This is a genomic window from bacterium, assembly GCA_016700035.1.
In the GTDB taxonomy this organism is placed as follows: Bacteria; Patescibacteriota; Saccharimonadia; order CAILAD01.
Window position 1 is genome coordinate 403,700 of sequence record CP064998.1, and the last position, 461,373, is coordinate 865,072.

Below are 461,373 nucleotides of genomic sequence, written 5' to 3' on the forward strand. Positions count from 1 at the left end.
GCCAATGGTGCTGGTAAGACCACGCTACTTAAGATTTTACTCGGCGAAGTTAAGTCGGATGAAGGACAGATTACAAATCATCATGATGTGATCGGTTATATTCCGCAGGAGATGGACAATCTTACCAGTACTATCGAGGAAAGCTTCGGTTCTGTAGAGCCCTGGCGTATTGACTATGCCCTAAATCTGGTGGGCTTAGAGACTATATCTAAAGATGGATTTCTGGGTAACATGAGTGGTGGTCAAAAAACACGAGTTGCTGTTGCTCAGGTATTGGCTCAAGATCCAGAACCAACAGTACTGCTACTAGATGAACCCACCAATAACCTTGACACCGAAGGACTTGATTGGCTTGAGGACTTTGTTAAACGCTTCAAAGGAGCGATTCTCTTCGTAAGCCACGACCGTCGCTTCATTAACGCTGTGGCAACAAAAGTTGTTGAACTCAAGGATGGGGTGACAAGACAATACGGTGGCAACTATGATTTTTACAAAGAACAGAAAGATATTGAGCTTCAGGCTGCACTTGAGAAGTATGAAAAACAGCAAGAAGAAAAGAAGCGACTCAAGAAAGCGATGGTCGCGCAGAAAGAAGCTACCAAACATGTTCATGAGCACATTAAGCGTGCGGATAATGACAAGTACCAGCGTGACTTCTTTCGAAATAGAGTTTCGGTGAAACTAGGTCAGAAAGCCAAGAATATAGAAACAAGGCTGGATAAACTCGAAGAAGTCGAACGTCCTGAGTTCAGCGTGGGCTACAGGTTTAGTCTCGGTGGCTCAGTGCATAACAGTAAGTTGCTTGTCGAGGTCGAAAATGTATCAAAGTCGTACGAAGACAACACGATTCTAAAGGACAATAATTTCGAGATTAGAGGAAATTCGCACATACACCTCAAAGGTCTAAACGGCTCAGGTAAATCTACTCTACTAAGGCTTATCGCTAAGCAACTTGAGCCCAGTTCTGGGGACATAACTTACGGTAGTGATGTGACTGTCGGTTACTTCTCGCAGGATACTGAAGGTTTAGACTACGCAAAATCGGCGATAGATAACCTGAGTACATATGAGACAAATCAGGAAGCAGTGTATAGACGGGCCCGAAGCCTAGGAATTGACGCAGAAAGTCTTCAGAAAATGCCAGCCGAGCTGTCTCGTGGGCAACAGTCAAAGCTGGCATTTGCAAAGTTGCTACTAGCTAACCATGATCTCCTAATATTGGATGAACCAACAAACCACCTTGATATCGCTACGAAAGAGCAGCTTGAAAATGCCTTGCAAAACTATGCCGGAGCAATACTGGTTGCCTCGCACGATGTATACTTCTTACAACAGCTACAAATAGACAAAACACTTAACCTAGTAGACGGAAAGGTAATAGAATCATGAAACACTACATTATTAACCTGGATGAAGCAAGAAGCTTCCTAGACAACCATCTCAAGTCAAAGACTAAAGATGTTGAGCTGCTAACTGGTGGTGACTGGTCTGCAGCCTACGCCTATCTGCATGACGGTAAAGAATATGTTATTCGATTTGCTGCCAGCAAAGAAGATTTCGAGAAAGACCAGAAAATTAGTAGCTACGCTACACCCACGCTTCGTGTACCAAAGCTAGTTGAGATTGGAAAAGCGCTTCGAGGATATTTTGCGATTTCTGAGCGTAATCACGGAATATTTCTAGATGATCTAGATGGCGAACAGATGAAAAATACACTACCAAGTCTACTCGCGACTCTAGATGAAATTCGTACAATAGACCTCTCGGATACGAGTGGCTATGGCTCTTGGGAAGCCAAAGGATCAGCTAGCTATGCAACTTGGCAAGAATACTTGTTAGGTGGTTTTGAAGATAAACCAACCAATCGAGTAAGTGGATGGCGGAAGAAATTAGAGTCATCACCAACGGGAGCGGAGTCTTTTGACAGCGTTAAGCTAGTGTTTGAGAAGCTACTTTGTGACTTGCCAGCTGATCGCTACCTTATTCACGGCGATCTTCTATATCGCAACGTTCTCGTACAAAATGACAGGATTGATGTGGTAATTGATTGGGGCAACTCTATGTACGGTGATTTTCTCTACGATATAGCATGGTTGATCTACTGGTGGCCATGGTATCCAGAGTGGAAAGACATCGACATCATGCACGAGGTATTAGAACACTACAAAAAGATTGGGCTAAACATTCCGAATATAGAGAATCGACTGTTATGTTATCAAGTCCATATTGGACTAGATGCACAGAAGTATGCTGCCTTCACTGAGCGTTGGGACATATTGGCGCAAAACACTTCGCAGACTCTTGATCTTATCGACAAGATATAAAAGTGCTAAGATTGAGCTATGAAAATATCAGATATATCTAATGCAGACTTTACCGCGGATACAGAACCACGCGACGATTACCTGATAGAGCTTTTGAAACAAGCCTACACTGGTAAAATAACTTGCCGAATGGCTTTAGCAGATATGAGCGCTATAAAACCGTTCTCAGACTACAAGCCAACAGTTCACGAAGACTACCGCAAGTACTTCACTATTAAGGCTAGGGACGACGTTCCGCCAGGTCTACAGGTCTATGTAAAAGACGGAAAGCTTATCATGAGTGACGACTTTAACGCCTTTGCCATGTATAACGAACTTGGATTCGAGCGGGCTGTCTGTATTGTCTTAGGTGATACACCTGAGATTGATGGCGTTGAGTACCATGGCGATCCGTTTATAATGCCTCCTCCAACAGTAGAAGAGCTACCTGCATAGAATATGCTACTATTGAAATGAATAGCTTGTGCGCCTTGCGAGAGGGCATGAGCTATTTTTGTAGTGATATAATACAGATAAGAAACCTATGAGTAATAAATCAGCAGCAAAACTAGTTAAAGATGCTCGAATCTCTAAAGGCCTGACTCAAACTGAGCTTGCCGAGAAAACCAGCGTGCATTCAAATACCATCGCCAAGATTGAACAGGGCATCCAGCAGCCTTCCTACCCGACTATCAAGAAGCTATCTAAAGTACTCGATATAGACATCAACGACTTTCCAGAGTAGCTAGCTTATCAAGCTTGGTAAAATGTAGCATCTGAAGAGCAAGGCTATCGGAGAACGTTCGGCGCATAATCTCGCAACTATCGCCCTGAGATAGAATGTTTAAGCTACCTTCCCAAAGTATTTCTTCGTCAATTATGGCCAGTTTACGATGATGTTTGACGGTGTAGAGTACTTTTATGCCAATATCCTGCATTGACGCTACGGCATTCTCTGCTTGGATAGCATATTCTTCGTTATGCTCCTCTGGGCTCCTTGTATTCACTACTATCCTTACACCCTTACGGCGCAACTTTTTCAGTATCGGCAACAGGTGCTCCATCCTCCTCCTGGTTATGAAGGGGCTTTCTATGATTACAGATTGCTTTGCATGTTTTAAGTCGCGCTCAAATGCTTTATAGAAGGTGTTGTTATCAAAGAGGGATGAGTTATTCATCATCAGCCTCCTTGGTTTCCTCATCGAGTAGTTCTCGAATCTCTTCTACATCGACAATTTGGTCATCATCCTGGATCGAAAAAGTTCTATTAAGGAACCTTCGCCCCAGCCAAAACTTGCACCAAACATGATCTGAATGGTTCACATCTTGCCCAAGAAGGTACGAACGAATTGTTAGTCTAAAATTCTGGTTGAAAGGCTGGTTTTTTTAGTTTGAATCCTTGTTGGTGCCCTAATCTGTTCAAACCTGGGACTAGAACCATGAAGAATGTATAATGAGGCCATGGATGACAACTCAAAGCAAGACCAAAAGATGGTAAACATTTCTGATATTCAGAACGCTGGGTTTTCTGACGATACAGAGCCAAAGGATAACCGCCTCATAGATCTACTCAAGCTTGCTTATACAAAGAAGATTTACTGCCGTACTGTAATTGTAGCTATCGATAACGTCGTTCCGTTTTCTGATTATGTACCGAGTATAAGTGAAGATTAAGTTAAATACTTCAAAGACAAGTATCAAGCTGGTAGACCACCTGGAATGCTAGTGCATCAACGGGATGACGGCAAGTTCGTCATGTGCGATGATTACAATTCGTATTTTATGTACAAGCAAGTAGGTGCTGATAATGTGACTTGCCAAGTGCTTGATGCCGAAAAAGCGCCCGAAAACGTCATTGAAGCAAGTGATCCATATTATATGGAGTTGCCTAGTGTGGAGCAGATTAACTGACTCTTTAAGAAAAAGAGTGGTTATAATTATCTACTAAATTTACTTGGTAACTATAACCTTGTGGAAATATTAGAGAGTGAGATAGCTTTACAATTCTTATTCCTTGTTGGTAAAGGCGCGAATGGCAATTACATTTTCAATCATTGCGTTTAATCTATTCCTTTAAATATTAACCTACAGTATACCGCACTTGCACATTACATTTACCCCTCCCCACTACTTCCCAGCCCGAGGCAGCAGCAAACTAACAGTGGTGCCCTTACCAACCACTGACCGCATGGTAAGTTCACCACCAACTCGCTCTACAATCAGTCTATCTAAGTACAGTGACAAACCAATCCCTTCATAGTCATAGGCTAGGACATCTGTCCCTCTAGCAAAGGGTTGCATGAGTTGAGCAAGCTTGTCTTTAGCAATACCTACACCAGTGTCTTGAACAGCAAGATGAATCATATCGCCCTGAGCCACAATAGTTAGGCCAATCTCAGCTCCGGCCTTAGAGAACTTCACCGCATTACCAATCAGTGAGCTAACTATCTGGGCTAGTGCCTCCCGAGTAAGGTTAACAGCTAGATTTGGTTCAATCTTAGAGTTAAACTTCATACCCTGACTTTCAACATACTCCGTCATGACCGGCAAGTGTGACTCTAACCAAGGCTTGAGTGGGGTGAGGGCAGTTTCGGCTGAGACTTGACCAACTGTAGTAATCTGACTGAGCTTAGCGGCTACCTGACCAAGCATGGCATAGCCATTAGCGAAGGTTGGAACTTGACCAGTAGCTAAGAGCTTCTCAGCTGGCAAGCGCATAGCATCAATCTGGTCATTTAATTCCTTAGTAGTAGTCTCCATGAAGCTAACTCGTTGACTGTCAATATTACGTTCAAAGCTGAGAGTAGCTTGAGCTTGTTTGTTTAAGGAACGTAAGCGCCAGCGAGCCCGGTAGGTAAACAGTACCATTAAGCCAGCAAAGATAGTTAGACAGATGAAGACTCCCACAGTGTAAGGGTTCAAGCCCATGCGGCCAACTACTAGAATAACAATCTCAAAGATTAACATTAGTGCCACTGTACTAACTACTGGCAACCAAACTCCAGTTCGTCGCATTAAGTGGGGGAGATCTTGTTTATCTAGTTGGACTAAGCTAGCACTAGCTTCAGTGGAGTCTTGGTTAGCTTGGAGTAAGTTAGCGGTATCATGACTCATAATCTCTAATGAAGCACCAATTACTTTAATCTCATGGGCCATGTGGGGTAGAGCAGTCTGAGCTAACTCTAAGCTACCTCGCATAATTTGTAATGGTGTATTGAGGTAGTGCGAGCTTAAGTTAACAAAGTCTGCTCGCAACTGCTTACTAACTCGGTAGCGCCTTAAGAGCTTATCTAGCTGGTTATACACTTGCTGTTCGCGCCAGGTTTGGTAGAGGTAGAAGATAGCTAGAGCCACTAACAGAATGAGTAAACTAGCTGGGGCATAACTAGCACTGGGGCCAACTGCTCCAATGTAGCCACGGAGTTTTTCGGTGAAGCTACCACTATTAATGCTGGCTTGCTGGGGGGCTGGAGTGGCACTTGGCTTTGGTTTATACACTGGTGTACCGGGAACTGGTGTGTTGGTTCGGGTGTCGGTGGTTGGGACTTCGGGATCGACAACAACTGGTGGGTCTGGTGTGGTGGTTGTGGTTGGAGTTGGAGTTGGAGTGGGGTCTGGTGTGACACTTGGAGATGGGCTTGGAGATGGAGTGGATGGAGTGAGGGTAGTAGCTGAAACAGGACTTGTGTAGGGGCTTGTACCTACACTATTAATGGCTGCTACTCTAAAGTCATAGCTAGTGCTGGGGTTTAGATTGGTTAGGACATGAGAAGTGGGGCTTGGGCCTTGAACTGGTGCGTTAATCCAGGTCCCAGAAGAACTAGCCTTGTATTGGACTTGGTAGCTAGTGATAGCACTACCACCATCTGAGCTTGGTGGCTGCCAGTTGAACTTCATGGAACTGGTGGTCACTTCAGTAATGGAGGGGGAGAGGGGGGCGGAGGGGGCTGTAGCTGGGCATTCTTCTCCAGCATCGTTGATTGTCCAGCTAAAGTTGGTGATGATGCTTTGGCGTTGAGCTTCAGCATTACAGTATTTGCTAGTGCCAGCATCAAAAATAACTGAGCTTTCTAGGTTTTGAGCAGACCAAGCAATGAGAGTAGCATCGTAGTTGGGGTGGAGAGGCCAGATGGATTTGGCGTATAAGATTCATCGACGGGATATCCTAGTACTGACGACATCATAATCCAAAAATCATCCTTTTCTTGTTGAGTCCATTGGCTATAAGACTTACCTAGCTGTATTTCATTATAAGTAATAAAAACTTGCACTGTGTCACCAAACATACCCTGCAAGCTTGCTACATTACTTACGTTCCAGTTAGCTAGTGATTGGTCAAAGCTCGTTGTGCTAGAAAACATGCCTTGCATTTCTATTGCACTGCTAACATCCCAATTATTAAGGGGCTGGTTGAAGTCAGTAGCACCTGCAAACATACCATTCATACTGGTTACGCTGCCAACATTCCAGTCATTTAAAGGTTGGTTGAAGGTATCGGCTTTAAAAAACATACTGATCATATCTGTCACATTGCCAACATTCCAGTTATTTAAAGGTTGGTTGAATCTAGTATAAGCAAACATACCTCCCATATCTGTCACATTGCCAACATCCCAGCTATTTAAGGGCTGGTTGAAGGCGCTACTTTGCATAAACATACCGTCCATCCTGGTTACATTGCTGACATTCCAATTATTTAGGGGGTTGATTGAAGGCGCTGCTTTGTGCAAACATAAATCTCATATCTGTCACATTGCCAACATCCCAGCTATTTAAGGGCTGGTTGAAGGCGCTGCTTTGTGTAAACATATATTGCATGCCTGTTACATTGCTGACATCCCAATTATTTAGTGGTTGATTGAAGCTAGTACCACCTGCAAACATACCTTCCATATTTGTTGAATTGCTGACATCCCAATTATTTAGTGGTTGATTGAAGCTAGTACCACCTGCAAACATACCTTCCATATTTGTTGAATTGCTGACATCCCAATTATTTAGTGGTTGATTGAAGCTAGTACCACCTGCAAACATACCACTCATATCTATAACATTACTGACATCCCAATTATTTAAGGGCTGGTTGAATGAACCTGCTTCCGTGAACAAATTTGATACATCGGTAACATTACTAACATCCCAATTTTCAATATTAGAATTAAAACTTGATGCCCCTTCAAACATACTAACCATGCCTGTTACCTGACTTAAGTCTGGCGTATCAGTGGCAGTAAAAGTTGTTATATTCGTAGCGTTGTAAAACATGCTACTCATATCTTGCCACTCAATATCGCCCCATTGTTTGACGTCTATAATCTTTTCTTGATCACCATTACTAGATTGATACATGTGTGGGAAGGTGCCAGTTATGGCAATGTCATATTCACCGGCAGAACCATAGGTACAAGTTACGTTACCGGTTTGATTGGAGTGTTCTGGGGTACCATCGTTATTACAATCTACGTTGTAGTTATATGTGTAGTTGCCATTAGTAGGAATGGTGTATTGGTTATTGTTACTAATGCCGGGGTTATCGGTTTTGACTCGCATGATGAAAGGATCTTGAGGGCAGCTTTCTCCACTATCGTTGATTGTCCAGCTAAAGTTGGTGATGATGCTTTGGCGTTGAGCTTCAGCATTACAGTATTTGCTAGTGCCAGCATCAAAAATAACTGAGCTTTCTAGGTTTTGAGCAGACCAAGCAATGAGAGTAGCGTCATAGTTGGGAGTGGATAGACCAGAGCTATCAGGCATAAAGCCGTTAAAGTCCCCAAACATATTGTTCATGTCTGTTACGTTCGATAAATCCCAGGTTTCTAAAGACTGATCAAAAGAAGATGCACCAGCAAACATAATTTGCATATCAGTGACATTGCTCGTATCCCAGCTGTTTAAACTCTGATTAAACGATGAAGCTCCGGCAAACATACCTTGCATAGTAGTCGCATTACTAACATCCCAATTATTCAGTGGCTGATTGAATGAAGTTGCAAGAGCAAATATACCTAACATATTAGTTACGTTGTTCACGTTCCAGTTATTAAGTGGTTGATTGAACGAGGTAGCGTTAGTAAACATCTGTTCCATACTTGTTACATTACTGGTGTCCCAATTATCCAATGGTTGGTTAAATGGAGACGGGTTATTCATATACTCATCATAAAACATAAGATCCATGTTTATGACAGCACTTGTATCCCAACTATTGATGGGCTGGTTGAACGCATGAGCATCTAGGAACATACCTCTCATTATTGTTACATTACTTACGTCCCAGTTATCCAATGGCTGATCAAACGAGTCCGTAAAAGTAAACATTAGTTCCATGCTCATCACATTACTTACGTCCCAGTTATTAACGTCAGAATCAAATAAAGTAGCACGTTCGAACATTCTGCTCATATCCACCACTTCACTAAGGTCTGGCGTATCGCTAGCTGTAAATATTGTTATACCTGATGCACCCATAAACATACCGCTCATGCTTTGCCATTCAATATCACCCCACTGCTTGACGTCAATTATTTTTTCTTGATCACCAACTGCCTGTATCATATGCGGGAAGGTACCAGTTATGGCAATGTCGTATTCTCCAGCTGAGCCGTAGGTACAAGTTACGTCACCGGTTTGGTTGGTGAATTCTGGAGTCCCATCGTTATTGCAATCTACATTGTAATTATAAGAATAATCAATTGTGTTGGTGGGTATAGTATATTGATTGCTGTTGCTAGTGCCCGGGTTGTCGGTTTTAACTCTCATGATGAAAGGATCTTGAGGGCAGGCACTGGTTGCGAAGGTCTGGTCTTGGCCATAGCTAGTACCATTATTATTTGCAGCATAAGCACGATAGTGGTATGTTGTGCCACAAGTAAGCCCACTTATATTAGCAGTTATTGTCCCAACATAACGCTTCAGCCTATAACCTAAGTTGTCTTGGATGTAGAGATTACCGTTAGGACTAAATGCAAGATCATGCGGGAATGTAAATTCTGTTAGCCCTGGGCCACCACTACCGAACTGCGATATGTAAAAGCCATTACTGCTAAACTTTTGGACACGGTGATTAAAGAAATCCATAACATAGACATTGCCGTCTTTGTCAATTGCTGCATTGCTTGGATGGTTGAGTTGCCCATCACCGGTACCATAACTACCCCACTTGGTAACGAAAACTCCGCTAGAATTAAATTTTTGGATTCGGTGATTGTTGGTATCAGCTACATATATATATCCACTAGAATCAACGGTGACACCATGAGGATTTGCAAACTGCCCATTACCGTTACCATTACTGCCAAATTTCATTAAAAAGCTACCGTTGGCATCGAATTTCTGAATACGATGATTATCTTGATCGGCTACATATATATTGCCACTGGTGTCAAACGTAATACCAGCAGGTGTACTAAACTGCCCGTCTCCTGCGCCATTTGTACCAAATTGCGACAAGTATGTGCCACTAGAATTAAACTTCTGGATTCTGTGATTTTGTGAATCAGCTACATAAATATTACCGGAACTATCAATAGATACATCATCTGGGGCATTTAATTGCCCATTACCGCTACCAAATGTGCCAAACTTCATTAAAAAGTTACCGTCGGCATCGAATTTTTGGATTCTGTGATTTGCCGAATCAGCTACATACACATTGCCACTAGAGTCTGTAGCAACACCATAAGCAAAACCAAATTGCCCATTACCGCTACCTTGTGAACCATATGTAGTTATTGTTGAGCTACTATCAGTAGCTGTTGAGCCATAGCTGTTGGTTGTGCCATATTGAAATCCTCGGGCAGTAATACTATCTGGCGAGGTAACACCGTTTAGGGTAGCGGATACATCTGTAATATTTGTTGCCGAATTAGTGCTAACTTGAGGTGCGCGAGTAGAAGCACAGTCTTGCCCGCCATCAATAATTGTCCATGAGTGGTTAGTTATAATGCTTTGACGTTCTGCAGCTGAAGTACAGTATTTTCTGCTGAAGGCATTAAGATGGACTCCATTTTTTAGATTTTGTGATGACCAGCCAATAAGAGTCGCGTCATAGTTGGCGACAGAAAGGGCAGTGTAATTAAGCATGTCATACATACCTGTTGTGCCGGTTACATTACTAACATCCCAAGCCGCAAGTGATTGATTAAATGAGCTGGTATTTTTGAACATGCCATACATAAACGTTATGTTGCCCGTATTCCAATTGTTTAGCGGTTGATTGAATGAAGATGCCCCACTAAACATTGAATCAGTATTAGTAACATGACTCACATCCCAATTGTTTAGCGGTTGGTTGAATGATGTAGCATTCTTAAATGCATTACCCATATAAGTAACATTGCCCGTATTCCAATTGTTTAGCGGTTGATTAAATGCTGATGCTCCTGTAAAAATACCGCCTATACTAGTAACACTGCCCGTATTCCAATTGTTTAGCGGCTGGTTGAATGAAGAGGCCCCACTAAACATAACGCTCATACTAGTAACATTTCCTACATCCCAATTATCTAGTGGTTGATTAAATGATGTAGCATTATAAAATGATGCCCACATACTAGTAACATTTCCTACATCCCAATTGTTTAGAGGTTGATCAAAGGCGCTAGCACCATAAAACATACTATTCATATCCGTCACATTGCTCACATCCCAGCTATTTAATGGCTGATTAAAAGATGATGCTCCATTAAAAACACTATGTATGCTGGTAATATGACTTACATCCCAGTGATTTAAGTTTGAGTTTAGGTTTGTGCTATTTGCAAACATCGTATCCAAGCTTGTTAATAATGAGAAATCTGGAGCATCTATTGCAGCAACTGAAAGATTTGCACATCCCATAAATGCATATTCCATTGATGCCCATGCATTAGTGCTCCACTGCTCAACAGTGAGTATTTTTTGCCTATCGCCACCGTTGTTAAATGCAATTCTCGGAAACGTTCCTGTAATACTTACTGTGTACGTACCGGTACTAGCGTAGGTATGTGTAGAGTTCCCTGTTAGACCAGTACTAGTATTGCCATCACCCCAGTCAACATTATAGTTGTAGCCACCACCAGTAGTTGGAATCGTAATTTGGTTTGGCCCACTAACGCCCGGATTATCCGTCTTCCAAGTAGTCACAAACTCCCCCGGCGCCCAATCTCCATTGTAAGTAACTGAATTGTCGGTTGAAGTACTAACTTGGTTAGTGCCACTAGCTATGTTCTGAGCTGTAATCACTTCTTGAGCGATGGTTGGGGTGATTGTACCAGCTCCAGTGGCTTGAATACGTACTTCATAAGTTGTTTTGTTGAAGGTTCCAGCTTCAGTAATAGATTGGATTGCTTGCCCAGGAGCTGTACCAGCTAGAGTGATGTCGGTATTAGTAAAAGTAGACTCATCAATAGCTTCATTGAATTGTACGGTAAAGACAGAAGTATAGGAGGGGTTAGCATCAGGGGTACCAGTCTTTTGATCTATTGATACAGTTAAGCTACCCGGTGCTGCCTTACCGCCATGCTTATCGTTATATAGTCCAGCGTATAAAAAACTAATTAAGGTAATCGCAATAGCCGATAAGAAGATGAAGAGTCTTTGACCTGAAGTAATATTAAGCCGTTGTTTTAACTTCTTCTTAGAACGACGCCGGTGTTCAGCCTTATCTACAGCATCAGTAACAGACTTCTTATTGCTCATAGGATCCAAGCTTGGGGCCTCCCACAGATTAATGAGTCGTCACCAGAAGAGACATTTAATCCACACCAGCCATAGCTGGAATGCTCAAGGTCTAACATTGTATTTAGTTTATATCTCTCCATCACCCTCAATAACAACATTTTGAAAATACCTAAGTGCTTATCCTTAAATTATAGTCGTTAGATGGGGGAAGGGGAAGGGGGGATATTACTCATACTTAAATTTGTATGGTGCGACAAAGTTTCAGGATACTAAATATAGCCTATATGCTATTTAGAGAATAGTTCTTTCCATAGTTTTTTAAGTAACTTCGGTGAGAATATACCACTCTGTCTTTGACGGGGGCCTTCTGGTGGCACCATTAGGCGTAGAGCTTTTGGTAGAATTTCTATTAAAACTGGATTCGTATATTCTTCACGTTCACCATCCACGCCAACTACAAGCTTTTGGCCTGGAGAATTAACTTTAAAATTTTTTGCAGTCCATTGATATACACTACCAATATTATTGTCTGCAAATGATTTATTAATTATCACGGCATCCACCATCTGTCGAATAAGTTGGTCGGTTAATTTAGTAATAGCAGTAATTTGAAGGATGCCTTTATCTAGATGATTGCGTCTACCTAGCTCGAATACGTTAGCTGTTTCATATTCATTAACACCAACTAAGATTTGAGTAGTATACCTATGTTTTTTATTGGATGCATCCACGAAAGCGAGCGGATAATATTTTTTAGTACCATTAAGTAAATTCTGTAAAACCCCCCGTGTTGTACGGATTTTGTTATCACGATATTCAGGATTGTCAACTATATCAGCGTATAAGCCAAACGAAACATTATTTAAGAATATCCGACCATTAATCGAACCAACATCGACCCTGCGTTCAACTCCACGAAAGCTAACAAGGGCATCACTAATTTCTTCAGGCTTAAAGCCGGCATCTCGCGCAAAATGACAGCGAGTACCGCCGGGCAACACCACTAGCGGCAAATCATGTTCGATGGCTACTTTTGCAACTGCCCCGAGGGTGCCGTCTCCTCCAGAGACACCAAGTACGTCAGCTCCACTTACTACTGCGTCTTGGGCTAACCGCTCAATGTTGTCAGATTTTTTGGTAACTACCACTTTAATACCCAATTTTTTGGCTTGTTGTGGAATATCAGCCTTGATTGCCCGTCCATCGCCAGATTTTGGATTAATAATAAGGACAGCGTTACTAAACTTAGCGGATTGAGTGGCTAGTATGGCTTGCTCACGTTTTTGGCGCCAGTATTCGCGTCGCAAAATTCCAACAAGTATGGCATATATTATGGCGAGACCGATAATGCGCAGTAAAAGAAAATTATTATTATCTAAATGAAAGTAGTAGATACTATAGATAAGAACACCACTGCTAAATAGTAAAACTGCCCATCCAGTCAAAAGTCGGGCTTTAGTGCCGGTAAAAATAAGCCATGCCGCATAGCAACTCAATGCAAATGCAATTAGGGTGATGGCAAATATACCAGGACTAGAGAATGCCAAATCGATGACTGTTAGTACGATTAGGCCGAATACCCCTAGTGCGGTAGCGATGAGTAGTCTCCATCCAACTGAAATTTTCATACTTATATTATATTACGACCATCAAGCAATAGTGTTTACAGATCATAGCCATGGAGGCCCGCCACTCTTTTACAGGTCTTTGTAACGTAGTCTATCTCAGTTTTTGTTAAACGCTTTTTCCATAGCTCGGTTAAGTCTTTTGATTTACGGTGTATGGAGTGAATTTTCGTATCCTTACCTTCGGCTTTATTTTTGGCATTGGTCAGTTCGTCAACTTTAGCTTTAACCGTGGTGGAATATTCTAATCCCAAACGCTTAAAAAGTTGCTTAAACTCTTGCTCGGGGTTGCTACTAATATCTTCATGCTTAATAAAAATCCAGTCTGGATATTTCTGCGACAACTCATAAGCTTTTTCATAGACCATATTATAAAGTAGGGCTGTTTCCTCGAGCTTTGTATGATTGCCTTTTGCAAACTCTTTAGCTTCTTTTTTATATTGAGGTAAATAGGTATTTAATAGCTCATTTTGGTGGGCGAGACGATCAAATGGTACACCCCAATCAACTTGTTTACAGCTGGCTACCAGTGCCAGTGGGTTACGCAAAAGGAATATTACTTGAGTATCGTATGCTTTATATAGCCACTCAGCCGCAAATGGACTTAAGGGATCTTTGTAGAGGGGCTGTTTGCCCATTAGTCGTTTAGAGTTATTAAAATGTTTAAAATGTGTGCGGTATGGCTTTTCATTACCCTCGTATATATAGGGGTACCATGTATTGAGGTTGAGTCCGCAAATTGGGCAATAGGTGTCACGCGAGAGGTCATCAAACCAGGGTGATAGTGGTTCATAAACATAGCGCAGTTCATTAGCTTGAGCCAGAATAGTCCCAACAAAAGTGGTGCCTCCACGATGCGTACCGCTAATTAATATTGGTCGCACTTCCATCTCTGGTAAGATCAGGCTAAATTTCTGCATTACATAATATAGGATGGAGCGAAATTTATTTTCAATCATTGCGTTTAATCTATTCCTTTAAATATTAACTTACAGTATACCGCACTTGCACATTACATTTACCCCTCCCCACTACTTCCCAGCCCGAGGCAGCAGCAAACTAACAGTGGTGCCCTTACCAACCACTGACCGCATGGTAAGTTCACCACCAACTCGCTCTACAATCAGTCTATCTAAGTACAGTGACAAACCAATCCCTTCATAGTCATAGGCTAGGACATCTGTCCCTCTAGCAAAGGGTTGCATGAGTTGAGCAAGCTTGTCTTTAGCAATACCTACACCAGTGTCTTGAACAGCAAGATGAATCATATCGCCCTGAGCCACAATAGTTAGGCCAATCTCAGCTCCGGCCTTAGAGAACTTCACCGCATTACCAATCAGTGAGCTAACTATCTGGGCTAGTGCCTCCCAGGAGTAAGGTTAACAGCTAGATTTGGTTCAATCTTAGAGTTAAACTTCATACCCTGACTTTCAACATACTCCGTCATGACCGGCAAGTGTGACTCTAACCAAGGCTTGAGTGGGGTGAGGGCAGTTTCGGCTGAGACTTGACCAACTGTAGTAATCTGACTGAGCTTAGCGGCTACCTGACCAAGCATGGCATAGCCATTAGCGAAGGTTGGAACTTGACCAGTAGCTAAGAGCTTCTCAGCTGGCAAGCGCATAGCATCAATCTGGTCATTTAATTCCTTAGTAGTAGTCTCCATGAAGCTAACTCGTTGACTGTCAATATTACGTTCAAAGCTGAGAGTAGCTTGAGCTTGTTTGTTTAAGGAACGTAAGCGCCAGCGAGCCCGGTAGGTAAACAGTACCATTAAGCCAGCAAAGATAGTTAGACAGATGAAGACTCCCACAGTGTAAGGGTTCAAGCCCATGCGGCCAACTACTAGAATAACAATCTCAAAGATTAACATTAGTGCCACTGTACTAACTACTGGCAACCAAACTCCAGTTCGTCGCATTAAGTGGGGGAGATCTTGTTTATCTAGTTGAACTAAGCCAGCACTGGCTTCAGTGGAGTCTTGGTTAGCTTGGAGCAAGTTAGCGGTATCATGACTCATAATCTCTAATGAGGCACCAATTACTTTAATCTCATGGGCCATGTGGGGTAGGGCAGTCTGAGCTAACTCTAAGCTACCTCGCATAATTTGCAATGGTGTATTGAGGTAATGCGAGCTTAGGTTAACAAAGTCTGCTCGCAACTGCTTACTAACTCGGTAGCGTCTTAAGAGTTTGTCTAAGTGATTATACACTTGCTGTTCGCGCCAGGTTTGGTAGAGGTAGAAGATAGCTAGCGCTACTAACAGAATGAGTAAACTAGCTGGTGCATAACTAGCACTGGGACCGAGGGCTCCGATGTAGCCACGAAGTTTTTCGGTGAAGCTACCACTACCATCTTGCACTCGTTGGGGAGCTGGAGTAACACTTGGCTTTGGCTTATACACTGGTGTACCAGGAACTGGCGTGTTGGTTCTGGTGTCAGTGGTTGGAACTTCGGGATCCGGGGTTGGGGTAACAGTAGTGGTTGGTGATGGGGTGGGGTCTGGTGTAACGCTTGGAGATGGTGATGGGGTGGATGGAGTGAGGGTAGTGCCAGACACCGGGCTAGTGTAAGGGCTAGTACCTACACTATTAATGGCTGCCACTCTAAAGTCATAGCTAGTGCTGGGGTTTAGGTTAGTTAGTACATGGGTAGTTGGTAATGGACCTTGGGTTGGAGCATTAATCCAGGTACTACTAGAAGAGGCTTTGTACTGGACTTGGTAGCTGGTGATGGGGCTATTACCATCGTCAGCTGGTGGTTGCCAGTTGAGCTTCATGGATGTAGTGGTTACATCCGTGATGGAGGGAGAGAGAGGGGCGGAGGGGGCTGTAGCTGGGCAGTCTTTACCGGCATCATTTATTGTCCAGCTTTTGTTAGTGATGATGCTTTGGCGTTGAGCTTCAGCATTACAGTATTTGCTAGTGCCAGCATCAAAAATAACTGAGCTTTCTAGGTTTTGAGCAGACCAAGCAATGAGAGTAGCATCGTAGTTGGGGGTGGAGAGGCCAGATGGATTTGGCGTATAAGATTCATCGACGGGATATCCTAGTACTGACGACATCATAATCCAAAAATCATCCTTTTCTTGTTGAGTCCATTGGCTATAAGACTTACCTAGCTGTATTTCATTATCAGTAATAGAAGCTTGTACTATGTCACCAAACATACCCTGCATACTTACTACATTACTGATATTCCAACTATCTAGTGATTGGTCAAAGCTCGTTGTGCTAGAAAACATGCCTTGCATTTCTATTGCACTGCTAACATCCCAATTATTAAGGGGCTGGTTGAAGTCAGTAGCACCTGCAAACATACCATTCATACTGGTTACGCTGCCAACATTCCAGTCATTTAAAGGTTGGTTGAAGGTATCGGCTTTAAAAAACATACTGATCATATCTGTCACATTGCCAACATTCCAGTTATTTAGAGGTTGATTGAATCTAGTATAAGCAAACATACCTCCCATATCTGTCACATTGCCAACATCCCAGCTATTTAAGGGCTGGTTGAAGGCGCTACTTTGCATAAACATACCGTCCATCCTGGTTACATTGCTGACATTCCAATTATTTAGGGGTTGATTGAAGGCGCTGCTTTGTGCAAACATAAATCTCATATCTGTCACATTGCCAACATCCCAGCTATTTAAGGGCTGGTTGAAGGCGCTGCTTTGTGTAAACATATATTGCATGCCTGTTACATTGCTGACATCCCAATTATTTAAGGGTTGGTTGAAGGCATCGGTTTCAAAAAACATACCTTCCATATTTGTTGAATTGCTGACATCCCAATTATTTAGTGGTTGATTGAAGCTAGTACCACCTGCAAACATACCTTTCATATTTGTTGAATTGCTGACATTCCAATTATTTAGGGGTTGATTGAAGGCGCTGCTTTGTGCAAACATAAATCTCATATCTGTCACATTGCCAACATCCCAGCTATTTAAGGGCTGGTTGAAGGCGCTGCTTTGTGTAAACATATATTGCATGCCTGTTACATTGCTGACATCCCAATTATTTAAGGGCTGGTTGAATGAACCTGCTTCCGTGAACAAATTTGATACATCGGTAACATTACTAACATCCCAATTTTCAATATTAGAATTAAAACTTGATGCCCCTTCAAACATACTAACCATGCCTGTTACCTGACTTAAGTCTGGCGTATCAGTGGCAGTAAAGGTTGTAATATTCTTAGCGTCACGGAACATTTGACTCATATCCTGCCAGGCAATATCGCCCCATTGTTTGACATCTATAATCTTTTCTTGATCGCCATTAGATTGATACATGTGTGGGAAAGTGCCAGTTATGGCAATGTCATATTCACCGGCAGAACCATAGGTACAAGTTACGTTACCGGTTTGATTGGAGTGTTCTGGAGTCCCATCGTTATTGCAATCTACGTTGTAGTTATATGCGTAGTTGCCATTAGTAGGAATGGTGTATTGGTTATTGTTGCTAATGCCGGGGTTGTCGGTTTTGACACGCATTATGAAAGGATCTTGAGGGCAGCTTTCTCCACTATCGTTGATTGTCCAGCTAAAGTTAGTGATGATACTTTGGCGTTGAGCTTCAGAATTACAGTATTTGCTAGTGCCAGCGTCAAATGTGACCGAGCTTTCTAGGTTTTGAGCAGACCAAGCAATTAAAGTAGCGTCGTAGTTGGGGGTGGAGAGGCCGGATGGATTGGGTACATAGGACTCATCGACAGGGTAGCCTATATACCAAGACATTTGCCACCAAAAATTATCTTTTTCAGCTTGAGTCCATTGAGCGTAGGATTTACCAAGTTGCTGTTCAAAGCCTTGTTTAGCAAGTAATATATAATCGCTAAACATGCCTTGCAAACTTGCTACATTACTAACATTCCAGTTAGCTAGCGATTGATCGAAGCTTGTTGTGTTAGCAAACATACCCGTCATGACTGTTACATTGCTAACGTTCCAGTTATTTAGGGGTTGATTGAAACTAGTATTGACTGCAAACATTAAACTCATATTTGTTACATTGCTAACATCCCAGTCATTGAGAGGTTGATTGAAGGCACTGGTTCGCCATAACATAAAGCTCATATCTGTTACATTGCTAACATTCCAGCCGTTGAGTGGTTGATTAAAAGATGTAGCAAAGGCAAACATACCTTCCATATTAGTCACAACACTCGTATCCCAATTATTTATATTTTGATTAAAATATTGAGCACCGGTAAACATGTTCTCCATTGTTACAACACTGCTTGTGTCCCAGTTATTGAGGGGCTGGTTGAATGGTACGCTGCTTTCGGCCATTTCCCATCCAAACATCCAAGACATATCAACAACATTGCTAACGTCCCAGTTATTGAGAGGTTGATTAAAGGCACTAGTTTCCATAAACAATTGACTCATATTTGTAACGTTACTAACATCCCAGTTATTTAAAGGTTGGTTAAAGCTGTCTGTTCCATAAAATAAGCCGAACATATCAACAACACTACTAACATCCCAGTCATTGAGGGGTTGATTGAAGGCATCGGCATCTTGAAACACCCGGTGCATACTGGTAATGTTACTAACATCCCAATTATTTATATTTGTATCAAAGTTTGTCGCGTTAGCAAAGACGTTATCCATACTGGTTACCTGGCTTAAGTTTGGGGTATCTGTAGCGGTAAACACAGATATATTTGAAGCACCAGAGAACATTCCAGTCATATCTTGCCATTCAATATCACCCCATTGTTTGACGTCTATAATCTTTTCTTGATCGCCACTACTAGGTTGATACATATGTGGAAAAGTGCCAGTTATAGCAATGTCGTACTCCCCGGCAGAACCATATGTGCAAGTAACATTGCCAGTTTGGTTGGTGTATTCTGGAGTACCATCGTTATTGCAATCTACGGCGTAATTATATGTATAGTTGTTATTAGCAGGAATGGTGTATTGGTTATTGTTACTGGCACCGGGGTTATCAGTTTTGACGCGCATTATGAAAGGTTGTTGAGCACAAGCACTGGTTGTAAAAGTTTGGTCTTGGCCATAGCCAGTGCCATAACCGTTGGTAGCATATGCTCGGTAATGATATGTTGTGCCACAGGTTAGCCCACTTATATTAGCAGTTATTGTCCCAACATAACGCTTCAGTCTATAACCTAAGTTGTCTTGGATGTAGAGATTACCGTTAGGACTAAATGCAAGATCATGCGGGAATGTAAATTCTGTTAGCCCTGAGCCACCACTGCCGAACTGCGATATGTAAAAACCATTACTGCTAAACTTTTGGACACGGTGATTAAAGAAATCCATAACATAGACATTGCCGTCTTTGTCAATCGCTGCATTGCTAGGATGATTGAATTGTCCGTTACCGCTACCACCGCTACCCCACTTAGTAACGTATGCACCTGTAGAATCAAATTTTTGAATGCGATTATTATATGTATCGGATACATATATATAGCCAGATCCATCTACAGTTACACCATGTGGTTGACTGAACTGACCGTTACCACTACCATTTGAACCAAATTTCATGAGGAAGTTGCCATTAGAATCGAATTTTTGAATACGATTATTATCCGTGTCGGCAATAAATATATTATCGCTATCATCTATGTAAATACTGGTCAGAGCATTGAACTGTCCATCGCCCGTTCCGCTAGAGCCCCACTTAGAAACATATACCCCACTAGGGTTAAATTTCTGAACTCGATGATTGTGTGTGTCTGCAACGTATATACTGCCTGCGCTGTCAACTGCCACGTCGTTTATAGCACTTAATTGTCCATCACCACTACCACTGACGCCAAACTTCATTAAAAAGTTACCGTCAGCATCAAATTTTTGAATACGGTGTCTCTCTGAATCTGCAACGTAGACATTACCACTAGAGTCTGTAGTAATACCATAAGCAAAGCCAAACTGACCATCGCCAGTTCCGCTAGAGCCATGAGTGGTAATTGTGGCACTACTGTCGGTGGCTGTTGAGCCATAGCTGTTAGTTGTACCATATTGAAATCCACGAGCTGTAATTGCATCTGGCGAAGTAACACCGTTTAGGGTAGCGGATACATCTGTAATATTTGTTGCCGAATTTGTATCAACTTGCGGTGCGCGAGTAGAGGCACAATCCTGCCCGCCATCACTAATTGTCCATGAATGATTGGTTATAATATTCTGGCGCTCAGTAGTAGAGACACAGTATTTGCTGGTGCCTCCGTTAAATGTAATTCCGTTATTTAAAGCTTGCTGACTCCATGCGGTTAGCGTTGTGTCATAATTACTTGTTGAAAGCCCTGATCCACCGGAAAACATATTTGACATATTAGTTACGTTACTAACATTCCAGTTATTTAACGATTGATTGAAAGATGTAGCATAATTAAACATACCCGACATATTAGTAACACTACTAACATTCCAGTCATTTAGCGATTGATTGAAAGATGTAGCATAATTAAACATATTTGACATATTAGTTACGTTACTGACGTTCCAATTATCAATAGATTGATTAAAGGTAGTGTTATTAAACATTTCCCTCATATTAATAACGTTACCTGTATCCCAATTGTTAATGGATTGATTAAACGACTGCGCACCATAAAATAACATGTGCATATATATCACATTGCTTACGTCCCAATTATTTAGGGGTTGGTTGAATGATTTTGCATTGTGGAACATGCCACTTATATTAGTTACATTACTGACATCCCAGTGGTTTATATTACTATTGAAACTGTTCGCAACACCCGCACCAGTGAACATAGATGACATATCGGTTACTTGACTTAAGTCGGGAGCATCAAGTGCTGATATCTGGAATACACCCGGAACATCACCCTGATATTCAAATGACTGGCCCATAGATTTCCACTGGTTCGTTCCCCATTGTAATACATCAAGAACCTTTCTCTGTCCGACTGCAGTGTATGCGTGAAAGCTTGGGAATAAACCTGTAATACTTATTTCATATTGGCCTGGTACTCCGTAATTGCAGGTATAGTTGCTGGTTTGATTTGTGGCTTCTGGAGTACCGTCATTATTACAGTCAACGGTGTAGTTATAGGGTGAAGCTGTAACTCCTATTGTAAACTGATTATTACCGTTTGAACCTGGGTTATCTGTCTTAACCCTAATTATAAACTCCCCAGGCGCCCAATCGCCGTTGTAAGTAACCGAGTTGTCAGTTGAAGTTGATGCTTGGTTAGTGCCACTAGCTATGTTCTGGGCTGAGATTAGTTCTTGGGCTATGGTTGGGATGATGGTTCCTGCACTGGTAGCTTGGATACGTACTTCATAGGTTGTTTTGTTGAAGGTTCCGGCTTCGGTAATTGATTGGATTTGTTGTCCTGGTGCAGTACCACCTAGAGTTATGTCTGGGTTAGTAAAGGTAGCCTCATCAATAGCTTCATTAAACTGCACGGTAAAGACAGAAGTATAGGAAGGGTTAGCATCAGGGGTACCAGTTTTTTGATTTATTGATACAGTTAAGCTACCCGGAGCTGCCTTACTGTCATGACGGTCATTATATAAACCGGCATATAGAAAGCTAATTAAGGTAATTGCAATAGCCGATAAGAAGATGAAGAGTCTTTGACCTGAAGTAATATTAAGCCGTTGTTTTAACTTCTTCTTAGAACGACGCCGGTGCTCAGCCTTATTTACAGCATCAGTAACAGACTTCTTATTGCTCATAGGATCCAAGCTTGGGGCCTCCCACAGATTAATGAGTCATCACCAGAAGAGACACTTAAGCCACACCAGCCATAGCTAGAATACTTAAGGTTTAACCTAAGACATCTGCCCCTCTGGCAAAAGGCTGTAATTATATTTAGTTTATATCTCTCCATCACCCTCAACAACATTCTTAAAATACCTAAATGCTTATCCTTAAATTATAGTTGTTTGATGAGGGAAGGGGAAGGGGAAGGGGGGATGTTTGTTAGGGAGAGATGTTTATTGGTTGGTTGTGTATTCGCTTATATTCTCAAGTACATATTTTTGCAAGTCTTCTATATATTTATCGTCCTCATCGGTGGCGCCAGCACACTCGCTCTGCCAATATGTACCAAGCCAGACTCGATACCACTGATTATGAATTTGCCTATGCTGCTCTTTGAGTGTCATATCAGATCCTTTTATGACTGCCTCAGCGATAGCTGTATCGACAGGCCAGATTGCCACCGGATACTCACAGCGATTAAAATAAGATTCATTATTATCTCGAATAAGATAGCGTTTGGATACCCCAGACGGTAAGTTAATTGGTTCAACTTTATAACTCAGCCCGCGCATGGCTGGGTCTTGCACCGATAACGAGGATCCCGTTATCGCCAGAACGAAGGGCTTGTCTGAAGCTACTGGGCGACTGAAGCCCAAATAAAATCCATATAGTAGTGAAATTACCGCAAGTATAGCTATTGCAATAATAATTCCAGGCAATAGCCTCAGTCCATGTTGCTGATATCGTTTATGTTGTTTCATACTTACAACAAATTAATTGCTTATGCTCTTTAAGTATAGTGGAAATTAACGCACTTCACTACCGGTTAACAGAGCGTTCTGTTGAGGCGTTATATTCGGCTAGCTCTTCTTCTAATTTATGCTTTTTATTATCTAGATAGTGCATTAAGTTTGTGATTGCAGCACTTAGAACTAAGTAGAAAATAATCGCAAAAATAGCTGAGATATCAAGATAGCCGGTTTCACCAACTGGCTTGGTGGGGAAGATACCGCGGAACGGCGCCATTAGGTCAGTTGTTACATTGTAAACCCATTGCACAAATGGAGTACTAGGGTTGGCCGAGAATAGTAAGAAGAATACTCTAAATAACAGCAGTGCGTTTGCAAAATATAGAAAGCCGTTGGCAAAATAGGCTACAGCTCGACCAAAAGTAACTGTCTGTAAGGTTGACTGGGGGTTTTTCTTATCGCTCATATTAAAACTTATTCCTTTCTATATAATTTCTTAAGTCTAAGTATACTCGCAAATTCGAATTTTTATTAGTCGTATTAGTTGGGGGAGGTAGTATAATATATATGTAAGTAAAGGAGTTAAAGATGAGAGGTCCGATCGACTATATTGTTATTGGCTTTACTGGTAACAGGTTTAAAGGTGACATATTAGCTGAGCTAGCAGCTTCAGTTGAGCAGGGTGTAATATCTGTGCTTGACTTAGCTGTTATTGCTAAGGCTGAAAATGGGAGTGTGGCAAAGGTAGAATTGGTTGATGTTGAGGGGTTAGAAAATATTCTGCCGGCTAATCGAGAAGAACTGATTAACGAAGATGACATCGCAGAAATTGCAGATGTGCTGGATGATAACTGTTCGGCTGGACTGCTAATTATTGAACATCTGTGGGCAAAGGGATTAAAGAAGGCTATTTTAGATGCCGATGGAGTGCTGCTAGCTGAGGGACGTATTCATCCAGATGCATATACAGAAGTAATTGAGAAAGGAGCAAACTAATGCCGGGATTATTGCGAGGTATGGCCAGAACAGCAGTTGTTGCCGGAACTGCCACAGCAGTTTCAAACCGAGTGAGCCGAAGACAGGCTAATAAATGGGCAAGTGAAGAGGAACTACAAGCACCTGCCCAAGAGACCCCTGTATCCCAGGGTGATGATCCGTATGTTGAGCTTGAAAAACTCGGCCAACTGAAGGCGGATGGGATCATTACTGAAGAAGAATTTGCAGCTAAGAAAAGGCAACTTCTAGGTTTATAGGTTAAATAAAAAATAGGCACTCCATGTAGGGGTGCCTATTTTTTATTATTTTGGCGAGCCTGATAGCGTTCGATGCGGTGAGTTGCTGCCCCTTTTACTAAGACATTGAGCGTGGCGGCAATGATACCGACACCAAAAAGTACATAGAAGATTGTGAATAATTTGCCAATTTCAGTCTTTGGAACAATATCACCATAACCAATCGTAGTAAGGGTGATGGTGGAAAAATATAAGGCATCAAGCCAGGTTAAACTTTCGGTATAGTGATAAAAAACCGTACCAATACTCAATACAAAGACGGCTATAAAAGCAACCCATCTAAAACGCTTGGCGGTACGCAGTGCTTCATTCATGATATGTAATATTGTATGCCACTTATACTATTGTGTAAAAATTGACAACTATAGCTTCATATTTTATAAATAACGAGCACACCTTGAAGTAAGCGCAAAACACAAAATAGTCACCTTCAGCGCGCGCATGCGATGCACGCCAGCAATGACTGCGTAGTGGTACAGCCCACCAGAACTACTGAGGCCTTTATTGTAAGTTGACTATATGTGTGGTACGATACTAAACCGTTTTGCACCTTACCCAATAGGAGAATGATGTCTGCAGTTCACCGCACACATTTACTACATAAACAGATAGTAAATGGGCTAACCCTACAGAAAGCAACTCCAATGTGTCAGATTTGTTGGGGTGTTGCAGATGAGTCTGGGAGAGGGATAGAAGAAACATATCTAGCCATTAGTGACCTGATTGATATTGGAATCTTGAACTTTCGGGCACGCGCTTTTTTGCCGGAGCAAGCCGAATCAATGGCTGTCATATCGATTAACCATTATGGTAGCTACCTGTTTGATGAGCTATTGGATCTGAGTATTTCGACTAAAGCACTATCTCGTAGCGACACCATGCTCACGGTGCTTCAGACCTGTGGATCATCTACGAAAGATGAGCTATTTAAGCAGGTGGCCTTTGTTAGACGACCATCACGCTATAGTTACGCATCTTTCGTACTTACACTACGATACCTCTCGATGACGGGCAGGGTGGAGATTATTCAGCCCAAGGTTGATACCCCAGTTTATAGCGTCACACAAGATGGCCAAGCTAGACTTAAGCGTATTCACAAGCAGGTGGCTGGCGATAATCACCTATAAAGTTCTAGTATTACTAAAAAAGCAAACCCCATTAAGAGTGGGGTTTTTACTATTGTGTTAATTAAAAAATTATATTAAAATACTTCTCACGTCCAAACCCCATGGAGGAACCTTGTCATCAGAACGTCAAAAGGCTCAGGTGCGTAGTCGAATCCTGGAGATCCTGGGATCATGCGAAGAGAACGGATGTCATAACGCAACTTTGATTGGTCGCCTGCAGACCATGCGCTTCCCGCGCCGGGTTTATACTAGTGCCATCCAGTCGCTCCAGGCATCTGGGCAGATCGTGCGCGTAGCGTGTGGTGATAGCTATCGTTGGCATCTCACCGATCAACCCGTCACCGCATCCTGACCTTTACCCTAATCTGAGGCCTTTTCACCCAGTCATCTGGGTAATTAAACCATAGCTTTCACGCAATATGTGAAGGCTATTTTTTTACAGTTTTTTTACGTGTGTGCGGTCTCTTAGGTGTAGCCTTACTTAAAGATGGTTTTTTATTGGCCGACTTGGTAGTTTTCTTGCTTAGGCTGTCATTAGTTGATTTTGGACTATTTTTTTTAGATAGATCTAAGCCCGTTAAGGCTGAACTGGTTGCTGTAATAAGATAATTACTCGGTGCTGAAAGTTTTTCCTGAATATCTTCGGCAACTTTTGAATCAACCGCCTCCAATAGTACACCCTGTGCGCCACCAATTAAGTCAAGTTGCACATAGCTTGATTTGAGAAAACGATCAAATGGGTTAGAAACAATTGTCATTTTTTGAATATGGCCATAATCTACGATGGTTGTACGACGAGTCGGCCAGCCAGCCTGGATAACTACACCTTTTGGAGTAAAAGTGTAGTTGGTTGTAAAAGCTGAAATAATTGCGCGCAGTAGAGAATATAGACTTATCGCTACTAAAAATACAGCCATAACGCGTGGCAGGGGCGATAAAAATGCTCGCCCAATATCTTGGTCGGCCATCCCAAAAATTTTGGCTGAGCGAATTAGACCAATGGCTGTAGCTCCCACCATAATAATTAGAACCCATAATATAAACTTTTTAAAAGTCGACCACCAGTGATAACCAAAGAAGTATAAAAAGGCCCAGCGTGAGAGCTTGATAGTGGTTTCTTTACTGGTTGAAGAATTTTTACGCTTTTTTGCCATATTCTTATTACAGTACAACTTTTAGCTTTAGTCACCAAGCATAAGTGGGGTGAGGGGTGGACTAGAAAATAGCTTGAGATAGGTATTACAATGTAGGTATGTCCAAGGAAAATTTTTCTTACTACCGAGGTGAACAATTTGTGGTCTGGCAACAAAAATTCAGCGTAGAAGAGTTTGCTCAAGAGTTTAATATCTCACCATACTCAGCTATGAAAATTCTACTAAACATGGAGTCTGCCGGCCTAATTAATGAAACAAATACACCCGGGACATTTAAATCCTGCATTTCAAAAGCCAGCAATGCCAATGAAGCTAATGCTGAAATACATCAGCTCTTAGGGGCGGCAACTCGCTACGTACGTGATTTTGGCAGTACGGATGCAACATTAATGGCAAAAGCTCTTTTTATTACCAAAAAACAGGCTGGCCAGCTACTTAAAACCATGGCTGCAGTAGGGATTGTTGAACAAAAACCTATGTACCAAGCGCTGACCGAAGAAGACGTTCGTGCTCGGGGTAAGAATTGGTATCATCCGTTTACTTCATCGGTACAGTTATTGGATAGTGAAGGCTTGAACCAGATGGTCTTTCATGCCGACAGTGATGCAATATATCCTGAAGTTGAAAAATATGTTATCCAAACTGGCTCCGCGAGTGCAGCGCAACTTCAACGTCAATTTCATATTGGCTATGCGCGTGCCGCACGCTTACTAGACAACTTAGAGGAAGCAGGTGTAATAGGGCCAGCAAATGGGCCTTTACCGCGCCAGGTTTTCCGTAAGCCACCAATTGATTTTGACATGGGCGGAAACGAAGCTGATGATAAGCCGTGACCTACAAGAATAATTTATAGGTTAAGGCACCATAGAAGTACTACTCTATAAAAAGATTTTTAAGATATTACAATAGCTAATTAAAAGTCTATATTTTGATGCCTACTTGAGAGTAGCGCTAATTGTGGGTATGCTGTAAAGCATAAGTATTTAAGCGAGATTTTTTTGCAATGAAGCTTCTGCGTAGTAGGCGAAATGGAATGGGGGTAATAGAGATTATTATTGGAGCAGCAGTAATAATTTTGATAGGTGGAGGCATTTGGTATGCCTTAAATGGGAATAAAAAAAATGAACTAACACCAGCGCCAACTGCAGTTGCAGTAAAAAAAGAAGCTAAGCTAATCTGGCAACAAACCTCAGATGGTTGGCAAGCTTCCGAGGCTCCACCAGATTGCCCGACCCAACCCATGTTGAAGACTCCGACTAATCTTAGTAAAGTCACTAGCATCTTATATCCAGGCCAAAAGCGAGGGGGTAATTATAAGTCGCATGGTGGATTTCGCTTGGATGGTACATCAAATTCATTGGTTGTCGTAACAGCTCCGATCGATGGCTACGTGGTGCGTGGTGCGCAATACATCGAGCAAGGTGAAGTTCAGTATATGTTCGACATTATGAATAATTGCGGAGTAATGTATCGACTGGACCACCTAGGTACTCTATCAACAAAACTAAAAGATGCTACGAAAACTTGGCCGCCAGCTCAAGTAGATAGCTCGCAAACTCAGCCAGTCACAGCTACGGTTCATATTGAAGCTGGTGAGACCCTAGCGACATCGGTCGGTTTTGTTAAGTCAAAGAATACATTCTTCGATTTTGGCGTGTATGATTTTCGTAGTCAAAATGCAATAAGTAAATCTGCTACCTATCAAGCTGCGCATAGCCAATTCAAGGAGACTGATTGGCATGCAGTCTGTTGGTTTAACTGGATGCCAGAGGCTGACGAGAAGATTATCCGTGCACTTCCTTCTGGTGACCCAGCCAGCGGTAAAACCAGTGACTACTGTCGATAAACCATATTTTGTCTATATTGTTCGCTGTAACGACGGGTCATTGTATACTGGTGTTAGCCACGATGTAGAGAGGCGAGTTGCTGACCATAATTCCGGCAAGCAGGGGGCAAAATATACTCGCTCACGCCGACCGGTCCAGTTAGTGTTCAGAAAAAAAGTAAAAAACCGCTCAAGTGCCCAGCAAGAAGAGTGGCGGATTAAGCAATTAAGTCGTCGAGATAAACAAAAACTAATAACTGCTGGTATGATGAGGGAATAATGAAGTTAAAGCGTATTATTGTAGATGTTCGAGAGCCTCGAGAATTTAGTCAGAGCCATGTAGTGGGAGCTGTTAACATACCGCTAAGTAATATTAATAATTTAAGCCAATACTTGCCAAATGCTAATTTTGATGACGAATTGATATTATATTGTCGGTCGGGTGGTCGAGCCGAAATGGCTTGTCATTCTATATCAATGCTTGGTTTTAGCAGTGTAGTTAATGGCGTGAACCAAGAGACGGTTGAAGAAAATTACTGTTAGTTCTAAATCCAGTATAATAGTAGTATGAAAAAGGGTAGCTTGTATGTTATTTTGCAATTCATACTTTTGGCAATACTGGCACTTAGTAGCAATCAGACACCGCGCATATTGAGCTTTATACTGGCCGGTGGCGCAATTTTACTTGGTCTTACAGCAATGCTTGCCATGACTAAGCCAACCCTAACCGTTATGCCAGAAATTGCTCGCGGAGCAGAACTCAGCACCACTGGACCATACAAATACATCCGGCACCCAATATATACCGCACTAATGATTCTGGGGTTAGCAATGTTATTACAAAATGCTACTACTATACGCATATTGGTATATATATCATTAGTGATAATTCTTATACTAAAGGCCAATTATGAGGAGCGCCTCCTAGCCAAACACTACCGTCAATACACACCATATAAGAAAACCACCAAGCGGTTTATACCCGGCATATACTAACTATTCATAGGTTGTGGTTATCTTAAAAATTCAGATATTTTTCAGTTAAGCGGTTTAATATTTGTAAGTATATGCAAAAACTAGACTCACGAGTACCTCACTATCAGCTCGAACTTAAAGCCTATGGTGAGTCACACAAGCCACGAGTTATCCTGCTACACGGTATTGCTACTAGCTCAATTATTTGGCAGAAACTAGTTGGCGAGCTTAGCTCCAACCATCATGTTGTAGTGCTCGACTTATTAGGACATGGTAAAAGCCCAAAACCCACCAACATTTCATACACAGCGCAAATTCAAGCTCAGTCAATCCATTACACCCTTGCCATAAATGGGTTATTACACCCCAGCATTATAGTTGGTTTTTCAATTGGTGCCTTAATTGCAACACGTTTTTCGGTGATGTATCCAGATTTAGTAGAGTCATTGGTGGTTGCAGCCCCACCAATATATCAACAAAAAACGATTGATCATCGTAGGCTACTAGACCGATCTTACCAAGTGCTGTATTCTGCCCTGGCAAAATTACCCAAAAAAGCCACACTTAAGACTACAGCTAGTTTGCAGCGTCGAACACCCCAGCTAATGGGTAAAAATCGACTCTGTGAAGAAACCTGGCATCCAATTTTCAGTAGCTTAGCGCATACCGTACAGGAGCAAAGCTTTAGTCAAGATATTCAATATCTCAACCAGCGAACCAAAGTGCATCTCCTGTACGGTGCATTCGATCACTTGGTTATTGCCAAGCATATCCATGCGGTGGCAGACTCTCGATCACAGACTCATATCAAAAGAATCTTAGCTCCGCATGCTATTACCTCACGCTACGTCAAAGCGATTAATCAGACGGTACACGAAATCTCAAGTCAAACATTAACAGCGTCAGGCTCGGCGTATTAATTAAGAGTATTTGCTATACTTAAAATATATGATTGAAGTGCGCGATGTAAGTAAGACTTACGGCAAGGGTGATAATCTCTTTACCGCCCTACATAAAGTTAGTCTACAAATTCCTGCCGGTACTACGGTGGCTATTGTTGGCAAGTCTGGTTCTGGCAAATCGACTCTGATGCACATTATGAGTGGTCTTGATCGGGCTAGTAGTGGGGAAGTAGTGGTCAATAGAAAAAATCTCCACGATATGAAGCCACGTTATATTGATAAGTTTCGTGCCTCGGAGATGAGTTTTATATTTCAGGCCTTCTTTGTGGAGGCCAATCAAACTTGCTACCAAAATGTAATGCTACCGCTAGAAATCGCTCGAGTTGCCCGACGCAAGCGTCAGGGCTTAGTGATGAATGCTCTAAGGGCGGTTGAACTTGAAGGTAAGGTCGATAGCTTAGCCAGCAGTTTGTCGGGTGGACAAAAACAGCGCCTAGCGATTGCTCGAGCCATCGTCAATAAGCCAAAATTAATTTTTGCCGATGAGCCAACTGGCAATCTTGACAGTAATACTGGCGAGTTAATTATTAAATTACTTTTCGACCTCAATAAAAAACTAGGGTGTACATTAATAATCGTGACGCATGACTTGGAGTTAGCACAAAGATGTCGTATGCAAATCCATATGAAAGATGGCGAAATTCAAGATGATATAAAAAAAATAAAGTCAGCTAGCGTAGATCGGGTGGTTAAAAAATGATCCTACGTGACCTAATTAATCGAGCTAGTCGCAGCTTACGTAGTGCAAAAGGGCGCACTATTTTAACGGCCTTAGCGATTGCGGTTGGAACCTTTGCCCTTACTTTAACAATGGCTGCCAGTAATGGTGCTACGGCTTTTGTAAACAAAATCATTGCTGAGAACTTTGATCCATCTGAACTTATTGTGACGGCCGATGAATCGATATTTGGGCGAGGAGATACCACAAAACCACGAGAGTATGATCCAAGTTTTGGTATGGGGGTAGCCAACAGTGGTGCAACCACCCAGGTAAAGCGCCTCACCGAGGAAGACATCACTAAGCTTAAAGCGATTGACGGGGTTGAATCGGTTCGAGAAGATTTGCAAATAAATTTACACTATATTACACGTGAAGGTCAGAAGAAGTATGTAGCTACAGCGGCCACATTTAACCCTGCTCAAAAACCAGAGCTAGTAGCTGGCTCAATACCTCAACCACTTGATGGGGAGCGAGTTTTGCTACCTGAAGGATATATTTCTGCACTGGGTTTTTCAAGCGCCGAAGAAGCAATTGGCAAGACAGTGATTTTTTCAGTTCAAAAACCGTTGTCTCCGGCTGAGATGATGGCTTTAACCACTTCCGGTGCCACCCCAGAAGAAATCGCCAACCAGGCTCAAACTAATTCACAACAATTCGAATATAAAATTGCAGCCGTTATGCGCAAGCCCGTCACTGCCCAGCCTGGTACAGATCTCTACCTCTACATTGGTGCTGATGATGCTCGCAAACTCAATGACATTACAACTGCCGGCACGACAAATTACCGAAAATTTAACTATGTTTTTGTGAAAGTCAAAGACGGCACAAATGAAAAAAGTATGGCTGAGGTGCAGAATAAAATCAAGAATTTGGGCTTTATTTCACAAAGCGTAAAAGAAACTCAGGAGTTTCTTACGAATATCATCGGAGTATTGCAGGGGATTGTAGCTGCCTTTGGGGCAATTGCGATCATTGCATCGGTCTTTGGTATTGTAAATACTATGTATATTTCGGTTTTACAGCGTACGCGTGAGATCGGCCTGATGAAAGCCCTGGGGATGCGCAAGCAAGATATTGGCCATCTTTTCCGGTTTGAAGCAGCTTGGATTGGGTTAATTGGCGGTGTTATTGGCTCATTAACTGCAGTTGTACTGGGCGTAGCTTTAAACCCTTGGATTACGCAAAAAATTAATTTGGGTGAAGGGAATAGTCTACTGATATTTCGTCCCATTGAAATAATTATACTAATTTTGATACTAATGCTAGTTTCCATATTGGCCGGCTGGCTACCATCCAGAAAAGCGGCCAAACTCGACCCAATTGAGGCACTTCGCACTGAGTAGCATATAATATTGCGTAGAAAGTTAATATGTGTTAGAATATAAGCACATATTAATCAGCTCTCTTTTATAAATATCGAGTCTTAGGAGAAATCAACGCAAGCGCACGGCGCTTTGGCCTCGCTGTTTTAAAGCGAGATAATTTTTCCATAGAAAGGCTCTTTTCTTTTGCACAATTCATCAACTAGACGTCCCGGCGGTCCTCGCCGTAGTTATTCTTCCCGACCAGGTCGACCGCATAATCCACACAAACCTCGCTACGGTAGCGGTAAGCGTAAGCCAACCAAATTTGGTAAGCAGTTTATTGATCCTACCAAATTCATTAACGCTGCGACCAAGCCGGCCGACCAAACACCGTATCAAGCCAAGCACGTCTTTGCCGATTTTGGATTTATTAAAGACCTGCAACGCAACCTAGATCAAAAAGGTTACACCGTTCCAACTGCCATCCAGGATCAGTCTATCCACTCGGCAATTGAAGGTCGTGACATTATTGGCCTAGCTAATACTGGCACCGGTAAAACTGCTGCTTTCTTACTACCAATTATTCAGCGTCTTAAAACTGATAATCAAAAACAGTCGGCTCTAATTATTGCCCCTACTCGAGAATTGGCTACCCAAATTGACGATGAATTTAGGGCTTTTGCACATGGCTTAAAGCTATATTCTGCCGTCTGTGTGGGCGGAATGAATATTCGACCACAAATCCAACAGTTATCTCGACATCCACATCTTATTATCGGGACACCTGGTCGGCTGAAAGATTTATTGGATCAAAAAGTCCTGCGCTTGTCGCAAGTTAGTTTTTTTGTTCTAGATGAAGCTGATCGTATGCTTGACATGGGCTTCATGCCGGATCTTAAGGCTATCATGGCTTATTTGCCAGAAAAGCGACAATCCCTGTGTTTTTCCGCCACAATTACACCAGATATTTCTCAGCTCCTCGATACCCTACTCAACGATCCCATAACCGTATCGGTCCGCACTCAAGAGACTAGTGAGCATGTTGAACAAAATATTGTCCGCTATGACGGCCGAGAAGATAAGCTTGAAAAACTTACGGAGATCCTAAATCAACCGGACTTTGAGCGGGTTCTGATATTTGGTGAAACGAAATTTGGCGTGCAACGCTTAGCTGAAACGCTCTCTCGTTCTGGCAAGCGAGCCGAAGCGATTCATGGTAATAAATCTCAACCCCAGCGCCAGCGTAGTCTTAAGGCCTTTAAGGATGGGCGAGTGCACATCTTAGTGGCAACCGATGTGGCAGCGCGAGGCTTAGATATTCCAAATGTAAATTTGGTGATTAACTATGATACACCACAGACCTATGCTGATTATATCCATCGCATTGGTCGGACTGGCCGAGCTGGCCAAGCTGGACACGCTCTCACTTTCGTCGATTAGTGCGTTTTTTGTGAAATAATTCACTGTTATTTTTTAGATTTTTGCGCTAGGCTAGAGTGTAGTATAAGGAGGGTATTTGAGGGTTGTACTACGCCACGCCTGGCGCTCTATCATTACTGTCGTTGGTCTAACTCTCATCTTGATTGGCTTGGCTTTTTTGGTGCTTCCAGGACCGGGGCTGTTAATAATAATAGCTGGACTCGCTATCTTAGCTCGAGAGTTTATTTGGGCACAAGGACTACTAGACAAGGCGCAAACTTCGGCGAGGCGTCAGTATGACCGCGTAGCCAGCCGTAAAGCAGATCGAAAAAACTAGTATTATAGTTCTTTTTTATTATAGCCACCGAGCCGTCGCCATAATAAAAGCCCAACCCCGACCACTAATAACCCCAAAACTAAATAGGATAGCGGTTTAACATGCTGAGCGATTAAATGATGCCGATCACCAAGCAAATAACCACCTAAAACTAATAGGATGGTCCAGGTAGCTGTTCCTAATAATGACAGCAGGATGAATGGTAGGGGGCGAATTCGATGCAGGCCAGCTGGAACCGATATAAGTGAGCGCATACCAGGAAGCAGGCGAGCAAAAAAGATCGCCACTAAGCCATGTTTTTCGAACCACTGCTGTGATTTTGCGACATCTTTTTCTTTTAACCCCATCCATTTGCCGTGTTGAGCCACAAAAGCTCGGAGTTTATGTTCCTGTAAGCTACGACCAAGAATATAAAAACATCCTGCTCCAGCCAAGGAGCCGAGTGTGCCAGCAATAATTACCCCCACCAAATTTAATTCACCCTGATAAGCCGAATAGCCAGCCAGTGGTAGAACTAGTTCCGACGGAATTGGCGGGAAAATAGTCTCAATAAACATAACTATAAAAATACCGATATAGCCGAACTGAGCTATAACATGAGCAATACTATCAATCATAGGCAGTATCGTATCAAATTAAGGATTTTTTATCTACAAAACCTCACATTTAATTCGCTTTATTGACAAAATACAGTATAATAATAATGTCTAGAAACAGATACCATAGTGTAGGCTGTCGACCAGATAATGCCAAGATGCCCGAACTTGGTGTTAAATGGATCTTATTCCAGCAGTATAGCAGTAACGGGGCCGTTAAAAACGGTAAGTAGGAGATATATGGCAACTAAGCTATTCGTGGGATCACTCCCATATTCAACCACAGACGAAGAACTCTCAGAGGCTTTTTCAGCTGTTGGTACAGTAGTAAGCGCAAAAGTAATTTTTGATCGCGATACCCAGCGCTCAAAGGGCTTTGGGTTCGTAGAAATGAGCTCAGACGAAGAGGCTCAATCGGCAATTAAGCAACTAGATGGTTCAGAAATGGATGGTCGTCGCATTGTTGTCAACGAAGCTCGACCGATGGCTCCGCGCAACTAAGTATTCGCTAGCTAGAAAATATTACACCAAAATACCGCTCCAATAGGGCGGTATTTTGGTGTAATAACAATGAGTAGAACTGCGTAGTTTTCTGATACAATAAAAGCATGAGCGAAATAAATGACGCCAGAGGTGGCTTTCCATCAGAATTAATTATCATTCGTCATGGCCTATCTGAGCTAAATGTGCGTCTAGCAATCGCCAAGGCACACCATGATAGTAGTCGCGTTTTACTTGATCAAATTCGAGACGCTGATGTCCCGCTAACAAAAATAGGCTTTGAGCAGGCTTCCCGAACCGGTCAAGCTCTTGCAAGCCACTACAGAAAGATCGATAAAGCCTATGTTAGTCCTACACTCCGAACTCGTGATACATTTTCTCAAATTCAGTCTGCCATCAACTACCATATCCCATTTCAGATAGAAGATCGCATTCGAGAACGTGAATTTGGTATTTTTGGACAAATGACAAGCTATGGCATTGAAAAGCATTATCCAGTTGAGGCCGCTCGCTTAAAGCTTGAGGGCAATTATTACTATCGACCTCTAGGTGGAGAATCGTACCCCGATATGGGCAACCGACTGCATAGTTTTCTACATTCAATCTATCGCCATCAAGCTGGCAAGAGAATACTAGTTATTACTCACGCCGATGTTGTTCAGATGATCCGCAAAATATTGGAAAAGCTAACCGAAGCTCAACTTCTAGAGCTCAATGAGACCGATGATGTGCTAAACTGCAGTATAACGCAGTATGCTTATAGTGCGGATATAAACTACTTGCGCCTAGTGCGCTATAACGAGGTGTATTACCAATGAACAAGAAGAAATTAGTCTTTGATATTGAGATGGTTGGCGAAGACTTTGATGCAATGGACGAGCTGACCCAGCAAGATCTTATGAAGAGCTTACCCGATCCTAAAGTTGATCAAAAAAAATATGACTCCGAATTTGAAGAGCTCAAGCGCAAGCTGGTTTTCTCACCACTAACTGGTAAGGTGATAGCTATTGGGGTATATAATCCAGATGAGACCAAAGGGGCAGTCTACTATGATGCTGGCAAAACTCAGCCAGAAGATACAGAAATAGACAACATTAAATATGTCGCCATGACCGAACCAGAGATGCTAACAAAATTTTGGGCATTAGCCGAAGTGCATGATGAGTTTATTAGCTTTTTTGGCCGGCGCAGTGATGTACCATACCTAATGATCCGATCGGCTATTCATGGCATCCGTCCAACCCGCGATCTAACGTCAAATCGCTATAACAATCTTGGTGCCCCCACAGCTACTCATTATGACCTGGCCGAACTATTAAGCTTCAACGGTCTGGCTATGTATCGTGGTAGTTTGCATCGTTGGTGTCGAGCTTTTTCAATTGATACACCCAAAACTGACGAAATGGCTGGTGATAAGGTGGGGCAAGCTTATATCGATGGTAAATACCTAGAAATAGCTCAGTATAATGCCTTGGATATTATTGCCACCGCAAAGCTCTACGATCACTGGGAGAGATATTTTAAACCGCGAGTATAAAGGAGAAAGATTATGGAGATTGGCTCAAAAGCCCCCAATTTTACACTATTGGACCAAAATGAAAAATCACATAGTTTAAAAGACCTAGCTGGCAAGCATACTCTGATCTATTTTTATCCAAAAGATGACACGCCCGGGTGCACAACTCAAGCCTGTTCATTACGCGATAGCATTGAAGACCTGCGTAGTGACAACATTGAAGTACTCGGTGTTTCAGCCGATTCAGTTGATAGTCATAAGAAGTTTGCCGAAAAATATAATTTGCCTTTTCCAGTACTATCTAACCCAGAAAAAGATATGATTGAAGCCTATCATGCTTGGGGTGAGCGCTCGATGTATGGACGTAAATTTATGGGTATTATTCGTTCAGCTGTGTTGATCAGCCCAGATCTTACTATTGAAGCTCACTGGCCAAAAATTCAACCCCTCAAAACTGTCCCGACAGTGCGTGCCTGGATGCAAGAGCACAGTCGCTAGCTCTATCTGATATACTGGTAATATGAGTAGCCAAAGCCCTATTCGCGTGCGATTTGCACCATCTCCAACCGGATTTTTACACATTGGAGGAGTACGCACTGCACTTTTTAACTATCTATTTGCCAAAAAACACGGTGGCACATTTATTCTACGACTAGAAGACACTGACCGTGAGCGGTTTGTAGAGTCTGGTATTACCCAAATTAGCGAGGTACTAGATTGGCTAGGCATCATACCAGATGAAGGCTATTGGGAAGGTGAGCATATCGGTGACGCCGGCCCCTACATTCAAAGCCAGCGCCTACCTCATTATGATGACTTCGCTCAAAAACTGATCGATATGGGTGTGGCTTACCGTAGCTATATCACGCCTGATGATTTTCAAAAAAATCGCCAAATCGCCATTGATGCCAAAAAGCCATTTGTTTATCGGCGCAGTATGGAGCCTCAAGCCTCGGAACAAAGCTCCAAGGCACCAATTCGGTTGGATATCCTTGCTTTGCAAAAAAAACTGACAACCCCCAATATAGTTTGGGAAGACGCTATTCGTGGTAAATTTGAGCTAGATTGGTCGATCCTAGATGACTTTATTTTAGTCAAAGCTGATGGCTTCCCAACCTATAACTTCGCTAATATTATCGATGATCATACCATGCAGATATCCCATGTCCTGCGAGGTGATGAGTTTATTAGCTCTACAGCAAAACATGCTATTCTATATGATGCACTGGGCCTTGAGCGCCCGATCTGGGCTCATCTACCTCTTATTTTGGGTTCTGATGGAGCAAAGCTTTCCAAGCGACACGGCGATACCGATGCCTTGCAGTACCGAGAAAAAGGCTATCTACCAGAAGCAATCCTCAACTTTTTAGCTCAGCTTGGCTGGAATGATGGCACAGAACAAGAAATTTTTTCTTTAGAAGAAATGGTACAAAAATTCAGCCTGGAGCGTATTCAAAAAAGTCCTGCTAAATTTGATGTTGATCGCCTAGACTGGATGAATGGAATTTTTATTCGTGAAAAACTCTCTGAACAAGACTATATTAACCGAGCTTTAGCAGAGCTTCCACAGGCCAATTTAACAAATACCACACTAGCTCAATCTGCTGTACTGCTCGAGAGAGAGCGTATTAAAACATTTAAAGAACTGCCGGAGTTGGTCGCTTTTTTCTTTACCAGGCCCAATAATCACACCGAGATAAAGAATCTAATTATCAAAAAAGCCACGCTTGAAGAGGCTTCTAAAATTCTTGAAGCCTCAATAAAGAGTCTCTCCGAATTAACTTCATCTGATGCGGCTGATATTGAAACTCAACTGCGAGATTCTGCGCAAGAGCATAATATAAAAGCTGGACAGATGTTTTATGTGATTCGAGTTGCCATTACTGGCAAGACTGCTGCTCCTGGATTATTTGAGACAATCTCAGTTCTAAGCGTAGGAGAAACTATTGAGCGCCTTAAAATCACGCAAAAAGCATTAAACTAAATACTACTGTCGGTCGTAAAACTGTACGCTCCAGACTGTTTCACCAGGGGTGCTACCAACACCCAGCCCAAAGCTAACCGATCCAGTGTTGGAGAATTGAATAGTTTGACCAAGTAGTCTACCAACCGTACCGCCATTAGACACCTGAATTTTCGACCAGCGAGCATACAGCTCAGCCGGTGCACCAAGACCCTGATTACTAATATTTATTGTGGCTTGGTTTTGTGAACTCGCCAACTGTGTACCAGTTACCGATGTGCAATCCGGACTACAGCTAGCGTTCGCCCAAAAAGTAATTATTTTTGGCCCAATGCCAGCACTATTAGCAGCTACCGTGCCCTGATTAGCTAGATTTAACCCGCCCGATCCATCAATCATAATAGCCGGTGTGGTCGTAACCCCCGAAGCAATTCGCAATATCCCGCGGTTAGAAATATTAAGATTACCAGTTATCCAGACCGGGCCCGACATTGTAACCTGGCAATTATTGGATAGATTTACTGTGCCAGTAATCTTAACATTAGCAGGCCAAGTGATTTGCTGATTGCCCCAACAAGAGGCCTGTGAACCTGTTAGATTATTGGTAGCAGCTGCTTTATGCGAAGCCCGATCATAATCTGGCAGAGTGGGGGCTGGAACGCCAGAGCTAGCGACTAATCCACCATTTGTCATACCATTACCATTTATCTGGTTATTGGCCGATACATTGCCATAAATATGGGCTTGATTAGTCAAAGTAATTGGCTGTCCAGTCGAACAGAGGCTTGGATAGGCGCTGGTGGCGGGCACGGGGCAGGTATAATGAGCTACCTGGGTAGCGACTGGAGTAGCGACTGATCCAATCTGGGCCGTATTAGACATCGATAACGTTCCACCAACATATACCGCACCATTCGATATGCGTGCACTATTAGTCATAATTAGTCCACCTGGTCCAGTCTGAACAGAATAATTGGTAGCTGGAAGAGTAGAGGCAATCAAGGTAATCTTAACTGTACGAGTTGCAGTTGGCGTAGTGCTGGACTGAGGGCGATAAATCCTACCCTTAGCCCACAAGATCTTTTCATTCGGAATGCTACCTGCCTGAATACAGCTATCATATACGGCACGCCCTTTAATGGCATCATTATAGAGCTCAGTACCACCGGTAGGATTATCAGAGAGTGGGCAAGTTGCAGTGGTCCCTGAGTAACTCGTATTAGCATTCAAGCTGGCAATTGCTGAATCAGCGCCAGCTTCAGCTACTGCTAGAGCATTGAGGGAATTATAGTCACGGCGGACATTTGAGTAATTGATTAGTGAAGAGCGATAAATTGCCAAACCGATTACCAAAAAGCTTCCACCCATCACCAAAGTAATAAGTAGAGTAAAGCCCTTTTTGCCCCTATTAATAGAATGTTTTTTCTTACGCATTATTTATCCTCATTTATTCCTTAAAGCTGCGGTTGTACCATAGCTAGATTCAAACATCTGACTACCAATACTGCGTGTTTGCGATAACTCATAGCGCACTGCTTCGGTACCACTAGGGGAGGCTACAACATTACCTGATGCATCTAAGTATGTTGTGGTGAGATTGGCGATATCCGCTACTACCTTGGAATCGGGTGGACATGCAGGAGTAGACTGAGCTGGTGGACAAGTAGTTGTCGTAGCATTATTAGGCGCAACTGTATTGGCGATCGTTCTACGATACAAAATATCGGTATTAGGCTCCAGGTAAAAAATTACATTATCGGTATATAAGCTGGTATGAGTGGCGTCGATATATATTATATTACCACTCGCATCACGAGCAGGGACAGCCAATATAAGCGTTGCGCCAGATCCAGTCGCACTAGTCCAGGAATAGGGGTTTTCAGGATTTGGAGCATGACTATCTGGCTGAGAGTTTTGGGCTTCTACCGATTTTGCTGAACGAATAACCTGCGCTACCGTCTCCACAGCCGTCTTGGTGTTGGTCTGCAGTTGAGTTCTAGTGCTCTCGCGTCGCCAATTTACATAGCTTCGACTAATGACCTGGAGTGTTATAAGCAATAACAGGGAAGCAATAGCAATACTAACTAACATCTCGATAAGAGTAATCCCAGAATAATGCCGACGCTTCATCGATTTATCCCGTGTAAACCTATCAATGTTGATGTACCGACGGTTCGTGATTTACCAGATTGTGTGTAACTTAGCTGAATATCGACTCGCTTGAGAGTACTGGGAGTAACCTCTGTAATAGTAACCGTAGCAGAACGAGGGTTTTGCAGAGTGGTGAATGGTGCCATTTCTGTAGTAAAATCAGACACCCCAACATCTAGGTCATTAAATGGTGTATTGCGTAACAGCTCAAGCTTCTGTTGCATCAGTTCAACTGCTTCGGTTTGTGCATCTGAGCGATTATTTACCACACCAATCCCAATAAAGGCCTGGGTGACAGCTACAAAAACAACCAACATTACAGTAGCTGCGACAAGCTGCTCAACTAATGTAAAACCCTGCTTGGAATGCCCGTATTTCATGCCTTTATTATACGCAAGCATAACTAATTTTAACAGGTGTAAACTATTGACTTTTAATAATGTTTATGCTATTATTGCATATTCTATTGACAAATAGATTATCTTATTATGAAAAAGATTAAGCATAAACATCATTTAGCTCTTATTATACCCGGACACAACGAGGAGCTAGTTATAGAAAAGACTATTCTTTCGGCAATTGCTGCTGGCTTGTCGGTTCGACATATTTATGTTGTAGACGATAATTCGTCGGACAAAACAGCTGAGATAGCTCAGTCAATCCTTGGTTCAGCCCACGTATTAACGGTTAGTCGATCGGGTAAAGCTTTGGCGATAAAAAAAGCCATCAAGGCTTTCAAGATTAAAAGTCGATACACTTGGCTCCACATTGCTGATGCTGATTCAGCTTTTGAAGGTCGCTATTTTACTGTTCTTAAAAAAGAGCTTGACCCAAAAAAATATGTGGCCGCAACTGGCTATGTAAAATCAATGTATGGTGGCTGGATCTCTAAGTATCGTGCTTATGAATATAGTTTTGGTCAAGAGATTATGCGTCGTATTCAACACATGCTCGGTGTAATACCAGTTATTCCTGGCCCAACAAGCTGCTTTAGAACCGACATTTTAAAGGATCTAGACTTTGAAACCAACAATTTTACCGAAGACTTTGATATTACTATCCAAATACACCGTAAGAAATTAGGACGGATAGGTTTTATAGCCCAAGCTCGTACTCTCACCCAAGACCCAAAAGACTATAGCGATTATGTTAAGCAAATTACTCGCTGGTACCGTGGTTTTTGGCAGGGTGTTTTAACCTACAAAGTAGGGCGAGGCTGGCAAAAAATTGATGGCTATTTAGGCTATCAGATTTTAGAGATGTTTGCTTATTACTTTAACCTTTTAGTACTGTTACCAATCCTACTAATTAGTGGTAGAGGAGTACATGTTATCGCCCAAACCTTCCTGCTTGATGTTGGCATTTTCTTTGCTATGACAATTATGGCCTGCATTACTCATCGCAGGTTAGATATTATTAGTGCATTCCCATTATTTTATCTACTGCGCATCACCAATATGGCCATATATGTTAAAGCCTTTTTTGAAGTAGTAGTCTTACGTCGTTTTCGTGGTCCACAGGTTGGTTGGTCAACCGAAAATCGTCGCTATAAAGTGGTGGAGTCATAAAGCGTGAAGTCAAAATATCGTAATTTCTTGCTTTACCTACTGGCGGCTGGATTTTTAATTTGGCACCTTGTTCCGCTAATGAGTATTGGCTCAGCTATGACACCCAAACCCAAAACCAATCTCGAGTTAGCTCAAGATACCACCTGCTATGGTGGCGACTTGGATATACCTACATTTGGAGATCCGCTTCATGATCCGATTATCACTACACTTAATCAAAAGAATTCTATCATCAACTATCGCACTGCATCGCTACCGGTTAAACTAGACCCTTACCCAAAATCTGTTGACTCACTACCGGAACCCAGCTGGCAAACAGCTCATTATGGGAAGAATGTACCTATATTTATCATAAACCAGCAAAACTCCGAGCAGGCATCTTTGCGTGTCGAAATTGTTGACTATCTAGATGGTGATGCCAAGTGGCAAACCCAAAGCATTCCGGTCCAGTCAGGTGATATGCTAACTTTTAAAAACGAATATCGCTCAAATCAGAACATTGTAACAAGTGCGGCACTGCGCCAGGTTGATGGTAGTGATAAATACATAACTCTCAAACAGCTAACTGATTCCGAAGATTGGAGTAGTCAAACTTCCACCATGATAATTCCAAAAGGTACTGTGTCAATACGCTTTGCAACCATCCTAGACAAGGCTGGTTGGCTTGAAACACGCAATTACAGCATCACGCGTATGGATGCCCCAAAGCTCAAGCGCGGAATTGCTACCTTTACTTTTGATGATGGCTGGAAATCAATCTACCAGCAAGGCTTGCCATTATTTAATAAATACAATATTAAGACTACTCAGTTTGTCGTGGCAGGCTATGACACAAACTCAGCTTACATGAGCACAGATGAAATTCTTGATATGCAGAAGCAAGGACATGATATTGGTTCACATTCCTACTCACACGCTGATCACTCAAAAATCCATGATGAGGATCTAATGCGCGAGATAGCAGGATCGAGAACAGTATTAAACGCTAAGTTTGGTGGCATCAATAACGTAGCAGCCCCGTTTGGTCGCTATAACCAAGACGTGACACGGACAATCCGCGAGTGCTACCAAAGCCATCGTACAACCGATACTGGCTTTAATGCAGCTGGCTATGACCGCTATCAAATTAAGGTACAGAATGTTGAAGTTAATACTACTCCTGAACAGATTCAAGGGTGGGCTGAATTTGCTCGAGATAATAATTTATGGCTCATTTTAGTTTATCACCAAGTCCAGGATGGCGGTGAGTATTCTGTAGATTCTAAACAGCTCGAAAGCCATCTAAAAGCCGTTAAGGACACTGGCATTCATACAGCTACTTTCGAAGAAGCCCTACTAGAGACCTATCCTCAGGGGCGCTAATCTAGAACGCTGCCCTAGCTGCCAACCCAAGTGCATAATCAGCCCACCACTCACCGCTAGCTGGTGCACCATTGCAGGCACCATCTGATTCACCGGGGTATTTGAGCCACAAATAGGCATCCACCGGGTTACCTGATTGTGCACTTGGCGGCAAGCCAAGTCCACGACCAGATGGATTGCACCATTCTAGATTTGGAGCTGGCCCCTGACCATTACGACTAGTATCAATCACAACATGCAACCCACCAGTTTGCCGGCTAATCTGCGTGCCATAGTTTTGTGATTCAGCAGTAGTTAGGAAGTTTGAAACATTTAGTGAAATACCCTGTAATCCCTGTGTGCCAACCTGACGAATACGGTCCGCCATAACACTTGCTGAATGCCATCTTGCATTACCGGCGTCAAGATATACATAGTGGTTTTTATCGGCTGAGAGCGTATTAATAGCCGTACGCAAAACATCAGCTCGCTCCTGACGCTGGCCTGAATTCAGGCAATCCCAGCCCGCAATAGCATCTGGTTCTAGAATAAATACCGCTTTTCTACCTTGACTAGCATTAGCAATAGACTGCACCCAAGTTCGATAAGCCGAAGCACTACTAGCACCTCCTGCCGAATAGCTACCGCAGTCTCGAATCGGGATATTATACAAAATAAATACCGGTAGAGCCCCTTGAGATTGCATTTGCCCCAACCACTGACGAGTGGCCGAGCCAATATCACCGTACCAGCCTCCGAGCCAAGTACCAACTGAATTATTAGCGATTTTTCCAATCATCCCAGCATCAGCTGGCCGTGAAGCTTGCCAGGCATTTACCTGTTGACGAGCAGGGGAGTCAGGATCAACAAATAGCCTCGCACCACTAAAGGGGTTTTGACGTACCGATACTGACTGACTATGGCTTTGTGAATCTTTTTGCTCGGCTTGAGCCTGGGCTTCTTTGAGTGATTCTGCTGGACTTGCGGTGGTGGTCGGGGCAGGTATGGCGGTTGCTTGAGGCTGAGGTACCGAGGCCGTTAAACTCTGGCTGGCCGTCGGCAAGTAGCGAGCGAGCAGGGGGGATAGTGATAATGCGCCACCAACATACAATATGGTAGCTAAAAGCGTTAATACTCCGAGTCGAATTCGTCGTAATATCAAGTTATTCAATTCACCCCCCTTATGCTTTTTATAGTTTAAGCTAAAGAAGTCAAAAAGGTCAACTAAAAGTATTGACAATTCTGCTTATGTCTGATACAATACTACTCATAAGAAATGAGGGTGAATCACATATTGTGACTTGCCCTCATTTTTTTGTATGCAGATCACGTAATGAATTTATTAAGGAGTCGCTATGACTTACGGAAAAGGTGGCGGAACGCTCCCTACAACTGTTGGAATTGCTACTGGTGCAGCTTTGCCTGCAACTGGTGCTACTGACAGCTGGATGGTTGCTCTTGCAGCAGCTATCGCAGCCGGCTTGGTTGCTTGGGGTATGCTCTACGCAATCAAAAATCGCGTTCGCTAATACAAAACGCAACACTTTAAAGCCTTCTTTATTAGATATTATTTATCACAAAAAGAAGGCTTTTGCGTATCTACTTCCAGGTAGGTGGTATTGTAGTTGGTACAATACTGATCCAGGTCTGACCACGGTTTAATGACACCGGAGCACCCACGCTATCCAAAAATTGCATACGGTCAGTAGCTGAGTTCTTCACCCAACTAATTTCTTTGACCGTACCGTCCTGAAAAATATAGCCTGCACCCTTGCCAATGATATTTATATCCGTTTTAGGTTTGCCATTTTTCTGCGTTCCAGCTACTGTTGAAGCTTTTAATACAATAACCACCTTAGGATTCACCTGCTTATTACCAGCCCCAGCATCGACATCAGCTCTACCACCAACTTCTCGCAAATAGCTATTTGAAACCGTATCATACTTAAAGATAGCTCTATAATCGGCACTAGAAAAGCTAGCCGTAATAACTGTGGCGCTTGGAGTATCGGACGGAGTATCATCCTTGCGTGGCCAAGGAGTAAAGGCTGGTGCCTTATCCCAGCCTCGAGAAGCTATAAGCTTTGTGTATTGTTCGCCATAAATATATAAGTTATGAGGGGCTATTTTTGTATTAATACGTCGAAATGGACCTGTCGCAAGGGCTTCGATATTTTTAAAATCAGGGTTTTGCGCTAACGCTAGTCCATCCATAGATCCACCGGCATGGGCCGTAGGCGCCCCATATTCTATTGCTGAATAAAAGAACACTGGCCGCAGACTTCGTACTGGACCAATATCTTTTGGTGTATCAGCTTGCCAGAGAGCCAGATAGCGTGTTATACCACCTTCAGCTAGAGCCTCATAGACCACTCCTGCACTAGATAGGCCAGATTGCGGTCGGGCACCAAGTTGGCCGGCCATATTTTCAATAATTGAGGCCATAACTGGTTTTTCTGATACCGCAGGCTCCACTAATACTCCTGTTAAACTGCTTGGCTTGGTGGTGGGCTCTGGGCTAGCCTCCGTCTTAACGGCTTCTGTTTTTTGGGGTGCTGGACTAGCAATCGGTGCCTTACGAGTTAATAAAAAATACCCACCTAGAACTACAATTAACAGTGCAACACCACCAATCAACCATGGCCAACGCTTCTTATGGCTAGCTTTATTGTATATAGACGATGGATGATGGTCGTTAATAAGTGACTCACCACGTTTTTTCGATTCTACCGGAACAGGTCGTAATGCTGTCGGGTCTAAACTCGCCTCGATAGAATTAAGGCCTGGCAATTGATTAATATTTTTATTTTTTTTACGCATAGTATTGATAGTTAGCTACAACTAATTAACTGTACATGATTATAGCACAAGCACTTTATTCCACATCGGAAAGTCTAGTCCCAGTTCAAAGTGCCTCCTGTCTGATATTCTGTAACACGAGTTTCAAAAAAGTTTTTTTCTTTAGTTAGATCAATCGCTTCGCTCATCCAGGGAAATGGGTTATCAACATTAAATTGTGCGGGTAAACCAACTCGTTGCAAACGGCGATCAGCGATATGTTCAATATACTGCCGAAAACCATCTGCGTTCATGCCAAAAATACCTCTTGGAAAAACTTCGGAAGCGAAAGTATACTCTAATTGCGCCGCCCGACGCACCAGCTCCACAATATGCTCTTGAAATTTCGGCGTCCACAACTCAGGCTGTTCTTCCTTTATAGTATTAATTAGTTTGATGCCAAAATTAAGGTGTTGTGTTTCATCGCGCATAATGTATTGAATCTGCTCAGCGGTACCAACCATTTTATTTTGACGCTGGAAGCCAAACATAACAGCAAATGAACTATAGAAGAAAATACCCTCCAAGATAAGTGAAAATACACATAAATTTTCAAGAAATTTTTGATCACTCTCAAATGTACCAGTTTTAAATGTAGGGTCAAAAATACCCTCATTAAAGCTTAAGATAAACTCTGCTTTAGAATAAATTGCATCAACTTCTCGATACATATTAAAAATCTCACCACCATCCAGACCCAAGCTTTCCACGATATACTGATAGGCATGAGTATGAATAGCCTCCTCATAACCCTGGCGCAATAAGTACATCCGACACTCCGGGCTAGTAATATGCTTGTAAAGTGCTAGCACAATATTATTGGCAGCAATTGAGTCGGCCGTCGTAAAAAACCCCAAAACTGTTTTTAAAGCCTTCACTTCATCATCGGTGAGACGACCATTGCGCAACTGCTCAATATCGCTCATCATGGTAATCTCGGTAGGAAGCCAATGATTAGCATTGCCAGCATTATAGGCATCCCAGGCAAAAGCATGTTTCATGGGGTGAAGCTGAATTACGTCAGCATCAGCTCCATTAATAATGCGTCGTGCATTAATATCGGGGCGAATTGTCGTTTTAGTGATTGGCATAAATCCTCCTAATCTAGCATTAAGTTATTCCTTGAAGAGCTTACTGACAAGCTTCGCAGTCTGGATCTAGAATTGAGCAAACTTTTAGTGTTTCCTGACTGGTAGCCACCATGGTTTGAGTTGATACTTGAGTGGCGACAGTAGCATCAATTGATGTAATTATATTGCCGCCAACCGAACTGCTGGAACTAAAATCTCGCTTATGCGTATCGCCGAAAGCTGCAGTATCGACAGTTGATTTTTCAACCTGACTAGCAGCCAGTGAACGCAGATAGTAAGTGGTCTTTAGTCCCATACGCCAAGCGTAGCTATAAACGTCAGCCAGCATCTTGCCATTAGTCCCTCGCATAAAAATATTCAAACTTTGGCTCTGATCAATCCATTTACCACGATAAGCTGCCGTACGAATTAGCCAGTCGGCTGAAATCTCAAACACTTCCTTATATTTATCACGAATATTAACTGGTATCTCGGAGATTTGCGCCACACTGCCGTCATAAAATTTTAGTTTCTTAATCATCTCATCGTTCCATAAATCTAGGGCTTTTAGATCTTCAACAAGATAGGGATTAATAACTGTAAAATCTCCCGACATATTTGCTTTAACATATAGATTTTTAAAGATTGGCTCAATGCATGGATAGCAACCAACAATATTTGAGATTGTTGCAGTTGGCGCAATCGCCATCGTGTTTGAGTTGCGCATACCGTTTTTCTTAACCATCTCATAGACTGGCGCCCAATTGAGACGACGCGTTCTAGCCACATCAATCTTTTGACCGCGCTCTGCCTCTAGAATATCTAGCGTATCAATCGGGAATATACCTCGATCCCACTTCGACCCCTTAAAACTCTCGTAAGCGCCTCTTTCTTTAGCGAGCTCCGAGGATCCAATAATGGCATAATATGATATCAACTCCATTGATACATCAGCGAATTCAACGGCTGCTTCCGATGCAAAGTCAATATCTAGTTGATAGAGGGCATCCTGAAAGCCCATAATGCCAAGACCAACTGGGCGATGGCGCATATTACTGGCCTTAGCTTCTTTAGTAGGGTAATAGTTTAGATCTACAACGTTATCTAGCATCCGCATCGCCAGGGTGACCGTTTCTTTAATTTTATCGTGATCTAGCACTTCACCGTTGATATGAAGGGCCATATTAACGCTACCCAAATTACAAACGGCAGTCTCTTCACTAGAAGTGTTGAGAGTGATTTCCGTGCACAAGTTTGAGCTATGCACCACACCAACATGATCTTGGGGGGAACGAAGATTGCAAGGGTCCTTAAATGTAATCCATGGGTGGCCGGTTTCAAAAAGCATAGTGAGCATCTTACGCCATAGATCCACAGCCGGAATTCGCTTGAAATTGTTAAGTTTGCCCAATTCAACTTGTTTTTCATAATTTTCATAGGCCAGCTCAAACTTTTTACCGTATAGATCATGTAAATCTGGTGTTTCATCCGGGGAAAATAAGGTCCACATGGCACCAGCCTGAACTCGTTTCATAAATAGATCCGGAATCCAGTGGGCGGTATCCATATCATGTGTGCGCCGACGTTCATCGCCGGTATTTTTGCGAAGCTCTAAAAACTCCTCAATATCCAAATGCCAAGTCTCCAGGTAGGCACAAGTGGCTCCACGGCGCTTACCGGAGCGATTGATAGCTACCGTCACATCATTGGCTATCTTTAAGAACGGAATTACACCTTGCGAGCTAACATTTGTTGTCTTAATTAGCGATCCCGTAGCTCGAATAGCGGTATAATCTGTACCAATTCCACCAGAATATTTGGAAAGTTGAGCATTATCCGAGAAGAGCTTAAAAATATTCTCCAAGTCATCACTGACGGTATTAAGATAGCAAGATGAGAGTTGTGGATAGGTAGTGCCAGAATGAAAGAGGGTGGGGGTTGACGGTACATATCGATGGGTCGACATAATGTCATAAAACTTCTTAGCCCAATCGGTTCGGTCTTTTTTAGATTCCTGCATCGCCATACCCATAGCTACGCGCATCCAAAAAGCTTGTGGTGTTTCCAGAATTATATCCTCGCTACCGGCAGAGCGTAGGAAATAACGATCATAGAGCACTTGTAACCCCATATAGTCAAACAAATCATCGCGATTAAGATCCATGTATTCAGCCAGCTCATCTAAGTTAAAATCAAGAATTTCAGCCTGCAAGCGCCCCTCATCAACACCGCGTCTAAGATTAGTAAGAAAAGTCTGGCGATAAGCTGATGGAATCTTTTTTTCACTAGCCTCACCAGCTACTTCTTGATGGAGTTTATGCAAAAGCAGGCGAGCGGCAAATTTTGTGTAGTCAGTGTCACGCTCGATAAAGCTTCTAGATGTCATCACAATAGCTTCAAAAAGCTCACTAACAGCAATCCCGTCATATAGATTGGTCTTAACCGATTCGATAATTGATGCAACGTCAACACCGTCTAGATTGGCGGCAAAACGCTGAATAGTTTTTTCAAGTTTTTTGGGATCAAATTTCTCTGGTTTACCATTTGAGTTCAGTACTGAAATGCCAGTTTTTTCTAACTTTGCAACTTGCTCTTCCTGCTCAGTCTGACGCTGTTTTTTATGCTCTTCGCGATACACAATATAGCTACGAGCAGTTTGATAATATCCAGCCCGCATCAGCTCCTGCTCAATAAGGTCTTGAATACTCTCCACATCTGGCGTTGCATCGATATGCAATACGGCTAGATTATCTATAACCGCATCGGTTAGTTCATAAACACGCTCCACCTCAATCTCACCATCCACCGAAAGACTAGCCTTTAAGATAGCATCGGCTATGCGCTGTTTATCAAAATCTACTACCGTACCATTACGTTTTTTAATTTGCTCAAAACTCATCCTCACCCTCCTGGATTATTGTTTTTGTATATATAGTGTAGTTTATTAAACTAATTACACTATATATAGCGTAGTATAATGATGTCAAACCATTTATGGTTGCTTGACTTAAATTAGTATCACTCTCACTGCACACATATTTTACTTACGAACATAATACGAAAATACTTATATTCGTGTCAACCCCCACTACAAACGTGCATATCAATCTATTACCTATAATACGCACCAATATAGCAGGGAGCAAATATTAAAAAACACCCTTAAACGAAGGCCCTACAATCTGGTAATATATGTCTAATTGTGGTATAGTTTCTAAGTTCAAAATCTATCAATACCATATTTTGCGCGAAGTGTTGCACCGCAAATATACCCCAAAAGAAGCTAAAGAGTATTTCAGCCACCGCTCGGTCCCATCGTCTAACGGTTAGGACGCCAGATTCTCAATCTGGAAATCGGAGTTCGATTCTCCGTGGGATCACCAAAACAAGAGCCCCTGAAAGTGGGGTTTTTGTTTTGGTGGTTTCTCTACGCGAGAAACGAATCGAACACCGGTTCGAAGAACAAGGCAGCGCACAGGAGTTTACTCCGAGCACTGCTGCAGTTCGCAAGCCTTTAGGCTTATTCCCCGTGAGGTCACCAAGTAGAAAATACAACTAATAACAGATAAGAAAGTGTTCTAAAATATATTCAAGACACTTTCTTTTTTGTATCCCACCTCTGTAACATCGAGTTCTAATCCCGTATGGTCACGAAGCTGTTTGCATCCCTTTCACCATGGTGTATAATATACGTAAGCAGTTTATTTCAATAGATAAAGCTACAAATATAACTAAACAAGAAAGGAGCCGACCATGGACAGCCAAACCGTGACCCAGACTATTAACGTTATCGTTGGTGGCGACTCTGGTGCTGGTGGCAACCTGGCCGACACTGGTACATCATTATTCCTGCCAACCCTGATTGCCCTAATCCTCCTGACAGCCGGCCTCTTCCTGTGGTACAAAACTACTCGTCGTTCATCTCACTTTAAATTAGCCAACATACGTAAATCGAGCTCTCGGGGCTTCAGTATCCTCGTCCTGCTTACCCTTGCTACTGTGCTTTCTACCACCAACCTCCCCATTGCCTCTGCCGCTCCCACTCTCTCCCTCGGTACCGACCAGAACACCATTCACATAACCGTTCCTCAAGTTGGTGGTACGGCTACGGCTACTACAACTCTCACCAGTGGCACTGCTAACGCCAGCGGTTACACCCTAACCGCCAGCTTGACTGAACCAGAACCAGGCATTGGCATCAAACTCAAGGGTGGTGATGTCACGACTGACACTAGTCTCAACCCTGGAGACGCTCCACTGACTCTCAAAGCTACCGACGCTGCATCAAGCAATGATACAACCGACGTAACCCTCACCTTTGCTATAGATGGTAGTGTTACGCCCGGGCAAAAAGAACTAAAGCTCAACTACGCTGTCGCTGACAATGAAGCAGAGGGTGAAGCAGGATCTACCCTCCAAGCCTTCACTAGCAGTGACTGTAGTGCACTACCTATCTACACTGGCACCAATGAAGAAGCTGTCATCACCCTCACTGACACGAGAGGCGACAACCAAACCTACCAAGTAGCCAAACTAGCCGACAACAACTGCTGGATGTTAGAGAACCTCAAGCTTGGTAGTACCACAGGCACCCTCACCCTGACACCAAGTGACTCAGACGTAGCCAGCAACTTCACCTTGCCGCAACTCACCACCACCGGCACTACTGACCCTGACAACCCCGGAGCCTACGGCCCGGTCACCGGTGATACTGGAGAGGGCGAAACCAACTACGGTTACCTCTACAACTGGCCTGCAGTGACAGCTGGTGAATCCAGAGCCTCCCACACTGAAACAGACGGTGATGCACCATACTCCATCTGCCCGAGCGGATGGCGCTTGCCAACCGTTGGCTTCAGCTATGACGAAGAGACAGAGACGGCAACCGCTTCTGGTGATTACTCAAACCTTGACATCGCCTTTGGCGGTACTGGCCAGTACGCAGACAGTGGTGCAAACATTGCCAAATGGCAACACGATGGACCGTTTAAAGGTACTTTTGCTGGCGGCTGGGACGAGGGCTTCGTCAGCCAGGGTGTCTCCGCTGGCTTGTGGTCTCGTTCAGCCTTCCCAGACTATGTCGACGACGCAGACCTCGCGGGCTTCAATGCTGGAGTAGTCTATCCAGGCGTCGTCGCTCCTCGGGGCGTCGGGCTAGCTGTTCGCTGTCTCTTACAGTAGAATCAGATTCATCTGAGGCTACTGTCTGGGTAGCCCACAAAGCGAGGCATGGCGGTTAGGGGTGACCACCCCTAACCCCGCCGAGTCGACTGGGTGCCCCAGCAAACGAAAATAACAAAATCTATGTATTGACATGCTAACTAAAGTGTATACAATGGTTAGTATGAGTACTGTATTGAATGTAAAAATTGATCCCGCTCTAAAGAAGAGGGCTCAGAGTGTTGCCAAAGAGCTCGGCTTGCCTATGAGTATAGTGGTAGCTGCCAGTTTGCGAGAGTTCGTTAATACCAGGAGCATAACTATATCGGATTCGCCACGGCTTAGGCCAGAAGTGGAGGCCGAATTACTGGCTATGTCAAAAAAAGTACGTGCTGGTGAGCTAGATGATTATTCGCCTGCTTTTAATAATATAGAAGAAAGCTTTGCGTGGCTTAATGCAAAATGACTATAAGGTATAGTAAAAAATTCAGAAAACAGTACAAAAAACTTACTCCAAAGATGCAACAAAAAACCACAGACGCCATAAAGCTCTGGTCGCAAAAGCCCAATGACGAGTCGCTTCGGTTACATAAACTTAGCGGTAAGATGAGCCGTTTTTACAGCATTGATATAGCTGGCGACTTACGAGCACTGTATGAAATTGTAGATAACGAAGTATTTTTGTACCAAATGGTCGGTACGCATAGTCAGTTATACGGCTAACGTAAGCCGAGGGGGGCAGCAGATCTAAAACTAATCTTTTAACCGAGTTGTCTAGATTCAAAATAAAATTTGTCAGCAAACACAATGAAAATAAACACCCAACACAACCGTACGTCGTGGCTCTCAAAAGAACTCGGGAAAGCTTATGTAGACGCCCGACGTGGTAAAACAAAGAAGCCAGAAGTGGAAAAGTTCGACAAAATTGCCAAATCAGAACTGGTGGCGCTGGCACAAGAAATTCATACGCGTACCTACATGCCACGACCGTCAACTGCTTTCATTGTCAACAAACCCATCAAACGAGAGATATTTGCAGCTGCCTTTCGTGATCGAGTAGTACATCACTTTTTGTTCAACCAAGTAAGTAGTTGGTGGGATGCCCGGTTTATTGAAGATAACTACAGTTGCCGCCTCGGCAAGGGTACACTGTATGGTATTCGCCGGCTTGACCACCACATTCGTTCAGTCAGTCGTAACTACACCCGTCCAGCCTACATACTAAAGCTTGATTTTCAGGGATACTTCATGAGTCTGGAGCGCAAAAAGCTCTACAGCCGGGCCATGTGGGGACTGAATCGGCAGTTCCCTAATCAGGGCTACGCCTACCAATTGTGTAAGTTTTTGTGGAAGGTCATTATCTTTAACGACCCACTGAAAGAGGCAGTGTTCAACTGTCCGCGTAGTGCTTGGAAAGGTCTGCCGCCCAGCAAGAGTTTGTTTCACCAGCCCAAAGGCCGTGGTATTGCCATTGGCAACCTAACCTCACAGCTACTGAGTAATATCTATCTTGACCAACTAGATCGATTTGTGACGCTGGAGCTCGGCTTCAAACACTATGGACGCTACGTTGATGATTTCTACATCGTTTCAAGTGATAAAAATGAACTGGTTGAAGCGACCAGGACAATAGAGCGCTATGTAGAGGATCAGTTGGCACTAAAACTGCATCCTCATAAGCGACACCTGCAGGAATGTAGCCGTGGTGTGGCCTTCCTTGGGGCGGTTGTCTACCCATTTCGCTTGCACCCAGGCAAACGCTTGAAACGCAACTTACTAGCGGCACTTTCGAACCCGGATTGCTCAAAAGAAACCGAAGCATCGTATCGAGGGCTGGTGAAGCATTATAAACACAAAAAGCTTCTTGGTGGTTTAAAACTTCGGGGGGTACAATAACAGTATGCTTTGCTTGGCGGCAACCGGGTAATGCTTGGTGGCAACTATTGCTTGTTACCCGGTGAGTAGTCAGGCAGATAAGCATATGTAAGAGACAATACTCACTAGTCTTGATGTGATGAAGACTAGTTCTGTGGGAGTAGCGCCACCAAGACTTGCCTGCATTCGGTACGCTGAGTGCAGGATAATGAGTAGTATTGTAAGGTAGTCCGGTGGTGTGTTCCGGGTTTTGCTGGCAACTGGGACGAGGGCTTCGACAACCAGGGTGACAACGCTAACTTGTGGTCTCGTTCAGCCTTCCCAGACAATGTCGACAACGCAGACAACGCGAACTTCAATGCTGGAGAAGTCAATCCAGGCAACAACGCTCCTCGGGGCAACGGGCTAGCTGTTCGCTGACTCTTACGGTATATTTTGTGGTGGCTCTATGGCTTGCTACACCTCAATCGGCTCATCTTCCGAGTCATTATCTTTAGCGTCTTGTGTTTCATGAGACTCGGTTTTATCTGCTTTTTTCTTTTTCGTTTCATCTTCGTACTCATACGCATACAACTTCCTTGAAGACTCTATGACTTTCCGAGCCATAGCCTTATCTCCCTCGTCTTCCAGAAGCAAAGTCTCCCCAGACATCGGTTCCTGCGATCGTATAGCACTCAGCCTTGCATAGAAATTGTAACTGGGTAGATTGGCTATCTCGCCTTCATCGATAAATGGCTTAAATAATGGTAGTACCAATTGCTCATCTACCGGGCTACCCGTCCTAAAGCTAATAACTGTACCAACATTGGCTAAGATTATCTGGACTAGTCTTTGTTCGTCCTGCTGTGCTGTAGACTGCTCAGCCATAGTCAGAAACAGCTTGTATTTACGAGCTTCGGATAGCATCTGGACAAACGGCATCGTCGCAAAGTTCTGGAATTCATCGACGTAGAGGTAAAATGGTTCTCGCTCGTCTTGGGTTAACCGAGATCTACGTAAAGCTGCTAACTGTAGCTTGGCCAGCACAGCTGTACCAAATAGTTCTGACGTATCCTCTCCCAGGTTGCCCTTGCTGAAGTTGCAGATCAGGATCTTGCCAGAAAACAGGATATCATCAAAGTCGATGGTCGATTTGGGTCTGCACATAACTCGTTTGGTACTGGGCGAGAATTCAAAGCGACCAATTTTGCTGGTTACTCCATGGCTCATCTTGACTCGTTGCATCGCACCGGCTTTACCGAGTTCATTCTGCCAGAAGTTCTTTAAGGTTCCAGCTGGCAGTGCATTGGTTATTTTCTTACGGTAGTTGTCGTTAGTGAGGAGTTCAAAGATAGTGAAGATAGTGGGATCGTCAGTTGTTAGGGCTGTTTGTATAGCGTTGCGGAGCACATACTCAATCCGATGTCCTCCTGAATCATCGTCGGAGAATATTTTACGGAGTACCGATATGACTGATTCAGTCACTCGATCTTTTTCTCGCTCCAAAGCACTACCAGTCAGACCATCTGGTATTTCTAGCAGGTTCATAGCCAGTGGATGGTCAATATCGTCAGGATTAAAGTAGATAACATCTTTGATTCTATCTTTTGGAATGTATTTGAGCAGTGTTAAAGCCATATCTCCGTGAGGATCAATGACGGCTAATCCCTTACCATCTTTAATATCTTGAATGATACCGTACTGAAGCATAGTGGTTTTACCGTTTCCTGTTCCGCCAATAATATAGACATGCCGTTCACGTTCAGCCTCAGTGAGGCCTATTAAGGTTTCGCTGCCAAGGTGACTGTTCTTGCCTAAGGTCACATCAAGATACTTTGCACTCTTGAGAGAGGTTGGTGCTGGCAAGGTTTTGCTGAGTGACTTTGAGATGTTTTCAGTGCGAGCTGACGTACTATGAGGGAAATGGTATAAGGCACTCAGTTCAGTCGAGCTTAAAACATTACTATTTCTATGCACTAGTGACGGCAAGCGATGATCGAGTACCCATATCCGATGTCGCACACCAAGCCACGGTATCCAAGCTCTCGTGGTTCGTAGTCTTTGCCAGGTTGGGGTAGCGTAGGTAGCCATCGAGTTAGCTAGTGATTGGGCTCTAGATTTAGCTCGGGCTTTATCTGTAGCCACAATCTGAGTCCGGATATCGACATAAAATAAGTCTTGGGTTAACTTGTCATGCATTCGGTCCAAAAGCTCTTGTTCGGCCGGAGGGATATGGGTATTAGTAGGTAGACTGTTAGTAGCTTTAGAGCTTGCTGGTATATCGTGATACAGAAAACCATAAATCATACTCCAGGCAATAACAAACGGTAGCTTTACAATCGCAAAGATAATCCGAAAGATGCTTTTATGACCAAACTTTTTCTCAAGGCTTGATCCCGACCAGTAACCCTGGCGTATCTTACGATCAATTGCAAAAGCCTCAGAGATAACAGCTGGCGTGACGACGAGTTGTAAACTAACCCGTTCATTATCTTCAAGCTTTGTCATCGAGCTGGTTAAGTAGGCGACTGGATCATGTTCATGCAGGGACTTTGACGTATCCAGGGGCATAGCGTAGTGTTCAGTTTGTTTGTAGGTTTGCAGAGCCATAAATCCTTTGGTCTCACGACTATCTTTAACGACTTGAACTTTTACGTCAGGACTGTAGGCAGCAACTGCCTGCCGGATAAGTTCCTCGGCTGCCTTACTTGACCGTATAAGATAACGAATACCTTTGTCTTTGGTTGATACTATCTCTAGCGAAAATGACGGTACATAGCGTAAAATTACATCCTTGAAACTTCGTGATTTAAGGAGGCCATGTAGTACTGAGAATAGCTGCGTGGTGGCAAGTGGAGCTTTGTTGGTAAAAGCCGGTGGTGTCAACTCAAGTAAAACTGCTTCCTGTTTGTACTTTCGGTAGTAATTATAGAGTCTAAGGATAAGACCAATAACGAAAGCCAGTACAGTGATTAACACAACAAGGAGCCCTAACCACGGTAAAATGGTTTGTAGTCTTTCAACTATCTGCCCACCAGAATTATCCGTCATGGCAGCTCCTGTAGTTTCCAATCTGATTGCATAAAGAGTAACAGAGGTGGTCTAAGGAGGCAATAGCTGTTATTTACTGAACTGTGAATCTTGTATTGGTAGATAGCCTTGAGTGTCGAGTTGCATGACTACACCAAGAGTCAATGCGTTGCGATTTAGCCGGATAGTGTAGCGACGAGACTTGTCTCCATCCAATGGTCGCAAGAAGTTTTGCTGTCGTAATTTACGGATGGCTTTCGAGATGTTAACGTGTGATATTTCGTCTGCAAATAGTGGCTTGAAATCAGCAGCTTGAACAATGTCTTTTTCTATAGCTATTTTGAGCATTTTGTACTCGAGTTCATTAATGCGTTGTTTTTCTAGTGCATAATCAAGGGCAGGTACAATAATTTTTCCTTTTGTAAAAGACGCATCGAGTAATTCGTTGACATTGTCTACTTCATTTTTGACACCACGTAACATGTACTCACACCACTTGAGTATTCCAGGATCAGTGTTTTTGTCAGCCTCGGCAAGCATAGCGTAATACTGGTTTCTATCATTGCCAAATACGGCTGCAGGGCTTAGTAAACGCATACCGTCCCCATCAATAAAACCTTGTTTTGTGAGCATCGCATAAGTAAGAAGCCTGACGACTCGTCCGTTGCCATTACCAAAGGGGTGAATCCACGTAAAGTAGTGGTGTGCTACCGCATCTTTCAGTAGATCGAACTGTGGATCAACCTTTTGATTTATAAAATCAAAAAGGTTGTCCATTAAATCTGGAATATCTGACCAGGCTGCAAGGGAGATATTCGATTTACTTATACTACGTGGTTCATTTCTATACGCTCCAGCACGCGTATCACCCTCCTTAGACGGGTCTAGGCCATCAACGACGATCTGGTGCAAACGGAGGATCAGCGCTTTATTTATGATGAGGTCTGAACCTTGCTTCTCGATAAAGTCGATACCCTTCTCGATGTTTGTGATTTCACGGATCTGTTCGGTCTGCTTTGTAGACTGATCTTCATCGTCCCGAACGGCTTCAACAAAATTCGCAACAGTCGTATGGTTACCTTCTATGCGTGCGGAAGCAATACTCTCGATAGCATGGAAGAGCGATTTAAGTTCAAAGAAAAGCCAGGGCGGAGTTGAACCGCTGACTCGCCGATTACGAAGACGTTCAAGCTCAATAACTAGCTTGATAGTTTCGGTGTCTACGGCTGGTTTCGGGATATATAGTTTCATATGTTATCTTTTTCAATAAACTATGTAACCTATTCATTATATCACATGTAACCAAAAAGCAAATTATAATCTGTTATTTATGTCAATATTTCATGAAACATGTAACCATTTGCACTATGCTTATGTAACGAGGCATAGAAAATTATGTAACCAAACCGATGATTGAACCTAGACATACTACACAATATATGATACAGTTTGTATACGATATTTTTAATAAGTCTACAGGAACATGAACGAAGTTAAACTGAGAAAAGCAATTGGATCCAATCTACAGAAGGCTCGTAAAGCAAAGCGCTACACTCAGCGTGAAATTGCTGAAAAAGTAGGGCTCTCTACTAATTACTACGCAACCTTGGAACAGGGGGCTGCTATTGCATCAGTCGAAACATTATACGAAATATTTGCTGTCTTAGGTGTTAAAGCATTGGATATTTTTCCAGATTAGCTCTTATCATCCTTCTTCGTATATTGCCTGATAGCTTCAGCCAAAGCTTCATCTGATCGTGCTATTTCATTGCCACTTATCTGCATTGACTCAATAAGCTGAATTGCATATTCACGGTTAGCATTATCAGGATCTTCAAACTTAAGATACTTAATAATCTTTGCTATGTCTTCTTCATTGATGTGGTATTCATTGTGCATACTTGAACCTCTAGTATATCACCAGAACCTGTTGTTAATCTTTGTAAACTGAATCATCTGATGAGCTAGCTCAATCGAATTAGTACGACGCATAATTTCTCGACTGAGTACTTGTGACAAAATGTTCAGTGAACCTTCCCATAATATTTGACCATCAATAATTGCAAGCTTGCGGTGACGCATATCGTTAAAGAAATAGACTTTGACGCCGTTATCTCTAAGGATTCTGATGGATTTCCAGGCTTGTATCTCCAGCAGCTTATCATGGTGACGTGGATTTCGGGTGTTTACTCGAATTTTCACACCTTTTCTGGTCAGTTTATTGAATAGCCCTGAAAAGTACAGCGCTCTTTTTTCGGTCAAGAACGGGCTTTCAATAACTACCGCTGATTGTGCTCTTTTCACATCTCGCACAAATGCGCTATAGAAGGATTGCTCGTTGTATAGCGAGGTGTTTGTTAACACGGCCTTTGGCGTCTTACGGAGCAACCTAAACATTGTGATTCTCCTGAGCAGTAAGTTGATTCGCTAGCTCCTCCAGTTCACAATAAAAGATTTCGGAATGAGTACCCTTTAGGTTCACCAAGCAAAGGGTCCAGTGTAAGCTGGGCTTTTTGCTTGGTAGTTTTATCGTAAAAACTGGACTCCGAAGGAGTTCGATAATGACGAAAGTACGCAGAAGCTCGCTTCGAGCACTTGAGAAAATTATATGTATATTCTCCGTGGGATCACTAAATTATATACTTGATATAACTCAATATGATAATTTAAACACCTTGCACTATGTATGAGCTAATATTACTATTAAGGGGAATATAAGCAATCGTTTACTGATGGAGCCCAGCCAACCAAACATATACCTAGACGTAGATGGCGTCCTGCTTGCACACAATCTGCACCCAGCAAATTATGTACACGAATTTTTGGATTTCGTAACAAATAATTATTCAACCTACTGGCTAACCACTCACTGCAAAGGGGATACTCAGCACGTAGTTGAGTATTTATCTAGAATACTGTCCCCAAAAACTGTACACTTACTTAATAATATTAAGTCCACCAATTGGGACTTAGCAAAGACAGAGGCGATTGATTTTTCTAGGCCATTCATATGGTTTGACGATTATTTATTTAACTTTGAGAAGGAAGAACTATTGCGCCGTAACGCGCTCGACAGCTGGATAGAGATAGATCTATCAAAAAATCCAGATCAATTACACACTTTAATTACTCATCTTGCGGAATAATTATTTAATTAGCTTTTTGCATGGTGAGATTTTTGTTACTACTATTTAAAATCTATCCGTAAACTCATTCTTTACGCTACCCCCAAGCGACTGTAGTATCTCAAATGCAAGCTCATAATTATCCTTTAAGAACTTGCTATTTTCATATATAGGTGTGGCCTTATTCCAAATTAGCCTTAAATAATGCTCATTAAAGCCAGAAACTTGTCCACTCAGCTCTAGACCAACACTGGTAATGTCATCAAAAAAACCCGAAAGAATAACACCGTATCGATTTTTTGGAGCAAATAAAACTGGAAATGCATGGCCGGGAGCAACACGTATACGAATCTCATAATTAGGTGGATGAATAGAAATTATCTTCTTTACATTCTTTAAATCCTCAAGGTTTCTTATATAGAAAATCTCACGAAAATAGCAAGTTTTATCATTTTTGAGTTTCCGCATAATACGCTGTACTCGATCCATTTCATGCCATATAGACCTATCTATAGCCTTATTGGTCATCCATAATTCATGGCAATTCTGCAATCCTAGCAAAATAGAAGTCTCAATTTCATTTAGATTAGTCATGTATGAAGAAAACGTATCGCGTCGACTGGGTGGTGACCCAAGCTGAATATTAAGCACATCCTGCAGAGCCATCTTACGGGAGTTACGAGGAAAATTCTTGTCCTGTTCCCAGCGTGAAATAAGGGATCGCTCGATAATCGCATCACCGGTAAGTTTGTCGTTTAGCAGATCGGCTAACTGCTGTTGAGTGATGCCGAGACGCAGACGAGCTAGTTTGATTTTCTCGCCTGTAGTTTGAGTAAACATATTCATGCCGTTACCCTAACATAGATATAGAAATTGTGCAATATTGTAGTGCACAATTTTTCTCACTATACACTATGGTCTTTAGTAGCTTAGTAATGCAAAATAAAGCCATCAACAATAGTTGATGCACCTACCAGTGCACCTACCAATAGAAAGTTGGTACAAAATGAAGTGTTCAGGACGCCCCAATCCAGGTCCCCCGGGACCACCTCCGCCAGGCCGACCGACCGGCCCTGGCCCCGGTCCGTACCCTCTGCCACCTCTCCCTGGTCGCTGATCTCGCAATAACCGAGTACTCACCAAGAGGGTAATCGCATGAGTGGGGACTCAGTTAGTCGTCCCAACAGCGGCACTTAGAGCCCTAAGTGGCGTGCTGATATCGGTTAACCACCCCACGAAGAGCATATCTTCGTAGAAGACAACCTGCACGGCCACTGAATTATAGTCGGCTTCCCACACTAGGGAAGCCTTTTTTTATTTAGCCCTATCCTTAACGCATTTCGCGCAAGTTGCTGTCTCGGCACACTTCTCGCACACCAAAACTAGATCATTACAACTGACATTATCGCAATTAATATATCGACTGGTCGCTCCGTCACAATGACTACACTTGCCAATATCAACCGATTGATCGCTAAACCGTTGCTCCATGCGACCATCAAAGATGTAGAGTGAACCCTCCCAGGCACCTTCATCACCATATTTTTCGCCGTATTTTACAATGCCACCATCTATCTGATACACATCCTTAAACCCACGGTTTTTCATGAGAGCTGAGAGTATTTCACAGCGCACACCACCAGTACAATAGGTAACCACCGGCTTATCTTTTAGCTTGTCGTACTTATCTGAGTCAATTTCCTTTACAAAATCATGAGTGGTGCGAGTCTCCGGCACAACTGCCTCTTTAAACCGGCCTACGGCTGCCTCGTACGCATTACGGCCATCAAAAAATACCACGTCATCACGTTCTGCCATTAGCCTGTGCAGAGCCTCGGGTTTTAAGTGTTTACCTCCACCAACAACACCATTTTCATCTACTCGAACCTCATCTGGCACACCAAATGCCACTAACTCTGGGCGCACCTTAACACTCAAGCGAGGGAACTCTTCACCCGATCCTTCACTCCACTTGTAGGTAATACCTCGAAAAATAGCCGAGCGGTTCATCTCACGCTTGTATTCCTTTAAGCTCTCTAAATCACCACCCAGTGTGCCGTTTATGCCATGCGGGCTGACGATAATCCGCCCAGTGAGGTTGAGCCGGCGACACAGCTCACGTTGCCAACGCATTGTCATCGTAGGGTCTTGCACGGGTATAAATTTATAGTAGAGTATAACTTTTTTCATAAGGCATTATTATAGCTTAAAAACAACCAAGAAACCCTGCTACTTGGGTTAAATATAAATTTTTCCTTTATGCCATCAATCAACATCGGTCATCTCACGTAATTTCGCCAGATTAATTTCAAAGCCAGACTTATGATTACGAAACAGACCAGACTTAGCCGGCTTCACCACGCCACGCTTAGTGAGCTGACGCACCTGCACGGTCATAGTCTCGCGAGTGGTACCCACCATGCTAGCCAGCTGAGCATGCGAAAGGGTGAAGGGGAGGGTCACCGTGCCCTCTGATAGCTCTTGACCAAAGCGCTGAACCAAGAGGGCCAACATATTTACTAGCTTTACATCGGCTTTGGCTTGTAAAATATTGTCCAGCGTTTGAGCTAACTCATCATTGCGCGTCATCAGATAGCGTGCCAAGCCAAGTAATGCTTCCGAGTCTTTTTCAAGCTTTTTTTGAAGTGCTGGAGCCTCTAAAATACGCACCCTACCGTCTGTCATAGCCTCATAATAATAACGGTGTGTGTGGTCAAAGAATAACACCGCCTCCAAGTTAATCACATCACCAGGCCCAAGAATAGTGATAAGTTTTTCATCACCATCATCAGCTATGGTATAAGCTTTTACAAAGCCATCGGTAATAAATAGTACTTCGTCACCAACTTCACCCTGGTGTAGTAAAACATCACCACGCTTGTAATTCTGTGCAGGTTGCTTCATAAATAGGGCACGTACGGGCTTCATAGCAATATTATTGCACTAAATAAGCCCCATCCGCTAGGCAGACACAAAAATTGGCCGTACAATAACAAAGCTATGAACGATCTTATTAAAATTCTTAAATTCTCTTCAAAACTAAAATGGTACTACTACGGCATTGGTGCGCTAGTTATCATATTGGCTTTATTAAACTTAGTTAATCCATTTCTCACCAAGCAACTGGTGGATTTAATTAGCTCTCATGCTCAGGGTGGCAATATTGAATTTACGCAGGCCCTCGTCCCACTTGGTCTCATGCTGGTGGCTTCGCTCATTGTAGCCGTCCTCTCAAATATCAATGGCTATCTGGGTGATAATATGTCACAAAAGCTCAATACTCATCTCTCGACCAGCTATTACGAGCACCTGATGAATCTTCCGATTGAGTACTATGACTCGGAACAGACTGGCAAGATAACCGCCCGCTTAGAGCGCTCCATATCAAGTCTTTCTCAGCTAATGAACGCCTTAGCAAATAATTTTGTTCAATTTTTCCTAACTACCGTTGTAACGCTCGTAGCAATTGCGATCTACTCCTGGCCTGTGGCATTACTATTGGTTATTATTTTTCCCACCTACATTTGGCTGACACATCTCTCCAGTGCGGCTTGGCAAAAAAAGCAAGGAGAAATCAATAAGACGCTTGATGTCGCAAATGGTCGGTTTGTTGAGTCGATTGGTCAAATTCGAGTGGTTAAATCTTTTGTGCGCGAAGTTGGCGAGCTAGCAGATTATCGAAGGCGCCGCAATAAGATAGAAACTTCAACTCGCTCGCAATCAATCACCTGGCATAAGTACGATGCTGTCCGGCGAGCAATTCTGGGCTTGGTCTTTTTTACAATTTTTGCTGTGATTGTTTGGCAGGCGCTAAATGGTCAATACTCAATTGGTACAGCCGTACTACTGATTACACTAGCAAACCAAGCTCAATTCCCGCTATTTGGCTCGAGCTTTATTATTGAAGGTATTCAACGAGCACGAGCTGACAGCCGAGACTTCTTTGAAATAATGGATAAAAAGTCGACTATTACCGATGCAGAAAATGCTAAGATGCTTAAAATTAAAGATGGGGAAGTGCGTTTTGAGCATGTAGTGTTTGGCTACAACAGCAAGCATAGTGTCTTAGATGACATCAGCTTTACAATCCCAGCTCACAGTAAAGTTGCATTGGTTGGTGAGTCGGGTGAAGGGAAGTCAACTCTAGCAAACCTAATTGTGCGCTTTTACGAAGCTAACGAAGGCACCATTACCATCGATGGCACACCAATTACTCAGGTTACACAATCTAGTCTGCGAAAGGGGATTGGTATTGTCTTTCAGGATCCGGCACTTTTTTCTGGCACTATTGAAGAAAATATTGCCTACGGACTGGGTCGTCGCTACACCCAATCAGAGCTAGAAGAGGTAGTTGAGTTGGCTAATGCCAGCGGTTTTATTGCTAAGCTGGAGCAAGGCTTTAAGACGCAAGTGGGCGAGCGAGGGGTTAAGCTATCTGGCGGGCAAAAACAACGGATTATTATTGCTCGCGCTCTACTAAAAAACCCACCAATTCTCATCCTGGATGAAGCCACTAGCTCACTCGATGCAAAAGCCGAAGCTCAAGTGCAACAAGCCCTGGAGCGCCTAATGAAGGGACGCACAACGATCATTATTGCGCACAGATTGAGCACCATTACTCACGTCGATATGATTATTGGCCTTAAAAATGGCAAGGTTGCAGAGCAGGGTAGCCCCGACGAATTGGCTAGTAGGTCAGGTGGTATTTACGCCGAACTCTTACAACTCCAAACCGCTAGCGCCGATACAGCTAAGAAAAAGCTCCAGAAATTCGATATTGCATCATAGACATAAGCATTTTGTTATACAGCCAATAAGTACTACAATGATGTTAGTTATTAATTTTTACCAGGAGATAATATCATGGCAAAAGCCAAGTCTAGTGACCTAATTACACTTTTAGAGCCATACTTTACTAAGCAAGCACCATTTCAAATACCAGCCAAATGGCGTAATTTAATAGTTGAATGGATGCCATGGGTTAATCTAGTCATCGGAATATTACTGATACCTTTGGCATTGGTAGCACTTGGTCTAGCTGGATTTGTTAGTGTTGTAGCCATATCAGTTGGCGCCACGCAGGGGCCACTGATATTAATTTCTGGACTAGTTCTAGTAGCCTCAATTGCCTTGCTATTTATTACATTTCCAGGCTTACGGGCTCGAAAACTATCGGCTTGGAAGCTAGTCTTTTGGGCTGATATCGTCTTCTTTGTTTATGGCATCTTACACGCCTTAGGGTCAGGCTTATTCTTCGATATTGTTATGCAAGCTATTTCGACCATCATTGGTCTATACATTCTATTCCAGATAAAAGACCATTATAAATAGATCGCTTTACTTTTAAAAAATCAAATTACCCCACGACAAGTGGGGTAATTTGATGTAGAATAATGCGGTTATGAAAAAAGTCCTCAAAACCCAACATGGTGAGGTTCGCTTACCGGCTTTCTTTCCAGATGCCACTCGCGCCACCATTAAATCTGTCGATACGCAGGCTGTTTTAGCCACCCAAACACCAGGGTTGGTGATGAACACCTATCATTTAGCAAATCTAGGCCTGGTAGATATTATCGCGGGGCAAGGTGGCTTGCATAATTTTACTGGCTGGGATCGACCAATTATTACCGACTCTGGTGGTTTTCAAGCCATGAGCTTGGTACGCGAATTTAATACCGGTGGTCGTTTTACCGAAGACGGTATTATTTTTCAAGATTCAGCTGGTAATAAGTTAGAGCTTACGCCCGAAAGTTGCATCGATTACCAACTCAAGCTAGGCAGTGATATTATTATGATTTTAGATGATTGCACTAAGCCAGATATGCCCATGGCCGAACAGCTTAAAAGTGTTGAGCGCACCATCCGCTGGGCAAAGCGCGCTCGTACCCACTTCGATAAAGCAATAAAAAAGATAGGGCATAAACCACTTCTTTTCAGCATTGTGCAGGGTGGGGGAGATAGAGAATTGCGCCGCACCTGCGCTCAAGAACTCAGCAAACTTAACTTTGACGGCTATGCTTTTGGCGGCTTTCCGATTAATGAAGCGGGGGAGTTGCAGGTCGAGACCATGCAGGCCGTGGTGGACGACACTCCAGCTGAAGCAATTAAATACGCCATGGGGGTTGGCACGCCAGAACAGATTGTGAAGAGCGTAGCAATGGGTTACGACCTGTTTGATGTTGTGATCCCCACGCGAGAAGCACGACACCGCAAGCTGTATGTATGGAGCGGCAAACCAGAGGAGCTCGACCTCAACGCCGACTTTTATTCTAGTATAACTATGAAGAACCTATCACTTCAGAATGATTCTGGCCCGATCGATCCACGCTGCGATTGTCGTGCTTGCAAAAATTATTCCCGCGCCTACGTGCACACCCTCTTCCGTGCCGATCAATCCGTCGCCAGCCAGCTGGCAAGTATTCATAATCTTCGCTTTTACTCGAAGTTGATGGAGCTACTAAAGACGACCTGGGGCCACATCAATGATTGAACGAGTATTTTCAAAAGCAAAGGTTAAACCACTCAAATCCTCAATACGAAACCATTCAGCAGCTTCGATTTCAGTAGGGTCGATAACAATATCCCCACCCACATATTTAGCTAGATAAAAACTGAGTCGCAAGTCTTTTGTAATTACTGCATCTATCACTTCAAGTAACTCTACAATTTCACACCGTATACCGGTTTCTTCGAATACTTCCCGTATAGCTCCCTCTGCTGGACTTTCTCCGGGTTCAACGACGCCACCGGGGATTGACCAGTAGTCGCCATCTTTAATATGGGTATTTGTAAGAAGAAAGTGATCACCCTTAAAAACCAGGGCAAAAGCTCCATCTGTATATTTTTGACCCTGCACAAGCTAACCTTCCCATTTCTGCGGTAGACGCAAATCTATCCCTTCAAGCTCTGAACCTGGGTCCTCATCAATGCAGGCCTTAAAATCTACCTCCAGCTTTTTCTCATCAAAATCTGTGCCAATAAATACCATCTGAGTTTTGTGATCTTCGCCCTCGCGCCAATTATCCCAAAAAAGTTCCGAGCGCGTGCCGACCAATTGAAAAACATACTTGCGGGAGTGACCCTTGGAGCCAAGATCGACAAAGCCCTTTGCCCGATATACAGTTTTTGGAATCTGGCTATTCACAAACTCTTGAAACTTCATTGGATGGAGCGGGGAAGTTAGCTCCAAAGATATATGCTTAAATTTATCATGAAAATGGTCATGCCTATGAGGCTCGTTATGATGCTGATGTCTTTTAAGCCCTACTTCGTCCCACACTCGATCTGGATCAGACAGTAAGCGAATATCTACATTAGCCCGTACCGCTTCAAAAATCCGCGCCCGTGGGTTGGTCATCTCGATGAGCTGGCGAATCTCTGTGATGCGCGCCTTATCGACTGCGTCAATCTTATTGATAATTACAAAATCTGTGAATTCAATCTGGTCAGCAGCGTTTTTGTGGGCTTTGGCATTTTCTATAACATGCTCAGCATCAATCAGCGTTACAATAGCATCCAACTTAACGCCAATGCCAATCATATCGCGTAAATTAAGCGCCAAATCGCGTGGCTCAGCTAAGCCCGAAGCTTCAATCACAATTAAATCTATATCACTGCCTAGATAGGCGAATTGAGCAATCGCTTCCTGCACATCCAGCGTCTCCAAGGAACAGCAAATACAACCATTAGATAGCTCCAGCTTTGTATCGGTCTTGCCAGCCACGAGTTCTGAATCAATATTGATCGCCCCAAAATCGTTCACTACTACACCGATTTTTAAGCCATGTGGTTCAGCCAATAAGTGATTTACAAAAGTTGTTTTACCACTACCTAAAAACCCTGTCACAGCAAGGATGGGGATTCTTTTTGAAAATTTCTTCTCGGTCATTTATCAATCCTCTTATGCTACAATTAATCTAGTTGGACTTATCACTTCAATATGCCTAAAGCTACCCCTCCGATCCACTCCACTCGACAATATGTCGACGAGCATACGTACCGATCACTAGTACGTATTAGTACGGCATTTGAAATAATCGGACTTGGGGTCGCCCTGACTATTCAGATTTTCATGCCAACCGCACAACTGCCTCTTCAATATTCTATCCCAGCAATAGCACTTCTGGCGATCGGCCTTATTTATAACAGCTTTGTTTGGCGGGGGTGGCATAACAAACGCCCACATTTAGCCCTGCAGATTGCCGTACTGCCCCCCATTATATCAATTCTGATAGCATCCATTGCAACTGGAGGTATTAACTCAGATTGGTACTATCTATGGCTGATTGCGATAGTGTGCAGTGGTATTGCTGGTGCACTCGGAGCAACTGTGGCTGCAATATTAACTGCAATATTCTGGCTCTACAGTGCTCTACTAATTCCTAATAATATGAGCTTAGAAGAAAATCTCTTTAAGATGTTGGCCACCATTATTGGCCTAGCAGCGGCATATTTTATCGGGCTTGGTGTAAATCGAGTAATAAAAACTATGCGTACCGCAGAAGATCTCACGCATCAACTTGATGGAGCTGAAATGCGTACTCAACTAATGATGAGCTCCATTGCCGACGTAGTGGTGGCAGTTGATACTGCCCGCCAAATCATCATATTCAATGAAGCGGCCCAGAATATTACTGGCTGGGATCAGGAAAGTGCGATGGGGGTTGATTATAACTTAATTTTTAAACTAAAAGATCAGGCTGGCACCGAACTTAGCGACACTACTGATCCATTTTTACAGGCATTACAGACTGGCCAGCCAGTATCGACTGATAAATACTACATGTTGAGTAAAAATAATCAAAAAATTTCATTCTCTATTGTGATAGCGCCATCTTTTGACTCAAAAGGACAAACAAATGGAGCAATTGCCATTTTTCATGATATTTCCGACCAAAAGGCTGTAGCTAGAGAACGCAATGAATTCATCTCAACTGCCTCGCATGAAATGCGTACTCCAGTAGCCGCCATTGAAGGGTATTTGGCGATGGCGATGAACCCATCACTAGCCACAGTGGATGAGCGGGCCAAAACATACATCGACAAAGCCCATACTGCCAGCTTGCATCTAGGCAAATTGTTCCGAGACCTATTATCGGTTACAAAAATTGAAGATAATCGCATGGCAATTAACCGTCGGCGTTTCAATATAACTGAGCTTATGAACCAAGTGATTGGCGAGATGGAGATAATTGCAAAAACTAAAAACATTAAAGTCTCCACTCATTTTGACAGTGGCGGACTAGGTCGTCAGAAAGTTATAGCGCCAAGCTATGAAGTCAATGCCGATCCAGATCGCCTGCGAGAAGTTATGGCTAACCTAATTGACAATGCTATTAAATACTCCAAAGAAAACACCACAATCGATGTCTCGCTAAAGCCTGATAAAAAAATAATTGTTTTTTCAGTTACTGACATGGGTATTGGTATTACTGCAACAGAGCAGAAACATTTATTTCAAAAGTTCTATCGAGTTAACAACTCATTCACGCGCGATGTTGGCGGAACTGGACTGGGCCTGTATATTGCCCGCAATCTCATTGAACAATTTGGTGGCAAAATTTGGGTTGAATCCCAAGAAGGCAAGGGTAGTACATTTTCGTTCTCACTACCACTCGATACAAGTCGCCCAGTATAACTTGCGTCAAACAGTCTATTTACACTAGAATAAACATAAGAAAAAATAGTATAGATACCTAATAAAGAGGAATGGTCATGACAAAAATACTACTGGTTGAAGATGATGTGAATTTACGAGATATTTATTTTGCCCGATTTCAAGCTGAAGGTTATGAACTAGCCGTAGCTTCCAATGGTGAGGAAGCGCTAGCCACTGCCGTCAAAGAAAAGCCAAATTTAATAATTCTCGACGTTATGATGCCACGTATTTCTGGCTTTGACGTATTGGATATCTTACGCTCAACACCAGAAACTGCGCACACAAAAGTCATTATGATGACAGCCCTTTCCGAACAATCAGATAAGGATCGCGGTAAAAGTCTTGGGGTAGACGAATATCTCGTAAAGAGCCAAGTTAGCCTAGAAGAAGTCGTGGTGGCCGTAAAGAAAACACTTGGTGAAACGCCAACACAAGCAGCCGAGACAAAACCAAACTCCACGCCAACTGCTTCATAACCTTATTTTCAGATATAAATCTGCTATAATATGATTCATGAAATCATCTCGTACGCTTGTTCGCGAATTAATTAACCAAAATAACCAAACTGTCACAGTTGAAGGCTGGCTCCATAAGCGTCGTTTGCTTGGTGGTTTAAATTTTATTGTTGTACGCGACCGCACTGGTGTTGTACAAATCTTAATTGAAAAAAAAGCTGAGATTGAAAAGCTACGTGGCTTACAGGTCGGTACTGTGTTGAGAGTAACTGGTAAGGTTCTGCAAGATGAGCGAGCACCAGGTGGGGTAGAGCTACATGAACCAAAGCTAGAGATTGTGGTACCAGTTACGGAAGAGCCAATTATTGAGATCGATAAAGCCATAAGCCATAAGCCAGAGCACCTGGAGACACTATTTGATAACCGAGTGATCAGTCTCAGAAACCTACAAGAGCAGAAAATTTTTCGTATTCGAGCGGCTGTAAACGCGGATATTCGGTCGTATCTAGCCAAGCAAGAATTTATTGAAATCCAAACTCCAAAACTCCTTGCCGAAGCAACTGAAGGTGGAGCAGAAGTCTTTACGCTAGATTATTTTGGCAAACAAGCCACTTTAGCCCAAAGTCCTCAGTTCTATAAGCAAATTATGGTTGGTGTGTTTGAGCGTGTTTTTGAGATTGGTCCAGCTTATCGAGCCGAACCATCTGCCACCACCAGACATGTTTCTGAAGTTACAATGCTAGATATTGAGATGGGCTTTATTGATGGGCACGAAGATGTACTAAATACCATTCAAGACATGACGTATGCCGTATTAAATAATATTTATGACGTTATGGCAGACGAGCTTAAGAGCTTAAATGCCCCAAAGCTAACCTTAACTAAAACTTTCCCACGCTACACTGTAGCAGAAGTGCATGAACTATATACCAATGCCGGCAACGATAGTACCATCGGTGAAAAAGATCTACGTCCAGACGAGGAACGTTGGATTTGTGAATACGCCAAAAAGCAAGCTGGTTGTGAAGCGGTTTTTGTTACAGAAATGCCGATCGAAACCCATAAGTTTTATCAAATGATTAACCCAGAAAACCCACAAACCGTATTATCAGCTGATCTACTATTCCGAGGAGTGGAGATTGCTACCTGTCCGATGCGTGAGCATAACTATGACAAGCTTATCTCACAAATGAAGGATAAGGGCATTAACCCCGATGCACCTGGTTTCCAGCACTATCTAACTGCCTTTAAATTTGGCTTGCCTCCTCATGGTGGCTGTGGTTTTGGTATTGATCGTTTTGTAGAGAAGATTATCGGCCTTGCCAATGTTAAAGAGGCGATATTATTCCCGCGCGATATCAATCGTTTAGATCCATAAACTCTACCAAGCCATATCCGAGCTAATAGTTTTAAAGCTATAATAAACTTATGTCTACTTCACGAAATTACACCGTAGCTCTACCGCATTTTGAAGGACCTTTGGAATTGCTAATTTCACTAATAGAGCGTCGAGAGCTGGAGATTACAGAACTCTCCATTAGTCAGGTGACAGGCGACTATCTCGCTACTGTTTCGGCACTAAAGGCAGCCCACACCGAAGATCTTCAGTGGTTTCTTGATATTGGATCTAAACTTGTTACCTACAAGACCCGCGCCATTCAAAAAGACTCGCTTGCAATTGATGATACTAAGGGATTAACTGATCTGACGCGTGAGCTGGAGCGCTATCAAGCCTGGCGCAATACCGCCCGACTTCTTGGACAAAACTTTACGGTTGAGATGCAACTCCGCCCAGCACAAGAAACTTTAGTCCAGCAGCCACCTAAGAACCTCTCGGTCAAATCCCTGCTGTCAGCCTGGCGCAATATTGCCAGTCAAAAAACTACCCAACAAAATAAAACTCATCGGGTTTTAATTTCTCGGTCAGATATCCAAAAAACCATGCAGCAACTTCTAAAGAATATGATAAATTCTCAACCTTTATCAAGCACCTTAAAGACATCTGATCGACGCACTAAAACACTTAATCTACTGGCAGTTTTAGAGCTTATTAAGCAAGATTTAGTAGAGTTGGTTTTCGAAAAAGAGGAGCCGTATGTCCACGCCATCTGAACACGCCCAACTAATTGAAGCTGCCTTATTTATTAGCACCTCACCAAAGTCTGCACAAACTCTAGCAAAAAAATTAAACCTTAGCGCATCAGAAATTCAAGCCGGGATTAATATGCTTAGGTCTCAGCTCACCACTAGGGGTATTCGACTAATTCAAAGCAGTGCCGGCTACGAGCTGGCTGTCGCACCAAATCTGCGCCAACAAATTGCCTCAATTAGTGGCGATCTAGCCCCAACCCTATCTCAATCTAGCCTAGAGGTACTGACAATCATCGCCTACGAAGGGCCCTGCCAGAAAGCTGTAATTGATGAGATACGAGCTACACCAAGTGATAACTCATTGCGTGCGCTGATGAGTCGAGATCTTATTGCGCAAAAGAAATCACATAATAACGATGGAGCGATGCAGTATGAGCTCACCAGCTTTGCTTGGCGGTGTTTAGGCCTAGCTGGACGAGATGCACTACCACCCAAGCCCAAAACAAAGACAAAGGATCAGCATGAGGCTAAATAAATGGTTGGTTCTGGCTGGTGTGGCAACCTCTAGGCGTAAGGCTGACGAGCTAATCGCCGAAGGGCGAATTGTGCGTAATGGCCATGTGGCCGAGGCTGGTGAGCAAGCCCAGCCACATGATGACATTACTCTAGACGGAGAAAACCTGCGTATCACCTCTGATGAAGTACGTTTAACGGCCTTTTATAAGCCCCGTGGCGTGATATCGTCACATGTACGACAAGGTAAAAATAATAAAATTATTGCCGATTTTGTGCCTCTCGGTTGGCAACATGACATTATTGTTGGTCGACTTGACCGCGAAAGTGAAGGGCTGGTTCTACTCACTAATGATGGTGCACTCGCTCATCAACTGATGCATCCATCGTTTGGCGTACGGCGTGAATATTTAGTGACCACCCAACAGCCCCTTAATGACCTACAATTGAGTCTACTGACCAACGGAGTTGAACTTGAAGATGGAGTTAGTAAGGCCGTTGAAGCGACTAGGGAAGATGGCCGCCGTATCCGCATTGTTCTGGAAGAGGGTCGCAATCGACAAATTCGACGCACCTTAGCCGAGCTGGGCCACACTGTCACCCGACTGGTTCGTATTAAGCATGGAGATTTTGGCCTAGAAAATCTTGAGCCGGGTAAATGGCGCGAACTAAAAACCGAGGCACAAGCATGAAAGAAATAGCCAGCTTAATTATGTCGCTATCAATTACGGCCTTTAGTGTATTACCTTTTACAGCCGGGCCCAGCAGCCAACCTATTAAAACTGGTGATTATGCGCCAATTACAATCGCAAAAGCCCCGAATGACTATAGTGTAATCGCCAAATCAGCCTACATTGAAGACGCCCGTACCCGTGCAGTAATTTATGAAAATAATCCACAAGAAAAGCTACCAATCGCCAGCCTGACCAAGCTAATGACAGTCTACCTTATCTTGCACGATAAAAAGCTTGATGATACGGTTACCATACCCAAAGAGGTAGCCAGCGTGCAGGGTGGTCAATCGGCCGTCATTAACCTTGTTCCAGGTGATAAAATGACCGCCAGACAACTGGTTCAGGCCTCACTCATTCCATCCGCCAATGATGCTGCAATCGCTCTAGCTATCTGGCACAGTGGCTCTGTGCAGGATTTTGTCGATAAAATGAACGATACAGCGCGCGAGCTCGGTATGGATAACACTAGCTTCAAAAACCCCACTGGGCTTGATACTATAGGGCATGTCTCCACAGCCCAAGATCTAGCTTTACTGACACACTATTTATTAGAGGATGATTTTTTCCGCACCACGGTAAATACCAAAACTACCACCATCACCTCAGAGCAGGGGAGAAAGTACGTACTCAACACCACAAATGAACTACTTAATAATGCCCCCAGTGTACGAGGCGTCAAAACAGGCTACACTCAAGCAGCTGGCGAATGCCTAATAACTCTCTCAGAACGCGAGGGTAGAGAGGTAATTACCGTCATTCTAGGGAGCACGGACCGTTTCGGAGAATCCAGAAATATGATAAACTTGGCTTTCAGTTTACATTATGAGTAAAACAACCCAAATCCCCGTAATTGCACTTGTTGGCGTACCAAATGTTGGTAAGTCCAGTTTGGTGAACCGCCTACTTGGTAGCCGCGCCACCATTATTCATGATGAAAGCCATACCACCCGAGATATCACGCGCCACTTGGTAGAGTGGGAGGGGCGGGTGACTTATCTGCAAGATACGCCGGGCTTTGGCAATACAAAAGATATTTTGACTCAAGCCGCTCAAGATCAACTAGCAAACTCCCTAAAATCCGCCGATCTAATCCTTTTTGTAGTAGATAGCACCCAAGCTCACATTACTGAAGCCGAAAAAAAGCTCGCTCGCACCGTTAGAGCACTCCAAAAACCAGCTTTCTTACTCTTAAATAAGGCCGATAAATCACCCGTTGATACAGCTCATTTTAAAGGCCTAGGTATTGAAACTATGCTACCTGTATCAGCCCATCATGGCGAAGGGATTGAAGAGCTCAAGCAAATGGTGGTTAAAAATCTTCCACATCAGTCAACCGCAATCCCTACCACACCAAGTCTCAAGGTTGCAATTTTAGGGCGACCAAATGTAGGTAAGTCTAGCTTGATTAATTTTTTATCAGGAGAAGAAGCTGCGATAGTATCGGAAATTGCCGGTACAACCCGCGATCCGGTGAATATTTCAATCGACCTTAATGGCAAACAGCTACTCATCACCGATACTGCCGGACTCCGCAAGCCTGGCAAGATTGGTCGTGATATTGAGTATTTTTCACTGGCTCGCACGCGCCAAATTGTTAAAGCCGCTGATGTCTGCGTGCTGGTTGTTGACGCTACCGAGGCAGCCACCAGTCAAGACCAAAGGATTGCCGGTATTATTCGTGAAGCTGGCAAAGGCTTGGTCCTGGCGGTTAATAAATCCGATAAACTGACTGGTGAAGATCGGCAAAGCCTACGACTGGAGCGACGCCTGCAACGTGAATTTGAATTCGTCTGGTGGGCGCCATATGTACTTATTTCAGCCCAAACTGGTAAAAATCTTGATAAACTCTTAGAGCAAATTATTGAAGTTGGTCAAAAAACCCAGCAACAACTTCGCACTAAAGACATTAATGACGCCCTCCAGATGGCCATTGGCGCCAAGCCAGTTGCCAGTGCCGGCAATCTACGCCCCAAATTAAACTATGCCACCCAAACCGGCAATCTACCCCTAGAGATCACGATCTACGGCACTCACCCTGATGCCATTCACTTTAGCTATCGGCGCTATCTAGAAAACCAGATGCGCCAAAAGTTCGATTTGCATGGCGTGCCTATAAAGCTTATCTTTAAGAGTAAGTATGGCCACAAAATCGACAACTAAACTACGCCCCGCACTGATTGTTGGGCTTGGTAATCCTGGTAAAAAATATGAACATACCAGACATAATGCTGGCTTTTTAATTGTCGAAGCTCTGGCGCACGCTCATCAGGCCAGCTGGCAAGACAAACCAGCTTGGTGCACTCAGGTAGCCGAGTTGGCCCCCCAAGTTTTTGCCGTTAAGCCAACTACTTACATGAATGAATCAGGTCGTGCCGTAAAGGCTCTGGCAAATTATTTTGATGTAGCTCAAAACCACATTTGCCTTGTCTACGACGATCGAGACTTACCGTATGGTAAGATGCGCTGGACTGAGGGCTTTCGAACTGGTGCCAGCCACAATGGTGTGCGTTCTGTTGCCACTGCAGTAGGGAAGAGCTTTACACGACTGCGCTTTGGGATAGGCAATAATACGATGGCCCACATGCCGCTAGAAACTTTTGTCTTACAGAGCTTTAATGCCTTCGAGAAAGCACTATTAGATGAGCAAATTCACCATGCCGTCAAAGAGCTAGAGGATCATTTTGACCTGTGATCTCATTATAATTAATGTACTCATGCTCGCTTTTTGTTCGTATTATTGATAGAGTTAGTTTAGTAAAAGAAAAGACCACACCAGTAAGAAACCAATGTGGACTTTTCATTTACCCCTTCCATATCACCATAAAGGATTTTGCGGCCGTCACTAAATATTCTATACAGCCGTGACTATGGAAGAGAGCGATCTGCTAACGCGGTTGAACCTAAAGGAGGGTGAGTTTTAGGATATGGCCCCGCAATTAGCAGATCGCTCGCTTCCAATCAAATGGGTTTTAGTGGTACGGACGTATATTATCACGATAATATAATTTTGTCAATAGTTTTTACTAGAGGATTATTACTTTACAGAACAATCATCAGATTATGCAAGCACAACTACTATGCAAGTTTTACTAAAATCAGACAAGCTTTATCCAGAACTCCTGGGCGAGATCTATCAAGCACCCGCCCAACTATATGTCGCAGGCGATCTACCTAATCTACCAATGATTGCAATTGTTGGCTCCAGAAAACCAACCCCTTACGGAGAGATGGTGGCCTATAAAATTTCAGCTGACCTAGCTAGAGCGGGTTTCTGCATCGTGAGTGGGTTAGCTTATGGAATAGATAGCATTGTGCACAGGGCAGCCCTGGAGTCCAATGGAAAAACCGTCGCTGTACTTGGATCGGGCTTAGAAAATATTTACCCAACCAAACACCGCCCACTAGCTAGAGAAATTATTCGATCGGGTGGCGCTATAATTAGCGAATATCCAGCCGCCACACCACCACTCAAGCATCATTTTCCAGCCCGTAATCGTATTATTGCCGGACTAGCTCAAGCCACCATTGTACCAGAGGCCGATGCCAAGTCTGGGTCGCTCATCACCGCACAGCTAGCCCTTGATGAAAATAGACTAGTGTTTGCTGTTCCGGGGCCAATTACCAGTGCTCGATCGTCTGGCCCTAATAATCTACTCAAGGCTGGCGCCAGTGTAATCACATCAGCCGCTGATGTCTGTGCAATATTGGGGTCAAACAGCCCTGAAAAAGAGCAGACTATTCTATCTACCAAAGAATTGAGTCAAAATGCTCAAATTATCTTACGATCACTGCAAAATAACCCAGCCACAACAGATGATTTATCAACATCAACCAAACTGGCCATATCAGAGCTATTGAGCACATTAACACTTTTAGAGATGCAGAACTTTGTCCGATCAACCCATGGTAACACCTGGATAAGTACCATAACTATTTGACAAAACAAAGCCTTGCCCCGTACAATCGGCGAGCTAGATATTTAAAGTGTATAATAAATTTTTGATGAAAAAAGCTCGCCCTAAAAAAACCGTTCTTATAGTAGAGAGCCCCGCCAAGGGTAAGACGATCGAGTCTTACTTGGGCCGAGGCTATAAGGTTGTGGCCAGCTACGGGCATGTTCGAGACCTACCAAAATCTAAGCTTGGCATTGATGTTGAGCATGATTTCGAACCGCAGTATATGGTGCCACGCGGTAGTGCATCTCGCATTAAAACCCTCAAAAATGCTACTAAAGATGCTGACACCATCCTACTCGCTACCGACCTTGACCGCGAAGGAGAGGCGATTGCCTGGCATTTGGCTAATATCTTGGAGCCCCGCCAGGACCAAGCCATGCAACGCATTACTTTCTCGGAAATTACTAAACCGGCTCTAGAAAAAGCCGTTTCCGAACCGCGTGAGATTAACCAGAATCTAGTCGATGCTCAGCAAGCCAGGCGAGTGCTTGACCGTCTTGTGGGCTATTCACTCTCACCAGTACTATGGAAGAAAGTTCGCTATGGACTATCAGCTGGGCGAGTGCAAAGTGTGGCGCTAAAGTTTATTACCGACCGAGAAAAAGAAATTGAAGCCTTCAAAACAGAGGAGTACTGGTCGATTGAAGCTGATTTAGAAGCTCCAGCTGGCCAGATTACCGCTAACCTCGTAAGCATCAAGAATGAAAAAATAAACCTCACCAATGAAGCCGATACCAGCGCGATTGTTAAAAGTCTCAAGACTGACAGTTATTCTGTTTTAGATGTAGAAAAAAAGCCCCTACGACGCACTCCACCTGCACCATTTACCACCAGTACCTTACAGCAAGACGCCTACCGACGACTAGGCTTTGGCGCTCGCCGTACGATGCGAGCTGCTCAAGCCCTCTATGAAGCTGGTCATATCTCATATATGCGTACCGATTCTGTCACTCTATCGGATCAAGCCCTTACCGCCATCACCAAATATATCACCTCATCGATTGGCAAGGAGTATGCCTTAAAAAGCCCGCGAATATTTAAAACTAAGGCCCGTGGAGCTCAAGAAGCTCATGAGGCCATCCGACCAACTGATCCCACCCACGAACCTCAAACTATGTCTGACCTAGCCGGTGATGAGGCCAAGCTGTATAACCTTATTTGGCAACGAACCCTAGCTTCCCAGATGGCGCTAGCTGAATTTGAGCAAACTAAAATCAACATTCAAGCTCAACAAACCGAAGCACTATTGCGAGCTAGCGGACGCGTCTTAGTCTTTGATGGCTTTACTAGAATTTATCCCGCACAAAGCAAGGATGAGGCACCACTCCTGCCAGATGTTACAGCCAAGGAAGCGCTCAAACTAATCGATGTAGCTGGCGAACAACACTTCACCCAACCTCCAGCTCGCTACAGCGAAGCGACGCTCGTGAAAAAGCTCGAAGAAGCCGGGATTGGACGTCCAAGTACCTATGCGCCAACTATTGCTACTATTATCTCGCGTGGCTACGTCTTAAATGAAGAAAAAAGACTTGTCCCGCAACCTATCGGTATGATCGTATCCGACCTTTTGGCGGAAAATTTTGATTTTGTTACCGAACCCGAATTTACCGCTAAAATGGAAGATACTCTAGATAAAGTAGCTGCTGGAGAGCAGACCTGGAAACCGGTAATTCGTGATTACTACCAGCCTATGAAAAAACTCATCGATGAAAAAGTAGAGACTATTGAAAAAGTTCAAATTCCAGTTATTGAAACTGATGAAAAATGTGAAATTTGTGGTAAACCGATGGTGATTAAATCTGGCCGATTTGGGCAATTTATGGCCTGTTCTGGCTGGCCGGACTGCAAAAACGCTAAGCCAATCCTCAAAAAAACCGGCGTGGAGTGCCCTCAGTGTCATGAAGGCGAATTAGTGGAGCGCAAAACTAAAAAGGGCCGTCGATTTTGGAGCTGTATGCGTTATCCAGACTGTGATTACGCCACCTGGACAAAGCCTAAAAATCCAGATTCCGAAGAGCTATCAGACTAGCTAGCTACAAGCAGTAGCGCCTTTACCAACTACTTAAAAAAGTCCTGCAGTTTTGTTGACCTATCTATAAAGCGATGATATAATATTTCGCAAGACTATAGGTTAGGGAGGGTGAGGAAAATGTCTATTCAAGCTATGCCAGATACTACTACTATTGATGTTCGCCCTCTCGTCGAATCTCTGATCGACGAGAGTTTGCGTGTACTTAAAAAAGATCGTGATCGAGAAGTTGTGGCCAAACGTCATGGCCTAAAAAACTTCCAACCCCATACTTTGGAGCAAATCGGTAGTGAACTTGGCATTACGCGCGAAAGAGTCCGCCAGATTGAAAAAGCAGCCTTCCAAAAAATCCGCGAGCAAGGCATAGCCAGCAATGATCTCCACAGCTCGATTCTAACCTCAATTGATGGGACGGGGGGAATTATCCAGCTAGATAATCTACTCAACAAACTAGAGCTAGATTCAGCAGAACGCCCCAACGTAACCTATCTAGTCCGCATCATGCCCGATCTTGAACTAATTGAACTTAGCGACGAGCTATCTCCGGTTGTAACTATTACCGAACCGTATAATCGTCAAGCCATCCTACATCTCCATCGTCAATTGCATGATGCTACAAAATCATATGGTAAGCCTGTTAAGTTTAATAAAATTGCTGGAGCAATCGACGGACCGCACGCTCGAACTGCCCTTGAAGAGCTAGCTACTGCCTCAAAATTAGTCACCGATCTCGATGGCCAATGGGGACTGGCCAGCTGGCCAGAGGTTAATCCGCGTAGTATTCGCGATAAAACCTATCTGGTGCTAAAAAAAGCCGGTCGCCCAATGCACTTTACTGAGATTTCTGATAAAATCTCCAAGCTTGATGCCAACCCTAAGCAGGTTACCACTCAAGCCGTCCATAACGAGCTGATTAAAGATGCTCGCTTCGTACTGATTGGACGCGGTATTTACGCCCTAGCTGAATGGGGCTACCAAGCCGGAACTGTAGCTGATATTATAGAGCAAATATTACGCGAAGAAAGCCCACTCACCAGGGAAGAGATTATTAAACGAGTACTTTCGCGACGACAAGTAAAAGTTGCTACTATTGCCTTAAACCTACAGGAAAAGCCTCAATTCGAACGGGTTGGTAAGGGACTTTACAAATTACAAGATGGTTTTGTTGCCGAACCGCGCAAGCGACGTGGTCGACCGCGCAACTCTACCGCCTCATAAAAACATTTAAAACCTAGCAATATAAAAGCAGGCTACTCGAAAGTGCGGTACAATAGAACCTGATCCATGGAAGCAATATTCTCAATAATTGGCGCCGTTTTATCAATAATCGGTATTGCACTGTTTCAGTACTGGGGCTGGACTCTAATTGCTGGTTATCTTATCTGGCAAATCTGGCAAAATAAACGCAAAGTGGCATTTGTTGAAACTACCGAACATACCATGTTGCAAATTATCGTACCTAAAAATAATGATAAAAAAGAACTTTCAGCCGAACAGTTATTTGCAAGTTTACATGGTATTTTACGCCCTAAATCCGAAATTGAACGTGATGGATCTATCCAGGAACATATAAGCTTTGAGATTGTCTCTGAGCAAAATGTAATTAATTTTTACGTTTGGGTTCCTACTCACTTAAAAGACTATGTCGAAAGCCAGGTATATGCCCAGTACCCCACGGTACAGATCCTTGCCGATGTAGAGGACTATGCCAAGCGCGATATCGGCGACCAACTTAGTGTGGTAAGCGAGATTAAAACAACTAAAGACTTTATCTTCCCAATTAAAACATTTACTACCTTTGAAGTTGATCCTCTTGCTGGCATTACTACGGTGCTTGCCACCTTACAACCCAATGAACAGCTTTGGGTACAATACATGATGCGCCCCGTGGATGATTCTTGGCATGCGCGTAGCTTATCTTATGTTTCAGAGCTTAAAAATGGTAAAAAGAGTAGTATTTTTGATAATTGGCAGCAACGCCTCCTCTTATTACCACTAGAGGCAATTCTGTATTTTATCCAGGCTCTAGTAAACCCACCTCAGCCCAAGGAAAAGAAGGAAGAAAAGAAAGAGATGACGCCAGGTCAGACGACAATAGCTTCCGCTATCGAGACCAAAGCTGAAAAAATTGGCTACGAAGTAAAAATACGTGTCGTCTATATTGGCGACTCAGCCGATCTTGCCAAACAACGCCTGCAAGCCCTCTATGGTGGCTTCAAGCAGTTTAATACTATAAATCTGAATGGTCTAAGCGGTGGGGGATACGACACGACCGCAGAGAGCTTACAGGAGTACCGAGCTCGTTACTTTGAAGGCGGTGGTTTTATCTTAAACGTTGAAGAGCTTGCCAGTCTCTACCACCTACCGCACACCAGTGTTGAAACACCAAATATTGCCTGGACCACCACCAAGGTAGGGGAGCCACCAACCAATCTACCAACCCTGGCTAACACTCCACAGGAAGCGCTATCGTTAATTGGCACCACTACCTTCCGTCAAACCAATGTAAAATTTGGTATTAAAAGGGACGACCGCAAACGACACCTCTATATTATCGGAAAATCTGGCTCCGGTAAGAGCTTTGCCTTACTCCTGTTAACTCTCTCCGATATCTATCATAATCAAGGTTTTGCAATTGTCGATCCACACGGTGATTTTGCTCAAGATGCCCTAAAATATATCCCCGAACACCGTCATCAAGATGTAGTTTACTTCAACCCGTCAGATTTTGAGCACCCCATCTCATTTAACCCGATGGAAAATGCCGACCCCAATATGCGCGCCTCAATTGCCTCTGAGATTATTGGTGTTTTAAAGAAGATGTTTGCCGAATCTTGGGGGCCTCGTCTGGAGCATATCTTGCGCTTTACACTCCTAGCTCTACTTGAAACTCCTGATGCCAACCTGATGGGCATCACTCGCATGTTAACCGATAAAAACTTCCGTAAAAAAGTGGTCGACCAAATAACTGATGTTACTGTAAAAGCATTTTGGATAAATGAATTTGCTAGCTGGAATGATAAATTTGCCACCGAAGCTGTGGCGCCAATCCTTAATAAGGTTGGGGCCTTCACCGCCAACCCATTAATTCGTAATGTAATCGGACAAAAAAAATCTAGCTTTGACATTCGGCAGATAATGGATGAAGGCAAAATTCTAATTTGTGATTTATCACGCGGACGACTCGGGGAAGATAATGCTGCTACACTCGGGGCACTCCTAATTACTAAAATTCAGCTAGCCGCTATGAGCCGAGCCAACATTCCGCTTGACCAACGTCGCCCATTTTATCTCTACGTCGATGAGTTTCAGAACTTTGCTACCGACTCCTTTGCTGTCATTCTCTCTGAAGCCCGTAAGTATGGCTTGTACTTAACTGTAGCCAACCAATACGTGGCCCAGATGCAGCAAGAGGTGAGAGACGCTGTTTTTGGTAATGTTGGCTCTATGATTACCTTTAGAGTGGGGGCCGATGATGCTACTGCGCTAGCACGCTATTTTGAACCCATCTTTGAGCCAGGCGATCTAACCAACCTGTCTTTGCAAAACATCTATGTAACTATGTCGATTGATGGCGAAACAAGTATTCCATTCTCTGCTAAAACTCTCCGGGTGCCAGACCCTGAAGCGGATAATGCTCAAAAGATTATTGAGCTATCGCGCCAGCGCTTTAACAGCAATAGGGAAGAGGTGGAGCAGGTAATTGCCGAATGGAACAATATGTCAGAAAAACCGACCGAGCAGGGTGGTAGACACTCCACAGATAATCTACCAGCAGCTGAAGGAGAACCTAAGCCGGCTCACGTACAAACCCGCCCTACTCCTGCAGTGTCCGGCGCCCAGCCCAAGAACTACTCTGAAATGATGCGCCAGAATACTCAACACAAATCCAATACCAACCGTAAGCCATCTGACAAACCAGCTAATCGTAAGCGTAAACGTCGATAAATTATCAATATGAGATAAATCCATAAAATCTATGGATTTATCCTAATGCTAACTTTCGCCCATAACTAAATAGGGCATTGTCTAGTTTTATCATCATGCTTAAGACGATACCTAATATATCTTTAACTACATATTATAATGTCGCACAATGTATATTTTGCGTCGTAAATATAGGTTTAATTCAAATGTTCCTTAATAGATGCTGATTACACATTCAGTACGCTCAATATACCTTTTAAATATATTTAATGGATTAGCCACCTTTAAAAGCCCCATAGCTAAACTTCTCATTAAGGCAAAAAAATACTTAAGGAAAACCAAGCTTATAAGGTATAAACTACATCTAACACATCTGAATTTCAGGATGCGTCACACAGCACAAGCCAGCATCGCAGTAGATGATCTAACTTGTGCTATGTAGGTAGTTTTACAATGCCTGTGAAACAAACTTGTTTCACAGAAAATATTGACTTTTATTTATAATATGTTTTGCCAACTACCCTGACATCTACATATTCATTAATTGCCCTACCCGCTTTCTTGGCATCAGCTACTGTTGCTAGATAAGCCTCCAGCTGCTCCCCTGCCCCACGTTCAACTGCCATTTTAATCACCACCCCTCCCTTCACCATGGCAAGAACTTCGCGCGTCGTCTCTCCTATCGACAGGTATTCAATTGTAATATTTTTTTCATTTGCCTGGCTAAAAAGCGATCGAGTAAACTCCACAAATCTCGCATCAGCTACTTTATCGCCCTCCCTAACCTCTATCTGAGCTGTATCGACTACCCGCCCATAGCTCGTATCACTCGCCTGCGCCACCCTTAATATATGCCCATCCTCGCCTACCAACCAAAGTCTTCCGGCACTCTGCCAAACTAGAGCCGGTTGAGTTTCGTTAATATTCACTTTCACGCCTAATAATAATGTTCGGTTTATGTTCACTTTATTGATAGTGGGATGTTGATCTTCGATATAGCGAGCCAACTCACTCGGTTGGAGGAATAAGACATTGCGCTGAGTTGGAAATTCTTTTAGATAGGATTCGATATCGCTGGCTACAGTCTCCTTAGTTAATGAGTGCTTCCCTTGCAGGCTTATGCTCCGAATATTGAGCCAGCCAGAGAAGAAAATTACCCAAATAAGGCTAGTAATTAATGCCAGGAAGCCAGCTCGCCGTAAATAAACCCGCCATTTAAACGGCTGCTTGGGCGCCTCATTGGCAGAAGGCGCATAGACTACCTGGCGCGCGCCACGCTGAACCTGTCGATCTACACTCCTGGGCTGATCATTGCGGGTCATAATATTTGACCACCAATGCTTAAAATTATCTCCGCTAATCGCTCCGCTGCATCAGGCTCGGCTAGTCGATGCAAGGCCTGTCCGAGATATTTCTGGTCGCTAGCTGAATCAGCTAGATTATCGATAGTGGCACGCAGAGTAATTGGTGTGAGTTTAGACTGCTCGATCATACGTGCAGCCCCTTTTTTTAATAAATATTGAGCATTTTTAAGCTGATGACCATTGGCCGAATTAGGTAGTGGTACCAGAATAGTTGGCTTTGATAGTAATGCTAACTCCGCTAAAACATTAGCCCCACAGCGTGTCACCACAATATCCGCTAACGCGTAAGCATCGGCTAGTTCGGCTTGGAAAAAAGCCTGGGGAACATAGTGGTTACGCACCTGATCGGCTAGCTTTTGGCGACGGAACATCGCAGCATCAATTTCTCGATCGCCCGTCTGATGGATAACATTATAAGTCTCTACCAGATTATCAATTACACTAAAAACAGCCTGATTAATTGCATGGGCCCCCAATGATCCACCAATAAATAATATTGTGGGGCGTGCGCCATCTAGTCCGAAATGTCGCTGAGCCCGCACACGATTACCACCTAGAACCGCCTGTCGCACTGGGTTACCGGTAGCAACCACTCGAGCCGTCGACTTTATGTTGTGTAGACTATCGGCCGGAAAGCCAGTTGCTACCACCTGAGCATATGTAGACAGAACTCGATTTGTCATCCCCATGACAGTATCTGACTCATGAATTACCAAGGGTAGTTTTAAGCGCCGGGCCGCCAAACCAACCGGAAGACCAACATAACCACCCTTCACAAATACAACATCGGGGTTGAGCTTTCTTAGTAGTTGACGAGCATCTGACAGGCCCCTAGTCAATCGCCAGGCATCGCGCGTGTTGGCGGTGATTGTACGTACGTCTAATAGTTCCCCTGCGCCACGCCCATAACGACGTAACTTACCGCTGCGAATAGCGTGATACATCAAGCCATTCTCTTCAGCTAGTTGACGCTCCATTTCTGAACCAGATCCAATAAAGTCTATTGCAACCGGTTCTTTAGAAAGTTTTCTGAGCGCCACGCACAGGGCCAAAACCGGTGTGACGTGACCGCCGGTCCCGCCGCCCGATACGACTATCCGCATAAGACTGTTCCCTTTCTGTATAACGTGAAATATTCTGCAAAACCCCCACCCCAATCATCGTTGCAATTAGACTGGTGCCACCATAACTTATGAACGGGAGTGGAATGCCGGTTAGAGGAATAATACTAAGCATAGCCGAGATATTGACAAAAGCTTGAGTTAGAAGCCAGACGGTTAGCCCAACGGCTACCATTCGACTAAACCGATCTGGTGCCATTTTAGCAATTCTAAAACCTCGCCAGCCAATTAAAGAGAATATGGCCACCACCCCCATAGTCCCCCATAGGCCAAATTGCTCGCCAATAATTGCATAGACTGAGTCATTGGTTGCTTCCGGTAGATAGCCATAAGACTGCAAGCTATTGCCTAGCCCTCGACCAATTAAACCGCCACTACCCAAGGCAATTAGCGCCTGATTAATGTGATAATCAGCTCCAGTCACATCGTCTTTATGATTCAAGAAAGTTGAAAGTCGAGCCAAACGATACGGAAACATCACAATTGTTAGAACAGCCGCCCCGATCATTGAGCCCAAACCTGCTCCAAAAATCCACAATGGTGCGTCCGACACCAATAACACCGATAGAGCAATACTAATAATAACTATGCCTGTACCCAAATCGCGTTGCAGTACCACTACAAGTAAGAGAGTTATACCCAAGACAGCCAAAAATGGTAGTAGCCCTTTCGTAAAAGAACGTAAGCTATCGCGTCGATCCTCCAACCAGGCTGCCAAATAAAACACCAGTGAGAGCTTTAAAAACTCAGCCGGCTGAAAACTTAGGGTACCCAACTTAATCCAGCGACTCGCCCCGTTGACGTTAGCTGACAGGCCCGGCACAAATACCAACAACATTAAGACAAATGAAACGATTAACATCGGCAGCGCCCACTTACGCCAGTGGCTGTAATGAATTCGTGAGGCAATAATCCAAAACACCACACCTAGTACCACACTCACTAACTGCTTTTGAAAAAATGAATTGCGATCACTGGCTCCACCGGTAATATTAAAATTCACAATTGATCCAGTGGAATAAATTACGATCATACCAATACCAACCAGCAACAGTACTAGTAAGCCGAACAAATAATCAGGACGGTGATGCGGGCGTTCACGGACTTCTTTTAAAAGACGTGATACTTTAACCACGGGCAATTAGCCCAATCAGTAGCCCCAAACACCCCATAATTGCGCCAATTATCCAGAGGCGCATCGTAACCTTTGTCTCCGGCCAACCGATTGCCTCTAAGTGGTGATGTAGTGGTGCCGAGCGAAATATTTTTCTGCCCAATACTTTTTTAGAAAAAATTTGCACAGCACTAGACCCAGCCTCTAACACAAACACCATCCCAATAATTGGCAATACAAAGACTGAATTAGTCAACATTGCGATAACACCCAGCGTGGCACCTAGCGCAGTTGATCCAACCTGCCCCATAAAAAATCGAGCCGGATAAATATTAAACCAAGTGTAGGCCAGCATGGCGCCGACAATGGTGGCACAGAATGCGGCTAAGGCATATAGGCCAGAAAAGAATGCAATAATTGCGTATGAACCATAAGCAATGGAAAGCAATCCACCAGCCAGCCCATCCAAGCCATCAGTAATAGAGACAGATTTTGCCGTAGAAAATACTACCAAAATAAAGAGCGGTATGTATAACCAGCCGATTGAAAAATCTCCCACTGCTGGTACGTGCATCATGTTATAACCTAATTTTGTGTAAAACCACCAGGCACAAATAGCCGACAAGCTAATGAGGGCCAGGGCTTGAGTACGCGCCTTTAAGCCACCACTGCGATTAGCAAAGCCCAATATATTAGACAAATCATCAACTAAGCCCAGGGCGCCAAATAATGCCATGGCAGCCAACGGCAACCATGTCTCAGCTCGGTTCATATTAGTAGCCAACGTAATAATTGCAACCGAAATCAACACAATCGATCCGGCCATGGTTGGTATGTGACGCTTATGCTTTTCAGCATGAAGCTTTGCAAAAACCTTAGCTTTTTCACCGGTTACTGTCTGAGTGCGCTGCTTGCGCCACCACTTATACTTAAAGGCTAAGGTTGTAAAAATAGGTGTTGCCACCATAGCCAGTACAAATCCAGCAAATGCGAACCCAAGTACTGGTAAAAGAAGATTGGTCATAGAATCAAATTGCATGAGCTTACCTTTCGATCTCCCATTATAACACTAGCTCCCCTCTGGAGGCACTTGATAGTAACTAAATAATTGTTTAGCCACCTCGGCAAAAGCTGGTACTGCACTGCGCTCGGCATAAGTGTTGGTTTGTGGATAATCAACCCGAACGAGCATAATAAATTTCGGATCCCCCACCGGTGCAAATCCGATGAAACTACCAATATTTTTATTCTCCTCATAACCTTGTCCATTGGCTTTTGGTACCTGGGCTGTACCAGTCTTACCAGCAATCTTATACCCCGGCATCCGAGTAAGATATCCCGACCCACCTTCCACTACGCCAATCATCATATTTGCTACCGTGTCGGCAGTTTCCTTACTCATCACTCGATCGTTAGCAAAATTCTTATGTACTGTTTCTAGCTCACCATTGGCTAAGACCTTCTTAGCTAGGATATGTGGCTCCACTTTTACGCCACCATTAGCGATCGAAGACATAGCTGTAACCATCTGTAGGCTAGTAGTGGCAATACCCTGCCCAAATGTCATGTTGGCGTAATCAATATCAGCTGCCTTTGGATCCTTCACGCGGCCGGCCGCCTCGCCGGCAAGCTCAACGCCAGTCTTCTGCCCAAAGCCAAACTTCTGGATGCCGGCGTAAAGCATCTCCTTGCCGGCCCGAGTAATCTCATTCGGATTACCCCCCATCAGCTTTAAAATATAAACCATTCCAGTATTGATAGAATTTTTAATAACTAATGCCATATCTACCTGGCCAAATTTTTTCTTATCAGCATTGTGGATAGTATACTCACCTATCACCACTTCGCCAGTATCATTAAAACCAGTGTGCTGATCAACCTTTTTATTTTCAATACCAATCGACATAGTTAGTGGCTTGAAGCCAGAACCAGGCTCAAACTGACTAGTAATTGCACTATTTAAAAAGCTAGCATAATTATCGGGTTTTACTTGAGTGTAATGGTTCGGATCATAATCTGGCGTATTTACCATAGCCTTAATCGCTCCAGTGTGAGGATCCATGACAATAATGCTCCCACTAGCCGCCTTATTGTCGGAGACCGCTGTTTTGAGGGCTTTTTCGGCAATCCCCTGAATATAGCGATCGACCGTCAATACATACGAGGTACCATTACGTGGCTCCTCAATGACATTATCCTGAGTTGAAAGAGGCACACCCTGACTATCAGTAATCGCTTTTAACATCCCATTACGTCCAGATAGATCGGCATTTAGATACTCCTCCAAGCCATACTGCCCCTTGCCATCATTATTTACGTAGCCTGTCAAATGCCCAAATAACGCTCCTTCTGGATAAGATCGATAATCTCGATCGCGCAACACTACACCGCGTAGTCTTAGTTCGGCAATTTTCTTGGCCGTCTCCTTGTCAACTGCCTGTTTTAGCTCAACATAACGGTTTTTCCCGGTAAAAGTCAGGCTTTTCTCTAATGAAGCCTGGCCTAAGTCCAGGATTGGTGCGAGCTCGGTTGAGGCTTTGTCCGGATCTTCAATGAGCTGTGGATCGGCGTAGACATACTTAAGTGAATTATTGAGCGCAACCGGGTACAGCTCACCATTATCTTCAACGTATAGTTCGCCACGTTTTGCTGGAATCTCAAACTGGCGTGATTGCTGAGCCGAAGCTTTCTCAGCATAAAAACTGTGCTTTAAGACCTGCACCGTAACCAATCGGCCAAAAATAATCAGTACTGGCAACAAAAAGGCTGCCGCCAAAACATAGAGCCGGATATTACTCATGCCATATACAACAGTTCGTTGTCGCCCGCCTTGCAGTCTAGCCTCCTACTTATTCTTGTTCTAAAATTCTAACGCTGTGCGTAACTTACATTTTGCACTGGTGTCATAGCTTGTGCAACCTGCGAATTGCGAGTTTCACTAATTGATTGCAGGCGTGCTGCATCAATACGAAGCTGTTCTTTTTCCGCCTGTAAGGCAGTTCTTTTGGCATCGAGGGTGGATAGTCGATAATTAAGAGTTGTAGATTTGGATATCTGATTGAGATACAAAAGCGAAAGCAATACCACAAGAGCAATCAACATAAATGAAACAGATATCGGTCCAGCCTGTACGCGGGCTTCGACGCGAGTAAGATTTTGATTGCGCATTAATCGATATGTGCTTGGGTACATACTTTCTCCTTTGTTTTGGTATATTTTTGTTTTTATTTTTGTTTTTTATACACAAGTAACTACAGAAATTATTTTTTCTGCAAAATTACTTAATTACGCGAACCTTAAGTCGGGTAGCGCGTGGGCTCATATTTCGTACTGATACGGTCATTTGACCTCCTTTTTTGTGTTATTTTTTCTTTTCGACGACTCGGAGTTTTGCACTCCGGGCACGTGGATTGTAAGCAATTTCATTGTCGGCCGGAATTATTGGCCTTTTGGTAACCAAGCGAAACTGTGATTCCTGTAATGCTTGTCCTGTAATAGTATCGCATAGATCGCGCGTAATGTCACGCATTTTTTGCTTAATTATGCGATCTTCTAAAGAATGAAAGCTAATTACAGCTAAGCGCCCGCCGGGAGCCAAGGCCACCAAGGCGTAGTCGAGCATGCGCTCCAACATTACAAGTTCCTGGTTTACGACGATACGTAAGGCCTGAAAAGTCCGTGTAGCAGGATCAATTCGATGATAGCCACCTGGGAACTGAGCTCTCACCAACTCGGCCAGCTGAGTCGTGGTAGTTATTGGTCTGGTTGCACGCTCCATGATGATTGCTCGTGCAATTTGACGTGATTTTTTTTCTTCACCATAGCGCCAAATTAAATTAGCTAGATCCAGTTCGCTAATTTCAGCAATTAACTCAGCTGCTGTCTGCCCCCGGCTCTGATCCATTCGCATATCAAGGGGTGCATCATGCCGAAAAGAAAATCCCCTGGTCGCATCATCTAACTGCACACTGCTTACTCCAATATCAGCCAAAATACAATCGGGTGACGATAGCGCACTCCAATCAAGCTCGGCAAAATTGGCTCGATAAATATGCACTCGTCGATCTGCGTGAAATTTTTCATACAATGCCTGCAGGGCGGCTTGATCTTGGTCAATCAAGTAGGCCGATCCATTACTGCCAAGCTTATCTAAAACAAGCTGAGCGTGTCCGCCAAAGCCAGCCGTTAGATCAACATAGGTTTCTCCGTTGGCTGGACGCAATGCATCTAAAACCTCTCGCTGTAATACAGGAATGTGTCGCTGTGTCATGCTGTCAAGGTTACCTATTTAGCAGCCAACTGTCTATATGTGTTTTTATTTTTGAAAGTTGTGAGGTGTATTCCGCCTAAAGACGGATGTGGCAAGGACCAGTCATGTGATTAGTCCTTGTTTTGAACATTTTGTTCAAAGAGTTGAAAGTTTGTGAGGTGGAGTTTTTGAAAAACAAGAATGTACATGTCTCTATTTAGATACGCCGAGACGGTCTTTAAGCGCCGCTGACTGCCAAATAGCTAACCTGATTTTATTTTTATGTCTATTTCAAAGTTCTGATTTGAGGGCTCTCAAATCCCCTCACCCAGCTACTACTTCGCCATTAATCTGAAGTAGCGTCCGGCTCGCGTCGCAACAACATCGCGACCAATGCCGGCATAAGCCAGATGATGGGGTTCGAGTGTGATCCGACCTTGCTTAGTATCAAGCGTGGTCTCAACTCTACCAGTCCGAAACTGAACATTTAAATCGGCTATTCTCTCATCGAGAATATCACCGCGCAATGCCTGTTCCATGTCCTGATCCCAAATCTTTTTAGGATACAAGTGAAGGTACTGTCCAAAACCGCGTGTAATTACCACTTCTCGTCCAAGCTCCTTATGTAGAGCGCTTGGAATAGTTAGGCGGTTTTTGGTGTCAAGGCGTCGTTCGAAATAATCCATGGGTCCCGTTGCTTCTCCTCGTCAATGCGTCGTGTGTTTTACCCACACTTACCCACTACCATAACTATATTACCCACACTTACCCACGTCAACATATTTTAATAACTTTTTTGATGTTATCCACAAGAATCTGTATACTTATACATAACTACTATGCCAGCACACAAGAAACGCCGAAAGAAACAACAAATTACCTCGAGCTACATCCGGTCGAGTTTTTTTGGCGTAGAAGATAGTCTGGTCTCAACAACCGGCCTAATCGCTGGAATTTCTGCTGGCACTAGTGAAGTGAAGTTTATTCTCCTGGCAGGCTTCGTAGCGGTCGCTGTTGAGGCTATATCGATGGCGGCTGGCGAATTTTTATCTGAAGAAACTGAGCAAGATCTCAATCGCTCAAAGCGTCACTCCAGCCCTATTATTGGTGGAATTATTATGTTCGTGTCATATGCAGTCGCCGGGATGATTCCGATCTTGCCAATCCTGTTTTTCCCCATCGATCAGGCTATCTATGTCTCGATGATAGCCGCATTAGTCGGCCTATTTATACTTGGCCTCATTAAAGGCGCCCTAACTAAGCGACGCATTATAAGGAGTGGCATACAGGTCTTACTGGTTGGCGGTACGGCGGCAGCTATCGGATCTGCGGTTGGTATACTGTTTAAACAGTAGCTAATTTGCCCGATAAAACTTTTCGATATAAGCCGAAAGATCTTGAATTGCAATACGTTCTTGTTGCATACTATCGCGCTCACGTACAGTGACAGCCTGATCGTTGAGTGAGTCGAAGTCTACCGTCACACAGAGTGGCGTACCAATTTCATCCTGACGCCTATAGCGACGACCAATTGACTGAGTGTCATCATATTCACAGCGCCAATTTTCAGCAATATCGGCAAATATCTCTCGTGCCACCTCAGTAAGCTCTGACTTTTTGGAGAGCGGTAAAATTGCCACCTTAATAGGAGCGATGCTTGACTTCAGGTGCAACACTGTACGCACCTCACCATTCACCTCTTCTTCATCATAGGCATCAGCTAGAGCAGCAATAAATAATCGCCCCACCCCCATAGAAGACTCAATAACATTTGGCACAAACCGCTCGCCGGTCTCTTGATTAAAATAAGTTAAGTCCTTACCACTGGCCGCAATGTGCGCCTTCAAATCATGGTCTGTGCGATCATGAATACCGGCTAGCTCTTTCGAGCCATGTGGGAAGTTAAAGTAGATATCATGAGCGGCCGCCGCATAATGCGCCCTCTCATCCTCGCCATGCTCATGCCAAGCTAAACTTTTTTCCTGTAATCCAACATCTTTAATGAGAAATTCACGTGTTTTAGCGCGCCAATTCTCATATTCTTTTTCACGATCTTCGGGTGCAATAAAATATTGCATCTCCATCTGCTCCAACTCGCGTACACGAAAAATAAAATCACGTGGAGTAATCTCATTCCGAAAAGCCTTGCCGATCTGAGCAATCCCAAACGGCAGTTTAGCTCGTGTGGTCTCGCGCACCGTTTCATAATTAACATAAATACCACCAGCCGTCTCAGGGCGCAAATAAGCCTTTGTTGAATCATCAACCACTGCACCGAGGTGAGTAGTCAGCATCATATTAAATTGACGCGGTGGAGTAAAAGTATCCTTCTTACCACAATTTGGGCAAGCCTTATTCTGGAGTAGCTTTGCCAACTCTTCGAGATTAGTGGTATCAACACCGGCAATGTGATCGGCTCGAAAACGATGCTTACAGGCCTTACAATCAATCATCGGATCAACAAAACCAGCCACATGACCGCTGGCCTCCCAGAGTTTTGGATGCTGAATAATAGCGCTATCAAGCCCATAGATATTTGTCTGACGATACACAAAGGCCCGCCACCAAGCTGATTTGAGATTATTAACTAGCTCCGCCCCATACGGGCCATAATCCCAAAATCCGGCTAGCCCCCCATAAATTTCACTGGCCTGAAAAACAAAGCCCCGCCGTTTTGCAAAGCTAGTAATTTCTTCTAAATTGAGCCGTTCACGTTGACTTGCCATAATGCGCCTTATTATATCAGATTTTGACCTGATAGTGAGTAGGATTTCAGCTGATCAATACCAGTTTGCAAGCTCCAAAAGCGAGCTATGACTGATTCCAATTCCAAAAGCGATACGCTCAAACCTTTAACGCGAGCCAGATCCTCTACTGAATAATCACGACAAACTCGCCAGAGCTTAATTGCCCCCCCACTTAACTCGACCCCTCCAGAAGCTTCAAATGTACCATCTTGGAGATGTAAGCATCGCTTATCTAGATGTAGAGTTGGTGATAAGCCGTGACCCTGCAAGTTCTTTATCAACCCAGTAGTCCAAATTAGACGACGCGCTTGATCGTCTCCGACATGGTCAGCCAGGTAAGCTAAAGCCGATGACAAAAAATCATACCACTCAAGCTCCGGGCTATGTTCAGCAATGGTGCGTTCGGTAATCTCTAAAAGTCCCTGCGCCACAATTAGCGTATCGTAGTCGGTAATTATCGCCTCGTGTACAGCCAATAGGCTTGCTCCAGTTAGTACCGGTAAACTTTTAGCTTCCACGCAATTAAGCTGAACCTCCATGCCAGACTCCAACATGCCACGGAGTTTAGCTTGTGGCTTTCTAACTCCGCGAGCCACCACCGACTCACGGCCACGCTCGGCAAAAAATACTCGAATAATCCGATCTGCCTCACCAATATCGCGACGCGATAAGATTATGGCTCGTCCTTGAAAATGCCCCCTCATAAAAGTGCTAGGCTGTGGTCAATAGCTGCAACAAGATCTGCTGGAGTAGACTTCTGCTTAACTAAATATACCGAGACATTAAGTGACTGTTGCAAGCCCTGATATAGGCCAATATCAGCCGCTTCAAGTACTGTCAGCAAAATAATTGGCGTCTTATTACTGGCGGTGCGCACTCGAATATCCTTGAGGAGTTTAAGACCATTCCGGCCAGGCAAAAGTACCTCTGAGACAATAATATCAATCTCATTACAATCAAGCTTATCCATTGCCTCCGATGCCCCCGTGGCATGCACGACTTCATAGCCACCAGCCTCCAGTGTACGAGCGTATACCTGACGAAAAATCTCATCTTCATCAACTAGTAAAACTTGCTTTTTCATAACCCTATTGTATCACCCATCAGACTACTAACTTAGAGGTATTTTCATCTGTCGAATAATTTGAAAATGTAAGTATACCACCCCTGCCGCGACGACCATACGCATCATCGCAGTATCACAGCGTCGAGCCAGTAAATAACCTCGTATCGATACTAAAGACGGCTGTCGTGTAACCCGTAATAACATACTGCGACTAGATGCAATGGCCAGCTCTTCCGGTATACTATAACTCCCTCCATAACGCATCACCAGCTCATCATCACGGGGGCGAAATTCCAAAGTTAACCTCTCGGCATCTAAAAGCTCCAATAAATTTCCTATGACCCTCAGTTGTTCTTCGGCCACGCCAGCGACACGTGGTAGTCGTTTTTGTCGTTGCCAGGCTATTCCGGGTAATTCTTCCAGCCTTGCCTTTATCAGCTCCAAGTTATGGCTATATATATTCGTTTTAGTAGACGCCAAACTAGTGTCTAGGTAAAGTTCTTGGGCGACCTCTGCTAGGTATATGTAGCGCTCAGTAGCTTTCAGCACTAACCGACCATCACCAAGCTGATGTGCAGCCTTTATGGCCTCTATTCCCGACCGTAATTGAGACGAAATATAGCCAGCCATTACTCGCCTAGCGGTCTCTTGCTCACCCCTCATATATATTCCAGCTTACCTGCACTACATAATCTACAGCAAGCATAAGCAACTTTTAATGTTGGCTATGAAATAATTAGGCTATTAAGAGCATTTTTATAGGCTTCATAGAGGGTGGTATTTTCATTGTTATCTGTCTTAAAGATAATTGTCTTATCTAAGTACTTTATGAGCACCATAGTGCCAACCTTTTCGGCTCGGTCCATCTTACCGATATAGCGTATGGCATCCCGATCTGATACCTTGATTTCTTCACTCGACTCCAGTCCATTACGCTTCTCCTTCACGTCACGATCATATTTTTCACGTACCTTCGTATAGAGTTCATCGCGTACTGTAACGCGGATTGCTAGTTCTTTCGAGCTAACATCAACCTTATCGGGGTGAGCTAAGAAAATTAGCTGATCTTTGCCACTTTTAGAGGTCGAGATACTAAAGCTTTTGGGGATTCGCATCTGGAATGCGCCGAGTTCTTCAGGGGCAATATAATCACGCGTATCGCTTAGGCTAGATTTTATTGCTTCATCCTCATCCTTCTTTTTTTGCTCCTCACTACCCGCGCCATAGCCTTCGTTATACTTTTTGGAGTTCGCCATCGAAGCATTTGTATATAATATGCCGAATACGAGTGCAGCTATCAGAGCAATTGCACCCACTCCAATCGAGATATATAAAAACACCTTAGTGCGCTTATATTTATCCTCGGTGGTCTTTAGGTTATTTTGCACCTTCTGCTGTTCTGCAGCTGCCACTCCAGCACCAAAGCCAGCCGGCGCAACATTCTGAGGTGAAGGTTGCTGAGCTGGCTGCTGGTTGGGTTGTTGTGGTGTCGTTGGAGGCATTTATCTTACAAAAAACTTATGCTTAATAGTATACCCTATTTTTTCTCAACAAGCTTCTCGCCGGGGTGCCAATCAATTGGACATAGCCCACCGGTCTGCAGTGCCTTCACTACTCGCAAAGTCTCAGTTACCGAGCGGCCAACGTTTCCATCGGAAAGAACTACGTAACGAATATTTTGCTCAGGATCAATGATGAATAGCCCGCGCTCAGCCTGTCCATTTTCTTCATCCAGCACTTCATAGGCACGAGACAGTCGGTGGGCTGGATCTTCAAGCACAGCGTATTCAACATCCTTTAAATCGCGCTCAAACCATGCCTTATGGCTTTGAATGGTGTCAGTTGAAGCTGCCAGAATTTCACAATTTGCCTCCTGAAAATCCTTGTGATGCTTTTGGAAACCTTCAATTTCAGTTGGACAAACAAAGGTAAAGTCCCGCGGATAAAAGAATAACACTAGCCACTTGCCGGCATAATCTTTCAGGCTAATCTCTCGATAATCATCGTCAAGCCCCTTTTGATAGGCGCTGGCGCTAAATTCTGGTGCTGGTTTATTAAGTTGAATCATATATTACTCCTATACTTAGTTACTTTCTATGGTCTTATGTGGTAAATTTCTCAATTGCCCACTTCGGGATTCGCTCGTTTACAACCTGCCAATCAATCAGCTTCATAAATTCATCGATGTAGGCTTTGCGAGCTGTGGCGTAATCGAGAAAATAAGCATGCTCATAGACATCAAGCACCAATAGCGCTCCACTATTCCATACTCCCCCTTGATTATGGGCATCGCAAATATAATTCTCAAGCCTCTGATTGTCAAAATCCCAAGCCAACACAACCCAGCCGCGAGCTGCGAGGCCCAAGGCCGCAAAGTCGGTCGACCAAGCTTCTACACTGCCCCATTCTTGCTCAATTAACTGCTTAATTGCCCCGGAGCACTGCTGAGACTTATCAGTCATATTTTCAAAATAAGCTTCATGCAGGCGGATGGCATTTAGAGCAAAAACCTTCTCTAAATTAACTTCACGAATTTCAGCATAAGTGCCATTACTAACCGCCGGATCAACTTGGCGCGCTTGAGTAGCGAGTTCATTATATTTCTTTACATAGCCCTCATAAAGCTTATAATGTTCGGCTAGTTGTCTCGCGGTAATTCCCGGTAATTCAGTGTAGCCTAATGGCTTAGCGATTAATTCTGTCATACTACCTCCTAAAAAATTAAGGCTATTCTTCTACTCTACCAAAGCTAGTGCAATCATACAAAAAGCTATTACGGGTTGTTTTTATTGGTGCAGCTCCCTCAAAAGCAAACATGTACGATATAACCTTAGCATCCGGATTGAGCTGGCGAGCCAGCTGATTGCGCATTTTTGGCATGTGGTGGTGAATTAAATAGAGATACACTACGTCAAACTCCCCAATATCAACCGACCAAAAACTCCTTAAATAAACCTTGGCGCGCTTGCCGTAGCGCAATAAGCGCAAGCGAGCAATTAGCCAAAGTAGCGGATTCACTTCAAAACCAACTACTTCTGCTCCGCGTCGAGCGGCGGCTGCTAAAACCTTACCATCGCCACAGCCTAGATCGACAAATTTCGTGCCTCGCTTTACTCCTGCCAACTTAAATAGCTCATCCAAGTCTTGGCTAAAAGCCGGAACCCAAGGAGCACCCAAAAACGCTCCAATACCGAAGCTCAAAATAATCACCGATGCAATAAGCCAAAGCCAATTCACTATCTAAGTCTAGGCTTCCCCATGTTCTAAGGCTTCAGCCGCATCAGCCTCTTCTTTGGTCTTGTGAATAGTACCTGGAGCATGTTCGGCTGGACTATAAAGTGAGTATACTTTTAGATCCGAATCACCAATGTTCTTAATATTATGCCAGGTACCAGCCGGAATTAGCACTGCAGTATCTGGTTGCAATTCGGCCGTATCACTCACCTCTTCCTTAGATGGACCAGTAACAAGTGTTGCAGCCCCAGCTTCGACACGCAAAAACTGATCAACATCACCATGCACCTCTAGGCCTATCTCGCTACCAACCGGAATAGACATCACAGTTAGCTGCGTATACTCGCCCGTCCATAATGTCGTCCGAAAATTTGTGTTATTTTTAGTCTCTGCCTCCATATCTAGAACAAACACTTTTCTATCATTTTCAGTCATAATACTTCTCCCATTACCTACCTTTATTATAGCGCGAAACGCCTACAGTTTCTATCTGTTATCTGGTATAATAATGACCATTCGTCTATAGGGGTGTAGCTCAGCTGGCTAGAGCGTCGGTCTCCAAAACCGAAGGCCGCGGGTTCGATTCCTGCCACCCCTGCCAAGCAGAACAGTTCAAAAAAATAACAGATAGAAAAAGTTCTATTTCCTATTGCTTGAATATGTTTTTGTGCAATTCTCCTGCATTTACTCTGATAAAAAGTTCGATTCCCGTTTGTCCTCCACTTGTACAATCGAACTTTTTCATAGAATTAATTAGTATTGCTGAAGCAGTTAGACCTTACGTTGTAGCGGAATGAGATTTTAGAGTACAGTTTTTCGCAGTAACTGGGCGTTTAGCGCAACTATTACAGTAGAAGCAGACATGAGTACTGCGCCTACTGCTGGTGACAGTACAATCCCGGCCCCAAATAGTACACCCGCAGCTAGTGGAATTGCGAAAATGTTATAGCCAGTAGCCCAGCCAAGATTTTGGAACATTTTACGGTACGTAGCTTTGGATAGCTTTATTACTTTAACTACATCTTGAGGATTACTGTTGACCAGGATAATATCTGCCGACTTAATGGCTACATCAGTGCCCGCCCCAATAGCGATACCTATGTCGGCTTGTGTGAGTGCTGGTGCATCATTTATGCCATCTCCAACCATCGCGACCTTATTACTATTCTTCTGAAGTGCTTTTACTTTCGCAGATTTATCTTCAGGACGCACTTCAGCAAAATATTGATCTAATCCAAGTTGTTTTGATACATAGGACGCTACTTCTTCAGAGTCGCCCGTTATCATGGCCGTCTTTATGCCCATTTCCTTAAGCGTAGCGATGGTCTGCTTTGATTCATCGCGAACTATGTCAGCTAAGCCTAACGCACCGATAACCTGTTCGTTGGTAATCAAATACACTTCCGTCTTGCCCTCTCTCGCAGCTTTTTTTACTGCTTTGGCGATATCCGCAGGAACACTAAGCTTGTTTTCTTCTATATACCGGTAACTGGCAGCTATATACACTTCGCTACCGTGCAATGTGCCTTGTACACCTAAACCTGGCAGAGCTTTAAAGTCAGTGACCTTATCAAGGTGAACATGTTCTCCTTCTGCTTTTCGTACAATGCCCTTACCTACAATATGCTCACTATTCTGTTCAAGACTTGCGGTTAAATGTAAAACATCTTCTTTGCTATGTCCTTTTGTAGCCCATATATCGGTAACGCCGTGTTCACCTTTTGTCAATGTTCCTGTTTTATCAAAAAGTACCCAATCTAGTTTTCGAGCTGATTCGAGGGCTAATCTTTTGCGAACCAGTAAGCCGTTTTTGGCCGATAACGCAGTCGATATTGAAACAACTAAGGGTATAGCCAAGCCTAGTGCATGAGGACAAGCAATAATCAGAACCGTAACTGACCGTTCTAAGGCAAAACCCGCGTCTTTTGCAATTAGCCAATAAATAAACGTGGTTATGGCGGTAATTATTGCAATGAAAGTTAGATAAAATGCTGCCTTGTCTGCAAGAACCTGAACATTAGACTTTGAGGTTTGTGCTTCGGCAACAAGACGCATGATCCCAGCTAAAGCTGTGTCGTCCCCGATTTTTGTAACCCGTACAGTGATTGAACCGTCTTGGTTGACAGTTCCCGCAACAACGCCATCATTTGAGGCTTTAGCTACAGGCTTTGATTCTCCGGTTATAGCAGCTTCATCTATCGACGTCGTTCCATTAGTAATAACTCCGTCAATTGGTATTCTTGTCCCTGGCCTGACTAATACAAGATCTCCCACGCTCAGTTCGCTTACTAATACTTCCATGGGCTTGCCTTTGACTAACTTTTCGGCTTTGTCGGGAAGCAACTTAGATATAGCGTCAAGGGCGTTTTCAGCTTTAGCAACTGATGCCATTTCCAGCCAATGCCCTAGTAACATGATAGTTACTAGGGTTGCTAGCTCCCAGAAGAAGCCATCGCCCTCTATGAAGAACTGTGTTGCAATGCTATAGGCATACGCAGTAATGATTGCCAGGCTGATAAGAGTCATCATGCCTGGCAATTTTGCTTTTAACTCGCCCCACGCACTACGAATGAACACCAAACCACCATAAAAGAAGATGATGGTACTAAACACGAATGGCACATATTGTGAGCCAGGAAATGCTGGCGGCGTGAAGTTCAGCCAATGCTGTATCATCTCGCTATATGCGAGTACAGGTATGGTTAAAATTAAGGACAACCAAAACTTATCCTTAAACATTGTCACAGAATGTCCTGCGTGCTTGTCGTGCTCTTGGTGCTCACTGTTATCGTGATGGTGTTCGTGGTGTGAGTGATCCATAGCTTAATCTCCGCACGTGCTTTCGTGTAAAGGCACAAGGTTATCAAAACGTGCCTGTATCTGTTCTTTAGTGGGCTCCTTTTCTTGTACAAATATAGCTACATTGCCAACCAGGTTATTTATGCGGGTCAATTCTTCCTCTGTTTTTTCGGACGGATGCTCATCTACCACACCGCCGTGAGCAGAGGCTTTTGGAAATAGCCAGTCTAGCACGTTGGCAGACGACACCTCTTCGTTGTGTCCTACGTTACTTTTCTTGCCAAAGAACGTTTCAAGATCCTGTTTCAGAAAATCATTCCAAACTTTTTGCTGATAGTCATTTTTATCGCCAACATATACATAGAAATTAGCTTTATCGGGTACGGTTGGCAGCACCTTGCCATATATCTTTACAGAGCTAGGTATAATACCAGCGTCGTACCGTCGCCCGAGCAATTCGTCCTCACCGCCAATGTAGTTCCATCCAAAGTACTTCAGAAACTCGCCGCCAGTCATACCGTTCCAATGAACGTGCGTCAGTTGGTCCATCTTATCGTGGAAGTCTATCGGTATACTGCCAACTTCTGCACTACACGTAGTAGAATTACCGCTTACTACTTGAAATTCATCCTTTGAAAAGTTAACCGCTTTACCGTTAACCAGTATTTGTGTGCGGTAATGGTAATGCTGGTAAGTAGGCTTTCTGAGATGTTCAGGAGTAGATGCGTATACATAACCATACCATCCACCGACAAGCAGTGTAATCGCTGCCAGAGTAGCTGCCGCATAAGCAGCTACTCTTTTACTAAGCTTCAGGGTACTCTTACTAGCTTGAGTTTTGTTTGATACTTCTGTCTCGCTCATTTTTAGTGCCCACCGTGCATCATCTGGTTCATTTCGCTGCTAGAGTAGCCCCAGTCTTGCTGCCATTGCTTCATCTCAACTATCTCCTTATCTTGAGCTGCAATGATGGCTTGGCTCAGCTGCTTTATCTCGTCGTGTTTCGCTCGTCCCGCCGACAGCTTAGCCATATCAACTGCTCCCTCGTGATGAGTTATCATCATCTCGATAAAGGCCTTGTCATAGGCGTCGCCCGATAAGCCCTCTAGTTGCTTATTCATATCCATCATAGACATTGAATTGTGATCTGTAGTCGTTGGCTGCTGTTCGGTAGCAGCGGGCGTATTTGTGTTTTTGTTGTCATCATTTTGGCTGCCAACCACATAGCCGCCGAATCCAGCTGCTGCGATAAGTGCAACCATTACTACTGCGATTATACTCTTATTTTTCATAGTTATCTCCAATCCTTAGTTATCTGATTATGGTTTAGCCCAATAACTTATTCCATTCGGTTTTTTACCAACGCTAATACGAGCAACTTCTTTTCCAGCGTTATTATCAACCACTGAAACGTCGTTACTCTCCATATTTGTAACGTATGTGAACCTATCATCTGGCGACACAACTACACCGTGAGGAGCACTGCCGACTGGAATAGTTTGAGTTGTCTTTGCTTGTTCCAAGTCTACTTTGTATAAGTTGTTTCCAGCTGGTTGACCGAAGTCATTACCCTGGTCGGCGACGTACGCATAGCGGGAGTCAGGCGATGGATACAGCTGCAGGGGTCCTTTTGATTCATTTGGTAGGGGTGCATAGCGTACCTTGCTACTCGAAGTATCTACGATAGCGACACTCTTGCTGGTGAAGACTGACGCTAGAGCATACTTGCCATTTGCGGTCACGCCAGTCTGAACAGGAGTTCCGTTAAGCGGAATATACTCGAATGTAAAGGTCGAGAGGCTCAGCTTGCCGATACTTTTATCTCCCATCAACGCAACATAAGCGTATTTGCCGTCAGGAGATACACGCAGACCGTGCGGCCCTGCATTAGCCTTTGCACTTGCGGTTGCAACAACCGTAAACGTCTTAGTGTCGATTTTGTACACTTCAGCCTTGTTTTGTGAAGTAGCCAATGCGAATCTACTGTCGGGCGTAAGCACCACGTGTGCCAAGTGGAGGTCACTACCTATATCAATCCGCTTGGTTATCTTATCGGTTAAGGGGTCGATGACAACGACTTGATCAGAACTGGTAGATACGTCATTGTGTCCTTCACCGGCATACGCAGTCGGGAACAGTTTGTTCAATACACGTGTCTTCAAGCTCGCAGTATGATTTGCCATAGCATTTGCAGTAACCCATACAGATTTGCCATCTGGTGCAACCTGGACGTTGTGTGCCATATACATTGCTCCATCTGCATTTTCTTTATTGGCTAGTTCTATCTTTGCAATGACAGATTGTGACTTGGGGCTAATTACGTCTATTCTCCCAGCGTCTTCGGCTGCGACATATACTTTATCATTAGCGATTTCCGCTCCCGTAACAGGGAAAAGTAGATAGGCAGCGACCACTACAAGCAGTACAGATACTCCGCCAATTAGCCATAGATATTTTCTTTTCATTTGTACTCCAAAATTACCTTAAAGTGTGTTTGCGTGAGGACAAACACACTCTCAAGCTCTGAAGACACCGTACAGAATATAAATCGGTATCTTTGGTGGTGGTTTAACAGAGTCTGCATATCTCTCTTGGCTTACTATGCTGTCGTTAAAATGCCAGCCTTCCGTAAGCACATAGAAAGGTACGACTGGTTCGTCATTTTCTTCGCCATTATTAGAATCTAGGGATTCTTCTTTACTAAACACAGCCGTTCGACATAGTGTGGCACATGAAGCTGAATCACTTGAGCTGTGCTTCATACCGCTATTCATCTCATGAGACATTGCTGGCATTGCAGAAGTGTGAACCGAAAAAGATACTAAATTCAGAAGCAATACCGCAACTATAAGGGCTGTATTCTTTAGTGTTATTAGGTATTGCACGTCTATTTAGCTCTAATGTTATTAAGCTCGTAGAGTTTCATAAGTTCTTCGAGAGCTATTGTTTGCTCTTTCTCTTTACCAGAAGCAATCATATCGGTGATATGCGTAGTGATGTGGTTTTCTAGGACTAGCTTATTAAGAGAGGATAGCGACTTTTGTATTGCAAGGGACTGGGTCAAGATGTCCATGCAATAGTCTTCGTTTTCGATCATCTTTTGGACACCACGCATTTGACCCTCAAGTATCTTAGATCGGTGCAGTGCGCGTTGTTTTAAGTCAGATATCATAACCTAAGTATAGTACCCCCAGGGGGTATGTCAAGCATCTTATCTCCAATTTGTAATGCGGGTAAATTTAATCATCTGATTAGCTAGCTCAGTAGATACCGTTCTCCTCATAACTTCCTTGCTGTAGCTTTGAGAAAGTATATTCAGACTCCCTTCCCATAGTATTGTTTTATCTATGACTGCTAACTTGCGGTGGCGCATGTCATCGTAAAACTTAACCCTAACTCCTGCTACTCTGAGTTGCTTTATAGATTGCCATGCTTGAATCTGTAATTCTCGATCATGATGCCTCGGATTACGCGTGTTGATACGCACCCTTACACCTTTCCTGGTTAATCCCCTGAAGATAGGCAGAAGTGTATCAGTTCTTTTGCACGCAATGAATGGGCTTTCAATAATAACCTCATGAGTTGCATGTTTAAGGTCACGTTGAAATGTGCAATAGAATGTAGTTTCAGAGTGCAGTGCAGAGGTTAGTAGCTCGTTGGCTGACGATCTTGAGAATCGCCATTGCCTAAACATTTTTTTGCTCCTCTTTACTAATTTTTGATGGTAAATTTACATCACTTTTGTCGATCGTCACCCCTATTAAAGTTCTATAATCGTTCTGAAGCTCCTGCCAAAGTACTTATACTTAAAACCTGAGAGGGTATTTTTGAATATCTATTGACAATATCACTTATATGTGCTAGTGTGTATGACAGCTCGCCACACCCGCTTCAACCAGAAAGGGGCTATCATGCCCGAATTCCACTACTCATGCACGTGGTGCACGTGGTCTCGTGTGCTGAGCACCACCGATCCACACGGTCCCATCGTCGAGGTGAACCTCACGCCAGTTCATGACTGGGCGTCTGAAGTCGCCCAAATCAGAATCAGGTTCCACGGAACACCCTTCGGCCACTGCTCGTACGACAAGGTCACCACCGAGTTGCCAGCAAGAGTCCGTCAGCAGATGGTCGAGAAGTTGGGTGAGGAACTCACCGAGCGCCTCTTGACCGAGGACTTCCTGCCTCAGATCGACTACGAACTGTATAGGAGGTACTGCAACGGGGGCGCCAACCTCGAAGATATCCATATCAATGCAGAACTATACCGCAAGTGAGCTCAAGGGCTCGCTTGCAGGACCAACCCAAATCTTTACCTGTTAAAGTTTTGGGTTAATTAGTAAGCGGGCTGAACCTAGATCGTCCGCGCCAATTATCTCATTGCTATTATACTAAGCAGGCTACCTATTTGGTTAACCAACCACTGCCAGTAGAATTTATGTATTATCTTTCAAGATAGCTGGAGCGATATACTGAGCTATTTTTTATTCAAAACCATTGATCAAAAACCAATATTATATAATGATAGTGATCATCTAAGCTATCTACTGAGCTGAGTTTGGCTTACCCGGACAAGAGTTTGGATTCTTATAGCATTCTGTATCTGTACCCCACATGTTACCGCTGATAGTTCGGTTTTTAGCACCAGCGTCAAAGGCATAAATACTACCTTCAATACTGAATTTTGGATATTTAGACTGTGCGGTGTAGACGTTATCAACTATCTGAATAGACTGAATACCTGGTGCACCACCATAAAAGCGCATTGGATAATAACTACTACCAGAAATTTGATTGTGCTTTATTACATATGACTTATCTGGATTTGAATCCTCATCAGCATACACTACTACTGAACCAGTTCCATTAAAGGCCGGAGAGCTACTATTATCTCGACAGCCTGGTCCGGGGCCATTTGAAAAACCACCCGTCGTACAGGCTTCGTAGCGATTACCAATGATAGTATTTTCTTCAATATTCACCGTACCATTATTACCGGTAAAATAGATGTTTGCAGCATGACCTTCATACCTAGTGGCTGAATGAAACGGCTTGTCATCGTAATCATAAATATAATTACGCAATAAGCTAATGACAGACCCCGCATCTAAACTACCCCCACTATCGATATTATGTGAACCACCCCTAACTTGTGAATACTGAATATTATACTGTGCATAATAAGCTCGAACATTATACTCAAAACGATTACCATCATCTATTATGCAGTGGTCAAAGGTAATATTTTTCGGCCTAACTGACTTATCGCTGGGATTTCCTAAAAATAAGAAGCCATTTTCCGAAGTTGCCGTACCGGTATAAACTATCTTGCAATTTTTAAAGGTTATATCACTTGCCGTAATGTAAATACCTCGAGGATTCGTAGCATTTATCTGAATACCATCAAAAGTTTTTCCATTATCCGCTGCCGTGAAGTCGCGCTGAGGCATTGATGTAAATACAGTCCCAGCTGCAGGTCCAGTATTTTCAAGCGTGGCCGGCCACGTCCAGGCACTCACTGGAGAAACGGTTGCTGTGGTGATTGGCGGCAGTGGTGTACTAGCTGGAGTTTTGTAGCCAAATTGGCTATCTTTTGTACCAACCGGCTGGCTAGCTGACTGAGGCGATGCAGCTTGCGACATCATAATTACTGTTGTGCCAATCACTGCAAACAAAACAGCAAACAGAGACAATTGTTTGTAATTATATTTTTGCTTCTTCTTTAGTTTTACCTTCATTTATAGACCCTCTAGATTAAGTATATTTATAGCATACTCCCCCCCCATATAAATTACAAAGTTATTATGCTAGATCGCCTGGTGCATGTAACACCTCAAGTATATAGTCACATTAAGTACTAGTTTTGTCCTGATATATCCTTACTGGAAATAAATCCGTCAAACCTTAACTAGTGTATGTCATAGATAAATCATTATATAATCTATAATTTTTCCCAACGATTGAATACATAAGCTGTATAATATGTAGCATGAGTAATGACGAACCCAATCATCAGTCATACGAACAGGCTGTCGAAACCAAAGTTGTCATACCGCTGGTATTCTTGATTGTAAGCATCATTATTATAGAGTTTTTGCTAAAAAAGACATTTTCTCATAATGTATGGCTGGTAGCTGGAGTGCTAGTTGGTAGCCTTATCTTTGCTCTCAGTCATCACATTAAGTCACTTCAGTTTGGCAGACGGCATGCCATTTACCTCACGCTCTACCACTTAGTTTTGGCATCCGTCTTAATATTTATTGTCCCAATCCAATCATATTATCTACTTATCTGGGCAATCCTAGCATACTTAAGCGAATTCTATTATCAGGCAAAAGGGATTACCATCAGTCTGATTGGGCTACTTATTACCATCGCCCTTGGAACTTGGTATCAATTTAAACCCATTACTGTTAATGAGCTGTGGCAGGCTGGCACATGGTTTGTAGTACTGTCCATTGTTATTCTTATGCTCAGTAGAGTTATGCTTGGCAATCGTAAAAAGCGCTTGGAACTATCAGAAAAAATTATCCATGCCGAATACGAGCATGAGCGCATGATTAATCTTATCAATAGTATGACTGAAGCCGTCCTAGCTATTAATGAAAAGGGCACCATCAGTATTTATAATGCAGCCACAATGGACCTCTTGGATACCAATGTTGAGCTAGCAGGAAAAAATATTGATGAAGTGGTACATATTTTTGATGCCCAAAAACAACCAATAAGCCTACTAAAGATCGCTCAGGAAACCCGCTATCTACAGAGGCGCTCTGATGTATTTTTGCACTTTGGCGAAGATGATACTATCGCTCTGGAATTAAATATTAGTCGCACTGAACTACGTTCAGCTCTTTCACAAAAGCAAGGCTTTACTCTACTATTGCGTGACATTACCCAGCAAAAGAGCCTTGATGAAGAGCGAGATGAGTTTATCTCGGTCGTTAGTCATGAATTACGTACTCCCATTACAATTGCTGAAGCCAATGTCTCGATGGCTGAACTTCTCGATAAAAAAGCCGATAGTAAGCCAGAAGAAGTTCAATCAGCCCTAGAAAAAGCCCACAAGCAAGTACTATTTTTGTCCGATATGGTGAATGACCTATCGACACTATCTAGGGCTGAACGGACCGATAAAGAAATGGAATTAGAAACTTTTGCTACAGATGATATTCTAGCCGAGCTAGTCAGTACTTATCGACCGCAAGCTGAGGAAAAATCACTCTACCTCAAGTTAGAAACTGACACCATGCTACCAAAATTGACCACTTCACGCCTGTACTTAAAAGAAATATTGCAAAATTTTATTACTAACGCCATAAAGTATACTCAGACTGGTGGTGTTACGGTGCGAGCACACAATAAGGAAGGTTTTATTGCAATCAGCGTAGCCGACACGGGTATTGGTATTTCTAAGAGCGAGCAAGATAAGGTCTTTGATAAGTTTTGGCGATCCGAAGACCCCCTCACTCGTCAAACTGGCGGTACCGGACTGGGTCTCTATATTACTTCTAAGCTGGTACGTCGAATTGGTGCACAAGTTGATTTTCAGAGTGAACCAAAACACGGATCAGTCTTTGTACTAAGATTACCAATAGTGGCTACTCAAGAAATCGATAAGAAAAACGTTATCAAGAAAGAAGTCGAAAATATCCTAGAATAGCTTAAGCTTTCTTATTATTTTTGATTAGCAGAGTTATGGCCATAAAGACTCCTAGCAGTGCAAAACCAACCATAAGTTGCAATGATTGCGCAACAGTAATTACACCATCACTACTGGCTCCAAATGGCATCAGCGCAAATACAATAAATACAATGGCAAATACACCACTTAATACTCTCAGGCGCACTTTATCGCGAAGCAACTTTGTATCTCTGCCTTGTCGCCATAATGCTAACGATATAAATATACTACTGGCATATTGAAACGACAAGATAGCCATGTATCCTTGAGAAACTGGATTATTAATAATAGTAAAAGTACCCTGCTGAATGGTAGTAACTGGCATTACCGACAAATCACGGACAGCAAAAAAGATAGCTACTGCTGTAAGCGCGATACTCGCGCCTATTATCAATAATCGTACCAACCTATTGCGTGGTGAATATATTCTGGCAACTGTCGCCCAAAAGAAGACCCCACCAACAACCTCAAAAATAGATGACACTAAAAATGCCACGGTTAAGTATTCAGAATTATCCGTTAAAATAGCTGGAATTGTAGCTACCGACATAGTCAGGGCATAACAAAAAGTTGCACAACCTAAATAGAAGGAAACTTTATTCTTAGTTTCCTGATAAGACCGAAAACTAGCTATCGTAAAAATAATCAATATTGGTACGCCTAAAAGCGTATGTATGTAGTTAGTGGGAAAATTCATTATTTCAAGTCCTTCTTATGGCTAGCTAAGTACATACTTACAACCAGAAAAATTGCAACCAATATGTGTATGATGGCTACAATATATGAAAAAGAGTTACTCGCAACATCTATGCTAAGGATAGGTCTTAAAACATACATTCCTCCAACAATAACAAAAAGTATCGCCAGCGAAAAAAGCCGTAGCTTTTTATAAGCACCCACAGCCGACCTTCCTTGTAGCATAAATCTAATACCTAAAAGTAGCAGACTTCCGTACTGTATCGCAGTAACAATCTGGTAACCTTGTGAAAATGCGAAGTCAATCTGCCACACTCCATCTACATATAGCATAGTTACTGGATGTGCCATATTTTCAGCAATTGAAAAATAAACACCAGCCATAATCAATATCAGCTCGCACACAATCACTGCTATTCGAGCCAATCGCTTACCCGGCAAATAAATCCTCACAACCGCCAACCAGAGCCAAGCTAAGGCGATAAATTGCAGTATATCTCCGGCAATCGTACCATATGTTAACCAAATACTGGTTGGTTCAGCCAGCAGAGGTGGTAGGCCATAGCACAGCATAGCCAAGAAAAAACTTAAAGCACTTAAGCCAAAATAAAAGTTAAGTTTATTCTGGCTGATACGCCGAGCTGAGAAACTACGCCAAGCAATAACGGCTAAAAATGGTATTACTAAGTACCAGTGAATTGTATTAAGCGGAAGTCGCATCTTCGCACATTATACCACTTATGTATTAATAAAATAGGCCTACTATGTATAATTTCCATCTTAAGCCCATAAGCTAAAGTATTATTGGAGAAATAAATATCACTTACCAAACTTTAATTTCGTATTCGTAAACAAAAAGTCATCCTTCATAAACGGATGACTTTATAAACCCTACCTACATGGAGCCCGCGAAGGGACTCGAACCCATAACCTACGGTTTACAAAACCGTTGCTCTACCAATTGAGCTACGCGGGCAAAAACGATTATATACTAGTGTTTTTTATTATTCTTTTCTTCACAGCCCCCGCAAATAGTCTGTAGGCCGGCCGATTCTCTTTTTTATACACTATTTTAACACCAAGACTAGTAGAACAGTTCTTACATACCAATTCACTATCGCTAGTGACAAAATTAATCATTCGGTCAATATACATTCTCTTAAGATGGCCAGATCCATCTTTTTGATAATAACACAAGTGTGTATTGCAGTTCTCGCACCGTATATCCAAGATACGAGACCAGCCACCACGTGCCCTACTGTATATATCGCGTTTCATAATAATGGTGCAGGGGGAGGGATTCGAACCCCCGAAGGCATAAAGCCGACAGATTTACAGTCTGTTGCGTTTGACCGCTTCGCTACCCCTGCGTATCTTTTGGTGGAGCCCAAACCGAGGATTGAACTCGGGACCTCTTCCTTACCATGGAAGCGCTCTACCACTGAGCTATTTGGGCGTCTATTTACTCGAAGTAAACAGAGCCTAGTCTATCATTTTAAAGGTTTTATTTCAATGCTCAAGCTATAAAGCGAGCGCTATATTTCTTAACAGCTGGGCTATCGGGGCTAAGTTCTTGGGCATTTATTATGGACTGCCTCACCTTATCCGGCTGGCCGGCCACATCATAAAACCTAGCCAAAGCCAGCAGTCGAGACACTGAAGTCTCAATACTATTAGCTTTCTCCATGGCATTAATCGCCTCTTCAATGCGCTTCTCATGATACAGTACAGTGGCTAGATTTTGCCAATCTGAAGCACTATTTTGAGATTTTACAGCAAACTCGAAACACTCGGCTGCATCCTCATAATTATGTAAGTGCGAATATACCATACCTAAGCGCCGATAGGCTTGAATATTCTTATGATCCAACTTCAAGACCTTGAGATAAGCCTTTTCCGCTGCCATCCATTTTCGTTCATCATAATAGCGTCCCGCTGACGCTATAAGTCGCTTGAGCTGACTATCATGCGTGATGGCCTCATTGTCTAGGCCGGCATTCAAATAGTGGGCCAGCTGATTATAGCTAGACCGGATGATGTACCAAGTTAAAACTGCCAATAAAATGAAAGCTACGAGCTCAAGCATGGCTCACATCCCCTATGCGCAATGCGCTAGCTTCAAGCAATAATCGTAGATTACCGCTTTTTTGTGCGCTCATCAGGCGGGCCTGAAGCCACTCGGCAAATGCAAAATTATGTTGTTGTTGACTATCACGTAATAGCCGCTTAGCGAAATCTAGTTGTTGATCGCGATTTGTCAGGCTGGCTATATAAGTAAATCTCTGCGGAATAGTTTTATTAAAAAAATCTGCTTGATCATCCTGCAGTGCCGTCTTGGCTGTCTGCACCGTAACGATTTGTGAACGCGAGCGCAATGTTGGCATCATCCGTGCCACAGTTGGCGTTAAAAGCATGAAGAAAACCTGTTCCGGTGGCTCTTCTAGCGTTTTTAATAAAGCATTGCCAGCCTCTACGGTCATATTCTCCGCTTCTTCTAGAACTATTATCCGAGGCTCTCCACCAAAAGAAGCCATTGAAAGCTCATGCAAAATATCTGCCGCTATCTCTCTAGTTATTTTTCCTTCAGTATTAAGATACATAAAGCTAGTTGAGCGTACGGTATGGCCCGACTGACTGATGATTGTCTGTCCAAGCTCCTGCGCCCTCTCTTTGCGCTCCTCATTAGTTCCACCAGCGATTATAAAAGCCTGGGCTGTAATTGGTACTTTATTATTCTGCGTCATAGTGGCAACCATACTTATTCATTGTAGCTTGAAAATCACTCGGAAGCGAAGCGGTAAATATTTGTCGCTCGCCATTGGGTAATACCAGGCCAAGGCTACGGGCGTGTAGCATTTGACGCGCCACACCATCTTGCCTGCCATAGGTTACATCACCAAGTATGGGGTGCTTAATAGCCGATAAATGAACTCGAATCTGATGGGTTCGCCCAGTACGTGGTCGCGCCTCAACTAAGGCTACTCCGTCGCCAAATTGGAGCTGCGAAACTATAGTTTCAGCTGGCTTACCGAGTGGATCAACTCGCATTACGCCAACGCTCTTACCAGCTGGCGTTAGGCCAAACTGTAGCCGCTTCACTCCCCGGCCAAACTCACCCCAAACTAATGCCCAGTAAATCTTATCAACTCGACGAGCCCGAAAAGCCCCTTCTAGATGCGCTCGAGCTTTTTGGTTGCGAGCCAGTATCATCACGCCGGAGGTATCCTTGTCTAAACGGTGAATTATGCCTGGCCGCATTAATCTGTCGTCATCAACCAAATGAGCAAATGTGCCAGCTAAACTTGGCTCTTCCTTACCGGGCTTAGGGTGGGCAATAATGCCAGCTGGCTTATTCACGACAATTACATCGTCATCCTGATAGATAATCTCTGGTACTTCAGACGCAACAAGAGCTGGCTCCAGGTGAGCTGGGCGCTCCAAAATCTCAATCCGCGAGCCAAATGCTACTTTCTGAGATGGTTTAGCCAGTTTATTATCAAGATACACCTGACCATCAGCTAGCGCCCGTTGCCATAAAGTACGACTTATCTCAGGTATTAAAGCCACCAATACGGCATCCAATCGCCGTTCAGCCAAGCGACCATCAACAATAAAGACTTCCCCCTTGCGAGATTTTCCCCCTGCCATTAAACTAAGTCACTCACCTCAGCTAGCTGATCTTTATTACCCAACACTATCAGGGCATCACCGGCATAAACCACCTCATGCCCCGATGGATTTACCTTACTTAAGCCATCGGCTGAGTTTAGGGCTAGAACCGTTGCCCCTAATTTATTACTATAAATATGACTTAATTGCTTACCGGCTAGCTCACTATCTTCTTTTACTCTAACCTCCACAACTGCTAGCTCACTATTGTTATTAGTAGCTAAAATCTCCAAAAAATCGACCACACTAGGACGAGTTAAGGTGGTAGCCATATGGTAAGCCCCTATCTGGTACGGCATGGTGGTACGATCGGCGCCAGCCCGGAGCATACGATCGCGGTTTTCATCACGATTAACCCGGGCCACAATAAAAATATGTGGATTAAGCTGCCGACTAGCTAGTACGATAAATAAATTAGCACTATCAGAGCCTAGTGAAGCTACAATCCCCTTAGCTCGATCCACGCCACAACTTCTTAGAACTTCCTCCTTGGTTGTGTCGCCTACTATTGCGGTATAACCCTTAGCAATCATAGCTTTTACCCGATCTTCGTCTTTATCAACACAAATAAACGGCACATCATCATCAGCTAACTCATCCGCCACTTGTGAGCCAACCCGACCGAGTCCGCAAATAATATAATGATCATGCATTTTTGCTGTAATTCTTTTCATATGCTTTCGGCGTAAACCGTCACCTAGACTTACTATATAGTCCGCCAGCACTTTGAGCAAATAGGCCACCACAACATAGGAGCTAAGAACCAGGAAAAGGACCATCCAGCGACTTTGTGGATCCTTAAAGCCATAGTGATCAAAGTGTGAAAGTAAAATTAGAATAGTTTCATAGATCGACTCGGAAAATGATATTTTGGCCGTAGAAATAAAAGTAGCCGTCCCAAGAGCAATAAGGCAAATGGTAGCAATTAAAATATTCCTAAGTAATCGTCTGTCTAGCACGGATTTGTAAACTTTATTACCATAACCATTATACGGGTTTTAGACAGATGATATAAGCCAATAAAAAAGACTCTTGTCAGTGAACTAAAGAGTCTTTTTTATAATGCGTACTAGCGCTTCGAGAACTGAGGAGCTTTACGAGCTTTCTTTAAGCCATATTTCTTACGCTCTTTTTCACGAGGATCGCGCGTTAGAAGGCCAGCCTTCTTCAGGGTTAGCTTAAAATCTTCGCTCATCTCTACTAGTGCACGCGATATACCTAATCGAATTGCGTCAACCTGTCCGCGCTTACCACCGCCTTCGACTCGAACCACTGCGTCTAATGCATTAGCCTTACTAACTAGCTCTAAAGGAGCCGAGATGAGCTTCGACAAGGCACTATTATTTAAATATTCACCAGATGGCTGGCCGTTAATTGTAATAATACCCTTACCGTGCATTAGTCGCACTGTAGCCACTGCAGTTTTACGTCGCCCCACAGCGTAATAATAATTCTTCTTATCTGCCATTATTTCACCTTCAATTCTTTAGGTTGCTGTGGTGCATGCGGGTGGTCTGTTCCAGTATATACATGCAGACGACCCATCATGTGTCGTGCCAGTTTATTTTTAGGTAGCATTCCTCGTACGGCATGCTCAATAACTCGACGCGAATCTTTTGCTAGCTGTTCTTCAAGAGTAGTCTCTGTCAAACCGCCAGGGTAACCACTATGTCGATAGTATTTCTTATCGGTAAGCTTATTGCCAGTAACAGCAATCTTATCAGCATTAATTACCACAATACTATCACCTGTTAGTACATGCGGGCTATACTGCGGCTTATCTTTACCAGTCAGCTTAGTGGCTACAAAAGTCGCTAAACGACCAAGCACTACATCGGTAGCATCAATCACATACCAGTCGCTTGCGAGCTCACCAGCCTTAGCTTGATATGTTCTGGTCGTCGTCATTACTTAGTCCCCTTTTCTGGCTTTTTTGTTGCCTTCGCTGGCTTTGTCTCATCTTTTTTAGTGGCTTGGAGTTTTTTAAGCTTATCTTCAAAATCGTCATCCAAAACTAACTCCACCAAGACCATTTCAGCAGCATCACCACGACGCCAGCCAGTCTTCGTTAGGCGTGTATAGCCAGAATTTCGCCCTTCAAAGCCATGCACCAACTCCTGGGTGAGCTTATCAGCGGCAACTTTTGAACCTAATTCAGCATGAATAGTGCGCAAGCTGTGCAAATTGCCCCGCTTAGCTTTGGTTACGAGCTTATCGAAAGCTGGCTTTAATGCTTTTGCCTTAGCTTCAGTCGTTTCAATCCGCTCATATAGCACCAAAGACTCCAAAAGGCCTTTCATAACTGCCTTACGCGGACCAATCTTACGGGAGAGCTTTGATATTGTGTGATAGTGAGCGTGCATAGTATTATCTCTTGGCTATAATTAAGCGAGCTTAATGCCAATCTCCTCAAGCTTTTCTAATACTTCTTCAAAAGCCTTCTGACCAAAGCCCTTCAGTGACTTTAACTCCATGCGAGTAAGCTGGCTTAAATCACCCACCGTGGCGATATCGTTGTTGATGAGCGCATTAGTGGTACGCTGTGAGAACGAAAGCTCTTCGATCGCTACAGCTCCGTGCTCAGCCTCAGCCTTAGCTTCGGCAGTCATAATCCCCTCAGATCCAACCGAAACCACATCCATGCCAGCAATTACCTGGAAATGGCCTACTAGGATTTCTCCAGCCTGACGCATTGCAAGCTCTGGAGTCATCGAACCATCGGTCTCAACCTCCATGATTAAGCTATCAAGATTTGTCATTTGGCCCACACGAGTGTTCTCGATATTAAACCGCACGCGTTTAATTGGGGTATAAATAGCATCTACGGCAATCCACCCAACTGGTAGATTTTCATTCTGGCGTGACTCAATCGGGCTATATCCGCGACCTTGCTCAACCTTAAACTCGATTTCAAGCTTGGTTTTTGCATTATCTATCGTGGCTAGTACGAGATCTTTATTAACCACTTCCATATCACCAGTGGTTTTAATATCGGCAGCTGTTACTACACCTTTACCACTTTTTGTTAGCGTCATAGTAGCTGGCTCGGTACCAGTATAGCTAACCTTCAGTTGCTTAATACTTAGAATAAGACCAATTACATCCTCGCGTACACCGTCGATAGTTGTAAACTCATGGTCAACACCTTCAATGCGAACAGCTGTGACAGCTGCCCCAGCTAAGCTCGACAGAATAACACGACGCATTGAATTACCAATTGTCATACCATATCCTGGATATAATGGAGCAATTGTAAATCGGCTGGTGTGCTCGTTTACTTGCTCTTCTTTCATTTCTGGAAGGTTGATATCGTATAAGGCCATTATGACTCCTCTTATTATTACTTTAGCGCGAGTAAAACTCGATGATTAATTGCTCTTCAATAAAGCTGTCACTATCTTCTCGTAATGGTTGCCCCGTTACGGTGCCAACCATTTTTTTAGCGTCCAACTTTAGCCAGCTTGGCATCTCACGGGCATCATTTTTTAATTGTTCAGCAAGGTCGGTAAAAAGTACTTTCTTCTTGCTAGACTCTTTGACGGTAATAACATCCCCAACTTTCACTTGAATTGAAGGCACATCAACCTTCTTATCATTTAGCCGAATGTGGGTGTGTGTAACCATCTGACGTGCAGCCTGGCGTGATGATGCCATGCCCAAACGATACACGGTATTATCCAGGCGCTGTTCCAACAGACGTAGTAGATTCTCACCAGCTACACCCTCACGACGCTCTGCCTCACTAACGTAGCGACGGAATTGCTTTTCCATAACTCCATAAAGACGCTTAACTTTTTGCTTTTCCCTTAACTGCACAGCGTAGTCGGAAGGTTTGGGTCGACGTGCCTGGCCATGCTGGCCGGGGGCAAAATTACGCTTAGCCAAAGCTTTGGCAGCTTTAGGGTGTAATTGTACGCCTTCACGACGGGATAGTTTGCTGATTGGTGTAAGATTACGTGCCATAGTTAATTCCTTTTAGCCTTTCGGGGACGGCACCCATTATGCGGAACGCCTGTAATATCTTGAATTGAAATAACAGTCACGCCAGTATTCTGCAGGGCTCGAATCGCACTCTCACGACCAGAGCCAATACCCTGTACAATTACCGATACTTGTTTTAAGCCAAAATCCTTGGCTTTTTCTAAGGCTTTCTCGGTAGCAATCTGTGCTGCATATGGAGTGCTCTTACGGGAGCCCTTAAACCCAGCCGAACCAGATGACGCCCAACTTACTACATTACCAGCTTCATCTGTCACACTAATAATAGTGTTATTAAAAGTTGACTGAATATGCACCTGCCCCTTAGGTAGGTTGCGCTTAATCTTGCGTCGTCGAGTTTTTGCTTTAGCTTGTGCCATAATATTCCAGTTTCCTCTAGTCTTATGCTACGTCTTTGACGCCGCCTTCTTACGTCCCGAACCTTGAGTCTGTTTGCGACCCCGACGAGTACGAGCATTAGTTTTAGTACGCTGCCCACGGCTTGGCAAGCCAGCATTGTGACGCAACCCACGATAAGCCTTAATTTCCTTCAGGCGCTTAATATTTAACATTACCTTACGAGCTAGATCGGCTTCCACTTCGTAGCTAGCATCAATTTCGTTTCGCAAAGCCGTTAATTCAGCTTCGGTTAAATCTTTTACCCGTGTATCTGGGTTAATCTTAGTTTTTGCAAGAATCTTATGGCTTGAAGTAAGCCCAATACCCTGAATATAGGTAAGAGCAATCTCGATACGCTTTTCATTGGGGATGTTGGTTCCTGCAATACGTGCCACAATACTTATCCTTGCCGTTGCTTATGTTTAGGGTTTTCACAGATTACCCGCACTACACCTTTACGGCGCACTACCTTGCACTTGGCACACATTGGCTTAACTCCTGCACGTACTTTCACGGGTTTCTAATCTTTCCTTAACGCTTATTTATGACGATACGTAATTCTTCCCTTATTGAGATCATAGGGTGTCATTTCTAACGTCACCTTATCTCCGGGAAGAATTTTAATATAATGCATTCGCATCTTGCCCGATACATGAGCAAGAACAATGTGACCGTTCTCGAGCTCGACCTTAAAGGTCACATTTGGGAGCGCTTCGAGAACAGTCCCTTCAACTTCGATTACTTCCTTTGTACTTGTCATATATCCTAGGTCTACAGTTGCTTAGTTTACCTGATTTACCCACGAATGTAAAGGGTTTACAGAAGAAAAACTAGTATTTCTCATAAGTCGCCATCGTTACTCGACTATCAATCTGTCGTTTCGTCTCAATTGCCACTGAAACTAAGATAAATAAGCTAGTTCCACCAATCGCCACCGCCTGACTCATGTTGAGATATCGTTCTACAACTAGAGGCAAAACAGCTATCACTCCTAGAGCTGTGGCACCAACCAGATTAAGCCGACTAATCACACCCTTCAGATACTTAGAAGTTTCATTACCTGGCCGAATGCCTGGGATAAAGCCACCTTGCTTCTGAAGATTCTCGGAAATATCTTTTGGCTTAAAAATAATTGAGGTATAGATATAGGTAAAAATAAAGATTAGAACAAAATAAGAGACTAAATAAATCGTACTAGTTGAGGCGAACCATTGGGTAAGTTTTTCAGCCAGATTTGCTATCCACTGCGTATTGGCATTCTTAAGTAGTTGACCTAAGAAAGTCGGAATTGAAAGGAAAGTCAGGGCAAATATCACTGGAATTACACCGGCCGTAATAAGCCGTAGCGGCAAATGAGTATCGACACTGCCGTATTTGCCGATGGCGGCACTGCGTCGAGCGTACGAGATAGGTATATTGCGCTGGGCTTCATTGACCATTACCACTCCAAAGGTTGTAACAAGGAACATCGCCCCCAACAGAATAACCTTAATAAACTGCGAGCTATCCCCCTGCACGAGCGCTACCTGCTGTGTGAATATACCCGGCAAAGACGCAATAATACCAGCTGCAATAATGATCGAAATACCATTACCAAAGCCTTTTTCGGTAATTAGCTCACCAAGCCACATTAAAAACATACTGCCAGCAGTCAGGGATAATATCATGAGAGACCACTGGCCAATACTGGGGCTACCAATCAGGTCAGCACCAGCACTCTGATTAGATAGCTGTCGGACCAGAGCGATTACGGTAAATGACTGAATAATCGCCAGCGGCACTGTTAGTATGCGCATGTACTGATTGAGCTTAGCTCGTCCCCGCTCTCCTTCTTTTGAGAGGGCTTCCCAGCTTGGGATCACCTGCTGCATCAACTGTACGATAATGGAGGCTGTAATGTACGGACCAATTCCCATAGCAATAATCGAGAAATTAGCCAAAGCTCCACCAGTGAATAAGTTAGCAAACCCCAAGATTGGCGTTTGATTAAAAACTGTTAAAAGGAAGGTCTGCAAGCGCTCCACATCTGGTACCGGAGTAGGTACATGAGTGAGTAAGCTATACACCACTAAAATACCAAGCACTATCAAAAGACGGCTTCTTAAGTCCTTATTTTTCCAGAAAAACTTTAGTTTATCCTTTTTCATACCCCTCCAGTATAACCTATCTTCAATACGTTCATTGGAATTGCCGAAATTACTACGGCAAGGCTCATTTTACTACTTATCTTCTGCTTTCTTAACGGGACGAGGTTGTGGTGTCGCAGTCGCCGTAAAAGAACCGCCAGCTTCTTCAATTGAAGCAACTGCCGATAATGTAGCTGCCTGTAGTTCAACTACGAGGGTCTTGGTGAGCTTTTCTCCACCCAAAACCTTCACCGCTTGAGCCTCCGAACGAATAACACCAGCCTTTTTTAGTGCTACATTATCAAGCTTCTTTGAGTCAAGCTGAGCTAGCTGATCTAAACTAACTTCCACATAGCTAACTTTTCGGGCATGTTTAAAACCTCGGGCCTTCGGTAGACGCATGGCTAGTTTAGTCTGACCACCTTCAAAACCTGGTTTAATTTTCTTTCCAGTACGAGCCTTCTGCCCCTTTGTTCCTCGGCCAGCCGTCTTGCCACCACCAGCTGAAATGCCACGACCAACCCGTTTGCGAGTAGTCTTAGAGGCAACTTCTAATTCATGATACTTCATGCTTTTGCCTCCTGCTTCTTCTTAGCCGACGGCACTTCATCGGTCTTAAGCATCGAAAGTCCTGTAATTGTTGCGTAAGCGTTATTGATCTTATTGGTACTACCGAGAGACTTAGTCAAGATATCGCGAACTCCAGCGACTTCCAGAACGGAACGCACAGCACCACCAGCAATTACACCCGTACCCTCTGGAGCTGGCTTCATAAATACTCGAGCTCCGCCCTGCTTGATCATAACTTCATGAGCAATCGTCGTACCAACCAAGTGAACAGTAATCATATTCTTACGAGCCACCGCGGTTGCTTTTTGAATAGCACTTGCTACATCGCGACCCTTTCCTACGCCAACTCCAACCTGACCCTGGTTATCACCAACTACCACAACAGCACGAAAGCGGAAACGCCTACCACCTTTTACTACGCGCGTAACGCGATCTAGGGAAATCATGCGCTCAGTTAATTCTGGCCCCTGATTTTCTGGATTAACTACCTGTGGGTTCATATCTTCAGTCCTTTCTCTCGAGCAGCATCAGCTAAAGTAGCAATTCTACCGTGATATTGCTTGGCACCACGATCAAAAATCACCTGACTAATCCCGGCGTCCTTGGCCTTTACGGCAATCTCTTGCCCCACCCAACTAGCCTTATCGGTCATAGTCTTAGCGCTTATTTTCTGACCAACTGTGGAAACTCCAACAATTGTCCGACCCTCATCATCATTAATGAGCTGAGCGGCAATATGACGTAGTGAAACCTGCACCGAAAGACGAGGCTGGCTAGCGCTACCATGCAAACGTGCCCGCGTCCGAATAGCCCGACGAGATTTATTAACTTGCTTTGCTTGTAATTCTTTTGTACTCATAGCTATGCTCCCTTTGCTGCTGCCTTACCAGCCTTACGTCGAATTCTCTCGTCAATGTAACGAATCCCCTTACCTTTATAAGGTTCCGGCTTTTTAAGCGCTCGAATTTGCGCCGCTGTTTGACCAACCAGTTGCTTATCAATACCTGATACTGTGATGATATTTCCATCTACAGTCAGACTAATTCCTGGTTGTGGTGCAAATTCTATTTTATGAGAGAAGCCAAGTGAGAATATCAGGCCATCCCCCTTCTTCTCTACCCTAAATCCAACGCCATTCATTTCCAATTTTTTCTCAAAGCCCACGTGAACACCAGTAACCGCATTAGCTATTAGGGTGCGCAATAGGCCGTAACGGGCATTAGTTTCACGATCTTCAACATCCTGCACAACAGAAAGTGTAGCTTCGTCTTGTTTTAAGCTAAAGCCAGCTGGCATCACTACGCTCAGCTCACCTTTTGGCCCCTTAACCTGTATCACTTCACCTTGAAGCTCAACCGTAACTCCAGAAGGTATTGTTATGATAGATCGTCCAATTCTACTCATCTTCCACCTACCATACCTTACAGATTAATTCACCACCAAGCCCCTTGGCGCGTGCTTCATAGCCTGTCATGAGTCCAGCTGAAGTGGACACAATCACCATGCCTCTACCGCCAAGAATACGCGGAATATCATCACGCTTGGCATACATTCGACGGCCTGGTTTGGAAACTCGAATTAGAGCAGTGAATGGTTTTTTAGTTTTTTGCTGGTCGATATCCAACACCAGCTGACGGAATCCGCCCTGTTCTTCTGTACTTACCGCTACGATATAGCCATCTCCTACCAAAATTTGTGCGATGCGCTCTTTCATTTTAGAATATGGCAAACGAACCTCCGTCTTGCCGGCGGCGGCGGCATTGCGGATGCGAGTAAGCATATCTGCGATTGGATCAGTTGTTATCATAATATTCCTTCCTACCAACTAGCCTTTCGTACGCCTGGGATTTCCCCCTTTGAAGCGTGTTCACGAAATGTAATACGAGACAGACCGAAGCGACGTATGTAGCCACGGCTACGGCCAGTAATTTCACAGCGATTCCGCTGACGATTTGGGTTGGAGTTACGTGGTAACTTAGCTAGCCCTTCAAAATCGCCAGCTGCCTTCATTTCGGCACGACGAGCTGCATATTTTTCAGCTAGCTTAGCCCGTTTTAGTTCCCGTTGTACGAGTGCTTTTCTGGCCATTATTTTGTCTCCTTTCTTTCAAGTGGCATGCCCAACGCGCGGAGCAAGGCCTCTCCTTCTGCTTTATTCTGCGCGGTTGTTACTAATGTAACCTGAACACCGTGGGTTAACTGGGCGTCCTCATAGCTAATCTCCGGAAACAGGGTCTGCTCGGCTAACCCAATTGAGTAATTCCCCTGAGGGTCAAATCCCTTAATCGATAGTCCATGGAAATCACGCAAGCGAGGTAGTACCACTGCTATTAGCCGATCTAGAAAATCATACATACGTTCACTACGCAGTGTAACTTTAGCACCGATTGACTGACCTTCGCGTAACTTAAATCCGGCAATTGAGAGTCGAGCCTTAGTTATGATGGGCTTCTGACCAGTAATCTTAGTTATGGTAGCCACTGCGTTATCAAGATATTTTTGATCAACTACAGCCCGACCAACCCCTACCGATACGACAATTTTTACTAGCTTTGGTACACGGTGTGGATTCTTGGCATCCAACTGCTTAGCTAAAGAGGTAGTCATTTCAGACTGGTAACGTTCTTGCAAGCGATTCATTTCTGCTCCTCTTTCTTATCGGTCTTCTTCTGGTCTGCATCAGATTTTGTAGCTTTCTTCTTGTTGGAAAATTTTGATACCTTAAAGACTCGCTCTTTAGAGCCATCAGCTCGCTTTTCAAAACTAACTCGAGCTGGCTTACCGGTTTTGGGATCCAGAACTTGTACTTTTGAAGCCTCAATCGGCTTAGTGAGCTCCACAATTCCTCCACTTGGATTCTGGGTAGTTGGTTTTTGATGACGCTTAACGGTATTAATGCCGGCAATCACAACCTTATTTTCTCGTGGCAAGACACCAATCACCTCACCGCTCTTACCCTTATCGCGCCCAGCAACTACCATCACCTTATCTTTTAATCGAATCTTAAACATTAGAGTACCTCCGGAGCAAGTGAAACAATTTTCATATAACCACGGTCACGCAGTTCGCGTGCAATTGGGCCAAAAATACGAGTTCCACGAGGCTGACCTTGCTTGTCGATAATCACTGCGGCATTCTCATCAAAGCGAATCGCACTTCCGTCAGGACGCTTGGTAATTTTAGTGGTACGAACTATAACTGCCTGCACAACTTCTTTTTTCTTAACCGCACCATTAGGTGTGGCTTGTTTAACAGAAGCTACAATCACATCGCCCACCATAGCATAACGACGGCGTGATCCACCCAGCACCTTGATACACATAATCTTTTTAGCACCAGTGTTATCGGCTAATTTTAATAATGTCTGTGGCTGAATCATTTAGCTGACCCCTTTTTACTGGCCTGAACATCATCACCAATGGTTTTAGTTACTACAAAACGCTTCATGCGACTCATCGGTCGGGTTTCTTCAATTTCCACCATAGTACCAACCGCCAACTGATTAGATTCATCGTGGGCATGAAAACGAGCTGTCGTCTTGTACTGCTTCTTATATAGTGGGTGAGTTTTTAGTGCCTCAACTGCCACAACTACAGTATTTTGCATTTTATTGGAAACTACTTTTCCGGTAAGTTTTCTAGCCATTGCTCTTCTCCAGTTCTGCTAGTTCGCGCTCACTTAATATAGTTAAAGCCCGAGCTAGATCAGTTTTTAGGTTACGAATTGATCGTACCTGCTTAACATCCTTAGTTTTAATTTCTACATACCCTTCAGCAATCTTCTGGCGTGTCGTACTAATAAACTTCGCTAATTCAGCATCAGACTGCAAGCGGATTTCACGAATTTTCATGATTATTCTCCAGCCCCCTCTCGCACAACAAAGCGAGTTTTTACCGGTAATTTACGTCCAGCCAAGCGCATAGCCTCTTTAGCTACATCTTCAGCCACCCCATCAAGCTCAAATACTATCTTGCCGGCCTGAACTTTAGCGACATAGTGATCAACCGCACCCTTACCAGAACCCATGCGAACTTCATTTGGCTTCTTAGTAACTGGAGTGTGAGGAAAAACACGAATCCAAACCTTACCACCACGCTTAATGTAGCGTGTCATCGCACGACGAGCAGCTTCAATCTGACGTGAAGTGAGCCGTTCATTTTCAAGTGCCCGCAAACCATAACGACCAAATGAAATCTCTGTACCGCGAGTTGCCTCGCCACGATTCTTACCCTTAAAGACCTTACGGAATTTAGTCTTACGTGGAAGTAGCATTACTTATCCTCCCCCGTATAAATCCAAACCTTAACACCGATAATACCAAAAGTAGTATTCGCCTCAGCCGTTGCATAGCTAATATTAGCACGTATGGTATGTAGTGGAATTGAACCCAAGGCCACACTTTCAGTGCGAGCCATATCAGCTCCGTTCAAACGTCCACCGACCTGTACTTTAGCCCCTAATGCCCCAGCCTTCATCGAGTTTTCGGCAGCATTCTTTAAAATACGGCGGAACGGCATACGACGCTCCAAAGCGCTGGCAATGTTATTAGCAACTAACTGTGCTTCGAGATCGGGCTGACGAATTTCTTCAATATTGACACGCATTTTTCCAGATACTACCTTTGCCAGCTCCTTCTTCAATGCTTCGGCACCTGAGCCACCACGACCAATCACAACACCTGGCTTAGCTGTATAAATACTAACTATCACCTCACCTGTATTGCGCTCGATTTCAACTCGAGCTACAGCCGCCCGAAATCCAAGCATCTTAGCGATAATTTTGCGGATCTTCAGATCTTCCTTGAGAAGGGTGCGGTATTCACGACCGGCATACCAGCGACTGCGCCATTTTCGATCAGCCTGCAATCGCATTGAAATTGGATTAATTTTTTGTCCCATGTCTAAGCTTCCTTCCCGCTTGCAGTTAACTGCTTCTGTTCGGTTTTCTTACTTTGCTTAACTGCCGATTTTTTTTCAACTCGTGCCTCATCAGTAACTACAATCGTCAAATGTGACATACGATGTAAAATTGGAGCCGCCATACCACGTGAACGTGGGCGAAAACGCTTGAGGGTGGGTCCTTCATCTACTTTGATTTCAGCAATCCGAAGCGTGCTCTTGCGGGCATTATGATTATTCTCAGCATTAGCTACGGCGCTCTTGAGTGCTTCAGCTACCATAACAGCTGCTTTTTTAGGTGTAGCTGACAGCACCTGCTCAGCTTGAGCAACTGGCATATCGCGCACCAAATCAGCTGCTAAACGCAACTTACGAGCTGAAATCTTGAGATATTTGATAGAAGCTTGAGTTTTCATAATTTAACCTTGCTGTTTCGCTAACTTTCCGCCATGACCCCTAAACTTGCGCGTTGGAGAAAATTCACCTAGCTTATGACCAACCATATTTTCAGTAATAAATACCGGCACGTGAGTCTTGCCGTTATGCACAGCAATTGTCTTTCCTACCATCTCTGGAGAGATTGAACTTGCCCGAGCCCAAGTCTTTATAACGGCTTTGTCATTAGGGCCAAGTGCTAGAACTTTCTTTAAGAGTTTGGCGTCAACATATGGGCCTTTTTTCAGTGAACGGCTCATTTATTTTCCTTTCCTATGACGAATAATGTACTTATCAGTTGCCTTGCGTCGGCGAGTTTTTGCACCCAAAGCTGGCTTACCCCATGGTGTAACTGGGCGCTTCAAGCCAATTGAAGTACCACCCTCACCACCACCATGCCGGTGATCATTCGGGTTCATAGCCTTACCGCGCACAGTCGGGCGAATACCCATCCGGCGCTTGCGACCAGCTGAGCCAACCTTAATCAAGCTATGGCTTTCATTGCCAACCCCACCAATCGTGGCATAACATTCGGCTCGTACCATACGCATCTCACCAGATGGAAGTTTAATTGTAGCCATTTCGCCTTCTTTGGCGGCTAACTGGGCTTTAGTACCAGCTGAACGCACTAGCTGACCACCCTTACCAGGTGTAAGTTCAATATTATAGACCACACTACCAACTGGAATTTCAGCCAGTGGAAGTCGGTTATGCTCACGAATCTCACCTTCAGCGACAGCCGTAATCGTAGCTCCAACTTGCATACCAGATCCAGCCAAAATATAGGCCTTACGTCCTTTTTCGTCTCGAACTAAAGCGATATTTGCTGAGCGACCTGGGTCATACTCGATAGCCACAATAGTAGCGCTCTGCATGCCCGACTGACGGAAATCTACAATACGAATTGCTCGCTTAGCCCCACCACCGCGATGACGCACCGTGATCTTACCTTGGTTATTTCGACCAGCTTTTTGCTTACGCTTAATGATCAGAGATTTTTCAGGCTTGGTCTTAGTCACCTCATCAAAACGATCGACGCTCATGCCTCGACGAGCTGAAGTATTACGTTTAAGTACTCGAATTGCCATTACTTATTCTCCGCTTTCTTGGCTTTAGCTATGGTTTTTTTAGCTTTCTTTTCGTCCTTAGCGGATTCTTCCTGACCAAGATCGAAGGCTGCAATTTTTTGACCAGCTGCAACCTGGACATAGGCTTTCTTAATATCGACTCTGCGACCTTTAATTTGCTTAAAGCGCTTTTGCTTACCCTTGGCAATCGAAATACGTACATCTGTAGCATCAACTTTAAACTGTTCTTTTACGGCACGGGCAACTTCAATCTTATTGGTGCTCATTGGAACTGTAAAAGTATACACGCCTCGTGCAGCCTGCATGAGAGTCTTCTCGGTAATCTTAGGCACAACTACCAGACTCACTTCTTACCTCCTAGCCAGGTATAAATAGCCTCTAAGCCGGCTTTATCGATTAAGACATTATCAGCATTCATGATGTCAAAAACTGTCAACTGACTCACGAGTCGGTATTGTATATTTGTCAGGTTGGCAACTGAGCGAGCTGACTTTTCCTCAGCCTTAGCGACAACTACCAGAATACCACCCTTGAGCCCCAGCTTAGCAATCAAAGCCTGGGCATCGCGAGTCTTGCCACTAACAATATCAAAGGATTCAATTACTGAAACTTGCTTAGCTTTAGCTGACAATGCATGAGCGATGCTAGCTCGAATAGCTTTTTTAGGCATCTCAACTGAGTAATTCTGCTCGCCAGTTGGTCCAAAAATAGTACCACCCCCACGCCAGAGTGGATTGCGAATCGAACCAGTTCGAGCTCTTCCTGTCCCCTTTTGACGCCAGGGTTTCTTTCCGCCACCACGCACTTCACCACGTGTTTTGGTCTTAGCGGTCGCCTGCCGAGCATTAGATAGACTGCGCAAATAAGCCTGCTTAAGAAGCTCTGGGGTTACTTCACGACCAAAAACAGCCTTATCCAAAGTAGTTTCAGCTGAAGCCTTAGACCCCGTTTTGGTGTAGCTAGCTACCTTCATGCCTGCATACCCCTAATTAATACCAACCCCTTATTGGGACCTGGCACAGCACCTTTAATGGCAATGAGATTCTTTTCAGCATCAACCAGGGCAACCTTCAAATTCTTAACTGTCACCTGCTCATGGCCCATGTGGCCAGCCATTTTTATTCCGCGCATTACGTGCTGCGGATATCCGGCGCCAATTGAGCCTGGTGCACGATAATTACGCGAACCGTGGGTTTTTGGTCCACGATGGAAGTTATGCCGCTTAATTGTTCCGGCAAAGCCTTTACCTTTAGATACGCCAGTTACAATGACCTTTTCTCCAGCCTCAAAAACATCAGCCGAGATTGTATCGCCTACTTTTGATGATGCAACTTCATCGCCATCCACTGTACGAACCTCTACAAGATGCTTAGACTGCGCTCCACTAGCCTTAAGATGGCCAGCCTTAGACTTAGCGTGCCCTTTAACAATCTGCTTATCTTCGCCAAAGCCAATTTGAGTAGCTGTATAGCCATCATTCTCAACTGTCTTAAGCTGAATAATAACACAAGGCCCAGCCTGCAATACGGTTACAGGCAATAAGCGACCTTCTGGATCGAAGATCTGGGTCATTCCAACTTTTTTGGCCAAGATGGCTTTCATTTGAGAGCTAATTCTCTTTCTTCTTAAAACAAAGGCTGGCAAGTGGATCGGTTTCCAGTCATCTGGACCTAATCACTTCCCAGAAATATTTAGTCAACGAAAGACAGTTTATCAGATTTAGCCCAGATATGTCAAGAATTGCTACGAATAATAATAGCGACCATAGCAAAATACTTGACAACAAAAACTAATAATTGTTATATATATAACACTCTTGTACCCTATAAGCACCAAGGAGAGCTACTGTGTCGGAAGAGATTCTACCCTTCGATTTTGGTTGGCGGATTAAGATCTATGTAGTCAACGCCATCCCAACTCAAACCCAGTTTTTTGTCCGCAAGCCGCATGATGACGGCTGTCGATCGAAAACCATCGATTTGCTAGCCAAAAATAGCCGACTGCGCAGTATCATTGAGGAATTGGTAGTGATTCGTAATGCTAGACTCGAAAGTGAAGCTGAGCTTCGAGCCTCGTCGGCACAAGAACTACGCAGTAATATTGAGTATGTACTCATACATCGCTTCATTAGCCTGATTGGACCAGATTATGACGCTCACTTTGATGAGGCTTTCCAGATCTTGATGGCCACACTCGACCCACACCTTGAGGCTGCCCAAAAGCTCGAGTTGAGCCGACAGTCCGCGCTGTTCAACTAGCCTACCCCACCCTGGACTTAAAAAGTCTGGGGTTTTTATAAACTAAAATACCCCATGTGATTGGGGTATTTTAGTTTAAGATCTTTAAATCTACATCTTGATTTCGATATCTACACCAGCTGGCAAAGATAGATTCATGAGTGAATCAATCGTCTTCGGAGTTGGTTCAGTGATATCAATAAGCCGCTTATGTGTCCGCATCTCAAAAGCCTCGTGGCTATCTTTAAAGATATGAGGGCTACGAATAACAGTCGTGGTGTGTCGATCAGTTGGCAATGGTACTGGTCCAGCTACCTGGGCGCCAGTACGAATTGCGGTATCGATAATTTGCTTAGTCGACTGATCAATCACCTTATTGTCATAGGCCTTGAGTCGGATGCGGATGCGTTGGGCGGTTTTTTCTACCATAGTTTTAGCTTACTTGGTAATCTTCGTTACAACACCAGCACCAACGGTACGTCCACCTTCACGAATTGCGAAGCGGAGACCTTCGTCCATGGCGATTGGAGCGAGGAGTTTAACTGAGCAGGTGATATTATCACCAGGCATGACCATCTTAGTGCCTTCTGGAAGCTTCACTTCACCAGTTACATCGGTGGTACGGAAGTAGAACTGTGGCTTGTAGCCGTCTACGAAAGGAGTGTGGCGTCCGCCTTCATCTTTGGTGAGAACATACACTTCAGCTTCAAACTCGGTATGTGGAGTGATCGAGCCTGGCTTAGCAATAACCTGACCGCGCTCAATCTGAGTGCGCTCAATACCACGAAGCAAGAGACCAACATTATCACCAGCCTGACCTTCGTTAAGTAGCTTACGGAACATTTCAACGCCCGTAACAACAGTCTTCTGATTGTCGCGAATTCCAACAATCTCAACTTCTTCGTTAACATTTACCTTACCCTGCTCGATACGACCGGTAGCAACAGTACCACGACCCTTAATCGAGAATACGTCTTCGATAGGCATAAGAAATGGCTTGTCGAGATCGCGCTCTGGCTGTGGAAGGTACTCATCCATAGCCTTTACAAGCTCCATAATAGAATCTTCAGCAGCGGCATCGCCTTCCAAGGCCTTAAGAGCAGACCCCTTTACGATTGGGCAATCAGCATCAAACTCGTTCTTTTCTAAGAGTTCACGAATTTCTACTTCAACTAGCTCGGCAAGCTCTGGGTCAGCCTGATCCATCTTGTTCATGTATACAAGAATCTTTGGCACACCAACCTGACGAGCCAAGAGAACATGCTCGCGAGTCTGAGGCATTGGACCGTCAGCTGCGGAAACCACCAAAATAGCACCATCCACCTGAGCGGCACCAGTAATCATGTTCTTCACGTAGTCGGCGTGACCTGGCATATCAACGTGAGCATAGTGACGATTTTCCGATTCATACTCCTGGTGAGAAGTAGCAATGGTAATACCACGCTCGCGCTCTTCTGGAGCCTTATCGATTTCATCATAGGCAACTGATTTGTTGACATCCGATGGTAGTTTTTTTGCTAGTACTGCGGTAATTGCCGCTGTCAGGGTAGTTTTACCATGGTCAACGTGCCCCATAGTTCCTACGTTAATGTGTGGTTTGTCGCGCTTAAATTCTGCAGCCACGAACTTCTCCTTGCTTACTTTTAATGATTATTAAACAGTTTGCAACGTCGGAACAAGAAAAATTGCCCGTTGTTGCAGGACTGATTCATTGTAAGGCTTTTACTGTCGTTTGTAAAGAGAAAGCACCCCGAGAATTACTCAAGGTGCATACACCGCCTACTCTTCATCGGTGGGGTCTTCAATAATTATCACCTCTTCAAGTAGTCCGTCTTCATTTAAGATCCAAGCATCAGAAATCTGGGCTTCGGCAAAATGTCGGACTTTTGTTCTAATGGTGTAAAAGACAACAAAACGTAGAGGCCAGGCAATAATTAGCCCAATCAGCCAAACGGTCAAAATAATATGATTCATGTTGAGCTGAGGTAAAACTGGACTAAGATAACCACCAACTAGCACCACACCTACCGCTATCACTGCTATAGGGAAGCTAATGTAGGCGTCATAGGCATCACGCAATGCGCTATAATCTCCGTCGATAAAGCGCTGCCACTGCCAATGATCAATCTTTTGCCCCAGAGACATCCGAAAACGCGACTTAATTGCGGTAAACTCAGCATCAACCACATGTTGTGGCATCTGTGCGCCAGGATTCGGCTTGTCAGATGAGCTATCCTCTCGGTCGGACATAATATCCCCCTTCTAAAAGGTACGAGATGAGACGAATATACGCTAAAAAGCACCCCGAGTTCAAGGGTGCTTTTTAAGGCTTGGTGGCTACTATTCAGCCTGACTGGCTGATTTCTTGCCGATTAGCTCCTCAGCAATATTGCGCGGAACTTCCGCATAATGATCAAATTCCATCGAATAGCTAGCTCGACCTTGAGTCATCGAACGCAAAGTTGTGGCATAACCAAACATTTCGGAAAGTGGTACAAAACCATCAATTATCTTTGCCCCTGAGCGATCTTCCATTTTATCAATCCGACCGCGCTTGGAGTTAATATCACCCACCACATCACCCATAAATTCTTCTGGAGTGGTGACTTCTACCTTCATAACTGGCTCTAAAATAACCGGATCAGCTTTTCGTACACCCTCCTGTAAGGCCATCGATCCAGCAATCTTGAAGGCCATTTCTGATGAGTCAACTTCATGATATGAGCCATCATAGAGCTTAGCTTTTACGTCAACTACCGGATAGCCGGCAAGAACACCATTACCCATGGCCTCTTTAATACCTTCATCAACCGGCTTGATATATTCACGAGGTACGACACCACCAACAATAGCGTTTTCGAATTCATAAGTTGGCTTATCCCCCTCAATGTCTTCGGCATGCACAAGTGGGCCAACTTCGAGCCAAACATGACCATATTGACCTCGACCACCAGATTGACGGACAAATTTTCCTTCCACCTGGACAGTTTTACGCACGGTTTCGCGATAGGCAACTTGCGGACGACCAACATTAGCCTCCACCTTAAATTCGCGCTTCATACGATCCACCAGTACTTCTAGATGTAACTCACCCATACCCGAGATGAGGGTCTGACCAGCTTCATTGTCGGAGCTAACCCTGAAAGTTGGGTCTTCTTCAGCAAGACGTGATAAAGCCAGCGACATTTTCTCTTGGTCGGCCTTGGTTTTTGGCTCCACAGCAATCTGAATAACTGGTTCTGGGAAAGTAATTTGCTCCAAAATGACACCGTTCCCGACTTCACACAAAGTATGGCCTGTCATAGTGTTTTTTAAACCAACCGCAGCGGCAATTTCCCCGGCGTACACTTCCTGCACCTCTTCACGCTGATTAGCATGCATACGCAAGATTCGCCCAATTCGCTCCTTCTCGCCGGTTGAACTATTTAGTACGTACGAACCGCTCTTCAGGGTTCCAGCATAAACACGGAAGAAGCACAGCTTACCTACAAATGGATCGGTAGCAATCTTAAAAGCCAAGCCCACAAAGGGAGCCTCATCGGTAACCGAAAGCACCTCTTGTTCACCGGTCTTAACGTTGTCGGCCAGAGGAGCCGCAATATCTAAGGGATTTGGCAGATAATCTACCACGATATCCAAAAGCTTCTCAACCACGACACCGCGGCCATCACCACCAGATACGATAAAAAACTCACCAGTTAGTACACTCTTACGAATGCAGGCTTTAATCTCATCTGTAGTTAGCTCGGTGCCTTCAAGATACTTTTCCATTATTGCATCATCAGCTTCTACAGCAGCCTCTATGAGGTGCTGACGATAACGCTCAGCTTTCTCACGCATATCTTCAGGAATATCACCCTCAATCAACTCCTTATCCTTATATTCTGTATAGGTGTAGGCCTTCATAGCAATTAAATCAACAATGCCGTTAATTGACTGCTCTTCACCGATTGGCAAGTGGATTGGATAAGCTCGGCGTGTTAGGCGCTCATGGATGGACTCTAAGCTTTTATAAAAATCTCCACCAGTCTGATTGATCTTATTAATAAAGCAGATGCGTGGTACACCATACTTGTTAGCCTGGCGCCATACGGTCTCAGACTGAGGCTCCACGCCCATCTTGCCGTCAAAAATAGTGACTGCCCCGTCTAGTACGCGCAAACTACGCTCCACCTCTACGGTAAAATCGATATGTCCAGGCGTATCAATAATATTGATGCGCTTACCATTCCAAAAACAGGTGGTAGCCGCCGAAGTAATAGTGATTCCACGCTCCCGCTCCTGCTCCATCCAGTCCATTGTTGCCTCACCCTCATGAACCTCACCAATTTTGTGAGTTCGACCAGTGCGATACAAAATACCTTCGGTTGTGGTGGTCTTACCGGCATCAATGTGCGCAATAATACCAATGTTACGTGTGTTATCTAGAGAATATTCTCGAGCCATAAAAATCCTTATCTTATTCCTATTAGTGGTAATGAGTAGCCCAAACGAAAAAAATAGCGCCTGGCGCGTATCGGATAAATCTTACCATAATCTAGGCGCCTTAAGCAAACTAAGCTGATCCAACAAATATCTCTTCTCCACCAATATTCTTTGTAAAAAAACTATCATGGGAGATATATATGATTGCCCCCTCGTAGCGCCTGAGGGCATTTTCTAACTCTTCAATCGAAGGCAAATCAAGATGGTTAGTGGGTTCATCAAGAATTAAGACATTTGGCCGGCGGGCAAATAAGGCAATCAGTTGAATGCGAGCTTTCTGACCACCCGAGAGCTGGTCAACTAAGATGACGCCGTCTTGTCGTTCAAATAAATATTCCCGTAAGGCTCTAGTGATCGCCTCATCATTAACCGGTCGACCGCTCTGCGAGTAAATATCTGCCACCGCCTCGGCTAGTGTCATGGTAAGATAGCGCCCATCAATCTCTTGCTCGTAACACCCCAGCACAAGCGAGGAAGAATAATCAATACTACCGGCAAACACCTTAGAAGTTAAGCTTCCACCTTCTGCTGTTGCTGTCATGGCATCTACTAAGGTTGTCTTACCTGCACCATTACGGCCCACAATATGAACCCTCTCACCAGCCCGCAACTCAAAACTAAGGTTACTAAATAACGGTTTTGCATAACCCAAAGAGAGCTCGTCAATGCGGATTAGGTCAGCTGCATTACCAGCAACTACTTCACGAGCTCCACGCAGGTTAATCGATTTAGCTTTATACTTTTCATACTGCTGAGTTTGCGATCGCTTCAGTGACTGAGCTGACTCTTGATCAATCCAGATAGTTGGCTTAGATATCCGCTCTTCCAGCTCGGCAATTTCTCGCTCTAGCCGACGCACCAACGGAATAAAGGGGTTGGGACTTTGCTTAGTACGAACTTTCTTTAGCTCAGCTTGCTTCAATGCCTCACGGCGATTTTCTAAGGTCTTTATATTAACTTCATATTGATGCATGGCGCTGGCTGAAACTAGTGTATTTTGCTTCAGATAAGACTCATAATTACCCGAAAAGCTTTGCAATTTTTGATCTTTAAGCTCTATCATTCGATCCGCACAAGCTAGCACATCACGATCATGCGAGATAACCAACACAGCTGAGCGAACCTCACGTAGCCAAGCCGTAAAACTCTCTTTGGCCACATAGTCCATATGGTTGGTTGGTTCATCCAGAATTAAGAGATCGGCGTTGGAATATTCAATCTGAACCAGTTGGGCGAATCGCTTTTGTCCACCCGAAAGATCACTAAAACTTCCTAAAATTTGCTCTTTTGATAGCTGATAAGCTTTGAGCGACTCAACCACCTGATCTTTAACATGATAGTAGCCCAGCTCATCGTAACGCTCCAGAGCATTGGTATATTCCTCAATCAGACCCATATCATCACCCATCGTAGCTGGATATGTCTCAATTATATGTGTCAAATGGTCGTATTCACGCAGACCATGTAAAACATACTCCACCACCGACATCGATTCATCAATATCATGCTGCTCCTGCTCGGTGGTCAGTATCTCAACCCCCTTACGCAGCCGCACTGTACCAACATAATCGCTGTCAACTCCAGAGATAATTCGTGCTAGTGAAGTTTTACCGACACCGTTTCGACCAATAAAACCAATTACCTCGCCGGCCTGGATTTGCAATTCGGTATTACGTAAAAGCACTTTTGCGCCAGCCTGTTTTTCATCAATCTTTGCCTCTAATAACATAGTTTTTCCAGTATACCCACTGCCAATCCGTTAAGCAAAAAGAGCGGCTAGGATTATTGTCCTAACCGCTTCTCGGCGTCGCCTACCGCTTTCGACGACGCAATTGACCAGCATCAGCAACACCATGTGGCTTGCCCGCTTGGGTGTAGCACTCGGCGTGATAATGCTCAACTCGATTCCAAGTCTTCTGCACATAAACATTACAGATGACTTGGTTAGCTCGATGTTTGGCCTGAAATTTTACCCGCTCATCACAGTGTGAGCAAACAGCCTGAGTACCAGGTTCAATATTTCGAAGAACTGCTCGAGACCTGGTTGGTGGTGGCTTCTCAAGCGTACTAACTGTCAAGCTCATAGCTCCCATTCTAGTCTCCTTCACTGGTTCGAATGGAATAAGGGCCCATTTGACTCAACCCGCTTCAAAATTAACCCCGTCGACTCACCCAAAGATCAGCTATGATCCCGCCAAATGGCGAGAGCGTCATGCCACCAGATGAAAGTCTACTCGACTTACTAATAACTGTGTGGTAGCCAACCTCCAGCCAACCCGGCGTGTAGTCCAGGCAATTCACCTCTAGGCTGTGCCCCAGAAGCCAAACACTCGGCCCGATCACTGGCTGATTATCAACTACAAGAATCTCGACATTCGGCTGATCACCGCAAGCTACCACTCGCAACTTCGACACCAACAACGAACCACGCCTCACTACTTTGGTGGCTATAGAAGGCCTGACGCCAATGTGAATGACCGAGTCTTGATCTACTTGCTCTAAGTCTAATCGCTTAGACATGTTGCTCCATTTTGTTTGAGGTGCAGATAAGGTGTAAAATTTATACTACATTATATGTAATATGTCAATCAATTATAATCTAGCTCTACGAAAAAACGATTCTCAGGTAAGTCTTCTAGTAGTCTCATGATGTCTGGCATACTTTTCAGATATTGATCGTTACCCCAATCGGGCGCTAGATCGCTCCAAAATATCTCACCCGCCATATGATTGCCATGGAGCTTATCAGTCTGGGCTGTCCCGCGAAACAGATGAAAAAATATTTCGCTCACCGGTGCACCGTTTTCCTCAATGGTCACATAGCCGTCACCAACATGCTTCAGCTCACTCTTGAGCCCTGTTTTTTCAAAAAGCTCACGGTGAGTAGCTTCGTGAATGGTTTCGCCCAGATGCAGTTTGCCGTAGGGTAAGCCTACCTGGCCCAAAAGCGGCTGCACCTTGCGACGCATAAGAAGCCAGCGCCCCAGTCGATCTCGTACGGCTAGCAATATGACGATCTTTGGCTGCAAACGAGGCTTTAATGATTCAGGCGAGAGCGTATCGACGTAACGCTTACCGTCGGCCGTGAGAGAGTACTGCTTATCTGCAGCCTGCTCAACGTACCCCTCCTGCATAAGCGCCTTTAGATGGTAGGCGAAGAGATTACTCTCCACCCCAGCCGGCTTAATATCTCGATAGCGCAGTGAATCGCCACGCATCAGATTGCGCAGAATCGCTCTTTGAATGTGATGCATCATGTCTTCAAGTATACCATGACTCAAATATTGTTGAGTCAAAAAGTCTGGCCTAGCTAGAGAGCCATACATGCGAGATAGTGAAAGTGTCCTAAAGCACCTTACATGAAGGAAGTGCATGAGATGCCGGAAATAACGCCAGATGACCTAACCGCTCTACTCACTCTCCACGCTGAAAGGCAAACTGAGTACGCCGAAGCCGAAGCTGCGCACCACCAAGCCGAGTCGGCGTTCAAAAAAGCCCGAGGTGCACGCTACGCAGTCCTCGAGAACTATCGGGAAGCCCGACGCTGCTACATCCAAGAGTACCTGGAACGCTACGAAAAAGTACTGTGCGCCTACTGCAAGCAGCTGCGTCGACTCGATCGCATGCGCAGCTCTCGAGAGTTTGGCTTCTACTGGGACTCCGATTGCCGCTACAATCGTTGGCGCACCCCGTATGACAATCGTTTTGCCATCTGCGAGCGCTGCATCCCAACTCAAACGTATACCGTCAGCGAGGAGGATGGCTACAGGGTTGGGGTTGAGCTGGTGGAATTCGACCGCAAAGCCTACACGAGGCAGCTTACCTATGGCAATGAGAACCTCGAGCTCGTTGCAAAAGCACTGAGCATCCCATTTCCCCCTCTTAACTAGCCCCTTGAACGAGAAAGTCCCTCGCTTGAGGGGTTTTCTTTATTTATTCAGGGTAGCAGAGGTGTATTCTGAGTGATGCTCACGCAGGACGAACCAAAAAATCTTCCCGAGGTGTACTAGAACGTACAATGAGGGAAGATTTTTTGCAAGGACACCCGTGAGCGCACTTCAGAATGTGCCGAGTTAGTACCGGGCGAAGTGAGCAAATGCCTTATTGGCTTCAGCCATCTGGTGAGTGTCGGCCTTCTTCTTAATCGCATCGCCTTGATTGTTATAGGCGTCCAAGAGTTCATTTGCTAAGCGCTTATCAAAGCTCTTACCTTCTTTAGCACGAGCAGCATCTAAAATCCAAATCATTGCATAGTGAATCCGGCGATCTGGCTTTACTTCCATTGGGACCTGGTAGTTAGCTCCACCTACACGGCGAGAGCGCACCTGTACATGCGGGCTGGCATTTTTAATGGCGCCCTCAAAAATCTCCATCGCGTCGGCCTTACCCTTAGTAGACGCCTCAGTCAGAGCATCATAGACGAGGTTTTCTGCTAGACGCTTCTTGCCACTTTTCATCACCTTATTAATCATACGGGTAACTAGTACCGAGTTGTACTGCATATCTGGAGCGAGTTCGCGCTTTAAGGATTTAGTCTTTTTACGTGGCATGTCTATTCTCCTTTTGCTTTCTCAAGCTTGGCTCCATACTTAGATCGAGCTTGCTTGCGATTTGCCGTACCGGCAGTATCAAATGCGCCACGCACCACATGATAACGCACACCCGGAAGATCTTTTACACGACCACCGCGCACTAGCACAACTGAGTGCTCTTGCAGGTTATGGCCAATTCCGCCGATGTAGGCGGTTACTTCCATACCATTAGTAAGGCGCACACGGGCAACCTTACGAAGAGCTGAGTTAGGCTTCTTGGGCGTTTGAGTAAACACCTTAGTGCACACCCCGCGCTTTAAAGGTGCGTCCAACGGACGGACGCGACCTTTTAAAGCGTTTAGACTACGGCTAAGAGCCGGCGACTTACTTTTGCGCTGAACTTTTGCTCGTGGCTTGCGAATGAGTTGGTTAATCGTTGGCATAAAACTTCACTATCCTAACAGATTTAATCTAGCTGGTCAACAGATTCGTCATCATCTGAGCGAAATCCGGTACCAACAGGGATCAGTCGACCAATGATCACATTCTCTTTCAAACCGCGCAACTTATCGGTTTTCCCGCGCAAAGCAGCACCAATCAGTACTTTCATAGTCTCCTGGAAGGAAGCAGCTGAAAGCCAGCTATCCGAAGAAATAGAAATCTTCGAGATCGGCATTAAGAGCTGCTCATACGTAGCTGGGGTCTTCTTAACCTCCTCAGCGCTACGATTTGCTTCCCAAAGCGCTGTCTTAGATACCACATCACCAGTAATAAACTCAGTGTCGTTAGGCTCTTCGATACGCACTCGGCTAAACATCTGGCGAATAATCACCTCGATATGTTTAGAGGCAATGGTCTGACCCTGCGATGCATAGATAGCCTGCACTTCATCAACGATGTAGCGCTCAACTGCTTCAGAACCCAACAGCCTGAGCATATCTTGCAGATTTACCGATCCTTCAGATAGTCTCTGCCCAACCGTCACCAGATCGCCATTTTTTACCTTAAGGCTGACGTAGTCTGGCAGGGTGTATTCCTTGATATTGCCACCCTCGTGAGTCAGCTCAATCTTGGCCTTACCAACTTTTATGGTTCCATCGGCACCTGCCTTCACAGTGCGCTTACCGGTCTCATTTTTTGCCAGTACATCACCCTTAGCTACAGTGTCACCAGTTTTAACGGTCGGCTTCATGCCCTCTTTGAGCTCGTACGGAGTTATCTTTAAGTCAGCTGGAGCAATGCGCAGCACCTGCTTACCTTGGGTAGCTTTTAGTGTCACAACTCCATCAACTTCGGCAAGGATTGCCTCACCACGTGGGTTACGAGCTTCAAAAATTTCTTCAACACGAGGAAGACCCTGCGTAATATCGGCAGCCGAAGCCACACCACCAGCGTGGAAAGTACGCATAGTGAGCTGAGTACCTGGCTCACCAATAGATTGAGCAGCCATAATACCAACTGCTTCACCAGTCTCAACCAATGCTCCACGAGCTAAGTCAATGCCGTAACAGTGCTTACAAATTCCCCAAGTTAAGCTACATTTCAAAATCGAGCGAATCGTAACGGTCTCAATGCCAGCCTCAGCAATCTCACGTGCTGCTTGGTCTGTGACTAGCTCACCAGCTTTCACTAGTACGCGACGACCGTCCTTCACATCAGCCGCAACATAACGGCCTACAATCCAAGGGGCCAAACTATCCTGTCCAGCAGCCTGAGCCTCTGAGAGGTGAACCTTATATCCCTCTTTATCGCCACAATCATCGGCTGAAATCATCACATCCTGCGCCACATCAACCAGACGACGAGTGAGGTAGCCTGACTCTGCAGTCTTCAACGCCGTATCAGTGAGTCCCTTACGAGCACCGTGCGAGGCGATGAAATACTCCAAAATTGACAGACCTTCTTTATAGTTACTCTTTACCGGAAGCTCAATTGTTCCACCAGTTGAGTTGAGCACCAAGCCCTTCATACCGGCCATCTGGTTAGCTTGACCAACTGTTGCGCGAGCACCACTTTCAATGTCCATCGCTAGAGTGGAACTATTTGGGTTGAGTTCAGTCGTTAGCTCAGCTTCAATCTGCTCACCAACCTCTTTCCAGGTCTCAACCGTACGCTCCTTACGCTCTTCGTTGGTAATCAAGCCCTGCTGATACTGAGAGGTAATCATCTGAGTACGCTTTTCAGCATCATCTAGCAGCTGAGCTTTCTTCTTTGGTGTCTGCAAGTCATCCATGCCCAATGAGAAGCCCGATTCAGTTGCATACTGATAGCCGATGGCCTTAATCCGGTCAGCTACCTGGGCCGTCTCATCACCACCAAAGCCAGTAAAGATTTTAGCTAACACTCCCTTGAGCTTAGACTTTGTCATAGCATCATTCTGGAACGACATACCCTCTGGCAGAACATCATTGAAGAGAATACGCCCAACTGAGGTCTCCAAAACTTCATCCTGAATTTTCACCCGAACTTTAGCTCGCAAATGAATCGCATCTTGCTGGTAAGCCATAATCGCCTCTTCGGCTGAAGAGAAAGCCTTCCCTTCACCAGTTGCACCATCGTCAAAGCTGGTCATATAGAAACAACCGAGTACAATTTCGTGCGATGGATTGACAATTGGCTCACCTGATGCTGGCTTTAAGAGGTTCCGGCTAGCCAGCATGATCTCGCGCGCTTCTTTCTGGGCCGCATCTGAGAGCGGTACGTGTACCGCCATCTGATCACCATCAAAGTCGGCATTAAAAGCGGCACATACTAATGGATGAAGCTGAATTGCCTTACCTTCAATCAAGACTGGCTTAAAGGCTTGAATTGAAAGTCGGTGCAAGGTCGGCGCACGGTTAAGTAACACATACTTGCCAGTAATCACCTCTTCTAAAGTATCCCACACTTCCGTACGAGCACGCTCAATCATACGGGCGGCACTTTTTACATTGTGAGCATACTCTTTCTCAATCAGTCTAGAAATTACAAAAGGCTTGAAGAGTTCTAGAGCCATCATCTTTGGCAGACCACACTCATCAAGTTTAAGATGTGGCCCCACTACGATTACTGAACGACCTGAGTAATCTACACGCTTACCTAAGAGGTTCTGACGGAAACGTCCCTGCTTACCCTTGAGAAGGTCGGTTAAGCTCTTGAGCTTCTTACGCGATCCACCAACAGCCGTAACAGCTCGCTCTCGACGAGCATTGTTGTCAATTAAGGCATCAACTGCCTCTTGGAGCATACGCTTTTCATTGCGACAAATCACTTCTGGAGCGGCCAGGTCATAGAGTTTTTTCAGACGATTATTACGGTTAATTACACGGCGATAGAGATCGTTTAGGTCGGAAGCTGCAAAACGACCACCATCAAGCTGGACCATTGGGCGCAAATCTGGTGGAATAACCGGCAATTCAGAAATCACCATCCACTCCGGCTTCAGACCAGCCTGCTGCATTCCTTCAACTGCCTTCAGGCGCTTGAGTGCCTTACGCTTACGCTGACCAGCAGTAGTGGCAGCTTCTTCACGCAATTCTTCAGCTAGCTTATCCAGCTCAACCTCTTCTAGCAAGGCCCGAATTGCTTCGGCCCCAATCCCAGCCTTAAAGACATTACCGTACTTAATATTGAGTTCGCGATAAGTACCTTCAGGCAAAAGCTGGTTCTTGGCTAGAGACTCTAGCTCATTTTTAGCTGTCAAATAGTTGGTTTCTAGGTCAGCCAAATCTTTTGCTGCTTCTTCTGTAAGATTAGACTCATCTTCGACTTCATGCTTGGTGATCAGCTCCTTGCGACGCCCCTGATAATCGGTGTTAAGATCGGCTAGAGCTTTCTCACGCGCCTCATCATCAACCGACTGCACGATAAAATTGGCAAAATAAGTCACTCGCTCCAAATCACGCACACTCATGTTAAGCAGGGTGCCAATCGAGCTAGGTGTACCACGTAAGAACCAAATATGGCTTACCGGTACAGCTAAGTGAATATGGCCCATGCGCTCGCGTCGTACGATTGAGCGAGTAACGAGAACACCACATTTATCACAGACAATGCCCTTGTAGCGAATCCCCTTATACTTACCACAATAACACTGCCAATCTTTAGTTGGTCCAAAGATTTTTTCGCAGAATAGGCCGTCTTTTTCCGGCTTCTGAGTTCGGTAGTTAATTGTTTCTGGCTTGGTAACTTCACCGTGACTCCAGTCCAAGATATGATCCGGACTAGCTAGAGCCAACTTAATTGAAGTAAAGTCGATAGTTGGTTGGTTTAAGTCGTGTTGCATGACTATACCTCCTCCTCTTTAGTTTCTGTTGGCGTAGCCTCGGCTAGCACTTCAAAATCATCTACAGCACCATCTTCGGTGAGATCTATTACCGCATCATCTGGGGTGGTGCCAGTCAGTAGATCATCATCGGCTAGATCGGTTGCTTCTTCGTTAATCTCCTTATCAATCACATCATCAGCGTCCACCTCAACATGGTTATGCTCAAGCTCTACCGCCAGACCAAGTGACTGCAATTCTTTCACTAACACATTAAAGCTTTCTGGTACACGTGGACCTTTTATCTCCTCCGACTTAATGATGGCCTCATAGGCTTTTGAGCGACCAATTACATCATCCGACTTAATCGTTAGCACTTCCTGAAGGGTGTGAGCAGCACCATAGGCCTCTAGCGCCCAAACCTCCATCTCACCAAAGCGCTGTCCACCCATCATGGCCTTACCGCCAAGTGGCTGCTGAGTCACCATAGCGTATGGTCCGGTCGAACGGGCGTGGATCTTATCATCAACCATGTGATGAAGTTTGAGCATATACTTCACACCAATAGTAGTTTTCTGATCAAATGGCTCACCCGAAAATCCATGATACAACTGAGCCTTACCATCCTCTGGCAGACCAGCCCGCTTAAGCTCAGATTTAATTGTTTCAATGTCAACCCCATCCAGTACCGGGCTAGCCACTTTATAGCCAAGTGCATTCGCCGCCCAGCCAAGATGAGTTTCCAAAATCTGACCAATGTTCATACGAGCACCAATTCCGAGTGGATTGAGGACAATATCCACTGGCGTACCATCTTCAAGATATGGCATATCTTCAACTGGCATCACCTTAGAAATTACACCCTTATTACCGTGTCGTCCGGCCATCTTATCACCAACCGAAATCTTGCGTAGTTCAGCTACCGCAACATAAATCTGTTGCATCACTCCACTAGGCAAATCATCACCATTCTCACCAGACAGGACCTTAACTCCTACCACCTTGCCGGAGCTACCATTTGGCATACGCAAGCTAGTGTCTTTTACTTCACGAGCCTTCTCGCCAAAGATGGCTCGCAGTAGACGCTCTTCTGAAGAGAGTTCAGTCTCACCCTTAGGGCTAATCTTGCCAACCAAAATCTCTCCAGCTGCTACTTCAGCACCAATCCGTACAATGCCATCTTCGTTGAGGTCCTTCAGGGCTTCATCACCAACATTTGGAATATCACGCGTTACAAGCTCTGGTCCAAGCTTGGTGTCACGCACATCAATCTGGAAAGTTTCAATGTGAATAGAGCTATAGCGATCATCCTGAACCAAACGTTCAGAAATAATAATAGCGTCTTCAAAGTTATGTCCATCAAAGCTCATAAAGGCCACCAGAACGTTCTGACCTAGAGCCAACTCACCATCCACGGTCGACATACCATCGGCCAAGACATCGCCTTTTTTAACTTTATCACCAGCTGAAACTGCGCAGCGCTGAGTCATTGCCTCACCCTGGTTAGAGCGGATAAAGGTCATGAGTTCATAAGTTTTAGACTTACCGTCTTTATATTTAACTGAAATAGCTTTAGCGGTGGAGCTAGTTACCTCTCCTTCACCTTCAGCAAGAATAACCTGGCCTGAGTCTTCAGCAACTCGACGCTCAATACCCGTCCCCACCACCGGAGCTTGAGGTCGAACTAGAGCAACGGCTTGCTTTTGCATGTTTGCACCCATCAGTGCTCGACGGGCATCATCGTGCTCCATGAATGGAATAAGAGCCGCTGAAATACCGACTATCTGCTGTGATGAAATATCAAGATAGTTCACATCATCGGCTGAAAGTTCAGCAGCTTCACCGCCCACACCACGAGCTGAAACTATACTATCGGCAAAATATCCATCTTCTTTAATGCGAGTATTAGCTGGCGCAATCACAGCTCGCTCTTCGTCAAAGGCATCAAGATAAACCACTTCTTTTGTAGCTCGTGCTACAACTGGAACAGATTCTATGCCAGCTTTATCAAGTTTTTTAGCTGTAGCGTCGGTAATCTTATCACCAGATTTAACAATCACATTACCTTTACTGTCTTTTATTTGACGACGGGCAATCTCGCCAGTAGCCTTAGCTGGAGTAACTTCATTAACCACTTTCAGGTATGGTGTCTCAATAAAGCCATACTCATTTACCTTAGCGTAACTTGCCATAGTCGAAACCAAACCAATATTCGGTCCTTCTGGCGTTTCAATTGGGCAAATTCGACCATAGTGAGTACGGTGTACGTCACGTACTTCAAAACCAGCCCGCTCACGGTTTAAGCCACCTGGCCCCATCGCGTTTAGACGACGTTTGTGGACAATTTCATCAAGTGGATTAGTTTGCTGTAAGAACTGAGACAGTTGGTGCGAAGCAAAGAATTCCTTCACGCTGGCTACCACTGGGCGAACATTAATCATCAGTGATGGTGTCACCGTTTCTGGATCGGCTACCGACATACGGTCTTTTACGATACGCTCCATGCGAGCAATCCCAATACGGAAACGAGCCTGCATTAACTCGCCGACCATCTTTAGACGACGATTACCGAGGTGATCAATATCCTCCGATGGCGCACCTTCATTAGTCATACGTATTACTTCTTTTAAGATAGAAACAAAGTCTTCAACCCGTAAAACGCGGTTTTCACGCGTATTTTTTACATTCATGCCAAGGCGCTTATTCATCTTATAGCGGCCAACCTTCGAGAGGTCATAGCGCTTAAAGTCAAAGAACATTGAGTCAATTAAGCTCTTTGAGTTTTCAACTGTAGCCAAATCACCTGGTCGAATGCGCTTATAAACCTCCATTAGAGCCTCGGCGGTGGAGCTAGATGGATCCTTAGCAATAGTTTCGGTAATAAAACGCAACTCACCAGTATCGACATCACTAAATAGCTCAAGTAGATCACTATCTGAGCCATAACCAAAGGCTCGGAGCAGTGTTGTAATAGGAAGCTTGCGTTTACGGTCTATCTTGACACTCATCACCCCATTAGCGGCTGTCTCTACTTCCAGCCAAGCTCCACGGGAAGGGATAATTTTTGCCCCAAAGTACCCAGAATTTGAGTCATTTGTGAAAAACACACCCGCCGATCGAACCAACTGCGAAACCACCACACGCTCAACACCGTTAATAATGAACGTTCCTCGGGCAGTCATCACCGGATAGTCGCCAAGAAAAATTTCTTGATGCCGAACCTCACCAGTTTCTTTAATGAGTAGCTCCATCTGAGCTCGTAGACTGGCTTCATAAGTAGCATTTTTTTCTTTTGCTTCAGCTTCAGTCAATTTGGGTTGTTCATAATGATAATCTTTAAAGGATAGCTCATAGAGTTTTCCAGTAAAGTCTTCAATTGGGCTAATTTCTTCAAAAAGCTCTGCCAGACCCTCACGCACAAACCAGTTATAACTGGCGTGTTGAATCTCAACTAAATTTGGTAATGGCAATATATCGGTGTGGTCTTTAAGGTAGACACGCTTTGCACTAGCTTGTTTAGGCATTTATCAGGCTCCTTAGTTAATTAAGATGATGGTACTTCCGCTCTTTAAGATAGAGGTAGAGATAGCTCGACAATATAAGCCGAGCTTCAGCTTCGATTTAGTAATTTTTATTTATAATTTAAGTTGTTGGATGAAATGGCGACGAGGGGTTTCTAAACACAAAAAACGCCTGCACACAAAAGTTGCAGCTCGATGTGATAGCGTTTGACTAAAAGTTTAAGCATCCTCTTGACAACCATTGTATGGTGTACATTCTATGCTTGTCAAGCGTAACGGGCAGAAATTCCGCGAAATCGCATTACTAAAACCACGCCAACTATACAAAGTAGAGCCCCCACCCCAGCAACCACCGCCAGAGCATTAAAAGTATCAGCCAAAAGACCGGCCGCAAAAACCGGTACTAGAGCAGCAATATTGATCATCATATTCAGCGTACCAAACACCTGACCGCGCAACCGATCGGTGGATGCATATTGTAAGAGTGTCTGGGCTGAAACCAGTATCATGGCGTTAAACACACCTAAGCTAAATGTCATTATCATACTAGCTACCTTCAACGGAGTGCCATCGGAGTTACCACCCACTATTGGTAGCGCCACCAGTATTGCAGAAGCACAAAATAGCGAGAAGAATATGACTTTTACCTTATTGCGATGTTCTAAAAGCTTGGCCGCAAATACCGACCCTAAAACTAAGCCAATCCCCGCCGGCATCACCAACCAATAGCTAGATTGCTCTAAGCCTACCTGGAAAAAGGCCTGCGAAAGAGCTGGAGCTAAGGCCGACACTACACCAACAATGGTTTGAGCCAAAGCAATTAACATCATCGGGAAAAGGATTACCTTGGAGCCAACAATCTGGCCAAAATGACCGTGTAAATCTTGTGTAATAGTTCGAATAATACCGGAAAAATCAAACTTGCCTTCATGCACGGCCGGAATTTTCGGTAGAAAAAGCGAAAGTCCAGTGGCCACCAAAAATGCAATGGTAACAATAATATAAATGGCATGAATACCCGAGTTAGCAATGACCGGACCGGCTAGTGAGTAGCCAATAATAAAACTAGCATTTAAGGTGAATATAAAAAGTGAGTTAGCTGGTACCAACTCTTTTTTTGAAACCAGTTTTGGCAGAGCAGCTCCTTCAGCTGGCACAAAAAACTGCGAAAAAACCGATATAAAAAAGACCACTACATACACCGCAATAATTTGTGTATCAATAAATATTAACAGTGGCACCAACAACGCCCTTAAGGCATTCGTCCAAACCAAAATTGTCTTTCGATCACGATGATCCACATAGGCGCCTGCGGGAACAGCTAAAAAGATGGCCGGCAAGCCAATTGCCACTATTAAAAGTGAAACCGAACTATTAGCAAATGAGCTCTTGGAGGCTATCTCGTAAATACGAATTAATAAGCCGTAATTAAGCAACTGGGCCGCGATCTGACTAGTTAGCTGTGCGCCCCATAGCTTTAAGAATTGTCGATTCCGGAGAACCTTAGAATACATCGCGCACTTTCATTACCTCTATTGTATGAGACTTATGTAGATAAAAAAAGCGTATCTCACCCTATTTTATTGGCGTCTTGGTAATTACCTTATCAACTAGCCCATAAGTTGACGCCTCATCGGCGCTCATCCAGTAGTCACGATCGGAATCAGAGGCAATCTTTTCAACATTCTGACCAGAACGCTCAGCTAGCAGGGTGTTCAGTTTTTCACGAATTTTGATAATCTCCTTAGCCGTAATCTCAATATCGGCCGCTGTTCCTTCAAAGCCACCGCTCGGCTGATGGATCATTACTCTACTATTAGGCAAAGCAAACCGCTTACCCTTCGCACCCATCGCTAAAAGAAAAGCCCCCATCGATGCCGCCATACCAACACAAATGGTTGAAACATCCGGCTTGATATGCTCCATCGTATCAAAGATGGCCAACCCAGCCGACACACTCCCGCCAGGTGAATTTATATAGAGCGTAATATCCTGATTAGAGTCCTCGCTCTGCAAAAACAACAACTGTGCAATCACCAAATTTGCCACCGTATCATCCACGCCAGTGCCAAGAAAAATAATCCGCTCCTTCAAAAGGCGAGAATAAATATCATAGGCTCGTTCACCCATGGCAGTTTTTTCAATTACAGTTGGTACCAATATTGAGTTCTGAACCTTATCCATATGCCCTCCTAATATTTTACTTTGCTTGCTTCGCTTGGTCGCAGAGCCAATCAACAGCTTTTTGCGTCACGATGCGATTTGACAAATCGTTCTTAAATTCATCACGATCTAGTTCAGCTAATATCTTTGGATCAGAGTAGCTGGTGCGCATTTTCTCCAGACTATCAGTTACTTCACCAACTGAAGCGCTAAATTTTTGCTTCTCAATAATATCGCGAATCAAAAGACCAATCGAGATGCGTCGACGGGCCTCGATGTGTAGTTCTTCATGAAATTCCTTAGGGTCTTTACCTTGAACTTTAAGCCAGTCATCCAACTTCATGCCCGATGATTCAACTTGATGCTCATACTGATGCTCGAGCTCATGTGCCTGATTATCTTCCAAGGTTTTTGAAACCGCTAGTTTAGTTTCTTTAATTACCTTATCCAGTACCTCCGTCTCGTAAGTTTTGCGATATTCATCATCTTTACCAATCTGAATATTCTCCTTCACGTCACTCTTCAGATCGGCCAGCTTATTAAATTTCATATCAAGACTTTTAGCAAATGCATCGTCAAGCTTTGGCAAGACAATCTCACGTACCTCGTGTACTTTAGCGGTAAATGTTACCACCTTGCCAGCTAAGTCGGTAGCATGATAATCCTCAGGAAAAGTAATATCAAAAGTCTTTTCATCACCTTTTTTCATACCAACCAACTCTTCTTCATAGCCCGGAATAAACTTACCGCTACCCAGCTCCAGGAGATGATTCATCCCGGCGGCCCCTTCAACTGGCTGGCCTTCACGCACTCCCTCAAAATCAAACCGAACCTCATCACCCATTTTAGCTACTCGACTCACGCTCTTGCGCTCAGCCGATTGACGCTGTAATTCTTCCAGTGCAGTCTTAACCTCATCATCACTCACCTGTGGCGGGCTGTAATTTACGCGCACCTTAGAATAGTCATAATCAATGATTGGCACAATCGAAATCTTAGCCGTGTACTCCATTTCTTCAAACGGCACAAACTTAGTCACTTCCACTTTTGGCTCAGCCAAGGCTTGGATGTCATGCCCCTGTACTGCTTCGGTGTAGGTTGCAGCTAGCACTTTTTCAACAACTTCTAGCTGCAGCTTAGCCTGATCAAGCTCGCGCTCCACCATCTCGTCTGGAGCTTTGCCAGGACGAAAGCCGGCTACTTTTACGCCAGCCTTCAGCTTAGCGATGGCCGACTTTTTAGCACTCTGCAATTCTTCTTTAGTTACTACTACGGTTAATTCAAGTTCAGCGGGTTCCCGCTTGGAAATAGTTGCTTTGGTCATAATAAACTAATTCTACCAGACTGTGGATAAATAATCTAGCACTCTGTGTGGGTGAGTGCTAGATAATAGATTTGATGATGTACTTAAAATAAAAAGTGGCCGGAATTAACGTATCCGGCCGTTGAGGCTCAAGGCCTCACGCGCCCCCGAAGGGTCAGATGGCTTGTGGGGGTAGATCGGCAATCTTACGATCACCTTGGTAGACAGCACCATCCCTGACGGTGAGCTCCTCTGCGAGGAAGTGGCCAATCCGGCGCTTGGTGCTGTAGTAAGCACTCACCCCGACAGGGTCGATGTCGTCGGAGAAGCCACCATCAAAGGCAACCGAGCGTACTTCAATATCAATGATCCAGCTCTCCATAGATCCGTCCTCTGGCTCGATGCCGAGGATGCGGCCGCGCAAGCGAACCGTCTCTGGGGAGACCGGATGCTCAACCGTGAAGTTCACGGCGTGAACCGGAAGCATGAAGTACTTCAGTCCATCGAAAAGCTCCTCTCGCGAGGGGCCTCCCACGATCGAACCTTCGACCATCAAGCGGCGCAGCTTGCGCATGGCCAATTCATTGAAATAAGCATTGGTGGTGCTCATACGAGCCCCTTTCGGTACAACCCGGGAGTGGCGCCCGAGTACCGCCGTTAGCCCATTAAGAGCTCACCTAGTCATCCAACCAGGAATTGCCTTGTATTTTAATATTTTTTTATATGTATGTCAATATTCAAGCGTGGATGAAAGGACTATTTGGTAGTATATCGTCGCATGCTCGAAGTAAACCCTTCGTTTTGGCTGAGTAATCTGGAAACTTTTCAGCTTGTTGTTACCCTGTGGCGATAATATTTACTTCAACACTCGGTGTTTTGTATGAAGATTTTGACAGTAAGCCAAACGCCGAAAACGGTGATTTGGCTGAGCTCATAGATTAAGTCGCTACTCCACTATCAAGTAAAGTAACGCAATATAAAAGCGTTGCTCTCGTTATTGCACAGATCTCCTACCGTTATGATATGAACGAAATAGGATTAAAATTTATTGATAGCAATACGACTACAACAATGCATATATTAGATAGTAGAGCTATCGTATCTGATATAATATGGACCATTATGAGGATACTAGAAAAAGGTGATGAGATTCGGGTTATTGCTCCGTCGCAAAGTTGGGGCAAAAGAAAGTATCAGCGTGACTACGAACGAGCAGAAGAGCGGCTAGAATCGCTCGGCTATAAGGTTACCTATGGAAAATCAGTGAAGAATGTTTTACATTTCGGCACTGCTACCCGCGAAGATAGAGCCGAGGATCTCAACGAAGCATACGAAAACAAGAATATAAAACTTGTTATGGCGCTCTCCGGTGGCTGGTCTGCAAACGAAGTATTACCGTTGATTGACTGGCAAATCGTTAGAGCAAACCCAAAGCCTCTTATTGGTTTTTCCGATATTACCGTACTACTCAATGCAATCTATGCTAAAACAGGGGTATCAGGTTTTCTTGGTCCAAATTTTTCAACATTTGGGCGTATGCCGGAATGGCAATACACACTTAATAACTTCGAATCAGCTATGCAAGGTTCAAGCCAACGACTTACAAAAAGTAGGTCGTGGGGCGAACGTGGGAGCAAGCGTTATAGGACAAAAAGTTGGCAATGCTTGGAGGTAGGCAAAGCGAATGCGAAGCTACTCGGTGGCAATCTCGGAACACTTTATTTGCTACAGGGAACAGAATATCAACCCAAGTTTGACGAGTCATTTATCTTTTTGCTTGAAGATGATGATGAGGCGGGCGGCTACACTGCTAGAGAAGTTTCACGCCGTTTTGAGTCGTTGTTGCAACTGCCAAACTTTAGAGATAATCTTCAAGGTCTTATAATGGGGCGCTTTCAGAAAGGTAGCAATATATCGGAGAAAGATATTACCAGTATAATAGTGTCGAAAAATCTAGGGAGTATACCGATTGCCTACAATGTGGACTTTGGACACACCCTGCCAATGCTTACTTTACCCATTGGTCTAGAGATATCACTAATCGTTGATAATAAAGTTAATATTTTACTTCCATAATACCACCACTAGAAAAATCGTCCTTTGATCCATTTTTGAGACCCCCGCTATACTTTCTTTTTAGTTGAAAAGGTCGGATTTTCTGGTGGTAAGAGCACGAGGCAGCCCACGTAGGTGACAAGGCCTGAGATTACGAGCTTCGCGCAAAGTAGATTTGCGCTTCACACAACCAAACTTAAAACACCCCAACAGGAGTGTTTTAAGTTTGGTGCGGATGAAAGGACTCGAACCTTCACGTCTTGCGACACTAGCTCCTAAGGCTAGCGTGTCTACCAATTCCACCACATCCGCTCAGTCGCAAACGATTTCACTCGTGTCTTGCTGAGTGGCGATAATTTATCTTAACACCACTCAGCAAGACACGTTCCATGCGACGCTCCTCTTTAAACTCAAATTATCAATTTGAATTTAGGGGCTCAGTTTTTGTAATACGCAATTTGAGTATCGCCATACTCGCGAGTTTTCACAAGTTTAGCAGGCTCTAGTATATCAGCTAATTTCTCTTGAGACGAGCAGGATACCACCAGCACCCCTCCATCAGCCAGAGCTTTCGCCGAAGTAGCGCAAATGTCCAAGCTAAACTCAGCATAGGGTGGATCAAAAAAGATAATATCATACTTATTACTATTACGACTCAAGAAAAGTGGTACAGACTCCTGCACTAAATTAAACTTCTGCGTCACCCCCAACTCCTGCGCATTAACCTGCAAACATTTGCCCGCCACCAATGCACGCTCCACCGACGTAAGCCTCTCGGCGCCACGACTCAACGCCTCAAATCCCAGCGCTCCACTGCCAGCGTATAAATCTAGTACCTTCAGCCCTGATAGATCCTCACCCAACACACTCATAATGGCCTGGCGAACTTTTTGTGAAATTGGCCTAGTACCTTCACCGGGTTGGCGAATAATTTTATAGCGCAGATTGCCTGCTGTAATGCGGGTAGTGTAGCTAGACATTCTTACTCTACTTTGCGCCGGCTAGCTGACGAGCTGACTTATCAGCCCAAGCCTCTTCGTAGGCCACCAACCAAGCTGCCGAAATCATTTGAGGAATTTTTGGTACCACCGTGGCACGTACCGACTTTGCTAATTTAGTGGTCCAACCACCTGCAATGAATTCTTCATACAAGCCAAGTTTGGCTATCTTTAAAGACTCTTCTTTAATGGCAACCTCAATACCTTTTTCTTTAATCAGATCCACCAAACCCATATCGAACTTAACACGCAGTGGAGAAAACATCGTGGCTGTCGATATCCCAGATTCAAATGCCACATGTGAGCTCTTCCAGCCCTTTGATCCCCAAGTTTTCCAGCGTCGTGTTAACCTGGACGCATCGGCATATTCTTCAGCAATCAGCTTATAGCTAATGTGGTGAGCGGGCGTGAGAGAATCGGTAATATAATGTGCCATCCAGCCAGCATGAAAGCCAGCTTCAATATAATCCTCTCGCTTGAGGGCCTCTACTAAATTATTAAAGTGAATCTGAATCCAGCTTGGCAGATGGCCGATCTCATTAATTGGATCCCATAGATGATCAGTACTATAATTGCCCTTCACTTTTAATCCATCGGGCCCACCATAACCCTCAAAGTTTAAAATATCTCGACGACGAGGAAAACGATCATGTCGAATCATCCGCGCAACCAATCGGTAGGCTTCACGGTCTAACTTCTGATGGGTACCAGCCCAAGTAATCCTTCCTTTGCTGGCAAATGATGTAAATCCTGAATTCATGGGTTTTAATCAAGCGACGTAACGGCTTTGAGGCTATTCACAACCGCTATGACTTGAGGATATTTTACAATTTTTTCCTGCTTTAGGAAAGAGTCGACTACTTTTTGCGCAGATTTTACTTGATATGTGTCATGCAGGCTCGCAAATCGAAAGTCTGCCACGCCAGATTGACGCACGCCAAAACGCTGACCAGCTCCTCGATTAGCTAAGTCAATTTCAGCTAGCCGGAAGCCATCATTAGTGCGAGCTAGAGCTCCCACACGTTGGCGTGAAGAATTATCTTCTGTGGTAAACAAATAACACTCCGAAGCGATGTCACTACGCCCCACTCGCCCCCGAAGCTGATGCAAGGTAGCCAAACCAAACCGATCGGCCGACTCCACCAGCATTACACTAGCCTTATCGACATGGACACCAACTTCTATAACGGTCGTAGCTACCAAAATATCTAGCTCACCACTGGCAAACTGAGTCATGACCGCATCTTTTTCCTCGGGCTTGAGTTTGCCATGCAATAAACCGATCCGACGATGTCGGAACACCGTCCGCGACAACCGTTGCATCTCTTGTTTAACTGCTCGCGAGCCACTAGGGTCAGCCACATCAATCGCTGGACACACTATATAAGCCTGCTCACCCCGCTCCAAACGCTTATCTATCTCGGCATACACCCGAGCCCTATCTTCCTCCGGGCAAATGTGTGTCTGGACTGGCTGTCGACCAGGTGGCATATCAGTTAAGAGCGAAACATCTAAATCACCAAATGCCACTAGCCCAAGAGTGCGCGGAATTGGTGTAGCCGTCATGGTTAGCACGTGGGGCAATCGACCTGCCTTATCCTTTAGGCTAAGGCGCTGATTAACCCCAAACCGATGTTGCTCATCTACCACCACCAAACCAAGCCGAGGAAACTGGATATTTTTTGTAATAATTGCCTGCGTACCAATCACAATATCGACTTCACCAGCTTGAATGGCGGAAGTTAATTCAAGTCTTTGCTTGGATTTTAGATGACTGGCCAGGAGCTCCACCCGAATTCCCCACGGCTTGAGGAGGTCTCGAAAACTTTTTAGATGCTGAGTACCCAAAACTACCGTTGGCACCATCACTGCCGTCTGAAAACCAGCTCGAATTGCCATCAGGGCAACAAAAGCCGCCACCAAGGTTTTACCAGAACCAACATCACCTTCTAGCAGTCGACTCATTGGCACTCCACGTTCCATATCAGAAAAAATTTGCCAACTAACTCGACGCTGTGAATTGGTTAAACTAAAAGATAGACTAGCCACAAATTCTTGAGCTAGAGCTTGATTAAACGGCACCACAATACCGGGCTCTGTCTCCAGCTCTTCACGCAATACCCGACTGGTGAGCATATGAAAGAAAAGCTCACCAAAAGCCATGCGAGACTGGGCCTGCTGTAGCTTTTTTGTATCCGTCGGTTCGTGTAGCTCCCGAACAGCCTGAGCTAATGGCATGAGTTTCTGGGTGCTTAAAACTACCTCTGGCAAAGGGTCGACTAACTCATCAACAGCAGGCAGACATTGGCGCACCAAACTGCGTAAAATCTTTGAGTTTATCTTAGCCGTCTCTGAGTAAATTGCCGATATTTTACCGGCTCGATCAATACTAGACGGACGCTCAAACTGAGGCTGAACCACACTAAAAACACCGGCCTTAAACTTTAATTCTCCGGTAAAAAAATATTCCTCCCCGGTCTTTAGCTGATCTGCAATGTATGGAGCATGAAACCAGGTCAGCTTCAGTGAGCCAGTATCATCAATAACAATGGCCTCCGTAATTACCATCCGTCGATTACGAACAGCCCGCCGTACAGCTACGTCTTCCACCCTTGCTCGCACCGCAATCAAGCCGGGTCGCAATTGAGCAATTGGTTTTAGTGCGGAAAAATCATCGTAACGTCGAGGAAAATAATCTAGTAAGTCACGTACTGTAACGAAACCCATACGCGCCAGCTCACGTTCTGTTACCTCACCAACCCCCTTTAAAGTAGACAGGTGTGTCTCAAGCCGTACATTCATACTTGTATGCGAACAAATCGGCGTTTACCAATCTGAATAGTCATGCCAGCTCGCAACTCAATATCATCGGCTAGCTCAACTACCGTGCCATCTATGCGCACGCCATCTTGCGAAATTAGGCGACGAATTTCACTCTTAGTTAGGCCAAAAGCATTTGCCATCAGACCAACTGGATCGGCTAACTCCTTATCATCAGCGCGATAATCCGAGATATCGGTCGGCATCTCACCAGCGCGAAACTGCTTATTCCAGGCTTCTTCAGCCGCCTCGGCTACTTTTGCGCCATAATAACGCCCCACAATCTCCCGCGCCAAACTAGCCTTAGTATCGCGCGGGTTAGCACCTGTAGCCATATCTCGCTCAATAGCCTCCACTATTTCCAGGTCAACATCAGTTGCAAGCTTAAAATAATGCGGAATCAGCTCGTCATTTAAGGCCATCACTTTTCCGTACATATCTTTTGGTTCATCAGTAATAAAAATACAATTGGGCTGAGTTTTGCTCATCTTTTTGCCATCTGGACCAATCAACAACTCCGTCACCATCACAGCTTGTGGTACCTGGTTTGAGCGTTTTTGCAAAGTTCGTCCAGCCATCATATTAAAGAGTTGATCATTACCGCCAAGCTCAATATCGGCATGCAGAGCAACTGAATCATAACCTTGCATTACTGGATACAAAAACTCCTGCAAGCCAATCGGTTTACCATTATCATAGCGGGCCCTAAAATTATCCCGCTCCAGCATCTGTGCCACCTTAAATTCACTCGCTAAAAGTAAAATATCGACAAATTCAAGTTGCTTCAGCCATTCTGAGTTGTAGCGAATTTCAGCTTTCGATAAATCAACAATCTTACCAATCTGATTTAAGTAGCTCTTCATATTATGTCGGACATCCTCACGACTCATCTGCTGGCGCTCTGCGCTTTTATCTGAAGTGTCGCCAATCATAGCGGTATAATCGCCAATTAGAATAATCACCTGATGACCAAGCTCCTGAAACTCACGTAATTTCCAATACACCACAGCATGCCCAAGATGAATCCGATCACCGGTCGGATCGATGCCAAACTTGACTCGCAAAGGCTTACGCCCATCAAGTCGACGAGCTAATTCATCTCGTACAATTACATCTTCTAAGCCACGTGTAAGTAACTGCTCCTTGCGTTGTGCCACGGTTTTCATAACTTGATTGTATCAGATAAAAGGACTGCATAACAAAAGTGCATAGCACAGCTATTTTTAAGTAATAATGCTATAATAATAAGCACTCATGGCGAAACGTCGCACAGCTAGATCCCCTAGACGAGTCGTGCACCGCACACCGTCCCATCACCCGGAGGCTCGTAAATTACAAAACCCTTCAAGCGCGAAGGGCTGGGCTCGCTTACATCCAAAAGCTATTTGGGGAGCAATCACCTCCAAAAAAGGACGTCGCATCATTGCCATATCCTTCGCCGGACTATTCCTGATAGTTTTAGCTGTATTCCTGTGGATCGCCAAAGACCTACCCAGCCCCAATAAAATTAACTCTAAAATATCAGCCCAAACCACCAAACTTTATGACCGCACTGGCCAACATGTTTTAGTCGAGATTTATGGCGATAAAAACCGATCAGTAGTTGAACTTGACCAGATCCCCCAAGATTGTCGTAACGCCACAATTGCCCTCGAAGACAAGAACTTTTATAAACAAGGCGCCTTCTCACTCGCGGGTATTGGCCGAGCACTAACTGGTGTTATCTTCAAGGACCCTTCTAAGGGCGGCGGCTCAACAATTACTCAGCAATATGTTAAAAACGCCTTTTTAACCAGTGAACGCACACCAGCCCGCAAGCTCAAAGAAATTATTTTAGCTGTCCAAATTGAGCTACTTTATAAGAAGGATGATATCCTTAAGCTTTATTTAAATGAAATTCCCTATGGCTCGACCGCCTACGGTATTCAGGCAGCTGCCAAAACATACTACAGCAAGGATGCAAAAGATCTTACTTTAGGTGAATGTGCCACTCTTGCCTCACTTCCTCAGGCCCCGAGTTATTACAATCGTAACAAAAATGCCCTAGCTGGCCGACAAGAAACTGCTTTGCAATACATGGCTGAGCAAGGCTACATCACAAAGGAACAAGCTGACACCGCTCTAGCCGAAGAAGCTATTGCCAAAATGAAGATTAATAACTTTGCAGCCAACATCACCGCTCCACATTTTGTTCAGTACGTACGTGATCAGCTCGAAGACAAGTACGGGGTAAAGCGCGTCAACGAAGGTGGCCTCAAGGTAGTTACTTCGCTAGATATTGATAAGCAAAAAATCGCCGAGGAGTCAGTCAAAAACGGGATTGCCAATGTCCGAAAGTTTGGTGGTAGCAATGCGGCCATCGTGTCAGCCGATGCAGAGTCTGGAGAAGTTTTAGCCATGGTTGGTAGTTACGACTATAACGATCCGGAAGTTGGCAACTTCAATGTTGCGGCCGCAAATCGCCAACCTGGCTCTTCAATTAAGCCAATTATCTACGCCTCGATGTTTAAGGGTAATTGGGGTCCCGGATCCACTCTGTATGATGTGCAGACAGATTTTGGCGGTGGCTACACACCTAAAAACTACACCGGACGATTCTATGGCGTGCAGTCAGTTCGTACCTCCCTGGCAAGCTCCTTGAACATCCCCGCGGTTAAGGCTCTTTATCTAGCTGGAATTCCACAGACTATTCAAACCGCCAACGATATGGGTATTTCAACTTACACCAAAGGCGATGCTAGTCGTCTAGGCTTGTCGATGGCGCTTGGCTCTGGCGAAGTGAAGCTCACTGAGATGGTTAATGCCTTTACCACCTTCCCTTCGGAAGGCTCTGTGCGCGACCAAGTAACAGTACTAGAGGTTAGCGACTCCACTGGCAAGATTATCGAAAAAAATACCGTAGAATCCAATAAGTCACGCCAGGTTTTAGATCCTCAAATTGCCTATGAAATTAATTCCATCCTTTCCGATAACCAAGCTCGCTGTTCACTCGGAGCATTCTCGTGCAATAATCCACTTGTTATCCGTGGTAAAACTGTAGCCGCCAAAACCGGTACTACCAACGACTATAAAGACGCTTGGACCATGGGCTACACCAAGAAAACCGTAACTGGCGTGTGGGCCGGCAATAATGACAATAAGCCTATGACTCAAGCTGCCTCAATTGTCTCGGCACCAATTTGGCAAGACTATATGGCAAAGGCCACCGTAGCCGAAGGCAACATCCCATTTGAGCAACCCTCTACCATGAAGAAGATAGAACTTGATGCCGATACTGGTAAATTACCAAATGATGGTACCAAGCACACTCGCACCGACCTCTTCGCAAGCTGGTACAAGCCCACACCTGCACCAGCCAGCTCGGCTGCTAAAATCAATAAGCTAGACGGTAAACTAGCAACTGAATGCACCCCCGTTGATGCCCAGCAAGATATTACCGCCAACTCAATATCGGCTGAAATACCATCTACCGATATTAGTTTTGCCCGCTGGAATCCACCTGTAGCTGCTCTAGCTGCTGGGCTTGGCCTATCATCAGGTGCTGCAATACCGACAGAAAAAAGCACTATGCATTCATGCACTGACGTTAAGCCAACGATATCAATCGACGTCAACCCATCTTCAGGCTCATCATTTGTCATATCAGCCGACGTAACCAGTGGTACTTTCCCGGTTAATCAGCTAACTATCCTCATTAACGACCAACCCTATGCCAATCAAGCCGTGAACGGTACTAGCACTTATCCAATCGCTATCACGCCAGGGATTATCGGCCCACTTAAAATCCAAGTTAAAGCCAGCGATACCGGCCTATATAGTGCGCTATCAAATACCGAAAGTATCGTTGGTACCTCTGGTCCAAGTGCGCAAAAAAGTAGCACCCATAATAGTGCTTTAATTAAGTTTTTAAGTTCTAATGATTCAGACTCGCGGCGGCGCTGGAATGATGATGACTAATATTTGGCTGGGGACTATTTTTTATTAGTACTACGAGCTGGTGATTTAATAGACTTTCTCGTTGTCTTTTTTGCTTGTAGGTTTTTACGCGGTGTAGCAAAGATCATCTTGCCGGCAACGGTCTGAAAAATTCTAGTAACCTCTGTCTCAACTTCTTGACCCACTATCTTATCTCCACCCTCAACTACAATCATAGTACCATCATCTAGGTAGCCAACTCCCTGCCCTTTTTCCTTACCAGTCTGCACAACTCGCACTACCAATATTTCACCGGGCAAAACCACAGCCCGTAAAGCCTGTGATAGCTCATTCATATTAAGTACTCGCACCGACTCAATAGTGGCAACTCGGTTAAGGTTATAGTCGGTTGTCAAAATATCGGTCTTAAACTTCTTAGCTAGATAAACCAGCTTATGGTCAACTTCTTTAATCTTTTTTGGATCCTCATCAGTTATATCTAATTCAACCGCATCACTTTCACGCAACTTATTTAAAAGCTCCAACCCACGACGACCCTTACTGCGCCTTAGGGGGTCTTCCGAGTCTGCAATATTTTGCAATTCAGCCAAAACAAATCTTGGCACCAATAGCTTGCCTGGCACAAAGCCTGTTGCCGCAATATCAGCTATCCGACCATCAATAATTGCCGAGGTGTCAACTAGAATACGCCCTCGGCTAAACTCTTTTGTTTTAGGTTTATCCGACTGATTATTATTAGCTTCAGACAGCCTTGGAAACAGTACGCCTATGGCATGATGCTGGTGGTAAAACACCTCAGCCATTGCAATTGCCGCCATTAAGGTAATAGTGATTGGTAGAATCGTACTGTATGGCTCAGGTAGCCCATCGATCGGTAGAGATATCAGAGCACCGCTTAATGCTCCAAATATAAAGCCCACTGTAATTAATATAAGTTTTTGTAGACTCAAACGCATTAATCGTATTGCAACATAGCAAACAATTAGCACTGCTACTGCCACCATCGGGATAATCAAAGAGTACGGCATAAAAATTCCTGGTTATTTTTTCTTAGATGAGGCCTTAATGCGAGTCAGTGCCGAAGCAATATCAGCTAAACCAATCACGCCTTTTTCTTTAAGCGAGGCCGGCGCTAATACATGGTGAAAACCAAGTCGAGAGGCTTCACGAGCACGAGACTGCATAAGATTAACCGATCGAATTTCCCCAGCCAGACCAACTTCACCGAAACTCGCAAGTGAGCTCGGGATAATGGTGCCATAGTACGCACTAGCTATGGCTAGAATAAGTGCAAGATCAACGGCTGGCTCGGTAATCTTCAGCCCTCCTACGATACTAACATAGATGTCTTGGTCGGACAACGGAATTCCAGCCCGTTTGGTAAGTACAGCCGACAACAGCCCTAGTCGGTTTTGGTCAACCCCAACAGCGGCTCGCTTGGGGTAGCTTAATACCGATGGCGATACTAACGCTTGCACCTCCACCATAAGAGGCCGTGTCCCCTCAAGCGCTACAAATACCGCGCTACCCGGCAAGTCACGTCGCTCGGCAAGTAATATTTCCGATGGATTTACCACCTCCTTAAAACCATTCTCACCCATCTCCAATAATGCCACATCACTCGTCGCACCAAACCGATTCTTGCTAGCTTTTACAACCCGCAAGACCCCATACTGATCACCCTCCATGCTCAATACTACATCAACTAAATGCTCTAGCAGTTTAGGGCCGGCTAAATTACCCTCCTTGGTGACATGGCCAATAACTATACAGGCGGTATGGGTATTTTTGGCCACTTGCATAATTTTATTCGCCACCAAAGTAATTTGACTTGGCGATCCATTCGCCGAGTTAGATTCAGGTGTGGATAATGTCTGAATAGAATCAATAATCACCAGCTGATAATCGCCAGACTCAATTAACGACGTAGCATCATCAATCACTGTAGTAGCCAAAAGATCTAACTTGACCGCTCCAACCTTGAGCCGATCAGCACGTAGCTTAATTTGCCGAGCTGATTCCTCACCGGACACATAAAGAACTTTTCCTTGCCCGGCAATTACACTGGCCACCTGTAATACAAGTGTCGATTTACCAACTCCAGGATCACCCGACAACAACATTAATGCCCCCGGCACAATACCGCCCCCTAAAACTAAATCTAGCTCAGCTACTCCACTACTAAAGCGTGCCAGTTTTAAATCCTCAACATCGGAAAGGCTAATTGGCTTTACGGAATTAGCCCTCCTACTATTCAAGTGGCTTGAGACTAATTCTTCGACAATACTTTCCCATGCCCCACACTGCAGGCAACGACCAGCCCATTTCGAGCTTTTCGCGCCACACTCCTGGCATACAAATATAGAAGTAGCTTTTGCCATACTTATATTCTACTAGATTTAAGACAATATTTGTACGGTTTTTTGTTCGTATCTCATCCAACTTGAGCTAATCGATTTGCCACATCAAGCTGAACCTCACCTTTTACGGCCTTCACCAGAACCGTGTCACCCTCTACAATTTGCTCATTTAATATCGCCTCTGCTAGTGGATCTTCCACTAATGATTGCACAGCCCTGCGCATTGGTCGAGCACCATTATTTACATCGTATCCCTTCTGAATTAATAGCTTCTTGAGTGAAATATGAAATTTGAGTATCACATCTTTATCTCGCAAACGTCGAGCCAAATCTTGTAATTGTAGATCAATAATAGAGCGCACATCTACTCGCGAGAGAGCTTTAAAGATAACAATGTGATCAACGCGATTCAGAAATTCTGGCCGAAAAGTCCGCTTCAACTCTTGCCCGATGGTGCCACGCATGGTTTCATGTAACTTATCGAGCTTTTTCTGCTCGTCGGCAGTATCGGTTGCAAAGCCAATCTTAGCCTCCTGATAAAGTGCTTTTGCGCCCACATTACTAGTCATAATAATGATGGTATTACGAAAATCTACAGCCCGACCTTTTGCGTCAGTTAACTGACCATCTTCTAGGATCTGTAGCAACATATTGAAAATATCCGGATGAGCCTTCTCTATTTCATCAAATAAAATTAAGCTGTATGGCTTGCGCCGAACCTGTTCAGTTAGCTGACCAGCATCATCATAGCCAACATACCCAGCCGGCGCACCAACTAAGCGCGACACATTATGGCGCTCCATAAATTCCGACATATCCACTTTTATCATGGCATCTTTGTCATGAAAAACTTCTTGGGCTAATGCACGAGCTAACTCTGTTTTACCAACGCCCGTAGGTCCAAGAAAAATGAAAGATCCGATCGGCCTATCGGCATGTGCAATACCAGTGCGACTACGACGAATCGCCTTAGCAATCACCTCCACTGCTTCATCTTGGCCAATAATCCGCTTCTTTAATGTTGCATCAATCTTTTTGAGTTGCTCTGTCTCAATTTTTACCAAACGTGTCAGCGGGATGCCAGTGGTATGCGAAATTACTCGAGCAATTTCTTCCTCACCGATATTAATGATCTTCTTAGACGAATCTCGCTTTTCTTGCATCTCAATTTTTTCTTCTATCACACTAGCTTCCGCTTTTAAGCGGGCAGCATATTCAAAATCTTGGTTATAAACAGCATCTTCTATCTGATCATTAACTTCAGCAAGACGAGTCTGCAACCCTTTCATACGCTTTGATGTTCCACCCTTTTCAATTCGAGCCAGCGATGAAGCTTCATCAATTAAATCAATCGCCTTATCTGGCAAAAATCGGTCGGATATGTAGCGCTTAGCCAATTTAGCAGCAGATTCAATTGCCTCATCAGTAATAATTACGCTGTGATGCTCCTCGTATCTAGGCTTAAGGCCTTGCAACACCTGAACTGTCTCATCAACTGTAGCTTCTGGCACCAACACCGCCTGAAAACGCCTCTCAAGAGCAGCATCTTTTTCAATATGCTTACGGTATTCATCGATTGTAGTAGCACCAATTACCTGCACCATGCCTCGAGACAGAGCTGGCTTTAAGATGTTAGCAGCGTCAATTGCTCCCTCGGCCGAACCTGCACCAACCACCGTATGCAACTCATCAATAAAGAGGATAACATCCTTATTTTCGGTTACTTCTTCAATAAGCTTCTTCAAGCGTTCTTCAAATTCACCACGATATTTTGTCCCTGCGATAACTGTAGCCATGTCAAGCATAATGATACGCTTACCAGCTAAGACATCTGGCACTTCATCTTCTACGATACGCGTCGCCAATCCTTCTACGATGGCTGTTTTCCCAACCCCGGGCTCACCAATTAAAACAGGGTTATTTTTTTGGCGCCGATTTAAAATAGAAATCATCCGATCTAGCTGAGCCTTACGGCCAACCATCGGATCCAGCTCACCAGCGCGAGCTTTCTGAGTTAAATCAATGCCAAAGTGATCGAGGGCTGGCGTGTCGCTTTCTTGACGACGTTTGCCACGCTTTTCTGTATCGCCCCCATATAGTGGAGTCTGAGCATTTAAATATTGCTCCAGCTCCAAGCGAATAGTACTTGGATTAATGGAAATCTCTTTTAATAGCACATTGGCTCGAGCATTTTTTTGCGTCAAAATAGCGTAGAGTAGATGTTCAGTACCAGCATACGGCTGACCAAACTCTTGGGCAATCCGTAAAGATAGCGCGATAGTTTTTTTGGCAGTTTGCGAAAGTGACTGCAAGGTATGCGTTGAAACAACGCCATTTGGTGCAATAGTTAGCTCTAGTTTATCGATTGTAACGCCAGACTGCGCCAAGATCTTAGAACCAATCGAACCCTGAGTTTTAAGCACCCCCAAAAGTAAGTGCTCTGTACCAACATAAACCGAGCCGAGGCTAGCAGCTAGCATGCTGGCATGCTCCAGCGAACGCTTAGCGTTCTCGGTAAAGCGATCAAATTGTGGTGGTAAATTTTGTTCCATATCAAGCCTCCTTTCCTAATATGGCATAAGCCGACAAAAGTGCGAGCGTAGCTACCGCCTACTCTTCCTCTTCTGCGTCAGTGGATACTGCGTCGTCGGTAACCGACGGACTATCCTCTTCAGTGCTTGGCTCAGCTGATGCTTCAGCCACAGCAATCATCTCATCTTCAAGGCTAGCCGAGCGTTTTTTATCGTTATTCTCGGCAACTTCCGCCACACCTTCAATACCCGCATCATCAGCTCCATCGATATCAATATTCCAATCTGTCAGTTTAGCTGCCAATCGAACATTTTGACCGGAGCGACCAATTGCTAGTGATAGCTGATCTTCTGGTACTTTTACAGCGGCTCGTTTTTCAGCTTCATCAATATCGACACTAATAATATTTTTAGCTGGCGAAAGTGCATTGGTGATATAGCGACGAATATCTTCATCAAATGGAATAATATCAATTTTTTCCTCACCAATATTAGCCATCACAGCCTGCACTCTGGTACCACGACCACCAACAAACGTACCAACCGGATCCACACCGTCAACACTGCTCTTAACAGCAATCTTGGTGCGCGCACCAGCCTCGCGAGCAACATTAACAATCTCAACATTACCAGCAGCGATTTCTGGTACTTCCATTTCAAATAGTCGACGAATCAAATTTGGGTGCGAACGACTCACTACAATCTGAGGGCCTTTAAGGGTATTCTCGACACGCACAACATACACCTTAAGGCGCTGGCCAGGATAATACCGCTCACCATGAATCTGCTCTGAAGCAAACATTATCCCAGAGGTACGCCCCAGATCAACAAAAACATTACCATGCTCAACCCGCTGAACTGAACCATTCATTATAGTGTCTTCTTTGTCCTGGTACTCGTTATACACCACCTCGCGCTCAGCTTCACGGATACGCTGGATAATTACCTGCTTAGCCGTCTGAGCAGCAACCCGACCAAACTCCTTGTTGATGTCTTCAATCTCAATAGTTTCACCAGCTTTAGCGGAACTACGTACCACTTGAGCATCGCCCACAGAAATCTCTAGATGAGGATTATCCACTGTATCGACAATTTCTTTTGTAACAAAAATACGTGGATCACCGGTTGTAGGATCAACTTCCACTCGAACTTCCTGATCCTTATCACCAAAATCTTTTTTGTAGGCGGCTATTAGTGCCATCTCAATAGTCTCCATTACGACATCTTTGGAGATGCCTTTTTCTTCACATATTTGCTCAATGGCTGAAATAAATTGGTTCTGTTGCATAATATTTTCCTTATTCTTATTCTACTAAGTCGTACCCGTGCTGTATGTAGTTTTTAATAAATTTTCTTTGAATCACCCCGACTGTTTTGGTCTCTTTGGTCTAAAAGCCGCTCGCTTTTAAAGTACCATAAGATACCAGCGACCGACTCTGACAACAGCATCGATGTATGCTCATCAGTATACCGGCCGACTATTAGCACTGTCAAGCGCTAAGTGCTAATACTAACCATCCTCCACGGCATTGGGATAATAAACACGTTTTTGACTTCTACCCGTTATCACTACGACATCTATACGAATATTTTGATCTGCCCGTTCAAAACCATTCTCCACTACCCACTGCATAATAGCATTGCGCAAACGGCATGCTTTTTGTGTCGAAATTGCTGCTTCTCCACCACCAAAGTTGGTATTTTTACGATATTTTACCTCTACCGCCACTATGCAGTCTCCATCTCGCATCACTAAGTCCAACTCATAAAAGCGAGTACGCGAATTAACAGCTAAGCACCTCATGCCTTGTTGCTGCAAAAACTCTAGCGCTAATTGCTCAGCATCGCTACCGATTGCCGTAGTATTCATGGCAAAATTTTCCTTAAAAAACTCCTGCGATGAATTGGTGTTATGCCATACTCTCTAATCGAGGCTATATGCTTGGGTGTCCCATAACCCATATTCGTTTTAAAACCATACTCTGGATACTGCAGAGCATACTCACGCATGAGCTCATCGCGCTCTACTTTTGCTAAAATTGATGCCGCAGCTATTGAGGCACATACCATATCTCCTTTTATAACCATTCTAGCCGGGGTAATACCTTGTAGAAAATTATGTTTTCCATCAAGCAATATAAGGTCTGGGGCCTTATCAATTTTTTGCAATATCTTACGTACCGCCGTCTGGAGACTTTCCGTCACACCCCGCGCATCAATAAACTTAGGTTCTATATGCTCTACCGCATAATATTCTGCACCAGCTCGGATCATAGTCGCTTTTTCGGTGCGCTGTTTGGCCGATAAAAGCTTAGAGTCTACCACTGGTTCTGCAAAACCTTCCGGTAAAATTACTAACCCCACGCTTATCGGCCCAGCTAGGGGTCCTCGCCCCACCTCATCCATGCCGGCAACAACTGCAAATCCCTCAAGGTGTGCTGCCTCCTCCATTTCATACGTTGCCCACGTCCTTGCCATGTCTTTATAATACTACGAACAAAATACGAATAGCAAGGGTAAAAAATAAGCTCTGCTTTGTAGCAGAGCTAGAGACGATCTCGGAAGCGTTCAAGCACCCCAATCACCTCGACCAACGCATCATATCTCATCTCTCGTGGCCTACGTCCACCAGCCGATTTCCACATCAACTTCCCGTTTGAAAGCAAGTAGGAATTAGCTTTGATGTAGTCGTCATAATGTTGACTCCTCCATGTGCCAATCACCCATGCTCCCCGCGTAACACTACGCCCATGATAGAATGGCACGAATTTCGGAGCAGACTCATAATCCGATACATGAGTCATATCTGGATACCCTTGCTCACTCAACTTTTGCAATATCTCACTAATTACTTGCTCGGTCCGAATAACAAGGGCGCTATGGAGCGCTCGATCATCGCTAGCTTTCTGTCGACGCTGTTGCTTTTGCTTAGCCTCAGCCTGCCTCTTAAGCCTGCGGGCAATCTCGTCTGCTTCGTTCATACAACCTCCAACGCTCAAGGTACGAGTACTAGAATATTGCAACATAATATTAGAATATTCAAGCATAAGAAAAACCGTCACATTGGCGTGACGGTTGAGAGACCTCTCTATTATGAATATCGACTAATGAGTGATTGTATGCCCAAAATAGCTGTGTCGATTCCTCCCGCAGGGAAATCCGCTACTGTAAACTTATCGTTATCTGACGCAAGGCTGCCAGTGCCCAATGCAAGCATGCCGGTACCCAATAGATAAACGACGACCTGTTGCGTACCATCAAGGAAGGGGCTTTCATAAGAGCCGAGCCTCCAGGCACCCCGAACAGCTTTTCGATTCCCAAGCAACCAAGAGTATTCCCTGACAGTCAGAGTAACCATCCCGGGGAAATCTCTAGCTTCCAACACTCTCAATGCCTGCGAGATCAACTGCGCAAGTTCTCGACGCCTGTCCTTAAGGTGCGTATTCGTGCGTGCATTTTGTGCTGCCTGTGCCCTCACATTCTGCCTTCGCCTCTCTGCTACTCTCTGCCGAGCAACAATATCGGCCTTACTCCTACGTATCATGGTGTTCTCCAAGAAGAATAGTAGGTACAAGTAAGACTATTCTTTAATAAAGTTACAAAAATTTCAAGCTTAAGAAAAACCGCCACTATGATGTGGCGGTAGTGCCCCCTACAAGAGCTCGGCGCGGAGTTTTCTCACACCATCCAGATAGCTTAGAGACACGAGACCAATCTTGTGGAATTTCAATTTCGTCCGATTCTCAACAATAGAGCCGTTAGAAAGCAAATATACCGGTATAGTGTACTCACCACCTCTCCCGCCATTCACATGACTACTTATTTGCCAACCACCGCGAGTCACAGTGAATGAACAAAAATATACCTCGATAGGCCGAATACCTGGGTAATCTCGCTTTTTGAGCTCATAGAGCAAACTTGATATCTCTACCCGAAGTAGCTCCCTAGACTGTCTCCCTTCTTGTCCGACGTTTCTTAGGCTAGCCCTCTCATCGGCCTTACCTTTTCGGACAATTGCCCGAGCCTTAGCATCTGCTCTACCCATCTTGTATCTCCAATTTTTCTAGAAGAGGTACTAAAGTGCAAATACTATACAATATTTTATTAAAAAACACAATAATAGCGCCCTAGAGCGCTACTGAATAATCATTAGAGTATGTAGATTTAAGCTTCTTTGGCTTGCTGGCTGTCGTCTTCCGCGTTAGCCTTATCGAGTCCTGCTTGAGTTTCGGCAGCGGCCAAATCTTGCTCATTATCACCATCAGCTTGAGCGTCTTCTGCGTCAGCTTCTTTATTCTCTTCCTTTGCTAGTTCTTCTGTAGACTCCACCACGTCTTCATCGGTCATAGTTGGCTCTTCTTGAGCAAGCTTAGCTTCGGCTTCTGCTAGTTCAATCTCCCCAACTGTGCGATGATCAACATCATTAGCAACCGCCTTATCAAACTCCTGCTCCACAAGTCGAGCCTTCTTACCGCGCAGGCCACGCATATAAGACAGAAAAGCTCGGCGCACTTTGGCTCGGCGCACAACTTCTATCTTCTCAATATTTGGCGAGTGAATAAACCAGCTCTTTTCTACGCCAACACCAGAAGCTATCTTACGCACCGTAAGGTAAGCATTACCATCATTTGGCTTGCGATAACGAATAACCAACCCTTCAAAAACCTGCGTTCGAGTCTTACTACCTTCACGAATAATCTGATGAACACGTACGGTGTCACCCGATTGAATCTGGGCAATCTTAGCCTTAAGTTGGGGCTTTTGGAGAACATTTGCTTGCATAACTTCAGTATTCTATCAGATTTTCTCGGTCAAGACAAGCCTAACCAGACCAAGGCATCGCAAATCTTGACTTATCCAATATTTTTAAGCATAATAACTGCCGAAATTGTACCTTCACCAGCGGGAGAATAGCTCATGCTCGTAGAAGCAGTTAGAGTGATCGTGCACAGATACACCCGTGATGTATTCGACATGGAAGACGATGCCTTCATCATGGCTGGCGGTATCATTGACCAGCCGCAGATTGCCTATGAGGTGTTGCCAATCAAGGATGATCTTGACCGACATCTCACAATCGCCACGGCAAAAATGTGGACCTGCATTCATGGTGATCAGTTTCTGATCTGCAACTCTGGCTATCGGGCTATTGGTCTAGTTGACGATACCTTTGTTGTGGTGAGTGTGCAGGTTTACACCAATGGTGACTGGCTGCTAGCAGATAGTTTGCTGGCAGATAGTCATGGCCACCGAACCCTCGAGCGCTAAGGAGCAAATACATGACCTCTGACCACCAAACTCCGCCAAATATCTGGCGGTTTCGAGACGGAGAGAGCTTTTTGGGGCACACTGTCTCTATGCGACTGGAGCAACAGCTGCCCGGAAGGATACCGCGAGTACGTCACTTCGTAACTTGTGATGTGTGCCCAGACGAGCTGGAGCTGTACGGTCACTCTGATGACGACATCAAAGCCACCTGCCAACAGGCAGTCATCACGCACCACCTCAAGGTGCTCGCCATCCTGGCAATGACTTCCTGCTAGTCAGTAGTCACAAAACTACCCGCCACCAATTTCGGTAGCGGGCTTTTTATTACAGTGAGTGAATCCAAAAACCAATATTCTCATCTTCGGCATGCATCACTGCTTTAGCGATCCTCGTGACTACTCCTACTGCCACAGCCAGGTCATCATTCACGACAACATGTTGCCAAGTGCGTAGAATTTCCGGAATCTCCCAGCTAGATCGAGCCAGCTTCATTGCGATAATCTCCGGCGAATCACCGCGCTTTAGCAGTCGATCGGTGATGACTTCTTGCATCTCAGCTACCACCAATTCGCGCGCATCATCACGCCCCACGAAACCTCGAAACAACTCTACCGGGCTGGCCGACTCCTCCAAAAAATCTGGGTGTGATGTATGCGGGGGTACAATGCCTACCAATGTAACCCGTGGAAAATCAACGCTCAGGCTACTCTTGCCAGCCAATTGCAGGGCGCCATTCACATCGATATCACGAATTTCAATGCCATCGGTATCAAGATCCACCTGCGAACCGTAGAGCCCACCTGTCCCATTCTGAGAATGTTCAACGATCTCACCACTGGAGCGTTTACTCATAAACTCATCCATATCAACATAGTGATACTTCCAGCGCCCCAAAGCTTCATCCCAATCATCGGGCCGCCTCATTCGTGTTGTAGCCTTGGCGCCAACACTCAGGTTCGGTAGTTGTACACAAACTTGGCGCAGAATACTATCCTTACCAACACCCTCTGGCCCCGAAAGGCAAATGATGTGAGCCGGCATACTCATCTCCTAACTCGAAGGTACGATTATTTACGGATTGTACTGAATTTATACTAAAAAATACAGTTTACTCTACCTTAATGGCGTCTTCTGAAATTATTCCAGCTAGAGTCTGCTTAAGCTTTTCTGACACAGCAATCTTATAAGGTAAGCGAATTTTCTGGCCAGTTGATGAAAGTAAGAGTAGAGTTTCGGTCTCACCCGGTACAGACTGCAAAGTAGATTTTAATTGTAACAGTGCCGTCTGATCTTTGAGGTCTTTTAAAGTAATTATTATCCGATCAACAGATTGAGTGGTAGATGGATCAACATCTGGCATTATTTTTTCCCCAGTGGCGATATAGTGCTTTAAAACGCTAGTGTCTAAACGCTTAGCTTTATCGGCCATCACCTTGACTTCTTCAGTGGTTTTGCCATCTCGATCCTTAGCGTTTACTTTCCCCTGAATAACCACCAGCATATCTTCCGCCCACAACTCCGGAGTTGCATCATAGGCTCGCGGAAATACAATCACTTCCATATCGCCAGCAATAGTCTCGAGGCCAACAAAGGCCATGGCATCACCTTTTTTAGTAACAATTTTGCGTACCGTTGTAATAACCCCGCCAACTACAACCTTCTCACCATCCATCTCTGGCTTAAGGCCGCTGGCTGGCGTGGTTTTTTCAGATAGCCAAGCGTCTACTTCACGCAGTGGATGACTGGAAATATACAGGCCGAGCAACTCTTTCTCCCATTGTAGAAATTCTCGCTCACCAATAATCTCGCCCGGAGCATCAAGTGGCAATGACGGCACCTCTTCGGATACCCCCAAGCTACCAAAAATATCAATCTGACCAGAGAGAGCATTCTTCTGTACCTTCGACATATAAACTACAATTTTTTCCAAATTAGCATACAACGTGGCACGGTCACCAATTGAGTCAAAAGCTCCTACCTTCATTAAAGCTTCAATAGCCTTTTTGTTAATTTCACGCGCATCTACCCGGCGTACAAAATCCTCAATCGAGCTAAATGGACCGCCCTCATCACGAGCTACCAAAATGGCATTCACCGGGCCAACCCCAACATTTTTAATTGCCGCCAACCCAAATCGAATTACATCCTCATCATTAACACCACCATTTTTAACTACAGCGAACTCGGCAAAACTTTCATTGATATCTGGTGGCAAAACCGGAATACCCATCTTACGACACTCCGATACTTCAATTGCCACACGATCTAGATTGCCATGATCGGAAGTTAAAACCGCTGCCATAAAGGCAGCTGGATAATGAGCCTTAAGATAAGCGGTTTGTACGGCAATCAAAGCGTAACAGGCGGCATGACTCTTATTGAAGCAATAGGCTGCAAAATCTTCAATACTAGCCCACAGTTTCTCAACAAAATCACGCTCCGCACCAGAATGTTTAATAGCCCCCTCGATAAAATCTTGCTTCATTTTAGCAATCACTTCAGGGATCTTCTTACCAATTCCTTTGCGCAACGTATCAGCCTGACCCCCAGTAAAACCACAGAGATCTTTAGATATCTGCATTACTTGTTCTTGATACACAATAATGCCATAGGTTTCTTTCAGAGCCGATTCCATTTTTGCATGATCATAGGCTATCCGTTCAGGATTATGCTTGCGGCTAATGAAATCGTCAATCCACTGCATCGGGCCGGGTCGATATAATGCCACCATAGCAATAATATCCTCAAATCGATCTGGCTTAAGCTCGCGAATATAACGCTTCATGCCAGCCGATTCAAGCTGAAAAACCCCCGTCGTATCACCTCGCGCCAAAAGCTCATAGGTAGCCCTATCATCAATCGGGATACCCCCTACATCAATCGTCCGTCCATAAACTTTCTTGATGATGCGCAAAGCATTCTTAATAATTGTGAGGTTCGAAAGACCCAAGAAATCAAACTTTAAAAGCCCCAAATCTTCCACAGTGGTACCAATATACTGCGTTGACACACCCCCCTTAGAAGCCCTAGTGAGTGGCACATATTCCACCAGTGACTCGGGAGCAATCACTACCCCGGCAGCATGCGTGCCAGCATTACGAATCGTACCCTCCAACTGCATCGCAATATCAATTAGGCGCTTAGTACGCGGGTTCCCTTCATACTCCTTTTTTAGATCTGGGTCATCAACAATCGATTTCTTAAGCGGGATATGCCGACCCTGAATTGGCGCCGGTATAAGCTTAGCTACTGCATCAACCTCACTGTATGGCATAGCGAGTACTCGGCCAGTATCACGCACCGCGTTACGAGCCGCCATCACGCCAAAAGTAATAATCTGTGCCACTTTCTCCTGGCCATATTTCTCAGTAGCATAAGCAATTACTTCCTCGCGACGGTCGTCGGCAAAATCCATATCAATATCAGGCATAGAGATTCGATCGGGGTTTAGAAACCGCTCAAACAGCAGGTCATATTTAATTGGATCAAGGTCAGTAATGTTTGTGACATAAGCCACAATCGAGCCAGCCGCCGAGCCACGCCCCGGCCCACAAACAATACCATTATTTTTTGACCAGTTTAATAAATCGGCTACTATCAAAAAATAGCCATCATAGCCCATACGGGCAATCACCTCTAGCTCGTACTCAATCCGCGCAACTATCTCTTTACTAAGCCTAGCCTTAGCTGACTTTTCGTTATGGTGGGTAATATCCTCCTTGGGAATATCACCATAGCGCCACATTGCTCCCTGATACACCAACTCGCGCAAATACTCTCGCTCACTACGACCCTCTGGTACATCAAATTTTGGAATCAAGATATTACCCAGCTCAATTTCTAGATTACAGCGCTCAGCAATCTTGACAGTGTTCTCGAGAGCTTCCAAATCATCCGGAAAACGCTCAGCTATTGATACTCCCGAATGAATCGACAAATCTTGATCCAACTTAAAACGATTAGGGTCTTCAATAGTTGAGCCGGTTTGTACACATAGCAAAATATCGTGCGCATAATGCTGTTCTTCTTTGGAATAGTGCGCATCTCCAGTGATCACCAGCCCTAGCCCAAGCTCTTTAGAGAGTTTACGCAAGCCAGCATTTACCTTATCCTGCGGTTCCCAGCCAATATGTGGCTGCATCTCTAAATAATAATTATCCTGACCAAACGTTTTTGCATACCATTGGGCTGTTTTTTTAGCTTCCTCATAGTTATCGGCTAATAAATGCGTGCCAACCTCACCACCAATACAGCCAGTTAAGGCAATTATGCCTTCGTGATACTGCTCGATAAGATCTCGATCAATCCGTGGCTTATAATAAAACCCCTCGAGATTGGCAGTCGTTGATAATTTCACCAAATTTTTATAACCAACTTTATTAGTGGCAAGCAGCGTTAGATGATATGGTGTGCGATCTTCACGGGTAGATTTGTCGGTGTGCTTGCGTGGCGCAACATAAGCCTCCATACCAATGATTGGTTTAATGTCGCGTTTTTTACACTCTTTATAAAAGTCGATGACCCCAGAGAGAGTGCCGTGATCAGTGATCGCCACGGCCGCCTGGCCCAATTCTTGTACCCAATCGAGCATATCTGGTACTTTCTGCAAGCCATCTAAAAGTGAGTAATGAGTATGATTATGTAAGTGCACAAAAGGAGTAATTTGCTCCTTCACTGCCGTTGCCGACCCCTGTTTCTCACCCACTTGCTTGACCATGTTAATTCTATTATAAGCCATCAATGCCACAAGGTTAAGCTTGTAATTATATAAAAAAAGTTATAGTATACACTTTCCGCACCTTAAGCAAAATGGAGTAAGGAAAATGCCATCACAACCAAGCATCTCAGCTACTGATGCTGAATCCGCCTACCACGCCCTGGAGCGCTGGCTCAAGGCACGCCAGTTGGAGAGCTGGCTCGAGCACCTGTCGGTTATCTGGCTTGATACCGATCAGGCTGAGGTCTATGCTCGTAGTGGTGCCACTCGAGGTGTTGAGGCGGCTCGTGTCGAAGCCCTAGGATCGCTACACATACCAAGCGCTTTTGGTGGGCAGATTCTAGCTGGCGACGGTCAAGTTATCGGTGCCGTTGGTATTAACATAACCCTAAACGCCCGTGAGGCCACGCTAATCTGTGCTCTACTCGTAGAGTTTACTTCTGACCCATACCAGCCCGATAATGTCATGTTGCAGCTTTTGATCGAAGAGCACTTCATCGAACGAGGTATCACACCGCCCTCCATACCAATTCAAACCGGGACTAGCGCTAGAATATCGTCACAAGCTGGCTTGCAATCTCTGATTGCTGGCGCTACCGCACAAGGGCTTTTGCCAGGTGGACAATACGGTATACCGCCACTGGAACCAGCCAGACTACCCCAACCAGCACCAGGTACTAGCCTCATCACCCATGTTCCTGGCTTCGGTGGAGGCATAAGCCTCGACTGACATACTGGCAGATACTCTATCAATAGAAGAGTGTCTGCCACTTTTATTAAATTACCATAAAGAATAATTAGCGCAAGAATGACCTTGCACAGGATAAATAAAAAATATATAGGTTTACTTATCTAATATATTATTACTTTGGAGTGGTTGTTTGAGTTGTGGCATTCTCCTGAACGGAACGAATAAAATCACCAATATACGGCAAACCACCAAATACTGCTACCAGCCAACCTAATAAAATAATTGCTAGAGCGACCCCAATAGTGAGGCCAATACCGCGATAGATACCAGCTCGAAAATTCAACCAAGCAAAGCGCCATTTATCATTTAAAAGGTTAACAAACTCCTCAGCGCCTACCAGGTTTGCTGCCTGCTCTGCAGTATCTAATGTTTGAGCTCTTGAAGCTGTTTTACTATTTTTTGGATGATTTAGCACGGGCTGCTGGTTTATTAGTGGTCTTCTTAACTGGCTTACTGACTGATCCAGCTACCTTATCGGCTGATTTCTTAACTTCTTTTGAAAGCTTAGTAGCCTCACGTTTGGTTGATGTACCAATCTTCTTACCAAGCACTTCCAGCTCTTCAGCCACCGCTTTAGCCTCGACCATTAATTTCTTAGCTTCCTCTAAAAGATCGTCTTTAATATCGCCAGATGCACTAGATAACTTAAGCGCAACAGCGCTCATCTGCTCTTTAAGCTTCTCAGCTCGACGCATCAATTCCTTAGTCTCTTTAACAGAATCGTCCTTAACGCGCACACTAGCTTCTCTAACTTTTTCTAGTCCAGCAGAAAGCTGATCTTTCGCTTCATCAAAACCCTTACCAATATCTTCGCGAGTTTCCTTACCACTCTGTGGAGCAAACAATAATGCGCCGATTCCCGCTACTAACGCCCCAAGCCCCAAGCCTTTTAAAAAACCACCTTTTTTTGACATAACTATCTCCTTTTTCGCTTATTTCCTGATGTGGCGCGCATTACTTGAGCAAATATGGCGCTCATTGTTACTGGATTAATTATCTTATCTTTTATCTCATGCACAATATCAGTAGCTGTTTTTGTGCCATCTTGAGCCAATTCAGCAACATATTGAACCGTTTTAAGGAGTTTTTTGGTCGCTATAAAGACTGCTATCATAATCCCCAAAAGCACAAGTACAGCAATTGACATGACGATAATCAGAATAAATAATGTAGTTTCCATAGTTTAAATCCTTTTCTTCCGTCTTATTGTACCAGTTTTAGTAGCATTCAGGCGAGGTTTTACAACCCGCTGTTTTTGAACTGTACTGCGAGTTGCTCGCTCAAGTAGTGTAAAAGAATTTCGATCAATCACGCTATTTGGCACAACAAAAATCCTACCAGCACTATCTTTCAGGCGACTTTTACGCGTATCCATATCAACGATAACCCCCTCAATTTTCTGGTCAAGAGGCCCCACTCGTACCTTATCACCAATTCTAAAATGCCTATCTCGAGCTAGATTAAGACCCGAAATTGTGTCGCCAACTGTAGCCGAAAAGCCTTGTGCAAATGCCAGCGCCAGCACTGCAAATGCTCCAGACATCGCCAAGGCAACGTTAGATAATCCGGCCAACTGCAGTAAAGCGATGGAGAGCAAAATCCATAGCACCATATCAAGGAGCTTAACGCTAACCTTAATCATGCCGCGGGGCAGCTTAGCTAAACCTAACGCCCGAGTTAACACCTTAGACAGTACACGGATTGCAATAAAGCCAATAATAAAAAGCAAAATCGCCTTCGGTATACTCGGGGCCGTCCCCCCTAGCCATACAGTAACTGGCTCCAGCAACGTATGGGCTGAATTGGCAATATCCTGCTGAGCGGCGGCGAGATAAATCATATCAATACTATACCGCTTAAGCTGACTCTAGGGTAGCCCTAACAATTTTATTTACTACCTGCGGATTGGCCTGCCCCTTCGTCTCTTTCATCGCTTGACCCACAAGAAACCCTAGTGCCTTTGCCTGTCCAGCTTGATAGTCGGCAACTGCCTGTGGGTTAGCCTTGATTATTACCTCAACAATCGCGACTAAAGCTCCTTCATCGGAGATTTGCTCAATCCCCATACGTTGCATAATTTCATCAGGAGCATCATCGGTTTTACATATTTCAGCAAAAATCTGCTTAGCTTGACTAGAGGAAATGTCGCCAGCAAGCTCCAATTCAATTAGGCGTGCCAATTGCTCAGATGTGAATGGCGTATTAATAGTTGAGGCAGCATTATCGTCGCCGGCAGTTTGCGCTTTAATCCAAGCCTGATATTCACCCACTAACCAATTAACTAATTTGCGCTCACCCTTGCCTGCTACCAACTTGCGCGTTTCGGTAAAAAATCTAGCAGTATTTTGCTGCTTGATGAGCACATCTTGCTCATCAACACTTAGTCCCAACTCCACCAGCTCGCGCCGAATTGCAATCGGCAAAGGAATTGTTTTAATATGCGCTTCTTTTTCAAGCATTGCAGTTGTCACTACGATTGGTGGAATATCAGGCTCCGGAAAATACCGATAGTCGTGCGCTTCTTCTTTAGAGCGCTGAGAGAATGTCTTACCTTTCGCATCATCAAAACCTCGTGTCTCCTGGTCTATCTCGCCACCCTTTTCAAGTATTTCGATTTGGCGACCAATTTCGTACTTCAAAGCTCGCTCAGCATTACGAAAACTATTTAGATTCTTCAGCTCAGTTCTGGTACCAAGTGAGTTATTCCGAGAAACCGAAACATTTAGATCGAACTTCATATTGCCATGTTGCATATCTCCGTGCGTTACCCCAAGTGTTGTGGCAATTGCATATATTTCCTCCAGATAGCGCCGAGCTTCGTAGGGTGTATGCATATCTGGATAGGACACAATCTCCAGTAGTGGTGTACCAGCTCGATTGAGGTCCACCAAAGAATAGTCCTTGCCAGCCGGATGGATGAGCTTACCAGCATCCTCTTCCAAGTGCGCTCGTTCAATACGAACCTTGCAAAACTTACCGTCGACCAATATTTCAATATAGCCCTCTTCAATAATTGGCTGGTCAAACTGAGTAATTTGATAGCCCTTGGGATTATCGGGATAAAAATAATTTTTGCGATCAAACTTGGTATGCTCACGAATTTTAGCGTTCAAACCATACCCCAAGCGAATAGCTAGCTGTACAGCCTGGGCATTTGGTAGCGGCAAAGTACCCGGATAAGCCAAGCAAATGGGGCAAACGTGAGTATTGGGCTCAGCAGTTTTTGAGTCATTATCACAAGCACAAAACATCTTCGATTTTGTGGCTAGCTGAACATGGATTTCTATACCAATAGTTGGCTTATATTCACTCATACCAGCTTAACTCCCAGATCAGAAATAGCTCGACCCAATGCAGCAATAGCATTAGTAACTTGCGGCTTAACAATATCAACATGAACATCATGAGCCACTTGGTTACGTAATTTATGCGCCGACCACACGCCATTGAGATCGGAAAAACGATCTCCATGATGCTTTAAGCGATCACCCATGGTTTCACCAGTAAAGCCTTGGGCGCGCATTACATAATCGAGTAATTTATCGGCCTCCATCAAGGCATTTTTTAATCCCATACCACCCTGTCCTTGCATGTGTGAAATCTCAACCCAACGCTGACGGACTAACTCGGCATCAAGTGTTGGTCGAATTGGATTATCACCTGCAATATCATTATTGTCGTGCGATAATCGTGAAGTATCGCCTTTACGCATATAGGCCAGTAACCCACCAATGACTATCACTGCCAAAATAACCGATACAAACGTCATAACATAACCTTGTCTAGTTTTACATTTAGTATTTGCTCAGCTTGAGAGGCTACAGTAAATAATTGAGCCTCACCTTTTTGTGGTGCCATTATCTGCAAGCCCAGCGGCATAGCATCAATTCCTTGGATTGGCAAAGAAAGAGCAGGAATACCCGCTAAATTAGCCGCCACAGTCATAATATCTGCCAAATACATCTCGGTTGGATTAGTGGAATGTTCACCAAACTTAAAAGCCTCAGTCGGCGTAGTGGGACCAATTAAAATATCGAATTCCGAGAACGCCTTATCAAAATCCCTGCATATTAAGGTTCGTAATTGCATAGCTTTTTTATAATACGCATCATAATATCCGGCCGATAGCGCATAAGTTCCGGTCAATATTCGACGCTTAACCTCTGGACCAAAAAACATGCCTCGGGTAGCCGAGTACATAGCTTCTAGACCGCCCGAAGATTCGGCGGTTGAGCCATAACGAATACCATCATAGCGCTCTAGATTTGATGAAATTTCCGATGGAGTTAGTACGTAGTAGCAAGGCAGAGCAAATTCCAGGCTCGACAATGACACCTCCACAAGTTCCCAGCCAGAGTCCCGTAGTTGCGAGAAAACCGCATTATATTGTGCGCTAACTTCGTCACTTAAATATTCTACATATTCTCGCACCACTCCAATCCGCCTGAGCTGGTTATCATAGGTGTCAGTAGCTTCAGAGGAGATTGTTGTGGCATCCATTGGGTCCTGACCGGCCATAATATCGGTCAGTAGCTCCGCATCTTCTACAGTGTGCGCAAACGGACCAACTACATCAAGAGAACTAGCCATAGCAACCACACCGTAGCGACTAATCAGGCCATAGGTTGGCTTAACCCCCACTACCCCACAATAGCTGGCTGGCTGACGAATTGACCCTCCTGTATCGGTACCGATGGAAAATAGCCCAATTCCAGCCGCTAGAGCCGCTGCCGATCCACCAGAGCTACCACCCGGTACTCGACTAAGATCGCGCGGATTATGACTTGGCCCATAGGCCGAATATTCAGTCGATCCGCCATGCGCATACTCATCCTGATTAACTTTAGCTATTAAAATTGCCCCTTCGGCCTCGAGCTTAGCAACTGCTGTTGCGGTGTATGGCGCAACAAAAGTATCGAGCATCTTTGAGGCGGCTGTAGTGCGAACCCCATCAACTAAGAACATGTCTTTCGCCGTAAAAGGAATTCCTTCTAGCCGACCTAACTTCTCACCATTCTTGCGTCGTTCGTCACTGGCTCGAGCAGTGGCTAGAGCCCGTTCATCAAGTCGAGTTAGTACCGATGCAACTTTCTCATCTACTGCGTCAATCCGCTCAAAAGCTTGGCGCACCAAATCAGTGGCCGTCAAATCACCCTGCTCGAGCTTCTTGAGCGCTTCAGCAATTGTCATTAGCCAAGCACTCGCTTAACTACAATATAGCCATTTTCATGGCGTGGCGCAGATTGCAAAAGTCTTTCTGGATTTACAGAGGATGGCTTTACGACATCTTCCCGTAAAACATCCTGAAGGCCAGTCACTTGACTAGTCGGCTCAACATTATCTGTCTGAGTAGCCTGCATAGCGTCTACTAAATGTAATATTTGACCAACCCCCTGCGTAGTAGCTCGCGCATCATCATCAGAAAATGCAATCCGCGCCAAACGGGCAACGTGGGCAATTTTTTCTTCACTTACTTGGCTCATATCAAACTATATTATACCAGTAAAACCAATATCTGTAAGACACTTCTATTGATAGCGCTGGGAATTAACTGCCCACTGCTTAGTGGAGGAATTTTGACTAACCAAATAGGCATAGGTCTGAGTATAGGTGGTGTCAGCCGAATAATCCGACTTTGAAACAAACGTAATAGTTTCAATAACTTCATACTGATCACCTTTTTTGTCGGTATTGACGCGTCGATATGTTGTCGGATAGTTGTATTGTCGACTAGACGAAGTCACGTCAGAAAAATTATATTCAGCCGCAAAAGCATCAGTCATATACTTCCGCATCTCTGCCACATTGCCAGCAATATAGGCTTGCGTCCAAAGCGAAACTGCTTCTTCGGCATTAGCCTTATCTTGCTTAGCCTGATCTTCTTGTGATTTTTGAGCATCCTGCTTGGCTTTTTCTTCATCCTGAGCTGTCTGATAAGCTTCGGTCACTGTGGCGTAACGTTCATTAAGCTTAAAAAAGTCATCTGGATAAAAACCCTGTAAATAACTAATTTGCTTCTGTACGTCCTCAAGTGCTAATTTTGTTGCAGTAGCAACTGAGCTCAATTCATTAAGCTGAGCCTCATCAACATCTTTTAAATTAGCTGCCTGATCTTTGGCTATCTCGACATATTTATCGAGTTGATCCAAGCCTTTCAAATATTCAACTTTTGTTGTCTTATCACCCAGTAGCTCCGGCATTTTCTGAGTAGTAGCCTGGCTATCATTAACTTTGTTCTGCATATCCAAAAGACTTTTTTCAACATCACCAAAGCTCGTGTAAGTTGCCTGCTCAGCATTAGTCGTGACGAGCTCTGAGGCTGCAATCAACTCACGCCAATTTTTACTATAATATTCCTGCGCTAGCGTACGATTACGCCACGCCATAAAGCCCAGTCCAACTGCAATCAAAACTACCACAGACAGCAGTAAAAATAACCAAACCTTAGGCCTCTTGTGCCATGGCCGAAGGTCAGTTGTCTTCTTTTCCATGCCATCGGTTAGCTCTACCGGAGCATGCGACTCAAGATTTGAATCTTCCACGATATCATCTTCTTTATCTAGTCCAAGCTGGTCTTCCAGTATTGGTTCAGTCGGCTTTTTATTGTCACTCATTACTCTTATGGTACGCCAAGTTATTTTAGCCGACAAGTTTTTTATTCTTTAGTTGACTGCTGTCATCCGCAGAAAGTCAGCCTCATCCAAAATCTTTACCCCTAAGGCTTTGGCTTTATCTAGTTTTGAGCCCGCCTCATTGCCAGCCAATACAAAGCTCGTCTTTTTTGATACCGAGCTTGAAACTTCGCCACCGGCCTGAAGAATCTTTGCCTTTGCTTCATCGCGCGTTAGAGTTGGCAGACTACCGGTCAGAACCCACGTTGTATCAGATAGATTCCCGGCTTGTGGTTTATTTACGTCTGCAATCTGCACACCAGCATCTAACAAATCATCTACCTGTTGTTGTGCGTTCTCATCGGCCAACCACTCCACAACACTTTCGGCAACCACCCCGCCAACACCAGCTATCCCTTCTAGTTCGTCTCGAGTAGCAGTCCGTACGCGCTCCAACCTCTCAAAATGTTGGGCAATATCTCGAGCTGTCTTCTCGCCAACGTGTCGAATACCCAAAGCAAACAAAAATTTTGCTAAATCAATCTTCTTTTTAGACTGAATTGCCTGTACTAATTTAGTGGCACTTACTGGCGCAAAGCCCTCTAAATCCTCCAGGTCCTCGGCTTGCACACGAAAAATATCAGCTGGATTTTTCAAGAGTCCAACCTCCATCAACTGCGCCACAGTTCGCTCGCCAAAACCATCAATATCAAAGCCAGATTTGCCAACAAAATGATTGAGCTGCTGCCAGCGTACTTGCCCCACTGAAAGATCCGCCAGCCGCGCTACCGCTTCACCTTCGGGACGTACCACCGCCACGCCATCCACCTCTTTAGGCATCACCCAAGCCCGCTCCTTGCCCGTTCGTAAATCTGTTAGTGGTCTCACTACCTCTGGAATAATATCGCCAGCCTTCTGAATAATGACTGTATCGCCAATCTTGAGGCCCTTACGCACAACCTCATCTTCATTATGTAGTGTCGCTCGACTCACGGTAGACCCCGCCACTTTCACGGGCTTTAATACAGCGTATGGAGTTACTGCCCCAGTTCGACCAATCGATACCCGAATATCTTCCAAAATAGTCGTGGCTTGCTCGGCTGGAAACTTATAAGCCACCGCCCCACGTGGAGCTTTGCCAACCACTCCCAAATCATAAAATGTCGCCCGATCATTAACTGAAATAACCAAACCATCAATACCAAAAGAAAGCTTATCGCGTAAAGCTTCAATTTTTTTTACATAATTTTTCAACTCACTCAAACTACTCAACATTTCAGCCTGAGGCGCTGCCTTAAAACCAAGCTCGCGCGCACAATCTAACATATCAGAGTGTGATGGTAGCTCATCCACTAAGCCAATCACACCAAACACAATAAACTCCAGCCGTCGCGTGGCTGTCACCGACGCATCTAACTGCCTAATAGAACCCGCACCAGCATTACGAGGATTAGCAAACAGAGGCTGGCCTGCTTTTTCGCGTTCAGCGTTAATGCGGGTGAATTCTTGCTTAGGTAAAATTACTTCCCCACGAATTTCAAACCGCCCAGTATAAATAGACTGCGGCACATCTTTTGAAGTATGTAACTTCATCGGGACCGTACGGACCGTACGGACCGTATGTGTCACATCCTCACCAACTGTGCCGTCACCTCGCGTCACGGCTTGCACAAAATTTCCATCTTCATAAATCAGACTCATCGCCAAGCCATCCATCTTTAACTCAGCAAAATACTCATGTGGTCGTGCACCTAGAAGTTTTTCCGTCCGCTTCTCCCAGCTCGCCACTTCATCGAACGAAAATACATCCGCGAGTGATAACATGCGCTGAATGTGCGTCACTTTATTAAAGGCATTACTAGCCACACCACCCACGCGCTGAGTTGGCGAATCGGCCGTAACAAGCTCCGGAAATTTTTCCTCCAGCTCCTTTAGCTCATTATTTAATGAATCATAAACAGCATCATCAATTTCTGGGCTATCTAGTACATAATAACTATGACGATATTTTTCGAGCTGCTCTCGGAGTTGTGAGATACGCTTTTGTGTCTCAGTCCTAATCATAAGCCTCTACCATGCGATTATAGACTCGGCTCCATATTGAAAAAAGCAATGGGCTCACCGCCAGACTCACCACTGCATCCAATAATACTTGCCAACGTAAATCCTGCAGATAGTCCGTTAAAGGTGTGCTAAGTTGTGATAATACAATAAATATAAGCACACTAACAATAAATATCCAGGCCGCCAAACTAGCTACAGGGCGAATAAACTTCCGCACCAAACGAAACGACACTCGAAAAGCTTCAACTACCGAAAGGCTCATATCGTCCACTAAGGCAAACAGGGCAAAACTAGCTCCAAGCGCCAAAAAGAATCCAACTATCAAAATTGGAATAGATAATACTAAGCTCCAACGCGCCAAATCACCTACTATCGCCACACCTACTGCTAAAAATCCCCCCAACAGAGGTACAGCAAACATCAGTGTTACAATCAACAGCCCAAGTACGGAGAGATATCGCCCCATTAGAGCATTGTATAGGCTTAATAGTTTTACTTTTTTGGGCTCCCAATCGGCTACTGCAATCCGAGCCATCACCATAGATAATAGAGCTGACAGCAAAGTGATGATGAGTGCGTATTGATCACCGGTGTAGTCGGTGGTCATGAATCGTGCTAGAGCAATTAATAACACAATTGGTAAACCAGCTCGAATGTAGCGGCCTAAATGCGACACATAATATTTGAATGATTCTGTCACAACTCCGCGCAAAAGATGATTTGGTAATATTTTCTTCATGCATGATCTCCCATCTGTCGTAATCGTTTTACTCGCTCGGCAGTTGGTGGATGGGTTGAAAATAACCCAGCCGCAAACCCTCGCGCATCTTTCCCTTCCACATTAGCGCGCATCGGATTTATGATGTACATATTAGCGGTAGCTTTATTGGCTGCCTCCAGTGGCTCTTTATCACCCGATATTTTTTCCAATGCATCCGCCAGACCATCTGGATAGCGCGTTAAAAGTGCAGCCGAAGCATCAGCTAGATACTCACGCTTGCGACTAACTGCCAGCTGAATAATCACTCCAATAATTGGCGCCACTATCGCCAAAGCGATTGCCACCAAGAAAAAGATCGGGTTCGAGTTACCCCCCGGACTATCATCATCGCCGCCGCCCACCAGCCACCCCCAACGCAAGAAAAAGTCCGATAGCAAAGCAATCACCGACACCAATACGGCAATCAAACTCATAATGCGGATATCATAATTACCAATGTGTGAGAGCTCGTGAGCCAGCACTCCTTCCAGCTCTCTCTTGTCGAGTTTTTGTAAAAGCCCAGTCGTAACGCATACCACTGCATGTTGAGGATCGCGCCCGGTCGCAAAGGCATTTGGGGCAGTATCGTCAATTACATAAAGCCGTGGCATCGGCAAACCAGCTGTGATAGTGAGATTTTCTAGCGTGCGATATAGTTCCGGTGCATCAGCCTTTTTCACCTCCTTAGCCCCCGACACAGCCAGCACCATTTTGTCCGAGTTGTAGTAGCTAATCCAGGTGTAGAGAATTGACGAACCAGCCGCAATAAACAGTATCCACGGACTATCCAGAGCCTGGGCAAAAACCCAGCCGATAAGCACTGTAACAATCAGGAAGGCCAGGACCAAAATAGTTGAGTTACGTTTATTCTTTGCAACCTCTGTATACATAATCTAATTATACTTGATTTATAAGTTATTTTATATTGCTTTTTTATATATTTTATTGTCTAGTATCTATAATGCTACCCACTTAGTAAAAGGTGTTTATGATGAATCCACACTCCCCCAAATACTATAAAGACCCGATCAACGCCGGGTCTTTATAGTATTTACTTAGCTACTTTGAGCCAGATTATTTCTTAGCTTCAGCTTTTTCGTCAAAGCTCACATCAACTGGTTTTTCAGCAGCCGCTCGTTCACTCTCTGATACTTCAAAGAATTCATACGGTGTGAAGCCAAGAGACTTAGCAAACATATTAGTTGGAAAAACCTTTAGCTTAATATTAAAGTCACGCACATTACCATTGTAGAAACGGCGAGAGGCTTGAATCTTATCTTCAGTATCAACTAGCTCTTGCTGTAATTGTAAAAAATTCTCGTTCGCCTTGAGGTCTGGGTAGTTTTCCGACACCGCAAACAAGCTCTTTAGCGCACCGGATAGCATATTATCAGCTTCAGCCTGCTTAGAGAGATCGCCATCGGGAGCAGCCATAGCCAGATTACGAGCCTTAGTTACTTCAGTGAGGACAGACTTTTCATGCTTAGCATAGCCTTTTACTGACTCCACTAAGTTTGGAATCAGATCCAAGCGTCGCTTCATCTGCACTGTAATATCAGAGAGCGCCTCATCGCTGCGGGTATGCGCTTTAACTAGTCCATTATAGGTCATCCAGAGCCAAATAGCCCCAATTGCCACAACTGCTAAAATAATATAAACAATCAGCATCAATAAATCCTTTCTTTTGCCCTCATTATAGACTAAGGTTCGATAAAATAGAATGGAGGCACCTACCGGAATTGAACCGGTGTACGCGGTTTTGCAGACCGCTGCGTAACCACTCCGCCAAGGTGCCAGTATTTTTGACGTGCGCCCATTATACCGCATCAGGTATGCAACATTGAAATTTTCGTAAAAATCAGCTACGATATTTCAGTTATCATGCACCTTTAGACAAAGAGTTTTTCTCTCAAATTTTCGAGCTAGGCGCTTTATGTCAGTACTTTTACTGGATTAAAGCGAGCAATACAAAGTTACTAGGAAATTTATAGAGACAAAATGCATGACGCGCAGTACGTCGGCCAAGCCGAATGCGCAACAGGATGCATTTAGATGAGGCACCTTAGCTCAGTTGGTAGAGCGACGGCCTGAAGAGCCGTGCGTCGTTGGTTCGATTCCAACAGGTGCCACCAAAAATGTGCATACTTTTTTCTATAATGTAGAAATACTTAAAACTAAACACTAAACACTCGTAACGAGTAACTCTTATTACGATTCAACGAAAATTGTTTCAAGTATTAAATAAGGAGTATGTCACGAAGAGTACCAGCAAAGCTCTATAGGGTTTTACTAAAACTTGAAGAAAAACATACGACGCGCGGGTGTAGCTCAGCTGATAGAGCGCTTCCTTGCCAAGGAAGAGGCCCCGGGTTTGAGTCCCGGTACCCGCACCAAAGATTTGATTCAGAGCCGTTTGGGCTCTTTTTCTTTGCCTCAATAATTGTCTTAAAGGGGTCGTTGAGCATATAAGACAACTTCTTGTCCTTTAATTCAATGTTTGAAAGCAGATATTCAAGAAGTTTCTGACGAAGGCCATCGTCACTCTCTTTGAATAGTTCATCAGCACGCTGTGCTAGGTCCAACAGATAAGAAGCAGTGACCTGGAACAGCTTATTATCATTCGTTAGCAACTTAAGGCGATCATTTAATTCTTGCTGTCGATTCTCTAATTCAGTTGCAATTTCGTCATGGAAAGCCTGAGTAATGCACCCCAGAACAAACAATGATTAATATCACTATAGTCAGCCTAGCTTTGGTATTATTAACTCATGAAGAGAATACTACCTGTCGCGCTGCACTACCTTAGTAGGGCGAAGACCTATTTATGAGCGAACATCACGACCACGGTCATTCTGAACAGAGTAAGTGGAACAAACTGCTAACCTTATTAGCTGCAGTTACCTTTCTAATCGGGATTGCTCTGAGTATTTTTCATAATGCACTTAATGAGTGGGCTTTTGGTCTCTCTCTAATACTGGGTGGACTGCCAGTAGCCTGGTCGGCTATCAATTCCCTACTCCATCGCAAGATTGGAATTAACCTACTTGTAACAATCGCAGCCGCTGGTGCTGTAGTACTTGGCCAAATAGCAGAAGCAGCCACTGTGATGTTTTTCTTCGCACTTGCAGAGGCTTTCGAAGAATATGGGGAGTCACGCTCTCAGAAAGCTGTATCTACCTTAATTGATAATTCTCCAAAGATAGCTCGACTGGCTGACGGCAGAGAAGTTCCAGTAGCTTCAGTAAAAATAGACGAGATTATAAAGGTTAGACCTGGGGACATGATTCCATTAGATGGGATAGTGGTAGATGGAGAGTCTTCTGTAGATGAAGCTACTATTACAGGAGAAAGCCTTCCTAGAGAAAAATACAAAGACCAACTCGTATATGCAGGTACACTTAATCAAAATGGATACCTCGAAGTGAAGGTTACGAAGACTGCTGACCACAGTACGCTTTCACAGATTATTGCTCTAATTCAAAGCGCTCAAAAGTCCAAGCCAGAGATGCAAAAATTTCTCGATAAGTTCGCTAGCTACTACATCCCAACCGCTCTTGGGCTTGCCGCAATTGTCGCTTTTATACCACCTCTCTTACTCGGTGAACCATTTAACATTTGGATTACACGAGCTTTAGTCTTGCTCGTCTTGGCATGTCCAGATGCTCTCGTAGTTTCTGCTCCTGTGGCTGTGTCGGCTGCGATCGGTGGTGCTTCCCGAAAGGGAGTCTTGATCAAGGGAGGACTTCTCTTGGAAGTACTCAGTAAAACTAAGGCAATTGCCTTTGATAAAACTAAAACTCTCACAGTTGGTAAGCCAGTTGTCGCCGAGGTCATCCTTATGCATGGGGCTTCCGAGTCAGATGTCCTCGGCGACGCAGCTGGTCTGGAAAAGTTTTCTTCACACCCACTTGCAACGGCAATCAGAGAATATGCCGACAAGAAAGGTGTGAAGCCTCACATAATGCACAAATTTAAAAATACTGCAGGACGAGGCGGAGTTGCAAACTGCATGGTTTGCGACACGAAAGCACACGCCATTGGGAACCTTCAGCATATAGGGGCCAGTGCGAAGCTCTGCAAAGAAGTCATGGCCGAAGTTACACGCATGGAGGCGAAGGGCATGACTGCTGTGCTCATCAGCGCAGGTAAGGTCGTAATAGGAGTTATAGGTATTACTGACGAATTGCGCCCCGAAGCCAAAGGAGTAATCAAACAGCTTCAATCTTTCAAGGTGACGCCCGTAATGTTGACTGGCGATAATGAGACGGCAGCTCAATATATTGCCGACCAGATCGATATTAAAGAGATCTATGGCTCACTCCTACCAGAAGAGAAGGCTAAACTAATTAAAAAGCTTCAATCAAAACACGGGCGTGTAGCAATGGTAGGCGATGGTGTTAATGACGCCCCTAGCCTAGCTCGAGCCGATGTCGGGATTGCGATGGGGGCGGGCGGCTCAGATGTAGCTATTGAGGCAGCAGATATCACATTAATGAACGATGCCATCGAGGCCATTCCTTACCTTTTCAAGCTAGGTCAACGCACGTTTAGAGTAGTAAGACAAAATGTCTATGGCTCCTTGTTTATTAAAGCCATAATTTTAGTCACAAGTATCATCGGCCTCACCTCGCTCAGCATGGCAGTCGCTGTAGATGCCATTACAGCCATACTGGTGGTTCTAAATGGCTTGCGGCTTTATAGCGCAGGTCAGAGATAGTCAGGAGGAGCTATAGCTATGTTGTTAATTGCAATGCTTCTCGGTTTTGTTGAGGGAGCAACTGAATTCTTACCAATTTCCTCTACAGGCCACTTGATACTCGCTGGCTGGCTTGTAGGATACCAAGGAGATAAGGCGGCCAGCTTTGAGATTTTCATTCAGCTGGGTGCTATCTTGGCGGTGGTCTGGGTATTTCGACACAAGTTCTTCAAGCTCATTACCGCTAGAGATACAACTCAGTTTGCTGGAAGACGAGGCTTATATTTACTAGCAATCACAACTACCCCAGCTCTATTCTTTGGTTTTCTTTTTCACGGACCCATAAAGCAATACCTCTTCAACCCCGCTACAGTAGCAATAGGGCTTATTCTAGGCGGCATCGGCATACTATTTATCGAGAAGAGACCCCAGAATAAAACTATGCAAAGTCTTAACAATCTATCTAGAAAACAGGCGTTGGGTGTGGGTTTCGCTCAGGTACTTGCTCTTTTCCCTGGTGTGTCGCGGTCAGGATCGACGATCATGGGAGGAATGCTGTTTGGCATCAACCGAGAAACGGCTGTAGAGTACTCATTCCTAGCAGCCGTTCCAGTAATGTTTGCCGCCACTGGGTACGACTTGCTCAAAACACTACCAAATCTTACTAGTTCAGATATTCCATTCTTTGCCATAGGACTTATATCTGCTTTCGTGAGTGCCCTAATCGCCATCAAGTGGCTACTTAAATATGTCCAACAACATACCTTCGCCCCATTTGCCTGGTACCGCATCGTATTAGGGCTGATAGTCCTAGCTCTATTCCGATGAGTAGGAATACCCTATAATAAGGTGATGAATGAAGCTCAGCCAGAGACAAGCAACAACACTTCTCGACGCAAGTTTCTCTTTATCATTCTAGCTATTATCGTTTTGGTTATTTTGATACCGCTCATGGCTGCTGGTATTGTCTATGCTTCTTCACCTCAGACTATTCGTAACCCCAAACTTGAGCATTACCATTTCCGTATGCAGATTGTGGTAGATGGCCAAAAAGAAGATTTCTCAGAGGACAAATACCAGCAGGACTACGCAAAGGACCAATGTAACGCAAATCTTCCAGAGCAACCGATCCACTTTCATGATAAGAAAGATCAGTTCACGCATATTCACTGGGAAGGCATGACTGGAGGTATGGTTCTTAAGTATTATGGCTGGAACTATATTGGTGGTCTTAATAATGCTCTCGGCTACAAGCTAAATGACCTCAAAGACATACAAAAAGTGAATACTCACGGCAACTTCTTACCAGCTCGCCCAGCAGGCTCAAAGCTATATGTCTTCACTGGCAACGAAAAGGAGTTTAAGGAGCGAAACCCTGATGATTTTGTGAAGCAAGACTTAGAGCAGTTTTTTGGTGTGACTAGTAACGCTCCATCTCATGAGATAAACAAACAAAACAATGTCAGCATCTTGAATAAGTTCTTGCCACGGGCTTCCGCCCATGGTGGTGCTGACGACGGGGCAGACGGCGAGCCAGGCGAGGAACCCGCAGAAGAAAAGCTCACGCGCATAAATAATTTAATCGGTAACGTCGTAATTTTTGCCCAAAAAGATCGACCAACCAATGAACAGATTAAGGATAAGTTTAGTAATCTAGAGCCATTAACAGCAAGTACCTGTGGTGGCTAATGCGTCCCAGGTTTAAATTTTTCACATTCTTACTTGTATCTATCCTTTGCGTGCTCTTCTCTCTGGGTATAATCTCAGCGAGTCAAGTCGAGTGGAACTCATCCCATGTAGAATGCACTGCATCATGCCACTCGACGAACCCAGCTACAACTGCTGCGAAAATCATAGATCAACAGATCCAGAAGAAGAAAGCCCCTGTCGCAGCTTGGCTGCATATTCCAAGTAATCTATTTTTTCTTTATGTCTCACCTGTAGTTTTATTCATCTGGTTCATGGACAGATCTAAGACACTGTCTCTTACGGCACGCTTTAGGTTTTGAAATACACTTCTATATTTAGTGTCATTTTAAATCTAAGCTAAGGAACAAATACATGAGTAAGTGGATATTTGGAGTAGTCATTTTGGCTATTATTGGGTTTTCTACATATGCCCTGACAAGAAGCGATGAGCAGTTAGCCGCTACAGAGAACATTTCAAGTGAAGGTTCTAAGAATTACTACGGCAATCTTGATAGCCCAGTGACACTCACGGAGTTTGTGGACTTCCAGTGTGAAGCCTGTTATGCCTACTACCCGCACGTTAAAGAAATAAAAGAAAAGTACAAAGATCGCGTTAAATTTCAGATAAAAAACATGCCGATCTCTTCATCTCACAAGTCCGCTGCTCAGGCTGCTTACTCAGCCGAAGCTGCTGCACGCCAGGATAAATTCTTCGAAATGCATAATAAGCTATTCGAAGAGCAGAAGACTTGGGAGCAAGCGAAAGACCCTACTTCACTCTTTGAGAAATATGCCCAAGCTATTGGCCTGAATATGGAGAAGTTCAAGTCTGACGTAAAAAGTGCCGAGGTAGAGGCCGTGATCAAGAAAGACCTTGCAGATGCGACCGCGCTCAAGGCTAGCGGCACGCCTACCTTTGTGCTGAACGGTCAGATGATAGAAAACCCTGGCCCATCGGTAGAAGCGCTTTCTAAGGTCCTGGACGATGCTTTAGCGAGCAGTAACACCCAACAATAAGGTTAGCGTACTGGATGCCTAGCTAGCAGTTGAAAAAGCTGGGCATCCTATTCCTAGCTAGGTGCTATTAATTCGCCAGATAAATCAAAGGTTTCAGCAAGGTGCTTTAGTCTATGATCTTCATGCGCCCCTATTGCGGCTGTTTGCAATGCGTCAACGATCCTGCACCACAGTATAGATTAAATGGTGCTTGAAGCGGTATAGCTTCAAATATTAAAGTCTCATTGAAGTTATTTTTGATATAATGACGAAAAAGGAGTACGGATGGTCACACCTGAACAGGTACACAACTACGCCAGGCAAAAATTTAATGAAGAAGATCCAAGCGACAGAATAGAAGACGCAGGTTTTGCATACTATATTAATACTCAACCAAGAGAGTACCTAGATACAGAAGATATTCATAAAATGATGATTGGCAACGGGCCACTTGTCGTAATCAAAGAAACAGGTGATGTATATTCATTTTCTTCAAATCCAGCCCATATGTTTGGCGACCCAGAAACAAGAATCGGGGTTAATACTGCAAGAACCACCGAAGAATTCCATACAGCGTTATCTGCCTTAATAGATAAAGGTGCCACTTCAGCCAATCCGATTGACCACATTAACTAGATTAAGTCAGACAATAATTTGAAAATTGTCACAAGATTTTCTAGCCTTGCGTTCTAGCAGTTTTTAATAGCTACCGTTTGAACTGTGTCAACTATCTTGAACCAAACTCTATAGCTACAGGTAAAGAATAAACCATATAATTAAAAGTAACTTTGGACAACTTAAGCGGCTGTCTTTTATATGAAGTAGTTTATCAAAACCAAAGATAAGGGGCACTCGCGCCCATGCGCTTACTAGCCTGCCTCCAGCTCTAACTGCTCCGACAACGAAGCGGTGGCATCAAGGTCATCAAGAATCTCCAATATCTCTGGATCTTGAGCATAACGACCACCGCTGGCATGCTTAGCGATTTCTCGCAACGTACTCATCGCCACAATATGCGATAGTCCGCTCCTGCGACACAGTGCATCATAAATATCTAGAATATTAATAAGTTTTTCGGCTCGATCATAAGCACTATTTTCACCAAAATTATATTTCTGATTATAAACATCGCTACCTTCATCAAAAATACCGTCCGGATTATCGTCGCGCATACGATGATGTGATACTGCCCCAGCAATTGGCTCTCTTGGTATGCCAGCAGCATTAATAAGCAACTTTAACGTCCATTCTGTGTGAAGATCATAAAACTCTCTCAAGCTAATTGCGCAATCGATCCCCAGGCTATCAAACACTGCCTTAAAAGATTCTGCCCGTTGTGGAAAATACACCATAAAAAAACTGTTTAAGCTATCCATTAAAACTTCGGTGGGAAGATTTTCAAGTGCATAAATATCAACAAACAACTGAGCTTGCTCCATAGATGCTTCAGGCGGGCCAGTTTTACCAATATCCGTAAGTAGAGTACCAACCCTAACAATATGCTTCTCGTCCGATGAATAGGCATGGCCACGCCGCTCAGCAACCCGAAAAACATCATCAGCCCGACGAATAGCTGATATTTCGTCGGTAACAGTTTCGGTTTGATCAGCTAGTAATACTAGTCGGTCTCTTATTTGGCTATCGAGATCACTTGGAGCAATATCCACCTCGCGTAATATACCTTCAATCAACGCGACGGGGTTTTTTTGATTATATTCTAATTGTACTTCCTGGCTCAAAACTCGCACCTCAAGGTATTGCTATAATACATATTTTACCATTTTTTATAGACTAACTAATTGACTTCAAGGGCATTAAACTACGCAGTAATACATATTAGCTAGCCGTAAGATAAGAGAAATCTCAGTTAATACTACTTAACTACTACCACCAAGATGTGTCTTTACTAACAGGTGGCGTGGGCGTAGATGTGGATGTAGGCGTATTTACACCACCACCAGATGGAGATGGAGTAGAAGTGCTCGTGCCACCATTAGTGCTACCGCCACTCGATGACACTGGTATATATGACGCAACTCCACTCTCTCCTGCTGATGTCGGGGCAAGCGAAGTTAAACCAGAACCGTCGAGATTAATACGATGCAATACTTGCTTAAACCAAACTGACTTTAGAAATACAATACTTGTAGAATCAGCCGAAAATGTGCCATTGGCATTCCCGCCACCATCAGCAATAACAGCAGTTGGATTCAGTGGGCCAGCTACAGAGCCCCGCATCATGTCACACGGACAACCATATATATTGCGAAAACTGAGCCACAGGTAGGTTTTTCCATCCGGTGATATATAAGGGTCGTAGTTCCAGCCTGGATCATTAGTGATACGCACTTCCTCTCGAGTCGCATAGTCGATCTTAAACACATCTTGCTTCTGGCAAAGTCCAAAACATTCCCAGCCACGAATTAGCATAATTTGATTAGTTGTCGACCAAGATGGGTCGGACACTACCGAATCAGATCCTTCAACCTTCATTTCTTTTGATATAACTTCTGGTGAGTTACCATTACTATCAATCACTACCACACGAGATTTAAATTCTGGTATCGTAGCCACCAAGACCATCTTGCTCGAATCCGGAGACCATTCGGCATGAGCCATACCTGTCCAGTTATAACTATCTCGCTTGGCTAAACTGATTATTTCCTGCTGATTACTGCCGTCTGTATTCATCACCCAAAGTCGATTACTATGGGTAGCAAAATTGACGCTCGAATCCTTACTAGCCTTCATAAATAATATTTTCTTGCCATCAGGACTAGGTCGAGCCCATTCATGCTGAGCAGAGGGATCATTCGTTAAGCGAACTTTATTACCACCATTTTTATCCATTTTCCAAATTTGGTTTGTTTCAGAGCCTTCTTTACTAGCAAAAAGGATGTGAGAATCGGTAGTGGCTACGGGTGTCGTACTGGTGGGCTTAGATGCAAATGATGCATATATAACGACCGACAACACCACAGCAAACAGGCCGACAACCAACGGTGCTGGTGGGAGCTTAAATTTACGGTTTAGCAGTGCTGATGAGGTGGTTGCTTTTTTAGCCATTTTTTTATTAGACACCTTTATTAGTAGTTCTTTTAGTTGCTTTTTTAGGCATAATATCTCTTATTATTTTGATAATAACACCATAAGCACATTTTGCATACTATATAATTGTGCATCAAATAGGATAAGCGCTATACTACAGCTAGTATGAAACAAAGAAATGCAATTTCCCGCATCAAAAAGGGTCGTAAATTTATTTATATAACTAAAAATGGCTTGGTACAAAACAAAAAAATGCTTACTTATATTGCTAGCCTCTCCATCCCTCCAGCCTGGGATATGGTAACTATTGCTGGCTCCCCCAACGCCAAAGTACTCGTCACTGGCCAAGATATGGCTGGTCGCACCCAATGCATATATAACCCTAAGTTTCGAGCTCGCCAAGATAAACTCAAATTTGACCGTATCTTGCGGTTTGCCGATGCCCTACCCAACCTGCGTCGTCAAATCAGTAAAGATCTGTCTCGCAAACGCCTAGTAAAAGAGAAAGTCTTAGCCTGTGTGGTGCGCTTAATTGATGAGGCCTATTTTCGGGTGGGTAACGAAAAATATGCTAAAGAAAATCAAAGCTACGGCATTACCACTATGCGGTCTAAGCACACTGACGTTCAGGGCACTACTGTAACCTTCGACTTTATTGGTAAAAGTGGCAAACAGCACATTAAAAGTATTACCGACCGACAAATTGCCAACATTGTAAAACAGCTTGATGAGTTACCTGGATATGAGGTGTTTCGCTACATTGATGCTGACGGTAAATTGCACGATGTGGAGAGCACGGATGTAAATAATTACATAAAAACCCATATGGGAGAGGAGTTTAGCGCCAAAGACTTTCGCACCTGGGGCGGTACGCTTCTGGCTACCAGTGAACTTTTAGCTGTTGAGCGAATGCGTCATCACGCCGAACGACAAAAGCAAGTGGTAGAAGTGGTGCGCAGTGTGGCCGAACGGCTGGGTAACACCCCGGCAGTAGCGCGCTCCAGCTACATTGACCCTCGCGTCCTCAATGCCTACACCGAATCCACACGACTAGAAAAAATCAAAGTTGCCATGGAGAAGATGCGCCCTCGCAAGTACATGAGTCGCGACGAACAGTGTGTATTAAGACTTCTAGAAACCGCATAAACTTTAGTAATTTTCCGTATCGCATAATCTGTTGTAATACTATAAATGTATTGCTTTTTTATAGCTTTTATGCTATAATATTACCCATCACCTTGTAGGAGGTAGCTATCTGGACCTGATCTGATTATCGGATCCTGGTTAGCTGCCTTCAACCGAGGGCTAGCGTTTCGACGACAGCCCTGGAGGGTGGAAAATGAACCTGAATATCAAGGTGTTTATGACCCCGATCGTTGCCATCATCATGATGGCGGTGGCCGCGTGCAGTTGCACCGCGCCACCCGACGGTGGCGGAGCCACGACAACCTCGTCGACTACCACCAGCTCGACCAGTACAACTCTGCCCGAGCCGACCAGCTGGGAGTTCTCCCTGCGTGTCGGGATGCCGGCTGACCTTGTCGCCAAGTATGGCGGTGAGACCGCAGCTAAAGCCAAGGTTGAGCAACAACTGGCCAATGCCAATGTGCGCTTCACGAGTTTCGCCAAGCCGATCGTCTGGCGCATGAACGAGTTCTTCGTCTTTACCGGCGGAGCACTTGATCAGCTGGCGGTGCCACACCCAAACAGCGATTACCAGCTGCTGTACTCGGAAAACACCACACTCGATGACGGTGGCTGGAAGCCCCAGTCGAAGTCCATCGTGATTCGCTGGACTCCAGCTAGTGGTGGCGTGTTCGGTCCTTACGGAGCTGACTCACTCATCCACGAGCTGGGCCACGCCCGTGGCGCCATCGATATGTACGGCCTGAACGTGACCGGGGCCAACAACCCCGTCAATGGCCAGGGCTACACGCCGGCTGGTGGGTTCATGACCTACCCCTACGGTGCCACCGCTTGGGATGATTACTCGACGAGAGTCATCAATGCGTCGGCCGACATGGTCTACAACGATGATCGTATCGTCCGGCAGTCCATCCCGGTCGTACAGGTGCACGCCACCAAGAATGGTGTGCCCGTGACTGGCGCCACGGTGGAGTTGTTCGGTTCTAGCTGGTACTCCGGCTCCGTCAACAGCTTTGCCAGCCAGACTGGAACGACCACAAACGGTAACTGGTTCGCTCCAGCCAACCCGTTTGAGGCCAACCCAGCAGCCTTCTGGAAGCTCAGCTTCCCGCTACTGCTGGTATGCGTCACCAGTGGAGCTTCGGTCGGCTACGGCTGGCTGGCTCTGCCGGACGCCGGCAGCTGGTTCTTCACTCACCCGAGTGAAGCCTACCAGCTCAACGTCAACCTTGCCTGATTACCAAATCAATCAGGCAGCCCCCGACTTCGGTCGGGGGTATTTTTATTGCTTAAACAATTGAAAAATGCTATATTAGTGCAGTTCATAAAATCTTTTCGGGTGATTAGCTCAGTTGGCTAGAGCATCTCGTTTACACCGAGAGGGTCGGGGGTTCGAGTCCCTCATCACCCACAAGAAAAACCTCGCAGCTGCGAGGTTTTTCTTGTGTTTAAACTTTCTACTATATTTAAAATCTTTACTAAGATGCCGGGATGTCCATGTCTGCTTCTGGCGTATTACGCGCCCGAATTTCTGCAATCTTACGCTCTATTTCCTCGGGACCAGCTGATACCACTCCACTTGCTCCGCCTAATTCCTGTAGGGCTTGAGCTCGCAACTGAGCTTCTTCAGTCTCCACTATATCCCGTTGAGCGCGCTGATCGGCCAGCTGACTTACCATCTCTTGATGTTCAGCGGAATTATCCAAAACATCTGCCCCCTCACTAATTGGCGTCTCAACCGTATCTGTTTTACCAGACAGCATACTCCTTAGCTTATCTACCAATCCTGTATTTTCATTAGCATGTACTGGTTTTTCCTGAGGCCCCTCGGAACCCTGTGGTGTTTTTGGTGGCATATCACTCTCCTTTTCTTCGAGAATAGTGTATCATATATCCGTCCCCTTGTATTCGGGCGAGTGGTGGAATTGGTATACACGACGGACTTAAAATCCGTTGCCGCAAGGCTTGAGGGTTCGAGTCCCTCCTCGCCCACCAGATAGACTACCTTCTCCAGTGGGGAGAAGGTTTTTGTATAATTAATCAAATCTGTATTTATAAAAAATAGCCCCGAACAATAGTTCAAGGCTTGGTGTATCCTATATCAGCTGACCGATACAGAATGTGTTTGAGGCGAAGAGAGTGCATTGAGCAGGCTGTCGATAGTATCTCGACACTCTGGACAGCACTGCCGACTGGCGGTCCAGATAGCTGACAGTTGCCCCACCAGACGCGCCTCCAATCCTTCAGTCTTGTCTTCAAGAGCAACGATCTGGCGCTGGGTGCGCCGTAGCTGATGAGTCAGTTGCTCCCTACTTGAAGGTATCGCGATGCGTGTTTTTTCCAGTTCAACGCTCACTTGTTTCTCCTGATATCTGTTGTTGGCGAATAGGTACAAGGACTATCCAGCATAACAAAAATTACTCTGCCTTTCAAGAGTAAGGTCTGATGCATTGCGTTTTTCACTCCATTGCTCTAGACTAAACATAAGTTTTTTAGAAAATCCCATGTCACGTAAGCACATTAATCTCTCCATTACCGACGCTCTAAGCTATGGCTGGAAAGCTACCAGTAAATATCTTGGCTTTTATTTTACGCTGGCCTTAATCATCCTGCTTTTTAATCTGATACCGTCAATTTTTACAGTATTTTTTGACAATAGTATCTATACCCCAGTCATTCGCGGAATATTTATTGTTCTGATGGCCCTTATAACACTTGGCATGGTGCGCACAACACTGCAACAAGTTGATAAAAAAGACACCAACCTAGCCGACCTTTTTCGCCTCAATCTTTTTGGTCGTTATCTGGTAGTGGCACTAATTTACCTTTTCTTAGTTATTGGTGGGCTTATCTTATTTATTGTTCCCGGAGTATATTAGGGGCTCAAATATCAGTTTGCAACCTATCTAGTGGTTGATAAAAAGCTTAGTATCGGTAAGTCATTTGAAGAATCTGCCAAGCTAGTAGAAGGCTATGAATGGGATCTCTTAAGCTATTGGCTAATTATGATCTTGCTAAATATTGTAGGTATTTTATTCTTTGTGGTCGGAATTGTTATTACCCTGCCGGTTACAGTTGCAGGATACACCTACCTTTACCGAGAACTTCGTAAATAAACATACGTTATTAATGCCAATATAAAAACCCCTTATCGGGGTTCTTGTATTGGTGCGGACGAGAAGACTCGAACTTCCACGCCTTTAAAAAATAGGCACTAGCCCCTCAAGCTAGCGTGTCTACCAATTCCACCACGTCCGCATAATTATTACTATATCTCATTGAGGTACACATTTTGCTACAGGCTTAAGAGGCCCTGAGTTTTTTATATGGATCTAGACAGGATTACAGACCAAGCTAGCCCGTCTACCAACTCCATCGCGTTTAGCGTATAAAACAGCAAGGCCTATTTTAACAGATTCTTACACTGTTGTCAGTTCTAAATTAGGGCTGTATATGAAAGAAAAATAAGCGCCAACCCCAATGCAATTGCAAGCGGTATAAGAATTAATAGATTGACATAATAATATATCTCTTTTGGCTCATTCCAAGAATTTTTCTGAGCTTTTGGCAACTTCTTCCAATCAGCCTTGTAGTTCTGCCAAACATCTTTACTGCGCGCCAAACTCCAAATTCCACCAACAAATAGCAACATACCTAAACCTAATTGACCAAACAAACTACCCATATATGTCAAAACCAGAAACCATAAGAATATTACTAGTCCAACAATTCTTCCCCAACTATCTTTGCGCTTAATGTTTCGTGCCATTTTAAAAACCTCCTAGTTATCGTAATTATTTGGTAGATGGTCAGCCAGGTGCTTCATAGAATATTCCTTGCGCAATTGACGTGGTAAGTCTTTCAAGCTTACACCTATCTTAACGCCCGGATTAAATATGTTAAGTGGATCAAAAACCTTCTTAATATCTTCAAACACACCATAAAGATGCTCACCATACAAGCGCTTGAGATATGGTGCTCGCAAACGACCATCATTGTGCTCGCCACAAGTCGATCCACCCATTTCAATTACCATACGATAAAACTCATTCATTAACTCAAACATTTTCTTGCGATCCACCTGCGAGCCCAGATTCATGAAAGGCTGCATATGAAAGTTCGCATTACCAGCATGCCCCCAAACCGCAATATCGAGCTTATATTTTTCAAACATTTTATACACCTGCTCTAAGAACTTTGGCATCTGCTCAAGTGGAACGACGCCGTCTTCAATAATCGGTAAAGCTTTCTTAGCGCCACGAAACTTCCAAATAATAGCCGCTGCACCACGCCGGATTTTCCATAGTTTAATCTGCTCATTAGGGTCAGTCGCCAAGCGTGAAGCAAAAGCTAACTCTCGAAAAACTTTTTGAACCTTTTTGGCTTTCGAGGCCTGTGTGCGTGATTTAGTATCATCAAACTGTACCAAAAGTACTATGCCGGGCATCTTCTCAGGCATGATGTCTCGAATTTGTTCCGGATCATGCTCACACAAAAACTCCAGCAAATGCCGATCCACCACCTCTAAGGCAGAGGGCTTTAATGGCATCACCAGCTCAACCGCCCTAGCAGCATGCTCCATATCCTCAAAGTAGCCAACCACCAAATGGGTTTGGGGGTTATACGGTACATGACGTAGGCTAACTTCAGTAACCGCGCCCAGTGTACCCTGACTCCCCACGATTAACTGACCCAAATCAAAGCTCCCATCCGGACCTTTTACATGCCACAAATCATACCCAGCTGAGTTTTTACTAACCCGCGGATAAGCTTCAGCTAGCTGGTCCCAATTTTCCTCAATTAAGTAGTCAACATTACGATAAATATGGCCCTCAAAATCTGTCTGCCGCTGTTTTTGCCGAAGCTCTTTTGCGCTCAATCGGCGCGTCTCAATCACTTGCCCATTAGCCAAAACCACCCGTAAACTTTCTACATAATCACGAGTTGACCCATATTTAATAGTTTTTTCACCAGCCGAGTTATTAGCTACCGCTCCGCCAATGGTGGCAAAATCAATACTCGCCGGATAGGGTGGCATAAATCTTTTGTGGCTATGTAATAAGTGTTGTAAGTCCTTATAAATCATGCCAGGCTGAACCGTTATGGTATCTTTTGACATATCAATAAAGTGGTTCATGTGGGCTGGCAAAACCATAATAATGCCACTACCTAGAGCTGCCCCACCCTGATCAGTACCTTTACCACGCATAGTTATAGGAATTGAGTTACCCTTGGCGGCCTCTTGCGCTACCAAAGTAACCACCTCTGCCACATCGGCCTCATTTTGAGGATAAATAACAATCTGCGGCATAACACGGAACACGCTACCATCGGTTGAGAAGAATTCTCGAGTTGCCTTATTTACACTTACTTCACCAGTAGTAAAATTACGGAGTCGTTGATAGAAATCAGTCATAGTACTTGTAGCATAACAATTTTCGACACTCTGTGCAAAATCTAATTGTTGAATTTTGACAGATTGATACATCTTAAGCTAAGCTTATTATAATAAACTTTTAGTAAAGTATTATGGGAAAAATAAACACCACTAAGACATCGCGTAACAACCACAATCTTGGTCGCGTTAAGCAATTCAAACAACCAGCCATGCTGGCTGTTCTGGGGTTGTTTGCGATGGCTGGTAGCATCCTAATTTATGCCTCGCTGGCTAGCTCCACGCCAGTTGTAAACACTAATGCCGAGTTTTGGCGGGCTCGGATTGCTGGCTGCGAGTCTGGTTCGGGGCCAAATAGCCAGGGTCGTTACACTGCCTCCAATGGTTCTGGAAATTTTGGCGCCTACCAGTTTGATGTCCGTACTTGGCAAGGAGCTGTGGGACCAGAGTTAGCCACTCAATACCCCAATCCAACTCAAGCTCCACCAGAAATTCAAGATCAAGCTTTTTATAATACTTTTGCCAGACGCGGCAGTCAGCCCTGGAATGCCAGCTATAAATGCTGGCGTACCGATGAGTTAGCTGCCCGACCAATCGGTGTAATACCGTTAAGACTACCTAAGCTAGGTAAATCCTCCAACGTAGCCGAAGACCCGATCGTTGGTCCACCTAAATCTGCCTATAACATCAAGGTGCAAGGGCGTGTCTATGTTGACGGTAAACTTATACCAAATATTAAGCTTATTACCTGCGTTGATGGAGTTACCACCACAACTGGATCAGGCGGCGTATATAGCTTTGAATTACCAGCCGGAAATAACTATTGTGTACGCGTAATTGAAGGCCTACCGGCCAATGCACGATTAGATAAAACTAACAATAACCCAGAGCGAGCCGCCGATACTAGCTACGAACATCAACTGGCTGGCAAGAACTATTACCGAAACCTCTGGCAGTTTTTCACACCCTATTACACCTGGGATCGAGCCAGCGATGAAAACACCGATTTTTGGTTCGTCACCCATTAGATCTGTTGTTACATATTGACATCATTAATCATATATTGTATTATCTGGACACCCGAAATACGGGTGAGTTGAGTTCTTCAAATGAAGGAGTAGTCATGGCTATCGCCCTGCAAACTTCAATTAGCACCACCTCTCGATATGAGCCATTCGATCTAGCCGGCCTTCGCATTGGCCAAATACTTGAACTACAGTGCGACCATAATATCCGCTGGTATATCAGTATCTTGACCACGTCAACCTGTCGAACTGAACTCATCAAGGGTGCGATGATCATGACAAACTCACCTAATCGTGGCATCCGTATCGCCTGCTCACCCTACGAGATGACGGTTGGTCGACAAGTGCAAGCCGGCAACCAACTAGCAATCGGTTACGGCCACACAGAGGTCATTCGATCCTTTCGTGTAGTTGAGCAATCGATCAGTCCATAACCCGCATATAAAGTGCGCAATAAATTCCAGACTCCAGAATACCACCTGGAGTCTTTTTCTTATTTTTGTAGGATAGTATAGTGCCACAACAACTAGTCATCCGCACCAAAGAAAAAAGAGCGCAAATGCGCTCAAATTTCCCGAAAAGTTCGTTCTTGGTGCGGATGAAAGGACTCGAACCTTCACGAGATTGCTCCCACTGACACCTGAAGCCAGCGTGTCTACCAATTCCACCACATCCGCATATAAAAATTCTATTTCTGCTTAATTGGCTGTAATTTAGATTTTATAGCCCAAGTATTTACCTTGTAAAATCGATCACTCGGAATAACTAGCTTCTCCTCTGCTACTCCAGTCAAAGCAGCAGTATGAGCATACAGGTAAGATGGCGAATAAAGCAAGAGGGCTGGTACATCATCAGACCAAATCTTTACAAATGACTTGTATTTCATTTCTCGAAAAGCTGGATCCTTACCAAAACGAGCTTGCTCTAGGGCAGTATCAGCCTCTTTATTATTATACTGCGAAACATTCAGGCCCGGATCTGAAGCTTGAGAAGAGTGCCAGAAGCTAAACACATCACTATCGGCACCAATATTTTGGCCATACAGTAAAATATCATACTGTCTGGGTCGGATGTAGCTCTGCTGTAAGGTAAAGGTATCCACCTGAATCACCTCAATCGGCACTCCAGCTACCTGCCACTGATCGGCTAGCTTTTGCGCAAGCTCTGGATACACTCCTGAATTTGCCGTTACCAGACGCAATGGTGTGGTTATCTTCTGAGCTAGAGCGGTCTTACCCACCTCCGGTGCATAATCAACTCGCAGAGCGTCCTGGTTAAAGCCTAAATAACCGGCCGGAATTGGGTAATGCGCAACATTACCTTCATCTTTAATTACCTCTTGGACTAGCTTCTTACGATCAATTACCCGACTGAGGGCGAGGCGGATATCTTTATTGGCTAAAGTTGGTTGCTTAATATTATAAAATGCCCCAACGTAGCTGGGCATCCGAAATCGCTGAACCACTAAATCACCGAATTCTTTCACGCTCACTACTTGATCTGGATCAATTTGTGCCATTCCGTCAATCCGACGTTTAGCATAGGCATCAACTAAGGCCCCTGAATCATCAACCTGTAGGAATTTAATTTCATCCAGCTTAGGTGCTCCTTGATAGTACTCGTTATAGCGACGCAAGCTAATCGTATCACTATTAATATCAAGATTATCAAGGATGAACGGCCCGCTACCAATGGGCTGCTGATTAAAGCTAGCTAATCGCAATTGACTCACTGGAGTTTGCTCGAGCACATGCTTTGGCAAGATCCCAACTTGGGCAAGGGCTGACCAAAAACCACTATAGCTGGCTGGTAATTTAAATTGTACCGTGCGACTATCTAGTGCTGATACCTGAATTTTATCCCAGTTTGTAGCCAGCGAAGAGCGAGCATCTGGGTTTTGGATGGTCTGAATTGTGTACACCACGTCATCGGCCGTCACCACAACACCATCATGCCAATGTGCATCTTCACGTAACTTAAGCGTGTAGGTGCGCTTATCTGCCGAAACCTCCCAATTATCCGCCAAATCACCTTCTACGTACTGGCCGTCACGAGTGCGGATCAGCTTAGAAAAAACCAATTCAGTAACATCGGCTGTAGCGGAGTTTTCAACATAGAGAGGATTAACTAAGCGTACCCGACCAATTACACCCTCTCGATAAACACCGCCGCTAATTGGCTGCCTAGCTAACCAATGCCTCTGCAAACCAATAAAACCTTGATACATGCCAAAAATACTAATCACTATAATTAACACCCAAGCTGTAAACTGCCAACGCATCAGCCCCAACTTGCGCCATGCTCCATAAATATGCCGATCAACATAATTACCAAACCAAGTCCGCATCACTTTACTCTGACGGCCCAACCTGCGCCGTGCATGATTTATCCTAAATGTAATATATGAACTCATATTTCCTGTTAGCTATTACCCTTCATGCAAATGCTCTTGTTAAATAAAGCTTTGTTTAAGCAATGATAAATCGAGCCAAAATACTAGCTATAAAAATAACTCCTAAAATTATCGTAAAAATGAATAATCCTTTTTCAAAACCTCGCTTTGAGCGATAAACATTACCACCCCCACCAAAAGCATCCCCCAATCCACTGCCCTGGTTCTGCACCAATACAACAACAATAATCAGAATAGCTGAGACGACGGTAAGAATATTTAGAAAAGCTATCATTAATTTTCCTCCTTTGGACGTGTAAATAGCACTGTAAACAAATAGTTTGTCAGCCACACAATAATAGTTGCACCAACGGCCGAACTAAACTTATTAACCTGGAATGATGGGTACAAAAAGCTTGTTACATATAACATTGCAGCATTTACTACCAACATAAAAAGGCCCAATGTGAGCATAATTGCCGGTAGGCTCAGCAGTACAACAAGCGGACGAATTAGGGCATTAACAATACCAAATATCAAAGCTGCAATTAGCAAAGCACCAATTCTTTCATCATAGGTTATGTTACCAACAAAAATCCGTGCTGACAGCCAAAGCCCTACGATATTTACAATCCAGGATGATAATATGCGTTTTAGCATAACGGCGGTTATTATAGCAGTTTATAAGCTTTTTTTCGAGTCCTTAGGGTTGGTGGTGAGGCGCGCCAGCGTAAAAACTCCTTTGCCACTAACTCGCATCTTTTTTTCATTAGTATGCTTTCGATCGCGACTTTTTGCCCTAGCCGGAAGATTACTACGGGAAGCTTTTTTTGACTGCGCCATACTATACTCTCTCCTTGATAATTTGAGCTAATTTTAATCCAACCACCAAGCTAATTTCCTCCACTGTAGCCTGCTTCAGCCCAGCAATACTTCCAAATTCACGCAAAAGTTTTTTACGTGTAACTGGCCCTACTCCAGGGACTGTATCAAGAATACTTTGCTTGGTGCGAGTATCGCGCAGGCTAGTATGATAGGTTACTGCAAACCGATGTGCCTCATCGCGAATACGCTGTAGTAACTGTAGTGTTTTACTGGCGTGACTTAAGGCAATAATCCGAAACTCACCATCTTCAACTAACTCTTTTTTAGAAACTTTTGCCGTCACCGAAACATCTTGCTGACGTTGGACAATCTGCTCGTGACGCTTGGCTAGCCCAACTGTTGGTACCTGTACTTTGAGCTCATCTAATACTTCTGTGGCAGCTGCCAATTGCCCTTTCCCGCCATCAATAATTATTAGCTGCGGAGTTGGCCAGTCGGTATGCCGTCCAGAAAAACGCCGTCGCATTGTCTCGGCCATCATAGCAAAGTCGTTTGGACCCTTAGATCGCATCTTAAACTTGCGATATTCTCGCTGAGCCGGAGTACCATTAACGAATACCACCATGCTCGAAACAGCATCTCCGCCCTGAAAGTTTGAAATATCATAACATTCCATGCGACGCGGTACTGCTTTTAGGCCCAGTCGATCAGCCAAGCCAGTGAGAGCCTGATCCAGAGTAATATCTAGCTCCTCTTGTCCACCAAAAATACTCTTACGCGACAAAGCCTTGAGTGCTGTGTATTGATCACGTAATTGAGCGGCTTGCTCAAAGTTTTGACTTTTGACAGCTAGCGCCATCGATCTTTCCAGCTCCTTAACTAGCTTTGTACTTTTACCTTCTAAAACTAAGCTAAGTCGCCTAATGTTATTTCGATAATCAGCACGCGCTATGTCGGGCTTAGGCGCCACACCAATTTGATACTCCAGGGCCGACGCTTGCACCATCCGAGAGTCTGAAAAGTACGGAAAGATCCGACGCAAATAACGCAGTGCCTCGCGCACCATACCAGCAGATATAAATGGGCCAAAGTATCTAGCCTTATCGTCGGCTGGCCGGCGTACAATCGTGACTTTTGGAAAATCCTCCTGTGTAGTAATTTTGATATAAATAAAATTTTTATCATCTTTATCGCGTATATTATATAGTGGCTTATAGCGCTTAATCAGCTCAGCCTCAAGAAATAGGGCCTCCACCTCACTAGCCGTCACAATCCAATCAATACTTGAAATATTTTCTACCAGTACTGTGGTCTTTTTATCGAGATGCTTTTTAGTAAAATACGAGCGCACCCGACGCTTCAGAATTGACGCTTTTCCAACATAAATAATTGCGCCACAACTATCTTTATATAAATAAACTCCCGGAGAATCCGGTAGATCTTTTAGTCTTTGCTGAAGATTATGTGGGGCTGACATGAAATTATGGGGTATTTTTACTTGCTTTTTATATGATTTTATTGTACCATACCGCCAAGTTGCACCTACAGCCTTCAGAAAGGAGGTTACATATGCCGGGAATGTATGCTGTGTCGGACTTCCTGCAACGCTTCGGCAACTCGCTGGAGCTCACAACTGACTTGACTACACTGCTAGATATCTGGCAGCAAGTCGAAGAGCATGGCTTCATGAATCAAGCCTTGCAGCATGAAGCTAATACTCAAGTGCAGATGATTCGGACGAAGTACGGCCTCTCAGCTGATGACATCATAATCATCGACGATAATGAGGAAGCCTTCCGAGCTCATCTCTCGCACCCATCCCGCCCTCAAGTCAACAAGGAGCTGTCGGCATGACACCCTTACCTCAAAGGTGGGCTTACTCCCCCTAGTCGCTACAGGCTAGGGGGAGTTCTCGCGCTACTTCGCTACAGCCTTTGCTTGACACCACAGTATATAGCAATGCACCGAAGTTTTAATTGCAGTTGGCACACCCAAACTACCGTCAGACTGCTCCGGCACCACCGCTAGGGTATATTCTGCCGAATGTATAGCCGGCAAAGCAATCCGATTAAATCCACCAAATTTAATAGAGCGCCTTAACCCATCAACCACTGCAAGCTGTCGTTCAAGCTTATTGGTTTTATTATCACGGCCATAAATATGAAACTTAGCTGCACCACCGGGAGCTTGCCAGCGTAAATCTACCAGCCAACCACCTTGGAGTAAATCAAGCTTAGTCTGAGCAGTTACCTGCGTCACAGTACCATTCGCTACCGCTGCTTTATCTGAACCCTGGGCCACCACAAAGGCGTCTTGAGTATAAGTATTAGCACAAGGGTCACCTCCAGATTGTGATTGGGTGGCTGCATTCTGCTTATATTGAGCGACAAATTTGCGGGCTTCCACTGGATCATAACCAAAGGAACGGATCTGATCATCTGTCACCTTATCAAAATCAAACTGCAATAACGATATACCAAGCACCCCTTCAATCGCAGCTATTTGACTAGCTCCATCGGCCGACCCCATACGGCAAGTAATTGTTTCGGTATTACCAATAGTTGCTGAGCTACCAGCCTGCATACGCAATTGTGCTACATAGCGTCGCACTTGGGCCGGATCATAACCAAAGGAACGAATCTGGTCATCGGTCACCTTTGACCAATCAATTTCCCAGATTGACATCCCCAGCAGTCGCTCTATTTCATCAATTGGAATTGGCGCGGAACCAATCCCACCCGAACCAATTCCACCTCCCTTTGGAATACCCGACGGAACATCAACGGCGGGAGTTTGCGAGCCCATATTAAGATTGCCAGTCGGTATACTGATTGGTAACCATGAGGATGACGGTAATGCTACTCGTGCCGACAATAGCTGAGTATTATTAAGCTCTAAAGAAAAAGCAAAGCGCTGACCGACACCTTGCGATCCAGCCACCACACCATCAAAGTAGATGCTCTCACCAGATGGATCAAACCGAATACGCGCAGGCGAGGTCTGCAATGGTAGATATTCAAACTGAGCATTACTTTGAAATTGTCGGCTGGCAACCTGAAAGGCATAGAGTCGATTAGGATTCTGTGCACAGCCAGAGCCAGTTGGACAACCAGTGCCTACCATAATAATCTCTCCAGCCGGATTAGCATCAAAACTCGTAGCCGTACTGCCCACCGGATAGCTATCAATCTGCCCCTGGCTAGAGACCGCCACCAAACTAGACTGACCACCGGCTTGACCAAGTGTAAAAACAGTATTACCAATTTGACGCAGATTCAGACCATCAATACCCGATTGCTTAGGATACGTAACGGTACCTTTGCCCAACCTCTCGCGACCCCCATTAGCTGGATTAATGCGGTCGATGGTTCCGTCAGAATATGCCACCATCACACTGCCAAATGCCGACCCAAACCTAGTTGCCATACCATCCAGTGCTACCTTGTGTCTCACCCCACCATCAAGAGAATAAACCCAAACTTCCGTACCAACCGAATTTAATATGGCATAGCTAGAATTATCAACCATACGGACAGCCTGTACCCCATCACTTGGCCCATCGACGTATCGGTCAAACCGCATTGTTGCCAAATTAAACCGTGCCACTGCCATACCAGCATTGAGCCGACCACCCTGACATGGCTTTAGTCCGGCCAGTGCAAAGCCTCGGCTAACGTCAATCACCATGTCGTACATATAGGGCTTGGGCTGAGTTGGCGAACAGCCATTCAGGATAGGTAAATTTGGAGCGGTTAATACACCTAATTTATTGCCATCGATAGGGTTAACGGCAATGAGAGAATTATGAAATCCACCCGCCTCATCGCCAATTACCACTAACGTATTAACCTGCCCAGCACTAGCAAAGGTAGCTAAAACTGCGATCGTCCCAACCAGTACAAGTCCAATACCTAAAACTAGGGCAAGCTTTTTTTTAGGTCGATAACTGCCCTGTAAGTGACTGCTACCAATGTTGCGCTTAAAATGCTTAGCTATCCGAACCACCGACCCAGCAAAGCCCCAATGGCAACAATAAATTGCCACAACATAACAATCAACATCACTACCGAGCTAAATAGAATAATCAGTTTTTTTGCTGGGCTCAGTGCGCCAGCATACATAACCACTTGCTTAAACTGAGCAAGAGCCAGCGGTATAAATACCACCGGCAAGAAAAGCCTTAACATCTGAGCCTCGGTAGTTGACTGTGGTTGGCACCAATTTTCAGCGTAGGCACTACAGGCAATATCAGGAAATATTTTACCAATCAACCACAACAGCACTAGCTGAGCCATAAAAATAACTACCAGCCTTAAAAAACTTTTTCCAAGTGATGTCGTCTTGGTTTTAGGGGAATTTGATGACTCCATTATGCTTATGATAGCTCGACTACGACCTATCTGGCAAATAGACTATGTGAGAATGCGCTTAAGATAGCGTCCAGTATGGCTCGCCGCAACTTTTGCGATAGCCTCTGGTGTCCCTTCGGCAATAATTGTACCGCCACCCGATCCACCTTCTGGCCCCAGATCAATCACCCAATCGGCCGACTTAATAATATCTAGGTTATGCTCAATTATCAGCACACTGTTGCCCTTTTCCACCAGCTGATGCAAAACTTCCAGTAAGCGCTTAACATCTTCAAAATGCAACCCGGTTGTTGGTTCATCCAAAATATAGAGGGTTTTACCCGTTGCTCGCCTGGACAGTTCAGAAGCTAACTTAATACGCTGAGCTTCACCGCCCGAAAGTGTGGTGGCAGGCTGACCCAAATGAATATAGCCTAAGCCCACATCATTGAGCGTGCCAAGCTTACGCTCGATAGTTGGGATATTAGCGAAGAATTCAGTTGCCTCTTCAACCGTCATCTCCAACACATCGGCAATCGTCTTATCCTTATAGGTAACCTCCAGAGCTTCACGATTATAGCGCTTACCATTACAAGTCTCGCAAGTAACATAGACATCGGGTAAGAAATGCATTTCAATTTTTATGATACCGTCGCCCCTACAAGTCTCACAGCGCCCACCCTTAACATTAAAACTAAACCGGCCGGCCGCATAACCTCGAATCTTAGCCTCGGGTACCTGAGCAAACAGGTCTCGAATATCGGTAAAAGCACCCGTGTAGGTAGCTGGGTTAGAGCGCGGAGTACGCCCAATCGGGCTTTGATCAATATCAATCACCTTATCAAGATTATCCGTCCCTTCAATCCGTGAATGTTTACCGGCCGGTTCTTGCGAGCGATGATATTCCTGACTGAGCTTACGCGCTAGAATATCATTTACTAAACTTGACTTGCCAGATCCTGAAACCCCCGAAACTACCGTCATATTACCGAGCGGAATTTCGATATCAATATTTTTAAGATTATTTTCTGTCGCTCCAACAATCTTGAGTGATTTACCGTTGCCCTTGCGTCTTTTCGTTGGCACCGCTATCTGCTTTGCACCCGACAAATATTGGCCTGTTATTGAATTCGAAACTTTAGCAACTTCATCTGGTGTGCCAGCTGCCACCACTTCCCCACCATGCACTCCAGCGGCCGGACCAATATCTACCACATAATCAGAGGCCCGGATTGTATCCTCATCATGCTCTACTACAATTACTGTATTGCCGAGATTTTTGAGTCGCTGTAGGGTTTCGATTAAGCGATCATTATCGCGTTGATGCAAACCAATCGAAGGCTCATCTAAAATATATAACACCCCCATTAGTGAACTACCAATCTGAGTAGCTAGTCGAATTCGCTGGGCTTCACCGCCGGCCAGGGTATTAGCCGAACGATCAAGTGTGAGATAGCTCAAACCTACATCATTTAAGAAAGTTAGACGTTCAGAAATCTCCTTAAGTATCTGCTTGGCGATCTTCGTATCGGTGGCATTCAAAGTTAAGCTGGTGAAATACTGCAAAGCTTTTTCAACCGACATTTCCACCACATCCGCAATCGACTTATCATTGATGGTAATTGCTAAAACTTCCGGCTTGAGGCGCTTACCCCGACAAACCGGACAGGTCATATGAGTCATGTAGCGCTCAATCTCTCCCTTCACAAAATCACTCTCACTCTCACGATAGCGTCGCTCCAGATTTGGGATCACCCCCTCAAAAGTTGTGGAATATGATCGTCCACCCGGCCCTGGTACTTTAATGATTTCTTCTCCAGTTCCGTAGAGTACATTCATTAACTGTTCATGCGTCAGGCTCATAATTGGCTCGTCTAACGAAAAGTTATGGATCTGTGCCACGGCTTCCATCAGCTTGGTATACCAAGTCATCCGGCTTGTAGTGCGACTCCACGGCCGAATTGCCCCCTCATTAATACTCAGACGTTGATTTGGGATCACCAGTTCAGAATCCACCACGCGTAAAGAACCTAGACCGGTACAATTTGGACAAGCCCCGTGTGGAGCGTTAAAAGAAAACAAGCGCGGTTCAATTTCTGAGAGTGAAAAGCCAGAATTAGTGGTAGCGTAATGCTCGGAATAAACCTGCTCATTGTCAGTTTCATGTTCCTGCACAATAAGTACCCCTTCACCTAGCTTTAGAGCTTGCTCCACAGCTTCAGCCAGTCTCTGATGACTATCGGCATCTACCACCAAGCGATCTACTATCACTTCAACGGTATGCTTTTTTTGCTTTTCTAGCTCGATCACTTCATCGAGATCTACCACATCACCATCAATGCGAGCTCGCAAATAACCAGCCCTCTGTAATTCTGCTAGAACATGCCGATGTTCACCTTTTTTGCCTTTTATGACTGGTGCTAAAATAACTATTCGAGTACCCTGTGGGTGAGCTTCAATAGATTCAATAATCTGAGCCGAGGTTTGCTTAGTTAGTACTTCGCCGGTTTTTGGATCGTGCGGAATACCTATACGAGCAAATAAAAGTCGTAAGTAATCATAAATTTCAGTTACCGTAGCCACTGTTGATCGCGGGTTGCGACTAGTCGACTTTTGGTCAATCGAAATAGCTGGCGAAAGTCCTTCAATCTGATCTACATCCGGCTTCTCCATGAGCCCCAAGAACTGCCTAGCATAAGCCGATAACGACTCCACATAGCGGCGCTGACCTTCGGCATAAATAGTATCAAAAGCTAGCGACGATTTACCGGAACCAGAAAGTCCAGTAATTGTGACCAACTTATCGCGCGGAATTTCGAGGTTAATATTTTTTAGATTATGCTCGCGAGCACCGCGAATAATCAATTTATCGTGCATCTTGCCTCTTTCCTTTCGGGTAAAAATAGCCTGTAAGAATCTACCAAACTAGGGGCAGATTATACGCTGATTAGAGCAGTTTTTCAAGCCTCACATGCAGTACAATATTTTGCTATCCATAACCACTTTCGGGTATAATATTGCATAACTAATTTGGAGTAATACGTTTATGCCGCCAGTTGGAACCACCCCCGACGCCAAACCATCCCTACCGCAAATCCCATCTGCTGGAGATACCAATGCTAAGGGTGAAGCTTATAAGCTGTTTAACGAGGCCAATGTAGCGCCTATTGCACCAGCTAATGTAATGCCTCAGCCAGCTCCAGCGTTTGGCGAACAACCAGCACCGACTCCAACTGAACAGGCAACCCCCAAAGAAGAAGCCATCCCAACCGATGTTATGCCAGCTGAGCCAGGCGCCATAAAAGTGCCAGTTGCTACCACACCCAGTCCAACCCCCGTCGAAGCTACTCCGGACCCAATGACTGCTTTCGTACCAAAACCCTTAGAGACTAATATTACTCCGCCAGCTCCAGCAACAGCCCCACCGAGCCCAGCTGCTCCACCTAATTATCCAACGCCAGACTGGAACGCCATGGAAAGCTCCGCCAAGGCTGGCGCCGTACCCACCAACCCAAACTCTGAAGCACCGACTCCAGTAGCCTACGATGAACTAGAGCAATCTAAGCTTGATGCCGAAGTTGTTGGAGATCCAGAAATGCAAAAGTTTTATGAGTATGTAACCGATGACCCAAATGCAATGATTGCAATTCTACAGGGCGCCATGAAGGAAGATAGTGCTGAAAAAAGAAGTGAGAAGCTTAGAGCAATTTGGCCAACAATCAGCAAATGGGCTGCCAAAAACATTATTCCACGCTAACTAAAACTATTCTTTACCTAAAAAACCACCTCTTAAATAGGTGGTTTTTTAGGTCTTACGCTCGAGTTTAATCAAGCAGCTTTTTTAAGAATATCCTGAATAACTCGTTCAGCATCTTCTAGCCTGCGGCGCTGCTCTGCAGAGAGCTGAATAATATCACCGGTATTTTCAGATGTTACTTCTGCCGTCTCGTTCACGGCCTTCTCAACTAGATTCTCTGAATTCTCTGGCGTAACATACTCTGCCTGATTAATACGGACATCTGAAACATCTGCTCCGCCAGCTACAGGTGGTTCTATTTCTTTATTATCACTATCAGCTTCAGCTACAGGTGACCCTACTGCTTCTTTCAATTCTGTCGCTGAATCTATTTTGACCACCTCCGATTCTACATCTGGCTTTAGTTCTGGGAATGGCGTATCTTCTACTGTCGGTGCTGCCTCAGATTTATTACCGTCAGCTTCAATACCGTCGGCTTGCCCTAGACCCTCTATCTTCTCCTCTGTAGAATTAGCTTTTTCTTCTGGATAGGTTGGATCCGAGTCCACTTTGCTATTCGTAGCGTCAGCAGCTGGCAGTGTTTTATTAATTTCAGCTTCAATGGCCGCCGCCTCATCAACTGCACTGGCCTCTAATTTGGCTGCAAAATCATCTGGCTTTTCTGGATTAACTAAAGCTTCGGACTCTGATGCTGCTAACTCCGATGACAACTCTGGCGAAGCTGGCGACGTGCTTGTATCAACCGCACTACTCGATGTATCAACCTCAACCCCGGAACCATCAACCGCATCCTTTTTTTGCCATTGCTCTAACTGACCAAGCTCCGAGTTAGGCTCCTGAGATTCTGTATTATCCACTACAACTGTCTCTGACGAGGTATTTATTGCGGCTGATTCATTGGATGGTACCGCATCAACTTTAACTGCCGTAGAAAACTCACCAGGTGAAACGGGCTCAGGTGAACTATCCTCCGTATTGTCCTCGGTAGTCTCTTCAGCGGCCTCCGGTGCACTAACAGTATCTTGACCCACATCACTTGCCTCAACCGGCGCGCTAATTTCACTCTCCGCCAACCCTTCTTGGCCTCCTGCTGACTCAGACTTTGCCTCTACCGGACTAACCGTAGCGCCCGACAGATCAACTGTTGCAGGACCCGCCCCAGCCATATCCATATGAGCCGGCGCAACCTCTCCACCTTCAACTGAGTTATGCTCACCCGTAGTATCCTTTATAGCAACCGCACCATCTTGGCCTTCTGCACCCTGCGCAACTGCAGGAGCCACAGCCTCTGGAGCCTCTGGCCCATGCGAGTGTAATAGTTCTCCAAAAAATCCCATAAAACTTTAACCCTCTTTTGCTTATTTTGTAGTTAGTATAACACAAAATATTTTTCTTATGCTAGCTTCGCGCACCACGCTGAGCTAACTCAAATTGTGTAATTGTCGCAACCGTCTGTTGCTCCAAATTTCGGGCAGCGTTGCCATATTGCGTTCTTGTTAGCCCTTCAAAAATCCTCTGTAATGTGCGGAGAGACTCAATCACTTTGGCTGCTGATATCTGAGCCGCTTTAGCCCCTTCTTCTCCGCCTGTTTGCTCAGCAACCCGCAAGCTGACAATTGCTGTTTCAAGTGACTGTGACACCACAGGTAGCTGATCAAGTCCTGGAATTTGATGTACATCTGGCCCAATAGCCATATTCATCAATGTGCGCATGTCATTATTATTCTGGATATTGCGAATAGTATCAGCCGAATTGGCCAATTCGCGCATACTAGACAATATTTCACGCGACCGAGCAGCTGGCTCTCGGTTCGCTGGCATTCCTTTTTGTTCACCCGATACTGCAGATGTATTTTGATCGGCAGTCGATGGGGCTGTAGATTCTGATGCGTCAGGTTGAGTGCGCACCTCTAAGGCCTTTCGATCATTTGTTTCGGCTGCAATTTGTCGCAACGCATTAGTCGTCTCAACCGTTTTTGATGACAAGCCTTGATGCTGCTCGCCACTCATCGACCCACGAAACGCTTCTGTATTCCCAAATGTCGACATCTTAGGCTACATTATAGCACTTATGGTGTAGGTACGTCGACCAAGACCGCTACCTATCACCCGCTCTGTATTTCCCGTCGCGCGGATACTCAACGTTTGGCTGGCCGTAGAGATCGGTAAATATATCTTTTGTAGACATAATATGCGAGCCGCCGTAGGCTATAAAGACTTTCTTACCGCGTGCAACTTGGGCAGCCACAGCGGTCGAGAGTTCGCGATCCCTAATTGCACCCTGTTCAGCCCAAAACTTACCCAACTGACTCTCGTCGTGGGGATCAGCGCTCAGCTCGAAAAGCATCAGTGGCGGTATAAATTTCAGCTCACCGTTCAATGTATCAACCTCCAGACGAGACGGGATTTGCATCGACTCGAGCCAGGCATTCATCTGCGCAATTGCCGGTTCGAGCTTCGTCAAGATGTCTTGTCGGATCATAAGAAAATCACTTTGAGCTTCAGGAATGTCTTGCGTGAAATACTTTTTATCATCCTCGCTAAATAGCGGATACTTATCGGATAATCCCACAGCAGCGAGCTGCGGATAAATGTCTAAGAGAACATCACCAACAGGCTGCTTTGCTTCTTCTGAGTTTCCTGAACCGCCGAAGCTGTATTCTGGCCGTGCCTGCAAAGCCCGCAAAGCAAATGCAAGTGCTGTTACTTCACGCGCAAGCCCTTGGTTCTCAAACTCAGCTGCTGTAATTTCATTGATATTCAATGGCTCACCCGGCACCGCCTCGACCCCCATCTGGCGGGCAAGAAATTGTAAGCCTCCAGATTCGGTCCGTTTTTGTACTGCCTCGCTCCAACTACCTGATTCATCGGGATAACCCTCATAAATCAAAACTACGTTTTCTACTCCCTGCCCCATAACAAACTGTCGAAATTGCTCGGCAATGTAGCGATTATTGAAAGAGTCCGGAGCGTAGTCATGTCCATCAGCCCACTTACCCTCCATCAGGCCATAACGAGTAACATCTTTAGCCGGCTTGCCAGTACGTGGCTCAAATTTCTCTGAATTCACCGACGCAATTACCTTCAGACTACCGTCAAGATACGTGTCGGTCTCCATACCGCCATGCGTTAACCGTTCGGCTTGATGCCTGTCATATCCTTCACCATAACTTGCGTATTTGCCCCAAACTTTCTGCACTCGTTCTCGTGGCTCCAATTGATTTACCTCCCCTTCGATAGCTTGTCCACCCACACTACTTACAGCCTCAAGCTGCCTACCTTCAATAATTTTTTGTAAGTCATCCGCAACCTGAGCCTGATGACTCCCAGATTCTGATTGTTGCTGATTAGCGCTTGTCTCTGGTGTTGTCATATATTATTTCCTTTTTATCTCCCGACCAGCCTGAAAATCACGTATTTCAGCAATCTGATCACGCAACTCAGCTGCTTTTTCAAATTGTAAATTGGCAGCCGCCAGCTCCATCTGTTCATTTAATTGACGTACTAAGTGCTTGAGCTCATCTTTCGGAATTTTTGCAAGATCCAGAACTTGTACATCTGCCACTTCAGCCTCGCGCTCTTCCGCTATCCGCTCCGCAATGGCCTTTTTAATTCCCTGCGGGGTTATGCCATGCGTATCATTGTAGGCCAGCTGTTTTTCGCGCCGACGGTTGGTTTCTTCAATTGCCACCTGCATCGAGCCGGTCACCCGATCGGCATACATAATAACTTTTCCTTCCACATGGCGAGCTGCCCGACCAATCGTCTGGATTAAGCTAGATGTAGATCGCAAAAAACCTTCTTTATCAGCATCAATAATTGCCACCAAAGATACCTCAGGTAAATCCAACCCTTCGCGTAATAAGTTAATCCCCACCAAAACGTCATACACACCTAGCCGTAAATCACGCAGAATATCGGTCCGCTCCAATGTGTGCACTTCCGAATGCAAGTACTGCACTTTTATACCAATATCCATCAAATATTCCGTTAAATCTTCAGCCATCCGCTTCGTCAGAGTAGTCACCAGAGTGCGTTGACCTTTTTTAACCCGCTCGCGTACCTCACCTATCAAGTCATCCACCTGGTGTTCAACTGGACGCACTTCTATCTCTGGATCCAGCAGTCCAGTTGGTCGAATAATCTGCTCGGCCACATGCGATGAACGCGATAGCTCATAATCGGCTGGTGTGGCCGAAACATACACCACCTGATTGATGTGTCGATCAAACTCTGTAAAAGTTAATGGCCGATTATCCAGCGCACTCGGTAAACGAAAACCATGCTCCACCAGCACCTCTTTACGCGCCCGATCACCGTTAAACATACCGCGTACCTGCGGCACAGTAATGTGACTCTCATCAATCATCATTAGAAAATCATCCGGAAAATAATCTAGTAAGGTTGCCGGTTGCTCACCCGGCTCGCGGTTGGTCAAATATCTTGAATAATTTTCAATTCCCTTCACATAGCCAGTTTGCTCTAAAATTTCTAGATCATACTTCACGCGCTGTTCAATGCGCTGAGCCTCCAAATGCATATCCTGTGACTTATACCAAGCCACGCGCTCGGTCGACTCCTCGTGAATTCGCTCCATGGCCTTTTGGATCTGCTCCTTTGGTGCCACATAATGTTTAGCTGGAAAAATTGTCACTTCAGTGGGGCGGCCAACCACCTCACCCGTGAGGGGTGTCAACTTAGTAATCGACTCCACCACATCACCAAAAAACTGAATTCGATAAGCCTCTTCCCCATCGGCTGGAATTATATCAATATTTTCTCCTCTTACCCGAAAAGTTCCACGCTGAAAGTTTTGGTCATTACGCGCATATTGAATGTCGGTTAAGAGACGCAAGAATTTATCTCGCTTTTTCATCTCGCCCACTTTTATGGCAATCGACATATTAGCAAAGTCTTCCACCGAACCAATGCCATAAATACAGCTCACCGACGCCACAATTAAAACATCCTGACGAGAAAGCAGGGCCGAAGTGGCCGCTAGACGCAAACGATCAATCTCTTCATTGATGGCTGAGTCTTTTTCAATGTAGGTATCCGAGCGAGCTATGTAGGCTTCTGGCTGATAGTAGTCAAAATAGCTCACAAAATAATGTACAGCATTATCTGGAAAGAACTCTTTAAACTCCGAATACAGTTGAGCTGCCAATGTTTTGTTGTGGGAAAGAACCAAGGTTGGGCGATTTATTTTGGCGACCAAATTCGCCATGGTAAATGTCTTACCGGAACCAGTCACACCCAAAAGAGTTTGCTCTCGTGCCCCATCGCGTAAGCCTGCATATAGTTTCTCTATCGCACCTGGCTGATCACCAGATGGCTCATATTTCGCCCGTAAGTTAAATGCCATAACCTACATTATATATGAAAAATATGACCACCCGGCATGGGATAGCCATACTAATCATCGTCATTAATACCTATACTTAATAATAACTGATTGGTGTAATAATATTACAATCCTATCGCTTAATTGGGTAGTTAGTTGATCCAAGTCGATACATCGAATACACATAAACAGGCTTATCCCCAGCTGAACGAGCAATGAAGTTAATGTATCTAGGTATACCCGTAGTATTGCCATCTAAATATAGACAACGAGTGAAATTTCCGGGTGCAAGGGGTCCAATTGCACCGCCTGAAGATGCAGCAATGGCACTACTATTGCCTTGTAGATATGCCATTATCGCCCAAGATCCCACCTCCCCGGTTGAATATCCTTCAAAGCAGTATGTATCACCCTGGGGGACACTGGAATATTCAAATACTGAAATACGGTTTTGCCCATCTGAGCTAATTCGACTCTGAATAGCCGGTCTATTATTTTTTGTAGCCATACTACCAGATTCAACCTTAAGCATTGAGGCCGTCCAAGTGTACGCCGCAGCCTTACTTAAACGCACAAATAGGTAGCCAAGCCCCACCACTAATACTGCCCCAATCAATACAGCTACTTTCCAACTAAACTTACGCTTTTTATTCAGGACACTTAAGCCAGCTATCCGACTCTTTGGTTTAGCTTTAGACTTAGTCGATTTAGTTAATGGCTTTTTAGTAGTTGATATTTTAGCTGACATTGAGATTATACCCTCTTATTTGTTTAGATATTAAATGTATTAATACTTATGCTTAAATTTAGCTGACCTGCAACTAGTCTGTCAAACTTTCTTAGGTTTCTTTTTGAAATATAGGTAGTATCCAACTAGCCCAGCCACCGAGACATATACCACCCATTCACCCAGATATGTGTAAATGGTTTTTACACTGTTAGCCTGCACACTAGCCATTACTGCGCCACCAGATTTAGCATAGTTTTTTGCAAGTACTCGCCCGTCCTTATCTATAATATAAGCTGGCCCACCCTTTGCCCCCTGAATAAACGGGCGGGCATGGGCAACTGCTGCAAGCTTATTCATATTTTGGCTTTCAACATGAAACAGGGGTGATATTCCCATCGTGTCTAGGGCAGCCGAGTTAGTAAAGATGTTTGCACCGGCCTGAGCTAGCTGACTATAAAAATCAGGCGCTATTACCCCAGAACAAGCGTGTGCGCCATAACTCACCCCTTCAAAAATATAGGGTTTTTCTATTTCTCTACCACGATTAACACTCTTCTGATTATTAAAGTCGAGCAGTAACTGCTCCTGGCCAGCATAGGCCAACACTACTTGATACAGATACGGCACATACTCACCGGCCGGTACCACAAACCATTTTTGTTGCTGGTTTAAAATCCTGCCATCAGTTGCTTGAAAGGTTAGCATGTTGTGACCTATACCAGCAACGTTTTCACGCGCACTATGTATGATTAACCCGTCAGACTTCTTCATTACTCGACCAATAACCGGCTTATCGGCTTCAATCCCTTCTTCAAAATAATGTGAATACTCGGGCAGCACTAATACATCTAGTGACCTATCTGCAAAACCCTTAAGCTGTTCGTATGATTCTTTTGAGAACATTGTGGGCTGATCCTTATAGGGATAACGAACAGCTCCAACCATTCTTTGCGGGCCGCTCGACTGCGCATAGAGTATGTAGCCCAGCCAAGATAACGTAGCTAAAACTAAGATAATCGGCGCAAAAGGTACAATTGAACGCTTCTTATACGATTGATAGCCGGCCACAAATAACAGCGCAACCACACCGCTTAGTAAATATAATCCACCAAACCTCGCCATAAACACTAGTGGAGTTTCGGCTAAATAGTAGCCAAAATTACCAAATGTCCAATACGGCCCGATTTGCCCACCCGGACCCATACTGGTAATGGAAAAAATAACAGCTCGAGCATATTCTGCCACCAGCCAAAGTGCTGGAACTATAATCAATGCGCGACCTTCAGATAGCTTGAGCTTAAATAATCTATATAGCCATAAGAACAATACAAAACCCAGCGCAAAGCTGGCTGTCATAATTAATCCAGCCGAAAGTCCTACTACCTTAATTGCAAAACCCTGAGCAATCTCGGCAGTTCGTACGCCAAACATCCACGATACGACCACCCCAAAATACACACAACCAACTAAGAAAGCTGTCCAGTATGGATGGTTGTGGGTGAAGTTACGGAGGCGATGGTGACGGGCGTTATGACGCTTGTGTTTTTTCATCTGTTAGTGATTATGCTGTTAGTGAGAGAAAAAATAAAGCCCACTTGATATGTTTATCCAGAGGGCTTTATTTAGTTTAGTTATTTGGTGTACCAATACTTTTTAACTACAGTGTACAACCTTGTTTAGCAGCTGGATCAGAGCAATTATTGGCCTGAACCATGCGCGCCCAAGTTCTAGGGCCAACCACTCCATCTTGAGTGAGGCCAGTCTTTTGTTGGAATAATTTTACATTATCGGCAGTTTTTTGACCATAGATACCATCTACATCTATGGTATAGCCTAACTGTTTAAGTTTTAGTTGAATCATCGAGACACAGAAGTTTTGATTACCAATACCATTGTTCATATTAGCGCAGTCTGGTGTGTTAGGAGCGGGGGCTGGAGGGGCAGGAGCGGGGGCTGGAGTACTGAGGCTGGCATTGGGTTGGGTGGGGGCTTGGGCGGGAGGGGCGGATATAAGCTCTTCACGCATAGAATAGAAGTAGGCCTTTTGACCAACCGCCGCATCAATAATAAAGTAGATATCCTTACGTGCCTGGGCGCTTTTAGCCTCAAGGTCGAAACATTTTGTAGCTTTACCATTTGTTGGCCCATCTAACCTCTCATAAAATCCAAACTTAGTCGTATCATTAACATACGCCCAAGATGAAATCGTGACAGGACCAGACGTTGCATACTGAAAGCAGTAGCTGGTCTTACCATAATATATTCCATCGACGCTACTAGTTAAGCTGATGCTCTCGATCCCATTTTTTTCAATAGATCCAATTGCCTGCGAGCCGTCAATTTTGTTAACAACCTCTCCAGCTAAGTCGCCACCTGCGTAACGCCACTCTGTAGCCCCAAGCACCCTACTATTACCTGCCTGACTCAACCGTACAAACAAATAGCCTAGAGCTGCGACCAGTACGACTACAATAATGATAGCTATTTTCCAGTTAAACTTGCGTTTTTTGTTTAATATACTAGAGCCAGCTATCCGACTCTTTGGTTTGGTTTTAGACTTAGTAGATTTAGTTAATGGTCTTTTAGGAGTTGATACTTTAGCGGGCATTGTAGTTATGTTTCCTTAGTATTTATTTAGATATTTAATGTATTAATGATTATGCTTAAATTTAGTTGAGGCACGGTGGAGTGTCAAATTTTTAGTTGGCGGTTTTTAAACCTAGAGAGAATATATTTTTTAATCAACATATAGGCAGTTACCGCAATTGCCCCATACACTATCCATTCACCTAAATAAGTGTATAGGGTTTTGGTTCCGTTAGTCTGCACATCTGCTACTACCACTCCACCAGTTTTAGAGAATGTAAAAGCCACCTCCCTACCGTCACGATCTAGGATATAGGCTGGACCACCTTTTGCTCCTTGAACAAATGGCTTGGCGTGCGCAACGGCAGCCAATCGATTAGTTTGCTCAGCTTCATAATGCAAGAGCGACGAAAGACCCATTGTATCTAGAGCGGCAGAGTTTATGAAAATATCTGACCCCTGCTGGGCTAGCTGATTATAAAAGTCCGGTGATAAAACCCCAGAACAAGCGTGCGCACCATACCGTACCCCACGATACTCGAATGGTCGCTCAGGTGTTTCGCCACGCTCCACACTCTTTTGTTGATTAAAGTTTAATAGCAGTTGTTCCTGGCCAGCGTAAGCTAAAATTACCTGATAAATATATGGCACATACTCGCCGGCCGGTACCACAAACCACTTTTGCTGTTGGTTTAAAAGTTTACCATCGGCCGAGTGGAAACTCAGCATATTGTGCCCCAATGTCATAATATTCTCATTCGCACTATGCACCACCAGGCCTTGCGCATCTTTTGTGACTGACTGAATAATCGCCGAATCAGGTGGAACGTCTTCACTCGAAGCAAAATAATGTGAATATTCTGGCAGAACCAAAGTATCAACCTTCTGACCGACTCCCATACTCACCACATTATAACTTTCAGCAGCCGTGGTGTAGGCACTATTTTTATTAGCGTATCTTACTGCCCCAATACGTAGCATTGGACCGCTTGACTGACGATAAGCTAGCCAACCTAAGCCGGCTCCAACTGTCACGATACTCATTACCATAATTAATGGTTGCCATCGGCGCAGTTTATATAATTGGTAGCCAGCTACAAAAATTGCCACCACAACAAAACTAAGCAAATAAAGACCGCCAAATCGCGCTAAATAAACGAGTGGCGTCTCGGCAAGCAGATAGCCAAAGTCACCATACGCCCAATATGGCCCGATGCGCCCGCCTGGACCAAGGCTCACAATTGAAAATAATATAGCCCGCACATATTCTGCGACCACCCAAAGCATTGGGATAAGCCATACCGCTCTTGGCTCTGCTAGACTAATACGCAAGCGACGCTTGAGCCATACAAACAATACAAAGCCCAGCGATAGGCTGGTAATCATGATTATAGCCGCCGAAGCCGCCACTAGCTTGACGGCAAAACCTTGAGCAATCTCGGCTGTCCGTACGCCAAACATCCACGATACTACCACTCCAAAATACACACAACCAATTAGAAAAGCTGTCCAGTATGGACGGTTGTGAGTGAAGTTACGAAGGTGGTGATGACGACTGTTATTACGCTTGTGTTTTTTCATCTGTAAGTGATTATGCTGTTAGTGGAGGGAAAAATAAAGCCCCTTTGGTTGAATTATCCAGGGGGCTTTATTTAGTTTAGTTATTTGATATACCAATGTTTCTACTAACTAGAGTGTACAACCTTGTTTAGCAGCTGGATCAGAACAGTTATTGGCCTGGACTAGGCGAGCCCAAGTTCTGGGACCAGTTATACCATCTTGTGGTAGACCTGTTCTTTGCTGGAATAGCTTTACATTATCAGCAGTTTTTTGACCATAGATACCATCTACATCTATGGTATAGCCTAACTGTTTAAGTTTTAGTTGAATCATCGAGACACAGAAGTTTTGATTACCAATACCATTGTTCATATTGGCGCAGTCTGGTGTGTTAGGAGCGGGGGCTGGAGGGGCAGGAGCGGGGGCTGGAGTACTGAGGCTGGCATTGGGTTGGGTGGGGGCTTGGGCGGGAGGGGCGGGCGGGGTATCTAAGCTAGCATCACTAGGGCCAGAACTAACCGCGACGTATGAACGATTTGCCGACGAAATATAGAAGGCCTTATCTCTGTTGCCAGCCTTTATAGAAAAATCTGTATGAGCATAAAAAGTTATATATCTAGGTGTATTCCTTTGTGCATTGTTTGCGGGTGCTGGAATATTAGCACAAATTGTGAATCCATTATTACCTGTGCTATATTTTTCAACATTTTCACCATTAATAACAGCCGCCGCCCTACTATATAGTACGTCTTGTCTTAAGCTATGCATTGACGACTCATCATTGATATAAACCGCTCTGATTTCCCATTTGTCAACACTGGCGTATTTTGTCACTCCATTAAAGCAGTATCGTGCATTATGATCTACTTTCGAGTTTATATAAAGATATACCTGAGAGCCTGTAGTATATCCTTCTTTATATTGTGACTGTATAACATCTCTCCCATTAGATAATGTGTCGCGAGTACCTACGTAAGACCCTCTAAACCCCATTTGTCCGGTCTGCCACGAATAATCAGCCCCCGCCTGACTCAACCGCACAAACAAATAGCCTAGAGCTACAGCTAATACGGCTACAATGACTATGGCTATCTTCCAATTAAACTTACGTTTTTTGTTTAGAGCACTAAGGCCAGCTATCCGACTCTTTGATTTAGATTTGGTAGATTTAGTTAATGTCTTTTTAGGAGTTGATGCTTTAGCAGGCATTGTAATTATGTTCCCTTATTCTTTATTTAAATATTTAATGTATTAATGCTTATGCTTATGCTTATGCTTATGCTTAATTTTAGCTGAACTGTAGTTGGACTGTCAAGCGTTTTTAGAAATTTCTAGAATTCAACCTGCACAAAAAATAAATCTCGCTTAGTGCGAGATTTAAGACTATTTTTTATGAACAGCTAGCTAGCGCGCCGATAAAGCCGCATCTAGCTTGGGTTTATCAAACCCAATAATAATCTCCCCGCTGATGTCCGTTACTGGCACACCCATTTGCTGAGACTTATCGATCATCTCCTGTGCCTTTGCCGGATCAGCCATCACATTGACTTCTTCAAAAGCAATACCCTTCTCATCTAAGTAGGCTTTTACGTGCTTACAGAATACACATGTCGGTGTAGTATAGACAATTATTTTATCTTTTGCTGTTGAGTCAACCATATTTTTAATCTCCCTATAATCACCTACATTATACAATATATTCTTATCTATTTTAACCCTAAAGTGGCCGATTACGGCTGAGCCGATAGCCACTTAGAGCAAGTAATCGCTGCTTTTGCGCCTTCACCAGCCGCAATTATAATTTGCTTTTCTTCAACATTAGTGGCATCACCGGCCGCAAAGATACCTGTTTGAGAAGTCATATTCTTGCGATCAATAATAATCTCACCTTCTTCATTTAAATCAACCACACCCTTCACGCTGCCAGTTGCAGGAATTGAGCCAATCTCAATAAACACCCCTTCCACCGCCAGCTCTTTATCTAGCCCAGATACAGAATCACGCAGACTAATTTGACGCACAAATTTATCGCCCGAAATAGTAAGTACTTGGGTGTTATTGAGTACTCGAATATTTGGTGCGGCAATAGCTTTTTCAATCATCACTTCATCGGCAGAAAGCTCGGGGGTAATATTGATAATGGTAATTTCTCGTGCTAGTTTTTGAACCGAGATGGCGGCATCTAATGCAGAATTTCCACCGCCAATGATTGCTACCGATTTACCTCGAAACAGCGGGCCGTCACACCAGGCACAATATGTTACACCCTTATTTAAGAACTCAGCTTCGCCGGCAATACCAAGTTTACGTGGAATTTTCCCGGGAGCTAAAATAACTGACCGAGACGAATATTCACTACCATCGCCTAGTTTTAAGGAAAAACTACCGACTACCTTTTCAATATTTGTAACGCCCTGAGTGACAAATTTTAATGTAATCTCATCAGAGAATTCTTGTACATGATCCTGAAAATGCTTAGTTAGATCGGCGCCAGTAACCATAGAAAATCCTAAATAATTTTCAATATCCGAACTCCAAGCTGCCTGTCCACCCAAATCTTTAGTTAACATAATAACCTTAAGTTTTTTACGTGCGCAGTAAATTGCTGCCGTCATACCAGCCGGACCGCCGCCAACTATCGCCACATCATATAAACTATCACTCGACCGATCACTAGATGGCGAATGAGTTTGAGCTAAATTAGTCGCTACAGCGTCAGATGAAGTTGCTATTCCGCCCATATCATAAGCATTATACCACTAGTGTCGACGAAAAATTACCCAACTTATAATAGCTATTTCTACTGCCATCAACAGTGTCAAAGCTAGGAATAAAGAATCAAGATTAAGTTTGCCGCCACTAAGCATCACAACAAGTGCCCCGAAAGCACCAGTTAAAGCCAGTTGAAAAATAAATACTCCAACAAAATACAAGAGATACTTCCACAGAAATCCCGCCTGCCAAAACTGAGCTCCTCGTTTTTTCATAATAACTGGAACCGACCACAATAACATGATCGCCACATAACCCAACACTATCCTAAGAGCATTCATTAATTTCTATATTCTTTTGGCTCGTAATCCTTCGGTGCACTCTTTAATAGGGCTTCTAGTTTTGATTTTGAAAGCAAGCCGGCCTGTGCCCCAATGTCCTGCACTACACTCATAGAATTTATTGGCCCCCACTGCATTGCAGTTTTAACATCGCCATCACTATAAATTAAGCCAGCTACAAATGTACTGGTATAAGCATCGCCAGCACCAGTCCGCTCAAACGGAGGCTTGGGATCCGGATAGTTGCGCATCTGCCAAACTGTTGTGCCATCCGATGCGTAGCTACCCTTTGGACCATCGGTAATCGCCACAATCCTCGCCCCTTCCTTGTGAATAGCGTGAGCAAGCTCGGCGATATCATCTGTATTTTTACCAGTCATCATCTGAGCTTCTTCTTTATTTACAACAAATAACTCGGTATGTCGCATCAAATCCTTAAGTTCGGCAAAACCTTTACGCATCTGAAATGTACCAGGCTGAAAAGCCAACTTCACATCCGGGTGCTTCTTGAGGTATTCAACAATTTTAGCGTGCACCCCCCAACCTGCCTCACCTAAGGAGCTCAAGTAAATCCATTTAGGCGTATCTTCAACTGGAATATGTGGCCACGCATAAGAATACGTCTCGTGCTTAATTAAAATTGTCCGATCGGCATCATACCACAGCACAAAATGAAAGTTACTGGCCTTACCTTTATGCGCGTCAATATACTGAGTTTGCACCCGATTACCCTTCAAGCTTTCTAGCATTTTCTGACCAATATCATCTTGCCCCATATTGCTATACAGGCTAGACTTCAGACCCAGCCGAGCAAAACTAACCGCTGCATTTGGACTATTCCCAACGCCATGCACCGTAACCGCATACTCAAATGGAATCTTAGAACCATATGTCATACACAGCAAGGGATGCTTATCTTTAGCATCTTTTTCTATTTCAGCCTCAGCCGGTAGTAGCCGTATAAATGAGTCTGATACTATATCTCCCACCGCTAAAACATCAATTCTGTGTGTCATATTATTCGCCTCCTTTATCAAAAACACTTATGTCTATCTTCATTATATCGACTTCTGTATTGGAAAGAATACCAATTCTAGTCCCCAAATAAGAAATCACCGACGTAGCGTTAGCTGATGCAAAGCTAATTGCCTGTTGCATAGTTTTACCTTGAATAATTGACGCAATCAAACCCGAACCATAAGCATAACCAGCTCCACTACGATCGACCACCGCAACCTTCTTATATAAACCAGCCGTATACACATAACTACCATCAAGAATTGTTGCACCATTCTCCGAGTCGGTAATAACCACCGTGTGCAACCCTTCGCTACGAGCCACAATTAACATTCCATCAATTACTTCTGCACCAAACAAAGTTGTCGCCTCACGTCGATTAAGAATTACCACATCAACTCGACTCAAAATATTTAGCAGTCGCTTTGGCTTAGAGAGTTCCAGGGGTCCAGGGTTTACTGCCACTCGAACATCATGAGCCTCGGCCCACTTTACCAAGCGATTTAATACCGTTAGATCACCACCAAGTGATGTAATATAGAGCCATTTTGTAGATATTTTCGTTAAATCAAAATCTTTCGTTCGATATTCATAACCGGCTCCGCGATGGACAAACGTGGTGTCTTCTCCATTGGGGCCCTTTAGTATCAGTGATAAGCCAGTCTGATGACCCTTATCTTGAACTAGCAAAGAAGTAATACGTTCTTTTGCAAGGCTAGCACTAATTTCTTGACCCGACCCATCAACACCAACCTTTGCCATGCACGCCACCTTTAAACCAGTCCGGGCAAATGTAACGGCAGAGTTTGGGGCACCACCACCAATATCTGTTGCAATATCCGGCAAATCAATCTTAGTATTTGCCGGTATCACAATTACCGGTTCACCATCTGAATTAAAGGCTGCAAAATCTTTAGAAATTAGATAAGTATCACGAGTGGCCGTACCAACCACAACTACATCAAACTTCTTCACTTTTTATTCTTTCGCTTGAGTACCTGCTTGGCAGACTTTTCTATAAATGGTGCTGTTAGTCGATAATGCTCCCATAGTTCAGCTACCGTACCAGATTGGCCAAAGCAATCATGTATGCCAATCTGCTCCAATGGAGCTGGATATTCTCCGCTTAATAGTTCCGCTACAGCTCCTCCCAAACCACCAGCAATTTGCGCTTCTTCAATCGTCACAACAGCCTGTGTTTTTTTAACACTAGCTAGTATCGTTTCGGTATCCAGTGGCTTAATAGTTGGACAATTAATGACCGTTGCCTGAATGCCAGCCTTAGTTAATAATTCAGCCGCCTTTAGAGTCTCATAAGTTAGCGGACCAGCAACAATCAAAGTAACATCTTCACCTTCTCGCCAAACATAGGCCTTGCCTAGCTGAAAGGGTGAGTCCAGAGTAGTAACAGTTGGGCTCTTTTCACGCGCCAAGCGCAGGTACCCCGGCTTACGAGCATGCGCCAGGGCCAACGTAGCCTTACGCGCCTCGTGTTCATCGCATGGAACCACCACTTGCATATTAGGTAAAGCTCGCATAATCGCAATATCTTCTAGCATCTGGTGCGTGCCACCATCTGGACCAACCGATACCCCAGCATGCGATCCAACTACAATAACGGGCTGTTCATTCATGCAGATTGCCACCCGAATTTGATCGAAATTTCGGCCCGGTGAAAAGGCAGCATAAGAACTAACAAAGGGTGTTTTACCGACAGCTGCAAGACCAGCCCCAACAGCAGCCATATTCTGTTCAGTAATACCGACCTCTACAAATCGTTCTGGATATTTTTTCATAAATGACTCCATTTGGGTCGACTCAGTTAGATCAGCACACAGAGCAACCACCCGCTCATCCTGATCGCCAGCCAACACCAGCCCCTCACCAAAACCTTTACGATTTGGTGCATGCTCTAGCATCTCAGTAAAGAGTTGCTGTGATAAATGATCGCTATATTTACTCATGCTCACTCCGTATCTTACCGCGTAAAGTTCTTAGCTCCTTTAACGCAACTTTAGCTTGCTCAGCTTGTGGCGGATCTCCAGCTACATCCTTTAGGCCAGGCGGTATGCCATGCCAGATTGGCTCATTTTCCATATAATCTACCCCTTTACCAGGAATGGTATGGGCAATAATAACTGTTGGTCGCTCAAAAATTGCTTGAGCGTGTTCACAAGCTCCAACAATTTCAGCAATATTATGACCATCAATCTCTAAAACATGCCAGCCAAATGCCTGCCACTTCATCGCCAGTGGCTCCAGAGGCATAACATCTTCGGTAAAACCATCGATCTGAATATTATTACGATCCACAATAACTGTTAAATTATTTAGCTTCTTAGCCGACGCAAACAAAGCTGCTTCCCAAATAATACCTTCGTTTAGCTCACCATCACCAGTTAAACAATAAACTCTCTGTTTTGCGTCGTTCATCTTAAAGCCCAAAGCCATACCAGCAGCCTGCGGTAAACCAATCCCCAATGGTCCGGAGGTATTTTCTACGCCCGGCAAACAAATCCGCTCTGGGTGACCTTGCAGGCGTGTACCAAACTTACGTAATGTTTTTAATTCGGACTTCGGGAAATAACCAACTTCCGCCATCGTGGCATACAAAACGGGGGCAATATGTCCATTCGACAGCACTACTCGATCGCGCTCCGGCCAATCGGGGTGCTTTGGATCGTACTGTACCACTTCATAAAATAGAGCCGTGAACACATCGGCCATTCCAAGTGGGCCAGCTGAATGACCTGAGCCAGCCTCCACCAACATAGCAATAATCTCCTGGCGAATTGTATTAGCCTTGAGCTCGAGTGCCTTAACAGAGTTTTTCATGTATTCAACACCTCCATAAGTTCATGATAACGGGTCAAGATATTTTCAGCCCCAAATAAATAGCTATTAGTATTCACTACGTCAAATTTGGCGCTGGCAATTTTTTTCAAACTCTCTGTGGCTACTCCGCCATCTAAGCCAACCTCACCGTCAAAACCTAGATCACGCAATTCGACCGCACGGCTTAATACTTTAGTCTGTAACTTTTGGCCGGCAAAACCAGCTGGATAGGCCATTACCAAAATATAGCTCAACCGATCAATAAACCCCGATAATTTATCAAGCTCAGTATCTGGATTTATTGCTACTCCAGCTCTAATACCGTTGGATTTAATCTTTTCTACTGCCCCAGCGACGTCTTCCGCTCCGTCATACTGCACAATAATCGTATAGGGCCTTAATTTAACACTTGGCGCAACATACTCCTTGGGCCGCTTCACCATCAAGTGAATGTCAACCTTGAGGCCAGCCGGTGGTTGCAGATCTTGAGGTTGGACAGTACGATTATCAACCAGCTCACCATCTATAATATCTAGCTGCACTCGATCAGTTAGCTGGCGAACTAACTGAAGCTTGCGACGACATTCAGCTGAGCTAGCCTCTAAAATAGCTGGTATTACTTTGGTCATTAATTACGCTCTTCCAAATCTGAAATTTGCTCAAGTCTTCGCTCATGACGCTCTTTTCCAGAAAAAGGTGTAGTAAGCCAAATACGGGCAATCGCGCCCATTTCAGACAAGGAAAGGTGGTCGGCTGGCAAGGATAATACGTTAGAATCATTATCTTCACGAGTTTCTTTTGCTACCGCCTGATTCCAAACTAAGGCAGCTCGTACGCCATCAATTTTATTGGCAGCAATTGCCATCCCCTCGCCAGATCGACAAACCAAAATACCCATTGAGCCTGGTTCAGCAACAACCGCTTGCGCCACACTCTCGGCAAATAGTGTAAAATCATCGGCTGGATCGAGTTGAGTTGGCCCCATATCAACGACCGTAAACTCCGACTGAAGCTCAGCCTTGAGTTGATTTTTGACCTCTAACCCACCATGATCGGCCCCTAAAAATACCTTGCTTGGTCGAAACTCCCCCTCCATACTCATCGCCTCCTACTTTAGCTTCTTACCAACCAATGCGACCAGCTCAACAAGCCGATTCGAATACCCCCATTCATTGTCATACCAAGCCACAACTTTTAGCATATTGCTCCCCACTACGTTAGTGAGCTTACTGTCCACAATTGAGCTGTGGGGATTACCGATAAAATCCGATGAAACCAGCTCTTCCTCGGTATAAGCTAAGACATGCCTAAAGCGTGGGCTTGCAGCTGCTTTCTTGAGTACCTTATTCACCTCCTCAACCGTCACATCTCGCTTAACCAAGAAGGTAAAATCTGCCAGCGAAACAACCGGAGTTGGCACCCGAACTGACAGCCCCTGAAATACGCCCTCCAAAGCTGGTAGCGCTTTAGCCGCCGCAATAGTGGCACCAGTGCTAGTTGGGACAATATTTTCTGCAGCATTACGACCTTCACGCAGGTCTTTTGACGGCGCATCTTGCAATGCCTGACTAGCCGTATAACTATGGGTGGTAGTCATCATGGCTTTTTCAATTCCAAAAGCCTCTTCAATAACGGCCGCTACTGGGGTAATACAGTTTGTAGTACAGCTAGCATTAGAGTAAACATTAAATTGCTTGATGTCGAGTGCATCTTCATTCACGCCAATTACATGGGTTGCCACCTGACTGTCATCACCCTTGGCAGGGGCCGATATCACTACCTTACGAGCACCCGCTTTAATATGCAAACTAGCATCTTCTCCTTTTACAAAACGTCCAGTCGACTCAATTACAACATCAATTTTGAGCTTTTTCCACGGCAACTTCTGCGGTTCACGCTCGGCAGTTACAATAATTTTCTTACCATCTACAATAATATGGCGCTCATCAAAATCAACATCATGACGATAGGCCCCATAATTGGAGTCATGCTTTAAAAGATGCGCCAAAGTGCGAGTATCGGCTAAATCATTAATTGCAACAATCCGAATATCTGGGCGAGCAAAAGCAATCTTAAACGCATTACGACCAATCCGGCCAAAACCATTAATAGCAATTCTAATCATATCTTGAGGCATCCTTTATTTATTAAAAGCACTTATGCTTCTATTGTACGGCCTACCTCTACTTAGGACAAGCGCATTGACTAAGACTGCGGCTTCTCGGCTTGCTTAGTGTGGGGCATACATACACCATCCTTGCATTCTCCGCCTTCAAATAAAATCTTTAGTTCTTCCGGATTATGTGCACCACACAACGCTTGGCCAGTTTGAGTATTAATAAAGCTTGGTACCGCCATAAAACCTCCACAGGCAGACTCAATCAACCCAGCATACTGTCGCATCTTCTTCTCATTCTCAGAATTATTCCAAACCTCAAGTTTTACTATCTCGCCACCTAAATCTTTTTCCAGCTGAGCTACTACCGGGCGCATTGCTATGCAGTGCGGGCAAGTTTCACCGTAAAATTCAATAATATGATTAAGATTCATCCTCATCCTCCTCTTTTTTCTTGCGACCAGACAGCCAATATATGACAGCAAAGATAAATATTAGAGTTGATGTTAGAGCCGAGAGTAAACAGTACTGACACCAGGCTCGCAATACAAATGCCTGAATCGATGTCAGCCCAAGCGAGCTAATAAATCCAATTGTTGACCAAGCTAAGATTGGCAGACGTCTAATTGGCTCTCGGTTTATAACGCTAAACATCACCAAAAATAGTACCACTCCATAAAAAACCACTCCCAACATCGCCACCGGAATACCCAAGACTGGCAACTCTGCAAACCGGCTCGTCAGAACTCGCTCGCAACCACCGGTAAAACTACACGTTAAGCCATCCCTAGTGTAATGCTCGATGGTTAAAATTGTCGCATCGATTAAACCAACGACAGATAGCAAGCCAAAAACTATCTGTGGCCAACCAAAGCGCCTACTGGCCTGTGCCATACGCTGCTTCTACTGCCTGCTTTATCTTGCCCTTCAAACCTTCTGCCCCTCCATCACTCCTCATATTGAACTCAACCCCATCAATAAAGATTGTTGGAGTTCCTTGTATACCAAGCTCCAAGCCAAAATCCTTATCTCGCTTAATCGTATCCTTGCCGGTTTCAGCATTGAGATCGCGTGAGAAATCATCTGTATTCAAACCGAGCTCACGAGCGTACTCAATAAACTTATCCTTAGGATCACCTAGCTCCGCCCAATCATCTTGATTTGCATAGAGCTTATCATGCATTTCCCAAAATTTACCTTGCTTAGCTGCCGATTCTGCTGCATAGGCCGAAACCATAGCATTTTTATGAGGCGATGGATAAAGTGGAAAATGCTTAAAGACCAGCCTGACCTTACCTTCATTTTCAGCTAGAATTTCAGTTAGAGTAGGCTCAAAAGACTTACAAGCTGGGCACTGGAAGTCAGCAAACTCCGAAAGTACCACTTTAGCATCGCTTGCACCACGACTCTGTCCCTGCTTAAGCTCTTCTTTCTGCTTATCATTTAATGTTTTGGTAGTTGGGCTAGATGATGGCTTTACGTCATTGTTTTCAGACATCGAAGCCCGCACAGCAAAAATAAGTAATGCAATAATCACAACCGTAAATAGAATGGGTATCAAATATTTCTTCATGTATTTGATTGTATCAGATTATCTACTTTAAGTGAGCTATAAATTTTCAAGATCTGAGGTTAGAGCATCAAGTTCCCGATCAATATCCGCATCATTGTTGGCCTCAATTTCTTTCTGATCAGCTTTAACCTCTTCAATTGACGCTGGTGCAACCGGGGTTGAAGACTCGGCTTTATTTTTGGTAGTAGTTTTTGCGGGCTGTGGAGCTACCGCCACAAAGATGAGCGCCCCAAGCACAACAAGTATTCCAATAATTATCAATCCTTCTATTATTCCAAAGCCCTTTTGTTTTCTATTCATTACTAGCTCCTCCCGAGTTAGATGCATTAGCTGGCTGTCTCTCAAATGCCTGGATTACTGCCGAAAGATAGGCCTTAACTGACTGACGATAGGCCTTAATAGATGTACGAAAAACCTGTACTTCGGCACGAATTAGCTCAGCCTGCTCCTTAGCATTATCATCCTGGCAGTTAAAGCCCTTTGCCGCGTCACGTATGGCATCGACAGAAGCCCCAACCACCTGGCGCTTTGAGGCAATATCGGCCACTAAAACATCGCCATTTGGTACGGTCAATCCTTTCTTACTAGCAAACACCTGAGCTCGCTCTAAGCGCTCTTGAATGCGCTCTCCAGCCCGAGTCGTTCGATCCTGCAATGCACTATATTTTTCCTGTATTTTCGATCGTTTCTGCTCACAGCGAGCTATTCTGGCCTGATCTTTCTTCTCGGTCTTCTTAGCTTTGGCTGAGTCGACTAAATCCTGCCGACGTTGTTGAGATTTTTCGCGCAAGCTTTTTATATTGTCTAAATTCTGCGCAGTATTTGATGCCGTACTGCCATGACCATGTTCAGTTTCGCTTTGATGAGCATTAGCAATATGGGGCGCAAAAACAAATACTGTGCCAAATAATATGCTAAACATTAAAAAAGATACTTTTTTCAATTTATTTTTTCTCGCTTATGCTTAAGATACTATCGTGCGGGTCAGCTCTTAGTCAAGCTACAAAAAAAGCCCCTCTTTATAGGGGCCTTGAGAAGCGGGAGGGCTATCCGCCGAGCTTAACTTTACTCTCAACGAATGTGGCAGTCTTGCGAATTTTAGGATCATACTTCTTCATCTCCAACTTATCTGGAGTATTGTGAGCACTTTTTCGAGTGTAATACAAAGATCCCGTTTCCGGGTTTTTCAATACTACAATTTGCCTTGCTTGCTTTTTTGCCATAACGATTACCTATTCTATCAGATAAATATCGCCCTGTCTAGATATCGAGCGTCAGACTTACCGGGCAGTGATCTGAGCCCATCACTTCTGGATATATTTCGGCAGATTTAACTTTGTCTTTTAAAGAATTTGAAACTAGAAAATAATCTATCCGCCAACCAACATTGCGAGCTCTAGCACCACCAAAGTTACTCCACCAAGTGTAGTAGCCATTTCCCTCATAAAACATCCTAAAAGTATCTACAAAACCGGTATCGATAAGATTTTGAAAACCCTCTCGCTCTTCTGGTGTAAAGCCAGCATTTTTAACATTATCTTTTGGTCGAGCCAGATCATCTTCGGTGTGAGCAGCGTTAAAATCACCACAAAACACCACTGGTTTTGTCTTTTCAAGCTCTACTACATATTCTAGAAATGCCCTATCCCAATGCTGATGCCGAAACTCCAAACGCGATAAATCTCGCTTAGAGTTTGGCGTGTAAACTGTTACTAAATAAAATTTGTCATACTCAGCGAGAGTGATACGCCCTTCATTCTCGGCATTACCATAACCATCGGTGAGCTGATATTTATTGGCAATATTTAACGGTAAGCCATTCATAATACTGAGGGCTGGCTGCTTAGAAAATATTGCTGTCCCCGAATAGCCAGGTCGCTCAGCCGAGTTCCAATACTCGGTGTAATCAGCTAAATCTATTTCAGCCTGCCCCGGCTTAGCTTTGGTCTCTTGCAGACATAAGACATCTGGTTGATGTTTTTGTACAAATGGTAAAAACTCATCCTTGCGCAACACGGCGCGAATACCATTGACATTCCAGGAGAATAACTTCACTTCTGACATACTGAATTATTATAGCAAAATAAAAAGCCCTCAGGTTGCCCTGAAGGCATCAAGATGAATTATAGCTAACTGAAACCCAATAGATTAACGAATACTAAGACCCATATCTAGCAAGTGAGTCTTTACCGCCACCGGGTCTGCGCTCTTGACGACCACCCGACATTCACCGCGGTTAAGACCCTGCACAACAACCGAACCTGGACCAAAATGGCCCTTAAGTTTCGAACCCAATCCATACATCAGCTTATTTGGACCCCTCACCACGATGGCTGATCGTGCCTGACCACTAGGTTTTGTCATCTTTCCTCCTGGTATATTCAAGGTGCGCGCAACAAAAAATCCGCCTAAGTTTTGGCGGATGGAACTGGTACTTTTAAAGTATTATCCAGAAATGCAGTAAGTACCCAAATCCACCCGCGCAGTGCGAAGGATAAGACCAAGATGGGTGGTGCTTACTAATTGCTTCATGACTTCATTTTAGCATGCCAACTGACTATCCGCAAAACATAAAGCCACTCCTGCCTAAGAAGATATTACTCTCCAGGCAGGAGCGGCCTTTTCGTTTTTCAAATAAATGGTGGATTATTCCCGCACCGACTTATTCAACCAAGCTGCTTAAGTTGATACTAAGCCGAGTGCTAGAGTCGGGCTCCCCCGTTTTGCTCTTAGCGGATCGTTTGTCTGCGTTTGAGCTGTAAGCTATTAAGCCGTTCGGCTTTCATAGCCCATTTTGTCGCCATCTCGTCCAACAGCTCATCGATGGTGCGCATGTCGCGTACGAGATTTTTTGGTGCTTTACGGAACCGACGTATTGGTTGCTTCATAGTAGAACCTCCTTTCGTCTTACCGTAGCCTTAGTATGGCACGATAGACTGAGAGGAAGCAGTGAAAAATCTCACAAATAAGTCTGAAATATTTATTTTTTTGGCAGTCGCTTAAGTAAGACCAGATAGCTAAAGCTCATAACAAAACAAATAATAAAAGTAACCTCTAGCCGACCAAAGATAAGTAGCACCAATAGTAATGCAACCCGGCCAATCGTTACGTAAAGTTCTCGAAATAGAAAATAATTCGACCAATCGGCAGCATTGCCCGCATCGGTATAAATTACTTTCTCATAAGCCACATCTAGAAGATGATAAGTGAAATTAGCATAAAAATTTGCAAGCGTAACACCAATTGGAGTCACCACAAATAGCCGAATCAGCCAGCTAGGTGCATGTGCCCAAACACCCCCCACTAGTCCCTGTCGCACACTCCCGTCCACTTTGCGACCATACCATAGCACACCGAAAATAGTAAAAGCCGTTGATATCGACACCAATGTCCCAACCTCCAGCACATTCTCTAAAATCATGTATATGAAAAGTGGCCAGAAAATATCATTACCCAACTGCAACACACCAAATCCAGCGTATGAGAGAGCTTTCCTTTTACTATCAGCCGTACGTAAATTCTTAATATTAAAACGATATGGTCTAGTTTTAAAATCTGGCGACATAAATAATGGCACTAAAGATAGAAGGATAGTTATTGCCGATACTATAAAATTAAGCCGATACGACCCCAAGGTAATCAGAACTGCCCCAAGCAAAGGCGCCATTACCTGTGACAGTATGATTAGAACTTTACCTATTGAGATTTCCTCACCTTCGCGCTTACTATCTTTAGCGTGAGTAAATTCAATATGATAGGCCGACAGATAGAGTCCTGAGGCTAAACCATAGAGAATGGCTAGAAGAAAATATAGCTCTGGCTGTTGAGCTAGCAATATGACGGCTCCCAAATATGCAATTAGGAACAGATCGCCGATCACCATGGTCTTCTTAATACCAAAGCGTGAATTACACCACATGCCAATCGGACTGACAATCATAAATATAACAAATTTAGCAATGTACAAAATTGCAACTTGGCGCAGACTATAGCCAAGCTGAAGTAAGTAGATCGGTACAAAAATCAAAATACTACCACGTGCTAAGCCCTTAGCAAATACTGAAAGATAAAACTGCGAAAGCTCTCGATTTTTTAAAAACCGTATGTACTCTGCTGTTGGTAAACCGTGCTGTGAAGGCATCTAAAAAAGTTAATTAGGTAAAACTACTAAAATAATCCCCATACCCAACAGTGCCACTAAAGTATAGCTAGCGTTGATAGCTAATATCTTTTTCGAACTACCATCAAATAATGCGTGTATCAGTTGCGGCGCAAAGACAAAGCCGGTCCACAACCAAAATGCTGAAATTGCTCCTTCAAGCCAAGTATCAGCAAAAGTGTATTGTACGAAGTGCGCTAAAACATAACTCACCAAAAGCCATAAAAGGCCAGTTAATAAATAGGATGTTCCGGCATTATTTTGTAAATCTGAGGCTTTTTTACCCATCAACTTCATCCATTGCTTACCAAAAAGTAGCTCCGAATACCAAATTGCTCCAACCACCATACCAAAGGCTGTGGCAGCAATCACACCCCAAAGATTAATTTGTACTGTCGGCATCTCGCCCTCCTCGTTTATTCTATATCTACGAAAGCTTGAGCGCTATTATGCGCTAGAACTACTGCTTGGTGCAAGGTTAATTAGCCTGAACCAACCGAAAACGCGGACAGATAACGCCGTTCACTTCTACCGAAGCAGTAAAGTCATCCGCCGGCCTGAGCCAAGGCGTAGTTATTTGGCTCGACTGATACAGTGGTACATATACAACATGTGGCTCAAGTGTGGCCTCCAACATAGCCGTCATTAAAACCAAATAGCGCTTCCCTTTATAGTGTTCATACACGCCAGGCTTTAGTTTAGGGCTAGGCGGTAAGTTTGGTGAGCCTGTCATAATCTTCTAGTTTAATCTGATGTTCTGAGAACTTATCACTACGACTCTTAACTTCAGCTTCATTTGTCGCAAGTGTCTTATCGGAAACTACAAGCCGAATTGGACAGCCCAATAGCTCCGCATCAGCAAACTTAGCCCCAGCTGAAACATCCATTCGATCATCAAATAAGACTGCATCTTCGCCTAAAGACTTGTAGAGTTTTTGTGCGGCTACTACAGCGTCTTCACTGCCAAGTACAACTAGATAATAGCGAAATGGCGCTACCTCAGCCGGCCAAATCAAGCCTTTTTCATCCGAAAAGTGTTCTGCAAGCGCTCCAACTAAACGACTGACGCCAATGCCATAACAGCCAGCTATGAGTTTTTGTTGCTTACCACCTGCATCGGTGTAGAAAACACCCAGGGCATCGGTATACTTACTTTCCAGAGGGAAAATATTACCCACTTCAATTGCTCGGCGCTCTACCAACTTATCTTTATCAATATCAGTGTCGGCGAGGCGAGCATCGTCAATTACTTCTTTATTAACAGCAATTTTGCGAGCTTCATCAATGTAGATCGTATCCTCACCGATATCGCTAAGCATCTGGAACTCATCACTAAAACGCGGAGTAAAGATACCACCATCAGCATAGGTTCGATAGGTAATATCGCCTATCCCCAGTCGCTCATACACGCTAATGTAGGCTTCGGCAACCCTCTCGTATATCGCAGCATGCTCTTCTTGATTGCGCGCAAAGCTATACATATCTTTCATCATAAACTCGCGACCACGTAGTAAGCCGGCCTGTGCCCGCAATTCATTTCTAAACTTAGTCTGGATTTGATAAACCAAAACTGGTAAATCCCTATACGAATTGATGTAGCTCGACAACATATCTACGATTGGCTCTTCGTGCGTGAGGCCCATCCCAAGCTCCGTACCATTTACTAGCTTGGTCTTAAACCAATTATCTACCTTATCATCACTCCACCGGTCAGTTTTTTCAAATAATTCACGCGGTTGCAAAACCGTCATTTGAACTTCTTGGCCACCAACAGCATTCATCTCTTCACGTACCACCCGCTTAATGTTTTCCAATACACGCAACCCCAGTGGAAGAAATGTATACACCCCCGCCATCTCTTTATGAATATAGCCAGCCTGAATAAGTAATTGGGCATTTTTTGCCGTCTCATCAGCCGGTAGGTTTTTACTGGTTTTAGTAAATAGTTGTGATACTCGCATATTTTCCTCTTTACTGCATTGTATCAGATGATTAGCAGTTATTTATCATCTACAAGATCTTTTAAAGATACCCCTTTAAGTATGGTCCGTACTTGCGCAATTGATACACACTCCATTAGCCGCGCCCTTAAGTGGGCGGCCCCGTCAAAACCCTGGATATAAATCTTAAAAAACCGCTTTAGAGGATCAAACCGCTTCTCATTTTCCTGCCAAGTTTCCTCAAAAATATCAAGGTGACGAGTTAGGGCAGATAATTGTTCCGCTACGCTATGTATGCGCTCATCCCGCTCAAATGCCCAAGGATCATGAAAAATCCCCCGACCAATCATCATCCCATCCAAGCCAGTTTCTGAAATTCGCACTTCTGCCATTTGGCGATTTAGCACGTCACCATTACCTACCAGCACCAGATCTGGTGCCAATTCATCACGTAAAGCCACAATCTCTTCTGCTAGCTCCCAATGGGCATCGACTTTACTCATTTCTTTAACGGTTCGTAAATGCACCGTTAAAGCACTAATATCTTGCTGCATCAAAAAGCCCAGCCACCCTCTTGCGTCTGGTTTAGTCCAGCCTAATCGAGTTTTTACGCTCACCGGTAAATTCCCCGCCCCTTCTTTAGTGGCAGAAATTATCTCGGCAGCTAATTCAGTAGTATTAATTAGCGCCGAACAACCACCATTCTTAATAATATCGCGTACCGGACAACCCATATTGATATCAATTCCAGCAAACCCACGCCCCGCTAGCTCGCTCGCCATATCCTTAAAATAGGCTGGTGTTGTGCCCCAAATTTGAGCAATTACCGGACCTTCAGCTTGGTGCAAGTGCAGACGTCGTTCAATTGCTTGACGTCCCGGTGAACAAAACCCTTCCACACTGGCAAACTCCGTAAAATATAGATCGGCCGGCGCAAGTTCGTGTACTAACCGACGAAATACTACATCCGTCACATCATCCATCGGTGCCAAGGCGGCAAATGGTTGCGAGCGCAGAGAATTCCAAATATTTTCTTGACTATCCATAACCAAAATATAACCGTACGAGTTTACCAAAAACCAACTCCTCAAATCAAGAGAGGCTCACGCTTATGCTTGACTTAACCGAGAAATCAGGTTAACTTACACGAGTAGAAGTATTTAAATAAATTAAGGAGTTCCTTATGGATTCAGCCGTAATGGAAATGGAATCTGTTCAGAATACATCTTGGTGGATTCTCATTCTAAGAGGCATTCTTGCAATCTTGTTCGGTATGGCAATGTTGCTTTGGCCAGGCATTACACTATTAACAGCAGCTGTTGTGTTTGCGCTATTTATTTTGGTATCGGGTATTGTTGATATTGTTTCTTCAATCATGCAGATCCGCAAAAATAGCTCATGGTGGCTAACCCTACTGTTGGGTATTGTCCAGGTGGCTGCCGGTGCATACATCGCTCAGCGACCAGGCATTACGCTAGCCGTACTGATACTGGTTATCGGTTTTGTATTAATCGTACGTGGCCTGTTTGAGTTCATCGCAGCTTTCGACTTTCAGGGTTCGATGCGCGCCCTATTGATTGTAGTCGGTATCATTACTGCCCTAGCCGGAGTTTTTGTACTGCGACACCCACAAACTGGCGGTATCGCCTTTGCCTGGCTCTTGGGAATTTACGGCCTAATTGCAGGGCCAGTAGCGATTGCCCTAGGCATTCAAGCTAAGCAGTACCAAGATAAGCTTAAAGCTAAAAATTAAAATAGAGTTTAGGCTCTAAACATATTTACCAAATGCCCGAGTTAGCGCTCGGGTTTTTGGTAAATAAAAACGCAACCCCTAAGCTTAAGGGGTTGCATAACAAATTTTACGAACGATAGTATCGCCGACCATACTTGCCCAGGGCGCGCTGATATAGGCTGGGGTTACGATGATAGATGTGTTCCACCAGAGACTGGCGATAACACTGCAAGGCAATCACCTCCATCACCGCATGACAGTCCTCCGCCGAGGTAATCCACTTTGGCTCCAGCACGGTACAAGCTGGCTTTTCACTGCCGTCAAGCGTAACTGCCACTGGTAAAACCCAGCTACCCAGCATCAGCGAAATCGTACCATCCATCAGAGGCTGCATATGAGTTGCATCCGAGAAAATTCGATCCTCAGAGGCGCTCGGCGCCATCGCAATCATCTGCCCGCCAACAGCTCGAATTTCATCCAGCTCTAGTCGCACCAACTCATTTGTGGCACTCACCAGGTCTGGATCGAACTTTACATGCTTCCGGGTTGGTGTGGTTGGAAAACTAGTCAACACTCGCGTGAACATCTGCAGAATATCAATTGCCGGCAGTGCTACTGACTGTCCTGATAGGTCCAGGTTAACTTCAAGGGTCCGTATACCACCACTCACAATCGTTGAGGTTTGTTGAGTGAAAATCTCTGGCGACAAGCGAGAATCAGCGTAATCCGCAACCCGCCTAAAACCAAGGCAATATCAAAAATCTTGCCATGATTGGTGATGAGGGTAAAATTACGTCCATACTGACTCATCTCACCAGCAATAAACGCCAACAAGTCGGGATGATCCTGCCAGGCTTGCAGAATAACCCCAAAACCCGTATGAACAGCTGGTCCAAACGGCTGAATTGTAGCATTTGCGCTGGTGGGGTGGGTGGGTTCTAGGACAGCTACCGTTGGATTATGATAGGGCTTTGCCGAATCATAATCCATCACCCGAAAAAGCCCATTTTTGGCGTGCCTATCAACTAGCGTACAGAGCAGGTCATACACTTCCTGGGGCTGATATCGGCCCAGAACATATTCTAACTCAGCTCGACTCCGTCTTTCGGTCGTCACTTTCGATGCCTTTCACTCGTCCATCTCGTGAAGGTGCTATCTCAAGTTGACATTATCTCCTATAACTTACCAATAGTAAAACCTTAGATCTTTCCAAAAAGATCAAAAAACTATCTAATATCCACGGAGAGGTAGCGGATAGCGTCCATCACCTAACTGATAACTACAATCCTGCTGTGCTACATAGCAACGATTTACAATTGTCTGAAAAGCTGATGGATCCCAAGCAAATACATAGTCGGCGTGTCCTGAATATCCCCCAGGTCCGTTGGTATAATTATCACTTGAAAGGCGCCAATTACGTGTGTCCGTACCACTTGGCACGCGCCAACGCACAAACATCTTGAGATTTGGTAGCGACTCTGGATGCGACGGGGGGCAACCAGCATTATCACTGATCGGAGTAATACTGGCAGAGGTGTTTTGCCAATTACCATATTCAACATGCGAACGTCCATTAGTAGAGCGTAAGTTTACACCATCCCAACATTGCGGAAACTCGATAGTCATCACTAATACCTCACCAGAAGTGCAGTTTGGAATACCTAGCCCCTCACTCTGGCGTTCTCTGTCGGTGGCAACGGAACTCTCACAATAATAATGAACTGGATACGACCCATTTCGTACAGGCTGAGGTGAACTTGTGGCAGTAGCTGGATTACCAGCGATCATCTGGAGACCAAGTGGAAAAGGCTTAATACTACGATAGCCAACACCTTGATAGCCAACTTTATAGTAGAGCTCTAAATCACTGTTATACAATCCTCTATCGTCATTTGGCGCAATTGGCCTACCGGTCGCCGTATCAACCATAGATGGAATCCAGTAAGCCGATCTATTGAACGTACCACCAGCACAAGTGGAACTACCGCTACTGAGTAAGCTTGCCGAGGTTGAGGAATAGTTTGTGTCACTATTACCAAAATATGTATGCAAATGAGCCTTGTTTGGTTGACCTGGATACAATAGAGGATCGTCATTATTCATATGCGAATAATCACAGCGTGTACGAAATGCACCTGGCTCACCATCATTAATACCATCATCCCACAAGGTCGGTGGCGTCAACCTAATGGGGGTTACATTATTAATTCTAACTTGCGCTATACCTGGCTTTGGTACGGGTATTAAAGACTCATTAATGCATGGCCCCATTGCAGACATTGAGCCTATGCCAGGAGTACAGTTCATCGTGTGATCAGTTGGCATCTCAGAGCATCCAAACTTTATATATTTACCGTCTGAAGCTGTTGGGTCATTGGCAGTCTCTACACAACCATTCATATTTCCAGTTGCTCTCTGCTCACTCTTAGACCAGCTTTCCGGCTCGGTTTGTGAGGGACTGGCAGCAAAGGCAAAAAATGCTACAAAAATACCCAGTAATACAACCAATATACCAGCAATCATAAGTTGCCTTTTAGAAAACCTACTGAATGATAGTGCCGATCCGCCTGTTCTAGATTTTGTAGCCTTCTTCTTTACCTTCACACGACTTCTGTTGCTAGCTGCCATATACTGCCTTCCTTAAGTTATCTAATTTGCAAAAAATAATCATACTATTCATTAGCACCTACTCCAGCCAGCACCAGATAATGAAGCACTTTGCCGTAACGGAGGTTTTGCTAATCTGTGAGCCATTTCCAGCTTTATCAAATCCCTGAATCTCATAGTTATACTTGGTATTGATATTAATACTAGGGTCTACAAACTTGGCAGTCGAGCTAGATTGCATAATCTGACCATTGCGCTTTATTTGATAGCGTGCTACCTGCCCCTTATCTTCAGCATCTACACTGGGCGCCCATTTGAGCTCTAGATTATATCGCAGTCTTGCTGGATCCAGCACTAGTGAGCGACTTATTTTTGTTGGTGCAGTTGGTGGATTCTTGTCTACAGCTGGACCTGGAGGTGGAGTAGTTGGCACAGGCGTGCTTGGAACAGGTGTTGATGTAGTTGGCACAACAGTAGCCACTGCTAAGCAATTATCGCCTGGCTCCTGGACTGGATTAGTGTTGGTTATTCTCTTATTAGATGGAACACAGCTTGCATTACTTACGGGCACCAGAATAACTCGATCAACTTTTACGTTTGCCGCTAAGCCTACTAGCCTAATTGTATTTCCAGATTGCGTGGCATTAACTCGGCCGGCATTATTCCACTCCCATGCTGTGAAGTTCGTGCTGGTAGCCACCAGACAATTTGGCGATCCGCCCGACGGCGTGACCTCAACACCAACACCATTGTGCATCGGATCAGAACTCTGCATTCTTACCCAAACAACATACTCCCCCGAGCTGGGTGTCGTCACGCCAGTCCGAGTAACACTCCCGAAACCAGCTGCTGGCTGGCAGGGTGCCGCTAGACCTATACCTGATGTAATAAGCAAGCCGACTGCAACCACAGCTATCGCTACAATTGGTCCAAGCAGCCAATATCTGAGTTTTTTAACTATCCTTTTCGAATGCACAATTCTATTTTCCTTATTTATTTAAGAATCTTATGCTAAATAATAATGAATCACACTACACTAAGCAATACCTCTGCACACTAAAACAAATAGACCATCAATGACGCAGTTCCAATTCCCAACTTGCACAAAACTAGGACTATAATAACGATATGGGTCCGATAGAACTATTAATTTTTGCGCTCATCAGCTTATTGCTATACGGTGCCATAGTCTCATTTAGCCCCACTCTCTTTCTAACAGAACTGGCCATACTAACTCGCTCTAAACGCCCCCTAATCCATACTATTGCTTTCATGACTGGGATTAGTATTCCGATAATCCTATATATCACACTTGCCGTAGTTATCACAGATGCTGGAAATAATTTTACAATACCAAACACCAGAGAAGTTATTGGTAGTCTACCAATAGTCTCCATCATAGCCGGTATACTTTTATTTAGCTCAGGACTACGCCTAAAGACTGATCGCGGGGTAGAAAATGAGTCAGAGGAGGTTACAAAAGAATCGCCCGAAAGACTATTCCGCACTAAAACATTGTTCTGGTTTGGATTAATTAAAATGGGCACAAGCCTCAGCAGTATTGCAGCAATTCTACTAGGTGTGAGCTTTATTAAGTCATTTGTTACACGCGGTGTCTTTCAAGCCGTAGCATTGATATGGTTTGTTGTTATCTCATTATTACCCTTTTTAAGCATTGCCGGTCTTAAACGTTACGCCCCCAAAATATTCGCTCGCTTGCAAAGATCTTCCGACAGAATAACTGACTTCAATTGGCTTAAAGTATTGCGCTGGGTACTACTAGCTAGCGGTATATATCTCATAACTTATGGTGCTCTCGGGATTAATTAAAAATAAAGTTTTAACATTATCGTGATTACAGTACTAAAAAGTAAATAATTTTGTAATATTTTTACTTTGATTGCAGTAGCTAAAGAAAGCTCGAACCTTGCTTAAGGATTATTAAATCCCGCCCTGTGACTATGCTCCCTGGTGCATCATCTCAATGCTCCATTTAACTAGAACTACGATACGACTATAAAACCTCAGTAGACATAGAATCACCTGATGTAACAGATGCAAAGACTCAAGATCCAATAAATAAGATAGCCCGTATCTAAAACTAATATAATGACACTGCTCTTTCTTGGTGAAATCCTGTATTATAAGTATTAAAGTTATGAATCACGAGCTTACGATAAAATCCCTGATAGATGGTGAGGTGGATTCTTCTGCCGAAACAAAAAAAATCTATAGCCATGACGCTAGTATGTTCGAGCTGGTTCCGGATCTAGTTGTCTTTCCTAAAAATAGCCACGATGTTCAAAAATTAGTCAGCTACGTACGTGAACAGAAAAAAGCTGATCCAAAATTATCTCTGACTGCCCGCAGCGGTGGTACGTGTATGTCCGGTGGCTCGATAAATCAGTCTATAATTTTAGACATGAATCGACACCTAAATAAAATTGGTGCGGTTAGCTCGACTACCGCAAATGCTCAACCGGGTGTATTTTATCGAGATTTTGAAAAAGCTACATTGAAAAAAAGGTTCACTAATGCCTAGCTATCCAGCTTCACGCGATCTCTGCACCATTGGTGGAATGGTCGCCAACAACGCTGGTGGTGAGCAAAGTTTGCAATATGGTAAAACTGAGAACTTTATCAAATCATTAAAAGTCGTATTCGCCGATGGCAAAGAATACACTGTTAAGGCGCTAAATAAAGCTGAACTTAAGAAAAAAATGGCACAAAAAGATTTTGAAGGGCGCTTATATAAAGAAGTATTTGAGTTAGTCGATAAAAACTATGATGCGATCAAAGCCGCCAAACCACATGTTTCAAAAGATTCCACCGGCTACCATATCTGGGATGTGTGGGATCGTGAGACTGGCATATTTGATATGACGCGACTAATTGTCGGTTCGCAAGGCACGCTTGGAATCGTCACCGATATCACTTTCAAGTTAGTGAAAGCATCAAAGCATTCAGGAACGCTGGTGGTGTTTTTGCGTAGTATTCGCGATCTGGGTGAGATTATCAATACTGTTATGCAATATAAGCCGGCGACGTTTGAGGGCTTTGATAACTATACACTAATGTTGAGCTTTCGTTTATTTGCAAACTTTCATAAGCGGATTGGATGGTGGAAAACAATTCTTCTTGGTATTCGCTTAATCCCCGATGCCTTCATACTTTTACGCGGCATTCCAAAGATGGTTTTGCTGATTGAATTTCAGGCCGATACTGAAGAAGAGGTCGCCAATAAAGTCCATGAGATGCGACAAGGACTATCGGCCTACAATCATCAGGCAATGTTTGAAGAGAATGAAACTGAGACTAAGAGTGCAAAGTTTTGGATTATGCGTCGTGAGAGCTTTAACCTACTAAGACAAAAGATTAAAGATAAACACACCGCACCTTTTATGGATGATCTGGTTGTACCACCGGCTGTGGTACCAAAGTTTTTACCTGAGATTCGCCGCGTCATATCCAAATATAAGCTTCTCGCCACTATCGCTGGGCACATGGGTGATGGCAATTTCCACATTATTCCATTGATGAATATCGAAAAAGCCAGTGAAAAAGCTAAGCTCGAACCAGCCATGAAAGAAATTAATGCGATAGTACTAAAATACGGTGGCTCCTTGTCGGGCGAGCACAATGATGGCATGATCCGTGGTCCCTGGCTTAAAGCGATGTATGGAGGAGAGGTCTTAGATTATTTCAAGGCGATTAAAAAAATCTTTGATCCCGAAAATATCTTTAATCCTCACAAAAAAACTGACGCCAAATGGGAGTTCTCGATGGCTCATCTGCGCGAAAACTTTAATTAAACCCAAGAAAACACAGTATCAATATGCTGGCATTAGCTCACTGATTTAACTAGATATAAACGCCTGAAGCTTATGCTAGTATGCTGTATTTTTTGACGAGCGGGAGAGACTGCCACCATTTTCCAAGTCCATAAACCTGCTCTTTGTTACTCGCCAGTATACCCAATAGCGCAATAGAGTAAACGATGTGCTCATCAAGTAGCGGATTATTCTTTGGTGGCAGCATCGCCGACCACATCATCAGCATCATTAGTACACCCGACAAAGTAGCTATTCTTATGCCAATTCCAAGAATCAAACAGATACCTATTGACCCGAGCCCTGCCATAAATAGAAAGTCTACGAAACCATTACCTGCTAAACCACTATAAAAATCCTGCAATGGTCCATATGTGCCAAATTTCAAAAAGCCACTGGTTGGCGATCCGCCATTAATCGCTGCCTTATCGCACATCACTTCAATCGTTTCAACCTTAGTTTTTGGATCTGTATCTCGACAAGTCGTATAGCCGAGACCGTATAATTTATCTACAAAAGCCCATACAAAAATCAAGCCCAATACGATTCGTAATAATGCCCAATATTTAGCGCTCTTGCTTGCTGTTGTCTTTGCTGTCATAGCTTTCTCCATATAATCCTTATGTTTGAGTATAGACTTAGCCTGCACTCATCGCAATAGCTACTTCATATCTACAAAGTAAAGGCTACTACACTTCATTATAGAATGCTCATTATTATTATTCTGCAACTTCCCTATAAGGGGATCACATGTCACACATTATTGTCTTGTGTCGATCGCATTAGCTTAGATGCCACGCGACACATCATAGATCATCGGTCTTTTTCCTTGTCTTTAGAGTGCTTGATCACAACACGCTTCAACCACACGCTTGGCGAGCAACCTGGGGTGATAGGTAACCATGATCACGTTCAGACTAGCAAAATCTGTCAATTCTATCTGTAAAATAATAAAATAAAGCAATTTATCGGCACAAAGGCATATTTGTCAGGAGTCTATGGCTCAAAGGCTCAAACCTATTTTTTCAGAATAAAACCATAATTGCCAAAAGCGATAAAACAATAAATATGGCTAGCCAAAAATACCTTTTTGCCTCTTCCAAAAAGATGATAATTCCGAACTAATCTCATTATATGGCTGGGATGATAGGACTCGAACCTATGATCTCCTGTGCCAGAAACAGGCGCCTTACCAACTTGGCCACATCCCAATAGTCTCTCTAATTCTCAAGCAAACTAGCTCATACATCACTAGCTTATCAGATAAAAGATACGGGCAAAGTATATCTGATTTAGTAAATAATTTCTAGTCCCCTAAAACATAAAAACCGGTGCACACCCCACATAGGACGTACACCGGTATTGCAAAACCTCTAACTGCAGCCGCTAGTTGTGCCGCACGTAGTGCAAGCAAAACAACTGCCAGAGCGAATCATCTGTGTGCCGCAAGCGCCACACATCGGCGCATTTGGATCGCTCTTTCCTATCGGCTCAGGCTCAACGGGGCTAGTGGTTGACTGGTCTACCACCAACCGCTCAGCTCGCTCGCTCACCGAGAAGATATGCAGGCGCTCAAGAACATCAGCCGACAGAAAATCCAACGCCAACCGCCGGAAGATGTAGTCGAGCAAGCTGTTGGCAATCCGAATATCCGGATCGTCAGTCATGCCACGAGGCTCAAATTGCGTGCCGACGTACTTACGCACGTACGACTCCAGCGGTACGCCAGCTTGCAAGCCAAGCGATATGGCGATGCCGAAGTTATCCATGAAGCCCGAGAGGGTCGATCCCTGCTTGGTAATATGGAAGAAGATCTCTGCCGGCTGGCCGTTGTCAAACAAGCCAACATTCACAAACCCCTTCACATCTGCCACTCGGAACTCATAATTGCGAGCCTCGCGACAGTTTGGCAGCTCCTGCTTACTCGACACCGCTGCCGACTCAACCGCCGATGACGCAGTCGATACCAGTGGCTGAGCCACCTTGCTGTTGTCGCGGTAAATCGCCAGAGCCTTGATGCCCTGTTGCCAAGCCTCCACGTAGAGGGCTTCAATCTCTTCCACCGAAGTAGCCTCCGGCAGATTCACTGTCTTCGAGATTGCGCCCGAGATGAAGGGCTGAACCGCCGCCATCATGCCGAGATGCCCCTGGTAATGGATGGCATTCTCACCGGTTGCCGTCTCAAAAACTCGAGTGTGCTCAGCGTTAAAGCCAGGCGCCTCAAGAATCGAGCCAGTCCGATCGATGTGGGCCTTGATTCCAGCAATCTGTTCGGTTGAGTAACCCAGTCGCTGCAGAGCCAGCTCTACCGTCTGGTTGACGATCATGATCTTACCGCCACCAACCAGTTGCTTCTCCTTGATGAGGGCGAAGTCTGGCTCGATGCCAGTCGTATCACAGTCCATCATGAAGGCAATGGTGCCAGTTGGTGCCAGCACTGAAGCCTGAGCATTGCGCACACCATGCTTTTGGGCATTGGTGCACACCGCGCTCCAAATAGATACCGCCGAATCAATCAAACCATTCGACAATGGGTGCAGCTCGATGTTCTGCACCGCAGCCGCATGCATGCCCAGAACGCGCAACATAGCATCGCGATCGGCATCAAAGCCATCAAATGACCCCATGCGATGAGCAATTTTCGTACTCATCCGGTAGCTCTCACCAGTTAGCAAGGCGGTGATTGCCGCCGCCATCGCTCGACCCGCACTGGAGTCGTAGGGCAACCCCACGGCCATCAGCATAGCGCCCAAATTGGCGTAACCGATACCAATCTGACGGTACGACCGACTGTTGGTCGCAATCCGCTCAGTCGGATAGTCAGCTCGTGAGATCATGATGTCTTGAGCCAAGAACATGACTCGAGTCACATGCAGAAAATCTTCCTTACAAAAGACACCATCAGCGCCGAGAAACTTCAGCAAGTTCAAGCTAGCCAAGTTACAGCTCGAGTTGTCCAAATGCATGTACTCACTGCACGGATTCGAACCATTGATACGACCAGCCACTGGCGCTGTGTGCCAGTGATTGATGGTGCTGTCGAACTGCATACCAGGATCAGCACAGTCCCACGCCGCCTCAGCGATCAACCGCATCAACTCGCGTGCCGGCAGCTCGGCCACCACTTCGCCAGACCGACGGGCTCGCAATTGCCACGGCTCGTCTTCCAAGTAAGCCTGCATGAACTCATCGGTAACACGCACACTGTTGTTGGCGTTCTGGAACGGCACCCAGCTGGCATGCTTGCCATCAAAGCCAACATCGAAACCATCGATGCCCTGCAGGGCACGCGAGATATTCTCAGCCTCCTGCTTACAAACGATGAAGTCCCGCACATCCGGATGATCAATATCCAGGATGACCATCTTAGCGGCTCGCCGAGTCTTACCACCAGACTTGATGGCATTTGCACCAGCATCGGCCGCCTGCATGAAAGCCAGCGGGCCCGAGCTGGTGTTGGCCGAACCACCAATCGACTCCATCGAGCCACGCAAAGCCGACAAGTTCAAACCGGCTCCAGAGCCGCCCTGAAAAATATCAACCTCCTGGCTCCACCAGTCCTTGATCGACGACATAGTATCTTCAACCGAAAGAATGAAGCAGGCACTGACCTGCTGTGCCACATCAGCTACGCCAACATTGAACCACACTGGTGAATTGAAGGCTGCTTGCTGGGTCAGCAAGATGTAAGTGAGCTCCGACCGAAAAGTCTCTTGCTCCAACTCACTAGCAAAATACCCCTCTTCATCCCCCCAGCAAGTGATGGTGTCAACAACTCGACCTACCAACTGCTTGAGGCTCCGCTCCCTGTCCGAAGCACCCAACGAGCCCCGGAAGTATTTCTGAGAGACGATATTGGTAGCTGTCTGCGACCAACTCTTGGGAAATTCCACATTGGCCTGCTCGAAAGCTACCTGGCCAGTTTCTCGATTGCCAATAAAGGCTATGCGCTCTTCCCACTCCATCATGTCGTACACCGAAGTGTCCGGCGAGGTGAAGTGGCGCTTCACACCAATTGAGGCTCGACTCATCGCTAGCTCCTTTTCCGAATCGAAGTTTCAAGGTACGCTATATCTAGCGTAAGCCTATTCAGTATATACGCTATATATTGAGTAATACTAGAGACTTAATGATAAATCTTGTGGATAACTAAGATTTTACTGAATTGCAACACAATACTTTTATCTGAGGCCAACAAAGAAGTGCCCCATTTAGAAAATATCCAAACAGGGCCCACACATAGGTGGTTCTCTATTAAAAAACTATTGTCTACCGATCTGCCAGCAATTCCAGTTGACGTGTGATGTAGGTATGAAAGGCTGGATGCCAAATCACACCCAGATGATCAGCCCAACCATCAACCAACTCAATACCACGCGAACGCGTGAGACCGGCACGAATTAGCGCACCATGCAACCAAACTGGAGCCAGCACTACGTTATTAGCCCCCGCCACAGTAGACGCAAACCACGGCACGACTAGCTCATCAAAAACCGAAAAGAGAGAATGCACATGATCGGTGGAGTATGCTTGATCAGCTCGTAATTCCTGCAAAAATCTGGAGTGGGCCGCCATTGTTCGAATTGCTGGCCAATACGCCAGGCGAGCTAGATTTGCCAAGCGCGTGCCATGAAACGGTGCCCCCAGGCAAAAAACTGCCTCTACTCGCTCGGGATAATACCGAGCCAAATGTAATGCAATCAGTGAACCCTGACTATGGCCCACTAGTATGAAGCGCTTGCTGGTCTCGAGTGAGAAAACCATATCGGCAAGACTACTTGAAGCCTCGTCAATTCTACCCAGTCCAAGCTTTGGAATGGCGTGAATTACCACTTGATAGCCATGTGACTCGAACAAGCCAGCCAGCTTGCGATAAACAAAGGCAGCCGACGGCGGACAGAAAGTACCCATAAAGATAACCACCGTAGTGTCTGAGCGAGACTTAGCAGTCATGCCTCCTCCTTGCGTTGTGTTTTAAGGATCGAGCACCAATGTACTATTAAAGTGCTTTGGCATTAAATATACGCCTAGTTTTGTATTTTGCAAATCATCTCCCGTAGCTTTTTAAAAAACTGGCTAATACCGCATGAGCTAGAAGGAACTGTAGCCTACAATTAATAAGCCTTAAACTTGACACTCAAGACTAAGGTAACCAAGATATATATAATGCTTAAGCCACTATTAGTTATCGCCCTACAGTTTGCCATTGCGACATTTTTTATTTACTTCGTAATTCATAATGACCGAGGACAAAAAGAACCCCTATCCGGCATATGGTCAGCCATAGGTTTTGGATTTTTCGCCTTAATACTAACAACTCTCATAACTTTTATAATAAAAAATCTTCCCGGTTTACAGGACGTCTCTAGCCTGAACGACACTGCCGCGGTAGGTACTATCGATATATCGTATCTTTTTTTAGCCGCCATGTTGGTTGGAGTTATCGAGGAAACCGTTAAAGCCCTGCCGCTCGCCCTCTACATATATAAGAAGCCATACTTTAATGAACTAACCGATGGAATTTTTTATTTTGGTATCTCGGGAATTATATTTGGCCTGACAGAAACGATTATGTATACTCTGCTGCTTGGATCAGAGGTTGGAATTATGCGAGTCATCATCACGCCTTTTTTACACGTTGGATTTTCGATGTGGTTTGGCTACACCCTAGCCCGCTACAAGCTACAAATTGGCGGTGCACTTCAAGTCATCCTAGCCTTTGTAGGTTCGATGTTTCTACATGGCCTCTACAATTTTGGTCTCTCCATGGATAACCCCACCCTCATACTTGGTTCTATCTTACTGGCGATATCATTAAATATCGGCGTTTTTCTACTATATCGCCATGCTCAAAAAATTGATACTAAGTTAATTGCAGTGGGGCTTGAGGATAAGCCTAATAGTGCTAGTAAGTCATAACTGCATCTGACATAATATCGGTATCAGCTTCTACCATGGAGGAACCATGAAGCTTCGTACCTTAGCTAGAAAGACTATGCGTAACCGAACACATCCGGTAGTAGCAGTCGGTGTGGGTCTTGGCGTCACACAAGTTTGTAACTTTGTCACCACGGCCTGGCTACATCGTAGTCTGGCGCATAACGCTGTGGCATACAATCGCCAAACCGTCAAACTGTTCGACCTCATAATCCGGTGTGCTACTGGCATGGAACCAAACGAGTGGGCAGCCGTGCACCAACAACATCATGCCCACTCCGACGAACTGGGCGATCCGCACTCCCCCGTCATGGATGGACTGGCTACGATACAGTTTAATAATGTCGGCGAGTATAAGGCAGCAGCCAAAACAGCTGAGGTTCAGCGACGGCGAGCATTGCTTGCACCAACCCCCTTCGAGCACCATAAATGGCTGTCAGGTGGACGTGGCCTCATCTTTGGAGTTGGGGTGGCCGTGGCAATCTTAGGCCCCCTCAATGGCGCGATTGTGTCGATCGTACACTGGCCAACCTACATTTCTCTATCGGCGTCAGTAAACGCCTCGCATACTGCCTACCCAGCTAGTATCGCCAAGCAGCAGAGTCGCCTCTCGCAAGCGCTGTGGTATTTTTATAACTGGCGTGGCTACCGAAATTTCGATACCAACGAGTACAGCACCAATCAGCGTTGGCTAGCCTGGCTCACCATGGGCGAGGGACTACACAACAACCATCATGGAAATCCTCGTTCACCACTCTTTGCCTCGCAGCCAGATGAATTGGATCTGGGCTGGCAAGGAATTAACTTGCTTCAAAGGCTCAATCTGGCTCAAATCAGATCAACTGAAGTTGTATAATCCCTAGAGGGTCCCAAGATGGACCCTTATTTTAATAATAAAATTCTTATGCTATTATACAGGTAATTAAGTACCGCTATCTTAAAGAGAGGAAAATATGTCTAAAATAAAGAAAACTAACTCCAATAAAAGCAATGTTGCCAAAAGATCTAAAGGCACTAGTAAATACACCCTTAAAGCCTGGTATATTGTCGCTGGACTCGCACTGTTTATTGCTGGTGGATTTATTGTAGCTTACTCTCAAGCTGCCACCGAAACTATGGCCCTCGAAAAAGCTGAACCAATTGTATTCTATCAAGATAATGATGTTCCGGTACAAATTGAAAAAACTAATAATACACCAATTCAACAACGAGGTCCAAAAATCATCCAGCTATCTGCCGAGGGAGATTTATACTGCTTTAATAAAAACTCCGAAGGTGGCAATAATCGTAAGATGAATCCCAGTGAGGTTTCTGGCTTGCTTACTGAACTGCAATCTACTAATATCAACCACCTATCTACACCAATAAGTGAATCCGGTAGCATAAGCTCAAAATCTATTACTTTCATAAATCCCACCACAAAGAAGTCGGTTAATATTAATCTACTCGGCCCCAATGGAACTGCGCCCGGTATCACAAAAGCAATTACTATCTTAGAAAAAGCCTGTGCAACCAATAATAAACCAGCCACAAGACTGGACATACCTAGTCGCAATAAGTCTACATCTTACCAAGGTCCAACCAGTGCTAATGGAGTGGCTTCCTATATGGTTGGTGTTGCTAGGGCGGCTGAATATACCAACTACAATAATGATTTTACTTTTACATTATTGGGCCTCATTCAAAATGCTCGCACAAGCCGAGGTCTACCAGCTTTCGTTGTTCATTCTTGCTTAAATAAATCGGCTGCCGATTGGTCTAACCAGATGGCTGTACGCTACAATACTGTCGTACAGAATACAGGTACCCGCCCTGGTGATTTCATTATTTGGCACAGCAACCTTCAGGCACAGATCCCTGCATTCTGTGGCGGTGGCTGGACTAGCTTGGGTGAAAATGTTGGTTGGGATCATGCCTCAGCTAAAGGCATATCAGCCCAGCAAGCTGCTCAATCCATGTTTACAAACTACATGAATAGCCCACCTCATCGTGATCAAATACTTGGAAGAGCCACATTTGTTGGCGTTGGATCAACTCTAACTTCTAATAAGGAGACTATTCTAAATGCCACTCATTTTGCTAGCGGTAATTTAGTAGACGTCAAAGCCGCAGCTACAAAATAAGCATTGAGTCGCCGTATGACAAAAAACGATAATCATGCTCCAAGGCATGCATGTAGGCACTCTGTAAAAAATCAACTCCAGCAAAAGCTGCAGCCAACTGAATTACTGTCGATTCTGGTGCATGAAAATTCGTGATTAATGAGTCAACCACTTTGAATTTATAGCCTGGGTAAATAAATATATCGGCCTCACCACGTATGTCCCGCATCGATCCTTCTAGTATTTTTGCAGAGGCATATTCTAGTGCTCGGGCTACCGTAGTGCCTAGTGCAAATATTTTTCCGCCATCATCCTTAGTAGCTTGTAGTTGCGCTACGGCATTAGCGTTAATTTCAAAATATTCTGAATGCATTTTATGATCACCCAATCGATTTGTGCGAATTGGCAAAAATGTCCCCCTACCGACATGCAGGGTGAGATTTACTATTTTGATACCCTTAGTTTTTAGCCTCCCTATCAGCTCTTCTGTCATATTGAGCGATGCGGTTGGAGCCGCCACCGAGCCGATTTGGCTTGCAAACACAGATTGATAACGTTGCTTATCATCATCGTTGGCCCTACGTCGAATGTATGGTGGGAGCGGAGTTACACCATGTAGTCGTGCAATTCCTGTAAAGCTTTGGTCGGCCTTAATAATAGCCTGGCCACCGTCAATAAGTGCCTCTACTAGCAACTTATCTTGACCAAGATACAGCTCATCTCCAACCCTTAATTTACCTCGATAAATTACCATAGCCTGACTGGCCGGTAACTGAATACTATGTTTTTCCACTAACATCAATTCACGCTGGCGACCATCGCGGTAGTGTGCCAACAGGCGGGCAGGCAGTACTTTTGTGTCATTCAAGACTAGAACATCACCCGGCTGTAAATAATCAACTACATCTACGTAATGTTGATTTTTTAAGTGTTGACTCACTCTATCCAACACCAGAAGCTTAGCATTTCCTCGTAATTTTGGTGGAACTTGAGCAATCCGTTCTGGCGGGAGCTTATAAAACCCTTCTGTCACTTATAAGTCCGTAAGGTCGGGTCGATTTGCTTGTGTTTTAGCTATTGCATTTTGCCGGCGCCATTCCTGAATCTTAGCATGATTACCACCCAATAATTCTTCTGGCACCTTCATGCCACGAAACTCTTGTGGCCGAGTATAATGAGCGTGCTCTAGAAGCCCTTGCGAAAAACTCTCTTCCTCATGCGAACGCTGGTCGCCCAGCACTCCGGGCAATAACCGCACAATACTATCTGCTACCGCCATTGCTGGTATCTCACCACCGGTTAAGACAAAATCACCCATCGAAATCTCCTCATCCACAAGTGTGAGAATCCGCTCATCAAAACCCTCGTAATGACCACACAGTACTATTATCCCTCGCTCTTTTGCTAAGCGTTTGGCATCAAGCTGACTAAACTGTTTACCGCGTGGCGTCATCATCAGTACTTTTGCACTAGGATTAGACTCCTTACAAAACTCCACTGCCGCAAACACTGGCTCTGGCTTTAATAGCATACCTGCCCCGCCGCCGTACGGCGTATCGTCAACCTGCTGACGAGGCCCAATCCCAAAATCTCGTAAATTAACCGTACGAAATTCCACCGCACCAATTTCTCTGGCTTTATGGAGCATCGAGTGGTCTAAAATTTTAGCAAATATCTCAGGAAATAATGTGATTATATCGATCTTCATATATCATATCTTAAAATGTTGTCATAAATTGACAAATTTATAAAATCTTAGCATAATATGCTTAATATGTCCATAAGCAATATAGTTATGGGTACTCAGTTACTAATAGATTAGGCTCTACAAATCCATATCTAGGTCATCAAGCCCTTCACGAGCTTTCTTTTTAATGGCCTCAACATCGTCATCAGCAGGCTCGTTTTCAGTAGCTTCTTCACTAATTGATTCTGGTGCGCCAGAAGACTCCTCACTCGCCATAGAATCACCATTATATGCCACTCCTCGTTCCCGCTCCGAGCCTTCTGGATCAACAATTTTTAGGTTATAACGCGCCTCATCTTTGGCCCCCAAAACCCGCAAAAGAGTGCGAATTGCCTTAGCCGTACCTCCAGCCTTACCAATAATTTTACCCATATCTTCTGGGTTTACCGAAAGCGTTAGAAGCACACCACGATCATCAATAGTGCGCTCAAGATGCACATCATCTGGATGATCGACAATATTTTTTACTACGTATTCAATAAAATCTTTATCATGTTCAGCCATATCTGCTCCTCACCGCGGGGTATTATTGTTTCCGCTTAAGTTGTATTGTACGAGAAAGTTACTCATAAAACAAAAATCTCCACATATTTAGTGGAGATTGTGGCAATTACAAGAATTAAATTAGGACTTAGTGTCTTCTTGAGTAGCCTCCTCGGCAGCATCGGCAGCAGCTTCTTGAGCAGGAGTGTCATTCTGTACCTCCGCTGGAGCATCAACCACAGCCTCAGCCGCAACCTCTGCAGTCGGCTCAGTCTCTTCCTGAACTTCTGGCTCTTTTTTGGGAGCTCGCTGTTTTTTGGCTACTTTAGCCCATTTTGGTAGCTCCATACCCTCGCGGACCATCAGTCGCAATACTGTATTTGATGGCTGAGCACCCTGCCCCACTCGTGTTTCAATGCGCTCCTTATTTAGTACAAGCTCCTTAGTATGTGGATTATAATGGCCCAAAACCTCAACAAACTTACCAGTTGCAGCGCGACTTTTTTCAGCGGCAACCACTCGATATGATGCAGATTTTTTGCGACCCGTACGAGCCAAACGAATTACTAACATACTTTCCTTACTTATTTACCAACATTAAAGTTTTTGGCCGTAGCCAACCACCTACTTTTTACTTTGGTAGGCACGAATGAACCCCATTTTACCGACATTCTTCCAGATTGTCAACAGATTAACCCACTGCCTCGGCTTCAGCTAGCTCTACCGCCAAAACCGTAGAAGCAGTGCGCGGACTAGCCGTCACACCAAACAGCTTATCAGACTGCACCATAGTTTCATGATTGTGTGTGATGACAAGTATTTGCGATTTTTTAGCCAACTGCTTTAGGGTCTGGCAAAAAAGCTGGGCATTTCGATCATCTAGTGCCGCATCAACCTCATCCAATACAATGAACGGACTAGGATTAACTGACAAAATTGCTGATAATAGCGCAATTGCTGAGAGAGCTTTTTCTCCACCCGAAAGTGCCGAGAGGGTAGCTACACGCTTACCGGGTGGCTGAACAGTAATTTCAATGCCATAATCATCATCTAGTTGCAGTAGCGTTAATTCTGCAGTTCCACCAGAAAATAGTTGTGCAAAATGCTTCGCAAACGATCGATTAATCCGAGCAAAATTCTTCGCAAAAGTCGACTGAATACGGCGTGTTAATTCATCTAAAACTTTCTCCAAATCTGTAATTGCTCGCTCAATATCTTGAGCCTGATCTTCGAGATAGGCTATTCGTTCCTGAAGCTGGCCATGCGCCACAACCACCGCCTCGTCTATTTCGCCAATTAAAGTGAGCTCTGCCTCCAGACGCGTAATAGTATCTCGATTTACTTGCCTGCCAATAGTCTTAACTCGATCACCTATCTCTACTCTCCAAGTCTTGGCTTGTTGCAATAATTGCTTGAGCTCTTGCTTAAGATCCTCGCACCGGGCATCTATTCGGGATCGGTCTTCTTGCTTCATTTTACCTTGCTGAACTACTTCTTCTAGCTGATGGGCTATCTCAACTTGCGCCTGAATAGTATCCTGACGTGATAACTTAGCCAATTTACCACGTAACTTTTCTTGCTCAACTTCATATCGATCACGCTCTGCGCATAACTTTGTAAGCTTTTCTTCCTGGACTTTAATGCGCTGTAGCAATTCTTCCTCCAATTTACTTGGTAACTCCAGCCGACTAGACTCCAACTCTTTTTCAATGGCATGAATATCTAATTCTAACGACCGAATTCGAATTATAATCGTAGTCTGCTTTTCAACAACCTCTTCCTTTTTGGCCATCTCTCGGGCAGCCTGCTGTTGCAATTTTGCAATTTTATCGGGCGCATCAGCTAGATCTGAATCATGCGCCAATTTAACAGTGCGAATTAGTTTATGCAATAGGATTCGTAGCTGACTACTTGATATAGCTTTATCCTCGGTTAGTTGTCGCGCGATCAACCGAGCCAAACCTAGAGCCTGCCCAATGTAGGCAGCACGTTGATTATTGCGCAAAGCTTGGCGTAATTTTGCTAATTGCTTGGTTAAATCACGAATTTTATTATCAAATTGTGCAATTTTTTCAGTCAGTACATCCGATTTCTGAGTTTGGTCTTGTAAATCTTTTTGTAAAGCCTTTAGATTAGACTGTAATTTAGTCTTATTTTTAACCTGCTGGGACTGTGAGTTTTTACTATTTAATTCTGCTTTTTTAAGCTCCAGCTCAACTTGAATCTGAGTAATCTGACCACTCAGCTGACTGCGCTTACTATCTAGATCAGCTAAGGCCTGGATTAAGTCGGTCTGATTCTGAGCACTCTGCTGACTATTATCGGCGAGTTTTTGAGCTTGAGCTCGTAAACCTTTCTCTGCCAAATCAAGTTTTACAATCTCTTTTTCCAGCTCAGACTTATCCTTATTCAGTTGTTTTTGCACATCTTCAACTCGCATTATCTCTTGTTGTAAAAAATACTGTTGAGCAAGCTTTAGCCCACTGGCAACTTCCCTACGACGACCAAGTCGATCTACATCTTGGCTAACCCTATCTCGTTCAGGCACTAACTCCAGTGCTTCATTGCGCAATTTCTGGGCTTGCTCCTGAGCCTGCCTTAATCGCACCAGCACGTCGGTCCGCTCCAGCTCAAAACCACGGATTCCGCTAGCTTCTTCGAACAATAGTTTTCGTTCAGCTGGACTAGCAATAATCAAATTATCCACCATACCCTGGCCAATCACTGTGTAGCTCGATGTGCCAAAGCCAGCTTGAGCCAAAATTTTTGCCAGATCTCGAGCCAGGCATTTACGACCATTTAAGCGATACTCACTCTCGCCAGAACGATACAACTTACGCGAGATTTTAAGCTCTTCATAATCCAGCCCTTCATCCACCCGACCAGATAACACTAAGCTGACCTCTGCCAACGAAACTTTGGCGCGGCCTTTTTCAGTGCCAGAAAAAATTAAATCTTCTGTCTTTGTAGTACGCAAGCTTCGCCCTGCCCGCTCGCCAAGCACCCAGCGAATGGCTTCGGCAATATTACTTTTGCCGGAACCATTGGGCCCCACAATTGCTGAAATACCCGGCTCCAAATCGAGCTTTACTCGATTACCAAACGATTTAAAGCCAGCAATCTCCAAACGCCTCAGATACACAAAATCACCCTCATCATCTACTCCTATTGTACTTGGATAGTTACTCTGGAGCTAGCAAAACTAGCCACTCAGCATAAGACTTTTGCTATACTAAGAGAATGGACAGAGAAGATCCCACCCAACACGGCGATGAAGCCTCAACTCAGCAGTCAGCCCAAGTAGCCGATGCATTACGAGCCATCCGCTCGACCGCGGAAGAGGCTCCCACAACAGAGACTGATGAGACGACTAAACCCACTCAAACAGCATGGAGTCAATCACCTTGGGGTTTTCTTGGCGAGCCAACATCTGACACTCAACCAACAAGTAGTCTACCAGAAGTCCCCGCTCCAACTCCTGGTACATCAAATGAGAAACTATCAGAGGCCGAGCGGGAAAAGCTAGAAAAAGAAGCGCGTATGCAGGCCTATGTAGAACATAAGGAGGCAATTACTACTTCTGGCTTGCAGGTCAGACTCGATACTCAAGCAATTGCCAGGCTAGTCGATACAGTTCCAGTCGAAGAAATGGTTGAGCAAAGTTACTTACGTAAAGATGAAGTCGAGGATCTCATTGCAGATCGGCGGGCAGACATTAGTCGCACTATTGAAGCTATCGCCAGGCTTCCAGAAATACTGGAGTTTAAACCAGGCATAACACTAATTGTCGGTGAAAATGGACTAGGTAAATCCACCTTAGCTAAATCCCTACGCTATGCCGCCCTCACTCATGATCGAGCTATGCAAGATGGTGATTCGATTGCAGAAGCTAGAAATTGGGTACTTAGCCCCCGTGCCCATGGTGACGCTCAATTTGAACTCAATGACTCTGGGTTGGCACCTGAAATTTCTGAGTATATCCACGTAGACTATTATGGCCACATGCCCTATATCACCCCTCACTATTACGATGCTGCCGAAATTATTGGCCGACAAAAGACCCTTAACCGTGAAGCTGGACGCACAGATTACCGTTACGATGAACATGGACAAAGTATGCAGTATGCCGGAACGCATAGCCGTACCGGCAGATCCCACCGCCAAACAGTTGACGATCAGCTATTTGGATACTTAAAGAGTGAAAAAGAAAGTGAAATTAAAAGAAAAAGTTATCGTTCTGCACGAGAAGATGGCAAGAAGTATCCTACAGATCTTGATACCACAGGCCCCCAAGTATATTTTATTGATGAACCTGAAACTGGCATGAGCCCCAGACGCCACAAGCAACTAGCTAATGAGATACTAGACGTCACGCACGAGGGCGCAACCATCATACTTCCCACAAACTCCACTGTGCTATACGACTCCGACTTACCACGCATTGATTTAGAACATCCAGAGCGAGGTATTTTTCGACCAAGTGAATATCCAGAAGATCTAAATTAGCTAGCAATTATAATGTGCTGACTTCTGGCATTAACTCATCTACTCTAGCAATTCTCTCGGTTGGCAATCCGCGTGGAGCTTGCTCTACAACCGTAGCATTCTTAAGTAACCCCAAAATAGTATCCATGTATTCTTTTGTGGCGTCGTAGCGTGCAGAATGACCCATTGGCCGATAATCGTACACATACGAGTAATCGGCTTCTTGCACCGGCACAGTATCAGCCCCAGAAGAATACAAAAAATCCTGGAATCGTCGACATACTGGCATTACACCAGCTCCAGCAGCCTCCATAAACTGATACGGATTAGTTGGAGTTACTGGAGACTCTAGAGAGAGCATTAGCATATCGCCAGGATTTGCCTCATCATAACTCAGAGTTAAATGAAAAGCCTCGTCTGAATCGGGTCCTGTGTAAGTACGCAAATCAATTGATCGCAGGCCAGCCTGTGGGCTTTCAACTGGATGCCAATATCCGTCACCAACTGGCCGTACAATATTGCGTCGAAATGGATGTGAATGATCTTTCGCTTTTTCCACTAAGCCAGTTAGCACCGCCATAGTCTGCGCAATTCGCTATGCCGATTCAGGCGATGCTTCTTGCTCAACACCAGACTCCCGACCACTCTCAACACCATCTGTTGACTGTTCAGCATCGCTCACTTCTGAGGCAGTAGCCTTAAGCTCATCGACCAAACTACTACTCTCTTTATCTCTGCTTGCATTTATAACATCCGACTTATCTTGCTGGGGTTCTGAACTATCTACCATATATTCTCCTTTAGGGAAATTATACCGCCTATGCTAAAAAGAAGCTACCAACCTACCGTCGCTACCTATACCCCGTTAACGCCTCGGTGGCAGCGGCCTGCTGAGCATTCTGTTTGGAGTTCCCCTGCCCCTTACCGCACAAGCGCGAACCAACATACACGCCAATCGTAAAAATCTTCTCATGATCTGGACCTTCTTCAGCCAGCAGTTGATAATGTGGCGTAACGCCTTCTTTCTCTTGTGCCAACTCCTGGAACCGACTCTTAGCATCAATATAAGTGCCTTCTTTCAGGATTGTGTCAAGCTGAGAAATAATATGCTTGGCAATAAACTCACCAGCCACATCGTAACCATGATCCAAATACAGCGCACCAATAATCGCCTCCATCATATTCGCTAGAAGTGCCTGGCGCGTCCGACCACCACTCTTAGCCTCACCACGACTCATCATCAAATACTGACCCAGTTCCAGACGTTCAGCCACTTCTGCAAGACTCTCAGTTTTAACTAAAGCACTGCGCCAAGCCGTCATCTCGCCTTCGGGGTTATCAAAATTACGGAACAAATAGTCGGTCACCACCAGCTCTAAAACAGCATCACCCAAAAATTCCATACGTTCGTTATGATTTATCTGATGCTTCTTATGCTCATTTAAATAACTACGATGAGTAAAGGCCTCTCGGTACAACTCATCATTAACAAAGTTAATTTCCAGAATTTTTTCAATCGCTTCTTTGTCGCGTAAAACAATACTCATACTAGTTCTCGTTCTTTTATTATATCAACCGAACGGGCCATTAAGGTTTTTAGATCTTTATATTCTAGAATTTGCTGGGCTTTCGTAGCTGGGAACCAACGGGCGCCAACAATTCCTTCACTTTCTTCAACCACAATCGGCTCGTCGGGATCCAAAGCTTCAATAAGATAAATAAAGGTTGTCATAAAAATTAGCCGCCCCTCAAAACGATAGAAGAAATGGACCTTATCAAGCTTTTCAACAATTTGGGTATTCTTCAGGCCGGTCTCTTCGCCAATCTCACGCAGGGCAGTTTGTTCTAGTGTTTCACCAGCTTCAACATGACCTTTTGGCACACTCCAGCGCCCCTTTAAGTCTTCAATCAGCAAAAATTCTACACCTTCTGCGGTAGCTCGAAACACCACACCGCCAGCCGAATATTCCCGAACGGCCCGAGCTGGTTTACGAGTATTTTTTTGATTACGACTAAAACTACCATGCGAATACGGCTTTTTAGCGCGTGTCTTTTGCGTAGTTGATTTATTCGTTATCGCCGTCGGTTGGTTCGGAGCCGTCTGGCTTATCGGGTGTTGAGCGTTCTGTTTTTTTGCTCGACGACGACCGTTGTGCAGACGTTTCTTTGCCTTCGCGGGCTTCGCGTTCTCGTTGGATTTTGTGATCTTCGGTTGGGTCATAAAATTCACTCTGTCGATAAATAGTACCAAGCACGCCATTGATGAATCGGCTGGAGTTTTCTCCGCCGAAACTCTTGGCCAGCTCCACCGCCTCATTAATTACAACTTTTGGTGGAACTTCGCGCTTAATCATCAGCTCGTAAATTGCCAGGCGCAGAATGGTCAGGTCCATTTTTGCAATCTGGTCGATTGGCCATTCTGGGGCGGCTGGTGCAATCATTGCATCCGTATCATCACGGTGCTTCATTGCACCCAAGGTAATGTCTCGTGCAAACTCATCATCACCTAGCGAATCTTTATACACTGCAATATTGCGGTCTAGAATAGTATTCACATCAGACGTAAGTCCCTCAATACCAGAACGCGTACGAAACTCATACTCATACAGAGTTTGGAGTGCTACAACACGGGCAAGGTGACGATTAGAAGACATGGTGCGATTAATTTACCTTATAAATAGAGCTTATGTATTAGTTTAGCGTCTTCCGGCCAGTCTGGCGACCCCTTTTTGGGCGGCTCGATAAAATCGGCGCGGAATTACTAGCCCACTAGTCGGCTCTGTCACTAGCTGTCCGGCTTTCAGGGCATCATGACTACGACGTTGACCTTTGGTGGCCTTAGAAGTACGCTTCTTTGGTACTGCCATATTTCGATCTTTCTCCTGTAATTTTAAAGATATTTTCACGCGTATGTGGCAAACGAAGACAGTGGCACATGTAGCTTTAGAATCCTATAAAGTACTAACAGTACTTCGAATGCCTTTTAACGCATGTTCGAAGGTAATTGTAACAGATTAGAGACAATTTGGCAATAAAAGCTCCAGATAAGCTCCTGCGCCTCAATAAATACCCGACAATCCTATTGACAATCTAAAACCATAACGCTAAGATTAGGCTCCCAGATAGCATCCAGGCTAACTGGGTCGCCAAAATAATGGCGAATTTACCTTGAGGGGTCAAAGTGAACACCAAGACAACAAGCAAGAGGCGACTCATCGTAACTCTGGCTATCCTGGCCAGCTTGCTCGGTGGATCGTTCATCTCAACTCAGACGGCTTCAGCAGGTGGCAGGCCCATCTCGCGAACCAACGGTTGGGCACCGAATTACTACGCACCTTTCGCAAATATCCACCACTGGTCGGCACCCAACACCAAGCTGTACATGCTGTGCTGGTTCGATCACGGTGGTCGACGCTGGTTCTGGATCCAGATCTTCGACAACGGTGGCTACTACTACATGCCATCGACATACGTCAAATATCAGTCGTGGACTCCGCACTGCTAATATCCTCACCCTCGGGCAACACAAGTTGTCCGAGGTATTTTTGTATATTGCCAGAATTCAATAAAAACACCCCCACACACTGTGGGGGCTTGGTGTTCACCGGTCAACTATTAGCTGACCAACAAACGGACTCGTGAGATAAACTCACGATGCTTCTTGACTTCCTCGAAATACGGCGAGGGAACCACAGCGCGATTGATGTCGCCAAGCATGCCGGCGATCCGCTCATCGCTAAAGTTCAGATATCGCCCGAGCTCGAGTTTGCAATCTATCCTACGGGGAAAGATGCTCTCGGGGAGGAAGCGCGTGAGGATCAGCGCTCGGACCGGAAGGAACTCCCAATCGCGCTGACTAAGCGACATCCCATCTGGCAAGAACTCCAACTCGTACGCACCCAACTGCTCCTCAATGATATCGAGGCTCTTCTTCGCGATACCGACGATGTAGCCGATCTCCCGCCGCGACATCCAGGCCAGCTGATTTAGTGTCGTGAAGCCAAATCGACCAAGCTTAGCGTAGATTAGTCCGTTGACCGCCGACGAGAGTGGAATTGGATTGTCGTTGATGCGAGGTTTCGATGTGAAGGATTGCGCGGTATCTACCGCCACGAAGTCCTTCTCTTGCGACATGAAGCACTCCACTTCCACGCCCGGAACCGAGCGCAAATTCTCTAGCAGAGCTTCCAAATGTGGATCGAACTGGTGAACCAGCTCGGAACCTCGGACGTCATCGCCCGAGATACGAATACTGACGAGGAAAGGCATATGCTTCCTTAGCAAGGTTCGGGTACGAGCCTTTTGCTCATACATGGCTTTGAGATTAGCGCAACTTTGCACTTTTCCCAATCAGAATAAATAAAATTTACTTACTTTGATTGAGATTTGTAAAGAAGTTGCCCCGTCCAAAAACCAAAGCTTTTGGACGGGAGAGGAGGACAGTGCGCCAGAGTCTTCGCAGAGATTTGCCCTACGGCGAATCTCTGCAGACCCTTTAGTGCTGTCCGACGTGGAGCCGGGGGGAATCGAACCCCCGTCCAGAAGGTAAATTCTTACCCTGCTACGACTATTCCCAAGATTTTGCGTGTAACGCTCACGCTTGGCTAACTGGGTTGCCAATCGGCAATACTGCCGAACTCGTCGCGTCTATTGCGTGATGTCAATCACTCTTTCGCGATCGTCAGTCGTCTGTTCCGACCGTCATTCTCCGCTTCTGTTGCCAAGCTGCGGTGAATTGGCTCCGTCCTTCTGCGCACATGGTACGAGTGACAATAATCGGGCGTGTTAGGCGGCGATTATTTTGGGTGCTCCGTTTTACGAGTCTGAGCAACTCGAGTCGCAATAGTAAGTCTTATTCCCTCTGTCGAAACCGATCGGCCCCAGAAGAGTGGCTACACGCAGTAGCCGTTGTCGACCAAGTCCTGCACACGACAGAACTGGGCCGGAATGGAGTCGGTCGGCAGACCAAGCTCCGCATCGAAGCTACGGATGACGTAGCGCTCGACCGGATTGGGGTACATGCCCTCAGGCAGACTCCAATCACTGGCATCCAGCGCCACGAACCCCTCAACGGGGATCCTGACGTGGAGCATGAGGAGATCCGTGTGGACCCCGAGAATGCGGACGAAGCCACGATCCTCTTCCTCGCCACCCACCTCTTCGTGGGTGAGGACGTAGATCTTGTCGGACATGATCTGCCTTTCGGCTCAGGGAATCGACTTACTCGATTCACATCTATTTGAAGGTGCTGGGATTGGTCCCAGCCACAATATTCGAAACTTCATTCAAATACTATGGTTGGGACCCTCCTAAAGCCCCCAAAGGAACTCTAGGAGGGGTGGGGATCAGTCCGAAGACTTGTCCTCACCACCGAGATCCTCGCAGCGCGCGGGAATCTTGATGCTCGAGCCGGGCTCGATCTGGCTCTCCTTGGAGAGTCCGTTGCGAGCCAGGATCAGGCGACCCCACTCGGAACGGTAGTCTCCTTCGCCCATGAAGGCGGTCAAGGAGCTGGCGTACCAGTCGGGGTAGGTGGCATCGATGACGTCACCCAGCATGGGGTCGTAGTCACCGGTGGTGAACTCGTCGACCTGCGCCGAGTAGTCACACGGGAAGTCGGCAGTCATGTTGGCTGCGTTGCCGCAGCCCGCGAGAGCCACGAAGATGGTCAGGGACAGGGCGATCACGAGGATCTTGCGCATTTTGTATCACCTCACGACGATCCAGGCTGCGTTGGCCCGCGGGGAGACTCCCCACCAAAACTCACGAATATCATGAACTTTGGTGAGCCCCAGAACCCGAAGGTTCTGGGGAGTGCAGCACATAGGCTGCGAGATTGCCGGGGCGCTATTACCCCACAGTGCGGTCGCAAGCGGTTAAGGCCGAAGCCTAACAAAACCACAAGCGGCACACCCGGCACAGCGACTTCCATCTTTTTTGAGAGAGGAAGGTAATGAAAGTCGCGCGAGCTTGACGTCGTCCTGTCATGGAATTGAGCTCTTTCACCGAGCTCAACCAAAGGGGAGGACAACGTCACATTATAACCGTTGGGGTCCCCTTTTCTGCCTTTGTTAACTACCCACCTCTCTCGAGGTCACCCTTTTGGGTGTCGCCGTTACTCGACGCAGGCGCAGTTTTACCAATTTTATCTCCCAGAAGCCCAGATTAGGGTTCAGCCAATCTCACTCGAGGACGCTGGTGCGTAGCTCTCGCTTCAAAAGGCCCCCGCATTACTATGCGGGTCAACGGTTAGCGAATTTGCTAGGTGGAGACGCCTCCACATAGCAGGACACCTACTCACTCCCCAAGAAGAGGCAGGTTTTCAATGCCCTTGTAATCTGGAAGCTTTATACTCCCGGCGCGAGGCCATATTTTGGCACCGCGCTGGAAGTATAAACTCCCAGGTTTTAAAGAACTAAAAACTGATGTGTGTTGGTTTAAAAAGGTCAAAACAATACGCACATACGCTCATGTGGCATAACAGCCAGCGTGGGATTGTCGGGGTTTTTAAAGCAGTTTCGTCCTTACAGGACTCATCAGCTGGAGTACACACTCCAGGACTGCCCCCACTAAAAGCAGCTGTACTGCCTTTTGATGGGGTGTGAGCTGCGCCAAGCGCTTACAAAGCCACATCTCACTGGCTCGATTTTTATGACTTTCTTGTCAGAGTTTAGTGACGGCCGGTTCTCTCCAGCCCCAAGGAGCTTCCCCCTGGAATTACGGGCCTTTTACGAGTGCCATACTCGGGTTATGCTTTTCGGATTCTTTTTCCCTCCAATAAGCTTCTGTTGCCAGGCGCTACCACACGCCCCGCAGAACCGCTACTCGCGATCCCACAGCTCCCAATCGCCCGGGTGGGTCTGGTCGAGCTCATCGCAGAGCTCGATGTAGGTATGACCTGTGACGATCAACACCTCCCCGGTCGAGATCACCTCGACCAGCCAGTCACTCCGATCAAGCTCTGCGATCCGGCCAGCAGCCGGAGGACGCGGAGCACAGCGACGGGTGTAACCTCCTGCCATTTCACCTCCTTTCAAGGTGTCGTTGGAATGGAATGGAGTTTGCTCGGGCTACAAGTAGCCCGGCACTTCGAACTCCGAGTTGGTTGACTCCTCGCTTGCCACACACAGGTGGCCATCGAGGTGGCCGGCTTGAAAACCGACCTTGTAGCCGAGAATCAGCATGGCCAAGCCACGGTGGTCTTCGGGCATGTCGAACTCCTCGAGGTCACTGTAGACCATCGCGGCGACCGACACCAGATGGTGCTTGATGATCGCCTCGAGACTCTCACCATCGAGGTCTTCAGCCACGAGGATCATGCCGAGCATCTGCTCGACCGCATCATCGCTGAAGAGGTTTTCGAAATCGAGATGGTTGGTGGTGGTGCTCATAGGCCTGAACCGCATGAGAGGAATAAGAGCGATCCAAAACTATGAGCACCAGGTATAAAATAAAGGTTCTGTTAAAAAATCTATGAAGAATTTATAACTAAAGCTGAGTTTAGCAGAAAATATATTTTTTGTCAATACTATTTGTCATTTTTTATATATTTTATACATTTTTTAGCTTTTTACCCTAAAATTTACTTTATTTTTTTGTAAATATATATAGAAAAAGACCCACATTGGGTCTTACTTAAATTTGCTTATGGTAGATGTTTTGGGGCGACCCCACGTACTGCGGGGTCGCCCCTTCGCTCGTTTTGACTTTTAACTGTTTTGCTCCTCGCCACACTCCGAATCATTACGTCATCGGACTCTGGTTTTTAGAGCAAGCACCCCCGTTTTGCCGAGCAGGCTTTTGGGATGCAATCATTCGCAACTATAGACGAGACGCAGGTCGGGCACAGGTTGCAAATGATTTTCGGCGTTTAGCCACAGAGGGTGATTTCAGGTAAACTCACCCATAGCTTCCCCTTTCGGGTCGTGTTGCGCCCGCTAATAGCAGACAGATGACAGAGTAACATCCTCCACACCTAAGTTCCAGCACCACAGAGAGATAATCTCCGCTAGCCTTCACTAGCAACGCTTGCATTATACTTAGATTCTAATTATTTGTCAATGTTTATCAACATTTATTTCTGATGCTTATTCCAGGCCAGCTCAAAAAGCTGTCGCAATACCGACACCAACTCACGACCCTCAATCACAATCCCCACCGGCTGATCTCCGGAATAGGTGACAATACTAGCTCGATCTTCATAGAGGTTAAGATCAGCTTTTACATCTTCTGATAAACGAATAGTTTCTCTTAGAGATTCTGGATCACTCTTTAGCTCTCTCGACCCAGAGTAAAAACCTTTTCCAGTAATCTGCTTCCTTTTTCGCTTCAGTGCGTTTGATTCCGTATGATCAGGAGCGATTTTATCTAGTTCATCTAGATTTGTCATGCCATACACGACTTCATTAGGCTTAGCTTTGCGCTTAAGATATGAGCTAAGCGCCAGAATTGCCTCTGGCCCCTTAAAGAACCGTACTACCGGGGCATCATCAGCAATTTCCGATCGATTTACTTCATTAAGCTCTTTCATCACACCCTTGAGCTGACTTTTACGAGAGTCAATTTCTTTCTCCATCACTCCAAGGTAACGATCAATCGCCTCGGGTGGTTCAGCTACGAATACGGCCTTTTTACCTTCAGTAGCCTCGGAAACTAGTCCAATATCGGCAAGTTCAGCCAAAATAACATAAGTAGTCGCACGATTTACTTCAGCTTGTTCGGCAATACGCTGAACAGCTGCCGGCCCCAAGAAGAGAGCTGCAACATACACTTTAGCCTGCTTTTCAGTTAGGCCAACGGCTTCAAGTTTTTTGGCAAGATTTGCGATTTGCATAAACTTATTATACTTACGTTGTCAATTTTTGTCAACATTTTGAAGAAATGCTTAATTAAAAATACCCGCGTGCTCTCTCCTGGGGGAGGAAAGCACGCGGGCGGGTTACCGACCCTGTCAAGGGTCAGCAACAGAAGGTGGCTCAGTCGCCGGCGACAGACTGTTGCGCCTCTTCGGTGAGCTGCCGGATCTCCGTGGAGACTCGGCTGGACTTGATGGCGCCAGGCTCGTCGGCCTTGGCTGGAACGGCGAGGAATTCACCATCAACCAGGGATGTGCCAGTGGTACCCGTCAGGAGGCGTGACAGACGCACCCATTCAGTCTGGTACCGGGCGAGCTCGAGAGATTTGGCCTCATCCGAGAGACTGTCCTCTCGTACTCGTGCTTCAATGAGTGTGTTCGGGAACACCGCCAGTGCGGCGCTCTCAAGACTGTCGCCCTCCCGCGCCTGCAGGATGATGGCGTGGTCGTAGACCTTGCCGATGTCCTCGGCAGTGTTAACCGTCGGGGAATCGGCCTGAATCAGCATAAAGATAGCAAGGATCACAAAGACTCCTGCAACCACACCGCTGATCCACCAGACTCGGTGGCCCTTGCTACCTTCATCGAGTGGGCGAAGCGTAGTGCTCTGGCGCTCGGTCTTGCGAGACTCTTCGGTTATGGGCATAGCTGACCTCCTAATGGGTCGTCAGATACTGCATGGTGCAATAACCCGCTATTTATAGCAAAAAGCTAGTTTTTTGTCAAGGAGATTTAACATCCACCCCTTAATGAGCGGTTACAAAGTTGACTAACCTATCCGGCACCACAATAACTTTGATGACCTGCAAGCCATGCGTCCAGTTATGCTCGGCATCTAGACCACGCGCCTGATCCTCTATAGCACCAGGTAACTTACCTGCCTCCATCACAAACTCACCGCGCAACTTGCCATTTACCTGCACTGCAATTGTTACTAATTCATCACGAGTTTTAGCTTCATCAAAAGTAGGCCAAGCTTCCAGATGTACACTTTCCTCTTCACCCAACTCCTGCCATAATTCTTCGGCCAAAAATGGCGCAAAGGGCGCCAAAAGGCGGACGAATGTTTGCACATGCTCACGCCAAAGCTCAACCGAAACATCGCTCGCTCGCTGAACCTTAGTGAGTAGGGTGATGTACTCCATCATCGAGGCAATGGCAGTATTAAATCGAGTACTCTCTAGATCCTCAGTAATTTTTTTGACCAGCTTATGTAGGGACGTATCGAGTGCTGTCTCACTCGTGGCGTCAATAACATTGGGTTCATATTGAGCCGAAATTGTGCCATAAACTTTCTGCAAAAAGCGGTATGTCCCCTCAAACCGTTGCGGATCCCACGGCCCACCATCTTCCCACGGCCCCATAAACATCAGGTACAGACGCACCGCATCAGCGCCGTATTTTTCGACATACTGCATCGGGTCTATCACATTACCTTTAGATTTGCTCATCTTATTACCATCCGGACCGAGAATCATACCCTGATTAATTAGCTTGGTAAACGGCTCCTGAAAATCTATTAAGCCAGCATCATACAAAAACTTAGCGATAAAGCGCGCGTACAGCAAGTGCAGAATAGCATGCTCCACCCCACCCATGTAGCGATCGACTGGCAACCAGGTCTTAACTGCTTCTGGATCGAATGCACCATCTTGATACTGTGTATTTGGATAGCGTAAGAAGTACCAGCTTGAATCAACAAAAGTATCCATCGTGTCGGTTTCGCGACGAGCATTGGTATTGCCACACTTGGGGCAAGTGGCCTTCACGTAATCTGGATGAGTGTGTAGAGGCGAGCGACCAGACTTATCAAACTCCTGCCCCAACGGCAAGACAACCGGGAGCTGATCTTCAGGAACTGGTACCACGCCACATTCTTCGCAGTAAATAATCGGAATCGGAGCGCCCCAATAGCGCTGACGTGAGATTAGCCAGTCACGCAAACGGTAATTAGTTGTGGCCTTTCCAAAACCCCCCTTATGAAGCCACTCCACAATCTTTTTCTTAGCTTCTGGGCTTTTGAGGCCATCAAACTGGCCCGAATTTTGCATCACACCATCACCGGCGTAAGGCTCGGATGCCTTATCTTGATTGGTAATTACCTCGATAATCTGCAAATTATACTTCTTAGCAAAAGCATGGTCACGCTCATCATGAGCCGGGACCGCCATGATAGCCCCAGTGCCATAGCCCATTAAGACATAATCTGCCACCCAAACTGGAATTTTTTCGGCATTAGCCGGATTAACCACATAGCCACCGGTAAAGACACCAGTCTTTTCCTTGGCCTCCATACGGTCAACATCGGTGCGAGTACCGGCCCATTGTTGGTATTTTTCAACTTCGGAGCGCTGTTCTTCAGTTATTAGGTCTGCCACCAATGGATGTTCTGGCGCCACCACCATAAAAGTTGATCCAAAAATTGTATCTGGTCGAGTAGTAAATACCTCCAGCGTACCATCTGCACCATAGACCTTAAATTCTAGATGCGCACCAGCACTACGACCAATCCAGTTACGTTGCTGTTGGCAGACTCGCTCTGGCCAATCTAATTCATCCAAATCTTCTAGAAGTCTATCGGCGTAGTCGGTAATAGTAAGATACCACTGCTTTAAATTCTTACGCTCCACTTTTGTACCGCAACGCTCACATTCACCATGTACAACTTGCTCATTAGCAAGCACGGTCTGGCAGCTCGGACACCAATTCACCACCCCATCTCGACGAACAGCCTTGCCGGCGTGATAAAGCTTCAAGAAAAGCCACTGCGTCCACTTATAATAATCGGGCTTAGAAGTATTAATGATACGATCCAAGTCATACATTCCACCCAAAATCTTGTATTGATCATGAAAGCTAGCGGTATTTTTATCGGTCCACTCGTCGGCAGGAATACCGTTTTTAATAGCTGCATTCTCAGCTGGCAAGCCAAAAGCATCGTAACCCAAGGGTTGCAATACATCTTTACCGCGCATCCGCTCAAACCGGCCCAACGTATCGGCCGGTGCAAAATTATACCAGTGCCCAACATGCAAATTGCCCGACGGGTATGGAAACATCACCAGATTATAAAATGGTGATTTTGGGTCCTTGGACGTTTTGTATATGCCAGACTTTTCCCACACTGCTCGCCATTTAGCCTCAGTGGCTCGTGGATCATAGCTTGCCTTACTCATGGGCGCAATTATACCTGATTATCAGGAGTAAATCGAGGCTTACACGGTGTTTGGCTTTTGGGCTTCCACATAGAAAGTATGCCAATGTTTAGCCACGCCATCGTGGGTTTTACCATCCTCCTCTTCTTCACGAACCTGAATACTATCAAAATCAGTCAGTAATTTTTCTATATCTTCCCTGCTATGAAAGTTCATCTTCTTATAGGCGCGTGAACCGTCAGCCAAAGTTTTTCGAGCCCAGTCGTCACGATTGCCAATCAAAATAACCGATAGTTTCCCACCCGGCTTTAGAGATTCTCTAAGTACCACCCATAAACGGGCAAAATCTTCGGGTGGAGTGAATTGCAGGCTCAAATAGGCGACAGCTAGATCTATCGACTCGTGTTCTAGGTGAGCCGCAAGTTCTTCGTTCGCAACTTTTAGAAACTCCAGGCGCTCAACATCATGCCCAAAATCGTTCACATCCAGCTGTAAAGATGCTGCTGCGTTTTCCGCACCATCTGTTATGTCGGTTGCAATTACATGTCCAAAACCAGCGTCTAACAGTGCTTTGGTCTCTATCATGTTACCGGTGCCAATCTCCAACGCAGTTTTGCCCTCAAACGACTCCCCATCCTGTCGCATCGCATCCAAAAGCTGCATCAGTTCTGGTCGCGGAGCCCTTCCTTGGTGATGTTCATAGTATTCTCCCCATTGTGTATTGCGCTCTACCATAGAACATCTAGGCGTGGTAACTAAAAATTGCCCAAAAATTTGCGTACTCTACCAAATAATGATCAGGTACAGTAGTCGGCCCCGATCTTTGCACGGGGTCATGCACAAAAAATACCCTATCTTGCGCGCGATAGCCAGAAATCACCACTTGATGATTTTCTTTATTATCAGAAAAGCCCGACTTTACACTCACAATTACCGGGTTACCTAACTCTAAGGAATCGTGCAATGACAACAAGAATTTATCCGCCAGCGAACGACGGTCCGACTCCATATTAATCTGATAATTGACAGCTGTCATTTGTGCAGAGTCATACCCTTCGTTATCTTCAAAAAATGTCGAGTCTTGTGATGGAGCAGTCCAATTTCGGCGCCAAGCCACTAGCCCGTAGCTAGTCAGTACCCTTACTTGGCCGGGATGCCACCAGTCATTATGACTATTAATCGCCCCATAACTCTCAGCTCGCCGAAAAATCTCAGACGCCATCACATGGTGACCAAGCTGGGATTCAATAATCATCTCTAAACAAGCCAACCCACAACGCTGACGAGGTTCCATAAGCTGCACGTGTAGAAGTTCAGGATTTTCTTGCCAACTATGATGAATATTTATTTTTGTGTCGTTCATAAACTAAAACTCTTTTTCTTTTTACGCTTCCAAGCCTTAGACTGTCGTGCCAGCTCTTTAGCGGGCAGTAAGCCAGGCGCCAAAAGAATACGGCTCGTTTCTTCAGTAAAGACACCATTTTGTGAACCTTTTATAAAGACCAGATCTCCCTTGGTAAGCTGTTTTTTAAGATAGTGTCCAGCCTCGTAAGGAGTGCGGAACTGCTTAATATGAGCTCGATCCATACCGGCATCTTCGGCGGCTGGACCAATATATTGCCCGGCAACCTTTCCAACTGTAACGAGCATATCAATATTTTTTGTAGCAACATACTGACCTACTTCACGGTGTAAATCAGCCGATGCCACACCAAGCTCATTCATACTGCCAAGCACGGCGATGTATCGTTTGGCTGATATATCTTTAAGGGCATCAAGACCTGCCTGTACGGCTTTGGGGCTTGAATTGTATGAATCATCAATCATAGCGGCACCATTAACCGCACCCAATAAGCGCATCCGCCCCACCGGAGACTCAATCTTACCGAGGGCTAGGGCTATTTTTGCAAAATCCATACCCAGCTCTCTAGCAACACAGGCCGACCCCAGCAATGCACTCAAGCTATGTTGTGCAATAAGTTGGGTCCGTACAGTCTGGTGTTCTTTACCAATATGTAATTCAGCCACCAACTTACCGCTACGCAATCGCTCAACATTATCAAATCTGACCGCTCCGTAGGCTACTCCGTAAGCTACGGCTCCTTTGCGACGCTCCATCACAGCTCGCACTTCAGAAAAATCAGCATTATAAAAAACTTGCTTTGCCTCACTCACCAACGCCACCGCGTCATCACGCAGTGTATCGAGCGAACTAAAACGCTCCATATGCGCCGGACTTACCCCTGTTAATACACCAATTTCTGGCTGCATCAACCGCACCCACGGCATCATCATTGCTCGTTCATCTTCAGCAATCTCTAGCACCACCAAATCATATGGGTAATTATCAATCATGCCTGAGATCTGCTGAAAAACCACCCGCCAGGCCGCCGGACTAGATATTCGATCTGGTGCCTTCAAGCCAAATAATGCAAGTGGCACGCCAAACTCGGTATTATAACTATCTTCTGAATAGCAAACTTTATGTCCACCAGCTTCAAGGGTTTTACCAATCGCCACCTTGGTACTAGTTTTACCAACTGTACCTGTTACTATTACAACCTTTATGCTGTGTACCGATAAAAGGCGTTGCACATAGCGTCGCAACTGCCGTACAACAATTTTTCCCGCTACCTTTTTTATCATTAAGATAATTCTACCACTTCTGGCCGTGTCAGTGCATGTTGAACCAGCTCATTTACTAAACTGCTAAAATCTATACCTGCCACAGCGGCAGATTGCGTAAAGAGACTATGGTTAGTTAGCTCGGGTAGCGTATTCGCCTCCAGCACCCACAGTCGACGTCGAGCCAAAATCATATCGACCCGACTGTACCCTTGTAGCTTTAATATTTTATGCACCCCAAAGGCATACTGCATAATTGCCTTCTGGGTTGAGCTAGAAAATGGTGCTGGTGTAATCACTTCCGTAACTTTAGCCGTATACTTTGCGCGGTAATCAAAGAAGCTCTTTTTGGCATATCGAATCAATGTTGGCGGTAGCGCCATAGTCGTGCCATCACGCTCTAAAATACCACAACTAACTTCATGGCCAGCTACATACTGTTGCACAATCACCCGATCATATTTGGCGCTTGCCAGCTCCAGAGCTTCGGTCAGCTCATTAACCGTGCGAGCTATCGATACGCCAATTGAGCTACCGCTTGCATTGGGCTTAATAATAACCGGCAAGCCATAAGCTGCTACTGACTGCCTGATAATACGCGCCCGGGCCGCTACCCAGCGAGACCGTTCAATCATTGTATAATCTGGTACCGCTATACCAGATCGGCGCAAAACTTGACTGGTAGCATGCTTATCAAAAGCCAGTCGGCTAGCCCGTACGCCACTCCCTTGATAGGGCAATCCCGCTTGATCTAAGAGGCGCTGAATACCACCATCCTCACCAAATTTACCATGCATGGCTATTATCGCCACGTCTATTAAATGAGGTAGCCGCTCAACAGCGTCCCGTACGCCAAAAGCCTCATCGTATTCATTAGCCCGATAAGCTTCGGGGTTGGCATAGACATACCAGCTCTGGTCCGGTGTCACTAATATTGGCCTTATCATATAGCCTAACTGTTCCAGCGCCAATAAGATATTATCCGCCGTCGCCCGTGACACTTCATATTCGGGAGATGGACCCCCAATCAATACCCCTACTCTCACCCCTGTTTGCATGCCCTATAGTATAACTTGCTTTATTTGCTATCTACCAGCCCGACGCGCCTTTGGCAGACACCAAGCGACTACTCGTAAAATAATAATTGGCGTAAGGCCCACTACTGCCATAGCTATTATTAACATCTGCACGTAATTTAGTCGTAAAAATGCCAATACCACAGTAGATGTCATGAGAATAATTAGTAGAACCGACCATCCAACCAATCTTATCTGCCTATCTACTGGCTTATTGGTGTGTTCGGGCTTAACTAAATTATTAAAATTAGACAGGGATCGTAACTGCTTTAAAAATTTCTTTCTGTCATAGCTCGCCTCAGAAGCCAAGACACTCACGCCATCCATAAATTGAGGACTATACATTGATAAATAATTACGTAGCCAGGCCTGCATAGTAATTATTATAACTTAGAGAGATATAACTAAAAGGTCATCAAATTTGTAGCCGGGAACTCAAGAACCCCGACCAACACTTGGTTGACCGGGGTTCTAAAGTTGTCTCGGTGGTGGACCTACTAGGTCGTCTTTCGCGGTCACAGTTGTATCTGGAAAAGCGAACCATAAACGGATTCAATACGAACGTGAGATGGATCGGGGCGAAGGGATCGCCTGTCGAGGGTGGTTCTGCGGTACATACCCTCTCTTCATCTCGCCATCGGCACTTGTCGTCAAGCGAGGCAGCAGAGCTCGTGGCCCGATACCGAGCCGGAGAGAAGATCAAGGATCTCGCGGTCAGCTACAAAATCCACCGCTCCACTGTGATGGCACACTTACGTAGAGGTGGCGAGCTGAAGCACAAGGGCTGGACCGAGGAGACCACGGCGGAGGCCAGGAAGCTCAGAGCTGCCGGCCTAACGATCGTGGAGATCGCAGCCAGACTTGGACGACCACCGTCGACGGTCCAGAGACGGCTGAACCAGTAGCACTATCACCCTTTCTTGATTCTCGCCTTGAGTCTCCGGTTTTCTTCTGCAAGCTCTGCCACTTCTTCGACTTTGCTCCAGTATTCCTTTGCGTGCCTCGCGTTCTCTTCCTTTTCTCGTGCTCTCCTAAGATTGTGCTCCTTAGCGTTACTCTTGAGGACGCGATCAACAACAAACCCAGTGGCAAGTATCCCTATTAGAAGCCCCCACCAGAACTCTGCAATGGACAAAACGTCTATCATAATTCAATTCTAAGTCATTATTGCCAAAATGAGTAGATACCTGTCACCAATAGGAAGCCCACCCAGCTCGAACTGCTGCCCTCAACTGTATGGAGGAGCGACTCAGCATGCCTAGAGGACACTGCGCAGTGATTCCACGCCGTGACCAGAAGTCAACTTCGCGAGATTCTCCACCTCTTGAAGTGCTTCATCGTGCCCATATATTGGAGCGCCGTTTCCAGTTGGATATGAATTCCACTCGACGAATTCAGCCTCTGCACCATCTCGCATTATCGAAGTTAGATTGTCGAGTATCGAGCTCACAGCAAGATGCTTTGCAGGATGAGATTTCTCCTGCACCCGTGCAACAATTTCGATTTGCTCACGAAGATCGATCAGATCGTCAAGTACGATGAGCTGCCTCCTTAAGTCATTCAACAAGAACTCCCTATTCGACTCCTTAAGATTCATGCGGGACCACCTCCTTATCCTATTTATATGCAGTTGTGCCTAATTATACTCTTCTAGGCAGTCTCGGCACGCTTCTGCTGGTTCAGTTGACTCACCTTGTATCCAGATATATTTAGGATCTCAGCAGTTTCAGAGAGCGTGAATCCCTCTTCGAGAAGCTCAGCTACAAGTCCTTGTCGCCTTTCATTAACAACACTCATCCGCGCATAGAATTCATCACGGCGCCCCCAGCCGCGCTGTTCAGCCCATATGCTTGGTACAAAGTAGGGCTCTTCTCGGCGAGGTCCCGCCAGATGCTGGTATCCAAGTAAGGATGCAACGAACTTGAGGAGCAATATCAACACCACCCTCTCATCTACCGTTAGCTTAAGTTGTTTGAGCGTTGACTCAATATAGCTAAGCTGGACTTCTAGGTAGTCGATGAACTGCTGACTAGCATTCAGAGCAAGAACATCCTTACGGAATTTTCTCAGTAGCTTTCGACACTCTTTTCGGAAGAGAATTGGATCATTGAATTCAGATGCAGTGCCGTAGTACTTCTTCTCGCCAAAGACTTGGCGAAACAGGTTCTCTGCTAGCATCGGTAGCGAACTGGCCGCTAAAGGAATCGGCTCTTCTTTCATGTATGTATTCAATTATAGCCTATAGCCCCAAAACCTTGACAATGCATGTAAGAACTGCGAAGACGAAAATAGACCCTTGCAAAGGGCCTACATACTGAATACTATCTGTCCCACAGCTTCTGAAAGATGCCAGAAGTCGGGTTTCTATTGGTGTCTTACTGGTGGAGCTAGGGAGACTCGAACTCCCGACCTCTTGCATGCCATGCAAGCGCTCTAGCCAACTGAGCTATAGCCCCAAGATAATCACGCACCCCTATCATAACATCAATGTTCTAACGTACTGTTTTGGCTAGAGCGCTTGGGCTTTAAGGCACGACTAGCATCGTGACAGCCAACTTGAGCTATAGCCCCAAGATAATCACGCACCCCTATCATAACATCAATGTTCTAACGTACTGTTTTGGCTAGAGCGCTTGGGCTTTAAGGCACGACTAGCATCGTGACAGCCAACTTGAGCTATAGCCCCAAAGATTAAATGATTATGATCCTCCCCAAATAAGGAGCCTGAGGCACCTCCATAGAACTGCTCTATTTTGTCAAACTTAACTATAAATATCAACTAATAAGTGCCCCGCCCCTCTAAAGAGAGATGAGGCACAAGTTACTACGAGACAGCCGAAAGATGTCCGTGCGTAACGGGCCGCTTCTTGCCCGGTGGTTGACGCTTGCGTGGTTTGCGCCTATCCGCGTGCTTCTGCTTCGAGACTGGCGCCTCATCGACGGCAGTTGGCAAGCGCAAATTGTCCTTCAATCGGTAACCCATCCAGCAATCCTTATTACAGAATGCTGGTGGCTTGGTGAGCGGGCTGTTCTCATAGTCGTACAGAGTTCGACCAACCGCACCGCACTCTGCGCAAGCTGTGGCGTCGGGGCGAATCTCTCGCACCGTCCGATAGGTCTTGGTGACACGGACGGCCAGGAAACCTTTTATAGGTGCCAATGGTGCTCTTTCCTATGGGGTACAAAAACTATCGCATAATATATCTTTACTCACAATAAGTCAATTGCTAAAACTATTAATAAGCACTTTCCCAATTACTATACAATTCCTATACTTGATGAACTATTGCCTGCTCGCTGACAATACAACATGCTTATTGGTCCGAGCCACCACCTGATAGTTTTTAAAGGCAGACTGCAGGCTTCGTTGCACCCAAGGCTTAAGACGAGCCTCAACGACAATCATCAAAGTGCCTCCCCGCTCAAGACGTCCATGACTCTCAGAGATCATATTTTCCACCACTTCCCGGCCACGGTGCGTCGGTGGGTTACTGACAATTAAATTGGTCTCTTTTGTATCCACATCATCAAAACCATGGCTGGCTACTATCATTAAGTTTTTTAACTTATTCAATGCAATATTCTTTTGTGCCACCCTAACTGCGCCAATATCACTATCGAGGCCAATTACAGTTGCTTCGGGCCTATTGGCTGCCAACCACAGTGCCATGGCGCCCCAGCCACAGCCCCAGTCGAGCGCGTTAGTATATTCAATATCTGAAAGTTGCTCCAAAAGCAACCGTGTGCCACGATCTAAACCTTTAGGACTAAACAAATCTGGGCTAGCATGACAGGTTATTTTGATATTATTTACTTCAAAATCTACCACGTCAGCTCACTATCTCCAACTACAATTGTAGTTTTACCTTCTGGTGCACCAAGCTGTTTTAGTCGACGAAATACGCCAGCTCGACTCATGGCTCGGCGCAGACGCTCCACCGCTTGATCTTGGCTGAAATTCGTTCGCCCAATCCAACGATCAGCCACCACACCTTTTAATACAAATCGATCATCGGCTTCGGGTTCCAAATACCAATCTACCACCGACTCAACTGGCACATCGATAATCTGCTCTTCAATAACCTCCTCTTCGGGCTGAGCGGCATTAATGCAATGCGTAACGGCATTAAGCAAATCATCAACCCCTCGATGTTCTTGAGCAGAAATAACGACGACATTTTTCTGCGCCACACCAGCTACTTGTGCCAACTGTCTGCGCTTCACCTTAAGCTCATCTTCAGTCAAATAACTTGCCTTTGATAGAGCCACTACAACCGGTTTTTTAGCCAGCTTATCCGAATAGCCTGCTAGCTCCTTGCGGATCGTTGTGTAACTTTTAGCGATATTCACATCTGTAGCATCCACTAAATGCACCAAAGCTCGAGTTCGCTCAACATGGCGCAAGAATGCATCACCCAGACCCTTCCCTTCTGAAGCCCCTTCAATCAATCCTGGAATATCAGCGAAAACCAGTTCACGGTCGTGAAATCGCACCACACCGAGATTGGGCGTCAACGTAGTAAATGCGTAATCGGCAATTTTGGGGCGGGCTGAACTAACAACTGATAATAGTGTTGATTTTCCAGCATTGGGTAGCCCCACCAAACCAACATCCGCAATAAGTTTTAGCTCAAACACCAACTCAGCAGTACCTCCCGGCAAACCTAACTCAGCAAATTTTGGCGCCTGGTAGGTAGAGCTTACAAAATGCGTATTACCTCGACCACCATTGCCACCCCGCGCAACAATGGCCGTCTGGCCGTCTTCGGTAAGATCAGCAACCACATCATCACCATGACGAATAATCGTACCTGGAGGCACAATAAGGGTAAAATCTTGTCCATTTTTACCTGAACGTTTATTTGGCCCACCAGCTACACCAGCCTCAGCTTTCCAGAGTTTTTTAACTCGGTAATCGGACAGTGTTGAGCTATTGTGGCTAGCTTGCACTACCACATCACCACCGCGCCCACCATCACCACCATCTGGGCCACCCTTAGGATTATGACGCGTACGATGAAACGAAGCCCGGCCATCACCACCGCGCCCCGCTTGAACATTAACCTGTGCATAATCGAGAAACATAATAATATATTACTAACTTAAAACTTTGACAGTATAACAGATTTATGGTTATATTGCACTAAGCTTGCACCTATTTGCATCGGGGGGACTATGCAGACCAAAAACTATTGCTTATTTATTGCCTATCTATCATGCGCTTCTCTTAAGATGAAAAGTCATACCCATGGATCTGCTTAAGGGCATAGTCGCCATTCTAATTGGCTTAGTGATATTGCGGATTAGCTGGCACAAACAGCTAGTGGTATATGCTCTAATTGTCACTGACACTAAGCGAATCATCGCACAAAACCCCCATGCCGATCTCGACTCCGATGCTGACTTCGTCAAGCATCAAGATCGCTACCGAGGGTGGCTACTTATCGTCATCTCATCACTATGCATTATCATGTATGGTGGTGGCCTGGTGCTAGCCAGTATTCTCTAAACAAAACCGACCCGATGAAAATGTTCTGGGTCGGCTTCTTTTATGGTTAGCTTTTTTAATAGATGTAGCGGAAAGTACTAGCTGGTACGGTTCGCGAACTAACTCGGTTCCAACCACCGTTATAGTTCATCTCTGAAACAGTCACCATACCACCGTTAACACTCTCAACGTAGGCCACATGACCATATCCGCCCCAGCCGTCAGCTGTTTGAGCAATTGCACCAGCCTGAGGTGCGGCACCAACTGCATAACCTGAAGCGATTGCGTTATAGTACCACTGACTAGCATTACCCCAGTTACCGGGAATAGACCGTCGGCTTGCTACATAATAAGTGCAGTATCCACGCGTATAGCTATTACCACCAAAAGTCGGCTTAAAGTTGGCGATGGTTGGCTTAGGCTGAGCGGCAACGCTGGCAAGCCGTGTAACTGGCGCAGGATCTGGACTATTATCTGGCTTAATACCATCTGGGATGATAATCTTTTGCCCAACCGCTAGTGGTTTGCCCTCTAGCTGGTTAAAGCTATCTATAAGATTAGCACTAGCCTGATAGCGTGAAGCTAGCTCTTCAAGAGTTTCACCACCAGTGACAGAATACAGCAGACCATTAACCGGCAATATCGTAAGCTTCGAGCCAGGCTTTAGGACTGCATCGGTCGCTAAGTCATTTGCCCACAGCACTGTATCACTAGTAACGCCATATTTTTGTGCGATTGCCGAGACGGTTTCACCACCAGCTACTGTATGGATGCTAACCGTTCGATTCGCAACACCACCACTGGCAATTGGCGCCCTCTTAGAAAGGAATGACTCGCCAGTTGTAGCTAGCTTAGCTTGACCAGCCACAGTTACAGCTCGTTCCTTTACATCGGCCGCAATTAGCGAATGGCTCTGTTCAGCCAATATCGCCCCAGCCGCCAACATCGTTGATTGATCCTCAGTCGAAGTGGCTCCGCGCCCTCCACCCTTAAGGCCAGTAATACTTTCGGCTTGAATTTTACCAGCTGCAACAATAAAAATTGCACCAGCCACAACTAGGGCATGCGAGGCCAGACGCCAGGCGCCACCATGAGAAATTGATTTTTTTACTTTAGTCCCGTGGCCCATCAAAAATGAATGGGCTGGGCTTTGATTTGTACCCTCTTCAGTCTGAGGGGTGTTTGTGTAAGAAGAAGTCTTCGCCACTCCATTTAGCACACCAGCTGTGTGGTTTGCAGATGAAGCGATGCTTGGGCTTATTCTACAAATAGAGCACTCCGTTGCTTGCGACTGTCGGTTTCACTTTTGGTTATTGTTATAAAAGTAACCCGCCGATATTCAAGCTTTATATTAACTGTCTTCGCAGTCGGTCTCCACTGGTAGTGGACAAACGCACAATCGACCTAAAGTTATTGTATTCGTGCGTCGTATCAGACTGGATAGACAGGAGTTTTTTGAGAAGCAAACTGTGGGGTAAGCGGAGGGACACCAAGATTAGGCTTACAACTCCACCACAGGCTTTCAAAAAGCTACGTTCGCTATACTAACAAAGCCCCGTAGCACTGTCAACAAGCCGATTCATATCTGTAAAATTAGCTACTTTACTAAAAATACCCTGATATACGGACCACTCAGTAATCCACAGCTTTTTACAATTACTGTAAGTGTTTTTTAATATTAGCCTGGTGTTCGGCATAGGTTTGAGCAAAATAAACTTGCCTATCTTTACCGATAAAAAAGTAATAATCATTTGGCTGGGCGTATATTACCGCCTTAATTGAGTCAAGACTTGGGTTGCAAATTGGCGTTGGTGGCAGACCCTTTGTGCGATAGGTATTGTACGGCGAATTAATCGTCAAATCTTGGGCTGATGGCACAACTTTACCGGTAGCATAATTGATGGTTGGGTCGCTCTCCAAGCGCATTCCATCATTTAGTCGGTTATAAAAAACGGCTGCAATTTTTGCCCGGTCGTCACTTTTAGCTGCCTCTTTTTCCACCATTGAAGCCAAGATTAACCGTTGATATGGTGTGAGACGAGCAACATACGGATGCACCGTTTTACCAGCTTCAGGCGCCGGATTAACTAAATAGCTTAGTGCTTCAGACTTAAAAGTTGCGAGCATCTTCTGAGCCAATACACTTGCGTCTTGATTTTTAAGAATCTCATAAGTATCAGGGAAATAAACCCCTTCCGGGTTGGTCTCGCTAGTTGGTGCCTCAAGTTGACGTAATAACTGGTTAGCTTCTGGCTGAGTTCTGGCGAGCGACTCAAATTCCTGACCCGTAAAACCTGTATCTTTTTCTAAAGCAACACCAATCTGCTTAATAGTCTTACCTTCAGCAATAGTAATTTGCCGAGAAGCAATTTTGCCGGAAGCCAGATAATCAACAATTTGAACCGTCGACATCCCTGAAGCAAGCATATACGGCCCTGGCTTGAGCTGGCCACGCGCTGGACCAAGCCGAGCATACAAGCTAAAAAGTGTGGTGTTTGAGATAATCGCACTACTCTTCAAATCCTGAGCAATAGAGTCGATCGAACTACCTTCTTTAATCGTAATAAGCTTTGGTGCGCCCATGCCAGACGATGTATTAATCGAATATAATGCCCAACCAAAAATCAGAACCGTCATTATTATCCCTAGTGAAACTATAATCACTAGCGTTTTAGCTATTTTTCGTGCCCCATCAGGACGTTTTGCAGTAGCATGGCTCGAGCCTAAATTTTGGCTCCGTGGCTGTTGTGGCATTATTTTATTCGACCATGCTTTCCATGTAGTCATCGAGCAAAACTGTCGCCGCCATAGCATCCAACTGAGCTTTCTCTTCGTCACGGGTGAGCCTACCTAATCGTGCTCGAGCTCGCTCAGAGGTAGAAAACTCATCATGTAAAATTATATGCAATCCCGAAACATCCGCTAACTCACCAGCAAAATTACGGGCCTTGCGAGTCTGAGCTGTCTCATTGCCGTTAATATCACGCGGTAAGCCAACTATTATAGTTTCTACTTTCTGTTTTCTGGCCTGATCAATAATATGGGTAAAAGTATTTGCGTCCTGCTGCAATACACATACTGGCTCGGCTCGCGTTGCACCCCCGGGCTTGATGGCAATACCCACTCGCACATCGCCAGTATCTACGCCTAAAAATGACTCCCTGATAGCCTCCTCAATGTGCTCTGCCCCCATATTGCTCATTTAGTAACCGATATTTTGACCTGAATATTATTAACTGGGATTGGCATATTTGGCACCAATGGCCAGCCATCGACTGTTGCGCCGGTAACATTAGGGTGCTGCTTGGCGATATCAGCTACTTCTTTCTTAGCTTTTCCAGCAACATCCTGCTTGAGAGCTTCGGTATCAATCGGTTGACCGATATAGGCAACTGCAGATAGCCCATAACTATAGCCGGTTTTAGTTTGCCCTTTGGGGGAGTATTTAGCCTGATCAAGACCAGCATCCAGAACCTTTGAGCCATCTTTTAGCTCAGGTGCTAGAGCGGTCTCCACCACCCCTACTAAATCATCTTCACTTGCTACAAGGACTGTATATTTAGCCTTCACATTGACCGTTACATTTGACGCCTCTGTACCAACTGGCGGATTAGAAGATTGTGTCATAACAGCAGCGGTAAGCGTGTCGTCAAAAACTTTTTCGCTATCACTAGCTTGATCTTTTAAGTCTGATAGAGCTTCGGCTTTTGACCCCTCAAGCAAGGTCTTTACAGTAGAATCAACATCAGCCTGTGACACCACTTTTACCACCTTCGAAACCCCGCCAGATGTTGTGCCAGCACCAGAGATCCGTGAAGAAAGACCAACCACAGTGAAGGTAGTATTAGAGAAATTATAAGAATCACCATTTTCCGATGCCGTAACAGCTACAGTGACAGACTTTGAATTGCAAACTGTACCGCCGCCCGAAAATTCACCTTCCGGAAGGGTAGCCGAAGCATTAGTGACAAATATCTTACCAGCAGTTGTAACCTTCGACCCCGCTGGTAGTGTGCGCGAATTGGAGTCTTCACAGTTCTTAAGTGCCACCGATCCACTGGCCTTGGAACCAACATCTTTCTCACCAGTAGCTTCAACACTCTGGGAAAGATCTTTGGTAGACTCCAAAGTCTTGGCGACAATCACATTGCCCGATGCCGTTCCGGTAGTAACTAGAGTAAACTGCGTATTAACATCGCGCCGGTCGGCCACAGCCTGAACATTAACCGTAACCGTTTGCACAAAAGCCGTCAGCAGCCAGATCACAATAATTGCACCAAGCCCCGACAAACCAATCCAAATCCATTTTTGGAACTTATTATAATTCGGCACTTTGCCCCGACCAGAATTCTTAGTTGATTTTGCTTTTTTAGCTTTTTTCTTTTTATCTCCCGGTTCATCAAAGCGTTGAATAGGTAAATCATCCCTATCATCCTTGCTAGCATCTTGAGTGTCAGCCACCAATGGTGACTCCGTTGCGGTAGACGGCTTCGATAGCTTTGGTGCTGGATCAACCTCCGGGATACTAGCCTCGGCTTTAACATTTTTAGCAACTGGAATACCAACCTTGCCAGCAAGTGCTGTGGCCGACTTATCTCCCGTGACTAAAACTAGTTTCTTCTTTTTTGCGCTGGCTCCCTTTTTTAGAAGTTTAAGATTAACAATACTCTGCAAAAGTGGAGATCGAGGCGGCACAACAATACGTACAGTGCTAGACTCGGCTTTTTTAAGCTTTGTAATTGCTTCGGTTATCTCAGCGTCATGCTCAAGATAAATAATACTTTCTTCATGTTCTGCCATAAGCTTTTATACACCTCATTATACAAGAAGTCGGCAAATAAAAAAGAAATGTAGCCAACTACAAGATAAATAATGAACCCATCTATACAATTAATCTAGATAAGGCACTAAGCTATTACCGCTCATTGGCGATAAATCTAGATTGATAGAGTACGACTTAAGCGTTGCAAGAGTTGTTCGCCCTTCGGCTCACTGCCAACAATATCTAGTGCTAAGTTTGCCAGCCCCATTGTAGTGATGTCCTGTGGGCTGGTTAGTCGGCCGGTATGATCCAGTACTCGATTTACATCGGCCGGTGCTACAAAATCAATCTTTGGCTTCCGAGCAAACGGCAAATCTTTATACCATTCCGTTTGCAGGGCTTTTTTAATTTCTGGTAAACCCGATCCGCCGCCACATAGTAGAATACGATTTGGCAAGTGATCTAGCTCATCAAACTCCGATAGCGAAAGCTCTACACCAGATAGCCAAACCTCCACATCCGTCTCAAGCGCCTCAGCTACAGCCGATTCTTCCGATTTTATCAGCGTTCCAGCCGAATGCTCTAGCTTCAGCTTCTCAGCTTCTTCATGGCTCACACTGAGGCTTTGAGCAATACGCTTAGTAAAGCTACGGCCACCAATCGCAAACATTTTTGTACCCACTACACCACCATTATTTACTACTGCAATATCCGATGTACCGCCACCAATATCTATAAAAATTGCCGAAAACTCGGTCGAATCATCGGCCCCCACACTTTTAGCAACCGCAAACGGCTCAGCTGCAATATTGATTAGATTTAAATCTAAATCGCGCGCCACCGACTGCAAAGCTCCCAAGTGAACCATTGGAGCAAAGGCCGTAAAGACCGCAATTGACACATCCTGACCCTGAAAACCGATGGGGTTTGTTACTCGATACCCATCAATTGTCACATCCACCACGGCGGCATTAACCAACTTAACTTGCATATCACTACTGCCAGTCTCCCAGGACAATTGATCGCGCACCTTATCAAAAGCTGTCCTCTGAACCCGCTCAATAATGTCTTTTAGCTCCACCATATCGATCTGTACTTCTGGGCGTGCTCGACGATAACTGACCGTCGTACTCATGCCTCGCACTAACTCGCCTGCAATCCCAATAACCGTATTACGCGCCACCACGCCAGCCATCTTTTCCGCCATCCGTAGAGCCTTATCGCAATTATCAACCACTCCAGCAATGTCGGTAACCGCCCCACCAGCCATATCGGTCAAGCGCTGATGCTGTTTAGCCGCACCGATTATTTCAACATGATCTCCCTTCACCTCACCAATTAAGGCTTTAACAAATTCCGTTCCAATATCCAAAGAAACAATGTACGGATCCTGCTTGGTTGTAGACCCGCGCTGAGATAGCTTCTTGAAGTTTGGTATCTTAGGTAGCTTAAGCGCCATATGTCAATATTCTACCACGTAGCACCCCACTCTTGAAAAAGAGCTTTCTATGCGAGATAATCACGCCTGACTTTGTACCTATCAAAAGAAAGGGAATCGGTCCAATGCACAGTGTTGGCTATAGCTATCACAAGCATGAAGATCCCCCTGTGGTGCGTGAGGTAAAATGGCTACTCGACCAATCTGCCTTTTGGCTCCTTGGCTGGTGGCTGCTCATCATGAAGCACTACTGGCCTGGTTCGGCTCGTGTTGTCAACCAGGTGCCAAATGCTATGTCGGTGTTTCGTATCATCGTCTCACCCTTCGTGGCCTACCAGCTCGGTATGGCGATCCTTGATGGTAATAGCAACTCGGCCTGGATGTGGCTGGGGATTACTGGTGGATTAATCGCCCTGGATGGGCTGGATGGCCCACTAGCCCGACGTCTAGATGCCGTGTCCGATTTTGGTAAAGCCATCGACCCGGCCGCCGATAAGCTACTCATACTGGTGCTGGCTGTGACCTACTGCGTGGTGGTTTGGCAGCTACAGGGTTGGGCTACATTCGTACCACTTTGTGGCGCCATTCTGTGGGTAATTTGGGTTGAGTTCAAGCTCATCCTCATTGCGCGCGATACCAAAGCTACTGTAGATATTCTGGGCGACCAAGAATTGCCCGGTGCGAATGTCTTCGGTAAAATAAAGTTCACCATCCAGTCGCTATCATTTGTACTGGCCTATGTGCTTCTTATCGTCAATCCCGACACTCCAATCGGTGCGCTGTGGTTGACCTTCATGCTCATTGTGGCTCGCTTCTTTGCCGATAAGAGCCTGCACCAGCACCGCATCGATTTGTGGCAACTGCAGAATCTCGCTCGTAAACGCAAGCTGGATATCCCAGATACCCGTTCTGCCAAAGAGCTGATCCGCTGGTCAACTCGACACCACAAGATAGCCTAAGGGGGATCATGAGAAAAAAGTGGAAGTACATGCTGCTCACCACAGCCGGTGCACTTGCCCTGATGGGGATTAGCGCAATAGCTGGGGCGATCGGCTCCGGAATGGCTGGTTATGGTATGCCATATCGCCAGCCCGAAAGCAGTCAGAAGTGAGTCAGCCAGGAGAATATATCACCTGTAGAGCTTTAGACATCAGGCCAAATGATACAATTCTCTACCGGGGCAGTGTATTTCATGTAGAGAATACGAAATACCTCCCAACTACTCGTACCGTTGGGCTCACGCTCACTTCTAGTATCACTGGTATGACACATTTTCTGAAAGTCGATCGTAGCGAGCGGATAACGCGCTACTACGACAAAAGCCCTGAAGACATCTTGCATCACAGCAATCGTACCCGTACCACTCGAGCACGCCTCAATAGAGAGGAGGACACATGAAGAAATGGATTGCCATTGGTATCATCCTAGTAGCAGGCTACGTTGGCCTGCGTTGGATTGCCAACCACTTACTCGATGAAGAGTCTGACATCTAAGTATTCCAAGTTACCCGCACAATTAATTCCAGTGCGGGTTTTTTATTCTAGAACGGCTTTAATTCGACGTACCCCAGCCGAAGAACTTTCTTCTTTGGTAATACGAAACTTACCAAGCTCTCCAGTGCGAGGCACGTGTGGTCCACCGCAGATCTCGCGGCTATACCAATCACCATCCGCATCGCCAACAGTATAGACCTTCACAATATCTGGATATTTTTCACCAAAAGCACCCAGCGCACCAGCCTCAAAAGCTTCATCCTTACTCATCTCGGCAAAACTGACTGGCAAATTACGCTCAATCACACCATTCACTATCTTTTCGACTTCGGCAATTTGTTCTAGTGTCATCTTTTCAGTATGAGAAAAATCAAACCGCAATCGCTCTGGAGTAATATTGCTCCCGCGCTGCACCACATGATCACCCAAAACATTGCGTAGTGCCCGATACATCAAATGAGTGGCGGTATGGTACTGTACAGTTTTAGCCGAATGGTCAGCCAACCCACCCTTAAACTGGCCAACCGTAGCGGTGCGTGAGCGCTCTTTTTGCTCTCCTAAAAGCCGCTCAAACTCCTCCCGCCAATCGCTTGCTACTACTACCGCCTCTTTTTCTGCTTCTTCCAAACTTAGCTCCACCGGAAAACCATAAGTATCAGACAATTGAAAAATGAGTTTGCCAGTTAGCTTGGTGCGTTTTCCAGTTGGCACAGGTGGACGCTGCGAGAAATCAAGCTCCGAGGTACGCTTTTCAAACTCCCTCAAACCACGCTCTAAGGTTTTACGGAAAGCTTCTTCTTCGGCCTGCAACACATTCAGCACATCTTTGGCCCGTTCTACCACCTCAACATAATCATCCTTATAAATATCAATTACTACTGGCACAATGGATGCTATCAAACCCGACTGCACACCCAGCTCTAAACCACCACGAATTGCACGCCGAATTAAGCGTCGCATCACATAGCCCTGCGCCGTATTACTTGGCCTTACTCCATCCACCGCCATAAAAGTCGCACCACGTACATGGTCAGCAATAATCCGCATGGCCGACTCCTTACCTTCATAAGCCGTATCGGTCAACTCCATAAGCTTTTCCATAATTGGCCACAGTAAGCTGGTACGATAAACATCTGGCGAGTCAATTGTGGCGGCAGCCAGGCGCTCTAACCCGCCACCAAAATCAATATTCTTATGTCGAAGCTCATCAAAGCCCGACTCAGTCTTGATGTATTGCATAAAAACTGAGTTACCAATTTCCATAAATCGAGGGCTATCACTAGCTGGGTGGGGCTGACCAAAGCTTGAGTCATGGTAAGCTTCACCAAAATCATAAAAAACCTCGCTATCTGGGCCACCCGGCTCACCAACTGGCATACTCTCTGGTGTTCCAGCCCTACTCCACCAATTTTCCTTAGCATCATAGTAGAAAATCCGTCCACCCTGCATGCCATCGCGATCACCATTTTCTGCCGACCCAATATCAATAATCTTAGCCTCCACCCCAGATGCTTCAAACAGACCCTGCCAAACATTAGCCGCCTCTTCATCACGTGGGATGCCGAGCTTTTCATCGCCAGCAAAGCAACTCACATAGATTTTATGCGGATCAAGCTTTAATTCGGTTATTAAAAACTCCCAAAACCAGCGGATTTGCTGTTCTTTAAAATAGTCACCCAAAGACCAATTGCCCAACATCTCAAAAAATGTCGTGTGACTAGTATCACCCACTTCATCAATATCTTGAGCACGAATACAGGTTTGTGAGTCAGTGAGACGCCTACCCTCTGGATGTGGTTCACCCAATAAATAAGGCACCATCGGTTGCATACCAGACCCAGTAAAAAGGGTTGTGGGATCACCATCTGGTACAATATTTGCCCGTGGCACAACTACATGGTCTTGGCGAGCCATAAATTCTAAATATTTCTTACGGACCTCTTGAGCGTTCATTGTGCCTCCTCGCTATTTAGCAAAAAGAACGGCGCACAAGCTAACTGAGCTTTTTCTTGTACCAAACCATAACCTAAGCTATGTTGCAAAGCAAAAAAAGAATAGGTAGCCGTGGATTTTCTTTGTAGTTCAGTCCGGGGGACACGATGAATATACTGATTCATATCTGTTGATTATACCCGACTAATGTTATTTTGTGGAGTTTTAATATTGACTTTTTTATGATTTTATGTTACTCTTATACGGTTCTGGCAAGTCCGCTAGACCCCCGACCCCAGCAAAGGGAGCACCAAAAAATGACCAAGAAGCGAGCCATCGTGGCGCTGTTGAGTGCCATCGCCGTGATCATCGGCGTCATCATCTTCGGCGGTAGCGCCGGCGCCACGTCGTACTACGACGACAGCTACGGGTGCTACGAAACCCCGGAGACCACAACCACAACCGAGGTCGCCACGACCACGGTGCTCGAGACGACCACGACGACCTCCATGCCGTCAACAACGACGACCGCGCCTGAGACAACCACGACCGCGCCGGATCTTGCCCACACCAGAGCTGATCCCACCAGTCGTCATCGTGCGTGAAACTCCCCCGACAGCACCTACTCCGGCCTCGCCGGCCACAGACTTGCCCGGTAAGGCACTCAAGTTCACCGGCTAAGCATTGCTTCTACCCCAAAGGGGCGCCCATCTCAGGGCGCCCCTTCAACTTTATCTAACACTAAACGGCTCTATTCAAGAGTTACTTGGAAACCCAGATGGAATACTATACTTCGTTCTATCGCTAGCTGGAATCGGCCCCAGTCCCTGATACACCAAATACCATTGGTCATTAACCTTCTTGAGGTAATAACTAGGTGACTCATTATCACCCTTACAAATATAGGTAAGCTGAGCAAAATCTCCCTCAACTAGAGTCAGGGTAAATTTTTCTAAAGTTTTACCAGTAAGAGCACATTGATCAGACGCCCACTGCTTGAGCAATTCTTCATCGGTCTTCTTGGGTGCTTCAGTAGCTTCTTTGCTAGATTTTTCCAGCTCACTAACCTTAGTCTCAGCTTCGGCTAGCTTCTTTTCGGTAGCTGCCTTATCGGTTTGAGCTTGCGACACCTGCGCTTGAGCTGACCGTGCTTGCCACCACAAATAACCAAAGGCCGCCGTACTCGCCATCAGAATAAGAATCAGCAAGACCACCAACACCGCCTTACCCTTACTTGGCTTGCCCACATTTGATGCTGGCATACCCATCGGAGTCGAGCTAGCTGTGGCGCTCGGAGCGCTCGATACTGGTGGAACATTTGATCCAGATATGTTTGGCTCCACCGGCCTGGAAAGTGGTTCTGGTATTTTATCGTGCATACTAATTCTGCTCCTTTAATGATTTCACAAACCCTTGTACGGCAGGCTTTTCTGCAGTCACTACCGACTGCACAGTAGAATCAGCCGAGCAAGCCGATTGACTAGGCTCATACACATAAAAAGTATCGCCCAGTTTTAGTACCGACTCGCCATCAACTTCCACGTCATCAATCTTCCCATCCTTATAGATATCCCCAGCCTTATAGCTTGTCAGAGCGCCAAGTGGACTAAATTCTGCCGTACATTTGGGTGCCGCATTACTGACCTTGCGCTCTGCCTCCACTACTTTTGTTGATGAAAAAGTAATAACCTGGTGCACCTGCTTATTTACATCGTTTGTTTCACGGAAGCGATAGGTAACAGTTTTGACATTATCACCAAAAGCATAGGTCAACCCCAGCTCGGGCACCAGCCGAGTATCGCTAGCTGTAGATGTCGCCGTTGATGTAGATTCACCAGACAAACCTTTATTAGCTTCGGTGAGCTTATTAACCTCAGTCTGCAGGGTGGAAACTTGTTGCTTTTGAGTCCACCACAGATAACCAAAAATACCAGTTGCAATCAGCGCCACTACCAAAAGAAAGATTAGAAAACCCTTACCTCCACCTTTTCCACCCTCTGATCGTTCGGCTTCTAGAGCTGGTGGGATATTTCCATCATCAATCACCTCTGGCGTGATAATTTCTGGCTCTGGCTTAGTACTTGCTTTGGGTGCTACTTTTCTTTGCCCATTCTTAACCCCCACTTTCACCGTATCAGCTTGAGGCGTGTTGGTAATTTTATCTGCACCAAGCTCTTCTGCTATGTCGGCCATAGTTTTTGATTCTTCCTTTTTATTATGATCAAGCCGAATCTCATCTTCGCCCTCTGGCTTATCATCATCTGGTTTTGGCATATACGCCATCGAACCATCAGCTATGCTGGGTCCGTTTGCTTTTGATTTATCCCCAAGAATTCCCATAGAAAAATATTCCTTATTTCACTATGCAGTGTAGCATAAGGGGTTTCGGAGAGTACAGTACTTGATTTTTAATGTAAATAGTTGCAAAATATGAGCATTCGCGACGTAATAAGGAGTGCGATGAGTACCTTCGACCCCGAGCTCTATGAAGATCTCTACGATCATTTCGGTCACGACGACAGCGACGATACCTATGGCCTAACAACTTGGTTTGAATCTCATGAGGCAGAGGAGATCGTTCAATTCTGTATGATGCACAACATCTGCCCAGTAGAGCTCGCATACCGGGGTATCAACGCAATCATGCACGCCACCATATCATCCGACGCACTAGCTGTCGTCTTGCGTATTCCCCCGTGTAACTAAAGTAGCTTACGCCACACATCGATGTGGCGTTTTTACTTAAATAACTCCACCACCAAGAACGGCCTCGCCATCATAAATGACAGCATGCTGGCCCGATGCCACACCACGATGAGCACCGGCCAATAAGTTAATTCGCCAAACTCCATCAGCTTGTTCGTGTAACGTGCAGGTCAATAGTTCCCCCAAATGACGAATCCGGACTAAGTACTGTTTAGCTGACTCTGGCTCCTGCCACCAAACAGTGTCGCTAATATCATAATAACTGCGCCTCAACTGCGATGGATCTGCCGTAACTACAATACTATTGGTCGCAAGGTCTTTTGATAACACATAGTATGGGGTTCCGCCGCCCACACCCAAGCCATGGCGCTGGCCGATTGTATACAACACCGCACCATGATGTATACCTAACTCTTTTCCGGACTCATCAAGGATGGGGCCTTTGAAGATCCATAAATTCACCTAAAAAATCTTTTAACGGCACCTTACCCACAAAACACAGGCCCATACTTTCACGTCGATTAGCCGTTGGTAGTCCATATTTTTTAGCCAGCCCCCTCACTTCAGTTTTTTCATACTCTCCCAGCGGAAAAAGTACTTGTCGCGCAGACTGAGTCGGCATTCGATACAAGAAATATGTTTGATCCTTTTTCTTATCGATAGCCTGCATAAGTCGACCCTCCAACATGCGAGCATAATGACCAGTGGCCACAAAATCAGCTCCATCGGCTCGACACAAATTATAAAACAGAGAAAATTTTATATCTTCATTGCATAGTATATCAGGATTTGGAGTCAGACCTCGCGCATATGCCTGCACCATCACATCAACCACCCGCTGACGATACTCCTCTTGCAAATCAAAAACTTTGAGCTCAATGCCAAGATGTGCAGCCACACTTTTTGCCGAACGCAAGTCATCTTCCCACGGACACTGATTGCCAGCAATATCTTGAGTCCAATTTTTCATATATGCGCCCACCACATGATGACCCTGTTCTAAAAGTAGAGCGGCCGTAACGCTCGAATCAACTCCGCCGGAAAGCCCAACATAGACAGTTTTTTGTGGATGTCTCATAGTTGACTATCTTATCTAAATATTTTACTATTGACAAGCTATTTGTACCCTACCCAACGGAGTAATGTCCGCATGTCAACCCATACCCCTTGGCTCCAACACCCCAACGCCGTCGATCGCAGGTACTTCGTTGCCAGCAGTCACGATGGAGCCTACCACTGCAAGACCAATCGTGGCCAGATCGAAATCTGGCACCGTAGCGCAAGTTACGCCGTCCTGCCCGGGGGCAAGAGACGCGTTAATAGCTATGACACCCAAGATCCAGCCAATGCCCAACTGGTTGAAAACACCAGAAAAGATCCTCGTCATGCCATCGCAGCCCACCTGGGTTGCAAGATTGACGACGTCTATGCCGAGGATGAGCCCGATATCCTGCGCAATATCAGTCCTTTCCCCAAGGCTGGGATCGGATCGGTCGGTCAAAACTCCTAATCCTCAAGGAGATACCCATCACTTCACGGTGGTGGGCTTTTTAATTACAATTTTCATTAAATCAAAAAACTATTGATAATTACCGGTCGCATAGATATAGCCAATCTTGACTAGCTCCGATACTGTTATCCAAACCCCAAACGGCGTTGCCCACCAAGTTGACTTACTCCAGGCATTATCAAAACTTGAACTATTTTCAATCGTATAGCCAGCACCCAATACTTGGCTGAAAGTTATGAGCGTCCGGCGCTGATGATAGGGTGAAGTTACTAGGATGATCGACTTAATATTATGCTCTTCAAAGATTTTTTTGGAATTAACGGCATTTTCATAGGTTGTTTTAGCATCTTCATCAATAATAATTGCCTCGCTTGGCACACCCGATCGACGAGCCAGGTCGGCCATTTCACGAGCATTTGATGGGCCATCATCAAGAGCGGCACCAGAAAAAATAATTACTGGTGCAAGATTTTTCTTATACAGTTCTATTCCGTGCTTAGCCCGTGTCTGAGTTTGCCCACCGGAAACAACCACAATAGCGTCAACTGGACTAGTCGAATCTTGTGGCGAAAGATAAATAGATGCACCAAAAATAACCCCAACCAACACTCCGAAGAAGACAAACAGACCAACTAAAAAGCCAATAAACTTTCTAGTCCGACTACGTCGCTTACGCTCTTTCTTACTATGAAAAAACATAGCTTTATTGTACGACGATTTTGGCAATTGTGCTGGCTAGCTTAGCTACATCAGATTGCGTCGTCTCGCGCCCCAATGAAATCCGCAAACTCCCTTGAGCTTGAGTGCGAGTTAACCCCAAAGCCATCAGAACATGGCTTGGTTCGTTAGACGATTCGGTACAGGCCGCCCCAGTTGCTACTGCAAATCCAGCCGCATCGAGTGCTAGCACTAAATCTTCACCATCAAAACCTGGGAAAGCAACATTCAAAATACCAGCTAGATGGCGCTTCTTGTAGCCATTAAAGATAATATTTGGGATTTTTTGTAACTCACGCCACAATTCATCGCGCAACAATTTTAGTCTTGCAACTTCTTTTTTTCGTAATTTTTCAGCTATAGTAGCGGCCACGGCAAAGCCAACTGCTAGCTCCGTGGCTGGTGTACCAGAGCGCAGACTAAACTCCTGCTGGCCACCAACAATTAATGGAGTAAGCGGAGTACCACGACGGACATAGAGAGCTCCAATACCGGCCGGACCATAGGCTTTGGTGCTTGATAGCGTCATCAAATCGACCCCCAAGCGGTCGGTCGATAATGGTAAAAATCCCAATGCAGCCGATGCATCGGTATGAAAAATGATTGGCGTAGCTATACCGCGCGCTTGTCGATCAACTCGAATCTTACGCACTAGCTGACCAATCTCGGCAATAGGCTGAATTGTGCCAATTTCACTGGTAGCCATCGCAATCGAAATAAGCACCGTATCATCATTTATATACTGAGTAGCCAACTCAAGATCCACCATCCCAGTTTCCGATACTTCAATTTCTTGCACTTTGTAGCCACTAGCCTGTGCTACCTGCATACAAGATCGTACTGCCGCATGCTCTGTAGGTGCGGTGATAATATGTGCCCGATTCTGACCAGATGCTGTTAATGACCCAAAAATCGCTAAATTATCCGACTCAGTAGCTCCACTGGTAAAAATAATCTCTCGGGCCTGAGCACCAAGCACGCTGGCAATCTGCTTGCGAGCATCATCTAGCGCCTCGCGAGCCGCTCGTCCTTCAGCATGTAGACTGGCCGGATTGGCAAACTGCGCGCGCGCCGACTGCATAGCCTGCGCCACTTTATCATCAAGCGGTGTGGCGGCGGCATAATCAAAATAGTAGCGCTTCATAAATTAATCCCAAATAACTGCTCGGCATTATGGTCTGTTTGATGCGCTAATTTATCCACATCTACCCCACGCAACGTCGCCAAAAACTCCACAATCGCCGGAATATAGGCCGGCTCATTACGTTTGCCTCGGTATGGCACCGGTGCTAGATATGGACAATCTGTTTCAACCAACAGACGCTCGGCTGGAATCAGCTTAGCAGCCACTAGTTGTGCTTCATCTTTAGTGAACGTCATGATGCCATTTAAGCCAAAAAACAACTCTCCAGGATGCTCGAGCGCCGTCTCAACCTCTGCTTGAGTACCAGTAAAGCTATGAATTACGCCACCCGCCTCTGGATAATCGCGCAAAACCGCAAAAAAGTCCGACCAAGCATCTCGAACATGAAAAATTAACGGTAAATGATGCTCCAGCGCAATTTCAATCTGGGCTCGCAATGCCCGATCTTGTTCGGACTTAGTGGCAAGATTACGATAATAATCTAGTCCACACTCGCCAATTGCCACAACTTCCTCAGCCAAGTCAGCAATTGCATCGAGGGCAGTATCACCAGCGCCAGCCTCATGCGGATGTAAGCCAGCCGTAGCATAGAGCCGAACACCAGTAGCACGCACACTATATTCGGGCTTCTGCGCAAAAGCTAGAGCTCGACGACTATCATCTGGCGTGACGCCAACATTAATAATTGTATCCACGCCAGCTTCGTGGGCCCTATTGAGGGTCGACAGGGCATCGGTAAAGGCATCGGTAAAATGTAAGTGGGCGTGAGTGTCAATCATGCTTTAAGCTCTGCACTTCGTGTATAGCTTCGCCATTACGAAAATCTGTAAAACGAGCCCAGTCTATTTTTACGCGTACATATTGCTGGGTGGGCAAGCTGGCATATTTGCTCGAACCCGGATTCCGCTTAATGTGAGTCCGCATGACTCGCTCCCTATCATCACCATCAAGAATGTCGGCCTTCCCCTCTAGCTGAGCCGTCCAACTACCCCAACCAATCACTAAAGCCACCCGAGGATTATTTAAAATATTCTGAATTTTACGCGTGGTGGATTCCGATGCAAAATAAATTTCACGCAAATCCTCATTATAAGAAAAAGATACTACGGCCGCTTCTGGCGACGGCTTGCCGTGTGTTGCTACCACCATATGGCTAGCCGTCTCCAGCTCAGTAAATAATTGATTAGGCGTCATGCCCTGACTCTTTTTCAAGGCGTGGAAACAAAACCCCAACTCGCATATCAACCTGACCATCAGCAAATATTTTATGCATTTTTTCTGATGTAGCTGGAAGAAACGGCTTGAGCGAGACGGCAATCTGCAAAATATTATGAATCCAGTCATCCAATAGGTTTTGCACCGCGTCTAAATTAGTCTTGGCTAGCTGCCAAGGTTCATTTTTATCAATCGATTCATTTAATGCATCGAGCTGACTCCAAATATCCTGTAATATATCGTCAAATCTAGCATCTTCGAGTCTTTCAAGCTGGGGAGTACGCAATTCACTTAAATGGGTAAAATGACCATCGCAATACTTGGTTGACATACTAGCCACGCGCTGCACCAGATTACCAAGATTATTTACTAGATCGGCCGTATAAACTGCATAAAAACGATCCATACTAAATTCACCATCAGCATCGTGTGGAATGTAGCGCAAAAGATAATAACGTAGCGCTTCAGCGCCATATTGATCGATAATCTCTCCCGGCTCCACCGAATTGCCAAGACTCTTGCTCATCTTTACACCACCTGGAGCATTAATAAAGCCATGTACATAAAGGGCTTTTGGCGTAGTCAAACCAGCACTCATCAGCATAATTGGCCAATATACCGAATGAAACCGATTGATATCCTTACCAACAATATGCAAATTGGCCGGCCACCATTTTGCAAAATCCTTATCATTCGGATAGCCAACACCGGTGATGTAATTGGCTAAGGCATCAAACCAAACATACATTACATGTGTACTGTCGTCTGGCACCTCCACACCCCACTCCAACTGACTTTTAGGCCGCGAAATAGAGAGATCTGCAAGCTTATTATTTTTTAAAAAGCTCAGAATCTCGTTTTTGCGTAAGGTTGGAAAAATTCTGTATTCATCCGACTCTAAAAGTGCAATTAATCGCTCTTGATAGGGTGCTAGGCGTAAGAAATAACTCTCAATTGCCAACTCTTCAAGCTCACGATTGGGATGTAGTGGGCATTTATCTTCTACTGCGTCCTTAGCAGTATAAAAAAGCTCACAAGCCACGCAATACAGCCCGGTATACGTACCCTTATAAATATCTTTTTGACAGGCCCGCCACAAGGCTTGAGCGCCTTGCTTGTGATGGGTATCGGTTGTACGTACAAAGGCATCGTAATCAATATGTAAGTCACGTGCTAACTGCACAAAACTCTCGCTCATCTCATTAACAAAGTTTAATGGCTCTACACCGGCTTCGTGGGCGGCTTCATATAACTTCTGACCATGTTCATCAGTGCCAACTTGCAGATACACATGAAGGCCTTTTTGTCGGTGCCAACGAGCTAAGGTATCAGCCTGGATAAATTCCATAGCATGCCCCAGGTGTGGCCGAGCATTGGCATAAGGAATGGAGGTAGTTATATAGTAGTTATTTCGGGTTGGATTGGTCATGATCAACTGGGTTTTCTACTGTAGTCTGTGGAGGCATATAGTCTTGCGATTTACTCTCGGCAATAATTTTTGCCATATACTCACGCTTATCCGCCAGATCATCTACAGGGCGCTTTCTAAAGCGTAATTTTATCAGAATTAGCCCAATTATTCCAGATATAACAATGCAAATTACAATAAATGGCCACCACTGAGCTGGGCCAGTTGACACCGCCAGCACCGTATCGCCACCATTGGATTTCTGCACAAACAATAACTCCGCAGTCTTAGCGTACTCTCCACCCCAAACCGCAATATTCTGGTTAAACTGCTGGCGTGGAGCAAGTGAGCCGAGATTAACATTATTAGTATCTCCACCGTGCTTTATTTGTGCTACATAATTATCACCAGCCACATTCTGAGGAGCCATCACCGCATAATGCGACACCGACAAGCCCGGAAAAATAACGTATGAGCTCACCTCTGCGGTGCCCGTCCGATCAGCATCTGGAAAACTTTCGGCATAGCTAATGGTGGTGTTTTCGTACTGATAGTTCATATCTTGCCGGCCCACCATAACTGCTGATGGCGTATCATCCCGTTCTCCCCACAATGCAAATGTAAAGTGATCTAAATCACTCTTGCCGAAGTTATCAAACTTTTCACCCCAGGTTGGGTCCAAATTCATCCAGCCAATACCAGGCACATAAACCTCCACCCAACTATGCAGTGAGTCGGCCACCGCCTTCGATTGTTTTAAATTACCAGCATAAGCGTAACCAACTGGCATGCGAGCCGGAATATTCTGACTGCGCAAGAGAGCAACCAACAAATCTGAATATTCTAGGCAAACGGCATTATCTGGGTTAGCTAAGGCCTTATCGCTACCCTGTCGGATATTGTAGCGAATCTTTTCATTATTGTAGCTCAAGGTATCCACCGTTAGCTTATAGAGGTTGCGCACCTTATCAATCACCTTATCCGTACCAGCCACCGCCTGAGCTGCCTTTACCTGCAGCTGTGGGCTGGTGCTCTGCCAATACTGAGTCTGTTTGGTGTATTTTTGAGCTATTTCTGTCGGAATATCAGCCATACTCCCACTGGCCGATAAATTATATTCCAAGTAATTAATTTGGGCTGCAATATCAGTATTTACCACCACTTTAGTTTGGGCCGGCACATCGTAATCAGCTAGCACATTGCCATCACCATCTAATCGAGTGGCAACTGGTTCTGGCGATAGACTCTTAATGAATATCTTTTGTGAGCTCGTATCGGGTGGGAGAGCAACTGTGTAACGCTTAGTTTGCGAAGTATTATTATTGAGCGGAAAAGCAAAATTAGCCTCATAAATGGTCGATTCGCCAAATAATAACGAAACCGAACGTTTTAAATCGGCCGTCTTGGGAAAAGTGTAGCGCACCAGATCACCATCTACACCATTAAGCTCGGGTGCTACACCAGTTGAAAATACCTTTCCAAAATCCTGAGGCACCGAAACACTAACGGTATAGTTCTCGTCAGCTCCAATTTGTGCCAACGACGGTACATATAGTGTGCGCGAAGAACCCTTTACATCCATCAGCTCCGCCGTGTCATAGCTGACCACAAACTCCAGCGCCGTAGTTGTTGCGTCCCGCGTATTAAAGTCTACTGTAATTTCCTTATAATCGTAGTTATAGCCTAGACTATTGCTGGATTTCTGCTCGGCTTTGGTAGCTATCTTCTCGCCCGAAGGGTAGGTGGCCTGGAGATTTTGCACATCATTAGTTGGGGCTGAAATACGAATCAGATCCAGTATTTTATCTGGCCGATTATAAGTAACTTTATATTTTGCTACCACCGTGGTGGTGCCAGAATCTTGCAGCTTATAGTTGAGGTCAATATCATAAGTAAAATCAGCCGCCGCCTGAGAATGGCGAGCAACTAACAAGATACCAATTATCAGAAAAAATATTACCGCAAGAGGTAACCAGCGAAAGCGCTTAGACATACACTTATAATAGCATAGCCATTATCTGTTGAGTCTCTAAAAATATGCTTCCAAGTTGTTTTTTTTTTGCAAATAGGTGAGAATTAGACGGAAACCACCTAATAAGGAGACTTTTCATGAGTGAGCACACCTCAGACCCAAATGCCGACTATCTAAACCGTCATCCCGATGCCGAGCCCGATCCAGATCGCGCCAATACCGCGGCCTATGCCCGTAAAAATATTGAGGACTTAATCGAGATCGCGAAAGCCAATGGACAGAATGACGTAGAAGGCTATCTTAAGAAAGCTGCCGACGAAAAAGAATCAACTGAAGTTAGTGTATATGACTATATCCAAGAAAAAATAAAAGATACTACACGACAGACAACCGAGAACCTTGTAAAGGTGGCCGACGGCCAGCGCGTCGATGCAGTAAAGATTGAGAGCATGGATACAACTGTCGATCCGGAGAGGAAATTCCGCAACCAAGAAAATGCTGAGGAAATTCTAAAAGGAGTTCTCGAAAAATTTAGCGCATCCATTAGACCTGATCTTTCAGGATACACTTCTAAATATATGAAAGCTGGTTTTTGTGCTGAAGATTTATTAGAATTTATCAAAACTCGCATGTATCGCGGAATGGGTCTTCAAGAAGTTCAAGAAGATTTCTTGCAAGAAAACTATCTTTCTGTAGATAAAGAAAAAGACACAAGAGATCGCCTGCAAGTCTATAACACACCCTATGGTGTTTTGCTCGCAGTCATTGACAATTATGCCGGAAATACGTCTCAATTGCCAGATTGGCATAGCACAGAAATACATGTGGTGCGACCCGCCATACGCAAACCCCTCACAGAATGACTATTTAGAATAAAAGCTTGCTACGAATTTGCGAATACGTCGTAAAGTCGCTTCCACTCCTCCATCGACAGCTCCTGAGCTCGCACCGTAGCAGACAAGCCAAGCTTGAGTAACCTTTTTTCAATTTCCGCTGGCTCAACGCGTAACCCCGCCGCCAGCGTATTCTTAAGCTGTTTACGCTTTTGCGAGAAGCCAAATTTTACGAGCCGCATAAAATCTCGCTCGTTCACATCTAGTGTTAAGTCATCTGAAAGATCAACATGCACCACTGCCGAATCCACTTTTGGGGCTGGCCAAAAACTCTCTGGTGGCACCAATCGTACAATCTGAGCCCGACCATGCAACTGCACCGCCACTGAGAGAGCACTCATCTGTCCCGGTTTGGCACACATTCGCTCGGCCACTTCCTTCTGCATCAAAAGTGTCATGGAAATTGGGCCGGATGGGGAAGTAATGAGGCGGCGAATCAACGCACCGGTAATGGAGTAGGGGATATTCGCCACAACCTTATAGGGGAGAGCAGTCCCCCGCGGGGGGAGTGGTAATTCCAGCGCATCGCCGCGTACTACGGTAAGGTTTTCTGCCCCTTGCGACTCGATAATATCCGCCAGTTTTTCATCTAGCTCAAAAACTACCACCTGCCCTGCCCTTTGCACCAGCGCACTGGTTAGCACCCCAAGGCCTGGCCCTACTTCCAAAACTGTATCCGCGCCTCGAATATCGGCCACCTCCAACATATCGTGGATAACCGACTCATCATGCAGAAAATGCTGGCCTAAACCTTTGTTGGGGCGAATGTCATACTTTGTCAGTAATATTTTTAACTGAGACCTATCCATATCTAGCGCAAATAGCGTCCACAGACTGGCCAAGGCTGAGCGCCACGTCGTGCATAAAGAGCTTGAGCGGCTGCATCTTGAACCTCTGGCGGAGCATCAGCCGGATCGTAATAACCACCATAATTATTCCAAGTACTGTAATTAAACTGATAGGCACCACGATATAATGGATTGCGCTTATTAGCGTAATTTCCGCCAGCCTCGCAAAAACGTAACTGAGCCCACTGTTCGGGTGACGGCTGACCACTTCGAACCGGAATCTTTGTACCGCGCACTACAATAGTATCAATGGATGCAACCAAGATTTTCTCATCTAGGACACTACGCTTATCGGGCTGGCCAGGAGTCTTTTCCACCAAATATGTCACCTGCTTACGACCAGCCACTCCCGATCGACGCGTTTCACTCTTACCAGCCTCCATATTGGCATCATAAATAGTCTGAGTAGCCGGCGCTATATCCTCAAGCACCACCTGTGTTTCCTGAACTATCTTCGATAGGACCACCCGAGCACCAGGCGTAAGTGGGGTTTCGGCAGTCATACCCTGTAAATCTTCGGGGCTATATTCAACTTTCTTCTCACTTAATAATTCACCTACCGTACTAGACTGAGTTCGAATATTATATAGCTCACCAGAAACCACTAATTGTACCGGCACAGCACGATCTACCACCACCTTATACCCTAGAGTTCGACTAGGCTGAAAATCATGTACCTGCTCGAGCTCAGCCTTATCTTCTGGGTACAGAGTAACACCGGCGGCGGCGGCTATCTTGCGGGCCGAGCGATAACCAGTCACAACCTGAGTAAACTTGCCACTATCCACTACCACTGCAGGGGCAGCTCGATAAACATTGATGTTATAGTTTGGCTGATCAACCACCGTATCTAGCTCAGGCTCCACCACATCACCACGCCCTACTTCAACACCATTTTCAATTAGTATATCCTTCACTGTCGAGCCACTCGAAACCACATTACGCTGTGCGCCATCCACGTAAATTTGCACCACCCGTTTTTCATCAGCAAATACCCGAAAACTATGCTTAGTTTGAGCGGTTAAAGCTAGACTGACAGCCAGCACTGTAACAACGGTAGCAACAATTGCGGCTGAGCGCTGGATCCCTGCACGCTCCAAGTGATACAGGCTAAGGTCTAATTTAATTCGAGTATTTATAGTATGCGGATGATTTGCGAGTTGACGAAAATAGCGAGCTACGAACCGTTCGCGCTTCGCTATTAATTCCCTACCTACAGATTGGATTTTTAGACGCCACCCGGAAGTTACGTCGTTTTCATGAGTACGGATACTCTTATTACCTCATCTCACTATTTTTTTAACAAAACAGTTTGTTTTACTAGAAACAAATTATACGGTTTTCAGGTATAAACGTCAATCTTAAGCGGTTTGGAATATATGTACTTACTTTTAAAAAGTCAGCTCGTTTTCACGAACTGACCTAGATATTGTGCTGAGCAGCGGAAGCGATCTCACAATCCAATATACTTGCCAGAGCCTGATGAAAATCCAGCACATCATCATGCGTGATGGCTGGCGCTATATCCGAACGCTTGGGGTCCAGTAGCTCATCTGGCATCTTCCAAATCCTCTTTGGGCAACCAGCCGCCAGGAGGATATCTACCACATTTGGTGGAGTATGGCGAACTGCCAGCAAGCCACAAAATGAGCAGAAAAAGCTATAAACAGATTCGTTGGTAGCTTCACAGCTGGAGATGACAACCTGGTCTGAGCTAAGCTCAACATCTCCGCAACTAAAACAAGTCACCTTGATTAGAGCCATATCAATCCCCTCTCTTAGGTGCACTATATAAGTGCAATTGTACACGCCATATAACCGGATTCATATATAAAATGCTAGTGTTAGACATTTTTATAAGCCTGTGGCATAATATTTACCCAGAACAAGTGGCCCTTGGGGGCTATTTTTTATGATTTATTAAAGTATTAAACTTGGAAAATTATGTACGACGCTCAACACATTCGCAACATTGCCATAGTCGCCCACGTAGACCATGGTAAAACCACCCTGGTGGATGGCCTATTAAAACAATCTAAAACCTTCGCCGACCACCAAGCCGAGATGCAGCAAACTACTATTTTAGACTCTGGCGATCTAGAGCGTGAGCGTGGCATCACTATTACTGCTAAAACTACCGCTGTGGAGTATCAAGGCACCAAAATTAACATTATTGACACTCCTGGACACGCTGATTTTTCCGGTGAAGTTGAGCGGACTCTTTCCATGGCCGATGGAGTTATCTTAGTTGTTGACGCTCAAGAAGGGCCAATGCCCCAAACCAAATTCGTTCTCACTCGCGCCCTCAAGCTCGGACTTACACCCATTGTAGTAATTAATAAAATTGATAAGCGCGACCAGCGCGTTAAAGAGGTGGAAGATGAAATTGGTCATCTATTTTTAGACTTAGCTACTTCCGACGATCAGCTTGATTATCCAACTTATTATGCTATTGGGCGAGAAGGGAAAGCCTGGACCTCCATGCCCAACAACCCATCAGCTAATGCTGACCTCACGCCTGTTTTTGAAGCCATCATCGAGTACATTCCAGCTCCAAAAGTGGAGGCTGGCAAGCCGTTTCAAATGCTGGTGACTTCTTTAGCTTGGGATTCGTACCAGGGCAAATATGCAATTGGCCGAATTCAACGGGGCCAGATAAAGGCTGGTGATGTCATAGTTCGTATTGCCACCGACGGAACCGAGCACAAGACTAAGGTTGATAAAATCTTTGTTTCTCGTGGGCTTGAACGCGTGGAAGTAACCTCCGCCAATGCCGGAGAAATCGCCCAGCTAACCGGCATTGCCGACGCTCACATTGGTGAAACATTGGCCGATATAAATGAGCCAACTGCCCTTCCAGTGATGGAAATTGAAGCCCCTACCCTGCAGATTGCCCTCTCGCCGAACACTTCACCATTTGCCGGCAAGGAAGGTAAATTTACCACCTCGCGCCAGATTGCCGGGCGCCTGCAGAAAGAACTCGAAACCAACGTCAGCTTACGAGTTGAAGAACAGGGTACCACTTTCCTCGTTTCAGGACGTGGTGAACTCCATCTCTCGGTACTAATTGAAACACTCCGGCGTGAGGGCTACGAGTTTGAGGTTGGTCGTCCAACCGTGGTGTACAAAGAAGAAAATGGCAAAAAACTCGAACCCATCGAAGAGCTGATGGTGGAAGTACCGGAAGAATTTACCGGCACGGTGAATGCCGAACTCGGTCGTCGTCGGGCTGAATTAAAAGACATGCAACCCACCACCAAGGGCGTGACACAACTCGTCTTCCACCTGCCGACTCGCGCGCTTTTGGGCTTGCGCAACTTACTCCTCACTGCCACCAAGGGTACGGTAATTATGAACAGCCTACTTATTGGCTATGAGCCTGTTGGCGCCCCGCTGGCTAAGCTCCGTAATGGTGTTTTGGTATCGGCCGAAAACGGCAATGCAGTGACCTACTCCTTAAAAACCGTCGAGGAACGTGGCACAGCTTTTATCGGTCCGGGCACTAAAGTGTACGAAGGCATGATAATTGGCCTCAACCGCCGTTCTGATGATATGGAAATTAATGTTTGCAAAGAAAAGAAGCTAACCAACGTGCGTGCCAGCTCGACCGACATGACCACGCAACTCACACCTTTCACAGAGCTTTCGCTCGAAGAGGCGCTAGATTTTATTGAAAATGATGAACTCCTCGAAGTCACTCCAGAGTCTATTCGTATGCGCAAGCGTTTTCTCAAAGCTGGCGAACGCAAGAAGGCCGCAAAGAGCTAAGTGCTCAGCGGCTAAAGTTTTTTCAACGGTGCAAAATTTAAATTCAAACGCTTAATCCCCACTCGCTCAAACGAGACCTGCACATCATGATCTTCAATGTCTAACACCTTCCCCACCCCAAACATGGCGTGCTCCACTGTGTCACCAATTTCCAGCTCCACTACATGCTCCAGCTCATCTGGAAACGGGTCACTTCGGTAGCCAGCATCACGATTCTTATCTGAACCAAATCTTGGCAAACCAACCCCCAGTCTATGACCCCCAATAATTAAGCCGGCCTCTGAGTAATCTGGTGGAATCTCCATAATAAAGCGCGAGATAGTATTGCGCTGAGTGGAGCCATACAATAAACGCATCGTGGCATGTGTGAGGTATAAACGCTCACGAGCCCTGGTCATTCCCACATAGCAAAGTCGTCGCTCTTCCTCTAGCTCGGCCGGTTCAAATAAAGTGCGGGAATGCGGAAGAATTCCCTCCTCCATACCAATCATAAACACCACTCGAAACTCCAGCCCTTTGGCGGCATGCAACGTCATAAGAGTAACCGCATCAGTACTCGTCTCCCATCCGTCCAAGTCGGTTACGAGTGAAATTTCCGACAAAAACTCCTCCAGTGCCGTAGTGCCAAAGCCACGTGCCACGCCCAGAAATTCCTGCACGTTTTCAATTCGATCACCAGCCGTTAAAGATCCGTCATTAAGCGCATCTAAATAGCCAGTTTTTTTCAAAATTAACTCAGCTAGCTCAGCTACCGGCAAACGCTCCGAAGACTCCCGAAAATCATGGATGAGAGTAGCAAACCCCTCGAAAGCTGCTTTGGCTTTTGGTGTTAGGCCTGGAATTTCTCCAGCACTGGCACAAGCCGTGAGGATATCTAGATCGTGCAAAGACGCATAATCACTCATTACCGCCAGAGACTTATCCCCCAGCCCCCGAGCTGGCACATTTACAATCCGGCGCCAACTCACGGTGTCCTGTGGGTTAGCCACAAATCGCATATAAGCCAAGGTGTCTTTAATCTCTTTACGCTCATAGAAACGCAGACCACCAACGATTTGATACGGCATATTGTAGCGTAAAAATGATTCTTCCAAACTGCGTGACTGAGCGTTTGTGCGATACAATACTGCACAATCAGAATACTTATAACCCTGCTCGGCCACCAACTTATCGATCGCCTGAATAACAAACTGCCCTTCAGCCTGCTCATCCGCAACCTGCTGAATAATAATTTTTTCACCCTGGCCCAGTTGAGTAAAGAGTTGCTTATCGGTACGTACTGTATTTTTAGTAATAACCGAATGGGCAGCATCTAATATGTGCTGGGTAGAACGGTAATTCTGTTCCAGCTTGATGACTTTAGCGTTCGGATAGTCTGACTCAAAATTTAATATATTCTCATAATTTGCGCCCCGCCACGAGTAAATTGAATTATGCACAGCCACCCCATCTACTATATAATTATGCACTTTGCTAATATCCAAGTCGTAAACAAATCCTTGGTATGATTCACGCTCCACCTTGACAATACGATCGTCAATGAGCTGGCCACGAGCGTTGAGAGTTGGCAAAACCATGTCCTTATATACCTGACCAGCCAACATAAAGGAAAATTTTTGGGCTGTCAGAAAACCATATTTTGTTACCCGCATAGCTGGGTTCGCAAAACTAAGTAGGGTGGCCTCGAGAGAGCCATAGTCCAGACTATGTATTTCTGCTCGATGTGTGCCGGCTCTGCCAGACCTTACCCGTAAACCAGCCTGAGTAAGAATCTCTAGAGCAATTTTGCTTGTGGTATTCACCGATAGCCGGCTGGCCGACCATGGGCTTATCCGACTAACTCGCTTATCCCCAAAAAGCACCAAATTAACATTTACGCGGCTCTGCTCGCCTCGAGTTGTAGCCTGTGGTGAAAAATGCGGATAATCATAATCCAATCTAAAATCTGCCATAAGTGACTTAGCCCTCTCGGTTGTGTCAATCTCTTGATACAACGTATTGATCTGCTGTTGCGATAGGCTCATCGAGCGATTTGGCAAGGCATGAAAGACCATCATTGGTATGCCGTATTTATAGGCCAGCAAAGACTCTTGCAGTATCGCATCAGATCGGTTTTGCGTAACGGCTAAAACCCACATACTATCCGCTCGTTCTTGATTGGCTCGCACCCTCAGGCCGGTATCGTACTTCTTGCCGTCAAACCGTGTTCCTCGAGCTATACCAATACGAAACCCAAACTGCTGTGCATACATTAAGTACACAAAATACGATTCGGTCATACCCCAGCGAGCAAACAAAATATGGTTCGGCGTTATCCGTAGCAGTTTACCCGACTCAGTCATAATCTTGATGAGTTCTCCAGAATATTTAAACCGCTTTCTTTTCTGTACCGAAAAGAACTGAGTATTCCCATGCCCACTTGCCGATCGCACCTCGTCCCCTTGCGCCACTTGCTCAATCGCCTTCCAGCCAGTCTTGGTCTCAATCTGACTGCCGGTCGGAATACATTGCCAGTCATCGCCAACTACGCAAATATTGTTGTGAGCCACTGCTAACATTTGGATAAGACGATATTGGGCATGGTTTGTATCTTGATACTCGTCTACTAAAATATAGGCAAACTGCTTCTGGTAGCGCTCCAAAACTTCAGTATTTTCCTCAAACAGTCGCACTGTTTGCATAATAATATCGTCAAAATCCATCGCGCCATTCTCACGCAAACGGCGTCGATACTCTGGATAGACTCGCGCAGCTGTCTCCTGCATTCTGCCTTGAGCAAGCTTAGCGTATTCGCCAGGTAAAATCAGCTCATTCTTAGCCGATGAAATGGCTGAGCGAATGGCCTGCGGAGAAAAGACTTTTTCTTCAATGCCCAGATCTTTACAAACCAGCTTCACCACCGCCTGTGCATCGGCCTCATCATAAATAACAAAGCTCTGCGGATAGCCAATCTGCATAGCCTCCCGACGCAATATTCGAACAGCAATCGAGTGGAAAGTCCCCAAAAAAGGCAGATAACTCCGGTCATCACTGTCTCGACCCAATAGGCTATTAATCCGTTGACGCATCTCCGTTGCCGCCTTATTGGTAAAAGTAACCGCCAAAATATTGGATGGATGTATTTTCTTTTCTTCCACCAAATAAGCTATGCGATGAGTCAGCGTCTTAGTTTTACCAGAACCTGCCCCGGCTAGCATTAATACCGGGCCATCAACCGTTAAAACCCCTTCGCGCTGGGCCTCATTCAAATCCTGCAAGAGTGCGTGCATAATTACCATTCTACCTGAACAAAGCATAAGCCGAAAGTCTTACGAAAACCTTTATGCTTAAGGTGTTTTTAGTGCGCAAAAAATGTATACTAAAAAATAAGTATGGACCCGAATACACCAACAGATAGCATGCCAACCCCAACTGGTGAAAAAGAATTTGCCAAGCTCGGTAACCACCCAGAGCTGCCACCAGCCGAACGGCAAAAGCGTAAAATCATAAAACTATCCATCATTGCTGGGGCAGTAGTTTTAGTATTTGTCCTGGTACCAGTACTAATTCTAACAATTGCTAAGAATACCAAGCCAAAAGCTACCGATAATAATCTTGTAATAACTACTAAACCATCCGTTGATCCCAGTACGGTATCAAGCTTGGGGCCAGAACGAGTTTTTATACGTAATGCCGCCAGTTTTAATGTTCCGTACAATCTTGCCATCACTGTCCCAACCGCCTGGGATGCTGCTTTTACAGATGCCCCAAGTAGGTCTTATCCGTGGGAAAATAGCACTCTCATCCAAGCACTTACCTCTAAGTTCTCACCGCTCTCAAACTCTAATACTAGTATTGTTTCCGGCAACTACATAGCAATTATTGATGTGACCGACTGGCTTAAGACGGACAAAAATGTTGTACCAATGACAATTCAGCAAAAACAGCAATGGTTTAATAATCTAGTTGGCATTAATCCGCAAAATTATGTCAATATCTCTAACCAAACAACCAATCCTCGGCTTAGTTCAGAAGCAGGTGGTCGCCAACATCTCACTCCCGTGGCTGTAGCTGAAAACCGCCTGCGCGGCATCAGCTACATCACTAATCGCTCAATGAATGCCTACACGCCAGAGATTATTACTATGTTAGCAGGCACGTACGAGGGTAAAAATATTATTATTTACAGCCAGCACAATGTGCGCGATACCGCCTGGGCTAACATAAATGAACTACGTGAGCGAAGCGACCAGGAAACAAACGCCCAAACCAACAACACAACAGCCGACTTCCAGCGTGGCCTTTTGGGAGCCGACACCATAGCCATTCATGATGAATATCTCAAAGCGATCAATACCGTATCACTAAAGCTAGCCGAATAATCTAGCTGGTACGAGTTTTTACAATGTGCTCACGTGCTCCAGCAGCATCGGTCCAGCCATCAAAATGAACATCTACACCAGTCCAGTCATTTTTCCAGTCTTTGTAGTGAGTGTAAAAATGCTCAATGTATTTTTTAAACGTATCACCTAACTGATCAACTTCGGTTAGATAATCTTTGGTGCTGTCTTTAACCGGTACACAAATTAGCTTCTCATCACCCTCACCGTCATCCACCATTCGTACCATTCCAATGGCTCGACATGGCACAACCACTCCTGGAAATAGAGGCTCATCAATTATCACTAAGGCATCTAGCGGATCGCCATCATCACACAGCGTATCTGGCACATAGCCATAATCGTATGGATAACCAAAGGCCACATTATTAACACGGTCTAGAAATACCGCCCCCGTATCCTTATCAACTTCATATTTATTCTTTAGCTGACCGCGCGGAATTTCAATAACCACATTGACCACTTCCGGCGCTTTTTTACCAATCCCAACATTTTTTAAAGACATATTTTTCTCCAGATATTTACTTCTATAGGTTAGATAATTCTCGAGATTATTTCAAGCTATAGGGCTAGCGCGAGCCATGCAAGACATGCCGCCCCCACAAGTAACCAGCGCCACACAAGCGGCTGTCTCCATATCAACACCATAACTATCACATAAGCCACGACCAACCAAACCATGTAATTAAATCTTTCAAGCAACTGCGGATCAAGCCGTCCTCCGGCAAAGTCGCCAACACTAAAGAATCTATAAAGAGCCGACAATAACACCAGTCCAATAGCTAAAATTACCGAACAAACCGATGTAAGCACTGATAATATTCTACTGTATTTGGACCAAACTATGATGTAGCTGCCTTTTCGACAATCGCCGCAAAACTCTTGTAGTTGGTACTCGCACCACCCACCAGCAGACCCTGGCAATCGTGAAGTTTTAGATAACTTAAGGCATTACTGGCATTAACACTACCACCATACAAGAGCGGAATGGCATTGGTGAGGGCTGAGCCATGTATTGTCGATAGGCACTTTCGGATATACTCAAACATCTCACGCGCATCAGTTGGCCGAGCATTTTCACCGCTACCAATAGCCCAAACTGGCTCGTAGGCAATAATTACATCGGCTAGTTCTTCGGGGGTTAAAAGTGAGAGCCCCGTTTCAAGCTGATCGGCCACCACTTGTTTGGCATGACCAGACTCCCGTTCGTGCCGAGTTTCGCCAATGCATAGAATTGGCGTTAAGTCATGCCGACGCGTGGCGGCAACTTTTTGCGCCACCAAGCCATCTCGCTCCTTAAATGTATGGCGACGCTCAGAGTGACCACACAAAACATAACTCACTAAATCCGCCACCATAGCAATGCTAATTTCACCAGTAAAAGCTCCTTCATCCATTGGATAAGCGTTCTGCACTCCAAGAGCAAACTTATCATGCTCGGATAATTCATTGCGTACCGTCGTAATATCGACTGATGGTGGGCATAACACCACTTGTACATCGGCTGGCACACGACCAACTTCTTTTTTTAACCGGTTCACTAGCAAGCTAGCTTCTGCCGGTGAGCAGTACATTTTCCAGTTACCAACAATGTAAGTCTTTTTTGCCATAATGCTTATGTTCTATTGTAGCATTTTATCAATTCTAAAAAAGTGCAATTGCCAACAGACGTGACACCATAAATTGCCCAAATAAAATAATCCCCGTATAGATTACCAGAAATCGCCAGCGCACTCCCTGCCGATAAGCTAGGCGCATTGCAAACAGCCCCAAGGCCAATAAGCTGAATACCAGAGCTAGCTGTAATGCCACATAGATCTTGCCATTTGGCTCGCACCATAGTGGTAATGTATAAGCCTGTTCATAGCCACAGTTTGCCAATAACGCCAGCACAAAAGACCAAGCCAACCAAAACTCAATTAGTAAGAAGGGTGTAAAAAATATTGCCTGCCACCAGCGGGTATATTTTGGCAGCCTTTTTGGTGGAAGTGGCACATTTGCCACATATTTACCACTCCCCGATCCTTTGCGAACCTGTCGTGATTTATGGCCTGACCGCAACTTAGATACTTTTTTAGCCACCATATTACGCCACCAAGAGCCTTACTGTATCGGTTTTTCCAGACACCCCAACATGCGTTCCAAAGGCCGACACCACCATGTCACCTTTATTTAATGCGCCACGACGCCGGAAATCGGCAATAACCTCGACATGGATCAAGCGATTCTTAGGCACCAGAAAAGCTTTACCGCCCCACACTATCGATAGCTGATTGCAGATTCGCTCATCTGGACTAGCCATAATAATCGCTGCATTCGGTCGCATTGAAGAAATTGACAATGCTGTTGAACCAGTCAGAGTTTCAGCCACTATCAGCTTAGCACCAACATGATTAGCTAGCGTAATAGAGGCTAGATTAACGGCATCCTGCGCACTATGGGCAGCAGTCAAGAGGCTTGAAGTACCAAGCTGCCGACTCTCCACCAAATAAGCTTCCGAGGATAAGATAATCCGCTTCATCATCTGCACAGTCTCAACCGGAAATGCCCCTGTAGCAGTCTCACCCGAGAGCATCACCGCATCCACCCCTAGAGATACTGCCGTAGCCACATCATTCACCTCGGCTCGAGTTGGCTGTAAGCTATTAGTCATCGTCTCCAGCATCTGAGTGGCCATAATAACTGGTCGCTTTTTCTCGCGACAAATCCTAATAATCTTCCGCCCTACAATTGGCACCAGCTCCGGGCTAGTCTCGGTGGCTAAATCACCGCGCGCTATCATCACTACATCTGACGCTTCGATAATTTCATATAAGTTATCAACCGCTGGTGCTGTTTCAATTTTTGCAATAATCCGTACATTTTGCTTGGATTTTTTAATAATCGCTCGCAGTCGCTCTATATCTTCTGCAGTATGGATAAAAGATAAGGCTATGTAATCAATGTCTTGGGTTAGGCCAAACTTCACATCAGCCAAGTCTTTCTCGGTCAGTTTCGACCCCTCCATGAGTGTATCGGGTAAATTAATGCCGTGTTGCGAACCAAATTTACCACCACTCAAGACACGCGCTTTAACTACACCAGATCGAGCCGAAACTATCTCTGTTGTCACCTGCCCATCACGTAATAATAGACGTTCACCTTTTTTTACTTCACCAGTAAAATCGTACTGAATTGGGATTTGACCGACCTTGGTTGTACCTTCCAGCGCAAACTCCAACGTATCCCCAGCTGACACCGAAAGCATCTGCTCCACCGTGCCAATACGGATTTTTGGCCCCTGTAAATCTTGAATAATTGCCACCGAGCGCTTAAGTTTATGGGCTGCCACACGAACTTTTTTGATTACCTCAGCATGCCAGCTATGACGGTTATGAGAAAAATTTAATCGTACTCCGTTCACACCAGATTTTAACAAGGCTTCAATCTTTTCTTCGCTAGCCGGACCAATCGTGGCGATAATTTTAGTCTTTTTATATTGACTGGCATCGATCTTGCTCATGCCTATATTGTACAGCAACATGGACAATCTGCGCTTGTATTGACAAAACATAACTTTTTTGCTATAATAGTTTAGTTCATCGTACCCAAAAACACCCCTAGGAGTTGGCATGCCGCCACGTTCCCCCATCCCTCGCCGTGTCGACACCGGCGAACGCGACTTCGTTCGCGAAAGCAAAGTGCAGTTGCGTCGTGAGCGGCGCATCGAGCGCTGGCTCATCATCAGCTGCATCGTAGCCATGGCTATCGGTGCGCTCTTGCTACTAGCAGCTAGCAACGCCGTGAGCTGCACCGGCCAGCAGACCGTGAAGGTCTACACCGGCGACACTCTCAACACCCTCATTCTGGGCAATGTTGAGGGTGCCATGGACGACTCGGTATCGTTCGAGCAGGTTCGCTACCTCATCACTGAGGAGCAGCCAAAGCTCAACGGCACCATCTACCATGGTGATGCGGTGCAACTTCCGACAAGCTGTCGGAGCGCTGGTTTCACCTCTGGCTGGGAAAAGAGCAGATCGTAAAAAGCTCTAGCCCCACCCGCCCTTCCTCTTAAAAAGAAGGGCGGGGTTTTTAATTAAGCTTTCGGGATTTTTACCAAAAATGTTGTCCCCACACCTAGCTCACTATGCGCCTCGATAAACCCACCATGGGCTTCCACTATCTGTTTTGCAATCGATAAACCGATACCAAACCCCTCCACCTTCTGTTTAGTCCGACTGGTGTCAGCACGATAAAATCGTTCAAAAATGTGCTCCAGCTGACTGGCTTTTATCCCTTCCCCCTCATCTGCCACCATCATTACCGCATGCTTCCCTTCGGTATAAGTTTTTAGCCAAATTGTCTTACCAACTTGACTATATTTTACGGCATTATCCAACAAAATTACTGCTAACTCAGCTAGATTCTCCTGATCGCCTCGGCAAAAAACTCTTGCTAGCTCTGGCTCAATTTTGATCTTACGCGCTCGAGCTGGCTTATCCATTCGATCCATAGCTAGCTCGACCACATTGGCCAGATTAAGCTTTTTTACAGTCTCTAACTCACCCGCACTACGGGCTAGTCGCAATAAACCTTCAGCCAAACTGCGCACTCGTACCACCTCTTCTAGGTTACTCTTAAGCACCTCTTTAGCCTCAGCAGTAGTTAATTTACTATCACGCAGAGCCACCTCAGTTTCGGTCTGCATCACCGCCAGTGGGGTGCGTAATTCATGCGAGGCATCAGCACTAAACCGGGTTTGAGCTTCCAGTGCTTCTTCAATTGGGCGAATTGTCCGACGGGCAAAAAAGTAGCTCACACCACCACCGGCTACCAAAATTATGATATTAAACAGCAAGAGATTAGCGCGGATATTTACTTCACCCTGACGCAGACGATCTTGGCGAAACGCATTGTAGCTATTCTCGTTGCCAAAATATAGCGATGACCCCATCGAAGACGGTCGGCGCAAACCACGCTCTAGCTCAGATAAAGACACACGATACACAAAGATACTAAATGTTAAGCTAAGTAGCATAATAAAGCCCAAGTACCAAGCCGTCAGCTTAAGCGCAGGCGTCCAAGTAAATGAAGGCTTTTCAACGACTTTTGTCACGCGCCCTCAACACCAATAGAGTAGCCAAAGCCACGCGCCGTATGAATAAGCTTTGGTTCCGAAAAAGGCTGATCAATTTTACGCCTGAGATAGCCAATAAAGACCTCCACATTATTTGGCAATATATCAGCATCATATTCCCATACGTGGTCGATAATTTTTTCTTTTGAAAGCACTTGCCCTTCATTGCGCATTAAGTATTCTAAAAGCGCAAATTCTTTTGCCGAAAGCTTAATTTTTTGACCCGAGCGATGAGCCGTAAAAGCAGTTGGATTTAGCTCTAAATCGGCAATTTTTAGAATTGTATCTGTAGCCTGACTGGGACGGCGCAAAAGGGCGTGCAGACGAGCCAAAAGCTCCTCAAACGCAAAAGGCTTAACTAAATAATCATCTGCTCCAGCATTGAGGCCGGCCACTCGATCACGAACCTGATCTTTAGCAGTTAGCATTAAAATGGGTGTTTTATCACCGGCCTCGCGCAAGCGCCGACAAACCTCCATGCCATCCAGCTCCGGCAACATGCGGTCCAATATAATCACATCATATTCGTCAGCTTCGGCAGCCGATAAGCCAGCTTCTCCATCTAGGGCCGTCTCAACCGAAAAACGCTCCTGCTCCAAGCCTCGCTGCAGAGCTCGAGCAATCTTCTCCTCATCTTCGATAACTAAAATTTTCATACACCTATATTCTACTCTAAATCTGAGAAATAACTTAAATTAGCAAGCCGACCCATAATATGGGTCGGCCTATATGGTAAGACGAATTTGTTATTTACTCATTCTGGTTGGGAGCATCTGACGATGGACCATCACCATGCCTCCCACTTGGGCCATCGAGCCTGTGGCCGCGCCCACCAAACATCATGTATTCGGTTGGAATATCATTTTCTTCAGCCCACTTTTGCAACTCTTCACGTTCGGCCTTCATCACCGACCTCCGCTCTTCCTCGGTTTTATTCTTCATTTCTTCACGCTTAACTTCACGATTCAACTCGAACTCTTTCATCTTAGCAACAATCTTGTCTTTCTGCCCTAACGTTAACTCACCGGTATCTACTGCCTCCTGCAGTCGCTCCTCGGCTTTTTTTTGCCTCTCTATATGACGTGCCTCATGATTTTCATCAATCACTTTCTGCACATCATCCTTATTTAAATTAAATTTGGTGGCAATCTGTTCGGCTAAGTTAGTACTATTTTCGCTCTGTGCAACCACCGTACCTACGCCTACTACTGAAGCTATCCCCAGAGAAGCCACTACAGTAGCTATTGCTTTCTTCTTATTCATATATTTTCTCCGTTCAACAGTTCTAAAAATACAATGCGAACCTGAAAAACCACTTAAGGCGCAGTAGACAAAACTCACAAAACCAACATTGTCGCCCGATCCAGGCTACTCATCCCTAAGCGCATCAATCGGATTGATGCGCCCTGCTCTTCGCGCAGGGAAATATGATACAACCACGCCCACCAACATCATAAATAAAGTAACCGCAAAAGGTAGCCACAATGGCACATGGAATATCGAGAATTTTTCATCAAATCCCCTGGTATGAGCGATGTTATTCATAAACACATCCAGTACGCCCCCGGCAAACATTGCAAGCACCACCCCTACAATCGAGCCAATAAGTGACAACAAAAGACTCTCCACAATAAGCATACGACGGATGTCCCTATTGCGAAGACCAACTGCAATCATAAGCCCGATTTCGCGAGTTCGTTCTAATAATGATATTGTCAACGTATTAAACATACCCAATATAGCAACGATCATCCCTATGGAACCAATACCAACAAGTATAGTATTTAGATATTTAAACAGCTCCTGAATTTGCGCAATTGTATCCAGTGGGCTAGAGGTTTCAAGACCGACACTTTCTATTCTCTTCCGCAAATCTGGTACCGCATCCACATTCGTGGCAAGTAATTTTACCTGCTTATATTGATCAGCATTATTGCCGGTAAATACACTGTCAGAAAAATATATTTCACTACCTGTGCCCGACTCAATAACGCCAATAACTATACTGTCGTGGGTCTTACTTTTTGATGGATCACTATCAATTGCGTCTTCGAGCGTAATCTTCAGTTGTTTATCGATTGCCGTCTTATATTCAGTAACCCCCATGGCCTTCAAGGCTGCCGTATTCACAACGACTTCCTGTGGTTTCGACCGGTCTATGAGCCGACCGACCTCAATATCTACCTGTGACACGCCATAATACCCGGCATCGACACCGAAGACCACACTGTCAACTTCACTTCCATCCAGGCTGATCTTTCCCGAACCGGCGTAGAGCCCACCAATTTTATCAACATTAGGTAAGTGCCTTATTTTTTGAAGACTATCCGAGTTTAATTTTACGATGTCACTATTAGCACTCGTGACATCAACCGTCTTTACCGACTGATTGCCAATCACCTGATGTGTGACTAAATTCTGCAAACCCAATCCTAATGATAGCAAGAAGAAAATTGAACCAAGCCCAATAACCACACCCCCGACGGTCAATAGAGTACGCAATTTCCTGGACATTATATTATTCCAGGCAATGTATAATATCGGCACCCATGACATTGCCTTAGATCTATGGCTACTCACGGACTGCCTCACGTTTTATCTTTTCAAGCTCGCCAATGCGCTGCCTGGTCTTCTCAAGCAAGCCATTGGTTACAGTCGCCATTTGATCAGCCCCTATGTCCTCCACCAAACCATCATGTATATGTAATAAATGCTCAGCAAAAGGTATGTATTCCATATTATGAGTAACCAAAATAATTGTGCGCCTGAACTCAGTTTGGCAGTTTAGAAGCAATTTCATCAAATTGTCACCATTTACGGTATCAAGATTCCCGGTTGGCTCGTCGGCAATTATTATCAGTGGCTCATTAACAAGCGCTCTAGCCATGGCGATTCGTTGCTGCTCTCCACCAGACAGTACTGCAGGATTTTTTTTAGCAAAATCGGCCATATTCACTCTATCTAGGGCATTCATGGCCAGGCGATTGGCTTTTGACATGCCATACCCCAGCGCATAAAGTGGTATCGCTAAGTTATCTACCACGTTCAAACTTTTTACCCAATAGTTGGTTTGATGCACAAATCCGATACGGTTGGCCCTAAAATGCGCCAACTCATCTCGACTGAGCCGATATATATCTTGCCCCTGCACATCAACACTCCCCTCGGTTGGAGACAGTAATCCACCCATTACATTTAAAAGGGTTGATTTACCACTACCCGATGGTCCATAGATGATAGTGAAACTATTTGCTTGAATGGCAAAACTAACATTACGAAGAGAGGCAACCTGTTCTGCACCGTCGCCAAATACCACCTTCAGCTTCGTCACTTCCAGTATTTTACTTGTATCAATAACTCCGCCACTCATATTTTAATACCCAAATATTCCCTTCAGAGCATTAAGCACAATTGCAATCACACTATCTGACGCCTTGCCGATAACTGCCGATCTAACATCTCCTGAAGTTTCGTTACCCGCCCGATCTTTTGATAGTGGCTGCACACTATAGATATGTGACGTTGATAAGTCTGAAATAATTACAATGTGCTCGTTAGACAATGCCGCATCCTCGCTGGTTCGGCTAGTAAACTGCTTGCGCCCTGAACCCTCGCCGTACGCTATTTGACTGGTCGCCGGTTCATCGGTGTACCAAGAAACAACTATCTGCCCGCGAGCCTCTGCGCCTGTGCCACGGATAGCAGTTTCAACCTTCATACGACTTATTTTTGGGGGTCGGGTGTCGAGTGCCGTTTTTAGTCGCTGAACATCGGACACCGCAAGGTTACCTCCCGCATCGCGAGATTCGGCAACCAATGAATACTCAGTGTCATCTATAAGATCATGAATAATTACTGTGTGTTCTGTCGTAAGTTTAGAGTCGCTAATCTCTTTTTGATAGCCGTCTTTTGGTGTGTAGCGCACCAAAGATGTTGTTGGCACGTTGGTAGTCCAGCTCACCTGCTGGGTACTGGTTGGCTCTCCATCCATTGACTGATAACCTAGATTTAATATGCGCGGTCGTGCGGGAGTAGTGAAATTTAATACAGTACTACCCTGATACTCATTACCATCCGCATCATAGGTATTTAATCGATAGTCATATTTGGTTCCGTCATCTAAACCGACTAATTCAATTTCATAGGTGGACTCGGAGAGTGATGTGGCAATTTCTTTTACGCCGCCAAAACTCGCTGACTTACCATACTGCACGACGACCCTAGCCGCCGACACAGAAGTAAAGCGGATTTGCGCTGATGACAAGCCGACTCGAATTACAGATATATCCTGGGTGCTTGGTGCAGGCTGAGTCTTAAAGCTAAACTCGCTAGAAAGCCCGGTGTTACCATCTTCGTCGGTCCACGAAGCCTTGGCATAATAGGTGGTTCCAGCAGTCAAGTTGTTAAGCGAAACAGCATGATCGGTTACTTGAGCGTTACTTGCCACCTGAAACGGGTCATACTCACCAGACTTAGTGCCGATGGAAATCTTACTATCGCTAGCACGGTCGGTCGACCATCTAACCTTAGCCTTCTTGGACGTAATATCCAGCAGTACGGGTTGGCTCGTGATATTTGCCGGCTCCGTAAACTTGCCTGTCGGTGTATCGTCCACAGTAGCACTATTGGCACCACAGTTGTTGGCACTGTCACAAGCTTTAATGCGGTAATAGTATTTTTGTGAAGACAGCCCACCATCAACATGACTCGTACCGGTCGTGGTGGCCACTTGGCTAAAATTATTGTTGTCAGTAGAACGATAAATCCGGTAGCTGCCTATGCCCGCTCCGATATCCGTGGGCTCATTCCACGACAGAGCCAGGCGCCAAGTGCCGGATGTCTTGATGGAAACATCGGCAATATCTACGTTCAGTGGCATACCCGGAGCTGAAGTATTAGCAGTAAAGGTTACACTAGCAGCGGTAGCGTAGTTGATGTTGCCAGCTTCATCTTTAGCCACCACATAAAATGTATTATCACCTGGCTGAGTGGCGTAGGCACCTGCCGGCAGACTGGTAACGCCGCCGGCCGTAAAGGTACAGCTAGTGTTTGTTGGAATAGTATTAATACTGTAACAATACGTTAAATTGCCGGCCGAACCCTGGTAAGAGCTTGGAGCAGCCCAGGAAAAGGCAAAGCTATTAGTGGTGTTAGAGGCGGGTGTGGCACTCACATTTTGCGGGCTACTGGGTGAGATGGTATTAATTTTAATCACTGTCGTTACACTTGTGGCACTCACATTGCCGGCCTCATCCCAAGTCCTGAAATATACTACATTATTGCCTTCGCTCAGGTTGGCGTAATCAGGCGGGTCGGTAGTAGTGTATGAGCCATCATTGGCCAGCAGGTCGGAATTATCTTGACTGCCAGTATGGCCATCTCCGTACCAAGTTGTGTTGCCTATTTTGTACTGCAGACCCTCCAGCCCAGAGTTAGTATCATTCGGGGCATCACCACCGCTAGTAGGCCAAGTTAGGGTAACATTTTTTGAGGCGACAAACTGAGATGGGGCACTAATAAAGCTTGGATTGTTTGGCGGAGTATTATCAAATCGAAAACTGAACTGAGCTAGCGCGCCAGCATAGACATTGCCGGCATTATCAATCGCCCGGATACTTAAGTAGTATGGACTATTGGACGAAGTTAGAGCAGTCTGCAGATAGCCACTAGTCGCTAGATCTACATTAGTGGTACTAACTGCAAACTGGCAGTCTCCGTCGGTATTAATTGGACTAGCCCCCAGTAGCCCCTTGGTCGTGACTGGATTGGCAGTATTGTCTTGGCCAAGATACAAGCAGTAACCCTGAATACCCGAACCGCCCGAGTTATCCGTACCAGAATCCCATTCAAAGTACGGGCTCACCCCGTTGGTCCAGGCGTTAGACGCAACGTTACTGCCACCGGCCACTCTTTTCATACTAAGATTGCTGGCATTAGTAACTGGCGGATCAATGTCCCATGGATCGTACTGAATAGCCACATCCTGCAGAGTGGGCGTAGTACCATTATCTACATTTAGAGTAACCTGGTATTGCACATAGCGATGATCATTGCTAACACAGCTCTGACCAGTTAAGTCAGCACCACTAGCAATACCGGTGCAGCCAGTAAAGGCTGGAGCGCCACTCATACCAGGATCGTTACTGGTACGTACCTTGACTGTCGTAAAGCTAGGCTTATCGGTAGTGTAGGTCAAAGTGTCCCAGTCGCCACCGTAACCAAGGTCAAAGACATTTGAAGTCAGAGTACCAGAAGTAAACTCATACAGAAAGACATTATCTATATAGATGGTTTTACCGGCAGTCACCTGCACACCGTACTTTTGACTTGCGGCCACCCCAGCAACTGTAGCTGTTAGCTTATACCATCCAGGAGTCGAAGTTGCAGTATAGGTTGTACTAACCGCACTCGATCCAACATACAAACTAGCATCTGCACTCGTAACGGCAGTCCCGTTGGTGTAGACATAAGCTTCTAGCGTATAGGAGTTGGTGTTGCCAACATTATACTGCTGGTATAAGGTGCCGACCCCACCGGTGGTAATTGCTTTTGCGGCGCCAGTTGAGCCATTGTAAGCCTGAGTCGTTGATCGCGTTGCCCCATCTGTGGTATTAGAAAAAATTGAAATTGTACTGGCGTTGTAATTTGAAACTGCAATATCAATATCTCCATCAGAATCAAGATCTGCCGCACCTACACCATAGGCTCCATCACCAGCAGTAAACGTAGCCGTATTGCCAAACGTACCATCACCATTATTCCTTCGGATATGCAAATTGTCGCTGAGATAATTCGCTACAATCAGGTCTGGGTGTTCATCGCCATCAATATTGACCACCTCCACCTCCCTAACTCCCGAGGCAACAGGATAATCCACTTTAGCAGCAAACGTGCCATCGCCATTGTTCTTAAATACAGATGCAGTATTATTACCTTCGTTAGTTGTTATTACATCTAGATCGTTATCGGCATCAATGTCTGCGACGTCTACAAAGTACGACCCAGTCGAACCATTTGTGTATGACACCATCGCGGCAAAGGTTCCATCGCCGTTGTTTTTGTGCACTCCAATGGTAGTACTGGTGTATTTAGTATTAACTGCATCGATGTCGCCGTCGCCATCGATGTCGCCGGTGGCAAGACCATATGAATTACTACCCGCCGAATAAGCTACCCTCGCAGCATACGTACCGTCACCATTATTTTTGAATACTGATATGGTCCCACCATTATTGTTTGTGAGCACCACATCAAGATCGGTATCACCATCAACATCTACCAAACTTATTTGTGATGGTGTTGAACCGGCGCTGTAGTCTACCTTGGCAACAAAAGTACCGTTACCGTTGTTCTTGAATACCGAAATACTCGAACCACTATAGTTGGCCGCCACTATATCCTTGTCGCCGTCACTATCAATGTCGCCTGTTTGCAAATCTGCCACCCCCCAACCGGCGCTGTAGTCTACCTTGGCAACAAAAGTACCGTTACCGTTGTTCTTGAATACCGAGACTGTTGACGATCCATAATTTGGCACAACAGCATCACTATCACCGTCATTATCAATATCACTCAGGCGCGCCGACTGTGGATTGGTCTGGGTGCTATAGTCAACCTTACTAGCTAGAGACGCCGAAGATGGCGTGAATTTCCAATCTCCCATATTTGACTCAAACCCATTATTGGATAGCTTTTCACTATCGGGCAACGTGAGCTGTCCACTCGTTGAGCTTGTAATATTATTGATGCTTTGGAACTGATTACTAGTACTACTGCCCTGTCCACCGCTCCAGTCAGTCTGGTTCCAGGTGCTAAAGGCGTTAGCGGGCTTTGCAAACTGAAGGACAACCAGTACGGCAACGACAGTCCATAGGACAACTATGCCCCAGTGTACATGCTTATGATGGATGCCTCGATAACTCCAACTGTGCCACCGGACATACCGCTTTGAGCGACTCATCATATAGGTGTGAGGCTTATGCGCAAGATGCTTATGAATAAATAAGTAAAGCCTAGAAAACCAGCGCCAGCGCAATAAGCTGGACCGAATGATGCCGGCTATCTTTTTGAAAAAATACGACGCGCGCCCTAAAACTCGCGCCATCCTCCGTGTCATATTCGAATGAAATTCCTCAATAACTATAATGTATATACATTATGCCACATCTATTCGCATAGCGCTTGTGCCATTTTAATATTTAACCGTCAATCATGAACTTTGTGACAGATACCCGCGCCACATCTCCGCGACGTAAGCTAGTTCACCTGACAGCGAACTAGCGCTTGAGTCTCCCCCTCCTATAAGAAATACCAAACAACGCACCCAGCCTACTTGAGCATCTAGTATTGGTAACTTCACGGATAATCCCGATAAGCCTACATAATTCGCCCAGGTACTTGAAATAGATTTCTGTGGCTTTAGTTATTATCAGACTCCTTCGAGGCTCAATTTTACGAGAAAACTACCATTAAAAACGCCCAAGACGAGCTTGGGCGTTTTTGGTGACCCCACGGGGAATACACTGTATAACTTCCTAAAAATGCTCGAAACAAGTTTCTGCGCGTTTTTTTTCGTTAGCGAACCCCTGCGGGGTTCGGCTCTCTCGCGAGAGCTACCAAAGAAAAAGCCCGAGACAAGCTCGGGCTTTTTCTTTGGTGAGCTCTCGTGTATTTGGGTGGAACACCCTGGAGGACGATCTCATACAATTATACAGGAATCTTGTGGAGCTGGGGGTTGAGTATCATGATGGTAAAGTCTACCTAGCCGATCTGGAGGAAGATGATGTTTAGGAGACACACTAAGCGATACCAAACTGACCTGTTCAATCAGAACACATTCGATAAACCGTTTTTACGAGATTTACACAACTGCCGAGAAAGCCTGATTATAGAAAGCCCGTTTATACGATCAAAGCGAGTTGAGGCTCTAATGCCCATACTCTCTAGGCTCCGCAGACGTAATGTAAAAGTGACTATCAACACTCGTAACCCTATTGAGCATGATTATGAGTACCGACTGCAAGCCGAGCAGTCTATTGAGATGTTCCAAGCCCTCGATATTCAGGTACTTTATACGGTACGCCATCATAGAAAACTAGCAATTATTGACCGCTCAGTCATTTGGGAGGGTAGCCTTAATATTCTCTCTTATTACGATAGTTGTGAGATAATGAGGCGGACAGCTTCTGCATATGATGCAGAAAGGCTGATTAAATTTATTGGACTGCAAAAGTATTTGCAGCGTGTGAGTTAAAACTATGTTAGACAAGAATGATTTTCAGAAAGTAAATCTATCCAAGGATGAAGAAGCTATAGCCAAGGCTATTAACTTGTTGAAGTACCATGACCCAGAGAACGCAACCAGGGAAAATGCAATCTCGTACCTTGAATATATGTTCACAGCCGCAGAGTGGGCCAGCAAGCAAACTGATCTTACTTTTGATGACTTTTACGAAAAATATAGGGCAGAACAAGCAAAGAAATCTGGCAGTTAACCTGCGACTTCTTCAATTCCTAATCCTTGAGTGACAAGCTCAGGCTCTTTGGTAGCCTCCTCTTTAGATGTCTTGGGCTTACTGACTGGTTTGGTTTTCTTCGGTTCCTGTTTCTTGGCAAATGTTTCTTGTGAATGCTTTATAGCCCGCTTCGCAATCTTCACACTACCCTCATCTTCAAGTAATAAAGTTTGACCGGATAACGGTTCTTGAGAACGAACGGCAGACAACTTGGCATAGAAGTTATAGGCTGGTAAGTTACTCATCTCGCCTGGCTCAATATACGGTGCAAATAACGGCAGTAGTAACCGTTCATCTTCAGGGTTACCACTCCTAAAACTAATGACTGTACCGACATTGGCTAAGATTATACTGACCATCTGTTGGTCTTTCTGCTGTGAAGTAGATTGCTCAGCCATGACCATGAACATTTTATATTTCCTCGCCTCAGATAGCATCTGTACAAATGAAGCGGTGGCAAAGTTTTGGAACTCATCAACATACAGATAGAAATGACGACGTTCTTTTTGAGGTATGCGAGCCCGGCGCAGACTTGCCAGCTGGAGTTTAGCCAGTACAGTAATACCAAACAGCTCTGAAGTATCTTCACCAAGCAGCCCTTTAGAAAAGTTACAAATCAGTATTTTGCCACTATTGATAATGTCATCAAAATCAATTGTAGACTTTGGCTGTTCAAGCACTTGACGAGCAGAGGCCGAGAATAGAAATCGACCAATCTTAGCCGTAATACCGGCTGCCATCTTTACTTTCTGCATATCACCAGCTTTGCCAAGTTCATTCTTCCAGAAGTTAATCAGGTTTTTGTCTTTTAGGTTCTTGAGCACCGCTTTTCTATACTTCGTGTCATTGAGTAAATCAAAGACCGTAAATAAGGTCGCATCCTCAATTGTTAAGGCCGTCTGAATGGTGTTACGTAGGACATATTCAATACGGTGTCCGCCAGTATCTTCCTCAGAGAATATTTTACGGAACACTGATATGACCGACTCCGTAATAAGGTCTTTCTCTCTAAGCAGCTCATTTCCAGAGATACCAGGCGTCAGTTCCAAGAGATTAAGCCCAAGCGGGTACTCTAGGTCGTCAGGATTAAAGTAGACTACATCATTCACTCGTTCTGGCGGTACATGTCTGAGTAGCGTTTCCGCCATGTCACCGTGTGGGTCAACCACGGCTAAGCCTTTCCCACTTTCCATATCCTGCACAATCGAGTACTGCATGATGGTCGTTTTACCGTTACCCGTACCACCAATAATATAGACGTGGCGTTCACGCTCAGCTTCAACTAAACCAATTGGTGTCTGAACTCCATGGTGAATATTCTCACCTAAGATTACATCAAGCACCTTGCTTTGCTTCAGCGAAACTGGTGCTGGCAAAGTTCGGCTTAATGAAGTAATCAGGTTATCTGTTTTACTGATGCTACTTGAGGGAAAGTGATACAAACTCGCCACTTCAGCAGCCGACAATATGAGTGATCGTTTTTTGAACAGACTCGGTAGTCGCACATTGGCCAGCCTTTTCTGATAACCCGCTATCAATGGTAATCGTAATTTGGTGCGCAGTGCCTGATACGGCGGCATCGAGTAGCCGTCAAGAGCCGATCGTAGCGCCTCAAGCTGCTGTGTAGCGTGGTCACTGCTAGCCAGTACCCGCAAGCTAACCTGGAATAATGGCTGGGTGACTTTTTGGTGCATTGATTCCATCAGCTCCAATTCAAAGGCGCTGAGGGTTCTAGCTGGTCGCTGGCGTTTTTGGACTTGCGCCTGGAACGCAGCGTCCTTACTCGACTTGTCCTTATAGTAAGAGGAGGTAGAGCCGTTATAGACTTCGCCGATTGTATCAGTCACCCCAATCATGGCACTACCCAGTAGTTCGCTTATCTTACCAACCTTAGAGAAACCACCCAAGGAAACTTTGCGAAGTATATCTTCGTTGCCTAATATCCGACGAGACAACCGTGAGGCTTCATTAAGTTTGACTGGAGTCACCACTAACTGCATGGTCAACTGCTCATCGTCACTGAGTTTTGTCATAGCCGCAGTGACGTAAGACAGTGGGTCATGCTGCTCAAAAGTACGAGTAGACATCAGCGGCAGCACGTAGTGGTGGGCTTGCTTAAATTCAATGACGTTTGCTGGGTCAAATGGCTGGTAGTCGATAGGTTTTACTTTGGCATCAGGAATGTAGGCAGTAATAGTTTTCTCAAGAATATCTGCTCGTGTTTGCTCAACCTGTATAAGGTAGCGAATCCCGTCTCGTTTGGTGGAAACTATCTCAAAACTTAGTACTGGCGTTCGATCAAGCAACCGCTCTTTCAGTGAGCGAGCAGCCCGTAAGCCATGTATGACCGAAAACAATTGTATGGTCGATTCTGGTGTTTTCTCGAGTTGAGCTGGTGGTGTCAGCTCTAGCCAGACCATTACTCGCCGTTTAAGATAGCGGCGGTTGATAACTACTCTCACGAGGGCAATAAACCAATAGAGTACAAACAGTAGCAGTAGCCCAGCCAGCACAAACAGACACAAGCGAATTATGGTTGCGAAATAGGCTGAGGTGTCCACGGGGCGGCTCCTTTCTTATCATGTATGAATGTATAGTAGGCGGCTGATTCTCGTGCAAACGTTCGTTGGCTGACAATATTAAGTCCAACGTAGTTCATTTCCGAGATTGTCCATGCGCCAGTCTGACTATTGACGGCAATAACGTAAGCCACGTGTCCCCACTTACCGTTGTCGGACTGAAAAATCGCTCCGACAGCTGGCGTGTGATTCACTGCATAGCCATCACGAATCGCCCGATCATCCCAGGTATTAGCATCGCCCCACGTGGTTGGAATCGGGTAGCCTGCCGACAGGCGCATCGAAAATGCCCAGTAGGTACAGTTGCCCCACTCATAGGTATTGCCCGCAACTGGCCCACCCATGTAAAACCCCTGGGATTCGGCCGCTGCCAGGCTCGGCACATTAGATAGAAACGACACTACGTCCTCGCCCATGGCAAAGACGGCTGCAAACGGCAACGCCACAATAACCGCCATAGTGGCCAGCACCAGGCTGATCTGTTTTTTAACATTTCCGCCTGTCACCACATTAAGTGCGACCAGGGCTGGATTCATGCGTAGAGCTCCGTCGGGTCAGTGGTAATCAGCGGATGTTCTTTATCACTGGCCACAACCTTAACAGCAACGTGGTTCTGGTCGGCAATAATCAGGGCATCGCCACGCCCGCAGGTCAGCAGAAAGTTTTCCTCGTACTCACTCAAATGAAACTCGCTCGCCACATTCTTAATAGTGGTAGTGTCCTGGCGCATGAGAATTCTTAGGCTACTCTGTGAAGCGATCACCCGACCATAGTTACTTTTGAGGAAATCATCAGCTTGCTGGGTAACAAACGATACACCGAGGTAGTATTTACGAGCCCGACGGACCAGTCCAGCAATAAAGCGGGCACTTGGTTCATGCTCTAGCAGTGACCAACCCTCATCAATCACCAACAGTCGCTTTTCGGGTTTTACTTTGACTTGGTTTTGAATGAAGTTAGAAACAATCAACATCATGATTGGCCTGAGATTAGCCGGCATATCTTTAATGTCAAAAATCACTAAACGGTTATCCAGTTTGATGTTAGTCTGTGAGTTAAAGATTTCAGCACTGGAGCCACTAATATATTTCTCTAGCCGTTCACACAGTTGCAATTGACCAAGGCTGTGTAGTTCAGCATACAAATCTTCAAGCAGTGGATGTTGCTTCTTAGCTTTTCTGTAGACTCGTAAGATTGCTTTATCGACCGCCGCTTTCTCACGTTTATCCAGTCCCTCCGCCATCAGGTCAATCACGGCCGTCAGGTCTTGGACGTGCTCAGCCAGGTCAGCTTTAGTGTGAAAAGTGGTTGCTAGGTCAAATGGGTTAATCTTTTGTTTGCTTTTAGCCGACAGTTTGATATAGGTACCGTTGACGGTTTCACTCAGTCGTTTATATTCACGCTCTGGGTCAATCACCAGCACTTTCGTGCCTTGCATCAGTTGTCTAAGTATCTCAACCTTAGTGGTATAGCTTTTACCCGAGCCGGATTGAGCAAACACAATTGAATTGGCATTATGCAAGCTAAAACGATCCAAAATAACCAGCGAGTTATTGGACTTATTCACGCCATACAAAATACCGGACTCTTGCACGAGTTCAGATGACATAAACGGAAATGTTAACGCTGCACTGGAGCTATCTAAGTTTCTCTTTTGCGCTAATTGATCTTCGCCTCTAGGCAAAATAGATTGCAAGGCTTCAAGTTGTTGGTAGCGGGCTACTTTGGAATAAAACAACCGAGCTGACATAGTTGCTTCCAGTAACTTGGTAGTTTTGTTGAGCTCCTCCAAGCTATCGGCTCGGATAGCTACGTAGATAGACATTTGAAACAGTTTTTCCTGGCCACGTTGGATTTTGTCTCTCAGTTCAATCGCCGATTCGAGCGGGTCAGTGATTTCTGAGCCAATAATCTTACCAGCTTGCATCATCGAGCGTCTGGTGCTTTCCAGTTCGGTAATCTTGCGGTGCAGTTTTGGCAGGGCGTGCAAGGCACTGACTTCATACAGATGGTAGCTAATGTCGGTATTGTGGTTGAAGTTAATGATGCTATCCAACCAACCGGAACTGGCCGTAAATGGATAGCCAGAAATATAGATCGTCCGCATGTACACACCGTCGATCACGAGGTGGTCAACGTTTTCCTCTAGTCCAGCGTAACTAAGAGCATCAACGGCATCTTGTTCGCCAAATGCTAAGTTCAGTTCTTTTTGCTTTTCTTGCCTAGTTTTTTGGTAATTTTGCAGTGGTTCCAGCACTTTATTGATATCAATCATCGGGGTCTCCTTTCTCAATCAGGGCGGTGTGGATGAGACTCAGGGCCGTTTCAGTCAGCGGTTGAACTTTAGCCTGAACAGGACTATAGAAGCTGTAGAACAAATCAAGAATCTCCAAGCTACCAAGCTGGCGAGTGTGCATACCAAGCCGAGACATTCCCTTAGTCACGATGTCTATTTTGAGATTGAGTTGCTCTTTAATTAACTCAAAGTCTGTTTTATTGTCAGCAGTGTACGGAATAATCAGGTAGAAGTGGCGGGTCAGGATTTTGTTGCTAGTAATCAGCGAGCGGATGAACTCATCGTAATTATGTAGTTGTTTTTGGTAGATTTTTTCAGTCTCACCTTTGAGGCGCTCCGCCAGATCTTCCAGGTATTTATCCATGTCAATCTCACGAGTACGAATCAGGACTTGTATGTTAGTGCCGAGTGAGTTTAAGAAATTCTCGTAGGTGTCTATGATAGCGTCCTGCTCAGTCTCACTTTTCAGCTCAAAGTTCAGTGCCGATACTTGCAGCACCACTCGGTACTGGTTGTGCGGCAAAAGCAATATACCGTCTCGTACGCCCTTAATAGCGATCTGGGACCGAGCGCTACTTTTAGTCCTCGACTTCTGTAAGGCGAACATATAAGGCTCCTTTCTTGGTCATTTCAAATCTTAAATTACTGCCAGGTTTGTTGATGGTTTCTAGCACTTGGGCAGCATCGTGAAAGGCTAGTTTCGGTAGAGGTGGTACCTTTGCGGCTGTCGTGCTTGTCTGCTCACTTGCATCAGTTTTTTTGATCGTATATTCTTCTCGGTAATCAGCACTTTTCTGAAATACATAGTGCCGAGGACGCAGGTTATAGCGCAGAATTGTAACCAGCCAGAAAAGCACAATCTTGCCTTTGATGCGGATAGCCAGGATGCCGGATAGAAGTGCAATCACACTCATCACCAGGTACTTATATATGTTGCCCTCCATAATAGGCGGCAGTATGACAAATAGTCCGGCACCAACAAAGATTGGTACGATACATAACACCAGTTGAGAGAAACCCAGGTTACCCATAATCCGATCTTCTACGGTAGTAACTTGGGCGGGAACGGCAGTGCTTCTCATGATTTTGTCTCCTTACTTTTACTTGCTGATTGCTTGATAGCTCCATCTCGAGGGGTTGGCTTCAGGGCCTCATTAGTCGTACCAGTCTTACCGGACACCAATGTGCCTTTACGGTGTGGTGTGCTTGGGCTAGCTTCAGCACCTCTCTTGGTGGCATAACTCGCAGTCTGAGTCCGATCGGTCTTGAGTCCTTGCGGATGAGTGCCAGTGTGTGATCCAGCTGATTTCACACCACTAGTCTTACTGCCAGCTGCGCCTGCCACTGCTTTACCTTTGCCAGTCATGTAGCTAACACCATTCATAAACTGGCTGCCGAGCTTGCGGGCATTACGTGAGCCCATGCTGACATAGCTAAACTGCATCATGACACCTTGGGTTTTGAGTAGCACCAGTACCGTAGCTAGTCCAACTACCATCGACATCAGGACATTCGGCACCTGATTATCCCCACTCGTCGCCGACATACCGGTAAACAGGGTGGCGGCCAGCATCAGTGTCACCACATGCACAAACAGCACAAAGATCGTCGTCACATAGGTCTTGATTGCCGACACCGAAAAGTCTCGGAAACTAGGGATTAGCCACAATGCAATTACCATCGGGGACAGTACTGCACCCAGAAATAGCACGACTAAACGGCCGACGTAGTAGACCAGCAATATGACCGAGAAGATTAAAAAAGCCAGCATGACCAGCAGTGCTGCTGCACCTTGACCACCACTTTCTTTAACTACTGCCGTCAGTGTGTCCCAGACTGAACTCGCACCACTGACTTTAGTAATTGCAGTAATCAGTACGTTGGATAGTTCGATCAGAGCATCGATGAAGAAGATCGAGGTGTTGATGAGCAAGAAAGCCAGCCCTAGCCGGGGCAGCAACTTCTTGATATCGAGCTCATCGAAGCCAAATGTCGTTGCACTCATAACGTGGAAACCGAGCAGTGCCACTATCAGAATAAACAGCACATCCGTAATGCCAACTACTGCCAACCATAGACTAAAGACCCCTGAGTTTTGCAGCATCAGGGGTGTCTCTTTCGTAAAGTAATCCAGCGCCGCAAGGAACGGCGCAGCCACCGCTTGAATTATATTATTGAGAAATCCCGTCACCGCTTTAATTAACACTTCTACCAAGCCACTACCAACATTATCAGGTTCAATCGCTTGAAGTGTTGGCAGTGTGGCGTTATTGGTGCCCGATGGGTCACCATAAGCACCAGATAAAATCGTGGTCAGTGTGGCAGCACCAAGGACTAAGACCAGACCAATCAGGGCGTTCTTAATAACCCGTTTGGCATTTTCCAGAGCCTCGGGATTGCCGCTGCTGGTGATGTACTGATAGCCACCATTGACCAGGAAAAAGACACAGGCGATTGAGGCCAGACCGGCTAGCACCCGAATAGTCGGTCCAACGTAATCCCGCATTACGGTGATAGCACCCGAGGTGTCCGCCAGGATTGGCAGACTACTGTGCACGACATTAATCACGGTGTTACCCTCCGAATGCGCTGCTTGCCAGTGAAGTTACGATATTGCTAATCACAAATGCACCGATCACGATAGCCAGGCCAATCAAGGAGTAGGTAATTGTTTTCTTACCACGATCTAAATGTTCAGGATTACCGGAGCTGGTGATATAGATAAAACCACCTGCAACTAAAAAGCCGGTCGCAACAAGACCGGCTAGTCCAGCAAAAACCGTGATAATTGATCTAATAAAGTTTTCGACATTACTAACCCCAGCAGTTGCAGCCAAAACAGGCGGAGCATACAAAAGTTGAGTCCCTGTTACCAAAAAGGCTATGAGTTTTAACTTAGTCCTAGATCGCATGTTACTCCTCCTTATGTCTGTAATAAATCTAGCACACACTATTGCGTACATGCAAATTATATTATATACATAAGCAATATAAGGGGTGCGGCGTTGCCGCTTCATTGACAGGTTTGCTACACTAGTAGAGTGAAAGCTAAGATAAAAACTCGAAAACATAGACCACTTAGGCGTAAATTAGTCAGCTCGAAACTCAAACTTACACCGTACCTTGATATACCGCTCAAGTAGAATCATGACTCAAGGACAAAACCTTGACATTATCTTAGAATTATATTATAGTTATATTCCTAATTTTCGGCGCGCTTTTTCTAAATTTTGACACTATGCTAAAGCTTGTTATAATATTTTTGAATACCATGAAGCGTGATGTACAACCCAGATCAAGTTTGAACACCGGCCGCCAAATTCTCGATAAATTTGTACGGTCAAGGCATAGTCGTGCCGCCATACTCCTGGGAATTCTCGTCGCCGTTACTTTTGTCGGACTGAGAGTCTACCACGCCTACGCCGAAACGTACCCAGGCGGCAGCGACAATGGCCAGACCTCCCGTCTCAAAAGTTTGTCCGACGATCTGCAAACTTTAGGCTTCGGCAGCCCGACCAACTCCCCAGATTGGGGTTCTTTGTGGAATCGCATCAACACAGCATCTCGCTGGACACCGCCAGGTGATGTCACCACCTCGGACGTTCGTCTCGGAAAAAAGTTTTACAACAACAATCGCACAGAGCAGACCGGCACACTTTCAGCTGTTGGTCCGTGCCCAACTCAGGACTGGAACGACGGTCACGCCTCAGCCAATCAGACCGCAAACTGTGTCGACACTGTCACCTGGACAGTTCCATCACCAGTCGTCACTGGAGACGACAAGCGTGACCCTCGCACCGGACTTGCCTGGAGTCAGTGTCTCATCAACAGCAGTGGTACTGTGACTTTCGGACCATCTGGTTGCACCAGCTGGTCCTGGGACGCCTCCGCTGCTGCCAATGTGGCAGTCGGTGGTAAAACGGCATCCCAGTTGTGCTCCGAGCGCAACGGCGGAGGCGTTTGGCGTCTTCCCACTCAGAAAGAACTCATGCAGGCCTACATTGACGGCTCAAGCTACAACCTTACTTCCACCGGTGCGACCCACTGGAGTCTGACCCAGTTCTCGGGTTCGGTTGCGTGGTTCGTGTACCTCAGTAATGGCACCACGGGTACCACCAATAAGACGAGTACCTACTATGTCCGTTGCGTCCGGTAATCATTTGGTTATTGGATTATTTGGTTATTAGTCTTACCGCCGTAGGCGGCCGAAGCAATTTTTTTCGGGGGTAGGAGTAAAGGGTAGTTTTGCCTTAAGGCTTAGAGACACTGAAGCTTTGCTATATACTACTCTACAATGAAGATATTCGATATTCTTTTTGAAGATGGTGCAGAACCTGAACCCCACGAAATACAGACTGCACTCTTCCTGCGTAAGACAGGTAAGAAAATAACGTTCATAGCACCCAAGAATCGAACCGGTGTGAAAACACCAGATATCCGCATGGATAGCTTACATTGGGAAATTAAATCGCCTATGAGTGCCAGTGCACGATCAATTGAACATGCTTTTCGTAGCGCTCTTAAACAGTCCGGAAATGTGATATTTGACTTGCGGCGTAGCAAGGCAAGTGACATGGCTAATCTAGCAAAAATAAACCGACAGATAAAGTTGATAAAGGGTAAGAAACTACGACGGGTACTCGTAATCACAAAGAAAGAAAAACTACTTGACTTAAAGTAACTATTCATGCTAATGTATTGGTACAGGCACCGAGGCCTCTGCTGGATAGCTAGGGTTGCGGTGTCTTTATATGTATGTTTACTTATGGTCAGTGACTAGACTTCAGGCTGCTTCCTTCCATATTACCGGACGCAACGGACAAGGCGGGCACCCGTCTTAGCGGCGGTTTCCGTGACGCCATTACCAAGGTACACCTGCCACGCACCAGTAACCGAGTTATGAGTCAAACTCCAGTGGGCCGCAGCGGTGGAAGTAAGGTTGTAGCTTGAGCCGTCAATGTAGGCCTGCATGAGTTCTTTCTGAGTGGGAAGACGGCTTGAACACTCCAAGTATAGCGGATTACTTATATTACCAAAAGTTGCCATCTTTAACTACTTTTGGTAGTATTGATATTATGCTACTGCAACGAACCGAATATATCGATAGGCTACTCAAGCTTAGAGATAAAAATGTCATAAAGGTTATCACTGGTGTTCGCCGTTCGGGTAAGTCAACACTATTATCGATATATCGCAGTAAACTTGAGGAAAGTGGTGTGAGTCAGGCACGCATACAAACCTATAACTACGAAGATCCTCGAGTGAATGACATGCTTGACTGGCGCGAAATATATCACTCTATAGAGAGCAAGCTCGTGAGTGATACGAAAAACTACGTGTTTCTAGATGAGATACAAGTTGTTCCTGAGTTCGAGAAATTAGTGGATGGTCTGTTTATTCATGATGACATCGACTTATACATTACTGGTTCAAATGCGTTCTTGCTATCGAGCGAACTAGCGACGCTTCTATCGGGTAGATACATTAGTACTCATGTTCTGCCTTTGTCTTTCGCTGAATACTCCCAGGCGTTTCCTGATGAGAATAGGGATCGTGTTTTTGAGCGCTACCTGAACAGTAGCACGCTACCTGAGACAATAGAGATCGCCGAAGGCAGTCCAGAGCTCGTTGCTGACTACGTGCGTGACGTATATCAGACGGTGGTACAAAAAGACATTCGGAGTCGTTTTGCAATCCGCGATATGGATAACTTCGAAAAAGTCGTCAAGTTTGCTTTCGATAACATTGGCAACCTCGTATCTGCCAAAAGTATTGCTGATGCTCTGAATGCAGGCAATACTGCACATCAGCAAGACATATCACACAAAACAGTCACAAACTATCTCGAGTATCTCACGACATCATACCTTCTCTACAAAGCTGACCGCTACGATATTAAAGGTAAACAGCTCCTTAAAACACAAGAAAAATACTATGCGGTTGATCTCGGACTACGGAGCGTGTTGCTGGGGCAAAGGACAGATATTGATCTTGGGCATAAGCTTGAAAACATCGTGTATCTGGAATTACGCCGTCGCAATAACGGTCACATTCTCGTCGGTAAGTCAGATAGTAAAGAGGTGGATTTTGTCGTACAAAACACATCCGATGATCGGCAGTATTACCAGGTCGCCCTGACGGTTAAGGACGAAAAAACACTTGCCAGAGAGCTTGAGCCACTCCAAAGAATTCGTGACAATTACCAGAAGATTCTCTTAACGACTGATTACGATGACAGTGTGTATGAGGGCATCCGTAAGATCAACGTGGTTGATTGGTTACTTACCACTGAATGAACTAAAGCTCATCTAAGGATATTCGAAGATACCTTAATGGGCATACCAGATACATATCATGGTCAATTTCAGTAGATTGAGTTGTGGTAGCTTCCTTGCACAATACCGGACGCAACGAACAGAGCTGGGCTGCGTCTTATTGGCGCTACCCGTGGCGCCATTACTGAGGGTCAAGGCCCACGCACTCGAACCCGAGTTCTGGGTCAAACTCCAGTTGCCCGCAGCGGTGGAAGTAAGGTTGTAGCTTGAGCCGTCAATGTAGGCCTGCATGAGTTCTTTCTGAGTGGGAAAGAACTCAGCCTTATGTAGATATGGAATTCAACTCCATTTTGCATTTAACCTAAGTATAATATTTCATCCTACCTATCCTTTTAAGAAAATACCGTATGTTCAGGTTCAGTACATTGAGAGCACCGCTACTTCATTAAGATACAGGCATAGAGAGAAAATAACCCCATTTCGGAATATCGTAGTATTATGGTTATAGTTAACTTTAATTAAACTAAAAAACGTCTAAATGGCAAGGGACGCATTGTGGCTCGTTACGAACACTTACCAGTATTCAATGATACCTACGATCTAAACCTGTATTTCTTTAAGTTGTCACGTGGCTTTCCAAAAGACTATAAGTACGGTTTATCGCAAGAAATCAGGGCGCTGCTGACCGAACTGTTAGATGACATCATTATTGCCAATAGTAGCCCCGATAAACAAACCGTTCTCAAGCGGGCTGCGCTCATAATAGAACGGATTAAGTTTAAGATTCGGATATTAAAAGACCTTAAAATTATGAATGTCCGCAGTTACGAGTACTTTTCAAAGCGCCTAATTGCCGTATCGAAGCAAATTAATAAATGGGGTGACTGGTCGAGAGGCAAGCAGCCAGCCTAAACCAGTTGTCGGCCCATAGGTGTGCTAAAAACTCTGGCGCTCCACTTGGGCCTATAACAGGCCCAAAAGAAAGGCATAACGTGAGAGCCGGTAGTTTTTGCTATTATGGCTATCTACCGGGAGGAAGCAAGTGCCCCATTACGGCTGTCGCTCCTATTCTTTTAATAGAGTAGGAATACTATCAGGAGCTACTACACTGCTCGTCAGTGATGTGGTACCCCTAACTGGCCGAAAGTCGGCAGCAGATACCTAGGCCCCCGCTGCGAACCACTGGAGTCTGACCCAGAACTCGGGTTCGAATGCGTGGAACGTGAACCTCAGTAATGGCAACACGAATAACAACAATAAGACGAATACCAACTATGTCCGTTGCGTCCGGTACAGGGGCGCCTTTCTTTTTAATAAGGTTAGTAAACCCAATAATGAATCTTTCCCACTTAAGATAAGAACTCATGCAGGCCTACATTGACGGCTCAAGCTACAACCTTACTTCCCCCGCTGCGGGCCACTGGAGTTTGACTCAGAGCTCGGCTACGGCTGCGTGGACCGTGCTCCTCGGTAATGGCTACACGACTGGCACCCTTAAACCGGATACCTACTATGTCCGTTGCGTCCGGTACAGGCCGCTTTTCTTTTTATTGAGCCCGATTAAGATATGTCAGAAACTTAGGCATTTAATCTTCCAAGGCTAAACCAAAAAACTGAACCACTAAAAAAGAGCATAGTATCGACAAAAAGCTCAACGGCAGCTCTCAATGTTTTAGATTTACTCTCCACTCATGCAGGCCTACATTGACGGCTCAAGCTACAACCTTACTTCCACCGCTGCGGCCCACTGGAGTTTGACTCAGAACTCGGTATCGAATGCGTGGTTCATGAACCTTAGTCTTGGCACCACGGATGCCATCGGTAAGACGAATACCCGCTCTGTCCGTTGCGTCCGGTATCGAACTATTGGTTTGTATGGGGTAGATTTATGCTGTAGGTCTCGTACACTTTAGATATGGATACGTACTTCACGTTTGCAAACTTGCACCAGGCCTATTTAGATTGTAAAAAATACAAAAATCAAACTTTTTATCATCAAAAATTTGCCTACGACCTCGAGAAAAACCTGTCTAAGTTGGAACTCGATCTTGTAAATCGCACCTACCGGCCTGAACGTTCGATTGCCTTTGTGGTGACACAACCAAAAATTCGTGAAATTTTTGCGGCCGACTTCCGAGATCGTGTCATTCACCACTTGTTGTATAACTACTTGGCACCAGTGTTTGAACCACGTTTTATCTATGATTCGTGGGCCTGCCGTCCGGCAAAAGGCACCCATGGGGCAATGCTGCGCTTGCAGCAATTTACTCGGAAAGTAAGTCAGAATCGCCGTTCTCGTGATTGTTACTACCTCAAGATGGACATAAAAAGCTTCTTTACCAGTATCGATAAACACATTCTGTACCAGCTGGTTGAACGCCGAGTCAAAAACAAGGAAATCCGCTGGCTAGCACACGTTAACATCTTCCATGACTGTGCTCGTGACATCCCGCCACGTATCCAGAGTGCACCAACTCTTTTTGATAGTCTCCCACTAGACAAATCGCTGTTTACCGTCGAACCAGGCAAGGGGCTACCAATTGGCAATCTAACGTCGCAGTTCTTTGCCAATGTTTACCTACATGAACTGGATGCCTTTGTGAAGCACCACTTAAAAGCCAGGTACTACGTCCGCTACGTCGATGATTTCGTGATAGTACATGAGGACCAAACAGTGCTCGAACGCTACAAGCAGGAAATTACCGAGTTTGTCTGGCAGCGCCTGCGCTTAAAGGTTCACCCTGGCAAAGTGTTTATCCGCCCGATTAGCGACGGCATTGACTTTGTTGGCTACGTGGTACGCCCCGACTATATTTTAATCCGTCGGCGGGTCGTCGGTGAGTGGCGTAGGCGTATGGAGCAGGCCGCTACTCCTGACCAGCAGCAGACAATTTACCACTCCTACCAAGCCCATGCCCGCTGGGCTGATTCACATAAACTACAGCGGGTCATGCGCAAACGATTACCAGATGTAGAAACAGTATATTCCAATCCACCAATGAGCCTGAACGAGCCAGTACGAACTAGCTAGCGTTTAGTTGTAAAGATTGTTTGAAACAGTCTGTCTTTGGCTTGTTGCATAGCAACTGCCCAAGCTGTATCGCTCTCAGCATACGCTATGGTATCCATCTGCGTAAAGCTAATACCTGGCTTGAGATAGGTTTCAGCTTTTGGCAGTGACTTTAGTTTCTCATACGGTACCATATAGCCCTTGGCTGGGTAGTGGTATGTACGCTTGCCAGTCTTTGTATCAACCTCGGTTTCTCGGTAACCGCAGGGTCTGTGGAAATTGAGGTAGGGCACAAACCAATCACGGTACCAATCGTTAATCTCGGGTGCGTGTTCTCTAGGTATGTGGGCATAGCCTAATGCCTTACGGATAATACTGCCATTCTTGGTCTCCACTAGGCCATTATCTCCACTCTGGTAGGCTCGTGACTTACTGAGTTTAATCAACATGGTCTTGAGCAGAACAGCAACCTGCTTGTTGATGTACTCTGAGCCATTGTCAGCATGGAACTCGGTAAGCTGAAATGGGAATAGCGCAAGAGCTACTTCAAGTGCTGGTAGCATATAGCGTTCAGTGATCCGTTCTACTGCCACTACTACCTCCCACTGAGTGACCTCATCTACTAGGTTTATGTGGTACACCCCTTTCTGTTTGTCCATATCTCCTTGGTGTACTGTATCCACCCTAATGTAACCAGGACGGCCTTCAGGTCTTGGCTTTCGTCGCTCACCAATGGCTACGGCTGTAGCTTGGGTGCGTGTAAATGTTAGAGACTGGTTACGGTAACCGATGCTACTACGTAGGTTGTAGATATGACTGACAGAAATACCCGCCAATCGCTGGTAACGTTCATCACCAAACCGTACATAGGCCCGAATACAGAGCTCCCGAGCAGCTTTGCCACTCAGCCGATCATGAACATTGTCAACTTCAGCCAAGGCAGTACAATCCTCGGCTGTGTAGCGTAAAGCAAACTGATTACGGCTATTGGTAGGTTCAAGGCGAAGCTGTCCGTTCTTAGCGTACTGGCTAATGAGCCGAGTAACCTGTGCTCGGCTGTAACCAGTCACTGCAATGGCATAGGCTCGAACAATACCTTTGTCTGGTTTACTAAGTTTGAGATAGCTCTGCTGTACGAGTAGCTTTTGTAGCCACTCATAGGCCTCTATCTTACTGGTTGTTTTGCATTCCAGAGGACTAACAGCAGTGAACTGTCGCATCTCCTCCATGCTTGTGGTTACTGAAGCGTACATAGTGATAGTCATACCTCCATGCTAGATCAGTTCGACCCTTCAGGCTCATACTGTTTTAGAACCCGATGCCTTGTTCAGGCTCATTTTGCTTTGGATAAGAGTGAAACTGTATGATTAATTCTTCTTATGGTACACTGAAAGACAAGGATTTTAAGCAAAGTATGTCTCAGGGTAAATTATATCGGTTCCACATTGGTCAAATCATACAAGCGCTGCGACAAGATGTAATCGCACTCCTCAAGAAACTCGCAAAGCAGCCCAGTGTACGGTGGGTCAGAAACAAATTTCATAAGCTACACGTCCGCACCACCCAAAAAGTACATCACCATACGACCAAGAAGTTACACGACCAGCTTTACCAGCGGGTTTCACTCTACGCTCGTCACTGGGAGTGGCGCTACCGTAAACATTTCCACGCTATTACAGTGTCACTGGTTGTTCTTGTGGTGGCCTTTAGCCTTGTCGCCAGCCATAAGCGGGCGTTGGCTAGCAGTGACATGCCGGTTACCGGCTACATAGCTGTTATGAATACCAACGAGAAAATCTACTTTGGCGGTGATCATGGCAGCAGCGTTACCCTAGATAACTTCACCCGCCAGATGGATGGTCATGCCTGGAGCCAAGATATTGGCTGGGTTTCTTTTGGTACTGAGAGTAATCCTCAGGGACCAGTCACGGCTGGGGCTGATGGCGTTTTAAGCGGCAAGGCCAAAGCCCTCAACGTTGGTACGATCGACTTTGATGACTTTGGGTCGCATGTCGTGGTGTCTGATGGTCAGTTTTCGGGTTATGCCTGGAGTAATGACTTAGGCTGGCTGGATTTCAGCCATCTTGAAGCAGCCGGCTACGACCCTGATCTCGACCTGCCAGTCAACGCCAGCGATATTAACATCTACAAGAGTGATGGCGGTGCCAGCGTCGCTGAAAACGGCTGGAATAATACTAATGGCTTCTTTACCTGGGAGCCCGCCACTGATGAATCTGGCGGTTCTGGTATCTTAGGCTACTGTTTGTATCTTGGCCAAGACGAGAATGGTGACCCCGCCAGCAACAAAGGACTGCTTGGTAGTTCACCACTCAACACTAGCGGCAGCTGTCCGTTTGCGGTCCAAGATGCTCAAGTCAATCTAGCCACGGCCGGTTATATCGCAACCGCTATGACTACCTCGGATGAACCATATTACCTGCGGATTAAAGCTATAGATAACGCCAAGAACATCTACGACGGTGAAGCAGCTGGTACCCATTTCCGCTATGACAATACGCCGCCAACCAATCCGGCCTTTATTACTGCTCCATCCCAGTTTGTGGCTTCCAAGAATGTCACCTTGACCTGGCCAACCTCTGGCGGTGATGCAGCCCAAGATGCTAACTCAGGTATTAAAGGGCTTCAGTATCGGATTGGTAATAGCGGCACCTGGTACGGTGATGGCCACAGCGGCAGTCAGAACATCAGCGACCTGCTAGTCAACGATGGTAGTTACACGACCGTTGACCCCATTGATTACGACCAACTGCAAGAGGGCAACAACATTGTGGCTTTCCGTACCTACGATGAAGCCGGTAACATTTCAATCGCTAATATTACGACGGTGATTAAGCTCAACACCAGTTCACCGTCAGCGCCGCAGAACTTGTCAGCCTCACCACCAACTAACACCGTCAACAGCTTCTCGTTTAACTGGTTAGCACCAGCCAGTTTCCAAGGTTCAGTTAGTGCCATTAGCTACTGTTACACGATTAACGTCGCTCCAACCAGCAGCAACTGTAGCTTTACCGCCCCAGGCGTTACCAGCCTGTCAGCTGGCCCATATGCGACTCAGCCAGGCAGTAACACCATATACGTGGTCGCTCGTGACGAAGCTGGCAACATTAACTACGCCACCGCCGCCACTGAGACATTCTCAGCCAACACCTCAGCCCCTGGCGTACCACTCAATGTCGATGTCGCTGATATCAGTGTTAAGAACACCAGCAACTGGAAGCTAACGGTTGCCTGGGAACCACCAACCAATGTCGGTGCTGGGGTCAGCAGCTACCGAGTGCTGCGCTCGACTGACAACAGTAGCTTTACTCAAGTTGCTACCACTGCCGGTACTAGCTATGTCGATACGGGCTTAAGCCAAATCGCCTACTACTACAAGATTCAGGCTTGTGATAGTGCCAATAACTGTGGAGCTGCCAGCGCAACTGCTAGTCAAACACCAACTGGGCGCTTTACCACGCCAGCTGGCCTGGTTTCCAGCCCATCCGTCACCGTCAAATCCCGCTCAGCTCGTATTACGTGGGCAACAGATCGTAATAGCGACAGTCGTATTCAGCTCGGTACTAGCTCCGGCAGCTACTTTGACGCTGAGACTGCCAAGTCCAACCAGACCAAGAACCATGTGATTGAGTTGAATAACCTTGAGGCTGATACTCAGTACTTCTACAAAGCTCGCTGGACAGATGAGGACGGCAACACTGGTAGCAGCAGCGAACTGGTCTTTAAGACGTTGCCAGCTCCAACCGTCAAAGATGTATCGACCAGGCGGATTAACTTAAGCTCGGCAATTGTCCAGTTCACCTCCAAAGACGCTGTTCGGGTAAAAGTCTACTACGGTCCCAACGAGAGCTTTGGTGGTGTTACGACCGTCAATACTTCCACCAGTGAATCTGCCTATACCGTCGAACTGGCCGGACTGAGTGACGGCACTAAATATTTCTACAAGATTAATACTATTGACTCTGACGGCAACGAGTACAATAGCAACCGAATTGACAGCTTCGTGACTCCTGCCCGACCACGGATTACCAATGTCCAGTTCCAACCGGTGACTGGTCAGCCTACTAGCACCCAGAAAATAACCTGGGAAACCAATGTGGCCTCCACTTCATTGATTCGCTACAAGACCAATGGTGAACCCCAGAAAGAAGTCAGTAACTCTGAGTTAACCCGCAACCACAGCATCACGATTGAGGGACTACTGGATGATAGTGTCTACAGCTTAACTGCCGAGTCACGGGACAGTTTAGGTAATCTGGCAACCTCCGACGCTCAAACTTTCCGGACCGAACTTGATACTCGCTCACCAGAAGTCAGCCGACTAAAGGTAGAAACATCGATTCGAGGAGTTGGCAGTGACGCTCGAGGCCAGCTGATCGTGTCCTGGCGGACTGACGAACCAGCCACCAGCCAAGTTGCCTATGACAAGGGTGCCTCTGGCACGAACTACGCCTCCAGTACGGCCGAGGATGGGGCTTTGACCACCGAACACATGGTTATTATCTCTGATCTCGATACTTCCCAGGTTTTCCACTTGCAAGCCATTTCACGAGATAAAAGCGGCAACAGCGGTAAGAGTGATGACCGAGCAGCCATTATTGGTCAACCAAGTGATAGCGTCATCGATATTATCCTAGGCACGTTGGAGAGGATATTTGGCCTATGAGTCGCACCACCCCACCACTGATTGAGGCCAACCACGTCAGTAAAGATTTTGTGCTCAACAACCAAAATCTGAACGTCTTAAAAGACATTAGCTTCAACGTGCCAGATGGTAGTTTCACAATTATTCATGGTCCATCGGGCAGCGGTAAGACTACTCTGCTTAACACCATTACTGGTATGGAAGCGCCAACCTCTGGGGTAGTTAAGTACGAAGGCAAAGATATCTATGAACTCAGTGAGAGTGAACTAGCTCATTTTCGGGCTAAGACCATGGGTATCGTCTACCAGTCCAACTACTGGGTGCCATCGCTCAACATCCTGGAAAATGTTGCCTTGCCGCTCTATTTCTTAGGCTATGACCGGGCCAACGCTGAACGTGAAGCCCAAGAGTCGCTGCGTCGAGTTGGCATGGAAGAACACAAGCACACGCTGCCAATCCTGCTATCTGGTGGTGAGCAGCAGCGAGTGGCAATGGCTCGGGCGCTGGTCAGTAATCCAAACTATATCGTGGCTGATGAGCCAACCGGCAATCTAGACAGTAAAAACGGTGACAATATTATTGCGCTGCTGCAATACTTCCACCAAAAGCTCGACCGCACGATTATTTTAGTCACCCATAACGAAAGCTACTTGAAATACGGCACTCAGGTACTCAGCCTCAAAGATGGCAAGATTGAAGAATCTACCTCAAAGAGACCGAAACAGGCCACCAGCACCGCCCTACCAACTAACTCGGCCAAGTTTATGTCGGTGATTCAAAACCTCAAGCCAATTAAGTTACGCATGTTGACCCATATGGCGCTGGCCAACCTAAAGTTTAAGCGTTTCCGAAGCAGCCTGACGATTTTAGGTGTCACCATTGGTATTGGCTCCGTCTTTTTGCTGTTGTCGTTTGGCCTGGGGTTGCAATCGCTCGTCCAAAAGCAGATTATTGGCACCGATTCAGTCAAGGTGATCAATGTGTCCAGTGCCAACTCAGAACTGCTGAAGCTGGATGATACGGCTCTAGGGCGTTTTAATAACATCGGTGGTATTGAGAAGATTGGGAAACAGAATACATCAGCTGGGGCGTTTAAGATAGATTCAGCCAATTCGGATGCCGTAGTTTACGGAGTAGATAAGAACTTCCTGGAGCTCAGTAACGTTAACCTCGCAGCTGGCAAGCAACTCAATCCGGATTCATCGAGTGAGTTGCTTATAACCAAGTCACTGCTGAATTCAATGGGCTACGAAGATGCCAACAAAGCCCTCCAAAAACAAGTCAGTGTAAGTTTGAAGCTGGATGATGGTGAGAAGTCATTCGATCAGGCCTTTACGATTGTCGGCGTGATTGACGCTGGTAACAGTTCAGCCCTCTACATTCCGCAAGCCGACTTCTCGGCCATTGGCGTGAAAGAATACAAACAGGTTAAAGTAGTCGCTCGAGACCAAAATGATGTAGGCACTATCCGCCAACAGCTAGAGACATTTGGCTACCAAACCTCCTCACCCCTCGATACCCTAGCCCAGGTCAACCGCTTCTTTAACTTCTTTAACGTGATTCTAGTCGGCTTTGGTGGCATTGGTATGTTTATTGCCGTAATTGGTATGGTCAATACCTTAACTATTGCACTGGTGGAACGAACCAAAGAGATTGGCCTGATGATTGCTCTAGGCGCTCGCCGTCAAGACATGCGTCGACTGTTCATTACCGAATCGCTTCTCTTGTCACTCATCGGTGGCTTCATTGGGGTAATTGCGGCTATCGGCTTTGGCGCAGTGATTAATGAACTCCTGAAATACGTGTCAGCTCGTCGTGGTATTACCGAGAGTTTCTCACTATTTGCCACACCGATCTGGCTAATTCTACTGACTATCGGTTTTATGTGCGGAGTTGGCTATGTAGTTTCTTATCTTCCAGCCAGACGAGCAGGACGCATCAACCCGATTGACGCTCTGCGGCGGGAGTAACATCAAGGATAAATTAAAAGAGACTTCCGTCCTCTCGCAAGTGATGTGACGCAAGCCTCTTATGCTGCTAAGTATACACTAGCTTCCGGCTGGGCATAAGGACCGGAATAAAGAAATCCACTTGCTTTGGACCTACTTTAGATATCGACGAGTGTCATTAGCTCATCATCGTCCAGAGCTGTCCAGATCAGGGCTTCACTATCCATGTTATGTAGTGCTTTTTTGGTTGTGGTATAGACCTCCAGTTCTTCATCTGGTTCAAGGTGACTAATGACACCTTTGACGATACGGCGTATCATACGCTCCACACTGGCAGTTTCAGCAATGAACAAGAGTTTTGGTGGTTCTGTATTTGTAGCCTCCCAGCCGCCAGTATCAAAGAAGTTGATGTAGGCAGCTATACGCTGGAATAAGGGGCGTTTTTCTTGGGCGGCTGGTACCACATCAAGAAAGAAGCGCTTAGTGGTGTCTTTGATAGTCATTGATATAAAGGCATCGGGCGGCAGCTCGGGAAAGTAAGTAAATCGGCTCATGTCACGGCGCAGGTAGGCTTTGAGTTCAGGGTAGCGGGATTTGAGGGCTACAACGGCTGAAAAGACGTCTATATGATGAGTAATGGTGGGTTCTTTCAGGGATTTATCACGGTAGCTGGCTTTGATGACTTTCTCAGTAATGTAATCATGCTTGGGCAGACTGGCCAAGAAACGCAGACCTTTGGGTGTTAGAAAGTAGGCTGCTGGTAGGCCCCTAATCTTCGATTGGTTGTCTAGTTTGCTGCCCACTAACTCGTGTTTTATAAGGACCGAGAGCTTTTTATATAACGTGCTGTCATTTATTTGCAAGACTCTAGCAAGTAATACCCGACTACCAAACCGATATTTATACAGAACTTCTAATATGTCTATTTGACTTGGCTTTATGGCTGATCGACCATCTATCTTCTTCATTATCACTCACTCGCTTCATTTCTATATATTTATATACAAGAAAGAGAGAAAAAGAGCAATAGACTACAGATGTAAATAAGGGTAAATAGGTGGAATATCGGGATTCCATGTAGTTTGAACAACGAAGTAAATAATTAGTATTGCTTTTTATTTTAATTAGTAATACTATTTATATAGAGGTTGTACGTTAACAATTCGGCTAATGAGAGGTAGTAAATAGGAGGGTATATGGTATCAACTAAGGTGTATCATGTCTTTACGAATGAACAGGATGAATACGTAGAGGATTATAGTAAGGCACTGGTACTGTTTACTAAATGGGTTACCGAATACGGTAGTGCCCGACTTTACGAAGAGACGTTTGAAGACGATGAACTTCAGAGTGAAGACTGTATAGGCAGCTTCGGTTATTTTCCGTGGTAACTGATACGGATATACGCAGATAGTAGCAGAAAAGCAGATTATGCGTTAAAATAGGACTAATGTCCAGAAAGATAGTCAGTATGCAAGTCAAGGTTTCAGAAGCGGTTAGAAAGCGCGCTAGAGCTGTTGCAAAAGATAATGGAAAAACACTCAATGAGTTTATTATGAGCCTGTTCTCCAATGCTGGAGATAAAGAACTTAAGAAACTCGTAGAACAAGAATTAAAAAGCAGACCAAAACCAGGACGACCCTGGGATAAGTAATTATTAGCCGGATTGTTAGCGTATGGGCCTCTTTATACATGGAGGGTATATGTCGAGGCCAAAAGGTAGCAAGAACAATTCAAAACCGCTCGTTGTTGAAACGTTTTCATACACGACCGAGCAGCGGATTACGTTGTTTGCTCACCTGATTGTCGAGAAAATACTTGAAGATCAGCGCAATGGGCGTATTTTCCTCAAAGTGATAAGGCAAGAAGATGTCCCAAAACAGTAAACCTCGCAACGGACTACTTGCCATACGGGTGTCCTCTGATAAACAGGGGCTGGACGGTGACTCACCGGAAGCTCAACGTGAGCAAGGTGAACGCTACGCCGCTACACACAATATTATTATTACCGAAACTGTCATCCTGATGGAGTCTGCCTCGCACGAAGACCAGCCAATGCAGGAAGTTATCAACCGCTGCAAAGACAAGAGTAAAGGCATTGAGGTAGTGTTAATTAAATCTATTGACCGCTTTACTCGTGGTGGCGGTGACTACTATTCCCCCTTAAAAAGACAGCTAACCAAACTTGGAGTTGCTCTTGAGGATATGTACGGTGTCATTGGTAAACGACAAGTTAATACGTTGGAACACACTGGCTTCAAATACTACTGGAGTGAGTTCAATCCTACGCAGAAATCCGAATACTTAGAAGCGGAACGAGCTAAAGACGAAATGCGCGACATTATGAGCCGTATGATCGGTGCCGAAATCCGCTACACCCAGCTTGGTTACTGGATGCGCCAGCCGCCGTATGGTTTTATTAGTCAGAAAGTTGATACCAAGAATGGTAAACGCCTTATCTTGCAACCACATCCCGAAGAATCACCGTATATGATACGACTGTTTGAGATGAGAGCCGAGAGTATTTACAGCGACCAGCAGATCGCTGATGAACTCAATCGACTTGGTTTTAGAACCCGCATCCGCTATGTGCGTGATAAATATGATCGGACCAAGATTGTCAGACAAATCGGCGGACATAAAATGACCGCTAAAATGGTTGACCGCTACGTACACAACCCGATATATGCTGGTGTGATTAAAGAGAAATGGACGTACGATAAACCAGTCAAAGCCCAGTTTGACGGTCTGGTATTGCCAGCACTGTATAACGCAGCTAATCGGGGCAAGTACATCATTAAGATTGACGCTCAAAACGTCGTAACGCTGTACCGCAAACAACCGCCAGCACACTTGACGAATAAGAATATGCACAATCCAGAGTTTCCATACAAAAAGGTGGTGACATGTTCAGAGTGCAAGAGAACATTACTTGGCAGTGCCTCACGTGGTAAAGCCGGTAAATACTACCCAGCCTACCATTGCAGTAAGGATGGCCACTATTTCCGTGTCCCAAAGGCTGTATTCGAGCAAACCATAGATGATGTTGTCAGACGGCTTGAGATTGCCCCAGAAAAGCTAGCCGACCTTATGAGCGCTATTGAGCAAGCATGGCTTGAGAAACAAGCTCAGACCGCCCAGGACAACCAGAAAGTCCTAGAACAACGCCAGGCTATTGAAACGCAGATTAAGGCTGGAGTAGACCGCATGAAACTCGTTACCAGCAAAACGGCAATTAAATACATAGAGGAGGATATTGAGGGGCTAGAAAAACAGCTTACCCAGCTAGATGAACAACAAGCTAATAAATCGGCAGAAACGGTAGATATGGAAGTCGTGTTGCAATATGCAAGATACTTGGTGGAACACCTAGCAGATATACTGCTTCACCTCCGTAATCCGCTCCGAAAAGCAGCCTTTTTTGGCGCTATCTTTAACGCAGTACCAACTTACGAAGATTTAGTTGGTGGAACACAAAAAAACAGCCCGATACCAGGGGTAAATGAGCTGTTTCGTATTGCGTTGTCGCCAAATCCTAATATGGTGACCCCACGGGGAATCGAACCCCGATTGCCAGATTGAAAATCTGATGTCCTAACCGTTAGACGATGGGGCCACGGCTAGAAAACTTGAGCTATCTTACCAGTTTTAAGTAGTTTCTTCAAGAGTAAGACCATATTGCTTATTGACTTTTCATGCTACTTATGCTATTATAGTAATTATCTTCAAAATCTGAAGTGTACCCCTTTTACCCAGGAGGTGTGGCATGGCCACCAAGAATACCCGACTGACAGCCATCACGCTAGTGGTGACACTGATCATCATGACGATCATCATTGTGATGATGGTTGCCCAAGGCAACCTGGTGCGCACCGAAGGCAAGCCTCAGTCGACACACGGCGTCGACATGGTGGTGGCAACCACCTCCACGATCGAAGTCACGCACGAACCACGTATAAACAGCGCCTTGCATGGGCGCAGTAGCCTGAACACAAACTGCGCCGTCGAGCTGGCCTTCATCAACAACACCGAGAGCGACGTCGTCATCTCGATCTACGTCGAGACGGTGACCAACTCCGATGAGCACGAGGAAATGATTCCTGCAAAGGGCTCGTTCACCGTGACGCTCATCCGAGCAGAACCTGTCACGTTCGTCTCGGCCGGTGAGGCATCCGGTAGCAGTGACGCACTGGTCAACTGGGCGCCAGACTACTCCGGCTGTCCTAACGGGCCGGCCGTCACCCCGCCCACCGGCGGAGTTGGCGACAGCCAGCAGATTGAGCGACCTGCACCCAGTGCAGATTTGAACTCAGACCTGAATGTCGCCTAAGCTCTATCCCTGAACCGCTGGGTAGTTCAGGGGTCGAACCCCGGTAAGCTAGCCAATAGCTTGCCGGGGTAATTTTTTTAATCTAAGCCACCAGCCTTAATAATATCGGCATATATTCTAGCGCTTGGTCGCACCGTCCGACGCATCGTCTTCCGATCCACTGCTACCAAACCAAACTTGGGCCAATATCCCTTGTCCCATTCAAAATTGTCCAGCAAAGCCCAATATATAAAGCCCTGCACATTCACGCCGGCTCGCATGGCCGAATGCACATTACGCAATAGCTCTTTTATATACCAAGCACGACTCTCATCCTGTCCATCAGCTAGGCCACACTCTGTAATAATTACTGGTTGCTTAGGATAGCGTGCGCCAATCATTTTTAATAATTCCTGCATCCCCTCTGGATGTAAGCCCCAGCCCATGTCGGACGGGTTCTGATCCGAGATTCGCCAATGCAAGCCACGCAAGGTAAATTTAAAATAATAATTCAAGCCAATATAATCTTGGTAAGCTTTAATTTGATCTAAAAAATAATAATTCCCAAACCAGTTTTGCATACCAGCTAAAACCGGTGTCAATAATCTGCCATCGGCGGCATACCACATCATATTTTTAGAAATCCCCACTTTGGCTTTTGGAGAATGCCTCTTAATAGCCTTGTAGGCTCGAATGTGAGCTCGAGGCATTAGTGATGTATATGCCATAAACGCCGCTGCAATATTCTTTTGCTGTGGTGGCCAAAATCCCAACCAATACGAAAAACTAGCAAAAACCTCCGGCTCATTCATGGTGCACCAGTAGCGTACATCATGGCCAAATTCCTTTGCCATACGCTCGGCGTAGTGCTCAAAATCAGTAATGGTCTTAGGATTAGTAAAGCCACCCTGATCTTCCACCCACTTTGGCAATGAAAAATGCCATAACGTAACCAGTGGTTCAATTCCGCGCCGATGAAGTGCCGTGATGACTCGACGATAATGCTCAATTGCCGAGCTATCAAAAACACCACGCTGAGGCTGAATACGACTCCACTCGAAAGAAAAACGATGGGCATTATGATGCAAGGTGCGGGCAATATCAAAATCTTTTTCGTACCGATTAAAGTGATCCACACCTCGCCCAGAAATATAATTTTCAGCCGTAATGGCTTCATCTTTAATGCGATACCAATGCACTGCTGGAGTGTCGAAAGCTTTTTTAGATCCTCGCGCTAATGCTGTAGCGTGCTTTTTTTCCCATTCGGTCCAATTATTATCCTGATGACCCTCAACTTGGTGCGAACTTGTGGCAGCTCCCCACAAAAAGTTCTTTGGAAACTGCAGGTGTGGTGATTTATTAGACATATACCCATTATTATACTTGTCAGTGGACATAACTTCGAGTTAGCATAAACATAATACCCTCAAAAACCAGGAGGAGGCGCACCTTGTCTAAACGTAAGCGACGCCCCTATGCCCGTTTTAGCGTCAAGGCAACTCGGCGTAACCTAACTAAGTTACTGGAACTCGACTTAAACGTTCATCATATACACTACCCACGTCGTGCCTATGAAGCCGATCCGATCGCCAAACAATTTCGCGAGCTCCCCTGCCAACGCGTTATTACTGAGGTTAGCGACCACACCGCCCTGCACCGCAATCAGCCACAGCCCAATATGCCAACTCATCGGCAGATGGTAGCCGTTATCAACAACTGCTCCAACTCTGGTTGTGATCGACAGGGCTGCACTAAGCCGATTAAGCTCGCTTGCGACCCGACACGAATAGACTTGGCCACTTTGCCGGCAACAGTAGTGGCAATCCGTCCATTTACGTAATTTTTTTCAATACCCCGCTGCATCAGTCGTGTGGGGTAATTTATCGATCAGTTTATGCGCTCATAACAAAACCCTTATGGTATAATTTAGCTCAAGATGCAGATTGCCTCGATTAAAGCCTACCAGGTACTCGACTCGAGGGGGGAGCCGACAATCCGCGTTCGTATGGAATCCGCCAGTGGTAACCATGCGCGGTTTGATGCGCCCAGCAGTTTGTCGGTTGGAGTGCGCGAGGCCAAAGAGCGTCGTGATAATGCTGGTGGTGGTTACGACGGCAATACTGTTACTGGCAATATTGAAGCTATTGAAAATATCATTGCGCCAAAATTTATTGGTTACCCCCTAGCCCATCAAGCTGACTTTGACACTCTCCTCAATGCCCTCGATGGTACGCCGGATAAATCCAACCTGGGTAGCAACACCTTAACTGCTATGAGTGGAGCCTACTTCCTGCTTTCCTGCTACGAGCAAGATAAAGAAGTTTGGCGTGCCACCGCCGATATTCTTGGCACTACACCAGATATGCCTCGACTATATGCCAATTTAGTGTCGGGCGGTGCCCATGCTCCAGGTTTGGATGTGCAGGAATTTATGATTGTACCTAAGAGTACCGATCCTGCCGCCTCGCTTGAACTAATTTATAGCGTGCACCATACAGCCAAGCAAATTTTCCGCTCACTCTATGGTCCTAGCGTTGAACTAGTTTCTGAAGAAGGATCGATGGCGCCAATTGGCATTGCCACCGAAACTGTGCTGGAAGCTTTTGAGCAACTTTCCCGACGCTACAATCAGGCCTATCAAATCGCCCTCGACATGGCCGCCTATAATCTCTTCCAGGACGGACAATACACTCTGGGCGGTCAGGCTATCTCAATGGATCAGCTGGGCGCTACTTATATGCAGTGGGATCAGCGCTTCCCAATTCTTTCCATTGAAGATCCGTTCGCAGAAAATGATATTGAGGGATTAAAATACCTACTCACCCAACCGAGTCGTAAATTTATGGCTATTGGCGATGCCACAACCGCAACTGCAGCTGGCCGGATTGCCGAGCTTGGCCAGCAACGACTAATTGGCGGAGCAGTCATTAAGCCCGATCAAACCGGCACAATTACCGAAATGCTAGATGCCATTCGGGCTGCTCTGCAATCTGGCGTGAAGGTAATTCTAGCTCATCGATCAGGCGAAACAAACGATACTTATCTAGCTGATATTGCTTATGGCGTTGGAGCTTTTGGACTCAAGGCTGGAGCGCCTGTGCGCGGTGAGCGAGTGGCAAAATATAATCGGCTAATAGAAATTGCCGATGATATCCGACCGCCAGCTCAGCCGGTGCAACAAAATACAACAGCCGCAGTTAATCCAGGCCTAGCTCCACTACCTCCTCAGAGTCCACCGCCTACGCCGCAAGCTCCGCCTGTTATGCCAGCGCCATTAGTCAACCAAATGCCCCCTACGCCACAAGCTCCGCCACCAGCACAAACAGCTAGCGCCATACACTTTGATCGACCTCTCTACCCCACACCAGCTCCACCAATCCCTCAGGCCCCGCCACTCACACCAATTCAATCACCTCCGCCCATTCCTGCACCAAGGCCCCAAATTTCACCTAGCGTGAGTGATAGTCAGCCCCTCGCCGAGCCAGGACCAACCGCAAGCTACAATAGCGGCGCCCCTCTTTAAGCGCTAAAATTAAAGACTATCTGTTTACGCTCGAAGAAGATGGCCCCATACAAACTCGGTGCCATACATCGCTATCGGGCTCCATGTTTGCACTATGCATCTGATAAAACTGAGCTGCCTTACTATTTGGATTACAGTACCGCTTTAAACCATTGTTAATTAAAACATTATCGCTAGCTGGTGTATAAATCCAATAGATTAGAAAGATAAAAATAATCATCCAAATAACATTTAAACTAAAACTTAAGAAGAACAACAGCCTATAGGTTCGATCCTGACGCGATAGATGAGCTTCAATTTTATCGCGTCCCACAAATTTATGTAGTTTGGATGTTTTGGGTTTCGATTGAGCTTTCTTTGCCATGATCTTCTCCTACTTTGTTAATGCCATCACTGCAGGCAACTTCTTGCCAGCTAATAGCTCCAGGGCTGCACCACCGCCAGTTGAGATAAATCCAAACTCCTTATGCATACCCAAAGAGTCAATAAATCCAACCGTATCACCACCTCCAATAACCGACAAAGCCCTAGAGCTAGCAATTGTTTTTGCAACTACTGTTGAGGCCGTGCGGAAAGCTTCTTCCTCGGTGTAACCAAGCGTACCATTCCAAAATATTGTTCGAGCATCCTGCAAGGCAACATGTATATTGGTGGTACTAGCCGGACCGATATCAAGCGCCATATCACCATCATCTAACTGCCCAACAGTAACCGTTCGTGTACGCTTCGATGTCGGACTAGATGCCACCACTACATCAACTGGCAAAATAATTTCAATATTCTTATGTTTTGCAGTAGCTAGTATCTCACGGGCAACCGTGAAGCCTTTTTTATCCAGTACACTAGCTTGCATATTATGGCCTTGTGCCGCCAAAAAAGTATTGGCCATCACTCCAGAAATAATAATTGTGTCAGCTTTTTTCATGAGATTTTTCATAAACTCAATCTTGTCAGATATTTTTGCCCCACCAATGATGGCTACAAACGGTTTTTTGGGTGCGGTCATCAAGCTAGATAATGTCACCACTTCGGTCTGCAATAATTTACCAGAAGCATGAGGTAAGAGTTTAGGTACCCCCACCAAAGACGCATGCGCCCGATGAGCTACCGCAAAAGCATCATCTACATATACTTCTGCCAAATCTGCGAGCTGACGCGCAAACTTAGGATCGCCAGCCTCTTCTTCAGCGTGATAACGTAAATTCTCCAATAAAGCTACCTGACCGAAACGCATCTGCAAAACTTTTTCTCGCACCGAATCTCCCACGCAGTCGTGCAAAAATAACACCTCACGCCGTAACAACTTTGAAAGCAATACTGCAACTGGCTCCAGAGAATATTGTGGATCGGACTTACCGTCTGGGCGACCAAGGTGACTCGCTAAAATTATTTTGGCCCGCTGACTGATTAAGTATTGAATAGTTGGCAGAGCTGCCTCAATCCGCAACTCATCTATTACTACACCTTTGTGGAGTGGTACGTTAAAGTCTACTCGTACCAATACGCGCTTATCTCGCACAATCAAATCTTCTAATCTATTCATCACTATCATATTAATTTTCCTCTTGAAGCTGGAAGAGTTGTGCCGGATCAGCATAGCGCCCGTCCCACCGCCCCAGGTTGTTATAAGTAATCATTGCAGCTACCAGTAAGGCAAATATCAATACTCCAATCCGATAATTCTTACTCTTATCTTTACGAATAAGATGGATAATTTTAACAAACCCCGCCCCCAGCAAATAGAAAATGATAAAAATCACCAAAAACATGCCAAGATCAATCAACTGCATACTTCTAGTCTATCGCCTACACGGGGCTTTGTGCAACTTACTTATGCTTAAGCCGAAGCTTCACCTAGTTTACGTCGGATTAATTCCAGGACACCACGAGGAGTTTGATCGGCTTTTATAAGATAATCCGCCCCCATCGACTTAGCTTTTTCAATATCATTTGGATTGTTGGAGTTGGTAAGAAAAACAATTTTAGTACGTGAAAAATCGTAGCCATCATTTTTTAGTTGATTAACCGCTTCAATACCAGTCATCTCGGGCATATTAATATCAACCAAGGCTAGGCGTGGTTGATGCTGCTTAATTAGCGTCACTGCCTCGCGACCATTTACACCCATGGCGATATGGTAACCAGCTTTAGCTAGCTTGACTTGATACATGCGTGAAATAAACGGATCATCTTCAACAACAACGACATCGGCCTTTTCATTGACACTCGGAACATCAGATTTATGCACTTTATCTTCCATGATTAAAAATTATACCGCTTATCCTATCTGATGGCTAGCAACCAACCCCGACCTATATCCTACTAGTAATAAACTTATTAGTATAAAAACCCTGAAAATCCTTGTATCCCTCTTTTCTAATACTAAAAACCCCCTGTTTAATACCAGATTACTCCGTAGCCGCCTCATCACCCACAGCACCAGTCAAATCCTCGCCCGCGGCCTTGACTGGTAACTTAAAGCCAAAGGTCGACCCCTTACCCTCTTCGCTCTCAAAAATAACTTCACCACCCTGATCTTTCGTAACTCTACCAACTAAGAATAAGCCAAGCCCCGTGCCATCAGGGCGAGTCTTTTGAGCATTCGGTGCACGATAAAACTTTTGAAAGAGCTTGGCTTGTTCAGCCTTTGGCACACCAATACCGTTGTCTACTACCCTAAAGCTTACCCAGCCAGCATTAGCTTCGAGATAAACATCCACCTTACCACCATCTCGAGCAGTCGATGAATAATAAATTGCATTGTCCATCAAGTTCATCAAGCACTGCCTGGTCTTACCTTCGTCAATCTGCAAAATTGGCACTGGCTCTTTTGGTACATGAAAATTAATCACCACGTGCTTCATTTCTGCCGCAGTTGCTAGCATACTAATTTCTTCCGGTAAAACTTTATTGAGATCTACATCCGTGCGCTCAATCTTAAATTTACCAGATTGAATACGCGATACATTCAAAAGGTCATCCACTAAGCGCGTCATCCGTGTAGCGGCATCAAAAGACTGCTTGAGTGTTTCCTTCTGCTCTTTTGAAACTCGCCCAAAGTCCCCATCCATCACCATCGAAGTATAGCCCCGCACAGCCGTTAATGGCGTACGTAATTGATGTGAAGCCATCGAGATAAACTCATCTTTGGCTTTATCCAGCTCTTTCAATTCTGCGTTGGCATGTCGCAACTCGGCCGTCGCCTGACGAACTTTTTCACGCAATGTTTCGTTAAAGCCCTGAATCTCCTGATATGAACGCGCGTTATTAATTGCAATCGCCAATTCATCAGAAATAATCTGCAAGGTCTGTACATCTTGCGAAGAGAATATATCTCCCGACTGCTTCTCCCCCAGCAAAAGGTACCCCACAAACGCCTCTCTAGTACGCAATGGAAAAACAGCCCGAACGTTGTGGCGATCAAGAATATCTCGTTTTTGGGCATCTACTACCTCATCTACCAGCGTCACACCCTTATTAAACCGTGTAAGTTCCGGTGCATGATAGAGCTGCTGGATTTTATTAGCATGGGTTTGATAAAAAATACCATCTTCACCCATCACCACAATATTACTATTGGCTAGATGTATCTGCGCATCAAGTATTTTTAGCACCTTGGCGGAAAGTTTTTCTAATAAAATTTCTGATGCTAATACTCGACCAATGTCTGAAACAAGTTTCTGTGGGTCGTAGCGATCTCGATAAAATACCCTGTCTGTTATCTTCTCGAAAAAGCGCCGAATAGTTGGAAAAGTAAAAGCCAAAACGACGGCCAAAACGACATTAAAGATCTGACGTGAAAGCTGGGTGGTAAGTACATTTTTTAGCAATACTCCTTGCGCCAAACCAAAGGCCAGAAAAGCGTAGATGAGAGAAAAGGCACCAATCGAGAATACGTAGGCTAGCGAGCGAGCGACGACGGCTCGGATATTGAGTAGCCGGTGACGCACAATAGCAAATGAGCTAAAGGCAACAAAAATAAGCACAAAACTGGGTCCGGTATCCAAAAAACTATTAATCCCAAACAAAATTGCCACTGCATTAGTAAAGATAACTGGCACAAATGCAAGAATAATACCGGTAAAGACATATAAGATCTGTTGACGAAGCATACCTCTGGCTTTACGGTAGCTTGTGCCAAGTACGATTAGACCACCACCTACACATAGCAACAGATATGCCAACAGCGGGATGTAGAGTGGGCCTACGACTAGATTATTCTGGCCGGCTGTTATGGATGTGGCGTTCAAATTAGTTGGCGCCAAAAACGTAAAACTAAGCGACGCAACCGCCAAGGCAACAATTAGCCACGGTCGCTTTTTCGGACTAGGTTGAAAACTCAAGCTTAATAAGAGAAAAAATGAGGCACTCAGAACAGCGGGTATAACTGCCAGACGCGACCACAACAATGCAGACGTATCTCGTGTCGCAATCGAGGCTAAAAAATTCGTCAAAAGCCACAGACTTGCCGAAAAGTTGAAGCAAGCTAGCAGTCGGTTTTGGTAACCCTTTGAATTCGCTAGTATGACGATAAGCCCCAGCACGCCAATAGCGACAATGCTAAAGATATACAACACATTGGAAAACATAAACTCATTATATAGTAAAAGAATGGGGAGGTCTCATAAGACCTCCCCATATACTGGAGCCGAGATCATGCCCTCAGTGGCCCACGCGTAAAACGCGGGATCACAGTCATGCATATTCTTCTCAAACTCCAGCAGATCCATGATGTAGGGCGGGATTGCCCAATCATGAAAGCCGATATCGCCACATTGCTCGAAGGTAGTATGAATGGCGGTATTGAGAAACTCAGTCCTCTCTGCCTCCATCACGATACCCCAGTGGGTTACCCCCAAACCTCGAGAAGTCTGGAAGGCTGCCCGGTACAACTCGAGTGCGATATTGGCAGATCGGCTCGCCTCAACTACAACCACCGTACCAAGCTCCTCAAGTTGCCCCGTGTGAAAAAGTGCCATCGGGACTTCCGGATGCCAGAGCTGGCAGTCGGTAATGAATGGCGGCAAATGCCGACCGGCGCCGATCATGCGCAACGCCCCGATGCAGATGTCACCGTCAAACGCGCCGAAAACGCGGCTCTGGTCGTCGAACTGGCGGTAGTCGTAGGGGTAGTTCTCCTCGCGGAAGATCTTCTCCTCAACAGCCAGTGCGGCCTCACGCTCAGCACCCTCGACCAATCGCACCTGAATGTCGGTCATCTTGATTCCTTTCCGCTCAACGTGAGCGAGTCGATTTGCGCACAAAGCGCATTCGGATAGCTGACAACTTCTCTCGCATTCGGTCCACCTTCGCGGCAAGCCGCAACAGTAGACCATGGCCCAACTGATATTTGAACACCAGCGTGAGCGCAACCATGAAGGCGATGCTGGACGGGATGAGCCACTGGGGAAAGTTACGCCCCCACACCAGCACGTAAATGTACGGTGCGAAGGTTACAACGCGGTTGTACCAGATGGCTCGCCGAAAAGCGACCTTGTCGCTGCACCGATAAGAGCGCACGAGCAAGTACCACGAATACCATACCTGAGGCCAAGTAATGAGGTATAAAGCAATGAAAATGGCGGGGTTAACCGCATAGTAGTCGGCCCTATCTAGGAGGCCATTCCAGAAATCGTGAAGCATGGCTACTCCTTATTTGAGGTACTTTTCACGAATAGGTATATGATTATATCATATTTATTCATTTTTTACAATATTTATTTGTCAAAAATTGCCCTTGGAGGCTTGAAGCCATTAAAGCCATTTGCAAGCGCATTCGTGTATGCTCCAACATCATAAAAACGCAATTTATCGCCTAATTTTAGGTCATGAGGTAGCCGCACAGAAGTTGTAATTGTATCAATACTGTCACAGGTTGGTCCCGCTAAAACATAGCTTGCCTGCTTTGTTGACTTATTCTCAAGTGCCTCAACCCGATACTGAATGTTGCCCTGGAAGTTCATTGCTTCAAAAAGTGCATTATATGTTCCAGCGTCTAGGTAAAGCCAGGTCCCTCCACGCCGCACTGTCCGATGAATAATACTAGTAGTTAACGTTGCCACATTTGCCACCATGAATCTTCCCGGCTCAGCGAAAACAACTGGAATTTTGAGTGAGCGAACATATGGCCTGATCACTTTTGCTATGTCTAAGAGGCTGGGTGCCTTCATATTGCGATACCCGTAAGGAAATCCACCCCCTAGATCCAGGGCTTCTATTTCTATTCCCTGTGCACGTAGTACACCCTGTATTCTCTTCACTTTCTCAAGTGCATATTTCCACGTATTGAGCTTGAGCGACTGCGAGCCAACATGAAAACTCAGTCCATAAAAGCGCAAACCTGCCTCTTGGGCTTTCTTCACTAAAGCCAGAGCTTGTCGCTCTTCTGCTCCAAACTTATCTTGCAATGAAAATACGCTCCCACGTTCGTAAACACGAAGACGCAAAAGCACCGAAGCTCCAGGTGCACCTTTTGAAATCTTCGAGATTTCTTCTGCAGAATCATAGGCAAAGACCGTTATACCTTTCCTATGAGCGAATTCAATGTCTCCTGGTATTTTAACCGGATTACTAAAAATTATTTCCCTTGGATCAACATCATTCGCAATTAATAGCGCTATCTCACTTTTAGACGCAACTTCAAAGCCCGACCCTAATCCCTGTAAAGTTTTCACTACTTCCGGCATTGGATTGCTTTTAAGCGCGTATCTCAAAGCAATACCAGGTAAGGCCTTCTCAAAAACACTATAATTCTTATGGATTTTTTCTAAGTCATACGAATAATATGGAGTTTTTTCTGCAAGATTCATCTCTTCATACTCTACAATTTTCCCGATAAAAATACTAGAATATAACTAATGTGTAGTGCTAGGCACAATAGTATTGACTATACTTAGCATAACTGTTATAATATACACATAATTCAATCTTTCTATGGATACAACACAATCACGAAAAAACATTGGCTTCCCCGCAAAGCGTAGCGACTGGAACAAAACTCCAGCCGTTTTTGATGACCACACGCTTAAAATTTCCGGACACCCCGTTATGGAAGACTGGGAAGACGGCTATATGAAGCGCCTTGCCCAAATTGCAACTATGCAGGGTGGTCGAGTGCTGGAGCTTGGTTTCGGTATGGGTATCTCAGCGGGCTACATACAAAGCTCAGAAAACCTCAAAGAGCATATAGCTATAGAATGCCACCCGGATGTGATCAAGAATGCCGTTTCTATGTATCCTGATCAAATAGCAAGTGGCAAAATGCATCTTATGTCTGGTTTTTGGGAAGATATTACTCCACTACTTAAGGATAGTAGCTTTGACGGTATTCTTTTTGATACGTACCCACTAACAGAAAAAGAGATTCATGGTAATCACTTCTGGTTCTTCGAAGAGGCATATCGACTCCTGAAAAAAGGCGGGGTACTCACCTACTATTCTGATGAGGCAACTAAATTCTCAGAAAAACATCTATTGCGCCTTAAAGCTGCCGGATTTCATGATATTACTTATGAAGTAGTTGACGTCGATCCTCCAGCTGATTGTGAATATTGGCAAGATAAAACAATCATTGCTCCAATTGTAGCGAAATAGTAGAACTCATTAATACTTTGACCCCGTGCAAGCAAGCTCTGCTCGCCTGATCAAATTCGCTAATGCCTGAGGGGAGCCATGTTACTCAAACACCCTCTAATTCCGCTAACAAACTTTCTTCAGTCATATCTTCAGCTTGGGTGACGACCGAAAGTAGCCAATGTGCTTCTTTAGCTGATAAATACTTTTTGGCCACTACGCGCATATCTTCTATCGTAACTGAATCTAGCTCGGCATAATATTCAGCTGGCGATTGTAATTTCCGCCTATGACATAATTCGTCAAAATACCAGTTGAGAAAATCACTCGAGCGCTGCAGGCCTCCCTCTTGAGAGTTCATTATTTGACCTTTAGCCCGCGCAAACGCAACTTCATCAATCTCGCCATCCGCAATCGATTGTACATACGTAAAACATTTCTGCAAAAGATGCTCTAGATTTTTATGTGGAACTTGGTCAGAAAAGCCAAACCCACTATGCTCCGATTGATTCATCACAAACGCTCGAATGCCGTAGGTTAAGCCAGCTTCGCGCAGTTCACGTTGCATAACAGAACCCAAGCCACCTGCCAGATATGTTCGCAAAACTCGTCTTGTGGCCAGTGTTTGATCATCTAAATAAGGTACGTAGAAGCGCAGATCAAACGTTGATACATCTTGTGCGGTTGCTCGCGAAACAATAATATTCTTTTTCGAAATACGATTTAGCTGAGGTTTATAAAAACTATGCTTTCCTTGAGGTGCATATTTTAGGCCCAATCTAAACTGCTGCTTCAGCTTCTTGATAGCAGAGTTAGAAATATCACCACAGACCACAAAATGCAAATTTTGGAGAATATAATACTGATGATAAAAATCTAAAATATCTTGGCGTGAGATCTTTGGTAGTTTTACAATACGATCATTAATTGTTGATGTAATATCACCCCACAATGCTTGAGAGATATTTTCCCACACCAGATAACCGTCTTCTTCACGATTACGATGTAGCTCATTATGAATTACCTGCTTTTGCTGGGTAATAGATTTTTCTGCAAACAGTGGAGTGTAGAGCTGAGCAATGACGTGTTTCTGAATCAGCCCTAGCGAAGCCTGTGGGCCACTGAATTCGTACCAGTTAAACCCTGGACTGGTGGCAGCATTGTGATAAATGCCGGCAGTTTCAAGCTCAATCGACATTGTCTTGCCACTAGGATATGTAGAGTTACCTTCAAAAGCTAGATGCTCTAAAAGATGTGGTAGTTCGTATTGGTGTTTTGGTGCTAGATTAAAGCCGCTATTTACAATGGTCATAAAATGCACCATTGCCTTACCGGGTGTTTGAATAATGGTTAGTGGCACACCAGGAAATATTTCATCCTGCACAATTGCGTGGTCGAGATACGCCGCCATACTACTCCTTGTCTTTTTCGCGGGCAAGATGATGGACTTTTACGTATCCCGCTGTCTCTTTTTCGCTCAGTACCCTACCTTCTTGAATTACTGCAAATCTAGATATCTTGGCGTCATCTAAAAATTCTCGATCATGACTGACCACAATGAGAGAACCAGGATAGGTAGCCAGCGCTTTACCGAGCGCTTCGGCGGCCCGTACATCGAGGTGGTTGGTTGGCTCGTCCATAATAAGCAAGTTTGTAGCTCGCAGGGCGTGTACGGCTAAAAATGCCTTACCCCGCTGACCAGGACTCACTCGATTAGCCGGTAACATTTGCGATTCGCGTGCAATACCAAAGCGAGCTAATTCGGTGGCAGCTTTCGTGCCATCGGCACCAGACATCCGGGCCACATTATCCACCAATGGCTCATCCGGGCGATCAAACTCTGGCTGTTGCTCCACTAGCCCAATACATGTAGCTTCAGCAACCTCACGCTTACCTTTTGCTGGCATCAATAAGCCTGCGAGTAGCTTTACAAAAGTAGATTTCCCTTCGCCGTTTGGGCCAATCACCGCCACTCGATCACCACCGCGAACTGTATAATTATACGGACCGAGCTCCTTGTCTTCGTACTTGGCAGTGGCTTTTTCGAGCTTCACCATATCGCCACCCGGCTTTGTATCGGTCGTAGGGAAGAGTAGCTTCAAATCTATCTCCTCATCTGGTCTTTCAATATCCTCCAGCCGACCCAGGCGAGTCTCCAGGGCCTTAGAAGCTTTAGCTAGTGTCTTGCTGGCATTCTCATTTTTCTTATCAGTAGCCATTTTATCGTTATCTTTGGCACCCTTTTCCGCCCGATCAGTCCGCACACTCTGAGCCATCTTACGTTGCATCGCACCTTCAAGCTTAGCCCGCTCGTTAACAGCTTCACGATGGGCTTTGGCCTGGCTGGCCCGCTCCCGCTCCTGAGCCACACGCCAATCGGTATAGCCACCGCCAAAAAACTCCATCCCACCAGCATCTGGCTTAAGATCAACAATTTTATTCATGGTTTCTTTTAAGAATCGACGGTCGTGCGAGATAATTAGAAAGCCAGCCTTAGAGCCAGCTATAAAGCGCTCGAGTATTTCAATCCCAGCAATGTCCAAATTATTGGTCGGCTCATCCAGGAGGAAGATATCATATTTGGCCACCAAAATAGAGGCCAGAGCCAGCTTGGTTTGCTGACCACCGGAAAGATCGCCAACTTTCTTATCTAGAAAACTAGTTGTCAGGCCAACTTCTTGGAGGGCCCGTGGCAAACGCTCGTCTAACGTATAAGCGCCGATAGAATCAACTTTTTCTAGGGCCGTATTATAGGCATCTTCGTCTTCTAGCATATTAGCACTGGCCGTCTCCAGCTCGGCATAGGCTACTCGAATACCAGTCAGCTCTTCAATGCACTCACGACAAGTGAGATTATGCCAAGGCGTAAGCTCTTGGGGCATAAAGCCGGCGATATCACGCGTACGGTCAATCTGCCCATCGGTTGGCACGAGCTTGCCCTCAATGAGTTTCAAAAGTGTAGATTTTCCAGCACCGTTTGAGCCCACCAAACCAATGCGATCGCCAGGCCCTATCGTAAACGAGATTCCACTGAGTACCGGGGTATGATTATATTCAAATCGTAAATTATTAATCTTTATCATTGATGTTTTCCGAACTTTCATTTTACTACAGATACAGAATAAATGCGCATAAGATTAACGGTTATCTGGGCGGCCGGAAAGATAAAAAAGTTATCTCTAGTACAAAATCTTGAATATGCAGCTAAGGTGAGCTATTGAGTTGGCGCAATCGCAATTACCTTAATGTGAACCTCACCGCTAGGTAGTGAAAAAGATCGCTCTTCACCTACTCTAGCGCCCAATAGTGCTATTCCCAGCGGAGCCTTCACACTGGCCCAATTTTCGTCCATCAGCCAGGCCGCATCACCCGCCAAGCAAACCGAGTGTTCTTGTCCGGCATCTTCATTAAAATACGTCACACATGTACCTATCTCAACTTTTTTTGGATTTTCTGACGGCTCAATAATTTTGGCTTGCTTATACAGGGCCTCTAATCTCGTTAGGCTCAGTGTGGCGATGTTCTTTCTATCTTTTGCAGCATCAAAGGCGGCATTATCATGCCAAGTTTCAGCACCGTTATTAGTAGCTTCAGCCAGCTCCTGCGTAGCTTGCTCATCTTCACTCCGCAGTACTGCGATGCGTCGCTCAATAGCTTCATATTCTGCTCGACTAATTTTCGGCTGTGTCATTTATAAATTATAGCAAAAAAGCGTATATAAGGCGAACCTATCAAAGCCATATATTGCCCTAAAGCTAGATATATGATATTATTGGTTGGTTTTTATTATCTTTGATCAATCACTTTTTATTATCATGAAAAAACGCTTACAAATTGGTGTTATGGGTTCGGCCGCAGATCTTGAAAAAAATCAAGATTTATTTTCACTTGCCGAAAAAGTGGGTCAACTAATCGCAAAACAAAATGCCATACTAGTTTTTGGAGCCGAAAAAGACTATGACTCCCTATCTACGGCGGCATGTCGTGGGGCAAAAAAAGCGAATGGATTGACGGTTGGTGTAACATACGGTAAAGATCTCGCCACCTATGAAGATGCTGATGTAATAATTGCTACAGGATTAGAGCGTGGAGGTGGAAGAGAATTCTCACTCGCCCTAAGCTGTGATGCTATTATTGCTATATCAGGTGGGTCTGGCACTCTCAATGAGATGGTTGTAGCATATCAAGCCAACATACCCCTTATTGCTCTTACGGGGACTGGTGGCTGGGCCGATAAAATGGCTGGGCAATACTTCGATGGTCGTAAGCATGTGAAAATAGAGGCGGCAAAAAATCCAGAAGAAGCTGTAAATCTTGCGATAAGCCTTGCAACAAAATCAAGTAATCGTACAGAACACGAACATTTATAATACTTCTATAATAGTTAAATTAAAAATAACCCCGAGCTTTCACTCGGGGTTTTGTGTAGTAAGCCGCTACGTAGCCTGATACAGATCGAACGCGACTGCATGCGAGAGTTCATTCAAGAACTCTCCTACAGCTTCCCGTCGCGTGAAGCCTGGGGTACCGTGATCGAGGCGGAATGGAATGGTCACCGGCTGTGGTGCCGCCAAAACCTCCTCGATCCTCACCTTGTGGTCGTTCATCAAATCGAGCTTGGTATAGATCTGCTGACTCAAGGACAGACAGACCTTCGCCAAATCCCGCTTGGTAGCAGTGGGAATACTCGCCCAATCCTCCACCGGGGAGAAAGGATGCAAGTACGGAATGGAATACGCGGCCCGCGTGGGCGAGTAGTAGGGCACCGGATCCCCAAATGGCAACACGCCGAGAATGCGGCCGCAATTTGGAACCATCGGGAGGAAATCGTGATCAGGGACCCAGTCCACCAAATCGCCGAACTCTTCGAGCCAGGTGACCTCAACCCCCATCCCCATCAAAGTATCGATGCGCTCCTGTGACCCCGGAAAACGAAAGCCGACCACCACCTGGCTAACCTCGATGCCAGCCTGCCGACACCTGTCAACAATGAACTGCACAGTGCCCCCAGAGAAGATACCATCTTCCACGATAACTACAGGACGATCCTAGGCGTGCAACTTGATCACGCGCAACTGTTCGTCGATACTGTCTGCACCAGGCCGCGGGCCGATTCCGAGACTCTTACCCGACTGATCAACCATACGATTGATGTCGAGTGTAACCCCCTTCATCGGTTCAGCGAACTCACGGCAAGTACTGACAATCAAACCACCTTCCGTCTTGCGGGCACGGTAGGCATGCGACAACACTTCACCTGCGAGATCCGACATACTGACGGTTCGGACAGGAATATCATTACCGAGCGCCTCCTGCAACGCATCCACTGCGTCGCACTGGATGCGTCGGAAGAATGGGTCGTCAGCAGGTGGCGTCTTGATTCCAACATTCTGGAACGATGCCACCTTCTCGCCAATGTCCAGAGTCACCAGAAATTCCCGGCGACCACCAGCGTGAGCAGGATCTCCACTCATCTTGGTTTCCTTTCAGTTGTAGGTACTAGGAGAGCTTCTTGATAAGGGCGTCGATGGTAAGCAAATCCTGCTCGCCAGACACCATATCCTTAACCGTGTACACATCCTCGGCTACTTCTTTTTCACCAACGATGACCGCACACGGCACACCGAGTCGATCGGCATAGCGTAATTGCTTAGCCAGCTTCACGACCTCGAGGTAGATCTGGGTTGAAATACCGGCCTCGCGCAATTGACTTGCCAGCTTGATAGCACCCGATCGCCCTGTCTCATCTATGGGGCACAGCAGTACACGAGAAGGCGTAGATGATCCAGACTCCACCACACCAGCCTCACGCAGCTTGTAAAACAAGCGGGTAAGACCAATGGAGATACCAACACCTGGAAGACGCGTCTTAGTGTAGTAAGATGCCAGATCATCATATCGCCCACCTGAGCAGACGCTACCTACGCCTGGATAATCGTTCAGAACCGTCTCGTAAACGGTTCCAGTGTAGTAGTCGAGACCTCGAGCAATCGCAAGGTCGAGCCGGAAGTTCTCTTCCGGAATCCCGAAACCTCGCATCGCCTCCAGAATGGTGGTGAGCTCATCAACCCCCTCTTGGAAGAGGTCATTCTTGACATCCAGCGCACGTAAGCCAGCAATCACATCATCAGGACTGCCATCGATTGCAAGAAAGGTCATCAAGCGCTCGACGGCGCCTGAGGACATGCCAAGGGTAGCAAGCTGAGATCGCACCTCTTCAGATCCAATCTTTTCCAGCTTGTCGACCACTCGCATTACCTGAACCGATTGATCGCCGGCACCAAGCTCTGCGAACAGTCCGTTGAGCGTCTTACGGTTGTTTACACGAATCGTGAAATCCGTGAACCCCAGCGCACGCATGGTTGCATAGATGACACTCGGAACTTCAGCGTCATAGAGGACGCAGTCAGAACCGATGATGTCGATATCGCACTGGTAGAACTCACGAAATCGCCCCGCCTGAGCACGCTCAGCTCGCCACACCTTCCCAATCGCGTAACGACGGAACGGAAATGACAATTCACCTTCGTACTGCGCGACGTAACGTGCGGTGGGTACCGTCAGATCGTAACGCAGGGCCATATCGCGGCCACCACGCTCGAATCGGTAAACCTCCTGCTCAGTCTCACCTCCGCCCTTTGCAAAAAGAATCTCCGACAATTCGATAGCCGGGGTTTCAACGGGCGTAAAGCCAAATAGTTCATATACGCCACGAATCGTGTCGAGCATCCTATTGAAGATGATCTGATCTGATGGATTAAGCTCCATGAAACCGGATTGAATACGTGGTTTTACAATGGCCATATGTCTACTTTCCCTTGTAGTTTACAGGTTTCGAAGGTACTTTTCCAGGTCTTTCTCGATTGAACCTGAAAATTGTATAAACACTACATTATATTTATAAAAATGTCAATATTTTTTAAAACATCTACCCTTAATGTAAGTAGAATACCTAAAACTACCTACACCTCACTTCGATAAGGCTCTTGTTATAAACTACTCACTATCATTGCACCTACCGGTGAAATTGATTCAGTAATGTAAGTTGATCTTCAAACCAACAAGATAACAAAGCCCTTCCGAGGATCACCATTGTTTAGAGAAAATACATTAGTACACATCCGACTTGCTATTCCTGGAGAAGCACTAATCATCAAACTTACCAATGTATTATATTAATAATAGAATCCAACTAGGCATAAGTATTGCAAATTCCCCACACAAGACTATAATGGTTTTCAGCAGTAGCACTGCTAAAACTAGCAGCACCAAAAACCAAGTTGTGGCAGCAGCACACTTGGTTTTTTAGTTCCTCTCGATTTAGTCAGATTATTCAGGTATAATAACCATCTAGCAAGCGCCCTTAGCTCAGCTGGATAGAGCGTGTGGCTTCGGACCACAAGGTCGGGGGTTCGAATCCCTCAGGGCGCGCCATTTTATTGAGCGCAAGTTATCATCGAGAGCCATAAACAAGTCCTCAGATTGCAACATTCACCACTATAAAAGACGAGTATTGAAACTCGTCTTTTATAGTGACACGTAGCCCCTTAGGGCTAACTGGCTACTGGAGTTGCCGGAGGAGGTGCAGGTGGTGGCGTAGTAGAACTTGCATCTACCCCCTGATATTGAGCTTTACCAAAGCCAAGCATTGGATAGCCAACCCAACCAAATATGATCAACCCAAATATACCAAAGACCGTACTCTTACCAAATACCTTAGCTAGATCTAGCGCAATAATAATTGCAATTACAATATTCACAAACGGAATCAGAAATAATAGTAGCCACCATACCGGGCGACCAACAATCTTGAGCATAATATAATAATTATAGATTGGTATAATTGCAGCCCAGCCCGGTTGACCAGCCTTAGTAAATATTTTCCACAGTGAAGCTATGAGCACTAATGCAAGAGCTAGCCAAAAAAACATATAAAACATAGCAAATGCCGGATCAACAACTGGCCCAGGCGTGCTAGAAAAACTAACCGAGGGATCACTATACATAATAAAGACTCCTTTAAATATTTATGTTTTAAGCATAAACCCAGACTTCACACATTTCAATGTTCTATTCTGGAGCTAATCTTGAAAATTACCACTAGATATAGTAAAATATCCTAGTTTTCAGCCGATTATGCAGTTACAATAAGATATCTCCACAGGAATTTCCCGCGTGGGCCATTAGCTCAGTTGGTTAGAGCACCTGCCTCTTAAGCAGGGTGTCCTGGGTTCGAGTCCCAGATGGCCCTCCAAAGATAATATTTCAGGCACTTCAAAATAACTGTATGAAACATACGGCATCCATCGACACCTATTTTAATCAGCTTGACCCAAACCAGCGGGCAGAGCTAGAACGTATTCGCGATATAGTTTTAGCTGTTGCGCCCGAGGCTTTAGAAAAAATTAGCTACGGTATGCCAACTATGACCTACAAAGGCAAAGTACTGGTGCATTTTGCAGCCTTTAAAAACCATCTGAGCCTCTTCCCTACATCTGGACCTACCGAAGAGCTAGCCTCAAAACTTCAAGACTATAAAACCTCAAAGGGCACAATTCAATTTAGTGTAGAAAATCCCCTGCCGGAAAAATTAATTCGTGAGATTATTACTATTCGAATACGCGACATCAATCAAGCGCAGTAACTTAGAGATCATTGAAAAATAGTAATATATCTGATAGAATATGGCAGTTTTCGGGGTGTGGCGCAGTTGGCTAGCGCGCCTGGTTTGGGACCAGGAGGCCGGAGGTTCGAGTCCTCTCACCCCGACCAATTCGATTATTCGTAATTATTTAGGTATATAATACAAACTATGGATCAGAACATTTTTAATCAATCAATCGGGAATTTTATAGAACAAAACTTTCTATGGATTGCCTTGGTGTATGCTTGGTCACTTTTCTGGAAGGCAGTTGCACTTTGGAAAACCGCACGATCTAATGACAAGGTTTGGTTTATAGTTTTTCTAATTATTAATACTCTGGGAATTTTAGAAATTTTGTATATTTTTCACTTTTCAAAACACCCAGGCCTACCAAAACAACTAAGTCGTAAAAAAGAGCAAAAAAATACCACGTAGCTTTGTCACTACGTGGTTTAGTTGAAGTAAATTACTGTCAGGCCTCTGAGTCACCAGTCATTACGGCCGAAGGCATGGTATCGCTGGCGTATGGATTGTCGAACCACCGTGTTAGCCCTTCGTACCGCAGTTCTGCATCCAGGTCGGGAAGCTCGCCGGCGTCGAAGGCGTCGATGAACACCTGTAGCTGTTCTGGCAACTGCACGTCATAAACGGTTGCCGTATTGCCAAATACCGGTCGCATGTCCTCATCCACTGATTCGATGGAGCAAGCCCGAGGCGACACGCCCCAAGCTTCCCCAACCGCTGTTGCATCACCACGATCACTAACAAGGACACGATCGCAATACACAGCCACCGGCTGAGGTAGTGAGGCTCGGAATGCCCGAGAGATTACGCAGTCCAGTGGACTCTTACGAAAACCCACTGGCAGCTTTGCTGGTCGCTCGCCACCAAGTGCGCTGATGGCGTTACCAACCAGACCAAGGGCGGCTGCCCTCACATCTCGATACTGCAGGTCACCACTCATCACATTCCCTTTCTTATAGAAGGTGCAGGGTTGCCAACAGTGTACTCCGATATAAGACTCTCGGCAATACGTAGTTTGCATTTTTTCTAAGCTCTTGCGATAAACCCCATGCACCTGCGAGAATAGCTACAATGCAGAAAATACGCACAACTCCCGCCAATCTACTTGGCTGGGTGAGAAAACACCAGGTAGGTGTAGCTATTGCAGTCCTTCTCGTCGCCAGCTTTGTGTCGCGCTTTTATTTATTCGGCTATCCCAATCAGATAGTTTTTGATGAAGTTTATTTTGGTAAATTTGTCGGAGCTTACTTCTCTGGTCAATATTATTTTGATATTCACCCACCTTTCGCCAAGCTCCTCATCGCCGGCTTTGCTAAGCTCATGGGCTATAACCCAACCTCATCTTTCGCTTCAATCGGTACCACTTTCACCGATAATGGGTATCTATACTTACGCTTCCTACCTTCATTAGCTGGCGCCCTATTACCACTCGTATTGTTTTCCATTGCACGCGAGCTAGGTCTCAAGACCCGTTCGGCTTTTCTGGTTGGAATGCTGGTAGTTTTAGACACCGCCCTACTGGCTCAAAGTAGATTCATCCTCATCGACAGCTTACTTTTGACTTTTAGCTTCGCGTCACTCTGGCTATTTTTAGTATGGCGACGCCGAAAGAAATTATGGATACTACTGCTCGCCACCATACTAGTTAGCTTGGCAATTAGCGTAAAGTGGATTGCGCTACCGTTTATACTCATCCCCATCCTCTACGAGTTTTTACACCATGCAAGCTTTAAACGAATGCTAAAAATATTAGTTGCCTACCTTGGGGTTGCGATTACTCTCTATAGCCTCTTCTTTGTCATCCATGTGACTCTGCTTACAAAAACAGGTGATGGCGATGCTTTTATGTCACAAGCCTATCAACATACTCTAGTTGGTAATCAGTATGCAGATGACTCTAGCCAACCGCCCATCTCTCTAATAGGCAAGATATTAGAACTAAATCGTGAAATGTACGCTGCTAATGCTCGACTGACTGCCGACCATCCTTATGGTAGTAAATGGTATGGCTGGCCGGTTATGATTAAGCCAATTTCCTATTGGATTCAAGGCGATGCTCAAATCTGGCTGGTTGGTAATCCAATAGTTTGGTGGGGTGGAGCAATAGCTGTTATCTGGCTGGTAATCGACTTAGTCAGTAAAAAAATTACTACCAAAAAATTACCAACCGCACTTTTCCTATTGCTCTGTTTTTTTATGGCCTGGCTACCATTTGCACTTATTTCGCGCGTTATGTTCCTCTACCACTATTTTATTCCGCTTTGTTTTGCCATATTAATAATTGGCTTTGTGGCAGACCGAATCGAGTGGAAAGCGCAAATAACTATCATATTGCTAGCTATTGCTGGCTTTATTTTATTTATGCCGGCAGCTTATGGCTTGGCTTTCATTCAAGCTTTTACTAATATCCGTAACTTTATTCCGGGCTGGAATTAGACTTATGCTAACCGTTTGGGCTATACTCGGGGTATGAAAAAGACTCCAATTATCATCATCGTATCAATCATCGCCTTAACCGCTATTGGCTTTGGCCTCTATACCCTCACCGTCCAACCGACCACAACATCAACTCCACCTAGCGCCAGTGTGGTATCACCACAAACCTCGAGTAGCCCAGAGGCAAGTAATCCAGTCACGGCCGCAGAGCTAGCAAAAAATAATGGTCAAAATGGTAGCGCTTGCTGGATAGCTGTCAATGGTACCGTCTATGATGTAACTGGTAACGCGGCCTTTGGTGATGGTACTCATAAGCCATACAGTAGTCAGGTGCAGTGCGGACAAGACGAATCGGCCGCCATCGGCAAGTCGCCACACGGAGAAAGCGTTCTCTCTAAGCTTCCTGTTATCGGTCCATTAGCTAACTAAGTATCATTTCTTTGGTTTAGTTTTAGTTCTTTTGGTAGTCTTAGATTTTTGAGTACTAGTTTTAGCTACAATCTCCGCCTCTGAATATTTCTTATCGGCAAGCTTACGAGGTTGCTTAATAACGTAATAATAAACTACGGCAGTTATACCCCACAGCTGCACGAATAAGCTTAATATAAGCACAATTGTCCACACCATCCGCTCATCATCACTGCTCCAGTCGGTCCGCGTGAGTGCATCAATCAACATCATGGCCCACAAGACAAATAGAAAAATCATCAAGCCCATTAACAATAAGCCAAGCACTAATACCACCAGAATAACAAAAAACATCAACCCGGAATTTGTGACTTGCGCCAATCCAAACATAATAATTACTCCATTATATTTTCAGTATACTAATCATCCTTTTTTAAGCCAACCACTTGGAAAATAACAGATATAATGGTAAAATAATGCGGTCTTTGAAAAATATTTTGCGGGTATGGTATAACGACTATTATTCCTGCCTTCCAAGCAGGCGATGCGGGTTTGATTCCCGCTACCCGCTCCACTTTTTTTCAGGACAGATCTTCCCCTATGATAGGTGCCCTATCCATTCCTTTGTATGTGGGCTTTGTCCCGATAACTTAAGGTGGATGTCGAGCGCAAGCGAGCAATATAAATGTCTGCTCTATCCATTTCTTGGCTTAAGCGCATAGAATTGTGAATATATGTAAGTTTTGCCCCGATAGCTTAAGCTGGATGTCGAGCGCAAGCGAGCAATATAGGTGCCTGCTCTATCCATTTCTTGGCTAAGCGCATAGAATTGTGAATGTATGTAAGTTTTGCCCCGATAGCTCAGCTGGATAGAGCAGGAGACTTCTAAGCTCAAGGTCGTAGGTTCGAATCCTACTCGGGGCGCCATGGTGGGTGTAGCTCAGTTGGTTAGAGCGCCGGGTTGTGGTCCCGGAGGTCGTGGGTTCGAGACCCATCACTCACCCCATATACTTATTTAAAATAACCCTAAACTTGGGTTATTTTTATTGACAATTGATATATTTTATTATAAAATACTTTTAATTAGTACCTCCAACCAAAGGATTGGCATGACTAGCAAACCAAGCCCCACTCATATTGCAGGAGTTGAGATCATTGATCTCGTGACTGCTTATGAGCCCGACTCAATCGACCCAGAGCACAAAGATACGATACACAACCGAGCCTCAGTGGCACAAACCTACTACCTACTGAAGAATGGCTCCATCATAGCCCAGGAAGTTGTAGTCCCCTCTAGTGTCCGGATTGGTACGGGATGCGTCATTGACAGCAGTGTCGTACTGGCCGAAAACGTAACGCTGCATGACTTTGCACAGCTCAACTACGACGTTAGTATCGGAGCTGGTTCAGTAATTGGCAGTTGGGCAATGATTGCGATGGGCTGTAGGCTTGGAGATAACGTCCGGATTGGGCGGCGTAGCTATGTCGGTCCGGAAAACTATCTTCCTGATAATTTCCAGCTGGGGCCCGACTCGGCAATCGCCTGCGAGACCGCAGATGAAAATGCATTCTCTAAGATTGCCCAGTATATCGGCACCGATCGCCCTACCATCATCGTCCCCTCGCAGTGGAACAGTGGTGTCCAGCTCCTTGTCATGGAGTAGTGGCACTTGAAGCTCACAGGCTTTTGACCCGTGGGCTTTTCTTTTATGCCCCCTTTGCGAGAAGCATATTCGCCAATGATAGAAAAACAAAGAACCCACCCACATCTGTACATGTTGTAATAAAGATTGTGGCCGAAGTAGCTGGATCTTTGCCAAAAGCCTTCATAATAAGCGGTATGACGGCACCAAAAAAACCAGCAATAATCAAGTTTACCACCATGGCAATCGCCAACACTACTCCCAGCATTGGCGAATGATTAAAGAACGTTGCCACTAATCCGACGATCAGACCATTAACAGCCCCGTTCATAGCACCAGATAATATTTCGTTTCCAATAAACTTCCAGCCCGAAGCCAGATCAATTTCTTTAAGCACAATGCCACGCACCGCTACCGCCATGGTTTGCGTGCCGGCATTTCCGCCCATCCCAGCAACAATTGGCATATAAACTGCTAAAAGAGTGAAGGCTGCAATTGTCTCCTCAAACATCCCCACCACAGAAGCCGCCATAAATGCCGTACCCAGATTAATAACCAACCACAGCCAACGATGCTTAAACTTATCCATCGGTGAATCAAGCGCACCCTCTTCGTTAGAAACACCAGCAAAACGGAATAGATCTCGCGTGGTGCGCTTATCGAGAATAGCTAAGATATCATCCGAATGAATTACCCCCAATACACTTTTATCTTCATCCAATACCACCACTTTGCGATGCGGGTGCTTTAAAAAGGTCGTTACCACCTCTCGCTCATCGGTGTTGTATATGAGTGATGGAAGTCGCTTGACGCTGGCACTAATTTTTGCTCGAGCAGGCTTTAGGGCTAAAGCATAGATTGGCAGTTCACCCAGAAGCTTTGACGCCTCATCCATTACCAGAATAATTGGCGGACGGCCCGTTTCTAAGTCGTGCTTTTCTATTAGTTTAGACACGTTACCAAATGTCTGATCCTGATGCACAATAATATAGTCAACATCCATCATGCCGGCTGCTGTTTTTGGATGGAAGCGTAATAGAAATTCAACTTTTTCACGTACCTGTTCAGAAAGCTGAGTTGTAAGGTGCTTGGCCTTTTTATCCGGCAATAGCCGCATCAAATCGGTTGCTTGATCTGGGTCAACGCTATTAAGTAGCGGGATTAGCTCATGAGTATTCAATCTTGTTACGATTGCCTTTTGCACTCGAGTAGATTGGCAAACAATTACACGTGCCTGATCAGCCGTTTCTAAGCTACGAAATATCTCCATGCGCTGATGAGGCTTACGTAGTAGTTTTTCAACCACATCCTTGTCGCCAATCTGACAAACAGCCTGGCTGGTATTTTTCTTTTTTAATAATGAAGCCATGTTAGCCCACATTATACCGCTTATGTCATGGATATGCGACTATATTTCAGTTTGGCGCTCGACTCGCTCAATTGATTTGGCGAGGCCTGTTTTGGTATCAATATCAATAAGTACAGCCGACAACGTAGCCGACCCTGATGTTGGAACTTCGTGACGACGTGGAGCATCTTCTAGCCAACGGTGAATAATGATTTCTTTTTTTACACCAAGAACTGTATTATCTGGCCCCGTCATACCAACATCGGAAATATGAGCTGTGCCCCTTGGCAATACTCGCGCATCAGCCGTCGGCACATGAGTATGCGTACCAACTACGGCACTTACTCGCCCATCAAAATAGTGGCCCGATGCAATTTTCTCACTCGTGAGATCTCCGTGCAGATCAATGAGTGAACCAGCTAGCTTCTCGCCAGTGTATTTTTTAAGAATTTCGTCGGCAATTTTTAGTGGATGGGATAGTTCCGATTGATCGGCATTATAGCGAGATCCCTCAATAGAAATGAGAAGAAATTTTCCATACGGCGTATCAAGTGTCAGTGAACCACGACCCGGCCGAGAATCTGGGTAATTAGCCGGGCGTAAAACCGGTATTGAATGGTCTTCAAAGTACGGGTAAAAAACGGACTTCTTAAAACTATGGTTTCCACCAGTAAACGCATCCACGCCCGCATCCATCAACTCCTGAATAGCTTTTATTGTCAGCCCATTTCCAGTTGTCATATTCTCAGACTGAGCAATGACGAGGTCTAGCTCCAGCTCCGTACGCAAGCCCGGTAAGAGCTTCTGCACTGTGCGGCGACCAATCCGCGCCACCACATCACCAATAAAAAGGGCTTTCATGGCTATTTCGCGTACTCCTCGGCGCGAGTTTCACGAATCACGTTTACCTTAATTGTGCCTGGATATTTAAGCGTTGCTTCGATTTTTGTGGCAATTTCTTGTGCCAGCTTGATTGCTGATAGATCATCAATCTCGGCCGGACGTACAAATACACGAATTTCTCGACCGGCCGACATGGCATAGGTTTTCTCTAGCCCCGGAAATGTATTGGCGATATTCTCTAAGTCTTTCATGCGCTTAGCGAAGTTCTCCACTGAATCCCCGCGTGCACCTGGTCGGCCAGCTGAGAGCGCATCGACCGCACGCACAATCACCGCCTCGGGAGTTGTAGCTTCGATATCATCATGATGAGCCTCGGCGGCGTGAATCGTTGGTTCATCCAAGCCATATTTTTCAAGCAACACACGGGTGAGATGATGATGCTTGCCTTCCATCTCGTGCGTTACAGCTTTGCCCAAATCATGCAAATAAGCAGCCCGTCGCGAAATACGTACATCTGCGCCAACTTCTTCGGCAATCATTGCCGCCAGGTGCGCCATCTCCACCGAGTGCTTTAAAACATTTTGAGAGTAGCTGGTGCGAAATTTCATCGAACCCATGAGGCGAACAATTTCTGGTGGCAAGCCGACCACACCGGCATCTCGCCCGGCTTCTTCGCCAGCTTTTTTGATCTCATCCTCAATCTCATTTTGGGCTTTCTTAACCACCTCTTCGATACGTGCAGGATGTATCCGCCCATCTTTTATAAGTTTCTCTAAGGCCACTCGTGCAACCTGACGCCGAACTGGATCAAAGCCAGATAGCACCACAACGCCGGGTGTTTCATCAACCAATATATCCACACCGGTAGCCCGCTCGAGAGCCTGAATATTGCGTCCTTCTTTACCAATAATTCTTCCCTTTACATCATCACTTGGCAATACGACAGTGGTTACCACGCGCTCGGTAGCAACCTCATTTGCCATGCGCTCCATTGCCTCCACCATAATTTCCGAAGCGTTGTGATCGGCTGTCTCCTTGGCTTCACGTTTGCGCTTTTCGATGTACTCAACTAAGTCATGCTTAATTTCTTTCTCGGTCATTTCCATAATTTTTTTTGTAGCATCGGCCTTTTTTAGCTTAGCAATTTTTTCTAGATTCTCTTCCTGTTTTTTACGGATTGTCCGTAACTCATCTTTAATGGCATCAATCTCTTTCTCGCTAGATTTTAAATTATCACTCTTGCGCTCTAAATCAGAAAACTTAGCATCTAGACTAGCTTCTCGATTAGCTACGCGTTTTTCTGCATCATCCAATTTTTCGCGCCGACGCCGTTCATCGGCTTTCGCCTCTTCGGCTATCTTCACCGATTCTTCTTTGGCGGCAAGGGTAATTTCTTTAGCCTTAGCTTTAGCACTATCAACTACTTTTTTTGCCTCACCTTCCGCAGATTTGGAGCGGTTTTTATCATAGACTGACTTTGCCCCTACACCAGCAACGAGCGCAACAACTGCAACGCCAAGTGTAATTGGTTCCATAATTCACCTCTTTTCTTAACATCAATTAGCAGTCGGTGGAGCTGCTCAATTGGTTAAATAATAATGTGTTGTATTTCAAAAAATAATCAAAAACAGATTTACGGTACATTACTATTGTTCGCCTTTTTACAAGTAAGTGCAAGCGTGAAGCGTGTATACTGATAGCTATGAAGATGGGTCCCGATATTCCAGATAGTTATTATCGAGTTAGTGTAAAAGCTCTCGTTACCGATGAAAATAACCACATACTCGTAGTTAATGAGCGTGGTACAGGCTGGGGTTTGCCTGGTGGTGGCCTAGATTGGGGAGAAAGTGCTGAAACCGCCCTCGAGCGTGAGATTTGGGAAGAGCTTGGTTGTGCTGCGCAAATAGAGGAACAGCCCGTACTCATATCGCCAGCTCATGCCCACCCATATAACCAGCATGTACTTTGGATTATCTATCGGGCCAACATTAAGCCAGAAGAAATTAAGCGTACTAACAATGTGGTTGATGCTAAATTTATGACTATCTCAGAGCTGAGAAAAAATGAGGAAGACTATGAGATGAAGTGGGAAAGCCCAATCAGTTTCTGGAATGAGCTAGAAAAACTTATTACTATATAAAAGCTGCTTAAACACCGTATCAAGGGTATAAAATATCAAGTTGTTCCACCAATACACGGACCAATATTATCGCGCATGGCAACAAAATCAGCCTCGTCTTGAGCGGAAAATAGTACCAATTTTTGAATACGCTTATCCATGGCTACTGCCTAGGTTTCGTTATATTTGGTTCACGATCATAGGTGGGCGCTACATAGTTGCCCGGCTTGGTTGATTTTAGCTTCATCGCGCCACCTGTAAGCCAATTCTCACCTTCGCCAGCTACCACGGCAATACCATGCGAATAGGCTAGGGCATTAGCCACTGTCGCACCTATACGCAAACCAGTAAATGAACCACTGCCAGAAAAAATGATTATGCCAGTCAAAGCTTGTGTACCTACACTATTATCTGCTAAAAACTCATCAATCTTACTTACTAACGTGGTGGCCAATGCACGATGAGCTTCCCATGAGTAATTAGCCTGCGTATTCCCTGCCTCATCAAGTAAAACTAACTCCGCTACTGGCTTATCGGTACGGATGGCTAAAATCATGTTATTGACTCCAATTCTTGCCTAACATCATTAAGTCTATTTTGAGTTGATTCGCCTGTACCAAAAATATCGTAGCGACGAGTCGACTCATCAATAAACTTTACTTCCACCACAAATCTATCCGCTATAAGGTGCTCACGAAAGTGGTCTGCCCACTCCACACAAATAATAGTGTCACCACCAACAATAACTTCGCGCATTTCCTCTAGCAAGATTTCATCTTCGCCTAGTCTATATAAATCATAATGCTCAAGCCTACCACCTCTAGGTATTTTATAGGAGCGCTGAATGTTATAGGTTGGACTCGTAACAGTCTGCCCTATCCCCAGTCCAGCAGCAATCCCCTTAATGAAGGCTGTTTTACCACCACCTAAATCACCCACAAACTCCAGCACATCGCCCAGCTGGAGAACTTCTCCTAGCTTATGACCGAGCGCTAAACTTTGCCCGTAGCTTCGTGATAAAAGATGTAATCTCTGGTCGGTATTCATATATTCCATATCCTAACGCAAGTACCCCTAGCCCGGCTACTAGCCACACCCACGGTACTGTCTGTGTCTGCGCATCGACAGGATCGGATGCACCATTTGAAACTGAGGCACTGGCTGTTTTTGCAAGCTTTGGTGTCTTTGTTTTTGCAGAGGTTGCTTTCTTTTTTGCAGATTTAGCAGAATCTTTCTTAGATTTAGTCTTCGAGCTAGCCGCCGCTACAACATCTTCCTTAGCCAATGCAGTATTAACCGCATTTGGTGTTACTGACGCTAACCAACCCCAGCCCTCTACAGTCACACCAAATGATAGACCTTCTTTTGCATCCACGTAATTTGGTGTTTCCATCACGACACTCCCAGATGGATCAAGCAGTGAGATTGTGTCGCCAGAATTATTTAGAGATAATTTTGTCTGTGCCGACATCAGCGCCTTATATTGACCCGGAGCTAACACCGTTCCGTCTAGCTTTGCCGAATGCCCAGCAGCATCTTGTAATTTCCATCCTGCTAGACTAACAGCTTCAGAGCCGGCATTATAAAGCTCTATAAATTCATCCGAGCTGTCACTGGCTGGGTTTTTTGGATCTGGTAATAACTCGGTAATCTCAATACTTACATCTACTGCAGCTACCGTATCGATAGTTAGTGTAGTGGGACTCACAACTCCTTCAGTATTGTTCGCTAAAGAAGTCTCTAAGCTGACCACCTCAAAATCATTACTATTATCCCCAGTATCCACGCCAACTCCATTGCTGTCGATCTTTCGTGAAAGCTCATTGCCGGGCGATAGAGCCACCGTAGCAACCCCCTCTGGGGCATCTCCAGCACCCCAAGCAACCGCATCTAAAATGCCTCCCTTGGCATCAATCAGGCGCAGATTGCCATCTTTCTGCGCAAAACCACTGGTCATCTCCGCATCACGTTCTCGCTTAGTGGCAAAGATATACTGTTGTCCAGCAGATATTAATACTCCATCTCCAACTCGAGCTTTTTCATACCAACTCTTACCCGTAGCTGCTTTATACTCAATGGTATACCCACTAATATCTAGTGTTTCGGATGATGTATTAATAATTACAATAAACTCATCTGATGCATCAGTTTTTGAACCGAAAAATGCCTGACTGATTAATGCGTGAGATGTATTTTGTACTAAATTAGACTCCGCAGCATTAACATTTTGTACAAACGGAACCAGGGCCATCGCAGAAGCCAACATCCCAAATAATATTCGTTTCATTTATTCCCCCTTATTTTCAACTGTTAAACACCATACAGCAATAAAAAACCGAAAGTAAAGCGTATGCACAATACTTTCTTAAAAAACGACACCAATCACCCGCGTGTAACTTGCTTATGCTAAAATAGATGTTAATTATGCGTATCTCTGTCGAAACACTCAAAAAACTCCTTATTTCGAGCGGTAAAGTAACGCCCGAAGTTTTAAAGCAAGCTGAAACTACTGCCGCGCAAACCAGCCAGCCACTAGAGCAAATCGTTATTCATCGACACATAATTGGTGAGCGTGAGCTGGTGGCACTATATGCAAAAAGCCTTAACCTCCCCTATGTTGACCTCACTAATGTCAAGATACCTCGAGAGATACTGTCTCGAATTCCCGAGCGAATCGCTAAAAAATACCAGGTCGTTCTATTTGGTCAAAACCCTAAAACTCACGGTTGGCAACTTGCTATGTCCGACCCCGAAGATGTACAGGCTGTTGATATAATTGACAAACAACTGGGCGGTAACCTACAAGTTTATGTGGCGACACAAAGCGATATTCTAACGGTCTTAGATCAATATCGCACTGGCCTTGATAATGAGATCAATAAAGCAATCCGTGAGAGCGCCACAACTGGTGATGGAGCCACCAAACAGGATACAGTGAGTGCCGAAGACATCTCGGAAGATGCTCCGATCGCCAAAACAGTCAATATCATATTGGAGTATGCAGTAAAAAGTGGTGCTTCGGACGTACATATTGAACCGCGCGAGGGCATTGTGCAAATCCGCTATCGTATTGATGGTATTTTGCGCGAGTCAATGACTCTACCGCGTCAAATATTACCAGCCGTAGTCAGTCGTATTAAAATACTTGCCAATCTTAAAATAGACGAACATCGCGTCCCTCAAGATGGTCGTTTTAAGGCTACAATTGGTTCTAAAACAGTTGCTATTCGTGTTGCCACCCTGCCAGTTATGGAGGGTGAAAAAGTAGTAATGCGAATTTTAAATGAATCCACAAAAGCCGCTACCTTAGAGGAACTGGGTTTTTCCGGGCAAGCATTGTCCTCAATTAAAAATGGAATCAAGCAACCAGACGGCATGATACTCGTAACTGGTCCAACCGGTGCTGGAAAATCTACTACGCTCTACAGCGTATTGACACTTATGAATACTCCGAGCGTGAATATATCGACCATTGAAGATCCGGTAGAGTACCGTGTTCCAGGAGTTAACCAAACACAGGTCAATACTCAAGCTGGGATGACCTTCGCAAATGGATTGCGGGCGCTACTACGTCAAGATCCCAATATCATTATGGTGGGAGAGATTCGTGATGCCGAAACTGCCGACTTAGCTATCCAAGCCGCCCTCACCGGCCACACCGTACTCTCTACGCTCCATACCAATAACGCTGCCACCACCCTACCACGGCTCCTCGATATGAACATCGAACCGTTCTTGATTGCTACCACTGTAAATACAGTCATTGCTCAACGTCTAGTGCGTAAGCTCTGTACAAAATGCAAAACCCCCTACACACCAAGTGGATCTCTGTTAGATGAAATTGAGTCTACCTTTGACTTAACTCGTGTACTACCCCATCTTAATACCGAATCATCGGCCACAGATACCCCTCAACAAGCTTCTGCCTCTGACCCTACCCCAGCTCCAAAGCCAATTGCCGATACCGCCCCAATTCGCAAAGACTCATCTCGAAAAGTTATCCCCGTACCAGAAAATCTTGACCTCGAACGACGTAGTATTCTCGATCGTATCGCTCAAGACCCAAATATTATCGATCGCCCATCGGGAGACGGAGACGACTCATCGATTGGGTTGCCAACAGACAATATCAAACCAAATCCAGTTCAACCACCACAAGCTACTGGTGAAGACAAAATCCAGCAAATTGTCGAGGGACCAACCGAAAATTCAATCGATGAGCAAAGCCCTTTTGATGAAATGCCCCCAGCCAGTACACCTAATAAAAATACCGATACATTGGTTCTATATCGATCGGTTGGCTGTAAACAATGTGGCAATAGCGGATTTTCTGGTCGCATGGGTATTTACGAGGTACTTGATATATCAACTGAAATTGGCAATCTCATAACCGCCAAGGCAACTGCCGATGAAATCCAAAAGCTCGCCATCAAGCAAGGTATGTCTACCATGCAAGAAGATGGCCTAATGAAAGCCCTGCAAGGCCTCACTACAATTGAGGAGGTGTTGCGCGTAACGCGTGAGTAGATTAGCAAATGGAAACCTACACTTATCAAGCTCACTCTCGCTCAGGTCAAATCGTTAGCGGCACACAAAAGGCCAACTCAAAAAAAGAGATTGTTGATGCACTGCTTGCTAAAGACATGACTCCAGTCATGATAGAATCTGCCGATAACTCGGGTATTGCCAGTAAAATAAAGAGCCTCATTCCTCATGGCCGGGTCTCCATGAAGGAAAGGGTTATTTTTTCACGCCAATTTGCCACCATGATTGGTGCCGGAATTCCAATAGCCCGCTCACTGGCCATACTCAAAACTCAAACTTCCAACAAAACTCTAGCATCAGCCCTAGAAACCATTGCGCACGATGTCGAATCGGGCTCAACACTTTCTGATAGCATCTCTAAATATCCAAAAATCTTTAGCCCTATCTATACGTCCATGGTGCACGCTGGGGAAATTGGCGGTATTTTAGATGACGTCCTCAATCGCTTGGCCGATCAAATGGAAAAGGATTCCGAGCTGGTTAGTAAAGTGCGCGGTGCCATGGTCTATCCTGGTTTAATTTTTGTAGTTATGATTGCTGCGTTAATATTCATTATGACGGTAGTAGTTCCTCAACTAGAGGTTGTCTTTGAAGCTGTGGATACTGAATTACCATGGAACACACAGCTATTATTAAACCTATCGGCTACCATGCGCTCGCAAGGGATACTAATTGGGTTTATTGCAATAATAGGTATTTTTATCTTTCTGCGCTTTGCCAAAAAAAATCAAAAGCTTCGACATAGCTTACATCGATTTTATTTAAAAATACCTGTTTTCGGCATGATAATGCGAAAAATAAATATTGCTCGTTTCGCCCGTACCTTTGGTGCGCTACTTGGAGCTGGCATACCCGTCCTAGATGCACTAAAAGTGGTAAGCGATTCGCTGTCTAATGTAATTATGCAAGATGAACTTGTGGCTGCCTCCACTGCCGTACGTAACGGTGGAAGTATCGCCAAAGCTCTAAAATCCAGTAAAGTTTTCCCTGTTATCGTACCGGAAATGATTGCCATTGGTGAAGAAACTGGTGAATTAGAGAAAATACTTATAAAATTAGCAGATTTCTACGATAAAGAAGTCCAGTCTCTAGTCGCCAACATCTCATCTGTTATAGAACCCATGATGCTCATAGTAATGGGGAGCTTAGTAGGTTTTATTATAGTCAGCGTGATTGGCCCGCTATACCAACTAACGAGTGGATTTTAAATATCGAATTTGGGTTGACCATTAAGCATAAGCGCAATATAATCAAATCATCATTAATGAATTAATAATTGGAGGATAATCCTTAAGTTATGCAACTAATAAACCGCAAGCAAAAAGGCTTCACGCTACTCGAACTGCTCATCGTTATTGTTATCATTGGTATCTTGATAGCACTGGTTTTGCCAAACCTTATTAACGGCCCAATTCGTGCCCGTGACGTCCGTCGAAAAGAAGACTTAAATGCCATCTCAAGTGGTCTCGAGCAATATTACAATGATAACCAGGCCTACCCAGCTGCTCTAGCCGACCTGACTGCAGGTAACTACTTGAAGGAGATTCCACAAGATCCTCGTAGTAACGCCAGCTATACCTACACACCACTACCAGCAACTGGCCCACCATACACTAGCTTTACCCTACAGGCCACGCTTGAAAACAATAACGACAAAGATATTAAGTCTGGCACTACAGATACCTATGAGGTGGTAAACAAACAATAATCACCTGTTACACATAACTCTAAAAGCCACTCTAAATAGGGTGGCTTTTAGAGTTATGTGTATACCTGTACAATGGTATTATAATCATAAGCGTAATTAGATTTTATAAATAATGCATTTACCCCTAATATATAAAAATCAAGCCGTATTTGGACTAGATATAGGTCAGCATGAAGCTAAGTTCTTGGAACTAAAAAAATCCAAGCGTAGCTATCAGCTAATTGGCATTGGCTCCGTTGAGCTTGGGTCTGACACAGTAATTGAAGGTGTAATAGCTGAACCCGAACATCTCGCAGAGATAATCCAAGCCGGTCTTAAAAGACCATCTTATGGGCGCATAACGGCAAAAGCAGTGGCTGTTGGCTTACCACAGGCACACCTCTTCACTCGATCAATTACACTGCCGGCTATGAAGCGAGAAAAACTCACTGAAGCCGTGCAATGGGAATCGCAACAATATATCCCTATGCCAATGAGCGATCTATACATGGATTTCGAAATAGTTGAAGAAAAAAAAGATACTACCGGCGCAATAAAGAATTATGAAATATTCCTAGTGGCAGCACCACGCGCAATTATTGATAGCTATATTAAACTATTGGAATTTTTACAACTCACGCCACATAGCTTTGAAACAACTTTAGCGGCAAATATTCGAGCCCTACATCCAAATAGTGAAAGTCATACACCTGTCTTGGTATTAGATGTGGGCTCTACTGCAACCGATATGGCCATCGTTACTGATACTATTAAAGTATCTACCACAACTCCATTCGGAGGCGATCAGGTAACTAAAATTATTGCTCACCACTTAAAAGTATCTAATGAACACGCCCTAGAGATTAAAACTAAGTTTGGTATAGCTGAGTCTGGCTTGCAAGAAAAAGTCGTCTCGGCACTTCACATTTCACTGGATCAATTAGTTACTGAGATACAAAAGCTTATCAAATACTACCAGGAGCGGTCAACCGATGAGCGCCACAGCCCAATAGAGCAAATACTAGTAACGGGTGGAGCTTCACACATGCCAGGTTTTGCTAAGTATTTAGAGACAAAGCTAAAACTACCTATACTAATTACTTCTGCTTGGGATCACCACAATGTAAAACTCGCCTCACCACTACCTCAAGATGTAACATCGGGCTTTACAACTGCTTTTGGGCTAGGCTTGCGAGGATTTTGTGAATGATTAATCTACTACCACCAGAAATAAAGGCACAACGACACTACTCACAGTATAATCGCCTACTGATCCACATTCTGATCGGTGTGCTAGTTTTAGCAATACTAACGACAGGTGCATTTTATGTAACTGGACTAATGCTTAACCAAGAGCAAACCAGACTAGCTAAAGATATTGCACGCGAAGGTGATAAGAGTAAAAATTACGGACAAATTGAGAGCCAAGCCAAAGCCCTAGCCGATCGCCTTACTACCATCGAGAAGATCCAATCGGGTCGGACTAATTATCCAGCACTTTTAAGAGCACTAGCTGAAGCCACACCTTCGGATGTCTACGTTGCAAGCTTTGCCGTAGAGCCAGCCGGAAAAACAATGAGCCTCACATCATATGCTGCCTCCGACCAAGCTGCAGCTAATTTTAAAAACGCTCTAGAGGCATCACCTCGCTTTAACTCCGCCGCCATTCAGGTAATCGAGCCTACATCCGACCCCTACTCCGCTCAACCAACTAGCCGGGTCACCTTTGTAGTGGGTCTCGAACCGGGAGCGCTACAATGAAAGCTAAGTTATTTTTCTACATTCTGTGTGGCCTACTCATCTTAACTATTGTGGCGTTTGGTGTAGGCTACGTCTGGGGGCGTGAAAAACTTGTAGCTCAAAAAGAAACTATCAACGAAAAAAAGCTTGAACTAAACAATAATCAAAAACGCATCGATCAACTAATTCAGCTCTCAAGACGCTATGAAGCCGTAAAATCTAGATCAAGCGAAATTGATCAAGCCCTACCAAAAACCTCTCAGCAAGCTGAGATACTACTGGAACTAAAGGCTGCCGCCCAAGAATCTGGAGTTAATATCGCCAGTATGCAGTTTACCGGCACGGCAACGCCTGCAAATGCCAGCACCAATCAAGCTACAGCTCAGCAAGATTTATTTATCCTACCAATCTCAATCCGCGCATCCGGTAGCTATCCACAAATTATTGCCTTCCTTAACCGCCTTGACACCCTCAGTCGCTATAATTCGGTTACTTCACTAGCAGCCAATAAGCCCGCTACTAATCCCAACCTACTAGAAGTTAGCATGTCATTGGTGGCATATTTGAAGCCATAGGAGAAAATTATGAACTTAAACGTCAAACTTAATGCCGATACCATAAAAGTAATAGTTAAAAAATTAGCCAAATCACTTGGTGTTATTGCAGTTTTAGCTGCAGGTGGCTTTGTTATCTATACGGGGTATTTCCTAACTAATCTTCTCTATTCTACAGGCGACATAGCAACAGCTGAAAAAAAACAGACAGACACTGCTGCTGCAAAACAAATCCGCTTTAACGAAAAAACTCTCCAGTCGCTCGATAACTTAACACCAGCAAGAACGGCCCCGAGCACTGAAGATGTTGGTAAAGAAGATCCCTTTGCCCCCAACTAGTTATTAACCCCTGTACTAATACGGCTACGACTTACCGATCAGATTCTTTACGAATTAGGCCATCACCTTCGACTGGCTTGGTCTCGGCAAATTTCTCGTAGGTCTCTACAATGGTAGCCTTCACATCATACGGATTGGGGACATAATCAAAATGAAACAGTTCTTTCTCACCTGCTGTCTGGACCGTCACCGTACCATAGTGAAAAATAGTCTGCATCGGACCCTTAACCTGTACTGAAATATCCTGCACTCGGCTTAGGCGTAGCGTTGCAATGGTACGCTGAAAAAGCCCCACCTGATCCATATCTACAATATTTTCATCAGTAATGAATAGTCGGTTTTGCCACCACACATAAATGGATGCCACAGCCATAAAACAAGCTAGTAAGATTGCCCCAAAACCCACTGGAATAAGCGGTATTGGTATGGCTTCTGTCGTATGTCCCGCAAAATTAGTTGACGGAATACCCGGATCACCAGCTGCACCCCAGTAAATCAGTATCAATCCAATAAAGAATAGTAATACTGCCACACTAACATAGGGCAACACCGCCATAATGTGCTTGTGTATTACGGTTTGAACAACCTCTTTGTCGTCTTGCCCGGGGTAACGTCGATCTAGTTCTTCCATGTCTGTATTTTACGCTATTCCTCCATATTTAAGGAAATTTGTTGATCTGAGTTTAAATTTGTATCTGGTGGGGTTAAGCCTAAATGCCTATACCCTTTCTCGCTCACCATCCGTCCGCGTGAAGTTCGCCTCAAAAGACCCTGCTGAATAAGATATGGCTCAACCACATCTTCGATAGTTTGTCGTTCTTCCGAAAGTGCTGCAGCCAAAGCTTCCACTCCAGCTGGACCACCATTATAGTGATCAATTAAAGTTTGTAAGACTCGACGATCGGCGCTATCCAGACCGAGGGCGTCAACCTCTAATAGGGCAAAGGTTGCATCCAGCACATCTCTATTAACTACAGCATCATTATGTACTTCGGCATAATCACGAATTCGGCGGATCAATCTATTTGCAATACGTGGCGTTAATCTTGAACGAGCAGCTAACTCAACCAAGGCATCATCTTCCATGCGGATTTTCATCAAACGAGCGGTACGGGATAAAATTCTTGCTATCTCGTCGGGAGAATAAAACTCTAGGCGCTGAACTATCCCAAATCTATCTCTTAACGGCCCCGATAACGCCCCAAACCGAGTAGTTGCACCAATGATGGTAATTGGCGCCAACTCTAGCCGTAGCGACTGCGCTGATGGTCCCTTGCCCAACATAATATCAATCACATAATCCTCCATCGCCGGATATAAAATTTCTTCTACAATTCTACTTAGACGATGAATTTCATCAATAAACAACACATCCCCAGCATTGAGATTTGTTAATAAGCTCGCCAGATCTCCAGCTCGCTCAATGGCTGGACCAGAGGTAATCTTTAGCTGGCCACCCAACTCGCTTGCAATAATGTGGGCTAGGGTTGTCTTACCTAGCCCTGGTGGTCCATACAAAAGCACATGGTCTAGCGCATCGCCACGTTTTTTTGATGCCGCTATCGCCAACCGCAGTGCGTCAATTGCTTGGCGCTGACCGATATATTCATCAAAATTAGCCGGACGAAGTGACTCCTCAAACTGAGTCTCCTCACTACTGGCGTCTGGTCGCACTAAATCATCCTGTCGCTCTATCATGAACCAATCTCCCGCAAAGCTTGTCGAACCCGCTCACCCGTATCGAGGTCAGTGGCAACCCCGCTTAGGGCTGCTTGAGCTTGATCAGCCCGATAACCTAGCTGAACCAAGGCTTGCAAAGCTGGGTCGGCAGTTTTTGTAACTGGTTGATCACTAGCGACTAGCTTGCCTCTCAGTTCTAGAATTATCCGCTGAGCTGTCTTACGCCCCACTCCACTTACCTGACTGAGCCGAGTAGTCTCTTCAGAATCAATAATGGTCATCAAAGTTTCGCCATCGTATAATGAAACAATTGCATGGGCCATCTTAGCACCAACTCCGTTAACACTCACTAACTTGCGGTACAATTGCCTCTCACTTTCAACCCGAAAGCCGTACAGATCATAGCTATCCTCACGGATATTTTCAGATATATAAAATCCAACTTTCGCACCAATCTCCAATTCGGCAACATCGCGCACTGGTACGATCAGCTCATAACCAACGCCATGCACGTTCAATATAATGCGATCATAATCACGGGTGGCAACTACCCCCTCCAAGTGCGCTATCATATACTCATTATTACACATTCTGCGGCAAAAGGTCTGTACTCCACCCTCCCAAACACGTAATATACAAATAAGATAGCACCTTACGTAGCACCAAGGGGGAAGATGAGCATCACCGATGATCATCGAGCAGCCGTACTTGTAGCCAAGCATTCAGGAGATCCCGACTACTGGCGTGAGTTCGCCAACTGTCTGGGAGCAAATCCAGATCTTTTCTTTCCAGATCGTGGTGTCTCAACTAAAGAGGCCAAGCAGACCTGTCAAGACTGCATAGTGCGCGAAGATTGCCTGGCATTCGCCCTAGCTAATTGTGAACGATTCGGTATCTGGGGCGGACTATCGGAACGCCAGCGCCGTCGTATGCGCCGCCAGAACTCTCCTCGCCCACGCTAAACCAATTAAGGTCTGCCTTGGCTAAAATTTCCACACCGCGAAGTATTAGCGTGGTGTTTTTATATGGCCAGTATGCATCAGGGCAATAGCTAGGGCATCAGCTGCATCATCAGGCTTTGGAATAGCACTGAGTTTAAGACGGACTTTAACCATTTCTTGTACCTGCCTTTTAGTAGCCTTACCATAACCGGCTATACCCTGCTTAACTTGCAACGGCGTGTACTCAAAAATTGCTACACCAGCCTGCTGCAATACCAGCAAAACCACACCACGCGCCTCACCAACCGTCATGGCAGTCGTAACATTGGTTGAAAAAAATAATTTCTCAACTGCCACCTCTTGTGGTTGATGTTTTTGCATAAGACCCTGCAAATCATCATATAAAACCGCAAGCCTCTGGGCATGGGTTAAATCCTTGTGAGTTGTAATTACGCCACAGTCTACTAGTTTATTTATACCTTTTTCATGCCGTATCACACCAAAGCCAGTTGTTGCGATACCTGGATCAATACCAAGAATAATCATGTCACCAGTATACGTTAAGAAGTAATAGTAAATGAATAAAAAGAACCCACTCTGTTAAAAAGAGTGGGTTTACAGTCTAGCCAAACCAAGGTGCATGATTTGGCATGGGTGGTAGAGGCAAAGGACGATCTGCGTAGATCTCTAGTAATTGCCCTTGCTTCAGCACAAGGTACGCACCCGCATGATCGTCATCAGATGCTGAAATCTCCAGCACCACAACCACATCGGGCTGCTTGGCTGGATTGGGCTTGATCAGCCTGGCTCGCACCGTTCGAGTATTACCAGCCTCATCCTGATAGCGCACGCGTCGACGTTCACCAAACGGAATGTCAGTCATCAAACATCAGCTCCTCGTAACCACCGGCGTATTTAGGGTTCTTCTCCCGAAACTCCGCCCCATGACCAATATTGGTCACGATTGGGCGATTTTCAGCGCAGAAAGGGCAGTTTTTAGACGAATAGTTTTTCACATCCAATTGCCAAGCCACATGCAGCACGGGCACGTCGAGCGAGCGAACTGTTACGGCACGTGTTCGATTCACCATACAAGCCACACCAACCACCTCTCCACCAGCTTGCCGTACAGCCTTAATGGTTTTCTTGATTGATTTTGCTGTCGTCATCACATCTTCAACTACTAGCACTCGCTTGCCACGTACAGTGCTCGCAAAACGTGAGCGCTCAAGGGCAAACTGCTTACCGTCCTTATCGGCCCACACCGCCTGCACATAAATGCCTTGAGCGATCAAGCGCTGCGACAGACCACCAATCAGATATACCCCACCGGTAGCCGGCCCCACCACAACCTCTGGATGACGCTCCGGACTAGAACTACTGAAAAAACAGTCTTTCCAAAAGTCATAGAAGTAGGCCATCCGTGAGGCGTCTGGGAAGATACGATCAGCATTAAGATAAATCTCAGCGTGATCGCCCGAGCTCAAGACCAAATGACTCCCCTCAATCACAGCTTTTGTCGCTGTAAAATGATTAACCGCCCACTGCTCGCTTCGAGCAATCGCTGGCAATTTCATCGGATAATTCCCCTCTCTCGCAAGAACTCTTCTGGGTCAACGCCAGCGTCAAGCAACTCAGCCCACAGGCAGCCCAGCGTATCGCTGGAGTCCAGTTCCATCTCACGGATACTGGCTAGAACATCATAACTTAGTCTAGATGAACAGACTGCCAGCAAGTATTCCGGTGAGGGTAGGTCGACCAGGTCTTCCTCAACTCTCGCTCTATCCACGATTACTCCGCTCTATTTTAGGTGCAAAAATAACCGTGCTATTCTACATTCTTTTTAGGTATTTTTCAATAAATAAAATTTGACAAATACTGGCTATATTCAGACACTAACTCGCTCAAGTAAGTCGTCTGAAATATCAAAGTTGGCTGTCACGCTAGAAACGTCATCAAGATCATCTAAAAAACTAATTAGCTTCATAATACTCCGAGCTTTACCTTCATCTTCTACTCGCACTGTTTGGTTTGGCACAAGCTCAATATCGGCCGATTCAACATTTGTTTCACCCAACGCCTCTTTCACGACCTCTAGATCTTTTGGTGTGGTATAGACGACAAGCTGATCGCCCGAGTCGTCAATGTCAGTCGCACCAGCCTCTATAGCCATCAAGCTCATGTCGTCTTTATCGGCCGAAACCCTGCAGAGAATCACACCTTTTTTATCAAACATATAGGCGACTGATCCAGTCGACCCAAGATTACCACCGTATTTAGAAAATGTACTTTTTACGTCTGAAGCTGTACGATTACGATTATCTGTCAACGCCTCCACCATCACAGCCACACCAGCCGGACCATAGCCTTCATACACTAACTCCTCTAGTGATGCCCCTCCAGCCGTTCCAGCGCCACGCGCAATCGATCGATCAATATTAGAGGCCGGCATATTGGCCTGTTTAGCTTTTTGCACGGCAAGGCGCAAGCGAAAATTCATGTCTGGATCGGCTCCATCACGAGCCGCTAGTGCAATTTCATTGCCCAGCTTAGTAAAAATCTTTCCACGCTTAGCGTCAGCGGCACCTTTTTTATGCTTAATACTGTGCCATTTACTATGTCCACTCATATAGCCGAATTATACCTGTTGAAAAGTTTTTTTGGAAGCTCGCCGAGCACCTAAGAGCATAAAAATACCGAGCCCCACAAAACTTGCCCACATCGCAATTAGCCCTAAAAATACTTGCACACTAGCATATGGTAAGCGGGCTAGCATCTGAACAATTTGTAATATCAGCTGTAAAAACCAATCACTAAAACTGGCAATAATACCAGCCGGGCCCCAAGGAAATATTCCAGCCACAGAAGCCAGAAAACTGAACAACATTGCCAGCGGTATAAGTGGCAGTACGATGCTATTGGCTAATGGTGCAATAATCGAAAAACTACCAAAAATATGAGCAATGAGAGGTGCCGTGGCAAGATGTGCCCCCAACGAAACAGCAAAAATCTCCCAAGCAATCCTATACCGCTTGGGGTTATGCGGTGTAAAAAGTGGAGCTAAAAATATCACACCAGCTAAAGCTAAAACTGATAACTGCCAAGATAAATCCCAGTATAAATAAGCTGGACTCCAGGCTGTCATCGTAAGCATTGTTACGGCCAGAGCAGTTGATGCAGATAGCCTACGATTTTGCGATCCTACCAGCAATACAAAACTACTCATCACGGCAGCTCGTAATACTGACGAAGTTGCCCCTGTCATCACCACAAAAAAGACAATTAAACCCAAGATCGGTAAAACCGTCTTAAGACGAAGACGTCCACCAAAAAAAGTCAGCACCAGGGCTGTAATAATTGTCAAATTAAAACCAGATACAGCTACAATATGAGTCAAGCCAGCCTGCCGTGTCGCCTCTTGTAGACTACCTGGCAACTGACTACTGCCGCCAAATAACAGGCCACTAGCAAAACTAGCCGACACTGGCGATAAAGCCTGAGTTAGGCCATTTTGCATCGTGCGCTTTATGCGGACTGGTAGTGGCGGAATTGTTGAAAGCGTCTCGACATCGGCATACCATACTTGAGCAGACGCTCGGCCTAGTGCTCGACCTAACTTACCTCGCACTTGCACTGTCTGCCCTTCAGTAAACTGCCCAGAGAGAGTTTTAACTTTTACCAGCTCTGAAAAATGATGATTGTCCCACCTCACATCGCCAATATAGAATTCATACAGCTTATCGTCATTCCAATGTGAGCCAGCCTGCACCACACCAGTGAGCTCAACTTTTTTACCAATTAAATCTCTTACGCCAAAGCTATCTTGTGCTGCAATATGCATCTGTCCACGTAATAAGCCGGCACATAAAAATAATATGAAAAATACTATATAGCCAATTTTTGACTTTACATATATTGCGCAAATACATACTCCGGCCAATAGCACGGCCCACAGCCAAAGTGAATAATTGGTGTAGAATTGCGTAGCCAAGCCAAGCCCCAAAAGCCAGGCCAAAACAGCCACCCAAATAAGTTTTGTTCGCTTCATATTTGGCTATCGTACGCCGTTGCTGAGCCCAAGCCAAGCTTGGAGCAGTTTTAGAGATCGCCGTTTGTCGCCCTAAGCAAGCGTGGGATAGCTTCGAGTGGATTAACCCCCACATCTGTTCCGCCAAAAAATCTTAAAGCTAACCACGCCATCAGAAAAAGCCACGCTACAATTACAAGTATGGCAAGTGGCCAAAACAACCAAGCTGGAATGCGACGGTATGGGTGCATGTCTTTTATATTTTAGCATGAGTGGTATAAATTAGCCTCTACAGATTGACTTTTAGTGATTTTTCAGGTTAAATAAGTAAGTTATTTACTCAAATTTACAAGCCAAGTACTTGATGTAAATCCTTATGCTTTATAATGAGTAAGTTAATATAAAGCTACTTACTTTTTTATAAAGAAGATACGTGGTGTAGCTCGCTGTAAGTAGTGTAATCGAAGTAACTTCTGGCGTGGGCCCATAGCTCAGTTGGTTAGAGCGACAGCCTTTTAAGCTGTGCGTCCTGGGTTCGAATCCCAGTGGGCCCTCCAATTAAAGGCCACCCTTCATGGGTGGTTTTTAATTGGAAAATTCTTTGATTTGAATCCAGTAGCCCAAAGAGCTGGGTTCGGCGTAGCAAAGACACGCGCAGGGGCTTGCTCCGAGCATGACTGCGGCAAAAAAGACGCTTGCGCCGCTATCCCAGTGGGCCCTCCAGTTTGACCTTATTACCCCCCAGCAGGAATACTGTAACTAAAGAGCCGCTACGGCTCTTTTTTTGTTATCATTAGGCCATGGTGTCCAAGACTAAAAAATTCAGTTCAAAACAGCTTTTGTTTCAAGAGGTATTTGTGGGTACGCTCGTTTATATAACAGTGCTTGGTTTTTTTAGTGACTATACTGACGTTGTTTATGTAAAGAGTTTTTCAACGATATTCTTTGCTAGTATTGTGCTAGAAATACTTACCTATCTGGCGTTTCAAGTAAAAGATCTTATTATAGCCTGGCTGAAAGACCGCACAGGAAGTTTGTATCGTATGCTCATGTTCTTTTGCGTGTGGCTTGTAATGTTCTTGTCTAAGTTTATCTTCATTTGGGTACTAGACTTTTTATTTGGTAACTATATAAAAATCAATGGTTTCTTCGGAATATTACTGGTAGTTTTATGCGTAACTATTATTCATAAGCTTGCATATAAAATCTTTATTAAGCTTGGATGAGTAGCAATATAGGATTCTGAGATAGTTTGGAGTCTACTGTTATACCGTCTGCAAAGTTGTTGTCTTGAGCATACACTTTGTGAGAGTCGGTAAATATTGCAAAAAGCCCAAAGCTAAGTACCGCAAATATAATACTTAGCTGAACTAGATGTTTTTTAGTATCTAGTGACAAGCTTACTAAGCATGATTATAGCGTGAGTGGTATAGAAGAATAATTAAGTAAAATAACTAATATTCTAATTGTTACGCGCCAATTTTATCGCGACGACGCTTGCCTTTGGCGCGCTCCACCACAAAATCTATCATTTTAGAGGCAATGTCCTCACCCGTCTGAGCCTCAATCCCTTCCAAACCTGGTGAGCTATTTACCTCTAGCACTAATGGCCCACGCCGAGACCGAATAAGATCTACTCCAGCAATCGAAAGACCCAGTGTTGAGGCAGCCTTGAGGGCAACATTTTGCTCTTTTTTAGAGAGCTCAACTGGCGTTGACTCGCCACCGCGGTGCAAATTTGACCGAAACTCACCTTCCTGGCCCTTGCGCATCATCGCACCAACAATCTTATCGCCCACTACAATCACTCGGATATCTGCACCATCAGCTTCTTCAATAAATTCTTGCAAAATAAAGTTGGCATTGATCGAGTTAAAGGCTTCAATTACCGACTTAGCAGCTTTTTTAGTTTCTGCTAGCACCACACCTTTACCTTGCGTAGATTCTAAAAGCTTTACTACCACTGGCGCACCACCAACCAGCTCTAGAAGCTCTGCGGCATCCGATGTTTGAGAAGCAAAAACAGTTTTTGGAATACCCACACCAGCGCGAGCCAAGAGTTGCATGGAACGCAACTTATCACGCGAGCGCACCAGGGCCAGTGAGCTCGTGGCGGTATAGGCTCGCATCATCTCAAACTGGCGCAATACAGCCGCTCCATAGTTGGTGTAACGGGCGGCAATACGTGGAACCACCGCCTCCACCTCATCTACCGAGCGACCCTCCCAGTGTACCGAAGGGTTGCGACTCTCAATTGCCATGTAGGCCTTGGTGTAATCAACCACCACCGGTGTATGACCCTTGGCATTTGCGGCCTCCACTAAGCGACGGGTTGAGTAATTTTTTCTACCGGCTGATAAAATAGCAATTTTCATGATTTGGTAATCTCCCCTCGGGATAATTCAACATTAACTAAATAATTTCCACGCAGTAATTTGCGTCCCAGAAGCATCGGTACCTTCTGACTCTGGCGATTTGTCAGAGTAAACTGAGTTTGATGATCCCGGCCTTGGATACGTACAATTGTACGTATCTTATAGCGATCTTGCCACTGTCCAGTTGAACTTTTTACCTGCACCGTCTCAAAATCACGACTCACGCACTCCACAAAATCCTCCGAATGGGTTCGGCCATCCACAAAATGCGGTACACGAAAGTGTAGCTCATCACCCCGCTTGGTGTGCTTAATATGAATACCCTCAGCGTGTAAGGCACCACTATATGCGCCAGTATCTGTCTTAGCAGATACACCCGTAATACCAAATTCTGGCAGGCCAACCACCTCAATTCTACCAATAACTTTTTTAGGCAGACTAGCTGATGCCTGGCGATGATAGCGCTTTGCCACCGTTCGGCGCAAATAGTTAACAAAACCAGGAATATTTTCTTCAATATAGGCACCGGTTACAATTTGTGAACCCTGATTGACCTCCAAGATTGCCTTGCGCCCGGTATTCTTATCAAGAATTACATCCACACCGGCCACTGATAAATTCATCACCTGCGCAGAACGAGTAGCTAATTCTAGCATTCTAGACGACACTTTGTTATGCGCAACAAGCTGGGCTGATCCGCCAGCTGAGGTGTTATTTAGATGACTTTTACCATCACCCACACGATGAATCACCATACCCGGCTCGCCACCATAAACTTGCACACGCCAATCGCCATCATTAGCAACATAATCTTGAATAAGCCAATCTACTGCACTACCTTGGGTTAGAGTACGCCCCGCTTGTGCAGTCTTGATTAAGTGATTATCCCGTCCTTTTTGCCCGATTGTAGACTTAATAATTGCTGGATAACTCACCCACTCACTCTTCAGTACAGCTTGAATATGTTTAGCTGGCGCATAAACCGTTCGCACCACCGGTATCCGCTCCGACCACAACTTCAGCGTAGTTACTAGCTTATTGGCAGCCCCCTTCTGCTCAACCGCCTCATCGATAAACGGCACACCCTTAGCGCGTAAATAAATTGCCAGTGCGGCAGCTACATCCGGCATACTCTCCCAGGCCTTAAAATAAACAAAGTCATAGCTAGCTGGATCTTTTTTGGTTTGCCAATCGAATACCAATGCCTTACGTTTATCAACCACAAAGACCAGATCTTCAAGTGCCATCACCTCGGCTTCAGCGAAATCAAAATTACCATATTTTTTTAAACGCGTAATAAAACCAGCGCCACGAGTTGATGTTAGGCTAGCTTCCCGCGTAAAGATAAACAAGATCTTCGGATTATTGAGGGCTGGCTTAACCACGTTGAGCTCCTTCTTCTGCTGCACGTTGCATGTACTCAAGTAGCACCTGCATTTTTTGTTCGGGGTCAGCACCCAACTGAATGGCTGGGGCCTCATTAATTTCTAAAATAATATGCTCACCGGTATTTTTATTAATCAATAAATCTAACCCACAAAACTGCTCTCGACCAACCAAGCGAGCCGCCTTCAGGCTATCCTCGCGTTGCTTCGGGGTTAGAACAGATGCGTCAAAAATACTAGCTTCGGCATTTTGCGAGGTATTATTTAAATGCGTATCTTCAGCAATCCTAGCTCGCTTCATCACCAGCTTGATCTCTCCACCTAATATAAGTACTCGATAATCAAACTCATTGGCAATAAATGGCTGTGCAATGAATGTCACGCTAGAGTGTTCAGCGAGTTTGGCTTTGAGTTCAGCGTAGCTGTGGATTAAGAAATTGTTATTACCACCAAAATCCTGAATACTTTTTAGTATAAAAGGATACGAATATGGTGGGTTTTTCCTAAAAAGCTTGCGCAACTCACGGGCCGAAGTTGAAATACCATCCGGCAGTGGCAAATTTTGGTTTACCATGAGGGCCTGCTGACCAATTTTAGACAGTGGTGTGAATCGCCCAACTTCTGGAGTAAAATATGAGATTTGACAATAATCTAGATATTTAGCTGCTACCAAAGCCTGCTGCTGACGCTTGTGAAATAGCTCAAAATACACCAAATCAAACTCCGCCAAATCCATACCAGTCATTGATTCAATAATTTTTAAGCTATTGTTTTTAAAGCAAATCTGTAAATCTTTCAAGGAACCTTGAAAAAGTTGCATGCCAAAGTCACCCGCTCGTTCGGCTAACGGGTTAAATAATAGCTTGTAGTAGCCAGTTTTGTGGCTCCTAAAGCTATAAAGAATTAGTACTTTATAGGGCTTTTTTGTAGTCATGCTTATAGTAACTTTAGAAGACCATAATTATACTATATTTTTATACTATTGTCCAGATTAAATAGCCCTAATTGAGCCAGGAATACTATTTCTTTTTCTTGCCCTTTTTACCTTTTTTATCATCATCTTCTTTTGTTTTTCGCTTCCAGACCGTAATTAAGATAAGCCAGCCAGTCATTGCAGTGAGTAGCCACAATCGGTTTTCAGCCGCTAGAGCAATGAGATTATATTCTTCCAGCACTTTAGTTGATATATCATGCGCCAAATAACTCTGCGTATAACCAATTAGGGTGGCGGCAGTTAAAAACGCCAGTACAAAACTTCGCAAGCCAAATCGCCCCCCCACTGAAGGCGTTTTTCCAAGCGATAAGCCAACCGTCACGACCAACAATACTACTAACTGCACAAAAGCTGCATCAATCGGACCATTAATGGACGAATCGAGCTGGCGAGCTAAAAAACCACCTAGCTGATCGGCCACAAAAAAACCCGCTAAAAGGGCCGTGGCAATTCGCTTAAGCCGGCCTTCACCAAATATAAAAGCCAGTAAAAAAAATATACCAATAACAGCAAAAACGTAAATATTTCCATCAATATTAAGTGGTCCAAACTGCATATGCTTAAGATTATACACCTCCCCAAACAAGCAAAGAAACTGGCTAATCTTTAAATCATTGCTTGCTTTTAATTTTCCAGACTGATACTATCTGGTACTAGCCACAGGTAAACACTGCACCTACCAGCCGAGAGAGGTCTTTAAGATGTCTGATTTTATGCCAGACTTGGAATTAGAAGAAGACTCAGATGCCGAAATTAAGCACCCGGTGAGCTACTACTACCAGATAGTTTGCTCGGACTCCCAGGCGCAAATTATCTTCACTCTATCAAAAGAGTTTGGTATTACAGCTATTGAAGACCCACATCTGGTAATACCCAGGCTCATCCAGTACTGCATCGCGATGTCTTTTTACAAAGATTTTGACTACGAGCCTGCTGGCTTTAAACTGGTGCTCAGACCAGAATACGCCAAGCTCATGCGGGTCAATGGATTTTTCCGTACACAATTCTTAGCCGATGCAACAGAAGCTGTCCGCTATGCGCTCAATCGTGATGTCTATTTCGCACCACTCGCACCAGAAGGCCTATGGCCAGATATTTTCTAGTCTTTTTGCACCTCACGCAGAAAGACTCTTTTATTTGAAAAAGCCTTTTTTCTTAGAAGCTTTTCGATATTCTTCCAAAGCCTGCTTCTGCTTATGAGAAAGCTTATGAGGTATTTCAACTAACACCTCTACCAAATGATCGCCATGTCGATGAGTACCAGGAATTGGCATACCTTTTCCGGTTAGTTTAAGGGTTTTACCAGGTTGAGTGCCAGCTGGAACTTTAATTGTAATTTCACCTTCCAACGTTTTTATATCTATCTCCGTACCCAGCGCCGCATCGACCATATCAATCTTTACTCGCGACACCAGACTAGCGCCGTGCCTCTCAAAGCCTTTAGGCTCACGCACATGAATTTCAACATACAGATCACCGCGTGATCCACCCTGCCCATGCTCCCCTTTGCCAGCCATACGAATTGATTGGCCATTATCAATACCGGCCGGTATTTTTACTTTAACCGTCTCGCTCTTTCGCTCACCTGTCGTTCGATCCATGACGCGCAAATTTAGCTCTCGTGTGGTGCCTTTTACCGCCTCATCAAAATCAATCGCTAACGCCACTTGCACATCTCGTGGTCGATTGCGCATACCACCAAAAATTTCAGAAAAAATATCACCAAAGCCACCAGCCCCCGAGAAATCGAACTGCACACCATCAAATCCTCCGCCAAACGGATTACCTCCAGCAAAGGGGTTGCCTCCTGGTCCACCAGCGTTGGCGGCACCAGCTGAATGGCCAAACTGGTCGTAAGCTGCCCGCTTCTGTTCATCCGAGAGAACTTCGTAAGCTTCTCCTGCTTCCTTAAACTTCTTCTCATCACCACCCTCACGGTCTGGATGATACTTGAGGGCAGCTTTCTTAAATGCCTTCTTTATATCATCTTGGCTAGCTCCTTTTTGGACACCCAAAATATCATAATAATCACGTTTGCTAGTCATTTTTTATCCTCACGCTTTTTAGGTTTTTTAGTGGGTTTACGCGCTGGTTCAATAGCTGGCTTTTCTGGTTGTGGCACCACCATGGTTGGCAACATGCTAGCCAGCCGAGAGCCTGTAAAAACTGATGGTGCGCTAGATTGCGATCTATGATGGTGCTCTGCATGGGGCTTGCTCTGTTCTGGGTGGTTAATCTTCTGCTCGGCTGGCTTGGCTTTTTTAGGTGCTGGGGCTAACACTTCTGCCGCGTGCCTAGAAGTAATAGTATAGCGCTTATCAGCCGTACGGGCCAAGGCAGCATTACTCACACCACGAAAACCAATGTATACCAGCTCAGCACCACGTCTTTTCGACTCTAATACTGCCGGCATTAGATCACCATCAGAGGAAAGCAAAACAAGCCGAACATTATCACCAGAAGCTCGAATCATATCGGTTGCAATAGTGACATCCACACCCTTCTCCACAAGCACCGGCTCGCGATGACCACATTCTACGCAGGGTTTGCCATCGCGCACCAAAAGATGCCCAGCTTCGATGTAATCTACTTTTTGCGATTCCAGTACTTTACGCCACGCTTCAGCATCAGCAGCATAGCGCTCGGTGCGCTCCTTTAGTTCTGGTGTTTTATCAATGATATGAATTTTTGAGGCATAATAGCTAATACTTGCAGTACGAATGCTTGGATCTTGCAAGATATTTTCAAATAACTTGCGAATATTTACACGAGAAAGCTCATCGCGATAGCGGATTAGCTTGCGTGACGCCAGCGAATCACGTAGTTGGTAGACAAAGTTTTCACCATCAATAAAAAAGATTGTTTTCATGATTTTTTCTTATCCTTTGGTTGATCTTTTAAGCCGATCCAGCCAGCTACACCAGCACCAACAAAAGCTAGTACCGCCATATCATACGGATGATAGCGCAAGTATGTCGCTGGACCCACGCAAGCAATAAACCCCTTCCCCTCATCGCGATTTGGCCACCACTGCCAGAAGAAATACACATCTTCCCAGCTATTTTGGTACGAGTTCACTTCTTCGCCACGAGCGCACTCTTGCGACAGCTTCTCACTCACGGTGGTGGTGGCAAAATACCCCGCCGTGAGGAGTAATACTATCGCAATGGTTAGTGCAGTAAGAGATTTCAAAAGCTATTTCTTCTCGTCGACGATTTCGCCTTCTTCAGCGTCATCAGACTTATCATCCGCTTTTTTGGCGTCTTTGTCAGCCTCAGTTGCTTCAGATCCTGCTTCTTCCTCTTGTTTGTACATCGCCTCACCAACTTTAGTGAGTTTGTCAGAGAGGTCTGAAGTGAGCTTTTTCAATTCTTCAATATCCGAATCAGACTCACCAAGCTTATCCTTGAGGGCTTTTACAGCTTCTTCCACAGTTTTCTTGGTTTCGTCGTCCACCTTGCCTTCGGCATCTTTTAAGGCTTTTTCGGCTGTATAAACCATTGTGTCGGCCTGGTTGCGAACTTCCACAGATTCCTTCTTTTTCTTATCTTCTTCGGCATGAGTTTCGGCATCAGCTTGCATTTTCTTAATCTCATCATCCGATAAGTTAGCTGAATTCTGAATGGTTATATTCTGCTCCTTACCCGTCGCCTTATCTTTCGCACTGACCGACACGATACCATTAGCATCAATCGAATAAGTTACCTCAATCTGTGGCACTCCGCGTGGAGCTGGCGGAATTCCATCTAAAATAAAGCGTCCAAGAACCTTGTTATCAGTTGCCATCTCACGCTCACCTTGCAAAACCACTACCTCAACTGAGTTTTGGTTATCGCTAGCGGTGGAGAAAACCTGAGTTTTACTGGTTGGAATGGTGGTATTGCGATCAATCAAGCGAGTCATAACCCCACCCATGGTTTCGATTCCGAGCGAAAGTGGAGTTACGTCCAGAAGGAGTACGTCTTTCACGTCGCCACCGAGTACGCCACCCTGAATAGCCGCACCGATAGCCACAACTTCATCAGGATTCACGCCCTGAAGTGGCTTCTTAGCGAAGAACTCTTCAACTTTTTTCTGCACCAATGGCATACGGGTCATACCGCCAACCAAAATTATTTCGTTGATATCTTCTTTTTTGAGGCCAGCATCTTTTAGAGCAGCCGCACATGGCTTTAGAGAATTTTCTACCAGCTCACCCACCAACTCCTCTAGCTTGGCACGCGTTAACGTAAGATTCATGTGCTTTGGCCCAGACGCATCAGCCGTAATAAATGGAATATTAATTTCTGATTCCTGAGTGGTGGACAGCTCTATCTTAGCTTTCTCAGCAGCTTCTTTTAGTCGCTGCATGGCTGCTTTATCAGATTTTAGATCAATCCCCTGATCTTTCTTAAACTCCTCCACCAACCAACTAATAATCGTATTATCGAAGTCATCACCACCAAGGTGTGTATCACCATTGGTCGATTTCACCTCAAATACACCATCGCCAAGCTCTAAAACCGATACGTCAAATGTTCCACCACCTAGGTCATAAACAACGATCTTCTCTTCTTTCTTCTTATCCAGGCCGTAAGCTAAGGCAGCGGCAGTTGGCTCGTTAATAATGCGTTTTACTTCCAGTCCAGCAATTTTACCGGCGTCTTTAGTAGCTTGGCGTTGGGCGTCGTTAAAGTAGGCCGGAACAGTAATTACTGCTTCGGTTACGGGCTGGCCCAAATACTTTTCAGCATCGGCTTTAAGCTTTGCGAGAATCATCGCCGAAACTTCTTCCGGAGTGTAATCTTTATCCCCCATCGCCACTTTTACATGCCCATCGGCTTTAACGATTTTATAAGGCATCAACTCCATATCACGCTTAATTTCAGCGTCATCAATCGTGCGTCCAATCAATCGCTTAACAGAAAAAATCGTATTATCAGGATTCATCACTGCCTGTCGCTTAGCCACCTGGCCGACCAATCGCTCACCATTCTTATTAACTGCCACAACCGATGGCGTGGTACGCGCACCTTCGATGTTTGTAATAACAGTCGGGTCGCTAGCCTCCATAACGGCCATTGCCGAGTTAGTTGTTCCTAGATCGATTCCAATTATCTTACTCATTATTTTTCTCCTTCTTTCATAGTAGTATCGTTAGCTTCTTGCGTTAACTTCTCACCAGGTGGGCTCTTGGCATCCTCGGTGTAATTATCTTGACCAGAGCTGACACGCACCGTGGCTGGTCGCACCACTTTCTCGGCAACCATATAGCCTGGCAGAGTGGTTTCTATAATGATTCCCTCGGGTTTTTCCGACTCAACATATTCTATTGCCTCATGTTCTGTTGGGTCGAACTGCTGACCGGTGGGGTCGAACTTTTGTACGCCCATTTCATCTAAAATTTGCTCCAATTGAGTACCAACATAGCTCATCCCCTGTGCCCAAGGATCATTCTGTAAGTGGTCTGGCAAGTGCGTAGCGGCTCGATCAAAGTTATCTAAAGCTGGTAAAAGATCTGATAATACCGAAAGCTTTGCCGCATTCATCAGCTCTCCTCGCTCGGTGGCAACGCGCTTTTTATAATTTTCAAAATCTGCCTGGACGCGCTGTAAGTCGGCAGTCAATTCAGCTACCTTATCGGGCTTAACCTTTTTAATCTTGGGTGCTGGTTTGGGAATTTTAGGCATTTAATACTTCCTCCAATGTTGTTCCTGTCAATGTTACTAAACTTGTTACCTTAGGATAATCCTGGCGAGTTGGCCCAACCACGCCAATGTAGCTACTGGCTGAGTATGGGCTTTCAAAGCGCGCTACCACCATTGCCATCCCACTGGTGCGAGCAAATGGGTTCTCCTGGCCAATAAATACCCCTAAATCGTCCTGAAAGCCAGTTGCTAAGAGCCACTCTGAGAGAGCATCCAGATATCGGGCGGCGGCGGCGGCTCGTAATTGCAGGGCAAATTCGGGCTGCGAGAATAGCTGATGTAAGCCATGATAGTAAACTGTATCCGATAAAGTAGCAAAGGCCATATTGCCGGTCATGTCTGACAAGGTCTCAGTGGCAATCTTAATTGCCCGATCAGCCCTATCTTTTAATGATGCGACTCGCTTCTCAACTGTCTGAACAGTGCGCTCCTTGGGCGCGTCAGCAGACAGGTGATTAACGTAATAACGATAACCTTTATCAGTTGGTACGCGACCAGCTGAAATGTGGGGCTGATAAATATAGTCAGCGCGCTCTAAGGCTACCATTTCAGCCCGAATTGTAGCTGAGCTAACATCGAAAACCTCACACAAGGCATGAGAGCTCACCGGCTCGGCACTGGCTGAATACTGGCGAACAATCTCCATTAAAACTGCGGCTTGACGTTTGGTTATCATAGTAAGTTTGGGCTAGGACAGATTGTAAATTTTAAGATGTAATACACCAAATAAGCTGTTGTCAGAAGGTAGCTAAGAGGTTTTTACTCCTTAAAAGCCAATCTGTCCGCTGCTGCACCCACATTAGCACTAGCAACATTAGAGTGCTAGTACTTCTATATTAGTCTTGTTGGCACTCGCATGTCAAGAGTGCTAATTAACCTTTTTAAAAGTTTTTAGTGTTCGAATAACTTGTTCATATCTAGCGCCAGTAAAATCCCCAATTGGTCGACCTGGATTACTCCGTACACCTGGAGCCAAAAGGTTAATTGTTACAAAAATTGGCTTTGTTCCCACCCCATCCAAACTAGTGCTATCAGCCACATCTGCAACAGCAATCTCTTTGCTAGCTAGCAAAATATCGGTTACATTTTCTCCTACCGTACCTGGCGCTCTTGTAAATAGCAATTTTGCTGATTGACCATTATCTAAATTGATATCACGTGATTCAACCACAATATTCCGCGTAGTTAAGGATTTTTCACTCAATGTAATAGAATAGACACCCCCGCCAGTACTTGGTTCTTGAATCATGCTAGCCTGCCCTACTCCACCCGCATTAAAGCTATTCACCTTCCACTCCGGATGATGCATGATGCTGGTTTGGCTCGACTGATAAATATATTCTGTTAGTTCTGTTAACTCTTCAGGAGCACGTGTTGGCGCCACCATGGCAGACCCAGAAGTTATTGGACTTACGCTGGGTGCCACATTCACACTACTAATCTGTGGTTTATACACAAAATATATTGCCCCGCCAACAATACATAGACTCAAAACTACCAGCACCAACACCACTAGCCTTGATTTGTCTTTCATTTTTTTCGTTTACTCTGTTTATTGGACCTGAATATTAGGTATACAAGTAAGCCGGTCGGGCCGAAAAATAATGTTAATAAATATGGTGCCAACATAACTCTATGGCGAATCTTATGCTTATGAGCATCTTGCTTCATCCAGGATGCGGCAACTAAATCAAATGCCATCAAGTGAGTCCAACCAAGTGCCATCACCCAAGGATCAGAAAAGAGTTCTGTGAGACCCAAAAATGAATAGTCTTCGAATGGAATCTGTGGAAAAACTAGAACAACCAATACAATATAAATTACCGCTATACAGGCTGGGAGTAGCATGCGATCAATAAGATTGTGCGTTATACGGGCATAGGGTAATAGTAGAATTAGCACCCAGCCCAGTAAGGTAGCTAGATTCACAAGGATAAATATGGACTCAGCATTCATACTGCTCATGCTACCATAATCAGCTTTTGTTGACGAATTCGGACAAAAATACTTGCAAAATTACGTATAAACTGGTATTATTGCCAATTCCCCTGGAAAACCTATGAATGTAGCAACATATGAACAACGAGCCAGTCTAGCTGCCCACCAGAAACGCGTGCGGGTGTTTAGTTCCCCATTGGGGCAAAAAATAGCTAGCTTCAAGCCTCACATCAAACACCTGCAGGCAGCTTTGATGATCCTATTCTATTTTGCGGCTTTTGGCTTTTTCTTTCAAACCAGCCAAGCAGAATTTGAAAAAAAATCTATGGGTTATCTAAAATCTGGTCAGGAAATCAAACAAACTAGCTCTACAGCAAAAGCTACCAACAAGCCAGTTAGTAAATCTAAGGCCACCGCTCAAACTATTTTCCAAAACCCATCACCCACACCGGCCCCAACTGAAGAAGCTAAAGCTTCTGCCGGACTTCCTCCTTACAATACTGAAGACGAGTCCGCCCCATCGATCGCACAGCAGTTTACTTCGAGTGGCTACGCATACGGACACTGCACTTACTACGTAGCCAAGCGCCGACCAATTCCGCAAAACTGGGGTAATGCCCGCGACTGGCTAGGACGAGCTAAAGTAGCTGGATTTATGACTGGTGTTAATGCCAGACCTGGCGCTATTGCCCAAACCACATCTGGGCGCTGGGGTCATGTAGCCTATGTCGAAAAAGTTGAAGCTGGACGAGTTTACGTCTCGGAATATAATTATGTGGGCTGGAACCGATTAAGTTATCGTTGGGCCAACGAATCTGAATTCAAATATATTTACTAATTATATATTTTATTGTATAATACAATAACCCAATCGAGACACCAGGAGGAGAATTGGGGCACAGGCAGAAAGGCAAAGGCAACAAACGCAAAAAATCCTGGCACCGAGGAGGTGTTGAAGCCAAGAGTTATTGGCGAGCTACAAGTCGGCTTAAGCGAGCTAGAGTCGACGTAGAAGTGGATTACACTCAAGCCACACCCACGCCACTCAATTCGCACAGTCGTAAAAATCAACGCTAGCTAGTTGCTGCGCCGACTTAAATAAATACAGTCACTCATGACCCCTAACTACGGTTGGGGGATTTTTTCTACTAATGCACTACTATTTGGCCACGTACTAGGTATTTCTCCAGCCGTAGCCTGATCGATAATAGTTAGATAGCTTGTCTTCCACCCTTCAAATGCCTGCATAGCACGATCGGTATTCTCGCGCACATAACCGTAATACATCAAACCAATCGCTAGCAATAATACAACTTTTAAACGCATAGTTTTTTCGCCTTAAAAGGCTACTATGCTAGCTTGAGAATTTTCATGTCAAGGATAAGCAAGATTATCCACGCCTAATTAGGTCCATAAACACACTCGAAGGAATCGATACCTTACCAATTTGTTTCATACGCGCCTTGCCTTTTTTCTGCTTCTGCAGAAGCTTCTTTTTACGACTGACATCACCACCGTATAATTTTGCAGTCACATCTTTGCGTAGCGCCTTAATAGTCTCGCGGGCGATAAACTTTGAACCAATCGCAGCTTGCACGGCAACTTCAAAGTTTTGTCGCGGAATCAAATCCTTAAGCTTTTCACACAACGCGCGACCATAATTATCAGCCTTCGAGCGAGCCACAATCGCACCTAAAGAATCTACTCTTTCACCCGCGAGCAGGATATCGACCCGTACTAAATCACCAACTTCGTACCGATCCCAATCATAAGTTAATGACGCAAAACCAGATGATTGACTCTTTAAGGCGTCATAAAAGTCAGTAATAATCTCCGCCAATGGTGCTTCAAAACCCACCACTGCCCGAGTTTGATCAAGATATTCGAGCTTTGTCTGCTTGCCACGAGCTTCGATAATTAGACCCAAAACAGCTCCGATATACTCTGACGGCGTAACAATTTCACCGCGCACCCATGGCTCCGCGATAGTAGCAATTTGCGATTGATCTGGCAGTGCGCTAGCCTGTTCAATCATGTCTTTCTCACTATTTGTGCGCTCTACTTCATAACTAACACTCGGGCTAGTAACAATAAGGTCAAGGTCAAACTCTCGCTCTAAACGCTCTTTAATGATCTCCAGGTGCAAAAGACCCAAAAAACCAATCCGCACACCAAACCCCAAAGCTGCCGAAGTTTCTGCCGTAAATGAAAGCGAGGCATCATTTAGGGCAAGCTTTTCTAAAGAGTCTTTTAGCTTTGGATATTCCTCTTGGCTGGTGGGGTAAAAACTGGCAAAAATCAGAGGCTGAACTTTTTTATAGCCTGGCAGTGGTGTAGTCGCCGGATGAGCCGTTAGTGTAACCGTATCACCAACACGTGCAAACTGAACCGACTTAATATTGGTCGTAATAAAGCCAATTTGGCCCGACTCCAACCTATCATCTTCGGATCGTAATGGCGTGAGATGGCCAACCTCCAGCGCTAAAGATTCGCTGCCCGACTGCATTAGAGTAATCTCAGCATTTTTTGATATTGAACCACTCATCAGGCGAACGTATAGAATCACGCCACGATAGCCATCAAAAATGGAGTCAAAAATTAGGGCCCGAGTTGGTCCGCTATCCACCTCTGAAGCTGGTACTTCAGCCACAATCCGATCTAACAATTCCGGTACACCCTCACCAGTTTTGGCCGAAATCTTACCAATGCTAACTGGATCAACCCCCAAGAGATTACCAATCTCCTTAGCAACCCGTTCGGGTTCAGCTGCTGGTAAATCTATTTTATTCATAACCGGAATAATAGTTAGGCCAGCCTCAATTGCCATATAAACGTTAGCTAAAGTTTGAGCCTGAATCCCCTGACTGGCATCCACCACCAAAATTGCCCCCTCCACTGCCTCTAAGGAGCGACTCACCTCATAACTAAAATCAACATGGCCAGGTGTATCAATAAGATTGAGCTCATGATCCTGCCACTGCATACGGGCCGGCTGTAACTTAATGGTTATGCCCTTTTCACGCTCCAGCTCCATCGTGTCGAGTAGCTGAGCTTTCATATCACGCTCCGCTACAGCACCAGTAATCTCTAAAAGCCGATCGGCTAGAGTCGATTTACCGTGATCAATATGGGCAATAATACAAAAATTTCTGATTCGTGATGACATCTTTTACTTCCCCCTTATGCTCCAATATGCTTTCTTAATCGCTTACGATAACGAGATTTTACTAACCTCAGCACCATATCGGCCTCTTTAACGCGTAATAGTTTTGTAGCAAAGAAATAAACAAAAACACCAACCGTACAAATAAAGGCAAACTTTGGCCCCAGAGTACGCCAACCAACATCTCCGCGCAATAGCGGGAACAGCGATACAATCATCATATACATCACCGAAGCCATTACTAGCGTGGCTAAACTTGTGCGTACGGCCGTACGTAAAATACTCCGCCCACCATAGGGTCCGATCTTTCGGCGCAGTAAAAACATAAGAATAATTAACTCAATACTTGTCACTAAAGAAAGTGCCATCGCAAGCCCCGGCGTGCCAAACATCCGAGCAAATAAATAGCTCAGCGGGATATTAATAAACAATGTAAAAATACTGGTAAAAAGTGGTGTCTTGGTGTCTTCTAGGGCGTAGAAAATTCTTGCCACCACAAAAAATAAACTTTGCGCCACAATTACGCCCGCAAACCAACCCAAGGTATCAGCTGTGGTTTGATCACCAAAGCCCAGCAGCAAGCGCACAATATATCCTCGCATTACCACCGTAACAGCCATTGATGGAACAATTAAAAATAATACGAGCGATAAGGTACGAACTATTTCGTTTGGTAAGCGATGTTTATCTTTTGATTTGGAGGCTCTAATAAGCGTCGGGAAGACTGCCGTTGCAATTGCTCCACCAAATAAACCGAGTGGAACATTTTTTAAATTATTTGCAAAATAATAGCTCGATAATGATCCAGCAGCTAGCTGTGACCCAATTGCCGTTTCAACAATAGTATTGACTTGTTCAATACCCAAGTCTAGTGAGCGGGGTACCATCAATTTTAAGACACGAATAACAGCCGGGTGCCAAAATTTAATACTAAAAGAATAGCGAAAACCAAGCCCCACCAGGCCAAATGACTGCATAATTGCCTGCAAGGCAGTGCCTGCTACTACACCCCAGGCCACCCCATAAATCGGCTGGGCAAATAGTGGTTCCAGAAATAGGATACCAAAGATAATGCCGATATTGTAAAACACGCTAGCTAGAGCAAACAGTACAAAGCGCTGGAAGGCTTGCTGAATAGCGCCAAAAATCGCTGAGATTGCAAAAAATAATGGTGTAATTAATAAAATTCGAGTCAGATGAACGGTTAATTCCATCCGCTCAGCGTCAAAGCCAGGAGCAATCAACTTCACCAAAGGCTCTGCAAAAATAAAAGAAAACACTCCAAATACCGCCGTAACAAGTACTAATAAGTTTAGAAGGGTGCTAGCTACTTCCCAAGCTTCATCAACTTTTTTACGCTCTAAGAAGCCAACAAAAACCGGTATAAAAGAAACTGCAAAAGCGCCCGATACCAAGAGAGTAAAAAGTAGATCTGGAATGCGAAAAGCCGCTGCATAAGCATCAGCTTGTGGTGACAAGCCAAAGTTAGACGCCAAGAGTCGATCTCGCACGAGTCCCAGTAGTCGGCTCAATAAATAAGATAGCGAAATTAAAGCAGCCGCCATTGAGATAGACCGGCGCTTATTAATTTTGGATAAAATTGATCGGACTGAGCGTTTCATCATAAAATAACTTTTTGGTTTTAATAAAAGAAGTTGACCTCAAGCTTATTAGATGTATCAATACGACAATATAAGCTATCGAGAGCCAACCTCACATTTATAAAAAGCCTAAAACTCTATATTCTATTTTACCGTTTTTTTCGCCTTAGGGGGAGCCTTTTTTTCTTTATCAACGGAATCGAATAGTGCCTCAAACTCCTTACCTTCGATTGTTTCTTCTTCAATCAGCTTATCGGTAATCTGATCTAGCTTAGCTCGATGACTAATAATTACCTCTTCCGCTCGCTTAGTGGCTTCACGAATAATATGTGCCACCTCTTCATCAATCTTGTCTTGAGTCTGCTCAGAATAATTACGCCCCTCAGCAAACGAACGACCCAAGAAAACCGAACCTTCATGCGATCCAAAAACTTGATTATTCAGCTCACGCCCCATACCATACTCGGTAATCATCCGCCGAGCCAGCTGGTTGGCATGTTTCAAATCGCTCTCAGCCCCAGTGGTGACATCGCCAAACACAATTTTCTCAGCTGTCCGTCCACCCAAACTCATGGTAATCTCATCCAAAAAGTCAGCCACCGAATGAAGGTGCTTATCTTCTGTAGGCAAGCTCCAAGTAACTCCTCCAGCCATACCGCGCGATACAATCGAAACTTTATGTACTGGATTACAATTTTCCAATAGATGCGAGAGTAATGCATGACCAGCTTCGTGATAAGCCGTGATCTTCTTTTCTTTGTCGCTTAAGACATGGCTCTTGCGCTCTGGGCCCAACGCAACTTTTTCAACTGCTTCATGAAAATCAGCTTGAGTAATCTTTTTGCGATCCTTACGGGCAGCGTGAATAGCAGCTTCGTTGGCAATATTTGCCAGATCAGCACCCGACACACCTGGGGTCTTACGAGCAACTTCAGCCAGATTGACATCTTTATCTAATGGTTTCTTTTGGGTGTGTACACCAAGAATCTCTTCGCGTTGCTTCATATCTGGAGCATCAATCGTAACCCGACGGTCAAATCGACCAGGTCGCAGTAATGCTGGGTCTAGCACATCCGGTCGGTTGGTGGCAGCCATTACAATTACATTAGTACCCTGCTCAAATCCATCCATCTCTACCAATATTTGATTGAGTGTCTGCTCGCGTTCATCATGTCCGCCACCCAGGCCAGTACCACGCTGACGGCCAACTGCATCAATCTCATCAATAAACACAATACATGGTGAGTTTTTCTTAGCTCTAGCGAATAAATCGCGCACTCGGCTGGCACCAACACCAACAAACATTTCAACAAACTCCGAACCAGAGATTGAGAAAAATGGCACACCAGCCTCACCGGCAACAGCGCGTGCCATCAAGGTTTTACCAGTACCAGGTGAGCCAAAAAGCAACACGCCTTTAGGAATCTTGGCTCCCAAAGCCTCAAACTTTTTAGGATATTTTAGAAATTCTACAATCTCTTGCAATTCTTGCTTGGCTTCAATCGCTCCGGCCACGTCGCTAAAGGTTACTTTTTGAGTCTCACCACCTGCCACACGAGCCTTCGAGCGACCAAAGCTCATAGCAGCATTATTCTGACCCTGAGCCTGACGCATAATAAAGTAGAAGAAGCCAATAATAAATACCACTGGCAGGAAGGCAAACAGGGCATCCATCCACTTGCCCGAACCATCATCAGGATTTTGCGGATCGATCTTTACCTTTGAATAATCCACACCGTAGTCGGTCAACATGGCGTTAGCCTCCATAAAGGCTTCCTGTTTCTGGCCGTCTTTTAGCTTAATTAAAAGTTGCTGGCCGTTTATTTTAATCGACTCAACATTATCTTTTCTAGTTTCTTCCAGCAACCTAGACAGCGATACAGACTGAGGCTTTTCTTGAGTTTGGCTATTTAAAACTAATAGCCCAATCAAAACCACCGTTCCAATAAGGACATATATCATATTCCGTGGGATTTTCTTGATCATATTTTACCTACCTTCTAAAACTAAGCCACTTTTACGGCCAACGTGTGGGCTGGCGCATCTACCCCAGCTGGTGCAAAATGCCTACTCCGAGCAAGTCTTGGTACTAGGGCCACCTCATTTTTTTCCGTCACCACAATTGGCCACGTCAAACGCTCACTTCGGGGAACTTTTCTATCAACAAAAATGTCTTGAATCTTCTTCGTGCCACGCATTCCAATGGGTGCTATTCTATCGCCCGACTGCCACCTACGCACATAATAGGTATGCGGCCTAAGATAATGACTAGCAAGACAAGTTCCATCATCTACTTGCCCGTCCTGTAGTACCAGATTAAATTTACCAAACTGCAGTACTTTTCCAAATGGAAGCTGCTGAGTCTTATCCGATACGGAATATTCAGGTGTTGCCGAACGCAAGACGAACTTCACTCTATCATATTCTCGCGCCATCAGCAACCCTGGTAGAGCCTCCGAATAGCTCCCCGAACTAGCACTTGCCCACCAGGCCAGTGCCGAATCTAGATTACGCTGTGAAATCCGCCGGCCAGCAGTTAGTTGACGCGCCATATACGAAAGTAAATTTAACTGGACTAATGGCGAAAGTCGTAAAAACTTCACTCGGTCAATCTCATAGCCGCCAGCAATCTTATCACCAATTTCGGCAAGTAAATGTCCTAGCTTCTGCTCAATTCGATCATTTATCGTCTCTAGATGGTCAATCCAATTAGATAGATTATTATGGTAGTGCGCATCTTGAGTTGGCGCAAAATGCATGAGCTCATGGCGAATTAGATTACGCGTGTAGGATCGATCATTATTGGTGGCATCTTCTCGCCACTGCAAATCACGCAATGCCGCATAGGTAATTAAATCCCCTCGCCCAAAACCAATTAAAGGGCGCACCACAATATCATGCCTATTGCCGAGGCTCGTCAGGCCAACCCGATCGGCACCCCGAATAGCATGCCAAGCCGTCGTCTCCAGCCTATCGTGCCGATGATGAGCGGTGACAATTTTATCCGCACCTGCCTCACGACGAACTTCATCTAACCAATTGTAGCGAGCCTGGCGCAAAACAGCCTCACTTTGGGGGGTTCTTGGTAAAACACCCAATAAATATTTATATCCGTACCGATCAGCCAATGCCCCCACAAAGCTAGCATCATCAGCCGATGCCTCACGCTGACCATGATCTAGGTGTGCAACAATTAATTGCCAATCCCATTTTTCTTGTAAGCGATGTAGTAAATCTAAAAGTGTAACCGAGTCACGCCCACCAGAAACCGCCACGATATATGTACCGTGCTCTGGCATAAGCGCTTGCCGTCTAAGGGTTTTTTCAAGCTGATGGAGCATATATTCTATTGTAGCCCAGTCTGGGTCTTAACGCATCTCCACCACATACGACATTAAACAAAATCATATCCATATCGGCTGGGTTGGAGTTAGTATTGACATCTGTAATAGCTTGACGCAATGAACCAGCATCAGAGTCATTGACGTTAGTAACAGTAAAAGTAGCTGAAGTGACTTAAGCATGAGGTGCCATAAAAAAGAAACCTGCCACCATCACTTAAATAACAGAAGTAATTTTTGTAAGCAAACTATACACCCTCATAAATATCTCTTCTCACTTATATAGCAAGCATAAATTATTTCAAAACTAACTAGTCTTTTTTAGCTTCCACTACAATGCGACCATCAGCCGAGCCTGATAATGTACAACTATAGAGTGTTAGCTTTGAATCACTCGTTGCATCCTCAATCTCCACCGCATCTGGTGCTACATCATATATTTTTGTCACTTTATAGGTGTACCACTCTTCATTAAAGAACACCCGAATTGTATCGCCCACCACCAACTTATCTAAATTATAGAACGGTGAACGAACTTTCGTTAAAACTGGATCGCCAGCAATCTTAAAACGATGAGCTGATAAAATAAAATTGCCACCTTTTACAGGATTGCCTCGATCTGGAAAACGATGCCAAGCGCCCTTCTCAAGAGCTTCAGCTCCACCAGTATAAAAGGGTACCTCCAGATTAATTTTTTCTATCTGAATTCTATCCCTCATATCGTTAGAGTCATCTGTAGTACTCAAGTCAATCCCACTCTTAACCGGTAATTTAGTTTGGGTTGGTGCCAAAAGTAGAAGCCCCAAATATAAACCAATCACAAGAAAAACGACAGCAAGTATTAAAGCCAATACCCTACCGAGACCAGTCCGTCGAGACCGTTTTAGTGACGACCCCCGAAACTGCTTACTATTACGATTTTTTGCAAAACGCATATGTTATTTATTATATGCGTATTTGCTAAAAATAAAAAACTATAAACCAAGAGATTCGTTTAGAGCCGATTGTGAAGTTGTGACGGTAATACCAGAATTCTTAACCAGCTGAAGTTGTCGCTGTAAAGTTGCCGGACTAACACTCCAGGCATTTTTATTATCACCAGACACTTCATGCCAAACCAAGATAAGCCAGCCATTTGAGGCTTTAGCCTGATTGATAGCCGTAATGATTTCGGCATCAGTAGTGGTGTTTAAGACTATAAAACTATTAAGGTTATAGCGATCAAAATTAGCTTTGGTATTGGCAATTGGTTCGCAATTTCGAGAGCTCTGATACAAAGTTTTTGCAACACTCACAACACTAGCACTCGATTCACAGTATGGTGTAGCCAATAACCTAGTTGGTTCGCCCAGTAGATTATCCAAGTAATTCTTGCTGGCAGTTAACTCACTAGACATTTGAGCTTGACCAAGGCCAGGCAAGCTTGGATGTGAAATTGTATGACTACCAATATCACCACGCTTGTTCCAATCCTTAATTTGCGCCGGAGTCATATAAGTGCCATTTCCATAATTAGCATTGTTGATTGCCGTATCGGTAATGATGTACTGAGTTGGGCGCCAGCCAAAGCTCTCCACTAATGGTAGTCCGTGTTGGTAAGCACTATTCCAGCCGTCATCAAACTCGATCGAAACTAAGGGTCGCGAAAATGGCTGATGAGTTGAAGGTGGTGGAGTGGTGGGTGTTGGTGGTGGAGTGGTGGGTGTTGGCACTCCTGCACCACTTAAGCTATAGCCATCAGTCTGCAGCCAACCGTTGCGAGCAATTAAATGATAAATGGTCATACGTTTTGCACCTTGCGGTACCGTCAAGGTTGCCTTCACCTGTTTCCAGGTAGCCTTACTAGCTCCTACATCCTTGAGCCACAAATACTGCACAGAACCATCCTGCATCTCAATTTCTGCATCAATTTCGGTACGCACATTTGACTTATACCAGTTCGAATATGTGTAAGTGGTGCCAGGCTGTACATCAACCGCACCTGGAGTCCAGCGAGCATCGCCATCTTTGTATTTGGTAACTTTTATATAAGCCGAACGTGAGCCACTTTGTGCGCCAGTAGTTGGGACGGAAAAGGCCGCCTGTAAAGATCCCCAACTATCTGGTGAAAAATCAGTAACCTGCCCTGCTCCACCAGCTTCGAGTGATCCGTTATTAATTAAATCTGTTGCGGCTTGAGCATTTTGGGCTAACATAAAAAGCCCCAACATAACTGCGGTAACCATCGCTATCCGTAATTTCATATACTTACCTCCCCTAGTTTCATAATCTAGTATGCATACCTCAGCCCATAAAACCTAGCCAACAAAATACGAATTTTTATCTGACATAAGCAAATTTATGTTCGTAAATTATTGTAAACCATGCTTTTAAAGCTACATTTGTATACTTGTGGTAGAGTCCATCATTCAGACTAGTATATTTCTGTAAAACCACTGTGAATAACGTAAAATAATGACTCTATTGACAGACACACATAAAGCACGTCTGTAGGACCCGAACTATATCATAATTTTTTAATTATTGCAAGTATAAGTTCTATTTTCATGCAGAAAAGACCCTAATAAGCTCGAGGATCTTGGTATATATGCTACTGCAGTGGGCAGATATCAGATATTGAGCGCTCGCTTAATCATAGCAAGATCTCGAGGACTACGATTGCTCTGACGTGATCATTTCGCCGCCTCACGCTTGACTATGGGATCCTTCACAAGTTCAGCTCTCCGTTCGGAAATGTCTCAATCACAACAATCGGCACAGTCCTGGCATCATTGACGGTGACGATGTTGTTTCGAACAGCATCGTAAGCAGCATCTTCAAGACTTAGTCCCCAGCGCTCACCTTGCTCATCTATGACGGTATGGCTGTGGTAGATTTGGCTAAAATTTCTCTTGTTAACGGATTAAAAATAGACCACCGAAGGCCCAAATATCGCCAGTCTAGTTGTTATTAATAATTAATTCAGTCGAGCATCAAGGCGACCCATTGGTGGCTGCGGGTGGATTTGAACCACCGACCTCTGGCTTATGAGTCCATTGCTCTGACCAACTGAGCTACGCAGCCACGGCTAACATACCTTGAACTGCACTATCTTATCAAATATTTGTCAATTTTACCAGATTCAGCATTACTGCCAAACACCACCTACAACTCTATGCTCGTAATACCTCTACATTTTAGGTTTTGAACCAGGGGTAGCTTGGCTTGATCGAGTCTTGCGAAATATTTTAATAAGATCTTGGAAGATATATACAATAATAAACACCACTATAATTGGTACCGTTATAAACGCAATGACTACGGTCGTAAAAGCAGCTACATTGAGGCTATTGCAGATATACCCACCACTCGCACTACTCTCAGATAATCTACAGTTAACTAAATCGGCCACAATCGATATGACAAGCATCATAGCGGCTAACAATGCCACTATCGATATAATTAATAAATATTTTTTGAGCCAAGTGCGCTGATTTAAAAATGACTTCACGCTATCAATTAACTGCATATTGTACTCTCTTACATTATTAACCCTATAAAAATATACTTATTGGGCTGGCGGTTGATCCCCTTCACTAGCCGGTTTACTCACCACAAAACTAATCCGATACTTAAAGACTGGTATTGTTACCACCCTTAAGTGATGCCAAATGGTGTATCGCACACTGGGGTCTTGAGCAATAAGTGGCTTGCGATGACGCTGCCAATCATAAACAACGTATATAACTGCAAAGAAAATTGCCAAAGGAATCGGTAAAAGCCAATATGGTATGCCAGACTCAAATAACATATCTTGTGCCTCCGTCAGTAAAAGCAAATCCTGACAAATAATTATACAATCTCATCGCCACCTATTTTTAAAACACCAATTTGTATGTCTGAAATATTCATTATTGATATTATAGCCGTATCATGACAACCCTGCCACACAATGCTTTTAAAAAACAAAAAGCCCACCAAATTGAGGGCCTAATTTTTGGTAGCGGGGGCAGGATTCGAACCTGCGACCTTCGGGTTATGAGCCCGACGAGCTGCCAGCTGCTCCACCCCGCGATATAAGTAGTATTTTACAGATTTGTAGAGCTTTTGTCAATCTGTTGAAATACTGCTATGCAGATTATTGGGCGCCAAAAAGAAAATCACCCCATTCTTCAAGATGAGATTTCTGCGGTAGCGTTACCTGCGATGTAGTATCTGCACCATGATCAACCTCCTTATGTGTATCACCACGACCAACAATCACAACTTGCTCGCCACTAGTTTGCAAGCCAAGCTTCTCACGGGCAAATCGCTCTTTATAGGCATCACTCTGATAGTAAGATATCTGGGCACGCAGTGCTTCAATATCATTTTCCAACACTACATTTTCTTCCTCTATTTTATCAGCCTTCTCACGAATTGCTGTATTTTTTGCACTTAAATTAACCAATGCAGCCATTACATAAATTGTTGCAATCAGACCCACCCAAAATGCTAAGCGAGTATAGTCAAAAATCTTATCTTTAAGAGTTGGCTTCATAATGACATTGTAGCATGTGTAGTACTTGCGCTAAGCTACCAGCTACCGCCGCCGCCGCCACCAGCGCCACCACCAGAAAACCCACCACCAGACCCACCGCTCGATGACGGAGGTGAGGTATGCGATGAAACATTAGTTGAGAATGAGCTTGTTAACATGTTTGTAAACAAGACCGGACTCGAACTATGTGCGCCATGATACCAGCTATGTGTTGCCGGTTCGATATCAATCCCCTCAAACTGTTTGGCCCATTGTTTTTCAACCCCTAGAGCTATGGCGTAAGGCAATAATTTAGTGAAACGCTCTGGAGTTTTATCTGGAGCTTCGGCAAACTTCATACGATCTTTCTCGGCTACATTAAGATATAGCTTAAGGCCTTCAGCCTGTGCCCAAACATCATAACCTTTTTCAGTAAGGTTTTGTGGCGATAAGAATCTTTGCTTTTCAGCAAATAATCCAGCCAACTTTAAGCTATCGGTTAACTGTGTACGAACCGAAGATACCACCTTTACCATATCATTCGGCTTTAACTCGTCAACATAAATTGTTGGACCGCCACTAAAGACACCCTGCAAAAGAGTTTGCTCAGCAGTAGATAATTTATCTGCACTCTTTGCAGATGTGAGCAAAAACCGATCTTTGGTGCCGAAAAAGCGCTTTTGCTGTTCATAGCCAATAGTTAAATGACCACGCCGAGCCAGGTCTATCAACATAGCCGTTACCTCACGACTATCGGCAACTTCGTCAGAGATCAGGCCCACTTGGCCTGGCGATAATTCGGCGGGAGCTTCAAACTGAGCCACCACAGTTTCTTGCTTACGACGGGCTTGTCGTGCCATCGAACGACGAATAAAAATTGCTGTCACCCCAAGAGCAATCAGCAATGCAACAATATTCATTATACTTTTCAGATTTGCTAGCCATCCCGGCCAATTGCCCCGGTCCATCTCTGGCTTCTGGTTGCTTATAGTCGCAAAGGCTCCTTCTTGAAATGACCCCGGTTGAACAAGCAAATCAACTGTCATACCTTCACCTGCTGGAAGGGGCTTGGTAGCGCGTACCTGCACACTATTCTGATTATCCGAGCTCCCAATAATAATACAATCCTTATTTTTTTCTCCCTGCTTACCCGTAAAACACTCTTGCTTTAAGACGGTCGCACCTGCGGGTAAGTTAATATGCCCACTCACATCTTGAGCTGGTACATCCCACCCCGTACCATGAACATTTAAAGTAATATAGTCTCCAGCTGGATCTTTCCGTACAACCGGGCTAAGGCTATACCGCACGCCGTATTCCTGAACCCCACCAATTCTACTATCTGGATTGCCTATCGTGATGCGCTGAAAAGCCCCTTCTTGAACTTTCTTGGCAGGCTCCTCCGACCCTCCACGCGTAACGCCATTGAGTGCGAAATCAAAATACAGATACTTACCTTCATCAATCTGACCAACATACGGAATCTTTCGATAAATACCATGCCTTTGACCATCAAAAGAATAAAGTATTTTTTCATAAAAATTAGCTACACCATCTTGAGTGACCGCAATATCAGTTGATATGGATTTGATTGAATCGGCTTTTGCGCTCAGTGGAGCAATCAGACCTAATGCCACTATAATAACCCAAGCCAATCGACGCATTTTTACTCCCATCGGAACACTAGTGTTGCAATAATATATATAATTACACCCCACACCAAAAGCCCAAGGAGCTCTGAGTGTAGTGCCCAAAGGCTGGCTCCTTCGGTAGCAATTTTACGCAAAGCATCAACCAGAAATGTTAGTGGCAATAGTCTTGTGATACTCTCTAGCCACTGTGGCAATCCTTCGCGCGGAAAGAATACGCCAGATAAAAACAGCATGGGGAATTGAATTAACTGCGCTACCGGTGTGGCCTGGTTTTCATCTCGTGCCCAGCCCGCTATTGCAAAGCCAATACCTAAAAATACTGCCGATCCCAAAGCTGCCACAAAAAGAAAGCTTAGGAGTGAGCCAATCATGTGAGCGTCAAAAATCCACATCCCAAGCGCCAAAAGTAATAAAACTTGCACAACCGATATGATAAGCCGGCTAGTGCCTTGCGCCACAACAAAATACATTGGGCGAGTTGGAGTAGCTTGTATGCGACGTAGCTGGCCAGTTGTTTTGTAAGCTACAAAGGCAAAAGCTACGGCAAATATCCCTAATTGCATAATCGACATGGCAATCACGCCAGGTAAAAAGAAATCAATTTGTGATAAATTATTAGTCTTAACACCTTTAGACTCCACACTCAAAACCACTGGCGCCTGAGTGGCCTGCGCATTAAAGCCAGCTACTATCTGCGATAAAATTAAGTTTGTTGTCTGGCCAACCTGCGGATTCCCTTCATTATAGTAGGTCTGAATAGTGGCTGGCTTCAGGCTGCGTGTGGCTGGGTCGGGCTGACCAAATGTATCCGGCACAATCACTTGCAAGTCTATCTGGCCTCGCCCCAGTAAATCAGCCGCTTCCCCTTCACTTACTTCCTTTACAGTAAAAGCCTTAACCTCTTTTAAGGATTGGACAAACTTTTGCGATAGCTCCGTCTGGCTGTAATTTGTAATTGCTATATCAGTCTTAAAGTCATTACTCTGAAACAAAAAGCCAAACACAAATATCAGAATCACTGGAATAAACAATGTAAAAAATACACCAGTCTTATTGCGGAAGTACATCTTCATACTGGCAACCGTTAGGGCATGAAGCGCATATATTCGACGCTTCAAAAGTGCAGTATCGGGCTTTTTGGCTTTACTCATTCCCGCAATTCCTTACCAGTTAAATCAATAAATACATCCTCAAGTGTTGCTGGAGCTACCTGGCGATGCGGTTTAAAGCCTCGCTTTAATAATGACTTAATTAGATTTTCTGGTGTATCAAGAGCTACAATCTTACCTTCATCCATAATCGCAATTCGATCACACAAATATTCTGCCTCATCCATATAATGGGTAGTAATAATAACCGTCTTGCCAGAAGCTTGGATCTGGCGAACCAACTCCCAAAGATTACGCCTAGCCTGCGGATCCAGCCCGGTAGTTGGCTCATCTAAAAATAAAACAATCGGATCATTAACTAGTGCGGCAGCAATCGAAAAACGCTGTCGTTGGCCACCCGAAAGCTCTTTAGCTTGAGCCTTTGATTTTTCAGTTAAGTCAACTTCCTCTAAGAGTTCCTTGGGGTCTTTATTTTGATCATACAGATTAGAAAATAGATGTAAAATCTCAACTAAAGATAGCTTTTCAAAAAAACTAGAGCTTTGTAGCTGTACACCAATCTTCTCTTTGACTTCATACGGATCTTTTGCCACATCCGTCCCATCAATTACAATCGACCCAGAAGTAATCTCGCGCATCCCCTCCATCATTTCTAAAGTGGTAGTTTTACCTGCACCGTTCGGCCCCAATATACCAAAGACTTCACCCTTTTTCACTGCGAAGCTCACCCCCCGAACTGCTTCGAAGTCATCGTAGCTTTTATGTAAATTCTTGACGGTAATTAGTGCCATGCAGTATTAAGTATACTGCAAACTGGTATAAAAAATTAAGTTTCCATAAAGTAGAAATTTATATTCCATGAATAATGCTTTTGTCATAAACTAGCAGAAGCAGGTACAATATAGGAGCTTCCCAAACTAGCAATATAGTGTGGGCCCGTAGCTCAGTGGTTATTGTGACGTAGTCGCGCTTTAAAAAACTGCTCTAACCATAACCTTTGAGCTACGGATCTACGAGAAAGATTCGTAAATATAGTGTGGGCCCGTAGCTCAGTGGTTAGAGCAGTCGACTCATAATCGATTGGCCGCTGGTTCAAATCCAGCCGGGCCCACCACATAATCACCTTATAGTAGGTGATTTTTTATAAAAAATAACCCCGTATCAACGAGGTTATTTTAGTTTTTAAAAGCCTTTTATGCTACAGCGCCGTCAGCCGGTGGTGCAGCTGGAGCCTCAGGAACAGCTGGAGCCTCAGGTATAGGATTGGGCGCTCCTTCAACTGCTTGGTCCGGAGTTGGCTCAACTGGAGCTTCTGGAGCGGCTGGCGCCTCAGTTACAGCTGGCGCTTCTGGAGCTGGGGCAGCTGGTGCCTCTGGTGTGGTTGGCTCTGGTGCAGCTACCGGAGCTCCTGCTGGATCTGGCTGAGTTACTACACCAGGAGTTGGCGTAGCTGGTTCTGGTTGTGTCTGTGGGTCCATAAAATCTTTTCTCCTTTAGGTAATTTAGTATGGGATACTACGATTATATCAGTTCTACTTATCAGGGGCCAACCATAACAAAAACCCACCATATAGGTGGGTTTTTGCGTTCTAAAAGAATCGGTCTTACTTATTCTCTTTTTTGAGGATTGGAAGACCTGTACGGGTGTTTTCAACAACCATGTAGCCCTCTGGCAAAGCGTCAATTGCACCTTCCTTAGCTTCGCGAGCGAAGAAGTAAATACGTTGCTGACGACCACCCTTTAGGGTTACGTCGCGCTGGTGCAAAATGTAAGTTTGACCTTTTGAATTAGTGTGCTGGTATGCCATATCTTGTTTCACTCCTTATTACTAGTTATGTTTCCAGGTTAGGCCAGGAGAGCCAACCTGTCAACACCTTTACGCAAACTTTTTTATATTTTCTTCTGATCTACAGGTTAGGACAGCTTAAAATATAATTGGTATCATTCGACTATCTCACCCATTACTTTTTATTGCCGAAGGCTTGATAGACATCTCTTTTGTCCGCTCTGGCCTCAAAATATCCATACCTCTACCGCCAATTAATGCTACCCCCAAAATGAAAGCCGTCAAACTAATAACTGCACCAAGTACCGGCACTAAGCCGACTACCGCTAAAGTTACAAACCCAATTATCGTAGCAACTAGCTCAGTAGTGTAGCTGGCTGTCTTTGTATTTTTATTATTTGACTGAAGCTTTTCCATAATTAGCCTACCAATAAAGTTAGCGCTAGCTGTAGGAGCCATCACAAGTACTAATATAAATAGTAGCGCCAACACGGCAGCTAATGGTATGCCGATAATCGTAAATAGCATCAAGATTAACACTATTGGTACAATCACCACCAATGCCACAGCCTTAAGGCAATCATAAAATAGTCTCCTATTAAGACCAGTAGCGGTACTGAAAAATAGTTTTGGCGCAACATAAAGCAATACGCTGGCAATCAATATATTAGCAATTAGCCAATACACCAAATCTACCAACTGAATCATGATACGCTCTTGAGTTGAAGTAGCACGATCTGGCTCAGCCCGCTTAATAGAACCCTGAATTGAACGATCGTTCTCGATAGCAACCTGATTTTGTGAACTATAGTTAAGATTTCCTCCAATCTCACTCGATCCCTGAACGGTGATTTTCTCACCCGCAACCGTAACATCTCCACCAGTCTTGCCCGCTATTACCACCTCGGTGCCAGCTACATAAATGCTTTGATCCACGTCACCGCGTATTGAAAGTTCGCCACCAGCAGCAAACAAATTCTGAATACTAGCTTGCTCGCCCAGCTGAACAGTGCTACCGGCAAGAAAAACTGAAGCTGAATCCTGAGAGCTAACCTCCACATCAGCACCAGCAACATGAATATTGCCGTCAACCCTCCCCCTAACGACCACCTTTTCTGCCACCGCATAAACACTCCCCTTAACCGAGCCATCAATCTCAACTTCACCACCGGCGACTATCACATCACCCTGCACAGTCCCCTTAATCAATATTTTGTCAGCAGCTCTAATATAGATACCATTTATTGTTTGGTCGGCTGATAGTTCAGCCAAAGTATCGGCAGCTCGCGCAATGCCAACCGAAAATAGTACCACAAATAAAGCAATAATTAAGCTAATTAGGATTTTTGGGGATTTCATATTTTTATTAAACGCCGAAAATACATTAAACACAAGACTTGACACGTTCGTAACTTGTTCGTTATTATTGATTTAAGAGCAGTATTCATAAAGGAGGGATTATGATCCGCAAACCACTTACTAAAAAACAAAAGCGAACACTAGATTATGTTTCGTCTTTTATCGAGCAACACGGCTACTCACCAAGCTACCGTGAGATTGCTAATGGACTAAAGCTTAATTCTGTCGCTACTGTCGCCCAGCATATCGACTCGCTTGTCGCAAAGGGCCTTCTAACTAAAGGAAATAACTCTGCTCGTTCCCTCCTCCCAGTTGGCGAAGTTGAGGCCGCTACTATTACCGACTCTGGTATGCGCCTGCCTATTTTAGGACTCATCGCTGCTGGTTCGCCAATTGAAACCGTCTCTGGCCATCCAGATACTCTGGAAGTTCCACCTTTCATGGTTGGAAAACGCAATAGCTACGTCTTGCAAGTTAAGGGGCAGTCTATGATTAACGACGGCATCCACAGCGGAGACTATGTAGTGGTGCAAGAAAAAGAAGTGCCCTCTAACGGTGAAGTCGTAGTGGCACTAGTTAATGGCTCGGAGGCTACCCTCAAGCGCTACTATAAAGAAGCTGGTCGAGTACGTCTGCAGCCCGCCAACGATACTATGGACCCCATTTATATAACACCAGATATGGATCTCCAAATTCAAGGAGTAGTAATTGGTCTAATCCGTAAGTATAACTAGCTACTGATATCGCTATTTTGACTACCGACTAGAATATTGCGTCTGCATGTCTGAAGTAAACTATCAGTGAGCGAATAATATAAATATTCAAAAAAGTTCCGACTACAGCGGCCAACATCTCAACTACACCAATAATCACCTGGGATGACAATGAATATACTCCCCTGGCAAACAAGTTAGCCCAAAATGGCCCTAGCCACTTAATCGTAAGTATCAAAGTGATAATCATTCCTGCAAGCAACAATAGCTTTATGAGAGGCACCCTAATCCTATCCTGAAAATGCCCTCGGTTAGAAAAGGCTGTTTCTACAATTAGGCCATTACGGGCAGTAGTAAAGAAGGCCATACCTAGCCAGAATAGCGTATAAACCCCCAGCCCCACTGTGCCCCAAAAAAGCACAATAGTGATCCAGTTTACTATCTGTAAGTCACCATATACCATCAGCTGACTACCAATCTGTTGAGCTAGGGCAGCCGAATCAACACTCGTCGAACCACTCAAAACTTTAGCGATCGTCTTAATATTAACTGCTACTAGGTACAGGATAGACGTTGCAATGTAGGCTATAAACCCCACTGGCGCAGCAACCGCATAGCTTCGAGCCCGAGCCTCTTGTAGCTCACGCCCGGGATCTTGCATGACGGCTTGCTGTTGAATTTGAGCCGATGTTTGTGGCGTTACAAGATACTTTTCGTTCATAGGAGTTTTTAAGAAGATTTCTCCGTCACAACAATCACCGTCATGGTCTTACCTTCCTTAGTATCTTGCGTCACAATAAACGATAGCTTGCGTGGTGTTTTCTCAGCAAAACCAACTCCCATCGCAAAATAGCTTGACTGACCTTCGGACTTCGCCCAACCTTGAGTCGCCAACTGCTCCTCATAATATGCAGTTATCTTCTGCACATCATCGGCAGACTGCAAGGTAACATTTGACCCTTCACCCTCTTTGACCACAGAATAAACCACCGTTGCGCCAGGATACACTGGAATATCGGAAGGGTAATTCTTGGGCAGCTCAGCTTTACTGGAAAATGTCCCCTGCCCATCTTGAGTAGTCACTTCTATGGAGCCACTTTTTTCATCAACTTTTATTTTATTATCTCGCACAAAACCAAAAATTGTACTAGCTGCAAAAATGCCAGCAATAATAGCTCCCACAAATAAAAAGGCTACAACGCCAGCAACACCAATGGCTATTTTGACACCAGTTGACATGGGTTTTTTTGTATTATTTTTTGATGGACCAGCTGGTAACTTTGCCATAATATATACCTCTTATGGCTATATTGTACCACCTATAATGGCCTGAGCAACGCAGGAGGCGACTCGTTTATCAAAAACATCCGGCACTATGTTATCAACCGTAGGCTCGTCAATGATGTCCGCCAAGGCTTGAGCAACGCGCAACTTATCGTCTACTGTAATATTTTTCTTTCGAGCAGCCATCAAGCCGCGAAATAATCCAGGAAACACCAACACATTATTGATCTGGTTCGGAAAGTCCGATCGACCAGTAGCCACAACTGTAGCACCAGCTTTTTTAGCATCTTCCGGCAATATTTCTGGCTCCGGATTTGCCAGCGCAAAAATAATTGGCTCACTATTCATAGCTCGGATAATCCGCTCATTAAAAGCTCCCGCCACCGAAACACCAATCAGTACATCTGCTCCATTTGAGGCATCTCGCAAGTCGCCCATTTGTTGAGTGGAACTAATCTGAGCTAATGCAAGCTTCTCAGAAGATAAATCCGTACGATTGGTCGATAAAATACCTTTTGAATCAACCACCAATAACTCACCCACACCCGCAGCATGCAACAATCGCGCTATACCCGATCCAGCTGCTCCAGCACCATTCACCACCACCTTGCACTGCGCCAAATCCTTACCCACCACCTTTAAGGCATTATATAACCCTGCCAGTACAACAATGGCCGTGGCATGCTGATCGTCATGCACCACCGGAATATCTAGCTCTTCTTGCAGGCGTCGCTCAATCTCAAAACAAGCTGGCGCTGCGATATCTTCTAAATTTATCCCACCAAAGCCTGGCGCGATCGCACGCACCGTCCGTACCACTTCTTCCGCATCCTGCGTTGCCAGCACAATTGGCCAGGCGTTCACCCCACCCAGCTCGCGAAACAACATCGCCTTACCTTCCATCACCGGCAAAGCGGCCCGCGGCCCCACATTGCCTAACCCCAACACCGCCGAGCCGTCACTAACTACTGCGACTGCCCCAGCTGTACTGGTTAGCTCCCGAACACGCTCTGGATTTTCAATAATTTCTTTGGAAACCAAAGCAACCCCCGGCGTATAAAAGGCCGTCAAAGACTCGGGCGTGAGTTCGGCATTAGCTTCAATGTGGATCTTGCCATGATACTTTTTGTGATATTCAATCGGATCGATGTCGGGCTCCTATCTTTTTCTCATTTAGCTTCTCTAAAATAATTATTGTTAAGGCCACGCTAGTTGTGGCGACAACCACACCCCACACAGTGTCAATTATAGAAATACCAAGCTGCCAGTCAGAAAAAAGCTGTAAATTTCTAATATTGCTGAGGCCAAATATTGCTAAGCCATAAATTCCAGCTCGCAGGAGCGATTTGCCCATACCAGCTCGCTTATCGCCAGAAAACAATGCTAACCAAACTAGCCCAGCCGTAAAAAATAGTCCAAAAACCATAAACCATACTGCCGAGAACCCAGCCGTTGCATAGGGCTCTAGTGCACGACTATATATCCCATCTGCCGCCCATTGCGTCCAGGTATAGTGTAGAGCCAAAAAGACAGTCAGGCATATGGCGAATGAAGTTATCTTCTTTTGCATTGACTTATATCGTATCATGCTAAAGCTAAAAAGGTAGATGTAGTAAGTGTGTATTGTTTATAAAGTCATAGCTGTACCGTAGCATTTTCTTATCAGCACCACCCCACTAACCAACCCAGTAGCCATTAGAGAACATCGTGAGCATCGCACCGAGCCCAACTGCCGATAAGACAAAATACAATGTTCGCACCCACTCAGCTTGTTTATCCAACCACATCGCAATGAGGATAAAAACCGGGAATACCGCTAAAATGTATCGACTATCTGAAACAAAATTGCCGGTTAATACCAATGTTAGTGCGGTTAATCCGGAATATACCACTAAAGATATTGGTAACTTCTTTCTCCAGCCAACCCAAGCACTCCACGCAATTGCTAGCCAAGCTATAAAAAAATGCAGCCTGGTAAATAGCTGACTGAACCAATCGTCCAACCAAGCCGTAGACCCCACGAGCCCGATCATGCCAGTTGTTTCTTTATATATGGTGCGAAAAATATTTGCCTCAAAGCCCATATAGGGCCAATACTTATCATAGATACTTGCAAAGTAAACCCACGGATACACATTGGTTTTACTATAGAGCCACAACCAATACGTACCAGTTCCAGCAAGAGCTACCGGGATAGATACAATCTGCCAATCAATCTTACGCCACGACCAATTTTTATCAGATAAATACTGCGCGGCAATAACTATGGCAAATATAATCCCCACACCTCGCGTACCGCCAGCTAATGCCGCCAGAATCCCAGAAGCCAAATATTTTTTGCGCAGCAATAGCAATAACGACCACGTAGCCAACGCAACAAAAACTGCTTCAGTATAGAAAGCAATAAAAAAATGTGCACTTGGAAAGGCCAGCCAGGCAAGTATGGTCAGGATTGCTACTTTACGCTTTCTAGTAACTTCCATTGTCAGTAAATACAAACCTTGCGATGCAATAAGTAATGCTATGGCATTAATGAACTGAGCTGCTACTACTATGTTGATGCCAATTTTATGCAGTAGGAAAATTATCAAAGGAAATACGGGGTAAAATACAGTATTAAAACTAGATAGGTCATAGCCTTTTTGAATAATAGCCAAATAACTTACCCCATCCCACTTAATAGCACCAATCAATCCAGTTATAATGGGTGGATTATAGGTCGTATTCCCAGGTTGGTGAATTACAGATACAACAAAAAACCGTAAAATAACCATACTAATAATCCACACCAGCGGGATGACTATGGCTGGATATTTTTTAATAAAAGTAGAAAGCTTACTGTTAATTTTTACTAGTTGTATTCTTAATCTTTTTAGCCTGGCCATTAAGATTATCCTTATTTGACACAACAACCCCCATCAGCAGCCCAATCGCCACCCAAATATGCATGATGTAGAGCGTGGAAAAAGTTTGTGCTTGGATTAATTGTGAAAAGATATAAGTAAGCAATCCTGCCACTAAATAAGTATCGCGACTGTTTGGCCTACGTAAGTACATTATTGACTGTCGCACCAATAGAATAATCAATGTCAATAATAAAATTAATCCCACAAGTCCAGTCTCTAGTAAGATCTCTAGTGGTAAATTATTGACTATTGCCCACCCACCTACGGCATTAGGCCCTTGAATATAGGGGCCAAATTGCCCTGGTCCAATTCCAAACAGTAAAACATTCATGTCCGATGTAGACAGACGAATTGCCTTTAGGCGAAAACGACTCCTATCATCACCAGATCCTTCCACTCCAGAATTTGTAAGCTGTTGCACATAAGCGCCTGCAGCTTTCTTGCCTTCGGCGGGGCTATCACTTATTAATGGAGTGCGATTAAAGAGCTGGATGCAGGATAGTGCTAGTATAAATCCAATAGCAATAGCAAGCGCAACTCTTACCAATCTGCCCGATACAAGCTTTCTCCTGTAGATAGCAGTGCAAACAAAAGTTAAGATAAGTGCTCCAATTAAACCATAAATTGCCCCCCTCGATAGAGTGAGGCTTAAAGTGGCAATAAATAATGTTAAGACTACCCCACTATATCTGATTATTTTTTTTCTATATAAAACTTCATTTATCAATAATAGTGTTGGTAACAACAAATATGAGCCAAAATATAACGGCTCTAGCCCTGTAGACTGTATACGCGCAAAGCCAAATACCCTCCAGCTATACCTTTCTGAAAGGCCAGTCCAAGAAGAGTTGAGCCCAAAAAAATCACCAAAATATTGATATATTCCAAATACAGAAGTTATGATTGCGGCAATATATAAAGTAATTATTACCTTTCTTCTAGATAATTCACCAATGTTTTTCCATAAATAAAAGACACTAATCCCCACACCAATAGCAAATACCGTATACAGAACTACTTGAATAGCCCTGATTTGATTAATTGATATAGGTATTATTAGGCTAACCCATAATATAAATAAGCCTAATAATACTATTTCAATGGGTAGCCAACCAGATTTCCTGGACTTAATAAGAATCCACAGTCCTCGCAAGATTAATAATCCACCAATAAATAAACTAGGTCTCAAAGTTATAAAGGATACATCTATAGATGGTATTCGCTCAAAAGGTAGCACTAACACCATCCCCTGCAAAAGAGTGAGATCTGGATTGCTACGAATGTATTTTAAAATGTTATGTATCTTTTCTCTCATTTGTTCCAGCTAAAATTACATTTTTAATATAGAGTGGTGCACGAAATATCCGTAATACTGCCGCAGCAACTGCTCCATGCCACTTTTTGAAGTATTTATTTTGTGATTCATAGTAGTATTTTTTTCTACTGGAGGACGAAGAAATACTTCTTCCCCATAAATGTATTATGTGGGCAGAAGGAAAAAACCTAATTTTATAACCAGCCGCAGCAACTGCTTTACACAAGTCTGTATCTTCATAATACATGAAGTAGCGCCCATCAAAACCATCTATCTGCTGAAAAACCTTCTTAGAGATCACAAGTGCCGCCGCAACCGCAACATCTACATCCTGATCTACAGCCGGCATAGCATTTTTTTTACTCATTAATAACCTACTAAAAAATCTGAATGGTTTTAACACTATAAGTCTGTAAAGCGAAGGAAAGTCGTCTATCTGTGTTGGCTGTATAGATCCTTGCTCATCGGTGAGTAGTGGTAATGCCGCAGCATAATCTCGATTACTACTAAGAAAGTCTAGTAATTTATGTAGATTATTTTCTTTAGGCACGAGTGTGTCTGTGTTGAGGAGCCAAATATATTCCCCTTCTGCTAGACCCACCCCTTTATTGTTCCCCTGACCAAAGCCGTAGTTTTTTCTAAGCTCAATAATCTTAGCATCTTTACATACTCGCTTAATTCTTTTTTTGTTAAGCTGCTTGGATGCATTATCAATAACTAATACTTCATAGTCATCGAGCTTTAAACTTAAATTCTTTTTTAGGCTTTTTAGGCTATCTATCAATAAATCTTCTGTGTTGTAGTTAACATAAATAATTGATAATCGCATTAATTATCCCCTCTCCCAAATGGCCACTTTGGAGACATGACACTGTAGATATCTAGCCAGTTAACCTTTCTCTCGGATTGGATGTGTATTCTTTCTCTGCGGATGCGAGGTACCGCTCTAACAAATTCGAGGTATGCCAAAAATACTTCTCTAAATGCCAAAGATTTGATGGCAGCTACAATCATATAAATATTAGCTATGCAGAATTTAGCCACTGTGCGATATATTATTCCAGATGGAGTATTTTTCCAATATACATATTGAGCATTTCGTATTACATAGCGGCGAGAAAAATTTCTCCCTCGCTTACTCGAAGATACACCCAGACCATGTGTAATTAAGGCCTTGGGAGCTAATCCGATGCTGTAGCCTTTGAGACGAGCTCGATAGCAATAATCTACATCCTCGTAATACATAAAAAATAGACTATCAAAACCTCCAATTTCGCGCCATACTTTAGTCCGATAAAGAGAATAGCCTCCCGATCCAGAAAATATTTCCTGGCTAGATTGTTTTTTTACAGAAGCAACACTCTTTCCTCTCATTCTTGGAGAAGCAATTCCCCAACAGCTCATATCATCACCCAATGCGTCAATTGTCTTTCCGTCAGGCAATATAGATGCAGATGTCACAACGGCCAATCTATCATCGGCATCAGCAATCTTTACAAGCTGTTTTAACCAATCTTCATGAGCAATAGCATCTGTATTCAGTAACGCAAAATACTCTGTATGAACATCCCTAATAGCAATGTTAACTGCTTCAGCAAACCCATGGTTTTTACTCTCAGCTATCACATGCACATCTGGGTAGTTTTTGGCGATAAAATTAATGGAGTCATCTTGAGAGCTATTGTCTACAACTATTATCTCAAAGTTCTTAAACGTCTGTACTTTTAAAGAATCCAGAGCAGCTGAAATAATCTCCACCCCATTCCAATTAACCAAAACCACAGTAACTTTAGATTTAACCATCTATTAGACTCCTTAACACAGTCAGATAGGTCTTAGCCGAAGCTTGCCAGCTCCAATGAGCCCTAGCTTCCTTACTCATTTTACTTGGACTCCACTCAGTTTGAATTGCTTCATCAATAGCACGGGCTAGAGGGTCTACTTCTCTTTCGCATAATAATCCGTTTACACCTTGATTGACGGTCTCCAGATACCCTCCCTCATTTACTGCTACAGTCGGTGTTCCGCATGCAGCTGATTCTATAGGGGTAAAGCCAAACGGCTCTTTCGTGGCCACAGCAAGCGTTACGATACTCTCCCTATATATTTTTGCTAGCTGCCCATCTGTAACGCCTTGTCTAAATTCAATTATCATGCCAAGCTTTTTTGAAAGTACCTCTAATTCTTGCTTGTATCTTGTATCATAATTTTCGTAAACAAAAACTAGCCTTACTCCATGCATAGCTTTAACTTTCGATAAAGCCCTGATCGCTAAATCCTGACCCTTAGCAGGATGTAGTGTACCAACTACAACGATCTGGTTTTTTTTGGTTGACTTAGCGTAAAAGAATCTTTCTTGATCTATACCCAAGTAACACACCTCAGCATCAATACCATAAGCCTTAGTAATATTTCCTTGCGCATACTTTGAATTACAAAGTGCAGCCGAACACTTACGAGCATTTGCCACATCTAGGTCTTTCAGTATTTTTTGCCGAATAATCCACGGTGCTTGAAGAGCCTTGGGAATCATCTCTTTTGATTTATTATAAAAATCTTGTTCAAAGCTTAAACGCCTGGGCTCCTGGATAAAATATAGGTTCTTAGTTTTTAGATATTGCATCAAAAATGGTGTTTGCGCTATTGCACAGTGATGGACAAATACTGCATCATACTTTTTACTGTCAATCTCATCGGCAATATTTTTCTGTATACGACGTAACTTTGCGAACCGCGTTACTATTTCTATAAACATATCTAATCTTGAAGGATCATAGCTAAAATCATAGCTTTTATATTTTTTTACATATGGTCGAAAATTGTAACGAGATGCATCATTAGCTGGAAAAAGTTGGTACAAATCGTAGTCAACTTCTTCATAAGAGTGCTTAACTAGTTCGTGAAGTGCCCTTATGGCTCCTCCATCTGGTAGATTGTGATAAATAGCTACACGCATATATACTGTATATTATACCCAATGTGCAGATAACGAAGGAGGATTTGTGGCAAAAAAAGCACTTATAACAGGAATTACCGGTCAAGACGGTTCATATTTAGCCGAATTACTTCTAGATAAAGGCTATGAGGTGCACGGTATTATGCGCCGAAACAGTACTTTTACTACTGGTCGGATTGAACATATCTTTGATGATATCCAAATGCACTATGGTGATTTAGCAGACTCCAGCTCGCTCCAGCATATCATCGCCAATATTCAGCCGGATGAAGTTTATAATCTAGCCGCCCAGAGCCATGTAAAAGTTTCTTTTGATGTACCGGAATATACCGCCGATGTCACCGGCACTGGCACCTTGCGACTATTAGAAGCTATCCGTACTTCCGCACCACAAGCCAAATTTTATCAAGCTAGCTCCAGCGAGATGTTTGGCAAAGTTTTGGAAGTGCCACAAACCGAAAAGACGCCCTTCTACCCTCGCTCACCCTACGGTGCTGCTAAGGTCTATTCTTACTGGATCACCAAAAATTACCGCGAGAGTTATGATATGTTTGCCTGCAACGGTATTTTATTCAATCACGAAAGTCCGCGCCGTGGCGAAACATTTGTAACCCGTAAAATTACTCGAGCGGTGGCCGCCATTAAAGCCGGCAAGCAAGATAAGCTCTTCCTCGGTAATCTGGACGCTAAACGCGACTGGGGCTTTGCTGGCGATTATGTAGAAGCTATGTGGCTTATGCTACAGGCCGATAAGCCAGATGACTATGTGGTGGCAACAAATGAAACGCACTCCGTAAAAGAGTTCTGTCAGATCGCCTTTAATCACGTAGGTCTGGACTGGGAAAAGTACGTGGAAGTCAGCGAGAAATACTTCCGCCCGGCTGAAGTCGACCTGCTCATCGGTGACCCGGCCCATGCCAAAAAACAGCTCAAATGGGAACCAAAAGTAAGTTTTGAAGAGCTCGTGAAGATGATGGTTGATGCCGACTTAACTGAACTCAGCTGATATTATAGGTTTCAACAATTCTCTCTATAATAATATTTACCCCATAAGGATATGGGGTAAATATTATATACTCTACAGATTCATTGAGGGCATATTTACTTTATCTCTCTTTATACTAAAGTATAGACATACATAGTTTTTAACTTACAAGATTGAATTAATAATTTCTTTCATCTTAGTGGCACTTGTATTCCAGCTAAATTTCTTGGCCTGTATTAAGCCGGCCTTTCTCATTTTTTTTGCCAACTCATTATCGGTTAATACTCTTTTTATCGGCTGAATTTTCCAGGGCTTTGAGTGTAAGCATGGCAGTGTTCTCCCAAGTAAAGCCTGCTGCTTGTTTTTTACCCTTACGAACAAGCTCTTGGTGTAGCTTTTCAGACTTAGCAAGCTCAACAATACCATCAATAAAATCATCTGCCGTGCTAACCATTATTGCAGCATCACCTGCCACCTCTGGTATCGACGAGTTTTTAAAGCATATTACCGGACAGCCTGATTGCATCGCCTCTAAGATTGGCATACCAAAGCCCTCATATTCCGAGGCAAACAATAGTGCTTGAGCCTGCGAGTAATATGTAGCCAAATCAGCATCATCCGCATACCCAATGACTTTTATTCTTTTCTTTACTGGGGATTTGTCTATGTGCTTTAACAAACGAGCCGTGTCGTAAAATTTAGACTGCTCAAAATCATAGCCAATAAAAACTAAATCGACATTAGCTCCGCGCTTAAGTGCTTCTTCGTACATATCTACTAATTGCATGAGGTTTTTTCGGGAATCAGTCCCGCCCACATAGAGCATGTAAGGCTTTTTGTTCATTTTCTTTTTGCTCGGCGCAGGGAGCTCCTGTGCGGCTAATGGAGTTACAGTATAGGGGCACGCTAGATGTGTTGGGAAATACTTTATGTAAATCATCAATAGAAGCCTGCGAGATGCTGACTATACGATCTACCAATGCGTATCTTGCGTTCAAGCGCATAAATTGCTGAAACACCTGCTCATTACGCATATCCCAAAAAGGCCGCAGAAAACCTGGCTTCTTCCTAGGCACAAAATACTTTTCACGGTAAATTATTGGTATAAGATCATACAGCGTAACTACTGTAGGGGTATTTTTACTGAGCCCAAAGCCGATATCTTGTTGAAAAAAAACATCTGCCTGCACCGACTCTTTGAGCCCAGGCTGATGCATAAATAACTTTCTGTAAAGCTTAGAGCTAAATGAACCCGGATCATAATTACCCAGACTTATAAATTTTACAGATGGAGACACATAAGAAAGTTTTGGAGGCTCATCGCCATAATGATAGCAATAAAATTCATGCTGCTTACCTACCCTAAAAAGAGCAGGAACAACATTGGCAATATATTTACCAATCCCCCTATGCTGATGTCCGCTCTGAAGCGGCCGTAAGTCAATGGAGATTTTCATACCAGTACTCTAGATAGATTTATATTATTTAATTTAATTAGTAGAGATATCATATATTGCACTACCTTACCATCTTTCCATAGAATTTATCTAGACCGGCTATCATCTTTTGGATTTGGTAATTTTTCAAATAATTCTCTCGCGCTGATTCTGCGTATTTCTCACGCCTTTCTAATATCCGACTAATTTCCTTAGCAAAACTATCAGCTCTCGACTTAGATACACATACTCCACCACCAGAGCTTAATACAGCTTCAACGTCGCCAACCTTTGTCGATACAACTGGCACACCTGCGGCTAATGCTTCAAGCACCACTAATGGCATTGCCTCACTTTCCGAAGTTAAGCATAGTAATTTTGCCTTGCGATAGATCTCTTTAGTATCATCAACAAAGCCCTTTATATAAACGTTATTAATATTTCTTTCTTTAATTATACTTAGAAGCTCATCTCTATATCCTCCATCGCCATACATACAAAATGATTCCTGTGGCATTTTTTTTGCTATCTCTAAAAATAAATCAGGATTTTTATCATTTTTTTCTAACCGACCGACCCAAATTATTTCATTACACACTCTATTCGCTTTAAGCTTAGTTAAACCTTCACCATCTACTCCATTAGGTATATTTATAATCCTATCTGAGGTCAGTCCTAACTTCTTAAGGTCAGGATTTAATACTTTTGCCACAGCAATAGTGGCATTAAGACGCATAGCTATCTTCTTTGTAAAGTTCAATTGGATACCTTTTAGTTGAAGTCGCGAATGTGCAGTAAAGATAATTGGTGCAGTACCATTGAAAAATCGTGTTAACACATCATCAAGCTGCTGCATATGAACCAGATCGACATGCTTCAGCCTGAGTGACCTTAGCCATAAAGACTGCACCATATACGACCCTCTTAAACCTAATGAATATACCCAGTCTGGCAGATTAATCCTACGATAGGTGAGTCCATCCCCGAATTTATCATGTAATTGGCGCGGGGCAAGTAAAATAAAGTTATATTTTAGATGCAGATGCCTAATTATTTGTTGAACATATATTTCTCCACCACCAATAGACTTCGCTGTAGATATTAGTAATATAGTTTTTTTATCACGGTCATTATTTATTGAACTAATAAATAATATTCTTTTAATAATCTTCTTTGCTTCTCTAGGTAGCCAATAATATATGTGGGCTATAACAGCGCCAAATACTCGAAAATCAAACATACTTAGCTTAAACTGACCCAACCGATACCATAAAAAATTTAGCTTCATCTTAGCCATACGCCAGTCAAAATCTATAACCTGTGCTACCGCCATAGTAGAGCTATCATGCTGTCGATATAAATATAAAAACTCTGGTATTTTTGCCAATTTGATACCGTCGCTAATCATCCTGAGCCACAATTCATAATCTTCAGCCGCCTTGATATTTCGGTATTGGTAGTGCTTGATATTTTTTGCTCTGAATATTGTTGGTGCGTGACTAAAACAATTTTTATAGGCAATTGTATTTCTGATCTGCTCAGGTGTCTTAACATTAACATCATCTTCCCAGGCACCAATTGGCTTACCGCTTGAATCAACATTTTGAACGAAGCTACTTACTGCACCTATATCATGGTGTCCCTCTAAATAATCTACCTGTTTCTCGAATCGTTCTGGCAAACTAATATCATCAGCATCCATCATAGCGATATATTTACCTCTTGCCAGTGCAATTCCAGCGTTTCGCGCAAGAGCTTGACCTTTGTTTTCTCGGCTAATTAACACTATACGTGGATCTTTGTAGCTCTTAATAATTTTGAGCGTATTATCGGTCGATCCATCATTAATGATGATAAACTCAAAATCAGTGAAGGTTTGATTGAGGATAGAATCTATCGCTTCACGTAAATATTTCTCACCGTTATATACACTCATTACAACGGAGACGAGAGGTGTTTTGGATCTAATTTTTGACTTCATCTCTATAGCTCGCGACTAATTTTAATATTATCTTTATCTTTATTGATAGTAGTTTATTTATTAAGGTATCATCTCTAATATCTTGCAATACCCCTGTTGCCAATCCAACTATATAGTTTTTTGTTGAATAATTTGGCAATAGCTTTTTACCACTCTTTTGTAGATATAGTAGTTTTATATAGAGAGATAACCTATTTAGCCCGATAATATCTTTGCGTATCTTACCAGAAATTATGACAGTTTGCTGATTTTGTAATTCCTTATTTGTGTCAGAGATACCCTGACTATTAATACGATACCTCAATAAAACTTCCGGTAAGTTATGAGCGTTGCTTTTATTTACAATCCTACTCCACAAATCATAATCTTCGGCTGGCCACATGGCCTGTTTGTATAAACCAGTTTTTTTGACAGCATTTTTTCTCATAATCACCGATGGATGAGCAATTATTGAACCCGCCCCGAGTAAGTAATATATTTCATAGCTAGTAATCGGCTTATAAACTATAAGCTCATCTCTATTGTTATAAAAAGTTTGAATTTGACTTGCCACCAAATCGATCTCCGGATGTCCCTCCAAATATTCTACTTGTTTCTCGAATCGTTCTGGCAAACTAATATCATCGGCATCCATTCGGGCAATGTATTTGCCTCGAGCCTTTTTAATACCCTCATTTAGCGATGCCACCAAGCCTTTGTTTTTACGACTAATTAACACAATACGAGGATCTTTATAGTCCTTAATGATCTTTAGAGTGTCATCGGTCGACCCATCATTAATGATGATAAACTCAAAATCAGTAAAGATTTGATTTAATATAGAATCTATCGCCTCACGTAAATATTTCTCACCATTATAGACACTCATCACCACGGAGACGAGGGGTGGCTTTGAGATAGGTTTAGGTTTAGGTTTATTCTTTAAATCTTTTGCCATGACTTTGGTAGAACGTCTTTAGTATTGTTATCCGGCCCAGAAAACCACTGCTTTGGTCCTATTACAATTTTATCAGAGTTTGTATTAAGCCACGCTCCCCACCAAGAAAAGCTTGAATTAGCAATAATATTATGTCGACACTCACACATCAGCCGCATATCTTCCGCGCCATCAGTATTGTGGGAAATATATGTAGTAGCCTGAGTAAATTTTAAATTCTTCTTACACCAATCGGGGTCATCCGAAAATACATACAGATTTGGATTTTTTACTTGCTTTGATATTTTACCAACTGCTGCCTTATAGTAATCCACACCCGTCAAGCCATGAAATTTTGCTGCGTTTTTATTTGAGACATAATCACCACGACGGACATGCACTGAAACACTTGAAGCATCTTTTTTAATCACATTAAGTAATTCTTTATTTTTCCCGGTAGGATCTTTAGCCCAAGAAAAATCTTGCAATAGAATATTGTGAATATTTTTGAAATACCTCTCACTCTGAAAATAGCCATTTAGTACAGTATTTTTGGGTAGATTTACAAATACCGGATCATAATGAAAGTGTGGTTCAGTATATTTTTTTGCTAGACGAGATTGTATTTTTTGACGGGCCGTATTTTGAAATTTTTCTGTCCCCTTATCTAGAGAGAAGCAGTCCAACTCATAGTGCCTTGGCGTTGTAGTTTCATCAAAACTCTGCTCAAACCAAGATAAGTCCAGTAGCACATTTGTATGATTGCGTTCCGCCAAAGCACGCGCAGCAGCATATTGGAACATCTGATTGCCGAGACCGCCTTGGAGCTGGACTAGTATCACCGACGTTTTTTCCTAGCTAAGACATGGATGCCATGCGAGTGTAATTCTTCCGAGCCACTATTCTTTGATGACGCATCTTCCATCGTGGACAATAATTTATTCAAGGCTAATTGATCACTCTTTTTCCAAGAAGCACCTTTTGAATATTCATTGATAATATGTGGTATGCGCCTCATCTCCTGCGCAACAGCTTCAAACCAATTGCCGTTAAAATCTAAGTCCTCTATCTTAAAACCAAAATCTGCAAGATATTTCTCATACCAATAATGACTATACCCATTGTAGAAGTAATAGGGTGCAAAATGCGTTAACGATGAAACTGGAGCAGTTAGTACTAAATACCCACCAGGCTTGATAATTCGTGCAAACTCTTTAATTGCCTCAACAGGATGAGGAATATGCTCTAGAACCTCAATACACATAACAGCATCAAATTCATTGTCTTTAACCGGAATACTTGCTATATCGGATACTATATCTAGCTTTGAGTTATCCCAACTTTGTGTCTGCAGTCCATTATCATTACCCCTACCGTCATATTGTCCAAAATCTTGACTGGTATATTTGAGGTGTTCACAAAATTTCTTATACTGCAGCTCACCCGCCCCGGCATCTAAAATATGCTTTCCTTTTGGTATCTTCTTTAAAGTAGCCTCAAGCCACTCTTCTCTATTGCTTTGATTTTTTGTGCCTACCCTAGATTTACTGAACATATAATACCTCTTAAGATTTTATTCTTTAACAAAATGATATAACCCCAATGCATATTTTTGGTTGGCCAACTGCTTAGTCGTGGCTCTCTCTATATATCGGCCATCATCCATAACAGCCGAAAGTTGCTTGAGTTTTAGTGGCTTACACAAATCTACTACTTTAGCTGGGTTAGTAACTCGATGTGCATTAAAATAAGTCACCTCCTTGCCAACCGGTAGCGATAAGTAGAGATTACCATTCTTAGCAATAGCTTCTGTAAGCGCAGTAATTGCTTTTGTGGTACCCTCTGGGTCTAATGGGTCGCCATATCGACCTAGCCCGACATGCTCAACGACATGCAAGCAGCTAAGTGATAAAACTGAGTTTGGCTTAAATGGCAAATCTAAGACTGATCCAGCCTTAGGTGATAGCCCTGGAATATCCAATCTAGCGGGACGAATATCAACAAACTCTGTAGGTTGTAGGGCAGAAAAAAAACCTAAATACGTCACCCAAGAACCAACATCTATATGCTTTTTGGGTTTAGCTTGGATTAATTTCCTCATCACCCATGGCCCCTGATATGTATAATGTGCATCAAACCCAGTTTCAGTCGTACGATCATCTAGCTGTGGAAATTTTTCAATTTCTATATTCATATCCAAGCTAGATATCAATTTATGATAAGATTCTAATTCTTTTTTGTAATTTCTGACTTCTTTTCTAAACTGTTTATACATTAGTCACACCTCTAACTCACTAATTTTTTTAGCAGTAATTTCAATCGTCTACGCTTACCGATGTATCCTTGATTTACGCTATAAACTTCAATACTATTGTCTATAAAAGCAATTTTACTCACGGTATCCACTTCTTCTATACCAAATTTCTTAGACCACTCAAACCCTTCAAACATAATATCTTTTAAACTATCAACTAATTCTACGTGTCCCTTCTCTAAAGATTCACGCATTATTTTCTGAACCGGCGAAAACTCTTGCAGATTAGTTTTAGATTTTGGCAAATACCTCATGGTACTTGAAGCGTGATCGAATTTCATAAAATTTAAATGCACATCAAAATTGTAAAGATATTCATAGTATATTGTGGGGTATTCAATATACCCACTCTTTGAAACCCTAAACATCTCTGATAAGAATTTTTTCACATCAGGCACATGCTCTATTACATGTGAACATATTACATAGTCAAATTCATTATCCTTAAAAGGAAATTTTTTTCCATCATAGTACACAACTTTACCATTAAGAATAGGTTTTTGAGCGTACCCACGCTGGGCTGCCAATTCTTTTTCAGATAACTTCAATTCTAGATAAATATCAGATCTATTAAATGGATTACCGCCCGGCCCTATTTCAAGAACTTTATCACCATCTTTTATGCTTTTTACTTTGTTTGGAAATTGCATTATTTTGATATATTCCAATCAAGTACTGGAGCTATAATACCAGGTCGCTTATCTTGCCAATATGGCGAATTACTCAACCCACCCTTAATAGAAAAGCTTAATGTTGGCACATTACCACCTGGCTCAAGTAACCATCTTTGATTATGTAAGCTAGCCAAAATCTCAATAATATAATCACCCTCATTTAGTATATTTGTCGGAAACACTGTTTGTGCTTCAAAACTTCCTGTAGGCATACTCTTGTCTTTTTCGTCATTGGCCATATCGGTAGTAAATGTCCAAAAAATAATATTACCATCTATATCATAAACTGCTAAGCCAATATTGAGGCTGGCACTTTGTTTATAAATTTTACCAGTAACTTTTACTGTAATCTCTTGATTATTACGAACACTGCCTTTTACAAGATGGTTTTTAAAAGATAAGCTAGCTTTTGATATCTCCAGATACTCATTCTTATCAAGATTATATTCTTTTGTCGTCCAAATAGATCTATTCTCACCATTGAAACTCATGTAGTCTTGAATGACTGTATTGATATTACCTGTCGATTCAATCTTACCATCTTTAATAAATATACCCTTTGTGCACAGTTTTCGAACCGAGTCCATACTATGGCTCACAAACAGCACCGTTCTGCCTTGCCCTGCCACATCGCGCATCTTCCCTAAACACTTCTTTTGAAAAGCCGCATCACCCACAGCTAACACTTCATCAACTATTAAGATATCTGGATCGAGATGAGCTGCTACCGCAAATGCAAGCCGCACATACATACCCGATGAATAAAACTTTACCGGTGTATCCAAAAACTTTTCTACTTCTGAAAAAGCAACAATTTCATCAAACTTAGATTGTATCTCTTTACGCGTCATGCCGAGTATAGCACCATTAAAATAAACATTTTCTCGTCCAGTCAGCTCTGGATGAAAGCCAGTACCAACCTCCAAAAGGCTAGCTACCCGACCCCGCATAATCACTTCCCCCTTGGTGGGCTCAACGATGCGCGAGAGCACCTTTAGTAGTGTCGATTTACCCGATCCATTGCGACCAATAATACCAACTACATCACCGCGCTCTATCTTAAGATTTACGTCCTTTAGCGCCCAAAACTTTTCTTTTTTAAGCTGATGACCGGTGATTAGCTCGATTGGCTTTCGCACCATATTAGTAAGAGAATCTCGAAAAGTCATCGTACCAGCCATTGCTTCTTTTTCATGACCAATCATGTATGCCTTGGAAAGACCTTTAATTTCAATAGCTGGTTTAATTTTGCTCATATAATATCCGCAAATTCCTTTTCGCGACCCTTAAAGTAATACAGGCCACCAATAAATAATAGTACTGCCACAATTACCGATAGGGCCGTGAGAGGCCAATCAATTTCTCCGGCGCCCAGAAAACTCGCTCGCATAGCATTAATCACACCGGTCATTGGATTTAAATATAGTAGCCACTGAAAGCGCTCTGGGATAGCCGTAACAGGATAAATAACCGGTGTGAGAAAAAGACCAAGCTGTATTAAAAATGGCAGAGCTTGCTTCACGTCACGATACTTTACATTAACTGCAGCTAGAAATAGACCTGGGCCAGTGGCGGCCAGAAACGTCACAAAAATAGCTGGAATAACCAGTAAAATTCCAAGCAAAGATGGTGTAAATTGAAAATAAATCATCAGCCCAACAAAAATAATTGAGGCAAAACAGAAATCTATGAACGAAACAATTGTTGAAGAGATTGGCGGAATAATACGCGGGAAATACACCTTGGTAACCACCGCTTGATTATCTACCAGGCTATTGGCCGAACGCTGCAAGGCTTGCGAAAAATAGTTCCAAAACAAAAGGCCAGTGTAGGAAAAAATCGCATACGGGACGGCTGAGCCAGTTTCGATACCGACCGCCTTATTGAAGAACAGTGTAAACACCACCATCTGGATAAATGGTTGTAAGACTGCCCATAGAATACCGATGGCGGTTTGCTTGTAGCGAACCTTAACATCGCGCCAAGCAAAGTAGAAGAAGAGCTCGCGGTATTCCTTGAGCTCCTTCCAGTCGATCGCAAGTCGTTTCTTAGGACGAATAACTACAACGTGTTCCATCTAGTAGATAATTATACTACAGATTAGTGTGATTATCTCGGTACCAGGCGATGGTTTTCTTGAGGCCTTCTTCAAAGCTGGTCTGCGATTCAAAGCCAAATTCGTTCTTTGCACGAGACACATCCAGTTTACGCCTAGGCTGACCATCGGGCTTTGTGGTGTCCCATATAATCTTCCCTGTAAAGCCGGTTTCTTTGACAATAATATCGATAAGATCCTTAATAGTAATCTCGAAGCTGGAGCCAATATTCACAGGCTCGGAACTATTATATCGTTCGGCAGCGAGCAATATCCCCTCCACGGCATCTTCTACATACAAGAACTCTCGAGAAGCCTTACCAGTTCCCCACACTACGATTTCCTTATCATTATTCTCCACTGCATCGACACACTTCTTGATGAGCGCTGGGATTACATGGCTCGAAGCAGGATCAAAGTTATCATTTGGCCCATACAAATTTACCGGCAAAAGAAAGATGGAGTTAAAGCCGTATTCTTCACGGTAGCCCTGACTTTGCACAAGCATCATCTTTTTAGCGAGTCCGTAAGGCGCATTGGTTTCTTCTGGATAGCCATTCCAAAGATCGTCTTCCTTAAATGGAACTGGCGTATGTTTTGGATATGCGCACACTGTACCAAGCGCTACAAATTTGGGTATCTTTGCAAGATGAGCTTCATGCATAAGTTGCGTACCCATCATGAGATTGTCGTACATAAAAGAGCCTGGATGCTCACGGTTTGCACCTATGCCGCCAACCTTGGCGGCTAAGTGAATAACTATGTCTGTATCTGAATGGTCGGCATACATCTTGCGTACCGCGTCACCGCTCACGAGATCATAGTCGGCATGCGATGGAGTAATGGCTTCTGCACCCAATACTTCAAGCTGTCGAACAAGTGCCGAGCCAAGAAAGCCCGAGCCACCCGTTACGAGAACTCTTTTATTTTTCCAAAAGACTTTAGAAAGATTTGACATACTCTAGATTGTATCAAGATAAGGCGCCGTAAAGCTACTTATGGACGATTAACCCTTATATCTATAAACGTACCCGGGTCATTCATCATTGCACCACCCTCAACAATTGGCTGGAAGAATTCGCGGTATACACCCGGCCTGAGAACTTCAGCAGACCACAAGTTGAAGTTGTATTGAACAATCTGACCTGGCTGAGCTACTGCTTGATTTGCAGCTAGTGTTGTTCCATCTGCTTCATATACTGCCGCAAAACGGGTAGATGCACGGTTCTGATCACGATTCCATAGTGTGCCAAGTAGACTATAGCGATTCACCGACCTTCCGGTAGACAAGACTACTGGCTTCGTATTATTTGCTACTGCAGAAGAACTATCATACCAAGGAACATTCCCAGTATTCTTGTATCGCAAGAAGCATGGTGCAGAGCTGTTATTGGCTACCATTGTTGGGTATGCGCACTGGCCAGCATATTGAGAGGTGTATGTAGGAGATTGTACCCTTATATCTATAAACGTACCCGGGTCATTCATCATTGCACCACCCTCAACAATTGGCTGGAAGAATTCGCGGTATACACCCGGCCTGAGAACTTCAGCAGACCACAAGTTGAAGTTGTATTGAACAATCTGACCTGGCTGAGCTACTGCTTGATTTGCAGCTAGTGTTGTTCCATCTGCTTCATATACTGCCGCAAAACGGGTAGATGCACGGTTCTGATCACGATTCCATAGTGTGCCAAGTAGACTATAGCGATTCACCGACCTTCCGGTAGACAAGACTACTGGCTTCGTATTATTTGCTACTGCAGAAGAACTATCATACCAAGGAACATTCCCAGTATTCTTGTATCGCAAGAAGCATGGTGCAGAGCTGTTATTGGCTACCATTGTTGGGTATGCGCACTGGCCAGCATATTGAGAGGTGTATGTAGGCTTCTCTACAGTTATATCCAAATATGTACCAGGGTTATTCATCGTAGACCAACCCTCAACAATTGGCTGGAAGAATTCGCGGTACACACCCTCTGGAGTAGTGCTATCAACGCCAAAATTAATATTAAATTGAACAATTTGACCAGATGTAGCTTTATGCTGATTGGCTGCCGGGGTCACACCATCCGCTTCATACACTGCTGCAAAAGTACCAGATGGACGATTTCGATCTCCACCCCAAGGGTAGCCCACAGAGCTACTGCGATTAAGGGGATTGGAAGTAGCTAAATGTACCGGCTTAGTGCCTACCGGTGCGGTAGATAGTCCAACATCGTCATACCAGGTGTCATTACCAACATTACGATAGCGGATATGTCCTACTGCAGTTGTTACCGATGGGGAAAGGGTTTTATAACTAGACTGCCCAGCATACTCAGACTTATATGCCTCACTAGTAGTCGGCCCGAACCACTGCTCGTAAAAACTTACAAAATTCTTACTGCCCGAATAATAAACCGGTACACCGCTGGGGTTATAAACGTGTGGTGTATAGCAATACATGGCGGCTGTTGCGGCATTAGCGATCGCCACATTAGCATAGGCTTGTCCATTGGTGTGAGCATAAAACGTCACTGTTCGGCCGGGGAATAATCCCGTGCTGTAATAGGCAGTAGCATTTTTACAGGCGTATGCTATCGAAGAATTCCCCCAGGTCTGGCCGGTTGGACCGACCCAAGTGCCGTTATTTCCAGCTGCTCGGTGCATATTAAACCGCAACTGCCAGCTACCATTACGAATTTGCTGGTAAAAGCCAGGAAATGAACAACTGCCGGTCGTTGGGCAGCCATAGCCCATGGCAAAATTAATGTTTGAAGCCGATGGCGAAGGATTGGTCATTAATGACTGTTCTTTTTGCAAAGTCGCCATAATAACTTGTGGGTTAATGCCAAAGTCCCAGGCGGCATCATAAATAATTTTAGCAGCCGACTGATTTACCGATGGATCGACATAGTTCTTAAGCCCACTGTTACGGGCATTCATAAAGGCCTGGATCGCCGCTTCATCCATGGACGTGTGGTTCGTAAAACGTCCATCATCAATAATATTATTGGAGTTATAGGCTGCATGCGCCGGTGTAGCAAACAATGCAGCCGCAGCAGAAAGACCCAAGCTAGCAATCAGCATGCCGAATGTTCGCCTCATAGTTTTCACCCTCCAACTCATACTATCCGCCCAACCTTACTGTTACCTTTGTGTGCTTTGCCTCATTGCCACTGGCATCTATCACAAAAACTTCGATATAACCATTGCCACTCGCCCCGCCAGAACCAATTGTTCCCGAATATTTACCCTTAACTACATTTAACTCGCCTTGTCCGACCAGTCCACGTTCATCACTTTGAATACGATACGAAACTTTTGTATATGAAGTTGGTGCCGTACCCTCTAGTTTAGTACCAGACTTGACTGTAGCTCCAGAACTAGGTGAAGTGATAGTTATGCCAGTACTGGAGGCGGCCCGTTGCTCTTGCTCGGGTACACTGCTGATCGGACTAGCAGAAACACTGGGCGTTGGAGTAGCTGTTTGATTATCTTGCACACCAACTTCTTCGTCCTGGGTGCTATCTTGTTGATCTTGAGCCGCAACTGGATCTTCGGCCTTGCTGTCTTGGTACCACTTGTAACCAAAAACTCCACCCGCGCCTAAAACCGCCAAAACAGCCACTATAATAAATAGCCACTTGAGCTTTGATTTACGCGTTGATGTTGTTTTTAAACTTGGTCCGTAAGCCATATTCCCCCGAATTTACAGACATTATTATACCATAAGCATTTCAAGAGCACGTGAAAAATCTCACAAGATTTAGAGCTTATCCTTTGGCTTTACTTGGGCCATCAGTACAAATAATAAGCCAACTAATACTAGGATTCCAAACCAAGCTGTATCAAAAGTAGCAGTATCAAAAACTCCCATATTGCGCAAAATAAAGATAAAGCCCAGCGCCATCAAGCCCAACCCTTGAGCCGCCTTACCAGATCCGGCCATAATTATCCCGCCCAAAAAGACCAAAATAGGTACCGTCTGACGCGGGATTAAGTTTGCCATATCGGAATTTGCCAAAATTGCCGACAAAAACCCTGCTCCGATCAGAATAATTACAATGCCGACAATAAGCGACATCCCATTTTGCCAACCCTGTGCTGATTTGGTATCACCCATATTACGTTGAACTGTATTATTTGCCATGTTCTACCCCTTTTCAATTAATTGTGACAGATTCTTTAGGTATAGCATAAGCCATGCGAAGCTAATTCCAAAGCTTAAGAGTTCAAAAGCGGTAAGATTTAGGTAGCCGACCATCGCAAAAAGCACATAGCAAACAATCAGTGAGGCGCCCATAATGTATGACAAAATAAAGAATTCAGGTGACAAGCGGGGTGATGTCCAGCGCAAGGTAGAGATTAGAAAAAGAAAACCTAGCACCATGCCGTAAGCCGACGCATTGTGGAGAGTAGCATAGATGGTTCCCTCCTGAAAAGGGAACAGGCCCACACAGGCTAGAGCAATTGCAATAAATACGAAGGCACCCTTAATGACATTGAGACGCATACCAGAATTACTGCCCTCAAACGCTGGAGCTAGGGCATTAAATAGATTCTCTGTTAGTGCCAACATCACTAACCCCGAAAAGATTAGTGTAAAATTAAACGCTCGAGCAGCATTGGATTGCTCCATACCCAAATAGCTAAAATGCACCTGCCACCAGTCAGCCTGGCCGTTTGTGACCATTGCAAACAACACACCACCCACCAAAACAATCCCTAAGATAGCTAAAATACGGTTTACCGAAACGGTGTAGGCCAGATTGATAATTATATATGAGCAACCGCCAACCACTACACCAGTAATTAGGGCCGCACTATAGGAGTCCAACTCCAGGCCGATGAAGGCGTGCGAAAACACAAACGCCGTAAGTGCCATAACAGCTGCAGCTACCAGAGTGTAGGCAAAAGCTAAGGTAATGGTATCGCGCCAAAATATCCAGCTTTTTGGCAAGGGTTGCTTAGCATTTTCGTGCATCCAACGCTCCCCTTGACGATAAAAATAGGCAAAAAATACAAAGCTTGCTAGCGCGCCAATATAAACTGCCAAACGAGTAATTGAAAGACTGCCAGTAATTGGTACTAACTTTACTCCATTGCCCAAATACCAGGCTACAGAAATCGCAGACGCTACTAGGGCACTAATAATCCCCCAGCGTAAAGCTAGCTGTTCGGCAATCCGCGCCCTCATACCTGCAATATCTTTTTTGCGCGCCATATCTGCATACTACACCTGAAAAAAGATTTCGTCTATCCGAGAACAGTATTCTATATCAATCTGTTAGTATTATTATTACAATAGTACCGATGAAAAATATTATCACAAATGACGCTACCAGCGTTCAGCTACTTGTTATCCGCCAGCACCGTATTAGGCTGGCTGTTATTGGATCAATTTTTATACTGGCTGGCTTAATGATCTTGCAAGCACCATATATATTCTTTAACCCTTTGCAAATCATATTAAGCTTTGGCTTGATATTAAGCGGTGGCTTAAAGCTAGTGCAATTGGTGCTAGGAAAAAGCTCCAAAGGCTACAGTCTGCGCGGTATTATACTTATCCTCATTCACTCTTTATTGGATATTGGCGCCGGTATTATTTTTTTCACGTACGACAACTTATCAATCGGCTTTATCGCACTAATATTGGGGATACTATTCACTTTTGATGGAGCCGTTCAGTTTGTGGTAGCCTGGCGCTCTCGAGGTACGAAGTCACGTTTTTTATTTTTTCTCAACGCCTGCTTCACTCTCTTTTTAGGGCTCAGCACCATTATTTTAATCCCACAATTGCGAGTCAATGGTGTAGTTTTTCTACTGACAGCACGACTCATATCTTTTGGCGCCATTCTGCTAGTAATGGCTTATCGTAGTAAAGACAATAGCCTACCGATAATTTTTACTGAGATCGAGCCAGAGGTGGTACGCCGTAAAAGAGGTGAGCTCTATGCCTGCTATTTTGGATCGGGTTTTCACTTGGGGGTGTATATCGGCAACAATGAAGTGGTGCACTACCGAGACGATAGCATTGTGCATCGAACCAGCTGGGAAGAATTTTTACGTGGTCGCGAGCCTCAACACTGGGTTTACCCAGATATTAAATCGGCTCCGGTTGATATAGTGATAAAAACTGCCACCGCTCAAGCTGGTAAAAAAATGAAATATAACCTGATCTATAACAATTGTGAACACTTTGCTATCCATTGTAAGACTGGTGGCAAAAACCGCGATTCACTCTACGCTCAAACCAGCTCAGCTATGCGCAACCTCAAGCAGCGCCCCTACTTAGCCGTTTTTGTTGAAGCTTACACTCGGGCTGGCGAATGGCTGGCCTTCCATTTTGGTGGCACTTTTGGACACCGAGTGTCTTATAGGATTCGTCGCCTTAACTCGATGGTGACGGCCTGGATGCTGTCATCTAAAAAGCCTTCAATCAAAAACTAAACTGCTAGATCTCGCCTATTCCACCACATAGCACCAACAACGATAGTTAAGATGATGGTTCCAGCAAAAACTACTGCACCAGTATTATTCAGACTGCCTTCAGTCAAAATTTTAGATCCTTCAAAATAATGAAAGAAAGATAGGCTACGCAACCAATCGAGCTGATCCTCCAAGCTAGCTATAATGCGTGCCACATACATCATCAGTAGAACCCCAGCAACCACACCATAAACACGTGAGCGTTCAGAGAAGATAGCCGAACACATGTAGGCCAAGCTATAGATCGCCATAACAAACAACCAGGCCATACCTGTTAGCTGCAACCAATGCACAATCTCCAGTTCAATATTATAGAGTCCAGCCAATGGGACTACGCCAAGCAATGTAGTTGCTGTAAAAATAGTAATGGCGATTAGTCCAGCCAGGTATTTTGACAAATAAAGCTTGGTGCGCGAAATGGGTTGAGCTAACTCAAGGCCGATGGTACCCGATTCCACGCCACCGGCCAGGGCCTTGCCGGCGTACGAAATAGATAGAATTATTGCCAGCAGTGGCCATACCATTGATAAGTATTCGGCACTAAAATAACTGGCAAAATTACCGATATTTAAATCAGATATCCCCATTGCCTCCATCATGGCGCTAGGAAAAGACTTAAAAATGTCCTGATATGCCGTCATCTGACTTTTGAGAGATGGGAAAAGCGCTACATACATCCAGGCAAAGGCTAGGGCCGAAAAACAAAACACCGCAAGCGACACTCGACGGTCGCGCAGATAGCGACGAATAATAACCGAATTCATGAGTACATCTCCAGGAATACCTCCTCTAAGCTAGCGTGAGCTATTTCTAAATCGGACAATTTATGCTTAGCTAGCATTTTGACGACTAGATTCAAATCCCCTCGCACCAAAAAAGTAACTTCATGCTCGGCTTGACTGCGTATAGTTATCTGATCGCTCTGCAAGACAGATTTCGGTAATGGCTTAGCGCTACGAACACGCACTACATACTGAGCTTTTTGTCGTAATGACTCAAGATTTTCAACCGCCACCAGCCGACCCTGATTAATAATCGCTACCCGCTCACAAATCCGCTGAACTTCCGCTAAATTATGTGATGAAATAAAAACTGTCCCGCCAGACTCTCGGAAATCCTCCAACACGCGATAAACCTCATTTTGAAACAGCGGATCCAAGCCTTGCGTGGGTTCATCTAAAACCAAAACTTTTGGCTCTCCAATCAGCCCTAAAATAAGGTTTAGTTTTTGGCGATTACCAGTCGATAACACCTTAACTCGACGATCTAAATCTAGCGAAAACTGCTTGAGCAAACCCCTATAATCACCACCAGCACCCCTGAGATGCACGATGTAGTCAATATGCTCGCGGGCGGTCCATTTTTCTACCAAGTGATGATCGCTCGCCACATAGCCAATCATATTTTTTACTGCCACACTACTGGCTTGAGCATCTTGACCTAGTACCTTTATCTTCCCTGTATCGGGCGTAATAAAATTCATTAAACAACGAATAGTAGTAGTCTTGCCAGCCCCATTGGGCCCCAAAAAGCCAAAAATCTCACCCTTCTTTACTTGAAATGTAATATTTTCTATAGCCTTGTGGCTACCAAATGATTTGGATATTCCACCTATTTCTAGCGCATTCGTCACTTCTACCTAACTATCCTTCTTGGCTAGCTTAGTCTTTGGTTTTTTTGCTTCAACCGTACGCTCAACACTAATCACGCAATCCGCAGCCAGAGCTACAATCGCGCCCACGACTGCCAGTATTGGAGCCAACAGGGCGCCAACCACACCAACCGTTAGGGGAAATTCGGCAATTATCTTGCCTTTTTTATCCTTCACAATTATCTTGCGCACATTACCCTCATTGACCAGCTTTTTGAGCTTAGCCATAATATCGCCACCAGAAATTTTAAACTCTTCGGTGCGTTGCGTTGCCATAACTAACTCCTGTTCAATAACTTTCATTATACTCCTGTCAATCAAGACGGCTTGATACAATGCGCCTAAATGAGCGTAAGAATGATCAAAAACTTTAATAAACTAGCCACCACTCCTCTGCGTAAAGAGACCTTGGAGATTGTTGAAGCTGACTATCGGGTCTATCAAGAGAACTTACCGATGGTAAGACGTAAAATCTAGTAAGACTCTAGGCTTTTGAAGTCGCTGTTCGTCTTGGTAATCGAGTTGTGGCCGCCATACCCAATGCACCTAAAGCTGCAATAGCTACAAATGAATACGTCAGAGCCTGAGCCCGAGCTTGAGCGTTAATTTCTACGACTTGCTGAGCTGTTTCTGGACTTTCATCATCAAGAGCAGATTGAAGAGCCGTATCACTAACTATCTGCGCCTGGGTCTGTAGGGCTGATGTATACTGCTGTTTTTGAGCACTCGTAAGGGTAGTGTTTTCGCTAATTAACTGTGTACTGACGCTAATTAAGAAGCCTGTTAGCACCACTCCAGCAATCGCAGTTCCTAGCGACATACCGAGATTTTGAAAAGTTGACATCAAGCCGGAAGCCTCACTAGACTGCTCTTTTGTAACTGAAGATTGAACAAGATTTTGCAACTGTGAGCCAATTAGTCCGATTCCTGCACCAGCCACAGCCAATGAAATTGGAAAGACTGGATCAGCGGCAATATCACGCGAGCGAGCTGCAATTACCAACACGCCAAAAAGTATTAATAAGTAGCCTACTCGAATTACATCGCGTGGATCGAACCGCTTTGCTAAAACATTGCCACGTGATGCCGCTAGCAGTAGACACAGTGAGAGTGGTAATAGAACGATACCGGTCTGGAAGGCTGACATACCTTGCTGGATCTGCAAGAAAAGAGCCATGACATACATCAGGCCACCCAAGACAAATTGCTGTGAAAGAATCGTTAGTGTACCACCACTAACGGCTGGGATCTTAAATAAATCTAAGTTCACAAGCTGATCCTTACCTTTACGAAACTGGTGAGCCTCCCAGACAGCAAATCCGAGCAAAATACAAATTCCTACTGCAATTCCAACTATCGCCGGGGATATGCCTCCAGCAGTAAACGTGAACGAGCCAAGCGAATAATCTTGACGAGCTCGCAACAGGCCGTAAGTGCCGGCCATCAGAATACCCTGAACCATTACCCCTAAACCAGCAACTGACAATATCACGCCAATTTTATCCAAACGCATCTTCTTGCCTTCTAACTTTACGTCCTTAATAAGCCCTTGCTGGAACAAAATCCATATCACCACCAACACTTCTCCGGCAAAAGCTAGACGCCAGGTTGCATAAGTCGTTAAAAACCCACCAATAATTGGCCCCAAGCCGGCGGCAATCCCCGCCATAGCGGCCACAGTACTGTAGGCCTTCAACCGATGATCGGGCTTAGTAAAGTTACCAGCAATTAATGAAAGCATGGCTGGAATTGCCAGTGCCGCCCCAATTCCCTCCAAAAATGACCAACCAAACTTTAATACCTGCACATTTGGCGCTAGAGCCGTCAGCGAACTACCCACACCATAAATACACATACCTACAATAAAAGCCCGTTTGCGGCCAATAATATCGCCAATTTTTGCACCAGCAATCATAAAGGCCGCCATCACTAAGGAGTAGAAGGCAATTGCCGCCTGAATATCACCTACAGTTGTGTTGAGATCTTGAACAAGTGTCGAGATCGATACATTCATCACGGTAGAATCTAGAGTAAAAATAAATTGTGCTGCAGCCAGCAAAATGAGCAGTTTTTTAGCTTTCTTAGACATCTTGATGATTACCTCTTCGGTTCATACTGTACAGTAATCTGGTAAAAATAAAAAGTTTTAAATATTGCTTATGCTTGACCTAGCATCAGATGGGTCGTATAACTAACTAATACTAATATAGTTAAATTGTAATCATCATGGCTAAACAAACTACACCCCAAAAACCATCTAAGCAGCCAGCATCAAACCGTTGGCGCCTATTTGTTGTGGGGTTACTCGTAGGTATTGGAACTATTGCATTTGCCAACTGGCTAATTTTGCGCTGGCTTAATGTCTATGTGTTCGACACGCAAAATTATGTCAAAACAGTTGCGCCCTTAACAAAGAATAGTGAGGTTGCGTCAGCACTGAGTAAATACGCCACTGAAAAACTGTATAGTTCGATTGATTTAGAAGCCGAGATAAAGCAGGCCTTACCAGAAAGAGCTTCGTTTATCGCACCCCCACTAGCTAATCAGGTGGTTTCTGCCACTGAGAGAATTGGTACTAACCTAATTGCTAGTGACCAATTTAATAGTGTTTGGATATCAGCTAACGAAACTGCCCACTCACGACTAATGGTAACCCTCAAGCGTCCGCAGTTTGAGTTCAATACCGAGAAAGAGCGAGCCGTATTCGGTGTAAATATCACACCCTTCTTGGAGCGAATAAGAGACCGTTTGCAATCTGGTGGTACTGGAACCATTTCAAGCACTATTCGTAATAGTCAGGCCGCTGAAATAGCTGTTAACTTACGTGACCGTATTCAAGCTATGCGGATAGCTTATCAATACACGCAAGCTCTTTATGTAATCCTACCGATGCTCTTTGCCGCCTCTTTTCTAGGTGCAATTGCTGTAGCCCGTCAAAGGTGGAAAACAACTTTGGCAATCACTCTGACTATTGTTGTGATCACCGCTCTGGAGCTAATTCTACTTAAAGCTTTCCGTCCCGAAATAATTAATAATGTAGCAGTTGCCTATCAATCGGCCGCTGGTGTAATTTGGGATGCACTTACTGCTGGCTTTAAAAATGTAACTACCAATGCACTAATTCTAGGCATTATAGCTTCAGGAATAGCAATTCTAGCTGGTCCATTTGCTTGGGCTAAAAAGTTACGTCACATGGTCGGATTGGATAAATTTAGCAACACTCGACTTTACCAGGCGCTAAATCTTTCAAGAATCTGGCTGCGTAAAAATATACTAGGCTGGAGGGTTGCTGGTGTTGTGCTAGCTTTTCTAGCTCTTATTCTAAAACCAGCAATTACTTGGCAGACAATTATTCAGGCAGTACTAGCTTATTGTATTTTTGTCAGTATCGTTGAAATATTAGCGACTCGCAAAGCTAGCTCCTAGCCGACTGTATCCCCTGCCGATAAGCTTTTAAATATTCCGTCAGCATTACGGGTGTAATAAAATTCTTTTCAACGTGATTTCGAGCGGAAGTCTTTAGCCTCTTGATACGGCTCTTATCTTTAAGGGCGCGGGCAATAAGTCGTGCATCGCGATCATGATTACCGCTCAGCGCAATACCTGTCTGCCTATT

Annotated in this window: 474 protein-coding genes, 26 tRNA genes, 1 other RNA gene and 1 pseudogene (2 of these 502 only partly in view); 142 read left to right on the forward strand and 360 right to left on the reverse strand. The window is 44.8% G+C overall.

Annotated elements, in window-relative coordinates:
• The 4 genes from IPM44_01900 to IPM44_01915 form a co-directional block, all read left to right on the forward strand.
• Window positions 1-1,389, forward strand: partial view of an ABC-F family ATP-binding cassette domain-containing protein gene (locus tag IPM44_01900; GenBank protein ID QQS27307.1) — the 3' portion only. 102 nt of this gene lie to the left of the window's left edge; 1,389 of the gene's 1,491 nt are visible here — the last part of the coding sequence; its start codon lies beyond the left edge, outside the window; it ends in the stop codon at window positions 1,387-1,389.
• The gene (locus IPM44_01905) at window positions 1,386-2,324 is read left to right on the forward strand and encodes an aminoglycoside phosphotransferase family protein (protein QQS27308.1); all 939 of its coding nucleotides are present in this window, start codon (window positions 1,386-1,388) and stop codon (window positions 2,322-2,324) included. Before IPM44_01900 ends, IPM44_01905 begins: the two co-directional genes overlap by 4 nt.
• Window positions 2,325-2,342: 18 nt before the next feature.
• Window positions 2,343-2,759, forward strand: a complete 417-nt coding sequence (locus tag IPM44_01910) for a hypothetical protein (protein ID QQS27309.1) — start codon at window positions 2,343-2,345, stop codon at window positions 2,757-2,759.
• Between the two features lie 88 nt (window positions 2,760-2,847).
• A complete protein-coding gene (locus IPM44_01915; protein ID QQS27310.1) occupies window positions 2,848-3,048 on the forward strand; it encodes a helix-turn-helix transcriptional regulator in 201 nt (66 codons plus the stop codon).
• Here IPM44_01915 and IPM44_01920 read toward each other — a convergent pair.
• Together IPM44_01920 and IPM44_01925 are read right to left on the reverse strand one after the other, a co-directional pair.
• On the reverse strand, window positions 3,029-3,484 hold the full coding sequence (locus IPM44_01920; GenBank protein ID QQS27311.1) for a hypothetical protein: 456 nt from the start codon (window positions 3,482-3,484) through the stop codon (window positions 3,029-3,031). The genes IPM44_01915 and IPM44_01920 overlap by 20 nt on opposite strands.
• On the reverse strand, window positions 3,474-3,626 hold the full coding sequence (locus tag IPM44_01925; GenBank protein QQS27312.1) for a hypothetical protein: 153 nt from the start codon (window positions 3,624-3,626) through the stop codon (window positions 3,474-3,476). Before IPM44_01925 ends, IPM44_01920 begins: the two co-directional genes overlap by 11 nt.
• Window positions 3,627-3,764: 138 nt before the next feature.
• Here IPM44_01925 and IPM44_01930 point away from each other — a divergent pair, with 138 nt between their 5' ends.
• Both IPM44_01930 and IPM44_01935 read left to right on the forward strand, forming a co-directional pair.
• Window positions 3,765-3,977: a hypothetical protein gene (locus IPM44_01930; GenBank protein QQS27313.1), complete on the forward strand. Its 213-nt coding sequence runs from the start codon at window positions 3,765-3,767 to the stop codon at window positions 3,975-3,977.
• Between the two features lie 45 nt (window positions 3,978-4,022).
• A complete protein-coding gene (locus IPM44_01935) occupies window positions 4,023-4,214 on the forward strand; it encodes a hypothetical protein (protein ID QQS27314.1) in 192 nt (63 codons plus the stop codon).
• Between the two features lie 216 nt (window positions 4,215-4,430).
• Here IPM44_01935 and IPM44_01940 read toward each other — a convergent pair whose 3' ends face one another.
• The 9 genes from IPM44_01940 to IPM44_01980 form a co-directional block, all read right to left on the reverse strand.
• Window positions 4,431-6,215, reverse strand: coding sequence for a fibronectin type III domain-containing protein (locus tag IPM44_01940; protein ID QQS27315.1), 1,785 nt, complete (start codon window positions 6,213-6,215; stop codon window positions 4,431-4,433).
• Window positions 6,216-6,373: 158 nt separating this feature from the next.
• Window positions 6,374-7,033 (reverse strand): DUF285 domain-containing protein, encoded by a 660-nt coding sequence (locus IPM44_01945; GenBank protein ID QQS27316.1) that lies wholly within the window; start codon window positions 7,031-7,033, stop codon window positions 6,374-6,376.
• A complete protein-coding gene (locus IPM44_01950) occupies window positions 6,996-11,981 on the reverse strand; it encodes a BspA family leucine-rich repeat surface protein (protein ID QQS27317.1) in 4,986 nt (1,661 codons plus the stop codon). Before IPM44_01950 ends, IPM44_01945 begins: the two co-directional genes overlap by 38 nt.
• A 269-nt stretch (window positions 11,982-12,250) precedes the next feature.
• A complete protein-coding gene (locus IPM44_01955) occupies window positions 12,251-13,591 on the reverse strand; it encodes a hypothetical protein (GenBank protein ID QQS27318.1) in 1,341 nt (446 codons plus the stop codon).
• Window positions 13,592-13,626: 35 nt separating this feature from the next.
• Window positions 13,627-14,547, reverse strand: a complete 921-nt coding sequence (locus IPM44_01960; GenBank protein QQS27319.1) for a sulfotransferase domain-containing protein — start codon at window positions 14,545-14,547, stop codon at window positions 13,627-13,629.
• Between the two features lie 72 nt (window positions 14,548-14,619).
• A complete protein-coding gene (locus IPM44_01965; protein ID QQS27320.1) occupies window positions 14,620-14,913 on the reverse strand; it encodes an ATP-binding protein in 294 nt (97 codons plus the stop codon).
• Between the two features lie 32 nt (window positions 14,914-14,945).
• Entirely contained in the window at window positions 14,946-22,283 is a 7,338-nt protein-coding gene (locus tag IPM44_01970; protein ID QQS27321.1) for a BspA family leucine-rich repeat surface protein, read from the reverse strand.
• Window positions 22,284-22,544: 261 nt separating this feature from the next.
• Window positions 22,545-23,072, reverse strand: a complete 528-nt coding sequence (locus tag IPM44_01975) for a hypothetical protein (protein QQS27322.1) — start codon at window positions 23,070-23,072, stop codon at window positions 22,545-22,547.
• Between the two features lie 58 nt (window positions 23,073-23,130).
• The gene (locus IPM44_01980) at window positions 23,131-23,526 is read right to left on the reverse strand and encodes a YggT family protein (protein QQS27323.1); all 396 of its coding nucleotides are present in this window, start codon (window positions 23,524-23,526) and stop codon (window positions 23,131-23,133) included.
• A 122-nt stretch (window positions 23,527-23,648) separates the two neighbouring features.
• Between IPM44_01980 and IPM44_01985 the strand changes: the two genes are divergently transcribed.
• Window positions 23,649-24,056: a DUF1269 domain-containing protein gene (locus tag IPM44_01985; GenBank protein ID QQS27324.1), complete on the forward strand. Its 408-nt coding sequence runs from the start codon at window positions 23,649-23,651 to the stop codon at window positions 24,054-24,056.
• Complete coding sequence (locus IPM44_01990) at window positions 24,056-24,313, forward strand: SHOCT domain-containing protein (GenBank protein QQS27325.1); 258 nt, start codon at window positions 24,056-24,058, stop codon at window positions 24,311-24,313. The genes IPM44_01985 and IPM44_01990 overlap by 1 nt, the downstream gene beginning before the upstream one ends.
• A 35-nt stretch (window positions 24,314-24,348) precedes the next feature.
• Here IPM44_01990 and IPM44_01995 read toward each other — a convergent pair whose 3' ends face one another.
• On the reverse strand, window positions 24,349-24,666 hold the full coding sequence (locus tag IPM44_01995; GenBank protein ID QQS27326.1) for a two pore domain potassium channel family protein: 318 nt from the start codon (window positions 24,664-24,666) through the stop codon (window positions 24,349-24,351).
• Between the two features lie 252 nt (window positions 24,667-24,918).
• Between IPM44_01995 and IPM44_02000 the strand changes: the two genes are divergently transcribed.
• Window positions 24,919-25,479 carry a hypothetical protein gene (locus IPM44_02000; protein QQS27327.1) on the forward strand — a complete coding sequence of 187 codons (561 nt, stop codon included), beginning with the start codon at window positions 24,919-24,921 and terminating at the stop codon, window positions 25,477-25,479.
• Window positions 25,480-25,907: 428 nt separating this feature from the next.
• On the opposite strand, the gene IPM44_02005 is transcribed toward IPM44_02000, so the two are convergent.
• Entirely contained in the window at window positions 25,908-26,633 is a 726-nt protein-coding gene (locus IPM44_02005) for a PH domain-containing protein (GenBank protein QQS27328.1), read from the reverse strand.
• Between the two features lie 98 nt (window positions 26,634-26,731).
• Here IPM44_02005 and IPM44_02010 point away from each other — a divergent pair, with 98 nt between their 5' ends.
• The 10 genes from IPM44_02010 to IPM44_02055 all read left to right on the forward strand — a co-directional run bounded on the left by IPM44_02010 (window position 26,732) and on the right by IPM44_02055 (window position 34,176).
• Complete coding sequence (locus IPM44_02010; GenBank protein QQS27329.1) at window positions 26,732-27,466, forward strand: hypothetical protein; 735 nt, start codon at window positions 26,732-26,734, stop codon at window positions 27,464-27,466.
• 200 nt (window positions 27,467-27,666) lie between these two features.
• The gene (locus tag IPM44_02015; GenBank protein QQS27330.1) at window positions 27,667-28,479 is read left to right on the forward strand and encodes a hypothetical protein; all 813 of its coding nucleotides are present in this window, start codon (window positions 27,667-27,669) and stop codon (window positions 28,477-28,479) included.
• A complete protein-coding gene (locus IPM44_02020; protein ID QQS27331.1) occupies window positions 28,373-28,738 on the forward strand; it encodes a GIY-YIG nuclease family protein in 366 nt (121 codons plus the stop codon). Before IPM44_02015 ends, IPM44_02020 begins: the two co-directional genes overlap by 107 nt.
• The gene (locus tag IPM44_02025; GenBank protein ID QQS27332.1) at window positions 28,738-29,001 is read left to right on the forward strand and encodes a rhodanese-like domain-containing protein; all 264 of its coding nucleotides are present in this window, start codon (window positions 28,738-28,740) and stop codon (window positions 28,999-29,001) included. Before IPM44_02020 ends, IPM44_02025 begins: the two co-directional genes overlap by 1 nt.
• A 24-nt stretch (window positions 29,002-29,025) precedes the next feature.
• Complete coding sequence (locus IPM44_02030) at window positions 29,026-29,454, forward strand: isoprenylcysteine carboxylmethyltransferase family protein (GenBank protein ID QQS27333.1); 429 nt, start codon at window positions 29,026-29,028, stop codon at window positions 29,452-29,454.
• Window positions 29,455-29,525: 71 nt separating this feature from the next.
• The gene (locus IPM44_02035; protein QQS27334.1) at window positions 29,526-30,353 is read left to right on the forward strand and encodes an alpha/beta fold hydrolase; all 828 of its coding nucleotides are present in this window, start codon (window positions 29,526-29,528) and stop codon (window positions 30,351-30,353) included.
• Between the two features lie 28 nt (window positions 30,354-30,381).
• A complete protein-coding gene (locus IPM44_02040) occupies window positions 30,382-31,095 on the forward strand; it encodes an ABC transporter ATP-binding protein (protein ID QQS27335.1) in 714 nt (237 codons plus the stop codon).
• Window positions 31,092-32,459 carry an ABC transporter permease gene (locus tag IPM44_02045; GenBank protein QQS27336.1) on the forward strand — a complete coding sequence of 456 codons (1,368 nt, stop codon included), beginning with the start codon at window positions 31,092-31,094 and terminating at the stop codon, window positions 32,457-32,459. Before IPM44_02040 ends, IPM44_02045 begins: the two co-directional genes overlap by 4 nt.
• A gap of 165 nt (window positions 32,460-32,624) precedes the next feature.
• The gene (locus IPM44_02050; GenBank protein QQS27337.1) at window positions 32,625-33,860 is read left to right on the forward strand and encodes a DEAD/DEAH box helicase; all 1,236 of its coding nucleotides are present in this window, start codon (window positions 32,625-32,627) and stop codon (window positions 33,858-33,860) included.
• A gap of 76 nt (window positions 33,861-33,936) precedes the next feature.
• Window positions 33,937-34,176 carry a PGPGW domain-containing protein gene (locus tag IPM44_02055; protein ID QQS27338.1) on the forward strand — a complete coding sequence of 80 codons (240 nt, stop codon included), beginning with the start codon at window positions 33,937-33,939 and terminating at the stop codon, window positions 34,174-34,176.
• A 2-nt stretch (window positions 34,177-34,178) separates the two neighbouring features.
• On the opposite strand, the gene IPM44_02060 is transcribed toward IPM44_02055, so the two are convergent.
• On the reverse strand, window positions 34,179-34,793 hold the full coding sequence (locus tag IPM44_02060; GenBank protein ID QQS27339.1) for a DedA family protein: 615 nt from the start codon (window positions 34,791-34,793) through the stop codon (window positions 34,179-34,181).
• Window positions 34,794-35,012: 219 nt separating this feature from the next.
• On the opposite strand from IPM44_02060, the gene IPM44_02065 reads away from it, so the two are divergent.
• From IPM44_02065 to IPM44_02085, 5 genes are all read left to right on the forward strand, one after another.
• Entirely contained in the window at window positions 35,013-35,273 is a 261-nt protein-coding gene (locus IPM44_02065) for an RNA-binding protein (GenBank protein ID QQS27340.1), read from the forward strand.
• A gap of 107 nt (window positions 35,274-35,380) precedes the next feature.
• Window positions 35,381-36,091 (forward strand): histidine phosphatase family protein, encoded by a 711-nt coding sequence (locus IPM44_02070; GenBank protein QQS27341.1) that lies wholly within the window; start codon window positions 35,381-35,383, stop codon window positions 36,089-36,091.
• Window positions 36,088-36,810, forward strand: coding sequence for a hypothetical protein (locus IPM44_02075; protein ID QQS27342.1), 723 nt, complete (start codon window positions 36,088-36,090; stop codon window positions 36,808-36,810). Before IPM44_02070 ends, IPM44_02075 begins: the two co-directional genes overlap by 4 nt.
• Window positions 36,811-36,822: 12 nt before the next feature.
• Window positions 36,823-37,287 carry a peroxiredoxin gene (locus IPM44_02080; GenBank protein ID QQS27343.1) on the forward strand — a complete coding sequence of 155 codons (465 nt, stop codon included), beginning with the start codon at window positions 36,823-36,825 and terminating at the stop codon, window positions 37,285-37,287.
• Window positions 37,288-37,309: 22 nt separating this feature from the next.
• Window positions 37,310-38,773 carry a glutamate--tRNA ligase gene (locus IPM44_02085; GenBank protein ID QQS27344.1) on the forward strand — a complete coding sequence of 488 codons (1,464 nt, stop codon included), beginning with the start codon at window positions 37,310-37,312 and terminating at the stop codon, window positions 38,771-38,773.
• Between the two features lie 3 nt (window positions 38,774-38,776).
• Here the strand turns inward: IPM44_02085 and IPM44_02090 are convergent, their stop codons facing one another.
• The 3 genes from IPM44_02090 to IPM44_02100 are packed head-to-tail and all read right to left on the reverse strand — an operon-like array spanning window position 38,777 to window position 41,283.
• The gene (locus tag IPM44_02090) at window positions 38,777-40,186 is read right to left on the reverse strand and encodes a hypothetical protein (GenBank protein QQS27345.1); all 1,410 of its coding nucleotides are present in this window, start codon (window positions 40,184-40,186) and stop codon (window positions 38,777-38,779) included.
• A gap of 9 nt (window positions 40,187-40,195) precedes the next feature.
• Window positions 40,196-40,882: a prepilin-type N-terminal cleavage/methylation domain-containing protein gene (locus IPM44_02095; GenBank protein QQS27346.1), complete on the reverse strand. Its 687-nt coding sequence runs from the start codon at window positions 40,880-40,882 to the stop codon at window positions 40,196-40,198.
• Window positions 40,879-41,283, reverse strand: coding sequence for a hypothetical protein (locus IPM44_02100; protein ID QQS27347.1), 405 nt, complete (start codon window positions 41,281-41,283; stop codon window positions 40,879-40,881). Before IPM44_02100 ends, IPM44_02095 begins: the two co-directional genes overlap by 4 nt.
• Window positions 41,284-41,391: 108 nt before the next feature.
• Between IPM44_02100 and IPM44_02105 the strand changes: the two genes are divergently transcribed.
• Window positions 41,392-42,471, forward strand: a complete 1,080-nt coding sequence (locus tag IPM44_02105; protein QQS27348.1) for a glycosyltransferase — start codon at window positions 41,392-41,394, stop codon at window positions 42,469-42,471.
• A 3-nt stretch (window positions 42,472-42,474) separates the two neighbouring features.
• Window positions 42,475-43,833, forward strand: a complete 1,359-nt coding sequence (locus tag IPM44_02110) for a polysaccharide deacetylase family protein (protein ID QQS27349.1) — start codon at window positions 42,475-42,477, stop codon at window positions 43,831-43,833.
• Between the two features lies 1 nt (window position 43,834).
• On the opposite strand, the gene IPM44_02115 is transcribed toward IPM44_02110, so the two are convergent.
• Window positions 43,835-44,974, reverse strand: a complete 1,140-nt coding sequence (locus IPM44_02115; protein QQS27350.1) for a glycoside hydrolase family 6 protein — start codon at window positions 44,972-44,974, stop codon at window positions 43,835-43,837.
• A gap of 193 nt (window positions 44,975-45,167) precedes the next feature.
• Between IPM44_02115 and IPM44_02120 the strand changes: the two genes are divergently transcribed.
• On the forward strand, window positions 45,168-45,341 hold the full coding sequence (locus IPM44_02120; protein QQS27351.1) for an LPXTG cell wall anchor domain-containing protein: 174 nt from the start codon (window positions 45,168-45,170) through the stop codon (window positions 45,339-45,341).
• Window positions 45,342-45,411: 70 nt separating this feature from the next.
• On the opposite strand, the gene IPM44_02125 is transcribed toward IPM44_02120, so the two are convergent.
• From IPM44_02125 to IPM44_02135, 3 genes are all read right to left on the reverse strand, one after another.
• Complete coding sequence (locus IPM44_02125; protein QQS27352.1) at window positions 45,412-46,632, reverse strand: DUF3048 domain-containing protein; 1,221 nt, start codon at window positions 46,630-46,632, stop codon at window positions 45,412-45,414.
• 74 nt (window positions 46,633-46,706) lie between these two features.
• Window positions 46,707-47,741 (reverse strand): ribonucleotide-diphosphate reductase subunit beta, encoded by a 1,035-nt coding sequence (locus tag IPM44_02130; GenBank protein QQS27353.1) that lies wholly within the window; start codon window positions 47,739-47,741, stop codon window positions 46,707-46,709.
• 40 nt (window positions 47,742-47,781) lie between these two features.
• Window positions 47,782-50,619 (reverse strand): ribonucleoside-diphosphate reductase subunit alpha, encoded by a 2,838-nt coding sequence (locus IPM44_02135; GenBank protein QQS27354.1) that lies wholly within the window; start codon window positions 50,617-50,619, stop codon window positions 47,782-47,784.
• 409 nt (window positions 50,620-51,028) lie between these two features.
• Between IPM44_02135 and IPM44_02140 the strand changes: the two genes are divergently transcribed.
• The 5 genes from IPM44_02140 to IPM44_02160 all read left to right on the forward strand — a co-directional run bounded on the left by IPM44_02140 (window position 51,029) and on the right by IPM44_02160 (window position 54,776).
• A tRNA-Glu gene (locus IPM44_02140) sits at window positions 51,029-51,103 on the forward strand.
• Window positions 51,104-51,473: 370 nt separating this feature from the next.
• Window positions 51,474-52,901 (forward strand): hypothetical protein, encoded by a 1,428-nt coding sequence (locus IPM44_02145; GenBank protein ID QQS27355.1) that lies wholly within the window; start codon window positions 51,474-51,476, stop codon window positions 52,899-52,901.
• Window positions 52,902-53,064: 163 nt separating this feature from the next.
• Window positions 53,065-53,346: a type II toxin-antitoxin system RelB/DinJ family antitoxin gene (locus tag IPM44_02150; GenBank protein ID QQS27356.1), complete on the forward strand. Its 282-nt coding sequence runs from the start codon at window positions 53,065-53,067 to the stop codon at window positions 53,344-53,346.
• Window positions 53,343-53,603: a type II toxin-antitoxin system RelE/ParE family toxin gene (locus IPM44_02155; GenBank protein ID QQS27357.1), complete on the forward strand. Its 261-nt coding sequence runs from the start codon at window positions 53,343-53,345 to the stop codon at window positions 53,601-53,603. The genes IPM44_02150 and IPM44_02155 overlap by 4 nt, the downstream gene beginning before the upstream one ends.
• Before the next feature lie 84 nt (window positions 53,604-53,687).
• Window positions 53,688-54,776, forward strand: a complete 1,089-nt coding sequence (locus IPM44_02160; GenBank protein QQS27358.1) for a hypothetical protein — start codon at window positions 53,688-53,690, stop codon at window positions 54,774-54,776.
• A gap of 435 nt (window positions 54,777-55,211) precedes the next feature.
• On the opposite strand, the gene IPM44_02165 is transcribed toward IPM44_02160, so the two are convergent.
• The gene (locus tag IPM44_02165) at window positions 55,212-57,785 is read right to left on the reverse strand and encodes an ATP-binding protein (protein ID QQS26512.1); all 2,574 of its coding nucleotides are present in this window, start codon (window positions 57,783-57,785) and stop codon (window positions 55,212-55,214) included.
• Between the two features lie 69 nt (window positions 57,786-57,854).
• Window positions 57,855-59,015, reverse strand: coding sequence for a Fic family protein (locus IPM44_02170; protein QQS26513.1), 1,161 nt, complete (start codon window positions 59,013-59,015; stop codon window positions 57,855-57,857).
• A gap of 232 nt (window positions 59,016-59,247) precedes the next feature.
• On the opposite strand from IPM44_02170, the gene IPM44_02175 reads away from it, so the two are divergent.
• Window positions 59,248-59,463 carry a helix-turn-helix transcriptional regulator gene (locus tag IPM44_02175; protein QQS26514.1) on the forward strand — a complete coding sequence of 72 codons (216 nt, stop codon included), beginning with the start codon at window positions 59,248-59,250 and terminating at the stop codon, window positions 59,461-59,463.
• Here the strand turns inward: IPM44_02175 and IPM44_02180 are convergent.
• Both IPM44_02180 and IPM44_02185 read right to left on the reverse strand, forming a co-directional pair.
• The gene (locus IPM44_02180) at window positions 59,460-59,663 is read right to left on the reverse strand and encodes a hypothetical protein (GenBank protein QQS26515.1); all 204 of its coding nucleotides are present in this window, start codon (window positions 59,661-59,663) and stop codon (window positions 59,460-59,462) included. The two genes, IPM44_02175 and IPM44_02180, sit on opposite strands and share 4 nt — an antisense overlap.
• Window positions 59,664-59,681: 18 nt before the next feature.
• On the reverse strand, window positions 59,682-60,161 hold the full coding sequence (locus tag IPM44_02185) for a hypothetical protein (protein QQS26516.1): 480 nt from the start codon (window positions 60,159-60,161) through the stop codon (window positions 59,682-59,684).
• Between the two features lie 335 nt (window positions 60,162-60,496).
• Here IPM44_02185 and IPM44_02190 point away from each other — a divergent pair, with 335 nt between their 5' ends.
• Window positions 60,497-60,910, forward strand: a complete 414-nt coding sequence (locus IPM44_02190) for a hypothetical protein (GenBank protein QQS26517.1) — start codon at window positions 60,497-60,499, stop codon at window positions 60,908-60,910.
• 45 nt (window positions 60,911-60,955) lie between these two features.
• On the opposite strand, the gene IPM44_02195 is transcribed toward IPM44_02190, so the two are convergent.
• The 3 genes from IPM44_02195 to IPM44_02205 all read right to left on the reverse strand — a co-directional run bounded on the left by IPM44_02195 (window position 60,956) and on the right by IPM44_02205 (window position 63,817).
• The gene (locus tag IPM44_02195; protein ID QQS26518.1) at window positions 60,956-61,735 is read right to left on the reverse strand and encodes a helix-turn-helix transcriptional regulator; all 780 of its coding nucleotides are present in this window, start codon (window positions 61,733-61,735) and stop codon (window positions 60,956-60,958) included.
• 468 nt (window positions 61,736-62,203) lie between these two features.
• On the reverse strand, window positions 62,204-63,079 hold the full coding sequence (locus IPM44_02200) for a rhodanese-related sulfurtransferase (GenBank protein QQS26519.1): 876 nt from the start codon (window positions 63,077-63,079) through the stop codon (window positions 62,204-62,206).
• Window positions 63,080-63,154: 75 nt separating this feature from the next.
• Complete coding sequence (locus IPM44_02205) at window positions 63,155-63,817, reverse strand: Crp/Fnr family transcriptional regulator (protein QQS26520.1); 663 nt, start codon at window positions 63,815-63,817, stop codon at window positions 63,155-63,157.
• Between the two features lie 72 nt (window positions 63,818-63,889).
• Here IPM44_02205 and IPM44_02210 point away from each other — a divergent pair, with 72 nt between their 5' ends.
• From IPM44_02210 to tgt, 3 genes are all read left to right on the forward strand, one after another.
• Window positions 63,890-65,677: an ABC transporter ATP-binding protein gene (locus IPM44_02210; GenBank protein QQS26521.1), complete on the forward strand. Its 1,788-nt coding sequence runs from the start codon at window positions 63,890-63,892 to the stop codon at window positions 65,675-65,677.
• 75 nt (window positions 65,678-65,752) lie between these two features.
• Window positions 65,753-66,220, forward strand: coding sequence for a hypothetical protein (locus tag IPM44_02215; protein ID QQS26522.1), 468 nt, complete (start codon window positions 65,753-65,755; stop codon window positions 66,218-66,220).
• A 70-nt stretch (window positions 66,221-66,290) separates the two neighbouring features.
• On the forward strand, window positions 66,291-67,379 hold the full coding sequence (tgt, locus tag IPM44_02220; GenBank protein ID QQS26523.1) for a tRNA guanosine(34) transglycosylase Tgt: 1,089 nt from the start codon (window positions 66,291-66,293) through the stop codon (window positions 67,377-67,379).
• Here the strand turns inward: tgt and IPM44_02225 are convergent.
• The gene (locus tag IPM44_02225) at window positions 67,347-67,745 is read right to left on the reverse strand and encodes an NUDIX hydrolase (GenBank protein ID QQS26524.1); all 399 of its coding nucleotides are present in this window, start codon (window positions 67,743-67,745) and stop codon (window positions 67,347-67,349) included. The two genes, tgt and IPM44_02225, sit on opposite strands and share 33 nt — an antisense overlap.
• Window positions 67,746-67,748: 3 nt before the next feature.
• Complete coding sequence (locus tag IPM44_02230; protein QQS26525.1) at window positions 67,749-68,777, reverse strand: GTP-binding protein; 1,029 nt, start codon at window positions 68,775-68,777, stop codon at window positions 67,749-67,751.
• A 51-nt stretch (window positions 68,778-68,828) separates the two neighbouring features.
• Here IPM44_02230 and IPM44_02235 point away from each other — a divergent pair, with 51 nt between their 5' ends.
• From IPM44_02235 to IPM44_02295, 13 genes are all read left to right on the forward strand, one after another.
• The gene (locus IPM44_02235; protein QQS26526.1) at window positions 68,829-70,526 is read left to right on the forward strand and encodes a PAS domain-containing protein; all 1,698 of its coding nucleotides are present in this window, start codon (window positions 68,829-68,831) and stop codon (window positions 70,524-70,526) included.
• Window positions 70,527-70,603: 77 nt separating this feature from the next.
• Window positions 70,604-71,023: a response regulator gene (locus IPM44_02240; GenBank protein QQS26527.1), complete on the forward strand. Its 420-nt coding sequence runs from the start codon at window positions 70,604-70,606 to the stop codon at window positions 71,021-71,023.
• 37 nt (window positions 71,024-71,060) lie between these two features.
• Entirely contained in the window at window positions 71,061-72,380 is a 1,320-nt protein-coding gene (aspS, locus tag IPM44_02245; GenBank protein QQS26528.1) for an aspartate--tRNA(Asn) ligase, read from the forward strand.
• A 50-nt stretch (window positions 72,381-72,430) separates the two neighbouring features.
• Entirely contained in the window at window positions 72,431-73,114 is a 684-nt protein-coding gene (locus IPM44_02250; protein ID QQS26529.1) for a hypothetical protein, read from the forward strand.
• Window positions 73,098-73,628 (forward strand): SMC-Scp complex subunit ScpB, encoded by a 531-nt coding sequence (locus IPM44_02255; protein QQS26530.1) that lies wholly within the window; start codon window positions 73,098-73,100, stop codon window positions 73,626-73,628. Before IPM44_02250 ends, IPM44_02255 begins: the two co-directional genes overlap by 17 nt.
• Entirely contained in the window at window positions 73,615-74,298 is a 684-nt protein-coding gene (locus IPM44_02260) for an rRNA pseudouridine synthase (GenBank protein QQS26531.1), read from the forward strand. Before IPM44_02255 ends, IPM44_02260 begins: the two co-directional genes overlap by 14 nt.
• Window positions 74,265-75,170, forward strand: coding sequence for a D-alanyl-D-alanine carboxypeptidase (locus tag IPM44_02265; GenBank protein ID QQS26532.1), 906 nt, complete (start codon window positions 74,265-74,267; stop codon window positions 75,168-75,170). Before IPM44_02260 ends, IPM44_02265 begins: the two co-directional genes overlap by 34 nt.
• On the forward strand, window positions 75,163-76,500 hold the full coding sequence (gene der / locus IPM44_02270) for a ribosome biogenesis GTPase Der (GenBank protein QQS26533.1): 1,338 nt from the start codon (window positions 75,163-75,165) through the stop codon (window positions 76,498-76,500). Before IPM44_02265 ends, der begins: the two co-directional genes overlap by 8 nt.
• Window positions 76,478-77,032 carry an aminoacyl-tRNA hydrolase gene (locus IPM44_02275; protein QQS26534.1) on the forward strand — a complete coding sequence of 185 codons (555 nt, stop codon included), beginning with the start codon at window positions 76,478-76,480 and terminating at the stop codon, window positions 77,030-77,032. Before der ends, IPM44_02275 begins: the two co-directional genes overlap by 23 nt.
• Before the next feature lie 385 nt (window positions 77,033-77,417).
• Entirely contained in the window at window positions 77,418-78,278 is an 861-nt protein-coding gene (gene dprA, locus IPM44_02280; protein QQS26535.1) for a DNA-protecting protein DprA, read from the forward strand.
• 64 nt (window positions 78,279-78,342) lie between these two features.
• Entirely contained in the window at window positions 78,343-80,325 is a 1,983-nt protein-coding gene (gene topA / locus IPM44_02285) for a type I DNA topoisomerase (GenBank protein QQS26536.1), read from the forward strand.
• Between the two features lie 120 nt (window positions 80,326-80,445).
• On the forward strand, window positions 80,446-81,543 hold the full coding sequence (locus tag IPM44_02290; GenBank protein QQS26537.1) for a hypothetical protein: 1,098 nt from the start codon (window positions 80,446-80,448) through the stop codon (window positions 81,541-81,543).
• Window positions 81,544-81,609: 66 nt separating this feature from the next.
• On the forward strand, window positions 81,610-84,273 hold the full coding sequence (locus IPM44_02295; protein ID QQS26538.1) for a type IV secretory system conjugative DNA transfer family protein: 2,664 nt from the start codon (window positions 81,610-81,612) through the stop codon (window positions 84,271-84,273).
• A gap of 473 nt (window positions 84,274-84,746) precedes the next feature.
• On the opposite strand, the gene IPM44_02300 is transcribed toward IPM44_02295, so the two are convergent.
• The 8 genes from IPM44_02300 to IPM44_02335 all read right to left on the reverse strand — a co-directional run bounded on the left by IPM44_02300 (window position 84,747) and on the right by IPM44_02335 (window position 92,786).
• Window positions 84,747-85,574 (reverse strand): hypothetical protein, encoded by an 828-nt coding sequence (locus IPM44_02300; protein ID QQS26539.1) that lies wholly within the window; start codon window positions 85,572-85,574, stop codon window positions 84,747-84,749.
• Window positions 85,571-86,719, reverse strand: a complete 1,149-nt coding sequence (gene murG / locus IPM44_02305) for an undecaprenyldiphospho-muramoylpentapeptide beta-N-acetylglucosaminyltransferase (protein QQS26540.1) — start codon at window positions 86,717-86,719, stop codon at window positions 85,571-85,573. Before murG ends, IPM44_02300 begins: the two co-directional genes overlap by 4 nt.
• On the reverse strand, window positions 86,634-87,872 hold the full coding sequence (gene ftsW, locus IPM44_02310; protein QQS26541.1) for a putative lipid II flippase FtsW: 1,239 nt from the start codon (window positions 87,870-87,872) through the stop codon (window positions 86,634-86,636). Before ftsW ends, murG begins: the two co-directional genes overlap by 86 nt.
• A complete protein-coding gene (gene mraY / locus IPM44_02315; GenBank protein QQS26542.1) occupies window positions 87,865-88,890 on the reverse strand; it encodes a phospho-N-acetylmuramoyl-pentapeptide-transferase in 1,026 nt (341 codons plus the stop codon). Before mraY ends, ftsW begins: the two co-directional genes overlap by 8 nt.
• A 30-nt stretch (window positions 88,891-88,920) precedes the next feature.
• Window positions 88,921-90,651: a penicillin-binding protein 2 gene (locus IPM44_02320; protein ID QQS26543.1), complete on the reverse strand. Its 1,731-nt coding sequence runs from the start codon at window positions 90,649-90,651 to the stop codon at window positions 88,921-88,923.
• A 68-nt stretch (window positions 90,652-90,719) separates the two neighbouring features.
• Window positions 90,720-91,043 (reverse strand): hypothetical protein, encoded by a 324-nt coding sequence (locus tag IPM44_02325; protein ID QQS26544.1) that lies wholly within the window; start codon window positions 91,041-91,043, stop codon window positions 90,720-90,722.
• 169 nt (window positions 91,044-91,212) lie between these two features.
• The gene (rsmH, locus tag IPM44_02330) at window positions 91,213-92,121 is read right to left on the reverse strand and encodes a 16S rRNA (cytosine(1402)-N(4))-methyltransferase RsmH (GenBank protein ID QQS26545.1); all 909 of its coding nucleotides are present in this window, start codon (window positions 92,119-92,121) and stop codon (window positions 91,213-91,215) included.
• A gap of 314 nt (window positions 92,122-92,435) precedes the next feature.
• Window positions 92,436-92,786: a cell division/cell wall cluster transcriptional repressor MraZ gene (locus IPM44_02335; protein ID QQS26546.1), complete on the reverse strand. Its 351-nt coding sequence runs from the start codon at window positions 92,784-92,786 to the stop codon at window positions 92,436-92,438.
• 153 nt (window positions 92,787-92,939) lie between these two features.
• Between IPM44_02335 and IPM44_02340 the strand changes: the two genes are divergently transcribed.
• Window positions 92,940-93,455 (forward strand): VIT1/CCC1 transporter family protein, encoded by a 516-nt coding sequence (locus IPM44_02340; protein ID QQS26547.1) that lies wholly within the window; start codon window positions 92,940-92,942, stop codon window positions 93,453-93,455.
• Here IPM44_02340 and IPM44_02345 read toward each other — a convergent pair whose 3' ends face one another.
• From IPM44_02345 to IPM44_02385, 9 genes are all read right to left on the reverse strand, one after another.
• Window positions 93,456-94,826 carry a glycine--tRNA ligase gene (locus IPM44_02345; protein QQS26548.1) on the reverse strand — a complete coding sequence of 457 codons (1,371 nt, stop codon included), beginning with the start codon at window positions 94,824-94,826 and terminating at the stop codon, window positions 93,456-93,458.
• Between the two features lie 11 nt (window positions 94,827-94,837).
• Window positions 94,838-95,551, reverse strand: a complete 714-nt coding sequence (recO, locus tag IPM44_02350; protein ID QQS26549.1) for a DNA repair protein RecO — start codon at window positions 95,549-95,551, stop codon at window positions 94,838-94,840.
• Window positions 95,548-95,931 carry a response regulator gene (locus tag IPM44_02355; GenBank protein QQS26550.1) on the reverse strand — a complete coding sequence of 128 codons (384 nt, stop codon included), beginning with the start codon at window positions 95,929-95,931 and terminating at the stop codon, window positions 95,548-95,550. The genes recO and IPM44_02355 overlap by 4 nt, the downstream gene beginning before the upstream one ends.
• Window positions 95,932-95,958: 27 nt before the next feature.
• Window positions 95,959-96,576, reverse strand: a complete 618-nt coding sequence (locus tag IPM44_02360; GenBank protein ID QQS26551.1) for a hypothetical protein — start codon at window positions 96,574-96,576, stop codon at window positions 95,959-95,961.
• 62 nt (window positions 96,577-96,638) lie between these two features.
• Window positions 96,639-97,415, reverse strand: a complete 777-nt coding sequence (locus IPM44_02365) for a hypothetical protein (GenBank protein QQS26552.1) — start codon at window positions 97,413-97,415, stop codon at window positions 96,639-96,641.
• A 35-nt stretch (window positions 97,416-97,450) separates the two neighbouring features.
• Complete coding sequence (locus tag IPM44_02370) at window positions 97,451-97,981, reverse strand: peroxiredoxin (protein QQS26553.1); 531 nt, start codon at window positions 97,979-97,981, stop codon at window positions 97,451-97,453.
• Between the two features lie 34 nt (window positions 97,982-98,015).
• Window positions 98,016-98,618 carry a superoxide dismutase gene (locus IPM44_02375; protein ID QQS26554.1) on the reverse strand — a complete coding sequence of 201 codons (603 nt, stop codon included), beginning with the start codon at window positions 98,616-98,618 and terminating at the stop codon, window positions 98,016-98,018.
• Between the two features lie 22 nt (window positions 98,619-98,640).
• Complete coding sequence (locus IPM44_02380) at window positions 98,641-99,150, reverse strand: class I SAM-dependent methyltransferase (protein ID QQS26555.1); 510 nt, start codon at window positions 99,148-99,150, stop codon at window positions 98,641-98,643.
• A 9-nt stretch (window positions 99,151-99,159) separates the two neighbouring features.
• Entirely contained in the window at window positions 99,160-99,582 is a 423-nt protein-coding gene (locus tag IPM44_02385; GenBank protein ID QQS26556.1) for a cupin domain-containing protein, read from the reverse strand.
• Window positions 99,583-99,671: 89 nt separating this feature from the next.
• On the opposite strand from IPM44_02385, the gene IPM44_02390 reads away from it, so the two are divergent.
• A tRNA-Trp gene (locus tag IPM44_02390) sits at window positions 99,672-99,748 on the forward strand.
• A 200-nt stretch (window positions 99,749-99,948) separates the two neighbouring features.
• Here IPM44_02390 and IPM44_02395 read toward each other — a convergent pair.
• The 6 genes from IPM44_02395 to IPM44_02420 all read right to left on the reverse strand — a co-directional run bounded on the left by IPM44_02395 (window position 99,949) and on the right by IPM44_02420 (window position 105,640).
• On the reverse strand, window positions 99,949-101,967 hold the full coding sequence (locus IPM44_02395) for a heavy metal translocating P-type ATPase (protein QQS26557.1): 2,019 nt from the start codon (window positions 101,965-101,967) through the stop codon (window positions 99,949-99,951).
• 3 nt (window positions 101,968-101,970) lie between these two features.
• The gene (locus tag IPM44_02400) at window positions 101,971-102,810 is read right to left on the reverse strand and encodes a hypothetical protein (protein ID QQS26558.1); all 840 of its coding nucleotides are present in this window, start codon (window positions 102,808-102,810) and stop codon (window positions 101,971-101,973) included.
• Between the two features lie 2 nt (window positions 102,811-102,812).
• Window positions 102,813-103,238 carry a DUF305 domain-containing protein gene (locus tag IPM44_02405; GenBank protein ID QQS26559.1) on the reverse strand — a complete coding sequence of 142 codons (426 nt, stop codon included), beginning with the start codon at window positions 103,236-103,238 and terminating at the stop codon, window positions 102,813-102,815.
• 27 nt (window positions 103,239-103,265) lie between these two features.
• Complete coding sequence (locus tag IPM44_02410; protein ID QQS26560.1) at window positions 103,266-104,411, reverse strand: beta-propeller fold lactonase family protein; 1,146 nt, start codon at window positions 104,409-104,411, stop codon at window positions 103,266-103,268.
• A gap of 422 nt (window positions 104,412-104,833) precedes the next feature.
• Window positions 104,834-105,118: a metal-sensitive transcriptional regulator gene (locus IPM44_02415; GenBank protein ID QQS26561.1), complete on the reverse strand. Its 285-nt coding sequence runs from the start codon at window positions 105,116-105,118 to the stop codon at window positions 104,834-104,836.
• A 39-nt stretch (window positions 105,119-105,157) separates the two neighbouring features.
• Window positions 105,158-105,640 carry a hypothetical protein gene (locus IPM44_02420; protein QQS26562.1) on the reverse strand — a complete coding sequence of 161 codons (483 nt, stop codon included), beginning with the start codon at window positions 105,638-105,640 and terminating at the stop codon, window positions 105,158-105,160.
• 175 nt (window positions 105,641-105,815) lie between these two features.
• Here IPM44_02420 and IPM44_02425 point away from each other — a divergent pair, with 175 nt between their 5' ends.
• Window positions 105,816-106,223 carry a hypothetical protein gene (locus IPM44_02425; protein ID QQS26563.1) on the forward strand — a complete coding sequence of 136 codons (408 nt, stop codon included), beginning with the start codon at window positions 105,816-105,818 and terminating at the stop codon, window positions 106,221-106,223.
• Window positions 106,224-106,490: 267 nt separating this feature from the next.
• Here IPM44_02425 and IPM44_02430 read toward each other — a convergent pair whose 3' ends face one another.
• A complete protein-coding gene (locus IPM44_02430) occupies window positions 106,491-107,684 on the reverse strand; it encodes a hypothetical protein (GenBank protein ID QQS26564.1) in 1,194 nt (397 codons plus the stop codon).
• 251 nt (window positions 107,685-107,935) lie between these two features.
• On the opposite strand from IPM44_02430, the gene IPM44_02435 reads away from it, so the two are divergent.
• Complete coding sequence (locus IPM44_02435) at window positions 107,936-109,609, forward strand: hypothetical protein (GenBank protein QQS26565.1); 1,674 nt, start codon at window positions 107,936-107,938, stop codon at window positions 109,607-109,609.
• 1 nt (window position 109,610) lies between these two features.
• Here the strand turns inward: IPM44_02435 and IPM44_02440 are convergent, their stop codons facing one another.
• From IPM44_02440 to rplC, 38 genes are all read right to left on the reverse strand, one after another.
• Window positions 109,611-110,327 (reverse strand): hypothetical protein, encoded by a 717-nt coding sequence (locus IPM44_02440; GenBank protein ID QQS26566.1) that lies wholly within the window; start codon window positions 110,325-110,327, stop codon window positions 109,611-109,613.
• The gene (locus IPM44_02445) at window positions 110,327-111,046 is read right to left on the reverse strand and encodes a hypothetical protein (GenBank protein ID QQS26567.1); all 720 of its coding nucleotides are present in this window, start codon (window positions 111,044-111,046) and stop codon (window positions 110,327-110,329) included. Before IPM44_02445 ends, IPM44_02440 begins: the two co-directional genes overlap by 1 nt.
• A gap of 180 nt (window positions 111,047-111,226) precedes the next feature.
• Window positions 111,227-111,302, reverse strand: a tRNA-Thr gene (locus IPM44_02450).
• Window positions 111,303-111,609: 307 nt separating this feature from the next.
• A tRNA-Tyr gene (locus IPM44_02455) sits at window positions 111,610-111,696 on the reverse strand.
• Between the two features lie 11 nt (window positions 111,697-111,707).
• A tRNA-Thr gene (locus IPM44_02460) sits at window positions 111,708-111,782 on the reverse strand.
• A 60-nt stretch (window positions 111,783-111,842) separates the two neighbouring features.
• Entirely contained in the window at window positions 111,843-112,412 is a 570-nt protein-coding gene (locus tag IPM44_02465) for a hypothetical protein (protein ID QQS26568.1), read from the reverse strand.
• Window positions 112,405-113,070, reverse strand: coding sequence for a hypothetical protein (locus IPM44_02470; protein QQS26569.1), 666 nt, complete (start codon window positions 113,068-113,070; stop codon window positions 112,405-112,407). The genes IPM44_02465 and IPM44_02470 overlap by 8 nt, the downstream gene beginning before the upstream one ends.
• On the reverse strand, window positions 113,057-113,974 hold the full coding sequence (locus IPM44_02475) for an RluA family pseudouridine synthase (protein QQS26570.1): 918 nt from the start codon (window positions 113,972-113,974) through the stop codon (window positions 113,057-113,059). The genes IPM44_02470 and IPM44_02475 overlap by 14 nt, the downstream gene beginning before the upstream one ends.
• On the reverse strand, window positions 113,974-114,954 hold the full coding sequence (locus IPM44_02480; protein QQS26571.1) for an NAD-binding protein: 981 nt from the start codon (window positions 114,952-114,954) through the stop codon (window positions 113,974-113,976). The genes IPM44_02475 and IPM44_02480 overlap by 1 nt, the downstream gene beginning before the upstream one ends.
• Window positions 114,955-115,064: 110 nt before the next feature.
• Window positions 115,065-115,463 (reverse strand): 30S ribosomal protein S9, encoded by a 399-nt coding sequence (rpsI, locus tag IPM44_02485; protein QQS26572.1) that lies wholly within the window; start codon window positions 115,461-115,463, stop codon window positions 115,065-115,067.
• Window positions 115,463-115,903 carry a 50S ribosomal protein L13 gene (rplM, locus tag IPM44_02490; protein QQS26573.1) on the reverse strand — a complete coding sequence of 147 codons (441 nt, stop codon included), beginning with the start codon at window positions 115,901-115,903 and terminating at the stop codon, window positions 115,463-115,465. Before rplM ends, rpsI begins: the two co-directional genes overlap by 1 nt.
• Window positions 115,903-116,358, reverse strand: a complete 456-nt coding sequence (rplQ, locus tag IPM44_02495; GenBank protein ID QQS26574.1) for a 50S ribosomal protein L17 — start codon at window positions 116,356-116,358, stop codon at window positions 115,903-115,905. The genes rplM and rplQ overlap by 1 nt, the downstream gene beginning before the upstream one ends.
• A 21-nt stretch (window positions 116,359-116,379) precedes the next feature.
• A complete protein-coding gene (locus IPM44_02500; GenBank protein QQS26575.1) occupies window positions 116,380-117,318 on the reverse strand; it encodes a DNA-directed RNA polymerase subunit alpha in 939 nt (312 codons plus the stop codon).
• A 22-nt stretch (window positions 117,319-117,340) separates the two neighbouring features.
• The gene (gene rpsD / locus IPM44_02505; protein QQS26576.1) at window positions 117,341-117,958 is read right to left on the reverse strand and encodes a 30S ribosomal protein S4; all 618 of its coding nucleotides are present in this window, start codon (window positions 117,956-117,958) and stop codon (window positions 117,341-117,343) included.
• A 2-nt stretch (window positions 117,959-117,960) separates the two neighbouring features.
• Entirely contained in the window at window positions 117,961-118,353 is a 393-nt protein-coding gene (gene rpsK / locus IPM44_02510; protein ID QQS26577.1) for a 30S ribosomal protein S11, read from the reverse strand.
• A 27-nt stretch (window positions 118,354-118,380) separates the two neighbouring features.
• Window positions 118,381-118,767, reverse strand: a complete 387-nt coding sequence (gene rpsM / locus IPM44_02515) for a 30S ribosomal protein S13 (GenBank protein QQS26578.1) — start codon at window positions 118,765-118,767, stop codon at window positions 118,381-118,383.
• 5 nt (window positions 118,768-118,772) lie between these two features.
• A complete protein-coding gene (gene rpmJ / locus IPM44_02520; protein QQS26579.1) occupies window positions 118,773-118,886 on the reverse strand; it encodes a 50S ribosomal protein L36 in 114 nt (37 codons plus the stop codon).
• Window positions 118,887-118,910: 24 nt separating this feature from the next.
• The gene (gene infA / locus IPM44_02525) at window positions 118,911-119,132 is read right to left on the reverse strand and encodes a translation initiation factor IF-1 (GenBank protein QQS26580.1); all 222 of its coding nucleotides are present in this window, start codon (window positions 119,130-119,132) and stop codon (window positions 118,911-118,913) included.
• A gap of 70 nt (window positions 119,133-119,202) precedes the next feature.
• A complete protein-coding gene (gene secY / locus IPM44_02530) occupies window positions 119,203-120,519 on the reverse strand; it encodes a preprotein translocase subunit SecY (protein ID QQS26581.1) in 1,317 nt (438 codons plus the stop codon).
• A gap of 72 nt (window positions 120,520-120,591) precedes the next feature.
• On the reverse strand, window positions 120,592-121,068 hold the full coding sequence (gene rplO, locus IPM44_02535) for a 50S ribosomal protein L15 (GenBank protein QQS26582.1): 477 nt from the start codon (window positions 121,066-121,068) through the stop codon (window positions 120,592-120,594).
• On the reverse strand, window positions 121,065-121,568 hold the full coding sequence (gene rpsE / locus IPM44_02540; protein ID QQS26583.1) for a 30S ribosomal protein S5: 504 nt from the start codon (window positions 121,566-121,568) through the stop codon (window positions 121,065-121,067). The genes rplO and rpsE overlap by 4 nt, the downstream gene beginning before the upstream one ends.
• Window positions 121,565-121,927: a 50S ribosomal protein L18 gene (locus IPM44_02545; protein ID QQS26584.1), complete on the reverse strand. Its 363-nt coding sequence runs from the start codon at window positions 121,925-121,927 to the stop codon at window positions 121,565-121,567. The genes rpsE and IPM44_02545 overlap by 4 nt, the downstream gene beginning before the upstream one ends.
• Window positions 121,928-121,929: 2 nt before the next feature.
• Window positions 121,930-122,472 carry a 50S ribosomal protein L6 gene (gene rplF, locus IPM44_02550; GenBank protein QQS26585.1) on the reverse strand — a complete coding sequence of 181 codons (543 nt, stop codon included), beginning with the start codon at window positions 122,470-122,472 and terminating at the stop codon, window positions 121,930-121,932.
• 7 nt (window positions 122,473-122,479) lie between these two features.
• Window positions 122,480-122,875: a 30S ribosomal protein S8 gene (gene rpsH / locus IPM44_02555; GenBank protein ID QQS26586.1), complete on the reverse strand. Its 396-nt coding sequence runs from the start codon at window positions 122,873-122,875 to the stop codon at window positions 122,480-122,482.
• A gap of 11 nt (window positions 122,876-122,886) precedes the next feature.
• Complete coding sequence (gene rpsN, locus IPM44_02560; GenBank protein QQS26587.1) at window positions 122,887-123,156, reverse strand: 30S ribosomal protein S14; 270 nt, start codon at window positions 123,154-123,156, stop codon at window positions 122,887-122,889.
• On the reverse strand, window positions 123,156-123,707 hold the full coding sequence (gene rplE / locus IPM44_02565; protein QQS26588.1) for a 50S ribosomal protein L5: 552 nt from the start codon (window positions 123,705-123,707) through the stop codon (window positions 123,156-123,158). The genes rpsN and rplE overlap by 1 nt, the downstream gene beginning before the upstream one ends.
• On the reverse strand, window positions 123,704-124,078 hold the full coding sequence (gene rplX, locus IPM44_02570; protein QQS26589.1) for a 50S ribosomal protein L24: 375 nt from the start codon (window positions 124,076-124,078) through the stop codon (window positions 123,704-123,706). Before rplX ends, rplE begins: the two co-directional genes overlap by 4 nt.
• On the reverse strand, window positions 124,078-124,446 hold the full coding sequence (gene rplN, locus IPM44_02575; protein QQS26590.1) for a 50S ribosomal protein L14: 369 nt from the start codon (window positions 124,444-124,446) through the stop codon (window positions 124,078-124,080). Before rplN ends, rplX begins: the two co-directional genes overlap by 1 nt.
• On the reverse strand, window positions 124,443-124,712 hold the full coding sequence (rpsQ, locus tag IPM44_02580; GenBank protein ID QQS26591.1) for a 30S ribosomal protein S17: 270 nt from the start codon (window positions 124,710-124,712) through the stop codon (window positions 124,443-124,445). The genes rplN and rpsQ overlap by 4 nt, the downstream gene beginning before the upstream one ends.
• Window positions 124,705-124,917 carry a 50S ribosomal protein L29 gene (rpmC, locus tag IPM44_02585; GenBank protein ID QQS26592.1) on the reverse strand — a complete coding sequence of 71 codons (213 nt, stop codon included), beginning with the start codon at window positions 124,915-124,917 and terminating at the stop codon, window positions 124,705-124,707. Before rpmC ends, rpsQ begins: the two co-directional genes overlap by 8 nt.
• Before the next feature lie 2 nt (window positions 124,918-124,919).
• A complete protein-coding gene (gene rplP / locus IPM44_02590) occupies window positions 124,920-125,339 on the reverse strand; it encodes a 50S ribosomal protein L16 (protein ID QQS26593.1) in 420 nt (139 codons plus the stop codon).
• Entirely contained in the window at window positions 125,339-125,965 is a 627-nt protein-coding gene (gene rpsC / locus IPM44_02595) for a 30S ribosomal protein S3 (protein ID QQS26594.1), read from the reverse strand. The genes rplP and rpsC overlap by 1 nt, the downstream gene beginning before the upstream one ends.
• Window positions 125,966-125,967: 2 nt before the next feature.
• Complete coding sequence (gene rplV / locus IPM44_02600; protein QQS26595.1) at window positions 125,968-126,381, reverse strand: 50S ribosomal protein L22; 414 nt, start codon at window positions 126,379-126,381, stop codon at window positions 125,968-125,970.
• A 3-nt stretch (window positions 126,382-126,384) separates the two neighbouring features.
• Window positions 126,385-126,660, reverse strand: a complete 276-nt coding sequence (gene rpsS / locus IPM44_02605) for a 30S ribosomal protein S19 (protein ID QQS26596.1) — start codon at window positions 126,658-126,660, stop codon at window positions 126,385-126,387.
• Window positions 126,661-127,488: a 50S ribosomal protein L2 gene (rplB, locus tag IPM44_02610; GenBank protein QQS26597.1), complete on the reverse strand. Its 828-nt coding sequence runs from the start codon at window positions 127,486-127,488 to the stop codon at window positions 126,661-126,663. It lies immediately after the preceding gene.
• Complete coding sequence (locus IPM44_02615; protein QQS26598.1) at window positions 127,488-127,835, reverse strand: 50S ribosomal protein L23; 348 nt, start codon at window positions 127,833-127,835, stop codon at window positions 127,488-127,490. Before IPM44_02615 ends, rplB begins: the two co-directional genes overlap by 1 nt.
• Window positions 127,832-128,461, reverse strand: coding sequence for a 50S ribosomal protein L4 (gene rplD, locus IPM44_02620; protein ID QQS26599.1), 630 nt, complete (start codon window positions 128,459-128,461; stop codon window positions 127,832-127,834). Before rplD ends, IPM44_02615 begins: the two co-directional genes overlap by 4 nt.
• Window positions 128,458-129,090 (reverse strand): 50S ribosomal protein L3, encoded by a 633-nt coding sequence (rplC, locus tag IPM44_02625; protein QQS26600.1) that lies wholly within the window; start codon window positions 129,088-129,090, stop codon window positions 128,458-128,460. The genes rplD and rplC overlap by 4 nt, the downstream gene beginning before the upstream one ends.
• Before the next feature lie 245 nt (window positions 129,091-129,335).
• On the opposite strand from rplC, the gene IPM44_02630 reads away from it, so the two are divergent.
• Complete coding sequence (locus IPM44_02630; protein QQS26601.1) at window positions 129,336-129,746, forward strand: hypothetical protein; 411 nt, start codon at window positions 129,336-129,338, stop codon at window positions 129,744-129,746.
• A gap of 90 nt (window positions 129,747-129,836) precedes the next feature.
• Here IPM44_02630 and rpsJ read toward each other — a convergent pair whose 3' ends face one another.
• From rpsJ to IPM44_02670, 8 genes are all read right to left on the reverse strand, one after another.
• Window positions 129,837-130,154, reverse strand: a complete 318-nt coding sequence (gene rpsJ / locus IPM44_02635; protein ID QQS26602.1) for a 30S ribosomal protein S10 — start codon at window positions 130,152-130,154, stop codon at window positions 129,837-129,839.
• 9 nt (window positions 130,155-130,163) lie between these two features.
• Complete coding sequence (gene tuf, locus IPM44_02640; protein QQS27370.1) at window positions 130,164-131,300, reverse strand: elongation factor Tu; 1,137 nt, start codon at window positions 131,298-131,300, stop codon at window positions 130,164-130,166.
• Between the two features lie 204 nt (window positions 131,301-131,504).
• On the reverse strand, window positions 131,505-131,975 hold the full coding sequence (locus IPM44_02645) for a hypothetical protein (GenBank protein QQS26603.1): 471 nt from the start codon (window positions 131,973-131,975) through the stop codon (window positions 131,505-131,507).
• 90 nt (window positions 131,976-132,065) lie between these two features.
• Window positions 132,066-134,171: an elongation factor G gene (gene fusA, locus IPM44_02650; protein QQS26604.1), complete on the reverse strand. Its 2,106-nt coding sequence runs from the start codon at window positions 134,169-134,171 to the stop codon at window positions 132,066-132,068.
• Between the two features lie 109 nt (window positions 134,172-134,280).
• The gene (locus tag IPM44_02655) at window positions 134,281-135,939 is read right to left on the reverse strand and encodes an ABC-F family ATP-binding cassette domain-containing protein (protein ID QQS26605.1); all 1,659 of its coding nucleotides are present in this window, start codon (window positions 135,937-135,939) and stop codon (window positions 134,281-134,283) included.
• 82 nt (window positions 135,940-136,021) lie between these two features.
• Window positions 136,022-136,294, reverse strand: coding sequence for a hypothetical protein (locus tag IPM44_02660; GenBank protein QQS26606.1), 273 nt, complete (start codon window positions 136,292-136,294; stop codon window positions 136,022-136,024).
• Window positions 136,295-136,364: 70 nt separating this feature from the next.
• Entirely contained in the window at window positions 136,365-136,730 is a 366-nt protein-coding gene (locus IPM44_02665; protein QQS26607.1) for a hypothetical protein, read from the reverse strand.
• 68 nt (window positions 136,731-136,798) lie between these two features.
• Window positions 136,799-137,536, reverse strand: coding sequence for an NUDIX domain-containing protein (locus tag IPM44_02670; protein ID QQS26608.1), 738 nt, complete (start codon window positions 137,534-137,536; stop codon window positions 136,799-136,801).
• 33 nt (window positions 137,537-137,569) lie between these two features.
• Between IPM44_02670 and IPM44_02675 the strand changes: the two genes are divergently transcribed.
• Window positions 137,570-138,100: a hypothetical protein gene (locus IPM44_02675; GenBank protein ID QQS26609.1), complete on the forward strand. Its 531-nt coding sequence runs from the start codon at window positions 137,570-137,572 to the stop codon at window positions 138,098-138,100.
• A gap of 183 nt (window positions 138,101-138,283) precedes the next feature.
• Here IPM44_02675 and rpsG read toward each other — a convergent pair whose 3' ends face one another.
• From rpsG to IPM44_02715, 8 genes are all read right to left on the reverse strand, one after another.
• On the reverse strand, window positions 138,284-138,760 hold the full coding sequence (rpsG, locus tag IPM44_02680) for a 30S ribosomal protein S7 (protein ID QQS26610.1): 477 nt from the start codon (window positions 138,758-138,760) through the stop codon (window positions 138,284-138,286).
• 2 nt (window positions 138,761-138,762) lie between these two features.
• The gene (gene rpsL, locus IPM44_02685) at window positions 138,763-139,185 is read right to left on the reverse strand and encodes a 30S ribosomal protein S12 (GenBank protein QQS26611.1); all 423 of its coding nucleotides are present in this window, start codon (window positions 139,183-139,185) and stop codon (window positions 138,763-138,765) included.
• Window positions 139,186-139,208: 23 nt separating this feature from the next.
• Complete coding sequence (gene rpoC / locus IPM44_02690) at window positions 139,209-143,006, reverse strand: DNA-directed RNA polymerase subunit beta' (GenBank protein QQS26612.1); 3,798 nt, start codon at window positions 143,004-143,006, stop codon at window positions 139,209-139,211.
• A gap of 2 nt (window positions 143,007-143,008) precedes the next feature.
• Entirely contained in the window at window positions 143,009-146,509 is a 3,501-nt protein-coding gene (locus tag IPM44_02695) for a DNA-directed RNA polymerase subunit beta (GenBank protein ID QQS26613.1), read from the reverse strand.
• A 263-nt stretch (window positions 146,510-146,772) separates the two neighbouring features.
• Window positions 146,773-148,020 (reverse strand): MFS transporter, encoded by a 1,248-nt coding sequence (locus tag IPM44_02700; protein QQS26614.1) that lies wholly within the window; start codon window positions 148,018-148,020, stop codon window positions 146,773-146,775.
• Window positions 148,021-148,081: 61 nt separating this feature from the next.
• Window positions 148,082-148,690 (reverse strand): ATP-dependent Clp endopeptidase proteolytic subunit ClpP, encoded by a 609-nt coding sequence (clpP, locus tag IPM44_02705; GenBank protein QQS26615.1) that lies wholly within the window; start codon window positions 148,688-148,690, stop codon window positions 148,082-148,084.
• 16 nt (window positions 148,691-148,706) lie between these two features.
• The gene (gene tig / locus IPM44_02710; protein ID QQS26616.1) at window positions 148,707-149,993 is read right to left on the reverse strand and encodes a trigger factor; all 1,287 of its coding nucleotides are present in this window, start codon (window positions 149,991-149,993) and stop codon (window positions 148,707-148,709) included.
• Window positions 149,994-150,147: 154 nt separating this feature from the next.
• Window positions 150,148-150,582, reverse strand: coding sequence for a hypothetical protein (locus tag IPM44_02715; protein QQS26617.1), 435 nt, complete (start codon window positions 150,580-150,582; stop codon window positions 150,148-150,150).
• Window positions 150,583-150,995: 413 nt separating this feature from the next.
• On the opposite strand from IPM44_02715, the gene IPM44_02720 reads away from it, so the two are divergent.
• Window positions 150,996-152,048: an LD-carboxypeptidase gene (locus IPM44_02720; GenBank protein ID QQS26618.1), complete on the forward strand. Its 1,053-nt coding sequence runs from the start codon at window positions 150,996-150,998 to the stop codon at window positions 152,046-152,048.
• A gap of 206 nt (window positions 152,049-152,254) precedes the next feature.
• Here IPM44_02720 and IPM44_02725 read toward each other — a convergent pair.
• From IPM44_02725 to IPM44_02745, 5 genes are all read right to left on the reverse strand, one after another.
• Window positions 152,255-152,339, reverse strand: a tRNA-Leu gene (locus IPM44_02725).
• 125 nt (window positions 152,340-152,464) lie between these two features.
• Complete coding sequence (gene rsmD, locus IPM44_02730; GenBank protein QQS26619.1) at window positions 152,465-153,007, reverse strand: 16S rRNA (guanine(966)-N(2))-methyltransferase RsmD; 543 nt, start codon at window positions 153,005-153,007, stop codon at window positions 152,465-152,467.
• 7 nt (window positions 153,008-153,014) lie between these two features.
• Window positions 153,015-153,785, reverse strand: a complete 771-nt coding sequence (locus IPM44_02735) for a hypothetical protein (GenBank protein ID QQS26620.1) — start codon at window positions 153,783-153,785, stop codon at window positions 153,015-153,017.
• A 5-nt stretch (window positions 153,786-153,790) separates the two neighbouring features.
• A complete protein-coding gene (gene recG, locus IPM44_02740) occupies window positions 153,791-155,827 on the reverse strand; it encodes an ATP-dependent DNA helicase RecG (GenBank protein ID QQS26621.1) in 2,037 nt (678 codons plus the stop codon).
• A complete protein-coding gene (locus IPM44_02745) occupies window positions 155,824-157,011 on the reverse strand; it encodes a tyrosine--tRNA ligase (GenBank protein ID QQS26622.1) in 1,188 nt (395 codons plus the stop codon). The genes recG and IPM44_02745 overlap by 4 nt, the downstream gene beginning before the upstream one ends.
• Before the next feature lie 88 nt (window positions 157,012-157,099).
• On the opposite strand from IPM44_02745, the gene IPM44_02750 reads away from it, so the two are divergent.
• Window positions 157,100-159,802: a transglycosylase domain-containing protein gene (locus tag IPM44_02750; protein QQS26623.1), complete on the forward strand. Its 2,703-nt coding sequence runs from the start codon at window positions 157,100-157,102 to the stop codon at window positions 159,800-159,802.
• Window positions 159,803-159,816: 14 nt separating this feature from the next.
• On the opposite strand, the gene IPM44_02755 is transcribed toward IPM44_02750, so the two are convergent.
• From IPM44_02755 to rplS, 10 genes are all read right to left on the reverse strand, one after another.
• Entirely contained in the window at window positions 159,817-160,809 is a 993-nt protein-coding gene (locus tag IPM44_02755) for a PIN domain nuclease (protein QQS26624.1), read from the reverse strand.
• A 12-nt stretch (window positions 160,810-160,821) separates the two neighbouring features.
• Window positions 160,822-162,162, reverse strand: a complete 1,341-nt coding sequence (gene radA, locus IPM44_02760) for a DNA repair protein RadA (GenBank protein QQS26625.1) — start codon at window positions 162,160-162,162, stop codon at window positions 160,822-160,824.
• 53 nt (window positions 162,163-162,215) lie between these two features.
• Complete coding sequence (locus tag IPM44_02765) at window positions 162,216-164,693, reverse strand: ATP-dependent Clp protease ATP-binding subunit (GenBank protein QQS26626.1); 2,478 nt, start codon at window positions 164,691-164,693, stop codon at window positions 162,216-162,218.
• A gap of 58 nt (window positions 164,694-164,751) precedes the next feature.
• Complete coding sequence (nusA, locus tag IPM44_02770; protein ID QQS26627.1) at window positions 164,752-165,960, reverse strand: transcription termination/antitermination protein NusA; 1,209 nt, start codon at window positions 165,958-165,960, stop codon at window positions 164,752-164,754.
• A gap of 222 nt (window positions 165,961-166,182) precedes the next feature.
• Window positions 166,183-166,542: a YraN family protein gene (locus IPM44_02775; protein ID QQS26628.1), complete on the reverse strand. Its 360-nt coding sequence runs from the start codon at window positions 166,540-166,542 to the stop codon at window positions 166,183-166,185.
• A complete protein-coding gene (locus tag IPM44_02780; GenBank protein ID QQS26629.1) occupies window positions 166,539-167,150 on the reverse strand; it encodes a ribonuclease HII in 612 nt (203 codons plus the stop codon). The genes IPM44_02775 and IPM44_02780 overlap by 4 nt, the downstream gene beginning before the upstream one ends.
• A 68-nt stretch (window positions 167,151-167,218) precedes the next feature.
• On the reverse strand, window positions 167,219-167,653 hold the full coding sequence (locus IPM44_02785) for a hypothetical protein (protein ID QQS26630.1): 435 nt from the start codon (window positions 167,651-167,653) through the stop codon (window positions 167,219-167,221).
• Window positions 167,654-167,763: 110 nt separating this feature from the next.
• On the reverse strand, window positions 167,764-168,216 hold the full coding sequence (locus IPM44_02790) for a hypothetical protein (GenBank protein QQS26631.1): 453 nt from the start codon (window positions 168,214-168,216) through the stop codon (window positions 167,764-167,766).
• A 108-nt stretch (window positions 168,217-168,324) separates the two neighbouring features.
• Window positions 168,325-168,717 carry a hypothetical protein gene (locus IPM44_02795; protein QQS26632.1) on the reverse strand — a complete coding sequence of 131 codons (393 nt, stop codon included), beginning with the start codon at window positions 168,715-168,717 and terminating at the stop codon, window positions 168,325-168,327.
• Window positions 168,718-168,836: 119 nt separating this feature from the next.
• A complete protein-coding gene (gene rplS / locus IPM44_02800; GenBank protein ID QQS26633.1) occupies window positions 168,837-169,454 on the reverse strand; it encodes a 50S ribosomal protein L19 in 618 nt (205 codons plus the stop codon).
• 162 nt (window positions 169,455-169,616) lie between these two features.
• On the opposite strand from rplS, the gene IPM44_02805 reads away from it, so the two are divergent.
• Window positions 169,617-169,940 (forward strand): hypothetical protein, encoded by a 324-nt coding sequence (locus IPM44_02805; protein QQS26634.1) that lies wholly within the window; start codon window positions 169,617-169,619, stop codon window positions 169,938-169,940.
• A 324-nt stretch (window positions 169,941-170,264) separates the two neighbouring features.
• Here IPM44_02805 and IPM44_02810 read toward each other — a convergent pair whose 3' ends face one another.
• Both IPM44_02810 and IPM44_02815 read right to left on the reverse strand, forming a co-directional pair.
• Complete coding sequence (locus IPM44_02810; protein QQS26635.1) at window positions 170,265-170,981, reverse strand: hypothetical protein; 717 nt, start codon at window positions 170,979-170,981, stop codon at window positions 170,265-170,267.
• Window positions 170,982-171,048: 67 nt separating this feature from the next.
• Window positions 171,049-174,657, reverse strand: coding sequence for a DNA polymerase III subunit alpha (locus tag IPM44_02815; protein QQS26636.1), 3,609 nt, complete (start codon window positions 174,655-174,657; stop codon window positions 171,049-171,051).
• A 106-nt stretch (window positions 174,658-174,763) separates the two neighbouring features.
• On the opposite strand from IPM44_02815, the gene IPM44_02820 reads away from it, so the two are divergent.
• Complete coding sequence (locus IPM44_02820; protein ID QQS26637.1) at window positions 174,764-175,387, forward strand: hypothetical protein; 624 nt, start codon at window positions 174,764-174,766, stop codon at window positions 175,385-175,387.
• Window positions 175,388-175,520: 133 nt separating this feature from the next.
• Here IPM44_02820 and IPM44_02825 read toward each other — a convergent pair whose 3' ends face one another.
• The 14 genes from IPM44_02825 to IPM44_02890 form a co-directional block, all read right to left on the reverse strand.
• Window positions 175,521-175,823: a hypothetical protein gene (locus tag IPM44_02825; protein QQS26638.1), complete on the reverse strand. Its 303-nt coding sequence runs from the start codon at window positions 175,821-175,823 to the stop codon at window positions 175,521-175,523.
• Complete coding sequence (locus IPM44_02830) at window positions 175,801-176,322, reverse strand: YtxH domain-containing protein (GenBank protein ID QQS26639.1); 522 nt, start codon at window positions 176,320-176,322, stop codon at window positions 175,801-175,803. The genes IPM44_02825 and IPM44_02830 overlap by 23 nt, the downstream gene beginning before the upstream one ends.
• Window positions 176,323-176,324: 2 nt before the next feature.
• Window positions 176,325-176,588 (reverse strand): hypothetical protein, encoded by a 264-nt coding sequence (locus tag IPM44_02835; GenBank protein ID QQS26640.1) that lies wholly within the window; start codon window positions 176,586-176,588, stop codon window positions 176,325-176,327.
• A gap of 3 nt (window positions 176,589-176,591) precedes the next feature.
• Complete coding sequence (locus IPM44_02840; protein ID QQS26641.1) at window positions 176,592-177,248, reverse strand: mechanosensitive ion channel family protein; 657 nt, start codon at window positions 177,246-177,248, stop codon at window positions 176,592-176,594.
• Between the two features lie 16 nt (window positions 177,249-177,264).
• Window positions 177,265-178,722: an Asp-tRNA(Asn)/Glu-tRNA(Gln) amidotransferase subunit GatB gene (gene gatB / locus IPM44_02845; protein ID QQS26642.1), complete on the reverse strand. Its 1,458-nt coding sequence runs from the start codon at window positions 178,720-178,722 to the stop codon at window positions 177,265-177,267.
• Entirely contained in the window at window positions 178,719-179,177 is a 459-nt protein-coding gene (locus IPM44_02850) for a hypothetical protein (protein QQS26643.1), read from the reverse strand. The genes gatB and IPM44_02850 overlap by 4 nt, the downstream gene beginning before the upstream one ends.
• Window positions 179,174-180,598, reverse strand: coding sequence for an Asp-tRNA(Asn)/Glu-tRNA(Gln) amidotransferase subunit GatA (gene gatA, locus IPM44_02855; GenBank protein ID QQS26644.1), 1,425 nt, complete (start codon window positions 180,596-180,598; stop codon window positions 179,174-179,176). Before gatA ends, IPM44_02850 begins: the two co-directional genes overlap by 4 nt.
• A complete protein-coding gene (gene gatC / locus IPM44_02860; GenBank protein QQS26645.1) occupies window positions 180,598-180,891 on the reverse strand; it encodes an Asp-tRNA(Asn)/Glu-tRNA(Gln) amidotransferase subunit GatC in 294 nt (97 codons plus the stop codon). The genes gatA and gatC overlap by 1 nt, the downstream gene beginning before the upstream one ends.
• Window positions 180,892-180,936: 45 nt before the next feature.
• Window positions 180,937-182,022 (reverse strand): hypothetical protein, encoded by a 1,086-nt coding sequence (locus tag IPM44_02865; protein ID QQS26646.1) that lies wholly within the window; start codon window positions 182,020-182,022, stop codon window positions 180,937-180,939.
• Between the two features lie 48 nt (window positions 182,023-182,070).
• Entirely contained in the window at window positions 182,071-184,083 is a 2,013-nt protein-coding gene (ligA, locus tag IPM44_02870; protein QQS26647.1) for an NAD-dependent DNA ligase LigA, read from the reverse strand.
• On the reverse strand, window positions 184,076-184,822 hold the full coding sequence (locus tag IPM44_02875; GenBank protein ID QQS26648.1) for a hypothetical protein: 747 nt from the start codon (window positions 184,820-184,822) through the stop codon (window positions 184,076-184,078). The genes ligA and IPM44_02875 overlap by 8 nt, the downstream gene beginning before the upstream one ends.
• Entirely contained in the window at window positions 184,819-185,733 is a 915-nt protein-coding gene (locus IPM44_02880) for a M48 family metallopeptidase (protein ID QQS26649.1), read from the reverse strand. The genes IPM44_02875 and IPM44_02880 overlap by 4 nt, the downstream gene beginning before the upstream one ends.
• Before the next feature lie 184 nt (window positions 185,734-185,917).
• The gene (locus tag IPM44_02885; protein QQS26650.1) at window positions 185,918-186,511 is read right to left on the reverse strand and encodes a LemA family protein; all 594 of its coding nucleotides are present in this window, start codon (window positions 186,509-186,511) and stop codon (window positions 185,918-185,920) included.
• Window positions 186,512-186,564: 53 nt separating this feature from the next.
• Window positions 186,565-186,638 (reverse strand) — tRNA-Cys (locus IPM44_02890).
• 261 nt (window positions 186,639-186,899) lie between these two features.
• On the opposite strand from IPM44_02890, the gene IPM44_02895 reads away from it, so the two are divergent.
• From IPM44_02895 to IPM44_02925, 7 genes are all read left to right on the forward strand, one after another.
• Window positions 186,900-186,975: transfer RNA gene (locus IPM44_02895), tRNA-Phe, on the forward strand.
• A 185-nt stretch (window positions 186,976-187,160) separates the two neighbouring features.
• Window positions 187,161-187,236: transfer RNA gene (locus tag IPM44_02900), tRNA-Gly, on the forward strand.
• 431 nt (window positions 187,237-187,667) lie between these two features.
• On the forward strand, window positions 187,668-189,560 hold the full coding sequence (locus IPM44_02905) for a cation-translocating P-type ATPase (GenBank protein QQS26651.1): 1,893 nt from the start codon (window positions 187,668-187,670) through the stop codon (window positions 189,558-189,560).
• Between the two features lie 12 nt (window positions 189,561-189,572).
• Window positions 189,573-190,367 carry an undecaprenyl-diphosphate phosphatase gene (locus IPM44_02910; GenBank protein QQS27371.1) on the forward strand — a complete coding sequence of 265 codons (795 nt, stop codon included), beginning with the start codon at window positions 189,573-189,575 and terminating at the stop codon, window positions 190,365-190,367.
• Between the two features lie 24 nt (window positions 190,368-190,391).
• Complete coding sequence (locus IPM44_02915; GenBank protein ID QQS26652.1) at window positions 190,392-191,228, forward strand: hypothetical protein; 837 nt, start codon at window positions 190,392-190,394, stop codon at window positions 191,226-191,228.
• A 372-nt stretch (window positions 191,229-191,600) separates the two neighbouring features.
• A complete protein-coding gene (locus IPM44_02920; GenBank protein QQS26653.1) occupies window positions 191,601-192,245 on the forward strand; it encodes a thioredoxin domain-containing protein in 645 nt (214 codons plus the stop codon).
• Between the two features lie 264 nt (window positions 192,246-192,509).
• Window positions 192,510-192,860: a hypothetical protein gene (locus IPM44_02925; GenBank protein QQS26654.1), complete on the forward strand. Its 351-nt coding sequence runs from the start codon at window positions 192,510-192,512 to the stop codon at window positions 192,858-192,860.
• A gap of 233 nt (window positions 192,861-193,093) precedes the next feature.
• On the opposite strand, the gene IPM44_02930 is transcribed toward IPM44_02925, so the two are convergent.
• Window positions 193,094-193,963, reverse strand: a complete 870-nt coding sequence (locus IPM44_02930; protein QQS26655.1) for a hypothetical protein — start codon at window positions 193,961-193,963, stop codon at window positions 193,094-193,096.
• Between the two features lie 145 nt (window positions 193,964-194,108).
• Window positions 194,109-195,290, reverse strand: coding sequence for a PD40 domain-containing protein (locus IPM44_02935; protein QQS26656.1), 1,182 nt, complete (start codon window positions 195,288-195,290; stop codon window positions 194,109-194,111).
• Between the two features lie 147 nt (window positions 195,291-195,437).
• Here IPM44_02935 and IPM44_02940 point away from each other — a divergent pair, with 147 nt between their 5' ends.
• The 3 genes from IPM44_02940 (at window position 195,438) to IPM44_02950 (ending at window position 197,829) form a co-directional block, all read left to right on the forward strand.
• Complete coding sequence (locus tag IPM44_02940; GenBank protein ID QQS26657.1) at window positions 195,438-196,418, forward strand: DNA topoisomerase IB; 981 nt, start codon at window positions 195,438-195,440, stop codon at window positions 196,416-196,418.
• A 193-nt stretch (window positions 196,419-196,611) separates the two neighbouring features.
• Window positions 196,612-197,655 carry a hypothetical protein gene (locus IPM44_02945; protein QQS26658.1) on the forward strand — a complete coding sequence of 348 codons (1,044 nt, stop codon included), beginning with the start codon at window positions 196,612-196,614 and terminating at the stop codon, window positions 197,653-197,655.
• 100 nt (window positions 197,656-197,755) lie between these two features.
• A tRNA-Val gene (locus tag IPM44_02950) sits at window positions 197,756-197,829 on the forward strand.
• A gap of 67 nt (window positions 197,830-197,896) precedes the next feature.
• Here IPM44_02950 and IPM44_02955 read toward each other — a convergent pair.
• On the reverse strand, window positions 197,897-198,274 hold the full coding sequence (locus IPM44_02955; GenBank protein QQS26659.1) for a hypothetical protein: 378 nt from the start codon (window positions 198,272-198,274) through the stop codon (window positions 197,897-197,899).
• A gap of 54 nt (window positions 198,275-198,328) precedes the next feature.
• Here IPM44_02955 and IPM44_02960 point away from each other — a divergent pair.
• The 3 genes from IPM44_02960 to IPM44_02970 all read left to right on the forward strand — a co-directional run bounded on the left by IPM44_02960 (window position 198,329) and on the right by IPM44_02970 (window position 199,534).
• A tRNA-Leu gene (locus tag IPM44_02960) sits at window positions 198,329-198,413 on the forward strand.
• A gap of 509 nt (window positions 198,414-198,922) precedes the next feature.
• Window positions 198,923-199,297 (forward strand): hypothetical protein, encoded by a 375-nt coding sequence (locus IPM44_02965; GenBank protein ID QQS26660.1) that lies wholly within the window; start codon window positions 198,923-198,925, stop codon window positions 199,295-199,297.
• 30 nt (window positions 199,298-199,327) lie between these two features.
• Complete coding sequence (locus tag IPM44_02970; GenBank protein QQS26661.1) at window positions 199,328-199,534, forward strand: hypothetical protein; 207 nt, start codon at window positions 199,328-199,330, stop codon at window positions 199,532-199,534.
• 50 nt (window positions 199,535-199,584) lie between these two features.
• Here IPM44_02970 and IPM44_02975 read toward each other — a convergent pair.
• The 3 genes from IPM44_02975 to IPM44_02985 form a co-directional block, all read right to left on the reverse strand.
• Window positions 199,585-199,676: transfer RNA gene (locus IPM44_02975), tRNA-Leu, on the reverse strand.
• A 178-nt stretch (window positions 199,677-199,854) separates the two neighbouring features.
• The gene (locus IPM44_02980) at window positions 199,855-200,187 is read right to left on the reverse strand and encodes a hypothetical protein (GenBank protein ID QQS26662.1); all 333 of its coding nucleotides are present in this window, start codon (window positions 200,185-200,187) and stop codon (window positions 199,855-199,857) included.
• A 12-nt stretch (window positions 200,188-200,199) separates the two neighbouring features.
• Window positions 200,200-201,906 (reverse strand): FAD-binding oxidoreductase, encoded by a 1,707-nt coding sequence (locus IPM44_02985; protein ID QQS26663.1) that lies wholly within the window; start codon window positions 201,904-201,906, stop codon window positions 200,200-200,202.
• Between the two features lie 41 nt (window positions 201,907-201,947).
• Between IPM44_02985 and IPM44_02990 the strand changes: the two genes are divergently transcribed.
• Both IPM44_02990 and IPM44_02995 read left to right on the forward strand, forming a co-directional pair.
• On the forward strand, window positions 201,948-202,841 hold the full coding sequence (locus IPM44_02990; GenBank protein QQS26664.1) for a transglycosylase family protein: 894 nt from the start codon (window positions 201,948-201,950) through the stop codon (window positions 202,839-202,841).
• A gap of 95 nt (window positions 202,842-202,936) precedes the next feature.
• Window positions 202,937-203,272 (forward strand): hypothetical protein, encoded by a 336-nt coding sequence (locus IPM44_02995; GenBank protein ID QQS26665.1) that lies wholly within the window; start codon window positions 202,937-202,939, stop codon window positions 203,270-203,272.
• A gap of 156 nt (window positions 203,273-203,428) precedes the next feature.
• On the opposite strand, the gene IPM44_03000 is transcribed toward IPM44_02995, so the two are convergent.
• The 6 genes from IPM44_03000 to IPM44_03025 all read right to left on the reverse strand — a co-directional run bounded on the left by IPM44_03000 (window position 203,429) and on the right by IPM44_03025 (window position 207,532).
• Window positions 203,429-203,515 (reverse strand) — tRNA-Leu (locus IPM44_03000).
• A gap of 11 nt (window positions 203,516-203,526) precedes the next feature.
• On the reverse strand, window positions 203,527-205,251 hold the full coding sequence (locus IPM44_03005) for a peptide ABC transporter substrate-binding protein (GenBank protein QQS26666.1): 1,725 nt from the start codon (window positions 205,249-205,251) through the stop codon (window positions 203,527-203,529).
• 55 nt (window positions 205,252-205,306) lie between these two features.
• Complete coding sequence (gene secG / locus IPM44_03010) at window positions 205,307-205,525, reverse strand: preprotein translocase subunit SecG (protein ID QQS26667.1); 219 nt, start codon at window positions 205,523-205,525, stop codon at window positions 205,307-205,309.
• Window positions 205,525-205,890, reverse strand: a complete 366-nt coding sequence (locus IPM44_03015) for a phage holin family protein (GenBank protein QQS26668.1) — start codon at window positions 205,888-205,890, stop codon at window positions 205,525-205,527. Before IPM44_03015 ends, secG begins: the two co-directional genes overlap by 1 nt.
• 21 nt (window positions 205,891-205,911) lie before the next feature.
• The gene (locus tag IPM44_03020; GenBank protein QQS26669.1) at window positions 205,912-206,073 is read right to left on the reverse strand and encodes a hypothetical protein; all 162 of its coding nucleotides are present in this window, start codon (window positions 206,071-206,073) and stop codon (window positions 205,912-205,914) included.
• A gap of 1 nt (window position 206,074) precedes the next feature.
• The gene (locus tag IPM44_03025) at window positions 206,075-207,532 is read right to left on the reverse strand and encodes an excinuclease ABC subunit UvrC (GenBank protein QQS26670.1); all 1,458 of its coding nucleotides are present in this window, start codon (window positions 207,530-207,532) and stop codon (window positions 206,075-206,077) included.
• 92 nt (window positions 207,533-207,624) lie between these two features.
• On the opposite strand from IPM44_03025, the gene IPM44_03030 reads away from it, so the two are divergent.
• Window positions 207,625-207,909 carry a hypothetical protein gene (locus IPM44_03030; GenBank protein QQS26671.1) on the forward strand — a complete coding sequence of 95 codons (285 nt, stop codon included), beginning with the start codon at window positions 207,625-207,627 and terminating at the stop codon, window positions 207,907-207,909.
• A 63-nt stretch (window positions 207,910-207,972) separates the two neighbouring features.
• On the opposite strand, the gene IPM44_03035 is transcribed toward IPM44_03030, so the two are convergent.
• Genes IPM44_03035 through uvrA form a run of 3 tightly spaced genes read right to left on the reverse strand, consistent with a single transcriptional unit; the run spans window position 207,973 to window position 213,281 of the window.
• Window positions 207,973-210,099 (reverse strand): hypothetical protein, encoded by a 2,127-nt coding sequence (locus tag IPM44_03035; protein QQS26672.1) that lies wholly within the window; start codon window positions 210,097-210,099, stop codon window positions 207,973-207,975.
• Complete coding sequence (locus IPM44_03040; protein QQS26673.1) at window positions 210,048-210,425, reverse strand: hypothetical protein; 378 nt, start codon at window positions 210,423-210,425, stop codon at window positions 210,048-210,050. The genes IPM44_03035 and IPM44_03040 overlap by 52 nt, the downstream gene beginning before the upstream one ends.
• Before the next feature lie 42 nt (window positions 210,426-210,467).
• Window positions 210,468-213,281: an excinuclease ABC subunit UvrA gene (gene uvrA, locus IPM44_03045; GenBank protein ID QQS26674.1), complete on the reverse strand. Its 2,814-nt coding sequence runs from the start codon at window positions 213,279-213,281 to the stop codon at window positions 210,468-210,470.
• Window positions 213,282-213,450: 169 nt separating this feature from the next.
• On the opposite strand from uvrA, the gene IPM44_03050 reads away from it, so the two are divergent.
• A complete protein-coding gene (locus IPM44_03050) occupies window positions 213,451-214,161 on the forward strand; it encodes a hypothetical protein (protein ID QQS26675.1) in 711 nt (236 codons plus the stop codon).
• 71 nt (window positions 214,162-214,232) lie between these two features.
• Here IPM44_03050 and IPM44_03055 read toward each other — a convergent pair whose 3' ends face one another.
• From IPM44_03055 to IPM44_03215, 33 genes are all read right to left on the reverse strand, one after another.
• Entirely contained in the window at window positions 214,233-215,498 is a 1,266-nt protein-coding gene (locus IPM44_03055) for a hypothetical protein (GenBank protein ID QQS26676.1), read from the reverse strand.
• Between the two features lie 61 nt (window positions 215,499-215,559).
• Entirely contained in the window at window positions 215,560-216,210 is a 651-nt protein-coding gene (locus IPM44_03060) for a hypothetical protein (protein ID QQS26677.1), read from the reverse strand.
• A gap of 49 nt (window positions 216,211-216,259) precedes the next feature.
• Window positions 216,260-217,534 carry a hypothetical protein gene (locus IPM44_03065; GenBank protein ID QQS26678.1) on the reverse strand — a complete coding sequence of 425 codons (1,275 nt, stop codon included), beginning with the start codon at window positions 217,532-217,534 and terminating at the stop codon, window positions 216,260-216,262.
• Between the two features lie 3 nt (window positions 217,535-217,537).
• Complete coding sequence (gene uvrB / locus IPM44_03070; GenBank protein ID QQS26679.1) at window positions 217,538-219,526, reverse strand: excinuclease ABC subunit UvrB; 1,989 nt, start codon at window positions 219,524-219,526, stop codon at window positions 217,538-217,540.
• A 112-nt stretch (window positions 219,527-219,638) separates the two neighbouring features.
• The gene (locus tag IPM44_03075) at window positions 219,639-220,253 is read right to left on the reverse strand and encodes a hypothetical protein (protein ID QQS26680.1); all 615 of its coding nucleotides are present in this window, start codon (window positions 220,251-220,253) and stop codon (window positions 219,639-219,641) included.
• A gap of 81 nt (window positions 220,254-220,334) precedes the next feature.
• Window positions 220,335-221,786 (reverse strand): hypothetical protein, encoded by a 1,452-nt coding sequence (locus tag IPM44_03080; GenBank protein QQS26681.1) that lies wholly within the window; start codon window positions 221,784-221,786, stop codon window positions 220,335-220,337.
• Between the two features lie 106 nt (window positions 221,787-221,892).
• On the reverse strand, window positions 221,893-222,135 hold the full coding sequence (locus IPM44_03085; GenBank protein QQS27372.1) for a peptidoglycan-binding protein: 243 nt from the start codon (window positions 222,133-222,135) through the stop codon (window positions 221,893-221,895).
• 791 nt (window positions 222,136-222,926) lie between these two features.
• A complete protein-coding gene (locus tag IPM44_03090; protein QQS26682.1) occupies window positions 222,927-224,402 on the reverse strand; it encodes a hypothetical protein in 1,476 nt (491 codons plus the stop codon).
• 108 nt (window positions 224,403-224,510) lie between these two features.
• Window positions 224,511-225,590, reverse strand: coding sequence for a peptidoglycan-binding protein (locus IPM44_03095; protein QQS26683.1), 1,080 nt, complete (start codon window positions 225,588-225,590; stop codon window positions 224,511-224,513).
• Between the two features lie 195 nt (window positions 225,591-225,785).
• Window positions 225,786-226,040 carry a glutaredoxin family protein gene (locus IPM44_03100; protein QQS26684.1) on the reverse strand — a complete coding sequence of 85 codons (255 nt, stop codon included), beginning with the start codon at window positions 226,038-226,040 and terminating at the stop codon, window positions 225,786-225,788.
• 71 nt (window positions 226,041-226,111) lie between these two features.
• Entirely contained in the window at window positions 226,112-227,122 is a 1,011-nt protein-coding gene (locus IPM44_03105) for an FAD-dependent oxidoreductase (GenBank protein ID QQS26685.1), read from the reverse strand.
• A gap of 18 nt (window positions 227,123-227,140) precedes the next feature.
• Complete coding sequence (locus IPM44_03110) at window positions 227,141-227,434, reverse strand: hypothetical protein (protein QQS26686.1); 294 nt, start codon at window positions 227,432-227,434, stop codon at window positions 227,141-227,143.
• Window positions 227,434-228,450, reverse strand: coding sequence for a carbohydrate kinase family protein (locus IPM44_03115; GenBank protein QQS26687.1), 1,017 nt, complete (start codon window positions 228,448-228,450; stop codon window positions 227,434-227,436). The genes IPM44_03110 and IPM44_03115 overlap by 1 nt, the downstream gene beginning before the upstream one ends.
• A 1-nt stretch (window position 228,451) precedes the next feature.
• A complete protein-coding gene (locus IPM44_03120) occupies window positions 228,452-229,426 on the reverse strand; it encodes a carbohydrate kinase family protein (protein ID QQS26688.1) in 975 nt (324 codons plus the stop codon).
• Window positions 229,423-230,415, reverse strand: a complete 993-nt coding sequence (locus IPM44_03125) for a transketolase family protein (GenBank protein ID QQS26689.1) — start codon at window positions 230,413-230,415, stop codon at window positions 229,423-229,425. The genes IPM44_03120 and IPM44_03125 overlap by 4 nt, the downstream gene beginning before the upstream one ends.
• Window positions 230,408-231,286 carry a transketolase gene (locus IPM44_03130; protein ID QQS26690.1) on the reverse strand — a complete coding sequence of 293 codons (879 nt, stop codon included), beginning with the start codon at window positions 231,284-231,286 and terminating at the stop codon, window positions 230,408-230,410. The genes IPM44_03125 and IPM44_03130 overlap by 8 nt, the downstream gene beginning before the upstream one ends.
• Entirely contained in the window at window positions 231,283-231,915 is a 633-nt protein-coding gene (locus IPM44_03135; protein ID QQS26691.1) for a hypothetical protein, read from the reverse strand. Before IPM44_03135 ends, IPM44_03130 begins: the two co-directional genes overlap by 4 nt.
• Entirely contained in the window at window positions 231,915-232,382 is a 468-nt protein-coding gene (locus tag IPM44_03140) for an RpiB/LacA/LacB family sugar-phosphate isomerase (protein QQS27373.1), read from the reverse strand. The genes IPM44_03135 and IPM44_03140 overlap by 1 nt, the downstream gene beginning before the upstream one ends.
• 12 nt (window positions 232,383-232,394) lie before the next feature.
• Window positions 232,395-233,411, reverse strand: a complete 1,017-nt coding sequence (gap, locus tag IPM44_03145; protein ID QQS26692.1) for a type I glyceraldehyde-3-phosphate dehydrogenase — start codon at window positions 233,409-233,411, stop codon at window positions 232,395-232,397.
• Between the two features lie 80 nt (window positions 233,412-233,491).
• The gene (locus IPM44_03150; GenBank protein ID QQS26693.1) at window positions 233,492-233,836 is read right to left on the reverse strand and encodes a thioredoxin family protein; all 345 of its coding nucleotides are present in this window, start codon (window positions 233,834-233,836) and stop codon (window positions 233,492-233,494) included.
• Window positions 233,826-234,296 carry a vitamin K epoxide reductase family protein gene (locus tag IPM44_03155; GenBank protein ID QQS26694.1) on the reverse strand — a complete coding sequence of 157 codons (471 nt, stop codon included), beginning with the start codon at window positions 234,294-234,296 and terminating at the stop codon, window positions 233,826-233,828. Before IPM44_03155 ends, IPM44_03150 begins: the two co-directional genes overlap by 11 nt.
• Window positions 234,280-234,975, reverse strand: a complete 696-nt coding sequence (locus tag IPM44_03160; protein QQS26695.1) for a thioredoxin domain-containing protein — start codon at window positions 234,973-234,975, stop codon at window positions 234,280-234,282. Before IPM44_03160 ends, IPM44_03155 begins: the two co-directional genes overlap by 17 nt.
• Window positions 234,976-235,011: 36 nt before the next feature.
• A complete protein-coding gene (locus tag IPM44_03165; protein QQS26696.1) occupies window positions 235,012-235,275 on the reverse strand; it encodes a hypothetical protein in 264 nt (87 codons plus the stop codon).
• Window positions 235,268-235,897, reverse strand: a complete 630-nt coding sequence (locus tag IPM44_03170) for a hypothetical protein (protein QQS26697.1) — start codon at window positions 235,895-235,897, stop codon at window positions 235,268-235,270. The genes IPM44_03165 and IPM44_03170 overlap by 8 nt, the downstream gene beginning before the upstream one ends.
• A 124-nt stretch (window positions 235,898-236,021) precedes the next feature.
• The gene (gene rpmG, locus IPM44_03175; protein QQS26698.1) at window positions 236,022-236,198 is read right to left on the reverse strand and encodes a 50S ribosomal protein L33; all 177 of its coding nucleotides are present in this window, start codon (window positions 236,196-236,198) and stop codon (window positions 236,022-236,024) included.
• Window positions 236,199-236,235: 37 nt separating this feature from the next.
• Window positions 236,236-237,030 carry an exodeoxyribonuclease III gene (xth, locus tag IPM44_03180; GenBank protein QQS27374.1) on the reverse strand — a complete coding sequence of 265 codons (795 nt, stop codon included), beginning with the start codon at window positions 237,028-237,030 and terminating at the stop codon, window positions 236,236-236,238.
• A 93-nt stretch (window positions 237,031-237,123) separates the two neighbouring features.
• Entirely contained in the window at window positions 237,124-237,339 is a 216-nt protein-coding gene (locus IPM44_03185; GenBank protein ID QQS26699.1) for a hypothetical protein, read from the reverse strand.
• A 365-nt stretch (window positions 237,340-237,704) separates the two neighbouring features.
• Window positions 237,705-237,863 carry a hypothetical protein gene (locus tag IPM44_03190; protein ID QQS26700.1) on the reverse strand — a complete coding sequence of 53 codons (159 nt, stop codon included), beginning with the start codon at window positions 237,861-237,863 and terminating at the stop codon, window positions 237,705-237,707.
• Window positions 237,864-237,955: 92 nt separating this feature from the next.
• Entirely contained in the window at window positions 237,956-239,116 is a 1,161-nt protein-coding gene (locus IPM44_03195) for an MFS transporter (protein QQS26701.1), read from the reverse strand.
• A gap of 9 nt (window positions 239,117-239,125) precedes the next feature.
• Entirely contained in the window at window positions 239,126-239,536 is a 411-nt protein-coding gene (locus IPM44_03200; GenBank protein QQS26702.1) for a DUF1761 domain-containing protein, read from the reverse strand.
• A 76-nt stretch (window positions 239,537-239,612) separates the two neighbouring features.
• The gene (locus IPM44_03205; GenBank protein QQS26703.1) at window positions 239,613-239,867 is read right to left on the reverse strand and encodes a DUF1653 domain-containing protein; all 255 of its coding nucleotides are present in this window, start codon (window positions 239,865-239,867) and stop codon (window positions 239,613-239,615) included.
• Window positions 239,839-241,095, reverse strand: a complete 1,257-nt coding sequence (locus IPM44_03210; GenBank protein QQS26704.1) for a prolyl-tRNA synthetase — start codon at window positions 241,093-241,095, stop codon at window positions 239,839-239,841. Before IPM44_03210 ends, IPM44_03205 begins: the two co-directional genes overlap by 29 nt.
• Window positions 241,096-241,133: 38 nt before the next feature.
• A complete protein-coding gene (locus IPM44_03215) occupies window positions 241,134-242,120 on the reverse strand; it encodes a tRNA-dihydrouridine synthase (protein QQS26705.1) in 987 nt (328 codons plus the stop codon).
• Between the two features lie 137 nt (window positions 242,121-242,257).
• Here IPM44_03215 and IPM44_03220 point away from each other — a divergent pair, with 137 nt between their 5' ends.
• Window positions 242,258-242,827 carry a DUF308 domain-containing protein gene (locus tag IPM44_03220; protein ID QQS26706.1) on the forward strand — a complete coding sequence of 190 codons (570 nt, stop codon included), beginning with the start codon at window positions 242,258-242,260 and terminating at the stop codon, window positions 242,825-242,827.
• Window positions 242,828-242,933: 106 nt separating this feature from the next.
• Here IPM44_03220 and IPM44_03225 read toward each other — a convergent pair whose 3' ends face one another.
• The 4 genes from IPM44_03225 to IPM44_03240 all read right to left on the reverse strand — a co-directional run bounded on the left by IPM44_03225 (window position 242,934) and on the right by IPM44_03240 (window position 246,389).
• Entirely contained in the window at window positions 242,934-243,515 is a 582-nt protein-coding gene (locus IPM44_03225) for a hypothetical protein (protein QQS26707.1), read from the reverse strand.
• On the reverse strand, window positions 243,473-243,922 hold the full coding sequence (locus IPM44_03230; GenBank protein ID QQS26708.1) for a hypothetical protein: 450 nt from the start codon (window positions 243,920-243,922) through the stop codon (window positions 243,473-243,475). The genes IPM44_03225 and IPM44_03230 overlap by 43 nt, the downstream gene beginning before the upstream one ends.
• Before the next feature lie 114 nt (window positions 243,923-244,036).
• Window positions 244,037-245,434: a DUF1996 domain-containing protein gene (locus IPM44_03235; GenBank protein ID QQS26709.1), complete on the reverse strand. Its 1,398-nt coding sequence runs from the start codon at window positions 245,432-245,434 to the stop codon at window positions 244,037-244,039.
• Window positions 245,435-245,492: 58 nt separating this feature from the next.
• Window positions 245,493-246,389 (reverse strand): hypothetical protein, encoded by an 897-nt coding sequence (locus tag IPM44_03240; protein QQS26710.1) that lies wholly within the window; start codon window positions 246,387-246,389, stop codon window positions 245,493-245,495.
• Window positions 246,390-246,541: 152 nt separating this feature from the next.
• Between IPM44_03240 and IPM44_03245 the strand changes: the two genes are divergently transcribed.
• From IPM44_03245 to IPM44_03255, 3 genes are all read left to right on the forward strand, one after another.
• Entirely contained in the window at window positions 246,542-247,243 is a 702-nt protein-coding gene (locus tag IPM44_03245; GenBank protein QQS26711.1) for a hypothetical protein, read from the forward strand.
• Between the two features lie 328 nt (window positions 247,244-247,571).
• Entirely contained in the window at window positions 247,572-247,955 is a 384-nt protein-coding gene (locus tag IPM44_03250; GenBank protein ID QQS26712.1) for an FAD-binding oxidoreductase, read from the forward strand.
• On the forward strand, window positions 247,948-249,225 hold the full coding sequence (locus IPM44_03255) for an FAD-binding oxidoreductase (protein ID QQS26713.1): 1,278 nt from the start codon (window positions 247,948-247,950) through the stop codon (window positions 249,223-249,225). Before IPM44_03250 ends, IPM44_03255 begins: the two co-directional genes overlap by 8 nt.
• Window positions 249,226-249,295: 70 nt before the next feature.
• On the opposite strand, the gene IPM44_03260 is transcribed toward IPM44_03255, so the two are convergent.
• From IPM44_03260 to IPM44_03275, 4 genes are all read right to left on the reverse strand, one after another.
• The gene (locus tag IPM44_03260) at window positions 249,296-249,856 is read right to left on the reverse strand and encodes a hypothetical protein (protein QQS26714.1); all 561 of its coding nucleotides are present in this window, start codon (window positions 249,854-249,856) and stop codon (window positions 249,296-249,298) included.
• 522 nt (window positions 249,857-250,378) lie between these two features.
• Window positions 250,379-250,454 (reverse strand) — tRNA-Gln (locus IPM44_03265).
• A 162-nt stretch (window positions 250,455-250,616) separates the two neighbouring features.
• The gene (locus tag IPM44_03270; GenBank protein ID QQS26715.1) at window positions 250,617-253,274 is read right to left on the reverse strand and encodes a vitamin B12-dependent ribonucleotide reductase; all 2,658 of its coding nucleotides are present in this window, start codon (window positions 253,272-253,274) and stop codon (window positions 250,617-250,619) included.
• Between the two features lie 238 nt (window positions 253,275-253,512).
• A complete protein-coding gene (locus tag IPM44_03275) occupies window positions 253,513-254,196 on the reverse strand; it encodes an alpha/beta fold hydrolase (GenBank protein QQS26716.1) in 684 nt (227 codons plus the stop codon).
• 213 nt (window positions 254,197-254,409) lie between these two features.
• Between IPM44_03275 and IPM44_03280 the strand changes: the two genes are divergently transcribed.
• The 3 genes from IPM44_03280 to IPM44_03290 all read left to right on the forward strand — a co-directional run bounded on the left by IPM44_03280 (window position 254,410) and on the right by IPM44_03290 (window position 257,303).
• Complete coding sequence (locus IPM44_03280) at window positions 254,410-255,162, forward strand: PrsW family intramembrane metalloprotease (protein ID QQS26717.1); 753 nt, start codon at window positions 254,410-254,412, stop codon at window positions 255,160-255,162.
• A gap of 46 nt (window positions 255,163-255,208) precedes the next feature.
• On the forward strand, window positions 255,209-256,036 hold the full coding sequence (locus IPM44_03285; protein ID QQS26718.1) for a fatty acid desaturase: 828 nt from the start codon (window positions 255,209-255,211) through the stop codon (window positions 256,034-256,036).
• Between the two features lie 97 nt (window positions 256,037-256,133).
• Window positions 256,134-257,303, forward strand: coding sequence for a hypothetical protein (locus tag IPM44_03290; protein QQS26719.1), 1,170 nt, complete (start codon window positions 256,134-256,136; stop codon window positions 257,301-257,303).
• Here IPM44_03290 and queA read toward each other — a convergent pair.
• The 5 genes from queA to IPM44_03315 all read right to left on the reverse strand — a co-directional run bounded on the left by queA (window position 257,293) and on the right by IPM44_03315 (window position 262,654).
• The gene (queA, locus tag IPM44_03295; GenBank protein QQS26720.1) at window positions 257,293-258,315 is read right to left on the reverse strand and encodes a tRNA preQ1(34) S-adenosylmethionine ribosyltransferase-isomerase QueA; all 1,023 of its coding nucleotides are present in this window, start codon (window positions 258,313-258,315) and stop codon (window positions 257,293-257,295) included. The two genes, IPM44_03290 and queA, sit on opposite strands and share 11 nt — an antisense overlap.
• Window positions 258,316-258,990 carry a tRNA (guanosine(37)-N1)-methyltransferase TrmD gene (gene trmD / locus IPM44_03300; GenBank protein ID QQS26721.1) on the reverse strand — a complete coding sequence of 225 codons (675 nt, stop codon included), beginning with the start codon at window positions 258,988-258,990 and terminating at the stop codon, window positions 258,316-258,318.
• A gap of 117 nt (window positions 258,991-259,107) precedes the next feature.
• The gene (locus tag IPM44_03305; GenBank protein QQS26722.1) at window positions 259,108-259,533 is read right to left on the reverse strand and encodes a KH domain-containing protein; all 426 of its coding nucleotides are present in this window, start codon (window positions 259,531-259,533) and stop codon (window positions 259,108-259,110) included.
• Window positions 259,534-259,653: 120 nt separating this feature from the next.
• Window positions 259,654-260,085: a 30S ribosomal protein S16 gene (rpsP, locus tag IPM44_03310; protein QQS26723.1), complete on the reverse strand. Its 432-nt coding sequence runs from the start codon at window positions 260,083-260,085 to the stop codon at window positions 259,654-259,656.
• Window positions 260,086-260,203: 118 nt separating this feature from the next.
• The gene (locus IPM44_03315) at window positions 260,204-262,654 is read right to left on the reverse strand and encodes a chromosome segregation protein SMC (GenBank protein ID QQS26724.1); all 2,451 of its coding nucleotides are present in this window, start codon (window positions 262,652-262,654) and stop codon (window positions 260,204-260,206) included.
• Window positions 262,655-262,752: 98 nt separating this feature from the next.
• Here IPM44_03315 and IPM44_03320 point away from each other — a divergent pair, with 98 nt between their 5' ends.
• Window positions 262,753-264,018, forward strand: a complete 1,266-nt coding sequence (locus IPM44_03320; GenBank protein ID QQS26725.1) for an AAA family ATPase — start codon at window positions 262,753-262,755, stop codon at window positions 264,016-264,018.
• Window positions 264,019-264,025: 7 nt separating this feature from the next.
• On the opposite strand, the gene IPM44_03325 is transcribed toward IPM44_03320, so the two are convergent.
• The 19 genes from IPM44_03325 to IPM44_03415 form a co-directional block, all read right to left on the reverse strand.
• Window positions 264,026-264,577: a hypothetical protein gene (locus IPM44_03325; protein ID QQS26726.1), complete on the reverse strand. Its 552-nt coding sequence runs from the start codon at window positions 264,575-264,577 to the stop codon at window positions 264,026-264,028.
• Window positions 264,578-264,592: 15 nt separating this feature from the next.
• On the reverse strand, window positions 264,593-264,787 hold the full coding sequence (locus IPM44_03330; protein QQS26727.1) for a hypothetical protein: 195 nt from the start codon (window positions 264,785-264,787) through the stop codon (window positions 264,593-264,595).
• Between the two features lie 61 nt (window positions 264,788-264,848).
• Window positions 264,849-265,544 carry a ribonuclease III gene (gene rnc / locus IPM44_03335; protein ID QQS26728.1) on the reverse strand — a complete coding sequence of 232 codons (696 nt, stop codon included), beginning with the start codon at window positions 265,542-265,544 and terminating at the stop codon, window positions 264,849-264,851.
• A 519-nt stretch (window positions 265,545-266,063) separates the two neighbouring features.
• Window positions 266,064-266,651, reverse strand: a complete 588-nt coding sequence (gene nusB, locus IPM44_03340; protein ID QQS26729.1) for a transcription antitermination factor NusB — start codon at window positions 266,649-266,651, stop codon at window positions 266,064-266,066.
• Between the two features lie 42 nt (window positions 266,652-266,693).
• The gene (rpmF, locus tag IPM44_03345; GenBank protein QQS26730.1) at window positions 266,694-266,864 is read right to left on the reverse strand and encodes a 50S ribosomal protein L32; all 171 of its coding nucleotides are present in this window, start codon (window positions 266,862-266,864) and stop codon (window positions 266,694-266,696) included.
• A gap of 748 nt (window positions 266,865-267,612) precedes the next feature.
• On the reverse strand, window positions 267,613-268,266 hold the full coding sequence (locus IPM44_03350; protein ID QQS26731.1) for a hypothetical protein: 654 nt from the start codon (window positions 268,264-268,266) through the stop codon (window positions 267,613-267,615).
• Between the two features lie 239 nt (window positions 268,267-268,505).
• Window positions 268,506-268,879, reverse strand: a transfer-messenger RNA (tmRNA) gene (gene ssrA, locus IPM44_03355).
• A gap of 10 nt (window positions 268,880-268,889) precedes the next feature.
• Complete coding sequence (locus tag IPM44_03360) at window positions 268,890-269,189, reverse strand: hypothetical protein (GenBank protein QQS26732.1); 300 nt, start codon at window positions 269,187-269,189, stop codon at window positions 268,890-268,892.
• Window positions 269,190-269,342: 153 nt separating this feature from the next.
• On the reverse strand, window positions 269,343-269,699 hold the full coding sequence (locus IPM44_03365; GenBank protein ID QQS26733.1) for a hypothetical protein: 357 nt from the start codon (window positions 269,697-269,699) through the stop codon (window positions 269,343-269,345).
• Between the two features lie 1,119 nt (window positions 269,700-270,818).
• The gene (locus IPM44_03370) at window positions 270,819-271,019 is read right to left on the reverse strand and encodes a hypothetical protein (protein QQS26734.1); all 201 of its coding nucleotides are present in this window, start codon (window positions 271,017-271,019) and stop codon (window positions 270,819-270,821) included.
• Between the two features lie 48 nt (window positions 271,020-271,067).
• Window positions 271,068-271,388: a hypothetical protein gene (locus tag IPM44_03375; GenBank protein ID QQS26735.1), complete on the reverse strand. Its 321-nt coding sequence runs from the start codon at window positions 271,386-271,388 to the stop codon at window positions 271,068-271,070.
• Window positions 271,389-272,071: 683 nt separating this feature from the next.
• The gene (locus IPM44_03380; GenBank protein QQS26736.1) at window positions 272,072-272,830 is read right to left on the reverse strand and encodes a hypothetical protein; all 759 of its coding nucleotides are present in this window, start codon (window positions 272,828-272,830) and stop codon (window positions 272,072-272,074) included.
• A 142-nt stretch (window positions 272,831-272,972) separates the two neighbouring features.
• On the reverse strand, window positions 272,973-273,497 hold the full coding sequence (locus IPM44_03385; protein QQS26737.1) for a hypothetical protein: 525 nt from the start codon (window positions 273,495-273,497) through the stop codon (window positions 272,973-272,975).
• A 100-nt stretch (window positions 273,498-273,597) separates the two neighbouring features.
• Window positions 273,598-276,027 carry a leucine--tRNA ligase gene (locus IPM44_03390; protein QQS26738.1) on the reverse strand — a complete coding sequence of 810 codons (2,430 nt, stop codon included), beginning with the start codon at window positions 276,025-276,027 and terminating at the stop codon, window positions 273,598-273,600.
• A gap of 39 nt (window positions 276,028-276,066) precedes the next feature.
• Entirely contained in the window at window positions 276,067-276,741 is a 675-nt protein-coding gene (locus tag IPM44_03395) for a methyltransferase domain-containing protein (GenBank protein QQS26739.1), read from the reverse strand.
• 7 nt (window positions 276,742-276,748) lie between these two features.
• Window positions 276,749-277,369 (reverse strand): C39 family peptidase, encoded by a 621-nt coding sequence (locus tag IPM44_03400; protein QQS26740.1) that lies wholly within the window; start codon window positions 277,367-277,369, stop codon window positions 276,749-276,751.
• The gene (locus IPM44_03405; protein QQS26741.1) at window positions 277,366-278,652 is read right to left on the reverse strand and encodes a hypothetical protein; all 1,287 of its coding nucleotides are present in this window, start codon (window positions 278,650-278,652) and stop codon (window positions 277,366-277,368) included. The genes IPM44_03400 and IPM44_03405 overlap by 4 nt, the downstream gene beginning before the upstream one ends.
• Complete coding sequence (locus IPM44_03410) at window positions 278,652-279,689, reverse strand: D-alanine--D-alanine ligase (protein QQS26742.1); 1,038 nt, start codon at window positions 279,687-279,689, stop codon at window positions 278,652-278,654. The genes IPM44_03405 and IPM44_03410 overlap by 1 nt, the downstream gene beginning before the upstream one ends.
• Before the next feature lie 27 nt (window positions 279,690-279,716).
• Window positions 279,717-280,082, reverse strand: coding sequence for a hypothetical protein (locus tag IPM44_03415; protein ID QQS26743.1), 366 nt, complete (start codon window positions 280,080-280,082; stop codon window positions 279,717-279,719).
• A 296-nt stretch (window positions 280,083-280,378) separates the two neighbouring features.
• On the opposite strand from IPM44_03415, the gene IPM44_03420 reads away from it, so the two are divergent.
• Window positions 280,379-280,612, forward strand: a complete 234-nt coding sequence (locus tag IPM44_03420) for a helix-turn-helix domain-containing protein (GenBank protein QQS26744.1) — start codon at window positions 280,379-280,381, stop codon at window positions 280,610-280,612.
• Window positions 280,613-280,617: 5 nt separating this feature from the next.
• Here the strand turns inward: IPM44_03420 and IPM44_03425 are convergent, their stop codons facing one another.
• The 7 genes from IPM44_03425 to obgE all read right to left on the reverse strand — a co-directional run bounded on the left by IPM44_03425 (window position 280,618) and on the right by obgE (window position 284,795).
• Entirely contained in the window at window positions 280,618-280,854 is a 237-nt protein-coding gene (locus IPM44_03425) for a hypothetical protein (protein QQS26745.1), read from the reverse strand.
• 111 nt (window positions 280,855-280,965) lie between these two features.
• Window positions 280,966-281,304, reverse strand: a complete 339-nt coding sequence (locus IPM44_03430) for a hypothetical protein (GenBank protein QQS26746.1) — start codon at window positions 281,302-281,304, stop codon at window positions 280,966-280,968.
• A 53-nt stretch (window positions 281,305-281,357) separates the two neighbouring features.
• On the reverse strand, window positions 281,358-281,927 hold the full coding sequence (locus IPM44_03435) for a hypothetical protein (GenBank protein QQS26747.1): 570 nt from the start codon (window positions 281,925-281,927) through the stop codon (window positions 281,358-281,360).
• 159 nt (window positions 281,928-282,086) lie between these two features.
• Window positions 282,087-282,163: transfer RNA gene (locus tag IPM44_03440), tRNA-Ala, on the reverse strand.
• A 368-nt stretch (window positions 282,164-282,531) separates the two neighbouring features.
• Window positions 282,532-282,867, reverse strand: a complete 336-nt coding sequence (locus IPM44_03445) for a hypothetical protein (GenBank protein ID QQS26748.1) — start codon at window positions 282,865-282,867, stop codon at window positions 282,532-282,534.
• 123 nt (window positions 282,868-282,990) lie between these two features.
• A complete protein-coding gene (locus IPM44_03450) occupies window positions 282,991-283,536 on the reverse strand; it encodes a methyltransferase (protein QQS26749.1) in 546 nt (181 codons plus the stop codon).
• Window positions 283,530-284,795 (reverse strand): GTPase ObgE, encoded by a 1,266-nt coding sequence (obgE, locus tag IPM44_03455; protein ID QQS27375.1) that lies wholly within the window; start codon window positions 284,793-284,795, stop codon window positions 283,530-283,532. Before obgE ends, IPM44_03450 begins: the two co-directional genes overlap by 7 nt.
• 160 nt (window positions 284,796-284,955) lie before the next feature.
• Here obgE and IPM44_03460 point away from each other — a divergent pair, with 160 nt between their 5' ends.
• Window positions 284,956-285,216, forward strand: a complete 261-nt coding sequence (locus tag IPM44_03460; GenBank protein QQS26750.1) for a hypothetical protein — start codon at window positions 284,956-284,958, stop codon at window positions 285,214-285,216.
• A 55-nt stretch (window positions 285,217-285,271) separates the two neighbouring features.
• Here IPM44_03460 and IPM44_03465 read toward each other — a convergent pair whose 3' ends face one another.
• The 5 genes from IPM44_03465 to IPM44_03485 form a co-directional block, all read right to left on the reverse strand.
• A complete protein-coding gene (locus IPM44_03465; GenBank protein ID QQS26751.1) occupies window positions 285,272-286,402 on the reverse strand; it encodes a LysM peptidoglycan-binding domain-containing protein in 1,131 nt (376 codons plus the stop codon).
• A 449-nt stretch (window positions 286,403-286,851) separates the two neighbouring features.
• On the reverse strand, window positions 286,852-287,949 hold the full coding sequence (gene mltG / locus IPM44_03470; protein ID QQS26752.1) for an endolytic transglycosylase MltG: 1,098 nt from the start codon (window positions 287,947-287,949) through the stop codon (window positions 286,852-286,854).
• A gap of 4 nt (window positions 287,950-287,953) precedes the next feature.
• Window positions 287,954-288,388: a Holliday junction resolvase RuvX gene (gene ruvX / locus IPM44_03475; GenBank protein QQS26753.1), complete on the reverse strand. Its 435-nt coding sequence runs from the start codon at window positions 288,386-288,388 to the stop codon at window positions 287,954-287,956.
• Between the two features lie 5 nt (window positions 288,389-288,393).
• Window positions 288,394-289,995: a hypothetical protein gene (locus tag IPM44_03480; protein QQS26754.1), complete on the reverse strand. Its 1,602-nt coding sequence runs from the start codon at window positions 289,993-289,995 to the stop codon at window positions 288,394-288,396.
• Window positions 289,996-290,132: 137 nt separating this feature from the next.
• Window positions 290,133-291,416, reverse strand: a complete 1,284-nt coding sequence (locus IPM44_03485; GenBank protein ID QQS26755.1) for a rod shape-determining protein — start codon at window positions 291,414-291,416, stop codon at window positions 290,133-290,135.
• A gap of 104 nt (window positions 291,417-291,520) precedes the next feature.
• Here IPM44_03485 and IPM44_03490 point away from each other — a divergent pair, with 104 nt between their 5' ends.
• Window positions 291,521-292,354: a CDP-alcohol phosphatidyltransferase family protein gene (locus IPM44_03490; GenBank protein QQS26756.1), complete on the forward strand. Its 834-nt coding sequence runs from the start codon at window positions 291,521-291,523 to the stop codon at window positions 292,352-292,354.
• 8 nt (window positions 292,355-292,362) lie between these two features.
• Complete coding sequence (locus tag IPM44_03495; protein QQS26757.1) at window positions 292,363-292,506, forward strand: hypothetical protein; 144 nt, start codon at window positions 292,363-292,365, stop codon at window positions 292,504-292,506.
• A gap of 424 nt (window positions 292,507-292,930) precedes the next feature.
• Here the strand turns inward: IPM44_03495 and IPM44_03500 are convergent, their stop codons facing one another.
• Window positions 292,931-294,841 carry an alanine--tRNA ligase gene (locus IPM44_03500; GenBank protein QQS26758.1) on the reverse strand — a complete coding sequence of 637 codons (1,911 nt, stop codon included), beginning with the start codon at window positions 294,839-294,841 and terminating at the stop codon, window positions 292,931-292,933.
• Between the two features lie 296 nt (window positions 294,842-295,137).
• Here IPM44_03500 and IPM44_03505 point away from each other — a divergent pair, with 296 nt between their 5' ends.
• Entirely contained in the window at window positions 295,138-295,425 is a 288-nt protein-coding gene (locus tag IPM44_03505) for a hypothetical protein (GenBank protein ID QQS26759.1), read from the forward strand.
• Between the two features lie 150 nt (window positions 295,426-295,575).
• Here IPM44_03505 and IPM44_03510 read toward each other — a convergent pair whose 3' ends face one another.
• From IPM44_03510 to IPM44_03560, 11 genes are all read right to left on the reverse strand, one after another.
• Window positions 295,576-296,199 (reverse strand): hypothetical protein, encoded by a 624-nt coding sequence (locus IPM44_03510; protein ID QQS26760.1) that lies wholly within the window; start codon window positions 296,197-296,199, stop codon window positions 295,576-295,578.
• Between the two features lies 1 nt (window position 296,200).
• A complete protein-coding gene (locus IPM44_03515) occupies window positions 296,201-297,160 on the reverse strand; it encodes a hypothetical protein (GenBank protein QQS26761.1) in 960 nt (319 codons plus the stop codon).
• A 402-nt stretch (window positions 297,161-297,562) separates the two neighbouring features.
• On the reverse strand, window positions 297,563-297,988 hold the full coding sequence (locus tag IPM44_03520; GenBank protein ID QQS26762.1) for a hypothetical protein: 426 nt from the start codon (window positions 297,986-297,988) through the stop codon (window positions 297,563-297,565).
• Window positions 297,954-298,604 carry a tRNA 2-thiouridine(34) synthase MnmA gene (gene mnmA, locus IPM44_03525; protein ID QQS26763.1) on the reverse strand — a complete coding sequence of 217 codons (651 nt, stop codon included), beginning with the start codon at window positions 298,602-298,604 and terminating at the stop codon, window positions 297,954-297,956. The genes IPM44_03520 and mnmA overlap by 35 nt, the downstream gene beginning before the upstream one ends.
• A 75-nt stretch (window positions 298,605-298,679) precedes the next feature.
• Window positions 298,680-298,913 (reverse strand): hypothetical protein, encoded by a 234-nt coding sequence (locus IPM44_03530; protein ID QQS26764.1) that lies wholly within the window; start codon window positions 298,911-298,913, stop codon window positions 298,680-298,682.
• A gap of 192 nt (window positions 298,914-299,105) precedes the next feature.
• A complete protein-coding gene (locus IPM44_03535) occupies window positions 299,106-299,735 on the reverse strand; it encodes a YdcF family protein (protein QQS26765.1) in 630 nt (209 codons plus the stop codon).
• Window positions 299,736-299,739: 4 nt separating this feature from the next.
• Complete coding sequence (locus tag IPM44_03540; protein ID QQS26766.1) at window positions 299,740-300,897, reverse strand: cysteine desulfurase; 1,158 nt, start codon at window positions 300,895-300,897, stop codon at window positions 299,740-299,742.
• A complete protein-coding gene (locus IPM44_03545; protein ID QQS26767.1) occupies window positions 300,894-301,676 on the reverse strand; it encodes a TatD family hydrolase in 783 nt (260 codons plus the stop codon). Before IPM44_03545 ends, IPM44_03540 begins: the two co-directional genes overlap by 4 nt.
• Window positions 301,669-302,091 (reverse strand): pyridoxamine 5'-phosphate oxidase family protein, encoded by a 423-nt coding sequence (locus tag IPM44_03550; GenBank protein ID QQS26768.1) that lies wholly within the window; start codon window positions 302,089-302,091, stop codon window positions 301,669-301,671. The genes IPM44_03545 and IPM44_03550 overlap by 8 nt, the downstream gene beginning before the upstream one ends.
• Window positions 302,081-303,541 carry a methionine--tRNA ligase gene (locus IPM44_03555; GenBank protein ID QQS26769.1) on the reverse strand — a complete coding sequence of 487 codons (1,461 nt, stop codon included), beginning with the start codon at window positions 303,539-303,541 and terminating at the stop codon, window positions 302,081-302,083. The genes IPM44_03550 and IPM44_03555 overlap by 11 nt, the downstream gene beginning before the upstream one ends.
• Entirely contained in the window at window positions 303,519-305,513 is a 1,995-nt protein-coding gene (locus tag IPM44_03560) for a transglutaminase family protein (GenBank protein QQS26770.1), read from the reverse strand. The genes IPM44_03555 and IPM44_03560 overlap by 23 nt, the downstream gene beginning before the upstream one ends.
• Before the next feature lie 116 nt (window positions 305,514-305,629).
• On the opposite strand from IPM44_03560, the gene IPM44_03565 reads away from it, so the two are divergent.
• A complete protein-coding gene (locus IPM44_03565; GenBank protein QQS26771.1) occupies window positions 305,630-306,355 on the forward strand; it encodes a hypothetical protein in 726 nt (241 codons plus the stop codon).
• Window positions 306,356-306,375: 20 nt separating this feature from the next.
• Here IPM44_03565 and rsmA read toward each other — a convergent pair whose 3' ends face one another.
• The 3 genes from rsmA to IPM44_03580 form a co-directional block, all read right to left on the reverse strand.
• On the reverse strand, window positions 306,376-307,194 hold the full coding sequence (gene rsmA, locus IPM44_03570) for a ribosomal RNA small subunit methyltransferase A (protein ID QQS26772.1): 819 nt from the start codon (window positions 307,192-307,194) through the stop codon (window positions 306,376-306,378).
• 2 nt (window positions 307,195-307,196) lie between these two features.
• Window positions 307,197-308,333 carry a DUF348 domain-containing protein gene (locus tag IPM44_03575; protein QQS26773.1) on the reverse strand — a complete coding sequence of 379 codons (1,137 nt, stop codon included), beginning with the start codon at window positions 308,331-308,333 and terminating at the stop codon, window positions 307,197-307,199.
• Between the two features lie 322 nt (window positions 308,334-308,655).
• Window positions 308,656-308,997, reverse strand: coding sequence for a hypothetical protein (locus tag IPM44_03580; GenBank protein QQS26774.1), 342 nt, complete (start codon window positions 308,995-308,997; stop codon window positions 308,656-308,658).
• Window positions 308,998-309,177: 180 nt separating this feature from the next.
• Between IPM44_03580 and typA the strand changes: the two genes are divergently transcribed.
• Window positions 309,178-311,001, forward strand: a complete 1,824-nt coding sequence (gene typA / locus IPM44_03585) for a translational GTPase TypA (protein QQS26775.1) — start codon at window positions 309,178-309,180, stop codon at window positions 310,999-311,001.
• Window positions 311,002-311,012: 11 nt separating this feature from the next.
• On the opposite strand, the gene IPM44_03590 is transcribed toward typA, so the two are convergent.
• On the reverse strand, window positions 311,013-314,270 hold the full coding sequence (locus IPM44_03590) for a UvrD-helicase domain-containing protein (GenBank protein QQS26776.1): 3,258 nt from the start codon (window positions 314,268-314,270) through the stop codon (window positions 311,013-311,015).
• A 102-nt stretch (window positions 314,271-314,372) separates the two neighbouring features.
• Between IPM44_03590 and IPM44_03595 the strand changes: the two genes are divergently transcribed.
• A complete protein-coding gene (locus IPM44_03595) occupies window positions 314,373-315,362 on the forward strand; it encodes a hypothetical protein (GenBank protein ID QQS26777.1) in 990 nt (329 codons plus the stop codon).
• A gap of 1 nt (window position 315,363) precedes the next feature.
• Here the strand turns inward: IPM44_03595 and IPM44_03600 are convergent, their stop codons facing one another.
• The 4 genes from IPM44_03600 to pyk form a co-directional block, all read right to left on the reverse strand.
• The gene (locus IPM44_03600; GenBank protein ID QQS26778.1) at window positions 315,364-315,885 is read right to left on the reverse strand and encodes an inorganic diphosphatase; all 522 of its coding nucleotides are present in this window, start codon (window positions 315,883-315,885) and stop codon (window positions 315,364-315,366) included.
• Between the two features lie 337 nt (window positions 315,886-316,222).
• Window positions 316,223-316,990, reverse strand: coding sequence for a triose-phosphate isomerase (locus IPM44_03605; GenBank protein QQS26779.1), 768 nt, complete (start codon window positions 316,988-316,990; stop codon window positions 316,223-316,225).
• 34 nt (window positions 316,991-317,024) lie between these two features.
• Entirely contained in the window at window positions 317,025-317,465 is a 441-nt protein-coding gene (locus IPM44_03610) for a hypothetical protein (protein QQS26780.1), read from the reverse strand.
• Window position 317,466: 1 nt separating this feature from the next.
• A complete protein-coding gene (gene pyk / locus IPM44_03615) occupies window positions 317,467-318,882 on the reverse strand; it encodes a pyruvate kinase (protein ID QQS26781.1) in 1,416 nt (471 codons plus the stop codon).
• A gap of 109 nt (window positions 318,883-318,991) precedes the next feature.
• On the opposite strand from pyk, the gene IPM44_03620 reads away from it, so the two are divergent.
• The gene (locus IPM44_03620; protein ID QQS26782.1) at window positions 318,992-319,402 is read left to right on the forward strand and encodes a hypothetical protein; all 411 of its coding nucleotides are present in this window, start codon (window positions 318,992-318,994) and stop codon (window positions 319,400-319,402) included.
• 53 nt (window positions 319,403-319,455) lie between these two features.
• Here IPM44_03620 and IPM44_03625 read toward each other — a convergent pair whose 3' ends face one another.
• From IPM44_03625 to IPM44_03650, 6 genes are all read right to left on the reverse strand, one after another.
• Window positions 319,456-320,475 (reverse strand): HAMP domain-containing histidine kinase, encoded by a 1,020-nt coding sequence (locus tag IPM44_03625; protein QQS26783.1) that lies wholly within the window; start codon window positions 320,473-320,475, stop codon window positions 319,456-319,458.
• The gene (locus tag IPM44_03630; GenBank protein QQS26784.1) at window positions 320,472-321,152 is read right to left on the reverse strand and encodes a response regulator transcription factor; all 681 of its coding nucleotides are present in this window, start codon (window positions 321,150-321,152) and stop codon (window positions 320,472-320,474) included. The genes IPM44_03625 and IPM44_03630 overlap by 4 nt, the downstream gene beginning before the upstream one ends.
• Before the next feature lie 94 nt (window positions 321,153-321,246).
• On the reverse strand, window positions 321,247-321,759 hold the full coding sequence (locus IPM44_03635) for a hypothetical protein (protein ID QQS26785.1): 513 nt from the start codon (window positions 321,757-321,759) through the stop codon (window positions 321,247-321,249).
• A gap of 105 nt (window positions 321,760-321,864) precedes the next feature.
• Window positions 321,865-323,010, reverse strand: coding sequence for an ABC transporter permease (locus IPM44_03640; protein ID QQS26786.1), 1,146 nt, complete (start codon window positions 323,008-323,010; stop codon window positions 321,865-321,867).
• Between the two features lie 58 nt (window positions 323,011-323,068).
• The gene (locus IPM44_03645) at window positions 323,069-323,866 is read right to left on the reverse strand and encodes an ABC transporter ATP-binding protein (protein ID QQS26787.1); all 798 of its coding nucleotides are present in this window, start codon (window positions 323,864-323,866) and stop codon (window positions 323,069-323,071) included.
• Window positions 323,867-323,869: 3 nt separating this feature from the next.
• Window positions 323,870-328,612 carry a VCBS repeat-containing protein gene (locus IPM44_03650; protein ID QQS26788.1) on the reverse strand — a complete coding sequence of 1,581 codons (4,743 nt, stop codon included), beginning with the start codon at window positions 328,610-328,612 and terminating at the stop codon, window positions 323,870-323,872.
• Window positions 328,613-329,464: 852 nt separating this feature from the next.
• Here IPM44_03650 and IPM44_03655 point away from each other — a divergent pair.
• Together IPM44_03655 and IPM44_03660 are read left to right on the forward strand one after the other, a co-directional pair.
• Window positions 329,465-329,749: a hypothetical protein gene (locus IPM44_03655; GenBank protein QQS26789.1), complete on the forward strand. Its 285-nt coding sequence runs from the start codon at window positions 329,465-329,467 to the stop codon at window positions 329,747-329,749.
• Between the two features lie 4 nt (window positions 329,750-329,753).
• Window positions 329,754-329,990, forward strand: coding sequence for a hypothetical protein (locus tag IPM44_03660; GenBank protein QQS26790.1), 237 nt, complete (start codon window positions 329,754-329,756; stop codon window positions 329,988-329,990).
• On the opposite strand, the gene IPM44_03665 is transcribed toward IPM44_03660, so the two are convergent.
• From IPM44_03665 to IPM44_03695, 7 genes are read right to left on the reverse strand one after another with little or no spacing between them, the layout of a single operon-like run.
• The gene (locus tag IPM44_03665) at window positions 329,987-332,572 is read right to left on the reverse strand and encodes a type IV secretion system DNA-binding domain-containing protein (GenBank protein ID QQS26791.1); all 2,586 of its coding nucleotides are present in this window, start codon (window positions 332,570-332,572) and stop codon (window positions 329,987-329,989) included. The genes IPM44_03660 and IPM44_03665 overlap by 4 nt on opposite strands.
• Window positions 332,542-333,126, reverse strand: coding sequence for a CHAP domain-containing protein (locus tag IPM44_03670; protein QQS26792.1), 585 nt, complete (start codon window positions 333,124-333,126; stop codon window positions 332,542-332,544). Before IPM44_03670 ends, IPM44_03665 begins: the two co-directional genes overlap by 31 nt.
• Window positions 333,123-334,865, reverse strand: a complete 1,743-nt coding sequence (locus tag IPM44_03675; protein QQS26793.1) for an ATP-binding protein — start codon at window positions 334,863-334,865, stop codon at window positions 333,123-333,125. The genes IPM44_03670 and IPM44_03675 overlap by 4 nt, the downstream gene beginning before the upstream one ends.
• Window positions 334,858-335,409, reverse strand: a complete 552-nt coding sequence (locus tag IPM44_03680) for a TraC family protein (protein ID QQS26794.1) — start codon at window positions 335,407-335,409, stop codon at window positions 334,858-334,860. Before IPM44_03680 ends, IPM44_03675 begins: the two co-directional genes overlap by 8 nt.
• Before the next feature lie 55 nt (window positions 335,410-335,464).
• Window positions 335,465-335,968 (reverse strand): PrgI family protein, encoded by a 504-nt coding sequence (locus IPM44_03685; protein ID QQS26795.1) that lies wholly within the window; start codon window positions 335,966-335,968, stop codon window positions 335,465-335,467.
• Window positions 335,965-337,455: a hypothetical protein gene (locus IPM44_03690; protein QQS26796.1), complete on the reverse strand. Its 1,491-nt coding sequence runs from the start codon at window positions 337,453-337,455 to the stop codon at window positions 335,965-335,967. Before IPM44_03690 ends, IPM44_03685 begins: the two co-directional genes overlap by 4 nt.
• Window positions 337,456-337,459: 4 nt before the next feature.
• Entirely contained in the window at window positions 337,460-337,798 is a 339-nt protein-coding gene (locus tag IPM44_03695) for a TrbC/VirB2 family protein (protein QQS26797.1), read from the reverse strand.
• A 626-nt stretch (window positions 337,799-338,424) separates the two neighbouring features.
• On the opposite strand from IPM44_03695, the gene IPM44_03700 reads away from it, so the two are divergent.
• Entirely contained in the window at window positions 338,425-339,042 is a 618-nt protein-coding gene (locus IPM44_03700) for a DUF1566 domain-containing protein (protein ID QQS26798.1), read from the forward strand.
• A 138-nt stretch (window positions 339,043-339,180) separates the two neighbouring features.
• On the forward strand, window positions 339,181-339,567 hold the full coding sequence (locus tag IPM44_03705; protein QQS26799.1) for a hypothetical protein: 387 nt from the start codon (window positions 339,181-339,183) through the stop codon (window positions 339,565-339,567).
• Window positions 339,568-339,689: 122 nt separating this feature from the next.
• On the opposite strand, the gene IPM44_03710 is transcribed toward IPM44_03705, so the two are convergent.
• The gene (locus IPM44_03710) at window positions 339,690-339,932 is read right to left on the reverse strand and encodes a hypothetical protein (GenBank protein ID QQS26800.1); all 243 of its coding nucleotides are present in this window, start codon (window positions 339,930-339,932) and stop codon (window positions 339,690-339,692) included.
• A 29-nt stretch (window positions 339,933-339,961) separates the two neighbouring features.
• Here IPM44_03710 and IPM44_03715 point away from each other — a divergent pair, with 29 nt between their 5' ends.
• The 3 genes from IPM44_03715 to IPM44_03725 all read left to right on the forward strand — a co-directional run bounded on the left by IPM44_03715 (window position 339,962) and on the right by IPM44_03725 (window position 344,192).
• A complete protein-coding gene (locus IPM44_03715) occupies window positions 339,962-341,182 on the forward strand; it encodes an ATP-binding protein (protein ID QQS26801.1) in 1,221 nt (406 codons plus the stop codon).
• Window positions 341,183-341,716: 534 nt separating this feature from the next.
• Window positions 341,717-342,073 (forward strand): four helix bundle protein, encoded by a 357-nt coding sequence (locus IPM44_03720; GenBank protein ID QQS26802.1) that lies wholly within the window; start codon window positions 341,717-341,719, stop codon window positions 342,071-342,073.
• A 1,003-nt stretch (window positions 342,074-343,076) separates the two neighbouring features.
• On the forward strand, window positions 343,077-344,192 hold the full coding sequence (locus tag IPM44_03725) for a group II intron reverse transcriptase domain-containing protein (GenBank protein QQS26803.1): 1,116 nt from the start codon (window positions 343,077-343,079) through the stop codon (window positions 344,190-344,192).
• Here the strand turns inward: IPM44_03725 and IPM44_03730 are convergent.
• Window positions 344,189-345,436, reverse strand: coding sequence for a transposase family protein (locus IPM44_03730; protein QQS26804.1), 1,248 nt, complete (start codon window positions 345,434-345,436; stop codon window positions 344,189-344,191). The genes IPM44_03725 and IPM44_03730 overlap by 4 nt on opposite strands.
• Before the next feature lie 98 nt (window positions 345,437-345,534).
• Here IPM44_03730 and IPM44_03735 point away from each other — a divergent pair, with 98 nt between their 5' ends.
• Window positions 345,535-348,855 carry a fibronectin type III domain-containing protein gene (locus tag IPM44_03735; protein QQS26805.1) on the forward strand — a complete coding sequence of 1,107 codons (3,321 nt, stop codon included), beginning with the start codon at window positions 345,535-345,537 and terminating at the stop codon, window positions 348,853-348,855.
• Window positions 348,852-350,804 carry an ATP-binding cassette domain-containing protein gene (locus IPM44_03740; GenBank protein QQS26806.1) on the forward strand — a complete coding sequence of 651 codons (1,953 nt, stop codon included), beginning with the start codon at window positions 348,852-348,854 and terminating at the stop codon, window positions 350,802-350,804. Before IPM44_03735 ends, IPM44_03740 begins: the two co-directional genes overlap by 4 nt.
• Before the next feature lie 137 nt (window positions 350,805-350,941).
• On the opposite strand, the gene IPM44_03745 is transcribed toward IPM44_03740, so the two are convergent.
• Window positions 350,942-351,751: a replication-relaxation family protein gene (locus IPM44_03745; protein QQS26807.1), complete on the reverse strand. Its 810-nt coding sequence runs from the start codon at window positions 351,749-351,751 to the stop codon at window positions 350,942-350,944.
• A gap of 228 nt (window positions 351,752-351,979) precedes the next feature.
• On the opposite strand from IPM44_03745, the gene IPM44_03750 reads away from it, so the two are divergent.
• The 4 genes from IPM44_03750 to IPM44_03765 are packed head-to-tail and all read left to right on the forward strand — an operon-like array spanning window position 351,980 to window position 354,365.
• A complete protein-coding gene (locus IPM44_03750; GenBank protein QQS26808.1) occupies window positions 351,980-352,174 on the forward strand; it encodes a hypothetical protein in 195 nt (64 codons plus the stop codon).
• A 59-nt stretch (window positions 352,175-352,233) separates the two neighbouring features.
• Window positions 352,234-352,437 (forward strand): hypothetical protein, encoded by a 204-nt coding sequence (locus IPM44_03755; protein ID QQS26809.1) that lies wholly within the window; start codon window positions 352,234-352,236, stop codon window positions 352,435-352,437.
• Between the two features lie 49 nt (window positions 352,438-352,486).
• The gene (locus IPM44_03760) at window positions 352,487-352,669 is read left to right on the forward strand and encodes a hypothetical protein (GenBank protein ID QQS26810.1); all 183 of its coding nucleotides are present in this window, start codon (window positions 352,487-352,489) and stop codon (window positions 352,667-352,669) included.
• A complete protein-coding gene (locus IPM44_03765; GenBank protein QQS27376.1) occupies window positions 352,653-354,365 on the forward strand; it encodes a recombinase family protein in 1,713 nt (570 codons plus the stop codon). The genes IPM44_03760 and IPM44_03765 overlap by 17 nt, the downstream gene beginning before the upstream one ends.
• Here the strand turns inward: IPM44_03765 and IPM44_03770 are convergent.
• Window positions 354,325-354,399 (reverse strand) — tRNA-Glu (locus tag IPM44_03770). The two genes, IPM44_03765 and IPM44_03770, sit on opposite strands and share 41 nt — an antisense overlap.
• Window positions 354,400-354,549: 150 nt before the next feature.
• Between IPM44_03770 and IPM44_03775 the strand changes: the two genes are divergently transcribed.
• The gene (locus tag IPM44_03775; GenBank protein QQS26811.1) at window positions 354,550-355,113 is read left to right on the forward strand and encodes a hypothetical protein; all 564 of its coding nucleotides are present in this window, start codon (window positions 354,550-354,552) and stop codon (window positions 355,111-355,113) included.
• 77 nt (window positions 355,114-355,190) lie between these two features.
• Here the strand turns inward: IPM44_03775 and IPM44_03780 are convergent, their stop codons facing one another.
• Window positions 355,191-356,459: a glycoside hydrolase family 1 protein gene (locus IPM44_03780; protein ID QQS26812.1), complete on the reverse strand. Its 1,269-nt coding sequence runs from the start codon at window positions 356,457-356,459 to the stop codon at window positions 355,191-355,193.
• A gap of 83 nt (window positions 356,460-356,542) precedes the next feature.
• Here IPM44_03780 and IPM44_03785 point away from each other — a divergent pair, with 83 nt between their 5' ends.
• Together IPM44_03785 and IPM44_03790 are read left to right on the forward strand one after the other, a co-directional pair.
• Window positions 356,543-356,932: a hypothetical protein gene (locus IPM44_03785; GenBank protein ID QQS26813.1), complete on the forward strand. Its 390-nt coding sequence runs from the start codon at window positions 356,543-356,545 to the stop codon at window positions 356,930-356,932.
• Window positions 356,933-357,028: 96 nt separating this feature from the next.
• Window positions 357,029-358,615, forward strand: a complete 1,587-nt coding sequence (locus IPM44_03790) for a hypothetical protein (protein ID QQS26814.1) — start codon at window positions 357,029-357,031, stop codon at window positions 358,613-358,615.
• Window positions 358,616-358,631: 16 nt separating this feature from the next.
• Here the strand turns inward: IPM44_03790 and IPM44_03795 are convergent, their stop codons facing one another.
• From IPM44_03795 to IPM44_03825, 7 genes are all read right to left on the reverse strand, one after another.
• Window positions 358,632-358,979: a hypothetical protein gene (locus IPM44_03795; GenBank protein QQS26815.1), complete on the reverse strand. Its 348-nt coding sequence runs from the start codon at window positions 358,977-358,979 to the stop codon at window positions 358,632-358,634.
• 9 nt (window positions 358,980-358,988) lie between these two features.
• The gene (locus IPM44_03800) at window positions 358,989-360,158 is read right to left on the reverse strand and encodes a phosphoglycerate kinase (GenBank protein ID QQS26816.1); all 1,170 of its coding nucleotides are present in this window, start codon (window positions 360,156-360,158) and stop codon (window positions 358,989-358,991) included.
• A gap of 10 nt (window positions 360,159-360,168) precedes the next feature.
• Window positions 360,169-360,405 (reverse strand): hypothetical protein, encoded by a 237-nt coding sequence (locus IPM44_03805; GenBank protein QQS26817.1) that lies wholly within the window; start codon window positions 360,403-360,405, stop codon window positions 360,169-360,171.
• Window positions 360,406-360,452: 47 nt separating this feature from the next.
• Window positions 360,453-360,875: a response regulator gene (locus IPM44_03810; protein QQS26818.1), complete on the reverse strand. Its 423-nt coding sequence runs from the start codon at window positions 360,873-360,875 to the stop codon at window positions 360,453-360,455.
• 148 nt (window positions 360,876-361,023) lie between these two features.
• Window positions 361,024-363,204, reverse strand: coding sequence for a hypothetical protein (locus tag IPM44_03815; GenBank protein ID QQS26819.1), 2,181 nt, complete (start codon window positions 363,202-363,204; stop codon window positions 361,024-361,026).
• A gap of 33 nt (window positions 363,205-363,237) precedes the next feature.
• Window positions 363,238-363,834, reverse strand: coding sequence for a hypothetical protein (locus tag IPM44_03820; GenBank protein ID QQS26820.1), 597 nt, complete (start codon window positions 363,832-363,834; stop codon window positions 363,238-363,240).
• A 498-nt stretch (window positions 363,835-364,332) separates the two neighbouring features.
• Window positions 364,333-365,424 carry a type III PLP-dependent enzyme gene (locus IPM44_03825; protein ID QQS26821.1) on the reverse strand — a complete coding sequence of 364 codons (1,092 nt, stop codon included), beginning with the start codon at window positions 365,422-365,424 and terminating at the stop codon, window positions 364,333-364,335.
• A 124-nt stretch (window positions 365,425-365,548) separates the two neighbouring features.
• Between IPM44_03825 and IPM44_03830 the strand changes: the two genes are divergently transcribed.
• A complete protein-coding gene (locus IPM44_03830) occupies window positions 365,549-366,208 on the forward strand; it encodes a methyltransferase domain-containing protein (protein QQS26822.1) in 660 nt (219 codons plus the stop codon).
• Between the two features lie 85 nt (window positions 366,209-366,293).
• Here the strand turns inward: IPM44_03830 and IPM44_03835 are convergent, their stop codons facing one another.
• The 3 genes from IPM44_03835 to IPM44_03845 all read right to left on the reverse strand — a co-directional run bounded on the left by IPM44_03835 (window position 366,294) and on the right by IPM44_03845 (window position 369,878).
• Window positions 366,294-367,598, reverse strand: a complete 1,305-nt coding sequence (locus IPM44_03835) for an insulinase family protein (protein QQS26823.1) — start codon at window positions 367,596-367,598, stop codon at window positions 366,294-366,296.
• 1 nt (window position 367,599) lies between these two features.
• The gene (locus IPM44_03840; protein ID QQS26824.1) at window positions 367,600-369,291 is read right to left on the reverse strand and encodes an ABC-F family ATP-binding cassette domain-containing protein; all 1,692 of its coding nucleotides are present in this window, start codon (window positions 369,289-369,291) and stop codon (window positions 367,600-367,602) included.
• Window positions 369,292-369,401: 110 nt separating this feature from the next.
• Window positions 369,402-369,878 carry a GreA/GreB family elongation factor gene (locus IPM44_03845; protein ID QQS26825.1) on the reverse strand — a complete coding sequence of 159 codons (477 nt, stop codon included), beginning with the start codon at window positions 369,876-369,878 and terminating at the stop codon, window positions 369,402-369,404.
• A gap of 124 nt (window positions 369,879-370,002) precedes the next feature.
• On the opposite strand from IPM44_03845, the gene IPM44_03850 reads away from it, so the two are divergent.
• Window positions 370,003-370,557, forward strand: a complete 555-nt coding sequence (locus IPM44_03850; GenBank protein QQS26826.1) for a hypothetical protein — start codon at window positions 370,003-370,005, stop codon at window positions 370,555-370,557.
• A 66-nt stretch (window positions 370,558-370,623) separates the two neighbouring features.
• Here IPM44_03850 and IPM44_03855 read toward each other — a convergent pair whose 3' ends face one another.
• From IPM44_03855 to hisS, 3 genes are read right to left on the reverse strand one after another with little or no spacing between them, the layout of a single operon-like run.
• On the reverse strand, window positions 370,624-371,217 hold the full coding sequence (locus IPM44_03855) for a hypothetical protein (GenBank protein QQS26827.1): 594 nt from the start codon (window positions 371,215-371,217) through the stop codon (window positions 370,624-370,626).
• A gap of 18 nt (window positions 371,218-371,235) precedes the next feature.
• Window positions 371,236-371,661, reverse strand: a complete 426-nt coding sequence (locus IPM44_03860) for a hypothetical protein (protein QQS26828.1) — start codon at window positions 371,659-371,661, stop codon at window positions 371,236-371,238.
• A gap of 25 nt (window positions 371,662-371,686) precedes the next feature.
• Entirely contained in the window at window positions 371,687-372,991 is a 1,305-nt protein-coding gene (gene hisS / locus IPM44_03865) for a histidine--tRNA ligase (GenBank protein QQS26829.1), read from the reverse strand.
• A gap of 553 nt (window positions 372,992-373,544) precedes the next feature.
• On the opposite strand from hisS, the gene IPM44_03870 reads away from it, so the two are divergent.
• Window positions 373,545-373,621 (forward strand) — tRNA-Arg (locus IPM44_03870).
• Window positions 373,622-373,803: 182 nt separating this feature from the next.
• Here IPM44_03870 and IPM44_03875 read toward each other — a convergent pair.
• Window positions 373,804-374,127: pseudogene (locus tag IPM44_03875) on the reverse strand (signal peptidase I).
• 237 nt (window positions 374,128-374,364) lie between these two features.
• Here IPM44_03875 and IPM44_03880 point away from each other — a divergent pair.
• The 4 genes from IPM44_03880 (at window position 374,365) to IPM44_03895 (ending at window position 375,266) form a co-directional block, all read left to right on the forward strand.
• Window positions 374,365-374,441: transfer RNA gene (locus IPM44_03880), tRNA-Lys, on the forward strand.
• A 33-nt stretch (window positions 374,442-374,474) separates the two neighbouring features.
• Window positions 374,475-374,831 carry a DUF1801 domain-containing protein gene (locus IPM44_03885; GenBank protein QQS26830.1) on the forward strand — a complete coding sequence of 119 codons (357 nt, stop codon included), beginning with the start codon at window positions 374,475-374,477 and terminating at the stop codon, window positions 374,829-374,831.
• A 51-nt stretch (window positions 374,832-374,882) separates the two neighbouring features.
• Window positions 374,883-374,959, forward strand: a tRNA-Pro gene (locus IPM44_03890).
• A 40-nt stretch (window positions 374,960-374,999) separates the two neighbouring features.
• Window positions 375,000-375,266, forward strand: a complete 267-nt coding sequence (locus tag IPM44_03895; GenBank protein QQS26831.1) for a hypothetical protein — start codon at window positions 375,000-375,002, stop codon at window positions 375,264-375,266.
• Window positions 375,267-375,303: 37 nt separating this feature from the next.
• Here IPM44_03895 and IPM44_03900 read toward each other — a convergent pair whose 3' ends face one another.
• On the reverse strand, window positions 375,304-375,795 hold the full coding sequence (locus IPM44_03900; protein QQS26832.1) for a hypothetical protein: 492 nt from the start codon (window positions 375,793-375,795) through the stop codon (window positions 375,304-375,306).
• 131 nt (window positions 375,796-375,926) lie between these two features.
• Between IPM44_03900 and IPM44_03905 the strand changes: the two genes are divergently transcribed.
• Both IPM44_03905 and IPM44_03910 read left to right on the forward strand, forming a co-directional pair.
• The gene (locus tag IPM44_03905) at window positions 375,927-377,291 is read left to right on the forward strand and encodes a phospholipid carrier-dependent glycosyltransferase (protein QQS26833.1); all 1,365 of its coding nucleotides are present in this window, start codon (window positions 375,927-375,929) and stop codon (window positions 377,289-377,291) included.
• Between the two features lie 33 nt (window positions 377,292-377,324).
• Window positions 377,325-377,720, forward strand: coding sequence for a hypothetical protein (locus IPM44_03910; GenBank protein QQS26834.1), 396 nt, complete (start codon window positions 377,325-377,327; stop codon window positions 377,718-377,720).
• A 3-nt stretch (window positions 377,721-377,723) separates the two neighbouring features.
• On the opposite strand, the gene IPM44_03915 is transcribed toward IPM44_03910, so the two are convergent.
• Window positions 377,724-378,089, reverse strand: a complete 366-nt coding sequence (locus IPM44_03915) for a hypothetical protein (GenBank protein QQS26835.1) — start codon at window positions 378,087-378,089, stop codon at window positions 377,724-377,726.
• Window positions 378,090-378,198: 109 nt separating this feature from the next.
• Between IPM44_03915 and IPM44_03920 the strand changes: the two genes are divergently transcribed.
• From IPM44_03920 to IPM44_03935, 4 genes are all read left to right on the forward strand, one after another.
• Window positions 378,199-378,273 (forward strand) — tRNA-Gly (locus IPM44_03920).
• A gap of 276 nt (window positions 378,274-378,549) precedes the next feature.
• A tRNA-Arg gene (locus tag IPM44_03925) sits at window positions 378,550-378,626 on the forward strand.
• A 2-nt stretch (window positions 378,627-378,628) separates the two neighbouring features.
• A tRNA-His gene (locus IPM44_03930) sits at window positions 378,629-378,705 on the forward strand.
• 103 nt (window positions 378,706-378,808) lie between these two features.
• Entirely contained in the window at window positions 378,809-379,363 is a 555-nt protein-coding gene (locus tag IPM44_03935; GenBank protein ID QQS26836.1) for a hypothetical protein, read from the forward strand.
• A 43-nt stretch (window positions 379,364-379,406) separates the two neighbouring features.
• Here the strand turns inward: IPM44_03935 and IPM44_03940 are convergent, their stop codons facing one another.
• Genes IPM44_03940 through rny form a run of 3 tightly spaced genes read right to left on the reverse strand, consistent with a single transcriptional unit; the run spans window position 379,407 to window position 383,068 of the window.
• Window positions 379,407-380,711 (reverse strand): magnesium transporter, encoded by a 1,305-nt coding sequence (locus IPM44_03940; protein ID QQS26837.1) that lies wholly within the window; start codon window positions 380,709-380,711, stop codon window positions 379,407-379,409.
• Window positions 380,712-380,750: 39 nt separating this feature from the next.
• Window positions 380,751-381,551 (reverse strand): YmdB family metallophosphoesterase, encoded by an 801-nt coding sequence (locus IPM44_03945; protein QQS26838.1) that lies wholly within the window; start codon window positions 381,549-381,551, stop codon window positions 380,751-380,753.
• A gap of 2 nt (window positions 381,552-381,553) precedes the next feature.
• The gene (gene rny, locus IPM44_03950) at window positions 381,554-383,068 is read right to left on the reverse strand and encodes a ribonuclease Y (protein ID QQS26839.1); all 1,515 of its coding nucleotides are present in this window, start codon (window positions 383,066-383,068) and stop codon (window positions 381,554-381,556) included.
• 167 nt (window positions 383,069-383,235) lie between these two features.
• Between rny and IPM44_03955 the strand changes: the two genes are divergently transcribed.
• Window positions 383,236-383,673 carry an NUDIX hydrolase gene (locus IPM44_03955; protein ID QQS26840.1) on the forward strand — a complete coding sequence of 146 codons (438 nt, stop codon included), beginning with the start codon at window positions 383,236-383,238 and terminating at the stop codon, window positions 383,671-383,673.
• A 142-nt stretch (window positions 383,674-383,815) separates the two neighbouring features.
• Here IPM44_03955 and IPM44_03960 read toward each other — a convergent pair whose 3' ends face one another.
• Genes IPM44_03960 through IPM44_03970 form a run of 3 tightly spaced genes read right to left on the reverse strand, consistent with a single transcriptional unit; the run spans window position 383,816 to window position 385,939 of the window.
• Window positions 383,816-384,208, reverse strand: coding sequence for a hypothetical protein (locus tag IPM44_03960; protein QQS26841.1), 393 nt, complete (start codon window positions 384,206-384,208; stop codon window positions 383,816-383,818).
• Window positions 384,205-384,699 carry a tRNA (adenosine(37)-N6)-threonylcarbamoyltransferase complex ATPase subunit type 1 TsaE gene (gene tsaE, locus IPM44_03965; protein ID QQS26842.1) on the reverse strand — a complete coding sequence of 165 codons (495 nt, stop codon included), beginning with the start codon at window positions 384,697-384,699 and terminating at the stop codon, window positions 384,205-384,207. The genes IPM44_03960 and tsaE overlap by 4 nt, the downstream gene beginning before the upstream one ends.
• Window positions 384,632-385,939, reverse strand: a complete 1,308-nt coding sequence (locus IPM44_03970) for a lamin tail domain-containing protein (protein ID QQS26843.1) — start codon at window positions 385,937-385,939, stop codon at window positions 384,632-384,634. The genes tsaE and IPM44_03970 overlap by 68 nt, the downstream gene beginning before the upstream one ends.
• Window positions 385,940-386,076: 137 nt before the next feature.
• On the opposite strand from IPM44_03970, the gene tadA reads away from it, so the two are divergent.
• The 7 genes from tadA (at window position 386,077) to IPM44_04005 (ending at window position 392,517) form a co-directional block, all read left to right on the forward strand.
• Window positions 386,077-388,179 carry a Flp pilus assembly complex ATPase component TadA gene (gene tadA / locus IPM44_03975; protein ID QQS26844.1) on the forward strand — a complete coding sequence of 701 codons (2,103 nt, stop codon included), beginning with the start codon at window positions 386,077-386,079 and terminating at the stop codon, window positions 388,177-388,179.
• Between the two features lie 8 nt (window positions 388,180-388,187).
• Window positions 388,188-389,405 carry a type II secretion system F family protein gene (locus tag IPM44_03980; GenBank protein QQS26845.1) on the forward strand — a complete coding sequence of 406 codons (1,218 nt, stop codon included), beginning with the start codon at window positions 388,188-388,190 and terminating at the stop codon, window positions 389,403-389,405.
• A 98-nt stretch (window positions 389,406-389,503) separates the two neighbouring features.
• Window positions 389,504-389,905: a prepilin-type N-terminal cleavage/methylation domain-containing protein gene (locus IPM44_03985; GenBank protein QQS27377.1), complete on the forward strand. Its 402-nt coding sequence runs from the start codon at window positions 389,504-389,506 to the stop codon at window positions 389,903-389,905.
• 112 nt (window positions 389,906-390,017) lie between these two features.
• Window positions 390,018-391,094 carry a type IV pilus assembly protein PilM gene (pilM, locus tag IPM44_03990; protein ID QQS26846.1) on the forward strand — a complete coding sequence of 359 codons (1,077 nt, stop codon included), beginning with the start codon at window positions 390,018-390,020 and terminating at the stop codon, window positions 391,092-391,094.
• Window positions 391,091-391,645 (forward strand): PilN domain-containing protein, encoded by a 555-nt coding sequence (locus tag IPM44_03995; GenBank protein ID QQS26847.1) that lies wholly within the window; start codon window positions 391,091-391,093, stop codon window positions 391,643-391,645. The genes pilM and IPM44_03995 overlap by 4 nt, the downstream gene beginning before the upstream one ends.
• A complete protein-coding gene (gene pilO / locus IPM44_04000) occupies window positions 391,642-392,199 on the forward strand; it encodes a type 4a pilus biogenesis protein PilO (protein QQS26848.1) in 558 nt (185 codons plus the stop codon). Before IPM44_03995 ends, pilO begins: the two co-directional genes overlap by 4 nt.
• A gap of 9 nt (window positions 392,200-392,208) precedes the next feature.
• Window positions 392,209-392,517 (forward strand): hypothetical protein, encoded by a 309-nt coding sequence (locus tag IPM44_04005; protein QQS26849.1) that lies wholly within the window; start codon window positions 392,209-392,211, stop codon window positions 392,515-392,517.
• A 31-nt stretch (window positions 392,518-392,548) separates the two neighbouring features.
• On the opposite strand, the gene IPM44_04010 is transcribed toward IPM44_04005, so the two are convergent.
• The 3 genes from IPM44_04010 to ruvA are packed head-to-tail and all read right to left on the reverse strand — an operon-like array spanning window position 392,549 to window position 394,769.
• Entirely contained in the window at window positions 392,549-393,148 is a 600-nt protein-coding gene (locus IPM44_04010; protein QQS26850.1) for a PH domain-containing protein, read from the reverse strand.
• Between the two features lie 14 nt (window positions 393,149-393,162).
• Window positions 393,163-394,215 (reverse strand): Holliday junction branch migration DNA helicase RuvB, encoded by a 1,053-nt coding sequence (ruvB, locus tag IPM44_04015; GenBank protein QQS26851.1) that lies wholly within the window; start codon window positions 394,213-394,215, stop codon window positions 393,163-393,165.
• Window positions 394,212-394,769 carry a Holliday junction branch migration protein RuvA gene (ruvA, locus tag IPM44_04020; GenBank protein ID QQS26852.1) on the reverse strand — a complete coding sequence of 186 codons (558 nt, stop codon included), beginning with the start codon at window positions 394,767-394,769 and terminating at the stop codon, window positions 394,212-394,214. Before ruvA ends, ruvB begins: the two co-directional genes overlap by 4 nt.
• A 102-nt stretch (window positions 394,770-394,871) precedes the next feature.
• Here ruvA and IPM44_04025 point away from each other — a divergent pair, with 102 nt between their 5' ends.
• Entirely contained in the window at window positions 394,872-395,159 is a 288-nt protein-coding gene (locus IPM44_04025; GenBank protein ID QQS26853.1) for a WhiB family transcriptional regulator, read from the forward strand.
• Between the two features lie 45 nt (window positions 395,160-395,204).
• Here the strand turns inward: IPM44_04025 and ruvC are convergent, their stop codons facing one another.
• The 7 genes from ruvC to IPM44_04060 all read right to left on the reverse strand — a co-directional run bounded on the left by ruvC (window position 395,205) and on the right by IPM44_04060 (window position 399,416).
• On the reverse strand, window positions 395,205-395,684 hold the full coding sequence (gene ruvC / locus IPM44_04030; protein ID QQS26854.1) for a crossover junction endodeoxyribonuclease RuvC: 480 nt from the start codon (window positions 395,682-395,684) through the stop codon (window positions 395,205-395,207).
• Between the two features lie 76 nt (window positions 395,685-395,760).
• A complete protein-coding gene (locus IPM44_04035) occupies window positions 395,761-396,021 on the reverse strand; it encodes a hypothetical protein (protein QQS26855.1) in 261 nt (86 codons plus the stop codon).
• On the reverse strand, window positions 396,014-396,715 hold the full coding sequence (locus tag IPM44_04040) for a hypothetical protein (GenBank protein ID QQS26856.1): 702 nt from the start codon (window positions 396,713-396,715) through the stop codon (window positions 396,014-396,016). The genes IPM44_04035 and IPM44_04040 overlap by 8 nt, the downstream gene beginning before the upstream one ends.
• The gene (locus IPM44_04045) at window positions 396,712-396,927 is read right to left on the reverse strand and encodes a hypothetical protein (GenBank protein ID QQS26857.1); all 216 of its coding nucleotides are present in this window, start codon (window positions 396,925-396,927) and stop codon (window positions 396,712-396,714) included. The genes IPM44_04040 and IPM44_04045 overlap by 4 nt, the downstream gene beginning before the upstream one ends.
• A gap of 99 nt (window positions 396,928-397,026) precedes the next feature.
• Window positions 397,027-397,767: a YebC/PmpR family DNA-binding transcriptional regulator gene (locus IPM44_04050; GenBank protein QQS26858.1), complete on the reverse strand. Its 741-nt coding sequence runs from the start codon at window positions 397,765-397,767 to the stop codon at window positions 397,027-397,029.
• Window positions 397,768-397,776: 9 nt separating this feature from the next.
• Window positions 397,777-399,186 carry a ComEC/Rec2 family competence protein gene (locus tag IPM44_04055; GenBank protein ID QQS26859.1) on the reverse strand — a complete coding sequence of 470 codons (1,410 nt, stop codon included), beginning with the start codon at window positions 399,184-399,186 and terminating at the stop codon, window positions 397,777-397,779.
• 50 nt (window positions 399,187-399,236) lie between these two features.
• Window positions 399,237-399,416: a hypothetical protein gene (locus tag IPM44_04060; protein QQS26860.1), complete on the reverse strand. Its 180-nt coding sequence runs from the start codon at window positions 399,414-399,416 to the stop codon at window positions 399,237-399,239.
• 229 nt (window positions 399,417-399,645) lie between these two features.
• Between IPM44_04060 and IPM44_04065 the strand changes: the two genes are divergently transcribed.
• Both IPM44_04065 and IPM44_04070 read left to right on the forward strand, forming a co-directional pair.
• A tRNA-Lys gene (locus tag IPM44_04065) sits at window positions 399,646-399,722 on the forward strand.
• 300 nt (window positions 399,723-400,022) lie between these two features.
• Entirely contained in the window at window positions 400,023-400,391 is a 369-nt protein-coding gene (locus IPM44_04070; GenBank protein QQS26861.1) for a hypothetical protein, read from the forward strand.
• 243 nt (window positions 400,392-400,634) lie between these two features.
• On the opposite strand, the gene rimK is transcribed toward IPM44_04070, so the two are convergent.
• The 4 genes from rimK to IPM44_04090 all read right to left on the reverse strand — a co-directional run bounded on the left by rimK (window position 400,635) and on the right by IPM44_04090 (window position 404,475).
• Window positions 400,635-401,540, reverse strand: coding sequence for a 30S ribosomal protein S6--L-glutamate ligase (rimK, locus tag IPM44_04075; GenBank protein ID QQS26862.1), 906 nt, complete (start codon window positions 401,538-401,540; stop codon window positions 400,635-400,637).
• Window positions 401,537-402,949 carry an ATP-dependent zinc protease gene (locus IPM44_04080; protein QQS26863.1) on the reverse strand — a complete coding sequence of 471 codons (1,413 nt, stop codon included), beginning with the start codon at window positions 402,947-402,949 and terminating at the stop codon, window positions 401,537-401,539. The genes rimK and IPM44_04080 overlap by 4 nt, the downstream gene beginning before the upstream one ends.
• On the reverse strand, window positions 402,918-403,859 hold the full coding sequence (locus tag IPM44_04085) for a hypothetical protein (protein QQS26864.1): 942 nt from the start codon (window positions 403,857-403,859) through the stop codon (window positions 402,918-402,920). Before IPM44_04085 ends, IPM44_04080 begins: the two co-directional genes overlap by 32 nt.
• A gap of 85 nt (window positions 403,860-403,944) precedes the next feature.
• Complete coding sequence (locus tag IPM44_04090; GenBank protein QQS26865.1) at window positions 403,945-404,475, reverse strand: hypothetical protein; 531 nt, start codon at window positions 404,473-404,475, stop codon at window positions 403,945-403,947.
• A gap of 145 nt (window positions 404,476-404,620) precedes the next feature.
• On the opposite strand from IPM44_04090, the gene IPM44_04095 reads away from it, so the two are divergent.
• Window positions 404,621-405,022, forward strand: a complete 402-nt coding sequence (locus IPM44_04095; protein ID QQS26866.1) for a hypothetical protein — start codon at window positions 404,621-404,623, stop codon at window positions 405,020-405,022.
• A 30-nt stretch (window positions 405,023-405,052) separates the two neighbouring features.
• On the opposite strand, the gene IPM44_04100 is transcribed toward IPM44_04095, so the two are convergent.
• The 8 genes from IPM44_04100 to IPM44_04135 form a co-directional block, all read right to left on the reverse strand.
• Window positions 405,053-405,964, reverse strand: a complete 912-nt coding sequence (locus IPM44_04100; protein QQS26867.1) for a DnaJ domain-containing protein — start codon at window positions 405,962-405,964, stop codon at window positions 405,053-405,055.
• On the reverse strand, window positions 405,961-406,788 hold the full coding sequence (locus IPM44_04105) for an NYN domain-containing protein (protein ID QQS26868.1): 828 nt from the start codon (window positions 406,786-406,788) through the stop codon (window positions 405,961-405,963). The genes IPM44_04100 and IPM44_04105 overlap by 4 nt, the downstream gene beginning before the upstream one ends.
• Entirely contained in the window at window positions 406,785-407,111 is a 327-nt protein-coding gene (locus tag IPM44_04110; GenBank protein QQS26869.1) for a hypothetical protein, read from the reverse strand. The genes IPM44_04105 and IPM44_04110 overlap by 4 nt, the downstream gene beginning before the upstream one ends.
• 3 nt (window positions 407,112-407,114) lie before the next feature.
• On the reverse strand, window positions 407,115-409,025 hold the full coding sequence (dnaK, locus tag IPM44_04115) for a molecular chaperone DnaK (protein QQS26870.1): 1,911 nt from the start codon (window positions 409,023-409,025) through the stop codon (window positions 407,115-407,117).
• Window positions 409,025-409,588: a nucleotide exchange factor GrpE gene (locus IPM44_04120; protein QQS26871.1), complete on the reverse strand. Its 564-nt coding sequence runs from the start codon at window positions 409,586-409,588 to the stop codon at window positions 409,025-409,027. Before IPM44_04120 ends, dnaK begins: the two co-directional genes overlap by 1 nt.
• On the reverse strand, window positions 409,581-410,282 hold the full coding sequence (locus IPM44_04125; GenBank protein QQS26872.1) for a transcriptional regulator: 702 nt from the start codon (window positions 410,280-410,282) through the stop codon (window positions 409,581-409,583). Before IPM44_04125 ends, IPM44_04120 begins: the two co-directional genes overlap by 8 nt.
• A 192-nt stretch (window positions 410,283-410,474) precedes the next feature.
• A complete protein-coding gene (locus tag IPM44_04130) occupies window positions 410,475-411,140 on the reverse strand; it encodes a hypothetical protein (protein QQS26873.1) in 666 nt (221 codons plus the stop codon).
• Window positions 411,137-411,562 carry a DUF4281 domain-containing protein gene (locus IPM44_04135; GenBank protein QQS26874.1) on the reverse strand — a complete coding sequence of 142 codons (426 nt, stop codon included), beginning with the start codon at window positions 411,560-411,562 and terminating at the stop codon, window positions 411,137-411,139. The genes IPM44_04130 and IPM44_04135 overlap by 4 nt, the downstream gene beginning before the upstream one ends.
• Before the next feature lie 103 nt (window positions 411,563-411,665).
• Between IPM44_04135 and IPM44_04140 the strand changes: the two genes are divergently transcribed.
• The gene (locus tag IPM44_04140; protein QQS26875.1) at window positions 411,666-412,382 is read left to right on the forward strand and encodes a CHAP domain-containing protein; all 717 of its coding nucleotides are present in this window, start codon (window positions 411,666-411,668) and stop codon (window positions 412,380-412,382) included.
• 53 nt (window positions 412,383-412,435) lie between these two features.
• Window positions 412,436-412,621 carry a hypothetical protein gene (locus IPM44_04145; protein ID QQS26876.1) on the forward strand — a complete coding sequence of 62 codons (186 nt, stop codon included), beginning with the start codon at window positions 412,436-412,438 and terminating at the stop codon, window positions 412,619-412,621.
• Between the two features lie 48 nt (window positions 412,622-412,669).
• On the opposite strand, the gene IPM44_04150 is transcribed toward IPM44_04145, so the two are convergent.
• The 15 genes from IPM44_04150 to IPM44_04220 form a co-directional block, all read right to left on the reverse strand.
• A complete protein-coding gene (locus tag IPM44_04150; protein QQS26877.1) occupies window positions 412,670-412,870 on the reverse strand; it encodes a hypothetical protein in 201 nt (66 codons plus the stop codon).
• A 64-nt stretch (window positions 412,871-412,934) separates the two neighbouring features.
• A complete protein-coding gene (lepA, locus tag IPM44_04155) occupies window positions 412,935-414,710 on the reverse strand; it encodes an elongation factor 4 (protein ID QQS26878.1) in 1,776 nt (591 codons plus the stop codon).
• A gap of 14 nt (window positions 414,711-414,724) precedes the next feature.
• Window positions 414,725-416,332, reverse strand: a complete 1,608-nt coding sequence (murJ, locus tag IPM44_04160) for a murein biosynthesis integral membrane protein MurJ (protein QQS26879.1) — start codon at window positions 416,330-416,332, stop codon at window positions 414,725-414,727.
• Between the two features lie 120 nt (window positions 416,333-416,452).
• Window positions 416,453-418,282 carry an ATP-dependent zinc metalloprotease FtsH gene (ftsH, locus tag IPM44_04165; protein QQS27378.1) on the reverse strand — a complete coding sequence of 610 codons (1,830 nt, stop codon included), beginning with the start codon at window positions 418,280-418,282 and terminating at the stop codon, window positions 416,453-416,455.
• Between the two features lie 32 nt (window positions 418,283-418,314).
• Entirely contained in the window at window positions 418,315-419,649 is a 1,335-nt protein-coding gene (gene tilS / locus IPM44_04170) for a tRNA lysidine(34) synthetase TilS (protein QQS26880.1), read from the reverse strand.
• Between the two features lie 311 nt (window positions 419,650-419,960).
• Window positions 419,961-420,584, reverse strand: a complete 624-nt coding sequence (locus IPM44_04175; protein QQS26881.1) for a sortase — start codon at window positions 420,582-420,584, stop codon at window positions 419,961-419,963.
• 39 nt (window positions 420,585-420,623) lie between these two features.
• Entirely contained in the window at window positions 420,624-421,892 is a 1,269-nt protein-coding gene (locus IPM44_04180; protein QQS26882.1) for a polysaccharide deacetylase family protein, read from the reverse strand.
• Between the two features lie 743 nt (window positions 421,893-422,635).
• Window positions 422,636-422,712, reverse strand: a tRNA-Met gene (locus IPM44_04185).
• A gap of 106 nt (window positions 422,713-422,818) precedes the next feature.
• Window positions 422,819-423,157 carry a hypothetical protein gene (locus IPM44_04190; GenBank protein QQS26883.1) on the reverse strand — a complete coding sequence of 113 codons (339 nt, stop codon included), beginning with the start codon at window positions 423,155-423,157 and terminating at the stop codon, window positions 422,819-422,821.
• A 39-nt stretch (window positions 423,158-423,196) separates the two neighbouring features.
• The gene (locus IPM44_04195) at window positions 423,197-423,439 is read right to left on the reverse strand and encodes a hypothetical protein (protein ID QQS26884.1); all 243 of its coding nucleotides are present in this window, start codon (window positions 423,437-423,439) and stop codon (window positions 423,197-423,199) included.
• A 187-nt stretch (window positions 423,440-423,626) separates the two neighbouring features.
• Window positions 423,627-423,702, reverse strand: a tRNA-Met gene (locus IPM44_04200).
• Between the two features lie 64 nt (window positions 423,703-423,766).
• The gene (locus tag IPM44_04205; GenBank protein QQS26885.1) at window positions 423,767-424,168 is read right to left on the reverse strand and encodes a septum formation initiator family protein; all 402 of its coding nucleotides are present in this window, start codon (window positions 424,166-424,168) and stop codon (window positions 423,767-423,769) included.
• 35 nt (window positions 424,169-424,203) lie between these two features.
• On the reverse strand, window positions 424,204-425,823 hold the full coding sequence (locus IPM44_04210; GenBank protein ID QQS26886.1) for a DUF2207 domain-containing protein: 1,620 nt from the start codon (window positions 425,821-425,823) through the stop codon (window positions 424,204-424,206).
• Window positions 425,814-426,950 (reverse strand): ABC transporter permease, encoded by a 1,137-nt coding sequence (locus IPM44_04215; protein QQS26887.1) that lies wholly within the window; start codon window positions 426,948-426,950, stop codon window positions 425,814-425,816. The genes IPM44_04210 and IPM44_04215 overlap by 10 nt, the downstream gene beginning before the upstream one ends.
• Entirely contained in the window at window positions 426,947-427,699 is a 753-nt protein-coding gene (locus IPM44_04220) for an ABC transporter ATP-binding protein (protein QQS26888.1), read from the reverse strand. Before IPM44_04220 ends, IPM44_04215 begins: the two co-directional genes overlap by 4 nt.
• Before the next feature lie 247 nt (window positions 427,700-427,946).
• Here IPM44_04220 and IPM44_04225 point away from each other — a divergent pair.
• Window positions 427,947-428,022 (forward strand) — tRNA-Ile (locus IPM44_04225).
• A 79-nt stretch (window positions 428,023-428,101) separates the two neighbouring features.
• Here IPM44_04225 and IPM44_04230 read toward each other — a convergent pair.
• From IPM44_04230 to IPM44_04240, 3 genes are all read right to left on the reverse strand, one after another.
• The gene (locus tag IPM44_04230; GenBank protein QQS26889.1) at window positions 428,102-428,386 is read right to left on the reverse strand and encodes a hypothetical protein; all 285 of its coding nucleotides are present in this window, start codon (window positions 428,384-428,386) and stop codon (window positions 428,102-428,104) included.
• A gap of 126 nt (window positions 428,387-428,512) precedes the next feature.
• A complete protein-coding gene (locus IPM44_04235) occupies window positions 428,513-428,716 on the reverse strand; it encodes a hypothetical protein (protein QQS26890.1) in 204 nt (67 codons plus the stop codon).
• A gap of 147 nt (window positions 428,717-428,863) precedes the next feature.
• Complete coding sequence (locus IPM44_04240; GenBank protein ID QQS26891.1) at window positions 428,864-430,054, reverse strand: polymer-forming cytoskeletal protein; 1,191 nt, start codon at window positions 430,052-430,054, stop codon at window positions 428,864-428,866.
• Between the two features lie 101 nt (window positions 430,055-430,155).
• On the opposite strand from IPM44_04240, the gene lexA reads away from it, so the two are divergent.
• Window positions 430,156-430,788: a transcriptional repressor LexA gene (gene lexA / locus IPM44_04245; protein ID QQS26892.1), complete on the forward strand. Its 633-nt coding sequence runs from the start codon at window positions 430,156-430,158 to the stop codon at window positions 430,786-430,788.
• A 28-nt stretch (window positions 430,789-430,816) separates the two neighbouring features.
• On the opposite strand, the gene IPM44_04250 is transcribed toward lexA, so the two are convergent.
• The 9 genes from IPM44_04250 to IPM44_04290 all read right to left on the reverse strand — a co-directional run bounded on the left by IPM44_04250 (window position 430,817) and on the right by IPM44_04290 (window position 439,228).
• Window positions 430,817-431,488, reverse strand: a complete 672-nt coding sequence (locus IPM44_04250; protein ID QQS26893.1) for a hypothetical protein — start codon at window positions 431,486-431,488, stop codon at window positions 430,817-430,819.
• A gap of 8 nt (window positions 431,489-431,496) precedes the next feature.
• A complete protein-coding gene (locus IPM44_04255; protein ID QQS26894.1) occupies window positions 431,497-432,054 on the reverse strand; it encodes a hypothetical protein in 558 nt (185 codons plus the stop codon).
• An 18-nt stretch (window positions 432,055-432,072) separates the two neighbouring features.
• Window positions 432,073-433,200 carry an NADP-dependent malic enzyme gene (locus tag IPM44_04260; protein ID QQS27379.1) on the reverse strand — a complete coding sequence of 376 codons (1,128 nt, stop codon included), beginning with the start codon at window positions 433,198-433,200 and terminating at the stop codon, window positions 432,073-432,075.
• A complete protein-coding gene (locus IPM44_04265; protein ID QQS26895.1) occupies window positions 433,187-433,621 on the reverse strand; it encodes a DUF2177 family protein in 435 nt (144 codons plus the stop codon). Before IPM44_04265 ends, IPM44_04260 begins: the two co-directional genes overlap by 14 nt.
• Before the next feature lie 106 nt (window positions 433,622-433,727).
• Window positions 433,728-434,936: a hypothetical protein gene (locus tag IPM44_04270; protein ID QQS26896.1), complete on the reverse strand. Its 1,209-nt coding sequence runs from the start codon at window positions 434,934-434,936 to the stop codon at window positions 433,728-433,730.
• A complete protein-coding gene (locus IPM44_04275; protein QQS26897.1) occupies window positions 434,893-436,272 on the reverse strand; it encodes an O-antigen ligase family protein in 1,380 nt (459 codons plus the stop codon). The genes IPM44_04270 and IPM44_04275 overlap by 44 nt, the downstream gene beginning before the upstream one ends.
• On the reverse strand, window positions 436,253-437,101 hold the full coding sequence (locus tag IPM44_04280) for a glycosyltransferase family 2 protein (GenBank protein ID QQS26898.1): 849 nt from the start codon (window positions 437,099-437,101) through the stop codon (window positions 436,253-436,255). Before IPM44_04280 ends, IPM44_04275 begins: the two co-directional genes overlap by 20 nt.
• On the reverse strand, window positions 437,101-438,075 hold the full coding sequence (locus IPM44_04285) for a glycosyltransferase family 2 protein (GenBank protein QQS26899.1): 975 nt from the start codon (window positions 438,073-438,075) through the stop codon (window positions 437,101-437,103). Before IPM44_04285 ends, IPM44_04280 begins: the two co-directional genes overlap by 1 nt.
• Window positions 438,068-439,228 (reverse strand): glycosyltransferase family 4 protein, encoded by a 1,161-nt coding sequence (locus IPM44_04290; GenBank protein QQS26900.1) that lies wholly within the window; start codon window positions 439,226-439,228, stop codon window positions 438,068-438,070. Before IPM44_04290 ends, IPM44_04285 begins: the two co-directional genes overlap by 8 nt.
• A gap of 46 nt (window positions 439,229-439,274) precedes the next feature.
• On the opposite strand from IPM44_04290, the gene gmd reads away from it, so the two are divergent.
• The gene (gene gmd, locus IPM44_04295; protein QQS26901.1) at window positions 439,275-440,234 is read left to right on the forward strand and encodes a GDP-mannose 4,6-dehydratase; all 960 of its coding nucleotides are present in this window, start codon (window positions 439,275-439,277) and stop codon (window positions 440,232-440,234) included.
• Window positions 440,235-440,484: 250 nt separating this feature from the next.
• Here the strand turns inward: gmd and IPM44_04300 are convergent, their stop codons facing one another.
• From IPM44_04300 to IPM44_04370, 15 genes are all read right to left on the reverse strand, one after another.
• The gene (locus tag IPM44_04300) at window positions 440,485-441,057 is read right to left on the reverse strand and encodes a glycosyltransferase family 4 protein (protein ID QQS26902.1); all 573 of its coding nucleotides are present in this window, start codon (window positions 441,055-441,057) and stop codon (window positions 440,485-440,487) included.
• The gene (locus tag IPM44_04305; protein QQS26903.1) at window positions 441,017-441,670 is read right to left on the reverse strand and encodes a hypothetical protein; all 654 of its coding nucleotides are present in this window, start codon (window positions 441,668-441,670) and stop codon (window positions 441,017-441,019) included. The genes IPM44_04300 and IPM44_04305 overlap by 41 nt, the downstream gene beginning before the upstream one ends.
• Before the next feature lie 61 nt (window positions 441,671-441,731).
• The gene (locus IPM44_04310; protein ID QQS26904.1) at window positions 441,732-443,630 is read right to left on the reverse strand and encodes a glycosyltransferase; all 1,899 of its coding nucleotides are present in this window, start codon (window positions 443,628-443,630) and stop codon (window positions 441,732-441,734) included.
• Window positions 443,614-444,567, reverse strand: coding sequence for a glycosyltransferase (locus IPM44_04315; protein QQS26905.1), 954 nt, complete (start codon window positions 444,565-444,567; stop codon window positions 443,614-443,616). The genes IPM44_04310 and IPM44_04315 overlap by 17 nt, the downstream gene beginning before the upstream one ends.
• Complete coding sequence (locus IPM44_04320; protein ID QQS26906.1) at window positions 444,552-445,388, reverse strand: alpha-1,2-fucosyltransferase; 837 nt, start codon at window positions 445,386-445,388, stop codon at window positions 444,552-444,554. Before IPM44_04320 ends, IPM44_04315 begins: the two co-directional genes overlap by 16 nt.
• Window positions 445,385-446,101, reverse strand: a complete 717-nt coding sequence (locus tag IPM44_04325; protein ID QQS26907.1) for a methyltransferase domain-containing protein — start codon at window positions 446,099-446,101, stop codon at window positions 445,385-445,387. Before IPM44_04325 ends, IPM44_04320 begins: the two co-directional genes overlap by 4 nt.
• Window positions 446,102-446,119: 18 nt before the next feature.
• Window positions 446,120-446,821, reverse strand: coding sequence for a DUF268 domain-containing protein (locus IPM44_04330; protein QQS26908.1), 702 nt, complete (start codon window positions 446,819-446,821; stop codon window positions 446,120-446,122).
• 11 nt (window positions 446,822-446,832) lie between these two features.
• Window positions 446,833-447,510 (reverse strand): class I SAM-dependent methyltransferase, encoded by a 678-nt coding sequence (locus IPM44_04335; GenBank protein ID QQS26909.1) that lies wholly within the window; start codon window positions 447,508-447,510, stop codon window positions 446,833-446,835.
• Complete coding sequence (locus IPM44_04340) at window positions 447,510-448,790, reverse strand: ATP-binding cassette domain-containing protein (protein QQS26910.1); 1,281 nt, start codon at window positions 448,788-448,790, stop codon at window positions 447,510-447,512. Before IPM44_04340 ends, IPM44_04335 begins: the two co-directional genes overlap by 1 nt.
• Window positions 448,787-449,611 carry an ABC transporter permease gene (locus tag IPM44_04345; protein ID QQS26911.1) on the reverse strand — a complete coding sequence of 275 codons (825 nt, stop codon included), beginning with the start codon at window positions 449,609-449,611 and terminating at the stop codon, window positions 448,787-448,789. The genes IPM44_04340 and IPM44_04345 overlap by 4 nt, the downstream gene beginning before the upstream one ends.
• A gap of 16 nt (window positions 449,612-449,627) precedes the next feature.
• Window positions 449,628-450,587, reverse strand: a complete 960-nt coding sequence (locus IPM44_04350; protein QQS26912.1) for a GDP-L-fucose synthase — start codon at window positions 450,585-450,587, stop codon at window positions 449,628-449,630.
• A 38-nt stretch (window positions 450,588-450,625) separates the two neighbouring features.
• A complete protein-coding gene (locus IPM44_04355; protein QQS26913.1) occupies window positions 450,626-452,722 on the reverse strand; it encodes a hypothetical protein in 2,097 nt (698 codons plus the stop codon).
• 22 nt (window positions 452,723-452,744) lie between these two features.
• Window positions 452,745-453,314, reverse strand: a complete 570-nt coding sequence (locus IPM44_04360) for a hypothetical protein (GenBank protein ID QQS26914.1) — start codon at window positions 453,312-453,314, stop codon at window positions 452,745-452,747.
• A 69-nt stretch (window positions 453,315-453,383) separates the two neighbouring features.
• A complete protein-coding gene (locus IPM44_04365) occupies window positions 453,384-453,767 on the reverse strand; it encodes a hypothetical protein (protein QQS26915.1) in 384 nt (127 codons plus the stop codon).
• Between the two features lie 3 nt (window positions 453,768-453,770).
• Window positions 453,771-454,841: a DUF998 domain-containing protein gene (locus IPM44_04370; protein QQS26916.1), complete on the reverse strand. Its 1,071-nt coding sequence runs from the start codon at window positions 454,839-454,841 to the stop codon at window positions 453,771-453,773.
• Window positions 454,842-454,930: 89 nt separating this feature from the next.
• Here IPM44_04370 and IPM44_04375 point away from each other — a divergent pair, with 89 nt between their 5' ends.
• Window positions 454,931-456,067, forward strand: coding sequence for a lecithin retinol acyltransferase family protein (locus IPM44_04375; GenBank protein QQS26917.1), 1,137 nt, complete (start codon window positions 454,931-454,933; stop codon window positions 456,065-456,067).
• Here IPM44_04375 and IPM44_04380 read toward each other — a convergent pair.
• From IPM44_04380 to IPM44_04395, 4 genes are all read right to left on the reverse strand, one after another.
• Window positions 456,064-456,870, reverse strand: coding sequence for an ABC transporter permease subunit (locus IPM44_04380; protein QQS26918.1), 807 nt, complete (start codon window positions 456,868-456,870; stop codon window positions 456,064-456,066). The genes IPM44_04375 and IPM44_04380 overlap by 4 nt on opposite strands.
• Window positions 456,867-457,739 carry an ABC transporter ATP-binding protein gene (locus tag IPM44_04385; GenBank protein ID QQS26919.1) on the reverse strand — a complete coding sequence of 291 codons (873 nt, stop codon included), beginning with the start codon at window positions 457,737-457,739 and terminating at the stop codon, window positions 456,867-456,869. Before IPM44_04385 ends, IPM44_04380 begins: the two co-directional genes overlap by 4 nt.
• Window positions 457,740-457,745: 6 nt before the next feature.
• A complete protein-coding gene (locus IPM44_04390; protein ID QQS27380.1) occupies window positions 457,746-458,033 on the reverse strand; it encodes a DUF4342 domain-containing protein in 288 nt (95 codons plus the stop codon).
• Window positions 458,034-458,241: 208 nt separating this feature from the next.
• Entirely contained in the window at window positions 458,242-459,846 is a 1,605-nt protein-coding gene (locus IPM44_04395; protein ID QQS26920.1) for an MFS transporter, read from the reverse strand.
• Window positions 459,847-459,983: 137 nt separating this feature from the next.
• Here IPM44_04395 and IPM44_04400 point away from each other — a divergent pair, with 137 nt between their 5' ends.
• Entirely contained in the window at window positions 459,984-461,183 is a 1,200-nt protein-coding gene (locus tag IPM44_04400) for a hypothetical protein (GenBank protein ID QQS26921.1), read from the forward strand.
• On the opposite strand, the gene IPM44_04405 is transcribed toward IPM44_04400, so the two are convergent.
• Window positions 461,173-461,373, reverse strand: partial view of a glycosyltransferase gene (locus IPM44_04405; protein ID QQS26922.1) — the 3' portion only. It continues 1,026 nt past the right edge of the window; 201 of the gene's 1,227 nt are visible here — the last part of the coding sequence; its start codon lies off the right edge, out of view; the stop codon is at window positions 461,173-461,175. The two genes, IPM44_04400 and IPM44_04405, sit on opposite strands and share 11 nt — an antisense overlap.

Coding starts and splice junctions, on each gene's coding strand:
- rplS (QQS26633.1), bottom strand. CDS start 169,454: ATGCAAGCAAATGTTCTCCAAAAGCCCCAACTTAAGGCTAAGATTGCC.
- IPM44_03790 (QQS26814.1), top strand. CDS start 357,029: ATGCAGATTGCCTCGATTAAAGCCTACCAGGTACTCGACTCGAGGGGG.
- IPM44_01970 (QQS27321.1), bottom strand. CDS start 22,283: ATGAGCAATAAGAAGTCTGTTACTGATGCTGTAAATAAGGCTGAGCAC.
- IPM44_02215 (QQS26522.1), top strand. CDS start 65,753: ATGGCAAAAGCCAAGTCTAGTGACCTAATTACACTTTTAGAGCCATAC.
- IPM44_02465 (QQS26568.1), bottom strand. CDS start 112,412: ATGCTTGAGCTCGTAGCTTTCATTTTATTGGCAGTTTTAACTTGGTAC.
- IPM44_02375 (QQS26554.1), bottom strand. CDS start 98,618: ATGACAGAATTAATCGCTAAGCCATTAGGCTACACTGAATTACCGGGA.
- IPM44_03485 (QQS26755.1), bottom strand. CDS start 291,416: ATGGCGCTTAAGCTACCTAAGATACCAAACTTCAAGAAGCTATCTCAG.
- IPM44_04190 (QQS26883.1), bottom strand. CDS start 423,157: ATGCAGTTAATTGATAGCGTGAAGTCATTTTTAAATCAGCGCACTTGG.
- IPM44_03895 (QQS26831.1), top strand. CDS start 375,000: ATGGATCAGAACATTTTTAATCAATCAATCGGGAATTTTATAGAACAA.
- IPM44_04365 (QQS26915.1), bottom strand. CDS start 453,767: ATGGCAAATAATACAGTTCAACGTAATATGGGTGATACCAAATCAGCA.
- IPM44_04340 (QQS26910.1), bottom strand. CDS start 448,790: ATGAGCAAAATTAAACCAGCTATTGAAATTAAAGGTCTTTCCAAGGCA.
- rny (QQS26839.1), bottom strand. CDS start 383,068: ATGGAACCAATTACACTTGGCGTTGCAGTTGTTGCGCTCGTTGCTGGT.
- IPM44_02020 (QQS27331.1), top strand. CDS start 28,373: ATGCAGTCTGTTGGTTTAACTGGATGCCAGAGGCTGACGAGAAGATTA.
- IPM44_04025 (QQS26853.1), top strand. CDS start 394,872: ATGAGCATCACCGATGATCATCGAGCAGCCGTACTTGTAGCCAAGCAT.
- IPM44_04350 (QQS26912.1), bottom strand. CDS start 450,587: ATGTCAAATCTTTCTAAAGTCTTTTGGAAAAATAAAAGAGTTCTCGTA.
- IPM44_02980 (QQS26662.1), bottom strand. CDS start 200,187: ATGGCACGAAACATTAAGCGCAAAGATAGTTGGGGAAGAATTGTTGGA.
- IPM44_03505 (QQS26759.1), top strand. CDS start 295,138: ATGACCAAGAAGCGAGCCATCGTGGCGCTGTTGAGTGCCATCGCCGTG.
- ruvX (QQS26753.1), bottom strand. CDS start 288,388: ATGGGGGCAGAGCACATTGAGGAGGCTATCAGGGAGTCATTTTTAGGC.
- IPM44_03820 (QQS26820.1), bottom strand. CDS start 363,834: ATGACCGACATTCAGGTGCGATTGGTCGAGGGTGCTGAGCGTGAGGCC.
- IPM44_02205 (QQS26520.1), bottom strand. CDS start 63,817: ATGAAGCCCGTACGTGCCCTATTTATGAAGCAACCTGCACAGAATTAC.
- IPM44_02865 (QQS26646.1), bottom strand. CDS start 182,022: ATGAGTGACAATAAAAAGCCGACTGAACCAATACTGGAAGACCAGCTT.
- secY (QQS26581.1), bottom strand. CDS start 120,519: ATGAAAAAGGATAAACTAAAGTTTTTCTGGAAAAATAAGGACTTAAGA.
- IPM44_02275 (QQS26534.1), top strand. CDS start 76,478: ATGGCCACAAAATCGACAACTAAACTACGCCCCGCACTGATTGTTGGG.
- IPM44_03775 (QQS26811.1), top strand. CDS start 354,550: ATGGCCACCAAGAATACCCGACTGACAGCCATCACGCTAGTGGTGACA.
- rplP (QQS26593.1), bottom strand. CDS start 125,339: ATGCTACTTCCACGTAAGACTAAATTCCGTAAGGTCTTTAAGGGTAAG.
- IPM44_02830 (QQS26639.1), bottom strand. CDS start 176,322: ATGTCAAAAAAAGGTGGTTTTTTAAAAGGCTTGGGGCTTGGGGCGTTA.
- IPM44_02915 (QQS26652.1), top strand. CDS start 190,392: ATGAATGAAGCTCAGCCAGAGACAAGCAACAACACTTCTCGACGCAAG.
- IPM44_02165 (QQS26512.1), bottom strand. CDS start 57,785: ATGACGGATAATTCTGGTGGGCAGATAGTTGAAAGACTACAAACCATT.
- IPM44_02045 (QQS27336.1), top strand. CDS start 31,092: ATGATCCTACGTGACCTAATTAATCGAGCTAGTCGCAGCTTACGTAGT.
- IPM44_02365 (QQS26552.1), bottom strand. CDS start 97,415: ATGCCTCCAACGACACCACAACAACCCAACCAGCAGCCAGCTCAGCAA.
- nusA (QQS26627.1), bottom strand. CDS start 165,960: ATGCAACAGAACCAATTTATTTCAGCCATTGAGCAAATATGTGAAGAA.
- IPM44_02795 (QQS26632.1), bottom strand. CDS start 168,717: ATGGGTAGAGCAGATGCTAAGGCTCGGGCAATTGTCCGAAAAGGTAAG.
- IPM44_02940 (QQS26657.1), top strand. CDS start 195,438: ATGAAACAAAGAAATGCAATTTCCCGCATCAAAAAGGGTCGTAAATTT.
- IPM44_03915 (QQS26835.1), bottom strand. CDS start 378,089: ATGTTTGGATTGGCGCAAGTCACAAATTCCGGGTTGATGTTTTTTGTT.
- IPM44_03125 (QQS26689.1), bottom strand. CDS start 230,415: ATGAGTAAATATAGCGATCATTTATCACAGCAACTCTTTACTGAGATG.
- IPM44_03065 (QQS26678.1), bottom strand. CDS start 217,534: ATGACAACACCAGAGACAAGCGCTAATCAGCAACAATCAGAATCTGGG.
- IPM44_02295 (QQS26538.1), top strand. CDS start 81,610: ATGGAAGCAATATTCTCAATAATTGGCGCCGTTTTATCAATAATCGGT.
- IPM44_02985 (QQS26663.1), bottom strand. CDS start 201,906: ATGTATCAATCTGTCAAAATTCAACAATTAGATTTTGCACAGAGTGTC.
- IPM44_02645 (QQS26603.1), bottom strand. CDS start 131,975: ATGTCCGACCGAGAGGATAGCTCATCTGACAAGCCGAATCCTGGCGCA.
- radA (QQS26625.1), bottom strand. CDS start 162,162: ATGGCAAAAGCTACTTCTATATTTGTATGCCAGGAGTGTGGCGCGAAA.
- IPM44_02015 (QQS27330.1), top strand. CDS start 27,667: ATGGGGGTAATAGAGATTATTATTGGAGCAGCAGTAATAATTTTGATA.
- IPM44_03095 (QQS26683.1), bottom strand. CDS start 225,590: ATGCCTGCTAAAGCATCAACTCCTAAAAAGACATTAACTAAATCTACC.
- IPM44_02955 (QQS26659.1), bottom strand. CDS start 198,274: ATGCCACCAAAAACACCACAGGGTTCCGAGGGGCCTCAGGAAAAACCA.
- IPM44_02170 (QQS26513.1), bottom strand. CDS start 59,015: ATGAAACTATATATCCCGAAACCAGCCGTAGACACCGAAACTATCAAG.
- IPM44_04210 (QQS26886.1), bottom strand. CDS start 425,823: ATGGGAGTAAAAATGCGTCGATTGGCTTGGGTTATTATAGTGGCATTA.
- rpsS (QQS26596.1), bottom strand. CDS start 126,660: ATGAGCCGTTCACTGAAAAAAGGCCCATATGTTGACGCCAAACTCTTA.
- IPM44_03395 (QQS26739.1), bottom strand. CDS start 276,741: ATGGTAGAGCGCAATACACAATGGGGAGAATACTATGAACATCACCAA.
- rimK (QQS26862.1), bottom strand. CDS start 401,540: ATGAAAATTGCTATTTTATCAGCCGGTAGAAAAAATTACTCAACCCGT.
- IPM44_02715 (QQS26617.1), bottom strand. CDS start 150,582: ATGAGCACCACCAATGCTTATTTCAATGAATTGGCCATGCGCAAGCTG.
- rplO (QQS26582.1), bottom strand. CDS start 121,068: ATGAAGTATCATGAATTAGAAGTTGCCTCTAAGACTACTCGCAAACGG.
- IPM44_04055 (QQS26859.1), bottom strand. CDS start 399,186: ATGAAGCGAACAAAACTTATTTGGGTGGCTGTTTTGGCCTGGCTTTTG.
- rpmC (QQS26592.1), bottom strand. CDS start 124,917: ATGAAAATTCGTGAAATCCGCTTGCAGTCTGATGCTGAATTAGCGAAG.
- IPM44_03960 (QQS26841.1), bottom strand. CDS start 384,208: ATGATTTTAGCCATCCGTACCGATAAGCCAGTAGCGGAGTTAGTTTTA.
- IPM44_03075 (QQS26680.1), bottom strand. CDS start 220,253: ATGTCAGCTAAAATATCAACTACTAAAAAGCCATTAACTAAATCGACT.
- IPM44_04085 (QQS26864.1), bottom strand. CDS start 403,859: ATGACTACAAAAAAGCCCTATAAAGTACTAATTCTTTATAGCTTTAGG.
- IPM44_03705 (QQS26799.1), top strand. CDS start 339,181: ATGAAGATATTCGATATTCTTTTTGAAGATGGTGCAGAACCTGAACCC.
- IPM44_03645 (QQS26787.1), bottom strand. CDS start 323,866: ATGAGTGGCGGAGTTATTGATACAAGTAAAATACTGGAAGTGACGAAG.
- IPM44_03490 (QQS26756.1), top strand. CDS start 291,521: ATGCACAGTGTTGGCTATAGCTATCACAAGCATGAAGATCCCCCTGTG.
- IPM44_03630 (QQS26784.1), bottom strand. CDS start 321,152: ATGAAAATTTTAGTTATCGAAGATGAGGAGAAGATTGCTCGAGCTCTG.
- IPM44_02105 (QQS27348.1), top strand. CDS start 41,392: ATGAAAAAGATTAAGCATAAACATCATTTAGCTCTTATTATACCCGGA.
- IPM44_03675 (QQS26793.1), bottom strand. CDS start 334,865: ATGATTGATATCAATAAAGTGCTGGAACCACTGCAAAATTACCAAAAA.
- IPM44_03155 (QQS26694.1), bottom strand. CDS start 234,296: ATGGCACAGGCCAGTAGGCGCTTTGGTTGGCCACAGATAGTTTTTGGC.
- IPM44_03550 (QQS26768.1), bottom strand. CDS start 302,091: ATGACGCCTAATCAATTATTTACTGAGCTGGAGACGGCTAGCCATATG.
- IPM44_03275 (QQS26716.1), bottom strand. CDS start 254,196: ATGACTGCTAAGTCTCGCTCAGACACTACGGTGGTTATCTTTATGGGT.
- IPM44_03390 (QQS26738.1), bottom strand. CDS start 276,027: ATGAGTAAGGCAAGCTATGATCCACGAGCCACTGAGGCTAAATGGCGA.
- IPM44_03535 (QQS26765.1), bottom strand. CDS start 299,735: ATGTTTTTTCATAGTAAGAAAGAGCGTAAGCGACGTAGTCGGACTAGA.
- IPM44_03380 (QQS26736.1), bottom strand. CDS start 272,830: ATGCAAATCGCAAATCTTGCCAAAAAACTTGAAGCCGTTGGCCTAACT.
- IPM44_03260 (QQS26714.1), bottom strand. CDS start 249,856: ATGGAGAAAGCTATGACAGCAAAGACAACAGCAAGCAAGAGCGCTAAA.
- IPM44_03305 (QQS26722.1), bottom strand. CDS start 259,533: ATGGCTGAACATGATAAAGATTTTATTGAATACGTAGTAAAAAATATT.
- IPM44_04035 (QQS26855.1), bottom strand. CDS start 396,021: ATGACTGACATTCCGTTTGGTGAACGTCGACGCGTGCGCTATCAGGAT.
- IPM44_04360 (QQS26914.1), bottom strand. CDS start 453,314: ATGGCTTACGGACCAAGTTTAAAAACAACATCAACGCGTAAATCAAAG.
- IPM44_02210 (QQS26521.1), top strand. CDS start 63,890: ATGAACGATCTTATTAAAATTCTTAAATTCTCTTCAAAACTAAAATGG.
- IPM44_02160 (QQS27358.1), top strand. CDS start 53,688: ATGAAAATAAACACCCAACACAACCGTACGTCGTGGCTCTCAAAAGAA.
- IPM44_03635 (QQS26785.1), bottom strand. CDS start 321,759: ATGAATAAGAAGAAAGCAATAGCTACTGTAGTGGCTTCTCTGGGGATA.
- IPM44_03545 (QQS26767.1), bottom strand. CDS start 301,676: ATGATTGACACTCACGCCCACTTACATTTTACCGATGCCTTTACCGAT.
- rpmF (QQS26730.1), bottom strand. CDS start 266,864: ATGGCAGTACCAAAGAAGCGTACTTCTAAGGCCACCAAAGGTCAACGT.
- IPM44_02425 (QQS26563.1), top strand. CDS start 105,816: ATGACAGCTCGCCACACCCGCTTCAACCAGAAAGGGGCTATCATGCCC.
- IPM44_02345 (QQS26548.1), bottom strand. CDS start 94,826: ATGGCAAGTCAACGTGAACGGCTCAATTTAGAAGAAATTACTAGCTTT.
- IPM44_03610 (QQS26780.1), bottom strand. CDS start 317,465: ATGGTGGCTAAAAAAGTATCTAAGTTGCGGTCAGGCCATAAATCACGA.
- IPM44_03405 (QQS26741.1), bottom strand. CDS start 278,652: ATGATAAAAAAGGTAGCGGGAAAAATTGTTGTACGGCAGTTGCGACGC.
- ruvB (QQS26851.1), bottom strand. CDS start 394,215: ATGATAGAGCGACAGGATGATTTAGTGCGACCAGACGCCAGTAGTGAG.
- IPM44_01955 (QQS27318.1), bottom strand. CDS start 13,591: ATGAAAATTTCAGTTGGATGGAGACTACTCATCGCTACCGCACTAGGG.
- IPM44_04395 (QQS26920.1), bottom strand. CDS start 459,846: ATGTCTAAGAAAGCTAAAAAACTGCTCATTTTGCTGGCTGCAGCACAA.
- rplV (QQS26595.1), bottom strand. CDS start 126,381: ATGAAAACTCAAGCTTCTATCAAATATCTCAAGATTTCAGCTCGTAAG.
- IPM44_02990 (QQS26664.1), top strand. CDS start 201,948: ATGGGAAAAATAAACACCACTAAGACATCGCGTAACAACCACAATCTT.
- IPM44_02790 (QQS26631.1), bottom strand. CDS start 168,216: ATGATACGTAGGAGTAAGGCCGATATTGTTGCTCGGCAGAGAGTAGCA.
- IPM44_02420 (QQS26562.1), bottom strand. CDS start 105,640: ATGTTTAGGCAATGGCGATTCTCAAGATCGTCAGCCAACGAGCTACTA.
- IPM44_04335 (QQS26909.1), bottom strand. CDS start 447,510: ATGCAATTTCCAAACAAAGTAAAAAGCATAAAAGATGGTGATAAAGTT.
- IPM44_04380 (QQS26918.1), bottom strand. CDS start 456,870: ATGAATTCGGTTATTATTCGTCGCTATCTGCGCGACCGTCGAGTGTCG.
- IPM44_03085 (QQS27372.1), bottom strand. CDS start 222,135: ATGAACAATGGTATTGGTAATCAAAACTTCTGTGTCTCGATGATTCAA.
- IPM44_03590 (QQS26776.1), bottom strand. CDS start 314,270: ATGCACGCACTCTTGCAGGATTTGAATGAGGCCCAGCGCGAAGGGGTT.
- IPM44_03055 (QQS26676.1), bottom strand. CDS start 215,498: ATGGGATTTTTTGGAGAACTATTACACTCGCATGGGCCAGAGGCTCCA.
- IPM44_02470 (QQS26569.1), bottom strand. CDS start 113,070: ATGACGCAGAATAATAAAGTACCAATTACAGCCCAGGCTTTTATAATC.
- IPM44_03750 (QQS26808.1), top strand. CDS start 351,980: ATGGTATCAACTAAGGTGTATCATGTCTTTACGAATGAACAGGATGAA.
- IPM44_03160 (QQS26695.1), bottom strand. CDS start 234,975: ATGAAGAAATATTTGATACCCATTCTATTTACGGTTGTGATTATTGCA.
- IPM44_02200 (QQS26519.1), bottom strand. CDS start 63,079: ATGAAAAAAGTTATACTCTACTATAAATTTATACCCGTGCAAGACCCT.
- IPM44_03900 (QQS26832.1), bottom strand. CDS start 375,795: ATGAGTGGTGACCTGCAGTATCGAGATGTGAGGGCAGCCGCCCTTGGT.
- IPM44_04250 (QQS26893.1), bottom strand. CDS start 431,488: ATGAACGAAAAGTATCTTGTAACGCCACAAACATCGGCTCAAATTCAA.
- IPM44_02300 (QQS26539.1), bottom strand. CDS start 85,574: ATGACCCGCAATGATCAGCCCAGGAGTGTAGATCGACAGGTTCAGCGT.
- IPM44_03195 (QQS26701.1), bottom strand. CDS start 239,116: ATGCCTTCACAGCACGGTTTACCAACAGCAGAGTACATACGGTTTTTA.
- IPM44_01905 (QQS27308.1), top strand. CDS start 1,386: ATGAAACACTACATTATTAACCTGGATGAAGCAAGAAGCTTCCTAGAC.
- IPM44_03350 (QQS26731.1), bottom strand. CDS start 268,266: ATGCCTTTCCTCGTCAGTATTCGTATCTCGGGCGATGACGTCCGAGGT.
- IPM44_02415 (QQS26561.1), bottom strand. CDS start 105,118: ATGATATCTGACTTAAAACAACGCGCACTGCACCGATCTAAGATACTT.
- IPM44_02370 (QQS26553.1), bottom strand. CDS start 97,981: ATGATTCAACTTAATAAACCAGCACCAGAATTTAGCGCCAGCGCCTAT.
- ruvA (QQS26852.1), bottom strand. CDS start 394,769: ATGATAGCGCACTTGGAGGGGGTAGTTGCCACCCGTGATTATGATCGC.
- IPM44_03400 (QQS26740.1), bottom strand. CDS start 277,369: ATGAACGACACAAAAATAAATATTCATCATAGTTGGCAAGAAAATCCT.
- IPM44_02925 (QQS26654.1), top strand. CDS start 192,510: ATGGTCACACCTGAACAGGTACACAACTACGCCAGGCAAAAATTTAAT.
- IPM44_03825 (QQS26821.1), bottom strand. CDS start 365,424: ATGAATCTTGCAGAAAAAACTCCATATTATTCGTATGACTTAGAAAAA.
- IPM44_04125 (QQS26872.1), bottom strand. CDS start 410,282: ATGATAACCAAACGTCAAGCCGCAGTTTTAATGGAGATTGTTCGCCAG.
- IPM44_02290 (QQS26537.1), top strand. CDS start 80,446: ATGTCTATTCAAGCTATGCCAGATACTACTACTATTGATGTTCGCCCT.
- gatB (QQS26642.1), bottom strand. CDS start 178,722: ATGAGTGAATATAAGCCAACTATTGGTATAGAAATCCATGTTCAGCTA.
- recO (QQS26549.1), bottom strand. CDS start 95,551: ATGAGGGGGCATTTTCAAGGACGAGCCATAATCTTATCGCGTCGCGAT.
- IPM44_04150 (QQS26877.1), bottom strand. CDS start 412,870: ATGCGTTTAAAAGTTGTATTATTGCTAGCGATTGGTTTGATGTATTAC.
- IPM44_02660 (QQS26606.1), bottom strand. CDS start 136,294: ATGAGCTTGACAGTTAGTACGCTTGAGAAGCCACCACCAACCAGGTCT.
- IPM44_01910 (QQS27309.1), top strand. CDS start 2,343: ATGAAAATATCAGATATATCTAATGCAGACTTTACCGCGGATACAGAA.
- IPM44_03765 (QQS27376.1), top strand. CDS start 352,653: ATGTCCCAAAACAGTAAACCTCGCAACGGACTACTTGCCATACGGGTG.
- IPM44_02875 (QQS26648.1), bottom strand. CDS start 184,822: ATGAAGAAAATATTACCAAATCATCTTTTGCGCGGAGTTGTGACAGAA.
- IPM44_02235 (QQS26526.1), top strand. CDS start 68,829: ATGCCTAAAGCTACCCCTCCGATCCACTCCACTCGACAATATGTCGAC.
- IPM44_03510 (QQS26760.1), bottom strand. CDS start 296,199: ATGCACGATAAAATACCAGAACCACTTTCCAGGCCGGTGGAGCCAAAC.
- IPM44_03685 (QQS26795.1), bottom strand. CDS start 335,968: ATGAGAAGCACTGCCGTTCCCGCCCAAGTTACTACCGTAGAAGATCGG.
- gap (QQS26692.1), bottom strand. CDS start 233,411: ATGATTAGAATTGCTATTAATGGTTTTGGCCGGATTGGTCGTAATGCG.
- IPM44_02405 (QQS26559.1), bottom strand. CDS start 103,238: ATGAAAAATAAGAGTATAATCGCAGTAGTAATGGTTGCACTTATCGCA.
- ruvC (QQS26854.1), bottom strand. CDS start 395,684: ATGATTATTCTTGGTATTGATCCAGGTATCGCAACAACTGGCTTTGGT.
- IPM44_04375 (QQS26917.1), top strand. CDS start 454,931: ATGAAAAATATTATCACAAATGACGCTACCAGCGTTCAGCTACTTGTT.
- IPM44_04265 (QQS26895.1), bottom strand. CDS start 433,621: ATGCAAAAGAAGATAACTTCATTCGCCATATGCCTGACTGTCTTTTTG.
- IPM44_01980 (QQS27323.1), bottom strand. CDS start 23,526: ATGAGCGATAAGAAAAACCCCCAGTCAACCTTACAGACAGTTACTTTT.
- IPM44_04305 (QQS26903.1), bottom strand. CDS start 441,670: ATGAAAATCTCCATTGACTTACGGCCGCTTCAGAGCGGACATCAGCAT.
- IPM44_03830 (QQS26822.1), top strand. CDS start 365,549: ATGGATACAACACAATCACGAAAAAACATTGGCTTCCCCGCAAAGCGT.
- IPM44_03495 (QQS26757.1), top strand. CDS start 292,363: ATGAGAAAAAAGTGGAAGTACATGCTGCTCACCACAGCCGGTGCACTT.
- IPM44_04195 (QQS26884.1), bottom strand. CDS start 423,439: ATGTTATTTGAGTCTGGCATACCATATTGGCTTTTACCGATTCCTTTG.
- rplF (QQS26585.1), bottom strand. CDS start 122,472: ATGAGTAGAATTGGACGATCTATCATAACAATACCTTCTGGAGTTACG.
- rpoC (QQS26612.1), bottom strand. CDS start 143,006: ATGCAACACGACTTAAACCAACCAACTATCGACTTTACTTCAATTAAG.
- IPM44_02095 (QQS27346.1), bottom strand. CDS start 40,882: ATGAAGCGTCGGCATTATTCTGGGATTACTCTTATCGAGATGTTAGTT.
- IPM44_04240 (QQS26891.1), bottom strand. CDS start 430,054: ATGAAATCCCCAAAAATCCTAATTAGCTTAATTATTGCTTTATTTGTG.
- IPM44_02030 (QQS27333.1), top strand. CDS start 29,026: ATGAAAAAGGGTAGCTTGTATGTTATTTTGCAATTCATACTTTTGGCA.
- IPM44_03280 (QQS26717.1), top strand. CDS start 254,410: ATGCTTAAGCCACTATTAGTTATCGCCCTACAGTTTGCCATTGCGACA.
- IPM44_03730 (QQS26804.1), bottom strand. CDS start 345,436: ATGACTATCACTATGTACGCTTCAGTAACCACAAGCATGGAGGAGATG.
- rpsG (QQS26610.1), bottom strand. CDS start 138,760: ATGCCACGTAAAAAGACTAAATCCTTAAAGCGCGAACTCGCTCCAGAT.
- IPM44_02435 (QQS26565.1), top strand. CDS start 107,936: ATGAGTAATGACGAACCCAATCATCAGTCATACGAACAGGCTGTCGAA.
- IPM44_02035 (QQS27334.1), top strand. CDS start 29,526: ATGCAAAAACTAGACTCACGAGTACCTCACTATCAGCTCGAACTTAAA.
- IPM44_03170 (QQS26697.1), bottom strand. CDS start 235,897: ATGTTTAGCATATTATTTGGCACAGTATTTGTTTTTGCGCCCCATATT.
- IPM44_04135 (QQS26874.1), bottom strand. CDS start 411,562: ATGAATGCTGAGTCCATATTTATCCTTGTGAATCTAGCTACCTTACTG.
- IPM44_04040 (QQS26856.1), bottom strand. CDS start 396,715: ATGAAATTGCCAGCGATTGCTCGAAGCGAGCAGTGGGCGGTTAATCAT.
- IPM44_03845 (QQS26825.1), bottom strand. CDS start 369,878: ATGACACAGCCGAAAATTAGTCGAGCAGAATATGAAGCTATTGAGCGA.
- IPM44_04005 (QQS26849.1), top strand. CDS start 392,209: ATGAACTTAAACGTCAAACTTAATGCCGATACCATAAAAGTAATAGTT.
- gatA (QQS26644.1), bottom strand. CDS start 180,598: ATGACAATTGCTGAAGCGCTCAAGAAGCTCGAGCAGGGTGATTTGACG.
- IPM44_03360 (QQS26732.1), bottom strand. CDS start 269,189: ATGTCCGACAAGATCTACGTCCTCACCCACGAAGAGGTGGGTGGCGAG.
- pilO (QQS26848.1), top strand. CDS start 391,642: ATGAAAGCTAAGTTATTTTTCTACATTCTGTGTGGCCTACTCATCTTA.
- IPM44_03640 (QQS26786.1), bottom strand. CDS start 323,010: ATGTCCAGGAAATTGCGTACTCTATTGACCGTCGGGGGTGTGGTTATT.
- IPM44_04060 (QQS26860.1), bottom strand. CDS start 399,416: ATGCACCCATACCGTCGCATTCCAGCTTGGTTGTTTTGGCCACTTGCC.
- IPM44_04370 (QQS26916.1), bottom strand. CDS start 454,841: ATGGCGCGCAAAAAAGATATTGCAGGTATGAGGGCGCGGATTGCCGAA.
- IPM44_03285 (QQS26718.1), top strand. CDS start 255,209: ATGAAGCTTCGTACCTTAGCTAGAAAGACTATGCGTAACCGAACACAT.
- IPM44_02840 (QQS26641.1), bottom strand. CDS start 177,248: ATGATTTATCTCGCCGCCGCTCAGCAGGATATTGCCAATTCAGCCCAT.
- IPM44_03725 (QQS26803.1), top strand. CDS start 343,077: ATGGATACGTACTTCACGTTTGCAAACTTGCACCAGGCCTATTTAGAT.
- IPM44_03135 (QQS26691.1), bottom strand. CDS start 231,915: ATGACCAAAGTAATACCAGCTATTTTAGAGGCTAGCTCAGCTGAATGT.
- IPM44_04315 (QQS26905.1), bottom strand. CDS start 444,567: ATGGCAAAAGATTTAAAGAATAAACCTAAACCTAAACCTATCTCAAAG.
- IPM44_02835 (QQS26640.1), bottom strand. CDS start 176,588: ATGGAAACTACATTATTTATTCTGATTATCGTCATGTCAATTGCTGTA.
- IPM44_04095 (QQS26866.1), top strand. CDS start 404,621: ATGTCTGATTTTATGCCAGACTTGGAATTAGAAGAAGACTCAGATGCC.
- IPM44_03780 (QQS26812.1), bottom strand. CDS start 356,459: ATGTCTAATAAATCACCACACCTGCAGTTTCCAAAGAACTTTTTGTGG.
- IPM44_02700 (QQS26614.1), bottom strand. CDS start 148,020: ATGTATTCTAAGGTTCTCCGGAATCGACAATTCTTAAAGCTATGGGGC.
- rplB (QQS26597.1), bottom strand. CDS start 127,488: ATGGCAATTCGAGTACTTAAACGTAATACTTCAGCTCGTCGAGGCATG.
- IPM44_03050 (QQS26675.1), top strand. CDS start 213,451: ATGCCGCCAGTTGGAACCACCCCCGACGCCAAACCATCCCTACCGCAA.
- IPM44_02340 (QQS26547.1), top strand. CDS start 92,940: ATGCCAGCACACAAGAAACGCCGAAAGAAACAACAAATTACCTCGAGC.
- IPM44_03375 (QQS26735.1), bottom strand. CDS start 271,388: ATGAGCACCACCACCAACCATCTCGATTTCGAAAACCTCTTCAGCGAT.
- IPM44_03540 (QQS26766.1), bottom strand. CDS start 300,897: ATGAAGCGCTACTATTTTGATTATGCCGCCGCCACACCGCTTGATGAT.
- IPM44_03060 (QQS26677.1), bottom strand. CDS start 216,210: ATGTCGACATTTGGGAATACAGAAGCGTTTCGTGGGTCGATGAGTGGC.
- tig (QQS26616.1), bottom strand. CDS start 149,993: ATGACCAAAGCAACTATTTCCAAGCGGGAACCCGCTGAACTTGAATTA.
- IPM44_02920 (QQS26653.1), top strand. CDS start 191,601: ATGAGTAAGTGGATATTTGGAGTAGTCATTTTGGCTATTATTGGGTTT.
- rplX (QQS26589.1), bottom strand. CDS start 124,078: ATGTTTAAGATTCGATTAAAAGATAAGGTGATGGTAGTTGCTGGGCGC.
- IPM44_02195 (QQS26518.1), bottom strand. CDS start 61,735: ATGAATATGTTTACTCAAACTACAGGCGAGAAAATCAAACTAGCTCGT.
- IPM44_03430 (QQS26746.1), bottom strand. CDS start 281,304: ATGAATCTTAAGGAGTCGAATAGGGAGTTCTTGTTGAATGACTTAAGG.
- IPM44_04050 (QQS26858.1), bottom strand. CDS start 397,767: ATGAGTGGACATAGTAAATGGCACAGTATTAAGCATAAAAAAGGTGCC.
- pyk (QQS26781.1), bottom strand. CDS start 318,882: ATGAGCAAGATCGATGCCAGTCAATATAAAAAGACTAAAATTATCGCC.
- IPM44_04290 (QQS26900.1), bottom strand. CDS start 439,228: ATGCGTGTAGCTATTTATCACAATCTACCAGATGGAGGAGCCATAAGG.
- IPM44_03670 (QQS26792.1), bottom strand. CDS start 333,126: ATGAATCCAGCCCTGGTCGCACTTAATGTGGTGACAGGCGGAAATGTT.
- infA (QQS26580.1), bottom strand. CDS start 119,132: ATGACAAGTACAAAGGAAGTAATCGAAGTTGAAGGGACTGTTCTCGAA.
- rpsE (QQS26583.1), bottom strand. CDS start 121,568: ATGAACCCACAGGTAGTTAATCCAGAAAATCAGGGGCCAGAATTAACT.
- IPM44_02675 (QQS26609.1), top strand. CDS start 137,570: ATGAAGGAAGTGCATGAGATGCCGGAAATAACGCCAGATGACCTAACC.
- IPM44_03115 (QQS26687.1), bottom strand. CDS start 228,450: ATGACACACAGAATTGATGTTTTAGCGGTGGGAGATATAGTATCAGAC.
- IPM44_03860 (QQS26828.1), bottom strand. CDS start 371,661: ATGAGTGGAGATCCTGCTCACGCTGGTGGTCGCCGGGAATTTCTGGTG.
- rplN (QQS26590.1), bottom strand. CDS start 124,446: ATGATTCAGCCACAGACATTATTAAAATTAGCCGATAACACTGGTGCT.
- rpsC (QQS26594.1), bottom strand. CDS start 125,965: ATGGGACAAAAAATTAATCCAATTTCAATGCGATTGCAGGCTGATCGA.
- IPM44_02090 (QQS27345.1), bottom strand. CDS start 40,186: ATGCGTAAGAAAAAACATTCTATTAATAGGGGCAAAAAGGGCTTTACT.
- IPM44_02695 (QQS26613.1), bottom strand. CDS start 146,509: ATGCCTAAACAAGCTAGTGCAAAGCGTGTCTACCTTAAAGACCACACC.
- IPM44_02765 (QQS26626.1), bottom strand. CDS start 164,693: ATGGAACAAAATTTACCACCACAATTTGATCGCTTTACCGAGAACGCT.
- IPM44_02780 (QQS26629.1), bottom strand. CDS start 167,150: ATGGCAAGGACGTGGGCAACGTATGAAATGGAGGAGGCAGCACACCTT.
- IPM44_04010 (QQS26850.1), bottom strand. CDS start 393,148: ATGGAAGAACTAGATCGACGTTACCCCGGGCAAGACGACAAAGAGGTT.
- IPM44_02665 (QQS26607.1), bottom strand. CDS start 136,730: ATGTCTAAGCGATTAGACTTAGAGCAAGTAGATCAAGACTCGGTCATT.
- rpsK (QQS26577.1), bottom strand. CDS start 118,353: ATGGCACAAGCTAAAGCAAAAACTCGACGACGCAAGATTAAGCGCAAC.
- IPM44_03015 (QQS26668.1), bottom strand. CDS start 205,890: ATGCTAAAACGCATATTATCATCCTGGATTGTAAATATCGTAGGGCTT.
- IPM44_02775 (QQS26628.1), bottom strand. CDS start 166,542: ATGAATACTACGGCAATCGGTAGCGATGCTGAGCAATTAGCGCTAGAG.
- IPM44_03715 (QQS26801.1), top strand. CDS start 339,962: ATGCTACTGCAACGAACCGAATATATCGATAGGCTACTCAAGCTTAGA.
- IPM44_04400 (QQS26921.1), top strand. CDS start 459,984: ATGGCTAAACAAACTACACCCCAAAAACCATCTAAGCAGCCAGCATCA.
- recG (QQS26621.1), bottom strand. CDS start 155,827: ATGAATGTACGGCTTGAGACACACCTGTCTACTTTAAAGGGGGTTGGT.
- IPM44_01975 (QQS27322.1), bottom strand. CDS start 23,072: ATGAAACAACATAAACGATATCAGCAACATGGACTGAGGCTATTGCCT.
- IPM44_02440 (QQS26566.1), bottom strand. CDS start 110,327: ATGAATTTTCCCACTAACTACATACATACGCTTTTAGGCGTACCAATA.
- IPM44_03325 (QQS26726.1), bottom strand. CDS start 264,577: ATGGCGGTGCTAACTGGCTTAGTGGAAAAAGCGAAAGATCATTCACAT.
- IPM44_02355 (QQS26550.1), bottom strand. CDS start 95,931: ATGAAAAAGCAAGTTTTACTAGTTGATGAAGATGAGATTTTTCGTCAG.
- IPM44_02075 (QQS27342.1), top strand. CDS start 36,088: ATGAACAAGAAGAAATTAGTCTTTGATATTGAGATGGTTGGCGAAGAC.
- IPM44_02750 (QQS26623.1), top strand. CDS start 157,100: ATGGCGAAACGTCGCACAGCTAGATCCCCTAGACGAGTCGTGCACCGC.
- IPM44_03270 (QQS26715.1), bottom strand. CDS start 253,274: ATGAGTCGAGCCTCAATTGGTGTGAAGCGCCACTTCACCTCGCCGGAC.
- IPM44_04175 (QQS26881.1), bottom strand. CDS start 420,584: ATGCGTTTTGCAAAAAATCGTAATAGTAAGCAGTTTCGGGGGTCGTCA.
- IPM44_02720 (QQS26618.1), top strand. CDS start 150,996: ATGAACGAAATAGGATTAAAATTTATTGATAGCAATACGACTACAACA.
- IPM44_04105 (QQS26868.1), bottom strand. CDS start 406,788: ATGAAAACAATCTTTTTTATTGATGGTGAAAACTTTGTCTACCAACTA.
- IPM44_01915 (QQS27310.1), top strand. CDS start 2,848: ATGAGTAATAAATCAGCAGCAAAACTAGTTAAAGATGCTCGAATCTCT.
- IPM44_04215 (QQS26887.1), bottom strand. CDS start 426,950: ATGAGTAAAGCCAAAAAGCCCGATACTGCACTTTTGAAGCGTCGAATA.
- rpmG (QQS26698.1), bottom strand. CDS start 236,198: ATGGCAAAAAAGCAAGCAAGGCAAATTGTAGTATTGAAAAACCCGGAA.
- IPM44_03030 (QQS26671.1), top strand. CDS start 207,625: ATGCCGGGAATGTATGCTGTGTCGGACTTCCTGCAACGCTTCGGCAAC.
- IPM44_01990 (QQS27325.1), top strand. CDS start 24,056: ATGCCGGGATTATTGCGAGGTATGGCCAGAACAGCAGTTGTTGCCGGA.
- IPM44_02100 (QQS27347.1), bottom strand. CDS start 41,283: ATGAAATACGGGCATTCCAAGCAGGGTTTTACATTAGTTGAGCAGCTT.
- IPM44_02260 (QQS26531.1), top strand. CDS start 73,615: ATGAGGCTAAATAAATGGTTGGTTCTGGCTGGTGTGGCAACCTCTAGG.
- IPM44_02065 (QQS27340.1), top strand. CDS start 35,013: ATGGCAACTAAGCTATTCGTGGGATCACTCCCATATTCAACCACAGAC.
- topA (QQS26536.1), top strand. CDS start 78,343: ATGAAAAAAGCTCGCCCTAAAAAAACCGTTCTTATAGTAGAGAGCCCC.
- IPM44_03320 (QQS26725.1), top strand. CDS start 262,753: ATGGACAGAGAAGATCCCACCCAACACGGCGATGAAGCCTCAACTCAG.
- IPM44_03760 (QQS26810.1), top strand. CDS start 352,487: ATGTCGAGGCCAAAAGGTAGCAAGAACAATTCAAAACCGCTCGTTGTT.
- IPM44_03755 (QQS26809.1), top strand. CDS start 352,234: ATGTCCAGAAAGATAGTCAGTATGCAAGTCAAGGTTTCAGAAGCGGTT.
- fusA (QQS26604.1), bottom strand. CDS start 134,171: ATGGCTCGAGAATATTCTCTAGATAACACACGTAACATTGGTATTATT.
- IPM44_02120 (QQS27351.1), top strand. CDS start 45,168: ATGACTTACGGAAAAGGTGGCGGAACGCTCCCTACAACTGTTGGAATT.
- IPM44_02130 (QQS27353.1), bottom strand. CDS start 47,741: ATGCCAATCACTAAAACGACAATTCGCCCCGATATTAATGCACGACGC.
- IPM44_03795 (QQS26815.1), bottom strand. CDS start 358,979: ATGGCAAAGAAAGCTCAATCGAAACCCAAAACATCCAAACTACATAAA.
- ligA (QQS26647.1), bottom strand. CDS start 184,083: ATGATTAGGACTGAGACACAAAAGCGTATCTCACAACTCCGAGAGCAG.
- IPM44_02180 (QQS26515.1), bottom strand. CDS start 59,663: ATGCACAATGAATACCACATCAATGAAGAAGACATAGCAAAGATTATT.
- rsmA (QQS26772.1), bottom strand. CDS start 307,194: ATGGATAGGTCTCAGTTAAAAATATTACTGACAAAGTATGACATTCGC.
- nusB (QQS26729.1), bottom strand. CDS start 266,651: ATGTCTTCTAATCGTCACCTTGCCCGTGTTGTAGCACTCCAAACTCTG.
- IPM44_02240 (QQS26527.1), top strand. CDS start 70,604: ATGACAAAAATACTACTGGTTGAAGATGATGTGAATTTACGAGATATT.
- uvrB (QQS26679.1), bottom strand. CDS start 219,526: ATGGCATTTAACTTACGGGCGAAATATGAGCCATCTGGTGATCAGCCA.
- IPM44_02735 (QQS26620.1), bottom strand. CDS start 153,785: ATGAATTCAGGATTTACATCATTTGCCAGCAAAGGAAGGATTACTTGG.
- IPM44_03425 (QQS26745.1), bottom strand. CDS start 280,854: ATGATAGACGTTTTGTCCATTGCAGAGTTCTGGTGGGGGCTTCTAATA.
- IPM44_02545 (QQS26584.1), bottom strand. CDS start 121,927: ATGAGTACAAAAGAATTACAAGCAAAGCAAGTTAATAAATCTCGTCGG.
- IPM44_02005 (QQS27328.1), bottom strand. CDS start 26,633: ATGGCAAAAAAGCGTAAAAATTCTTCAACCAGTAAAGAAACCACTATC.
- secG (QQS26667.1), bottom strand. CDS start 205,525: ATGATAGCTTTTCTAAATATTCTTACCGTCGTCTCAGCTATTCTGATT.
- clpP (QQS26615.1), bottom strand. CDS start 148,690: ATGGATAAGGTTCAGAACTCAATATTGGTACCAACTGTAATTGAAAAA.
- IPM44_04100 (QQS26867.1), bottom strand. CDS start 405,964: ATGACTAGCAAACGTGATTATTATGATATTTTGGGTGTCCAAAAAGGA.
- IPM44_03885 (QQS26830.1), top strand. CDS start 374,475: ATGAAACATACGGCATCCATCGACACCTATTTTAATCAGCTTGACCCA.
- rpsQ (QQS26591.1), bottom strand. CDS start 124,712: ATGGCTAGAAAACTTACCGGAAAAGTAGTTTCCAATAAAATGCAAAAT.
- IPM44_02010 (QQS27329.1), top strand. CDS start 26,732: ATGTCCAAGGAAAATTTTTCTTACTACCGAGGTGAACAATTTGTGGTC.
- IPM44_02145 (QQS27355.1), top strand. CDS start 51,474: ATGGACAGCCAAACCGTGACCCAGACTATTAACGTTATCGTTGGTGGC.
- IPM44_03695 (QQS26797.1), bottom strand. CDS start 337,798: ATGCGATCTAGGACTAAGTTAAAACTCATAGCCTTTTTGGTAACAGGG.
- IPM44_03365 (QQS26733.1), bottom strand. CDS start 269,699: ATGCGCAAGATCCTCGTGATCGCCCTGTCCCTGACCATCTTCGTGGCT.
- IPM44_02945 (QQS26658.1), top strand. CDS start 196,612: ATGAACCTGAATATCAAGGTGTTTATGACCCCGATCGTTGCCATCATC.
- IPM44_03555 (QQS26769.1), bottom strand. CDS start 303,541: ATGACCAATCCAACCCGAAATAACTACTATATAACTACCTCCATTCCT.
- IPM44_01935 (QQS27314.1), top strand. CDS start 4,023: ATGCTAGTGCATCAACGGGATGACGGCAAGTTCGTCATGTGCGATGAT.
- IPM44_02175 (QQS26514.1), top strand. CDS start 59,248: ATGAACGAAGTTAAACTGAGAAAAGCAATTGGATCCAATCTACAGAAG.
- IPM44_01950 (QQS27317.1), bottom strand. CDS start 11,981: ATGAGCAATAAGAAGTCTGTTACTGATGCTGTAGATAAGGCTGAACAC.
- IPM44_03080 (QQS26681.1), bottom strand. CDS start 221,786: ATGAAAAAACACAAGCGTCATAACGCCCGTCACCATCGCCTCCGTAAC.
- murJ (QQS26879.1), bottom strand. CDS start 416,332: ATGATGAAACGCTCAGTCCGATCAATTTTATCCAAAATTAATAAGCGC.
- IPM44_03500 (QQS26758.1), bottom strand. CDS start 294,841: ATGAACGCTCAAGAGGTCCGTAAGAAATATTTAGAATTTATGGCTCGC.
- IPM44_02755 (QQS26624.1), bottom strand. CDS start 160,809: ATGCCGTACTCTTTGATTATCCCGATGGTGGCAGTAGCAGTGCTAATT.
- trmD (QQS26721.1), bottom strand. CDS start 258,990: ATGAAGATCGATATAATCACATTATTTCCTGAGATATTTGCTAAAATT.
- IPM44_03110 (QQS26686.1), bottom strand. CDS start 227,434: ATGAATGCTCTTAGGATAGTGTTGGGTTATGTGGCGATCATGTTATTG.
- IPM44_03515 (QQS26761.1), bottom strand. CDS start 297,160: ATGGGAATTCTTGGGGATAAATCAAAAGCAAACGGACCCAGCATAGCT.
- IPM44_02785 (QQS26630.1), bottom strand. CDS start 167,653: ATGAACGAAGCAGACGAGATTGCCCGCAGGCTTAAGAGGCAGGCTGAG.
- IPM44_02080 (QQS27343.1), top strand. CDS start 36,823: ATGGAGATTGGCTCAAAAGCCCCCAATTTTACACTATTGGACCAAAAT.
- mltG (QQS26752.1), bottom strand. CDS start 287,949: ATGCCACAACAGCCACGGAGCCAAAATTTAGGCTCGAGCCATGCTACT.
- IPM44_03130 (QQS26690.1), bottom strand. CDS start 231,286: ATGAAAAACTCTGTTAAGGCACTCGAGCTCAAGGCTAATACAATTCGC.
- IPM44_03735 (QQS26805.1), top strand. CDS start 345,535: ATGATTAATTCTTCTTATGGTACACTGAAAGACAAGGATTTTAAGCAA.
- rpsJ (QQS26602.1), bottom strand. CDS start 130,154: ATGGTAGAAAAAACCGCCCAACGCATCCGCATCCGACTCAAGGCCTAT.
- IPM44_04090 (QQS26865.1), bottom strand. CDS start 404,475: ATGCAGTTTGGACCACTTAATATTGATGGAAATATTTACGTTTTTGCT.
- IPM44_03565 (QQS26771.1), top strand. CDS start 305,630: ATGAGTGAGCACACCTCAGACCCAAATGCCGACTATCTAAACCGTCAT.
- IPM44_02085 (QQS27344.1), top strand. CDS start 37,310: ATGAGTAGCCAAAGCCCTATTCGCGTGCGATTTGCACCATCTCCAACC.
- IPM44_02905 (QQS26651.1), top strand. CDS start 187,668: ATGAGCGAACATCACGACCACGGTCATTCTGAACAGAGTAAGTGGAAC.
- IPM44_03140 (QQS27373.1), bottom strand. CDS start 232,382: ATGGAGGGGGAGTTTCGACCAAGCAAGGTATTTTTAGGGGCCGATCAT.
- IPM44_04345 (QQS26911.1), bottom strand. CDS start 449,611: ATGGAACACGTTGTAGTTATTCGTCCTAAGAAACGACTTGCGATCGAC.
- IPM44_04310 (QQS26904.1), bottom strand. CDS start 443,630: ATGAAGTCAAAAATTAGATCCAAAACACCTCTCGTCTCCGTTGTAATG.
- dprA (QQS26535.1), top strand. CDS start 77,418: ATGCAAGTTTTACTAAAATCAGACAAGCTTTATCCAGAACTCCTGGGC.
- IPM44_03025 (QQS26670.1), bottom strand. CDS start 207,532: ATGTCAGCCCCACATAATCTTCAGCAAAGACTAAAAGATCTACCGGAT.
- IPM44_03955 (QQS26840.1), top strand. CDS start 383,236: ATGAAGATGGGTCCCGATATTCCAGATAGTTATTATCGAGTTAGTGTA.
- IPM44_03480 (QQS26754.1), bottom strand. CDS start 289,995: ATGGCAGAACATGAAGAAAGTATTATTTATCTTGAGCATGACGCTGAG.
- IPM44_03995 (QQS26847.1), top strand. CDS start 391,091: ATGATTAATCTACTACCACCAGAAATAAAGGCACAACGACACTACTCA.
- IPM44_03415 (QQS26743.1), bottom strand. CDS start 280,082: ATGCAGGCCTGGCTACGTAATTATTTATCAATGTATAGTCCTCAATTT.
- IPM44_02185 (QQS26516.1), bottom strand. CDS start 60,161: ATGTTTAGGTTGCTCCGTAAGACGCCAAAGGCCGTGTTAACAAACACC.
- IPM44_01960 (QQS27319.1), bottom strand. CDS start 14,547: ATGATTGAAAATAAATTTCGCTCCATCCTATATTATGTAATGCAGAAA.
- IPM44_03935 (QQS26836.1), top strand. CDS start 378,809: ATGACTAGCAAACCAAGCCCCACTCATATTGCAGGAGTTGAGATCATT.
- IPM44_03205 (QQS26703.1), bottom strand. CDS start 239,867: ATGACAGGCTCACCAAACTTACCGCCTAGCCCTAAACTAAAGCCTGGC.
- IPM44_03580 (QQS26774.1), bottom strand. CDS start 308,997: ATGGCTCTAATCAAGGTGACTTGTTTTAGTTGCGGAGATGTTGAGCTT.
- IPM44_03560 (QQS26770.1), bottom strand. CDS start 305,513: ATGTCTAAGCGCTTTCGCTGGTTACCTCTTGCGGTAATATTTTTTCTG.
- IPM44_03980 (QQS26845.1), top strand. CDS start 388,188: ATGGAAACCTACACTTATCAAGCTCACTCTCGCTCAGGTCAAATCGTT.
- IPM44_02745 (QQS26622.1), bottom strand. CDS start 157,011: ATGAAAACCGTGGCACAACGCAAGGAGCAGTTACTTACACGTGGCTTA.
- IPM44_02850 (QQS26643.1), bottom strand. CDS start 179,177: ATGACGTTTGTATCGGTTATTTTGGCAGTGATAGTCATTGGTGGGTTA.
- IPM44_03210 (QQS26704.1), bottom strand. CDS start 241,095: ATGCGAGTATCACAACTATTTACTAAAACCAGTAAAAACCTACCGGCT.
- IPM44_02230 (QQS26525.1), bottom strand. CDS start 68,777: ATGACCGAGAAGAAATTTTCAAAAAGAATCCCCATCCTTGCTGTGACA.
- IPM44_02150 (QQS27356.1), top strand. CDS start 53,065: ATGAGTACTGTATTGAATGTAAAAATTGATCCCGCTCTAAAGAAGAGG.
- IPM44_03245 (QQS26711.1), top strand. CDS start 246,542: ATGGGTCCGATAGAACTATTAATTTTTGCGCTCATCAGCTTATTGCTA.
- IPM44_02810 (QQS26635.1), bottom strand. CDS start 170,981: ATGCCGGCTCACATCATTTGCCTTTCGGGGCCAGAGGGTGTTGGTAAG.
- rpsI (QQS26572.1), bottom strand. CDS start 115,463: ATGGCAGATAAGAAGAATTATTATTACGCTGTGGGGCGACGTAAAACT.
- IPM44_03150 (QQS26693.1), bottom strand. CDS start 233,836: ATGAATCTTAATCATATTATTGAATTTTACGGTGAAACTTGCCCGCAC.
- IPM44_03740 (QQS26806.1), top strand. CDS start 348,852: ATGAGTCGCACCACCCCACCACTGATTGAGGCCAACCACGTCAGTAAA.
- IPM44_03970 (QQS26843.1), bottom strand. CDS start 385,939: ATGAAACGAATATTATTTGGGATGTTGGCTTCTGCGATGGCCCTGGTT.
- IPM44_03600 (QQS26778.1), bottom strand. CDS start 315,885: ATGTCTTTAAAAAATGTTGGGATTGGTAAAAAAGCGCCGGAAGTGGTC.
- IPM44_04220 (QQS26888.1), bottom strand. CDS start 427,699: ATGGCACTAATTACCGTCAAGAATTTACATAAAAGCTACGATGACTTC.
- IPM44_04255 (QQS26894.1), bottom strand. CDS start 432,054: ATGGCAAAGTTACCAGCTGGTCCATCAAAAAATAATACAAAAAAACCC.
- IPM44_03595 (QQS26777.1), top strand. CDS start 314,373: ATGGACCCGAATACACCAACAGATAGCATGCCAACCCCAACTGGTGAA.
- IPM44_01920 (QQS27311.1), bottom strand. CDS start 3,484: ATGATGAATAACTCATCCCTCTTTGATAACAACACCTTCTATAAAGCA.
- IPM44_03605 (QQS26779.1), bottom strand. CDS start 316,990: ATGGCAAAAAAGACTTACATTGTTGGTAACTGGAAAATGTACTGCTCA.
- IPM44_02135 (QQS27354.1), bottom strand. CDS start 50,619: ATGAGTTTTGAGCAAATTAAAAAACGTAATGGTACGGTAGTAGATTTT.
- IPM44_02070 (QQS27341.1), top strand. CDS start 35,381: ATGAGCGAAATAAATGACGCCAGAGGTGGCTTTCCATCAGAATTAATT.
- rplM (QQS26573.1), bottom strand. CDS start 115,903: ATGACGACGACCAGAACATATCAAGCTAAGGCTGGTGAGCTCGCAAGC.
- IPM44_01995 (QQS27326.1), bottom strand. CDS start 24,666: ATGAATGAAGCACTGCGTACCGCCAAGCGTTTTAGATGGGTTGCTTTT.
- pilM (QQS26846.1), top strand. CDS start 390,018: ATGCATTTACCCCTAATATATAAAAATCAAGCCGTATTTGGACTAGAT.
- IPM44_04140 (QQS26875.1), top strand. CDS start 411,666: ATGAATGTAGCAACATATGAACAACGAGCCAGTCTAGCTGCCCACCAG.
- IPM44_02670 (QQS26608.1), bottom strand. CDS start 137,536: ATGTATGGCTCTCTAGCTAGGCCAGACTTTTTGACTCAACAATATTTG.
- IPM44_02995 (QQS26665.1), top strand. CDS start 202,937: ATGGCTATCGCCCTGCAAACTTCAATTAGCACCACCTCTCGATATGAG.
- rplC (QQS26600.1), bottom strand. CDS start 129,090: ATGAAAGCCATCTTGGCCAAAAAAGTTGGAATGACCCAGATCTTCGAT.
- IPM44_04325 (QQS26907.1), bottom strand. CDS start 446,101: ATGTTCAGTAAATCTAGGGTAGGCACAAAAAATCAAAGCAATAGAGAA.
- IPM44_03005 (QQS26666.1), bottom strand. CDS start 205,251: ATGAGTTCATATATTACATTTAGGATAAATCATGCACGGCGCAGGTTG.
- tilS (QQS26880.1), bottom strand. CDS start 419,649: ATGCTCCATCAGCTTGAAAAAACCCTTAGACGGCAAGCGCTTATGCCA.
- IPM44_02255 (QQS26530.1), top strand. CDS start 73,098: ATGTCCACGCCATCTGAACACGCCCAACTAATTGAAGCTGCCTTATTT.
- IPM44_03940 (QQS26837.1), bottom strand. CDS start 380,711: ATGGCTTCATTATTAAAAAAGAAAAATACCAGCCAGGCTGTTTGTCAG.
- IPM44_02250 (QQS26529.1), top strand. CDS start 72,431: ATGTCTACTTCACGAAATTACACCGTAGCTCTACCGCATTTTGAAGGA.
- IPM44_03800 (QQS26816.1), bottom strand. CDS start 360,158: ATGAATAGATTAGAAGATTTGATTGTGCGAGATAAGCGCGTATTGGTA.
- IPM44_02475 (QQS26570.1), bottom strand. CDS start 113,974: ATGGCAGGGGGAAAATCTCGCAAGGGGGAAGTCTTTATTGTTGATGGT.
- IPM44_04235 (QQS26890.1), bottom strand. CDS start 428,716: ATGGCATACCAGCACACTAATTCAAAAGGTCAAACTTACATTTTGCAC.
- IPM44_03100 (QQS26684.1), bottom strand. CDS start 226,040: ATGGTTGACTCAACAGCAAAAGATAAAATAATTGTCTATACTACACCG.
- IPM44_04285 (QQS26899.1), bottom strand. CDS start 438,075: ATGGTTAAATCTAAAGTTACTGTGGTTTTGGTTAATTGGAATGGGGTG.
- rsmH (QQS26545.1), bottom strand. CDS start 92,121: ATGACACAGCGACACATTCCTGTATTACAGCGAGAGGTTTTAGATGCA.
- IPM44_03020 (QQS26669.1), bottom strand. CDS start 206,073: ATGGCGCAGTCAAAAAAAGCTTCCCGTAGTAATCTTCCGGCTAGGGCA.
- IPM44_02190 (QQS26517.1), top strand. CDS start 60,497: ATGGAGCCCAGCCAACCAAACATATACCTAGACGTAGATGGCGTCCTG.
- aspS (QQS26528.1), top strand. CDS start 71,061: ATGAAATCATCTCGTACGCTTGTTCGCGAATTAATTAACCAAAATAAC.
- IPM44_02410 (QQS26560.1), bottom strand. CDS start 104,411: ATGAAAAGAAAATATCTATGGCTAATTGGCGGAGTATCTGTACTGCTT.
- IPM44_03165 (QQS26696.1), bottom strand. CDS start 235,275: ATGAATAGAAAACAAAAGGGCTTTGGAATAATAGAAGGATTGATAATT.
- IPM44_03620 (QQS26782.1), top strand. CDS start 318,992: ATGCCGCCACGTTCCCCCATCCCTCGCCGTGTCGACACCGGCGAACGC.
- gatC (QQS26645.1), bottom strand. CDS start 180,891: ATGAGCCAAGTAAGTGAAGAAAAAATTGCCCACGTTGCCCGTTTGGCG.
- IPM44_02655 (QQS26605.1), bottom strand. CDS start 135,939: ATGTTATTAGAGGCAAAGATTGATGAAAAACAGGCTGGCGCAAAAGTG.
- IPM44_03810 (QQS26818.1), bottom strand. CDS start 360,875: ATGGAAGATAAAGTGCATAAATCTGATGTTCCGAGTGTCAATGAAAAG.
- IPM44_02060 (QQS27339.1), bottom strand. CDS start 34,793: ATGATTGATAGTATTGCTCATGTTATAGCTCAGTTCGGCTATATCGGT.
- IPM44_03910 (QQS26834.1), top strand. CDS start 377,325: ATGAAAAAGACTCCAATTATCATCATCGTATCAATCATCGCCTTAACC.
- rsmD (QQS26619.1), bottom strand. CDS start 153,007: ATGTCTAGCTACACTACCCGCATTACAGCAGGCAATCTGCGCTATAAA.
- lexA (QQS26892.1), top strand. CDS start 430,156: ATGATCCGCAAACCACTTACTAAAAAACAAAAGCGAACACTAGATTAT.
- uvrA (QQS26674.1), bottom strand. CDS start 213,281: ATGCACGATAAATTGATTATTCGCGGTGCTCGCGAGCATAATCTAAAA.
- IPM44_02445 (QQS26567.1), bottom strand. CDS start 111,046: ATGCGACTTCCGCTTAATACAATTCACTGGTACTTAGTAATACCATTT.
- mnmA (QQS26763.1), bottom strand. CDS start 298,604: ATGAGACATCCACAAAAAACTGTCTATGTTGGGCTTTCCGGCGGAGTT.
- IPM44_04300 (QQS26902.1), bottom strand. CDS start 441,057: ATGAACAAAAAGCCTTACATGCTCTATGTGGGCGGGACTGATTCCCGA.
- IPM44_03410 (QQS26742.1), bottom strand. CDS start 279,689: ATGCAAACAGGGGTGAGAGTAGGGGTATTGATTGGGGGTCCATCTCCC.
- mraY (QQS26542.1), bottom strand. CDS start 88,890: ATGCAATTTGATTCTATGACCAATCTTCTTTTACCAGTACTTGGGTTC.
- IPM44_03815 (QQS26819.1), bottom strand. CDS start 363,204: ATGTTTTCCAATGTGTTGTATATCTTTAGCATTGTCGCTATTGGCGTG.
- IPM44_03105 (QQS26685.1), bottom strand. CDS start 227,122: ATGGGCGGAATAGCAACTTCATCTGACGCTGTAGCGACTAATTTAGCT.
- IPM44_02335 (QQS26546.1), bottom strand. CDS start 92,786: ATGGATTATTTCGAACGACGCCTTGACACCAAAAACCGCCTAACTATT.
- typA (QQS26775.1), top strand. CDS start 309,178: ATGTACGACGCTCAACACATTCGCAACATTGCCATAGTCGCCCACGTA.
- IPM44_02880 (QQS26649.1), bottom strand. CDS start 185,733: ATGTATACAGAGGTTGCAAAGAATAAACGTAACTCAACTATTTTGGTC.
- IPM44_03235 (QQS26709.1), bottom strand. CDS start 245,434: ATGGCAGCTAGCAACAGAAGTCGTGTGAAGGTAAAGAAGAAGGCTACA.
- IPM44_04330 (QQS26908.1), bottom strand. CDS start 446,821: ATGTATAAACAGTTTAGAAAAGAAGTCAGAAATTACAAAAAAGAATTA.
- tuf (QQS27370.1), bottom strand. CDS start 131,300: ATGGGGCACGTTGACCATGGTAAAACTACCCTGACAGCGGCAATTACC.
- rpsH (QQS26586.1), bottom strand. CDS start 122,875: ATGATAACAACTGATCCAATCGCAGATATGCTTACTCGCATCCGCAAT.
- IPM44_03190 (QQS26700.1), bottom strand. CDS start 237,863: ATGAAGCAACCAATACGTCGGTTCCGTAAAGCACCAAAAAATCTCGTA.
- IPM44_02320 (QQS26543.1), bottom strand. CDS start 90,651: ATGAGTAATATCCGGCTCTATGTTTTGGCGGCAGCCTTTTTGTTGCCA.
- IPM44_03290 (QQS26719.1), top strand. CDS start 256,134: ATGTCTAAAATAAAGAAAACTAACTCCAATAAAAGCAATGTTGCCAAA.
- IPM44_02265 (QQS26532.1), top strand. CDS start 74,265: ATGGCGCGAACTAAAAACCGAGGCACAAGCATGAAAGAAATAGCCAGC.
- IPM44_02820 (QQS26637.1), top strand. CDS start 174,764: ATGCCATCACAACCAAGCATCTCAGCTACTGATGCTGAATCCGCCTAC.
- tadA (QQS26844.1), top strand. CDS start 386,077: ATGCGTATCTCTGTCGAAACACTCAAAAAACTCCTTATTTCGAGCGGT.
- IPM44_02000 (QQS27327.1), top strand. CDS start 24,919: ATGATGTCTGCAGTTCACCGCACACATTTACTACATAAACAGATAGTA.
- IPM44_02040 (QQS27335.1), top strand. CDS start 30,382: ATGATTGAAGTGCGCGATGTAAGTAAGACTTACGGCAAGGGTGATAAT.
- IPM44_03200 (QQS26702.1), bottom strand. CDS start 239,536: ATGCCGACAGTACAAATTAATCTTTGGGGTGTGATTGCTGCCACAGCC.
- dnaK (QQS26870.1), bottom strand. CDS start 409,025: ATGAGTAAGATAATTGGAATCGATCTAGGAACAACTAACTCGGCAATG.
- IPM44_04275 (QQS26897.1), bottom strand. CDS start 436,272: ATGAGAGAAAAGATACATAACATTTTAAAATACATTCGTAGCAATCCA.
- IPM44_03805 (QQS26817.1), bottom strand. CDS start 360,405: ATGCAGTTGATTGATCTTGGCATGTTTTTGGTGATTTTTATCATTTTC.
- IPM44_03745 (QQS26807.1), bottom strand. CDS start 351,751: ATGAAGAAGATAGATGGTCGATCAGCCATAAAGCCAAGTCAAATAGAC.
- IPM44_03370 (QQS26734.1), bottom strand. CDS start 271,019: ATGGCAGGAGGTTACACCCGTCGCTGTGCTCCGCGTCCTCCGGCTGCT.
- IPM44_03330 (QQS26727.1), bottom strand. CDS start 264,787: ATGGTAGATAGTTCAGAACCCCAGCAAGATAAGTCGGATGTTATAAAT.
- rpsD (QQS26576.1), bottom strand. CDS start 117,958: ATGGCACGTAATCTTACACCAATCAGCAAACTATCCCGTCGTGAAGGC.
- IPM44_03250 (QQS26712.1), top strand. CDS start 247,572: ATGAATCACGAGCTTACGATAAAATCCCTGATAGATGGTGAGGTGGAT.
- hisS (QQS26829.1), bottom strand. CDS start 372,991: ATGGCCATTGTAAAACCACGTATTCAATCCGGTTTCATGGAGCTTAAT.
- IPM44_04205 (QQS26885.1), bottom strand. CDS start 424,168: ATGAAGCCAACTCTTAAAGATAAGATTTTTGACTATACTCGCTTAGCA.
- IPM44_03220 (QQS26706.1), top strand. CDS start 242,258: ATGGATTCAGCCGTAATGGAAATGGAATCTGTTCAGAATACATCTTGG.
- tgt (QQS26523.1), top strand. CDS start 66,291: ATGAAAAAAGTCCTCAAAACCCAACATGGTGAGGTTCGCTTACCGGCT.
- IPM44_02125 (QQS27352.1), bottom strand. CDS start 46,632: ATGCGTAAAAAAAATAAAAATATTAATCAATTGCCAGGCCTTAATTCT.
- IPM44_02400 (QQS26558.1), bottom strand. CDS start 102,810: ATGAGCGAGACAGAAGTATCAAACAAAACTCAAGCTAGTAAGAGTACC.
- IPM44_03215 (QQS26705.1), bottom strand. CDS start 242,120: ATGGATAGTCAAGAAAATATTTGGAATTCTCTGCGCTCGCAACCATTT.
- rplE (QQS26588.1), bottom strand. CDS start 123,707: ATGAATCGCTTGCAAGAACGTTACCAGTCTGAAATGACTACCTCTTTA.
- IPM44_03530 (QQS26764.1), bottom strand. CDS start 298,913: ATGACGAGGATCTTTTCTGGTGTTTTCAACCAGTTGGGCATTGGCTGG.
- IPM44_04230 (QQS26889.1), bottom strand. CDS start 428,386: ATGGACCCACAGACACAACCAGAACCAGCTACGCCAACTCCTGGTGTA.
- rplQ (QQS26574.1), bottom strand. CDS start 116,358: ATGCACGCTCACTATCACACAATATCAAAGCTCTCCCGTAAGATTGGT.
- IPM44_03435 (QQS26747.1), bottom strand. CDS start 281,927: ATGAAAGAAGAGCCGATTCCTTTAGCGGCCAGTTCGCTACCGATGCTA.
- IPM44_04180 (QQS26882.1), bottom strand. CDS start 421,892: ATGAAATTACGGATAGCGATGGTTACCGCAGTTATGTTGGGGCTTTTT.
- IPM44_03040 (QQS26673.1), bottom strand. CDS start 210,425: ATGGAGTCATCAAATTCCCCTAAAACCAAGACGACATCACTTGGAAAA.
- IPM44_02815 (QQS26636.1), bottom strand. CDS start 174,657: ATGGTCAAGCAAGTGGGTGAGAAACAGGGGTCGGCAACGGCAGTGAAG.
- lepA (QQS26878.1), bottom strand. CDS start 414,710: ATGTCATCACGAATCAGAAATTTTTGTATTATTGCCCATATTGATCAC.
- rpsL (QQS26611.1), bottom strand. CDS start 139,185: ATGCCAACGATTAACCAACTCATTCGCAAGCCACGAGCAAAAGTTCAG.
- IPM44_03385 (QQS26737.1), bottom strand. CDS start 273,497: ATGCCCATAACCGAAGAGTCTCGCAAGACCGAGCGCCAGAGCACTACG.
- IPM44_02885 (QQS26650.1), bottom strand. CDS start 186,511: ATGCTGATTGTTTATATTATTTTAGCAGTTGTGGCAATTGGGGCTATT.
- tsaE (QQS26842.1), bottom strand. CDS start 384,699: ATGAATACCGACCAGAGATTACATCTTTTATCACGAAGCTACGGGCAA.
- IPM44_03460 (QQS26750.1), top strand. CDS start 284,956: ATGGATCTGCTTAAGGGCATAGTCGCCATTCTAATTGGCTTAGTGATA.
- rpsN (QQS26587.1), bottom strand. CDS start 123,156: ATGGCCAGAAAAGCACTCGTACAACGGGAACTAAAACGGGCTAAGCTA.
- IPM44_04130 (QQS26873.1), bottom strand. CDS start 411,140: ATGAAAGACAAATCAAGGCTAGTGGTGTTGGTGCTGGTAGTTTTGAGT.
- rnc (QQS26728.1), bottom strand. CDS start 265,544: ATGAGTATTGTTTTACGCGACAAAGAAGCGATTGAAAAAATTCTGGAA.
- IPM44_01985 (QQS27324.1), top strand. CDS start 23,649: ATGAGAGGTCCGATCGACTATATTGTTATTGGCTTTACTGGTAACAGG.
- der (QQS26533.1), top strand. CDS start 75,163: ATGAGTAAAACAACCCAAATCCCCGTAATTGCACTTGTTGGCGTACCA.
- IPM44_02155 (QQS27357.1), top strand. CDS start 53,343: ATGACTATAAGGTATAGTAAAAAATTCAGAAAACAGTACAAAAAACTT.
- IPM44_03835 (QQS26823.1), bottom strand. CDS start 367,598: ATGGCGGCGTATCTCGACCACGCAATTGTGCAGGATGAAATATTTCCT.
- IPM44_02935 (QQS26656.1), bottom strand. CDS start 195,290: ATGGCTAAAAAAGCAACCACCTCATCAGCACTGCTAAACCGTAAATTT.
- IPM44_02500 (QQS26575.1), bottom strand. CDS start 117,318: ATGGCCTTATACGATATCAACCTTCCAGAAATGAAAGAAGAGCAAGTA.
- IPM44_03090 (QQS26682.1), bottom strand. CDS start 224,402: ATGAAAAAACACAAGCGTAATAACAGTCGTCATCACCACCTTCGTAAC.
- IPM44_02025 (QQS27332.1), top strand. CDS start 28,738: ATGAAGTTAAAGCGTATTATTGTAGATGTTCGAGAGCCTCGAGAATTT.
- rplD (QQS26599.1), bottom strand. CDS start 128,461: ATGAAGGTAGCTAGCTACACCAAAACGGGGTCTAAGGCTTCAGCTGAA.
- IPM44_04120 (QQS26871.1), bottom strand. CDS start 409,588: ATGCCTAAAATTCCCAAACCAGCACCCAAGATTAAAAAGGTTAAGCCC.
- IPM44_04280 (QQS26898.1), bottom strand. CDS start 437,101: ATGCGATTATCAATTATTTATGTTAACTACAACACAGAAGATTTATTG.
- IPM44_03710 (QQS26800.1), bottom strand. CDS start 339,932: ATGGCAACTTTTGGTAATATAAGTAATCCGCTATACTTGGAGTGTTCA.
- murG (QQS26540.1), bottom strand. CDS start 86,719: ATGCGGATAGTCGTATCGGGCGGCGGGACCGGCGGTCACGTCACACCG.
- IPM44_04270 (QQS26896.1), bottom strand. CDS start 434,936: ATGGCCAGGCTAAAAAGATTAAGAATACAACTAGTAAAAATTAACAGT.
- IPM44_03185 (QQS26699.1), bottom strand. CDS start 237,339: ATGACAAAACCTAGTGGTCAGGCACGATCAGCCATCGTGGTGAGGGGT.
- IPM44_03945 (QQS26838.1), bottom strand. CDS start 381,551: ATGAAAGCCCTTTTTATTGGTGATGTGGTGGCGCGGATTGGTCGCCGC.
- IPM44_03850 (QQS26826.1), top strand. CDS start 370,003: ATGAAAAAACGCTTACAAATTGGTGTTATGGGTTCGGCCGCAGATCTT.
- IPM44_02385 (QQS26556.1), bottom strand. CDS start 99,582: ATGACTGAAAATGATAGAAAAGTGTTTGTTCTAGATATGGAGGCAGAG.
- IPM44_03905 (QQS26833.1), top strand. CDS start 375,927: ATGCAGAAAATACGCACAACTCCCGCCAATCTACTTGGCTGGGTGAGA.
- IPM44_02360 (QQS26551.1), bottom strand. CDS start 96,576: ATGAGGGGTGAGCAAGAGACCGCTAGGCGAGTAATGGCTGGCTATATT.
- IPM44_03660 (QQS26790.1), top strand. CDS start 329,754: ATGTTAGACAAGAATGATTTTCAGAAAGTAAATCTATCCAAGGATGAA.
- IPM44_03840 (QQS26824.1), bottom strand. CDS start 369,291: ATGAAAGTTCGGAAAACATCAATGATAAAGATTAATAATTTACGATTT.
- IPM44_01930 (QQS27313.1), top strand. CDS start 3,765: ATGGATGACAACTCAAAGCAAGACCAAAAGATGGTAAACATTTCTGAT.
- rpsP (QQS26723.1), bottom strand. CDS start 260,085: ATGTTAGTAATTCGTTTGGCTCGTACGGGTCGCAAAAAATCTGCATCA.
- IPM44_02430 (QQS26564.1), bottom strand. CDS start 107,684: ATGAAGGTAAAACTAAAGAAGAAGCAAAAATATAATTACAAACAATTG.
- IPM44_02325 (QQS26544.1), bottom strand. CDS start 91,043: ATGTACCCAAGCACATATCGATTAATGCGCAATCAAAATCTTACTCGC.
- IPM44_02395 (QQS26557.1), bottom strand. CDS start 101,967: ATGGATCACTCACACCACGAACACCATCACGATAACAGTGAGCACCAA.
- IPM44_04390 (QQS27380.1), bottom strand. CDS start 458,033: ATGGCAACGCAACGCACCGAAGAGTTTAAAATTTCTGGTGGCGATATT.
- IPM44_03650 (QQS26788.1), bottom strand. CDS start 328,612: ATGACACGGAGGATGGCGCGAGTTTTAGGGCGCGCGTCGTATTTTTTC.
- IPM44_03255 (QQS26713.1), top strand. CDS start 247,948: ATGCCTAGCTATCCAGCTTCACGCGATCTCTGCACCATTGGTGGAATG.
- IPM44_04355 (QQS26913.1), bottom strand. CDS start 452,722: ATGAGGCGAACATTCGGCATGCTGATTGCTAGCTTGGGTCTTTCTGCT.
- IPM44_02965 (QQS26660.1), top strand. CDS start 198,923: ATGTCACGTAAGCACATTAATCTCTCCATTACCGACGCTCTAAGCTAT.